This window comes from Nonomuraea sp. CA-141351 (assembly GCF_050944675.1).
Classification (GTDB): domain Bacteria; phylum Actinomycetota; class Actinomycetes; order Streptosporangiales; family Streptosporangiaceae; genus Nonomuraea.
In genome coordinates this window covers 2,576,473-3,029,662 of record NZ_CP191982.1, presented here as the reverse complement: position 1 = coordinate 3,029,662, position 453,190 = coordinate 2,576,473, and the positions used below count along the sequence as shown (strand labels likewise).

General features: G+C 69.7%; 412 protein-coding genes, 1 tRNA gene and 3 pseudogenes (2 of these 416 running past the window's edge). 214 read left to right on the top strand and 202 right to left on the bottom strand.

What is annotated here, in order from left to right; genetic code table 11:
- Positions 1–4,345: the 5' portion of a tetratricopeptide repeat protein gene (locus ACQPWU_RS14730; RefSeq protein ID WP_433440201.1), read on the bottom strand. The gene continues 608 nt to the left of window position 1, outside the view; only the first 4,345 of its 4,953 coding nucleotides appear in the window; it begins with the start codon at positions 4,343–4,345; its stop codon lies off the left edge, out of view.
- A gap of 129 nt (positions 4,346–4,474) precedes the next feature.
- Between ACQPWU_RS14730 and ACQPWU_RS14725 the strand changes: the two genes are divergently transcribed.
- The 3 genes from ACQPWU_RS14725 to ACQPWU_RS14715 all read left to right on the top strand — a co-directional run bounded on the left by ACQPWU_RS14725 (position 4,475) and on the right by ACQPWU_RS14715 (position 6,191).
- The gene (locus tag ACQPWU_RS14725; protein ID WP_433440199.1) at positions 4,475–5,023 is read left to right on the top strand and encodes a hypothetical protein; all 549 of its coding nucleotides are present in this window, start codon (positions 4,475–4,477) and stop codon (positions 5,021–5,023) included.
- 33 nt (positions 5,024–5,056) lie between these two features.
- Positions 5,057–5,440 (top strand): hypothetical protein, encoded by a 384-nt coding sequence (locus tag ACQPWU_RS14720; RefSeq protein ID WP_433440197.1) that lies wholly within the window; start codon positions 5,057–5,059, stop codon positions 5,438–5,440.
- A 79-nt stretch (positions 5,441–5,519) separates the two neighbouring features.
- Entirely contained in the window at positions 5,520–6,191 is a 672-nt protein-coding gene (locus tag ACQPWU_RS14715) for a DUF6766 family protein (protein ID WP_433440195.1), read from the top strand.
- On the opposite strand, the gene ACQPWU_RS14710 is transcribed toward ACQPWU_RS14715, so the two are convergent.
- Complete coding sequence (locus ACQPWU_RS14710) at positions 6,164–6,964, bottom strand: 1-aminocyclopropane-1-carboxylate deaminase/D-cysteine desulfhydrase (protein ID WP_433440193.1); 801 nt, start codon at positions 6,962–6,964, stop codon at positions 6,164–6,166. The genes ACQPWU_RS14715 and ACQPWU_RS14710 overlap by 28 nt on opposite strands.
- A gap of 43 nt (positions 6,965–7,007) precedes the next feature.
- Here ACQPWU_RS14710 and galK point away from each other — a divergent pair, with 43 nt between their 5' ends.
- The 3 genes from galK to ACQPWU_RS14695 all read left to right on the top strand — a co-directional run bounded on the left by galK (position 7,008) and on the right by ACQPWU_RS14695 (position 10,940).
- Positions 7,008–8,120 (top strand): galactokinase, encoded by a 1,113-nt coding sequence (gene galK / locus ACQPWU_RS14705; RefSeq protein ID WP_433440191.1) that lies wholly within the window; start codon positions 7,008–7,010, stop codon positions 8,118–8,120.
- Between the two features lie 923 nt (positions 8,121–9,043).
- Positions 9,044–10,123, top strand: coding sequence for a nitric oxide synthase oxygenase (locus ACQPWU_RS14700; RefSeq protein WP_433440189.1), 1,080 nt, complete (start codon positions 9,044–9,046; stop codon positions 10,121–10,123).
- Positions 10,124–10,166: 43 nt separating this feature from the next.
- Positions 10,167–10,940, top strand: a complete 774-nt coding sequence (locus ACQPWU_RS14695; RefSeq protein ID WP_433440187.1) for an enoyl-CoA hydratase-related protein — start codon at positions 10,167–10,169, stop codon at positions 10,938–10,940.
- Between the two features lie 43 nt (positions 10,941–10,983).
- Here ACQPWU_RS14695 and ACQPWU_RS14690 read toward each other — a convergent pair whose 3' ends face one another.
- From ACQPWU_RS14690 to ACQPWU_RS14680, 3 genes are all read right to left on the bottom strand, one after another.
- Positions 10,984–11,418 carry a hypothetical protein gene (locus ACQPWU_RS14690; RefSeq protein ID WP_433440185.1) on the bottom strand — a complete coding sequence of 145 codons (435 nt, stop codon included), beginning with the start codon at positions 11,416–11,418 and terminating at the stop codon, positions 10,984–10,986.
- Between the two features lie 166 nt (positions 11,419–11,584).
- Complete coding sequence (locus ACQPWU_RS14685; RefSeq protein ID WP_433440183.1) at positions 11,585–12,196, bottom strand: response regulator transcription factor; 612 nt, start codon at positions 12,194–12,196, stop codon at positions 11,585–11,587.
- The gene (locus ACQPWU_RS14680) at positions 12,184–13,326 is read right to left on the bottom strand and encodes a sensor histidine kinase (protein WP_433440181.1); all 1,143 of its coding nucleotides are present in this window, start codon (positions 13,324–13,326) and stop codon (positions 12,184–12,186) included. The genes ACQPWU_RS14685 and ACQPWU_RS14680 overlap by 13 nt, the downstream gene beginning before the upstream one ends.
- Before the next feature lie 76 nt (positions 13,327–13,402).
- Here ACQPWU_RS14680 and ACQPWU_RS14675 point away from each other — a divergent pair, with 76 nt between their 5' ends.
- A complete protein-coding gene (locus tag ACQPWU_RS14675; protein WP_433440179.1) occupies positions 13,403–13,585 on the top strand; it encodes a hypothetical protein in 183 nt (60 codons plus the stop codon).
- Positions 13,586–13,751: 166 nt separating this feature from the next.
- Here the strand turns inward: ACQPWU_RS14675 and ACQPWU_RS14670 are convergent, their stop codons facing one another.
- Positions 13,752–14,135, bottom strand: a complete 384-nt coding sequence (locus ACQPWU_RS14670; protein WP_433440177.1) for a hypothetical protein — start codon at positions 14,133–14,135, stop codon at positions 13,752–13,754.
- Between the two features lie 346 nt (positions 14,136–14,481).
- On the opposite strand from ACQPWU_RS14670, the gene ACQPWU_RS14665 reads away from it, so the two are divergent.
- Positions 14,482–15,054, top strand: coding sequence for a GNAT family N-acetyltransferase (locus ACQPWU_RS14665; protein WP_433440175.1), 573 nt, complete (start codon positions 14,482–14,484; stop codon positions 15,052–15,054).
- A 758-nt stretch (positions 15,055–15,812) separates the two neighbouring features.
- Here the strand turns inward: ACQPWU_RS14665 and ACQPWU_RS14660 are convergent.
- A tRNA-Asn gene (locus ACQPWU_RS14660) sits at positions 15,813–15,884 on the bottom strand.
- Positions 15,885–16,008: 124 nt separating this feature from the next.
- Between ACQPWU_RS14660 and ACQPWU_RS14655 the strand changes: the two genes are divergently transcribed.
- The gene (locus ACQPWU_RS14655; RefSeq protein WP_360687796.1) at positions 16,009–16,326 is read left to right on the top strand and encodes a YtxH domain-containing protein; all 318 of its coding nucleotides are present in this window, start codon (positions 16,009–16,011) and stop codon (positions 16,324–16,326) included.
- Between the two features lie 69 nt (positions 16,327–16,395).
- Here the strand turns inward: ACQPWU_RS14655 and ACQPWU_RS14650 are convergent, their stop codons facing one another.
- The 3 genes from ACQPWU_RS14650 to ACQPWU_RS14640 all read right to left on the bottom strand — a co-directional run bounded on the left by ACQPWU_RS14650 (position 16,396) and on the right by ACQPWU_RS14640 (position 18,364).
- Positions 16,396–16,872, bottom strand: a complete 477-nt coding sequence (locus tag ACQPWU_RS14650; protein ID WP_433440173.1) for a hypothetical protein — start codon at positions 16,870–16,872, stop codon at positions 16,396–16,398.
- Positions 16,869–18,143, bottom strand: a complete 1,275-nt coding sequence (locus ACQPWU_RS14645) for an amylo-alpha-1,6-glucosidase (RefSeq protein ID WP_433440171.1) — start codon at positions 18,141–18,143, stop codon at positions 16,869–16,871. Before ACQPWU_RS14645 ends, ACQPWU_RS14650 begins: the two co-directional genes overlap by 4 nt.
- A gap of 62 nt (positions 18,144–18,205) precedes the next feature.
- Positions 18,206–18,364 carry a hypothetical protein gene (locus ACQPWU_RS14640; protein WP_433440169.1) on the bottom strand — a complete coding sequence of 53 codons (159 nt, stop codon included), beginning with the start codon at positions 18,362–18,364 and terminating at the stop codon, positions 18,206–18,208.
- A 179-nt stretch (positions 18,365–18,543) separates the two neighbouring features.
- Between ACQPWU_RS14640 and ACQPWU_RS14635 the strand changes: the two genes are divergently transcribed.
- From ACQPWU_RS14635 to ACQPWU_RS14605, 7 genes are read left to right on the top strand one after another with little or no spacing between them, the layout of a single operon-like run.
- Positions 18,544–19,710: a hypothetical protein gene (locus ACQPWU_RS14635; RefSeq protein ID WP_433440167.1), complete on the top strand. Its 1,167-nt coding sequence runs from the start codon at positions 18,544–18,546 to the stop codon at positions 19,708–19,710.
- Positions 19,707–21,824, top strand: a complete 2,118-nt coding sequence (locus ACQPWU_RS14630; protein ID WP_433440165.1) for a tetratricopeptide repeat protein — start codon at positions 19,707–19,709, stop codon at positions 21,822–21,824. Before ACQPWU_RS14635 ends, ACQPWU_RS14630 begins: the two co-directional genes overlap by 4 nt.
- Positions 21,824–22,699, top strand: coding sequence for a PP2C family serine/threonine-protein phosphatase (locus tag ACQPWU_RS14625; protein WP_433445214.1), 876 nt, complete (start codon positions 21,824–21,826; stop codon positions 22,697–22,699). Before ACQPWU_RS14630 ends, ACQPWU_RS14625 begins: the two co-directional genes overlap by 1 nt.
- On the top strand, positions 22,692–23,981 hold the full coding sequence (locus tag ACQPWU_RS14620; protein ID WP_433440163.1) for a vWA domain-containing protein: 1,290 nt from the start codon (positions 22,692–22,694) through the stop codon (positions 23,979–23,981). The genes ACQPWU_RS14625 and ACQPWU_RS14620 overlap by 8 nt, the downstream gene beginning before the upstream one ends.
- Positions 23,981–24,613, top strand: a complete 633-nt coding sequence (locus ACQPWU_RS14615; RefSeq protein WP_433440161.1) for an FHA domain-containing protein — start codon at positions 23,981–23,983, stop codon at positions 24,611–24,613. The genes ACQPWU_RS14620 and ACQPWU_RS14615 overlap by 1 nt, the downstream gene beginning before the upstream one ends.
- Positions 24,610–25,992 (top strand): hypothetical protein, encoded by a 1,383-nt coding sequence (locus ACQPWU_RS14610; RefSeq protein WP_433440159.1) that lies wholly within the window; start codon positions 24,610–24,612, stop codon positions 25,990–25,992. Before ACQPWU_RS14615 ends, ACQPWU_RS14610 begins: the two co-directional genes overlap by 4 nt.
- Complete coding sequence (locus ACQPWU_RS14605) at positions 25,989–26,795, top strand: transporter substrate-binding domain-containing protein (RefSeq protein WP_433440157.1); 807 nt, start codon at positions 25,989–25,991, stop codon at positions 26,793–26,795. The genes ACQPWU_RS14610 and ACQPWU_RS14605 overlap by 4 nt, the downstream gene beginning before the upstream one ends.
- Before the next feature lie 47 nt (positions 26,796–26,842).
- Here ACQPWU_RS14605 and rpoD read toward each other — a convergent pair whose 3' ends face one another.
- Together rpoD and dnaG are read right to left on the bottom strand one after the other, a co-directional pair.
- Positions 26,843–27,946, bottom strand: coding sequence for an RNA polymerase sigma factor RpoD (gene rpoD, locus ACQPWU_RS14600; RefSeq protein ID WP_241563834.1), 1,104 nt, complete (start codon positions 27,944–27,946; stop codon positions 26,843–26,845).
- Between the two features lie 447 nt (positions 27,947–28,393).
- A complete protein-coding gene (gene dnaG, locus ACQPWU_RS14595; protein WP_433440155.1) occupies positions 28,394–30,235 on the bottom strand; it encodes a DNA primase in 1,842 nt (613 codons plus the stop codon).
- Positions 30,236–30,377: 142 nt separating this feature from the next.
- Between dnaG and ACQPWU_RS14590 the strand changes: the two genes are divergently transcribed.
- The gene (locus ACQPWU_RS14590) at positions 30,378–31,289 is read left to right on the top strand and encodes a M23 family metallopeptidase (RefSeq protein ID WP_433440153.1); all 912 of its coding nucleotides are present in this window, start codon (positions 30,378–30,380) and stop codon (positions 31,287–31,289) included.
- Here the strand turns inward: ACQPWU_RS14590 and ACQPWU_RS14585 are convergent.
- Complete coding sequence (locus ACQPWU_RS14585; RefSeq protein WP_433440151.1) at positions 31,252–32,415, bottom strand: NAD(P)/FAD-dependent oxidoreductase; 1,164 nt, start codon at positions 32,413–32,415, stop codon at positions 31,252–31,254. The genes ACQPWU_RS14590 and ACQPWU_RS14585 overlap by 38 nt on opposite strands.
- A gap of 67 nt (positions 32,416–32,482) precedes the next feature.
- On the bottom strand, positions 32,483–33,703 hold the full coding sequence (locus ACQPWU_RS14580) for a deoxyguanosinetriphosphate triphosphohydrolase (protein WP_433440149.1): 1,221 nt from the start codon (positions 33,701–33,703) through the stop codon (positions 32,483–32,485).
- 80 nt (positions 33,704–33,783) lie between these two features.
- Between ACQPWU_RS14580 and ACQPWU_RS14575 the strand changes: the two genes are divergently transcribed.
- A complete protein-coding gene (locus tag ACQPWU_RS14575) occupies positions 33,784–35,292 on the top strand; it encodes a M48 family metallopeptidase (protein WP_433440147.1) in 1,509 nt (502 codons plus the stop codon).
- On the opposite strand, the gene ACQPWU_RS14570 is transcribed toward ACQPWU_RS14575, so the two are convergent.
- Positions 35,289–36,020 carry a phosphotransferase gene (locus ACQPWU_RS14570; protein ID WP_433440145.1) on the bottom strand — a complete coding sequence of 244 codons (732 nt, stop codon included), beginning with the start codon at positions 36,018–36,020 and terminating at the stop codon, positions 35,289–35,291. The genes ACQPWU_RS14575 and ACQPWU_RS14570 overlap by 4 nt on opposite strands.
- A 106-nt stretch (positions 36,021–36,126) precedes the next feature.
- On the opposite strand from ACQPWU_RS14570, the gene ACQPWU_RS14565 reads away from it, so the two are divergent.
- Entirely contained in the window at positions 36,127–36,594 is a 468-nt protein-coding gene (locus ACQPWU_RS14565; RefSeq protein WP_433440143.1) for a DUF6194 family protein, read from the top strand.
- 22 nt (positions 36,595–36,616) lie between these two features.
- On the opposite strand, the gene ACQPWU_RS14560 is transcribed toward ACQPWU_RS14565, so the two are convergent.
- Both ACQPWU_RS14560 and ACQPWU_RS14555 read right to left on the bottom strand, forming a co-directional pair.
- Entirely contained in the window at positions 36,617–37,147 is a 531-nt protein-coding gene (locus ACQPWU_RS14560) for a GNAT family N-acetyltransferase (protein WP_433440141.1), read from the bottom strand.
- A gap of 55 nt (positions 37,148–37,202) precedes the next feature.
- On the bottom strand, positions 37,203–38,057 hold the full coding sequence (locus ACQPWU_RS14555; RefSeq protein ID WP_433440139.1) for a methyltransferase domain-containing protein: 855 nt from the start codon (positions 38,055–38,057) through the stop codon (positions 37,203–37,205).
- A gap of 409 nt (positions 38,058–38,466) precedes the next feature.
- Here ACQPWU_RS14555 and ACQPWU_RS14550 point away from each other — a divergent pair, with 409 nt between their 5' ends.
- Positions 38,467–39,267 carry an FHA domain-containing protein gene (locus ACQPWU_RS14550; protein WP_433440137.1) on the top strand — a complete coding sequence of 267 codons (801 nt, stop codon included), beginning with the start codon at positions 38,467–38,469 and terminating at the stop codon, positions 39,265–39,267.
- Here the strand turns inward: ACQPWU_RS14550 and ACQPWU_RS14545 are convergent.
- The gene (locus tag ACQPWU_RS14545; protein ID WP_433440135.1) at positions 39,248–39,682 is read right to left on the bottom strand and encodes a nuclear transport factor 2 family protein; all 435 of its coding nucleotides are present in this window, start codon (positions 39,680–39,682) and stop codon (positions 39,248–39,250) included. The two genes, ACQPWU_RS14550 and ACQPWU_RS14545, sit on opposite strands and share 20 nt — an antisense overlap.
- A gap of 99 nt (positions 39,683–39,781) precedes the next feature.
- On the opposite strand from ACQPWU_RS14545, the gene ACQPWU_RS14540 reads away from it, so the two are divergent.
- Both ACQPWU_RS14540 and ACQPWU_RS14535 read left to right on the top strand, forming a co-directional pair.
- On the top strand, positions 39,782–40,348 hold the full coding sequence (locus ACQPWU_RS14540) for a TetR family transcriptional regulator (protein ID WP_433440133.1): 567 nt from the start codon (positions 39,782–39,784) through the stop codon (positions 40,346–40,348).
- Positions 40,349–40,587: 239 nt separating this feature from the next.
- The gene (locus ACQPWU_RS14535) at positions 40,588–40,773 is read left to right on the top strand and encodes a transposase (RefSeq protein ID WP_433440131.1); all 186 of its coding nucleotides are present in this window, start codon (positions 40,588–40,590) and stop codon (positions 40,771–40,773) included.
- 258 nt (positions 40,774–41,031) lie between these two features.
- Here the strand turns inward: ACQPWU_RS14535 and ACQPWU_RS14530 are convergent, their stop codons facing one another.
- Positions 41,032–41,589, bottom strand: a complete 558-nt coding sequence (locus ACQPWU_RS14530) for a GNAT family N-acetyltransferase (protein ID WP_433440129.1) — start codon at positions 41,587–41,589, stop codon at positions 41,032–41,034.
- A gap of 394 nt (positions 41,590–41,983) precedes the next feature.
- Positions 41,984–44,617 (bottom strand): pyruvate, phosphate dikinase, encoded by a 2,634-nt coding sequence (ppdK, locus tag ACQPWU_RS14525; RefSeq protein WP_433440127.1) that lies wholly within the window; start codon positions 44,615–44,617, stop codon positions 41,984–41,986.
- 230 nt (positions 44,618–44,847) lie between these two features.
- Here ppdK and ACQPWU_RS14520 point away from each other — a divergent pair, with 230 nt between their 5' ends.
- Positions 44,848–46,200 (top strand): cytochrome b, encoded by a 1,353-nt coding sequence (locus ACQPWU_RS14520; protein WP_433440125.1) that lies wholly within the window; start codon positions 44,848–44,850, stop codon positions 46,198–46,200.
- An 87-nt stretch (positions 46,201–46,287) separates the two neighbouring features.
- On the opposite strand, the gene ACQPWU_RS14515 is transcribed toward ACQPWU_RS14520, so the two are convergent.
- Both ACQPWU_RS14515 and ACQPWU_RS14510 read right to left on the bottom strand, forming a co-directional pair.
- Entirely contained in the window at positions 46,288–47,673 is a 1,386-nt protein-coding gene (locus ACQPWU_RS14515; RefSeq protein ID WP_433440123.1) for a glycine--tRNA ligase, read from the bottom strand.
- A 95-nt stretch (positions 47,674–47,768) separates the two neighbouring features.
- Entirely contained in the window at positions 47,769–48,056 is a 288-nt protein-coding gene (locus ACQPWU_RS14510) for an antibiotic biosynthesis monooxygenase family protein (RefSeq protein WP_433440122.1), read from the bottom strand.
- A gap of 58 nt (positions 48,057–48,114) precedes the next feature.
- Between ACQPWU_RS14510 and ACQPWU_RS14505 the strand changes: the two genes are divergently transcribed.
- Complete coding sequence (locus ACQPWU_RS14505; RefSeq protein ID WP_433440120.1) at positions 48,115–48,459, top strand: DUF6703 family protein; 345 nt, start codon at positions 48,115–48,117, stop codon at positions 48,457–48,459.
- Here ACQPWU_RS14505 and ACQPWU_RS14500 read toward each other — a convergent pair.
- The 6 genes from ACQPWU_RS14500 to sucC are packed head-to-tail and all read right to left on the bottom strand — an operon-like array spanning position 48,456 to position 55,367.
- Positions 48,456–49,985: an aldehyde dehydrogenase family protein gene (locus ACQPWU_RS14500; RefSeq protein ID WP_433440118.1), complete on the bottom strand. Its 1,530-nt coding sequence runs from the start codon at positions 49,983–49,985 to the stop codon at positions 48,456–48,458. The two genes, ACQPWU_RS14505 and ACQPWU_RS14500, sit on opposite strands and share 4 nt — an antisense overlap.
- A 10-nt stretch (positions 49,986–49,995) precedes the next feature.
- Entirely contained in the window at positions 49,996–51,699 is a 1,704-nt protein-coding gene (gene gcl, locus ACQPWU_RS14495) for a glyoxylate carboligase (protein ID WP_433440116.1), read from the bottom strand.
- A 44-nt stretch (positions 51,700–51,743) separates the two neighbouring features.
- Complete coding sequence (locus ACQPWU_RS14490; RefSeq protein ID WP_433440114.1) at positions 51,744–52,604, bottom strand: 2-hydroxy-3-oxopropionate reductase; 861 nt, start codon at positions 52,602–52,604, stop codon at positions 51,744–51,746.
- Complete coding sequence (locus ACQPWU_RS14485) at positions 52,601–53,365, bottom strand: hydroxypyruvate isomerase family protein (RefSeq protein ID WP_433440112.1); 765 nt, start codon at positions 53,363–53,365, stop codon at positions 52,601–52,603. Before ACQPWU_RS14485 ends, ACQPWU_RS14490 begins: the two co-directional genes overlap by 4 nt.
- A complete protein-coding gene (gene sucD, locus ACQPWU_RS14480; protein WP_433440110.1) occupies positions 53,362–54,237 on the bottom strand; it encodes a succinate--CoA ligase subunit alpha in 876 nt (291 codons plus the stop codon). The genes ACQPWU_RS14485 and sucD overlap by 4 nt, the downstream gene beginning before the upstream one ends.
- Positions 54,237–55,367, bottom strand: a complete 1,131-nt coding sequence (gene sucC / locus ACQPWU_RS14475; RefSeq protein ID WP_433440108.1) for an ADP-forming succinate--CoA ligase subunit beta — start codon at positions 55,365–55,367, stop codon at positions 54,237–54,239. Before sucC ends, sucD begins: the two co-directional genes overlap by 1 nt.
- An 89-nt stretch (positions 55,368–55,456) precedes the next feature.
- Here sucC and ACQPWU_RS14470 point away from each other — a divergent pair, with 89 nt between their 5' ends.
- The 3 genes from ACQPWU_RS14470 to ACQPWU_RS14460 all read left to right on the top strand — a co-directional run bounded on the left by ACQPWU_RS14470 (position 55,457) and on the right by ACQPWU_RS14460 (position 57,822).
- The gene (locus tag ACQPWU_RS14470; RefSeq protein WP_433440106.1) at positions 55,457–56,737 is read left to right on the top strand and encodes an MFS transporter; all 1,281 of its coding nucleotides are present in this window, start codon (positions 55,457–55,459) and stop codon (positions 56,735–56,737) included.
- Between the two features lie 88 nt (positions 56,738–56,825).
- Positions 56,826–57,563: a GntR family transcriptional regulator gene (locus ACQPWU_RS14465; protein ID WP_360701774.1), complete on the top strand. Its 738-nt coding sequence runs from the start codon at positions 56,826–56,828 to the stop codon at positions 57,561–57,563.
- A gap of 79 nt (positions 57,564–57,642) precedes the next feature.
- Positions 57,643–57,822, top strand: a complete 180-nt coding sequence (locus tag ACQPWU_RS14460; protein ID WP_360701777.1) for a hypothetical protein — start codon at positions 57,643–57,645, stop codon at positions 57,820–57,822.
- A 37-nt stretch (positions 57,823–57,859) separates the two neighbouring features.
- On the opposite strand, the gene ACQPWU_RS14455 is transcribed toward ACQPWU_RS14460, so the two are convergent.
- From ACQPWU_RS14455 to ACQPWU_RS14425, 7 genes are all read right to left on the bottom strand, one after another.
- Positions 57,860–58,843, bottom strand: coding sequence for a TerC family protein (locus ACQPWU_RS14455; protein WP_433440104.1), 984 nt, complete (start codon positions 58,841–58,843; stop codon positions 57,860–57,862).
- Entirely contained in the window at positions 58,840–59,328 is a 489-nt protein-coding gene (locus ACQPWU_RS14450; RefSeq protein WP_433440102.1) for a hypothetical protein, read from the bottom strand. Before ACQPWU_RS14450 ends, ACQPWU_RS14455 begins: the two co-directional genes overlap by 4 nt.
- The gene (locus ACQPWU_RS14445; RefSeq protein WP_433440100.1) at positions 59,328–60,818 is read right to left on the bottom strand and encodes an Nramp family divalent metal transporter; all 1,491 of its coding nucleotides are present in this window, start codon (positions 60,816–60,818) and stop codon (positions 59,328–59,330) included. The genes ACQPWU_RS14450 and ACQPWU_RS14445 overlap by 1 nt, the downstream gene beginning before the upstream one ends.
- A gap of 78 nt (positions 60,819–60,896) precedes the next feature.
- Complete coding sequence (locus tag ACQPWU_RS14440) at positions 60,897–63,008, bottom strand: acetate--CoA ligase family protein (protein WP_433440098.1); 2,112 nt, start codon at positions 63,006–63,008, stop codon at positions 60,897–60,899.
- Positions 63,008–64,234, bottom strand: a complete 1,227-nt coding sequence (frc, locus tag ACQPWU_RS14435; protein ID WP_433440096.1) for a formyl-CoA transferase — start codon at positions 64,232–64,234, stop codon at positions 63,008–63,010. Before frc ends, ACQPWU_RS14440 begins: the two co-directional genes overlap by 1 nt.
- Positions 64,235–64,502: 268 nt before the next feature.
- Positions 64,503–66,176 (bottom strand): thiamine pyrophosphate-binding protein, encoded by a 1,674-nt coding sequence (locus ACQPWU_RS14430; protein WP_433440094.1) that lies wholly within the window; start codon positions 66,174–66,176, stop codon positions 64,503–64,505.
- A gap of 77 nt (positions 66,177–66,253) precedes the next feature.
- The gene (locus ACQPWU_RS14425; RefSeq protein ID WP_433445212.1) at positions 66,254–67,612 is read right to left on the bottom strand and encodes a molybdopterin molybdotransferase MoeA; all 1,359 of its coding nucleotides are present in this window, start codon (positions 67,610–67,612) and stop codon (positions 66,254–66,256) included.
- A gap of 148 nt (positions 67,613–67,760) precedes the next feature.
- On the opposite strand from ACQPWU_RS14425, the gene ACQPWU_RS14420 reads away from it, so the two are divergent.
- The 9 genes from ACQPWU_RS14420 to ACQPWU_RS14380 all read left to right on the top strand — a co-directional run bounded on the left by ACQPWU_RS14420 (position 67,761) and on the right by ACQPWU_RS14380 (position 77,241).
- Positions 67,761–68,738, top strand: coding sequence for a 2-dehydropantoate 2-reductase (locus ACQPWU_RS14420; RefSeq protein ID WP_433440092.1), 978 nt, complete (start codon positions 67,761–67,763; stop codon positions 68,736–68,738).
- 38 nt (positions 68,739–68,776) lie between these two features.
- Positions 68,777–70,678 (top strand): molybdopterin oxidoreductase family protein, encoded by a 1,902-nt coding sequence (locus tag ACQPWU_RS14415; protein WP_433440090.1) that lies wholly within the window; start codon positions 68,777–68,779, stop codon positions 70,676–70,678.
- A 4-nt stretch (positions 70,679–70,682) separates the two neighbouring features.
- Entirely contained in the window at positions 70,683–72,476 is a 1,794-nt protein-coding gene (locus tag ACQPWU_RS14410; RefSeq protein ID WP_433440088.1) for an NAD(P)H-dependent oxidoreductase subunit E, read from the top strand.
- Entirely contained in the window at positions 72,473–73,315 is an 843-nt protein-coding gene (locus ACQPWU_RS14405) for a 2Fe-2S iron-sulfur cluster-binding protein (RefSeq protein WP_433440087.1), read from the top strand. Before ACQPWU_RS14410 ends, ACQPWU_RS14405 begins: the two co-directional genes overlap by 4 nt.
- The gene (gene fdhD / locus ACQPWU_RS14400) at positions 73,308–74,168 is read left to right on the top strand and encodes a formate dehydrogenase accessory sulfurtransferase FdhD (RefSeq protein WP_433440085.1); all 861 of its coding nucleotides are present in this window, start codon (positions 73,308–73,310) and stop codon (positions 74,166–74,168) included. Before ACQPWU_RS14405 ends, fdhD begins: the two co-directional genes overlap by 8 nt.
- Before the next feature lie 118 nt (positions 74,169–74,286).
- Positions 74,287–75,186 (top strand): metal ABC transporter substrate-binding protein, encoded by a 900-nt coding sequence (locus ACQPWU_RS14395; RefSeq protein ID WP_433440083.1) that lies wholly within the window; start codon positions 74,287–74,289, stop codon positions 75,184–75,186.
- On the top strand, positions 75,183–75,977 hold the full coding sequence (locus ACQPWU_RS14390; RefSeq protein ID WP_433440081.1) for a metal ABC transporter ATP-binding protein: 795 nt from the start codon (positions 75,183–75,185) through the stop codon (positions 75,975–75,977). The genes ACQPWU_RS14395 and ACQPWU_RS14390 overlap by 4 nt, the downstream gene beginning before the upstream one ends.
- Entirely contained in the window at positions 75,977–76,852 is an 876-nt protein-coding gene (locus ACQPWU_RS14385; RefSeq protein ID WP_433445210.1) for a metal ABC transporter permease, read from the top strand. The genes ACQPWU_RS14390 and ACQPWU_RS14385 overlap by 1 nt, the downstream gene beginning before the upstream one ends.
- Positions 76,849–77,241, top strand: coding sequence for a Fur family transcriptional regulator (locus ACQPWU_RS14380; protein ID WP_433440079.1), 393 nt, complete (start codon positions 76,849–76,851; stop codon positions 77,239–77,241). The genes ACQPWU_RS14385 and ACQPWU_RS14380 overlap by 4 nt, the downstream gene beginning before the upstream one ends.
- Positions 77,242–77,248: 7 nt before the next feature.
- On the opposite strand, the gene ACQPWU_RS14375 is transcribed toward ACQPWU_RS14380, so the two are convergent.
- Positions 77,249–78,154 carry a DMT family transporter gene (locus ACQPWU_RS14375; protein WP_433440077.1) on the bottom strand — a complete coding sequence of 302 codons (906 nt, stop codon included), beginning with the start codon at positions 78,152–78,154 and terminating at the stop codon, positions 77,249–77,251.
- 92 nt (positions 78,155–78,246) lie between these two features.
- On the opposite strand from ACQPWU_RS14375, the gene ACQPWU_RS14370 reads away from it, so the two are divergent.
- The gene (locus ACQPWU_RS14370) at positions 78,247–78,774 is read left to right on the top strand and encodes a CGNR zinc finger domain-containing protein (RefSeq protein ID WP_433445209.1); all 528 of its coding nucleotides are present in this window, start codon (positions 78,247–78,249) and stop codon (positions 78,772–78,774) included.
- 19 nt (positions 78,775–78,793) lie between these two features.
- Here the strand turns inward: ACQPWU_RS14370 and ACQPWU_RS14365 are convergent, their stop codons facing one another.
- Both ACQPWU_RS14365 and ACQPWU_RS14360 read right to left on the bottom strand, forming a co-directional pair.
- Positions 78,794–79,132, bottom strand: a complete 339-nt coding sequence (locus ACQPWU_RS14365; protein WP_433440075.1) for a hydroxyisourate hydrolase — start codon at positions 79,130–79,132, stop codon at positions 78,794–78,796.
- Positions 79,133–79,991: 859 nt separating this feature from the next.
- The gene (locus tag ACQPWU_RS14360) at positions 79,992–80,390 is read right to left on the bottom strand and encodes a hypothetical protein (protein WP_433440073.1); all 399 of its coding nucleotides are present in this window, start codon (positions 80,388–80,390) and stop codon (positions 79,992–79,994) included.
- Between the two features lie 852 nt (positions 80,391–81,242).
- Here ACQPWU_RS14360 and ACQPWU_RS14355 point away from each other — a divergent pair.
- Positions 81,243–84,260 carry a BTAD domain-containing putative transcriptional regulator gene (locus ACQPWU_RS14355; RefSeq protein ID WP_433440071.1) on the top strand — a complete coding sequence of 1,006 codons (3,018 nt, stop codon included), beginning with the start codon at positions 81,243–81,245 and terminating at the stop codon, positions 84,258–84,260.
- 9 nt (positions 84,261–84,269) lie between these two features.
- Here ACQPWU_RS14355 and ACQPWU_RS14350 read toward each other — a convergent pair whose 3' ends face one another.
- On the bottom strand, positions 84,270–84,479 hold the full coding sequence (locus ACQPWU_RS14350; RefSeq protein ID WP_360696440.1) for a DUF6059 family protein: 210 nt from the start codon (positions 84,477–84,479) through the stop codon (positions 84,270–84,272).
- 145 nt (positions 84,480–84,624) lie between these two features.
- Here ACQPWU_RS14350 and ACQPWU_RS14345 point away from each other — a divergent pair, with 145 nt between their 5' ends.
- The gene (locus tag ACQPWU_RS14345; RefSeq protein WP_433440069.1) at positions 84,625–84,978 is read left to right on the top strand and encodes a WhiB family transcriptional regulator; all 354 of its coding nucleotides are present in this window, start codon (positions 84,625–84,627) and stop codon (positions 84,976–84,978) included.
- Positions 84,979–85,073: 95 nt separating this feature from the next.
- Here ACQPWU_RS14345 and ACQPWU_RS14340 read toward each other — a convergent pair whose 3' ends face one another.
- From ACQPWU_RS14340 to ACQPWU_RS14325, 4 genes are read right to left on the bottom strand one after another with little or no spacing between them, the layout of a single operon-like run.
- A complete protein-coding gene (locus ACQPWU_RS14340; RefSeq protein ID WP_433440067.1) occupies positions 85,074–85,856 on the bottom strand; it encodes an SDR family NAD(P)-dependent oxidoreductase in 783 nt (260 codons plus the stop codon).
- 9 nt (positions 85,857–85,865) lie between these two features.
- A complete protein-coding gene (locus ACQPWU_RS14335) occupies positions 85,866–86,543 on the bottom strand; it encodes an SDR family NAD(P)-dependent oxidoreductase (protein WP_433440065.1) in 678 nt (225 codons plus the stop codon).
- Positions 86,537–87,736 (bottom strand): cytochrome P450, encoded by a 1,200-nt coding sequence (locus ACQPWU_RS14330; RefSeq protein ID WP_433440063.1) that lies wholly within the window; start codon positions 87,734–87,736, stop codon positions 86,537–86,539. The genes ACQPWU_RS14335 and ACQPWU_RS14330 overlap by 7 nt, the downstream gene beginning before the upstream one ends.
- 16 nt (positions 87,737–87,752) lie before the next feature.
- The gene (locus ACQPWU_RS14325) at positions 87,753–88,421 is read right to left on the bottom strand and encodes a TenA family protein (RefSeq protein ID WP_433440061.1); all 669 of its coding nucleotides are present in this window, start codon (positions 88,419–88,421) and stop codon (positions 87,753–87,755) included.
- 150 nt (positions 88,422–88,571) lie between these two features.
- Between ACQPWU_RS14325 and ACQPWU_RS14320 the strand changes: the two genes are divergently transcribed.
- Together ACQPWU_RS14320 and ACQPWU_RS14315 are read left to right on the top strand one after the other, a co-directional pair.
- A complete protein-coding gene (locus tag ACQPWU_RS14320) occupies positions 88,572–89,324 on the top strand; it encodes an SDR family NAD(P)-dependent oxidoreductase (RefSeq protein WP_433440059.1) in 753 nt (250 codons plus the stop codon).
- A gap of 16 nt (positions 89,325–89,340) precedes the next feature.
- On the top strand, positions 89,341–90,642 hold the full coding sequence (locus tag ACQPWU_RS14315; protein WP_433440057.1) for a cation:proton antiporter: 1,302 nt from the start codon (positions 89,341–89,343) through the stop codon (positions 90,640–90,642).
- Positions 90,643–90,718: 76 nt separating this feature from the next.
- On the opposite strand, the gene ACQPWU_RS14310 is transcribed toward ACQPWU_RS14315, so the two are convergent.
- From ACQPWU_RS14310 to ACQPWU_RS14285, 6 genes are all read right to left on the bottom strand, one after another.
- Complete coding sequence (locus ACQPWU_RS14310; RefSeq protein ID WP_433440055.1) at positions 90,719–91,807, bottom strand: beta-ketoacyl synthase N-terminal-like domain-containing protein; 1,089 nt, start codon at positions 91,805–91,807, stop codon at positions 90,719–90,721.
- Positions 91,804–93,027, bottom strand: a complete 1,224-nt coding sequence (locus tag ACQPWU_RS14305; RefSeq protein WP_433440053.1) for a beta-ketoacyl-[acyl-carrier-protein] synthase family protein — start codon at positions 93,025–93,027, stop codon at positions 91,804–91,806. Before ACQPWU_RS14305 ends, ACQPWU_RS14310 begins: the two co-directional genes overlap by 4 nt.
- A complete protein-coding gene (locus ACQPWU_RS14300) occupies positions 93,020–93,289 on the bottom strand; it encodes an acyl carrier protein (RefSeq protein WP_360694971.1) in 270 nt (89 codons plus the stop codon). Before ACQPWU_RS14300 ends, ACQPWU_RS14305 begins: the two co-directional genes overlap by 8 nt.
- A gap of 15 nt (positions 93,290–93,304) precedes the next feature.
- The gene (locus tag ACQPWU_RS14295) at positions 93,305–94,171 is read right to left on the bottom strand and encodes a hypothetical protein (protein ID WP_433440051.1); all 867 of its coding nucleotides are present in this window, start codon (positions 94,169–94,171) and stop codon (positions 93,305–93,307) included.
- A 134-nt stretch (positions 94,172–94,305) separates the two neighbouring features.
- Positions 94,306–95,490: a nucleotide disphospho-sugar-binding domain-containing protein gene (locus tag ACQPWU_RS14290; RefSeq protein WP_433440049.1), complete on the bottom strand. Its 1,185-nt coding sequence runs from the start codon at positions 95,488–95,490 to the stop codon at positions 94,306–94,308.
- 61 nt (positions 95,491–95,551) lie between these two features.
- Complete coding sequence (locus ACQPWU_RS14285) at positions 95,552–95,917, bottom strand: SchA/CurD-like domain-containing protein (protein ID WP_433440047.1); 366 nt, start codon at positions 95,915–95,917, stop codon at positions 95,552–95,554.
- Between the two features lie 156 nt (positions 95,918–96,073).
- On the opposite strand from ACQPWU_RS14285, the gene ACQPWU_RS14280 reads away from it, so the two are divergent.
- From ACQPWU_RS14280 to ACQPWU_RS14260, 5 genes are all read left to right on the top strand, one after another.
- Entirely contained in the window at positions 96,074–97,630 is a 1,557-nt protein-coding gene (locus ACQPWU_RS14280) for an FAD-dependent monooxygenase (protein WP_433440045.1), read from the top strand.
- 5 nt (positions 97,631–97,635) lie between these two features.
- Positions 97,636–99,399 carry an acetyl/propionyl/methylcrotonyl-CoA carboxylase subunit alpha gene (locus ACQPWU_RS14275; RefSeq protein WP_433445208.1) on the top strand — a complete coding sequence of 588 codons (1,764 nt, stop codon included), beginning with the start codon at positions 97,636–97,638 and terminating at the stop codon, positions 99,397–99,399.
- A 139-nt stretch (positions 99,400–99,538) separates the two neighbouring features.
- Positions 99,539–101,371, top strand: coding sequence for a BTAD domain-containing putative transcriptional regulator (locus ACQPWU_RS14270; RefSeq protein WP_433440043.1), 1,833 nt, complete (start codon positions 99,539–99,541; stop codon positions 101,369–101,371).
- 9 nt (positions 101,372–101,380) lie between these two features.
- Entirely contained in the window at positions 101,381–101,701 is a 321-nt protein-coding gene (locus tag ACQPWU_RS14265) for an antibiotic biosynthesis monooxygenase family protein (protein ID WP_360694945.1), read from the top strand.
- Positions 101,701–102,018 carry an antibiotic biosynthesis monooxygenase family protein gene (locus tag ACQPWU_RS14260; protein WP_360694942.1) on the top strand — a complete coding sequence of 106 codons (318 nt, stop codon included), beginning with the start codon at positions 101,701–101,703 and terminating at the stop codon, positions 102,016–102,018. The genes ACQPWU_RS14265 and ACQPWU_RS14260 overlap by 1 nt, the downstream gene beginning before the upstream one ends.
- 71 nt (positions 102,019–102,089) lie before the next feature.
- Here the strand turns inward: ACQPWU_RS14260 and ACQPWU_RS14255 are convergent, their stop codons facing one another.
- From ACQPWU_RS14255 to ACQPWU_RS14240, 4 genes are all read right to left on the bottom strand, one after another.
- A complete protein-coding gene (locus tag ACQPWU_RS14255; RefSeq protein WP_433440040.1) occupies positions 102,090–103,562 on the bottom strand; it encodes an FAD-dependent oxidoreductase in 1,473 nt (490 codons plus the stop codon).
- A gap of 3 nt (positions 103,563–103,565) precedes the next feature.
- A complete protein-coding gene (locus ACQPWU_RS14250; protein WP_360694936.1) occupies positions 103,566–104,165 on the bottom strand; it encodes a nitroreductase family protein in 600 nt (199 codons plus the stop codon).
- A 2-nt stretch (positions 104,166–104,167) separates the two neighbouring features.
- Positions 104,168–106,027, bottom strand: a complete 1,860-nt coding sequence (gene asnB / locus ACQPWU_RS14245; RefSeq protein WP_433440038.1) for an asparagine synthase (glutamine-hydrolyzing) — start codon at positions 106,025–106,027, stop codon at positions 104,168–104,170.
- An 85-nt stretch (positions 106,028–106,112) separates the two neighbouring features.
- Complete coding sequence (locus ACQPWU_RS14240; RefSeq protein ID WP_360694929.1) at positions 106,113–106,313, bottom strand: ferredoxin; 201 nt, start codon at positions 106,311–106,313, stop codon at positions 106,113–106,115.
- Positions 106,314–106,461: 148 nt separating this feature from the next.
- Between ACQPWU_RS14240 and ACQPWU_RS14235 the strand changes: the two genes are divergently transcribed.
- Positions 106,462–107,487 carry a methyltransferase gene (locus ACQPWU_RS14235; protein ID WP_433440035.1) on the top strand — a complete coding sequence of 342 codons (1,026 nt, stop codon included), beginning with the start codon at positions 106,462–106,464 and terminating at the stop codon, positions 107,485–107,487.
- A 28-nt stretch (positions 107,488–107,515) separates the two neighbouring features.
- Positions 107,516–108,979, top strand: coding sequence for a peptide MFS transporter (locus ACQPWU_RS14230; protein ID WP_433440033.1), 1,464 nt, complete (start codon positions 107,516–107,518; stop codon positions 108,977–108,979).
- A gap of 64 nt (positions 108,980–109,043) precedes the next feature.
- Here the strand turns inward: ACQPWU_RS14230 and ACQPWU_RS14225 are convergent, their stop codons facing one another.
- From ACQPWU_RS14225 to ACQPWU_RS14215, 3 genes are read right to left on the bottom strand one after another with little or no spacing between them, the layout of a single operon-like run.
- Positions 109,044–110,057 (bottom strand): methyltransferase, encoded by a 1,014-nt coding sequence (locus ACQPWU_RS14225; RefSeq protein WP_433440031.1) that lies wholly within the window; start codon positions 110,055–110,057, stop codon positions 109,044–109,046.
- Between the two features lie 12 nt (positions 110,058–110,069).
- On the bottom strand, positions 110,070–111,281 hold the full coding sequence (locus ACQPWU_RS14220) for an FAD-dependent oxidoreductase (RefSeq protein WP_433440029.1): 1,212 nt from the start codon (positions 111,279–111,281) through the stop codon (positions 110,070–110,072).
- A complete protein-coding gene (locus ACQPWU_RS14215; protein WP_433440027.1) occupies positions 111,281–112,135 on the bottom strand; it encodes an LLM class flavin-dependent oxidoreductase in 855 nt (284 codons plus the stop codon). The genes ACQPWU_RS14220 and ACQPWU_RS14215 overlap by 1 nt, the downstream gene beginning before the upstream one ends.
- A gap of 164 nt (positions 112,136–112,299) precedes the next feature.
- Here ACQPWU_RS14215 and ACQPWU_RS14210 point away from each other — a divergent pair, with 164 nt between their 5' ends.
- Complete coding sequence (locus tag ACQPWU_RS14210) at positions 112,300–113,301, top strand: LLM class flavin-dependent oxidoreductase (protein WP_433440025.1); 1,002 nt, start codon at positions 112,300–112,302, stop codon at positions 113,299–113,301.
- Positions 113,302–113,360: 59 nt separating this feature from the next.
- Here ACQPWU_RS14210 and ACQPWU_RS14205 read toward each other — a convergent pair whose 3' ends face one another.
- The 3 genes from ACQPWU_RS14205 to ACQPWU_RS14195 are packed head-to-tail and all read right to left on the bottom strand — an operon-like array spanning position 113,361 to position 116,656.
- Positions 113,361–114,779: an NAD(P)/FAD-dependent oxidoreductase gene (locus ACQPWU_RS14205; protein ID WP_433440023.1), complete on the bottom strand. Its 1,419-nt coding sequence runs from the start codon at positions 114,777–114,779 to the stop codon at positions 113,361–113,363.
- A gap of 45 nt (positions 114,780–114,824) precedes the next feature.
- Positions 114,825–115,421, bottom strand: coding sequence for a class I SAM-dependent methyltransferase (locus ACQPWU_RS14200; RefSeq protein WP_360694906.1), 597 nt, complete (start codon positions 115,419–115,421; stop codon positions 114,825–114,827).
- A gap of 8 nt (positions 115,422–115,429) precedes the next feature.
- The gene (locus ACQPWU_RS14195; RefSeq protein ID WP_433440020.1) at positions 115,430–116,656 is read right to left on the bottom strand and encodes an FAD-dependent oxidoreductase; all 1,227 of its coding nucleotides are present in this window, start codon (positions 116,654–116,656) and stop codon (positions 115,430–115,432) included.
- 225 nt (positions 116,657–116,881) lie between these two features.
- On the opposite strand from ACQPWU_RS14195, the gene ACQPWU_RS14190 reads away from it, so the two are divergent.
- Positions 116,882–117,475, top strand: coding sequence for a PadR family transcriptional regulator (locus tag ACQPWU_RS14190; RefSeq protein WP_433440018.1), 594 nt, complete (start codon positions 116,882–116,884; stop codon positions 117,473–117,475).
- Positions 117,472–118,683 (top strand): FAD-dependent monooxygenase, encoded by a 1,212-nt coding sequence (locus ACQPWU_RS14185; RefSeq protein WP_433440016.1) that lies wholly within the window; start codon positions 117,472–117,474, stop codon positions 118,681–118,683. Before ACQPWU_RS14190 ends, ACQPWU_RS14185 begins: the two co-directional genes overlap by 4 nt.
- 62 nt (positions 118,684–118,745) lie before the next feature.
- Here ACQPWU_RS14185 and ACQPWU_RS14180 read toward each other — a convergent pair whose 3' ends face one another.
- Together ACQPWU_RS14180 and ACQPWU_RS14175 are read right to left on the bottom strand one after the other, a co-directional pair.
- Positions 118,746–119,444, bottom strand: a complete 699-nt coding sequence (locus ACQPWU_RS14180; RefSeq protein WP_433440014.1) for a 4'-phosphopantetheinyl transferase family protein — start codon at positions 119,442–119,444, stop codon at positions 118,746–118,748.
- On the bottom strand, positions 119,441–120,295 hold the full coding sequence (locus ACQPWU_RS14175; RefSeq protein ID WP_433440012.1) for a metallophosphoesterase family protein: 855 nt from the start codon (positions 120,293–120,295) through the stop codon (positions 119,441–119,443). Before ACQPWU_RS14175 ends, ACQPWU_RS14180 begins: the two co-directional genes overlap by 4 nt.
- A gap of 222 nt (positions 120,296–120,517) precedes the next feature.
- Here ACQPWU_RS14175 and ACQPWU_RS14170 point away from each other — a divergent pair.
- From ACQPWU_RS14170 to ACQPWU_RS14155, 4 genes and pseudogenes are all read left to right on the top strand, one after another.
- Positions 120,518–121,846 (top strand): annotated as a pseudogene (locus ACQPWU_RS14170) (2-isopropylmalate synthase); the annotation flags it as partial.
- 26 nt (positions 121,847–121,872) lie between these two features.
- Positions 121,873–124,593, top strand: coding sequence for an AAA family ATPase (locus ACQPWU_RS14165; protein WP_433440011.1), 2,721 nt, complete (start codon positions 121,873–121,875; stop codon positions 124,591–124,593).
- A gap of 81 nt (positions 124,594–124,674) precedes the next feature.
- Entirely contained in the window at positions 124,675–126,282 is a 1,608-nt protein-coding gene (locus ACQPWU_RS14160) for an acyl-CoA carboxylase subunit beta (protein WP_433440009.1), read from the top strand.
- Complete coding sequence (locus tag ACQPWU_RS14155; RefSeq protein WP_433440007.1) at positions 126,282–126,455, top strand: acyl-CoA carboxylase subunit epsilon; 174 nt, start codon at positions 126,282–126,284, stop codon at positions 126,453–126,455. Before ACQPWU_RS14160 ends, ACQPWU_RS14155 begins: the two co-directional genes overlap by 1 nt.
- Positions 126,456–126,504: 49 nt before the next feature.
- On the opposite strand, the gene ACQPWU_RS14150 is transcribed toward ACQPWU_RS14155, so the two are convergent.
- The 4 genes from ACQPWU_RS14150 to ACQPWU_RS14135 are packed head-to-tail and all read right to left on the bottom strand — an operon-like array spanning position 126,505 to position 128,937.
- Complete coding sequence (locus ACQPWU_RS14150; RefSeq protein WP_433440005.1) at positions 126,505–126,957, bottom strand: DUF1772 domain-containing protein; 453 nt, start codon at positions 126,955–126,957, stop codon at positions 126,505–126,507.
- A 5-nt stretch (positions 126,958–126,962) separates the two neighbouring features.
- Positions 126,963–127,823 carry an LLM class flavin-dependent oxidoreductase gene (locus ACQPWU_RS14145; RefSeq protein ID WP_433440003.1) on the bottom strand — a complete coding sequence of 287 codons (861 nt, stop codon included), beginning with the start codon at positions 127,821–127,823 and terminating at the stop codon, positions 126,963–126,965.
- Entirely contained in the window at positions 127,820–128,200 is a 381-nt protein-coding gene (locus ACQPWU_RS14140; protein WP_433440001.1) for a SchA/CurD-like domain-containing protein, read from the bottom strand. Before ACQPWU_RS14140 ends, ACQPWU_RS14145 begins: the two co-directional genes overlap by 4 nt.
- On the bottom strand, positions 128,200–128,937 hold the full coding sequence (locus ACQPWU_RS14135) for an SDR family NAD(P)-dependent oxidoreductase (protein ID WP_433439999.1): 738 nt from the start codon (positions 128,935–128,937) through the stop codon (positions 128,200–128,202). Before ACQPWU_RS14135 ends, ACQPWU_RS14140 begins: the two co-directional genes overlap by 1 nt.
- Before the next feature lie 160 nt (positions 128,938–129,097).
- Here ACQPWU_RS14135 and fabG point away from each other — a divergent pair, with 160 nt between their 5' ends.
- The gene (fabG, locus tag ACQPWU_RS14130; protein WP_433439997.1) at positions 129,098–129,844 is read left to right on the top strand and encodes a 3-oxoacyl-ACP reductase FabG; all 747 of its coding nucleotides are present in this window, start codon (positions 129,098–129,100) and stop codon (positions 129,842–129,844) included.
- A gap of 7 nt (positions 129,845–129,851) precedes the next feature.
- On the opposite strand, the gene ACQPWU_RS14125 is transcribed toward fabG, so the two are convergent.
- The gene (locus tag ACQPWU_RS14125; RefSeq protein ID WP_433439995.1) at positions 129,852–130,727 is read right to left on the bottom strand and encodes an NAD(P)-dependent oxidoreductase; all 876 of its coding nucleotides are present in this window, start codon (positions 130,725–130,727) and stop codon (positions 129,852–129,854) included.
- Positions 130,728–130,877: 150 nt separating this feature from the next.
- Here ACQPWU_RS14125 and ACQPWU_RS14120 point away from each other — a divergent pair, with 150 nt between their 5' ends.
- From ACQPWU_RS14120 to ACQPWU_RS14055, 14 genes are all read left to right on the top strand, one after another.
- Positions 130,878–131,204, top strand: coding sequence for a TcmI family type II polyketide cyclase (locus ACQPWU_RS14120; RefSeq protein ID WP_433439993.1), 327 nt, complete (start codon positions 130,878–130,880; stop codon positions 131,202–131,204).
- Entirely contained in the window at positions 131,197–131,649 is a 453-nt protein-coding gene (locus ACQPWU_RS14115; protein WP_433439991.1) for a cupin domain-containing protein, read from the top strand. The genes ACQPWU_RS14120 and ACQPWU_RS14115 overlap by 8 nt, the downstream gene beginning before the upstream one ends.
- Positions 131,649–132,905 (top strand): beta-ketoacyl-[acyl-carrier-protein] synthase family protein, encoded by a 1,257-nt coding sequence (locus ACQPWU_RS14110; RefSeq protein ID WP_360704242.1) that lies wholly within the window; start codon positions 131,649–131,651, stop codon positions 132,903–132,905. Before ACQPWU_RS14115 ends, ACQPWU_RS14110 begins: the two co-directional genes overlap by 1 nt.
- Positions 132,902–134,140 carry a ketosynthase chain-length factor gene (locus ACQPWU_RS14105; protein ID WP_433439989.1) on the top strand — a complete coding sequence of 413 codons (1,239 nt, stop codon included), beginning with the start codon at positions 132,902–132,904 and terminating at the stop codon, positions 134,138–134,140. Before ACQPWU_RS14110 ends, ACQPWU_RS14105 begins: the two co-directional genes overlap by 4 nt.
- A complete protein-coding gene (locus tag ACQPWU_RS14100; protein ID WP_360704248.1) occupies positions 134,137–134,403 on the top strand; it encodes an acyl carrier protein in 267 nt (88 codons plus the stop codon). The genes ACQPWU_RS14105 and ACQPWU_RS14100 overlap by 4 nt, the downstream gene beginning before the upstream one ends.
- Before the next feature lie 16 nt (positions 134,404–134,419).
- A complete protein-coding gene (locus ACQPWU_RS14095) occupies positions 134,420–134,887 on the top strand; it encodes an SRPBCC family protein (protein ID WP_360704251.1) in 468 nt (155 codons plus the stop codon).
- Positions 134,884–135,348, top strand: a complete 465-nt coding sequence (locus ACQPWU_RS14090; RefSeq protein ID WP_433439987.1) for an anthrone oxygenase family protein — start codon at positions 134,884–134,886, stop codon at positions 135,346–135,348. Before ACQPWU_RS14095 ends, ACQPWU_RS14090 begins: the two co-directional genes overlap by 4 nt.
- Before the next feature lie 22 nt (positions 135,349–135,370).
- The gene (locus ACQPWU_RS14085) at positions 135,371–136,102 is read left to right on the top strand and encodes an SDR family NAD(P)-dependent oxidoreductase (protein WP_433439985.1); all 732 of its coding nucleotides are present in this window, start codon (positions 135,371–135,373) and stop codon (positions 136,100–136,102) included.
- A complete protein-coding gene (locus tag ACQPWU_RS14080; protein WP_433439983.1) occupies positions 136,102–137,724 on the top strand; it encodes an FAD-dependent monooxygenase in 1,623 nt (540 codons plus the stop codon). The genes ACQPWU_RS14085 and ACQPWU_RS14080 overlap by 1 nt, the downstream gene beginning before the upstream one ends.
- Positions 137,724–138,392 carry a TenA family protein gene (locus ACQPWU_RS14075; protein ID WP_433439981.1) on the top strand — a complete coding sequence of 223 codons (669 nt, stop codon included), beginning with the start codon at positions 137,724–137,726 and terminating at the stop codon, positions 138,390–138,392. The genes ACQPWU_RS14080 and ACQPWU_RS14075 overlap by 1 nt, the downstream gene beginning before the upstream one ends.
- Positions 138,393–138,559: 167 nt before the next feature.
- Positions 138,560–140,068, top strand: a complete 1,509-nt coding sequence (locus ACQPWU_RS14070; RefSeq protein ID WP_433439979.1) for a hypothetical protein — start codon at positions 138,560–138,562, stop codon at positions 140,066–140,068.
- Positions 140,069–140,168: 100 nt separating this feature from the next.
- Positions 140,169–141,590: a hypothetical protein gene (locus ACQPWU_RS14065; RefSeq protein ID WP_433439977.1), complete on the top strand. Its 1,422-nt coding sequence runs from the start codon at positions 140,169–140,171 to the stop codon at positions 141,588–141,590.
- 161 nt (positions 141,591–141,751) lie between these two features.
- Positions 141,752–142,597, top strand: a complete 846-nt coding sequence (locus ACQPWU_RS14060; protein ID WP_433439976.1) for an LLM class flavin-dependent oxidoreductase — start codon at positions 141,752–141,754, stop codon at positions 142,595–142,597.
- Positions 142,598–142,650: 53 nt separating this feature from the next.
- Complete coding sequence (locus ACQPWU_RS14055; RefSeq protein ID WP_433439974.1) at positions 142,651–143,133, top strand: N-acetyltransferase family protein; 483 nt, start codon at positions 142,651–142,653, stop codon at positions 143,131–143,133.
- A gap of 13 nt (positions 143,134–143,146) precedes the next feature.
- Here the strand turns inward: ACQPWU_RS14055 and ACQPWU_RS14050 are convergent, their stop codons facing one another.
- The 4 genes from ACQPWU_RS14050 to recO form a co-directional block, all read right to left on the bottom strand.
- Entirely contained in the window at positions 143,147–143,908 is a 762-nt protein-coding gene (locus tag ACQPWU_RS14050; RefSeq protein WP_433439973.1) for a phosphotransferase family protein, read from the bottom strand.
- A gap of 42 nt (positions 143,909–143,950) precedes the next feature.
- On the bottom strand, positions 143,951–145,579 hold the full coding sequence (locus ACQPWU_RS14045; RefSeq protein WP_433439971.1) for an ABC transporter permease: 1,629 nt from the start codon (positions 145,577–145,579) through the stop codon (positions 143,951–143,953).
- Positions 145,580–145,839: 260 nt separating this feature from the next.
- Positions 145,840–146,613, bottom strand: a complete 774-nt coding sequence (locus tag ACQPWU_RS14040) for an isoprenyl transferase (protein WP_433439970.1) — start codon at positions 146,611–146,613, stop codon at positions 145,840–145,842.
- Positions 146,610–147,344: a DNA repair protein RecO gene (recO, locus tag ACQPWU_RS14035; protein WP_433439968.1), complete on the bottom strand. Its 735-nt coding sequence runs from the start codon at positions 147,342–147,344 to the stop codon at positions 146,610–146,612. Before recO ends, ACQPWU_RS14040 begins: the two co-directional genes overlap by 4 nt.
- Before the next feature lie 140 nt (positions 147,345–147,484).
- On the opposite strand from recO, the gene ACQPWU_RS14030 reads away from it, so the two are divergent.
- The 3 genes from ACQPWU_RS14030 (at position 147,485) to ACQPWU_RS14020 (ending at position 151,036) form a co-directional block, all read left to right on the top strand.
- On the top strand, positions 147,485–149,011 hold the full coding sequence (locus ACQPWU_RS14030; RefSeq protein WP_433439966.1) for a CDP-alcohol phosphatidyltransferase family protein: 1,527 nt from the start codon (positions 147,485–147,487) through the stop codon (positions 149,009–149,011).
- A complete protein-coding gene (locus ACQPWU_RS14025; protein WP_433439964.1) occupies positions 149,008–149,727 on the top strand; it encodes a DUF5941 domain-containing protein in 720 nt (239 codons plus the stop codon). The genes ACQPWU_RS14030 and ACQPWU_RS14025 overlap by 4 nt, the downstream gene beginning before the upstream one ends.
- A gap of 364 nt (positions 149,728–150,091) precedes the next feature.
- Positions 150,092–151,036 (top strand): isopenicillin N synthase family dioxygenase, encoded by a 945-nt coding sequence (locus tag ACQPWU_RS14020; RefSeq protein WP_433439962.1) that lies wholly within the window; start codon positions 150,092–150,094, stop codon positions 151,034–151,036.
- Between the two features lie 5 nt (positions 151,037–151,041).
- Here the strand turns inward: ACQPWU_RS14020 and ACQPWU_RS14015 are convergent, their stop codons facing one another.
- The 4 genes from ACQPWU_RS14015 to ACQPWU_RS14000 form a co-directional block, all read right to left on the bottom strand.
- On the bottom strand, positions 151,042–152,415 hold the full coding sequence (locus ACQPWU_RS14015; protein ID WP_433439960.1) for a glycoside hydrolase family 16 protein: 1,374 nt from the start codon (positions 152,413–152,415) through the stop codon (positions 151,042–151,044).
- A gap of 254 nt (positions 152,416–152,669) precedes the next feature.
- Positions 152,670–154,457 (bottom strand): alpha/beta hydrolase, encoded by a 1,788-nt coding sequence (locus ACQPWU_RS14010; RefSeq protein WP_433439958.1) that lies wholly within the window; start codon positions 154,455–154,457, stop codon positions 152,670–152,672.
- 113 nt (positions 154,458–154,570) lie between these two features.
- Positions 154,571–155,572 (bottom strand): helix-turn-helix transcriptional regulator, encoded by a 1,002-nt coding sequence (locus ACQPWU_RS14005; protein ID WP_433439956.1) that lies wholly within the window; start codon positions 155,570–155,572, stop codon positions 154,571–154,573.
- A gap of 90 nt (positions 155,573–155,662) precedes the next feature.
- Entirely contained in the window at positions 155,663–158,008 is a 2,346-nt protein-coding gene (locus ACQPWU_RS14000) for a GH1 family beta-glucosidase (protein WP_433439954.1), read from the bottom strand.
- A gap of 92 nt (positions 158,009–158,100) precedes the next feature.
- On the opposite strand from ACQPWU_RS14000, the gene ACQPWU_RS13995 reads away from it, so the two are divergent.
- The 3 genes from ACQPWU_RS13995 (at position 158,101) to rocD (ending at position 160,724) form a co-directional block, all read left to right on the top strand.
- The gene (locus ACQPWU_RS13995) at positions 158,101–158,586 is read left to right on the top strand and encodes an Lrp/AsnC family transcriptional regulator (RefSeq protein WP_433439952.1); all 486 of its coding nucleotides are present in this window, start codon (positions 158,101–158,103) and stop codon (positions 158,584–158,586) included.
- Between the two features lie 123 nt (positions 158,587–158,709).
- Entirely contained in the window at positions 158,710–159,507 is a 798-nt protein-coding gene (ddaH, locus tag ACQPWU_RS13990) for a dimethylargininase (protein WP_433439950.1), read from the top strand.
- A gap of 2 nt (positions 159,508–159,509) precedes the next feature.
- Positions 159,510–160,724 carry an ornithine--oxo-acid transaminase gene (gene rocD / locus ACQPWU_RS13985; protein ID WP_433439948.1) on the top strand — a complete coding sequence of 405 codons (1,215 nt, stop codon included), beginning with the start codon at positions 159,510–159,512 and terminating at the stop codon, positions 160,722–160,724.
- A gap of 150 nt (positions 160,725–160,874) precedes the next feature.
- On the opposite strand, the gene ACQPWU_RS13980 is transcribed toward rocD, so the two are convergent.
- The 4 genes from ACQPWU_RS13980 to ACQPWU_RS13965 form a co-directional block, all read right to left on the bottom strand.
- Positions 160,875–162,146, bottom strand: coding sequence for a CU044_5270 family protein (locus ACQPWU_RS13980; RefSeq protein ID WP_433439946.1), 1,272 nt, complete (start codon positions 162,144–162,146; stop codon positions 160,875–160,877).
- A complete protein-coding gene (locus ACQPWU_RS13975) occupies positions 162,139–162,735 on the bottom strand; it encodes an RNA polymerase sigma factor (RefSeq protein WP_433439944.1) in 597 nt (198 codons plus the stop codon). The genes ACQPWU_RS13980 and ACQPWU_RS13975 overlap by 8 nt, the downstream gene beginning before the upstream one ends.
- A gap of 62 nt (positions 162,736–162,797) precedes the next feature.
- The gene (locus tag ACQPWU_RS13970) at positions 162,798–163,535 is read right to left on the bottom strand and encodes a class I SAM-dependent methyltransferase (protein ID WP_433439942.1); all 738 of its coding nucleotides are present in this window, start codon (positions 163,533–163,535) and stop codon (positions 162,798–162,800) included.
- Positions 163,536–163,540: 5 nt separating this feature from the next.
- Positions 163,541–165,067: an alkaline phosphatase D family protein gene (locus ACQPWU_RS13965; protein WP_433439940.1), complete on the bottom strand. Its 1,527-nt coding sequence runs from the start codon at positions 165,065–165,067 to the stop codon at positions 163,541–163,543.
- Between the two features lie 244 nt (positions 165,068–165,311).
- Here ACQPWU_RS13965 and ACQPWU_RS13960 point away from each other — a divergent pair, with 244 nt between their 5' ends.
- Complete coding sequence (locus tag ACQPWU_RS13960; RefSeq protein WP_433439938.1) at positions 165,312–166,544, top strand: Glu/Leu/Phe/Val family dehydrogenase; 1,233 nt, start codon at positions 165,312–165,314, stop codon at positions 166,542–166,544.
- Here ACQPWU_RS13960 and ACQPWU_RS13955 read toward each other — a convergent pair.
- A complete protein-coding gene (locus ACQPWU_RS13955) occupies positions 166,541–167,536 on the bottom strand; it encodes an MBL fold metallo-hydrolase (RefSeq protein ID WP_433439936.1) in 996 nt (331 codons plus the stop codon). The two genes, ACQPWU_RS13960 and ACQPWU_RS13955, sit on opposite strands and share 4 nt — an antisense overlap.
- A 79-nt stretch (positions 167,537–167,615) precedes the next feature.
- On the opposite strand from ACQPWU_RS13955, the gene ACQPWU_RS13950 reads away from it, so the two are divergent.
- Both ACQPWU_RS13950 and ACQPWU_RS13945 read left to right on the top strand, forming a co-directional pair.
- The gene (locus tag ACQPWU_RS13950) at positions 167,616–168,242 is read left to right on the top strand and encodes a TetR/AcrR family transcriptional regulator (protein ID WP_433439934.1); all 627 of its coding nucleotides are present in this window, start codon (positions 167,616–167,618) and stop codon (positions 168,240–168,242) included.
- A 344-nt stretch (positions 168,243–168,586) separates the two neighbouring features.
- Positions 168,587–169,066, top strand: a complete 480-nt coding sequence (locus tag ACQPWU_RS13945; RefSeq protein WP_433439932.1) for a cupin domain-containing protein — start codon at positions 168,587–168,589, stop codon at positions 169,064–169,066.
- A 230-nt stretch (positions 169,067–169,296) separates the two neighbouring features.
- On the opposite strand, the gene ACQPWU_RS13940 is transcribed toward ACQPWU_RS13945, so the two are convergent.
- Positions 169,297–169,659, bottom strand: coding sequence for a hypothetical protein (locus ACQPWU_RS13940; RefSeq protein ID WP_433439930.1), 363 nt, complete (start codon positions 169,657–169,659; stop codon positions 169,297–169,299).
- Positions 169,660–169,963: 304 nt separating this feature from the next.
- On the opposite strand from ACQPWU_RS13940, the gene ACQPWU_RS13935 reads away from it, so the two are divergent.
- The gene (locus tag ACQPWU_RS13935; RefSeq protein WP_433439928.1) at positions 169,964–170,785 is read left to right on the top strand and encodes a trypsin-like serine peptidase; all 822 of its coding nucleotides are present in this window, start codon (positions 169,964–169,966) and stop codon (positions 170,783–170,785) included.
- On the opposite strand, the gene ACQPWU_RS13930 is transcribed toward ACQPWU_RS13935, so the two are convergent.
- From ACQPWU_RS13930 to ACQPWU_RS13920, 3 genes are read right to left on the bottom strand one after another with little or no spacing between them, the layout of a single operon-like run.
- Positions 170,769–171,656, bottom strand: coding sequence for a Gfo/Idh/MocA family protein (locus ACQPWU_RS13930; protein ID WP_433439926.1), 888 nt, complete (start codon positions 171,654–171,656; stop codon positions 170,769–170,771). The genes ACQPWU_RS13935 and ACQPWU_RS13930 overlap by 17 nt on opposite strands.
- A complete protein-coding gene (locus tag ACQPWU_RS13925) occupies positions 171,653–172,564 on the bottom strand; it encodes an NAD-dependent epimerase/dehydratase family protein (RefSeq protein WP_433439924.1) in 912 nt (303 codons plus the stop codon). The genes ACQPWU_RS13930 and ACQPWU_RS13925 overlap by 4 nt, the downstream gene beginning before the upstream one ends.
- 2 nt (positions 172,565–172,566) lie before the next feature.
- Complete coding sequence (locus ACQPWU_RS13920) at positions 172,567–172,914, bottom strand: YrdB family protein (protein WP_433439922.1); 348 nt, start codon at positions 172,912–172,914, stop codon at positions 172,567–172,569.
- Between the two features lie 130 nt (positions 172,915–173,044).
- Between ACQPWU_RS13920 and ACQPWU_RS13915 the strand changes: the two genes are divergently transcribed.
- From ACQPWU_RS13915 to ACQPWU_RS13895, 5 genes are all read left to right on the top strand, one after another.
- On the top strand, positions 173,045–173,737 hold the full coding sequence (locus tag ACQPWU_RS13915) for a TetR/AcrR family transcriptional regulator (protein WP_433439920.1): 693 nt from the start codon (positions 173,045–173,047) through the stop codon (positions 173,735–173,737).
- Positions 173,738–173,761: 24 nt separating this feature from the next.
- Entirely contained in the window at positions 173,762–174,091 is a 330-nt protein-coding gene (locus ACQPWU_RS13910; RefSeq protein WP_433439918.1) for a PadR family transcriptional regulator, read from the top strand.
- Complete coding sequence (locus tag ACQPWU_RS13905) at positions 174,088–174,969, top strand: hypothetical protein (RefSeq protein ID WP_433439916.1); 882 nt, start codon at positions 174,088–174,090, stop codon at positions 174,967–174,969. Before ACQPWU_RS13910 ends, ACQPWU_RS13905 begins: the two co-directional genes overlap by 4 nt.
- Positions 174,970–175,083: 114 nt before the next feature.
- A complete protein-coding gene (locus tag ACQPWU_RS13900) occupies positions 175,084–175,707 on the top strand; it encodes a Uma2 family endonuclease (RefSeq protein WP_433439914.1) in 624 nt (207 codons plus the stop codon).
- Positions 175,708–175,896: 189 nt separating this feature from the next.
- Positions 175,897–177,903 (top strand): hypothetical protein, encoded by a 2,007-nt coding sequence (locus tag ACQPWU_RS13895; RefSeq protein WP_433439912.1) that lies wholly within the window; start codon positions 175,897–175,899, stop codon positions 177,901–177,903.
- Between the two features lie 315 nt (positions 177,904–178,218).
- On the opposite strand, the gene ACQPWU_RS13890 is transcribed toward ACQPWU_RS13895, so the two are convergent.
- Positions 178,219–178,533 carry an ATP-binding protein gene (locus ACQPWU_RS13890; protein WP_433439910.1) on the bottom strand — a complete coding sequence of 105 codons (315 nt, stop codon included), beginning with the start codon at positions 178,531–178,533 and terminating at the stop codon, positions 178,219–178,221.
- 148 nt (positions 178,534–178,681) lie between these two features.
- On the opposite strand from ACQPWU_RS13890, the gene ACQPWU_RS13885 reads away from it, so the two are divergent.
- Positions 178,682–179,398, top strand: a complete 717-nt coding sequence (locus ACQPWU_RS13885) for a helix-turn-helix domain-containing protein (RefSeq protein WP_433439908.1) — start codon at positions 178,682–178,684, stop codon at positions 179,396–179,398.
- On the opposite strand, the gene ACQPWU_RS13880 is transcribed toward ACQPWU_RS13885, so the two are convergent.
- Positions 179,350–180,114, bottom strand: coding sequence for a transposase family protein (locus tag ACQPWU_RS13880; protein ID WP_433439906.1), 765 nt, complete (start codon positions 180,112–180,114; stop codon positions 179,350–179,352). The two genes, ACQPWU_RS13885 and ACQPWU_RS13880, sit on opposite strands and share 49 nt — an antisense overlap.
- A 286-nt stretch (positions 180,115–180,400) precedes the next feature.
- On the opposite strand from ACQPWU_RS13880, the gene ACQPWU_RS13875 reads away from it, so the two are divergent.
- From ACQPWU_RS13875 to ACQPWU_RS13860, 4 genes are all read left to right on the top strand, one after another.
- The gene (locus ACQPWU_RS13875) at positions 180,401–180,613 is read left to right on the top strand and encodes a DUF397 domain-containing protein (protein ID WP_433439904.1); all 213 of its coding nucleotides are present in this window, start codon (positions 180,401–180,403) and stop codon (positions 180,611–180,613) included.
- A gap of 868 nt (positions 180,614–181,481) precedes the next feature.
- Positions 181,482–181,724, top strand: a complete 243-nt coding sequence (locus tag ACQPWU_RS13870; protein WP_433439902.1) for a hypothetical protein — start codon at positions 181,482–181,484, stop codon at positions 181,722–181,724.
- Positions 181,721–183,925: a hypothetical protein gene (locus tag ACQPWU_RS13865; RefSeq protein ID WP_433439900.1), complete on the top strand. Its 2,205-nt coding sequence runs from the start codon at positions 181,721–181,723 to the stop codon at positions 183,923–183,925. The genes ACQPWU_RS13870 and ACQPWU_RS13865 overlap by 4 nt, the downstream gene beginning before the upstream one ends.
- A gap of 101 nt (positions 183,926–184,026) precedes the next feature.
- On the top strand, positions 184,027–184,512 hold the full coding sequence (locus ACQPWU_RS13860) for a hypothetical protein (RefSeq protein ID WP_433439898.1): 486 nt from the start codon (positions 184,027–184,029) through the stop codon (positions 184,510–184,512).
- A gap of 130 nt (positions 184,513–184,642) precedes the next feature.
- Here ACQPWU_RS13860 and ACQPWU_RS13855 read toward each other — a convergent pair whose 3' ends face one another.
- The 5 genes from ACQPWU_RS13855 to ddaH (ACQPWU_RS13835) all read right to left on the bottom strand — a co-directional run bounded on the left by ACQPWU_RS13855 (position 184,643) and on the right by ddaH (ACQPWU_RS13835) (position 188,995).
- A complete protein-coding gene (locus ACQPWU_RS13855) occupies positions 184,643–184,822 on the bottom strand; it encodes an alpha-isopropylmalate synthase regulatory domain-containing protein (protein WP_433439896.1) in 180 nt (59 codons plus the stop codon).
- Positions 184,823–184,852: 30 nt separating this feature from the next.
- Positions 184,853–185,299, bottom strand: a complete 447-nt coding sequence (locus ACQPWU_RS13850; protein ID WP_433439894.1) for a hypothetical protein — start codon at positions 185,297–185,299, stop codon at positions 184,853–184,855.
- Positions 185,300–185,604: 305 nt separating this feature from the next.
- The gene (locus tag ACQPWU_RS13845) at positions 185,605–186,351 is read right to left on the bottom strand and encodes a helix-turn-helix domain-containing protein (RefSeq protein ID WP_433439892.1); all 747 of its coding nucleotides are present in this window, start codon (positions 186,349–186,351) and stop codon (positions 185,605–185,607) included.
- A 10-nt stretch (positions 186,352–186,361) separates the two neighbouring features.
- Positions 186,362–188,068, bottom strand: coding sequence for a 2-isopropylmalate synthase (gene leuA / locus ACQPWU_RS13840; protein ID WP_433439890.1), 1,707 nt, complete (start codon positions 188,066–188,068; stop codon positions 186,362–186,364).
- Positions 188,069–188,248: 180 nt separating this feature from the next.
- Positions 188,249–188,995, bottom strand: coding sequence for a dimethylargininase (gene ddaH, locus ACQPWU_RS13835; protein ID WP_433439888.1), 747 nt, complete (start codon positions 188,993–188,995; stop codon positions 188,249–188,251).
- Positions 188,996–189,115: 120 nt separating this feature from the next.
- Here ddaH (ACQPWU_RS13835) and ACQPWU_RS13830 point away from each other — a divergent pair, with 120 nt between their 5' ends.
- The 5 genes from ACQPWU_RS13830 (at position 189,116) to ACQPWU_RS13810 (ending at position 193,806) form a co-directional block, all read left to right on the top strand.
- Complete coding sequence (locus ACQPWU_RS13830) at positions 189,116–189,361, top strand: DUF2630 family protein (RefSeq protein WP_433439886.1); 246 nt, start codon at positions 189,116–189,118, stop codon at positions 189,359–189,361.
- A 42-nt stretch (positions 189,362–189,403) separates the two neighbouring features.
- Positions 189,404–190,378 (top strand): GNAT family N-acetyltransferase, encoded by a 975-nt coding sequence (locus ACQPWU_RS13825; RefSeq protein ID WP_433439884.1) that lies wholly within the window; start codon positions 189,404–189,406, stop codon positions 190,376–190,378.
- A gap of 114 nt (positions 190,379–190,492) precedes the next feature.
- A complete protein-coding gene (locus tag ACQPWU_RS13820) occupies positions 190,493–191,794 on the top strand; it encodes an MFS transporter (protein WP_360712699.1) in 1,302 nt (433 codons plus the stop codon).
- A gap of 9 nt (positions 191,795–191,803) precedes the next feature.
- Positions 191,804–192,469, top strand: coding sequence for a response regulator transcription factor (locus tag ACQPWU_RS13815; protein WP_433439881.1), 666 nt, complete (start codon positions 191,804–191,806; stop codon positions 192,467–192,469).
- Complete coding sequence (locus tag ACQPWU_RS13810) at positions 192,466–193,806, top strand: ATP-binding protein (RefSeq protein WP_433439879.1); 1,341 nt, start codon at positions 192,466–192,468, stop codon at positions 193,804–193,806. Before ACQPWU_RS13815 ends, ACQPWU_RS13810 begins: the two co-directional genes overlap by 4 nt.
- Here ACQPWU_RS13810 and ACQPWU_RS13805 read toward each other — a convergent pair.
- Positions 193,785–194,690, bottom strand: a complete 906-nt coding sequence (locus ACQPWU_RS13805) for a TAXI family TRAP transporter solute-binding subunit (RefSeq protein ID WP_433439877.1) — start codon at positions 194,688–194,690, stop codon at positions 193,785–193,787. The two genes, ACQPWU_RS13810 and ACQPWU_RS13805, sit on opposite strands and share 22 nt — an antisense overlap.
- Positions 194,691–194,716: 26 nt before the next feature.
- Here ACQPWU_RS13805 and ACQPWU_RS13800 point away from each other — a divergent pair, with 26 nt between their 5' ends.
- Positions 194,717–195,451: a Mut7-C RNAse domain-containing protein gene (locus tag ACQPWU_RS13800; protein WP_433439875.1), complete on the top strand. Its 735-nt coding sequence runs from the start codon at positions 194,717–194,719 to the stop codon at positions 195,449–195,451.
- 48 nt (positions 195,452–195,499) lie between these two features.
- On the opposite strand, the gene ACQPWU_RS13795 is transcribed toward ACQPWU_RS13800, so the two are convergent.
- The 6 genes from ACQPWU_RS13795 to urtA all read right to left on the bottom strand — a co-directional run bounded on the left by ACQPWU_RS13795 (position 195,500) and on the right by urtA (position 200,977).
- Positions 195,500–196,339: a hypothetical protein gene (locus ACQPWU_RS13795; RefSeq protein WP_433439873.1), complete on the bottom strand. Its 840-nt coding sequence runs from the start codon at positions 196,337–196,339 to the stop codon at positions 195,500–195,502.
- 165 nt (positions 196,340–196,504) lie between these two features.
- Entirely contained in the window at positions 196,505–197,194 is a 690-nt protein-coding gene (gene urtE / locus ACQPWU_RS13790) for an urea ABC transporter ATP-binding subunit UrtE (RefSeq protein ID WP_433439871.1), read from the bottom strand.
- The gene (gene urtD / locus ACQPWU_RS13785) at positions 197,172–197,921 is read right to left on the bottom strand and encodes an urea ABC transporter ATP-binding protein UrtD (RefSeq protein WP_433439869.1); all 750 of its coding nucleotides are present in this window, start codon (positions 197,919–197,921) and stop codon (positions 197,172–197,174) included. Before urtD ends, urtE begins: the two co-directional genes overlap by 23 nt.
- Positions 197,905–198,924, bottom strand: a complete 1,020-nt coding sequence (urtC, locus tag ACQPWU_RS13780) for an urea ABC transporter permease subunit UrtC (RefSeq protein WP_433439867.1) — start codon at positions 198,922–198,924, stop codon at positions 197,905–197,907. The genes urtD and urtC overlap by 17 nt, the downstream gene beginning before the upstream one ends.
- Positions 198,921–199,769, bottom strand: coding sequence for an urea ABC transporter permease subunit UrtB (gene urtB / locus ACQPWU_RS13775; RefSeq protein WP_433439865.1), 849 nt, complete (start codon positions 199,767–199,769; stop codon positions 198,921–198,923). The genes urtC and urtB overlap by 4 nt, the downstream gene beginning before the upstream one ends.
- The gene (gene urtA / locus ACQPWU_RS13770; RefSeq protein ID WP_433439863.1) at positions 199,769–200,977 is read right to left on the bottom strand and encodes an urea ABC transporter substrate-binding protein; all 1,209 of its coding nucleotides are present in this window, start codon (positions 200,975–200,977) and stop codon (positions 199,769–199,771) included. Before urtA ends, urtB begins: the two co-directional genes overlap by 1 nt.
- 199 nt (positions 200,978–201,176) lie before the next feature.
- Here urtA and ACQPWU_RS13765 point away from each other — a divergent pair, with 199 nt between their 5' ends.
- The 8 genes from ACQPWU_RS13765 (at position 201,177) to ACQPWU_RS13730 (ending at position 206,531) form a co-directional block, all read left to right on the top strand.
- Positions 201,177–201,479, top strand: coding sequence for an urease subunit gamma (locus ACQPWU_RS13765; RefSeq protein WP_433439861.1), 303 nt, complete (start codon positions 201,177–201,179; stop codon positions 201,477–201,479).
- Positions 201,476–201,787: an urease subunit beta gene (locus ACQPWU_RS13760; protein WP_433439859.1), complete on the top strand. Its 312-nt coding sequence runs from the start codon at positions 201,476–201,478 to the stop codon at positions 201,785–201,787. The genes ACQPWU_RS13765 and ACQPWU_RS13760 overlap by 4 nt, the downstream gene beginning before the upstream one ends.
- Positions 201,780–203,486, top strand: coding sequence for an urease subunit alpha (locus ACQPWU_RS13755; RefSeq protein WP_433439857.1), 1,707 nt, complete (start codon positions 201,780–201,782; stop codon positions 203,484–203,486). The genes ACQPWU_RS13760 and ACQPWU_RS13755 overlap by 8 nt, the downstream gene beginning before the upstream one ends.
- On the top strand, positions 203,486–204,334 hold the full coding sequence (locus ACQPWU_RS13750) for an urease accessory protein UreF (protein WP_433439855.1): 849 nt from the start codon (positions 203,486–203,488) through the stop codon (positions 204,332–204,334). Before ACQPWU_RS13755 ends, ACQPWU_RS13750 begins: the two co-directional genes overlap by 1 nt.
- Before the next feature lie 17 nt (positions 204,335–204,351).
- Positions 204,352–205,026, top strand: coding sequence for an urease accessory protein UreG (ureG, locus tag ACQPWU_RS13745; protein WP_433439853.1), 675 nt, complete (start codon positions 204,352–204,354; stop codon positions 205,024–205,026).
- Positions 205,026–205,775, top strand: a complete 750-nt coding sequence (locus ACQPWU_RS13740) for an urease accessory protein UreD (RefSeq protein ID WP_433439851.1) — start codon at positions 205,026–205,028, stop codon at positions 205,773–205,775. Before ureG ends, ACQPWU_RS13740 begins: the two co-directional genes overlap by 1 nt.
- A gap of 55 nt (positions 205,776–205,830) precedes the next feature.
- A complete protein-coding gene (locus tag ACQPWU_RS13735) occupies positions 205,831–205,989 on the top strand; it encodes a hypothetical protein (protein WP_433439849.1) in 159 nt (52 codons plus the stop codon).
- 71 nt (positions 205,990–206,060) lie between these two features.
- Positions 206,061–206,531, top strand: a complete 471-nt coding sequence (locus tag ACQPWU_RS13730) for a hypothetical protein (RefSeq protein ID WP_433439847.1) — start codon at positions 206,061–206,063, stop codon at positions 206,529–206,531.
- A 3-nt stretch (positions 206,532–206,534) separates the two neighbouring features.
- Here the strand turns inward: ACQPWU_RS13730 and era are convergent, their stop codons facing one another.
- The 8 genes from era to ACQPWU_RS13690 all read right to left on the bottom strand — a co-directional run bounded on the left by era (position 206,535) and on the right by ACQPWU_RS13690 (position 212,704).
- Positions 206,535–207,452: a GTPase Era gene (gene era / locus ACQPWU_RS13725; RefSeq protein ID WP_433439845.1), complete on the bottom strand. Its 918-nt coding sequence runs from the start codon at positions 207,450–207,452 to the stop codon at positions 206,535–206,537.
- 9 nt (positions 207,453–207,461) lie between these two features.
- Positions 207,462–207,938, bottom strand: a complete 477-nt coding sequence (locus tag ACQPWU_RS13720) for an NUDIX domain-containing protein (protein WP_433439843.1) — start codon at positions 207,936–207,938, stop codon at positions 207,462–207,464.
- 8 nt (positions 207,939–207,946) lie between these two features.
- On the bottom strand, positions 207,947–208,264 hold the full coding sequence (locus tag ACQPWU_RS13715) for a cytidine deaminase (protein WP_433439841.1): 318 nt from the start codon (positions 208,262–208,264) through the stop codon (positions 207,947–207,949).
- Positions 208,265–208,273: 9 nt separating this feature from the next.
- Positions 208,274–208,900, bottom strand: a complete 627-nt coding sequence (locus ACQPWU_RS13710; RefSeq protein ID WP_433439839.1) for a hypothetical protein — start codon at positions 208,898–208,900, stop codon at positions 208,274–208,276.
- A 562-nt stretch (positions 208,901–209,462) separates the two neighbouring features.
- Complete coding sequence (locus tag ACQPWU_RS13705) at positions 209,463–210,758, bottom strand: hemolysin family protein (RefSeq protein WP_433439837.1); 1,296 nt, start codon at positions 210,756–210,758, stop codon at positions 209,463–209,465.
- On the bottom strand, positions 210,755–211,231 hold the full coding sequence (gene ybeY, locus ACQPWU_RS13700; RefSeq protein ID WP_360689802.1) for an rRNA maturation RNase YbeY: 477 nt from the start codon (positions 211,229–211,231) through the stop codon (positions 210,755–210,757). Before ybeY ends, ACQPWU_RS13705 begins: the two co-directional genes overlap by 4 nt.
- On the bottom strand, positions 211,228–212,268 hold the full coding sequence (locus ACQPWU_RS13695) for a PhoH family protein (RefSeq protein WP_360689804.1): 1,041 nt from the start codon (positions 212,266–212,268) through the stop codon (positions 211,228–211,230). The genes ybeY and ACQPWU_RS13695 overlap by 4 nt, the downstream gene beginning before the upstream one ends.
- A 91-nt stretch (positions 212,269–212,359) precedes the next feature.
- Entirely contained in the window at positions 212,360–212,704 is a 345-nt protein-coding gene (locus tag ACQPWU_RS13690) for a histidine triad nucleotide-binding protein (RefSeq protein WP_360689806.1), read from the bottom strand.
- Between the two features lie 279 nt (positions 212,705–212,983).
- Here ACQPWU_RS13690 and ACQPWU_RS13685 point away from each other — a divergent pair, with 279 nt between their 5' ends.
- Both ACQPWU_RS13685 and ACQPWU_RS13680 read left to right on the top strand, forming a co-directional pair.
- Positions 212,984–213,496 (top strand): SigE family RNA polymerase sigma factor, encoded by a 513-nt coding sequence (locus ACQPWU_RS13685; RefSeq protein ID WP_344987656.1) that lies wholly within the window; start codon positions 212,984–212,986, stop codon positions 213,494–213,496.
- Positions 213,493–214,137 carry a hypothetical protein gene (locus ACQPWU_RS13680; protein WP_433439835.1) on the top strand — a complete coding sequence of 215 codons (645 nt, stop codon included), beginning with the start codon at positions 213,493–213,495 and terminating at the stop codon, positions 214,135–214,137. Before ACQPWU_RS13685 ends, ACQPWU_RS13680 begins: the two co-directional genes overlap by 4 nt.
- A 7-nt stretch (positions 214,138–214,144) precedes the next feature.
- Here the strand turns inward: ACQPWU_RS13680 and ACQPWU_RS13675 are convergent, their stop codons facing one another.
- The 3 genes from ACQPWU_RS13675 to hrcA are packed head-to-tail and all read right to left on the bottom strand — an operon-like array spanning position 214,145 to position 217,036.
- On the bottom strand, positions 214,145–214,870 hold the full coding sequence (locus ACQPWU_RS13675) for a 16S rRNA (uracil(1498)-N(3))-methyltransferase (protein WP_433439833.1): 726 nt from the start codon (positions 214,868–214,870) through the stop codon (positions 214,145–214,147).
- 1 nt (position 214,871) lies between these two features.
- Positions 214,872–216,011, bottom strand: coding sequence for a molecular chaperone DnaJ (gene dnaJ / locus ACQPWU_RS13670; RefSeq protein WP_433439831.1), 1,140 nt, complete (start codon positions 216,009–216,011; stop codon positions 214,872–214,874).
- An 11-nt stretch (positions 216,012–216,022) separates the two neighbouring features.
- Positions 216,023–217,036, bottom strand: coding sequence for a heat-inducible transcriptional repressor HrcA (hrcA, locus tag ACQPWU_RS13665; protein ID WP_433439829.1), 1,014 nt, complete (start codon positions 217,034–217,036; stop codon positions 216,023–216,025).
- A 158-nt stretch (positions 217,037–217,194) separates the two neighbouring features.
- Here hrcA and ACQPWU_RS13660 point away from each other — a divergent pair, with 158 nt between their 5' ends.
- The 3 genes from ACQPWU_RS13660 to ACQPWU_RS13650 are packed head-to-tail and all read left to right on the top strand — an operon-like array spanning position 217,195 to position 219,457.
- Positions 217,195–217,965: a hypothetical protein gene (locus tag ACQPWU_RS13660; RefSeq protein ID WP_433439827.1), complete on the top strand. Its 771-nt coding sequence runs from the start codon at positions 217,195–217,197 to the stop codon at positions 217,963–217,965.
- Positions 217,966–217,982: 17 nt separating this feature from the next.
- A complete protein-coding gene (locus ACQPWU_RS13655) occupies positions 217,983–218,789 on the top strand; it encodes a DUF3097 domain-containing protein (RefSeq protein WP_433439825.1) in 807 nt (268 codons plus the stop codon).
- Positions 218,786–219,457, top strand: coding sequence for a DUF4870 domain-containing protein (locus ACQPWU_RS13650; protein WP_433439823.1), 672 nt, complete (start codon positions 218,786–218,788; stop codon positions 219,455–219,457). The genes ACQPWU_RS13655 and ACQPWU_RS13650 overlap by 4 nt, the downstream gene beginning before the upstream one ends.
- On the opposite strand, the gene hemW is transcribed toward ACQPWU_RS13650, so the two are convergent.
- Both hemW and ACQPWU_RS13640 read right to left on the bottom strand, forming a co-directional pair.
- Positions 219,454–220,674, bottom strand: a complete 1,221-nt coding sequence (hemW, locus tag ACQPWU_RS13645; protein ID WP_433439821.1) for a radical SAM family heme chaperone HemW — start codon at positions 220,672–220,674, stop codon at positions 219,454–219,456. The genes ACQPWU_RS13650 and hemW overlap by 4 nt on opposite strands.
- A 122-nt stretch (positions 220,675–220,796) precedes the next feature.
- Positions 220,797–221,432, bottom strand: coding sequence for an MOSC domain-containing protein (locus tag ACQPWU_RS13640; RefSeq protein WP_433439819.1), 636 nt, complete (start codon positions 221,430–221,432; stop codon positions 220,797–220,799).
- Positions 221,433–221,569: 137 nt separating this feature from the next.
- On the opposite strand from ACQPWU_RS13640, the gene ACQPWU_RS13635 reads away from it, so the two are divergent.
- The 3 genes from ACQPWU_RS13635 to ACQPWU_RS13625 all read left to right on the top strand — a co-directional run bounded on the left by ACQPWU_RS13635 (position 221,570) and on the right by ACQPWU_RS13625 (position 224,239).
- A complete protein-coding gene (locus ACQPWU_RS13635) occupies positions 221,570–222,058 on the top strand; it encodes a hypothetical protein (RefSeq protein ID WP_433439817.1) in 489 nt (162 codons plus the stop codon).
- The gene (locus ACQPWU_RS13630) at positions 222,058–223,437 is read left to right on the top strand and encodes a sensor histidine kinase (protein WP_433445206.1); all 1,380 of its coding nucleotides are present in this window, start codon (positions 222,058–222,060) and stop codon (positions 223,435–223,437) included. Before ACQPWU_RS13635 ends, ACQPWU_RS13630 begins: the two co-directional genes overlap by 1 nt.
- A gap of 85 nt (positions 223,438–223,522) precedes the next feature.
- Entirely contained in the window at positions 223,523–224,239 is a 717-nt protein-coding gene (locus ACQPWU_RS13625; protein WP_433439815.1) for a response regulator transcription factor, read from the top strand.
- A gap of 260 nt (positions 224,240–224,499) precedes the next feature.
- Here the strand turns inward: ACQPWU_RS13625 and ACQPWU_RS13620 are convergent, their stop codons facing one another.
- The 3 genes from ACQPWU_RS13620 to lepA all read right to left on the bottom strand — a co-directional run bounded on the left by ACQPWU_RS13620 (position 224,500) and on the right by lepA (position 227,423).
- Positions 224,500–224,757, bottom strand: a complete 258-nt coding sequence (locus tag ACQPWU_RS13620; RefSeq protein ID WP_433439813.1) for a hypothetical protein — start codon at positions 224,755–224,757, stop codon at positions 224,500–224,502.
- 330 nt (positions 224,758–225,087) lie between these two features.
- A complete protein-coding gene (locus ACQPWU_RS13615; RefSeq protein ID WP_433439811.1) occupies positions 225,088–225,579 on the bottom strand; it encodes a GNAT family N-acetyltransferase in 492 nt (163 codons plus the stop codon).
- A 17-nt stretch (positions 225,580–225,596) separates the two neighbouring features.
- On the bottom strand, positions 225,597–227,423 hold the full coding sequence (gene lepA / locus ACQPWU_RS13610; RefSeq protein WP_433439809.1) for a translation elongation factor 4: 1,827 nt from the start codon (positions 227,421–227,423) through the stop codon (positions 225,597–225,599).
- 56 nt (positions 227,424–227,479) lie between these two features.
- Between lepA and ACQPWU_RS13605 the strand changes: the two genes are divergently transcribed.
- From ACQPWU_RS13605 to ACQPWU_RS13580, 6 genes are all read left to right on the top strand, one after another.
- On the top strand, positions 227,480–228,466 hold the full coding sequence (locus ACQPWU_RS13605; protein ID WP_433439807.1) for a hypothetical protein: 987 nt from the start codon (positions 227,480–227,482) through the stop codon (positions 228,464–228,466).
- Between the two features lie 104 nt (positions 228,467–228,570).
- A complete protein-coding gene (gene rpsT, locus ACQPWU_RS13600) occupies positions 228,571–228,840 on the top strand; it encodes a 30S ribosomal protein S20 (RefSeq protein ID WP_358462970.1) in 270 nt (89 codons plus the stop codon).
- Positions 228,841–229,017: 177 nt separating this feature from the next.
- A complete protein-coding gene (locus ACQPWU_RS13595) occupies positions 229,018–232,080 on the top strand; it encodes an FtsX-like permease family protein (protein ID WP_433439805.1) in 3,063 nt (1,020 codons plus the stop codon).
- A complete protein-coding gene (locus ACQPWU_RS13590; protein WP_433439803.1) occupies positions 232,077–234,644 on the top strand; it encodes an FtsX-like permease family protein in 2,568 nt (855 codons plus the stop codon). Before ACQPWU_RS13595 ends, ACQPWU_RS13590 begins: the two co-directional genes overlap by 4 nt.
- Positions 234,641–235,558, top strand: coding sequence for an ABC transporter ATP-binding protein (locus ACQPWU_RS13585; protein WP_433439801.1), 918 nt, complete (start codon positions 234,641–234,643; stop codon positions 235,556–235,558). The genes ACQPWU_RS13590 and ACQPWU_RS13585 overlap by 4 nt, the downstream gene beginning before the upstream one ends.
- Positions 235,551–236,243: an ABC transporter ATP-binding protein gene (locus ACQPWU_RS13580; protein WP_433439799.1), complete on the top strand. Its 693-nt coding sequence runs from the start codon at positions 235,551–235,553 to the stop codon at positions 236,241–236,243. The genes ACQPWU_RS13585 and ACQPWU_RS13580 overlap by 8 nt, the downstream gene beginning before the upstream one ends.
- Here ACQPWU_RS13580 and ACQPWU_RS13575 read toward each other — a convergent pair.
- Positions 236,236–237,444, bottom strand: a complete 1,209-nt coding sequence (locus ACQPWU_RS13575) for an MFS transporter (protein WP_433439797.1) — start codon at positions 237,442–237,444, stop codon at positions 236,236–236,238. The two genes, ACQPWU_RS13580 and ACQPWU_RS13575, sit on opposite strands and share 8 nt — an antisense overlap.
- A gap of 67 nt (positions 237,445–237,511) precedes the next feature.
- Here ACQPWU_RS13575 and ACQPWU_RS13570 point away from each other — a divergent pair, with 67 nt between their 5' ends.
- Both ACQPWU_RS13570 and ACQPWU_RS13565 read left to right on the top strand, forming a co-directional pair.
- Complete coding sequence (locus ACQPWU_RS13570; RefSeq protein WP_433439795.1) at positions 237,512–237,997, top strand: MarR family winged helix-turn-helix transcriptional regulator; 486 nt, start codon at positions 237,512–237,514, stop codon at positions 237,995–237,997.
- 90 nt (positions 237,998–238,087) lie between these two features.
- Positions 238,088–239,218, top strand: coding sequence for an epoxide hydrolase family protein (locus ACQPWU_RS13565; RefSeq protein WP_433439793.1), 1,131 nt, complete (start codon positions 238,088–238,090; stop codon positions 239,216–239,218).
- Between the two features lie 127 nt (positions 239,219–239,345).
- Here the strand turns inward: ACQPWU_RS13565 and holA are convergent, their stop codons facing one another.
- Entirely contained in the window at positions 239,346–240,329 is a 984-nt protein-coding gene (gene holA, locus ACQPWU_RS13560) for a DNA polymerase III subunit delta (RefSeq protein WP_433439791.1), read from the bottom strand.
- A 126-nt stretch (positions 240,330–240,455) separates the two neighbouring features.
- On the opposite strand from holA, the gene ACQPWU_RS13555 reads away from it, so the two are divergent.
- Together ACQPWU_RS13555 and ACQPWU_RS13550 are read left to right on the top strand one after the other, a co-directional pair.
- Positions 240,456–241,277: a helix-turn-helix transcriptional regulator gene (locus ACQPWU_RS13555; RefSeq protein WP_433439789.1), complete on the top strand. Its 822-nt coding sequence runs from the start codon at positions 240,456–240,458 to the stop codon at positions 241,275–241,277.
- A gap of 87 nt (positions 241,278–241,364) precedes the next feature.
- The gene (locus ACQPWU_RS13550) at positions 241,365–242,399 is read left to right on the top strand and encodes an SDR family oxidoreductase (RefSeq protein ID WP_433439787.1); all 1,035 of its coding nucleotides are present in this window, start codon (positions 241,365–241,367) and stop codon (positions 242,397–242,399) included.
- Between the two features lie 186 nt (positions 242,400–242,585).
- Here the strand turns inward: ACQPWU_RS13550 and ACQPWU_RS13545 are convergent, their stop codons facing one another.
- The 4 genes and pseudogenes from ACQPWU_RS13545 to ACQPWU_RS13530 all read right to left on the bottom strand — a co-directional run bounded on the left by ACQPWU_RS13545 (position 242,586) and on the right by ACQPWU_RS13530 (position 246,408).
- Positions 242,586–243,800, bottom strand: coding sequence for a ComEC/Rec2 family competence protein (locus ACQPWU_RS13545; protein ID WP_433445204.1), 1,215 nt, complete (start codon positions 243,798–243,800; stop codon positions 242,586–242,588).
- On the bottom strand, positions 243,755–244,168 hold the full coding sequence (locus ACQPWU_RS13540) for a hypothetical protein (protein WP_433445611.1): 414 nt from the start codon (positions 244,166–244,168) through the stop codon (positions 243,755–243,757). Before ACQPWU_RS13540 ends, ACQPWU_RS13545 begins: the two co-directional genes overlap by 46 nt.
- Positions 244,169–244,220: 52 nt before the next feature.
- Positions 244,221–245,201, bottom strand: a pseudogene (locus ACQPWU_RS13535) (ComEC/Rec2 family competence protein); the annotation flags it as partial.
- 667 nt (positions 245,202–245,868) lie between these two features.
- A complete protein-coding gene (locus ACQPWU_RS13530) occupies positions 245,869–246,408 on the bottom strand; it encodes a helix-hairpin-helix domain-containing protein (protein ID WP_433439785.1) in 540 nt (179 codons plus the stop codon).
- A 671-nt stretch (positions 246,409–247,079) separates the two neighbouring features.
- On the opposite strand from ACQPWU_RS13530, the gene ACQPWU_RS13525 reads away from it, so the two are divergent.
- Positions 247,080–247,577 carry a helix-turn-helix domain-containing protein gene (locus tag ACQPWU_RS13525; RefSeq protein ID WP_433439783.1) on the top strand — a complete coding sequence of 166 codons (498 nt, stop codon included), beginning with the start codon at positions 247,080–247,082 and terminating at the stop codon, positions 247,575–247,577.
- Positions 247,578–247,635: 58 nt separating this feature from the next.
- Here ACQPWU_RS13525 and ACQPWU_RS13520 read toward each other — a convergent pair whose 3' ends face one another.
- From ACQPWU_RS13520 to ACQPWU_RS13505, 4 genes are all read right to left on the bottom strand, one after another.
- Complete coding sequence (locus ACQPWU_RS13520; protein WP_433439781.1) at positions 247,636–248,550, bottom strand: DegV family protein; 915 nt, start codon at positions 248,548–248,550, stop codon at positions 247,636–247,638.
- Between the two features lie 13 nt (positions 248,551–248,563).
- The gene (hutI, locus tag ACQPWU_RS13515) at positions 248,564–249,772 is read right to left on the bottom strand and encodes an imidazolonepropionase (RefSeq protein ID WP_349457070.1); all 1,209 of its coding nucleotides are present in this window, start codon (positions 249,770–249,772) and stop codon (positions 248,564–248,566) included.
- A gap of 535 nt (positions 249,773–250,307) precedes the next feature.
- Positions 250,308–251,726 carry a GTPase HflX gene (gene hflX, locus ACQPWU_RS13510; RefSeq protein ID WP_433439778.1) on the bottom strand — a complete coding sequence of 473 codons (1,419 nt, stop codon included), beginning with the start codon at positions 251,724–251,726 and terminating at the stop codon, positions 250,308–250,310.
- Between the two features lie 84 nt (positions 251,727–251,810).
- A complete protein-coding gene (locus ACQPWU_RS13505) occupies positions 251,811–252,503 on the bottom strand; it encodes a DUF4097 family beta strand repeat-containing protein (RefSeq protein WP_433439776.1) in 693 nt (230 codons plus the stop codon).
- 154 nt (positions 252,504–252,657) lie between these two features.
- Here ACQPWU_RS13505 and aceB point away from each other — a divergent pair, with 154 nt between their 5' ends.
- Genes aceB through ACQPWU_RS13480 form a run of 5 tightly spaced genes read left to right on the top strand, consistent with a single transcriptional unit; the run spans position 252,658 to position 258,822 of the window.
- On the top strand, positions 252,658–254,235 hold the full coding sequence (aceB, locus tag ACQPWU_RS13500; RefSeq protein ID WP_433439774.1) for a malate synthase A: 1,578 nt from the start codon (positions 252,658–252,660) through the stop codon (positions 254,233–254,235).
- 24 nt (positions 254,236–254,259) lie between these two features.
- Positions 254,260–255,696, top strand: a complete 1,437-nt coding sequence (locus ACQPWU_RS13495) for an FAD-linked oxidase C-terminal domain-containing protein (RefSeq protein ID WP_433445203.1) — start codon at positions 254,260–254,262, stop codon at positions 255,694–255,696.
- Positions 255,696–256,871 carry an FAD-binding oxidoreductase gene (locus ACQPWU_RS13490; RefSeq protein WP_433439772.1) on the top strand — a complete coding sequence of 392 codons (1,176 nt, stop codon included), beginning with the start codon at positions 255,696–255,698 and terminating at the stop codon, positions 256,869–256,871. Before ACQPWU_RS13495 ends, ACQPWU_RS13490 begins: the two co-directional genes overlap by 1 nt.
- Positions 256,871–258,073 carry a (Fe-S)-binding protein gene (locus tag ACQPWU_RS13485; RefSeq protein ID WP_433439770.1) on the top strand — a complete coding sequence of 401 codons (1,203 nt, stop codon included), beginning with the start codon at positions 256,871–256,873 and terminating at the stop codon, positions 258,071–258,073. Before ACQPWU_RS13490 ends, ACQPWU_RS13485 begins: the two co-directional genes overlap by 1 nt.
- Entirely contained in the window at positions 258,070–258,822 is a 753-nt protein-coding gene (locus tag ACQPWU_RS13480) for an IclR family transcriptional regulator (RefSeq protein ID WP_433439768.1), read from the top strand. The genes ACQPWU_RS13485 and ACQPWU_RS13480 overlap by 4 nt, the downstream gene beginning before the upstream one ends.
- Here the strand turns inward: ACQPWU_RS13480 and ACQPWU_RS13475 are convergent.
- Positions 258,797–259,534 (bottom strand): VOC family protein, encoded by a 738-nt coding sequence (locus ACQPWU_RS13475; protein ID WP_433439766.1) that lies wholly within the window; start codon positions 259,532–259,534, stop codon positions 258,797–258,799. The two genes, ACQPWU_RS13480 and ACQPWU_RS13475, sit on opposite strands and share 26 nt — an antisense overlap.
- A 46-nt stretch (positions 259,535–259,580) precedes the next feature.
- On the opposite strand from ACQPWU_RS13475, the gene ACQPWU_RS13470 reads away from it, so the two are divergent.
- The 3 genes from ACQPWU_RS13470 to ACQPWU_RS13460 are packed head-to-tail and all read left to right on the top strand — an operon-like array spanning position 259,581 to position 262,508.
- Positions 259,581–260,321 (top strand): IclR family transcriptional regulator, encoded by a 741-nt coding sequence (locus ACQPWU_RS13470; protein WP_433439764.1) that lies wholly within the window; start codon positions 259,581–259,583, stop codon positions 260,319–260,321.
- Between the two features lie 3 nt (positions 260,322–260,324).
- Positions 260,325–260,537 carry a DUF2277 domain-containing protein gene (locus ACQPWU_RS13465; RefSeq protein WP_360696123.1) on the top strand — a complete coding sequence of 71 codons (213 nt, stop codon included), beginning with the start codon at positions 260,325–260,327 and terminating at the stop codon, positions 260,535–260,537.
- Between the two features lie 57 nt (positions 260,538–260,594).
- Positions 260,595–262,508 (top strand): hypothetical protein, encoded by a 1,914-nt coding sequence (locus tag ACQPWU_RS13460; protein WP_433439761.1) that lies wholly within the window; start codon positions 260,595–260,597, stop codon positions 262,506–262,508.
- An 18-nt stretch (positions 262,509–262,526) separates the two neighbouring features.
- Here the strand turns inward: ACQPWU_RS13460 and ACQPWU_RS13455 are convergent, their stop codons facing one another.
- Positions 262,527–263,513: a helix-turn-helix transcriptional regulator gene (locus ACQPWU_RS13455; protein WP_433439759.1), complete on the bottom strand. Its 987-nt coding sequence runs from the start codon at positions 263,511–263,513 to the stop codon at positions 262,527–262,529.
- 127 nt (positions 263,514–263,640) lie between these two features.
- Between ACQPWU_RS13455 and ACQPWU_RS13450 the strand changes: the two genes are divergently transcribed.
- The 5 genes from ACQPWU_RS13450 to ACQPWU_RS13430 all read left to right on the top strand — a co-directional run bounded on the left by ACQPWU_RS13450 (position 263,641) and on the right by ACQPWU_RS13430 (position 271,307).
- Positions 263,641–266,022 carry a GcvT family protein gene (locus tag ACQPWU_RS13450; RefSeq protein WP_433439757.1) on the top strand — a complete coding sequence of 794 codons (2,382 nt, stop codon included), beginning with the start codon at positions 263,641–263,643 and terminating at the stop codon, positions 266,020–266,022.
- Positions 266,019–267,221: a sarcosine oxidase subunit beta family protein gene (locus tag ACQPWU_RS13445; RefSeq protein WP_433439755.1), complete on the top strand. Its 1,203-nt coding sequence runs from the start codon at positions 266,019–266,021 to the stop codon at positions 267,219–267,221. Before ACQPWU_RS13450 ends, ACQPWU_RS13445 begins: the two co-directional genes overlap by 4 nt.
- Positions 267,221–267,457: a sarcosine oxidase subunit delta gene (locus ACQPWU_RS13440; RefSeq protein ID WP_433439753.1), complete on the top strand. Its 237-nt coding sequence runs from the start codon at positions 267,221–267,223 to the stop codon at positions 267,455–267,457. The genes ACQPWU_RS13445 and ACQPWU_RS13440 overlap by 1 nt, the downstream gene beginning before the upstream one ends.
- A gap of 16 nt (positions 267,458–267,473) precedes the next feature.
- Positions 267,474–270,566 carry a 2Fe-2S iron-sulfur cluster-binding protein gene (locus ACQPWU_RS13435; RefSeq protein ID WP_433439751.1) on the top strand — a complete coding sequence of 1,031 codons (3,093 nt, stop codon included), beginning with the start codon at positions 267,474–267,476 and terminating at the stop codon, positions 270,564–270,566.
- Between the two features lie 84 nt (positions 270,567–270,650).
- On the top strand, positions 270,651–271,307 hold the full coding sequence (locus ACQPWU_RS13430; protein ID WP_433439749.1) for an HNH endonuclease family protein: 657 nt from the start codon (positions 270,651–270,653) through the stop codon (positions 271,305–271,307).
- A gap of 18 nt (positions 271,308–271,325) precedes the next feature.
- Here the strand turns inward: ACQPWU_RS13430 and ACQPWU_RS13425 are convergent, their stop codons facing one another.
- Together ACQPWU_RS13425 and ACQPWU_RS13420 are read right to left on the bottom strand one after the other, a co-directional pair.
- Positions 271,326–272,564 carry an ATP-binding protein gene (locus ACQPWU_RS13425; protein ID WP_433439747.1) on the bottom strand — a complete coding sequence of 413 codons (1,239 nt, stop codon included), beginning with the start codon at positions 272,562–272,564 and terminating at the stop codon, positions 271,326–271,328.
- A 49-nt stretch (positions 272,565–272,613) separates the two neighbouring features.
- Positions 272,614–273,291 carry a response regulator transcription factor gene (locus tag ACQPWU_RS13420; RefSeq protein WP_349457082.1) on the bottom strand — a complete coding sequence of 226 codons (678 nt, stop codon included), beginning with the start codon at positions 273,289–273,291 and terminating at the stop codon, positions 272,614–272,616.
- 92 nt (positions 273,292–273,383) lie between these two features.
- Here ACQPWU_RS13420 and ACQPWU_RS13415 point away from each other — a divergent pair, with 92 nt between their 5' ends.
- On the top strand, positions 273,384–273,869 hold the full coding sequence (locus ACQPWU_RS13415; protein WP_433439745.1) for a hypothetical protein: 486 nt from the start codon (positions 273,384–273,386) through the stop codon (positions 273,867–273,869).
- 60 nt (positions 273,870–273,929) lie between these two features.
- On the opposite strand, the gene ACQPWU_RS13410 is transcribed toward ACQPWU_RS13415, so the two are convergent.
- Genes ACQPWU_RS13410 through ACQPWU_RS13385 form a run of 6 tightly spaced genes read right to left on the bottom strand, consistent with a single transcriptional unit; the run spans position 273,930 to position 280,053 of the window.
- Positions 273,930–274,688, bottom strand: a complete 759-nt coding sequence (locus ACQPWU_RS13410) for an SDR family NAD(P)-dependent oxidoreductase (RefSeq protein WP_433439743.1) — start codon at positions 274,686–274,688, stop codon at positions 273,930–273,932.
- Between the two features lie 9 nt (positions 274,689–274,697).
- The gene (locus ACQPWU_RS13405; RefSeq protein ID WP_433439741.1) at positions 274,698–276,974 is read right to left on the bottom strand and encodes a tetratricopeptide repeat protein; all 2,277 of its coding nucleotides are present in this window, start codon (positions 276,972–276,974) and stop codon (positions 274,698–274,700) included.
- Between the two features lie 19 nt (positions 276,975–276,993).
- On the bottom strand, positions 276,994–277,749 hold the full coding sequence (locus tag ACQPWU_RS13400; RefSeq protein WP_433439739.1) for an SCO6745 family protein: 756 nt from the start codon (positions 277,747–277,749) through the stop codon (positions 276,994–276,996).
- 50 nt (positions 277,750–277,799) lie between these two features.
- Complete coding sequence (gene dapF / locus ACQPWU_RS13395) at positions 277,800–278,612, bottom strand: diaminopimelate epimerase (RefSeq protein ID WP_433439738.1); 813 nt, start codon at positions 278,610–278,612, stop codon at positions 277,800–277,802.
- A 9-nt stretch (positions 278,613–278,621) separates the two neighbouring features.
- On the bottom strand, positions 278,622–279,527 hold the full coding sequence (gene miaA, locus ACQPWU_RS13390) for a tRNA (adenosine(37)-N6)-dimethylallyltransferase MiaA (protein ID WP_433439736.1): 906 nt from the start codon (positions 279,525–279,527) through the stop codon (positions 278,622–278,624).
- 13 nt (positions 279,528–279,540) lie between these two features.
- The gene (locus ACQPWU_RS13385; RefSeq protein ID WP_433439734.1) at positions 279,541–280,053 is read right to left on the bottom strand and encodes a methylated-DNA--[protein]-cysteine S-methyltransferase; all 513 of its coding nucleotides are present in this window, start codon (positions 280,051–280,053) and stop codon (positions 279,541–279,543) included.
- Here ACQPWU_RS13385 and ACQPWU_RS13380 point away from each other — a divergent pair.
- Entirely contained in the window at positions 280,052–280,966 is a 915-nt protein-coding gene (locus ACQPWU_RS13380) for a ribonuclease Z (RefSeq protein WP_433439732.1), read from the top strand. The genes ACQPWU_RS13385 and ACQPWU_RS13380 overlap by 2 nt on opposite strands.
- On the opposite strand, the gene ACQPWU_RS13375 is transcribed toward ACQPWU_RS13380, so the two are convergent.
- The 4 genes from ACQPWU_RS13375 to miaB all read right to left on the bottom strand — a co-directional run bounded on the left by ACQPWU_RS13375 (position 280,942) and on the right by miaB (position 285,554).
- Positions 280,942–281,592, bottom strand: coding sequence for a hypothetical protein (locus tag ACQPWU_RS13375; RefSeq protein WP_433439730.1), 651 nt, complete (start codon positions 281,590–281,592; stop codon positions 280,942–280,944). The genes ACQPWU_RS13380 and ACQPWU_RS13375 overlap by 25 nt on opposite strands.
- Positions 281,593–281,618: 26 nt before the next feature.
- Positions 281,619–282,353, bottom strand: coding sequence for an isocitrate lyase/PEP mutase family protein (locus ACQPWU_RS13370; RefSeq protein ID WP_433439728.1), 735 nt, complete (start codon positions 282,351–282,353; stop codon positions 281,619–281,621).
- Between the two features lie 286 nt (positions 282,354–282,639).
- The gene (locus ACQPWU_RS13365; protein ID WP_433439726.1) at positions 282,640–283,194 is read right to left on the bottom strand and encodes a hypothetical protein; all 555 of its coding nucleotides are present in this window, start codon (positions 283,192–283,194) and stop codon (positions 282,640–282,642) included.
- A gap of 863 nt (positions 283,195–284,057) precedes the next feature.
- Positions 284,058–285,554 carry a tRNA (N6-isopentenyl adenosine(37)-C2)-methylthiotransferase MiaB gene (gene miaB, locus ACQPWU_RS13360; RefSeq protein ID WP_433439724.1) on the bottom strand — a complete coding sequence of 499 codons (1,497 nt, stop codon included), beginning with the start codon at positions 285,552–285,554 and terminating at the stop codon, positions 284,058–284,060.
- A gap of 138 nt (positions 285,555–285,692) precedes the next feature.
- On the opposite strand from miaB, the gene ACQPWU_RS13355 reads away from it, so the two are divergent.
- From ACQPWU_RS13355 to ACQPWU_RS13305, 11 genes are all read left to right on the top strand, one after another.
- The gene (locus ACQPWU_RS13355) at positions 285,693–286,448 is read left to right on the top strand and encodes an amino acid ABC transporter ATP-binding protein (protein WP_433439722.1); all 756 of its coding nucleotides are present in this window, start codon (positions 285,693–285,695) and stop codon (positions 286,446–286,448) included.
- Positions 286,449–286,466: 18 nt separating this feature from the next.
- Positions 286,467–287,321, top strand: a complete 855-nt coding sequence (locus tag ACQPWU_RS13350) for a glutamate ABC transporter substrate-binding protein (RefSeq protein WP_360691743.1) — start codon at positions 286,467–286,469, stop codon at positions 287,319–287,321.
- Positions 287,322–287,401: 80 nt separating this feature from the next.
- Entirely contained in the window at positions 287,402–288,091 is a 690-nt protein-coding gene (locus ACQPWU_RS13345) for an amino acid ABC transporter permease (RefSeq protein WP_433439719.1), read from the top strand.
- Entirely contained in the window at positions 288,088–288,993 is a 906-nt protein-coding gene (locus tag ACQPWU_RS13340; RefSeq protein WP_433439717.1) for an amino acid ABC transporter permease, read from the top strand. The genes ACQPWU_RS13345 and ACQPWU_RS13340 overlap by 4 nt, the downstream gene beginning before the upstream one ends.
- Before the next feature lie 185 nt (positions 288,994–289,178).
- Positions 289,179–290,027 (top strand): glutamate ABC transporter substrate-binding protein, encoded by an 849-nt coding sequence (locus ACQPWU_RS13335; RefSeq protein WP_433445202.1) that lies wholly within the window; start codon positions 289,179–289,181, stop codon positions 290,025–290,027.
- A 50-nt stretch (positions 290,028–290,077) separates the two neighbouring features.
- Entirely contained in the window at positions 290,078–291,886 is a 1,809-nt protein-coding gene (locus ACQPWU_RS13330) for a S9 family peptidase (RefSeq protein ID WP_433439715.1), read from the top strand.
- Positions 291,887–292,231: 345 nt separating this feature from the next.
- Positions 292,232–293,908, top strand: coding sequence for an ABC transporter substrate-binding protein (locus ACQPWU_RS13325; protein WP_433439713.1), 1,677 nt, complete (start codon positions 292,232–292,234; stop codon positions 293,906–293,908).
- A complete protein-coding gene (locus ACQPWU_RS13320; protein WP_433439711.1) occupies positions 293,908–294,930 on the top strand; it encodes an ABC transporter ATP-binding protein in 1,023 nt (340 codons plus the stop codon). Before ACQPWU_RS13325 ends, ACQPWU_RS13320 begins: the two co-directional genes overlap by 1 nt.
- Positions 294,930–295,913, top strand: a complete 984-nt coding sequence (locus tag ACQPWU_RS13315) for an ABC transporter ATP-binding protein (protein ID WP_433439709.1) — start codon at positions 294,930–294,932, stop codon at positions 295,911–295,913. Before ACQPWU_RS13320 ends, ACQPWU_RS13315 begins: the two co-directional genes overlap by 1 nt.
- A complete protein-coding gene (locus tag ACQPWU_RS13310) occupies positions 295,910–296,863 on the top strand; it encodes an ABC transporter permease (protein ID WP_360691763.1) in 954 nt (317 codons plus the stop codon). Before ACQPWU_RS13315 ends, ACQPWU_RS13310 begins: the two co-directional genes overlap by 4 nt.
- Positions 296,863–297,825 carry an ABC transporter permease gene (locus ACQPWU_RS13305; RefSeq protein ID WP_433439706.1) on the top strand — a complete coding sequence of 321 codons (963 nt, stop codon included), beginning with the start codon at positions 296,863–296,865 and terminating at the stop codon, positions 297,823–297,825. The genes ACQPWU_RS13310 and ACQPWU_RS13305 overlap by 1 nt, the downstream gene beginning before the upstream one ends.
- 80 nt (positions 297,826–297,905) lie before the next feature.
- Here ACQPWU_RS13305 and rny read toward each other — a convergent pair whose 3' ends face one another.
- From rny to ACQPWU_RS13265, 8 genes are all read right to left on the bottom strand, one after another.
- Positions 297,906–299,522, bottom strand: coding sequence for a ribonuclease Y (rny, locus tag ACQPWU_RS13300; protein WP_433439704.1), 1,617 nt, complete (start codon positions 299,520–299,522; stop codon positions 297,906–297,908).
- A 495-nt stretch (positions 299,523–300,017) separates the two neighbouring features.
- Entirely contained in the window at positions 300,018–300,533 is a 516-nt protein-coding gene (locus tag ACQPWU_RS13295) for a GNAT family N-acetyltransferase (protein WP_433439702.1), read from the bottom strand.
- A 215-nt stretch (positions 300,534–300,748) separates the two neighbouring features.
- A complete protein-coding gene (locus tag ACQPWU_RS13290; protein ID WP_433439700.1) occupies positions 300,749–302,320 on the bottom strand; it encodes an ABC transporter permease in 1,572 nt (523 codons plus the stop codon).
- Complete coding sequence (locus ACQPWU_RS13285) at positions 302,317–303,207, bottom strand: ABC transporter ATP-binding protein (protein ID WP_433439698.1); 891 nt, start codon at positions 303,205–303,207, stop codon at positions 302,317–302,319. Before ACQPWU_RS13285 ends, ACQPWU_RS13290 begins: the two co-directional genes overlap by 4 nt.
- Positions 303,204–303,833, bottom strand: coding sequence for a TetR/AcrR family transcriptional regulator (locus tag ACQPWU_RS13280; RefSeq protein ID WP_433439696.1), 630 nt, complete (start codon positions 303,831–303,833; stop codon positions 303,204–303,206). Before ACQPWU_RS13280 ends, ACQPWU_RS13285 begins: the two co-directional genes overlap by 4 nt.
- A 190-nt stretch (positions 303,834–304,023) precedes the next feature.
- Positions 304,024–305,376 (bottom strand): regulatory protein RecX, encoded by a 1,353-nt coding sequence (locus ACQPWU_RS13275; RefSeq protein WP_433439694.1) that lies wholly within the window; start codon positions 305,374–305,376, stop codon positions 304,024–304,026.
- A 32-nt stretch (positions 305,377–305,408) separates the two neighbouring features.
- Positions 305,409–306,497 carry a recombinase RecA gene (gene recA / locus ACQPWU_RS13270; protein WP_433439692.1) on the bottom strand — a complete coding sequence of 363 codons (1,089 nt, stop codon included), beginning with the start codon at positions 306,495–306,497 and terminating at the stop codon, positions 305,409–305,411.
- A gap of 102 nt (positions 306,498–306,599) precedes the next feature.
- Complete coding sequence (locus tag ACQPWU_RS13265) at positions 306,600–306,986, bottom strand: hypothetical protein (protein WP_433439690.1); 387 nt, start codon at positions 306,984–306,986, stop codon at positions 306,600–306,602.
- A 166-nt stretch (positions 306,987–307,152) separates the two neighbouring features.
- Between ACQPWU_RS13265 and ACQPWU_RS13260 the strand changes: the two genes are divergently transcribed.
- Entirely contained in the window at positions 307,153–307,425 is a 273-nt protein-coding gene (locus tag ACQPWU_RS13260; protein WP_433439688.1) for a hypothetical protein, read from the top strand.
- A gap of 26 nt (positions 307,426–307,451) precedes the next feature.
- Here the strand turns inward: ACQPWU_RS13260 and ACQPWU_RS13255 are convergent, their stop codons facing one another.
- Complete coding sequence (locus ACQPWU_RS13255) at positions 307,452–307,646, bottom strand: DUF3046 domain-containing protein (protein WP_360703296.1); 195 nt, start codon at positions 307,644–307,646, stop codon at positions 307,452–307,454.
- Between the two features lie 288 nt (positions 307,647–307,934).
- Entirely contained in the window at positions 307,935–308,423 is a 489-nt protein-coding gene (locus ACQPWU_RS13250) for a VOC family protein (protein WP_360703290.1), read from the bottom strand.
- Between the two features lie 83 nt (positions 308,424–308,506).
- Between ACQPWU_RS13250 and ACQPWU_RS13245 the strand changes: the two genes are divergently transcribed.
- The 13 genes from ACQPWU_RS13245 (at position 308,507) to ACQPWU_RS13185 (ending at position 325,519) form a co-directional block, all read left to right on the top strand.
- Positions 308,507–313,150, top strand: coding sequence for an ATP-dependent helicase (locus tag ACQPWU_RS13245; protein ID WP_433439685.1), 4,644 nt, complete (start codon positions 308,507–308,509; stop codon positions 313,148–313,150).
- 70 nt (positions 313,151–313,220) lie between these two features.
- Positions 313,221–313,826 carry a TetR/AcrR family transcriptional regulator gene (locus ACQPWU_RS13240; protein ID WP_433439683.1) on the top strand — a complete coding sequence of 202 codons (606 nt, stop codon included), beginning with the start codon at positions 313,221–313,223 and terminating at the stop codon, positions 313,824–313,826.
- Positions 313,823–314,575: an ABC transporter ATP-binding protein gene (locus ACQPWU_RS13235; protein WP_433439681.1), complete on the top strand. Its 753-nt coding sequence runs from the start codon at positions 313,823–313,825 to the stop codon at positions 314,573–314,575. Before ACQPWU_RS13240 ends, ACQPWU_RS13235 begins: the two co-directional genes overlap by 4 nt.
- The gene (locus ACQPWU_RS13230) at positions 314,566–316,329 is read left to right on the top strand and encodes a hypothetical protein (RefSeq protein ID WP_433439679.1); all 1,764 of its coding nucleotides are present in this window, start codon (positions 314,566–314,568) and stop codon (positions 316,327–316,329) included. Before ACQPWU_RS13235 ends, ACQPWU_RS13230 begins: the two co-directional genes overlap by 10 nt.
- Entirely contained in the window at positions 316,301–316,864 is a 564-nt protein-coding gene (locus ACQPWU_RS13225; RefSeq protein WP_433439677.1) for a hypothetical protein, read from the top strand. Before ACQPWU_RS13230 ends, ACQPWU_RS13225 begins: the two co-directional genes overlap by 29 nt.
- A gap of 25 nt (positions 316,865–316,889) precedes the next feature.
- Positions 316,890–317,564 carry a GntR family transcriptional regulator gene (locus ACQPWU_RS13220; protein WP_433439675.1) on the top strand — a complete coding sequence of 225 codons (675 nt, stop codon included), beginning with the start codon at positions 316,890–316,892 and terminating at the stop codon, positions 317,562–317,564.
- A gap of 90 nt (positions 317,565–317,654) precedes the next feature.
- Positions 317,655–319,271, top strand: a complete 1,617-nt coding sequence (locus tag ACQPWU_RS13215; protein WP_433439673.1) for an ABC transporter substrate-binding protein — start codon at positions 317,655–317,657, stop codon at positions 319,269–319,271.
- Entirely contained in the window at positions 319,271–320,230 is a 960-nt protein-coding gene (locus ACQPWU_RS13210; protein WP_433439671.1) for an ABC transporter permease, read from the top strand. Before ACQPWU_RS13215 ends, ACQPWU_RS13210 begins: the two co-directional genes overlap by 1 nt.
- Positions 320,223–321,050, top strand: a complete 828-nt coding sequence (locus tag ACQPWU_RS13205; RefSeq protein WP_360697554.1) for an ABC transporter permease — start codon at positions 320,223–320,225, stop codon at positions 321,048–321,050. The genes ACQPWU_RS13210 and ACQPWU_RS13205 overlap by 8 nt, the downstream gene beginning before the upstream one ends.
- Complete coding sequence (locus ACQPWU_RS13200) at positions 321,047–322,012, top strand: ABC transporter ATP-binding protein (protein WP_433439669.1); 966 nt, start codon at positions 321,047–321,049, stop codon at positions 322,010–322,012. Before ACQPWU_RS13205 ends, ACQPWU_RS13200 begins: the two co-directional genes overlap by 4 nt.
- On the top strand, positions 322,009–322,977 hold the full coding sequence (locus ACQPWU_RS13195; protein ID WP_433439667.1) for an ABC transporter ATP-binding protein: 969 nt from the start codon (positions 322,009–322,011) through the stop codon (positions 322,975–322,977). Before ACQPWU_RS13200 ends, ACQPWU_RS13195 begins: the two co-directional genes overlap by 4 nt.
- A 50-nt stretch (positions 322,978–323,027) precedes the next feature.
- Complete coding sequence (locus ACQPWU_RS13190; RefSeq protein ID WP_433445201.1) at positions 323,028–324,782, top strand: gamma-glutamyltransferase family protein; 1,755 nt, start codon at positions 323,028–323,030, stop codon at positions 324,780–324,782.
- On the top strand, positions 324,779–325,519 hold the full coding sequence (locus tag ACQPWU_RS13185) for a sulfite exporter TauE/SafE family protein (RefSeq protein ID WP_433439665.1): 741 nt from the start codon (positions 324,779–324,781) through the stop codon (positions 325,517–325,519). Before ACQPWU_RS13190 ends, ACQPWU_RS13185 begins: the two co-directional genes overlap by 4 nt.
- 10 nt (positions 325,520–325,529) lie before the next feature.
- Here the strand turns inward: ACQPWU_RS13185 and ACQPWU_RS13180 are convergent, their stop codons facing one another.
- On the bottom strand, positions 325,530–326,180 hold the full coding sequence (locus ACQPWU_RS13180; protein WP_433439663.1) for a M15 family metallopeptidase: 651 nt from the start codon (positions 326,178–326,180) through the stop codon (positions 325,530–325,532).
- Positions 326,181–326,192: 12 nt separating this feature from the next.
- A complete protein-coding gene (locus ACQPWU_RS13175) occupies positions 326,193–327,341 on the bottom strand; it encodes an ROK family protein (RefSeq protein ID WP_433439661.1) in 1,149 nt (382 codons plus the stop codon).
- A gap of 137 nt (positions 327,342–327,478) precedes the next feature.
- On the opposite strand from ACQPWU_RS13175, the gene ACQPWU_RS13170 reads away from it, so the two are divergent.
- From ACQPWU_RS13170 to ACQPWU_RS13155, 4 genes are all read left to right on the top strand, one after another.
- Positions 327,479–328,807: an extracellular solute-binding protein gene (locus ACQPWU_RS13170; protein WP_433439659.1), complete on the top strand. Its 1,329-nt coding sequence runs from the start codon at positions 327,479–327,481 to the stop codon at positions 328,805–328,807.
- A gap of 5 nt (positions 328,808–328,812) precedes the next feature.
- Positions 328,813–329,805, top strand: a complete 993-nt coding sequence (locus ACQPWU_RS13165; RefSeq protein WP_433439657.1) for a carbohydrate ABC transporter permease — start codon at positions 328,813–328,815, stop codon at positions 329,803–329,805.
- A complete protein-coding gene (locus tag ACQPWU_RS13160) occupies positions 329,805–330,656 on the top strand; it encodes a carbohydrate ABC transporter permease (RefSeq protein ID WP_433439655.1) in 852 nt (283 codons plus the stop codon). Before ACQPWU_RS13165 ends, ACQPWU_RS13160 begins: the two co-directional genes overlap by 1 nt.
- Positions 330,657–330,721: 65 nt before the next feature.
- Positions 330,722–332,161: a glycoside hydrolase family 3 protein gene (locus tag ACQPWU_RS13155; protein WP_433439653.1), complete on the top strand. Its 1,440-nt coding sequence runs from the start codon at positions 330,722–330,724 to the stop codon at positions 332,159–332,161.
- 150 nt (positions 332,162–332,311) lie between these two features.
- Here ACQPWU_RS13155 and ACQPWU_RS13150 read toward each other — a convergent pair whose 3' ends face one another.
- Positions 332,312–333,493: an ROK family transcriptional regulator gene (locus ACQPWU_RS13150; RefSeq protein WP_433439651.1), complete on the bottom strand. Its 1,182-nt coding sequence runs from the start codon at positions 333,491–333,493 to the stop codon at positions 332,312–332,314.
- Positions 333,494–333,626: 133 nt separating this feature from the next.
- Between ACQPWU_RS13150 and ACQPWU_RS13145 the strand changes: the two genes are divergently transcribed.
- Both ACQPWU_RS13145 and ACQPWU_RS13140 read left to right on the top strand, forming a co-directional pair.
- A complete protein-coding gene (locus ACQPWU_RS13145) occupies positions 333,627–334,076 on the top strand; it encodes an RrF2 family transcriptional regulator (protein ID WP_127930774.1) in 450 nt (149 codons plus the stop codon).
- A 43-nt stretch (positions 334,077–334,119) separates the two neighbouring features.
- Complete coding sequence (locus ACQPWU_RS13140) at positions 334,120–334,899, top strand: DNA-formamidopyrimidine glycosylase family protein (protein WP_433439648.1); 780 nt, start codon at positions 334,120–334,122, stop codon at positions 334,897–334,899.
- On the opposite strand, the gene ACQPWU_RS13135 is transcribed toward ACQPWU_RS13140, so the two are convergent.
- From ACQPWU_RS13135 to ACQPWU_RS13110, 6 genes are all read right to left on the bottom strand, one after another.
- Complete coding sequence (locus ACQPWU_RS13135) at positions 334,896–335,252, bottom strand: helix-turn-helix domain-containing protein (protein ID WP_360704348.1); 357 nt, start codon at positions 335,250–335,252, stop codon at positions 334,896–334,898. The genes ACQPWU_RS13140 and ACQPWU_RS13135 overlap by 4 nt on opposite strands.
- Positions 335,253–335,523: 271 nt before the next feature.
- Positions 335,524–336,015, bottom strand: a complete 492-nt coding sequence (locus ACQPWU_RS13130; protein WP_433439646.1) for a CinA family protein — start codon at positions 336,013–336,015, stop codon at positions 335,524–335,526.
- A 3-nt stretch (positions 336,016–336,018) separates the two neighbouring features.
- Positions 336,019–336,591: a CDP-diacylglycerol--glycerol-3-phosphate 3-phosphatidyltransferase gene (gene pgsA, locus ACQPWU_RS13125; protein ID WP_360704353.1), complete on the bottom strand. Its 573-nt coding sequence runs from the start codon at positions 336,589–336,591 to the stop codon at positions 336,019–336,021.
- Positions 336,588–337,997 (bottom strand): 30S ribosomal protein S12 methylthiotransferase RimO, encoded by a 1,410-nt coding sequence (gene rimO / locus ACQPWU_RS13120; protein WP_433439643.1) that lies wholly within the window; start codon positions 337,995–337,997, stop codon positions 336,588–336,590. Before rimO ends, pgsA begins: the two co-directional genes overlap by 4 nt.
- A gap of 60 nt (positions 337,998–338,057) precedes the next feature.
- A complete protein-coding gene (locus ACQPWU_RS13115) occupies positions 338,058–338,834 on the bottom strand; it encodes a helix-turn-helix domain-containing protein (protein ID WP_433439641.1) in 777 nt (258 codons plus the stop codon).
- A 66-nt stretch (positions 338,835–338,900) separates the two neighbouring features.
- Complete coding sequence (locus tag ACQPWU_RS13110; protein ID WP_433439639.1) at positions 338,901–341,402, bottom strand: DNA translocase FtsK; 2,502 nt, start codon at positions 341,400–341,402, stop codon at positions 338,901–338,903.
- 135 nt (positions 341,403–341,537) lie between these two features.
- On the opposite strand from ACQPWU_RS13110, the gene ACQPWU_RS13105 reads away from it, so the two are divergent.
- Together ACQPWU_RS13105 and ACQPWU_RS13100 are read left to right on the top strand one after the other, a co-directional pair.
- Positions 341,538–342,206 carry a tyrosine-protein phosphatase gene (locus tag ACQPWU_RS13105; protein ID WP_433439637.1) on the top strand — a complete coding sequence of 223 codons (669 nt, stop codon included), beginning with the start codon at positions 341,538–341,540 and terminating at the stop codon, positions 342,204–342,206.
- Between the two features lie 105 nt (positions 342,207–342,311).
- Positions 342,312–344,747 carry a SpoIIE family protein phosphatase gene (locus ACQPWU_RS13100; RefSeq protein WP_433439634.1) on the top strand — a complete coding sequence of 812 codons (2,436 nt, stop codon included), beginning with the start codon at positions 342,312–342,314 and terminating at the stop codon, positions 344,745–344,747.
- Here ACQPWU_RS13100 and ACQPWU_RS13095 read toward each other — a convergent pair.
- Positions 344,737–345,681 (bottom strand): aldose epimerase family protein, encoded by a 945-nt coding sequence (locus ACQPWU_RS13095; RefSeq protein WP_433439632.1) that lies wholly within the window; start codon positions 345,679–345,681, stop codon positions 344,737–344,739. The two genes, ACQPWU_RS13100 and ACQPWU_RS13095, sit on opposite strands and share 11 nt — an antisense overlap.
- Positions 345,678–346,640: a LacI family DNA-binding transcriptional regulator gene (locus ACQPWU_RS13090; RefSeq protein ID WP_433439630.1), complete on the bottom strand. Its 963-nt coding sequence runs from the start codon at positions 346,638–346,640 to the stop codon at positions 345,678–345,680. The genes ACQPWU_RS13095 and ACQPWU_RS13090 overlap by 4 nt, the downstream gene beginning before the upstream one ends.
- A gap of 257 nt (positions 346,641–346,897) precedes the next feature.
- On the opposite strand from ACQPWU_RS13090, the gene ACQPWU_RS13085 reads away from it, so the two are divergent.
- Complete coding sequence (locus tag ACQPWU_RS13085) at positions 346,898–349,672, top strand: BTAD domain-containing putative transcriptional regulator (RefSeq protein WP_433439628.1); 2,775 nt, start codon at positions 346,898–346,900, stop codon at positions 349,670–349,672.
- Between the two features lie 27 nt (positions 349,673–349,699).
- Here ACQPWU_RS13085 and ACQPWU_RS13080 read toward each other — a convergent pair whose 3' ends face one another.
- From ACQPWU_RS13080 to ACQPWU_RS13070, 3 genes are all read right to left on the bottom strand, one after another.
- Positions 349,700–355,390 (bottom strand): RHS repeat-associated core domain-containing protein, encoded by a 5,691-nt coding sequence (locus tag ACQPWU_RS13080; protein WP_433439626.1) that lies wholly within the window; start codon positions 355,388–355,390, stop codon positions 349,700–349,702.
- A gap of 29 nt (positions 355,391–355,419) precedes the next feature.
- A complete protein-coding gene (locus ACQPWU_RS13075) occupies positions 355,420–362,049 on the bottom strand; it encodes a LamG domain-containing protein (protein ID WP_433439624.1) in 6,630 nt (2,209 codons plus the stop codon).
- A 394-nt stretch (positions 362,050–362,443) separates the two neighbouring features.
- Positions 362,444–363,238 (bottom strand): NAD-dependent epimerase/dehydratase family protein, encoded by a 795-nt coding sequence (locus ACQPWU_RS13070; protein ID WP_433439622.1) that lies wholly within the window; start codon positions 363,236–363,238, stop codon positions 362,444–362,446.
- 136 nt (positions 363,239–363,374) lie between these two features.
- On the opposite strand from ACQPWU_RS13070, the gene ACQPWU_RS13065 reads away from it, so the two are divergent.
- The 5 genes from ACQPWU_RS13065 to ACQPWU_RS13045 all read left to right on the top strand — a co-directional run bounded on the left by ACQPWU_RS13065 (position 363,375) and on the right by ACQPWU_RS13045 (position 368,212).
- Positions 363,375–364,682, top strand: coding sequence for a sugar ABC transporter substrate-binding protein (locus ACQPWU_RS13065; protein WP_433439620.1), 1,308 nt, complete (start codon positions 363,375–363,377; stop codon positions 364,680–364,682).
- Positions 364,679–365,608 carry a carbohydrate ABC transporter permease gene (locus tag ACQPWU_RS13060; protein WP_433439618.1) on the top strand — a complete coding sequence of 310 codons (930 nt, stop codon included), beginning with the start codon at positions 364,679–364,681 and terminating at the stop codon, positions 365,606–365,608. The genes ACQPWU_RS13065 and ACQPWU_RS13060 overlap by 4 nt, the downstream gene beginning before the upstream one ends.
- Entirely contained in the window at positions 365,605–366,465 is an 861-nt protein-coding gene (locus ACQPWU_RS13055) for a carbohydrate ABC transporter permease (protein ID WP_360704926.1), read from the top strand. The genes ACQPWU_RS13060 and ACQPWU_RS13055 overlap by 4 nt, the downstream gene beginning before the upstream one ends.
- 67 nt (positions 366,466–366,532) lie before the next feature.
- Complete coding sequence (locus ACQPWU_RS13050) at positions 366,533–367,294, top strand: IclR family transcriptional regulator (RefSeq protein WP_433439616.1); 762 nt, start codon at positions 366,533–366,535, stop codon at positions 367,292–367,294.
- A gap of 12 nt (positions 367,295–367,306) precedes the next feature.
- Entirely contained in the window at positions 367,307–368,212 is a 906-nt protein-coding gene (locus ACQPWU_RS13045) for a 5-dehydro-4-deoxyglucarate dehydratase (RefSeq protein ID WP_433439614.1), read from the top strand.
- 348 nt (positions 368,213–368,560) lie between these two features.
- Here ACQPWU_RS13045 and ACQPWU_RS13040 read toward each other — a convergent pair whose 3' ends face one another.
- Complete coding sequence (locus ACQPWU_RS13040; protein ID WP_433439612.1) at positions 368,561–370,030, bottom strand: aldehyde dehydrogenase (NADP(+)); 1,470 nt, start codon at positions 370,028–370,030, stop codon at positions 368,561–368,563.
- A gap of 104 nt (positions 370,031–370,134) precedes the next feature.
- On the opposite strand from ACQPWU_RS13040, the gene ACQPWU_RS13035 reads away from it, so the two are divergent.
- Complete coding sequence (locus ACQPWU_RS13035) at positions 370,135–371,391, top strand: glucarate dehydratase family protein (protein ID WP_433439610.1); 1,257 nt, start codon at positions 370,135–370,137, stop codon at positions 371,389–371,391.
- Positions 371,388–372,707, top strand: a complete 1,320-nt coding sequence (locus tag ACQPWU_RS13030; RefSeq protein ID WP_433439608.1) for a hypothetical protein — start codon at positions 371,388–371,390, stop codon at positions 372,705–372,707. The genes ACQPWU_RS13035 and ACQPWU_RS13030 overlap by 4 nt, the downstream gene beginning before the upstream one ends.
- Before the next feature lie 32 nt (positions 372,708–372,739).
- On the opposite strand, the gene ACQPWU_RS13025 is transcribed toward ACQPWU_RS13030, so the two are convergent.
- The 3 genes from ACQPWU_RS13025 to ACQPWU_RS13015 all read right to left on the bottom strand — a co-directional run bounded on the left by ACQPWU_RS13025 (position 372,740) and on the right by ACQPWU_RS13015 (position 374,964).
- Positions 372,740–372,880 carry a hypothetical protein gene (locus ACQPWU_RS13025; RefSeq protein ID WP_433439606.1) on the bottom strand — a complete coding sequence of 47 codons (141 nt, stop codon included), beginning with the start codon at positions 372,878–372,880 and terminating at the stop codon, positions 372,740–372,742.
- A gap of 246 nt (positions 372,881–373,126) precedes the next feature.
- Positions 373,127–373,768, bottom strand: a complete 642-nt coding sequence (locus ACQPWU_RS13020) for a response regulator (protein WP_433439604.1) — start codon at positions 373,766–373,768, stop codon at positions 373,127–373,129.
- Entirely contained in the window at positions 373,765–374,964 is a 1,200-nt protein-coding gene (locus ACQPWU_RS13015; RefSeq protein WP_433439602.1) for a sensor histidine kinase, read from the bottom strand. Before ACQPWU_RS13015 ends, ACQPWU_RS13020 begins: the two co-directional genes overlap by 4 nt.
- 113 nt (positions 374,965–375,077) lie before the next feature.
- On the opposite strand from ACQPWU_RS13015, the pseudogene ACQPWU_RS13010 reads away from it, so the two are divergent.
- From ACQPWU_RS13010 to ACQPWU_RS13000, 3 genes and pseudogenes are all read left to right on the top strand, one after another.
- Positions 375,078–375,731, top strand: a pseudogene (locus ACQPWU_RS13010) (ABC transporter ATP-binding protein); the annotation flags it as partial.
- 62 nt (positions 375,732–375,793) lie between these two features.
- Positions 375,794–376,558 carry an ABC transporter permease subunit gene (locus ACQPWU_RS13005; protein WP_433439600.1) on the top strand — a complete coding sequence of 255 codons (765 nt, stop codon included), beginning with the start codon at positions 375,794–375,796 and terminating at the stop codon, positions 376,556–376,558.
- Between the two features lie 136 nt (positions 376,559–376,694).
- Positions 376,695–377,153 carry an RRXRR domain-containing protein gene (locus ACQPWU_RS13000; RefSeq protein WP_433445200.1) on the top strand — a complete coding sequence of 153 codons (459 nt, stop codon included), beginning with the start codon at positions 376,695–376,697 and terminating at the stop codon, positions 377,151–377,153.
- Here the strand turns inward: ACQPWU_RS13000 and istB are convergent.
- The 8 genes from istB to ACQPWU_RS12960 form a co-directional block, all read right to left on the bottom strand.
- Complete coding sequence (istB, locus tag ACQPWU_RS12995) at positions 377,114–377,893, bottom strand: IS21-like element helper ATPase IstB (protein ID WP_106536463.1); 780 nt, start codon at positions 377,891–377,893, stop codon at positions 377,114–377,116. The genes ACQPWU_RS13000 and istB overlap by 40 nt on opposite strands.
- Positions 377,890–379,566 carry an IS21 family transposase gene (istA, locus tag ACQPWU_RS12990; RefSeq protein ID WP_433439597.1) on the bottom strand — a complete coding sequence of 559 codons (1,677 nt, stop codon included), beginning with the start codon at positions 379,564–379,566 and terminating at the stop codon, positions 377,890–377,892. The genes istB and istA overlap by 4 nt, the downstream gene beginning before the upstream one ends.
- A gap of 422 nt (positions 379,567–379,988) precedes the next feature.
- The gene (locus ACQPWU_RS12985; RefSeq protein ID WP_433439596.1) at positions 379,989–380,822 is read right to left on the bottom strand and encodes an alpha/beta fold hydrolase; all 834 of its coding nucleotides are present in this window, start codon (positions 380,820–380,822) and stop codon (positions 379,989–379,991) included.
- 27 nt (positions 380,823–380,849) lie between these two features.
- Complete coding sequence (locus tag ACQPWU_RS12980) at positions 380,850–381,272, bottom strand: DoxX family protein (RefSeq protein WP_433439594.1); 423 nt, start codon at positions 381,270–381,272, stop codon at positions 380,850–380,852.
- Positions 381,273–381,375: 103 nt separating this feature from the next.
- Entirely contained in the window at positions 381,376–382,218 is an 843-nt protein-coding gene (locus ACQPWU_RS12975) for an ABC transporter permease (RefSeq protein ID WP_433439592.1), read from the bottom strand.
- On the bottom strand, positions 382,215–383,180 hold the full coding sequence (locus ACQPWU_RS12970) for an ATP-binding cassette domain-containing protein (protein ID WP_433439590.1): 966 nt from the start codon (positions 383,178–383,180) through the stop codon (positions 382,215–382,217). The genes ACQPWU_RS12975 and ACQPWU_RS12970 overlap by 4 nt, the downstream gene beginning before the upstream one ends.
- A 104-nt stretch (positions 383,181–383,284) precedes the next feature.
- Entirely contained in the window at positions 383,285–383,926 is a 642-nt protein-coding gene (locus ACQPWU_RS12965; protein ID WP_433439588.1) for a PadR family transcriptional regulator, read from the bottom strand.
- A 105-nt stretch (positions 383,927–384,031) separates the two neighbouring features.
- Positions 384,032–384,277, bottom strand: coding sequence for a hypothetical protein (locus tag ACQPWU_RS12960; protein ID WP_433439586.1), 246 nt, complete (start codon positions 384,275–384,277; stop codon positions 384,032–384,034).
- 91 nt (positions 384,278–384,368) lie between these two features.
- Between ACQPWU_RS12960 and ACQPWU_RS12955 the strand changes: the two genes are divergently transcribed.
- Positions 384,369–385,808 (top strand): RRXRR domain-containing protein, encoded by a 1,440-nt coding sequence (locus ACQPWU_RS12955; RefSeq protein ID WP_433445199.1) that lies wholly within the window; start codon positions 384,369–384,371, stop codon positions 385,806–385,808.
- Positions 385,809–386,302: 494 nt separating this feature from the next.
- Here the strand turns inward: ACQPWU_RS12955 and ACQPWU_RS12950 are convergent, their stop codons facing one another.
- The 4 genes from ACQPWU_RS12950 to ACQPWU_RS12935 form a co-directional block, all read right to left on the bottom strand.
- Positions 386,303–387,052 carry a hypothetical protein gene (locus ACQPWU_RS12950; protein WP_433439585.1) on the bottom strand — a complete coding sequence of 250 codons (750 nt, stop codon included), beginning with the start codon at positions 387,050–387,052 and terminating at the stop codon, positions 386,303–386,305.
- Positions 387,053–387,643: 591 nt separating this feature from the next.
- Entirely contained in the window at positions 387,644–389,329 is a 1,686-nt protein-coding gene (locus tag ACQPWU_RS12945; RefSeq protein WP_433439584.1) for a ribonuclease J, read from the bottom strand.
- Positions 389,330–389,383: 54 nt separating this feature from the next.
- A complete protein-coding gene (gene dapA / locus ACQPWU_RS12940; RefSeq protein ID WP_433439582.1) occupies positions 389,384–390,259 on the bottom strand; it encodes a 4-hydroxy-tetrahydrodipicolinate synthase in 876 nt (291 codons plus the stop codon).
- A gap of 602 nt (positions 390,260–390,861) precedes the next feature.
- Positions 390,862–391,308 carry a GNAT family N-acetyltransferase gene (locus ACQPWU_RS12935; protein ID WP_433439580.1) on the bottom strand — a complete coding sequence of 149 codons (447 nt, stop codon included), beginning with the start codon at positions 391,306–391,308 and terminating at the stop codon, positions 390,862–390,864.
- An 849-nt stretch (positions 391,309–392,157) separates the two neighbouring features.
- On the opposite strand from ACQPWU_RS12935, the gene ACQPWU_RS12930 reads away from it, so the two are divergent.
- On the top strand, positions 392,158–392,874 hold the full coding sequence (locus ACQPWU_RS12930) for a GntR family transcriptional regulator (protein ID WP_433439578.1): 717 nt from the start codon (positions 392,158–392,160) through the stop codon (positions 392,872–392,874).
- A 53-nt stretch (positions 392,875–392,927) separates the two neighbouring features.
- Here ACQPWU_RS12930 and ACQPWU_RS12925 read toward each other — a convergent pair whose 3' ends face one another.
- Complete coding sequence (locus tag ACQPWU_RS12925; RefSeq protein WP_433439576.1) at positions 392,928–393,872, bottom strand: NADP-dependent oxidoreductase; 945 nt, start codon at positions 393,870–393,872, stop codon at positions 392,928–392,930.
- Positions 393,869–394,870, bottom strand: a complete 1,002-nt coding sequence (locus ACQPWU_RS12920; protein ID WP_433439574.1) for an NADP-dependent oxidoreductase — start codon at positions 394,868–394,870, stop codon at positions 393,869–393,871. Before ACQPWU_RS12920 ends, ACQPWU_RS12925 begins: the two co-directional genes overlap by 4 nt.
- Before the next feature lie 131 nt (positions 394,871–395,001).
- Between ACQPWU_RS12920 and ACQPWU_RS12915 the strand changes: the two genes are divergently transcribed.
- The 5 genes from ACQPWU_RS12915 (at position 395,002) to ACQPWU_RS12895 (ending at position 398,626) form a co-directional block, all read left to right on the top strand.
- On the top strand, positions 395,002–395,562 hold the full coding sequence (locus tag ACQPWU_RS12915) for a TetR/AcrR family transcriptional regulator (RefSeq protein WP_433439572.1): 561 nt from the start codon (positions 395,002–395,004) through the stop codon (positions 395,560–395,562).
- A 101-nt stretch (positions 395,563–395,663) separates the two neighbouring features.
- Positions 395,664–396,320: a RadC family protein gene (gene radC, locus ACQPWU_RS12910; protein ID WP_433439570.1), complete on the top strand. Its 657-nt coding sequence runs from the start codon at positions 395,664–395,666 to the stop codon at positions 396,318–396,320.
- 776 nt (positions 396,321–397,096) lie between these two features.
- Complete coding sequence (locus ACQPWU_RS12905) at positions 397,097–397,573, top strand: GntR family transcriptional regulator (protein ID WP_433439567.1); 477 nt, start codon at positions 397,097–397,099, stop codon at positions 397,571–397,573.
- Between the two features lie 41 nt (positions 397,574–397,614).
- Positions 397,615–398,103 carry a GntR family transcriptional regulator gene (locus ACQPWU_RS12900; RefSeq protein WP_433439565.1) on the top strand — a complete coding sequence of 163 codons (489 nt, stop codon included), beginning with the start codon at positions 397,615–397,617 and terminating at the stop codon, positions 398,101–398,103.
- A gap of 40 nt (positions 398,104–398,143) precedes the next feature.
- Complete coding sequence (locus ACQPWU_RS12895; RefSeq protein ID WP_433439563.1) at positions 398,144–398,626, top strand: GntR family transcriptional regulator; 483 nt, start codon at positions 398,144–398,146, stop codon at positions 398,624–398,626.
- A gap of 122 nt (positions 398,627–398,748) precedes the next feature.
- Here ACQPWU_RS12895 and ACQPWU_RS12890 read toward each other — a convergent pair whose 3' ends face one another.
- Genes ACQPWU_RS12890 through ACQPWU_RS12880 form a run of 3 tightly spaced genes read right to left on the bottom strand, consistent with a single transcriptional unit; the run spans position 398,749 to position 401,166 of the window.
- Positions 398,749–399,135 (bottom strand): ASCH domain-containing protein, encoded by a 387-nt coding sequence (locus ACQPWU_RS12890; protein ID WP_433439561.1) that lies wholly within the window; start codon positions 399,133–399,135, stop codon positions 398,749–398,751.
- A 39-nt stretch (positions 399,136–399,174) separates the two neighbouring features.
- Positions 399,175–400,197 (bottom strand): hypothetical protein, encoded by a 1,023-nt coding sequence (locus tag ACQPWU_RS12885; protein WP_360705028.1) that lies wholly within the window; start codon positions 400,195–400,197, stop codon positions 399,175–399,177.
- Positions 400,198–400,242: 45 nt separating this feature from the next.
- Positions 400,243–401,166, bottom strand: a complete 924-nt coding sequence (locus ACQPWU_RS12880; RefSeq protein ID WP_433439559.1) for a DMT family transporter — start codon at positions 401,164–401,166, stop codon at positions 400,243–400,245.
- Between ACQPWU_RS12880 and ACQPWU_RS12875 the strand changes: the two genes are divergently transcribed.
- The 9 genes from ACQPWU_RS12875 (at position 401,165) to ACQPWU_RS12835 (ending at position 412,848) form a co-directional block, all read left to right on the top strand.
- Positions 401,165–402,562 carry a PLP-dependent aminotransferase family protein gene (locus ACQPWU_RS12875; RefSeq protein WP_433439557.1) on the top strand — a complete coding sequence of 466 codons (1,398 nt, stop codon included), beginning with the start codon at positions 401,165–401,167 and terminating at the stop codon, positions 402,560–402,562. The two genes, ACQPWU_RS12880 and ACQPWU_RS12875, sit on opposite strands and share 2 nt — an antisense overlap.
- A gap of 201 nt (positions 402,563–402,763) precedes the next feature.
- Positions 402,764–403,372, top strand: coding sequence for a GNAT family N-acetyltransferase (locus tag ACQPWU_RS12870; protein WP_360698221.1), 609 nt, complete (start codon positions 402,764–402,766; stop codon positions 403,370–403,372).
- 9 nt (positions 403,373–403,381) lie between these two features.
- Positions 403,382–404,257 carry a 1,4-dihydroxy-2-naphthoate polyprenyltransferase gene (locus ACQPWU_RS12865; RefSeq protein WP_433439555.1) on the top strand — a complete coding sequence of 292 codons (876 nt, stop codon included), beginning with the start codon at positions 403,382–403,384 and terminating at the stop codon, positions 404,255–404,257.
- A gap of 10 nt (positions 404,258–404,267) precedes the next feature.
- Positions 404,268–405,275 (top strand): adenosine deaminase, encoded by a 1,008-nt coding sequence (locus ACQPWU_RS12860; RefSeq protein WP_433439553.1) that lies wholly within the window; start codon positions 404,268–404,270, stop codon positions 405,273–405,275.
- A 75-nt stretch (positions 405,276–405,350) separates the two neighbouring features.
- A complete protein-coding gene (locus ACQPWU_RS12855) occupies positions 405,351–406,601 on the top strand; it encodes a KAP family P-loop NTPase fold protein (RefSeq protein WP_433439551.1) in 1,251 nt (416 codons plus the stop codon).
- Position 406,602: 1 nt separating this feature from the next.
- Positions 406,603–407,583: a hypothetical protein gene (locus ACQPWU_RS12850; RefSeq protein WP_433439549.1), complete on the top strand. Its 981-nt coding sequence runs from the start codon at positions 406,603–406,605 to the stop codon at positions 407,581–407,583.
- Positions 407,576–410,254: a hypothetical protein gene (locus ACQPWU_RS12845; protein WP_433439547.1), complete on the top strand. Its 2,679-nt coding sequence runs from the start codon at positions 407,576–407,578 to the stop codon at positions 410,252–410,254. The genes ACQPWU_RS12850 and ACQPWU_RS12845 overlap by 8 nt, the downstream gene beginning before the upstream one ends.
- Positions 410,255–410,353: 99 nt before the next feature.
- Positions 410,354–411,586, top strand: coding sequence for an FxsB family cyclophane-forming radical SAM/SPASM peptide maturase (locus tag ACQPWU_RS12840; RefSeq protein WP_433439545.1), 1,233 nt, complete (start codon positions 410,354–410,356; stop codon positions 411,584–411,586).
- Positions 411,583–412,848 (top strand): HEXXH motif domain-containing protein, encoded by a 1,266-nt coding sequence (locus ACQPWU_RS12835; protein ID WP_433439543.1) that lies wholly within the window; start codon positions 411,583–411,585, stop codon positions 412,846–412,848. The genes ACQPWU_RS12840 and ACQPWU_RS12835 overlap by 4 nt, the downstream gene beginning before the upstream one ends.
- Positions 412,849–412,850: 2 nt before the next feature.
- On the opposite strand, the gene fxsT is transcribed toward ACQPWU_RS12835, so the two are convergent.
- Positions 412,851–415,373 (bottom strand): FxSxx-COOH system tetratricopeptide repeat protein, encoded by a 2,523-nt coding sequence (fxsT, locus tag ACQPWU_RS12830; RefSeq protein ID WP_433439541.1) that lies wholly within the window; start codon positions 415,371–415,373, stop codon positions 412,851–412,853.
- Positions 415,374–415,563: 190 nt separating this feature from the next.
- Here fxsT and ACQPWU_RS12825 point away from each other — a divergent pair, with 190 nt between their 5' ends.
- Both ACQPWU_RS12825 and ACQPWU_RS12820 read left to right on the top strand, forming a co-directional pair.
- The gene (locus tag ACQPWU_RS12825) at positions 415,564–415,722 is read left to right on the top strand and encodes a hypothetical protein (RefSeq protein ID WP_433439539.1); all 159 of its coding nucleotides are present in this window, start codon (positions 415,564–415,566) and stop codon (positions 415,720–415,722) included.
- Between the two features lie 173 nt (positions 415,723–415,895).
- Positions 415,896–417,884: a tetratricopeptide repeat protein gene (locus tag ACQPWU_RS12820; protein WP_433439537.1), complete on the top strand. Its 1,989-nt coding sequence runs from the start codon at positions 415,896–415,898 to the stop codon at positions 417,882–417,884.
- Between the two features lie 4 nt (positions 417,885–417,888).
- Here ACQPWU_RS12820 and ACQPWU_RS12815 read toward each other — a convergent pair whose 3' ends face one another.
- Complete coding sequence (locus ACQPWU_RS12815; RefSeq protein ID WP_433439535.1) at positions 417,889–419,151, bottom strand: MFS transporter; 1,263 nt, start codon at positions 419,149–419,151, stop codon at positions 417,889–417,891.
- Positions 419,152–419,448: 297 nt separating this feature from the next.
- Here ACQPWU_RS12815 and ACQPWU_RS12810 point away from each other — a divergent pair, with 297 nt between their 5' ends.
- Positions 419,449–420,183, top strand: coding sequence for an aminoglycoside N(3)-acetyltransferase (locus ACQPWU_RS12810; RefSeq protein ID WP_433439533.1), 735 nt, complete (start codon positions 419,449–419,451; stop codon positions 420,181–420,183).
- On the opposite strand, the gene ACQPWU_RS12805 is transcribed toward ACQPWU_RS12810, so the two are convergent.
- From ACQPWU_RS12805 to ACQPWU_RS12780, 6 genes are all read right to left on the bottom strand, one after another.
- Complete coding sequence (locus tag ACQPWU_RS12805; protein ID WP_433439531.1) at positions 420,180–420,653, bottom strand: GNAT family N-acetyltransferase; 474 nt, start codon at positions 420,651–420,653, stop codon at positions 420,180–420,182. The two genes, ACQPWU_RS12810 and ACQPWU_RS12805, sit on opposite strands and share 4 nt — an antisense overlap.
- A 146-nt stretch (positions 420,654–420,799) precedes the next feature.
- Entirely contained in the window at positions 420,800–421,537 is a 738-nt protein-coding gene (dapB, locus tag ACQPWU_RS12800) for a 4-hydroxy-tetrahydrodipicolinate reductase (RefSeq protein ID WP_433439529.1), read from the bottom strand.
- Positions 421,538–421,634: 97 nt separating this feature from the next.
- The gene (locus ACQPWU_RS12795; protein ID WP_433439527.1) at positions 421,635–422,990 is read right to left on the bottom strand and encodes a M16 family metallopeptidase; all 1,356 of its coding nucleotides are present in this window, start codon (positions 422,988–422,990) and stop codon (positions 421,635–421,637) included.
- A complete protein-coding gene (locus ACQPWU_RS12790; RefSeq protein ID WP_433439525.1) occupies positions 422,987–425,335 on the bottom strand; it encodes a polyribonucleotide nucleotidyltransferase in 2,349 nt (782 codons plus the stop codon). Before ACQPWU_RS12790 ends, ACQPWU_RS12795 begins: the two co-directional genes overlap by 4 nt.
- A gap of 305 nt (positions 425,336–425,640) precedes the next feature.
- Positions 425,641–425,910 (bottom strand): 30S ribosomal protein S15, encoded by a 270-nt coding sequence (gene rpsO / locus ACQPWU_RS12785; protein WP_132592555.1) that lies wholly within the window; start codon positions 425,908–425,910, stop codon positions 425,641–425,643.
- 291 nt (positions 425,911–426,201) lie between these two features.
- A complete protein-coding gene (locus ACQPWU_RS12780) occupies positions 426,202–427,128 on the bottom strand; it encodes a bifunctional riboflavin kinase/FAD synthetase (RefSeq protein WP_433439522.1) in 927 nt (308 codons plus the stop codon).
- Between the two features lie 82 nt (positions 427,129–427,210).
- Between ACQPWU_RS12780 and ACQPWU_RS12775 the strand changes: the two genes are divergently transcribed.
- Positions 427,211–428,230 (top strand): TRM11 family SAM-dependent methyltransferase, encoded by a 1,020-nt coding sequence (locus ACQPWU_RS12775; protein WP_433439520.1) that lies wholly within the window; start codon positions 427,211–427,213, stop codon positions 428,228–428,230.
- Positions 428,231–428,291: 61 nt separating this feature from the next.
- Here the strand turns inward: ACQPWU_RS12775 and truB are convergent, their stop codons facing one another.
- The 8 genes from truB to rimP form a co-directional block, all read right to left on the bottom strand.
- Positions 428,292–429,164, bottom strand: a complete 873-nt coding sequence (gene truB, locus ACQPWU_RS12770; RefSeq protein ID WP_433439518.1) for a tRNA pseudouridine(55) synthase TruB — start codon at positions 429,162–429,164, stop codon at positions 428,292–428,294.
- Complete coding sequence (locus ACQPWU_RS12765; RefSeq protein WP_433439516.1) at positions 429,164–430,195, bottom strand: DHH family phosphoesterase; 1,032 nt, start codon at positions 430,193–430,195, stop codon at positions 429,164–429,166. Before ACQPWU_RS12765 ends, truB begins: the two co-directional genes overlap by 1 nt.
- A complete protein-coding gene (gene rbfA / locus ACQPWU_RS12760) occupies positions 430,192–430,632 on the bottom strand; it encodes a 30S ribosome-binding factor RbfA (protein ID WP_360702457.1) in 441 nt (146 codons plus the stop codon). Before rbfA ends, ACQPWU_RS12765 begins: the two co-directional genes overlap by 4 nt.
- A gap of 39 nt (positions 430,633–430,671) precedes the next feature.
- Positions 430,672–430,968, bottom strand: a complete 297-nt coding sequence (locus ACQPWU_RS12755; RefSeq protein ID WP_080042097.1) for a DUF503 domain-containing protein — start codon at positions 430,966–430,968, stop codon at positions 430,672–430,674.
- Positions 430,969–431,085: 117 nt separating this feature from the next.
- Entirely contained in the window at positions 431,086–434,193 is a 3,108-nt protein-coding gene (gene infB, locus ACQPWU_RS12750) for a translation initiation factor IF-2 (RefSeq protein ID WP_433439514.1), read from the bottom strand.
- 112 nt (positions 434,194–434,305) lie between these two features.
- Positions 434,306–434,617, bottom strand: a complete 312-nt coding sequence (locus ACQPWU_RS12745; protein ID WP_433439512.1) for a YlxR family protein — start codon at positions 434,615–434,617, stop codon at positions 434,306–434,308.
- The gene (gene nusA, locus ACQPWU_RS12740) at positions 434,601–435,605 is read right to left on the bottom strand and encodes a transcription termination factor NusA (protein ID WP_360713262.1); all 1,005 of its coding nucleotides are present in this window, start codon (positions 435,603–435,605) and stop codon (positions 434,601–434,603) included. The genes ACQPWU_RS12745 and nusA overlap by 17 nt, the downstream gene beginning before the upstream one ends.
- Before the next feature lie 11 nt (positions 435,606–435,616).
- Positions 435,617–436,102: a ribosome maturation factor RimP gene (gene rimP, locus ACQPWU_RS12735; protein WP_433439509.1), complete on the bottom strand. Its 486-nt coding sequence runs from the start codon at positions 436,100–436,102 to the stop codon at positions 435,617–435,619.
- Positions 436,103–436,412: 310 nt separating this feature from the next.
- Here rimP and ACQPWU_RS12730 point away from each other — a divergent pair, with 310 nt between their 5' ends.
- Both ACQPWU_RS12730 and ACQPWU_RS12725 read left to right on the top strand, forming a co-directional pair.
- A complete protein-coding gene (locus ACQPWU_RS12730) occupies positions 436,413–436,895 on the top strand; it encodes a hypothetical protein (RefSeq protein ID WP_433439507.1) in 483 nt (160 codons plus the stop codon).
- The gene (locus tag ACQPWU_RS12725; protein WP_433439505.1) at positions 436,892–437,365 is read left to right on the top strand and encodes a ferritin-like domain-containing protein; all 474 of its coding nucleotides are present in this window, start codon (positions 436,892–436,894) and stop codon (positions 437,363–437,365) included. Before ACQPWU_RS12730 ends, ACQPWU_RS12725 begins: the two co-directional genes overlap by 4 nt.
- Before the next feature lie 85 nt (positions 437,366–437,450).
- Here the strand turns inward: ACQPWU_RS12725 and ACQPWU_RS12720 are convergent, their stop codons facing one another.
- A complete protein-coding gene (locus ACQPWU_RS12720; protein ID WP_433439503.1) occupies positions 437,451–438,518 on the bottom strand; it encodes a DUF5937 family protein in 1,068 nt (355 codons plus the stop codon).
- A gap of 68 nt (positions 438,519–438,586) precedes the next feature.
- On the opposite strand from ACQPWU_RS12720, the gene ACQPWU_RS12715 reads away from it, so the two are divergent.
- Genes ACQPWU_RS12715 through ACQPWU_RS12700 form a run of 4 tightly spaced genes read left to right on the top strand, consistent with a single transcriptional unit; the run spans position 438,587 to position 442,383 of the window.
- Complete coding sequence (locus tag ACQPWU_RS12715) at positions 438,587–439,435, top strand: hypothetical protein (protein WP_433439501.1); 849 nt, start codon at positions 438,587–438,589, stop codon at positions 439,433–439,435.
- Positions 439,432–440,418 carry a Bug family tripartite tricarboxylate transporter substrate binding protein gene (locus ACQPWU_RS12710; RefSeq protein ID WP_433439499.1) on the top strand — a complete coding sequence of 329 codons (987 nt, stop codon included), beginning with the start codon at positions 439,432–439,434 and terminating at the stop codon, positions 440,416–440,418. The genes ACQPWU_RS12715 and ACQPWU_RS12710 overlap by 4 nt, the downstream gene beginning before the upstream one ends.
- Positions 440,415–440,882, top strand: coding sequence for a tripartite tricarboxylate transporter TctB family protein (locus tag ACQPWU_RS12705; protein WP_433439497.1), 468 nt, complete (start codon positions 440,415–440,417; stop codon positions 440,880–440,882). The genes ACQPWU_RS12710 and ACQPWU_RS12705 overlap by 4 nt, the downstream gene beginning before the upstream one ends.
- Position 440,883: 1 nt before the next feature.
- A complete protein-coding gene (locus tag ACQPWU_RS12700; RefSeq protein WP_360692838.1) occupies positions 440,884–442,383 on the top strand; it encodes a tripartite tricarboxylate transporter permease in 1,500 nt (499 codons plus the stop codon).
- Positions 442,384–443,125: 742 nt separating this feature from the next.
- Here the strand turns inward: ACQPWU_RS12700 and ACQPWU_RS12695 are convergent.
- Together ACQPWU_RS12695 and ACQPWU_RS12690 are read right to left on the bottom strand one after the other, a co-directional pair.
- Entirely contained in the window at positions 443,126–444,868 is a 1,743-nt protein-coding gene (locus tag ACQPWU_RS12695) for a proline--tRNA ligase (protein ID WP_433439495.1), read from the bottom strand.
- Between the two features lie 84 nt (positions 444,869–444,952).
- On the bottom strand, positions 444,953–445,624 hold the full coding sequence (locus ACQPWU_RS12690; RefSeq protein WP_433439493.1) for a hypothetical protein: 672 nt from the start codon (positions 445,622–445,624) through the stop codon (positions 444,953–444,955).
- Between the two features lie 133 nt (positions 445,625–445,757).
- Here ACQPWU_RS12690 and ACQPWU_RS12685 point away from each other — a divergent pair, with 133 nt between their 5' ends.
- Positions 445,758–446,693 (top strand): acyl-CoA dehydrogenase family protein, encoded by a 936-nt coding sequence (locus ACQPWU_RS12685; RefSeq protein WP_433439491.1) that lies wholly within the window; start codon positions 445,758–445,760, stop codon positions 446,691–446,693.
- Positions 446,694–447,010: 317 nt separating this feature from the next.
- On the opposite strand, the gene ACQPWU_RS12680 is transcribed toward ACQPWU_RS12685, so the two are convergent.
- Positions 447,011–447,493 (bottom strand): hypothetical protein, encoded by a 483-nt coding sequence (locus ACQPWU_RS12680; RefSeq protein WP_433439489.1) that lies wholly within the window; start codon positions 447,491–447,493, stop codon positions 447,011–447,013.
- A 94-nt stretch (positions 447,494–447,587) separates the two neighbouring features.
- Here ACQPWU_RS12680 and ACQPWU_RS12675 point away from each other — a divergent pair, with 94 nt between their 5' ends.
- The 5 genes from ACQPWU_RS12675 to ACQPWU_RS12655 form a co-directional block, all read left to right on the top strand.
- Entirely contained in the window at positions 447,588–448,655 is a 1,068-nt protein-coding gene (locus ACQPWU_RS12675; protein ID WP_433439488.1) for an LLM class flavin-dependent oxidoreductase, read from the top strand.
- Positions 448,656–448,680: 25 nt separating this feature from the next.
- Positions 448,681–449,721: a hypothetical protein gene (locus ACQPWU_RS12670; protein WP_433439486.1), complete on the top strand. Its 1,041-nt coding sequence runs from the start codon at positions 448,681–448,683 to the stop codon at positions 449,719–449,721.
- 9 nt (positions 449,722–449,730) lie between these two features.
- The gene (locus ACQPWU_RS12665) at positions 449,731–451,269 is read left to right on the top strand and encodes an AMP-binding protein (protein WP_433439484.1); all 1,539 of its coding nucleotides are present in this window, start codon (positions 449,731–449,733) and stop codon (positions 451,267–451,269) included.
- Positions 451,270–451,613: 344 nt separating this feature from the next.
- Positions 451,614–452,915 (top strand): FAD-dependent oxidoreductase, encoded by a 1,302-nt coding sequence (locus ACQPWU_RS12660; protein ID WP_433439482.1) that lies wholly within the window; start codon positions 451,614–451,616, stop codon positions 452,913–452,915.
- Positions 452,899–453,190, top strand: partial view of a DUF6986 family protein gene (locus ACQPWU_RS12655; protein ID WP_433439480.1) — the 5' portion only. It continues 851 nt past the right edge of the window; only the first 292 of its 1,143 coding nucleotides appear in the window; it begins with the start codon at positions 452,899–452,901; its stop codon lies beyond the right edge, outside the window. Before ACQPWU_RS12660 ends, ACQPWU_RS12655 begins: the two co-directional genes overlap by 17 nt.

Here is a 453,190-nt window from a genome sequence, read left to right as displayed (position 1 = left end):
GGGACGCCTCCGTGTCCCCGCGGTTGCTCTGCAGCATGCCGAGCAGGCTCCCGAACACCCCCCGGATGGGGCTGTCGGCGTCGGCCGCCGCCCGCTGCGCCACGTCGAAGAAGGCGTCGGTGTCCCCTTCGTCGTCGAGCAGGTCCAGCAGCCTGCCACCGGCGACGAACCGTACGTCCGGCTCGTCGTGCCCGCTGAGCCGCTCGTAGATCGCCCGCGCCTCGGCCGTCTCGCCCAGCTCGGCCAGCCGGTCGGCGATGTCCAGCTCGGTGAACGGCCCCCGCCCCGTCAGCTCGTGGTACGCCCGCACGGCCGCCGGGTCCTCGCACTGGCCGGCCAGCTCGCTCGCCACACCGCCGGCCTGGTCGCCCATCAGCTGAAGGATCCCCACGGCCAGGGCGTGCTCGCCGCGGTCGGCGGCCTGGTGGGCGAGCACGCGGAGGTTGTCCGTCGCCAGGTCGGATCCGGCCTCCGCGGCGGCGGCGAACGCCTGCGCCGCGCCTAGCTGGTCGCCCTCCTCGTGCCGCCAGAGGCCGAGCTGCACGCCGGCCCTCTCCACCGCGCTCGGCTCGCCGGACTCGATGGCCAGCCGCACCTCGCGCTCGGCTCCGGCCGTGTCGCCCAGCTCCCGCATGGCCTTGGCCAGGTCCACCCGGATGCCCGCCTCGGTGTCGGGGAAGCCGGTGTCCACGCCCCGCTGGAACATGAGGGCCGCGTTCTCCATGTCGCCCCGGGCCTTGTACGCGTCCCCCCACGTCCAGTAGCCCATCGACACGGTCTCGGGGTCGCCGGTCCCGACGGCCTGCTCGGCCTCCCTCGCCACGGCGTCGTAGTCCTGCTCGACGAGCAGGTGGGTGAGCAGGTGGCGCAGGCTCTCGAGGTCGCCGTCCACTGCCCCTGCGGTCAGCGCCGCGCGTACGCCCGCGGTGTCGCCGCCGGTGTTGAGGAGTTCGGCCAGCACGACGGCGGTGGCGGGCATCGCGGCACGCGCGGCCTCGATCGCCCCGTCGAGGTCGCCGCGCCGGTGGCGGACGATGGCGATGTTGCGCCAGGCGTCCGCGGCCGTCTCCTGGTGCTCCGTGGCGGGGAGGGTGGCCAGCTCGGCCTGGCAGTGGTCGCCGCGCTCCGCCTTGATGACGCCGAGATCCAGCGCGGCCTGCGCGGCGAGGGCGGGCTCGCCCAGCTCGATGACCACCCGGCAGAGCGCCGTGGCCGCATGGTGATCGTCCAGCCCGCGAGCCCGCTCGAGGATCTCGGCGAGGGGCTCGTGCCGGGCCTCCGGGTCCGCGGCGGCCAGCAGGCGGCGTACGCCCCGGGCGTCGTCGTCGTTGAGCGCGAGCAGCACCTCGGCCATCAGCTCCGACCCGGCGAACTCGGTCAGCGCCGCGACCGCGCCCTCCCGGTCCCCGTCGTCGGCCAGCACCCATCCGCGTTCCTTGGCCGAGGCCGTGCCGAGCCGGACCCGGGCGACGGCCGTGAACCACTCGTCGTCGTCCTGGGCGACGACCCGCTCATAAGCGGATCGGGCGTACTCGGCGTCGCCCGCCTCCGCCAGCAACCTGCCCGCCGCGACCAGCGTGCCGGACGCGGACTCGGGGTCGGCGGCCACGGCGCGCTCGAACGCCTCCCGCGCCCCCGCCACGTCTCCGGTCCTGGCGAGCAGCTCACCGAGCAACTGCGCCTCCCACGCATCCCGGGATCCGCGGGTCAGGAGGGATAGGGCCGCTGTCAGGTCGCCGTGGTCGCGCAGAACGCAGACGAGCTGGAGCCGTCCCATCGCGCCGAACTCGCCGGCCAGCAGCTCCCGGGCCTCCTCCGTCGCGCCGCGCGCCACGAGCACCTCGGCGAGCCGCATGGTCGCGTCCTTCCTGCGCCTGTCGTCGAGCCCCTCGATCGCCGCCCGGTAGGCCGCGGCCGCCTCGTCCAGCAGCCCGAGCTCCTGCCGCACCCGCCCGATGTCCCACTGCGTCATGGCGGCCAGGCGCTCGTTGCCGCCCTCCGCGACCTGCCCCCACGCCTCCAGCGCGCCGCGCTTGTCGCCCGATTCGTTACGCAGCGCGCCGAGGTAGCACCCCGCCTCCTGCCGGTAATCGGTGTGCCCGGCGACCAGCATCAGGGAGAGCGCCCCGTCGGCGGCGGCGATCTCGCCCCGCCGCTGCCAGGCGTGCGCGCTCTCCATGGCCAGCATGCTCGCCAGGAACGCGCTGCCGTCGTCGCCGATCTCCTCGAACGCCTCAGCCGCGCCCTCGAAGTCCCGGTCGAGCAGGGACCGCGCGTAGCGTCCCATCGCCTCCGGCTCCCCCGTGACCGGCTCGAAGGCCGCCCGCGCGGCGGCGAGGTCGTCGACCCTGACCCGGTTCAGCCCGAGCAGCCAGGCGGTGCGCCCGCGATCGTCCTCGGAGATCTCCTCCTCGAGCCGCCTCTCGTGCATGCGGCAGACGGCCAGCAGGTCGCCCTGCCGCTCGTACACCGTGAGCAGCGCGCCGGCCGCCTCTGCCCGCAGCCCGCGGTTGCCGCTCTCCAAAGCCATCGTGTGCGCGGCCCGCGCCTCGGCCAGGTCGTGCTCCTCCACGAGCCCGCCCAGCGCGTACCCCACCCACGGCGCCAGCACCGGATGGCCTTCGGCCCTGGCCCGGCGCAGCAGCGCGACCGCCTCGTCCTCGTCGGACAGCATCTCCTTGCAGATCACGGCCGCGTACGACAGAGCCAGCGGGTCCCCGGCGTCGGCCGCCGACTGGAACAGCTTGGCCGCCTCCGACAGGTCGTACCCGATCGCGGCGAGCACCTGCGCGAACACGGCTGTGCCGATCGCCGCGACGGCCGGATCCGCGTGCTCCATGGTCGCGTGGTAGCGGACCAGCCCTTCCTCCCTGCCCAGCCGCTGGTGGTCGAGGATCGCCTGCAGCACCGGGTGCGGCTGCTCGCCCGACTCGCGCAGCAGGTGCAGCAGGAAGGCCGCGTTGAAGCCCTGGAGCACGTCGTCGCCCTCGGCCACGTACGCGAGCAGCTCGTCGGCCTGCTCCCGATCGCCCTCACCGATCTCCAGCTGGGCCAGCGTCACCATGGCCCTGAGCGCCTGCGCCGGCGCGCCCGAGTCGGCGGCCTTGCGCATCAGCCGCCTGGCCTCGGCCAGGTCGCCGGCCTGCATGCGGGCCAGCCCCTCGTCGGTGTCCTGGAGCGCCTGCTCCTCGACGGGGTCGGCCAGCGGCTGCTGCCTGGCGGCGTGCTCCAGCAGCAGCCCCGCCTTGAACGCGGTGTCGGGATCCTCATGCCCGGCCGCGAGCCGCACCGCCTCCATGACCTCGTCGTACGCCTCCGGATGCTGGTCGAGCAGCATGCCGAGCAGCGTGACGCAGATCGGGGCCCACTCGTCCTCCCCCACCTCCAGCACGGCACGCAGCGCGGTCAGCGCCAGGGCCGGCTCGCCCGCCTCGGTGTGCATCTGGGCCAGGCACGCCTGGGCCTGCACGACGTACTCGTGATGACCGCTGGCCATCACCCGGCGGAAGATCGCCTTCGTCTCCTCCACGTCGCCGAGCGACGCGGTCACCTTGGCCAGCTCGATCAGCGACGGCAGCCGGATGCCCGGCCTGGGGTCCTCGGCGGCCACGCGGTAGGCGGCCGCGGACTCGGCGTACTCGCCCAGGTCCACCAGCACCGCGCCGAGCAGCTTGTGCGCCATGGCCAGGTGGTCGGGGTGCCCGACGGCGATGGCGTGCTCGCACACCTCCCTGGCCTGCTCGAACTCCTCCTCTTCGGCGTAGATCCGGTACAGCCGGAACGCCGACAGCGACACCACGTCCGGATCGCCGCAGGTCAGCAGCGCCCGGTAGTCGTCCTCGTCCTCCGCCTGCTCATAGAGGTCACGGGCCGAGGCCGGGTCCTGGTGAAACTCGGGCAGCTCCAGCCGGTCGGCCAGCTCGGCCACGGCGGGACTGTCGCACCTGCGCGCCCGCTCCAGCGCCTCCTGCGCGCCCACCACGTCGCCCATCTGCGTGAGCACCAGCACCAGCGCCGTGTCGGCGAGCGCGGCCACCTCGAAGTCGGCCCCATCCGACGCGATCATCAGCACCCGGTGCGCCGCGGGCCACTCCTTGGCGGTGACCAGCATCATCCCCATGGCGATGGCCGAGCGCTGCCCGAACACGGGGTCACCCGACTGGATCACCGATCTGTGCGCCGCCTCGGCACCGTCCAGGTCCCCCTGCTCCTGCAGCAGCCCGGCCAGCAGATGGGACGCTTCCGGATCTCCCGTGGCCGCGATCTGCCTGAACAGCGCGGCGGCCGCATCGAGATCTCCCGTTTTCCAGTAACTCATGGCCGCGTCGAGCTGTTCTGACGCCATTGCTCACTCCAAAGTCATCCAACAATGTGAAAAAGCTACACATCTGCCACCTCCGTCACAGGGCATTCCGAGATCTCGCGCCCATGGCCTCCACCACGCGGAGGCGGGGGAGGCCGTAGCGTAGTCCCCATGGGCAGAGCGTTCTGGATCGATCAAGAGTTCGACAGAGACCGTGACGGGCGCTATGCCGTACACGTCCGCAAGAATCTCGAAGAGTTCGAGTGGGGCGACATCGCGCCCATCAGGTTCGCGTGCGCGGCGTGGCGGCTGGCCACGCCGCCGTCGCTGGCCCCCGGCTACGTGAGGTGGGACCGGCGCGTGCTGGACGCGACCTGCCACCGCAACACCTGGGACGGCTCGCTCTACGCGCGCGTCAGGGTGGTCTCGCCGCTGCCCGAGGAGCTGACCCGGTCGCGGGCCTGGTGGCGCGACCGCGGGTGGCTGGGCTGGCAGGAGACCTTCGGCCAGTACGTCGACCCGACCCAGCAGGACCTGGCCAGGCACCCGTTCCTGCGGGCCACGCTGCTCCTGGAGGTGCCCGTGCCCCTCGACGACCTGCCGCCCGAGCCCGAGGGGCCGCACGACGAGGTCGAGCAGCGCGCGCACCGGGCGGTGGTGGTGCTGACCCGCGAGCTCAACGCGCTGGTGTCACCGGTGCTCGACCAGCTCGGCGGCTAGCATGCGCGGTTGATCCGCGGGTAGCAGGGACGCATGAGGACCCTGCTCATCCTGGTGCCGGCGCTCGCGCTCGCCGCTACCGGTTGCGCCCCTGACATGGCCGCTCCGGCGCAGGCGGCCGAGCGCTTCCACGCGGCTCTCTCCGCACACCGTGAGGATGCCGCGTGCGCGATGCTCACGCGCAAGACCGCCGAGAATCTCCCCAACCCCGGTCAGACCTGCGCCGAAGCGCTGCGCGAGCTGGGTCTCGGTCCGGGCGGCTCCGTCACCGCCGTCAGCGTGTGGGGCGAGGACGCACAGGTACGGCTGGCCGGCGACACGCTCTTCCTGCACCGCTTCACCGACGGCTGGCGGGTCAAGGCCGCCGGGTGCGAGCCGGTGCACGACCTTCCCTACAAATGCGAAGTGGAGGACTGATGCGTGTGATGTTCACGCTGACCATGCTGATCATCGTGGTCGGCCTGGCGTTCTTCTTCGTGGTGGGGTGGTCGCGGCTGTGAGGTGGCTCAAGGAGAACTCTCTGGCCCTGGCCTTCATGATCATGTTCTTCCTGGCGCTCGGCGGGCAGGCGGTGTCCGGGATGCTGGAGTACAACGACCGGCAACTGGTCGAGGGCGCCGAGCCCGTCTCGTTCCTGCAGTACGTGACGTCGTCCTCGTTCGCGGTGGACGTGTCGGAGAACTGGCAGTCGGAGTACCTGCAGTTCTTCCTGTTCATCATGCTGACCGTCTGGCTGGTGCAGAAAGGGTCGCCTGAGTCCAAGGACATGAAGGAGGCGGGGGCGGAGTCCGACGAGAGGCAGCGGGTCGGGGCGTATGCCGGCTCCGGGTCTCCCCGGTGGGCAGGCGCCCGCGGGCTGAGGCTGTGGTTGTTCAGCAACTCGCTGGGACTGGTGATGGGTACCGTCTTCGTGCTGTCGTGGCTGGCGCAGTCGGTGGCGGGGCAGGCGGCGTACAACTCGGAGCGGCTCGGCGACCTGCGCGATCCGGTGTCCTGGTGGTCGTACGTGACCTCGCCCGAGTTCTGGAACCGGACCCTGCAGAACTGGCAGTCCGAACTGCTGGCCGTGCTGTCGATGGTGGTGCTCTCGATCTACCTGCGGCAGCGGGGGTCGCCCGAGTCGAAGCCGGTCGGGGCGCCTCACGCGGCCACGGGCGTGGAGGGCTGACCGGTGATCACGGCGACGACGCGGGCGTCTTGCGGGAAGGCGCCTTGCCGGGCGAGGTCCAGGATCCCGTAGAGCATTTTGGCCACGTAGACGCCTTCGACACGATATTTCGCGATAAAGCGGTCCAAGGCAGGTGTTGACTTGGCGTATCCGCCGAAGTGGTAATCCATGCGGATCTCCCAGTTCGACCACGTGCGCCCGTACGCCTCGCGCTGGAGCCTGGCCACCTCATCGGCGAGGAACCCCGCCCCCTTCAGCACCGCGAACCCGATCGCCCACTTGCCCTCCGGCAGTCCGGCCGAGATCCCGGCCAGCGTCCCGCCGGTCCCGACCGGGCAGCAGATGACGTCGTACTCCTCGGTGATCTCCCCCGGCAGCTCGGCGCACCCGCGCACGGCCGCCGCGTTGCTCCCGCCCTCGGGCAGGATCACCACGTCGTCACCCCACCGCGCCCGCAGCCCGGCCAGCACCGGCTCTGTGTGCTTGAGCCGGTAGGTGGCTCTGTCCATATAGGTGAGGGTCATCCCGCACGCCCTCGCGTAGGCGAGTGACGGATTCAGCGGCAGATGCTCCTCACCTCGTATGACCCCGATGGTCTGGATCCCGTGCCGCCGCCCCGCCTCGGCCACGGCCCTGATGTGGTTGGAGTACGCGCCGCCGAAGGTGAGCAGCCGGGAATGGCCGAGGTTGTACTTGAGTTTGCGTGGCTTGTTGTCGTCATGCATCAGGAACACCCGGACCCGCCCGAGCCCTGGATCCAGGAGTTCCTCCATGGCGCTAGTCTACGGTCGGGCCTTTGTTGAGGAGTGTTCGATTATGCGCGTTGTTGAAGCTTTTCGTGCCGCCTATGGCGCGTCCCCCCAGACCGTCTGGCATGCGCCCGGCCGGGTCAATCTGATCGGCGAGCACACCGACTACAACGACGGCTTCGTACTCCCCTTCGCCGTGCCGCTGGGCGTCACGGCCGCGGTCACCCCGCGCGCGGACCGTACCATCCGGATCCTGTCGCTCCAGTCCTCCGGCGAGCCCGTCACTCTGGCGAGCCACGACGAGTCGAAGGGCTGGACCCGCTACGTCGTCGGCGTCCTGGACATGCTGGGCGACCGGGTCGCGGGCGCGGACATCGCCATCGACGGCGACATCCCGCCGGGCGCGGGCCTCAGCTCCAGCGCCGCCCTCGAGGTGTCCGTCGCCTCGGCGCTCAACGACCTCCACGACCTGGGCATGACGCCCATGGAGATCGCGCTGCTCAGCCAGAAGGCCGAGAACGACTTCGTCGGCATGCCCTGCGGCATCATGGACCAGGCCGCCTCGGCGCTGTGCCAGGAGGGACACGCTCTGTTCCTCGACTGCCGCTCCCTCGGCTCCCGCAACATCCCGCTCGACCTGGCCTCCCACGGGCTGAGCATGCTCATCATCGACACGCAGGCGCACCATGAGCACGCGGGCGGCGAGTACGCCAAGCGCCGCGCGGAGTGCGAGTCGGCGGCCCGCAAGCTCGGCGTCCCGGCCCTGCGCGACGTCACGGACCTGGCAGGGGCCCTCGACCAACTGCAGGGGGACGAGCGCAAGCGCACGATGCACGTGGTCACGGAGAACCACCGCGTCGAGGCTCTCGTCGGCCTCCTGCGCGCCGGCGCCGTCAACGAGATCGGCGCCCTCCTGAACGCCTCACACCTGTCGCTGCGGGACCAGTACGAGGTGTCGTCGCCGGAGCTGGACGTGGCGGTGGAGGCCGCCATCCGTGGCGGCGCCCGCGGCGCCCGAATGACGGGCGGCGGCTTCGGCGGCTCCGCCATCGCCCTGGTGCCGGTGGACCGCCTGCCCGCCGTCGAGGAGTCGGTGTCGAACGCGTTCGCCGAGCACGGCTTCCAGACCCCCCGCTTCCTCCCCGCCACCCCGGCCCCCGGCGCCCACCGCCTGGCATGAGACGCCTCGTGACGCGGGACGTCTCGCGGCGTGGGACGCCTCGTCGCACAAGGGGCCTCGCGACGCGGGACGCCTCGTCGCGCAAGGGGCCTCGTCGCGTGAGGCGTCTCGTCGCGTGAGGCGTCTCGTCGCGTCAGGTCTCGGGGTGTGAGGTCTCGGGGTGTGAGGCACGTCGTGGTGTGAGACGCCCCGCGCCGTGAAACGTCGTGCCGCAAGGCGCCTTGCGGCGTGAGCGACCGTTTGGCACCGGACGGCCACGGACCACGCAACGTAGGACGGCCGTCGCCACGAGCCGCGAGCCGCCATAGGCGCCGCGACCCGAGCGCAGCGGGGGCGGGACGGCGTGCGGCAGAGCCCAGCGCCCCGAACGGCGCCCGCCCCCATGGTGGGGGTGAGCGCGGCGCCAAGGGCCATGACACGGCGGTGGCCCTATCGAGGACGGCCGAGTGTCGCGGCGAGGACCGTAGCGTGGTGGCGTCGGATGTGGCGGACCGCCCGCAGCTTGGCGGCGACCAACGTGGCCGGACGACCGTCGCCCCGGGAGCCGCCACACGCGCCGCGCCTCCGAGCACCGCGCCGGCGGGACGTACCGCGTCGACGCCGCGGTGTGCGGCGGAGCCCGGCGCCCCGAACGGCGCCACGGGTGGGTGGGCCATTGCGTCCGGCTCGAGGAGTCAAGGCGCGCGTGCATTTCGTGGTTTGGCGGGACAAAGCAGCGACCGCGAGTAAAGATGAGGCTACTGGTCCCCAAAGGCCGGTAGCCGCGGACAAGTCGTGACGGTGGCGAGGAGAGGGCGCCGCCATCAGGAACGTGCCGCCGACCCGGAATCGGCGAAGCGATCCGATGACGGAGAAGTGCTGATTGCCGCGTGCGTACCTGGATTACGAACCTGCGTCCATTCGATGCCCTCGCCGTACAGGCGGTGCTCGAGCGAACCACCGACCTCCGCGAGGCAGAGCGTTTCATCAGGCTCTTCCACGCCGAACACCCACAAGCCGGAGGCCTGCACGCCCGGCTGCGCGACGTCGCCAGAGACGTGGCCCGCCGCGGCACCTACACGCACACGTACGAGGAGCTGGAGTTCGGCGCCCGGGTGGCCTGGCGCAACAGCAACCGGTGCATCGGGCGGCTCTACTGGCGCTCGCTGAAGGTACGTGACCGCCGGCAGGTAGCCACGGCCGAGGGGGTGGCCCTCGAGTGCGTCGCCCATCTGCGCGAGGCCACCGGGAACGGAAAGATCAGGCCGACCGTCACGATCCTGCCCCCCGACACGCCGGCCCTCCGAGGGCCACGGGTACTGAACGACCAGCTCATCCGGTACGCGGGCCACCGCAACCGCGACGGGAGCATCGTCGGCGACCCGCGCAACGTGGAACTCACCAAGATGGCGGAGGCGCTGGGCTGGCGCGGCAGGTCGGGGCGGTTCGACGTGCTGCCGGTGATCATCCAGCCGAGCCTGGGCGAGCCGCTCATGTGCAACCTGCCAGGGGACGCCGTGCTGGAGGTGCCGCTGGTTCACCCCGAATACCCGTGGTTCGAGGAGCTCGGACTGCGCTGGCACGCCGTACCGGCTATTTCGGATATGTGCTTGGAGATCGGCGGCATCTGCTACCCCTGCGCGCCCTTCAACGGCTGGTACATGGGCACCGAGATCGGCGCTCGCAACCTCGCCGACCCCGACAGGTACGACCAGCTCAGTGTGGTCGCCGACCGGCTGGGCCTGGACACCTCCACCGAGCGGACACTGTGGCGCGACCACGCGCTGGTCGAGCTGAACGTGGCGGTGCTGCACTCGTTCGAGCAGGCGGGGGTCACGATGACCGACCACCACACCGAGTCGCGCCGCTTCCTCACCCACCTGTCACGCGAGGAGAAGGCCGGGCGCGTCTGCCCTGCCGACTGGTCGTGGATCGTGCCACCGCTCTCGGGCAGCGCCACCCCGGTCTTCCACCGCTACTACGACACCAGCGTCCTCACCCCCGCCTTCGTCCACCACCGGTAACCGATCCTTGCCATCCCCGGCTAGAACATGGTTCGGTTAGTGCATGGCAGAACTCGTGCTCTCATCCCTCGACCAGGGCGTACTCACCCTGACCTTCAACCGTCCCGACACGCTGAACGCGTGGACGAGCGCCCTGGGGCGGCGCTACTTCGACCTGCTGACGGAGGCGGAGAAGGACCCGGAGGTGCGGGCCGTGGTGGTCACGGGCGCGGGCAAGGGGTTCTGCTCGGGGGCGGACTTCAAGGCGCTGGCCGCGATCCAGAGCGGCTCCTACGACGAGGAGCCCGACCCCCGGCCGAACACGTTCCCGGCGACCATCGCCAAGCCGATCATCGCCGCCGTCAACGGCGCCTGCGCGGGGCTGGGCATGGTGCACGCGCTGGTCTGCGACCTCGTCTTCACGGCCGCGGACGCCAAGTGGACCACCGCTTTCCCGCGCCGGGGGTTGGTCGCGGAGTACGGGCTGTCCTGGGTGCTGCCCAGGATCATGGGGCAGCAGCGGGCCATGGACATCCTGCTGTCCGGGCGGGTGTTCACCGGGGCCGAGGCGTACGAGCTCGGGCTGGTGAACCGGGCGGTGACGGGTGAGTCGGTCGTCGCCGAGGCGCAGGCGTACGCGCGGGAGCTCGCGGCGTACAGCTCTCCCGCGTCGATGGCGGTGATCAAGCGGCAGGTGTGGCACGACTGGGACACCACCCTGGAGGCCTCAGCCGCGACGGCCGTCCAGGAGATGGTCGCCTCCTTCGGCCGTCCGGACTTCGCGGAGGGCGTCGCGAGCTTCCTGGAGCGCCGCCCGCCGAACTTCCCGCCCCTGTGACGCCACGCGCCCCTGGGAGAGCCCAGGGGCGCGGCGGTGGGGGCTACCGGCCCACGCGGTCGTCCCACAGGCACGTGAGGTGGATGACGCGGCTGCGGTGCCAGCGCTTGCCGACCGTGACCTTGCGCGGCAACTCCTTGGCCGGCACGCTGATCGACAGCCGGTCCTCGGGTACGGTCGTCACGCCGTCCTCGGTGGCGGCCTCGGCGAGCTGAGGATCGATGAAGTCCTCGTCGATGAGCTCAGTCACCTTCGCCTTGGAGAACTTGACGACCTTGCCGTCGCTCAGCCAGCACTTCAGCCCGCCACCGCGGACGCCCGGCTCGACGTGCACCCTGACCGGCCCGTCGTCCCGCACCTTGACCGGGCCCTCGTCGCGCACGTGGAGCGAGCCGTCGTCGGCCAGCGCGGACCCGGCCATTCCGGCCAGCCCCAGCATGGCGGCGGTGACGACGACGGCGACGCGTCGCTTGAACATGGGATCTCCTTCCCCGATTCGATGAGACAGCCCCGAGACTGGCCCGCGGCACCTGAAGCGAGGCTTAAGAGAGCCGAAGTGATCTTCAGGTACGCCCGATGTGGCAGCCGGTGGTTGAGATCTTCCGGGGAAGGGGGACGCGGTGTGGCGGGCAAGGGGTCACCCGTCAGGGGCGGCGCCGTACCAGGCCCAGGTCCAGCGCGGCCAGCACGGCCGAGGTCCGGTCGGAGACGCCCAGCTTGCCGAAGACCCGCAGCAGGTACGTCTTGACCGTGGCCTCCCCGATGTACAACCGCCTGCCGACCTCCGCGTTCGTGAGCCCCTCGGCCACCAGCTCCAGGACCTCCCGCTCACGAGCCGACAGCACAGGCGCGGCCCGCCGGTCGGCCAGCCGTGCGGCGACCGAGGGTGACAGGACCGTCTCGCCGCGGGCCGCCGCCCGCACGGCCCGCGCGAGGTCGGCCCGTGACACGTCCTTCAGCAGGTATCCGGCCGCCCCCGCCGCCACCGCACGCAGGATCTCCCCGTCATCCTCGTACGTCGTCAGCACGACGACCCGCTGGCCTGGCCCCAGCCGCACGATGGCGCTGATCCCGTCGCCGCCGGGCATGCGCAGATCCATGAGGATCACGTCGGGCCCTAACCGGGGCACGACCGCCACGGCCTCGTCCGCCGACCCGGCCTCGCCGACGACCTCGATGTCCGGCTCTGACTGAAGCATCCCGCGCAGGCCCTCGCGCACGATGGGGTGGTCGTCGACGATCATCACGCTGAGCACGGCAGCTCCACCGCGACCGTGGTGCCCTCGCCGAGGGAGCCGCTGATCCGCACGGTGCCGCCGAGCCGCGTCACCCGGTTGCGCATCGCGCGCAGGCCGTACCCGTCCTGGACGGCCGAGGGGTCGAAGCCGCAGCCGTCGTCGCTGATCGACATGCGCACGGCCGCGCCGGGAACGTGCTCGAGCTCCAGCCGCACGGAGCGGGCGCGGGCGTGCTTGCGCACATTGGCCAGCCCTTCCTGGGCGGCCCGTACCAGCACCTCCTCGACGGGGCGCGGCACGTCGGCGGCCCCTGCGACGGTCATCTCCACGGGCAACTCGAACCCCCTGGCCAGCCGCCCCAGCGCCTCCTCCAGCGAGGCGCCCTCCAGCGCGGGCGGCGCCAGGGCGGCGATGAGGGCCCGGGTCTCGGCGAGGTTGTCCTTGGCGGTCTGCATGGCCCGCGCCACGTGCGGGTCGCGCCCGTCCTCGGCAACCCGCAGCAGCATGAGAATGCTCGCAAATCCCTGCGCCAGCGTGTCGTGGATGTCACCGGCCAGCCGCTCGCGCTCGGCCAGAATCCCCGCCTCCTTGCTCACCTCGGCCAGCTCCTCCCGGGTGCGGTCGAGCTCCTCGATCAGCCGGGCCCGCTCGGTGTTCTGCCGCCCGAGCCGCTCGATGAACACCCCCAGCAGCGAACTGGCCGACACCCCGATGACGATCGCCACGGCGATCAGCAGCGGATGCGACCCGTTCTCCGCCATGAGCTGGATCACAGGACCGGCGAACATGGCCACCATCACGGCCACCGCCCGCGCCGCCCGCAACGCCATGAACGTCATGGGGATCAGCGCCGACAGCGCGACGGCGGACTGCGGCGCGAGCAGATCGGCCGGAGTGAACAGGACGAGCATCGCGGCGACGTGCCACCAGCTCTCCTTGATGGGCGCGACCGGCGCCCGCACCGCCTTGTGGCCCCACGCCACGTACGAGACGGCGATCAGGAGCAGCAGCACGATGGCGACCGGCGCCCCGCCGGTCGCCACGATGGCGACGATGGTCGCCACCAGCACGATCGCGAAGTACGCGTCCCAGAAGGGATAGGAACGGGACCAGGCGTTCTCCGCCCGCGCGTCGACGGGTCCACCCATGATCGGACATCTTACCGGGGACGTGTCCACCGATCAGTGGATACAACCGGGCCTTCAATCGCGTGATCGTGTCGGTATGAACCGGAAGACATATCTCCGCCTGATGCTCGCCCTCACCATGACCTACGGCTTCCTGATCGCCGCGCTCTCGATGCTCGGGATCGGCGACATCGGCCTCGTGGCCATCGTCGGCGGGCTCGTCGTGGGCCTCGGCTGGGCACTCTCCTCCGTCGTCGTCAAGCGCGGCCCCACCCCCTGACCGCACCACTTCACCGAATGGACGAGGGCGCCTTCCCAGGCCCCGGCTTCCCCGACGCCCGTCAGCCACCGGCCCCACACCCGACCCTCGTGGGGCCGGTGGTGCCTGGTGTGAAGGGAACGCGCTCATGAGACCCGGCACCGCGCGGAGGCGCGTGCTCGGCGCGTCAGCAATACTCCGCGGTCACTTGTCTGCGAAATTCATCATCTGAAATCATCTTGCCGTCGAAATCGCGTACCTGGCCACTCCCGGCGAACTGCTCCGGAGTCTCGTTCAGCAGGAATCCACGCCCGACAGAAATGCCATTCGACAGTTCCACGCTAACACTGATATTTGACGGCAGCGGCTCCTGCGGTGGTGTCTCCTGATTCGTGAACCCGCCTGCGTCTCCGAAGACGATCGCTCCGTTCCGCTCTTCCGGCCGGGCCGGCTGCGACGCCTTCCACACAAGACGTCCGGCCTGATGCTCTTGCACCTCGATGGAAGAGACCGTCTCACCGTCACACAGCGGAACCACGAACCTGAATCGCCCGTCGTCCGTGCGACCCATCGCGACAGGCCGGGGATGGGGGTCGCCGAGGACGGGTACCGTGCACCCAGTCAGCGCCGCCAGGCCAATCGAAAGAACGACTCCTCGTACGGCAAGCAACCGAATGTGTCGAGATTCGCTCATCGATCTTCTGTGAGCCAAGTAGGTCTCGCCCTTCTTCTCGGCCTGCTACTCGCAGACATGGTCACACCCTTCAAGCATGTCGATCGAGATGTCAGACGAGGAACGTGGGCCAGAAGTTGGCTCTCTGGCAGTACCACCGGTACTGGTTCAGGTGGGGCTGGGACGTCGGTCGCGGAAAGGGGTAGCCGGCAACGCGAGGTTGATCGCCTAGGATCATGGGCCTATGAGCCAATTGCCCACGCTATCGGCCACGGAAATCTCTTCGGAACGACTCCTGCTGCGCAGAGAGTTGCACGAAGCCGACCGTGAAGAATTCATCGAGCTGCATACCGATCCCGAGGTTCAGGCATACCTTGGTGGTCCCCAGCCCCGGAGTGATGTCGAGCAGCGCTTCGATGCCGTCATAACCGCCAACGCGACCTCCCACACCTCCACGCCCGGCAACTATGTCATCGCGGACAACACGACCAACCGACTCATCGGGCTATTGAAGCTCGTCCGCCGGTCGATCGATGCCCCCGGGCATGTCACCGAGGATGGCGAGGAACTGGAACTGGGCTATGTCCTGCGGCGCAGTGCATGGGGCGCGGGGTTCGCCCTCGAGGCTGCAACGGCCGTGCTGCGCGCTGCGGCTGACGAATTCCCCGACCAGCCTGTCTTGATCCCAACCCAGACCGCAAACAAGCGATCTCTGAAACTCGCCGCCCGCCTTGGCTTCCGCCCCGTCAGCACGTTCGAGCATTACGGCGCTGAGCAGACCCTCTGCACCGCTCCCCTGGCCATGTTCCAAATCTGATCAGACCATCAATACGACCTCATGGCCTGTCTGCCGTCGTCCCACCCGAAGGGGTAGTGGGCCAGCCGCGGGGGCCGGAGCGCCCCGCCGGAGGCAACGCAGTAAGGCCGGCGCCCCCGACCATGTGCACTTGCGCTGATGAGCTCGGCCCCGTGACCCTAGCTGTGCCCTTCCCAGCGTCGCGGCCCTGTCCTCGTCCGCGCCTGCCGACCGGCGTGTTGCGGGACGGGCCGTGGGCGAGCGGCCCCGGCCCGCCGCCATGATGGCGCGCCGAGTCGGCGGCGACACCAAGACCAAGAAGTCGCGTCGGGCGCTCGCCCTACCAGCTCTCGTGGTCGGTGAACTCAGACGGCACCGAGTACGTCAGAACGCCCAGAAGCTGGCCGCCGGCGACGCATGGCAGGAACACGGTCTCGTCTTCACTCGCGACGACGGAACCCTGCTTGATCCCATGCGCGTGCTGCGGGGCCTGCGAGTGATCACGAGGAAGGCGGGCATCGGAAACCGCCGGAAGGTACAGGAGCCTCGGCACTTTTCGTCTCGATCATCGCCGATCTTGTCGGACACTCGACACCCGACACCACGCAAACCGTCTACCGGCACCAGATCAGGCCGGTCATCGTTCATGGAGCTGAGACCATGGACGCCGTCTTCGGCAACGGCGATCACAGTGGGTAGTGGCTCCCGGAACGGCTCAGGCCCCCTATCCTTGATCTAGGAAGGGGGCCTGAACTGTGTGTTCCTCAGTTCTACCGAAGCTCCCGCGATAGGACTCGAACCTATAACCTGCCGGTTAACAGCCGGCTGCTCTGCCGTTGAGCTACGCGGGATCGGGCATCTGCGCACTTCGCCGGGGCTTGGGCCCCTTCGCTGCGCGCAGGAATAGATTAGCGCACTCCTGGAGTGCGTGTCGCATCGTAAGCGGGGTAGGGCCGGAGACAGCGGAGGTGCAAGATGCGTTATCGGATGACATTCGCTGCTGGTCTGGCGATCGGCTACGTGCTGGGCAGCCGGGCTGGACGCGAGCGGTACGAGCAGATCAGGCGGACGGCGCAGCGCGTGGCCGACAACCCGAGGGTCCAGGAGGTCGCCGGGGTGATGGGCGCGCAGGCGTCGAAGCTGGCGGGGATGGCCAGGTCGAGAGTGGGTGACACGCTGCAGCACCGCATCCCCTTCCTCAGTTCCGATCGGCACCAGCCCGACACGGGCACCGGCTGGCCGGATGAGGACATCGTGGACAAGAAGGCCCGCGAGAGCGGCATCCCGTACTGACGTACTGACCGTACTGATCGCACTGACGGGCGCGGAGCATGGGCGTCTGAGGCGCCCGCGCGTGGCGCGTCAGACGCCCATGCTGCGCCGTAGCCCCTCCAGGGCCTGTTCGGCCTGCGCGCGCAGGCCGGGGTCCTCGGGGTCGAGGCCGTCGTCGAAGACGAAGGTCCAGCCGAGCACCTCCCCGCCGGGCCGGCGCCTGGCCACGAGCCGCACCCCGCCCCTTCCCGGCAGCTTGACGTGCTTGTTGACCACGATCGTGGAGTTGACCCGCTCCCGTACGGTCTCGGGCACCAGCCGAGGGTCGGAGACCTCGTCGACGTGCCACGTGCCGTCCATGGTGAGCACCCGCACCCCCTGCTCGTCCCACGACGCCTTGTCGATCTCCTCGTACGGCACCCGCGTCCCGTCCGTCAGGTAGAGGGCGAGGTTCGTGGCCACCACGTAGCCGGAGGTCGCACCGGCGGCGAAGGTCAGCACCCGCTCCCCCGGCTCAGTGTCCATGGACTTGCGCACATCGGCGGGCAGGCGGTGGAAAAAGCTCATTCCACCACGGTATCGGCGAGCAGATCGAGGGTGAGCGCCGCACTCCACGAGAAGTCCCTGCACCCCCGCCCGCTGCCGTCGAAGGGATCGAAGCACTCGCGGAACCCGGCCTGCCGGACCAGGCGCAGCGTGCAGTTGGTGAGCTGCTGGCCGAGCTGGTCGAGTGAGTGCACGGCCGCGGCCCTGCGCAGCAGCCAGTTGGTGTTCACCCAGGAGGGGCCGCGCCAGTAGCGCGTACGGTCGAACTGGGTGGCGCGGATCTCGCAACTCGGCACCGGATAGCCGGTGGCCCCCATGAACCTGGCCGACTCCAGCACCTCCACGGCCGCGTGCAGGTGGTCGCTGGGCAACCAGGGATCCAGCAGCGGCCCGAAGGCGCCCACCGTGGCCACCCGGATCAGCCGGTCGGCCCGCAGGTCGCGGGCGTAGAAGCAGCCGTCCCAGAGGCGGTCGAGCATGGCCTGCCTGATGCGGTCGGCCTGCTCGGCGTGGGGCACGGGGTCGGCGCCCACCAGGGGCGCCAGCTCGGCCAGGGCCTGGCAGGAGGCCAGCCAGATCCCGTTGAACATCGGGTCCTCGATCGCGAACGGGTGCTCGTCCCGCAGGTACTCGGCCCGGTATCCGGCGTCCCGGTAGCGCATGGCCAGCCAGACGTAGCGGTCGTGGTCGCTGTCCGGGTGGCGCTCCTCCAGCTCGACGTTGCGGTAGCCGTACCTGATCACCGGCAGCGCGGCCAGCGCGTCGTCCCAGGACGGGCTGTCGTCCATGCCCGACTCCCAGGGGTGCACGATCGCGGCCAGGCCCGCGCCGCCGAGGTCGCGGGCCGAGGAGAGGTAGGCGTGCTGGGCGACCAGCGCCGGGAACGCCTTCCTGACGAACGCGACGTCGCCGGTGTGCCGGTAGAGCCACCACAGGGCCAGCGCGTGCATCGGCGGCGAGGTGAGCCCCGAGGTGAGGACGTGCGGCGCGGCAGCGTGCTCCTGCGAGCGCCACACGGAGGGACCCGGGAAGTACGCCTCGCGCGTGTGGAAGACGATGTGCGGCACCATGCCGGTGGCCCACTGCCCGCGCAGCAGGCTGAGCAGCTCGTCGCGGGCCCGGTCGGGCCGGTGCCTGGCCAGGCCGATGACGACGAACGCGGAGTCCCAGCTCCATTGGTGCGGGTAGAGACCTGGCGCGGGCACGGTGCCAGTGCCTGTCCAGTTCGCCTCGAGCACGGCCAGCGCCTCACGCCCGAGCGCGGCATCGTCGACCGCCGGCCGCGCCTCCATCACCCAACTATGCCCGCGGATGCCTCAGGAAGCTATGTTCTCTGCGCTCACTTTCTCTGCGCTCACCTTCTCTGGGCCCACTTCGTAAGGAACATGACGCCGAACGCCACGGCGCCGATGATGAGGCCCCACTTGAGCAGCGTGAGGGCGAAGCCCACGAGGGGGCCGAGGAGTACGAGCGCGGCCACGATCGCCGCGGCAATCAGAAGAATTCGTCCCATGTCCGCAACGGTAAGAGATCCTTTAAGCCGATTGCAGGCGAGACAGGGTTGAATCAGGGACAAGTCAGGGGTCACCCCGACTCTTGGAACCAACCGCTCGAATCCCCCGTTAAGTCGATAGGACCAAGGGGGCATCGGGGGCCCGCTTCACGGGGAGCGTGATGAGCCTGGGACCACCTATGAGCAGGGAGGGCGTGGAGCACGCCCTGCGCGCTCGCACCGACGAACGCGACCGTATCTCCGGTGACCTGCTCGATCTCGAATCCCACACCACCTACCAGCTGCTCAAGGGAGCCTCCTTACGCGGGGCGACCCAGCGGAGATGGGCTGCGGCGCAGGAGTCGCTGGCCGCGCTGTGGTCGCTGAACGACGCGTACCGGGCCGTGTTACGCGACGCCGAGCAGATCAGGGCCGCCCGCTCCAAGCTGGGCGCCGAGCAGCTGGAGGAGCTGACCGAGCTGCTCGCGGGCACCTCCGTGGTGCTGCGGACCGTCGCCAAGCCGGTCGAACAGCGCTCGCTGCTCCCCCAGCAGGACGAACGGCTGACCCTCGACCAGACCGTGACACGGATGGACGCCGCCTTCCGCGAGGTCACGTCCGCCCTCAATGACATCGACGCCGTGTGGAACACCGTCCTGCCCCGCCTCGACGGCGCCGACAGCGACCTGCGCCACGTCCGCGACCTCGAACGCGAGCTCGGTGAGGGCGCCGACCTCGCGGCGCAGGAGGCCGAGCTGAAGCGGCTGCGTGCCTCGGTCCTCGAAGACCCGCTCGGCGCGTCCGTCGAGCAGGACCTCGACCGGCTGGCCCGGCTGCTGGCCGGCTCCCGCACGGAGCTGGAGCTGGCTCTCACCGTCAAGGCCGAGTACGGCAGGCGCAGGGAAGATCTCGTGGCCGCGCTCGACCGGGTCCGGGCGGCCGAGAGCGAGGCCAGGCTGGCCCACGGCGCGGTCGTCGTCAAGATCGCCCTGCCGCCGCAGGCCCAGCCGCGGAGCCGGGCCGAATCACTGGCCGCCGAGCTGGACGCGCTCGACGCCTCGGCCGATACCTGGGTGCTGCGGGCCAAGCGGCTGGCGGGGCTGGAGGAGGAGGCCCGCAAGGCAGCCGAGCAGTCGCTGGCCACGGCCAAGGCGCTCTACGGCCTGGTCGGCAGGCGTGACGAGCTGCGCGGGCGGCTCGGCGCCTGCCAGGTGATGGCGGTGCGCAAGGGCCTGGCGGAGGACCCCGCGGCCTCCGAGCTGTTCGAACGGGCGCGCGTGCTGCTGTGGAGCGCGCCCTGCGACCTGACGAAGGCGGCGGCGGCCGTCGAGACGTACCAGCGCGCGATACACGGAGGTAAGGGATGACCCGCTGCGCGCAGCCCGGCTGCACGGGCACGATCGAGGACGGATACTGCGACCTGTGCGGCCACTCGGCCGGCGCGCCCGCGCCTCCCTCCCAGCCCTCCGTCCCGCTCCAGACTCAGCCGGTGAGCAGGTCGGTCACCTCGCCGGTGAGCAGCGGCAGGTCGCGGGCCGGCAGGCTGGCCACCATCGCCGATCTGCCGTCGGTGCCCTACCGCGACCCGACCACGGCCGTCATGGCCGACCCCGTGGTGCCCGAGGAGAAGCGGTTCTGCGCCAACCCGGCGTGCGGGGAGAAGGTCGGCCGGTCCAGAGAGGGGCGGGCCGGGCTGACGGACGGGTTCTGCCCGCACTGCCGCACCCAGTTCTCCTTCACCCCCAAGCTGGGCAAGGACGACCTGGTGGCGGGTCAGTACCGGGTGCTGGGCTGCCTGGCACACGGTGGGCTGGGCTGGATCTACCTGGCCTCCGACGAGAACCTCGACGGCATGTGGGTGGTGCTCAAGGGCCTGCTCAACACCAACGACGCCGAGGCGCTGGCGGCGGCGGAGGCGGAGCGGAAGTTCCTCACCACAGTCGACCACCCCAACATCGTCAAGATTCTCAACTTCCAGCGCTCCGGCGGCTTCGGCTACATCGTCATGGAGTACGTGGGCGGCCAGTCCCTCCACGAGCTGCGCCGCCAGGGCCCGCTGCCGCTGCGCGAGACCCTCATGTACGGCCGGGAGATCCTGCAGGCGTTCGCCTACCTGCACGAGCACGGCATGGTCTACTGCGACCTCAAGCCGGCCAACGTGATCAGGGTCGGCAAGCGGCTCAAGCTCATCGACCTGGGCGCCGTGCTGCCCATCGGCTCGCCGCCGGGCGCCGGGTGGGCCACGCCCGGCTACCACGGCCCCGAGGTGGAGAGCCATGCCGCCGCGGCCACCGCCGACCTCTACACCGTGGCCAGGACGCTGGCGGTGCTGGCCGTCCCGGGCTTCGTCCCGTATGCCAACGGCGTGGCCGCGCCACTGCCCGACGATTGCGGGCACCCGTCGTTCACCCGGCTGCTGCGTAAGGCGACCGCCGTCAATCCGGCCGACAGGTTCCAGAGCGCGGAGGAGATGGAGGAGCAGCTCGTCGGGGTGCTGCGGGAGGTGAGCGCCCTCCAGGACGGCGTGCCGTACCCGGCTCCCTCGCCGATGTTCGGGCCCGAGCGGTCCGCGGTGGGCACGGCGCTGTCGGAGGACGCCGGCGAGGTGTTCGGCCGGCTCGACCCGGCCTCGGTCGCGGGCGCGCTGCCGGTGCCGCTGGTCGATCCGGCCGACCCGGCGGCGGGCGCGCTGGCCGGCCTGCTCGGCCGCGACAGCAAGGAGCTGATCGACCAGCTCGCCGCGATGCCGCAGACGCCCGAGACGAAGCTGATGCGGGCCAGGCTGCTGGCGGAGGAGGGCGCGGCCGAGGCCCCGGTCGTGCTGAGCGAGCTGGAGAAGGAGCTGCCGGGCGACTGGCGCGTGAACTGGTACCGCGGGGTGCTGTCGCTGGCCACGCGGCAGCTCGACCAGGCCGTGTCGATGTTCGACTGGTGCCTGTCGGCGCTGCCCGGCGAGCTGGCGCCGAAGCTGGCGCTGGCGTTCGCGCTGGAGTGCGCGGGCAAGCCGGCGGCCACCTGGTACGAAGGCGTCTGGCGGACCGATCACTCCTACGTGAGCGCGGCTTTCGGGCTGGCCAGGTCGGGCAGGATGAGCGTGCTGGACGAGGTGCCCGCCCATTCGATCTACCGGATGCCGGCGCAGGTGGCGCAGGCGATCTCCGTCGTCCGGCGGCCGGACCTGGGCGTGCTCGTCACGGATGACCTGGTGGGCGCGGCCGATCGGCTGTCCAGGCAGTCCGGCCTCGACCCGCGCCGCCGCGACGTGCTCACCGCCGAGCTGCTCACGTCGGCGCTGGCCTGGCTCAAGACGAACTCACCGCCGAAGGACGCGCAACTGGCCGGCGCGCCGCTGACCGAGGTGGGGCTGCGCAGGCAGCTCGAGTCGATCTACCGCAAGCTGGCGGTCGCGGCCGAGTCGCGTCAGGAGCGCCACGCGCTCATCGACCAGGCGAATGCCGTACGACCGAGGACGTGGCTGTGATGGATCCGGAGGCTCGGCAGAAGGGCGCCATGATCTGCCCTGTGTGCGAGGCGCCCGTGCTGGAGGGCGACACCTACTGCGAGGCGTGCGGGCACGCCCTGGGCGCGCCGGCCTGCGCGTCGTGCGGCGCGCCCGCCGTGGACGCGGAGGGCTACTGCGAGCGCTGCGGCCTGCGCCAGCCCACCGGCAGGGACCACGCGGAGATCGTGCTCGACGGCGGCGCGGCGGCCGTCACGGACAAGGGGCTGCGCCGCAGCCGCAACGAGGACGCGATGGCCCTGCTCGGGTCCGGAGAGGCGATCGTGACCGTGGTCTGCGACGGCGTGGGCAGCTCGCCCAGGGCCGACGAGGCGTCCGCGGTGGCCGTCGAGACCGCCTCCGCCGCGCTGGCCAGGGGGCTGCCGCAGGAGGAGGCGTTCGACCTGGCCGGCCGGGCGGTGGCCAAGCTGGCCACGTCCGTGAACGACGCGCCCGCCAGCACGTACGTCGCCGCCGTCGTCGAGCGGGGCCGGATCACGCTCAGCTGGGCCGGCGACACCCGGGCCTACTGGCTGCCGGCCCCCGGGCAAGGCTCCGCGATCAGGCACAGCGCCCTGCTGACCGTGGACGACGCGGTCGAGACCGGCGAGATCACCGCCTGGCTCGGCGCCGACGCCGTCGACGTCGCGCTCCACGTACGCACCCTCACCCCGGAGGAGCCCGGCCTGCTGCTCGTCTGCAGCGACGGCCTGTGGCGCTACCTGGACGGCTACGCCTTCCCCAGCACCGGGACCCCCATCGAGATGGCCCGCGAGATGCTGCGCCACGCGCTCGACTCCGGCGGCCAGGACAACGTGACCATTGCCTTGATCCCCCTAGGAGTAACGCATGGGTGACCAGCCCACTTTCACCCTGACCATCGACCAGAACAAGTACCTCTCGACCGACGGCCGCGAGGTGCACGCCATCCTCACGGTCGGCTCCACGGGCGGCGTCGTGACCACGCAGTCCGCGGTCGCGGAGGCCGCCGAAGTGATCATCATTGACACGTCCGGCTCGATGAGCGGCAGCAAGATCCGCGAGGCCAGGCAGGCGGCCGCGACCGCCGTGCACACCCTGCGTGACGGGGTCCACTTCGCGGTGATCGCGGGCACGGAGCGGGCCAAGGTGATCTACCCGGGCGGCAACGCCAACCTGGTCAAGGCCGGTCCGGCCACCAGGGCCGAGGCCGAGCGGGCGATCAGCCGGTTGTCCGCGCACGGCGGCACCGCCATGGGCGAGTGGTTGAAACTGGCGGGCCACCTGTTGTCGGCGCACCCGTCGGCGATCAGGCACGCGCTGCTGATGACCGACGGCCAGAACAACGAGCGCCCCGACGTGTTCGCCTCCGTGCTGGCGGGCTGGAGCGGCAAGTTCGTGTGCGACTCCCTGGGGATCGGTGAGGACTGGGTGCCAGCCGAGCTGCGGAAGGTCTCGGAGGCGATGCTCGGCACGTTCGACTTCGTACGGAACCAGGGGGATCTGTCCGAGTTCTTCCGCAGGCTGACGCAGGCGTCGATGAGCAAGACCGTGGCCGAGCTGTCGCTGCGGGTGTGGGTGCCGCAGACCGCCACGCTGAAGTTCGTCAAGCAGGTCTCCCCCACGCTGCTCGACCTGACCGGCAAGCGCAACGACGTGAACCCGCTGACCGGCGACTACCCGACCGGCTCGTGGGGCTCCGAGGAGCGCGAATATCACATCTGCGTGGAGGTGCCGCCGGGGCAGATCGGCCACGAGATCAGGGCCGGCTGGGTCAAGCTCGTACGCCCTGACACCCAGGAGGTCCTGGCCAGCGGGAACGTGCTCGCCCAATGGACCGACGACCTGGCGCAGTCCACCCGGATCAACAACAAGGTCGCCCACTACACCGGCCAGGCCGAGCTGCACGAGCTCATTCAGGACGGGCTCAGCGCCAGGGCGATGGGCGACGTCGACACCGCGACCGCACGTCTGGCCAAGGCCAAGGAGCTGGCCACCCAGTCGGGGCGCGAGGACACCGCCAGGCTGCTGGAGAGGGTGGTCGAGGTCGATCCGGCCACCGGCACGGCCAGGCTGCGCAGGAACGTGGACAAGGCGGACGAGCTCGAGCTCGACACGGGCTCCGTCCGTACCAGCCGGTTGCGCAAGGAAGGAAGCTGATGGCCACTTGCCCGCAGGGCCACGCGTCGGGCGACGACGAATACTGCGACGTCTGCGGCGCCCAGATGACCGGCGCGCCCGCATCCCCATCCCAGGCCCAGGCCGCGGCGCCGGCGGCCGAGTCGTGCCCGGTCTGTCAGACGCCGCGCGCCGGGCAGTTCTGCGAGGTGTGCGGCCACGACTACACCGGCGCCAGCAAGCTCGTCTCCAACTTGCCGCGCCGCGGGGCCCAGTGGGAGGCCGTGACCGCCGCCGACCGTACGTACTACGAAAAGGTCGTCGCCGAAGGTGGTCCAGACGCGGCCGCGATGGCGTTCCCGCCGTACTGCCCCGAGCGCTCGTTCGCGCTCATCGGCGAGCAGGTACGCATCGGGCGGCGCAGCAGGGCCAGGAACGTGGTCCCCGAGATCGACCTGACCGGGCCGCCGGAGGACCCGGGCGTCTCCCACCTGCACGCCGTGCTGCTGGCGCAGCCGGACGGCTCGTGGACGCTGGTCGACCCCGGCTCCGCCAACGGCACCCAGGTGAACGGCAAGCCCGTCAAGGTCAACGTGCCGGTCAGGATCGGCGCCGGCGACAAGATCCACCTGGGCGCGTGGACCGTCATCACCATCAGGGAGGGCACGCCATGACCCTGGTGCAGTCCCAGCCCCAGGCGCCCGTGGCGCAGGCCCAGGGCGCCTCTGCGCCCGTGCGCCGGAGCGTGCCGGGCAGGATCCGGGTCATCACCGGCGTCGCCGTCGCCTCGCTGGCCCTGCTCTTCGCGGCGCTCGCGGTCGGCAGCACGAGCGCCCGCGAGGGCCTGCAGGTCATCGGGCGCGACGCGGGACCGCAGGTGGTCGCCACCGCCGACCTCTACCTGGGCCTGAGCGACATGGACGCGCAGGTGGCCAACGTACTGGTGATGGGCGACCAGTACACACCGCAGCGTCAGCAGGCGCTCGACCGGTACGAGCAGCAGCGGTCCAAGGCCAACGAGGCGCTGATGCAGGCGCTCTCACTGGCCGACACCAGGGCCGAGCGGGAGACCGTGCGGTCGGTGCTCGACAGGCTGGGCCGCTACGAACGGCTGGCCGGCCAGGCGCTGCTGCTCGACGAGCGGTCCAAGCACGCGCCCGGGCCGCCGCCGCAGGAGGTGGTGCTGACCTACCGCGAGGCCACCAAGCTGATGCGGGTCGAGCTGCTGCCCCAGGCGTACAACCTGACCTTGGAGAGCGGCACGATCGTGCGCGCGACCTATGACGAGAAGGCGGTCATGGTGCCGCTCCTGCGGGTCGCGGTGGTGCTGGCCGGGCTGCTGGCGCTGGGCTGCCTGATCTGGCTGCAGGTCTTCCTGGCGCGGCGCTTCCGCCGGGTCTTCGGGCCGGCGCTGCTGGTCGCGACCGTGACGACCGCGGTCGCGCTGATCTCCGGGATGAACGTGCTCGGGACGGACGAGGCCGCGCTGCACGAGGCCAAGTCGTCCGGGTTCGACTCGGTGCTGACGCTGGCCAAGGCGCGTTCGATCAGCAACAGCATGCAGGGCGACGAAAGCCGCTACCTGCTGGACAAGGAGTGGGCCGACACCTACGAGCACACGTTCCTGGACAAGGCGATGTCGGTCGTCTACTTCAAGGCGGGCAACCTGCGTACCTACCACGACCAGGTCGCCCAGGGCTCCAGGGACTTCCTCGGCTTGCTGGGGTCCGAGCTCGTCGGCAGTGAGGGCACCGACGCGCTGGAGGCGTACCGGAGCTTCCAGGCCTCCGACACCAAGTTCCGGGAGCTGGTGGCAAGCGGCAAGACCAGCGAGGCGGTCGCCGAGCGGCTCGGCCCGGTGACCACGGCGTTCGACGCGTACGACCGCGCGCTCCTGGCGCTGTCCGCCAGGCACCAGACCCAGTTCACGCGCGCGATCGACAGCGGAGAGGGCGCGCTGGACAACCTGTGGCGGCTGCTGCCCTTCGCCATCGGCGGGATCGGCCTGCTGGTGATAGCCGGCGTGTGGCCACGACTCAAGGAGTACCGGTGAAGCGGGCGCTGGTGGTGGTACTGGCCCTGGTCGCGACGGCGGTCGCGGGCTGCGGGAGCGACGGGCAGGAGTCGGTCGTGGACAAGGACAAGATCGTCATCGCGGTACGCCCCGACCTGCCGTCGGTCGGCTTCCAGCGGCCCGACGGCAAGTTCGAGGGCTTCGACGTGGACGTGGCCGCCTACATCGCCCGCAAGCTGCACAAGGAGGCCACCTACATCCCCGTGCTGGCCGCCGACCGGCAGAAGGTGATCACCGACGGCAAGGCCGACCTGGTGCTGGCCACCTTCACGATCGACCAGGAGCGCAAGAAGGACGTGCTCTTCGCGGGGCCGTACCACATCTCCTACCAGGACATCCTGCAGCGGCCCGACGAGACGATCAAGAACGTGCGCGATCTCAAGGGCCGCAGGATCTGCAACGTCAAGGGCTCGAACGCGGCCGACCGGGTCGTGAAGGAGCGGGAGGTGGCGGCGCAGCTCGTGCCGTTCGACGACTACAAGGCGTGCCTGTCGGCGCTGAAGAGCAACCAGGTGGACGCGGTGACCACCAACGACGTCATCCTGGCGGGGCTGGCCACCCAGGACGGCACGGGGCTGAAGCTGGCCAACGCGCAGTTCAACGAGCAGCGTACCGGGGTGGGCATGCGCAAGAGCGACGTGCCGGGGTGCGAGGCGGTCAACCGGGCGATCACCGACATGTACCAGGACGGGACGGCCGCCAAGCTGCTGCACCGGTGGTTCGGCAAGGCGGGGCTGGACCTGTCGACCATCGCGGTGCCGCAGTTCGAGGGCTGCTCCTGAACATGGGACAGGCCCGGGCGGCACGCGCCCGGGCCCGTTCGCTCGGATCAGTCCAGGTAGTCCCTGAGCATCTGTGCGCGGGTCGGGTGGCGGAGCTTGGCCAGGGTCTTCGACTCGATCTGCCGGATGCGCTCCCGCGTGACGCCGAACTCCCTGCCCACCTCCTCCAGCGTGCGTGGATGCCCGTCGGCCAGGCCGAAGCGGAGCTGGATGATGCGCTGCTCGCGATCGGACAGCGTCGCCAGGATGTCGTCGAGCTGGTCCTGCAGCATGATGAAGGCCGCGGCCTCCATGGGCACGACAGCGTCGGCGTCCTCGATGAAGTCACCGAGGTCGGAGTCCTCCTCACCGATCGGCGACTGCAGCGACACGGGCTCCTGGGCGATGCGCTGGATCTCCACCACGCGATCGACAGGGAGGTCCATCTCCTTGGCGATCTCCTCGGGGATCGGCTCGCGGCCGAGGTCCTGGTGGAGCTGGCGTTGCACCCGTACGAGCTTGTTGATGGTCTCCACCATGTGCACGGGGATGCGGATCGTACGAGCCTGATCGGCGATGGCCCGAGTGATCGCCTGTCTGATCCACCAGGTCGCGTAGGTGGAGAACTTGTAGCCCTTCGTGTAGTCGAACTTCTCGACCGCACGGATGAGCCCGAGGTTGCCCTCCTGGATCAGATCCAGGAAGAGCATGCCGCGGCCCACGTACCGCTTGGCGATCGACACCACGAGCCTGAGGTTGGCTTCGATGAGCCGCTGTTTGGCTCGAGTGCCCTGCCAGACGAGCTCCCTGAACTCCGGGAAGGCCAGACGCGAGACCCCGTTGGCCAGCTTGTCCTCGGCGAACAGGCCGGCTTCGATCGACTTGGCGAGCTCCACCTCCTCCTCTGCGGTCAGCAAAGGCACGCGGCCGATCTCCCGTAGATATATACGGACCAGATCACTGGTCGGCGCCCGCTTGCCGACGTCTTCCTCATCGGCGCGGGTGGACTCCTCGTCGCCCTGGGGCTCGAGGACCTCCACGCCGTTCTCGGCGAGCATCCGCACGACGCGTTCCAGCGCGTCGGACGGCAACTCGGACCGGTCAAGCGCGGCTGCGACGTCATCGACGGTTACGCTTCCGCGCTCCCTTCCCTTCGCGACGAGGTCCGCCACCTGATCTACCGATGGCGGTCCGCTTGACAGCACCGATGCACCCACGGGAGACAGTCTGCAGTATTGGTTCCATCAAATGGCAGACCCATTTTTGTCACCGAAGGTAAGACGATCGTCCTTACCGAATTGAGATCGCTTTTAGGTTTGGCCGGAGTTTGATCAGGAAAGTAAAGTCAATTACGCGGTCTGGTTTCAGGCGCCCGGCGACACCCCCCGGCCGGACGCAACTCTTTCGCTGCCCTGACGTCGTTGTCCAGCACCTTTGCCACCCGTTGGACCGCGCCAGATTCCCTGGTCAACCACTCTGGTATGCGGCTTGTGATCGCGGCCAAACTGTTACCGACCACCGGCGTGAAACACCCGGCTCTTGGGGGTTCAGTGCGCGTCCGCGACCTCACATCGATACGGACGCGCGGGGCCCACCTGCCGCCGGCCCGCCTCGGGCGGTCAGCTCCCGGCGGCGCGGTCGCGGAGGACGCGGCGCTGCTGCTCCAGCGCCACCAGCTCACCGAACAGCTTGTTGTACTCCTGCTGCTCCTCCACCGGATTGAGCCGCTGGATCCGCGACTTCACCGCCGCGATCGCCCGGTCCACCGCGATGGCCTCGATGGCCGCCAGCATGGCTCCGGCGTACCGCTCCTCGGCATGTGCGTCCGCCTGCATCGGCTCCACCGCGAACCGGGTCACCAGCACCCGGGCCCCTTCCTCGTGCGCGTGCTCCAGCAGCAGGTCCACCCACTCGCGACCGCCGTAGGCGCCCGCCGCCACACCACCGGCGGCCACGATGACCTTGTGCAGCATCACGTGGTCGGGAGCCGTGAAGGCCTGCGGATCGAGCGCGTCGAAGCGGGGCCCCAGCAGCGCAGGACGCTGCACGGCCAGCTTGAGCAGCTCACCCTCCACCCGCACGCTCGGATCGACGGGCGCCGCCTTGGGCGCGCGCCGTGGGCGCCCCTGCTGCGCCCCGCCCACCTCGGCGATGCGCTGCATGACGAAGCGCTCGTCCATGAAGCCCAGCCACCGGTCCAGGTCGATGGCGTACCGCTTACGCAGCCCCACGTCCTTGATCCCGGCCACGATCGGCGCGGCGGCGTCCAGAGCGGCGATCTTGCCTTCGTTGCTGCGCAGGTCGTAACGGGAGATCGTGCTCCTGATCGCGAACTGGAACAGCGGCTCCCTGCTCGCGATCAGATCCCGCACGGCCGCGTCGCCCTGCTTGACGCGCAGGTCGCACGGGTCGAGCCCGTCGCCCTGCACCGCGACGTACGTCTGCGTGACGAACTTCTGCTCGTCGGCGAACGCCCGCAGCGCCGCCTTCTGGCCCGCCGCGTCACCGTCGAAGGTGAAGATCACCTCGCCCCGGAACTCGGCCTGGTCGAGCAGGAACCTGCGCAGGATCTTGATGTGCTCCTCGCCGAACGACGTGCCGCACGTGGCCACCGCCGTCGGCACCCCGGCCAGATGGCAGGCCATCACATCGGTATAGCCCTCGACGATCACCGCCTGAGCCCGCTTGGAGATCTCCCGCTTGGCGAGATCAATCCCATAAAGCACCTGGCTCTTCTTGTAAAGCGGCGAGTCAGGCGTATTGAGATATTTCGGCCCATCATCGGAATCAAGCAACTTCCGTGCGCCAAAACCGATCACATCGCCCGTCGCGTCCCTGATCGGCCAGATCAGCCGCCCCCTGAACCGGTCGATGGGCCCCCGCCGCCCCTCCTTGGCCAGCCCGCCCTTGACCAGCTCCTCGGCCGTGAATCCGCGCCCCAGGAGATGGCGGGTGAGCGCCTCCCACTCGGCGGGCGCGTATCCCACACCGAACGTCTCGGCGTCGGCCCGCTCGAACCCGCGCTCCGACAGGAACCGCCGCCCGGCCGCCGCGTCGGGCTTGAGCAGCTTGTCCGCGTAGAACTCGGCCGCCGCCTTGTGCGCCTCGATCAGCCTGGCCCGCTCGCCGTGGTCGCGCCTGGGAACGTAACCGCCCTGCTCGTACTGCAGCTGGATCCCGGCCCGCTGCGCCAGCCGCTCGACCGCCTCACCGAACGACAGGTGCTCAATCTTCTCGACGAACGTGATCACGTCGCCGCCCTCGGAGCAGCCGAAGCAGAAATACATCCCGCGCTCGGGGGTGACGTTGAAGGACGGGCTCTTCTCGTCGTGGAAGGGGCACAGGCCCTTGAGGTTGCCGCCCCCCGCGTTGCGCAACTGGATGTGCTCGCCGATCACATCGGCGATGGGTGAACGCTCGCGTACGAGCGCGATGTCGACGTCACGGATCCGGCCAGCCACGCCGGTGAGTCTATTCCGCCCCACCGACGCTTCCAGCCGGTACGGGTGCGGTACGGGATAGACGGGCATTACCTGTGGGTTGCGAAAGGGGGAAAGCGGCTCTGCGAGGTGCCTCCGTCGGCTACAAAGGTAAAGGTTGTCGGTGGAAACGGTGACACGGGTGGAGATCATGCGATCGGGGCATCTCGGACGATGGGCGGCCGTCATGGGCGCTGTGCTGCTGACCGCTGCCTGCTCCCAGGCCACCGGGCTGGCCGGGGTCAGCGCCCAGTCGCCCGCCACCGCGCCACCCGCCACTGCCTCGCCCGCGGCGGTCTCGACGAGCCCGGCGACCTCCGCGACGCCCAGCCCGACGGCGGAGCAACAGGCGGCCGAGCAGCCGCCCAAGGGTGACGACCCGGTCAGGGTGCCGCCGCCGAAGCTGTCGAAGTACGAGTACACGTTCCCGGTCAAGGGCTGCAAGACGACCTACCAGCGCAAGCTGCTCGTGCTGCCCAAGACGACGATCTGGGCCGGGCAGGGGTGCGCGTTCGTGGCGCCGGTCGGCGGCGTCGTGGACGAGGTGAACACCCAGAACAAGTGGCGACCGTCCACGGACGTGGGGGCCGACCGCGAGGGGAGGTTCGTCACGATCATCGGTGACGACGGCGTGCGTTACCTCGGCGGCCACCTCGACTCGGTCGCCGACGGCCTCAAACCGGGCCTCCGGGTCAAGGCGGGCCAGTTGCTGGGGCGGGTGGGCAGGTCGGGCAACGCCCGCGACACCGGGCCCAATCTCTACTTCGCGATCTCGTGGAAGACGGGCCCGGCCTTCTGGTGGGTACGCAGGGGCATGGTCAAGCCGTGGGACTACCTCGACGCCTGGCAGTCCGGCAACCGCACGTACTCGCCCAGGGAGGAGACGCTGGCACTGCGCGGCAAGCTGGGCGAGACGCCGAGCTGCACCGTGCAGTGCGCGTCGAAGAAGACCCCGCAGGCCGGGAAGACACAGGGCCCGAAGCGCGACGACGGCACGGTCACCGTGAACCCGTCGATAGCTCCTTTTGGTCGATGATGACGCCTGACCTGATGAGCTCCTGGATCTCGTCCACGACGTCCCAGGTGTTGACGTTCATGCCGGCGATCACCCGGCCGCCGCGCAGCCAGTACGCGATGAACTCCAGGCTCGCGGGCTCGCCGCGGTAGACGATCTCGTCGTAGCCCTCGATGTCGCCGGAGAACTCCATGCCCAGCTCGTACTGGTCGGTGTAGAAGTACGGGATCAGGTCGTAGACCACGTCCTGGCCGAGCATGGACCTGGCGGCGGCCGGGCCACCGTGCAGGGCGTTGTTCCAGTGCTCGACGCGCAGGCGGCGCCCGTACAGGGGGTGGAAGGGTTCGGCCACGTCGCCGGCGGCGAACACGTCGGGATGTGAGGTACGCAGGGCGGCGTCGGTGAGGATGCCCTGGCCGACGTCAAGCCCGGCCTCGCGGGCCAGCCCGACCTCGGGCACGGCTCCGATGCCGACCACCACGAGGTCGGCGGCGAGCCGCTCGCCCGAGCTGAGCCGCACGCCGGTGTCGGTGATCTCGGCGGCGGCGGTGCCGAAGCGCAGGTCCACGCCCTTGCCTGCGTGCAGGCGCGCGAACAGGTCGCCGAGCTCGTGACCGAGCGCCCGGTTGAGCGCGGTGGGCTCGGGCTCGACGACGGTGACCTCGCAGCCCGCCGCACGGGCGGCCGCCGCGGTCTCCAGCCCGATCCAGGACGCGCCGACGATGAGCACGCTGCCGGCGGTGGCGAAGCGTTCCTTGAGTGCCTCGCTGTCCTGGACGGTACGCAGGTAGTGGGCGGGCCCCGGCAGGCGTCTCGGGGTGGCGCCGGTCGTGATGAGCAACTTGTCGTACGGCTGGCGCGACCCGTCGCCGAGCCTGACCAGGTGATGATCGGGCTCAATGCGGGTGACGCGGGTGCCGAGCCGCAGATCCACGCCGTTGTCCGCATACCACTCGGGGGCGTGGACGAAGATCTTGTCTCGTTCGCTCTTGCCCTGGAGGTACTCCTTGGACAGGGGCGGTCGCTCGTAGGGCCGCTCTGGCTCGGCGCCGATCAGGACGATCTCGCCGTCGAAGCCTTCCTCGCGTAGCGTCTGCGCGGCCTTGGCTCCCGCAAGTCCCGCGCCGACGATCACATATGTGGCCATGGGCGCAGTATCCGCCCGCCGGGGTCATGGGAAAAGCCTGGTGGCCAGGCTCATGGAGAAAGCTTGGTCAGCGGGAGAGCCTGCGGTGCCAGGCCACCGCCGAGGTGTCGGTGAGCGAGGCGATCTGGTCGATGACCACGCGGACGCGGGCCGCGTCGTCGGGGGCCTCCAGGTACGCGGGCCTGAAGGCGGGCTCCAGCGTGCCCGGCGCGCCCAGCGTGATCAGGGCGGCCAGCTCGCTGATGAGCTCGCGCTGCCTGGCCTGGTTGGCGTTGTGGTCCCTGGTGGTCATGACGTAGTGGGCGGTCACGCCTTTGAGCAGGGCGCACTCCAGCCGGGTGGCGTGGGGGACGACGAGGTCGGCGCGGTGGCGGGAGCCGTGCACCTCCTTGGTGGCGGCCTGGGCGGAGCGGCAGAAGCGGCCGATGAGCCCGCTCGTGAGGGCCTTGAGGCCGGCCAGGTCGGAGAGCGTGGCCTCGAAGCGGCGCGGCCAGAGCGGGTCGATGATCAGCCTGGCGAAGATCTCTTCCAGCTCGTTGAGGTCGGCGTACGGGGCGTACCAGGTTCGGGTGGTCTCGCACACCAGCGTGCGCTCGATGGGCGACCGGAGCGCTTCGGGCGTGACGTGGCCGGAGTGCAGGGCGTCCTCGAGGTCGTGGACGGAGTAGGCGACGTCGTCGGCCCAGTCCATGATCTGTGCTTCGAAGCTCACCCGCCCTTCCGGCGCGCCGTCCCTGATCCACCGGAACACGGGTAGATCATCGTCATATACGCCGAACTTTGGGGATTTAACGCATGTCCAGGGATATTTGATGGAAGCATCGAGGGCTGCCCGCGTCAGGTTGAGACCGGCGCTGCGGCCGTCCTCGGTGAGGACCTTGGCCTCCAGCCTGGTCAGCAGGCGCAGGCTCTGCGCGTTCCCCTCGAAGCCGCCGCACGAGGCCGCCAGCGCGTTGAGTGCCATCTCCCCGTTGTGCCCGAACGGCGGGTGCCCCAGGTCGTGCGCCAGACAGGCCGTCTCCACCAGGTCGGGATCGACGCCGAGCGTGGCACCCATCTCCCTGCCGACCTGGCCGCATTCGAGGGAGTGCGTGAGCCTGGTGCGCGGGATGTGCTGGCCGCCGCCGAGCGTCTCGCCAGGGCCCACGACCTGCGTTTTCGCGGCCAGCCTGCGGAGTGCGGCGCTGTGCAGCACCCGTGCCCGATCGCGCTCGAACGCGGACCGCTCAGGATTGCCGGGAGGTTCCGGAACCCAACGGTCCTGATCGTGCTGGTCGTAGTACGGCATTGCTTAGGCGATTTTATCCAGTTTCCCGACTCCGCTAGTGTCAAGCCTCGCGAGAACCCATTCCCCGGGAGCCCTCCCCCATGACGACAGCGTTCCGAGCAGTGCTGGCCTTCACCCTGCTCGCCGGCTTCTACGTTCTGGTCGGCCTCATCCTGGCGGCCGCCATCTTCTTCGACGTCCTGCTCTTCGTCGACTTCCACGCCAACGCCCTCAAGATCGCGATCGCCCTCACTCTGGCCGCCGGCGCCCTCGTACGGGCGCTGTTCATGGTGAGCCGCCGCCAGGGCGGTGAGCAGCCCGGGGTGCCGGTCGGGCGCGAGCACGAGCCGGTGTTGTGGCAGACGGTCGAGGACCTCGCGCAGCGCGTGCGCACGGCGCCGCCGGACGAGATCCGGCTGGTGGCGGAGGTGAACGCGGCCGTCTCCGAGGACACGCGCTGGCTGGGCATGAAGGCGACGCGGAGGCGGATGTTCATCGGCCTGCCGCTGCTGCAGACGCTCACGGTGGACGAGATGCGCTCGGTGCTCGGGCACGAGCTCGGCCACTACAGCGGCGCCCACACGCGCCTGGGCGCGCCGGTCTACCGGGGGCGGGTCTCGCTCATCGCCACCGTCCATGGGCTGGGCAACCACCCGTTCATCCAGCGCCTGTTCACCTGGTACGCCAAGCTCTACCTCCGGGTCTCGCAGGCCGTCTCGCGCAAGCAGGAGCTGGAGGCCGACCAGTTCGCGGTCTCGATCAGCGGCCGGCAGGCCATGGCGGGCGCACTGCGCAAGATCCACGCCACCGCGACGGGCTGGGACCTGTACGTCAACGACTACCTGTCGCTGACCGGCAAGGGCGGCACCAGACCGGTCTCGGTGTTCGGGGGCTTCCACGCCCTCATGAGCGACCCCGACCGGCAGTCCGAGATCGCCAAGCTGGGCGAGGAGCCGGAGGAGGTCTCACCGTACGACTCCCATCCCAGCCTGGCCGAGCGCCTGGCCGCCATCGACCGCCTGCCGGAGCCGCCGCACGTGCCGGATCCCCGGTCCGCGCTGACGCTGCTGCGCGACGCGAACGTGGCGGTGCAGGCGGTGGAGCAGTCCATGTGGACGCCGGAGGCGCTGACGGGGCTGCGGCCGGTGTCGTGGGAGGAGCTGGTGGCGCACGGCATGTACACGGGCCGCAACGCCGATGCCCTGCGCGATCTGGCTGTGGCCGGGCAGCGGGTCATGGGGGCCGCGCGGCCGTACCTGGACGCCGCCTTCGAGGCGATCGCGCGGGGCCGGCAGACGGAGCTGGAGGCCGTGCTGCGCGAGCTGGGCTGGAACCCGTCGGACACCCTGCTGGCCGGGGTGCTGGGGCAGGCGCTGGAGGCTGTGCTGATCCAGCTCGGGCAGGCCAAGTGGACCCTGTCGTGGTCGGGGCCGGCGCGGCTGCTGTACGACGACGGGGAGGAGGTGGCGCTGTCGGAGTACGCCGCGCAGGTGGCGGCCAACCCGGCGGCCGTGCCCGGGCTCCGGCAGTGGCTGGGGGACCACGGCATGCGCGCCGACTACATCCCCATCGAGGAGCCCGTCCCCGGGGCTCCGGTTTCCCCGGTCTAGCGCAAGGCCCGCTCGAACGTGGCGCGGTGCTCGGCGACCCAGTCGTGGCAGGCGCGTACCTGCGCGACCACTCCGCCCTCGCGCAACCTGACCGCGTACCGCATCCCGGCCGCCGCGTCGGCCTCGATGCCGCGCCGGCACCTGTCCTGCCACCACAGGATCGCCTCGACCACCTCGCCGCGCTCCCGCAGCCCGTAGGCGTCGCAGATCAGCCGCACCCGCCGGGCCGCGTCGGCCGGGTCCTCGACCGCGGGGCCCAGGCCCGCGTACTGCCAGCAGACGTGCGCCACGTCGTGGACGCGCCGGCCCGGCCCGGCGATGTCCCAGTCGATGAACGCCACCGGCCGCAGTTCCTCGCCCCGGTAGACGGTGTTCTTGGGAGACAGGTCGTTGTGGCAGACGACCTCCTCCTCGCCGGCCAGCGGCGTGCCGGCGGTCAGGTCGTGGAACTCCCGCACCATCTCGGCCACCCGCGCCAGGCTCTCGTCTGAGGTGACGCCGTCCGGCTGGACGTCCTCCCAGGCCACGTGGCCGTCCACGAAGCTCAGGATCTCGCGGCCCCGCTCGTCGAGCCCCAGGAACCGGGGCGCGCCCGCCCACCCGCTCCGCTGGAACAGGCGCAGCAACTCGTGCACGTACGCGGCCCGCTGCCCGGGCGTTCGCCGGACGGTGTCGCCGACGCGGACGACGGCGTTGACGAAACCCCCGGGAAGGTGTGTCTCAGACATGCTAACCAGCCTGTCAGACACTCCTGCGGTTTGAGACTTTCGGCAGATCGACCGCCTAGATGGAGCGTAAAGTCTCACTGGGAGGGTCAATGAAACACTTGAAGGCATGACCGAGAACGAGATCATTGGATTCGTGTCCGGCTTCCCCGGAGCCGTGGCCATGACCATCAGCGCGGACAGCGGAGCACCCGAGATCGCCTGGGGAGACACGTTCTTCTACTACGACCCGGAGGGCACTCTGGAGGCCCGCCCCCGGCAGCCGTTCGCGACCATCGTCACCAAGGACTACGACGGGTACGACACCGCCTCCGACCTGAACAGGCCGGGCGTGTTCCGGCTGAACATCCACGTCGGGAGCGGCGAGTTCCAGCGGCTCGTCGGCTACCCTCCGAAGGCGCACGCCGAGCACCACGCCGGCATCGACTACACGGTCGAGGACCGCCTCATCCCGCACCCGGTGTACGCGCGTCAGGGCTGGATCGCGATCCTGAACCCGGGCGAGCAGGCCCGCCCCCTCCTGGCCGAGGCCCACGCCCGCGCCGTGGCCCACCACCGTCCCCACAGGGCCTCATGACCCATCTGGCCGCCGTGGCGCGTCAGTCGTCGTGCCAGTCCGGGAGTGTGACCGTGCCGGAGAGCCAGTCGCGGCGGATGATCGCGTAGCCGACGGAGTCATGGAGGTTGCCGTCCCTGTCAGGCCACGCCTCCCGGTAGTGCGACTCCTTGGCGTACCCGCTCTTGCGGAAGACCGCTCTCATCACGTGGTTGTCCTGGCGGGTGTTGCCCTCGATCCGGTTGATGTGCGGCATCTCGGTGAACAGGTAGCCGGTCAGCCAGGCGACCGCCTCGGCGCCGAGGCCCCAGCCCCGCCACTCCTGCCCTATCCGCAGATCGAACATGGGCGTCTCGTCGGCGAGATCCAGCAGCTTGATCAGACCGACGCGCTGCCCGTCGGCGAGCACCCAGAACGTCCTCGTCTCCTCGTCGTCGTAGAGGCCGTCGGCGGCGCGGCTCCTCACGGCCTCGGGGTCCTGGGTGCCCGCGTGGAAGGGCCATTCCTGCCGGGTCAGGAAGTCGACGAGAAGGTCGGTGTCGTCGAGGGAGAATCTCGCGAACTCGATGCGCATCCCCGCATCCTGCTCGTCGGCTTCGCCCCCGGGCAAACGAATTAGACCCGCTCCCCTATCCGATCACCCGCTCGGGGCTGTCCAGCCAGACCCGCTGCCCCTCGGGCGTGACCGTCATGCCGAACCGCTCCCGCTCTGGCTCGTCCCACTCCGTCCACGTCCGGTAGGCCTCACGCCGATCTCCGATGAGGTCCACGGCCAGGGCTGCGCCGGACGGGTCGTTCTGCCGGGTGCACATCGTCGTGAGCCGCGAGAACCGGCCGCTCGCCGTGCCGTCCGGCCCGGCCACCAGCCGCAGGGCGTGATTGTCACCGAAGCCGCAGACGATCGCCGCCCCAGGGCGGGCCTGCGCGATCCAGGCGTACGGCACGGTGCGCACGGCGTACGTCACTAGCACCCCGTCATACGGCGCCCGCTCGGCACAGCCCGCCGCGCCGTCCCCCACGACGAGGTGCGGCATGGCGCCGGCGGCCGCCAGGTTCTTTGCGGCCTGCTCGGCCACGGCGGCGTCCGCCTCGACCGAGGTCACGCTTCCCGACTGGCCCACCAGGCGGCCGAGCAGCGCGGCGGTCCATCCCGTGCCCGTCCCCACCTCCAGCACCCGCTGCCCGGACACGGGCCCGAGCAGCTCGAGCAGGTCGGCGACCGCGCTGGGCGCGGGGCACGAGCACTCATTGCCCGTCACGATCGGCCGGCCCGCGTAGACGGCGTCCCACCAGGCCGGCGGGTCGGTGTCCCGGTCGATCGGCACGCGACGCCCGTCGCGCTCGATGGACTCGCCCACGGGTGGCATGAACCAGTGGCGGGGAACCGCCCGCAACGCCTGCTCGATCGGGCGGGTGAGGGGCAGGCGGTGCTCGGTGATGGCCGCGATCATGGCGTCCAGCCGCCATGCGATGTGCGGCAACATCACGTCTCCCCGTTCGCGAAAGGATGCCCACAGTTGTGCCACCCCACAGCTCCACCTCCGCACCGCCGAAAACGCTATCCGTGACGGTACGGCTACGATCCGAATGCGGCAAGGGGTTCCATGGAAGTGACCGGCGACCCGGCACGGCGGCGCCGCCGGGACGGCCCCGGGCGTGCTGACTCCTCAGCCGAGCCGGTGCGGAGGAAGGCGTCCAAAGCGTGATCAAAACTCTGCGTATTTCCGCGCTCACGCAGTAGATTCGGGGGCGCGCGGTGTTCCGCCCTGGTCGCTCCGCCCCCACGCGGCCACCCGGCGCCTGAACCCTCCTCGTGCGGGCCGGGAGGGGTCCCGGAGAGGTTGGGGCACCATGTGGGGGCGCGCGTACGACAAGCACCAAGGAGGCGAGTAGATGAGCGTCGCCAACAGCCTCGCGCATGGCGTGGAAGCGGCCGTTCCCGGCACACTCCACGCCCGCACCATCACCGGTGGCATCAAGGTCCGGCCGCGCCCTGGCCGTCAGGTCCGCTTCGGCCGGGCCAAGCGTCCGGCCGTCGACCTGAGCGTGGGGACGGACGACCAGTCGGTGAGCCGCCTGCACGCCGAGGTGACGTACCAGGACAGCTACTGGTGGCTGCGCAACATGGGCCGGCAGCTCATGCGCCTGCCGCACGGCCAGATGATGCACCAGTCATCCGATCCCATCCCGCTGACGGCGGGCTACACCCCGCTGTTCATCAGGGGCTCCGGCTACCGTCAGCACCTGGTGGAGCTCTACGTCACGGGACGCTACGGCGACACCCAGACGGATCGCCACGAGGCCGAGACCATCCCGCCGAAGATCTGGGAGATAAACGCGGCAGAGCGCCTGCTCCTGGTGGTCCTGGGCGAACGCTACCTGCTGTACGAGGAGGCGCCTCGGCCGCTGACGTACAAGCAGGCCGCGGCCCGGCTGGCCTACCTCCGCCCGGATGACGACTGGCGGGCGAACATCATCGAGGACCGCATCGAGGCCGTCCGCTACCGCCTCCACGCCGGCGGCTTCCCGTACCCGCTGCGCCACGACAAGGCGGAGGGCCGCCCCTACGACAACAACCTCCTGCACAACCTCCTCAGAGGGCTGGTCGAGTCGACGACCCTCGTCCCCCCGGACCTGGACCTCCTGGAGTCCGGGCTCGCCCATCCAGGCACGGCTACCCAGCCAGAGCGGTGAGCAGGTCCCCGACGGCTCCGAAGGCGACGGCCGCGTCGAGGGGGTTGGCGTAGGACCGGTGGGAGACGATGAGCCCGTCGCGTACCCGGGCGACCATGACCAGGTCGGAGGCGAAGCGCCTGCCGGTGGCGGTGACGGTGCCGTGCAGCCGGTATTCGGCGATGACGACCTCCGGGTCGGCCGTCTGGTGGATCCGGGCGTCGGTGACGGCGTCGAAGCGCTGCACCAGCGCCCCCTCGCGCAGGTGGGCGCGGAAGGTCTCGCGGCCCGGCTCCTGAGCCGGCACGCCCGGCGGCAGGTACGGCATCTCGAAGACGGCGTCCTCCGCGAACAGGTCGGCCATCTCCTCACAGGGGCCGTGGGCGACGAGGCTCAGCAACTGCCCGACGATCTGGTGTGCGCCGGCAACGGTCATGGCATACTCCTTGATTAAGCGGGGCGTCTGCACCGCTTAATCATTATGCGGGGCGATCGCCCCGGTTTACAAGGGGGACGATTGGACAGCCAGCGGCCGATGCGTGCCGACGCCCGGCGCAACAGGGAACGCATCCTCGAAACCGCCCGCGAGGCCTTCGCCATCGAGGGCCTGACCGTGTCGCTCGATGAGATAGCCCGCCGCGCAGGGGTCGGCCCAGGCACCGTCCACCGTCACTTCCCGGCCAAGGAGGCGTTGATCGAGGCGGTCCTCACCGAGCACCTCGCCTCGCTCACCGAGCAGGCCCGCCAGGCCGTCCAGAGCGACCGCGACGGGTCGGCGTTCTTCCCGTTCCTGCACAGCCTGATCAGCGACGCCCACGGCAAGCAGGACCTGGCCGACGCGCTCGCCCAGGCCGGCGTCAAGCTGTCCGAGCGCACCCAGGAGACGGCCCTTGACCTCCGCCAGGCCTTCGCCGATCTGCTCGTACGGGCTCAGGAGGCCGGCGCCGTGCGGACGGACGTGGACGCCGAGGACGTGCAGGCGATCGTCCTAGGAGCGCTCACCGCCGAGCGCCACCATCCCGCCCCCGACCGGCCCGGCCGCATGGCCGCCGTCGTGCTGGACTGCCTGCTGCCTACGCCGGAGGAACGGCCGCGCGGCTAGGGCCCCCTCGGCCTAGATGCGTACGCTGTGCGCACGGCGCTGTGCGTGTCACGAAGATCCCGAACGGATCGCCATCCGCGAGGCGCTCGCGTTCGGCAAGGCCCTCTACGACCGGCGCGTTGCCCTCGGGTTGAGCGTGGCTGAAGTCGCCGACCGAGCGGGCATGACCGAGGACGAGATCGAGTGCAAGGCTGCTCCGACTCAACAGGCCCGCCGCCGTTTCCCCGCATCCAGGTCGTGTGTCGGAAGTGGATCTCGGGCATGCGGATGATCACGGGCAACTGATCGACGGCATACGGTGGCGGACCCGGACCGGGACGCCGTGGCGGGATGTCCCGGAACGGTACGGGCCCTGGGGCCGAGGCGGCCTGACCACCAAGCTCCACTTGGCCGTCGAGCAAGGGCGAAGCCCATGTCGATCGTGATCAGAGCCGGGCAGCACGAGGACTCCCCGCAATTCGAACCTGTCCTGGAGAAAGTCCGCGTGCCCCACATCGGTCGGGCCGACCGCGCACCCGGCCGGTTCGCGTGCGCGCCGACAAGTCATACGCCTCCCGGAAGAACCGCGCCTACCTGCGCAGCCGCGGGATCCGCTGCACCATCCCAATCAAAGTCGACCAGGAACGCAACCGCAAAAAACTTGGCTCCCGCGGCGGCCTTCCGCCGAAGATCGACAAGACCGACTACCGCGAGCGCAACGCGGCAGCCTCATCCAGAGCGACCCAGTAGCGGCGCTTGACCCCGATTCCGGTGCTGCGCACATCTTCCAGGACGCCACCGTTGCTCTCGATGGTGCGCGCCGAGCCGACATTGTCATCGTCACAGGTGAGAAGGACCCGGTCCAGACCGAGCCCCGGTGCCTTGAGCAGGACCGCTCCCAGCGCCCACGTGGCGAGTCCGCGTCTCCTGGCAGAAGGCCGAATGCTGTAGCCGATGTTTCCGCCGCTTTCCAGCAGAAAGGCGTTCAGATAGTGCCGAAGGTCGATGGCCCCCAGGTAGGTCCCGCCGTCGACTATCCACCAGTGGGTGGCGTGCACGCGCCCTTCCCCTACAGGCAGCGAGCGGTCCGACTGCCGGCGCAGTCGCTCGACCCATGCTGCGAACCCGTCCGGGCTGTTGAGGTCATCGTCAGCGACCAGACCCAGGCCGGCCCCGTCCTGGTGAGCACCCGGCTCCCATTCGTCGCGCGCCGCGAGCCACGAGGAATGCAGCCGTCCCGTGGGGGCGATCAGTTCAGCCATGCGATCGACGATAACACCCACGCACCCTATGTGATCAGGCATTTTGTACCGGGCCCGGCCCTTTGCTCCTCGGGTGGGACACATCGGAAAGCCGGTTCTCCGCAGACGGGCGCCACCATCCGCCTTGCCTTCCACGGCTGCAGCCGAGACACCTTCCTCTGGAAACGTGGCCCGCGGCCGGTCGGCGGAAGGGGACCGGCAGGCCACCTCGCCCGGGGTCGGGCACCAGCAAGCCCATCCCGGTAACCGCGTAACGGGTGGGACTGGCGAGCGAAGCGAGCGGGGTTTTCGGGGGGTCGAAGGGGGCGTGAGCCCCCTTCGAGGCGTTGCGCGGAACTCCCACCCCCGTCGAGGACCATGCGTTTCCCCTTGGCCCCCCGAATCCCCCTGGGTTCTAGCGCGTGTCGGAGTCCGTTTCGGCCAGGGCGGCGCGGCCGGCCTCCAGGCGGGCTATCGGGATGCGGAAGGGTGAGCAGGAGACGTAGTCCAGGCCGACCTCGTGGCAGAAGTGCACCGAGTCCGGGTCTCCGCCGTGCTCGCCACAGATGCCCAGGTGCAGGTCCGGACGGGCCGACCTGCCCTCCTCCACCGCGATCTCGATCAGGCGGCCCACGCCCTCCCTGTCCAGGGTCTCGAACGGGGAGACGCCGAAGATGCCCAGGTCCAGGTAGCGGGAGAAGAAGGCCGACTCCACGTCGTCCCGGGAGAAGCCCCACGCCATCTGCGTGAGGTCGTTGGTGCCGAACGAGAAGAACTCCGCCGCCTCCGCTATCTGGGCCGCCGTCAGGGCCGCCCTCGGGACCTCGATCATGGTGCCGATGAGTGCGTCCACGCCGGTCTCCGCGAGGATCTTCTCCGCCTCCTCACGTACCGACTCCAGCTCCTGTACGGCCGCCACCAGCGGGATCATGATCTCCGGCCGGGCGCCGGGCACCTCCTTGGCCGCCTGGGCGATCGCCCTCACCTGCATCGTGAACAGGCCCGGGATCACCAGGCCCAGGCGGACGCCCCTGAGGCCCAGCATCGGATTCTGCTCGTGGAGGCGCTTCACCGCGGCGAGGAGCCGGCGGTCCTTCTCGGTGGCCTCGTCCGTGGCGGCCTTGACCGAGAGGTCCACGATGTCGGGGAGGAATTCGTGGAGAGGCGGGTCGATGAGGCGGATCGTGACGGGAGCACCGTCCATCGCCTGAAATATCTGGGTGAAGTCGGCCTTCTGCAGCGGCTCCAGCGCGTCCAGCGCCGCCTGGCGCTCCTCGTCCGTCGACGCGAGGACCAGGTCCTCCACCAGCTGCCTGCGCTCACCCAGGAACATGTGCTCCGTACGGCACAGCCCGATGCCCTCCGCCCCGAAACGGCGGGCCCGCGCCGCGTCCTCCGGGGTGTCGGCGTTCGCCCGGACGCCCAGCCGCCGCATCGAGTCCGCGTGGCGCATGATCCGGTCCACGGCCTTGACCAGCTCGTCCTCCGGCGGGGCGCCCTCGAAGTACTCGACCACCGCCGAGTCCACGACCGGCACCTCCCCGAGGAAGATCTCCCCGGTGGTCCCGTCGATGGAGATGACGTCGCCCTCGGACACCGCCACCCCGCCGGGTGCGGTGAAGCGGCGCTCATGGGGAGAGACCTCCAGCTCCTCCGCCCCGCACACGCACGTCTTGCCCATGCCCCTGGCGACCACGGCCGCGTGGGAGGTCTTGCCGCCGCGGCTGGTCAGGATGCCCTTGGCCGCGATCATGCCGGCCAGGTCGTCGGGGTTGGTCTCACGGCGGACCAGGATGACGTCCTCGCCCTGCTCCGACAGCTCCACCGCCCGCTCGGAGGAGAAGACGGCCTTGCCCACGGCAGCGCCGGGGGAGGCGTTCATGCCCTTGGCGATCTTCTTCTTCTCCGCGCCGCCGTCGAAGCGGGGGAACATGAGCTGCGCCAGCTGATCGCCGGTGACCCGGGTGACGGCCTCGTCGAGCGTGATCAGGCCCTGGTCCACGAGCTGCGTGGCGATGCAGAAGGCGGCCGCCGCGGTGCGCTTGCCGACCCGCGTCTGCAGCATCCACAGCTTGCCGCGCTCGATCGTGAACTCGATGTCGCACAAGTCCTTGTAGTGGTTCTCGAGGGTCTCCATGATCCGGAGCAGCTCGTCGTACGAGGGCTTGTCGATGCGCTCGAGCTCCTCCAGCGGGATCGTGTTGCGGATGCCGGCCACCACGTCCTCGCCCTGGGCGTTCTGCAGGTAGTCGCCGTAGATGCCCTGCCTGCCTGTGCCCGGGTCACGGGTGAAGGCGACGCCGGTGCCGGAGTCGTTGCCGACGTTGCCGAAGACCATGGCCACGATGTTCACGGCGGTGCCGAGGTCGGCGGGGATGCGTTCCTGGCGCCGGTAGAGGATGGCCCGGGGGGCGTTCCAGGAGTCGAAGACCGCCATGACGGCCAGGCGCATCTGCTCGCGCGGGTCGGTGGGGAAGTCCTTGCCGGTCTGGTCGCGGACGATGCCCTTGAACGTCTCCACGAGCCGCTGCAGCTCGCCCGCGTCGAGGTCGGTGTCCTGGCGCCTGCCCTTCAGCTCGTCGAGCGCGTGCTCGAACAGGTCGCCGTCGATCCCGAGCACCGTCTTGCCGAACATCTGGATGAGCCTGCGGTACGAGTCCCACGCGAAGCGGTCGTTGCCGCCCGCCTGCTTGGCCAGGCCGTGCACCGACTCGTCGTTGAGCCCGATGTTGAGGACGGTCTCCATCATGCCCGGCATCGAGAACTTCGCCCCGGACCGCACGCTCACCAGCAGCGGGTCGTCGGCCTGCCCGAGCCGCCGGCCCATCTGCTCCTCGAGCGCGTCGAGGTGCTCGGCGACCTCCTCGTCCAGGCCGTCCGGTACGACGCCCGTCGCCAGATAGTGGCGGCAGGCGTCGGAGGTGATCGTGAATCCGGGGGGAACGGGCAGCCCGAGGTTGGTCATTTCAGCGAGATTCGCACCCTTGCCGCCGAGAAGATCCTTGAGATTCCTGTTGCCCTCGGTGAAGTCGTAAACGTACTTGGCCACCACACGCTCCAATCAACGCCTCTGCCCGGACTCTACCGGCGAAATTGATGATGAAACTGCACCCCTCGGATAAGTTGTCGTTTGCGCAGGTAAACGGCCTGCAACAGGTCTAATCCAATTAAAGTTCTGGAAGATGCAAAATTGGCTTAGACCAATTGGTTTACACCAATTCTTGTGAAAGGCGGGTGGCGGGTGCAGAATCAGATCACACCCCCCATCAGGAGGCGCCCATGGCCACTCCTACCAAGCCCAAGCGGCGCGCCCGCTTAGTCGCGGGTTCCGCAAAGGCGGCCGTCGATTCCGCGATCTACCTCGACGACCGCCTGCCGTTCGCCCGCTGGCTCCGGCCGCAGCTGCGCAAGCTGTTCCCGAGCCACTGGACGTTCCTGCTGGGCGAGCTGGCGCTCTACTCGTTCGCGCTGCTGGTGCTCACGGGCACGTTCCTCACCCTGTTCTACGAACCCCATCCCGGCGTGGCCTTCGCGTCCGCCACGGAGACCAGCCTGGACGTGCGGGGCGGGCTGCTGATGCGGCAGCTCCACCACTGGTCGGCCACGGTGTTCGTGCTGGCGATCGTGGCCCACCTGTGCCGGGTGTTCTTCACCGGCGCGTTCCGGCGGCCGCGCGAGCTGACCTGGATGCTCGGGGTGGTGCTGTTCGGGCTGGTGCTGTTCGAGTCGTTCCTGGGCGTCTCGCTGCCCGGTGACCAGCTCGCGATGACCGGGCTGCGCGAGGCGCACGGGCTGCTGCTGTCGATCCCGCTGGTGGGCACGTACCTGGCGGCGTTCGCCTTCGACGGCGGGTTCCCCGGGCAGGTCATCCCGCGGGTGTTCGTCACCCATGTGTTGCTGGTGCCGGGGATCCTGATGGCGGTGGTGCCGCTGCACGCCCTGGTCCTGACCTGGCGGCAGAAGCACACCGAGCGAAGGGCGACGGCAGCTGACGAGCACCGGGTGACCGGCGGCCCGTTCTTCCCGTACTTCGCGGTCAAGAACGGCGCCACGGCGCTGTTCACGATGGGAGCCATCGCGGCGCTCGCCACGTTCGTGCGGGTCAACCCGGTGTGGGAGCACGGGGCGTACCGGGCGGGCGGATATGTGCCGTCGGCGCAGCCGTTCTGGTACTTCGGGGTGCTGGACGGCGCGCAGCGGCTCGTCCCGCCGTGGGAGATCACCATCGACGGGTACGTGTTGCAGCCCGGGCTCTGGATCCCGCCGCTCATCCTCACGGTCTTCTTCGGCGTCCTGCTCCTCTACCCGTTCATCGAGCGGCGCTTCACCGGCGACGGCGACCATCACCACCTGCTGGACCGGCCGTCGCAGGCGCCGGTGCGCACGGCGCTGGGCGTCGCGGTCATCGCGTTCTTCACGGTGTTGTGGGCGGGGATGTGGGTGTCGGAGGCGTCGCCGCGGATGCACTCCGCGCCGGGCTTCCCGCAGCCGGCGCGCGCCCCCGACGCGCTGCTGACCGTGCCGCACGACACGTACACGATGATCGTGATCGGGCTGCGGGTGGCCGTGTTCGTGCTGCCGGTGCTGGCGTTCCTGGTCGCCCGGGCCGTCTGCCGCAGACGAGCAGGCTAGGCCCGCCGTAAAAGACCATGGTGGTGAACGCGCGACGGGCCGCCCGCCGGGACAACGGCGAGCGGCCCGTCAGACGAGCGCTAAAGATCAGTCATTGAGGTGCTGGCGCAGGTAGGACTCGACGCCGTCGAGCGAGATGCGCTCCTGGGCCATCGAGTCGCGCTCGCGGATGGTCACCGCCTGGTCCTCGAGCGTGTCGAAGTCGACCGTGATGCAGAACGGCGTGCCGATCTCGTCCTGGCGGCGGTAGCGGCGGCCGATGGCGCCCGCGTCGTCGAACTCCACGTTCCACCGGCGGCGCAGCTGCGCGGCCAGGTCGCGGGCCTTCGGCGACAGGTCGGCGTTGCGCGAGAGCGGCAGCACCGCGGCCTTGACCGGCGCGAGCCGGTGGTCGAGCCGCATGACCGTGCGCTTCTCCAGGACGCCCTTGGCGTTGGGCGCCTCGTCCTCGCTGTAGGCGTCGAGCAGGAACGTCAGCGCCGCCCGGTCGACACCGGCCGCCGGCTCGATGACGTAGGGGATGTAGCGCTCCCCCGTGTCCTGCTCGAAGAAGCTGAGGTCTGCGCCGGACGCCTTGGAGTGGGAGCTGAGGTCGAAGTCGGTGCGGTTGGCGACGCCTTCGAGCTCACCCCACTCCGAGCCGGCGAAGTTGAAGCGGTATTCGATGTCCACCGTGCGCTTGGCGTAGTGGGACAGCTTGTCCTTCGGGTGCTCGTAGAGGCGCAGGTTGTCCTTGCTGATGCCCAGGTCGGAGTACCAGCGGAAGCGCTCGTCGATCCAGTATTGGTGCCACTCCTCGTCCGTGCCCGGCTTGACGAAGAACTCCATCTCCATCTGCTCGAACTCGCGGGTGCGGAAGATGAAGTTGCCCGGCGTGATCTCGTTGCGGAACGACTTGCCGACCTGGCCGATGCCGAACGGGATCTTCTTGCGTGCCGACTGCTGCACGTTGAGGTAGTTGATGAAGATGCCCTGCGCGGTCTCGGGCCGCAGGTAGGCCAGGCCCGACTCGTCCTCGACCGGGCCGAGGTAGGTCTTGAGCAGGCCGCTGAACTGCTTGGGCTCGGTGAAGGTGCCCTTGTTGCCGCAGTTGGGGCAGGTGATGTCGGCCAGGCCGCCCTCGGGCGACTTGCCGTTCTTCTCCTCGTACGCCTCGATGAGGTGATCGGCGCGGAAGCGCTTGTGGCAGGAGAGACACTCGGTCAGCGGGTCGGTGAAGGTCTCGACGTGGCCGCTGGCCCGCCACACCTCGGGCGCCAGGATGACGCAGGAGTCGAGGCCCACGACGTCGTCGCGCGACTGGACCATCGACAGCCACCACTGCCGCTTGACGTTGTTCTTGAGCTCGACACCCAGTGGACCGTAGTCCCACGACGCGCGCAGTCCGCCGTAGATCTCGCTCGACGGGTATACGAGCCCGCGGCGTTTGGCGAGGCTGACGATGGTGTCCATGACGTCGGTGCGTCGTGCCATTTTGGTTGATTCTCTTTCCGGCTGGAGGTCGGCGAGTGAAATTGGTGAGATCCCAGCTTAGGGGACGCACGCACCCTCTCGCGCGCCAGTAATCGTTACGCCCCGTCTTGCATGTAGACGTCCTCGTAGGCACTGGGTTCGTTGACCATGAGGATCATCAGCGGGTACATCGCCATCCTCGCAGCCGACAAAGCCCTGCGGTAGAACCCGGCGCCCTCCCATTCCGTGACCAGCGCCCACAGATTGGGCTCATCGACCGAGCGGGCCAGCCGGCCACGCCGGTAGCCCGGCTGCGCGGCGAGCGTGTCGAGAATGGTTTGGCCTTGCTTGACGAAGTCTTGGGACTGGGCCTCTGGAACGGTGTATCGGATCACGGCGAGCACCTGACCAGATTAAAGGCGTTACGACAGGCCGACACGCCAACTGCCGTAGGCTCTGAGGGTGGCCCCTGACAGCAAGCGCCCGCTTCCCAAGGGCGAGCAGTTCTTCACGCCGGGCGCGACCGGCCTGCGCAAGGCCGTCGAGCAGCGCAGCGCCGTGCCGATGACGTACTTGTTCACGCAGGTGCCCCGGTGGGCGGCGCCCGCCGTGCTGGTGATCCTGCTGCTGACCGGGTTCGCCGTGGCCAACCCGCTGGGCGGCGTGGCCGTGCTGCCGGTGATCGCGTTCGTCGGCTGGCTGGCTTACCTGTCGTGGCCATCGCTGGGGATCGGCGGGAAGCTCCTGCGGGTCGCCGCGCTGATCTTCCTCGTGCTGGTGGTCGCGACCCGCTTCGGAGCCTTTTAGGGCAGCAGCGTGTAGTGCGGGAAGTTGCCGGGCAGGCGCTCGCCCTCCGGGCCCGTGGTGGCGGCCCGCACGAGCAGCTCGCCGCCGACGAACGCGCCGCGCCAGGACGCCCCGAGCCCGCCGAACAGCTCCTCCCGGTCGCCCCGCGAGCGGGGCCGGTTGTGGCCGACCTTGAAGGCCCGGACCTCCGGCGCCAGCCGCCGGTACGTCTCCTCCTCGTCACAGGAGAGCGTGGCCACCAGGGCGCCGTTGCTGGCGTTCATCGCGGCCAGCAGCTCCGCCTCCGTGTCCACCAGCACGAACGTGTCCACCGGCCCGAACGGCTCGGCGTGGAAGAGGGGCGAGGAGCGGGGCGGGTTGAGGAGTGCCATCGGCGCAAAATACGCCGAAATATCCTGCCCCGGCAGGAAATGTCCGGTGTCGAGCGGCGCCCTGTGCACCGGCACCCCGCCCCGGGCCACGGCCTCGTCCACCTGGTCGGCCAGCTCCTTGGCCTTCGAGGCGTTGATCAGCGGCCCGAAGTCCAGTTCGGGCAGCGGGTCGTCGGGCGAGTCCACCGCGAGCGGATGCCCGAACCGCAGGGACCCCACCGCCGCCAGGTACGCCCCCAAAAACTCGTGGAACAGCGACCGCTGCACCACGAACCGCGGATAAGCGGTGCACCGCTGCTTGCCGTAGTCGAACGACGCCCGGATCTGCCGCGTGAGCAGGTCCCAGTCGCCGTACTCCCACACGCCCCAGCAGTTGAGCCCCTCCTGCTCCAGCACGTGCCTGCGCCCGACGTCGGCCAGCGAGGTCGCCACCTTCGCCCCCGCGTCCCTGCCGCCCACGAACGACACGCAGCCCAGCGAGCGCCCGCCGGCGAGCACCGGCGACAGCTCCGCCCCTCCCCCGCTGACCAGCGTGAACGGCAGCCCCTCCCGTACGGCCAGCGCGCAGGCGAGCGTGAGGCAGCACAGCCCGCCGTCCGTGGGAGTCTTGGCGATCACCGCGTTGCCGGCCAGCGCCTGCACGAGCATGGCATGCATGAGCACGCTCATCGGGTAGTTCCAGCTCGCGATGTTGCTGACCGGCCCGGGCAGCGGCGCGCGTCCCGCGAGCATGCGGTCGATCTCCTCGACGTACCAGCGCACGCCGTCCAGGCAGCGGTCCACGTCAGCGCGGGCCGTCTTCCACGGCTTGCCGATCTCCCAGACCAGCAGCAGGGCCAGCAGGTCGCGGTGCGCGGCCATGGACTCCACGGCGGCGGACACCATGGCCTTGCGCTCGGCGAGCGGCACGTGCCGCCACCTCTGATGCTCCTCGACCGCGCCCGCCACCGCGCGTCCGGCGCCCGCCCGGTCGAGCCTGGGCAGGCCCGCGATGGCGGTGCCGTCCAGCGGTGAGAAGCCGGGCACGGGGCGCCCGTCGCGGTGCCAGATGCCGCCCCAGTGGTTCAGCACCCGGTCGTCGTGGAAGGCTTCGGGCGCCGCCGAGCAGCATCGGTCGTAGGCGTCCTGCCAGGCCATACCAGGCTTGAGCCGCATATGCTCCTCCTCAGTCGGACCAGTCAGCGGTGATGAGCTCGGGCAGCGGCTCGAACTCCTTGATCGCCTCGAGCGAGGGCCCCATGGCGGCGTTGGCCTCGCGCTCCACCATCACCTCCACCAGCACCGGCAGCCGCTCCCGCGCCGACTCCGCCGTCGCCCAGGCCAGCGCGTCGCGGATGTCCCCCGGCAGCTCCACCCGCCGTGCCGGGCAGCCGAACGCCTCCATGGCCTTGACATGGTCGATGCCGCCTTCCCCGTAGTGCAGGTCCACGGCGTAGTTCATGTCGTACGGGATCTCGGCCTGCCGGATGAGCCCCAGGTACTCGTTGTTGATCATGACGATGACGAACGGGACGCGGTACTGGGCGGCCACCGCGACCTCCTCCATGAGGAACTGGAAGGAGTAGTCGCCCACCACCGCCACGACCTGGCGCTCGGGATGGGCGCACTTGACGCCCATGGCCGCCGGCACCTCCCAGCCCAGCGGCCCGGCCTGGCCGCAGACCAGGTAGCGGCGCGGCAGGTAGGTCGTCTGGAACTGGCCCGACCAGATCTGGTAGAGCCCGATGGCGGTGACGAACGTGGTGTCCCTGCCGAAATACTCGTTGATCTCCTTGAAGACCCGTGGCGGCTTGATCGGCACGTCGTCGAAGTCGTCGCGGCGGGCCATCGTCCGGCGCAGGTCGGCGATCTTCCGTACCCACTTGCCGGGCTCCTTCGGCGCCGTACGGCGGCGCGCCTCGCCCAGCAGCTCCGCCAGGACCGGCCGGGCGTGGCCGACGATCCCCAGGTCGGGCTCGAAGACCCGGCCGATCTGCGTGGGCTCGATGTCCACGTGCACGAACGTGCGCCCTCTGCGGTAGACGTCGAGGTCGCCGGTGTGCCGGTCGCCGAAGCGGGCGCCCACGGCCAGCACCAGGTCGCTGTCCAGGAACGCGGCGTTGCCCCACCGCGTCTGGGTCTGTATGCCCGCCATGCCGGCGAACAGCGGGTGGTCCTCGGGGAAGGCGCCCTTGCCCATGAGCGTCACCTGCACGGGGACCTGGAGGTGCTCGGCCAGCGCGCGCAGCTCGTCGCACGCCTCGGCGATGATCACGCCGCCGCCCGCCAGGATGATCGGCCGCCGGGCCTCGGCCAGCAGGTCCACGGCCTTGCGCACGGCCCTGGGCAGCGGCCCTGGCTCCTCGACGGGCAGTGGGGCGTCCAGCTCCCGGTCGTACAGGCAGGTCCCGCGCTGGACATCGAGCGGCAGGTCGATGAGCACCGGCCCGGGCCGTCCCGAGCGGGCGATCCTGAACGCCTCCCTGAACACCCACGGCGCCTGCGCGGGCTCCTTGAGCTGGACCGCCCACTTGGTCACCGGGCGGGCGATCTCCACGATGTCGACCGCCTGGAACGCCTCCTGGTGCAGCTTGGAGCTCACGGCCTGCCCGGTGACGCAGATCATCGGGATCGAGTCGGCCAGTGCGGTGTAGAGGCCGGTGATCATGTTCGTGCCGGCGGGGCCCGAGGTGCCGATGCAGACGCCGACGTTCCCGGTCACCCTGGACCAGCCGTCGGCGGCGTGGGTGCCGCCCTCCTCGTGGCGTACGGTGATGTGCCTGATCGAGCTGTGCTGGAGCGCGGCGTAGAGTGGCAGGATGGCCGCGCCGGGGATGCCGAAGACGGTGTCCACCCCCTCCGACTCCAGCACCGCGACCACGGCCTCCATGCACGGAATCCTCTCCGTGCTCCTGGTTCTCTCGCTTCGCTCGTTCACGAGTTGAGCCTTTCGACGACCTTGAGCAGGGCGGAGTGGTCGAGCGAGCCGTGGCCCTGCGCCCTGGCCGCGGCCACGAGCTGGGCGACCTGCCCGGTGAGCGGCAGGCTGACGCCGGCCTCGCGGGCGGCGGCGACGGCGATGCCCATGTCCTTGTGGTGCAGGTCGATCCGGAACCCGGGGGCGAACTCCCGCTTGACCATGGTGTGCCGCTTGAGCTCCAGGATCCTGGAGCCCGCCAGGCCGCCCGCGAGCACGTCGAGCCCGGCCACGGGGTCCACGCCCGAGGCTTCGAGCAGCACGATGGCCTCCGACACGAGCCCGTAGATCCCGCCGACGACGAGCTGGTTGGCCGCCTTGACGGTCTGTCCCGCGCCGGCCGGGCCGACGTGCACGACCGTCGTGCCGAGCGACCTCAGCAGCGGCCTGGCCGCCTCCACGTCCTCGGCCTCGCCGCCCACCATGATCGACAGGGTGCCGTCGATCGCGCCGCGCTCGCCGCCGCTGACGGGGGCGTCCAGCGCCCGTATGCCGACGGCCGCGGCCTTCCCCGCGACCCGGCGGGAGGTCTCGGGCTTGATGGTGCTCATGTCGATGTAGAGGAGGTTCGGCCGGGCGTACTCGATGACCAGCGGCGCGACCTCCTCCACCTGCGGCGAGTCGGGCAGCATCGTGATCACCGCCTCCACGCCGCCGACGGCCTCGACGACGCTGGATGCGCCCTTGCCGCCCAGGGCGACGAGCTGTTCGACCCGCTCGGCGCTCACGTCATAACCAGTCACGACATGTCCGGCTTTGAGGAGGTTGGCTGCCATCGGGCTGCCCATGATCCCCAAGCCGATGAACCCGATGTTCATGCCCGCCTCCAGTCGAACGCGCCCGGCCCCTCGTGCCGGTATTCCAGGCCGACGTGGCCGCGATAGCCCGCCGCGGCCAGCCGGGCGAAGATCTCGTCGTACGGCATGCGCCCGCTGCCGGGCCGCCCCCTGCCGGGGTTGTCGGCGATCTGCACGTGGCCGAACCTGGCGCTGTGCCGGTCGATGAGCGACAGCACGTCCTCGCCCATTCGGTGCAGGTGGTAGAGGTCGGCCAGGAAGGCCACGTTCTCCCGGTCCACCTCGTCGATCAGCTCGAACGCCGCCCGAGACGACGTGATGGGATATTTCGGGTTCTCGTGGGAGTTGAGAGCCTCGACGACCACGGTCGCGCCGATGCCGGCCGCCGCGTCGGCCGCCCTGCGCAGGTTGGCCACAGCCAGTGCCCTGTCGGTGCCCGGCTCGTTGCCGTACAGGGCGTTGAGCACCCCGCAGCCCAGCTCGCCCGCCAGCTGGACCGCCACGTCGATGTTGGCCTGGAACCGGGCGGACCCGTCCGGCCTGGCCAGCAGCCCGCGCTCGCCCGCGGCCATGTCGCCCGCGTCGAAGTTCAGCCCCACGAGCCGGACGCCGGCGTCCTCGATCGCCTGCCGCAGCGCCGCCGCCTCCGCGCTTGAAGGCTCCGGGCCGTCGAAAGGCCACCACAGCTCGACGGCGTCGAACCCGGCTTTGCCCGCCGCGGCGGGCCGCTCCAGCAGCGGCAGGTCCGTGAAGAGAATGGAGAGATTGACGTCGAAGTTCACGACGGGACCGCCGAGCGCATGAGGCGGGCCGTCTCCGACGGGGTGCGGCCGACGCGGACCCCGACCGCCTCCAGGGCCTCCTTCTTGGCCTGGGCGGTGCCGGACGAACCGGACACGATCGCGCCCGCGTGCCCCATGGTCTTGCCCTCCGGCGCGGTGAAGCCGGCCACGTAGGCGACCACGGGCTTGGTGACGTTCGCGGCGATGTAGGCGGCGGCCCGCTCCTCGGCGTCGCCGCCGATCTCGCCGATCATGACGATGGCGTCAGTGCCGGGGTCGTCCTGGAACGCCTGGAGGCAGTCGATGTGGGTGGTCCCGACGACGGGGTCGCCCCCGATGCCGACGGCGGTGGAGAAGCCGAGGTCGCGCAGCTCGTACATGAGCTGGTACGTCAGCGTGCCCGACTTCGACACCAGCCCGATGCGCCCGGCCGAGGTGATGTCGGCGGGGATGATCCCGGCCGACGACTGCCCGGGGCTGATCAGGCCGGGACAGTTGGGCCCGATGATCCTGGTCCGGCCGTTCGCCAGGGCGCGGAAGCGTACCGTGTCGTGCACGGGGACGCCCTCGGTGATGACCACGCACAGCGGCACGCCCGCCGCGACGGCCTCCTCCACGGCCGAGCCGGTGAACCGCGGCGGCACGAACACCACGGAGACGTCGGCCCCGGTCTCCTCCATCGCCTCCGAGACCGAGCCGAACACGGGCACCGTGCGCTCGCCGAAGTCCACGGACCGCCCGCCCTTGCCGGGCGTCACCCCGGCCACGACGTCGGTGCCCGCGGCCAGCATGCGGGCGGTGTGCCTGGTGCCCTCCGCGCCGGTCATGCCCTGCACGAGCACCCGGCTGTCCTTGGTCAGAAAGATCGCCATCACGCACCTGCCGCGAGTCTGGCCGCCATCTCGGCGGCGCCGTCCATGGTGGAGACCTGCCGGACCGCCGGGTGCCTGGCGTCGCTGAGTATGCGCCTGCCCACCTCGGCGTTGTTGCCGTCCAGCCGTACGACGATCGGCCTGCCGAGGCCGCGGTCGCCGAGGAGCCCGAGCGCGGTGACGATGCCGTTGGCCACCGCGTCGCAGGTCGTGATGCCGCCGAAGACGTTGACCAGCACCGACCGCACGCCGGGGTCGGCCAGGATGATCTCCAGCCCGTCGGCCATGACCTTGGCGGACGCGCCGCCGCCGATGTCCAGGAAGTTCGCGGGGGCGGCCCCGGCCCCGGCGACCACGTCGAGCGTGCTCATGACCAGCCCGGCGCCGTTGCCGATCACGCCGACTTGGCCGTCCAGTTTGACGTAGTTCAACCCCTTGGCCCTGGCGCGGGCCTCCAAGCCGTCCGACTGCTCGTCGTACTCCCAGGAGTGCCGGAACGCGGAGTTGTCGTCCAGGGTGACCTTGCCGTCGAGCGCCATGATGCGCTGGTCGGTGGTGCAGATCAGCGGGTTCACCTCGACCAGCAGGGCGTCCTCCGCGACCAGGACCCGCCACAGCTTCTCCAGCACCTCGGCCGCCTGGTCGGGCAGGCCCGCCTTGGCCGCCAGCAGCCGGGCGGTGTCCGCGTCCACGCCTGTCACAGGGTCGATCGGCAGCTTCACCAGGGCGTCGGGGTCGGTGGCCGCGAGCTCCTCGATCTCCATGCCGCCCTGGCCGGACACCATCGCCAGGTAACCGCCCTCAGCCCGATCCACGAGGAAAGCCGCGTAATACTCCTCGAACGGCACGGTCGCGGCCTCGACCAGCACGCTGCGCGCGACGTGCCCCTTGATGTCCATCCCGATGACGCGCTCGGCCTCCGCCTCGGCGCTGACCGGGCCCGCCGCGGGCCTGATCCCGCCCGCCTTGCCGCGCCCGCCGGTCTTCACCTGGGCCTTGATGACGACGGGCGCGTTCAGCTCGTCCGCTATCGCGCGGGCCTCGGCTGGGGTGGCCGCGATCCCTCCTGGTGGGACCGGGATCCCGTGGCGCCCGAAGAGCTCCTTCGCCTGGTACTCGTACAGGTCCATTCGAGCCTCCTTTGTAGACGGTATACCGTATGGAATATCCTCCGTCTAGGGTCTCGACAGGTGCTCGTCTACTGGATATTCCATACAGTATGGAGAATGCAGTTAGAGACTGGCGCGGGCGCTCGTACCTCACCGGACCCGTCCCTGCCGACCGCACGCGCATGTTCTGGCTGGCCTGGGGCGCCATGGCGGCGATCAGCCCGCTCCAGTACGGCTACGCCGCCCTCCTCGCCAAGGAGACCACCGGCCTCACCCTGCTGGCCATCTGGATCGCCTGCCAGGCGGCGGGCGCCCTCCCGGCGCTCCACCTGGTACGGCGGGGCCGGCTCGGCGTCCGCATCTGCCTGGCCGCCGGAGCCGCGCTCAGCGCCCTCGGCCTCGCCACGGCGGCGCTCAGCGACCCTGGCCCGGCCACGGCAGGGCCGGCCGGTCCCGGCCTGGTCGCTCTCATCGGCTATGCGCTGCTCGGCGGGCTTGGGGCGGGCCTGGTCTACGGGATCTGCGGCGAGGTGGTCTCCTCCTGGTACCCGGAGCGGCCCGCCGCCCGGGTCGGCCTGATCACCGGCGCCTTCGGGTACGGCGCGGTGCCCGTCCTGGTGTGGGCCGGGATCGCCCCGGCCGCGACGTCCACCGCGTTCCTGGTCGCCGCCGCCGTCGCCGTGGCGGTCATCGGTGCGGCGGCCCGGCACCTGCGGCTGCCACCGGCGCTGTGGTGGCCCGAGGACGTCGACCCGCGCTCGTACGCGCTGGACGCGGCGAGGCTGCGCACGACCCCGGAGGCGGCCAAGCAGTTCAGGTTGACCCAGGCTCTGCGCACGCGGACCCTGCCCGCGCTGGCCCTGATCCTGATATGCGCGGGCGCGGTGTCGGTCTTCGACGTGATCGTCGTCGCGGGCACGGGCTCCTGGGGCGCGCTCGCCGTCCTGGTGGCCCTGAACGGGGCCAGCCGGTCTGTGGCCATGCGCTGCTCGGAGCTGTTCGGGCGCCGGCGGGTACTGGCCGCCGTGCTGACGGCACTCGCCGTCGGCCAGCTCCTCCTCGCCGCCGCCCAGCACCCCGCACCGGCGACCGGCCCGAGTGGGCCGTTGTTGTGGTTGGGGATCGTGGCCGCCGGGCTCGGGGGTGGGGCGTTCTATCCGCTGCTGGCCAGCCTGGTGCGGGAGTTCTTCGGCGTGGAGCGGGCGGGCGAGATCCACGCCGTCGTCTACAGCGCCAAGGCCCTGGCCGGAGTCGCGGCCGTCGCGCTGGCCCTGCTCGCCCTGAGCAGCGCCGTGACGGCGCTGGGCGTCGCCACCGCGCTCGCCGCGCTGCCCGCCCTGGCCACACCCCGTCTTCGCATCCCCGGCCTTCCCGTCACCATCCCCTTGTGACGAGGTTCACCAGCCGCTTTAACTATGCGAACGGTATGCTGTAGGCAGTCGACGAAAAACCTTAAACGCAGCCCCTGGAGTCGTGACCATGTTGCTGTCGGATCAGGCCGGTCAGGCGGCGGCCGCCAAGATTCCCCGCCCTGCCACTCTCAGAGAGAGCGTTATCGAGGCTATCCAAGAGCTCATCGTCTCCGGGCAGCTCAAGCCAGGACAGCACCTCGTCGAGAGCGAGCTGGCCGAGCTGCTGGGAGTCTCCAGGCAGCCGGTCCGCGAGGCGTTGCAGCAGCTCAGTGGCGAGGGCTGGGTGGACCTGTTCCCCGGGCAGGGCGCGTTCGTGCATGTCCCGACGCTGGAGGAGGCCGACCAGCTGCTGGCCGTCCGCACGCTGCTGGAGACCGAGTCCGCCAGGCTGGCCGCCGAGCACGCGGGCGAGGACGGCGTCAAGCGGCTGCGCGCCCTGTGCGCGCGGGGCATCGCGGCGGTGGAGTCCGACGACGTCGAGGCCGCCGTGGCGACCAACTCCGAGCTGCACGCCCTGGTGACCGCCCTGTCGGGCAACAAGGTCCTCTCGGAGCTGGCCAGCCAGGTGGCCAGGCGGGTGCGGTGGTATCACACGCCGGTGGCCCGCCAGCGCGGCATGGCCTCGTGGGAGGAGCACACCTCGCTGATCGACGCCATCGAGGCGGGTGACGAGCGCCGCGCGGCGAAGATCATGCGCGAGCACACCGAGCACACCCGCGCCTCCTACCTGGCGCAGCGCGAGAAGGAGCCGGTCGAGCCCGCGCCCAAGCCGGTACGCCGGCGCCGCCCGCGGCAGCTCGGTTGACCTGACGTTCACAGAAGGCCACATGCTCCGAAACACCTCGGGTAGAGGATGGAGCCAGACAGATGGGAGGTGCATGACCATGAAGGCGTTCATCCGCTTTCTCCTGGGTGATCCCCCTGGTCAGGCAGCGGACGGCCGAGCGATCGGCCTGGGCCTGAGCACGGCGCTCAGGAAGTACAACTCCGCCGACGACGCCGACCGCTACCTGCGTGAGTGGGCCGCCGCGGAGCACGACGTACACAATTGCCCACGGCACTGAGCCGCGGCAGGGGCGACAGGCCCCGACCGCGGCGTGGTCAGCGCTCGACAGGCTCGGGCTCCACCTCCTCCGACTGAGATGCCCTGGCGTCACGAGCCGACTTGATCAGGCTCAGCACCGTGGTGACGGCGAGGGTGCCGACGATGACACCGAGGGACACCAGGATCGGGATCTTCGGTGCCCACGACACGCCGTCGTGGTGCAGGGCCTCGAGGATCAGCTTCACGCCGATGAAGGCCAGCACCACCGACAGCCCCTTGCTCAGGTAGACGAGCCGGTCGAGCAGCCCGCCGATGAGGAAGAAGAGCTGCCGCAGCCCCATGAGGGCGAAGGCGTTGGCGGTGAAGACCAGGTAGGGCTCCTTGGTGAGGCCGAAGATGGCCGGGATGGAGTCGAGCGCGAAGAGCAGGTCTGTGGTCCCGATGGCGACCATGACGATCAGCATCGGGGTGACCATCCTGCGCCCGAGGTGCACGGTGAGGCGGGCGCCGTGGTAGGTGTCCGTCGTCGGGAGCACCCGGCGCACCGCGCGCAGGGCGATGTTCTCGGAGAACTCGGCCTCCTCGTCCTCGTGCCCGACCAGCTTCCACGCGGTGTAGACGAGGAAGGCGCCGAACACGTAGAAGAGCCAGTCGAACCTGGTCACCGCCTCCGCGCCGGCCGCGATGAACGCGCCACGCATCCCCAGCGCCAGGATGATGCCGATGAGCAGCACCTTCTGCCGGTACTGCCGTGGCACCTGGAAGCGGCTCATGATCAGCAGGAAGACGAAGAGGTTGTCCACGCTGAGCGAGTACTCGGTGATCCACCCGGCGAAGAACTCGCCGCCGTGCGCGGGGCCCGACAGCAGCAGCAGGCCGGCGCCGAACACCGCGGCCAGGCCGACGTAGAACGAGACCCAGGCCACGCACTCCTTGAGTGAGGGCTCGTGCGGCTTCCTGGCGACGATCCAGAAGTCCAACGCGACCACGAGCGCGAAGCCGCCGATCGTGGCCAGCCAGATCCAGACGGGCAGGTTCACCGCCGCCGCCCCCTTCGTGCGCGCAGCATCCCCGCGTGCCGGACGTAGACGCCGAGCAAGTCCTTGGCCAGCGGATTGGTGCCGGCGCAGCGCACCAGCCAGTGCGGCATGAGCCGCTCGTGCAGCCAGACGAAGCCGATCGCGAAGCCGAGGCTGACCATCGCCTGGTACGCCAGGAACGGCAGCACGCCGTCGGCCAGGCCGACCCCGATCAGGCTCTCCTGAGCCAGCCGGGACACGGGAAAGGCCGCAACCCAGTACAGGCCGACAGGTCCGAAGGTCCCCGGACGGAACACGCCGTGGCCGAGCAGCACGCCGTACAGGCCGCCGAAAAGGGCGAGCGGTAAGGCGAGCGACAGTGCCGACATCGCGGCCATCCCGATGGGCTGCCCCGCGAACAGGGTCAGCCCACCGGCCATGGCTCCGGCGACGGCTCCGATCGACGCCCCTGGCAGGGCGAGTTCGAGGCTGTGCCGTCCGTCCATCAGCCCACGACCACGCCGAAGGCGAACAGGCTGTAGAACAGCATCCCTAAGTAGAACACCGCCCCACACCCGATGATCACGTTCGTCCACCACTTGGGCCTGATCGGCTTGGGCAGCATGCGGTTGTTGACCAGGAGCAGCGTCACGCAGTACGCCCCCATCGCGAACGTCGACAGGAACGCCAGCGTGTCCAGGATCCCGCTCGGCCCGTCGGCCGGCCCGAACAGCAGGATCAGGATGCCGAAGATGATCACGCCCCAGAGGAAGATCCCGTACAGGCGGGACATGCCCAGCTTCTTCGCTCCGGGGATGAAGTTGTACGTCATGTCCGCCTGACCCCGGGAGAAGGAGTCGAACAGCCCCAGAGTCGCGTTCAGCCCGATCAGCGCGATGAACCCGAGGAACACTCCCCCGAGCACCGAGCTGCCCGCATGCGAGACGGCGTTGGCCATCGCGGTGAGCGCCACCTCGCGGTCGTCGCCCTGGATGGCCGCGCGCACGCCCGGGTTCAGCCGCGCGGCCGACTGCGCGATCACCGTGAACGAGATCGTCACCAGCATGGTGATGCCCCAGAACAGCAGCAGCGCGTCGAACGTGACCCAGCGCCGCCAGCCCTTCCACTTGGCCATCTCGGCCGGGTCCTCGGTGTCGAACATGAACCCGCGCGAGGGCCGCTCCTCTTCCTCAGCCGCGTGCCGCAGCCCGCGGACCTGCGGGATGTGCGCGCCCATGCCGGCCCCGGAGTCACGCAGGTGCAGCGTGTACCACATCTGCTGCATACCGGAGGGTCCGGCGAAGGCGCACGCGCCCACGATGACCGGGAACCAGGCCGCCGACATGGCCTCCGACGGGAAGTAGCCGAAGGAGAACATGCCACTGATCGTGGAGACCACGTCACCCCAGGACCCGACCATGGCCGCGACCACCGCCGTGCCGATCACGAGCGCGCCGATGAGCAGCGACAACACGTTCTCCAGCACGTTGTAGATCACCTTGGCCAGGCTGAACACCACCCCGACCAGCACGAGCCCGACGATGGCGGTCACCACCCACGGGATGCCGGTGATCTCCTCGAACGCCGCCGCTCCCGCCGAGAGGTGTCCCGGCCAGATGTAGACGGCGATGGCCACGATGAAGAAGAACCACATGATCGGCTTGAACACCCTGGCCGCGCCAGAGAAGATGCTCTCCCCCGTGGCCATGGCGTACCGCGCCATCTCCAGCATCACCACGGCCTGCAGCGTGACGCCGATCAGGAACAGCCATCTGATCTCGGGCCCGAACAGCAGCACCAGTCTGGGCCACATGTACGACTCGCCCATGCCCACGCCCAGCGCGACGAGGAAGACCGTCGGCCCGAGAATGTGCACCGACGGAGGCGCGTCGGGCAGCTTCCTGATGGGCATCGGCTCAAGCCGGCCCGCTTTCCATACTCGTTCGTCCTCGACCGGCGGCGTGGCCGTCGCCGGTGGTGTTTTCGATGTGTCCACCTACGGACCTCCTGGGGGGTTGTTGCTTCCTCGTGCGCCCCGATTAGCCCCCTCGCCCGCCGCTGCTGCACTCGGCTCTTAGCGCAGCAGTCCGGCAGCCCTGGCCCAGCGGTACTTCGCACCGAGGACCGCCACGGGCTTCTCCGTCGTGTACGGGTACGCGACCACGCCGTGCTCAAACAGGAACTCGCTGGCCTCCTCTACTTCGGTGTCGCCGGCGAGCGACGCCACGACCGGCTTCACGTTGCCCTTCGCCCGCTCCTCCGCCACCACGCGGGCGATGAGTTCGGCGAAGACCATCGGCGGCGTCACGATCGTGTGCCAGTAGCCCAGGACGAGCGCGTGGATGCGCTCGTCGGCCAGGCCGAGGCGGACCGTGTTCTCGTACGTGGAGGGTGGTTCGCCGCCGGTGATGTCGATGGGGTTGCCCGCCGCGCCGAACGGCGGGATGTAGGCGCGGAACGCCGTGTCCAGGTCGGGCGGGATGTCCATGAGCGTCAGCCCGGCGTCCACGATGGCGTCCGACAGCAGCACGCCGGAGCCGCCCGCCCCGGTGATGATGACGACGTTCTCGCCCTTGGGGGCGGGCAGGATCGGCAGCGCGCGGGCGTACTCGAGCATGTCGTTCAGCCCGGGAGCGCGCACCACCCCGGCCTGCCGCAGGATGTCGTCGTACACCTTGTCGTCGCCCGCCAGCGCGCCCGTGTGCGACCCCGCCGCCCGCGCGCCCATCGCGGTGCGGCCGGCCTTGAGCACGATGACCGGCTTCTGCTTGACGACCCTGCGTGCGGCCTCGACGAAGCCGCGGCCGTCCTTGAGGTCCTCCAGGTGCATGGCCACGGCCTTGGTGTTGTCGTCCTGCTCGAAGAAGGTCAGCAGGTCGTCCTCGTCCACGTCGGCCTTGTTGCCGACGCCGACGATGGCCGAGACGCCCATCTTGGTGGTCCGGCTGAAGCCCAGGATGGCCATGCCGATGCCGCCGCTCTGCGAGGTCAGCGCCACGCTGCCCTTGACGTCGTACGGGGTGCAGAACGTCGCACAGAGGTTCTCCGGCGTGTAGTAGTAGCCGTAGATGTTCGGCCCGAGCATGCGCACGCCGTGCCTGCGCGCGATCTCGACGATCTCCTTCTGGCCCTCGACGTTCCCCGTCTCGGCGAACCCCGACGGGATCATGACGGCGCCCGCCACGCCCTTCTTCCCCACCTCCTCCAGCGCGGGTGCCACGAACTTGGCGGGGATCGCGAACACGGCCACGTCCACGTCGCCCGGGACGTCCGAGATGCTCTTGTACGCGGTCAGCCCCATGATCTCGTCGGCCTTGGGGTTGATCGGGAAGATCTCGCCCTGGTAGCCGCCGTTGATGAGGTTGCGCATGACCGAGTTGCCGATCTTGCCGGTCTCGGCGGAGGCACCGATCACGGCGACCGAGCGCGGCTTGAAGATCCGCGTCATCTGCCGGAGGATCTCCTCGCGCGGCAGCCGGGCGACCTCGGCGGGCTTGTCGCCGATGAGGATGCGCACGTCGGCGGCGACAGCGCCGTTCGCGTCGGCGAAGACGGGGTTGAGGTCCACCTCGACGATCTCGGGGAAGTCGGAGACCAGCCTGCCGACGCGCTCGATCAGCTCCGCGAGTGCCTCCCGGTCGGCGGGCTCCGCGCCACGGGCACCACGGAGCACTTCCGCCGCCCTGATGTCGTCCAGCATCCCAAGGGCATCTTCGCCCGAAACCGGGGCAAGGCGGAAGGTCACGTCCTTGAGCACCTCGACCAGGACGCCGCCCAGCCCGAAGGCGATCACCTTGCCGAAGGTGGGATCGGTGACGGCGCCGATGATGACCTCGTGGCCGCCGCCGACGAGCTGCTGCACCTGGATGCCGTCGATCTTGGCGTCGGGGTTGTAGGCGCGGGCGTTGGCCAAGATCGTGTCGTACCCCTCGCGGACCTCCTCCACGGTCTTGAGTCCGACCAGGACGCCGCCGGCTTCGGTCTTGTGCAGGATGTCCGGCGAGACGATCTTCAGGACGACCGGAAGGCCGATCTTCTCCGCGATCTCCGCGGCCTGGTCGGCCGAGGCGGCCAGCCCCTCCCCCGGCGTGGCGATGCCGTACTCCTCGCACAGCCTGCGCCCTTCGGGAGCCGTCAGGGCCGTGCGGCCCTCGGCGAGCGCCTTCTCTATGACTTCGCGGACCACTAGATGACTCCGTTCGTCTTCAGCTCGACCAGCTCATCGGCGCTCACGCCGAGCTCGCCGTAGATCTCCTGGTTGTGCTCGCCGAGCAGGGGCGGGGTGACGACGTCCACCGGCGAGTCCGACAACTGCAGCGGGCTGCCGACGGTCACGAACTCGCCGCGTTCCGGGTGGTCGACCGTGACGACGATGCCCTCATTACGCAGGCTCTCGTCCTCGACCAGCTCCTTGGTGGACAGGATCGGCCCGCACGGGATGTTCTCGGCGTTGAGCCGGTCGAGGACCGTCCACTTGTCGTGGCGGATCGTCCACTCCTCGATGAGCTGGAACATCTTGTCCAGCTTCGACAGCCGCGCCTCCGGCGTCGCCCACTCGGGGTCGTCGGCCAGTTCGGGGCGGCCGATGATGGTCGAGATCGGCTTCCAGCCGACCGGCTGCACGATGACGTAGATGTAGTCGTTCGGGCCGCCGGGCGCGCAGCGCACCGCCCAGCCGGGCTGGCCGCCGCCGCTGGCGTTGCCCGAGCGGGGCACCTCGTCGCCGAACGTCTTGTTCGGGTACTCGCGCAGCGGGCCGTGCGCCAGGCGCTGCTGGTCGCGGAGCTTGACGCGGCACAGGTTCAGCACGGCGTGCTGCATGGCCACCTGTACGCGCTGCCCGCGACCGGTCTGCTGGCGCTGGTAGAGGGCGGCCAGGATGCCGGCCACCGTGTGGATCCCGGTGCCCGAGTCGCCGATCTGAGCCCCGGTGGCCAGCGGCGGGCCCTCCTCGAAGCCGGTGGTGCTCATCGAGCCGCCCATGGCCTGGGCGATCACCTCGTACGCCTTGAACTTGGCGTACCTGCCGGTGCCGAAGCCCTTGATCGAGGCGTAGATCAGGCGCGGGTTGAGCTCCTGGAGTCGCTCCCAGGTGAAGCCCATGCGGTCTACCGCGCCCGGGCCGAAGTTCTCCACGAGGATGTCGGCGCTCTTCACCAGCTCGGTGAAGATCTCCTTGCCGCGCTCGCTCTTCATGTTGAGGGTGATGCTGCGCTTGTTGCAGTTGAGCATCGTGAAGTAGAGGCTGTCGACGCCCGGCAGGTCGCGGAGCTGCTGCCGGGTGATGTCGCCGGTCGGGGCCTCCAGCTTGACCACGTCCGCGCCCAGCCAGGCGAGCAGCTGGGTGCAGGACGGGCCCGACTGGACGTGGGTCATGTCGAGGACGCGAACACCGTCCAATGCTTTGGACATCTTCAATCTCCCTGACGGAACGCGACTTACCGCATACGGCTTGTGAGCTTCTTCTCGACTGGATATGGTTGTCGCTGGTCGAGCGGGCAGGGCATAACCAAGCCTGTCGGCGAGATCGTTTCCGTATTGTTGGTACAGCTAGGCCGCTGGATCGGCGGTGACAGCGCGTGGAGACCTGGCCGGTGGGCAGTCTGTGAAGCGCGAACCCCCGGATACTGGTCGCTCGGTATGACGGGAAGCATCTTCTGCACTCGTGTGGAGGAGGAGATCATTTGTACATCGTCTGGTTCATGGTTCCGGGGGCATAGACCTCCGGATCCACCCACACGTTGATCAGCGAGGGCTTGCCCGACTCCCTGGCCCGCTCGAGCGCGGGGCGGATCTCGGCCGGGTCGCGCACCTCCTCGCCGTGGCCGCCGAGGAGCTTGGCGAAGTCGCCGTAGCGGATGTCGCCGAGGGTGTTGCCGACGCGAGCGCGGTCCTCGCCGTACTTGGCGGCCTGGCCGTACCTGATCTGGTTCATGGACGAGTTGTTGCCGATGACCCCGATGAACGGCAGGTCGAAGCGGACCATGGTCTCGAAGTCCCACCCGGTCAGGCTGAAGGCGCCGTCACCGAACAGGCAGAGCACCTCCTTGTCGCGCCGCGCCTGCTTGGCGGCCATCGCGAAGGCCATGCCGACGCCGAGCGTGCCGAGCGGTCCCGGGTCCATCCAGTGGCCGGGCGACTTGGGCTGCACGACCTGGCCCGAGAAGGTGACGATGTCGCCGCCGTCGCCGATGTAGATGGTGTCCTCGGTGAGGAACTCGTTGATCTCGTGGACCAGCCGGTAGGGGTCGATGGGCTGGGCGTCGGAGAGCTGGCGGGGCAGGCGCTTCTCGTACGCCTGGGTCTCGACCGCGCGCAGCTCGTCCATCCACTCCTTGCGCTTGGCGCCCGCGTTCTCGATGCGGCCGCTGGCGGCCTGGGCCGCCGCCGCGAGGATGAGGCCCGCGTCGCCCACGATCCCCAGGTCAATGTCCCGATTTTTCCCGACAGTGCGGTAGTCGAGGTCGATCTGGACCACGGTGGCGGTCGGCGAGAGGCGCTTGCCGTAGCCCATCCTGAAGTCGAACGGGGTGCCGACGATGATGATCAGGTCGGCGTTGGTGAAGGCGTACCTGCGGCTGAGCTGGAAGTGGTGCGGGTCGCCCGGCGGGAGCGTGCCGCGGCCCGAGCCGTTCATGTACGCGGGCACGTTCAGGGCCCGTACGAAGTCGATCGCGGCGTCGGTCGCCCGGCACGTCCACACCTGGCTCCCGAGCAGGATGCACGGCTTCTCCGCGTGCGCCAGCAGGTCCGCCAGCCGCTCGATCGCCTCGGGGTCGCCCTGCTGGCGCGTGGATGCCCGGTAGTGCCCCGGCTCGGGGATGCGGGCCTTCTCCAGCGGGACCTTCGCGTCGAGCACGTCGCGCGGGATCTCCAGGAAGGACGGGCCCGGCGCGCCGTGGTAGCACTCCCTGAAGGCCATCGACACGATGTCGGCCACCCGCTCCGTGCTGGGCACCGTGGCGGCGAACTTGGTGATCGGGGTCATCATGTCCACGTGCGGCAGGTCCTGTAGCGAGCCCATCTTGTGCTGGCTCAGCGCTCCCTGGCCGCCGATGAGCAACATCGGGCTCTCCGCGCGGAAGGCGTTGGCCACGCCGGTCACCGCGTCGGTCGTGCCCGGTCCCGCGGTGACCACCGCGCAACCGGGCTTGCCGGTGATGCGCGCATAGCCGTCCGCCGCGTGCGCCGCCACCTGCTCGTGACGTACGTCGATGACCTCGATGCCCTCATCGACGCAGCCGTCGTAGATATCGATGATGTGGCCGCCGCAGAGCGTGTAGATCACTTCCACGCCCTCGGCTTTGAGTGCCTTGGCTACGAGATGACCGCCAGAGATCGTTTCCGACATCATGCCACCTTTCCCGGCGCTGTCTTCCGCATACTGCATACCGTATGACCGCAATGGTTACTCCCTCCCGATCGGCCTGTCTAGCCCCCAGGGGGCAACTCGATCAGCTCGACCTGCTCACCGGACCACGCCGGCGGGACGACGGCCAGCGCGTCGGCCAGCGCCGCTCCCCACAACGAGCCCGGCCGATCGTGCCCCACCGGCACCGCGCCCCGGCTCGATCTCCGCACCGGCACGAGCCGCGTGTCGTGCGGATGCGCCCGCACCGGCCCGGCCAGCGCGGACGTCTCCTTGCGGGCACTCGTCCCGGCCAGTTCGCGCAGAATCGGGGCGAGCAACGTGAGCGCCGCGCCGAGCGCCGCGAACGGGTTGCCCGGCAGCCCCACCACCAGCGGCCCGTCCGGCAGCCTTGCCAGGAGCTGCGGGTGCCCCGGGCGCACGGCGACGCCGTCGACGAGGATTTCCGCGCCCAGGTCGTCGAGCACGGACCTGAGGTGGTCGGCGGGTCCTTTCGACGATGCGCCGCAAACGATGACGACGTCAACGGCCGCCGCCGCTCCGGTCACGCCGACGCCATCCGATGGCACAGCACTCACCGCGCCGCGCCCGCCGATCAACGCCCGCCCTTCGGCAGGAGCAGGCGGCGGGGCGGTGGCGCGCGGCGGCGGCTCCTCAGGCGTGGGTGCGGAGGGCGGCGCGTTCACCAGCGCGGCGAGGGCGGTGCGCAGCGGCTCCCGGCCGTCGGGCAGCCGGGACGTGCCCGTGACGCGGCCTCCCGCCCACTCCACCAGGCCCGGCAGGAACGGGCCGATGGCGTCGCGTACCCGGCCCGGCGCGGGAAGCCCCTCGTGCACGACCTCGTCACCCGTGACCAGCACGGCCACGCGCGGGCGGGGCCGTACCAATAGCTCGTCGTGGCCGAGTGCGGCGGCCAGCCCGAGGGTCACCGGGGTCACCACCGCGCCCGCGCCGAGCACCACCGCGCCCTCGGCGATGTCCTCGCCGCGCCGCCGGATGTGCCGCCCCGCCTCCACGGCGCCGTCCACCCACACCGGTTCCGCCTCCACCCGCGCCCGGGGCACCGCCACCGACCTGGGAGGCGGCACCTCGGCCGCGTGCTCGTAGGGCAGCACCGCCGACGCGCCCGCGGGCGTCGGAGCGCCGGTGGCAATCTCCACCGCCTCCCCCGGCCGGAGCTCATCCCCGTAGCAGGCCCCACCGGCCAGGACACGGCCCATTACCCGCCAGGGTCCGGCACCGGCCACCGCGTAGCCGTCCATCGCCGCGACGTCCACCCCTGGCACCGCCACCAGCGCCGTCAGCGGCGCGGCGAGGCGGCAGCCGAAGGCGTCGGCCAACAGCACCGAGGCGGGCTCGAGCGGGACCGCGGAGGCCGCCGCGAGGGCCCGCACCGAGGCCCAAGACATCGTTTTCACCACTGGATCATCACGCAAAACGGTCATAGGCATGCTCCTTGACCCGCTTTTTTCCATACTGTATACCGAATGCAAGGTGGGCCGCGCCCAGCCGCCCCCCTCATGTAACGGGGTTCCGTACATACGATCCGACGCGAGAACGGAGCGGAGCATGAAGGTCGCTGTTCTTGGCGCCGGCGCCATCGGCGCATACGTGGGGGCCGCCCTCCACCGGGCGGGAGTCGAGGTGCACCTCATCGCGAGAGGCGAGCACCTGCAGGCGATACGCCGCGCCGGTGTGCGGGTGCTCACCCCCAGGGGCGACTTCACCGCCCACCCCCATGCCACCGACGACCCCGCCGAGGTCGGTCCGGTGGACCACGTCTTCCTGGGCCTCAAGGCGAACAGCTACGCCTCCGCCGGCCCCATGATCAAGCCACTCCTCCACGAGACCACGAGCGTCATCGCCGCGCAGAACGGCATCCCGTGGTGGTACTTCCACGGGCTCAAGGGCCCCCACGAGGGCTACCGCATCGAGAGCGTCGACCCGGGCGGCGCGGTCACGACCGCGCTGCCCCTGAACCGTGCCATCGGCTGCGTCGTGTACGCCGCCACCGAGATCGAGCAGCCCGGCGTGATCCGCCACCTCGAAGGCACCCGCTTCTCCATCGGCGAGCCGGACGGCCGGCTGACCGAGCGGTGCGCGGCCTTCAGCGAGGCCGCGATCGCCGGCGGGCTGAAGTGCCCGGTGGAGCGCGACCTGAGGCGCGACGTCTGGATCAAACTCATGGGAAACATCGCCTTCAACCCGATCAGCGCGCTGGCCAGGGCGACGATGGCCGGGATCTGCCGCCACGACGGCGCCAGGGAGCTGGTCGCGGCCATGATGCGGGAGACCGTCGAGGTGGCCAGGCGAGTCGGCTGCGATCCGGGGATCTCGATCGAGCGCCGCATCCGGGGCGCGGAGAAGGCGGGCGAGCACAAGACCTCCACGCTCCAGGACCTGGAGAAGGGCAAGCCGCTGGAGCTCGACGTGCTGCTGGCGGCCGTGGTCGAGCTGGCCGACCTCACCGGCGCCGAGGTGCCGACGCTGCGCGCCATCCACGCGGTGAGCGACCTGCTCAACGCGAACCTTGTCCGCGCGGTGTAATCGGGAATACCGTAGCCTGTATACAGAATGGAGGGATCATGAGCTATGACCGCCTGACCCATCCACTGGTGCGCGAGGACGGCGTGCTTCGCAGAGCGACCTGGGAAGAGGCGCTCGAGCGGGCGGCGGAGGGATTCCGCCGCAATATCGAGAGGCACGGCCCCGACAGCTTCGCCATGCTGTCGTGCGCCCGCTCCACCAATGAGATGAACTACGTCGGGCAGAAGTTCACCCGCGTGGTGATCGGCACCAACAACGTGGACTCCTGCAACCGCACCTGCCACGCGCCGAGCGTGGCAGGCCTGTCGGCGGTGTTCGGCAGCGGTGGCGGCACCTCTTCCTACGCGGAGGTGGAGGACACCGATGTGATCGTGATGTGGGGCTCGGCGGCGCGCAACGCCCACCCCATCTTCTTCCAGCACGTGTTGAAGGGCATTCGCAACGGCGCACGGATGTTCGCGGTGGACCCGCGCCGCACCGGCACCGCCCAGTGGGCCGACCTGTGGCTGGGGCTCAACGTGGGCACCGACATCCCCCTCGCCCACGCGGTCGCCAGGGAGATCATCCACGCCGGGCTGCACAACGAGGCGTTCATCGAGCGGGCCACGGCCGGGTTCGAGGAGTTCAAGGAGTCCGTCGAGCCGTGGACGCTGACCGCCGCCGAGCAGGTGACCGGCGTGCCGGCGGACGCCATCCGCGAGCTGGCCCACGCCTACGCCCGCGCCGACCGCGCCCAGCTGTGCTGGACGCTCGGCATCACCGAGCACCACAACGCGACGGACAACGTACGGGCCCTCATCAACCTGGCCCTGCTCACCGGCCACGTCGGCCGCTACGGCTCCGGCCTGTCGCCGCTGCGCGGCCAGAACAACGTGCAGGGCGGCGGCGACATGGGCGCCATCCCCAACCGCCTGCCGGGCTTCCAGGACATCCTCGACCCGGGCGTCAGGGCCCGCTTCGAAAGCGCGTGGGGCAGGGAGATCCAGCCCCGGTACGGCTTCAACCTCACCGAGATGCTGGAGGCGATGGCCGAGGGCGAGGTGACCACCTGCTACCTGATCGGTGAGAACCCCGTGCAGTCCGAGGCGGACTCGCTGGCCTGCATCAAGCGCCTGTCCATGCTCGATCACCTGGTCGTGCAGGACATCTTCCTCACCAAGACCGCCCAGATGGCCGACGTCGTGCTGCCCGCCAGCGCCGCCTGGTGCGAGGCGGACGGCACGTTCACCAACAGCGAGCGCCGGGTCCAGCGGGTGCGCAAGGCCGTGGAGCCGCCGGGCGAGGCGCGCGACGACATCTGGATCATGTGTGAGATCGCCCGCAGGCTGGGTCACGACTGGCACTACGACGGGGCGGAGGAGGTCTGGAACGAGCTGCGCGCCCTGTCGCCCCAGCACAAGGGCATGACCTACCAGCGGCTGGCCGAGTTGCAGGGCATCCAGTGGCCCTGCCCGTCCGAGGACGCGCTGGAGCCGCCCTACCTGCACGGCAGGTTGTGGGAGAGCGACCCGGTCAAAAGGGGACTGCCGGCGCCGTTCGCGCTGCTGCGCCACTCGCCGCCGGTGGACCTGCTGGACGAGGAATATCCGCTGCGGCTGACGACCGGGAGACGGCTCGACTCGTACAACACGGGCGTGCAGTCGTCCGGGTTCGCCTCTCCCCTGCGCCGCGGCGAGACGGTGGAGCTCTGTCCTGAGGACGCCGAGCGGCTCGGCGTCGTCGCGGGCGAGGAGGTGCGGATCAGCTCTCGGCGCGGGACGGTGGTCGCGCCGGTGTTCATCGACCCCGCCCTGCGGCCGGGGCTGGTGTTCATGACCATGCATTTCCCGGACGAGGTGGACACCAACTCGCTCACCATCGAGGCCACCTGCCCGATCGCGGGCACGGCCGAGTTCAAGGCGGCAGCCGTACGCGTCGAGAAGCTCGTTAAGGCCGGGTGATCAGATGGATCTGAGGTTCCGCGGCGCCGAGCCGTCCGAGGAGGAGCGCGCGGCCGTCGACGCACTGCTCGGACCGCCCGCCACCGCATGGGATGGCGGTTCGAGGACCGAGACCGACCTGCGGGTCGCCGCCCGCGCCGAGTCGCAGCGCGACCTGCTGCTCCCCGCCCTGCACGCGGTCAACGACCGGGTCGGGTGGATCAGCGAGGGCGCGCTCGAGTACATCTGCCGCCGCCTCACCGTGCCGCCCGCCGAGGCGTACGGGGTGGCCACGTTCTACTCGCTGTTCTCCATGGAGCCGCGCCCGAGGCGCGTGCTGCACGTCTGCACCGACCTGGCCTGCCAGGCGAAGGGCGGAGAGGACGTACGCAGGCGGGTCGAGGAGGCGCTCGGGCCGCAGGGCCGGTCGTGGCACGAGAGCCCCTGCCTGGGCCTGTGCGAACGCGCCCCCGCCGCGCTCGCTCTGGAGGCGGGCACTCCCCCCAAGGCCCAGGTGTACGCCCCCGCGCAGGCCGACACGATCGCCGGCACGCCGAGCCCCAACGGCAGCACGCCCAGCCTCGAGGTCGCGGGCGACGCCCCGGTGGCGGCGGCCGTGCCGCAGGCCGGGCAGGACGGGCTGACCCTGCTCAGGCGGGTCGGCACGGCCGATCCCGGGAGCCTGGACGACTACCGGGCGGCCGGCGGCTACACCGCGCTCAGGCGGGCCTTCGAGCTGGGCCCGGCCGGGGTGATCCGGGAGGTGCTGGAGTCGGGGCTGGTCGGCAGGGGTGGCGCGGCGTTCCCGACCGGCCGCAAGTGGGACGCCACCGCGCGGCAGCCCGACCACCCGCACTACCTGGTGTGCAACGCCGACGAGAGCGAGCCGGGCACGTTCAAGGACCGGGTCATCATGGAGGGCGACCCGTACGCGCTGGTGGAGGCGATGACGATCGCCGGGTACGCCACCGGCTGCGCCAAGGGCTACCTCTACATCAGAGGCGAGTATCCCCGTGCGACCGCGCGCCTCCAGCACGCCATCGCGACCGCCCGTGCGCGGGGCCTGCTCGGCGACGACATCCTCGGCAAGGGGTTGTCGTTCGACATCGAGCTGCGGAGGGGCGCGGGCGCGTACATCTGCGGCGAGGAGACCGCGATCTTCAACTCCATCGAGGGCAGGCGCGGCGAGCCGCGCAGCAAGCCGCCGTTCCCCGTGGAGAAAGGGCTGTTCGGCAAGCCGACCGTGGTCAACAACGTCGAGACGCTGGTCAACGTGCTGCCGATCCTGGAGCGCGGCGCCCAGGCGTACGCGGCGGCCGAGCCGAAGCTGTTCTGCGTCTCGGGCGCGGTCGAGCGGCCCGGCGTGTACGAGCTGACGTTCGGCGCCACCTTGCGTGAACTGCTGGAGATGGCCGGGACCACGGGCACGACCAGGGCGGTGCTGCTCGGCGGCGCGGCCGGCGCGTTCGTCACCGACCTGGACATCCCGCTCACCTTCGAGGGCACCAGGAACGCGGGGGCCACGCTCGGCTCCGGCGTGGTGCTCGTCATCGACGACAGCGTGGACATGAAACGGCTGCTGCTGCGCATCGCGGAGTTCTTCCGCGACGAGTCCTGCGGCCAGTGCGTGCCCTGCCGGGTGGGCACCGTACGGCAGGAGGAGGCCCTGCACCGCCTGTCGAGCCGGGTCTCCGAGGACGACCTCGTGCTGCTGCGCGAGGTCGGCCAGACCATGCGCGACGCCTCCATCTGCGGCCTGGGACAGACCGCATGGAACGCCGTCGAATCCGCCATCGACCGCCTGGGGGTGTTCAGATGATCCCGCTTCAGCCGCCCCGGCGGCTCATCGACGTCCAGATCGACGGCGAGGACGTACGCGTGCCGGAGGGCTCGACGATCCTCGACGCCTGTCAGGCGGCCGGGAAGGACATCCCGACCCTCTGCTACGGCGACACGCTGACCCCGAAGAACGCCTGCCGCGTCTGCGTCGTGGAGGTGGAGGGCGCCAGGACGCTGGCGCCCGCCTGCTCCAGGAAGGCCGAGCCGGGCATGAAGGTCGGCACCGACACCGAGCGCGCCAGGCAGAGCCGCAAGGTGGTGCTGGAGCTGCTCGGCTCCTCCGTGGACATGTCGACCACGCCTCGCGCCGCCGAATGGGTGGCCGAGTACGGCGCCGACCCCGCCAGGTTCGGCGACGAGGCGGCCTCGGTGGAGCAGCCCGCCAAGGTGGACAACGACCTCTACGTACGCGACTACAGCAAGTGCATCCTCTGCTACAAGTGCGTGGACGCCTGCGGCGACCAGTGGCAGAACACCTTCGCCATCGGCGTCGCGGGCCGGGGCTTCGACGCGACGATCTCCACCGAGTTCGACGCCCCGCTCACCGACTCGGCCTGCGTCTACTGCGGCAACTGCGTCGAGGTGTGCCCGACGGGCGCGCTGTCGTTCAAGACCGAGTTCGACATGCGGGCCGAGGGCACCTGGGACGAGTCCGAGCAGACGGAGACCACCACGATCTGCAGCTACTGCGGGGTCGGCTGCAACCTGACCCTGCACGTGCAGGATAACAAGATCGTCAAGGTGACCTCGCCGCACGACAACCCGGTGACCAAGGGCAACCTGTGCGTCAAGGGCCGCTTCGGGTACGGCTATGTCTAGGGTCGCCGTCAAGAGACGGATCCTGAGGGTCAAGGACACGGCCCGCACCCGCGGGATCGACTCGCTGGCCGCCGAGGAGCCGCTGGAGATCCGCCTCGACGGGACACCGCTGACGGTCACCATGCGTACGCCCGGGGACGACTTCGACCTGGCCGCCGGATTCCTGGTCAGCGAGGGGGCCGTGGGCTCGGCGGACGACATCGCCACGATCCGCTACTGCGCGGGCGCGACGGTGGACGGCGGGAACACGTACAACGTCCTGGATGTGCGGCTGGCGCCCGGCGTCCAGGCGCCCGCCCCGCGCAACTTCTACACCACGTCCTCCTGCGGCGTCTGCGGCAAGGCGTCGCTGGAGGCGGTGCGCACAGTGGCTCGCTGGAGCGCCGGCGACGACCCGGTCGAGCTGGCGCAGTCCACCGTCGTCACCCTGCCGGACCGGCTGCGTGCGGCCCAGCGGGTGTTCGACAGGACCGGGGGTCTGCACGCGGCCGGCCTGTTCACGGCCGACGGCGAGCCCCTGTGCGTGCGCGAGGACGTGGGCCGGCACAACGCGGTGGACAAGCTGCTCGGCTGGGCGCTGCGCGACGGTCGGCTCCCGCTGCGGGGCACCGTGCTGATGGTGTCGGGCCGGGCCTCGTTCGAGCTGGTGCAGAAAGCGGTCATGGGGGGCATCCCGGCGCTCGCCGCGGTCTCGGCGCCGTCGTCGCTCGCGGTCGAACTGGCCGCCGAGGAGGGGCTGACGCTCATCGGGTTCCTGCGCGGAAACTCGATGAACGTCTACACCGGCGAGCGCCGCCTGGACATCACCTCGGGCGTCGGCTATGGCTCAGCCGACGCGCGTTCACCGGGGTGATGGCGGGATGCCGTACGGTGCCGCCTGGCCCCCAGCCCACCGTCCGGCATCCCCGCTGGAAGCTTCCCCTCGCGGAGCACTTTGACAATCATTTTCATTTTGGCGCATACTGACTTACATGATGTCAGGATTTTCCCGGTCGCACGCTGCCGGTTTGCTGGCCGGGGCCGCCCTCCTCACCGTCACCGCCTGCGGATCCGGCTCCGCCGGGACCGCCGCCGCGGACGGCAAGCCCGAGGTGGTCGCCGCGTTCTACCCGATCCAGTGGCTGACCGAGCAAGTGGGGGGATCCGACGCGCACGTCACGGTCCTGACCGCGCCCGGCGTGGAGCCGCACGACCTGGAGCTGGGCATCCAGCAGGTGAGCGAGCTCCAGAAGGCCGCGCTCACCGTCTACATCAAGGGCGTCCAGCCGGCCGTGGACGACGCGGTGGACGCGGACAAGAGCTTCGACGCCGCCACAGCCGTCAAGACTCTCCCCTCACAGGGGGGCGAGGAGCATGCGGTCTCGTACGACCCGCACCTCTGGCTCGACCCGTCCCGCCTGGCCACCGTCGCCACCAAGCTCGGTGAGCGCCTGGCCGGCGCCGATCCGGCGCACGCGCAGGCGTACAAGGACCGCGCCACCAGGACGGCGAGCACGCTCGGAACGCTCGACCAGGAGTTCGCCAAGGGCCTGAGCGCGTGCAAGACCCAGACGCTGGTCACCTCGCACGAGGCGTTCGGCTACCTGGCGGACCGGTACGGGCTCAAGCAGGTCGGCATCACACTCGACCCGGAGCAGGAGCCGTCGCCCACGCGCATCTCCGAGGTCGCCAAGCTCGCCAAGTCCGAGGGCGTGACCACGATCTTCACCGAGTCCCTGGTCAGCCCCAAGGTGGCCGAGGTGCTCGCGAACGAGGTCGGCGCGAAGACGGCCGTGCTCGACCCGCTGGAGAGCAAGCCCTCCGGCGACTACCTGTCCGCCATGCGCGATAACCTCAAAACCCTACAAACAGCACTGGGGTGTACGGCATGAGTGAAACGGCCTTCGCGATGACCGACGGCCGGGTCTCCTTCGATGGCAAGCCCGTCCTTCGGGGGATCGACCTGACCGTCTGTCCAGGGGAGGTCGTCGCCCTCCTGGGCGCCAACGGCTCGGGCAAGTCGACCCTGGTCCGCACCCTGCTCGGCCTCACGCCACTGACCGGCGGCTCGACGCTGGTGTACGGGTCCCCGCCCGGCAAGTTCCGTGACTGGTGGCGCATCGGCTACGTGCCGCAGCGGCTGCACGTCGGCGGCGGCGTGCCCGCCACCGTGCGGGAGGTCGTGGCCTCTGGCCGCATCGCCAGGCAGAGCCGGCTCCGCAGGACCAGCCCGGCCGACAGGGCCGCCGTGGCCAGGGCGCTGGAGGCCGTCAGGCTGGCCGACCGCGCGAACGACCCCGTCCAGTCGTTGTCCGGGGGGCAGCAGCAGCGGGTACTCATCGCCCGGGCGCTGGCCGGGGAGCCGGACACGTACGTGATGGACGAGCCGACGGCGGGTGTGGACGCCGAGACGCAGCAGTTGCTGGCCGACACGCTGGCCGGGCTGGTGCTCGACGGCAAGACGGTGGTGCTGGTCGCGCACGAGCTGGGGCCGCTGGAGCCGATCATCACGCGCGGCGTGGTGATCCGCGAGGGCCGCGTGGCGCACGACGGGCACCCCCCGCGGCCCGAGGGCGACTGCGCCAGGCCCGGCCACGAACACCAGCACCCGCACGCCGCCGCCCCGGCCGTGGGACCGCTGACGGGCTGGCAGGGCACCGGCCCGCAGGAGGGGTCGCTATGATCATGGATCTTCTTCAGGAGCAGCTCTTCCAGCTCGCTCTGGTCGCCGCGCTGCTGGTGGGCCTGTGCGCCCCCGCTGTGGGGACGTTCATCGTGCAGCGCAGGCTGGCGCTGCTGGGCGACGGCATCGGCCACGTGGCGCTGACCGGCGTGGCCCTGGGCTTCCTGACGGGCACGACGCCCGTGCTCACGGCCGTGATCGTCTCGGTCATCGGGGCGGTGGCCATCGAGCTGGTCAGGGCCCGCGGGCGGACGAGCGGCGACGTGGCGCTCGCGCTGCTGTTCTACGGCGGGATCGCGGGCGGCGTCATGCTCATGGGCATCGCGCCCGGCGGCAGCAACGCCAAGCTGAACTCCTACCTGTTCGGCGCCATCGCCAGCGTGACCCCCCAGGACATCTGGGTCATCGCCGCGCTGGCGGTCGCCGTGATCGCGGTGGTCGTGATCTTCGGCAGAGAGCTGTTCGTGCTCTGCCAGGACGAGGAGATGGCCAGGGCCAGTGGCCTGCCCGTACGCTTCCTCAGCCTGCTGATCGCGGTCACGGCCGCGCTGACCGTGGTGATCGCCATGCGCGTGGTCGGCCTGCTGCTGGTCAGCGCGCTCATGGTGATCCCCGTGGCCACCAGCCAGCAGCTCACGCGGGGGTTCCGCACCACGATGGGGCTGGCCATGCTGTTCGGGGTGCTCGCCTCGGTGGGCGGCCTGCTGGCCTCCACCTACTCGGCCAAGGTGCCTCCAGGGGCGGCGATCGTGCTTCTTGCTCTCGTCGGCTTCGTCCTGGCACTCGGGGTCGGTAGATTTGTACGGCGAGGCCGTACTACCCAGGAGTCGACAGTGAGCGAGCGACCAAAGATGCCCGTGGAGGAGGCCGCATGACGACGAGGCGCGATTCCGTGCACGACACCCTCCGCAAGAGCGAGGGCTTCCGCAGCGCGCAGGACGTCTATGCCGAGATGCGCCTGCACGGCGCCAAGATAGGCCTGACCACCGTCTACCGCGCCCTGCAGGCCCTGGCCGACGGCGGGCAGGTCGACGTGCTGCGCACGGACGAGGGCGAGTCGGTCTATCGCGCGTGTGCCAGTGAGGTCCATCACCACCATCTGGTCTGCCGCCGCTGCGGCCACACGGTGGAGGTGGCCGGTCCCGCGGTCGAGCGGTGGGCGGAGGCCATGGGGAGCGAGCACGGCTTCACCGAGATCACCCATACGGTAGAGGTCTTCGGCACCTGCTCCTCCTGCTCCTCGACGCCGGCCAAGGCGGGCTGAGACCGCTTCACGCGACCTTCGACAGCTCTACGTCGTGAACTTCGCGGGCCCGGGAACGGCTGAGGGAGCCGTACAGAACGCCGAGGATGATCACCAGGCACCCGGCGAGCTGCAGGGCCGAGGGGCGCTCTCCGAGCGCCACGGCCGACAGCGCCACGGTCGTCATGGGCTGGATGAGCAGCAGCAACGCGGTGAGCGCGGCGGGCTGGCGCGGCAGCGAGAACGTGATCAGCGACCAGCCCAGCACCTGCGGCCCCAGCGCGAGCAGCAGCAGCCATCCGTGCGCCGGCCAGCCGGGCACGAGGTCGGCGCCCCCGAAGAGCGGGCTGAGCAGGGCGATCGCCACGGTGGCGACCACGGTCGCGTGCGCCAGCGGCCCGGCTGCCCGCTCGGGCCCGGCCTTCATCAGCAGCAGAAACGCCGCATAAGAGACAGACGTGGCAATCCCGGCCCACACCCCCATGACCGGATCGCTCCCATAGGCGGCGCTGTCGAACATCCCGGATATGAGCACCACCCCGGCGAACACCACCGGCGTGGCGATCATCAACCGCGTGGACGGCCGCTCCCGGAACAACGCCCACGCCGCGAACGCCACGATGAACACCTGCAGGTTCCCCAGCACGGTGGCCAGCCCCGCGCCCACGTAGTCGATCGCGTGGTGCCAGAAGAGCAGGTCGAGCGCGAACACCACCCCTGCGAGCCAGGCGAGCACCCGCCCCTTGACCGGCAGCGGCCCGAGCCTGCGCCGCTCCAGCCAGGCCAGCACGAGCATGGGCGGCACGGCGTACGCACAGCGGAACAACGCTGACGTGGCGGGCGATACACCTGAGAGCCGGACCAAGGGACCGGAGATGGAAATGATGAGGGCACCGACGACCGCGATCAGCACGATACGGCGATGTGCACTCACGGTGACCCCCGAACGTCCACACAGGAGATACAGTGCGACCACGCTAGAACCCGGCACGGACAGGAGTCAACATGCCGTTTGGCCATGACATGGTGCATTCTTTGGCCACCGTTGTCGAGCTGGTCAACACCTCACCGTCCACAGGCGGCGACGAGGGCCTGGCCGGCCTGGCCGAATTGCAGGCGTTCGTGGAGTCCCACCAGATCAGCGGCGTCACCAAGCTGACACCCCGCGACCTGGGACAGGTGCGGATGGTGCGCGAGGCGTTCCACCGCGTCTTCACCGCCCCGGACCAGCCCACGGCGGTCCGCACCCTGAACGCTCTGCTGTCGGATACGCGGATCACGCCCCGCCTGACGGAGCATGACGGCCACCCGCTCCACGTTCACTATTTCGCCGCCGACGCGACACTGGCCGAGCACGTGGCGGCCGACTGCGGGGTGGCCCTGGCACATTTGCTGGTGGAAGGCGAGGCCGAACGGCTGCGCACCTGCTCGGCCCCCGACTGCGACCGCGTCTTCGTCGACGAGTCCCGCAACCGGTCCCGGGTGTACTGCGACAGCCGGACGTGCGGCAACCGCATGCACGTGGCCGCCTACCGCGCCCGGCGCCGCGCCTAGCGCGCCGGGCCCCGGGTGTTCAGCTTCTGGTGCCGAAGTACGTGGAGTACGTGCTCGGAGACAGCATGATCAAAATCTGGCAGACGCCGGACTCCTCGCGGATCCGGAACACGACCACGATCTCCGGATAGATCGCCTCAATGCCGAGCCCGGAGAAGTAGTAGTCGCTGTCGAACACAACCCGGTACAGCCCGCGGGACAGCCTCGACTCGGCCCACTTGCTGACGTTCCCCTCGCCGTCGGTCTCAGCTCTGCCGATGTCATCCCAAAGTCCGTTTACCGACTGCTCCAAACGCACTCGCAGGCCCGACGCCGGCCGGCCATACACTCCGTCGAGCACCTGCGCAGAGATATTCATGTCTTCACCATCCCGACGCCTTCTATCCTTGTGCCTTCCAGCCGCTATTCGCCTGCCCGGTCGTCGCCGCCGCGTGGCCGGGCGGAGACGGCCGGAGCACGGTCTCGCGCCGGGCGTCTCGCGGATCCCATGCACCGGTCCCGCCAGGTCGCCTCGCACGCCAGGGCCCCGACGCCGTTCTTGATCGCGTCCTGAGGTGAGCGGAAGACCGAGGCACACGCGAGATCTCTGCCCGCGAGAGTGGCGCGGATGCACCAGTAATTCGGCGGAACGCCGGATATAGAGGATGTCGGAGGCGCGTTACCAAGGTCAAGTCTGGGCGTCAACATGACCGGCGTAAGAGTGATCTGGCACACGTTGCCGGCCCGTTCAGCGTTGCCGCACACGAGCCCTTCTTACCCGGGCCGGTAGGGACCGCTCCGCCTCCAACGTGCCGGTGCCGCGGTCGTTGTGCGGATGGACCGGTAGACGCCTTCTCGACGGCTTGCGGTTCGTCCATAGATCTGGTCCACGGAGACGCCGGGCATGGCACGCTCGGCGACGGCCGGGAAGCTGAGAATCATTTCCGTCCCGGCTCGCGATCCAACACGGGGCGCGACCGTGCGCAAACCTCATGCGACAAGTCGGGCATCGTGTCGCGGAACAGCTCCGATGAATACCGCAAGCCCAGTTCGCGGCCTCCCGGTTATCGCCTGACCGGCTGATTAGCATGCGGGCTCGAGCTATGAGCGAGCCCTTTGCACCGGCATCGGGCAGTTGCGAGCACTATACGGCTGAACAGCGGAAACGTCGCATTACATCGATGAATAGCGGGGGGTGGCGCACCTGCCGGGCGCCGCGCGTGCGCTCGATCAGCTGTTCACATAGTCCGCACCAGCACGTTGATCGTTACGTGGCCGGAGATGAGGCTCTCTTCGACGAGCTCGCGCACGACACGCACCGTCCCCGACCGGCCTCCGGAAAATCGACCGCGATTTCCCCGAGAACCATCGCCGCCGCCCGGCCGTACATCGTCGGCTTTTGCGCGGGCACCACGAACGAAAACAGCGACCGATTCTCGCCGGAAAATCGGCCCGCAGCCGGCGGGCAAATTCGATGATAACGCTATCTCGCCGGGCGTGACCGGAACACCGAAGTCGACCGTCCATGACAGCCGGCAGTTGTCATCGTAACCGGCATGGTCACGCTTCTCACAACTCGCCCTGACGAGATATGCGGCGATTCCATCCGGAACCCGCGTGGTGATGTTCGCAGTCAAGGCGGCGCGCGGCTCCGGGAATGTAATCGATCAGTTATGGGCCGGTCCAGGCCCGATACTCCTTCTCTTTCTCCTGCTTCGTGACCGTGGAGCCGCCCAAGGGGCGGTCGGGAAGCCCATGCGGAGGTAACACGAGGCCAACTCATGACATCGCCCTATTCGTCCGTCCCCAGTCGGCCTATCCCTCCAATCTCCACCCTGACCTGGGAGGATGCCGCCCGAGAAGGGAACGGATAATGAATGGATGGAGGGCGCTCTTAGCTTCGGATCACAGGCAGCCGGCCGGGCGGCGGCAGGCGCCCCAATTGTTAACGCGAGGTAAAACATGATGTGGCGTCGTCTTTCCAAAAGCATCATCCCGCTCGCTCTGTCCGCGGCCCTCTCGGCAGGAATGCTATGGGCCGGCGCCCTCCCTGCCGGCGGCTCGATAGCACTGCTGGCAAATCACGGCTCGGTGCACGCTGAAGGCACCCCCTGGGACTGACCCGGCGCTCCCCGCACAAGGCTGGCGGCCGCCCCTCGGTCCGACCTTCTCGTCAGGTCGAAGACATAGGGGCGGCCGTTTTCGCATTCACGTGTTCACACTGGTTCAGGACAATGGAGTGCCGCTGCGGCATGAGAGACGACCGCGTCGCGAACAGATCGCGAAGAAATAGGTTTTATCTGGCTTCCAAATGCACCGCGCTGTACACTCCGCGAGTAAGGGGCAATCCATCAGGCCTCTATCGCAGCCGGTCAGGGGGCCTATCCTGCGCGGATGGCGGTGATGGGCGCACCAGTGATGTCGGCTGCTCGCACGCCATCGCCGGGCTGAACGGGAGACACGGGGTGGAGATTCGGATCCTCGGCCCTTTGGAAATCACGATAGAGGGGAAGCGGCTGGACCTCGGCAGCCCTCGGCAGCAGACGGTTCTCGCCGTGCTCCTGCTCGAGGCGGGACGCGTCGTCTCGGTCCGCCGCCTCATGGAGGCGATCTACGGCGACGACCCGCCGGCCACGTCCCGGGCGCAGATCCAGATCTGCATCTCCTCCCTGCGGCGCTTGTTCGCGTCGTACGGGTACCCCCACATCATCACCACCGAATCCCAGGGATACATCTTCCGCTGTGACGACCACCAGATCGACGCGCAGCGATTTCGCCGGCTCGCCGTCGAAGCACGTCGCGCGCGCGACGCCGGGCAGCTCGACGACGCCGTGCGCGGCTACCGCGAGGCGCTCACCCTGTGCACAGGTCCGCTGGAGGGCATCGAGAGCCGGCTGGTCCGGTCGGCGGTGATCAGATTCACCGAGCGGCAGATCACCATCAACGAGGAATGCATCGAGCTCGAACTCGAGCTGGGCAGGCATCGCGAGCTGGTGGCCGAGATCACCGAGCTCGTCGAGAGGCACCCTCTCCGGGAGCGGTTACGCGCCCAGCTCATGACAGCGCTGTATCGCTCCGGGCGGCAGGCGGAGGCGTTACAGGTCTACCAGCACACACGAGAGACCATGATCGAGGAGTTGGGCCTGGAGCCGAACGAGGAGCTCCGCCAGTTACATCAGGCGATCCTCACCTCGCACGAGAGCCTCAACGCCCCCGCACCGCCCCCGCCCCCACGCGAATCCCCGCCCGCCGTGCCCTCCGGGACACCACGATTACTTCCCAGCGACGTCGCCGACTTCACCGGCCGCCGCCAGCAGGTGGAGACGATACGACGGCTGCTGACCTCGGACCACTCCCAGCTCGCCGTACCGGTCGTGGTCGTCTACGGCAAGCCCGGAGTGGGAAAGACCGCCATCGCCGTACACACCTCGCACGCCATCGCCGACAGGTTCCCCGACGGCCAGCTCTTCGCCGACCTGCACGGCGTCGCATCGCCCACGGTCCATCCCAAGCAGGTGCTCGAACGTTTCCTCCGCGCGCTCGGCCTGCCCGGCACGGAGATACCCGACGGGCTGGAGGAACGGGCCGAGGTCTACCGCACCATGCTGTCCGACCGGCGCATGCTGATCGTCCTCGACGACGCCGGCAGCGAGAGCCAGGTCCTCCCGCTGGTGCCGGGCTACCCGGACTGCGCCGTCATGGTCACCAGCCGCAGCCGCCTGGCCGGACTGCCCGGCGCCATGTCCGTCGAGATCGAGACGTTCGAGTCACAACAGTCGATCAACCTGCTCAAGCGCATCGCCGGCAGCGCCCGTATCCAGGACGATCCTGAGCCCGCCGCGGCCCTGGCACAGCTCTGCGGTCACCTGCCGCTGGCCCTGCGCATCGCCGGCGCCCGGCTCGCCGCCCGCCCCAACTGGACCATCGGCCACCTGGTGGAGCGACTCGCCGACGAGGCACGGCGGCTCGACGAGCTCAGGTACGGCGAAATGGGGATCCGGGCCAGCCTTGCCCTGACGTACGAGAGCATGAGCGAACCGGCGCGCCGCCTGCTGCGGCGGCTGGCCATCCTCGACTTCACCCACTACTCCGGCTGGATCGCGGCCGCGCTGCTCAACGCGCCGCTCACCGAGGCCCAGGACCTGCTCGACGACCTGTCCGACGCCCAGTTGATCGAGATGTCCGGCACGGAGGAGGGGCACGCCCACTATCACCTGCACGAGCTGACCCGGGTGTTCGCGCGGGAGCGGGTGGTGGCGGAGGAGTCCGCCACGGAACGCAAGGCCGAGCTGACCCGGGTGCTCAGCGCCCTGCTCGCCCTCGCCCAGCAGGCGCACAGCCTGGAGTACGGCGGCGACTACGTCAAGGTGAGCAGCGCGGCGCCGTCCTGGCCGGCCCCGCCCGAGCAGATGGAAACGATCATCGGGACCCCGATGCAGTGGTTCGAGCGCGAGCGCGTGACGCTGGTGGCCGCCATCCGGCAGGCCGCCAGGGCCGGGCTCGTCGAGCTGTGCTGGGACCTGGCGATCACGTCGGTGACGCTGTTCGAGGCGCGCATCTACTACGACGACTGGCGGCAGACCCACGAGGTCGCCCTGGAGGCCGCCCGCCAGGCCGGGGACGTACGCGGCCAGGCCACGATGCTCTACTCGCTCGGCTCGCTGCACAGCGCCGAGCAGCGCTTCGACGACGCCCGGCGCGACTTCGAGGCGGCAGCCGAGATGTTCAGGGCCGAGGGGAACGAGCAGGGAGAGGCGCTGGCGATCCGCGACCTGGCGTTCCTGGACCGGATGTACGGCCGGCTCACCATCGCCGAGGCCGGTTACCGCCGGGCGCTGAAGATCTTTCAGGCCAACGGGGACCTGGCCGCCGCGGCATTCGTCCTGCACAGCCTGGCCAGGACGCGACTGGAGTTACGCGACCCCGGCGAGGCCAAGCGGCTGCTCGACGAGTCGCTCCGGCTCAGCCGCGCGGCCGGGAGCAAGCGGGTGGAGGCGCAGGTGCTGTGCTGGCTCGGCGACGCGTACGTCCAGGCGGGCGAGCTCCCCTGCGCCGTCGACGCTCTCCAGGTGTCGCTGACGATGGTGCGGGCGATGGACGATCCCATCGGGGAGGCGTACGCGCTGCACCAGCTGGCGCTCGCACAACTGCGCCAAGGCGAGTTCTCCGACGCGGCCACCGCGCTCGACCGGTGCATCGACCTGGCGGGCACCGCCCGCTCGCGGCTGGCCGAGGTCAAGGGGTTCACCGGGCTGGGCGAGCTCGCCTCCGCACGGGGCGAGCCGGACAAGGCCGTCCACTATCTGGACCAGGCGCTGACGCTCTGCCGGAAGATCCACGCGCCGCTGTACGAGGTCCGGGTGCTCACCCAGCTCAGCGGGGCCCACGCCGCCACCGGCGACCAGGTGGCGGCGGAGCAGGCCCTCGCAGAGGCGTTGTCGCTGGCAGCGGAGATGGATCCGGTGGTCGTGGAGCAGGTACGCGCCGACCTGGGCCACGGTCGATGAGCTCCGAGCTCAGGGCTGGTTCAGCTCTTTCCAGAGCCGGGCCTCCTCCGGGGTCGGCGGCACATCGGGGATGAGCTGTTCCGGATGCCCCGCCGGAAGAGACGGAGGCGGGTTGTCCGGGGGGATCACCAGGAACGGGGCCATCCCGGAGATGCGCCCAACACCCACCAGGCCGTCCCAGATGAACTTGATGAGCCCTCTGGCAAGCCGAGCTAACACGGCCACCCTCCTTCGGCGTCCTGCAGGTGATGGATTGTGACTCCCCCCGCTCGACACCGTCTGGACGCCGCTCCACGCAGGTCCAGCAGGCATCGAACAGGCGTCGAGCTGCGGCGTGCACGCTGTGAAAAACGAGGGGGCAGACATGAAGACGTTCACCCTTCCGGCCCACCCCGGCGACGACGCCCTCACCCGGCTGGAGCGCTCACACGTCACCGAGCACTGGACGACCAGGGCCGGGTGCGCGCAGAGCGACCCCGATCTGTTCTTCCAGGACGCCGGCCACAGCGCCGCCCGCCGCGCCAAGGCGATCTGCCGCGACTGCCCGGTGGTCAAGCAGTGCCTGGCCGTCGCCGTACGTCTGGAGGTGAACCACGGCATCTGGGGTGGCCTGCTCCCCGAGGAGCGCCGCCATCTCCACGTGCCGGCCGAGCCCGGGGAGGGCGCCGGACGCCCCAGGAGACGGATCGACACGGGGAGCGGCACGGCCGCCGCCTGAGGCGACGGCCACCGCGCTCCCCCGTGGCTGAGAGCCGCCGCACGATCAAGGCCGGCTTGCCGCTTGGCGGCGAGCCGGCCTCGTGCGCGTGGCCCTCAGGAGGGGCGGTTGTAGTGAGCCGGAGGGGCCATACCGGCGTCGATCATGACCTCCGCGCCCGTGATGCTGCGGACCTTGCCGGAGGCCAGCATGACGACCAGGGTCGCGATCTCGTCAGGCTCGATCATCTGCCCCGTGGAGAGCCCCGTCATCTTGGGAACGGTGGCGACGAACTCCTCCGGGGTCATCCCCGCGCGCCGGGCCATCTCCGGATTCGTCCACAGCCGGGTACGGACCGGCCCGGGCGAGATGGTGTTGACCCGGACGCCGCGTGAGCTGAACTCCGCGGACAGTGCCTTGCCGATGTTGGTGAGCGCGGCCTTGGCGGCCGAGTAGTGCCCGAGCCGCGGGTCCACCATGCTCGAGTTCATCGAACCGATGTTGATGATCGAGCCGTTCCGCTCGATCAGGCTGGGGAGCGCCGCCCGGGTCGCCCGGATCGTGGTGAGAACGTTGAGTTCGAACGTGTGCTGCCAGACGTCGTCGTCGATGTCCAGGAAGCCGGAGGCCAGCTTCACGCCGCCGCCCACGTTGTTGACCAGGATGTCGATGCCGCCGAACTTGGCGAGCGCCGCGTCGATCAGCGACTGCGGGCCCTGCTGGTCGAGAAGGTCGACTTCGAGGGTGTGCGGCGTCGTGGCCAGCAGGTCCGAGGTGACGGTGCGTGCCCCGCCGAAGACGTCAGCGCCCGCCGAGACCAGTTCCTGCGTGACCGCCAGCCCGATGCCGGCTCCGGCGCCGGTGACCACGGCTGTCTTGCCGGACAGGTCGAATTCCATGCTGTCTCCTTAACGTTTCTCGGTGAGGAAGCTGCCGTTCGGCCCGCCGGCCGGCAGGGTCGCCACGTCGGCGATGAACCGGGCGGCCTGTTCTGGCGTGACGTGTCCGCTGGGCATCATGTCGGTACGCACGCGTCCCGGGTTGACCGCGTTCACCAGCACTCCCGTGCCCTCGCACTGGGCGGCCAGCATCGTGGTCAGCCCGTTCAACGCGCTCTTCGAGAGCGAATAGCCGGGTGCGCCGGCGAAGAGGGCTCCGCCGAACTCGGCGGTCGTCCCGCTGGAGATCAACACCACGCGGCCCCATCCACGGCGGATCATGGACGGGACGAAGGCCTGGGCCAGCCGCCACGAGCCGAGCAGGTTCACCCGCATCGTCCGGTCGACGAGGTCGAGCGGTGCGGTGAGGGGGTCGGTGCGCGCGTCGAGCAGGACCCCGGCGTTGCACACCAGCACGTCGACGTGCTCGAGCTCCTTGCGCAACAGCATGACGCCGGTGGGATCGGTGACGTCCAGGACGTGCGGGCAGACGCCGGGACCGATGTCGGCGGCGGTGGCGAGGGCCGTCTCGGGGTCCCGCGCCGTCACCACCACCCGCAGGTTCCTGCGGTGCAGCTCGGCGGCCACCGCGCGGCCGATCCCCCGATTGGCTCCGGTGACGAGCGCGGTGCGGGGGGTGGTCACCATGTGACCGGAATCTCGCTGAAGCCCTCCATGAACCCGCCGAGCCCGCGGGGCAGATCGTCCGAGGGCACCGCGAGGCGCAGATTCGGGAACCGCCTCAGCAGGGTCTCGGTCGCCACCTGGAGTTCCATCCGGGCCAGCGCCGCGCCGACGCAGTAGTGGATCCCCGCGCCGAAGGTCATGTGGTGGTTTTCCTTACGCCGGATGTCCAGCGTGAAGGGGTCGTTGAACACGGTCTCGTCCATGTTGGCCGACTCCTCGGACAGCAGGACGCTGGAGCCTTCCTTGATCACCGTGCCGTCGGACAGCGGGATGTCCGTCAGCGCGTAGCGCAGGGTCCCGATGGACGAACCCATGATCTGCGTACGCAGCAGCTCCTCCACCGCCGACGGCACGAGCGAGTAGTCGGCCTGGATCTCCTTGACCAGGTCCTGCCGGTGGAGCAGCACCGCGGTCCCGGTGCCGATCTGGCTGGCGGTGGTGACGTAGCCGGCGATGAGCAGGCTCTGCGTCCAGAAGTGCAGCTCGTGCTCGGACAGGCGGTTGTCGTCCTCGTCGCGCACCTTGATCAGGGCGCTGATCAGGTCGTCGCCCAGGTCCGCCCGCTTGGCGGCGATCAGCTCGACGAGATAGCCCCACAGGCCCTTCCGGCACTCCTCGACCTCGTCGGCGGGCAGCTTGGTGACCGAGAGGAAGCCGTCCACCAGCCGGCGGAACCTGTTCCTGTCCTCCGGGGGGATGCCGAGCAGCTTGCAGATCACCAGGATCGGGAGCGGAAACGCGACCGCCTCGTTGAGGTCGACCGGCTTGGGCCCGGCCTCCATCTCGTCCAGCAGCTGGTCCACGGTCTCCTGCGCATAGGGCCGCAGCCGCTCGATCCGGCGTGCCGTGAACGCCTTGGTCACCAGGCTGCGCATCCTGGTGTGGTCCGGCGGGTCGGCGTCGATCTCGGGGTCGACGAACAGCTCGTTGTCCGCGGAGATCCGCGCGACACCGGGCCTGGCGATGTTCTTGCTCAGCCGTTCGTCGGCGAAGAGCTTCCTGACATCCTTATAGCGCGTCACCATCACCGCCGTGTCACCGCTGGGCAGCTTGACCTCGACGAGAGCCTTGCTCCGCAGGCCACGCAGCCCCTCGGGAACCTCCATGGGCGGTGTCCACGGGAAGGGGTAGGGAATTGCGGTTTCCGTAGTCATTCGGCGACCTTTCTCCTCAAACCGGCCACGAGGGCTGCCGCAGGCAGCATTCCGCGAAGGCCCATTCGTAACGGATGCTGGTGGAGAACTGCTCGACGATGAGCCGACGCTCCGCGGCCGAGCAGCTCTCGCCCGCCCGGTCGATCATGTCCAGGAACGCCTGCACCGCGTACCGGTAGGACCCCCCCGGGTGGTAGACCTCGATCCACGGCAGATAGCGGGAGCCGAGCGTCGCGTTGAGCTTCAGGTTGTCCGACACCTCGGCGTTGAACCACACCATGGGCAGCAACGCGCCGATCCCGGCGTAGAAGGAGCGCGCGGTGGCGGCCGCGAAGAAGGACGCGTGCGCGTGGGTGGCCGGATCGACGGGAAGCTGCTCGCCGAGCTCCGGGAGGCCGAGCTCTCCGGCCAGCCCGGTGTAGGCCTGGCGCAGCCGGTCCTTGGCCTCGAGCGTGCCCGCCACGGACTGGCCGAGCAGGAACGCGTCGGTGTCCTCCGGAGCGGCCGCGGCGCATCGGGCCAGCGCGCGGGCGTAGGCGGGCAGCAGGAAGCCGGTGTCCTGCTGGACGAAATAGGCGAGGGCTTCGCCGGGAAGCGAGCCGTCGCGAAGGCCGGACCAGAACGGATGGTCCTGCACCTTCCGTAACACCGGGTCTCTGATCTCCATGAGCTCTTCGTGCAGCATCGGCCTTCCCCTGTCGCGTCGTGAACTCCGCTCCGGACGGTAGGGACCCGCCCTAGAAGCCCTCTGGAGTCCGGCACCAGGGGGTGCCAAGCCGTTCTCGAGCCCGCTGCCGCACATTGGTGGCTCCCAATGCCAACGTAAGGACGTCACATGGATCTTGGCTTGGCGGACAAGCGGGTACTGATCAGCGGCGCCACGCGGGGCATCGGCCTCGCCACCGCCCGCGTCTTCGCCGCGGAGCAGGCGCGGGTCGCCATCACCTATCACACCTCCGACGCCGCGGCCAAGCGCGTTGTCGAGGAGCTGGGCGGCGAGGACCGGGCGTGCGCCCTGCCGTACGACCTGGCCGATCCGGACTCCATCAAGCAGGCCGTGTCGGCTGTCGAGGAGCGCTGGGGCGGGGTCGACGTCGTCGTGGCCAACGCGCAGTCGTGGGTGTGGATCAACCCCGAGGACATCCCTCCCTACCAGGACTTCCCCATGGACCACTGGCTCGGGCTGTTCCGCGAGAACGTCGAGGGCCACCTGTGGACCGTCCGCCAGGCACTGGGCGGCATGCGTGAGCGAGGGTGGGGCCGGATCGTGCTGCTGTCCTCCGTCACCGCGACCCACGGAAATCCCGGTTCCGAGCTCTACAGCGCGGCCAAGGCGGCGCTGCACGGGTTCGTCCGCGGGCTGATGTGGACGCGCGACGGAGTCCTCGCGAACGTGGTCGCGCCCGGCGGCACGCTGACGGAGAGCCTGGAGGCAGTGGACCCCGTGCTCCTGGAGCAGGCCGTGCAGGAGACCCCGAGCGGGCGCCTGAGCACGGCGGACGACGTCGCACGCCTCATCGTCTTCCTGTGCTCGGAGGCGAACGGCAACATCAACGGCGAAGTCGTGCACACTGCCGGCGGGCGCTGACTAGGAGCTGCATAAGATGCACGTCACCAATCCGGTGCCGCCCATCGCGGCGGACAGTCTCCTGCTCTTCTTGCTCCAGGTCGCACTGCTCCTGCTGGTCGCACTGGTCCTCGGCAGGATCGCCACCCGGTTCGGCATGCCCGCTCTGGTGGGCGAGCTGGGCACCGGCGTCCTGCTCGGCCCGTCCCTGCTCGGCCACGTCGCGCCGGGGGTGTCGGACTGGCTGCTGCCCAGGGACGCCGCCCAGTTCCACATGCTCGACGCGGTCGGCCAGATCGGTGTCCTGCTGCTGGTCGGCATCACCGGCATGCACCTGGACCTCGACCTGATCAAGCGCAAGGGCACGACGGCCGTCAGGGTCAGCGCCGCGGGACTCGTGGTGCCGCTGCTCTGCGGAGTCGGGGTGGGGTTCCTGCTGCCCGGCTCCCTCATGGCCGCGCAGGGGGACAGGACGATCTTCGTCCTGTTCCTCGGCGTCGCGCTGTGCGTCAGCGCCATCCCGGTGATCGCCAAGACGCTGATGGACATGAACCTGCTGCACCGCGAGGTCGGTCAGCTCACCCTGGCCGCGGGCACGATCGACGACGTTTTCGGCTGGCTGATGCTGTCGGTCGTCTCCGCCATGGCGACCACCGGCCTGCGCGCGGGCAGCATCGTCCAGTCCCTGGTGGCCCTGGCGATCTTCGTCGTTCTGACGGTCACGGTCGGGCGCACGGCCGTCGGGGTCCTCCTGCGGCCGGTCAGCAGGCCGGGTTCGCCGGGACCGGCGGTGGCCGCCGTGGTGGTCCTGCTCCTGGGGGGCGGCGCCGCCACTCACGCCCTCGGGCTGGAGGCGGTGTTCGGCGCCTTCGTCCTCGGCATTCTCATCGGCCAGGCACCCGGCTTCGACCTCAGCCTCCTCGCGCCGCTGCGCACGGTCGTGCTGGCCGTGCTGGCGCCGATCTTCTTCGCCACGGCGGGGCTGCGCATGGATCTGACGGCGCTCGGCGATTCCGCGATCCTGCTGGCCGCCCTCGCGGTGGTGGCGATCGCGATCGCCGGCAAGTTCGTCGGCGCCTTCATCGGCGCGCTGAGCAGCCGCCTCACGCGCTGGGAGGCCCTCGCGCTGGGAGCGGGGATGAACGCCAGGGGCGTGATCGAGGTGATCGTCGCGACGGTGGGCCTGCGGCTCGGCGTGCTGAACACCGCGAGTTACACCATCCTCATCCTGGTCGCCGTCATCACGTCCTTGATGGCACCGCCGCTGCTGCGCCTGGCGATGGCCCGCGTGCCCGACCAGCCCGGGGAGCGCGAGCGCGCACTGCGGGCGGTCTCCTAGAACCGGCTCAGACAGCAGGAAACCGGCCCGGAGAGTGCGAGCAGGCTCTCCGGGCCGGTCTCTTCTCAGTGCCGGCCTAGCCGGCGGGGTGGCGCAGCACCAGGCAGCCGACGTTCCCGTCGTCGCCGGTGACGACGACCAGAGCCACCGCGCCCGCCACGACGGGAGCGGTTCGCCAGGCCGCGAGCACGTCCGCCAGCTGCAGTGCGGCAGTGGCACTGAAGCTCTCGCCCAGCAGGATCGCCGTCCTGAGCTGCGCGGGCAGCGGGACGCCCAGGGCGCTGCGGACGCCGGCCTCCTCGGCCGCTCTCAGCCCGCGCAGGGCCGACGCGCTCAAGGAGACCGCGGTGACCGCCGTACCGGGCACGCCACTGCGTTCCAGTGCGCGGCCGACGCAGGTGGCCAGCCCCTGTCGTACGTCCGACATGCCCAGGGTGCCGACCTCGCAGGCGAGCACCTCGGCCAGCGGCGCGCGGCCCGCCGCGGCGGCGCCTTCGGCGGTCTCCATGACGAAGACCGCCGCCCCCTCCCCCACCGCGGCATCCGGCGCCAGCGCGCCGGACAGATGCCAGGCCCATGCGGATTGGGGGCACAGCTCCTCCACCGCACCGACCAGGGCACGCTCGATGTGGCCTTGGATGATCGCGTTCCTGGCGTAGCTGACCGCGCCCAGGCCCGACACGCGGCCGTCGGCGATCGTGGCGTTCACGCCGCGCAGCGAGTTCCAGATGGCGATCTGGCTCGCGCAGAAGTTCATCACCGAAGGCGGGAAGAGCGTGGCCTGCACCAGGTACGGCTTCTCACGCACCAGCGTCTCGCGGGAGAACTCGGTGGAGCTGCGGATGCTGCCGGTGCTGGTCCCGATCACCACGCCGGTTCGCGCGCGGTCCTCATCGCTCAGAGCGGTGTCCAGCGTCGCCAGGGCGCGATTGCTCGCCACCAGGGCGAGCCGCGTGGTCCGGTCCAGAGTCCTGATTCCCTTTTTGCCCAGATACTCCTCGACCCTGAGATCGGGAATCACCGCCAGCGGGATCGGCGGGTACTCCCCTTCGGGAGCCTCCGCCTGCACGGCCCCGTTCCGTGGAGCGGTGAGCGCCTCCAGGCCGATGCCCGAAGGCGAGACCACGCCGCAACCGGTGATCACGAGTGGCGCCGACGTCGTCACGCGACCCTCCCCAGGATGGTGATCGCATTGTTCCCGCCGAAGGCGAAGCCGTGGTTCTGCACGATCCGCGGCGAGGCAGGCCGGCCCGTCCCCGGGACGCAGTCCACCCCCGGGCCCAGCGCCGGATCGATCTCCGTCACGTTGGCCGTGGGCGGCAGGAACCCGTCATGCAGCGCCATGCAGCAGATCAGCGCGCCGAAGCCGCTGGCGGCGCCCATCGTGTGGCCGATCATGGATTTGATCGAGCTGATCGGCGGCAACGTGTCGCCGAATACCTCGCGCACCGCCTTCACCTCCGTGGCGTCGTTGGTCGGGGTTCCCGTGCCGTGCGCGCAGATGTAGTCGATGTCCTCGGAACGCACCCCGGCGTTGCGGTGCGCGGCCCGGATGCATTCCGCGATGCTCGTGGGGTCGGGTGCCACCGGGTGCTTGGCATCGCAGTTGACGCCGTATCCGAGCACTTCCGCGTAGATGCGGGCGCCTCGGGCGAGGGCCCCCTCCAGCGGCTCGAGGAACAACGCGACCCCGCCTTCCGCGGTCAGGATCCCCGAACGATTCGTGTCGAACGGCCGGCACACCGACTCGGCCAGCGCTCCGAGCCGGTAGAAGCCGGCGTGCTCCCAGCGATTGACCGAATCGGCCCCGCCGCTGATCATGAAGTCGGCCTCGCCGGTACGCACCAGGTCATAGGCATAACCGAGCGTGTAGTTGCTCGCCGAGCAGGCCGTGGCGATGGTGTGCGCCTCCCCGGTGAGGGCGAGCTCGGCGTTGACCGCGGCGGCGATGCGATTGGCCGGCGCCCGGCGGGCCAGAGCCGGGTCGATGTCCTTGAGTCCTTCGTTGACCCACTGGCCCACCAGCTCCTCGATCACCGCCGACTCACCGAGCGTCGTCCCGATCGCCGAACCCGCACGCGCCGCCGAGACCTGAGCGGGATCGATCTCGGCGTCGATCAACGCCAGCCGCGCGGCGGAGGCCGCGAACAGGCTGCTGCGGCCCCACTCCTCGATGCGTAGCCTGCGCAGCACCTGGCTCGGGTCGAAGTCGTGGACCTCTCCTGCGTAGGTGTGCGGGAACCCGCTCGCGTCGAAGCTCCGGATGGGCGACACGCCGTTCCGGCCCGCCCTGATGGCGTCCGCGAAGGCGCGAGCCCCCGTTCCGAGACTGCTCACCGCTCCGAGCCCGGTGACCACGACCCGGCGCGTCGCCGTTTCAGGCATCGGTGTTCTCTGCCTCGTAACGGAGCACCAGCTCGACCACGGCTCCCAGGTTGACCATTTCGGGAAGGGCCTCGCTCGGGATGCGCACGCCCATGGACCGCTCGATGCTGGCGATGATGTCAATGGCCAGCAGCGAGTCGGCGCCGTGCTGGTTGACGAAGTCGCTGGTGTACGTCAGCTCGTCCGGCTCGATCTCCAGAACGTCGACGAGAATTTCACGGATCTGCTGGAGCCGCTCAGCCTGGATCGCCACTTGGGACATCATGCTTCCTTTCGGTTAGGCGGCGCCCTCTAGCGCCCGGTGGATCATTTCCGCGGCTTGCCGGTTGCCGCCGTCGGTGAAGTGCACGGTGTCCGCGAACGCGTCGCCCTCGAACAGGTCGGCGGACAGGTTCAGGAAGGAGATCCCCAGGTCGGCGCAGCCTTTGGCGTACAGGCCGGCGTAGGTGTCCCAGTTCGCCTCGATGGCGCTGTGCAGGACGCCGAAGACGGGTGCGTCGAAGTCGTAGCGTGCCTTCTCCTCGGGGCTGAGCTGTCTCGTGCGCGAGGTCACGAGCGGCTGCAGGCAGAACAGGATCCGGGTACGCTCGCCCGCCGCCCGCGCGAGGAACCCGAGGTGCTCGAGCCGTCTGCGGGCGGCCGCCTCCATCCGGGGCACGGTGTCGGCGAGGTTCCAGGCGGCGGGCTTGCCGCGCTTGCGGCGTCGGGACTCCAGATCGGGGACCGCTTCACCGGCGGCGAGGGTGGCCAGGTCGAACAGCGGGATCTCGGCGAGCTCGGTGAACGTGCGCTCGTACGAGACGGCTCCGAACAGCCCGCTCGGGTCGAGCGAGCCCACCAGATTGACGAAGTCGGGGCCCCCGCCGATGACCACGACGGTGGACGCCGCGTGCAGGAACGGTGTGGCGGCGACCATTTCCTGGAGGGAGACGGCCGCGCACAGGCCCAGGTTGAGCTGCCGGGTCCCGGAGACGAAGGCCAGGTGCGAGGGAGGCGAGTTGCGGTCGGAGGTCGCCGCGAGACCGACGGCCACCGAGTTGCCCAGCACTATCCCGCCGCCGCCCGCGGCGAGCCACGTCGTGGTGTCGACCGTGCCGAACGGTGAGTCCGAGAGGCGGAATCCCTCCTCATCGGTGTTGAGCACGGATGAACGGTGCCCGGGAGGGAGAGTGAAGCCGAGAAAGGGATGCGGATAGAGATCGATGCCATGCCTTTCGAGCAGCATCCCGCCACGGTGTCGCCGAGCGAATGACTCGTGCGCGAATTTCGGGGTGGATCTCATTGTTCGACAGTCACCGCAGACGGTTGAGGGCGGCTCGCGCCCGGCTCGACGAGGAGGCTTTCCAGCGAGTTCACGACCCGGGCCGGGGACGGCTGGCCGGACATCTCTGCCTGCAGCCGCCGCGCCGCGGCCGCGTGATCCGGCTTCGCCAGCAACTCCGCGAGACGGTCCCTGATCGCTCCCGGCTCCGCGTCCGGCGCCGGGAGAACCAGGCCGGCGCCTGCCTCGGCCAGCCGCCCGGCATGGCGCTGGTGATCGGGCAGCCGCGGGAGGTGCAGCTGCGGCAGCCCGTGCGCCAGCCCGGTCAGCAGGGTGCCCGCGCCACCGTGAGCCACGACGAGATCACAGGCCGGCAGCAGCAGATCCAGCGGCGTCCCCTCGGTGACGTACGCGTCGGGCGGCAGTTCGCCGAGCAGCGGCCGCTGCTCCGGCGTGACCGCGACCACCACCTCCACGTCGAGGTCGCCGATCGCCCTGGCTACCTCTCCCGCCAGGAAGAGCTCAGGATCCACCCGGCTCGGCGTGGTGCCCCATGTGACGCACACGCGCGGACGGCCGGACGGCGCGGGCAGCGCGGCCGGCAGACTGCCGGGACCGTTGTGGGGCAGATAGCGCATCGGCAGCCGGCGGGAGCCGACGGGAACCTGCAGCCCGCCGGGGCACGGGTCCACGGTCGCCACGCCGAACGGATCGACGCCGTCCAGCCCGAGCTTCGCGCAGAGCGGGGCGAGCGCGTCCGGGAGGAACCGGCCGACGACGCTCATGAGATCGGTGCCGTACAGGTGCCGCACGGCCGGGATGCCGAGCGCCGCAGCGGCCAGCGGTCCCGCGAAGGCGGTGGGCTCGAACACGATGAGGTTCGCGCGCCACCGCCCGGCCAGCTCGACGAGATCGTCCGCCATCGCCTCCGCCAGCTCGGTCAGCAGGCCGAAGACCCGCGGCCCGCCGCCCGCCGGCCGCTGCGCCGACGGCGGCGGGAACACGATGTCGTGGAAGGTCGCCACCGCGTCCACGTCCCGCCCGACCGGCGCCGCCGGCAGGCCGGTTCGCAGAATCGCGCCGGTGAGCTCCGGCTGGCTCGCCACCAGCACGTCATGGCCGGCGGCCCGGCAGGCCCACGCCAGCGGCACCATCGCGTACAGGTGGGACGGCCACGCCCAGGTCGTGAAGATTATCCGCATGCGCCCAGGGCACCACGAGCTGGTTGTCGATGCCTCGAGTGGTACTGGAGGCACTCTCGACTCACCGCGGCACGGCCAGCTGGGTGATGGAGCGCAGCATGCTGCTCTTGAACGTCTTGACGAACCCCTCGGGGGTGCCGGTGTCGCGAGGGGAGTTGAGGTAGGGCTTGAGCTTGCGCTCGACCTCCTGAACGCCCGGCTGGACGGCCATGTGCTGCGCCACGGCGTCGAGGTCGCCTTCGAACTCGATGAAGCGGACCAGCAGGCCGTCCCTGATGAACACCGCCGTGGCCAGGATCCGCCCGGCCTGCTCGCCGTCGGCCCCCGGCACCACCGCCGACTTCGGCCGCTGGAAGCCGGAGAAGACCTCGGCGACCTGGTCCTCATAGCCGCTCTTGATGTCATAGGTGATCGCCACGAAGGGCATCGTGTCCTCCCAAGGGATGTTCCGGTCTGTACGGCACGCAGCATGCACCGCCGTACTCGGATGAGACTCGAAGCCACCCGCGACCCGAGCGAGGCTTGAGCCCGCCGTGGAACCCTCCGGCAAGCGCACCGCTGCAGCCGGAGAAGGAGAGCATTGATGACGACGCCTGACGAAAACGCCCCGGTCCTCATCGTCGGTGGCGGATACGCGGGCCTGGCCTCGGCACTGTTCCTGTCGGGGCATGGCGTGCGCCCGGTGCTGGTGGACAAGCAATCGGGCGTGTCCATCCAGGGCCGCGCGCGCGGGATCAACCAGCGGACCATGGAGCTCTATCGCCCCCTGGGCCTGGCCTCGCCCATCGCGGCGGCCGGCGCGCCCTTCGACACCGAATCGGGTGTCGTCCGGTGCGAGAGCCTCGCGGGCGAGTGGACCTGGCTGCTGGGGGACGATTCGCCGCGGGCCATTCCCGAGCTGACGGCCGGCGAGTACGTGATGGCCGACCAGCGCAGCGTGGAGCCGATCCTGATCGACGCCGTTCGTGGCCTGGGGGCCGACATCCGGTTCAACACGCAGTGCCTCTCGGTCGACGTGGACGCCGAGGGTGTCACGGCGGTGACCGAGGACCGGGTCAGCGGGGAGCGGCGCACCATACGGTCGGACTACCTGATCGCGGCCGACGGCTTCCGCGGCGCCATCAGGCGCCGGCTGGGCATCGACCACACGGGTCCCGGGGTCACGCAGAACTGGGTCACCTTCATCGTCGAGGCGGACCTGGCGGGCCTCCTGACCCAGCGGGCCATGCTCTGGATCGTGGTCAACGCCGAGATCGGCTTCGGGTCGTTCCTCACCACCGCGGTCCCCGGCCAGTGGGCGATCAGCTTCACCTACGACCCCGCCAAGGAGTCCGCCGCCGACTTCACCCCGGCACGATGCGAGAAGGTGGCCAGAACGGTCATCGGCCGGGACATCCCCGTCACGGTCCTGGACATCGCCTGCTGGGAGGAGGCCGTCGGGGTCGCCGATCGCTACCGCGACGGCCGGGTCTTCCTGGCCGGCGACTCCGCGCACGTCTGGTCGCCGGCCGGTGCGATGGGCGCCAATGCCGCGGTTCAGGATGCGCACAACCTGGCCTGGAAGCTCGCCGGGGTGCTCAACGGGTGGGCGGGAGAGGGCCTGCTCGACACCTACGAAGCCGAGCGCAGGCCGGTGGCGCGGACGCTGGCGGACATCACCGTCCGGCGGCAGCAGGCCAGATTCTCGAACCAGCCGTACGAGGACGATGTGGACGACCTGGTGTGCGCCCTCGGCCAGCGCTACGGGCACGACTCGGTCTACGGCGACCAGGTGGTGGGGCGAGCCGAGCCCGGCGCTCGTGCGCCGCACCTGTGGCTGCTCCACGAGGGGGGCCGGATCACCGTGCACGACCTGTTCCAGGATGCGTTCGTCCTGCTCACGGGGGCTGACGGCGCCGTGTGGACGGAGGCGGCGGACAAGTGCGCCGCCCAGCTGGGCGTCCCGTTGCGGGCCCATCGCGTCGGCCGGGAGCTGGTCGATGTGGACGGCGCCTGGGAGGCCCGCTACGACGTGGGCCGGGACGGCGCGGTGCTCGTGCGGCCCGACGGCTACGTGGCCTGGTGCGCCCCTTCGCCCACCGCGAACCCCGAGGCGGCGCTCCGCGGCGCGCTCGGCCGGACTCTGGCGAGACTGTCATGAGCGGCATCTCCAAGGTCCTGGTCGTCAACCGTGGCGAGATCGCGGTCCGGATCGTCAGGGCCTGCAAGGACCTGGGCCTGACCAGCATCGCCATCTACTCCGAACAGGACCTGAACGCGCTCCACGTCAAGCTCGCCGACCAGGCGTACGCGCTCGGCGGGACCAGCCCGGCCGAGACCTACCTGGCCATCGACAAGGTGCTGGCCGTGGCCGACCGTGCCGGCGCGGACGCTGTCCATCCCGGCTACGGATTCCTGGCGGAGAACGCCGACTTCGCCGAGGCCGTCCTCGATGCGGGGCTCACCTGGATCGGCCCGCCGCCCGGCGCGATCAGGGCGCTGGGTGACAAGGTCGCCGCGCGGCACATCGCGCAGAAGGTGGGCGCGCCGATGGTGGCCGGCACCGGCGAGCCGGTCGCCGGTGTGGAGGAGGTGCTGGCCTTCGCCTCCGAGCACGGGCTCCCGATCGCGATCAAGGCGGCGTACGGCGGAGGCGGCCGGGGCCTGAAGGTCGCCTGCACGATGGCGGAGATCCCGGAGGCGTACGAGTCGGCGGTACGCGAGGCGGTCACCGCCTTCGGCCGCGGTGAATGCTTCGTGGAGCGTTACCTGGAGCGGCCACGCCACGTGGAGACCCAGTGCCTGGCCGACACGTACGGCAAGGTCGTGGTGGTGTCGACCCGGGACTGCTCGCTGCAGCGGCGTCACCAGAAGCTCGTCGAGGAGGCGCCGGCCCCGTTCCTGACCGACGAGCAGCGTGAGCAGCTCTACACCAGCTCCAAGGCGATCCTGCGTGAGGCCGGCTATGTCGGCGCGGGCACCTGCGAGTTCCTCATCGGCCTGGACGGCGTGGTCTCCTTCCTCGAGGTCAACACCCGGCTGCAGGTCGAGCACCCGGTCACCGAGGAGGTGACGGGCATCGACCTGGTGCGGGAGATGTTCCGCATCGCGCAGGGCGAGGCACTCGGCTACGACGACCCGGAGCCGCGCGGCCACTCGATCGAGTTCCGCATCAACGCCGAGGACGCCGGGCGCGGATTCCTGCCCGCCCCGGGCACGATCGCGGCCTTCCAGCCGCCGACCGGACCGGGCGTGCGGCTGGACTCCGGGTACACGTCAGGCCAGTCCGTGCCGAGGGAGTTCGACTCACTGATCGCGAAGCTGATCGTGACAGGGAGTGATCGGGAGCGGGCGCTGCGACGCGCCCGGCGGGCGCTGGCCGAGTTCGGCATCGAGGGCCTGCCCACGCTCCTGCCCTTCCACCGCGCCGCGGTGGAGGAGCCCGCCTTCACGGGCGAGCCGTTCGCCGTGCACACCAGGTGGATCGAGACCGAGTTCGCCACTCCCATCGAGCCGCACCCGCACCCCGATGCCCCGGCCGAGGCCGCTCCCCGCGAGCGCGTCAGCGTCGAGGTGGACGGACGGCGCCTCGAGGTCGTGCTGCCTCCCGCCCTGACGAACGTCGCCCTGATGAACGGCGGTGCTCCCCCGGCGGCGCCCCGCCGCACCGCCACCAAGGCGTCGACGCCGGCAGGCGCCGACAGCGACGCGCTGGTCAGCTCGATGCAGGGGACCGTCGTCAAGGTCTTCGTGGCCGACGGCGACACCGTTGAGGAAGGCGAGACCATCCTGGTCATTGAGGCGATGAAGATGGAGCAGCCCGTCACCGCCCACAAACCAGGCGTGGTCACCGGCCTGTCCGCGACGCCGGGAGAGAGCGTCGCGTCCGGTGCCCTGCTGTGCCGGATCACCCCTAGTACTCGCCAGTAGGCCGCTATACCACAACCCTAGGGGTTGCTAGGAAAGAAGCTCAAAAATAGCCTTCGAGTGGAATTGATGCCGGACGTCCGAATTCCGCCGGAATCAACGTTGATTCCCTCAACATGCCATGCGCAGATTGAAGGGCACAATGAGCTTCCGCATACTCGGCCCGCTCGCGGTCATACACGAGAGCAGGGATATCACTCCCACCGCACCCAAGGTCCGCCAGGTTCTGGCTTTTCTCCTGGTACGCAAGGGCCAGATCGTGCAAATTAGCGAATTCATCGACGAGTTATGGGGAGATCATCCGCCGGAGAGCGCGATGACCACCCTGCAGACCTACATCTACAAACTCAGGAAAGAGGTCCTCGACCCGAGTGGCCTGGCCCGTTTGCACACACAGCAGTGTGGTTATCTGCTGGAAGTCCCGGACGAAAGCGTTGATGTCGGCATCTTTGAGAAGGCGACGCGCGAGGGCCGTTTGACGCTGGAGAGCGGCGACGCGCAGCGCGCCGGCGAGTTGCTGTCCGAGGCGCTGAGTGTGTGGCGTGGCCAGGCACTTCTCGGCGTCACCACGGGGGAGATCCTCTCCGCCCACGTGACGCGCCTGGAGGAGAACCGGTTGCGGGCTCTGGAACTGCACATCGAGGCCGACATGCGCCTCGGGCGCTATCGCGAGCTCATCAGCGAGCTGAAGACGCTCGTGCACAGCTATCCCCTGCACGAACGTTTCTACGGCGACCTCATGACGGCCCTGAACCGGTGCGGGCGCCGGTACGAAGCGCTGGAGGTCTATCGGCAGTTGCGCAAGGTGCTGATCGACGAGCTCGGGCTCGAACCGTCCGCAGCGCTGCAGCGCCTCCACCAGTCGCTGCTGAGTGCCGACGCCCCCAAACCGGCCGGGACCGCCCCGGCCCAGCCGTCGAGCAGCACCTCCCCGCCGCCCGCCGCGCTGACCGTTCCCGCGCAACTGCCGCCTGACATATCCGATTTCACGGGACGCGTGGCGGAGCTCGCCCGGCTCGCCCAGGTCCTCGCCGCGCCTCAGCCCGGCAGCACCGCGGCCCGGACGATCTCGATCACAGGGATGGGCGGCGTGGGGAAGACCACCCTGGCGCTGCACGCCGGGCACCTTCACCGGTCCCAGTTCCCGGACGGCCAGCTCTTCGCCGACCTCCACGGCGCCTCGGCCACCCCGGCGGCACCGGGAGACGTTCTCGCCGGCTTCCTGCGCTCGGTGGGGGTGCCGGACCAGCAGATCCCGCCGACGCTCGAAGAGCGGACCAACCTCTTCCGCACGTGGAGCAACAACCGGCGGATCCTGGTCGTCCTCGACAACGCCAGCGACGCCGCCCAGGTGACCCCCCTGCTGCCCGCGACGCCCCAGTGCGTCGTGATCGTCACCAGCCGCGAGGGACTGCAGAGCATGCCGGGCGTGACCAGCGTCGACCTCGGCGTGATGAGCCTGTCAGAAGGCACGCAGCTGCTCAGCCGCATCATCGGGGCCGAGCGGGTGGCCGCCGAGCCCGAGTACGCCGAGACGATCGTCGAGCTCTGCGGGCGGCTGCCCAGGGCCCTGCGATGCGTCGGCTCCCGCCTCGCCGCCGCCAGGGTCTGGTCGCTGCAGAAGATGGCGGCACTGCTGGAGTCGTCCCCTGCACCCCTCGACCAGCTGCGATTCGCCGAATTCGACGTGCGTGCGGACTATGACCACGCCTACTTCCGGCTTGATCCACACGACCGCAGCACGCTCCGCCTCCTCAGCCTGCTCCCCGCGCAGGACTTCACCGCCGTGACCGCCGCCGGGCTGCTCGGCAACGCCACCGACGCGGTGGAGGCCCGCCTGACCCGCCTCGCCGGCTGCCATCTGCTCGACGTCCGGGCGGACGACGCCGGCAGCATCCGCTACGGGATGCACAGACTCACTCGGCTTTACGCACGTGAACGGTTGAACCGCGAATTTCTCCAACCCGAGGATTGAGGTCACGTCATGTCACAGTCCCAGCCCGTCTTCCGCGTCCTGCTGCGCATGAACATCCACTCCGGCATGGAGGAGGAGTTCGAGCGGACGTGGTACCAGGTCGGCAAGGCCGTCACCGACCACCCCGCCAACCTCGGCCAGTGGCTCTCCAAGAGCGAGGAGGAGGAAGGCGTCTACTACATCATGAGCGACTGGGCCGACGAGCCGCGCTTCCGCGAGTTCGAGCACAGCGACGGGCATCTGGAGCACCGCACCAAGCTCCACCCGTTCCGCTCCGGCGGGTCGATGACGACCATGCAGGTCGTGTACGCGATGGGTGGAAAGCGCTGATGGCCGGTGCGCGGGCCAGGGTGCTGATCTACGCCGCCGCTCCGTCGGAGGAGCCTGACGCCGTCGAGTCGGCCTACCACCAGATCAGCAGCGCCTTGTCTGGCACGCCCGGCCTGCTCGGCAACGAACTGCTGCGCGCCGCCGACGACCCCGCGGCGTTCGTCGTGATGAGCGAGTGGGAGAGCCTGGCCGCGTTCCGCCGCTGGGAGGAGGGCGCGGGGCACCGCGACACGACCGCTCCGCTGCGCCGCCACCAGCGGGCGCCCGGCGGCAGGCCGTTCGGCATCTACGAGGTCACCGCGACCTACACCGCATAACGCCAAAAAGGTGGCCGCACCGCGTACGTACGCGGTGCGGCCACCTTTCCGTGTGCCGAGCCGGGGTGCGATCAAGCGTGCGAGCTCTCGAGGCGCGCGTGCTCGCCCTCGCCGCGGGCTTCGGCCGCCAGGATGATCTCCCGGAGCTCTTCCCTGCCCGGCCCCAGCTCCACGGGGGGCGCGGCCGCCAGCTGCCGCAGGTTGTCCTTGGCCCGCTGGACGATCTCGGGATTGTTGATCACGGTGTCGGCGGGACCCGCCAGGTTGATCCGGCGGCAGAAGGCACGGGAGAGCTCCACGTCGGACAGCACCCCCGCGGCCACGCCCTCGGCGATGAGCCGCTGCCGCTCCATCTCGGCCCGATCCTGCTCGGGCACCTCCTGACCGGTGATGCGGTAGATGCGGGCCCGGTCCATCGCCGCCGACTCCCGGTAGACGGCGTCGGCCTCGGCGGCGGTGGCGGCGTCGTAGGCGAGCGCCATGGCCACCGGATCGCCGTCATGCGCGGCGACCGCCTCCGCGGCGGCGAAGGCATAGGTGAGTGCCATCGACGCCCCCCAGCCGTAGGCCGGGTTGGTGGTGCACAGCGCGTCTCCGACGGCCAGCAGTCCCGTCACGACCGGCCGCCCGTCGGCGACGAACCGCCGGCGTACGTTGTGATGCCCGCCCATGATCTGGACGCCGGCCAGAGGGGTGGCGTTGGCCGGGTCTATCCACGGTGCCAGCGCCGGGATGCTGCGCGCGGCGGCCTCCCAGGTCCACGTGTTGCGCAGCGGCTGCAGGTTCTCACTGGGGTGCACTTCGAGGCAGAGGCCGAACGTGTCGTGGTCTCCAGGGAAGCCGATGTACATGAGGCTTTCGAGCTCGCCCCGGACGAGCATGGCGTTCTTCGGCAGGGCGCAGCCGGGCGTGAAACGGTAATAGCGGCTGAAGTAGACGGTCTGGCAGTCCTGGGTGTCGGCCTGGACGTGAACGCCCGCGGCGGCCAGCCACCGGGAGACCCGTGAACGCCCGCCGCCGCAGTCGAGCACGAGGTCCGCCGCCAGCTCGCGGCCGTCGGCCAGGCTGACCCCGCTCACCCGCGGCGGCCCGGACTCTCCTGGAGCGAACCGCAGCCCGTCCACGAGCTCGGGGCAGAGGAAAGTGATGCCGGGCTCGGCTTCGGCACAGCGCCGCAGCGCGAGCTCGAAGGCGGACCGGCGAGCCCACACGACGGTGAACTCCTCGTCGGAGGGCTCCCAGAGTTCCGGCGGGATGAACGTCTTGAAGACGTTGATCTCCTCGATGCCGTCGGCTCTGAGCTGGTCGAGGACCTCGGGCGCGTGCGCCGCCAGCAGCGTGCGCGCCCGGGCGGAGAAGCCGTGCGGCAGGCGGAACTGCGGGACGCCACGGCGCTTCCACTCCAGGAAGGGATCCAGCTCCGGGTCGGCGGGAGGCGGCGGGTCACGCTCGATCAGCGTGACCGGATAGCCGTGCCGTACCAGGCCGATGGACGCCGCCAGGCCGGCGATGCCGCCCCCGAGGACGACGATGCGCGGTTTCAAAGGTCACACCCGCCATTCGATGAGCTGGTCGTTGGGCAGGCGGGTCGCGGCATTGGGCGGCACGGGCAGCACCCGGTCGTGGTCCGGGTGGCCGATGGTGATCACGCCGGCCAGGGCGAGATCGTCCGGCAGGCCGGCCACTTCCGCCAGGTCGGCCAGCTCGTCGGTGTAGACGGAGCTGAAGAACCCGGTCGCGAGCCCCTCGTTGAGCGCGGCGAGCTGCAGCAGCATGAACAGCGCGCCGCAGTCGAACCACCAGAACGGCACGGGCCAGGGAATCTCGGTGTAGCCGGGCCTGACCTCCTCCGCGCCCCCGTAGCGCTCGTGGTAGGACTGCTCCCGCGTGCACAGGTAGATGTGCACCGGCGCCGACGCGATCCACCGGGGGAAGCCCAGGTCGACGTAGCGTCCCTCGGCGATGTCGGCGGCCTGCTGCCGGAGCTTGGGATCGGTCACGACGACGAGCCGGTGCCCCTGGCTGAACCCCGCGCTCGGCGCCCGCCGCAACGCCTGCAGGACGCGGTGCAGCACCTCGTCGGCCACGGGCTGATCCTTGTAGCTGCGCATCATCTGGCGCTTGCGCAGCACGTCGGCGAAGTCCATCGTCAGATCTCCAGCTCTACGTCGTACTGCCTCATCCAGGTGTTGAACTGCAACGTCATCTCGATGTGCATCCTGCTGATCCACTCGTTGGAGCGATCGGACGGCTCCTCGAGCGTGTGCCGGATCGCGTCGACGTCGAGCAGCGGGAGAGCCGGCGACGAGGGATCGTTGATCAGGGCCGTCAGCTCGCCGTGCAGCATCCGCGTGTAGGCCGGGTCCTGCGTGACCGGCCACGGGCTCTTCTTGCGGTCCAGCACGGTGCCCGGCACGAGATCCCGTACGGCCGCGCGCAGGATGCTCTTCTCCCTGCCGTCGAAGGTCTTGAACATCCACGGCGTGTTGTACATGTACTCGACCAGCCGGTGGTCGGCGTACGGCACGCGAAGCTCGAGACCGTGCGCCATGGAAAGGCGGTCGTCCCGATCGAGCAGCATGGGCAGCCAGCGGGTCAGGGTGACGTAGCTGACCGAGCGCATCTGCCGCTCCTCGGCGTCCTCCCCCTCCTGATGCGGCACTTCCGCCAGAGCCTGGCTGTAGTGGTCGGCGTAGAAGCCCTCCATGTCGAGCTTGCGCATCAGGCCCTGATCGAACAGGCCCCTGCCCTGGCCGCGGGGTGAGCCCGGCTGCCGGAGCTCGTTGGCCGTCCAGGGGAAGGTGCCGGCGTTCAGCAGCTCGGGGACGAACATCCAGTTGTAGCCGCCGAAGATCTCGTCGGCCACCTCGCCCGCCAGCGCCACCGTGGAGTGCGTCTTGATCTCACGGGAGGTGAGGTAGTTCGAGGTGTCCATGTCGCCCAGCGTCGTCGGCATGTCCTGGGCCAGCAGCACCTCCAACCGGGTCCGCGGGTCCATCAGGTCGCTGGTGTTCAGCATGATCCTGATGTGATCGGAGCTGATGTGCCGCGCCATCTCGGCCGCGTAGGGTTCGTCCGGCGAGAACCGGACGTCGTCCGGCTGGAAGTTCTGGGCATATGTGTCGAACGTGGTCACGAACGTGCGCACCCGCTCGCCGTCGAGCTTCCACCGCCATTTGGCGGCGATCGCGGTGACGGCGCTGGAGTCCAGGCCGCCGGACAGCGCCGTGCACAGCGGGACGTCCGCCTCCAGCTCACGCAGGACGATGTCCTCGAGCAGTTCGCGGACGTGGGCGATGGTCCCCTTGATGTCGTCGGTGTGCGGCCGCGCCTCCAGCGCCCAGTACGTCCGCTCCACCACGCCGTCGCGGCCGACGGTCAGCGAGTGACCCGGCAGCACGGCCTGCATGTCGCGGAAGACGGCCCGGCCCGGGGTCTTGGCGGTGGCGAAGAGCTCGCGCAGCCCGTCGAGCGTCACCGCCGGCCGTACCAGCGGGTTGGCCAGCAGCGCCTTGGGCTCGGAACCGAACAGGATCCCGTCCGGCAACTTGGTGTAGAAGAGTGGCTTGACGCCGAGGCGGTCACGGGCCAGGAACAGTTCCTCGCGGCGCACATCCCAGATCGCGAAGGCGAAGATGCCCTCGAGGTGCTTGGCGCAGTCGCTCCCCCACTCGAGGTAGGAGCGCAGGACGACCTCGGTGTCACTGCGCGTGCGGAACTCGTGTCCTCTGGCCCGCAGCTCCGTCCGCAGCTGCTTGAAGTTGTAGACCTCGCCGTTGTAGACGATCACGGCGATGGTGCTGCCGTCCTCCTCGACGGCCAGCGGTTGCGCACCACCGGCCACGTCGATGATCGCCGTACGTGTGTGTCCGAGCCCGATGTGGCCACGCAGCCACAGGCCCTGGTCGTCAACGCCTCGTTTGGCCAGCGCGTCGGTCATCGCCTGCAACGTCGCCCGCTCGGGCGTCAGGTCTCGTCCGAAGTCCGCCCAGCCGGCGATACCGCACATCCACATCTCCTTCGGTTGGTCCGCAAGCTTCGCCCCAGCATGTGACCGACGAGTCCAGCCGACCTCGACGACCACTCGACCGGGCCTAGGCGGACGTCTCCCGGATGTGGATCGACCGGGTGGGGCAGCCGCGGGCCGCGTGCCGTACGGCGTCGTGCAGCTCGGCCGGCGGGTTGGGGTCGAGCACCTCGACCGAGCCGTCCTCGTCCTGGTCGAAGACGTCGGGGACGTCGTAGACGCACAGGCTGGCTACCGCGCAAGTGTCCTTCGTCGCGCTCACATGCATCGCTCTCACCCGTTTCGGTAGGGGGAGCCCTCACTGTGCGAGACGCGGTTCGCGAGCGGCTCGAGGGCCTGTCTTCGAGTGAGGTTCCACGGCGCTGCGGCATGGTCTCGGTGACGTCAGAGCGTTATGGATGGAAGGAGGCCGGCCGATGACGCACAGCGCTCCCGGCTCCGTGCACGACATTCTCCGGCTCGGCAACGCGTTCTGTGAGGCCCAGGCGCTGCTCACCGCGGTGGAGCTCAACCTGTTCACAGTGCTGTGCGACGGCTCGGCCACCGAACCCGACATCGCCCGCCTGCTGGGCCTGCACGGCCGGGGGCTGCGTGACCTCCTCCGGCTGCTCGTCGCGCTCGGCCTGCTGCGGGAGGACGACGGCCGCTACCGCAACGCCGAGGTCGCGGAGCACCACCTCGTGGAGGGCAGGCCCGGCTACGTCGGAGGCGCGCTGCTCGGTGCCAAGGCGAACCTCTATCCGGTCTGGGGAGAGCTGACCGAGACGCTGCGCAGCGGCCGGCCGCGATCGGCCTCCGACGGTTTCGCCGCCATGCTGAACGACCCCGCGGAACTGCGGCGGTACACCCGCATGATGGACGGCGCCCTGCAGCCACTCGTGCCGGGAATCCTCAAGGCCGTCGACTGGGCGGCCCACCGGACCGTCCTGGACGTCGGCGGGTGCCGGGGCGACCTGGTGGGGCAGCTCGTCCAGTCCCACCCGGGCCTGACCGGGCACGTGTTCGACCTGCCGCAGATGGAGCCGCTGTTCGACGAGCACATGGCCGAACTGGGCACGACCGGGAGGGTCCGGTTCCACTCCGGGGACTTCTTCGCCGACCCGCTGCCCCCTGCCGACATCGTGATCCTCGGTCACATCCTGCACAACTGGTCACGTGACCGGCGGGAGCAGTTGATCCGCGCCGCCTTCCAGGCCGTCAGCCCCGGCGGCGTGCTGCTGGTGCACGACCGGATGATCGACGCCGCGCACCCGACCGTCGACAACCTCGTGACGAGCCTGGTCATGGCCCTGGTCACCGAGGAGGGCGAGGAGTACGCCATCGACGAGCTGGTCGGGCTCGCCGTGTCCGCGGGCTTCACCTCCGTGAGCCACCAGCCGCTCGACCACAACGAGACTCTGGTCGTCTGTCGGAGCGCGCACTCTGGTCGTCCTCGATCCTGACTCGATCCCCTCGGCGGACGCTCGGAGCATGACATCCCCATCCTGGTCCAAACGTTCGTTCGTCACGCTCTTCATGAGCGACCTGTGGGAGCGCTTCGGCTTCTACGGCATGCTCGCCATCCTGGTCCTGTACTTCAGCGCTCCCACCGCCGGCGGGGGTCTCGGGCTGGCGCCCACCGACTCCGCGGCGCTGGTCGGGGTCTATCTCGGCCTGACCTTCATGCTGTCCCTGCTCGGCGGTTGGGTGGGCGACCGGATCCTCGGCCCGCACACCGCGACGCTGTACGGCGCCGTCACCGTGTCGGCCGGCTACTTCGTGCTCGCCGCACCCTCGACCGCGGTCACCGGTGTCGGGCTGCTGCTGGTGGCGATGGGCACGGCGATCTACAAGCCGAACCTCACCACCATGCTCAACCTGCACTACCAGCGCGTCCGCAGCGAGCGCGAGGCCGCGATCTCCATGTTCTACGTGGGCATCCAGGTCAGCGCCCTGCTGGCCCCGCTGGTGACCGGCTACCTGGGCGAGCGGGTCGACTGGCACGCCGGTTTCGCCGCGGCCGGGGTGACCTCCGTCGCCTGCGCGCTGACGTACTGGCGCGGCAGCCGCAGCTTCGACACCGCCGGCACCCTCACCGTCAACCGGGCGAGCGGTCCGGAGCTGCGGCGATTCGGCGTGCGCGCGGCGATCCCGGCGGTCTTCCTGCTGGCGGCGGCGGTGGGGCTGATCCCGCTGGGGCTGACCATCGCCATCTGCGGCCTGAGCATCATCGTGGTGCCGTTCGTGGCCTTCTGGCTGCTCCGCCGCCACCCCGACCTCACCGCGGCCGACCGGCGGCGCCTGTCCGTCTTCCTCTGGCCGCTGTGCGGTTCCGCGCTGTTCTGGCTGATCGCCGGGCAGGACGGCTCGATGCTCAACCTCTTCGCCCTGCAGTCCACCGACCGCGAGGTCCTCGGCTTCGTCCTGCCCGCCAGCTGGCTGCAGTCCGCGACGCCGCTGTTCATCCTGCTCGCCGCGCCGCTGCTGGCGTGGTACTTCAAGCGCCACGGACAGTACGTCAACGTGGCGGTGAAGTTCTCGGTCGGGCTCGTCATCGTCGGGTTCAGCTTCATGATCATGGCGGGCGCCGCCTGGCTGGCGGCTTCGGGCGAGAAGACCTCACCCCTGTGGCTGATCTCGGTCTACATCCTGCACGCCCTCGGCGAGCTGATCATCGCGGCGGTCGGCATCAGCGCCGCCTTCGAGGTCGCTCCCCCGGCCTTCCGCGCCCGGATGATCGGTCTGTGGTGGCTGTTCTCCGCGCTCGGCGCCGGCCTGGCCAGCCAGGTGGTGCGGGTGACCGCGGTCATCCCCGACTCCCTCTACTACCTCGTCATCGCCGTGATCGTCACGGGTTTCGGCCTCGCGGTGGCGTACCGGCGTGACCGGATCGCCACGGGCATCGTCAGGCCGGCCGAGGTCGCCGAGCCGTCAGCACCCACAGTCCTCCACTAACCCCCCCGACACGCGAAGGCCGGTGACGGATGATCCGTCACCGGCCTTGGCATGCGGTGGGAGCTCAGCTCGCCTTTCGGGCGATCACGAGCGTGTCGTCGTCGCCGAGCAGGCGCACCTCGACCGAGGCGAACCCGGCCGCCTCCGCGTGGCTCCGCAGCTCGCCCACGGTGTACTCCGACCCTCCATCGGTGACCAGCAGCATGTCCAGGCTGATCACCAGGTTCTCGATCCGGCTGGACGAGCGGTCGAGCATGCGGTCGTAGACCACGAGCACGCCCCCGGGGTTGACGGCGTGGTAGGCCTTCTCCACCAGGAACTTCCGCTGCTCAGCCGACCAGTCGTGCAGAACGTGACCCATGACCACGATGTCGGCGCTGGGCAGCGGGTCGTCGAAGAAGCTGCCCCCGTGGAAGGTCACCTTGCCCGTCAGCCCCTGCTCGGCGGCGAGCTCCTCGGCGAAGGGCGCCATCTGCGGCAGGTCGAACACCGCGCCGGCGAGGTGCGAATGCGCCTTGACGATCTGCGAGGCCAGGGCGCCGCGGCAACCACCGACGTCCAGCACGGAGTCGTACTCGCCCCAGCCGTCGTAGGCCTCGATCAGCTGCGGGCCGAGCGTGCGCGTCAGCGCGTCCATCGAGTTGATGAACTGACCGAGGATCTTCGGGTTCTCGACCACCTCGTCGAAGTGGCTCCCGGTCTGCGACTCCCCGGTGCGCAACGCCTCGGAGAGACGGCCCCAGGCCGGATAGAGGTTGCGGTTCGACCTCTCGATGAACCCGCCGATGTACGGCTCCGAGCCACGCACCAGATACTGGTCGGCGCCCGCGCTGTTGCGGTAACGGCCGTCCTCTCGCTCCAGCAGGTTCAGCTCGACCAGCAGGTCGAGCCAGTCGGACAGGCCGCGGCCGTGCAGGCCGAGGCGCTCACGGATCTCCTCGGCGGAGGCCTCGCCGCCGTTCAACGCGGTGAAAAGGCCGAGTTCCACGGCGGTCAGCAGCGCTTTCGCGTCACAGAAGGAATTGGCCAGCCGGATGATCCCGGAAGGCTTGCTGGTGTCCACGGCTGTAGTCGTCACGTACGCATCTCCCTACGATTCTGGGTCGACATCGATCTTCCGCATGGACCATTTGGCGATCTTCAGCGACATCTCGATCGCTTCGGTCGCGTATCGCACCATCTCGGCCTGATAGCCGGCCACCGCGTCCGCCAGCGACACCTCGCCGCGTGAGACGGCCGCGAGGGCCTGGCTGAGCGCGCCGGCATCGCGCAGCGCGGTGTTCGCCCCGACGCCGCCGGTCGGCGGCATCGTGTGCACGGCGTCTCCGAGGGGGACGACCTTGCCCTCGCCCCAGGGCTCGACGGGCACGGTCGCCTTCAGCGTGAGCGGGTAGGTCTCGGCCGCCTCGGCGTGCGCGAACACGCCGCGGAGGTCGGGATGCCACTCGGCGGTCCGCTCGAGCACCAGCTCGCGCAGCTCCTCGCCGGTCATGGAGAGGAACACGGAGTCGGGTATCCCGAGCACGTCTCGGTGCACGCTGAACACCGACATGTAGTAGTCCTCCGCCTGGTCCATCTCCACGCCAGGCCACAACCGCTCGGCCGCCTCGCGCGGCGTGTCGCGGAAGACCATGGGCATCAGCGCCAGTCGGAGCCCGTTCGCCCCGGTGACGTTGACGAACCGGTCGCGCAGCACCTCGGGCAGGCCGGCCTTGATGGCGGCGGCCCTCGGCGTACGGGAAAGGATCGCGCGAACGCCGAGGTCGAGGTGCTGGTGATCCGGCCGCAGCTGCTTGCGCACCTGCGAATTGGCGCCGTCGGCCGCCACCAGCACGTCGCCGGTGACCGATTGGCCGCCGGAGAAGTGCGCCACGACCTTGTCGCCCACCTGCTCGAAACGGGTGAACCGCCGGCCGAAGTGCACCACCCCGTCGAGACCCGTGAGCAGGACGCGCCGCAGCGTCATGCGGTCGACCGCGTCGATCTTGTCGGGCGCGTCCCCGCGGGCGTCGCCGAACTCGGGGGCCCACTGCGGGTTCAGCTGCTCGTCGTAGGCGGCCAGGCCCTGCTCGTGCCGCAGGTTCGCGGTCGCGGCGAGCAGGTCCTGTGCGCGGCGGGGCAGGCAGTCCCGCAGCGCGCTCTCCCCTTCCGGGCTGATCCGCAACCGGTAGCCCTGCATCCGGCCGCGGGGCGACTCGTCACGCTCGTAGACGTGAACGTCCTCCACCCCCGCCTGTTTCAGCCCCTGGGCGAGGCAGAGCCCGCCGATGCCGCCACCGATGATGATGATCCGTAGCGGCATCACAGCACCACGTCGGCGATCCGGTCGAGGTGGTCCGGATCGGCCGTGCAGGAGAGGATCAGCAGCTCGTCGCAGCCGTTGGCCGCGTAGGCGGCCGCCGCGTCCTTGAGCACGCTCTCGTCGGTGACGGCGCCCTTCGCGAGGTGCTCGGCCATGGTGCCCATGTAGGCGTAGTAGCTGAGCATGTGCTCGGTGGCCCGCTCCTTGCCGCCGGGGCCGAGGGACACGTAGCAGTTGGTGCCCATTCTCGGCGAGCCGGTGCGGCCCTCCTCGTCCCACAGCTCCTTGAACCTGGCCACCAGATCGGGGAACTTGTGCGGCGGGCCGCCGGGCGAGATCCAGCCGATGCCGTACTTCGCCGCCCGGCGCAGGCCCGCGGGCGAGTGCCCGCCGGCCCAGAACGGGATGTCGCCGTTGACGGGACGGGGACCGACGCCCGGGACCGGCCCTTCGCCCTTCCAGACCTCCCTGAGCTCCTCGATCATCGCGTCCAGCCGCCTGCCACGGGTGTGGTAGTCGGTGCCCGTCGCGACGTAGTCGTCCTCGCGCATTCCAGCGGAGACACCGACGATGAGGCGGCCCCCGGACAGGCGATCCAGGCTGGCCAGCTGCTTGGCCAGTTCCACGGCGCTCGGCCGGTAGGCGGCCAGCAGGATCGCCGTCACGAGCTTGATCCGCTCGGTCACGGCCGCCGCGGCGGAAAGCGTGACGATGCCGTCGTAGTTGTCGTAGACCATCCGATCGACCACCGTCAGGCTGCTGAATCCGAGGCGCTCGGCGCGGCGCGCGAACTCGATCAGCTGGCTGCCGTCAGCGCCGGGAATGGTAGTCGGAAGGCATACTCCGATATCCATGAACGCTCCTCTGTGCTTGCCTGGCTACCGGCGTGCACAAGTCTCCGAGCGGTCGCTGGGGGCGCGGTCGAGCCTGGGTCGATACGCCTGGCCGGCGCATTCGACGACGCGTCGAGTCCGCCTGGCTATTTTCGGCTTCCGAGCCGAACGTCGAAAGGTATGCCATGAAGCTGGGCGCGATCATCGAGTGGACGGACGACCTCGCCGTATTTCGCGATGTGGTTCGCCTCACCGACGAGCTCGGATATGACGTCATCGGGGTCGGGGACACTCCGGCCCGCGCCTACGAGTTGTTCGTGTCGCTCGCCGTGGCGGCGCAGGAGAGCAAGAACGCGACGCTGACGACCATGGTCACCACGCCGTTTCTGCGACACCCGGTCGCCACCGCCACCGCGATTTCCACTTTGCACGAGCTGACGGGCGGCCGGGTCCATCTCTCCCTGGGCAACGGCGGCAGCACCAGGCGCGTCGTCGGGCGCTCCCCCGTGGGCTCGCCGCGGCAGCTGTTCGACTACCTGCGGGCCGTACGGGAGATCCTCAACGGCGGGACGGCGGAGGTCGACGGCTTCACCACCGAGGCGCTCACCCGGGTGCATCCCATGCCGATCCACGTGGCCGCTGACTACCCGCAGAGCCTGCGCCTGGCGGGTGAGACGGCCGACGGGGTGATCACCACGGTCGGGATGTCGGCCGAGCACGTGGAGCGGAAGATCGCCCTGATCCGGGAGGGCGCGGAGCAGGCCGGCCGCGATCCTGACGCGATCGAGATCTGGGGCTTCAGCTTCATGGCCGTCCGCGACACCCGGGAGGAGGCGATCTCCGAGATCGCCGCCGCCCTGGCCTCCGACGTCGCCCTGCGCCTGAAGGCGCAGCACATGCGCAAGCTCGTCCCCTCCGATCTGCTGGGCGCGGTGGAGGAGATGGAGCGCCGCTACGACGTCTGGGACTTCGTTCATGGGGGCAAGAACGCGCGTTTGCTGGAGGAGCTCGGACTCACCGACTTCGCCCTCTCGCTCACCGGCGTGGCGGGGACCGTCCCGGAGGTGGCCGAGCAGCTGAAGGTGCTGGAGTCGGTTGGCGTCACGGGGATGCTCGCGGCGCTGCCCGTACTGGCCGACCCGGCGACGACACTGCGCGGGCTCCGCAAGGCGGCCGATTCCCGCTGACGAGCACATTAAACCGGCCCCCACCCGGGAGGTGGGGGCCGGTTCTTTGTGGTGCCTGCTCAGCCGACGGTGTCGAGCTCCTGCGCGGGCTGGCTGGAACGCAACCCGAGCCGGGGCTGGGTGACCAGATACAGCCCGCCGACGGCGTTGGCCGGGTCGAACGGCGACTGCTTGATCTCGTGAACCCGGTTGAGGTTGTTCAGCGGGTTGGGGTCGCCGCTCTCGGCCCCCTGCAGGTGGGCCTGGACCAGCTTGTACGCCTGCTCCGCGTCGTTGAGGTCGGCGATCCCGGTGATGATGCGGTCGAACGCGGCCTGCACTTCCAGGTGATCGCGCTCGCCCGTGGTCAGCCGCTGGGCGTTGTAGAAGTGGTGCTCCTTGCCCCGGTAGCTCTCGTAGAACACCGAGACCAGCACGAGCAGCCGCTGGTAGGCGTGCTGGTAGACGTGGGAGTAGAAACGCCCCGCGTCCTCTTCCTCGACCTCGCCGCGCAGCACGCTGGACAGACTGGCCGCGGCGAGCATCGCGCTGTAGGTGGCCAGGTGCACGCCGGTGGACAGCAGCGGGTCGAGGAAGCAGGCGGCGTCACCGGCCAGCTGGTACCCGGGACCGGCGAAGGTCTCGGTGACGTAGGAGTAGTCCTGCTCGACCTTCATCGCGCCCACCTGCTCGGCGCCTTCCAGCATGGCGAGCACGGACGGGCACTTGGCCAGGGCCTCGTCGTAGACCGCCTGGACGTCGCCGTTCAGCCGGTTGCGGCTGTCCCTGAACAGGTCGCGCCCGGTGACCAGGCCGACGCTCAACGTCCCGTCGTGCAGCGGAATGGCCCAGAACCAGCCGTCCTCGATGGAGCACACCGCGATGGCGCCCTTGGGTCCCTTGCCGAGCGGCTTGGCGTCCTTCCAGTACGTCCACGCCGCGACGTTCTTGAACACCTCGTGCATCCGGCGGCTCTTGAGGTGCCGGGTGGCCAGCACGCCACTGCGGCCCGAGGCGTCGATGACGTGGCCGAACGTGATGCGTCCCGACCGGCCGGAGTCCTTGGTCTCGTACCAGTTGGCCGCGACCGCGCGGTCGCCGTCGAACTCGATGTCCCGCACGCTCACTCCCTCGTGCACCTCGACACCGAGCTCGCGGGCGTGGTCGAGAAGGAGCTGGTCGAATTCGCTGCGGATGACCTGCCACGCGTTGGGCGTCTCGTCGCCCATGTTGCTGAATTTCACCTCCCACTCCTCGGGGCCCCAGGCGAAGAAGGCACCGCCCTTGGGCTGGAAACCGTGGGCCTCCACCTTGTCCCAGACCCCCAGCAGTTCGAAGATCGGGCGGCAGGAGGGCAGGATCGACTCACCGATGTGGTAGCGGGGGAAGCGGTCGCGTTCCAGAAGGGTCACCTGGAAGCCTTCACGGGCCAGTAATCCGGCCGCAGTCGCGCCGGCGGGGCCGCCCCCGATGATCAGAACCTGGGTTGATTCGCGCATGACTGGATCCTTCCGTCCTCGGGTTGAAGGTCGCTCGTACACCGGTCAAGGGCGACGACGCAGCAAGAAGCAGGCTGAGCCGCTGCCGGAGACCGGGGCAGCGAGCCGGCGGATCGTGAAAGTTTCCTCATACAGCTCCCGTTCCTCTCCCGGCCGGAGCCGGCCGGGATATCTCATGCGCTCCCATCGCCACCAGGGGATGTCGTTGTAGAAGCACCACATGAGGACGAGCCCACCCGGGCGCGTCCACTCCGCCACGTGCGCCGCGACCGCCCTCCGCTTCGCGGGGGCCACGTCGTCGAGCGACCCGTAGTCCAGGATCAGGTCGTACGGCCCGGCGACGCCGTCCACCTGTGGCGCGGTGAAGTCGGCCCTGACGAGGTCCACCTCCACGCCCGCGGTTCTGGCCGCGCGGTGTGCCTTGGCCAGCGCCGTGGGAGAGAAGTCCACCCCGGTGGTCTCGAACCCCTGCTGGGCGAGGAAGACCGTCTGCGTGCCGTCGCCGCATCCGAGGTCCAGCGCGCGGCCGGGACCCGCGATCTCGCCGCCGGCCAGCAACTGCGCGAGTTCCGGTCGAGGCTCGCTGGTCTCCCAGGGCGCCCCGACGCGATACATGAAGTCGTAGCTTCTCCGACCGGCCATGCCACACCTCATCTCGTCCTGGCGCCGGACAGTCGAGCGGCGCCCGCGCCGACCGGCTCGTCCCAGTCGATCCGGTGGCGGTGCTGGTAGCCGAACGTCCGCTCCGGTCGCAGCACCGTCCTCATCGCCAGGGGCAGCACCATGCTCATCAGCCCGCCCGCCACCGGTCCGAGCAGCTTGCTGCCGTTGGTTCTCGAGGCCTGTGAGATGACCCGCTCGACCCTTGGGCGGCGCAGGCGCTCGTACGCGGCGAAGGCGCTCGGCGGGTCGGGCAGGTCGCGAAGGCAACGGGCCAGCTGGACCGCGCTCTCGATGGCCAGCGAGGCGCCCTGGCCCGAGCTGGGTGAGGGCGCGTGCACGGCGTCGCCGACGAGGACCATCCGGCCCCGGTGCCAGCGCGGCACGCTCGGCATGATCTCGACCGTGCCCAGGACGATCAGGCTCTCGGGCCTGGTGTGCCGGATCAGGTCCGCGGCGGGCACGTCGTCGACGTAGACCTCACGCAACCGGCGCAGCCACTCGGCCGCCGGCACCTGGCGGGCCTGGGCGGCGGTCATCGGCTCCGCGTGGGGAAGGTTGGCGAACCAGCCGGTCCGGCCGTCGGGCTGCAGCCAGTAGCCGAGGAAGGCCCGCCTGCCGAAGGCGAACCACAGGTCGTCCGGGTCGGCCGGGACCACATAGTCCGCCAGGCCGTCGAAGTTCAGCAGCGGAACGTGCCGCGGCCCTGGGGCGCCGGGGTCGATGAGGGTGCGGACCGTGGAGCGGATCCCGTCGGCGCCGATCAGGATGTCCCCGCTCGCGGTGCTGCCGTCGGCGAACCTGGCCGTGACGCCTCCCGGCGTCTCCTCGGCGCCGATGAGGCGCTTGCCGTACACGATCCTGACGCCGTTCGCCGTGGCATGGTCGTGCAGCGGGCCATAGAGGTCGCTGCGCCACATGGTCTGGCTGGCCTCGAGTCCCGGCAGGCCGGGCAGCTCGCCGAGCCGCCTGCCACGGCCGTTCGCCACGACCATGCGCCTGGTCGGCTGGCCGACCTTGCGCACCGTGGCGTCCGCGCCGGTGATCGCCAGCGCGGCGAAGCCGTTGGGCGCGATCGTCAGCACGCTTCCGACTCCCTCGGCGGGGCCGGCGTACGCCTCGTAGACGGTCGCCTCGATGCCCGCTCTGCGCAGCGCCAGCGCCAGCACCGGTCCGGCGATGCCGCCACCGATGACCAGCGCGCTGCCTATCGCCATCGTCGAGCCTCCCGAACGGTTGGGGTGAGCTGTGGCGAAACGGTAGGCGCGGGGGCTAGACGGCCGCTGGAGCCTGCTTTCGAGGCAGATGCGAGCGCCTCCGGTTAGAACCGGAGAGATCCCGCGGGGAGTCGTAATAGTTGGTGTCGCATAGTTGGTGTTGACTATATAGGGCTGACTAGTGCATCCTGAGTAAGCAACAAGGGGAGTGTGGATGGGACAGTGATGATGCAACGCAAGGTGACCAACCCGCTGGCGTTGGCGGTGCTTGCCGAGCTGATGGTCGAGCCCATGCACCCCTATGAAATCGGACGGCGCCTCAAAGGACACGACACCGACCAATCCATCAAATACAACCAGGGCTCGCTCTACATGGTCGTCAAGCAACTGACGAAGGCAGGCTTCATCGCTTCCCAGGAGACAGTGCGTGACACGTTGCGGCCTGAGCGCACCGTCTACGCCCTCACCGAGAAGGGCAGGCACGAGCTGTTCGACTGGCTGAGCGACCTGGTCGCGCAGCCGGTCAATGACTATCCCCAGTTCGGGGTGGCCTTGTCGCTCATGAGCGTCCTGCCGCCCGCCGAGTCGGTCCGGCTGCTCACCCAGCGGCTGGAACGCCTCAACACTCAAGCCGAACAGATCCGTCAGAGCAGGCAGAGCGCCGGCAACGACGGGGTCCTGTGGGTGTTCTTGATCGACGACGACTTCCGGCTCGCCCTGCTGGAAGCCGAGCGTCAGTTCGTCACTGAGCTCATCGAGTCATTCAAGCAGCCGGCCTACATGCGGGCATGGCAGGAAACCTTAGGGAGCCAAGCATGACTTCAGTTCGGAAAGCGCTGATCGTCGGTGGCGGCGTCGCCGGGCCCGCGGCCGCCATGGCCTTACAGAAGGCCGGCATTGAAGCGGTGGTCTACGAGGCGTACGCCACCCCGGCCGACGACGTCGGCGTGTTCCTCACCGTCGCCACCAACGGCATCGACGCCCTGCGTACGATCGGCTCGGGCAAGGATGTCGTGGCCGCCGGATTCCCCACCCCGAAGATCACCCTGCGCAACAGCGCCGGGAAGAACTTGGGCGGCACCAACACCGGCGCCCGTCTGCCGGACGGCACCACCAGCCACACCATCCGCCGTGCCGACCTCTACCGCATCCTGCAGAGCGAGGCCGTCGGGCGCGGCATCCGCATCGAGGGCGGCAAGCGCCTGGTCGGGGCCGAGCAGACCGCCGACGGCGTGCGGGCGCTCTTCGAGGACGGCACCGAGGCCACCGGCGACATCATCATCGGCGCCGACGGCATCGACTCCACCGTTCGCAAGGTCATCGACCCCAAGGCGCCCGCCCCTCACTACACCGGCCTGATCAACCTCGGCGGCTACGCCGACGGAGTTCCGGTCGACACCGAGTCGTGCAGCTACAGCATGATGTTCGGCAAGCGCGCCTTCTTCGGCTACGCCGTCCTGCCCAGCCGCGAGGTCTGGTGGTACGCGAGCCTCCCGCACCCCAACGAGCCCAAGAAGGGCGAGCTCGACGCCACCGACGGACTGGGCTGGCAGCGCAAGCTGATCAGCTTCTTCGAGCACGACTCCGGCCCCGCGGTCGACCTCATCAAGGCCACCCGCAACCCCGAGAACCTGCGCGCCACGCCCACCCGCTCCGTGCCCAACCTGCCGACCTGGCACAACGACCGCATGGTCATCATCGGGGACGCCGCCCACGCCCCCACCCCCACCTCCGGGCAGGGCGCCTCGCTGTCCATCGAGGACGGCGTGGTCCTGGCCCAGTGCCTGCGCGACCTGCCCACCCCGAAGCAGGCGTTCGCCACCTTCGAGAAGCTCCGCCGGCCGCGCGTCGAGAGCATCATCAAGGTCGCCAACAGCATCAACAACAACAAGGCCCCCGGCCCGCTCGGCGCGGCGATCAGGGACGTGTTCACTCCGATCATCATGAAGATGACGGCCAACAGCAAGTTCATGATGTCGCAGTACGACTACCACATCGAGTGGGACGAGCCCGTCAGGGCCGCTTAGGCCCAGGAGAAATGCCACAACGCCCGGCTGGTCCTCCCAGCCGGGCGTTCGCGTGAGCCTGATCAGCTGACCACGGCCATCAAACCCTTGCGGGCCGGGGTGTAGATGGAGGACGGCATCACGATCGCGGTCAGGATGAGCCCGTCCGCGGCCAGCCAGCGTCCGGAGAAACCGGTCAGCCGGTGCCGGTTCAACAGCGGGCCGGGCACCTGCAGCCGCGCCTCGAACGTGCCGCCGGGACGGATGTCGACCAGCACGTCGTGGAAGCCCAGCCACCGGCGCGCCAAGGGGAACCACGCCTTGTAGACCGACTCCTTGGTGCAGAACAGCAACCGGTCCCAGCAGACTTCGGGACGCTGCTCGCGCAGCACGCGGACCATCCGCTCCTCCTGGGGCAGCGCGATCGCCTCGAGCACGCCCATGGGCAGTTGCTTGTCGGGCTCGGCGTCGATGCCGATGGCGGCCGCCTCGACCTGCGTGGCGACCACCACTCCGCGGTAGCCCTTGCAGTGGGTGACGCTCCCGATGAGCCCCCGAGGCCACAGCGGCTCCCCGCTCTGTCCCGAAAGGATCGGCGTCGGCTGGCGGCCTAACATCCGGATGGCGCGCCTGGCGCAGATCCGGGCGGTGGTGAACTCCTTGCGCCGTTTGCCCACCGCCTTGCTGATCATCGCCTCCTCCTCCGGGAACAGGCTCCCTTCCAGCTCGTCCTCGGTGGTGTCGGAAGACACGACGTACGGGGGCAGGATGGACTCGATCATGCCGGTTCCTCCGCGGGGAGCACCGATCTGAGCACGGTGCCTGTCCTGGTCCACTGGAGCCATTCGCGCGGGTAGCCGAGGGAGACCTCCTCGAAACGCACCCCGTCGCTCCAGCTGGTTCTCGGAATGTGCAAATGACCGTAGACAGCGACGCTTGCGGCGAAGCGGCGATGCCAGTCGTGGGTCCGCTCCGTACCGCACCACATGGCGAACTCCGGATGGCGCAGCAGCAGCGTGGGTTCGCGGATCAGCGGATAGTGGCTGACCAGCACCGTCGGGATGGCGGGGTCACACTCGGCCAGTCTGCGCTCGGTCTGCTCCACCCGGGCACCGCACCACGCGTCCCTGCTCGGATACGGATGGCAGTGGAGATAGAGCTCGTCCGTGCACACGACACCGGCTCTCCTCGCCCAGTCCAGCGCGTCCTGCCGGGAGACCCCGGCCGGCCGGAAGCTGTAGTCGTACAGCAGGAAGAGAGGAGCGATGGTGGCGGGGCCGCCGGGGCCCGTCCAGACGGGGTAGGGATCCTCCGGGGTGATCACGCCGATGCGCCGGCACATCTCGACGAGGTACTGGTAACGCGCCTCGCCGCGGAGCTGGACGGGGTCGCCGCCGAGCGTCCACAACTCGTGGTTGCCCGGTGTCCAGACGACCGTGGCGAACCGTTCCTTGAGGAAGGTCAGCCCCCACTCGATGTCCGGGGTGAGCTCGGCGACATCGCCGGCGACCAGCAGCCAGTCGTCGTCGGACTGAGGCCGGAGAGAATCCATGACTTGGCGATTCCGGGGATGGGACACATGCAGGTCGCTTATCCCCCAAAGCCGTCCGGGGCCCTTCCTGGCCTTGATCATAATTTCACGATAATGTCCGCTATTTCCCGTCAAAAGTCCCACCACCCATGTCTAGGGTCCGCGACCCCTCACCAGGGGGATTAGGGGTTCCGCCCAGAGCGGCGCGTAAGGGAAATAGCCACCCGAAGCCGGGCGAATAGCCGCGTGCCTCACCCTGGGCATTGGTAGGGGGCCACAGATTTTGGTCCCAGCGAACATTCGACACCCGAGGAGGGACTGCCATTGAACGGAACTACAAGGGCGGTCCGGCGCTACAGCGCTCCCGCACCGATGTCGCTTCCTGACCGCCGATGGCCGGACAACACCGTCACGTCGGCGCCCCGCTGGCTGTCGACCGACCTGCGCGACGGCAACCAGTCATTGGCCAGCCCCATGGACCCGGCGCGCAAGCGCAAGATGTTCGACCTCCTCGTGCGGATGGGCTACAAGGAGATCGAAGTCGGCTTCCCGGTGGCCAGCCAGGACGACCACGCGTTCGTCCGTCACCTCATCGAGCACGACCTGATCCCCGACGATGTGCGGATCTCCGTACTCGTCCAGGCCAGGGACGAGCTCATCAGGAGGACGACGGAGAGCCTCGCCGGCGCACGGCGGGCCACCATCCACCTCTACAACGCCACCTCACCGATGTTCCGCCGGCTGGTCTTCGGCATGAGCAGGGATGAGTGCAAGGACCTCGCCGTCCAGGGCACCCGCCTCATGATGAAATATGCGGACAAGGTGCTGAGCGACTGCGACCTCGGCTACGAGTACTCGCCCGAGCTGTTCAACGACACCGAACCGGACTTCGCCCTGGAGGTCTGCGAGGCCGTCATGGACGTCTGGCAGCCGGGCCCCGGCCGGGAGACCATCGTCAACCTGCCCACCACGGTCGAGCGGACGACCCCGAACGTCTTCGCCGACCAGATCGAGTGGTTCAGCCGCAACCTGTCCAGGCGCGAGCACATCTGCCTGTCCATCCACCCGCACAACGACCGTGGCACCGGGGTGGCCTCGGCCGAACTGGCGCTCCTCGCGGGGGCTCAGCGCATCGAGGGCTGCCTGTTCGGCAACGGGGAGCGGGCGGGCAACGTCGACCTGGTCACGCTCGGCATGAACCTGTTCAGCCACGGCATCGACCCGGGCGTGGACTTCTCCGACATCGACGACATCCGCCGCACGGTGGAAGAGTGCAACGGCATGGCCGTGCACCCGCGCCATCCCTACGGCGGGGAACTCGTCTACACCGCCTTCTCCGGCTCCCACCAGGACGCCATCAACAAGGGCTTCGACGCGCTCCAGCGCGAGGCCGAGCGGGCCGGCGCGGCCACCCGCGATCTGCCCTGGGCCGTGCCGTATCTCCCGGTCGACCCGGCGGACGTCGGCCGCTCCTACGAGCCCGTGGTACGGATCAACAGCCAGTCGGGCAAGGGCGGCGTCGCCTACGTCATGAGAGCCCATTACGGCGTGCGCCTGCCCCGCCGGCTGCAGATCGAGTTCGCGCGGATCGTCCAGCAGCAGGCGGACGGGGAAGGCACGGAGATCGCTCCGAACCGGATACGAGAACTGTACGAGTGTCTGCCAGGGGGAGATCGGCAATGGACCTGATCGAGCGCGACGAAGCGCTCATTACCTTGGAGGACCTGCTCGCGAACATACTCTCGGGCCGAGGATGTGTCGCCGTGGTCGGCGGCCCCGTCGCCACGGGCAAGAGCAGGCTCCTCGACACGTTCGCTCAAGGGACCGCCCAACGCGGCGCGCTGTCCATCGCCGCGTCGGGCTCCCCCGTGGAGCAGGACCTGCCGCTGGGCGTACTGGGTCAGCTCATCCACGAGGCGCCGCTGGTGGAGGAGGAACGCGCCAGGGCGATGGCCCTGCTGCGGGAGGGCGCGCAGCGCGACCTCGGCTCCGACCGTCTCGGTCAGCCGCACGCCCAGGTCGTGCACGCGCTCTGCACGGTGCTCATCGAGCTGTCCGAGCGCTACCCCCTCGTGATCGTGGTGGACGACGCCCATTACGCTGACCGGCTGTCCCTGCTCTGCCTGGCGTACCTGTCCCGGCGAGTGCGGCTGGCCCGGATCATGATGGTCCTCAGCTACTCCGACACCGTGTGGGACTCGGGCTCCGGCACCTTCTCGTGCGCGCAGCTGTTCTCCGGGCCCCGCTGCCACACCATCCAGCTGCGCCCGCTCTCTCGCGCGGGCGTTCTGTCCCTGGTCGCCGCACAGGTGGGGGCGGAGGAGGCCGAGCGGTACGCCGAGGACTGGCACACCTACAGCGCCGGCAACCCGCTGCTGCTGAGGGCCCTGCTGGAGGAGCGTTCCGAGGGCAGGCCCGTTCCCGGCTACAGGTACGGCCAGGCCGTGCTGGAGTGCCTGCACCGCGGCGAGGCCGAACTGCTCGGCGTGGCGCGCGGGCTGGCCGTGCTCGGCCAGGCCGACTCCCTCGACCGGCTGCTCGGCGTCGAACGTACGCGGCTCGACAACGCGCTCCGCTCCCTGGCCATGTCCGGCGTGCTCGGCTCGGGCCGCTTCCTGCACGAGGCGGCCCGGCTCGCGGTGCTGGCGGAGCTGGATCCGGCGGACCTGATGGACCTGCACCGCCGGGCCGCCCGGCTCTGCCACGACGACGGCGCCCCCACCGAGGTGATCGCCGAGCACCTCCTCCACGCCGGTCCGCTCGATGCCCCCTGGGTCGTCCCCGTGCTCACCGACGCGGCGGCGAACGCCCTGCGGGAAGGGCGCGTCAAGCCCGCCATCGAATACCTGCGGCTGGCCTGGCACACCGCCTGCGACGAGCGGGAGCGTACGCGGCTCGCCATCCTGCTCATGCGCGCCGAGTGGCGGATCAACCCGGCGGCGCCGGCCAGACGCCTCACCGACCTGTTCGAGACGATGCAGCGAGGCTGGCTCGACGGGAGCGACGCGGTGGTGCTGGCCAAGGCACTGCTCTGGCACGGCAAGATGGACGACGCCAAGGAGGTGTTCGATCACCTGGCCGACTCCGGCGCCGCCCACGGTCCGGAGACGACGATGGAGCTGGCCATCGCCGGCTCGTGGTTGCGCTCCACGTACCCGTCGATGAGTGTCCCGCTGGGCGAGACGCATCCTCGCACCACCCTGGCCCCGCTGGCGGCCATCCACCGGCTGGAGTCCACCGCCGCCCTCACCGAGGTGATCGTCAACGGGCCGCAGCCCGAGGCCATCGCGGCCGCCGAGCGGATCCTGCGCGTGAGCCACCTCGACGAGATGTCGATGGACACGGTGGAGAGCGCGCTGCTCGCCCTCACCTACGGCGGGCGCGCCGAGCAGGCCGCGCCCATGTGCGAGCTCTTCCTCGCGGAGGCCTCGGCCAGGCAGGCACCGAGCAGGCTGGCCAGGCTCGCCGCCATCCGGGCCGAGATCGCGATCCGCCAGGGCGACCTGCGTACGGCCGTGCACCAGGCGAGCACCGGGCTGAAGCTCATCCCGGCCAGCGGCTGGGGCGTCACGGTCGGCGGTCCGCTCGGAAGTCTCGTCATCGCCCACACCGCGATGGGCCGCTATGAGACCGCCCACGACCTGCTCGACCAGCCCATGCTCGACGCCATGTTCGAGACCCGATACGGCCTGCACTACCTGTATGCCAGGGGCCGCTACAGCCTGGCCATCGGCGACGTCGCCTCGGCGCTCGACGATTTCCAGCGCTGCGGCGAGCTGATGGACAAGTGGAACCTGAACGCGCCGGATCTCTTCCCCTGGCGGGCCGACGCCGCCGACGCCCTCCTGCGCCTGGGCAACCCGGAGCAGGCCAGGCTCCTCATCGAGGAGCAGCTGGTCCGCTTCGGCTCTTCGTCGATGCGCATCCAGGGCATCTCGATGCGCCTGTTCGCCGCCACCAGCGAGATGCGTCACCGCCCCAACCTGCTCAGGAGGGCGGTCGACCTGCTGCAGTCCAGCGGCGACGACTACGAGCTGGCCCGGTCGCTGTTCGACCTGGCGGAGGCGTACGGCAAGCTCGGTGAGCGCAGGCGTGCCGGAATGATCCTGGTACGGGCTCGGACGGTGGCGAACGAGTGCGGTGCCGCGCTGTTCGACACCGCACTCCCGGCGGCGGAGGAGGCCGACACCCCGGCGGCGCGGGAGGCCGGGGAGGTGGTGACCGTGCTGAGCGAGGCGGAGCGACGGGTCGCCGCGCTGGCGGCCGCCGGGCACACCAACCGCGAGATCGCGGGCCAGCTGTACCTGACCGTCAGCACGGTAGAGCAGCACCTGACCCGCACCTACCGCAAGCTCAACATCGGCGGCCGGAGCGATCTACCTGCGTCTCTTGCCTTCTAGTGGTCCGGTAGGGGTGCCCCGGCCCGGAATCCGTGTGTTCCTCTGGATTTTGCAGAACCTGACAACAGGTGAGGGGAACGCATGCTGGAGCGGGAAGACACCGGGATCATTGATTCGCCGTTGACCGACTTGCCGCGCGAGACGATGAGCGATCGTGTCACGGAGCTGGCCCTCCTCAAGGAGAACATCAGGAGCGGGCCGGATGCCGAGGCAACGGCGAGACAGCACAGCAAGGGCAAACTGACCGTACGCGAGCGGCTGGAGGTGCTGCTCGACCCCGACTCGTTCGTGGAGGTCGAGGCCTTTCGCCGGCATCGGGCGACCGACTTCGGGATGCAGCACCGGCGCCCGCACACCGATGGTGTGGTGGCGGGCTGGGGACGTGTCCACGGCCGCCGCGTCATGGTTTTCGCCCACGACTTCCGCATGTTCGGCGGGGCACTCGGAGAGGCACACGCAGCCAAGATCCACAAGGTGATGGACCTGGCCGAGGCCGCCGGGGTCCCGCTGATCAGCTTGAATGACGGGGCGGGAGCGCGCATCCAGGAGGGGGTGACGGCGCTCGCCGGCTACGGCGGCATCTTCCAGCGCAATGTGCGCATGTCCGGTGTGATCCCGCAGATCAGCGTGATGCTCGGGCCATGCGCCGGCGGGGCCGCGTACTCCCCCGTGCTCACCGACTTCGTGTTCATGGTCAACGGCATCGCCCAGATGTTCATCACGGGCCCCGATGTCGTGAAGGCGGTGACCGGGGAGGAGATCAGCGCCGACTGCCTCGGCGGCGCGCGCGTGCACGGAACGGTTTCCGGGGTGGCGGGCTTCGTCTATCCCGATGAGGTCTCGTGCCTGGAGGACGTGCGTTTTCTGCTGTCCTTGCTGCCGTCCAACAACCAGGAACTGCCGCCGTCCACCGTCGCCACCGATTCGCCGGACCGGAGCAACGACTGCCTGCTCGATCTCGTCCCCTCCGAGCCGTCGATCCCCTACGACATGTCCGCCGTCATCGAGGAGGTCGTCGACGACGGGGAGTTCTTCGAGTTCCACGCCGGCTGGGCGGGCAACCTGATCTGCGGGCTGGCCAGGTTCGACGGCGAGGTGACCGGTATCGTCGCCAACCAGCCGCGTCACCTGGCCGGTGTCCTGGACATCAAGGCCTCGGAGAAGGGCGCCCGCTTCATCCAGCTCTGCGACGCCTTCAACATCCCGCTCGTCAGCCTGGTCGACGTGCCCGGCTTCCTGCCCGGCACCGACCAGGAGCACGGGGGGATCATCCGCCACGGGGCCAAGCTGCTGTACGCCTACTGTGCCGCCACCGTCCCGCGGATCCAGCTGATCCTGCGCAAGGCGTACGGCGGCGCGTACATCGTGATGGACTCCCGCTCCATCGGAGCGGATCTCTCCTTCGCGTGGCCGACGAACGAGATCGCGGTCATGGGCGCGGAGGGCGCGGCGAACGTCATCTTCCGCAGGGAGATCGCCGCGGCGGACGACCCCGCGGCGCAGCGGGCCAAGCGGGTCGACGAGTACCGCAACGTCCTCATGCACCCGTACTACGCCGCCGAACGCGGTCTCGTGGACGACATCATCGATCCGCGGGAGACCAGGGCGACCCTGATCCGCGCGCTCGCCCTGCTACGGGCCAAGCATTCGGCGGGCCCGCAGCGCAAGCACGGAAACCCGCCGATGTGATGGAACTGCACATCATGTCGGGACAGCCGACGGACGAAGAGATCTGCGCGCTGGTCTGCGCGCTCACCGCCCTGAGCACGGCTCAGGCCGCACGGCCTGAGCCCGCTCCCTCCACCAGGCGCCCGCGCCGGGAATGGCACCGCTACCGCTCGCCCCGTTCCTGGAGCACCTGAAAACGTCAAGGCCCAAGGGGGAATCCCTTGGGCCTTGAGCTTTTGCCTGTCAGAACAACGTGAGCGCGAGGCTGTTGGCGACGAGCGCCACCATGGCGAACGACGTACGCAGCAGGTGCCAGCGCCGCCACACCGGGCGAGGATCCTCCCATCCCGGGGGGACCGCGTCCGGATCGGTCTGGTGGACCCGCTTGTTGATCGGCACGTTGCGCAGGTGAGAGACCCACGAGACACCGAAAAGGCACACCGTCGCGCAGATGACCAGCGCGCGGGCGACGCCTCCCGGCGCCCAGACGGCCAGGACGATGTCCAGCAGCGTCGTGCCCAGCACGATGAGCGGCATCGTGGGATCCCAGTTCCGGCCGAGCAGCGTGTGCGTGTAGACGTAACGGTCCGGCGGCATCGCCGCCAGCGCCGGCACGGTGCTGACGGCCACGGCGAAGAGCACGCCCGCCACCGTGCCGCTGCCGAGGAGCACCAGCACGGTCAGGACGTTCAGCATGATGATCACCTCCAGACCGCGTCGGCGATCAGATCCGCCTGCCCCGGATCCTGGACGCACGGGAACAGCAGCAGCTCGTCGCAGCCGGCGGCCTCGTACCCCGCCACGAAGTCGCGCAGCTGCTGCGCGTCGGTGATCACGCTCCGCACCGCCATCTCGGCCTTCCACCCCATGAAGGAGTAGTAGTCCAGCAGGTGGTGCGCGGCCTGCTCGGGGCCGTCCGGCCCCAGCGACACGTACGCGATCGCCATGAGGCGAGGCCGATCGGCCCGGCCGGCCGCCTCCCAGGCCTCCCGGACCCGGCCGACCAGCTCGCCATAGCCTGATGCCGAGCTGCCCCCGGCGATCCAGCCATCGCCGAAGGCCGCGGCGCGCCGCATCGCCGTGGGCGAGTGGCCGCCCACGAACAGCGGCGGCCCGCCCTTCTCGGCGCGTGGCCCGGGGACCGGCCCGTCGCTCTCCCCGCTCCAGAACCCGCGCAGCTCGGCGAGCAGCTCGTCGAGCCGCCGGCCGCGCTCCGCATAGGAGGTACGGCACGCCTCGTAGTCGTCCTGCCGCCCGCCGGCGGCGACGCCCACCGTGAGCCGTCCTCCGGAGAGCCGGTCCAGGCTGGCCAGCTGCTTGGCGAGCAGCGCCCGATCGCCTCTGTAGGCGGCGATCAGGATGGTCGTGGCCAGCCGGATCCGGCTCGTCGCGCCGGCGGCTCCCGCCAGGGCGATCAGGGGCTCGTAGCCGTCGTACATCAGCCGGTCGAGCGCCCCGAGGGCCGAGAAGCCGAGCTCCTCGGCCCTCCGGGCCCAGGCGAGAAGATCACTGCCGGCGATCCCCGACACCATCGTCGGCAGCCCGATGCCCAGCTCCATCATCGGCCCGCAGGATGGGTATCCACGGAGAGCTGGACGATGCAGCGCATGAGCGCGTTGCGGAAGTACGCCTGGAACCCCTCCGGCGTCGAGGTGTCGCGCTGGTCGACGAGGTAGGGCGCCAGCTTCTCTTCGATCACGTGCACGCCTTTCTGCCCGGCCATGTGAGCGGCGACGGCCCGGAAGTCGCCCTCGTAGTGGATCACTCGGACCAGCACGCCGTCCTTGAGAAATACGGCCGTGCCGAGCAGCCGACCGGCCTCGTCGCCGGTCGCGCCGCGCAGGATGGGGCTGTCCACCCGCTGGAAGTCGGCGAAGATCTCCGCGACCTCGTCGTCGAATCCGGGCCGGACGTTGTAGGTAATGGCGGCATAGGGCATCAGACGCCTCCGTCCACGTTCAGAGTGACCCCGGTGATGTACCGGGACACGTCGCTGGCCAAAAAGAGCACGGCCGCCGCCACCTCTTCGGGTGAGCCGAGACGGCCGAGCGCCGTCACCGCCTTGATGAGGTCGGCGACCGGGGGCGGCGGTCCGTCGCCGGGCCCCTTCACGATCACGCCGGGCGCCACGGTGTTGACCCGCACGCCCCTGCTGCCGAGCTCCCTGGCGAGGGACCGGGTGAGCCCGTTGAGCGCTGTCTTGGATGCGCAGTAGTGGGCGCTCTCCGGCCGCCCGCGCATGCCGGCCGACGCCCCGATGTAGATGACGGAGCCGTGGTCGGCGAGCAGCCCGAGCGTGGCCTGGGTCACCAGGAAACTGCTGGTGAGGTTCGCCGAGATGACGCGGTCCCACTCCTGCTCGGTGAGCTCCGCGAAACGGGCGCGGCCATCGACGCCGACGTTGTTCACGACCACGTCGAGCCCGCCGAGCGCCTCCTGACAGACGGTCGCGAGCGTGGCCGCGCCGTCGGGTTCGGTCACGTCGGCCTGCACCACGCGGTGGCCGTCACCCAGCTCCTTCAGTTCACGGGCCAGACCGTCGGCCGCCTCTCCCGGGCTGCGGTTGCAGGCGACCACACGGGCCCCGGCCCGGGCGAAGGCCAGTACGGCCGCCCGGCCGATCCCCTGCGTACCGCCGGTCACCAGGACCCGCTTGCCGGCCAGTTCAAGATCCACGATCAACCTCCGCTCAGGCACGTCTTGGCCGATGCTGGTCCATCGCGCTCGCGACGGGCTGGAACAGGGCTCGACCGGCCGGGCGAGCGCAGGCCGCAGGGCCTGTGGTTCTCGAGCCGTCTTCGAGCAGTCCCTCCACGGCCGATGCGACTCTGAGGTAATGAGCCACACAGACAGGCAGGTCGCGCTCGTCAGCGGCGGCTCGCGCGGCATCGGCCGGGCGATCGTGCTGCGACTGGCACGGGACGGATTCGATGTCAGCTTCTGCTACCACAGCGCCGAGGAGAGCGCGGCGGCGGTGGCCAAGGAGGCCAGGGAGTTCGGCGGCCAGGTGCTCCCGGTCCGGGCGGATGTCGCCAGCGGCCCGGCGATGCGTGACTGGGTCGACCGCGTGGAAGCCGAGCTCGGCCCGATCGACACGGTCGTGACGTCGGCCGGCATCACCAGGGACGGGCCCCTCATGCTCGTGGAGGAGGCCGACTGGGAGGCGGTGCTGCGGACCAACGTCGGCGGCGTCCACCACCTGTGCCGCGCCGCGGTGTTCGGCATGATGAAGCGCCGGTCGGGCTGCGTGATCACCATGTCCTCCGTGGCCGGTGTGTACGGCAACGCGACGCAGACCACGTACTCGGCGTCGAAGGCGGCCATCATCGGTTTCACCCGGGCGCTGGCCAAGGAGATCGGCGGGCACGGCGTGCGGGCCAACGTGGTCGCGCCGGGCCTCATCACCACGGACATGACCGACCAGCTGAGCGAGCGTGCCGCCAAGAAGCTGCTGGAGAGGATCTCGCTGCGCCGGTTCGGCCACCCCGAAGAGGTGGCCGATCTCGTCTCCTTCCTGGCATCCGACCGGGCCTCGTACATCACCGGCAGCGTCTTCGAGGTCCACGGCGGAATCGCGATCTGAACCCGGCTCAGCGGACGGGGGTGCGCAACTCGGCGATGGAGGCGGCGTCCTTGTCGCCGTCACCGGCGCGGATCGCCGCGCCGAACCGCTCGGCCACCCCCGCCGTGACGGGCAGCTCCAGGTCGTGCGCGGCGGCACCGGCCACCGCCAGACGAAGATCCTTCTCCATCAGCGTGCTGCGGAACGCCGGCGGCTCGTAGCGGCGGGTCCGCATCAGCTCAGCACGGAACGCGAGCGCCGGCGAACTGAACCCGCTCTTGGCGATGGTCGTGAAGAAGAGATCGCGGTCGACGCCGGCGCTGACGGCGAGCTGCGCCGCCTCGGCCAGCGCGGCGATCTGGTTGCCGAGGAGCAGGTTGAAGGAGAGTTTCAGCCCGCAGGCCGAGCCGGCCGGGCCGACGTGCACCATGTCCTGGGCGAGTGCCTCCAGCACCTCGCGGGCGCCGTCCACGTCCTCGGGCCGCCCGGCCGTGAAGATCCGCAGCTGGCCCGCTCTGGCCATCGGCGGGTTCCCGATCACGCACGCCTCGATGCGGCGGGCACCGGTGCCGGCCAGCCGCTCGGACGCATCCGCCGAGTAGGCGGGCGAAACGGTCGAGGTGTCCACCACGAGCGCCCCCGGGCGCAGCCGCCCGGACAGCTCGCCGAAGAGGACCTGCTCGACGGCCGCCTCGTCGCTGAGGCTGAGCAGGACGATCGAGGCGTCGCGGCCAGCGTCGCCGGCCGAGGCGGCGACGCGTGCTCCCGCCTCCGCCAGCGGCACGGTCTTGGCCGCCGTGCGGTTGTGGACCACCAGCGGGAATCCCGCCTCGCGCAGGCACAGCGCCATGCCGGCACCCATGCCGCCCAGACCGATGAAGGCCAGCTCGTTCTCACCGCTCACAGCAGTCACCCTTTCGACGGTTCTGAAATCCCGCCGCCACTGTGCGGTTCCCGGCTCGAAGTGGACTCGCGCCGCCCGCTTCGAGCGGGATTCGACCGAGACCAGAACCATCGGATCAACCATGGGGCATCAAAACGAGAGGAGCTCCGGGTGCATCGGACATTGATCGTCGCCCGCATGGAACCGGCCGAGGCTGACAACGTGGCACAGATCTTCAGGGACTCTGACGCCACCGACCTGCCCCGGATGATCGGAGTGTCGCGACGCACGCTTTTCCGCTTCCACGACCTCTACTTCCACCTGGTGGAGGCGGACGACGACATCACGCCAGATCTCTACAAGGCACGCAGCCACCCGCTCTATGACGACATCAACAAGCGGCTGGCGCAGCACATCCGGCCCTACGACCCGAACTGGCGCGAGCCCAAGGACGCCATGGCGAACCCCTTCTACGTCTGGGAGGCGAACGGTGAGTGACGCAGCGGAGAAGCTCGCCGTGGTGACCAAGGTGCGCGCGGACGACGTGGCCCCCAACCGGCGCCGCGGAGGTGACATCCGGGTGGTCCTCAGCCCGAAGACGGTCGCCTCCACCTCCGGGTTCATGGGCACGCTGACGCTCGCGCCCGGCGAGTTCGTGGCCGAGCACTACCACCCGTACTCCGAGGAGTTCCTCTTCGTGGTGCGCGGCCGGCTCACCGCCAGGATCGACGGCACGCAGCTGGTCGAGGTGGGGGCCGGCGAGGGGCTGATGGTCCCCAAGGGTCTGCCGCACCGGGTCTGGAACGACGGCGAGGAAGAGGTGTACGCGATCTTCCACCTGAGCCCGCTGGCGCCGCGGCCCGAGCTCGGTCACGTCGACACCGAGCCGCTGCCGAGCTCCGGAGCGGCGGAGGCCCTACCTGATGTTGGAGGGCCGAACTGATGCGCACTGACAGGCGCGTCGTCATCACCGGGATCGGCGTGGTGGCCCCGGGCGGCATCGGAACGAAGGCGTTCTGGGATCTGCTGTCCGCGGGCCGCACCGCCACCCGTGCCATCTCGTTGTTCGACCCGTCCGGCTTCCGCTCGCGCGTCGCGGCCGAATGCGACTTCGACCCGGCCGCGGAGGGGCTAAGCCCGGCGGAGATCCGCCGGATGGACCGGGCCGCGCAGTTCGGCGTCGTCTGCGCCAGGGAAGCCCTGGCGGACAGCGGCATCGAGGGGGTGCCGCCGGAGCGCGTCGGGGTCAGCATCGGCAGCGCCGTGGGCTGCACCATGGGCCTCGAAGAGGAATACGTCGTGCTGAGCGACGGCGGCCGGCGCTGGCTGGTCGATCCCTCTTATGTGGTGCGCCACCTGTACGGATACATGGCACCGAGCACCATCGCGTGCGAGGTCGCCTGGGCGGCGGGCGCCGAGGGGCCGGTCTCCTTGATCTCCACGGGCTGTACGGCGGGGCTGGACGCGGTGGGCAACGGCTGCCAGCAGATCTGGTCCGGCCGTGCCGACGTGGTGATCGCCGGCGCGACCGACGCGCCCATCTCGCCCATCACCGCGGCCTGCTTCGACGCGATCAAGGCGACCTCTCCCAACAACGACGATCCGGCTCACGCCTCCCGTCCGTTCGACGCGCATCGGGATGGGTTCGTCCTGGGCGAGGGGGCTGCCGTCTTCGTCCTGGAGGAGCGGGAGGCGGCCCTGGCGCGCGGCGCGCACATCTATGCCGAGATAGCGGGATTCGCCAGCCGCAGCAACGCGTACCACATGACGGGGCTCAAACCGGACGGCCGTGAGATGGCCGAGGCGATCCGCAACGCCCTGGCCATGGGGCGGCTGGACGCCTCGGACATCGACTACATCAACGCGCACGGCTCGGGGACCAAGCAGAACGACAGGCACGAGACCGCGGCCTTCAAGCGCGCGCTCGGCCACCGTGCGTACGAGGTTCCGGTCAGCTCCATCAAGTCCATGGTCGGTCACTCCCTCGGCGCGATCGGATCCATCGAGGTGGCCGCCTGCGCGCTGGCCATCGAGCACCAGGTGGTGCCGCCGACGGCGAACCTGCACACGCGTGACCCCGAGTGCGATCTCGATTACGTGCCGCTCACCGCGCGGGAGCACGCCATAGACGGAGTGCTCAGCGTCGGCAGCGGGTTCGGCGGCTTCCAGACCGCCATGGCCATCGTGAGGGCGGCATGAGCGAGGTAAGCAGCAGGCACGCTGTCGTCACGGGGCTCGGCATCGCGGCGCCGAACGGGATCGGCGTCGAGGAATACTGGGCTGCCACGCTGGCGGGGAAGAGCGGCATCGCGGAGATCAGCCGCTTCGACGCCTCCGGCTACCCGGTCCGGCTGGCCGGGCAGGTGAGCGGCTTCACCGCCGGCGAGCACGTCCCGAGCCGCCTCATCCCGCAGACGGACCACGGCACCCACCTCGGGCTGGCGGCCGCGGCCTGGGCGCTGGAGGACGCGGCCGCCGATCCCGCGGCCATCCCCGAGTACGACATGGCCGTGGTGACCGCCAGCTCCTCCGGCGGGACCGAATTCGGCCAGCGGGAGATCGAGCGGCTGTGGTCCAAGGGCCCCTCCTGGGTCGGCGCCTACCAGTCGATCGCCTGGTTCTACGCGGCCACGACCGGCCAGATCTCCATCCGCCACGGGATGCGCGGCCCCTGCGGGGTCATCTGCGCCGAGCAGGCGGGCGGTCTGGACGCGGCCGGTCAGGCGCGTCAGCTGGTCAGGAGCGGCACCCGGCTGGTGGTCACCGGCGGGACCGACGCCTCTCTGTGTCCCTACGGCCTGGCCGCGCAGTACAGCAACGGACGGCTCAGCGAGTCGAGCGATCCCAGCAGCGCGTACCTGCCCTTCGGCGTGGGCGCGTCCGGCTACGTGCCGGGTGAGGGCGGCGCGATGCTGATCGTCGAGAACGCCGAGGACGCGCGGGCCAGGGGCGCGCGTGTCTACGGGGAGATCGCCGGTTACGCCTCGACCTTCGACCCGCGCCCGGGCTCGGGCCGGAAGCCCGGCCTGCGCCGGGCGATGGAGCTGGCACTCGCCGACGCCGGGCTGACCGCCGGCGACGTCGATGTGGTCTTCGCGGACGCGGCCGGCGTACCGGAGCTCGACCTGCAGGAGGCCGTCGCGATCCGCGCGGTCTTCGGCCCGGGCACCCCGCCGGTCACGGCCCCCAAGACCATGACCGGGCGGCTCTACGCGGGCGGCGCGGCCCTCGACCTCGCCAGCGCCCTGCTGGCCATTCGCGACGGCGTCATCCCGCCCACGACCGGGGTGACCGAGCTGGTCCCCGGCTGCGACATCGACCTGGTCCGCGGCGCGCCGCGGGAGGCGGAGCTCGGCACCGCCATGGTCGTCGCCCGCGGTCACGGCGGATTCAACGCGGCAGTCATTGTCACGAGCGAACGGAGCACCAGATGACCCAGACCGCCCCCACCCCCTTCACCATCGAAGACCTCAAGGCCACGATGATCGAGTGCGCCGGCGCCGCCGAGAACGTGAACCTCGGCGACGACATCTCCGAGGTCCCGTTCGTCGACCTCGGCTACGACTCGCTCGCGGTGCTGGAGGTGACGGCGAAGCTCCAGAACCACCTCGGCGTCGTGATTCCCGACGATGTGGTGGAGCAGCTGCCCACCCCCCGCGCCCTGGCCGACTACGTCAACGTCCGTCTTGCGAGCTGAACGGAGGAAACCTGCCATGGCCGGACACACGGACAACGCCATCGTCATCCAGGCCCCCATGGACCTGGTCTGGGAGATGACCAACGACGTCGCCTCGTGGCCGCAGCTCTTCAGCGAGTACGCCGCCGCGGAGATCCTGGAGCGCGACGGCGACTCGATCACCTTCCGCCTCACCATGCACCCCGACGAGGACGGCACGGTGTGGAGCTGGATCTCGCAGCGCACCCCCGACCCCGTGAAGCGCGAGGTGCGCGCGCACAGGATCGAGACCGGCCCGTTCGAGTACATGAACATCTTCTGGGAGTACCGCGAGGTCCCGGAGGGTGTGCGAATGCGCTGGGTGCAGGACTTCCACATGAAGCCGCAGGCCCCGGCCGACGACGACGGGATGACCGCGTACCTGAATCACAACACCGCGATCCAGATGGACCGGATCAAGGGGTTGGTCGAGAAGGCCGCGGCGGTCCCGCAGGGCGCGGGATGACCGGGGCGCTCCTCGCGTTGGCGCTGTTCGCGAACGGGGTCGCGACCGGCGTCATGCTCGGCAACGCGATAGGGCTGGCGGCCTTCGCCCTCCGCCTGCCGTACGCGGGGTATGTGGACCTGATCAAGTTCATGTGGCCGCGTTATGACCCGTTCCTGCCCATCATGAACGTGCTGGCGTTCGGGCTGGACGTCGCCCTCGCGGTGATCAGCGGCAAGCGCGCGGACGCGGCGGGCATGTTCTGGCTCGCCGCCGCGTCGCTCGCCGTGCTCATGACGATTTCCCTGGTGAAGAACGTCCCGATCAACAAGTACGTGACCGCGCTGGACCCGGCGAGTCAACCGAACGACTGGCCGGAACGCGATCCGCGGGCCCGTTGGAAGACCTGGAACACCGCACGAGTGGTGCTCTCCCTGGCCGCCCTGATCGCCAACCTGGTGGCGGCGGCGATCCTCCTCTAGATGTCACAGGAGCCATGGAACGATGGAGCTCAACCTGACCGCAAAGAAGATCCTCGTGACCGGCGGTTCGCGGGGCATAGGGCGGGGCATCGTGCTCGGCCTCGCCCGCGCGGGTGCCGACGTGGTGACGTGCTACCGCACGGAGGGCGAGGCCGTCACGAGCCTGGCCCGCGAACTCAAGGAGACCGGTGGCGACCACCACCTGGTCAGGGCGGACGTGAGCAACCCGGCTGACGTCGACGACCTCGTCGAGCGTTGCCGTACCTCGTTCGGATCCCTTGACGTGGTCGTGCACAACGCAGGGGTCATCAGCCACGTGCCGTTCGCCGAGCTCCCGCTCGAGGAGTGGCAGCGCGTCGTGACCAACAATCTGGGCGGGCCGTACCTGGTCACGCAGCGGGCTCTGCCGCTGCTCGGCGAGGGTGCTTCCGTCATCTTCGTGGGCTCCAGGGTCGCCACGGTCGGCATCCCGCTGCGCGCCCACTACACGGCCACCAAGGCCGGCCTGGTCGGGCTCACCCGTTCTCTGGCCAAGGAGCTGGGGCCGCGCGGCGTGCGCGTGAACGTGGTGGCACCGGGGCCGATCCAGACCGAGGAGCCGACGCCGCCCGCCGTGCTCGAGCGCTACCAGAAGATGATCCCCCTCGGCAGGCTCGGGGACGTCGCGGATATTGCCGGAGTCGTCGCCTTCCTGTCCAGTGACCTGTCGCGGTTCGTGAACGGCGAGACGATCAATGTCGATGGAGGAATCTGATGTACGACGAGAACGTGCCGGTGCTGATCGTGGGCGCCGGCCCGGTCGGCCTGTCCACGGCGGTCTTCCTGGGCCGTCACGGCATCAGGACGCTGGTCGTCGAGAAGCGCGGCGAGACCTCCATGCTGCCGCGTGCGCCCGGCCTGCAGGCCCGCACCATGGAGATCTTCCGGGCGGCGGGACTGGGCAAGGAGATCCGGGCGCTGGAGATCGGTGATTCGCACCCGTTCTTCGAGGGCGGGATCCTGCGGGTCAACACCTTCTCCGAGATCGACGACGCCGTGGTGCTCGAAGCCCCGTCGCTGGACGGTGAGACCGTCAGCCCTGAGCGGGTCATGGGATGTGGCCAGGACCGCTACGAAGTGGTGCTGGCGGGCAAGGCCCGCGAGTACGGCAGCGAGGTGCGCTTCTCCACCAAGCTGCGCTCGATCGAGCAGGACGACGACGGCGTGACCGCCCAGGTGGAGGACGTGGCGACCGGAGTGGTCACGACGGTCCGGGCGCAGTACCTCGTGGGAGCGGACGGCGCGAGCAGCTCGGTCCGCAACGCTCTCGGCGTCTCCCGGTCCGGCCGCGGCACCGTGTTCAACGCGCTCAGCATCTACTTCCGTGCGCCCGAGCTGGAGGAGATCCTGGCCGACCGGCCGTTCATCCTGTGCTACGCCACCGCCGGCGGGACGATGACCGGGCTGTCCCGGCTGCACGGGCGCGACCCCTGGCTGGCCGCCCCCATCTACCACCCGGACAAGGGCGAGTCCCCGGACGACTTCACCGATGAGCGCTGCGTGGAGATCGTTCGCACCGCGTCGGGCAAATCGGACATGCACGTCGAGATCATGGCGAAGGTGCCATGGGAGGGCGCGCAGCTGGTGGCGGAGCGCTTCCGGGTCGGGCGGGTGTTCCTGGCCGGGGACGCCGCCCACGTGCACCCGCCCGCCGGCGGCTTCGGCGCCAACACGGGCATCCACGACGCGCACAACCTGGCCTGGAAGCTGGCGGCCACGCTGCACGGCTGGGCGGGCCAGGAACTGCTCGACACCTACCACGACGAGCGCCACGCGGTGGGCACCGCCATGGCCGAGCAGGCCCTGGTCAGAAACCGCATCAGGCACGGGTACGCCACGGACGAGGTCCGGGACCAGATGGTCGACGACATCATCATCACGCTCGGCTACCGCTACCGCTCCCAGGCGGTGGTGACCGAGCAGCCGAGGCCCACGCTGACCGCGCCGCTGGAACTGGTCGGCGAGCCGGGCACGCGGGCGCCGCACATCTGGCTGGAGCGCGACGGAGAGCGCCTGTCCACCATCGACCTGTTCTGGGACTCCTACGTGCTCCTCACCAGTGCGGAGGGGGGCACGTGGCAGGAGGCGGCGGCCAAGATCGCCGAGCGCACCGACGTGCCGCTGCGGGTGGTGCGGCTGGGCGCGGGCGGGGACTACGTCCCGCTGGACGACGACTGGGCCGCCACCCTCGGCATCCCCTCTGACGGCGCCATCCTGGTCAGGCCGGACGCGTTCGTGGCCTGGCGGGGCGGCGGCGAGTCCGACGCCGAGCAGGTGCTGGCCGATGTCCTCGGCCGGGTCGCCGGCGGCCTCAGCGTGACGGCGGCGGCGCGCTGATGTCCACGCGGGCGGAACTGTCGGCGATCGCGCGACCGCTGGTGGCCAAGGTCAAGGACCATCCGTTCTGGACGGGCCTGCGAGCGGGGACGCTGCCGCCGTCATCACTGTGGTACTTCGCCGAGCAGGACGCCCGCTACGTCGTTCCCACCTATGCGCGGGCGCTGGCCCAGTGCGCGGCGATCGCCGAGCGGGACGAGCACGGCACTCTGCTCTGCTCCGCGGCGAGTGCCACGTTCGGCTCGCTGCCCAAGCTGGCCGCGGGACTGTCCGAACTGGCCGCCGGGCTTCCCCTGGCCGGTCCGGACAGTACCGCGGCCCGGCCGATGATCCACGCCTACACGTCCTTCATGCTCGCCGCGCCCACGATCTCGTTCGCCGCCGGCATAGCCGGCCTGCTGCCGATGAGCTGGTTTCATCTCTTCGTCTCGAACGATCTGCGGGAGCGCTGCGAACCCGGATCCCGCTACGCCTCCTGGGTCGAGCAGTATCCCCCCGGCGGGGACTACGAGGGCTACGTGAACTCCTACCTCGCCATGATCGACGAGGTGGGCGCTCAGTGCTCGGCCACCGACAGGAAGCGACTGGTCGAGCAGTTCCTCATCGGCGCACGTTTCGAATGGGCCTTCGCGGACGCCGCCTGGCGGCACCAGGAATGGGCCGTTTAGCCCTCGTCGAGCAGCCGTCGAGCCGGTCGGCTCAGACTCGCTTCCCACGTCCCTTCCTGGACCAGAAGCAACACGTTCTTGGAGCAAAGCACATGGATAACACGTCGGAAATCGTGCGGAGGAGCCGTGGCCCCGCTGCCCACATCATTGTCTTACTCATCGCCGTCATGAGCACGTTCGTATTGGCCGGCGCCCCGGCGCAGGCGGCGACGACCACCGGCACCAAGTATTACGTCAACTGCAGTTCCGGGAACGACTCCGCCTCCGGCTTGTCCTCGAGTACGGCGTGGCGGACCCTGGAGAAGGTCAACTCGATCGTCTTCAAGCCGGGCGACTCCATTCTCTTCCGCCGTGGCACCACCTGTCAGGGAGTCCTGAAGCCGCAGGGGTCGGGCACGGCCGACAACCCCATCGTCATCGCCTCCTACGGCACCGGCGCCCGCCCCGCCATCGTCGGCGGCGGGGCACGCGCCGCCGTGTTCCTGCACAACGTGCAGGGCTGGGAGATCCGCGAGCTCGACATCTCCAACGCGGCCACCCGTGACGGCAACGCGCGTGCGGGCATCTACGTCCTGCTCGACGACTTCGGCATCGGCAAGCACTACAAGATCAGCGATGTGAAGATCCACGACGTGCCCGGTTGCGACTGCCTGCAGCCCGAACTCGAGAACAGCGGCGGCATCGTGTTCAAGGCCGCCGGGTCCCAGGTGGCCACCGGGTTCGACGGGGTCGAAGTCACGCGCAACGTCATCTCGGGCGTGGACAACGTCGGGATCGGCATCGTCTCCCAGTGGTCCAAGCGGGACCTGTACCCCGCCGGCACGAACACCTTCGTGCCGAACAAGAACGTGCGCATCTCCCTGAACAAGCTCACCGATCAGGGCGGCGACGGCATCCTGGTGCAGAACGGCGTCGACCCGGTGACGGAATGGAACATCGTCAGCGGATTCGGCCTGCGGGCGAGCGCCTCGCACGCCGCAATCGTCGCGTTCAACTCCGACCGGCCGGTCGTTCAGTACAACGAGATCACCGGCGGTTCCGCCACTCCGCCGTCGTTCTCGCTCAGCGTCGACGCCGGCAACCGCGACCTCGTCTACCAGTACAACTTCAGCCACGACAACGACGGCCCGTTCATGCTGTTCTGCGCGTTCGCCGGCACGTACTCCGACGGTGCGACGATCCGCTACAACATCAGCCAGAACGACAAGGACCTGCTCCTGGGCACCTTCGAGATCCCCGTCGTCGCCAACGGCTGCGACAACGCGATCACGAGGGTGAAGTTCTACAACAACGTGATCTACAGCCCCACCGCCAAGGCCATCGCAGGCAGCCGGGGCGACCACACCCCGATCGAATTCACCAACAACATCTTCTACGGCAGCCCGGAAGGCTCGGCCATCCACGACGCGGTGGGTGTCTACGACCACAACCTCTACTACAACGTCGTCGTGCCCTCGAACCACACCAACGCCGTGATCGCGGACCCGAAGTTCGCCAATCCCGGAAGCGGGACCGGCCTGGACAGCATCCTCGGCTACCGGCTGCGGTGCGGTTCGCCGGCCATCGCCGCCGGGGTCTCCATCGCCGGCAACGGCGGCCACGACATCTTCGGCTCCCAGGTGCCCGCCGGCGGGCAGCCGAACATCGGCGCCTACCAAGGCCCCTGCGTCAGCTGACCGTTCCCACGACAGCCCCCTCCCGCAGGGGGCTGTCCCTTTTTCTGGAGTGAGCTTCATGGTGCAGAGCCCACCTCTTCGAACCGGCGCGCGTTATCACGTGGATTCCGTCTCAGGCGACGATTCCGCCTCCGGCCTTACCTCGCATGCGGCGTGGCGGACCCTGGAGCAGATCAACTCGGTCGTCTTCGAGCCGGGCGACTCCATTCTCTTCCGCCGCGGCACCACTTATGAGGGAGTCCTGAAGCCGCAGGGTTCGGGCACCGCGGACAACCCCATCGTCATCGGCTCCTACGGCACCGGCGCCCGCCCCGCCATCGCCGGCGACGGGGCACGCGCCGCCGTGTTCCTGCACAACGTGGAAGGCTGGGAGATCCGCGAACTCGACATCTCCAATCCCGGCCCCCAGGACGCGACTCCCCGCGCGGGCATCTACGTCCTGCTCGAGGATTACGGCATCGGCAGGCACTACGTGGTCGACGACGTGGTGGTCCACGACGTGGTCGGCTGCGACTCCCTGAAACCGGAGGTGGAGAACAGCGGCGGCATCGTGTTCAAGGCCGCCGGCTCCCAGGTGGCCACCGGATTCGACGGGATCCGGATCTCGCACAACACCGTGTCCGACGTCGACAACATCGGCATCGGCACGCTGTCGCAGTGGAATCGCCACGAGCTTTATTCGGCCGGCACCAACCATTTCGTCCCCATCACCAATGTGCGGATCTTCCGCAATGAACTCAGCGGCCTCGGCGGGGACGGGATCCTCGTGCAGAACGGCGTCGACTCGCTGACGGAACAGAACAAGGTCGACGGGTTCGGCCTGCGCACGGCGGAATCCCGGGCCGCGATTCTCGCGTCCAACTCGATCCGCCCCGTCGTGCAGTGCAACGAGATCACCGGCGGTTCGGCGACGCCGCCGTCGTTCGCGCTCAGCGTGGACGCGGGCAACTCCGACCTCGTCTACCAGTACAACTACAGCCACGACAACGACGGCCCGTTCATGCTGTTCTGCGCGATCGCCGGCTCGCACACCGATGGCGCGACGATCCGCTACAACATCAGCCAGAACGACAAGGACCTGCTCCTGGGCGATTTCGAGATCCCCGTCGTCGCCAACGGCTGCGCGAACGCCATCAAGAACGTGAAGTTCTACAACAACGTGATCTACAGCCCCTCCGCCGGGACGATCGTCGGCAGCCGCGGCGACCACACGCCGATCGCCTTCACCAACAACATTTTCTTCGGCCGCCGGGAAGGCTCGGCCATCAATGACGCGGTGGGCGTCTACGACCACAACCTCTATTACAACGTCACCGTGCCTGCGCACCACGCCAACCCCGTGATCGCGGACCCGAAATTCGTCAACCCCGAAAACCTGCTCGGATTCCGGCTCGACGGCGATTCCCCGGCCCTCGGCGCCGGTCTCGCCATTCACGATGACGGCGATCGCGACATCCACGGCACCCCGATCTCCCGGGACACACAGCCGAACATCGGCGCCCACCAAGGCGACCCCACCTGAGCACCGCGGGTTGCCCGGCGTGGTGGCGTTCCCTTAGAGTGAGGCTCACTTGATCAGGAGCTTCCCAGAAGTGCGCCGCAGAACGGGAGCCCTGCCTCCCCCGTCGTGGAGGTCCTGGAGGGGCGGCATCGATTACGCATGCCCCTTCACGGAGGTACTTCATGAACGTCGGTCTCGGCCTGCCCATCAGCGACCCCGCGGCACTGCTCGACTGGGCCCGCCGCGCTGATGCCGGCCCCTTCACCACTCTCGCTCTCCTCGACCGCCTGGTCTACGACAACCCCGAGCCGCTGGTCGCCCTGGCGGTCATCGCCGGAGCCACCACACGCGTACGCGTACAGACCGAGGTCCTGCTCGCGCCCCTTCGCGAGCCCGCCCTGCTCGCCAAGCAGGCCGCGACCCTGGACCTGATCTCCGGCGGCCGGCTGGTCCTGGGGATCGGCGTCGGCGGCCGCGAGGACGACCACCTGGTCGCGGGCACCGACATCCGCACCCGCGGCCGCCGCCTCGATGAGCAGATGGCCGTCATGCGCCGGTTGTGGTCCGGCGAGCCGTACGGCGACGGGGCCGGCCCGATCGGGCCCCTCCCCGCTCGGTCCGGAGGCCCCGAGGTGCTCTTCGGCGGCTTCCAGCCGGCCGCGCTCGCCCGGGTCGCGCGCTGGGGAGACGGGTTCCTCGCCGCCGCCCCGCCGTCCTGGGCCGGCGGGCTCATCGACACCGTTCAGCGGTTCTGGAAGGAGGCGGGCCGTTCCGGCGCGCCCCGCATCGTCACCCAGGTCAACGTCGCGCTCGGCCCCGAGGACGTCGTCGCGGATGCCCGTACGGCCATGGGCGCCTATTACGAGTTCACCGGCATGGCCGACCGGATGGTCTCCGGCATGCTCACCACGCCGGGCGAGATCCGCCAGGCCGTCGCCCAGTACGCGGACCTCGGCGCGGACGAGGTGATGCTGTACTGCTACGGCCGCGACCCGAACCAGGTCGACCGCCTCGCCGACGCCCTCTGAGCGCGAGCCTGGCCCTTTTTTCCGCGGCATCTCATCTGTAATGCTGCTTGCCCATGAACGTCGACCAAGCGCTCATCCGGATCAGGCCTGCCCGCGACGAGGACCGTGAGGCCGTTCTGACGTTGGCGCCGAGGCTCGCCGAAGGTGTGGCGGCCTGGCGAGATCACCAGGCCGCCATACGGGCGGGACAACGATGGCTCACCGACTCCCTGGCGGGCCGGCACGGCGCGGTATTCGTCGCCGTGGAAGGCGACGACTCCCGGGTCATCGGCGTGGTCTCCGTCAGCCGCCAGCGGCACTTCACCGGCGCGACGGACGCCTACGTGGGCGAACTGGCCGTCGCCGAGCACGCCGTGCGCGGCGGAGTGGGCAGGCGGCTGATGGCCGCGGCCGAGGACTGGGCCCGGCAGCAGGGCCTCAGCCATCTGACCCTGGAAACGGGGGCGGCCAACACGACCGCCCGCCGGTTCTACGCGTCCTTGGGCTATCTCGAAGAAGGAGTACGCCTGACGCGCTCGCTCGCCGAGCCGTCGTAGCGGCGGCGGCGTTCTACAGCAGGGCCAGCATCCGGTCCGCCTGCTCGGATCGGATGTCCTCGCGGACCCGCAGCAGCCAGAACAGCGCGAGGAGCCGGCGGCATTCCGTGAGCCTGGCCGCCTCCTCGGCCGTCAGCTCGAGCCGTTCGAGCACGGCGGTCATCCCGGCCGGGTCGTTCTCCCAGACCGCGATGTGCTCGGTGACCTCGGCCAGCTCGAACGCGCGATCGCTCCGGCCGGAGTACTCGAAGTCGATGACCCGGACCTTCGTGCCGTCCCACAGGTAGTTGGCGATGTTCCCGTCGCCGGTGCCGAACACCGGGGTGCCCGGCCGCGCGAGCAGCTGCTCCAGGGCCGGCCGCTCCACCCAGGCCGTGGCCGCGCGAAGCGCCTCGGCGATCGCGGGATCGGGCTCGGCCGCCGCAGCCCGTTCGCGTACGAGCTGAAGGAGCTCGACCGGGTGCCCGGCACGCGGCGGCACCCGCTCCAGCACCCGCGGCGGGATCGCCTGCTGGACACCGGTGACGGCCTCGGCCAGGGCGTCGACGAGCTTCCCCGTGATCTCCCCGCTCACGGCCGCGCCGTCCAGGCGGGACATCACCACGGTCGGCGGATCGCCCTTCAGCTCGGCGGTCACCGGCGCCGGAGCCAGGCCGGGATCGTGTTCGGCCAGCAGCTTCAGAGCTCGCCACTCGCGTTCGGGCTCGTCGTAGCCCGATGATCGGTATCGCTTGACCACCACGTCGGACCGCACCTCGATGGAATGGCCGCCCATTCGCCCTCCGATCTGGTCGAGTGGCACGACATGCTAGATCATTCAGCCGAAGTCGCGGCGGCGCAGACCCATGAGGGCGCCGCCGAGCAGCAGCGCCGTGAGGGCCACCAGCGTGAGGGTGGGGCGCGCGTCGAAGGGCGTCCCGATCATCGCGTTCGGGATGTAGTGGAACGGCTCCAGCGGGCTCCCGCCCCACAGCCCGTACAGGGGGCCGACGACCTGGCCGAGCGCCGCGGTCAGGAGCCACACGACCCAGGAGATCGCCACGCTGGCCCGCGGCAGCAGCCCGTACGCGAGCATGCAGACCGCCCCCACGCACCACGCTGCGGGCACGGTGCTCAGCGCCCCCGCCAGGAAGCGCGGCAGGTCGGTGGCGAGGTCACCCACGAGCACCGAGTACAGCGTGCCGAACACGAGCCCGGCGACGGCCATCAGCGCCGCCGTGCCGAGCCCCGTCACCACCAGGTGCCCGGCCGCCCAGCGCAGGCGGGTCATCGGAGTGGACTGCACGGTCTCGGCGCGGCCCAAGGTCTCCTCCGAACGCAGCCGCAGCGTCATGAGCACCGGGTAGAGCGCGACGGCGTACGCGAGGATGAGGATCAGGTACCACGAGTAGGCGCCCAGCGTCCTGCCCAGGTCGGACAGGCCGAGGGTGTGCGTGATGTTCTCCACCACGATGCTCGGCCGCGAGAGCAGGTCCCGGGTGAGCGGGCTGAGCGCGGCCCCTGCCGCGGCGAAGCACGCGACGCCGGCCGCCCACTTCGCCAGCAGGCCGCGGTGCAGCCGCCAGGCCAGGCTGATGGGGCCGCGCAGCTCCGGCGCCGACTCCCGGCCCAGGCGCTCGGGCAGCAGGCCCGCGCCGAGGTCGCGGCGGTCGAGCAGCCGGTACGCGACCGCGTACAGGATCGCGGCGACCAGGATCGACACCCCGAGCACCCACCACCGCTCGCCCTGGTATGCCCGCACGAGATGGCTCCAGCCGATCGGGGACAGCGCCTTGAGCCAGTACTGCCCGGTCGCGTCACCGGCATAGCGCATCACGTAGGCGGCGCCGAGCACGGACAGGCTGATCGCGGTGGCCGTGCGGGCGCTCCGCGCGAGCTGGGCGGCCACCGCGGCGACGGCGGCGAACACCCAGCCCGCGACCGTGATCGCGGCGCCGTACGCGACGGACCCCACGGGCGGGAACCCGGCCGCGATCACCACGACCGCGGTCAGGGCGCCGGCCGCCAGGCTGATCCCGCCCGCGACCAGCAGCGCGGCCGTCAGAGGCGCGTGGCGGCTCACCACGCCCGACCGGACCAGCTCGCTCCTGCCCGCGTCCTCCTCCCTGCGGGTGTGCCGGACGATCGACATGAGGGCCGCGAACGCGTTCGCCACGTACAGGAAGCCGCCGCTGCGCCACGTCGCGAGCACCTCCAGCCGCGGCTCGACCAGGCCGCCGCCGAGCGCCCGCAGGAAGGCGTTCCTGGTGACGAGGTCGGTGTAGTTGACCTTCAGCTCGTACGTGCCCATGGCCCTGTTGACGTAGGACACCATCACCAGGGCCATGGTCACGATCAGGAGGATCCACCAGGGCGCGATGCCCCGTTCGCGGCGCAGCGCCAGGCGGATGAGCTGGCCGGTGCCCGCGAGGGTGCTCGCCCGGCCGGCTCCGCGTGCGGAAGCCATCGGCTACCAGCTCCTATTCATGGGTACAGCTCACTATTCCTACGAACAGCAGACTATACCTATGTATAGCTAGCGGCCAAGGGGCCACCAAGCCGTGGGTGGTGAGATGGCCGGCGCGATGCGGGCCGACGTGATCCGGCCGCGACAGGAGCGGGTTCCATGTGATCCTGCGCGGCTCCTGCCGGCTGCTCCGTGGCGGCGAGCCGGTGAAGGCGCTGCGGACCATCCACCGGCATCCGGGCCGCTGCCGCAGCGGCAGGTCAGACCGGGTTGGGGATGGCCCCGCCGTAGCGCCTGTCGCGCTTGGCGAAGATCTCGCACGCCTCCCACAGGTCCCGGCGGTCGAAGTCAGGCCACAACCGGTCGAGGAACACCATCTCGGCGTAGGCCGACTGCCACAGCAGGAAGTTCGAGAACCGCTGCTCCCCCGACGAGCGCACGAACAGATCCACGTCAGGGATCTCGGGCTCGTCCAGGTAACGCGCGAACACCTTCTCGCTGACCTTCGACGGCTTGACCCGCCCGGCCGCGATGTCCTGGGCCAGCTTGACCGCCGCGTCGATGATCTCGGCCTGCCCGCCGTAGTTGACGCAGAACTGCAACGTCAGCTTGCGGTTGGCGACCGTCATCTCCTCGGCGGTCTGCAGCTCCGAGATGACGCTCTTCCACAGCCGCCCGGGCCTGCCCGCCCAGCGCACGCGCACGCCCATGGCGTTGAGCTCGTCGCGCCGTCGCCGGATCACGTCCCGGTTGAACCCCATGAGGAAACGGACCTCGTCGGGCGACCGCTTCCAGTTCTCCGTGGAGAACGCGAACGCGCTCAGATAGGGAACGCCCAGCTCGAGCGCTCCCTCGATGACGTCGAACAGCGAGGACTCACCCGCCTTGTGCCCCTCGATGCGGGGCAGTCCGCGGGCCTTGGCCCAGCGGCCGTTGCCGTCCATGATGATGGCGACGTGCCGGGGCACCAGGTCGCGCGGGATCGGCGGCGGCGTCGCGCCCGACGGATGCGGGGTCGGAGGTCGTACGTTCACACAGGCTCCCTTTCGACGTGTCGGAGAGAGCGTATTCCGTGTTCGAGGTGCCACTGCAGATATGCGGCCACGAGTCCGCTGCACTCGCTGCGATGACGCGACTCCGAAGCGTCGGCGGTGGCCCAGTCGCCGCGCAGCAGCGCCGTCATGAGCCCGATCGTCTCTCCCGCCGGCACGGCCGAGCCGGCCGGCCTGCACGCCCCGCACACCACTCCCCCGGCGACGATGGCGAACGCCCTGATCGCCGGTGCCTGGCACTTGGCGCACGCGTCGAGCGCGGGGGCGTAGCCGGCCACGGCCAGCGAGCGCAGGAAGTACGCGTCCAGCACCAGCCGGGCCTCGTGCTCGCGGTCGGCGAGCGTGCGCAGCCCACCCACCAGCAGCAGGAACTGCCGCAGCGCCGGCTCCTTCTCCCCGTGCGTCAGCCGGTCGGCCGTCTCCAGCATCGCGCTGCCCGCGGTGTAGCGGGGATAGTCGGCGGCCAGCGCCTCGCCGTAAGGCCTGAGGGTCTCCGCCTGCGTGACGACGTCGAGCGTACGGCCGGTGTGCAACTGCAGGTCGACGTGGGTGAACGGCTCCAGCCTGGCCCCGAAACGGGACGTCGTGCGGCGCACGCCCTTCGCCACGGCCCGGATCTTGCCGGTGCGCTTTGCCAGGATGGTGACGATACGGTCGGCCTCACCGAGCTTCTGTGTGCGTAGAACTACGCCTTCGTCACGGTAGAGACTCACTCGAACATCTTACGGCCGGATCGAAGTCATGTTACGGGCATGCTCTGGTGACGCGACTTTACGTCACTCTCATTAGACTTTGACGTCTGTCCCCGCATTACCCGTTGTTCAACCCCCCGCTACCGCCTCGAAAGGGAGTCATGACCCGCGTGGTCCTGCTGGGCGCCTCGCCCGGCCCCGACACCTCTCCGACCGGCCTGAGGCTGGCCGCGCTATCCGGCAACCCCACCGTGGCCGAGCGACTACGCAGCCAGCTCACTTCCCTGGATCCGCGGCTCGCCACGATCGAGTCAGGCGATGTGGCCGCCGCCCTGCGCGCCCTGGCCGACGTCGCCGAGTCCGCAACGGAGAACCTCTTCATCATCCCGGAAAACTCAGTCGTACACGACGAGCTGATCTACCAGATCACCAAGGCCAAGCGCGGCGCGCTGGCGCTCGTCGCCAAGGAGCCGCGTCCGGAGGTGACAGAGGAGGAGGAGCAGGACGACAACGGCCCCGAGGACCACGTCCCGATCGACGAGGCCGAGCCCGAGATCGGCCCCAACCGGCTCGAAGGGCTGCCGGTGCGCTCACGCGTCGGCAAGTCGCGCGTGGTGTCGGTGGGCACCGCGCACCACGCCGTGACCAGGCCGAACGCGATCCTGCTCGGCCCGCTGCACGTGAGCGCGCGCAACGCGCCGATACTGGCGGAGACCTGCCGCGAGCTCGCCGAGATGGCCTCCTCGTTCGGCGAGGACGACGACCTGGTGCAGCTCATCGTGTTCGGCCTGGTGCGCAAGGGCGTGTCGGTCGGCATCAGGGGCCGTCGTGACCTGTTCTACCGCCGGGTCACGACCCAGGAAGAGGTCAACGAGGCCGGCGCCGAGATGGCCGGCATGGACGAGGACCGGGCCAGGCTCAACAACGCGGTCAAGGGCGCCGACGGCTTCTTCACCACGTACTTCGTCTCCACCTACTCCCGCTTCATCGCCCGCTGGGCGGCCAGGCGCGGCCTCACGCCCAACCAGGTGACGCTGATCTCGATCACGCTGGGCGTGGCGGCCGCCGCCTGCTTCGCCACCGGCGACCGGCCGTGGATGGTACTGGGCGGGCTGCTGATCTACTTCGCGTTCGTCTTCGACTGCGTGGACGGGCAGGTCGCCCGCTACGCGCGCAAGTTCGGCGTGCTCGGGGCGTGGCTGGACGCCACGTTCGACCGGTTCAAGGAGTACGTCGTCTTCGCCGGCCTGGCCATCGGCTGGGTGGTCTCGGGCAACGGCGACGACATCTGGATCCTGGCACTGGCCGCGATCGGCCTGCAGTCCGTACGCCACCTGCTCGACTTCTCCTTCGGCGTCGCCAACCGCCGCAAGCCCCCGTCCCCGCTGCCCACGCTGCCGCTCGACGCGCCCGACGACCGCCAGCTGCGCCAGGCGCTCACCCGCCGCAAGGTGGAGCGGAGCCAGGGCCTGCGTGGCCTGCTCAAGATGTGGACCAAGGCCGGCAAGTTCCGCACCATCCACTGGGCGCGCAAGATGATCGTCTTCCCCATCGGCGAGCGGTTCGCGGCCATCGCGATCACCGCCGCCCTCTTCGACGCCCGGATCACCTTCATCACCTTGGTGATCTGGGGCTCCGTCGCCGCCGCCTACACCCTCACCGGACGCCTCATGAGGTCGCTCGTATGATCACTCACCCGCAGGCCATGGCCACCCCCACGCCGGACCCCGACGAGGAGCGCCGCCGCATCCAGACCGCCCGCCTGCTCGCCTACCGTGACGACGGCCCGCTCGCCCACGCGCTCGCCGGCAAGCTCGGCCGGGGCCTGCCGCCCGTGCCCACCACGCTCGCCGCCCTCCTGGTCGTCGCCGCCCTCGTGGTCACCGGCGTGCTCCAGCCGGGCCCTCTGCTGCTGCTCCCCGTCGTGATCACGCTGCTGCTCGTGCTGCCGACCGCGCCGCGTGACCACCTGGGCCGCTTCGACTGGCTCACGCCGCCGCTGCTGCGCGGCGCCGAGTTCCTCACCATGATCGCGGTCGGCCTCGCCGCCGACGCGCCCAAGTGGCTGCTTTTCGTGCTGGTTTATGTCGTGGGTTACCACACGTATGACACCGTTTACCGGACGCGGCAGAGCATCTGGCCGCCCGCCTGGGTGTTCCACGCGGGGCTCGGCTGGGAGCTGCGGCTGCTGATCATCGGTGTGGGAGCGGCACTTGACGTGCTGACGCCGGTGCTGGCGGTGCTGACGGCGTACCTTTTCGTGTTGTTCGCGGTGGAGAGCGTGACGAGCTGGGTGCGCCTCGACAAGGCCTCCGCCCAGGCGGGCGCCGATGCCGAGCAGGACCTTGAGGCCTCCCCCGAAGACCAGCTCGAACAGGCCACCGGCGAGGCCGACAAGGGCTGATCATTGGTCTGTTGTGCTTTCTCGTGCGGCGCCGTGCTTCGTGCGGCGCCGCACGTGTCTCAAAACCCCTGCGCTCCTCTCATGCGCCGCCGTGCTTCGTGCGGCACCGCACGTGCCTCAAAACCCCCCATCTCGTACGGCTGCGCCTACGGACCGCCACCCACCGCAAGGGGCTGATGGCCCTCCAGGAGACGCCGTCTGACCCTTCACCGGCCGGCCGCCGTTACGGCGCAACGTGGGCCGGTTACGCGGTGGGCCGGCTGACGCCCACCCGGGAGCGAGGTGCATTCCGCCCCCGTGAACCGCGGCCGCGTGGCCATGCATGCGACGGTGCCGGCACCGAGGAGAGTGTCAAAATGACGGCGTGAGCGAATTGCCGGTGATCAATGTCGCACCTCTCCTCGCCGACACCGACGGGGCCGCCAAGCATCGAGTCGCCGACGCGATCGGCGCCGCATGCAGGGACAGCGGCTTCTTCTACGTCTCCGGCCACGGCGTGCCCCAGGACCTCCTCACCCGCCTCGACGCGGCGAGCAGGCACTTCTTCGCCCTCCCCGACGAGGTGAAGGCCGAGATCTCCATGGACAAGGGAGGCAAGGCCTGGCGCGGCTTCTTCCCGGTCGGCGGCGAGCTGACCTCGGGGCGGCCCGACCTGAAGGAAGGCATCTACTTCGGGGCCGAGACGCCGCCGGGTCCGCTCCCGCTGCACGGTCCGAACCTGTTCCCCGCCCAGGTCGCCGAGCTACGCAACGCCGTACTCGAGTATCTCGACACGATGACCGCGCTCGCCCAGTCCGTCATGTCGGGGATCGCCCTGAGCCTGGGCCTGGACGAGGACTACTTCCGCGCGGGCTACACCGCCCACCCGACCGTACTTTTCCGGATATTTCATTACCCGCCCGCTCCGCCGGACGACCCCGACACGTGGGGCGTCGGCGAGCACACCGACTACGGCCTGCTCACTCTCCTCCTCCAGGACGCGAACGGCGGCCTCCAGGTACACACCCCGCGTGGCTGGACCGAGGCCCCGCCGCTGGAGAACACGTTCGTCTGCAACATCGGCGACATGCTCGACAAGCTCACCGGCGGCCACTACCGCTCGACCCCGCACCGGGTGCGCAACCGCAGCGGCAACGAGCGGCTCAGCTTCCCGTTCTTCTTCGACCCCGGCTGGGACAGCGAGGTACCGCCGTTGCCGTATGCGCCTGGCCAGAGGTGGGACGGCCAGGTCGACTTCACCGGCACCTACGGCGAGTACCTGCTGTCCAAGGTCTCCAAGGTCTTCCCACGCCTCTTCGAGACCCTCTGAGCCTCTCAGCTGGTCGAGAACGTGAACCAGTTGACGTTGACGAAGTCGGCCGGCTGACCGCTGCTGAAGGTCAGATACACCGTGTGCGTCCCCGTCACGGCCGAGATGTTGGCGGGCACCGTACGCCAGTTCTGCCACCCGCCCGTGCCGCCGACGGCGAAGTCCCCGATGGGAGCGGCGGTGAGGCTGTCCAGCCGGACCTGCACCAGCCCGCTCACCCCGGCCGCGGCCCCGGACGCCACCCTGGCCTTGAACTGGTGGGCGGCCTCCGTCCCGAAGTTCACGCCGTCGAAGCGGAGCCAGTCGCCGTTGGCGACGGCCCCGACGTTCTGCCCGCCGCCCGTGTCCGTGGTCGTCTCGACGATGGTGCCCGACTGCGCCTGGTACCGCTCGGCCTGGATGGTCGAACGCGCGTCAACGCTCCCGGGAGGAGGGGTGGATCCGCTTCCGCTCTGCCACACCGCGACGTAATCCACCAGCATCGGCCGCCCGGGCACGGTCGCCGCCGTGGGTGTCTGGCCGCCGAGCGCGTTGGGGAACGCCCCGCCCATCGCCACGTTGAGCAGCAGGAAGTAGCCCGCGTGCCCTGTCATGTTGTTCCAGGTGCCCGCGTCGAACTGCGACTGGCTCACGCTGTGGAACTGCTGCCCGTCCACGTACCAGCGCAGTTGGTTCGGGCTCACGCTGCGGTCCCACTCGAAGCGGTAGGTATGGAACGCCGCCTGGCACGTCGAGCCGGGGCAGGCGCGGTTGGCGCCGAGGCCGGTGGTCTCGTTGCACGGGCCGCCCGGGTTGACGCCGCAGTGGAGCACGCCCCAGACGGAGTTGATGCCGTTGACGTTCTCCATGATGTCGAACTCGCCGATCCCCGGCCAGTTCCAGTAGTTCCCCCGGTACGGAGCCCCGAGCGCCCAGAACGCCGGCCAGTAGCCCAGCGCGGCGTCCCCCGTCACGTTCGGCATCTGGATGCGGCCCTCGATGCGCAGGACGCGGCCGTCGGCGGGCTTGAAGTCGGCCCGCCTGGTCTCGATGCGGGCCGAGGTCCACTCGCCCGAGCCGCTGCGCTGTGGCGTGATGCGGAGGTTGCCGGCGCCGTCGAGGTTCAGGTTGGAGGTGCTGGAGGTGTAGTTCTGGATCTCGCCGGTGCCCCAGTTGGCGGGGCCGCCGGGGTACGAGTGACCGGTGTCGATGATCCAGTCGGCCGACGAGGGCAGCGTGCCGGCCGCGCCACCGAAGTCGTCCGACCAGACCAGCGACCAGCCCGACGGGGTGGGCGGGACGGTGGCCGAGGCGCTGACGGCCACCTTGACGAGCAGCCCGCTGAGTGCCACGAGCACCACGGCCACCGCCGCCAGACGGTGGCGAACGGCTGTTGTCATTGTTCGCTCCATGGGGGAGGGAGACAGGGGAGAGCGCTCTCTCAGGATGTCAACACGGCGCTTACCCGCTGTCAACATCGCGCGCCGCACGCGGGAAGCATGTACGGACCGGGCACGGGTGCCGTGGCCATGGCCGGGCCGCGCCCGCGCGACGAGGGCGGGCGGAGAGCTCCGCTCCTGACAAGCGGATCCGCCAACGCGGATGGCCGGCCTCGGGTGGGACCGGCCATCCGCGCGGTGTCACCGCGTGATGACTACTCGGGGTACGACGGGCCGGGCTCGGTGCGCAGCATGCGCTTGAGCATCTTGTTGGCCGCCCGCATGTCGTCGCTGACCGGTTGGGTCCGCACGGTGCCCTTCGGCTGGAGGCTGCCGCCCACTTCGTAGACGGCCGTCTCGTCGGGCAGCGGCACTGCCTGGCAGGCGGTGAACTGGTCGTCGGGCAACAACCCGTCCAGCAGATACGCGTAGACCCGGTCGTCGACGCAGCTGGTGTAGTAGGGGAAGACGCCGTGGCTGCCCTCGTTGTCGACGCTGATCATGTGAGCCCCGGGCAGGTGCCGGGCGGCGGACAGGGCGCCCTCGTACGCGGTGGCCACGTCGAGCTCGCTCTGCAGCATCAGCACCTTCGGGAACGTCTTCTGGTTCGGAGCGGGCATGGCGTTGGTCGTCGGCCAGTACGCGCACGCCGGCGGGTCCTGCATGTACGGCGCGATCAAGGGCGCCTCACGGGTGAGCCGGTCGCTGAAGGCGCGCCAGTAGCCGACGCTCTGGTTCCACTGGCCGTCCTGGCAGCGGATCACCTCGAAGACGTAGTCGATGTCGTAGGTGTACTCGGAGGCGGACCCGGCCGGCTTCGCTCGGTCCGCGTCAGCCGTCAGACCGGCCCTGGCCTCGGCGGCTGCCTGCTCCACGTACGCCCGCTGGTCGGCGGTCAGCCCGGGCCGGGCCAGCAGCTTGGCGGTCGCGTCGGCCAGCAGTTGCTCCGGTGTCCAGCCGCTCCACTGCTCGTAGTAGTCGATGACGTAGTCCACGGCGGCCGCGGCGACGCCGTAGTTCTCGGTGTTGTAGAGCGCGCCCAGGATGAACCAGCCGAACATGAACGGCCCCATGCCGACCCGGGTGCCGCCGGCTCGCTCCCACAGCTGCCGGACCGCCATCGGGTCGGTGCCCCGGCCGTACACGTCGTCGTGGCGCGCGATGTACGGCATGAGCTGCTCCTGGAACGCCCGGTCGCGGGTGAACGGCTGCAGGTCCCAGGTCTGTTGCAGGGTGGGCGAGTCGACCGCGGCGACCGAGTCGAGCACCATCCGGTTGACCTTGCCCGGGAAGGTGGACGCGTACCACGTGCCGAGCCAGGTGCCGTACGAGTAGCCGAGGTAGTTCATCCTCGTCTCGCCGAGCAGGCCGCGGATGAAGTCCATGTCGTACACGGTCTGCTCGGTGGTGATGTACTTGGTCAGCTCGGTGCCGCGGCAGCCGGCGACCTCCGCCTGCGTGATCTTGTCGTTGGTGTTGTGGATCTCACTGTCGAAGGTGACCGAGCACAACAGCTGGCTGCTCTGGCCGACGCCGCGCGGGTCGAACCCGATGACGTCGTAGTGCTCGCCGACGGCAGGGCCGGCCAGTGCCACGTACGGCGCGAGAGACAGCCCGCTGCCACCGGGGCCGCCGGGGTTGACCAGCAGGATGCCCTTGCGGTCGGAGCCGGTGGCCACCGTGCGGGAGATGCGGACCTGCAGCGTGTGGCCGTCCCGTGGATCGTGCCAGTCCCGCGGGACGGTCACGGTCGCGCAGGCGAGCCGCAGCGCCGCTTCCTGCTCGGCGGTCACGGTGCCGGGCCCGCACGGCTCCCAGGTGAGCTGCTGCTGCGCGAGGGCGCCGGCGAGCGCGGCGGTGTCCGGTTCGGTGGCGCCGCTGGCGGACGCCGCGGGTGGCGTGCTGAGCACAGCCACGAGGACCGCCGCGATCAGCGACGTCCCGATGGCCGCGAGTCGGCGCCTACGGTTCGCGTGGCGCGGCACGGGCGCTAAGTGAGGCATGGTGTCGTCCTCTCGGTGCAACTGGGTTCGCCACCACCATGACCGGAGGGAGCTGCCCCGCACATCGGTTGGCGGCGGCGAAGACCGGACATGACTGGTTTCAGTCAGCCCGATCACAACCAGCCCCGGCGGCTGGCCTGCACGCCCAGCTGGAACCGGGTCCGGGCGCCCAGCAGCTCCTGCAGCCGGCTGACCCGACGGTGCACCGTACGCTGGCTGACGCCGAGGTCACGGGCGATGGCCTCGTCGGTCAGCCCGGCGGTGAGGAGCACCAGCAGCCGCTGGGCATCCGAGCCGGGATCGACGTCGGGCCGTCCGGCGTCCGCGGACGCCATGGCGCGGCCGCCGGCCGCCTGGATCGGCGCGCCCAACCGCCAGAACACCTCGAACAGCTCGGAGAGCACATCCAGCAGCTTCGACGGGTAGATCAGCAGCGCGTCGGCGTCTCCGCCGCCCGTGCGGGGCAACATGACCAGTCCCCGGTCCGCGTCGGACAGCAGCAACTTCACCGGCACGTCGGCGAAGACGCGCGCCTGCTCGCCGCCGGCCACGGCATCGCGTACGGCGGCGAGCAACGCTTCGTCGTGCAGCACGCTCCCGTCGTAGACGGCACGGTATCGCAGCCCGCGGCGCATGCCGTCGAGCTGCACCTCCTCCGGCGCCGGCGGGGCGTCGGGCAAGTACGGCCCGCGCTCGAGTCCGCGCACCTCGGTCCGGGCGGCGGCCTGCAGCGCCCGGAACAGTTCCCGGGCCGCGAGCTTGCCCTCGACCACCTCGACGAACGTCGCGCCCGTGCCGTGCACGGCGGTGTACAGCTGGGACAGCGCATGCGCGCTCGCCCTGGCCTGTGCGGCTTCCATCTCGCGCTGCGCCGCCCACGCCTCCAGCGCGGTCCGCGGCGGGCAGACCTGCAGCAGTCCGTCCGCGTCCCGGCGGATCAGGCCGGCGGCGAGGAACGCGGCGAGCCAGCGGCCTGCTTCGGCGGGTGCGGCGGCGCCGGCCAGGAAATCGTGCTCCGGCACCGGCGCCGCCTTCAGCAGTTCGCGGTAGACGGCCTCGGCCTCCGGCGATGGTGGGAGCGCTACCATCGCGAGGCTCTGCGCATCAGGCTCCATGGGCACCGACCGTACAGACCTGGCGCTAAGCCGATGTTTCGACCACCGCTACGCCGATGTTTCAGCGATGACGGGCTTGGCCCTCCATGGTCAGGTGGAGTCCCGGACCACCAGCCGGGTCGGCAGCACGACGGACGTGGTGTGGCGGCCCTCCAGCCGGGACAGCAGCAGCCGCGCCAGGGCCAGCGCCTGGTCCGCCAGCGGAACCCGCACGGTGGTGAGTCCCGGCGTGGTGGCCGAGGCGGCGTCGATGTCGTCGAAGCCGACGATCGCCAGGTCCTCGGGCACCCGCCGCCCCGCCTCCCGCGCGGCCTGCAGCGCCCCGATGGCGAGCTGGTCGGTGGCGGCGAAGACGGCGTCCAGCGACGGGTCGTCGCCGAGCAGCTGCCGGGCGGCCGCCGCTCCGGAGGCACGGGTGAGGTCCGCGAGGGCCAGCAGCGGCGGCAGGCCCGCACGGTGCAGCGCCGCACGGTGCCCGGCGAGGCGGTCCTGGACGGCGACCAGGTCCGTGGGGCCGCAGACCATGCCGATGTGGCGGCGCCCGCGCGCGAGCAGGTGCTCGGTGGCGGCCTCCGCGCCTCCGGCGTTGTCCACGTCCACGTACGGCACCAGCGAGGTGACGGCCGGCTTGCCCAGCAGCACGATCGGCACGCCGGTACGCGAGAGCCGCTCGGCGAGCGTGTCGGCCCGGTCGGACGGCAGCAGCACGACCCCGTCCACCAGCCGGGCCTCCGCCTGCTGGACGATGCGCCGGTGGCTCTCGGCCGTGTCCGCGAGCATGAGCGTGATCTGCTTGCCCGCGCCCTCCAGCATGCTGGTGACGTACTGCACCACGGCGGCCGTCAGCGAGTCCCCCTGCCTGGGGACGGACAGGACCAGGGCGATGGCGTTGGTGCGCCGGGTGACCAGGCTGCGGGCGGCGGCGTTGGGCACGTAGCCGAGCTCCTTGACGGCCCGCATCACCGCCGTGCGGACGTCCGCGCTCACCGACGCCTCGCCGTTGACCACGCGCGAGACCGTCGCCCTGGAGACACCGGAGCGGGCGGCGACGGTTTCGAGGGTGGGCCGCTTGGGGCGGGTCTCGGTGAGGCCGTTGCGGCGGATGACGTCGCGGTACCACAGCGCGCTGTCCTTCAACCGTCGCCGCTGGGTGGCGAAATCGACGTGCACGAGGCCGAACTTCCGCTGGTAACCGTCGGCCCATTCGAGGTTGTCGAGCAGGGTCCAGACGAGATATCCGCGAACGCGGGCGCCTTCTTCCACGGCCGACAGCAGGGCGCGCAGATGTTCCTCGATGAAGCTGATGCGGTCCACGTCGTGAATGCCGTCGCCGGTCACCGTGTCGACGAAGTCGGCGCCGTTCTCGGTGATCATCAGATCGAGTTCGGGATATTCGCGGGAAATGCGCCGCAGCAGCAGCGAAAGGCAGTTGGGCACGATCGGCCAGCCCATCGCGGTGACCGCCGTGGGAACCGTGCAGAACAGCACCCCCTCGCTCCCGGGAAAGGCTGGGTCGGCGCTTTCACTGGGCTGTGCCTGCACCACCTGCGGGGTGTAGTAATTGACGCCGAGCAGGTCCACGGGCTGCGCGATGGTGTCGAGGTCGCCGTCGCGGACGTGGTCGAGGCCGCCGTGGCGCTCGATGATGGGCAGCAACTCGGCGGGGTACGACCCGCGCAGCACCGGCTCCAGGAACTGCCGGTTGGCCAGGGCGTCGATCCTGGCCACGGCCTCGGCGTCCTCCTCCGACAGTTCCCTGCCGAAGTCGCTCACCTGGGCGGGTGTCATGACGGGCGAGAGGTTGAGCACGATCCCGACCCTCGTGGCCCCGGCCGAGCGCAGGGCCTGCGTGGCCAGGCCGTGCCCGAGCAGCATGTGGTGGGCGCTCCTGAACGCGTCCGCGGCCGATTTCCTGCCCGGCGCGTGAACGCCGGACCCGTATCCCAGGAAGGCCGCCACCCAGGGCTCGTTCAGCGTGAACCAGGTGTCGACCCGGTCCCCGAGCCGGTCATGAACCACCGAGGCGTAATCGGCGAAATGGCGGGCGGTGTCGCGGGACGGCCAGCCGCCGAGCGTTTCGAGCGCCCGCGGCAGGTCCCAGTGGTAAAGGGTCGCATAAGGCGTGATGCCCGCCCCGAGCAGTTCGTCGAGCAGCCGGTCATAAAAGTCGAGCCCGGCCTCGTTCGGCTTTCCCGTGCCCTCGGGGAACACTCGCGCCCAGCTCACCGAGAACCGGTAGGCGGCCATTCCGAGGTCTTTCATCAACCGCACGTCCTCGGGATGGCGGTGGTAATGATCGCAGGCCTCGGCGCGGTCGGCGGAAAAGCCGTCCCAAATGGACGGCCCGCGGCCGTCGGCGGACGTGGCCCCCTCGATCTGAAAGGCCGAAGTCGACACTCCCCACACGAAACCTTCGGGGAAGCTTGCGGTGCTCATTTTGGCGGATACCTTCCGATGGCTGTCAGCACGCCCAGTTTCCCGCGCGCCGCTCGTCGCGCGCCAGCCTGGCCAGGCTGTATACAAGGCGCGTGGAACTGGATCGGCTTGATCGTGACATCATCGCCGCGCTCGTCGAGGACGCACGCGCGACCTACGCGGACATCGGCCACCACGTGGGGCTGAGCGCGTCGGCGGTGAAGCGGCGGGTCGACCGGTTGCGGGAGACGGGGGCGATCACCGGGTTCAGCGCGAGGGTGGCGCCGCAGGCGCTCGGCTGGACGACCGAGGCGTACGTGGAGCTGTTCTGCCAGGGCAAGACCAAACCTTCGGACATCGCGCTGGCCGTCGCCAAGTTCCCCGAGGTGGTGGCGGCGGCCACGATCACGGGCGAGGCGGACGCGTTGCTGCACATCAGGGCCACGGACGTGCGCCACGTGGAGCGGGTGATCGAGCGCATCGCGGCGGAGACGTTCGTGGTGCGGACCAAGAGCTCCATCGTGCTTTCGCGGCTGGTGGACACCCCTCCGGGTGCCGCCGTGCCGGAGCCGCGCAACGGATCGCATCCGGCGCCCTGATACACGCAACAGACCCGCGCCAACGCGCAATGCCAGACGCTTGGCCTGCGTAAACGTACATTCTTAGGCTGTCTCCGTCCCCCCAATCGGGACATCGATCCATAAACCTCGACGGAGACCTGCATGCCCAAACACTTCCTGATGTGCCGTCCGGACTACTTCACGGTCGAGTACGCGATCAATCCGTGGATGCATCCCGAGGCCGGCGCGGACCGCGACGTGGCGGTCCGGCAGTGGGAGGGCCTGAAGGCGGCGTACGAGGAGCTCGGGCACCGGGTCAGCCTGATCGACCCGATCGAGGGGCTGCCCGACATGGTCTTCGCCGCCAACGGCGCGCTGGTCGTGGACGGCCGCGTCTACGGCGCCAGGTTCGCTTACCCCGAGCGCGGCCCCGAGGGCCCCGCCTACCTGCGGTGGTTCGCCGAGCGCGGCTACCCGACGCGCGAGCCGCTCCACGTCAACGAGGGCGAGGGCGACTTCCTCACGCTCGACGAGGTCATCCTGGCCGGAACCGGCTTCCGCACCGACGTGGTCGCGCACCAGGAGGCGCAGGAGTACCTGGGCCGCCCGGTGATCTCCCTGACGCTGGTGGACCCGCGCTTCTACCACCTGGACACGGCGCTGTTCCCGCTCGACGGCCGCAACGTCGCGTACTACCCGGAGGCCTTCTCCGAGGGCAGCAGGAAGGTGCTGCGCACGATGTTCCCCGACGCGGTGCTCGCGACCGCCGAGGACGCCGAGGTGCTCGGGCTGAACGCGGTCAGCGACGGCAGGAACGTGGTCATCAACGCCGAGGCGTCGAATCTCCAACTGGAGCTCAAGAGGCGCGGCTACGAGGTGCTCCCTGTCGACCTGTCGGAGCTGCGCAAGGCGGGTGGGGGTCCCAAGTGCTGCACACTGGAGATCAGGGGGGAGAACTGACCATGACCACCAGCGCAGAGCTCATCGAAATGAGCGAGCGCCGCAGCGCGCACAACTACCATCCACTGCCCGTCGTGATCCATGAGGCGCACGGCGCCTGGGTCACCGACGTCGAGGGCAAGCGGTATCTGGACTGCCTGTCCGGCTACTCCTCGCTCAACTTCGGCCACGGCCACCCGAAGATCATCGAGGCCGCTCAGGAACAGCTCAAGAACCTGACCCTGACCAGCCGTGCCTTCTACCACGACCAGTTCGCGCAGTTCTGCGCCGGACTCGGCGACCTCACGGGCAAGGACATGATCCTGCCCATGAACACCGGGGCCGAGGCCGTCGAGACCGCCATCAAGGTGGCGCGCAAGTGGGGCTACGAGGTCAAGGGCGTGGAGCCCGACCAGGCGAACATCATCGTAATGGAGGGCAACTTCCACGGCCGCACCACCACGATCGTGAGCTTCTCCACGGACCCGGAGGCACACGACAACTTCGGCCCGTTCACGCCGGGGTTCCGTCTCGTGCCGTACGGCTCCGCCGAGGCGATCAGGCGGGCCGCCGACGCGAACACGGTCGCCGTGCTGGTCGAGCCCATCCAGGGCGAGGCCGGGGTGCTGGTGCCGCCCGACGGGTACCTGGGCGAGATCCGGGAGTTCTGCTCCGCCCAGGGCATCCTGATGATCGCCGACGAGGTGCAGTCGGGGCTGGGGCGGACCGGGCAGACGTTCGCGTGCGACTTCGAGGGCGTCGTGCCCGACATTTACGTCCTGGGCAAGGCGCTCGGCGGCGGCGTCGTACCCGTCTCCGCCATCGCCGCGAACCGTGACGTGCTCGGGGTCATCCACCCCGGCCAGCACGGGTCCACGTTCGGCGGCAACCCGCTGGCGTGCGCGGTCGGCATCGCGGTCATCGAGCTGCTCAACACCGGCGAGTTCCAGGCCAGGGCCGCCAAGCTGGGCGAGGTGCTGCACACCCGGCTGCGCGAGCTGGTCGGCAAGGGGGTGGTCGAGGTGCGCGGACGCGGGCTGTGGGCGGGCGTGGACATCGACCCGGAGCTGGCCACCGGGCGCGAGATGTCCAAGGCGCTCATGGCGAGGAGTGTCCTGGCCAAGGACACCCACGGCTCCACGATCCGCCTCGCCCCACCCATCGTCGTCTCCGAGGACGACCTGGTGTGGGCCATTTCTCAGCTCTCTGACGCCCTTTACGAGTTCAGCCAGGCCTGACCCGCCGTTCGTGGCCGGGCTTTTCAGGGTTTTTACGGCGGAGCACGGGAGGGCCCAGCCACCGTACGTGGCTGGGCCCTGTCCAGGGAGACGCTCCTCCGGTTCACGGGGCCGGGCGCCGTTACGGCGCCCGGTTGACCGGCTGGGTGGTCATTTGCGGGCCGGAGACGCCTTCGCGGTCGGCGGCGCCGGCGACGGCCCGTCCGACGGCTCCGCGCTGATAGTGATAGTCGGCACCGGCTCCGGCGCAGACGGGTCGCTCGTCGCCTCCAGGGAGACCGTCACAGTCGGCTGCGGCTTCGAGACGGCAGCGTCGCTCGGCTTCGGCGACGGCGTGGCCGAGTTCGTCGGGCTCGTGGTGGCGACGGGTGAGGGCGTGGCGCAGGAGGCATCCCCCTGGTTCCGGACCGTCACCTTCGGCAGTTCGTCCACCGCCGAGACCTTGAGCTGGGCCGTCAGCGCCAGCACGCTGCCCTCGGGGGCCTGGGCGAGCTTGCTGTCCACGACCGTGTGCCGCTCCCCCATGAACAGATGCGTGGCCGGGTCGAAGATGGCCTGCCTGAGGATGCCCTGCGGGTCCAGCTGCCCGAGCGCCACCCCCTTGCGGCCCGCCGCGTCCTCCACGCCCTCGGTCACCTGGACGCCGGGGATCGTCTTGGCCGCCTCGAACAGCGCCTCGCGCTGCGCCTTCGGCAGGTACGTCTCCCTGACCAGGTCAGACACGTGGTCGAATGCGGCCCGGTCGTTGTCCACGCCCTTGCCGTCGCTCACGTACGCCGCGCTCGTCTCTTGGAGGCGCGCCCGCATCCCGGCGGCGTCCGTCGGGAGCGTGCTGAGGTATGCGTAGTCGGTGCGGCGGTCTCCCCTCTGGCCGGGGCAGGAGGCCAGTGTGTGCCAGTCGGAGCCCTGCCAGTCCTTCGCCGACTTCGGCAGCGACCTGCCCGGCCACGGCTTGGGCTCGAGGCCCTCGATCTGCAGCAGGCCGTCCGCGCTCCCGTCCACGGACTGCCAGATCTTCCTGTGCGTCCGGTAGAGGTAACGGGACTCCTCACCGTCATTGCCGAACGTGAACGACCCGTACATCGTCTCCGACTCGATCAGGATGAACTGGCCGGGCCGGGGGGACAACTCGTCGGATGACGACACGGAAGCCGACTGGGTCACCGACGCGGCGGGGTTCGCGCTGCCCCCGCCCTGGTTCGACAGGGCCGCTGCCACGCCGCCGACCAGGACGACCGTGGCCCCGAACGCGGCCGCGGCCTGCAAGCCGAGCCTGGGCAGGCGAAAGCGGCCCCCGCCGCGCGCCTCCGCCAGCAGCCGCTCCCGCGCCCTGGCCCTTGCCTCGGACCCGTACGGCGGCACGGTGGGCCTGCCGTCGGCGAACATGCGGATCTCGTCATCGTCCATGCTGCGTTCATCCATGCCGGGGCTCCTCTGCTGCGAAGGGATCGATGCCGCCGAGTGCCCTGCGCACCTTCGCGCGGAGCCTGTGGAGCCTGGATCTGACGGTGCCGACGGGCACGCCGAGCGCGAGCGCGGCGTCCTCGTACGTCAGGTCCGCCCACGCCAGGAGCAGCAGCAGGTCACGCTCGCCCGCGCTGAGCCTCGTCAGCGCCCTGGCCAGCCTGGGCTGGAGCTGCTCGGCGGTCACCCGGTCGGCGCTGCGCTCGTCGAACGTGCCCGGACGCTCCGCGCTCACCTTGGCCATGGCCGCGGTGCGCCTCCGCTCGGCCCTGCGGTGCTGGGAGATGACCTTGGTCGCGATGCCGTACAGCCAGGGCCTGGCATCCGGCCAGGAGCGGTCGTAACGCGCCCGTCCGCGGAACGCGACGAGGAACACCTCCCCCGTCACGTCGTCGGCCAGCTCCACCCCGAGGCGCCGGGCCGCGTACCTGTGGATCTCGTCGGCATGACGGTCGAACAGCGCCGCGAAGCTCTCCGGGTCACCGAGCGAATGCCCGATCAGGGTCGAGTCATCCAGCGTCTCAGGCGCATCCTGAACACCTACCACTCTGCCGGTCCTCTCTCATGCGGTCACCCTGTTGTTGGCCGCTTGCAGGATCCCGGTTCCCACTATTTCGGGCGTACTTCAGCCGCCTGCGGACGGCGCCACACCTCCATGCCCTCCGGCGCCGCGTCCGGGCCGAACCCGGCCGCCTCCAGCTCCGACGCCAGACGTCCCCTGGCGGGCCAGTGGTTCGTGACGACCACCTCGTCCTCGCTGATCGCCACGCCGCGCTGGCGGATCCGGTAGACGAAGCGCGAGGTGACGCTCTCGCCCGCGACCTCCAGCACCTGCCCCGCGATCTCGTACGCGTGCCTGCCGACCTGGTACGAGCTCATGACCTCGAGCTCACCCGGCACGGGCACGGCCCGCTCGCGCCAGTTGAACACCAGCCGGCCGCCCGGCTCCAGCTGCCTGGCCAGCACCCGCCACAGCGAAGCCCGCTCCTCGGCCGCGAAGCTCTGCAGCACCGAGATCATCACGACCGCCTCGACCGGCTCGTCCACCTCCACGTCCAGGGCCCCATACGGGAGGACGGTCACGCGGCCCAGCGCGTCGGGGTCGGATGCCAGCCGGGAGACGAGCACCGAGCGCATGCCCAGCGACGGCTCGACGGCGTAGATCTCGGCCGGCGTCTCCCTGGCGATCAGCTCGGTGATCAGTCCGGTGCCCGCGCCGATCTCGATCACGCTCCGCCGCACCCCCTTCAGCAGCGGGGGAAGCAACTCGCGCACCACGGGAACATGCCCGTCGCCGTGCCACAGGTCGTAGAACGGCACGGCGACGGCGTAATTGTCGTCAAGCATGCGCGTCATCGTAGGCGGGCGGAGTCGATCGGCCTGACGCTGTCGCCGTCGGACTCGTACCAGGTGACCTCGTCCGGGAGGGTCAGCGTGGCCAGCGCGTTCTGGAACCAGGGCCCCTTGGTGACCCGCCACCGGAACGGCGGCCGTGGGATGCCCGCCAGCCGCGACAGCAGGCCGCCCACGAGCGTGGCGATCCGGAACTGGGTGAACACGTTGGCCCAGCGCAGCAGGCGGCTGAGCGGGTTGCGGATAGGCGAGCAGACGATCTGGAAGACCGGCCCTGAGCGGGCCTTGGCCAGGTAGGAGTAGTGGACGTCGCCCGAGAGGATCAGCACCGGCTTGCCGAGTCTCATGAGCAGCCTGGCCAGGTCGTCGAACGAGCGCCGGAAGGCCGCCCAGTGCTCCAGGTCGATGGCCTGCCGGAACTTCTCCGACCACCGCCGCACGCGCCCGCCCCACTTGCCGTCGCACAGGGCCTCGTTCCAGTTCTGTACGCCGTGCACGCCCTCGGGGAGCAGGAACGGGATCGACGAGCCGATGACCAGCCGCTCGGCCGGGGCGGTGAGCTGCTCCTCGAGCCAGGCCCACTCCTCCGCGTCGAGCATGCGGCGGTCGCCGGGCGTGAGTTGCCTGGCGCACCTGGTGTCGACCATGATCAGGCGGGCGCGCCCGAGGTCGCGGGCGTAGCTCCAGCGGTTGCTGCTGGGCTCGGCGTCCGCCTTCTCGGCGAACGCGTCGAGTGCCGCGCCGCCGTCGCCGCCCTCCATCAGCGCGCGCAGCACCGGGTCCTCCGCGCGCTCGGCCGGCGAGAGGTTGCCGAGGTGCTGATAGATCCAGTACGCCCCGAGCCCCGAGACCATCCGGCGGTGCCACCAGTCCGTCGCGGCCATCTGCTCGCGCCAGGGCTGCGAGGTGTTCCAGTCGTCGCGTACGTCGTGATCATCGAAGATCATCGCGGTCGGCACGGTGGACAGCAGCCAGCGGATCTTCGGGTCCGTCCAGGCCAGGCGGTAGAGCTCGGCGTACTCCTCGAAGTCGGCGATCTCCCCCTGCGGCTCCGTGCTCCTGCGGGCCTTGATGTAGTCGCGCATCTCGGGCGAGGGGTTGTCGGCGTAGACCTGGTCGCCGATGAGCAGCAGCAGGTCGGGCCACTCCTCGTCGCCCGCCGCCGCGAGGTGGTCGCCGTACGCGCGCAGCACGTCGGCGCCGTGCGTGAGGACGTGGGCCGCGTCGTGCGGCACGCTGGCGCGGCACGAGCCGAACGTCAGCTTGCGCGCCCCGTCGGCGGGCAGCAGCCGGATCCGGCTCGGCGGGCGACCCGCCAGTGGCCATACCTGCTCCCCATCGAGCCTCACGGAATACGAACCGATATCCTGAGACAGCTCAACGAGATCCACGATCGCGTAGTGGTGACCGTGCACGGTGAAGGTAGGCGACCGGTAAGACCTGCCGTCCGCCTCGATGGTGACCGTGCAGGGCTCGCCGGTCTCCACCCAGATCGAGGCGCTGACGGAGTCTACGTACCGCAGCATCGGCCCCATCACGAGTGCGGGCATCTCACCCCCCGAGATTTTGACGATTCGGCACGTTCTCGGGACGCAAGCCTGCCAGAGTGGCACGGCCCACAGCACCTCGATCCCGCGGCCGGGATTTCACCAACAACTAGGCAAGGTCAAACGCCCCACCCTAGGATGATCGTGACAATAGCGCCCACAAGTGGAAGGCAATGGCGCTTTCCCAGCAAATAGGGCGCAGCTAACAGGAGGACTCGCTTCCATGAGCATCATGGTGCCGTCAAAGACGCCGGCCCTGATCACCCCGGCCCGACAGGCCCTCGACTCCGCTCTCCACCAGCTGGCCCAGGCCGTCGAGCACCTCGGCCTCGACGACGAGACCCACACGATGCTGGCCACGCCCCGCCGCTCCATGGCCGTCGCGGTCCCGGTGCGGCGCGAGGACGGCCGCCTGCAGGTGGTCCAGGGGTTCCGCGTCCAGCACAACGTCTCGCGCGGCCCCGCCAAGGGCGGGCTCCGCTTTCATCCCGGCACCGATCTCCACGAGGTCACCGCACTCGCGATGTGGATGACGTGGAAGTGCGCGCTGGCCGGCATCCCGTACGGCGGCGCCATGGGCGGCGTGGCCGTGGATCCGGCCGGGCTGACCGCCCGCGAGCTGGAGCGGCTGACCCGCCGCTACGCCGCCGAGATCCTGCCGCTGGCAGGCCCGGAGAAGGAGGTCCCCGTCCCCGACGCCGGGACCGACGAGCGGACCATGGCCTGGATCCGCGACACCTACCGCCTCGACTCCGGCTACTGGGCGCCCAGCGCGAGCATCATGACGCTCGAGGACGCGACCGCACGGGGCACGCGGGTCGCCACGCTGTCCGCGCTCGGCGGCTCACCCATGGGGCTGACCGTGGCCGTGCAGGGCTTCGGCAAGGTGGGCGCGCGTGTCGCCCACCACCTCGCCGAGGCGGGCGCCAAGGTGGTCGCCGTCTCCGACGCCTCCGGCGCGGTCTACGCGGGCGGCGGCCTCGACCTCGACGGCCTGCGGGCCTGGAGCACCGAGTCCGGGGGCCTGTCCGGCTACCGCGACGCCGACACGCTGGACCGCGACGACCTCCTGGAACTGGACGTGGACATCCTCGTCCTGGCGGCGCTGGAAGGCGCGATCACCGAGGCCAACGCGCCCAGGGTCCGCGCCCGCCTGATCGTGGAGGCCGCCAACGGCCCCACGACCCCGGAGGCCGACGAGATCCTGGCCGCGAACGGCGCCACGCTCGTGCCCGACATCCTGGCCGGCGCGGGCGGCGTGATCGTGTCACACCTGGAGTGGGTGCGGAACGCCCAGGCCGGCTCGTGGAACCACGCCGAGTTCGACGCCAGGCTCCATGACCGCATGCATGACGCGTTCATCGAGGTGAGATCGCTCGCCACCGCCCGCGGTCTGACCCTCCGGGAGGCCGCGCACGCCGTGGCCGTGAGCCGCGTCCTCTCCGACGGCCACTAGGCCGCCTCGTAGAGGCGGTAGGTGGCCAGGATGTTGAGCCGGTGGAGATCGCGGCAGAGGGTGAGCATGCCCTGCTGTGCGAGCTCCTGAGGCACCCGGTAGCGGGTGAGGGCCGCTGACAGGCCGGGGTCGAGCGCCCCGGCCCACGGGTCGGTGCAGGCCGCGAACGTCTCCTCCAGGGAGCGGCCCGCCTCCACGCTCGCCAGGACCTCGTCGTGCAGGCGCTCCAGGTAGCCGATGAGGGTCTCCACGGCCGCCGGCCCGTCGCCCATCGGGCCGTGGCCGGGGACGATGGTCTCCAGCTCCGGCAGGGCCTCGCGCATCTTGCGCAGGGAGTCCAGGTACGGCTCCGGGCCGCCCTGGAGCAGCATGTGGGCCGTGCCCGCGTGGCAGAGGAAGTTGCCTGTCCAGGCCGTGCGGGTGTCGGGGACGTACACGACCGTGTCGCCCGGGCCGTTGCCCGGGCCGAAGTGGTGCAGCTGGACCGTGCGGCCGCCGAGGTCGATCTCGGCGTACGAGTCGAACACGAGGTCGGGGCGGCGCCACGTGGTGACCGCGTCGAGCAGGGCGGTGTCGCCGTACATGTTGGCGGACCTGGTCTGCTTCTCGTACGCCAGGTCGGACATGTTGTCCTTGTTCGCCCGCGACGAGACCACGACGATCTCATCGGGGAAGGCGGCGTTTCCGAAGCTGTGGTCGCCGTGGTAGGTCGTGTTGACCAGGTAGCGGAGGGGCCGATCGGTGAGGTCGGCGGCGAGCCCCTGGATTTTCGCCGAAATTTCAGGAGTTATCCCGGCGTCGATCACCAGCGCCGCGTCCCGTCCGGCCACCACCCCGTTGTTGTCCTTCGGCGGGATGCTCGCCATCAGCGCGTACACGCCCTCGCTGAACGCGTGCGGCACCAACTCCAGCCCCACCGGCGACAGGTTCGGCCCGCCGTAACCCACCGGACGCTCGGCGATCTCCCGCTCAGGAATCCGTGAAGTGGACATCTTCCGCTCCCCTCTGTCTGCGTTCACCATTAAACTAATCGATCGATCGATTATTTTGCAAGAGTGATTGGATGTCCCCGTGAGCAGCATCACGAGCCGCCGCCGGCCGGGCCGCCCCTCCAAGGCCGAGGCGGGCGACACCAAGGCCGCGCTCCTGGACGCCGCGCTGCGGCTGTTCGCACAGAAGGGGTACGCGGGCACCTCGATCAGGGCGATCGCGAGGGAGGTCGGGCTGAGCGAGAGCGTGCTGTACGCCCACTTCGACAGCAAACAGGCGATCTACCACGCCGCCATGGCCCTGGCCGGTCCCCAGGCGGCCAACCTGGCACTCGACGACGCCCCGGAGGACCCGGCCGCCTTCGTCGAATCGTTCGCCGCCCGGGTGCTGGCCGCCTGGGACACCCCGCAGTCCAGGCAGGTCATGAGCCTGGTCTCACGTGACGGCCTGATCCACGACGACGCGCTGAACGCGGGCATCGAGGACGCGCTGGCCCGCCTGGCGGAGGTGTTCGCGGGGTGGCAGTCGGCGGGGCGGATCCGTACGGACCTGGGCGGTCCGGACGACCTCGCCTACGCCCTCCTGGCCCCGATCGCCCACGCCCGCATGCTCTGGCTGCACGGCGACGCCACGGAGGACCAACGCTCGCAGGCCCGCGCCCGCATCACAGCCCACGCCACCCTGTTCGCGAAGGCCCTCGCCCCCTGAGCCTGCGGGAGGTCGTCGGAGGCGCCCACCACGCGCCTCTCCCCCACCCAAGGGCCTCCAGCCCACGGCGGCGGCACACTCTCCTACCGACCGTAGCCGAGGTCCTTGAGGGAAGGGGAGGCACACCGGAAGTGCCCCAGCCCACGGCGGCGGCGCCACGAATCCGCCGACCATGGCCGAGGTCCCCCGGAGGGGCATTGAGGGCGCCCGTCCGCCAAAGAACCTCACCCGACGCCGGCGCGCGCCCGAGTGCGGCGAGACGATGCCACCGATCGTGCGGTCATGCGCGGGCCCTCGACGGAGCCGGTGGCGGCCATGGCGCGGATCGTTGCCAAGATGACCTCATGACATATCCCGAACCGCGTTACCACGGGGACGCCGGGGAGCTCAGCGCGACCTACCGCCCGTTCGGCCACGAGCCCGAGCTGACCTACCCCACCGGCAACACCGTCCACTACCTGGCCACCGGCGCCACCACGAACGGCCAGTTCGGGCTCTACCGGTGGGTGATGGGGCCGCAGCCGTCCGGGCCGGGCCCTCACTTCCACAAGTCGATCTCGGAGTCGTTCTACATCCTCGAGGGCAGCGTGCGGATCTACGACGGCACGCGCTGGATCGAGACCGAGCCGGGCGACTGGGTACACGTGCCGGAGGGCGGCGTGCACGCGTTCCGCAACGAGTCGGGCGCGCCCGCCACCATGCTGCTCCACTTCGCCCCGGGCGCTCCGCGCGAGGGCTATTTCGAAGGGCTGCTCGACCTGGCCGGCAAGAGCGAGGAGGAGAAGGCGGAGTTCTTCATCCGCCACGACACCTACTGGCTCTAGTCAGCCCGTCGCGCTCGGGTGGCCTGGGCAGGGGGCAGAGCCTTGCGCGGGCATCTGTCTTGGCCGGACTGGCCCGCGTCCCCATCGGGGCGGACGGCCGAGCCAGTCGTCGATCCTGACATGCAGTGCGGCGGGAAGGGTGCTGAGGTCTGTCTTCACTTCACAAACCGGTTGCCAACACCCTTCGTTGTTCCGGACTCCGCACCGCGGTGACTTAGGACCTTACTCGTCTAGTCGGCACAGATGGCGTACACGCTGATGCCGACGTCGTTGTAACCGTCCTGGCGGCCGAGGCCGATCCAGCCGCGCCCGTCATCCGTCGGGAATGATCCGACGAGGATCGCCCGGTTGCCGCGCGCCTCGGCGCCGCCGCCGAGGACATGCTTGCCGCCGGGGCATATCACGGTGCGGCGCTGGAAGTTCGGAACGTTGGCATTCGGGAGAGTGACGATCTGGTACCCCGACGGGATTGCCTTGGCCTGGGCGGACTGGACGGTCTCGGTGTTGGCGGCGGCGACGGCGGTGCCCAGGCCTGCCGTGGCGGCCAGGACGGCGGCGCTGACGGCGAGGACGGTGAGCCTCTTCGACTGCATACTTCTCCTTGCGACGGCCCCCAGGCGGCTTCCTGCGCGAGCGTGCGCGTGGCGCGATGCCGTAGCAGGAAGGGCTGACGAGGGCAAAGGAATCCTCTACGCAGAGCATTCAGTTCTTTACTCTACGTGTCAATACGCGCTGTGTTCATTCAGAAACTCTGAGTAATTACGCGTGAGGCCGACACTGGAGGCCGGAATGTCGGCGCACGATCGCCCGCGCCGGCGCGGTTTCCAGTAGACAAGTTGAGGTAAAGCTTAATCTTGCTGGTCAGAGCACTGATCATCTTCGCTCTAAGGTGGAAGGGTGCTCAGGTTGGTGCTGTCTCTGGTCCTGCTCGATCCAACCGCCGTCACCGAGGTGTCGCAACGTAACGTCCCCGTTCCCCGAATACTGACCCCCGACGGCGATCGCCTGGGCTACGCGCCGGTTCCGCGCCCTTACACGGGGGCCCGCCGGCTCACCGGGATGCTGCTCGGCCACGACCCCGCGACGCGGACGAACGTGGTGTGCGGCGCCGCGGTGATCAACTCGCGCAGCCGCAGCCTGGTGCTGACCGCGGCGCACTGCCTGTACCAGCACGGACGGGCGATCCAGCAGCTGGCCTTCCTGCCGGGCTACGACCGGCGGCCGCGCATGGGGATCTGGCCGGCCGTGCGCACGTGGGTGCCGGACAAGTGGCGCCGCGAGCCGTACTCGCCGGATCTGCTGCCGTACGACATCGGCCTGGTCGGCGTGGCGCGCCGCAAGCGCCCGCTGGAGGACGTGACCGGGCGGGGGCTGCGGCCTCTGACCACCGGCAGGGGCGCGGCGCTGCGCGGGCTCGAGCTGCTCGGCTACCCGGCGGGCAAGGGCTATTCGGGCGAGCAGATGTACCGGTGTGTGGGCGACACGGCCGAGGCACTCTCCGAGGGGCCCGGGCTGATGGTCACGCACAACTGCCACGCCGCCGCCGGGGGCAGCGGCGGTCCCGCGCTGTACGCCGGCGCGGTGGCCGGCGTCGTGTCGTCGTCCAGCCCGCTGAGGGACACGAAGGGGTACACCGTGCTCACCCGGCTGAGCACGTCCGCGTTCGAGCGGATGTTCGCCAAGGCCGACAAGGCGATGCAGCTCACGCCGTCCGGCTGACGATCTCCTCGCAGAGTGCGTGCGTGGCCAGGGCGTCGTCGGCGGCGATCCGGCGACCCTCGCGTACGGCGGCGAGGAACTCCAGGCAGATCTGCTCGATGCCGCGCTGCCTGGCCACCGGGGTCCAGTCAGGGCGGCGGACGAGCGTCTCACCGCCCCGGTAGTCGATGACGTCGCCGAGGTTGACGACGCGACGCTTGGCGCCGTCGCCCATGGCCTCGCAGGACTCCTCACTGGCTCCGCTGACCCGGTTCATGAGGCCGATGGCGGTGAAGCCGGCGCCGGACAGCTCCAGGACGATGTGCTCGATCAGGCCGTCCCGGACGCGGGTCCTGATCGTGGTGCCGGTGACCGGGCCTGGGGCGAGGAATCTGAGGGTGTCCACCACATGGATGAAGTCATCAAATATCACCCGCCGGGGCTCGTCGGGGTTATTGTCGCGGTTCTTCTCCATGAGGAGGAGGTGGCGGGGGTGGGCGGCAAGTCCGACATAGCCGGGGGCGTACCGCCGGTTGAAGCCGACCATCAACGACTTCCCCTCGGTCTCCGCCAGCCGTACGAGCCGCTCCGACTCCTCGAGGCTGTAGGCGATCGGCTTGTCGACGTAGACGTGGATCCCGGCCCGGAGCAGTGGCTCGACGAGCTGCGGGTGGGCGTCGGTGGCCGCGTGCACGAACGCCGCGTCGGCTCCCGCCTTGATCACGTCATCCACGCTCGTGGACCGCCCGGCGACGCGGTAGGTGTCGCCGAGACGGTCCAGCCGAGCCTGGTTGCGCGTGCAGAGGTGCAGGTCGAGGGCGGGCTGGGCGGCCAGCACGGGAAGGTACGCCTTCTCCGCGATGTCACCCAGGCCGATCATGGCTATCTTCACGCGTCGAGCGTAGCCTTGAGCGCCTCGTCGATCGGGGTAGGCGCGATGCCGAACGTGCGCTGGAACGCCGAGGAGTCGAGCACGTACGGCGCCGTGAACTGGTAGCGGACGTGCTTGAGCTCTCCGAGCATGGGCGAGAACAGCCCGGCCGTCCTGACCAGCGCCCACGGGATCTGCGCCAGCTTGGGCGCGGGCAGGCCGAGCAGCGCGGCCATCCGCTCGCCGAGCTGGCGGAAGCTCAGCGGGTCAGCGGTGGGCACGTGCCAGGGCCGGCCCCAGGCCCGCTCGTCGCGGCCGGCCACGATCAGCGCGTCGGCCACGTCGGGCAGGTACGTCCAGCTGTGCGGCATGTCGAGGGGATAGGGCACCTGGATGGCCTTGCCCGCCCTGAGCGGCACGAGGAACCGGTCACCCAGGTAGGACTGGTCGGTGGTGCCCGGACCGAAGTAGTCGGAGCCCCGCACCTCGGTCGTCCTGATGCGGCCCGCCTCGTGCGCGGCCAGCGCGTCCCGCCACATCTTCGCGCGCACCTGCGCCTTGGGGCTGGTGGAGGCGAGCGGCAGGTCCTCGGTCATGGGGCCGTTGACAGGCCCGTACGGGTAGAGGTTGCCGAGCATCACGTACACGGCGCCACTCGCCTCGGCGGCGGCCAGGAACGAATCGGCCATCGGCGGCCAGTCGGTGAGCCAGCGGTGGTATCGCGGGTTGACGCAGTTGTAGAGGACGTCGGCCCCCTTGGTGACCTCGATCAGCCTGGCCTTGTCGGCGACGTCGGCGGCGACCTTGACCGTCCCTTCGGGGCCGCTGCCCGAGCGGGTCACGACGGTGACCTCGTGTCCCTGCGCGACGAGTTTGCTCGCCACATGCGTGCCTACCTGGCCGGAGCCCACGACGACATGCTTACCCATGATCAGACCTGCTTCCAGATGATGCGGAGTACCGCGTTGAGTACGAACAGTGCGAAGAAGACGGCCGCCGGGGTGACCAGTCCAGAAGCGTAGAGCGCGACGGCGCCGCCGCCGAACCAGAGGATCTCCAGAGCGGCGCGGGCCAGGCCGGTGAGGGGGAAGGTGGCGTTCGCGCCGCCGCCCGCGCCGAACAGCGCCCACACGGCGATGAACAGCGCCGGACCGCCGAGCCCGGCCAGCAACTTGATCGCCCAAGAATCGCTCACCGTGAAGCCCCAGTACCCAACAGAGCCCAAGACGCCCAGCTCCAGGAAGAACATCAAAGCGGCGTTGGCGTGCTTGGCGAGCATCTTGGTCCTCCATCGTGTGTCACTCGGCCACTCGGCCACTCGGTTACGAGAGCAATGCTCTCTCAAGAGAGCGGCGTTCGTCAAGAGCGGTGCTCTCGTTTTTTGGCACCGCTCTGATAACCTGCTGTCCATGACAGCCAGCCGTACCGCCAGAGAACGTGTCAGGGCCGAGCTCACCAGGGAAATCACCGATATCGCGCGCCGCCAGCTCGCCACCGAGGGCGCCGGCGGCCTGTCTCTGCGGGCCGTCGCGCGGGAGATGGGCATGGTCTCCTCGGCCATCTACCGCTATTTCCCGAGCCGGGACGACCTGCTGACCGCGCTGATCATCGACGGCTACAACGCGCTGGGCGAGGCCGTGGAGCGGGCCGACGCCGAGTGCCCGCAGGACGACTTCCCGCGCCGCTGGATGACCGTCTGCCACGCGGTGCGCGACTGGGCGGTGGCGCACCCGCACGAGTACGCGCTGCTCTACGGCTCCCCCGTGCCCGGCTACCAGGCACCACAGGACACGATCGCGGCCCGGGTGCGCGACGTCGCCGTGCTGGGCCGGATCGTCTCCGACGCCTGGGGGGCGGGCGCGATCCGTCCGCCCGCGGATTCACTGTCCGAAGAGCTGACGTCGGAGGCGGCCGCACTCAGGGACCTCATGCCCGGGGTGCCCGACAGCGTGCTCTGGCGCGGCGTCTCGGCGTGGACCGCGTTGTACGGGTGGGTCAACTTCGAGGTGTTCGGCCAGTTCAACAACACGATCGAGGACAGGCGAACGGTGTTCGAGCACTCGATGCGGCTTGCGGGTTCGGCGATCGGGCTTGCTCAGTGAGACTTACTAAGTTTTACTGAATACATGGCACGGAAGACACAGGAGCTCGGCCGCTTCACGGACGTGGCGCTGCTGGTGCTCATCAGCCTGGCCGAAGGGCAGAAGCACGGATATCGGATGATCAATGACATCGAGGAGTTCTCGGGGACCGCGCTGGAGCCGGGCACGCTCTACGGGGCGCTGATGCGACTGGAGGAGCGCGGCTGGATCGAGCCGGTCGAGTCGACCGAGCGACGCAAGCCGTACCGGATCACTGACAATGGGAGGGACGCGCTGAGCGAGCAGCTCGCCACACTGCGCCGCATCGAGCAGGCAGGCGCCAGGCGCACGAGGACCGCTTGGGGGCTCGCATGATGCGGGCCGTGGCCGAGGCGATGCTCAGCCTCTACCCGAAGCCGTGGCGGGAACGTTACGGCGAGGAGGTCGCCGATCTGATCGCGTCGCGACCGGCACGCGTACGCACGGTGCTCGACCTGATCAAGGGCGCGGCCGACGCCTGGGTCCACTACCGGCACGTCCCGGGAGCCGGGGGCTTGACAGTTCCTCTCGCGGCGGTCCTGGCCTGTGCGGGGGCGGGTCTGTGGTTCCTGTGGAATCCGGGCGTGCGCGACGTGGCCAGCATGCACGGCGTGTGGGCCGAGGCGGCGAGCCTAGGGCCGATCGCCGGGAAGATGCGGAACATGGCGCAGTCGTGGTTCGTCATAGCGGGCGTCATAGCCGTGCTCTCGGTGGGGCCGCTGCTCCACACCTGTCTGACCGCGATGCGCCGTTCCGTGCACGGGCCGCTCACGCGGATGACCGCGCGACGGGTGATCATGACGGCCGCACTGCTCGTCATCCCCGTCGGGCTGGTCGGCCTGAACTTCGTGAACCTCGCCTTCCTGGACGCGGGCTATCCTGTCGGGCCGCTGGGCGAGGCGATGGTGGGCGGCTTCCACGTGCCGCTCATCATGGCACTGGTGCTGCCGCTGCCCATGACCGCGGCGGGCGCGCCATCGCTCGGCTCCGACGTGCGCGGCACCGGCCAGATCCTCGCATCGGCAGCCATCTGCAACGCGCTCGCCTGGGGGGCCGTCGCGGTCCTGCTGGTGCTGGGCTCGGAGAAGGCGTCCTGGTCGTTCGTGGCGATGGTGGCGCTCAGCGCGCTGGTGAGTGTGTGGATGGCCGCGCTGGTGGCGAGGAGCACGATCAGGCGCGGCAGAACCGTGATGGGCCTGCTCAGTCCCGCGTGAACAAAGGAAACGAAACGTTCACTAACGCTGAGGGTGAGGCTGCTGGGCAACAGCCGTCACATAACCCGCTGACTCCGTAAGCTAGCCCTGCCGCCTGCAATCGAGGAGTTGCCGATGACAGCCTTGCCGGAAGACAGCTGGCTCCACAGCATCCGTCCTCAACCCAGCCGCGTCACCGCCGAGGACTACGAGGGACTCCCGGAGGAGATCGCAAGGGCGATCGAGATCGTGGACGGTTACGTGGTCTACTGCGAGGCCCCCACTCCCGATCATCAGACCGCAGGCAGGCGGCTGGCCAACCTCCTAGAGCGCTACGCCAGGGAGGCGATGAGCCGTGGACACGAGTGCCTCACCGTCAACAACGACGTCGATCTCCGGCTGCGAGACGTACCGCTGCTCAACCGCCGCCCTGATGTCGTGATGTATCGATGCCTGGAACGTGAGCGCGGAGAGAGACTCCGCGCTCACCACGCCCTGCTGGTGGTTGAGATCGTGTCCCCCGGCTCGGAAACCCAGGACACCACCGACAAGCTTGGCGAGTACGCCAAGGCCGGTATTCCGCACTACTGGATTGTCCGCCTCGACCAGCTCGGTGTGTCAGCCATCGAACGCTACCGGCTGGACCTCGCCTCGATGCTTTACAAACACGTGGGAACGCTCATGAAAGAGGCCGATCCCGCTCCTGCGATCACCAACCCGCTGCCGCTCACCATCGACTGGGCTGAGCTGCGGTTCTGAAGCCATACCGAGCACCTCGACGGCAAAGAGGTGGTGCGTGAGGAACGCCGAGTTCGACTACGTCCGCGACTATCAGAACAGATGATCATTCTCCCGGCAGGGCGCGCACAGCGAGTCGATGGTCCACCATGGAGAGTCATCGGCCCGCGGGCTTCGAGCTCCGGGCAGCCGGAACCACTGTAGGGAATCATGCGGACCTTTTTCGCGCCGGAGCAGGAAGACGAGTTCGAGGCGGCCAAGAACCTGCTGATCCGCCGCTGCCTGGATTGGGCCGACGACCGCGGCCTGGCCGCCGACGGCTTGGTGCTGACGGCGGCCTTGGACTCCCGCCATCGCAGCAGAGACGGACGGCTGGCCTTCTGGGATGCCGCGCAGGTGCGGCGGTTCCTGCTGGAGTGGATCCCCCGGTACGTCGCCGCGCCCTGGGAGGACCTCGAGGCCGCCCCGGAAAGCCTGATCACGCTGCTGCGCTACCTCGACGCGACCGGCATTCGGGACCCGCGCGGCGCCACGACGGCCGAGTTGGAGAAAGCCGTGGCCGAGGCCGTGAAGGAATATCCGGCGGCATTGGCCGACCCGTACCGCCAGGGGCTGGCGAGGTTCTGGGCGCAGGTGGCCATCGACAACGGTGTCGACCCGAGCGACCACAGGGCCCTGGCGAAGTTCCAGCGCGATGTCGACGCGGGGCGGGTGGCGTACGACGCGGACGTGCTCGACAAGGTGGCGGAGGCACGTTTCCTCGGATTCGGGCCCGACGAGGAACGGGCGTTTCCTCAGCCGCCCATCGTCCTGCCGCCCGCGCCGGAGATCGCCGCCGCCGCGGCGGGAAGCGAGACCGTACGAAGGCTGGCGACGCTGGCCGACTGGGCCGGAGCGGAGGGCTGGCCGCTGACCAGCGCCGGCAACCTCCGCGTGGCCGACGCCCGGGAGCTGGCCGAGCTCCTCGGCACCGGCGAGCAGGACCTCAAGGTTCGCAGCGCCACGCACATGCCCAAGCTGCACCTCCTCGTCGAATGGGCGAAGGCCGCACGCCTGGTTCGCGTGAACAAAGGCCGCCTCCTGCGGGTGGCCAAGGCCGCACCCCTGCTGCGCGACCCGGAACGGCTGTGGTCGCGGGCCTTCGAGGTCTTCTTCGACCTCGGCCCGATGATCGGCGCCTCCGCCTCGGGTTGGGACGTCCAGTCGCTGCTGGCGGAGGTCTTCGACGAGGTGATGGCGGACGTACTGAACAGCGTGTACGGCCTCTGGGGCCGGGTCCCCGTGGCCCGCCTCCAAGAGACGGTCTGGCTGGCCTGCCGCGAATACCTGATGCTGGGCGATCGGACGCATGACCTGTGGCGGCGGAAGGTCGACGACGACCTGGTCGCGGCGCTGGAGGCCCTGGCCGAGCTCGGCGCCGTGGAGCTGGGCCACGGCATCGCCGATCCCCTCTACCTCAGCGACCTGGGCGATGATGACGACGAACAGCCCTTGCCGCCCGAAGCGCAGACCCGGTTGCGTGCCATCCTCACCGAGCCGGGCATGCTCGTGAGCCTGACACCGCTCGGCATGCGGGCTGTGCGCGAACGGATGCTCGCCGAGGGCCGGGACGCGCCGCTGGTGGGAGAGCTGGCGGAGGCCGCGCCGGGCGAGCTGCTCGGCGTGCTCGCGGAGCACTACCCGCCGGAGGAGGCCGCGACTGAGCTGGAGGGCTGGCTCACGGCACACGGCGGGGACGTCGAGCCGTTGCTGGATGCCCTACGGGCCTGCCCCTTCCGCACCCGCGCGTCCGCCATGCTCACCACCCTGATGGAGGCCCATCCCGACGGCCGGTCGCTCCTCGCGCGCCTGCGCGGGGACCGCGTGCTCGGGCCCATCGCCATCACCCTGCTGCTCGACGCCGAAGCCGTGGGACCCGACGATCTGTCCTCCTCCGAGCAACTCCTGCTCATGACTGAAGGCCTGCTCAACCTGCTGGAGCTGGCCGGTCCGGAGGAGGTCGTGACGCAGCTCGGCCAGATGGCGGGCAGGGAGGCGCCACAGATCATCGAGGCGGTGACGCAATCCGGTCATCCCGCCACGGTCGGCATGGACGAGCTACGCAGGCTGGTGGCCGAGCCGCTGCGTACCCGTTCCCACACGCTCCGCTTCGTGGAGGGACCTCGGCCGGGGGCGCGCGGCCGCCGTTCCGGCCACAGCAAGAAACGCAGGCGCTGACCTGACGATCAAGACGCTGTCAGGACCAGAACAGCCCACGACGACCGCCTCGCTCCTTGGCCCAAGAGGGTTGCATGGGACACTCACCGGGGCCCTGCTACGGGGGCGAACGGGCTGCGGCGGCTTCCTCCAACCGCCTATACGGGGTGGCCACCTGCGCGTTCAGCCAGGACCGCGTTCGCCGGCCGGTCCGAGACCGGTTCAGGAGCGGACGGCCGGGGGAACCCGGGACGGCCCGGATGGCGCACCAGACGGTACGGCCAAGCCCACGGCCGCACTCTCGGACTCCCCAGTGCTGGGAGATCTCACTGATGATCAGCAATCCGCGGCCGTCCTCCGCCTCCGGCTCCTGCCGGAGGCGGAGGACGTGGAACCAGGGTCGCATACCTCCACGTAGACCACTTCCTCAGTCACGGCGACGCTGAGGCCGATGAGGTCGTGCGGCCCGGCGTTGGAGTGCCGGAGCGCGTTCGTCAGGAGCTCGGACGCGGCCAGCACGGCATCGTCGACGGAAGGGTGTTCGTCTCCCAGCCATCTACGCACTTCGAAGCGTGCGTGCCAGACGGACTCGCGTATGCCCGCCAGCCGGATCGAACCAATGGCCCTCGGCTCGGCGCTCGCTGTTTTCATGGCTTCACCCACTCGAAGAAGTCGGCCTCGATCTGCCTTTCCACCATCCCAAGCTTTGGCTACAGTGAGTAGTTGGTTGACTTCGATTCGACATCAACCGTTTCGGTGAAAGCTTCGTTGAAACGGTGGCGATCCCCCAGGAGGTCAGGTGCCGAAGGAAAGCGAGCTATGCCCTGCTGACTCGCCGACCGCACTCTTCGGCTTCGAGCTGCGGCGGCACCGCAAAGCCCGCGGGTGGTCCCAACTCCGCCTATCGAAGGAGGTGTCCTACTCCGTCGGCACGATCAGCATGATCGAGACGGCCAGGCGGTCACCGACGGAGGAGTTCGCCCGCCACTGCGACGAGGCGCTGGAGGCCGAGGGGGCACTGATGCGCCTCTGGCCGATGGTCAGCCACTCATCGGCCCCGCCGTGGTTCCGGCCTTGGCTCGACGTGGAGGCCACGGCGGAGGCGATCCGAACCTGGGAGCCGCTGATCGTGCCCGGCCTGCTCCAGACCGAGGAGTACGCCAGAGCTGTACTGAGCGGCGATGTCGGTGCGACACCTGAACAGGTCGAGGAGCACGTGATCGCTCGGATGGAACGCCAGAGCATCCTCCAGCGCCCCAAACCACCCATGTTGTGGATCGTTATCGACGAGGCGGTCCTGCACCGCCCGATCGGCAGCCCCACCGTGATGTCGGCACAGCTCACCCGCCTTGTGGAAGCGGGTCAAGCTCCCCGGATCACGATCCAAGTTCTTCCACTCAATGCCTACAGCACGATTGGTCTCGCTGGCGGATTCGCCATCGCGCAAGCTCATGGAGTGAATGCTTTTCATCCCGCTTCGCGGAGTTGGAGCGTAAGGATGGCCTTGACGAGCTGACCTGCGAGAAGGGGGCAGCAGCGAAGCTTGCGGAGGATGCGCCAGGTTTTCAGCTGAGCGTTGGCGCGCTCGCCGGGTCCGCGGAGCTTGGCATGGGCGACGTTGGCGGCCTTCTGCGAGGCGGGCTTGTTGTGGCCCTTGTACGGCACACGCACGTGCTCACCGGCGCCAACGTAACCCTTGTCGGCCAGGGTGATCAGGTCCGCGGCCTTCAGACGGCGCAGGATGCCCCAGATGCGGGCGGCCCTGAGGTCGTGCACCGAGCCCGGCAGGGAGCCTGAGGTCCACAACGGGGTGCCGTCGGGCGTGGCCAGCACCTGGATGTTCATGCCGTGCTTCTTGTGCTTGCCCGAGTAGTACGGCCGGTCGGCGGCCACCCGGTCGATCGGGATGAGGGTGCCGTCCAGCACCAGGTAGGGGTATCCGGCGCGCTTGGCGGCGCGTAACACCTGCTCCAGGCGGGGCGAGCGGCGCGCCAGCAGGGTGACGGCCTCACGGATGTAGCGCCAGGCGGTCGCGACGCCGACGCCGAAGCCGGCGGCGACCTCCGCCAGCGTCTCGCCCTTGCGCAGGTGAACGAGGACGAGCAGGGCCTGCTGCCCGGGGGTGAGGCGACGCCACGGCGAGCTGATCGTCTTGCGGTGCCGGCGCAAGAGGCCGGACAGGTAGGACAGCGTCCGAGATGACAACGGCAGCGCGGCGCGGTAGAACAGCAACTCAGAGCCTCTGGTGGCGAAGGTTGATCTTGGTCGACAACCCTTCTACCAGGGGCTCTTCTCGTTGTCGATCAGTCCCACGTGCCCACTGCACTCTCGACCTGCGGCTTCAGGTTGGAAATCCCTCAGTGTTCGATACGGCATATGTCGAATCCGCTGGGGTCATGAACCGAGTAACAGAGCGACCAGAGGATGTAAGGGTTCTAGCATACAGATATGAGGCGATTCGCTCCGATGCACTGCCCCAACGCGAATCCGTAGAACTGATCAAGGAGACGCTGCAGCGATGGACGAGCTGACGAGAGAACTCGGCACAGCCACGTGGCGCAAGTCCACTCGATCGGGACCCGACGGCGGCAACTGCGTTGAGGTCGCCGAACTCTCCAGCGGGCGCCGCGGCGTCCGCGACAGCAAGAACCCCACCGGACCCGCGCTGATCTTCACCTCCGACGAATGGAATGCCTTCATCGGCGGGGTAAAAGCCGGCGAGTTCGACTAACGCCTACAGCCACCCTACGAGTAAGGCGGCACAACTAGCAGTTCTGCCAAACGTCTGTCCAGTCGATGGTTAATACTGCATTCAGCAGTGGTGTCCTCAGAGCAGCTGTGTACTCCTCCGCCATGATCGCCTTATCTAGGCTGCCCATGACCACATCAAGCGCACAAGGTCGGCGGCAAACTGCACGACGAACCTCTCGGCGATGACGAGCCCACAACTCGTTCGGCGACATGTAGGCGTCGATCTCCGTTATGAGACGCGTGCCGGAGTCTCGTGGATCTTGAGCCAGTTCGTCGCGCAGGCGGAGGGCACCTGGAACTTCATGGTGTGTCGCTTGGCTGCTCGACGCGGTCGCCGGCGTTGATAGAGGTCAGCGTGACTTCTACCACCGCAATGTGCAGGCCGGGGCAGTATCAAGCGCGCAGTCGGCGCGCATTTGCGCCCCTGTCTCCTCCTGACTCCAGCGGCAAGGATCTCTCCCTTCGTGACGGCGTACTCGCCGATCATCTGGCCTTGGTCCCGGCCCTCATTGTTTCAGTTGATACTCAACCAGCGTCCGCTGGATTTCATTCTCGTTGAGGGCAAGAGATCCACAGCCACAGCCAATTCAGACCAGACAAGACCAGACAAAGATCTCATCGCTACCAATCGGCAACGGCAACTCCACACAGCTTTCCCTCTCCAGAGGAAGCTAAAGGCCCGCTCCAGTCAGACAAAACACCTCATTTTCGAACAAAACTCGAACGCACTATACCTTTCAACGAGTTTAAGCTTGTTCTGTTGACATGATGTTGATTACCGTGTGAAAGACGTGGAGGATGCCGCCTCCTGATCTGTTCTGTGTAGCGAGCCGTACAAGGGGATCATCTTGGCCGACCTCGATCGCCAGGCGATGCGGGCCGTGGCGGAGCGGATCCAGCGATTGTCCGACGACCACTGGTGGGCGCTCGACCCGTCCTGCCGCCTGATGGAGGCCTCCGCGTGGGTGGGGCCGACGGGTGCCCGGTTTGACACCCAGGTCCACGCTGACCAGCGGGAGCTGCGTGACATGCTCGTACAGGCCGTCGACAGCGCGAACCAGAAACTGGCCTCGCTTCAGGACACACCGTGACGGAGTTCACCGGGGTCAAGCTGCCCGAATTCGACACAATGACGAGCAAGCACACTGAGGCCGCCAGGCGGCTGGAGGAACTGGCACAGGCCCTCCACAGCGAGCTGCAGAGCGCCGGGCTCGACTCTTCTCCGGCGGCGCGGCTCCGGCAGCTGGCTGGACGGGTCACTACGCAGGCCGAGGACCTGCGGCGGCGCCAGAAATTGGTCCACGAGCTGCAGAGGCAGAGGGTCACTTTCGGCAGGAGCACGCCCGCCGGGAGCTTCCTCGATATGCCCGACAGCCTAGAGGCCGCCAACGGGTTGCTGGACGGGACACTGGCAGGTCGCGCCGCGCTGAACGCCGCAGAGGGAGACGCCAGGGCACTGGCCGCACTGGAGAGGTACGCGTCACGGACCGGGGACGCGGAGTTCGTCAAGGCGTTCCTCGGTGCGCTCGGCGCCCACGGCGTGACACGGCTACCCGGCTCGCTCGCCGCGCAGTTGCGCGATGCCAGAGCCCACGGGGACTCCGATCGCATGGCCCAGCTCTCCCGCCAAGGCCAAAAGGCCCTGCGCATGCTGAGCACGGCTCTGGCCAAGGGAACCGATCCCAAGAATCCCGCGTACGTGGGCGCCGACTTCCTCAAGGACCTGGTGAAGGAGGGCCGAGCCGAGCACAAGGCCGGCGACACGAAGTACTCGGGTTACCAGGCACAGGCGCTCATCTGGCGTGTCCACGATGGGCAGCCGCCTTTCTCGAAGAAGTTCATGGAGGTCGTCGGACGCGACGTGATCGCCTACGAGTACGAGCAGCGCAAGGACGAATGGGCGGCGAGGAAGGACCCGCTGGGCCGCATCTTCGCGGATGCCCAGGTCCCCATAGTCGACCTGGCCGGCGCACTCGGCCTCGGCAACCTGTTCAGGCCCGGAACACACGCTGGCAGCCCGGTCACGAAAGGCACGTCGTCGGTGGTGGACGACCTGTTCCACGCGGCGAAGTCCAGCCGCGAGGCGTCACACGCCCTGCTGGACCACACGCCGGCCGGGTGGAAGGAGTCCGTGCTGGACTACTTGCTGACGACCCGCTGGGACGCATCCCGCTATGTGGGCGACTACGCGCCGTTCAACGACATGCTGCTGACCGCGACGACCGGCCAGGACGCGACCTCCCAGAAGCTGGCCGCCGAGATGACCAAGATCCTCGCCGGCGAGGTACGCGGCGCCTTCGGCAAAGCCGACAGCGGCCTGGAGATCAGGGACCGAGAGGTGTTCGATCGATACACGCCTCTGAGCTACCCTCTGGCCCGCGCGATCGGGGCCAACATCGACCAGCTCTCGCGACTCCTCTTGGACCATTCGACCTTCGGTGAGGTCACGGCCGAGGACATGTCCTACGCTCTGGCGCTGGCCACCTCCCACGACGCCGGCTTCGAGGCGCTCGTGGCAGCGCAGACGGAACACATGCGAGCAGCGCTCGACACCGTGCCGCCGGTCGGTCTAGACATCTCCAACGCCGAGAGGCTGGGATTCACAAAAGCCGACGTCAAGGAATTCGACTTCGATGGGGATGGGCGAGTCGACAAGGCCGACATCAAGCAGTTCCTGACAGACCGCACTGTGGCGGAGGCACGTCCTTTCAGCCACATCGTAGAGATCCGCCGCCAGGTGCTGATCGCCCAGGGGCTGGACGACAAGAAGGCGGACGAAGCGCTGAAGACCATGGTGGGCGACGCGATCGGGCTGCTCCCGGTGCCGGGAGCCAAGCAGGTGGGCCAGCTCGCCAAGGGAGTATTTGGCGAGCTGGTCGGCAAGGGGTACGACAAGCTCTCCGGAGCCGCGTATGACGAGATCGCCAATCAGGTCGCCCAGCGGATGTCCGAGCACGGGCGGAGTCTGGACGAGACGCACCGGACGCTTGCGGACAATCGGCTGGCGGTGGAGAGGCTGGCGGAGCAGATGCTCGCCACAGCCATGCTCAACAAGGGCCTGCTTGACGATGTCAATATGAAGGATCAAATATTCACGACGGGGACACCCCCGACGATCAAGCCCTTCACCGTGATGAGCCCTCAGGAATACAGCAAGTTCCTTGAATGGGTCCGGAAGAAGGGCGGAAGCGATGATCTTCTCGATCGTTTCGGCGGCACCATCCGCAGGACCAGCGAGGTAGACGACTACCTCGGCCTCCAGATCCCGGCCGCTTCTGGAGGTCGCAGATGAGGCATTGTCTTCCGACTATCGCTCTGACTGTTCTCGTGTTGGCGGCCACAGCGTGCACTCGGGAGAGCGGCATCGTTTCCACACCAGCTCCAGTTCCCCAGTTGGTCGTGGATTCCGCCCCTTACATCTGCAAACTCGTTCCCGAACAGGCGTTTCGCGTGGTGAGCGGTGCGACGGGGTCGCTCGTCGAGAAAACGAGCGGCAATGACGAGAGCGGTGAATGCTGGGCCCCTGATACGACTCCTCGGCCACTTGAGATCGGCTGGCTACAAGTAGGCGACGGGACAAGCCAGGAGCATCTGGACTTCCTCATGGACGGCAGGCGCGATATTTACAGACGGCACGGCGGAGTCACGCTTCCTGCCGAGCTCGGTGACGGCATGGCCGCCCACGTGACGGACAGCCCATTGGACGACCAACCGTACAGAGTGAGCGCGAAGTTTCGCTGCGGCGGCAAAGAACGGATGATCGACATCTTCCTGGCTCAAGTCGGCAGGGGCCGGGATGCGATGAAGGACCTGATCGCGCTCATGCGCATCGCCCAGGAACGTTATGGCAAGCTGTACGACTGCAGTCCCGGCACATGAATCCTCAACACCCGATCGCGTCTCCACTAATCTCGAGACGCGGTCAAGTGATAGGTTACAGCGCCGACCCTCAAAACACCTGCCCGTTGACCTCGCACTTCAAGGCCGCCCCTAGTGTCGGTGCTCGCGCTCATCGCCTCCTCCACGTAGCCAAAGACCCGCAACCAGATGCCGACTCCGCGATGGCGTCGATGAAGGCTGAGATCGGGCCATTGCCCGTGGCCTCGATCTCGCGGATCTCTCCATTGAACCGTACATCGGCGCTGATGCGATTCTGGTCATCCGCCGTGGACCCGTAGCGGTGAGTCATGAGGCTGATCTCGGATACGCCTGCATCCGCCTACAGCGGCGCAAGCCAAAATTGCAGCTTCAGCAGAGTGAAGCTGATGAGGTCCGGCATGAACTCTTCGTGGCCCAGGCACTTGCGATGGATCCTGACCTGCCAGACGCTGCCTCGCCGACCAAGATCGAACTCTGCACCGAAAGAGGCGCCATCGGGATGGCAATTTATGGCGAACACCCTTCCGGAGGTCAGGCGCACGCTTCCGGACCAGGTCCTGTCCCAGGAGTAGAGAGGAGGAGGCGGTCCATCCCAAAGCTCATATTTTATCAGGCATCTTTCGCTCTGAGTCTCGTTGATTGCTATACCGTTGTCGGCGGTAACGACCCACTCGCCCGCGCCGGCGCGGATTTTATAGAGGTCCCACTCGTTCTCGACGTCCGCAATACCGGTCAGATATTTCGAGATCTCGCGCCCATCAAGGAGTTCGGCGATAATGCTTGCCACGGTTTCCTGACTTTCCTATTCGCCAGCACAAGAAATGAGATCCTGTTCGCGAATCGGTTGTTCCGGTGCCATGCGTTCAGCGGGTGGCACCCTCGATTACGGGTGCAATCAGTCCGCCGAACCGGAAATTTATACGAGCGGACTCCTCGCAGCGAGTTCCCGGCCTGCGGCTTGGGTTAATTCTTGCACACGATGCCCGTGGCCGCGCGATTTTCCTCATTGGCCGACCCGTATCCGTGGCACTCCAGCGGCCTTTGCCAGCTGCCGCCTAGGACCTTTTTCGTTCGATTAAGTCCCGGTAGGACTTAACTTGCCCCAGGAGTGAGCGCACATAAAAGCACCAACAGGATTGTTTTCGGCGCACGTATTGCGAATGCCCCAGAAACGCCCCCGACACCAATGACTCGACCGCGCCTCCCTTGATCGCGAGGCGCGGTCGAGCAATGGGCACTTGCTCTACGAGGAGAAGCGCGATTGACCGCGGAGATGATGGCCTTCAGGGAAGCCATCGTGGGTGTTGGCGTCGATGCCGACCCCCATACGAGGCCGCCTTGGCGTCGGTGCCCGCGCTCATTGCGTGCTCCACGCAGTTGAGCACGCGCACCTGATGCCGGCCCCCGCAAGGGCATCGATGAGGGCCGAGATCGGGCCGTTACCCGTGCAGCCCCCCACCGGTCCATGGTCAGGCGGCTTGGTGAGGCATGAACCCGATGGTCAGATCCGCGTCCAGGGCAGCGGGCCAACCGCCTGAGGGAAGCCACGGTGATGTTGCCACCGCCCGTCTCCAAACGGGAAACCTGCGGTTGGGTCATCCTCGCGCGCTCAGCCAACTCCGCCTGCGACAGACCAAGAGCCACGCGCCGGTCGTAGACAAGCTGGCCAAGCCGCTGTCCAGCCTTAGCCTCTCGGTAAAGCCGTGCGTACTCGGGGTCGTTCACCTCACCAGCGAGCCGACGATGCCGAGTCGTCTTCCACTTGCTGCGCCCGCCCACAACTCCTTGTGCCCTGGAGCGATCTTCCTCAGCAAGCGGACGAACGCGCCAGGGCGTCATGCAAGAAGGGTCAGCGGGAAGCGCGGTTGACCGCCGAGATGATGGCCTTGAGGGAGGCCGTAGTGGTGTTGGCGTCGATGCCGACCCCCCACAGCACCTGCCCGTTGACCTCGCACTCGAGGTAGGAGGCGGCCTTGGCGTCGCTGCCGGCACTCATTGCGTGCTCCACGTAGTCGAGGACGCGCGCCCGGAGGCCGATCCCCGTGATGGCGTCGATGAAGGCCGAGATCGGGCCGTTGCCCGTGCCCTCGATCTCGCGGATCTCCCCGTCGAGCCGTACGTCGGCGCTGATGCGGTCCTTGTCGTCCACCGTGGACTCGTGGCGGTGGGCCATGAGGCTGAGGCGGCCCCAGCGGTTGGCCGGGTTGGGGAGGTATTCGTCGCGGAAGATCTCGTACATCGCGGCCGGGCCGATCTCGCCGCCCTCGCTGTCGGTGCGGGCCTGCACCACCTTGGAGAACTCGATCTGCAGCCGCCGCGGGAGGTCGAGCTGGTGGTCGGCCTTCATGATGTACGCGACGCCGCCCTTGCCGGACTGGCTGTTGACGCGGATGACCGCCTCGTACGTGCGGCCGATGTCCTTGGGGTCGATCGGCAGGTACGGGACCGCCCAGTCGAACTCGTCCACCGGCACGCCCGCCGCGGCCGCGTCGCGCTCGAGGTGCTCGAAGCCCTTCTTGATGGCGTCCTGGTGGGAGCCGGAGAAGGCGGTGTAGACCAGCTCGCCGCCCCACGGGTGGCGCGGGTGCACGGGCAGCTGGTTGCAGTATTCGGTGACGCGACGGATCTCGTCGATGTCACTGAAGTCGATCTCGGGGTCGACGCCCTGGGAGAACAGGTTCATGCCCAGGGTGACGAGGCAGACATTGCCGGTGCGCTCGCCGTTGCCGAACAGGCAGCCCTCGATGCGGTCGGCGCCCGCCATGTAGCCCAGCTCGGCGGCGGCCACGGCGCTGCCGCGGTCGTTGTGCGGGTGGAGGGACAGGACGATCGAGTCGCGGTGCTTGAGGTGGCGGTGCATCCACTCGATCTGGTCGGCGTAGACGTTGGGGGTGGCCATCTCGACGGTGGCGGGCAGGTTGATGATGACCTTGCGGTCGGGGGTGGGCTGCCACACGTCGTTGACCGCGTCGCAGACCTCGACGGCGTATTCGAGCTCGGTGCCGGTGAACGACTCGGGAGAGTACTGGAAGTAGACGTCGACGTCGGTCGCGTCGGCGAGCTTCTTGACCAGCTTGGCACCCTCGACGGCGATGGCGGTGATGCCGTCCTTGTCCAGGCCGAACACGACGCGGCGCTGGAGGGTGGAGGTCGAGTTGTACAGGTGGACGATGGCCTGCTTGGCGCCCTCGATGGACTCGAAGGTCCGCTCGATCAGCTCCGGCCTGGCCTGGGTCAGCACCTGGATGACCACGTCGTCGGGGATGCGGTCCTCTTCGATGATCTGCCGGATGAAGTCGAAGTCGGTCTGCGAGGCCGCCGGGAAGCCGACCTCGATCTCCTTGTAGCCCATGCGTACGAGCAGCTCGAACATCTGGAGCTTGCGATGGGAGTCCATCGGGTCGATCAGGGCCTGGTTACCGTCGCGCAGGTCGACCGCGCACCAGCGGGGCGCCTTGGTGATGACCTTGTCGGGCCACGTGCGGTCCGTCAGGCGTACGGGCTGATAAGGCTGATAGCGATGGATCGGCATGGGGCTGGGCTGCTGAGCGGTCATGTCTGCTGGCTCCTCGTCGGTCGAAAGAAAGCGGCCGACGCGCATGACTGGCTCCGCGGCGAGGGAGCCGGCCTCAGAGGCCCCCGCCGCGGCAGCTAAGAAGCAGCCCACGCAGCATGCCATGAACGCTACCAGACGTCTCGGGATGCGCCGTCCCAGGTCTCAAATCCTGAGAAGCCGTTAATCCGCCACGAGCACGCTAAGACAGGTCACACACCCCTCCACCCGCTCAAACTCCGAAATATCTACCTTCGTCACGATAAATCCGCGCTTCTCGAGCATCGCGGCGGTCTGCGGCGCCGAGGCGGCCATCAGGACATGGTCGCCGCCCAGCAGCACCACGTGCGCCCCGGCCTCCTCCGGCGGCACCAGCAGCCCCGGCAGGTCCACGTGGCGCGGGTCGCCGATGAGCGTCCCGTCGGGCAGGGCGGTCACCGCGGACTTCAGGTGCAGCACGCCGGTCATGTCCACGGGCACGATCCAGCGCTCCGGCAGCAGGCCCGTGAGCTGGGCGATGCCGTCGTCGCTGGTGCGCGCCGACCTCCCGACGTACACGGTGCGCCCGACCTGCAGCACGTCGCCCCCGTCGAGCGTGCCGGGCGCCGCGATCCTGACCGCCTTCAGCCCCAGCTCCCGCACGGCCGCCGCCACGGACTCCACCTCGGGCCGCCGTTCCGGCGCCCCCGGCCTGGTCAGTACGGCCAGCCGCCGCGACACCACCACGGCGTCCTCCACGAACGGCCCGTCGGGCAGCTCGTCGGCCTCCGGTACGTACGTGACCCGCCAACCGGCGGCGGCCAGCGCGGCCACGTAGGCGTCGTGCTGCCGAAGCGCACGTTCGGGATCGACCGGCTCGCGCTCGATGTGGGTCACGATGCCCTCGGCGATCCGGGGGCCGGGCTTCCTTACCAGCGCAATACCAGGCATAGGGCGTGTTTTATCACGCGTCGTCACACGTTCCGCCGGGCGCACCCCCACGTTTCCGCCGAGGTCGCCGAAAGGACCCGGGGCTGGGGGCAGGACGGGACCAGTGACTAGAGTTCAGGCATGCGGGACGACGAGATTCTCACCAAGATCAGTGCTCTGGTCACCGAGGAGCACGAGCTGCGCAACAAGCTGACCCAGGGTGAGGTGACCACGGACGAGGAGCAGGAGCGCATCAAGCAGCTGGAGTTCGCGCTCGACCAGTGCTGGGACCTGCTCAGGCAGCGCCGGGCCAGGCGCAGCGCCGGCGAGGACCCCGACCACGCCGCCGCCCGCCCGGCCAACGAGGTGGAGAACTACCGGCAGTAAATTCGCTCGCCCCGGCCGTTCCCGGTGCGATTTGCTGGACGCATGCGGATCCAGCCCATCGATCTCGACCGGCCGGGAAACCTGATCACGGGCCTGCACGAGGCGTACCTGGCGGGTTACTCCGGCGATCCGGGCCCGACGATCTCGCCGGCCCGCTTCCGCCGCGAGATCGCCACGCATACAGCGGGTGAGCGGGCCGAGCTGTGGGCGGTCGTCGAGGACGGCGAGGTCGTCGGCGGCTACGGGCTGTCGCTCCCCCAGCTCGACAACACCCACATGGGCTGGCTCTTCCCCCTCGTGGTGCGCCCCGAGCGGCGCGGCAGGGGGCTCGGCTCAGCGCTGTTCGAGCACGTGCTGGAACGGTTGCGCGCCCACGAAAGGACCCTGCTCCTCACGGAGACCGCCGCCACCGGGGTGGGCGCCCGCTTCGCGCTCGCCCACGGCATGACGGTCTCCCTCGTGGAGGCCCGGCGCACGCTGGACCTCCGCAAGGCCGACTGGGACGCGCTGGAACGCATGCTCCCCCGCGTCGAGGGTTACCATCTCGAACGCTGGACAGGGCCGGCCGGGCCCGAGCTGATCCCCGACCTCGCGGCCCTGATGAACGGCATGAACGACGCCCCGCGCGACGCGGACATCGAGGACGCGGACTTCAGCCTTGACCGCATCCGCGACCGCGAGGAGAGCATCCCGTACCGCGGCCTGACCGCGTACTCGATGATCGCCCGCCGCGACTCCGACGGGGCTCCCGCCGGATACACGCGCATCTACCTCGAAGCCGACCACTCCACCGGCTGGGGCCACCAGGCGGACACGACGGTGCTGGCCGAGCACCGGGGCCACCGCCTTGGCCTGCTGCTCAAGGTCGCCAACCTGCTCTGGCTGCGCGAGCACGAGCCGCACCTGGAGCGGATCATCACCTGGAACGCCACCTCCAACGCCCACATGCTGGCCATCAACGAGGCCATGGGCTTCGAGCTCTTCGACGAGTGGAACGAGTGGCGGCTGGCGCTATAAGCCGGAGGTTGCCCCCATGTTAAGCGGAGGTTAGATCTCGGCCTCCGGCCCTTGTCCGAACATCCTTCTGTGGGGAGGCTCTGACCTGCACCTACTCCCCCCAGGAGGTTCTCCGTGAGTAAGGCACGCGTGCCATGGAAGGCAGTGATCGGCGGGTCGATCGGGAATCTGGTCGAGTGGTACGACTGGTTCGTCTACTCCAGCTTCGCCGTCTACTTCGCCGCGTCCTTCTTCCCTGAGGGCGACACGACGGCACAGCTGCTCAACACCGCAGGCATCTTCGCCGTCGGCTTCTTCATGCGTCCGGTCGGCGGCTGGCTGCTCGGCCGCTTCGCCGACAGGAAGGGCCGCAAGGCGGCGCTGACGCTGACGGTGACGCTGATGTCGGGGAGTGCGCTGCTCATCGCGATCGCCCCGACGTACGGGATGGCGGGCGCCTTCGGCTCGGTGGTCCTGCTGGTGGCCCGTCTGTTGCAGGGCCTTTCGGTCGGCGGCGAGTACGCTGCCAGCGCCACCTACCTGACCGAGGCCACGCCGCAGGGCAGGCGCGGCTTCGCCTCCAGTTTCCAGTACGTGTCGATGACCGCGGGCCAGCTGGTCGGCCTCGGCCTGCAGATCATCCTGCAGAACACGATGTCGAAGGAGGCGCTCAGCTCCTACGGCTGGCGCATCCCGTTCATCGTGGGCGCGGTGGGCGCGGCGGTCGTGTTCTACCTGCGGCGCAGCCTGCTGGAGACCGAGGCGCACGATGAGGAGACCAAGCACTCCCAGGAGCGCGGCACGATCAAGCAGCTCTGGGCGCACAAGAAGGAGGCCGTGCTGGTCATCGCGCTGACGATGGGCGGCACGGTCGCCTACTACACCTACACCACCTACCTCACCAAATATCTGGTCAACACCGCGGGCATGGCGAAGGAGACCGCTGCTCTCGTCAGCTTCTCCGCGTTGTTCATCTTCATGCTGCTGCAGCCGCTGGCGGGCACGCTGTCGGATCGGATCGGCCGGCGGCCGCTGCTGATCACCTTCGGCATCGGCTCGATGCTCGGCACGGTGCCGCTGATGACCGCGCTGGGCAGCGCCAAGGCGTTCGGCGGCGCGCTGGTGCTCTCCCTGGTCGCGCTGATCATCGTGACCGGCTACACCTCGATCAACGCGGTGGTCAAGGCAGAGCTGTTCCCCACTCACGTGCGGGCCCTCGGTGTGGCGTTGCCGTACGCGATCGCGAACGCGCTGTTCGGCGGCACGGCCGAGTATGTGGCCCTCTGGTTCAAGAGCGCGGGGATCGAGTCCGGCTTCTACTGGTACGTCTCCGCGCTCGCGGCGATCTCGCTGGTGGTCTACCTCACCATGCGCGAGACCCGCGATGCGGCGTTGACCAGGTCCGAGCAGGGGGAATCGGTACCGGTCTCCGCTTAACCTGGCCATATGCGAGTTCTCCTGGTCGAGGACGATGATCGGCTCGCGTCCGCGCTCACCACGGCCCTCGCCCGGCACGGCCACCAGGTCATCCGGGCGGGGCTGGCCGTCGACGCCCTCCGCCTGGCGGGGGGCGTCGACTTCGTCCTGCTCGACCTGGGCCTGCCGGACATGGACGGGCTCGAGGTGCTGCGCCGTCTGCGCCGGGTGTCGGCGGTGCCGCTCATCGTGGTCACGGCCCGTACGGAGGAGCGTGAGGTGCTGCGCGGGCTGCGCTCGGGAGCCGATGACTACCTGGTCAAGCCGTTCCGCACGGTCGAGCTGATGGCCCGCATGGAGGCGGTGGTGCGCCGCGGCACCAGGCCGCGGCCGGCCCGCGACGACGTGGTGAGCGTCGGTGATGTCCGCATCGACCTGGAGTCCAGGCAGGTCTCCGTGGCCGGGGAGCCGGTGACGCTGACCAGGCGGGAGTTCGACGTGCTGGCGATGCTGGCGCGCGAGCCGGGCGTGGTGCGCGGCAGGGAGGAGATCCTCGACGAGGTCTGGGGCGACCCGCTGCTGTCGGCGTCCCGGTCGCTGGACGTGCACGTGGCCAACCTGCGTTCGAAGACCGGCCGCCCCGGCCTGGTGGAGACGTTGCGCGGCACCGGCTACCGGCTGGGCTCGACGGCGTGAACTCCCGCCTGGTGGTCACGTTCACCACGCTGATCGTCTTCCTCATCGCGGCGCTGGCCGTGCCGCTCGGCCTCGCCTACGCCTCCCACCGCACGAACCGGCTGCTCCTCGACCGCCGCGCCGACGCCACCCGCTTCGCCGAGCTGGCCGACCAGGCGGCCAGGGAGGACGACCGCGCGGGGCTGATCGCCGAGATCGACCGCTACGCCGAGCTGTACGGCGCCGCGGTGCGCGTACGCGACCGCGACGGCTCCATCCTCGCCACCGCGGGCCGGTTCGACGCCGACGACCAGGACGCGACCCGCCTCGCGCTGTCCGGCCGCACCACCGAGGACCTGCCCACGATCAGCCCGTTCGGCCCGGCCACGGTGCTGCTGGCCGAGCCCGCCGGCCGGGACGCGCAACTGTCCGGCGTGGTGCTGCTGGAGGCCCCCACCGACCGGGCCAGGCTGGACGTTTCGCTGGTGTGGGGCGCGCTGGCGCTCGGCGCGCTGGTGGCCCTGGCGTACTCGGCGCTGGCGGCCAGGCGGCTGGCCCGCTGGATCCTGCGGCCCGTCACCGAGCTCGACCGCACCACACGGGCCATCGCGCGGGGCCGGCTCGACGCGCGGGCACATCCCGGCGCGGGGCCCTCTGAGCTGCGGCGGCTGGAGGAGCGCTTCAACGCGATGGCCGACGCGGTCTCCAGCGCCATGGAGCGGCAGCGGGCGTTCGTGGCGGACGCCTCGCACGAGCTGCGCACCCCGCTCACCGTGCTCGGGCTGCGGCTGGAGAACCTCGAGCCGCACTTGCGGGGCGAGGGCGCGGCCGAGTTCGAGGAGGCGATGGCGGAGCTGGACCGGCTGGCGCTGCTGGTGGAGGACCTGCTGGCGCTGGCCAAGGTGGAGGCGGGCACAGCGGTCGAGGGCAAGGAGGTCGCGCTCGCGCCGCGGCTCGGGACGTGGCGGGAGGTGTACGCGGCCAAGGGGGTGCGGCTCGTGGCCGACATTTCCGAAAAATCGGTCGTGCCGGAGGCCGCAGCCAGGATCGCGGACATCGCGCTCGACAACGCCCAGAAGTTCGTGCCCGAGGGCGGCACGGTCACGGTCACCCTGGACGACGGCGTGCTGCGGGTGGCCGACGACGGGCCGGGGCTGAGCGAGGAGGAGCGCTCGGAGGCGCCGGCACGGTTCTGGCGGTCCGGGGCCCACGCGAACGTGCCGGGCAGCGGCCTGGGCCTGGCCATCGCCGCCGAGCTGGCCAAGACGTGCGGAGCCACGCTGGCGCTGCTGCCCGCCGTGCCGCGCGGCCTGGTCGTGGAGCTGCGGCTGAAGGCTCAGCCGTATACGGACCGGTAATAGCGGGCGGCGCCCGGGTGGAGCGGGACGACGCCGGTGCCGATGGCGTAGCGCATGTCCAGCCGCCCGCCCGGCGCCGACGGGGCCTGGAGGCGGTCACGGGCGGTGAAGAGCGTCTCGATGATCGTGTACGCGAGATCGTCCGGGAGCGTGGTCCGGCACATCAGGTAACTGGGGGTGCCGATGGTCGGCACCGGCTTCCCGCTGCCGTACACGCCGGCGGGAACCAGCCCGTGCTCGTAGAGCGGGCCGAACCGGCGGCGCAGCACCGGCACCAGCGGCTCGAGCGGCACGAGTTCGATGTCCCCGAGCGAGGCCAGGACAGGCGTGGGCACCCCGCCGGACCAGAAGAACGCCTCGATCTCGCCGTCGCGCAAAGCGTTGACCGACTCGTCCAGGCCCAGCCTGCTGACCTCGGCGGGCTTGGCCAGCTCGGCCACGGCCAGCACGCGGGTGGCGGTCACCGCGGTGCCCGAGCCCTCCAGCCCGATGGAGACCGCCCGCCCCGCCAGATCCTTGACCGCCGCGATGCCGGCGTCCCTGCGCACCACAAGGTGGACGTAGTTCATGTACACCCTGGCCAGCGCGGACACCGGCTGGTGACGCACCCTGACGGCGTCGTCGGCGCTGTCGGCCAGCGCGAACGCCACGTCGGCCCGCCCGTCGGTCATCATCGTCAGGTTCTGCACACTGGCCGCGGTTTTCATCACCCGCACCGTGAGCCCGTTCCGCCGCAGCTCCCCCGCGAGCCCGTCGCCGAGCTGCTCATAGATCCCGCCGGTCACGCCGGTCGCCAGCCGCAGCTCGGGCCGCTTGCCCCCGGAGGCCGAGCATCCGGCCGTCAGCACGGCGAGCCCCAGGAAGGCGCGGCGGGATATCGACATGAATTCACGTTATCCGGTCCACCAGAATGGACTTTGTGAGCGAACGGGACGCACGCCTACGCATCGCCTCAGAGCTGACGATGTTCCTGCCAGTGAGCCGTCGGCAGGAGTGGCAGCAGGTAAAGCTGGACGGCACGTCCACGCTGGGCCACCACGTCGAGTCGCTCGGCATCCCGCTGACCGAGGTGGGGCCGATGCTCGTGGACGGCCGCGGGGTGCCGCCCGCGTACCAGCTCGTGCCCGGCGACGTGGTGGAGGTGCACCCGGTCCCCCGCCCTCAGCCGCTGCCGGGGGAGCCGCGCTTCCTGCTCGACGTGCATCTGGGCACGCTGGCGCGGCGGCTGCGGCTGCTCGGCATCGACGCGGCCTACCACAACGACATGGACGACCCGGCGCTGGTGGTGCAGGCCAATGAGGAGCGCCGGGTGCTGCTCACGCAGGACCGCGGCCTATTGCGCCGCCGCGCACTGTGGCTGGGCGCGTACGTACGCGGCTCCCGCCCCGCCGACCAGCTCCGCGACCTGCTCGAGCGCTTCGCCCCGCCGCTGCGCCCGTGGACGCGGTGCACGGCGTGCAACGGCGAGCTGGAGCCGGTCGCCAAGCAGGAGGTGGCGCCGCTGCTGGAGGCGGGCACGGAACGCAACTACGACGCGTACGGGCGGTGCGGCGAGTGCGGCCAGGTCTACTGGCGCGGCGCGCACAGCGACCACCTGGAGGAGATCGTGGAGTCCGCCCGCGCCTGGGCCGACAACGTCGGCTGATGATCTACGGCCGCGGGTTTCTGGAGGTTCATGTCACGTTTGGAGCGGTTACCAGGCCTGGGCCCAGGTAGGGGACGGCGCCGGGTCGGGGGTCAGGTCGCGGAGGTCGTGGGACCACGTCTGCGCCCACGTACCGGACCGCTGCTCAATGATCTTTACTGCGCCGTCACGGGTGGCCATGAGCAGTCGCCCCTCGTTGTCCCAATCGGCCCAGGCCGCCTCGGGCAGCGGCGTGAGCCTGCCGTCATCCTCCTCGCGCAGATAATTGACCTGTACGCCCTCGATCCCGTGCCGTTGGAAGTCGGTCCCGGTGTGGGCCAGCACCAGCGCGCGGTCGCCGCCTGGCCGGATGCGGCCGACGAGCACGGCTTCGCGTAACTCAGGTGGCACCCGCCCCGCTGCTCCCTCGATGGGACGCCAGCCGCGTTTGTACTCGTTCTGCAGATCACGGTAGGTCCAGTCGAGGCTGAGGGCCTCTACTGTCGCACCGTACGGATAGCTGCCGTGAAATGGCTGCTTGTCCATGGAGGCGGAGATCGTCAGGCTGTTGTCCCCGGCGAACGCGCATCCGCCGGTCCAGGTGCCGCCAGTGTGCCAGGCCGCGAGCGCGGTCAGCCACGGCGCCTTGGACACCGCGAAATAGGTGTCCCACGGGGGCTGCCCATGCCCGAGCGCGAAGTACCCGAGAAGTTTGCCGTCGGGCGAGATGTCGCATCGGCGCGGGTACAGCGTGCCGCGAAGCCATGCGCCGGGTCTCACCTCACGGACCCGCAGGTCCCACTCGAGCAGGTGCCACCAGCCGGCGGGAGCGCGCCGCATGATCAGAGCGACGGGTGCGGCGGTGGCGACGAGTACGTAAAGACGACAGGGTGGAGCAGAAGAGGCCATCAGTCGACTCCCCAAGGATTCCGCATCCCACGATAGGTCCCAGACACGGGTCCCGACGCGGTCGGCCCGGCCTCGTGCGCCACCCCAAGGTCGATCATCCTCGGCCGGTCGGTGCCGAGGATGATGCCGGCGACCGCGGGGGCGGCGCCAACGCCTGGCGCTCTCCTAAACCGCCAGGAGGCGGCGGACGTCCTCGCGCTGCAGTTCCTCGGCCTCCCCGGTGCGTACGACGTGCCCCGCGTCCAGGATGAGGAACCGGTCGGCCAGCCGCAGCGCGATGTCGAGATACTGCTCCACGAGCAGCACGGCCAGACCTGAGGCGTGCAGCCGCTCGATGGCCGCCTCGATCTCCAGGATGATCGACGGCTGGATGCCCTCGGTCGGCTCGTCGAGGATGAGCAGCTTGGGCCTGGTCACCAGGGCGCGGGCCATGGCCAGCTGCTGCTGCTGGCCGCCGGACAGGTGCCCCGCGCTCCGCTTGAGCAGCGGCGTGAGCGCGGGGAAGACGTCCAGGGCCTCGTCGATGGCCTCCCTGGTGACCTTGGCGGCCTCCATGGTGACCAGGAGGTTGCCCAGGACCGAGAGCTGGGGGAAGCACTGGTGGCCCTGGGGGACGTACCCCATGCCGAGCCGTACCCGCTCGTGCGGCTTCAGCCTGGTCACGTCGCGGCCCTCGAACGTGACCGTGCCCGCCGTCGCCGGGAGCACCCCCATGATGGTGTTGAGCAATGTGGTCTTGCCGACGCCGTTGCGCCCCATGACGCACACGAGCTGCCCTGGCCCCACCTCCAGCGAGACCCCGAACAGTACGCGCGCCCTCCCGTACCCCGACTCAAGGCCGGTCACCGACAACATCGCCCGCCCTCCTTCCCAGGTAGACCTCCTGCACGCGGGGGTCGGCGCTGACCTTGTCCACCGACCCCTCCACGAGCACCTTGCCCTCGTGCAGCACGGTCACCGTCGAGGCGTGCCGCCGTAGGAACTCCATGTCGTGCTCCACCACGATCACCGTGTGGTCCTCGGCGATCTGGGTGAGCAGCTCGCCGGTGCGCATACGTTCGTCGCCGGACATGCCCGCCACCGGCTCGTCCAGGAGCAGCAGCCTGGGCCGCTGTGCCAGCAGCATGCCGATCTCCAGCCACTGGCGCTGGCCGTGCGAGAGAACGCCCGCTGAACGCTCGGCGAGCTCTTCGAGCCCGGTTCTGGCCAGGGCCTCTTCCACGGCCTCCGACACGCCCTTGCTGCGCCTGGCCAGCGACCACAGGGGCTCGCGGAAGCCGGCCGCGAGGTCGAGGTTCTCCACCACGGTGAGCTCCTCGAACACGACCGACGTCTGGAACGTGCGGCCGACGCCCAACCGGACGATCTGGTGCTCCTTCTTGCCGACCAGGTCGTGCTCGCCGAACCGCACGCTGCCCGCCGCCGGCTTCGTCAGCCCGGTGATCACGTCGATCAGCGTGGTCTTGCCCGCGCCGTTGGGGCCGATCAGGAAGCGCAGCTCGCCCTCGGGCACGGTCAGGTCCACGCCGTCGAGTGCCTTGAACCCGTCGAACACCACGTGGACGTCATGTAGCTCGAGCACGTCGCAACCTACCCGCTATGCCCGCGATCCCCTTCGGCGCGAGTGTCATGACGAGAATGAACAGCGCGCCCTGCAGGTAGAGCCAGCCGTCGGCGAACTGCTCGCTGAACGCCGTCTTGGCGTAACCCATGACGACCGCGCCGAGCACGGCCCCTGCCAGCGCGTGCCGCCCGCCGACCGCCACCGCGACGACCAGCTCCAGCGAGGGCACGACGCCGAGCAGGGCGGGCGAGATGATGCCGACCACCGGGACGAACAGCGCGCCCGCGAGCCCCGCCATGCCCGCCGAGGCGGCGAAGGTGACGGTCTTGACCAGGGCCGGATCGTAGCCGAGGAAGCGCACCCGGTCCTCGCCGTCCCTGACCGCGACGAGCAGCCGGCCGTAGCGGCTGTTCGCGAGCTGCCGGGTGGCGAGGTACAGGATGCCGAGGACGGAGGCCACCACCAGGTAGAGCATCCGCTGTGTGGAGTCCTCGGCCAGGTCCTGGCCGAACAGCTCGAAGAAGTTGGTCATGCCGTTGGTGCCGCCGGTCAGGCCCTGCTGACCGACGAGCAGGATGACCATGGCCGCGGCCAGCGCCTGGGTGAGGATGGCGAAGTACGCGCCACGTACGCGCTGCCTGAACACCAGCGTGCCCAGGATCAGCGCGATCACCACGGGACCCAGCACGGCCATGGACAGCGCGAAGACCGGGTTGGCGAACGGCGCCCAGAGCGCCGGCAGCTTCTCCACCCCGCTCCACACCATGAAGTCGGGCAGCCCGCCGCCGGCCTCGGTCAGCTTGAGGTACATCGCCATGGAGTAGCCGCCCAGCCCGAAGAACACGCCCTGGCCGAGCGTGAGCATGCCGCCCTTCCCCCAGGCCAGCCCGATTCCGAGCGCCACGATCGCGTAGCACAGGTACTTCGCCAGCAGCCCCAGCCTGAACGGCTCCAGCAGCAGCGGGGCCGCCACCAGAGCGATCAGGGCCACGGTCGCGAAAGGCAGAGTTCTCTTGATCATGTGAGCACCCTTGACCGCAGCACGAACAGGCCCTGCGGCCGTACCTGCAAAAACGCGATGATCACGGCGAACACGATCACCTTCGCCAGCGAGGCGTCCGACCAGAACTCGGCGTAGGAGTTCAGCAGCCCCAGCCCGATCGCCGCCAGCACGGCCCCGCGCAGCTGCCCGAGCCCGCCCGCCACGACGACGAGGAAGGCGTCCACGATGTAGTACGTCCCGAGCGCGGGCCCGACGGGCCCGATGAGCGTCAGCGCCACCCCGGCCACGCCCGCCAGCCCGGACCCGATGAAGAACGTCAGCATGTCCACCCGGCCGGTGTCGATGCCGCTGGTCGCGGCGAGTTGCCGGTTCTGCACCACGGCCTGCGTCCTGCGCCCCGGCGCGCTCCGTGTGAGGTACAGCCAGACGGCCACCACGCCGGCGACCGCGAGCCCCATGATGAACAGCCGGTTGTACGGCAGGATCCCCACCCCTCCCGACAGCCAGGAAGGGGCGGGCACCTGCACGTTCGGCGCCCCGAACAGGTCGCGGGCGAGCTGCTGCAGCACCAGGCTCACTCCCCAGGTGAGCAGCAGCGTGTCCAGCGGCCGGCCGTAGAAGTGCCTGATGGCGGCCCGCTCGAGGATCAGCCCCATGAGGCCGGTCACCAGGAACGCCGCCGGCAGCGCGAGCACGAGGTCCTGCAGCAGGAACGCGGTGTATGCCCCCGCCATGATGAACTCGCCGTGCGCCATGTTGATCACGCCCATCTGCCCGAACGTGAACGTCAGCCCGAGCGCGATGAGCAGCAGCACCGCCCCGATCGACAGTCCGATGGGGAGCTGGTTGACGAAGGCCGGCATCACTGGCCCGCCGCCAGGCCGGACGCCCAGGCGTAGCCCTTGAGGTACGGGTCCGGCTTGATCGGCTTGCCGGAGTCCCACACCTGCTTGATCAGGCCGTCGGGCTGGATGATGCCGATGCGGGCGGTCTTGTACATGTGCTGGTTCTCACCGTCGATCGTGACCAGACCCTCGGGGCGTTCGAGGGAGATGCCCGGCGCGGCCTTCTTGACCGCCTCGACCTCGGTCGTGCCCGCCTTCTTGACCGCCTCGGCCCACAGGTAGACGGCGTTGTACCCGGCCTCCATGGGGTCGGAGGTGACCTTGTTCTGCCCGTACCTGGCCTTGTACGCCTTGACGAACGCCTCGTTGGCCGGCGTGCCGGTGGTCTGGTAGTAGTTCCAGGCGACCGGCTGGCCCACGATGTTGTCCACGCCGATGCCGGTGACCTCCTCCTCGGCGATGCTCACCGACAGCACCGGCATGCTCTGGGCCGAGGCGCCCGCGCTCTTGAGCTGCTTGAAGAAGGCCACGTTGCTGTCGCCGTTGAGGGTGTTGAAGACCGCGTCGGGTTTGGCCTGCATGACCTTGTTGACGAGGGTGGAGTATTCGGTGTGGCCGAGCGGGGTGTACTCCTCGCCGAGGATCTCCATCCCGTTCGCCGCCGCGTACGCCTTGATGATCTTGTTGGCGGTACGCGGGAAGACGTAGTCGCTGCCCACCAGGAACAACTTCTTCTTGCCCTGCTCCTTCAGATAGTCGAGGCCAGGGATGATCTGCTGGTTGGTGGTGGCGCCCGTGTAGAAGATGTACGGCGAGCTCTCCAGTCCCTCGTACTGCACCGGATACCACAGCAGCGCCTTGTAACGCTCGAAGACCGGCAGCATGGCTTTCCTGCTGGCCGAGGTCCAGCCGCCGAAGACGGTGGCGACCTTGTCCTGCCTGATCAGCTTCGTCGCCTTCTCCGCGAACGTGGGCCAGTCGGAGGCGCCGTCCTCCACCACGGGGACGAGCTTCTTGCCGAGCACTCCGCCGGCCTTGTTGATCTCGTCGATCGCCAGCAGTTCGGCGTCGCGGACGGTGACCTCGCTGATCGCCATCGTGCCGCTGAGCGAGTGGAGGAGTCCTACCTTGATCTCTTTCGACTCGGTGGCGGGTTTCGCGTCGGATCCGCAGGCCGCGAGGGTTAACACCAGGACCGCGGAGACAATCGGACGGGAGATTCGCACAGCCGTTCCTTCCTGCCGACCGATACTGCGAGAAAGGTGACTCCGCGAGATTTCCCGAGTGGATCTCGGTTGTTAAGACGCGTTTGCCGAATGTTCACAAACGCACTTAATCCGAAATATGAGGATTGAGCCGCAGCGCGAAACCAACACGACATCCACCGGCAACAGCCACGAAACCGCCGGTTCCTATGGTCCGGCCATGCGGCTTACCTCACACGAGCAGGAACGGCTGCTCATCCACGTCGCCGCCGGGGTGGCGCGCGAGCGGCAGGCCAGGGGCCTGCGCCTGAACCATCCCGAGGCTACCGCCGTCATCGCGTCGTTCCTCATGGAGGGGGCCAGGGACGGGCGCACCGTGGCCGAGCTCATGGAGGCCGGACGGTCGGTGCTCGGCCGGACCGACGTCATGGAGGGCGTTCCCGAGATGCTGGAGAGCGTGCAGATCGAGGCGACGTTCCCCGACGGCACGAAGCTGGTCACCGTGCACAGGCCGATCCCGTGATCCCGGGCGAGTACGTGCATCCGGAGGGCGCCATCACGCTCAACCCCGGACGCGAACGGGTGACCGTGCGGGTGGTCAACACGGCCGACCGGCCGGTGCAGGTGGGCTCCCACTACCACTTCGCGGCCGCCAACCCGGGGCTGGAGTTCGACAGGCGGGCGGCCTGGGGCATGCGGCTCGACGTGGCGGCCGGGACGGCGATCAGGTTCGAGCCAGGCGTCGAGCGCGACGTGACGCTGGTGCCGCTGGCGGGCGACCGGGTGGTCCCCGGGCTGCGGCCGGAGTGGGCGGGGCCGCTCGATGGCTGAGATCTCGCGCGCCCGCTACGCGGCGCTGTACGGGCCCACGGCCGGAGACCAGATCCGGCTGGCCGACACCGACCTGTTCATCGAGGTGACCGAGGACCTGTCGATCGGCCCTTCCGGCCCCGGCGACGAGGCCGTCTTCGGCGGCGGCAAGGTGATCCGCGAGTCCATGGGACAGGCGCGGACCACCCGGGCGGAGGGCGCGGCCGACCTGGTCATCACCGGCGCGGTGATCCTCGACCACTGGGGTGTGGTCAAGGCCGACGTCGGCATCCGCGACGGCCGCATCCATGCCATCGGCAAGGCCGGCAATCCCGACACGATGGACGGCGTCGACCTGGTCATCGGGCCGTCCACTGAGGTGCTCGCGGGCAACGGCAAGATCCTCACCGCCGGGGGCGTCGACTCGCACGTGCATCTGATCTGCCCGCAACTCCTCGACGAGGCGATCGGCTCCGGCGTCACCACGATCGTCGGGGGCGGCACCGGCCCCGTCGAGGGCACCAAGGCGACGACCGTCACCGGGGCCTGGTACCTGGGCCGGATGCTGGAGTCGCTGGACGCGTACCCGCTGAACTTCGCGCTGCTCGGCAAGGGCAACACCGTCTCGTACGAGGGCCTGCTGGAGCAACTCAAGGCCGGCGCCTCGGGGTTCAAGCTGCACGAGGACTGGGGCTCGACGCCGGCCGCCATCGACGCCTGCCTGAGCGTGGCGGACGCGGCCGGGGTGCAGGTGACGCTCCACACGGACACGCTGAACGAGGCCGGGTTCGTGGAGTCGACGCTGAAGGCCATCGGGGATCGGATGATCCACGCGTACCACACCGAAGGGGCGGGGGGCGGGCACGCGCCGGACATCATCCGCGTCGCGGCCTACCCGAACATCCTGCCCTCCTCCACCAACCCCACCCGGCCGCACACCGTCAACACGCTCGACGAGCACCTCGACATGCTCATGGTGTGCCACCATCTCAATCCGTCGATCCCGGAGGACCTGGCGTTCGCCGAGTCCCGGATCAGGCCCACGACGATGGCCGCCGAGGACGTGCTGCACGACATGGGGGCGATCTCGATGATCGGCTCGGACTCGCAGGCGATGGGGCGGATCGGGGAGACGATCATCCGTACGTGGCAGACTGCGCACGTCATGAAGGCCCGCCGCGGCTCTCTGGGAGGTCCTGCGGATAATCTGCGCGCCCGCCGATACATCGCGAAATATACGATATGTCCGGCTATCGCCCACGGGCTGGACGGCGAGATCGGCTCCGTCGAGCGCGGGAAACTCGCCGACCTCGTCCTCTGGGACCCGGCGTTCTTCGGGGTCAAACCGGACCTGGTGCTCAAGGGCGGCGTGGTGGCCTGGGCGCAGATGGGCGACGCCAACGCCTCCATCCCGACGCCGCAGCCGGTGCTGCCCCGTCCCATGTTCGGCGCCTCGCCGGTGACCGCCGCCGCCACCTCGCTCCACTTCGTCTCGCCTCTCGCCCTGGAGTCCGGCCTGCCTGACCAACTGGCCGTACGGCGCCGCCTGGCGCCGGTGGCGGACGTACGGCGGCGCGGCAAGTCCTCGATGCCGCTCAACGACGCGATGCCCCGGATCGACGTGGCGCCCGACACGTTCGAGGTGCGCATCGACGGCGACCTCATCGAGCCGGCCCCCGCCACCAGCCTCCCGATGGCCCAGCGCTACTTCCTCTTCTGATGGCGACGAACCCTGCCCTGCTCCTCCTCGCAGACTCCCGCCTCCCGGCCGGCGGCCACGCCCACTCGGGCGGGGCCGAACGGGCCGTCACGTCGGGAGCGGTGCACGACGTGCCCTCACTGGCGCGCTTCCTCCGGGGACGGCTCCACACGGCCGGCACGGTCGCCGCCGCCCTGACGGCCGCCGCCTGCACCGAGGCCGCCACCCCGTCGAACATCCCGCCGCCGCCTCCCGCGTCGCCTCCGGGCACGCCGTCGGCCGCCCCGACGCCGCGACCCACCGGCAGGAGCCCGGTCGCCGCCGAGCCGGCGATCGAAACCACGTCCTTGGAAGCGGAGGGCGGCGGCGTCTCGGCGGAGTCGCCGTGGGTGCGGCTCGACGCCGAGGTCGATGCCAGGACCGCCGCACCCGCCCAGCGGGACGCGTCCAGGACCCAGGGCAGGCTCCTGCTGAGGGTCGCCCGCCGGGTGTGGCCGTCGCCGGTCCTCGACGAACTGGCGCGGGACGTACCGAATCCTCATCATCCGATCGCCCTCGGAGTGGCGGCGCACGCGGCGGGCGCCACGCCGGAGGAGGCGGCCATGGCCGCGGCCTACCACGCGATCAGTGGCCCGGCCACGGCGGCCGTGCGGCTCCTCGGGCTGGACCCGGTGGCCGTGCACGGGCTGCTGGCCGACCTCACCCCGGACCTCACCGCCGTGGCCGCCGAGGCGCACGCCGCCGCCTCGAACGCGCACCCCCATCTCGCGGGCTTCCCCTGGGAGTCGCTGCCCGCGTACTCGTCCCCAGCCCTTGACCTCCTGGCCGAGCAGCATGCCCGAGCCGAGGTCAGGTTGTTCGTTTCATAAGGAAGGGATCTCGACATATGGGCGCCAATCATGACGACCACCACCACACCCCCGACGGCCGCGGACGGGCGCTGCGGCTCGGCGTGGGCGGTCCGGTAGGCAGCGGCAAAACGGCTCTGGTGGCCGCGCTGTGCAGGACGCTGGGCCCGTCGCTGTCCCTGGGCGTGGTGACGAACGACATCTACACCACCGAGGACGCGGACTTCCTGCGCCGGGCGGGCGTGCTCGACCAGGAGCGCATCCTCGCCGTCGAGACCGGCTGCTGCCCCCACACCGCCATCCGCGACGACATCGCCGCGAACCTGGACGCCGTGGAGACCCTGGAGTACCGGTTCGGGCCGCTGGACCTGGTGATCGTGGAGAGCGGCGGTGACAACCTGACGGCCACGTTCAGCCGGGGACTGGCCGACAAGCAGATCTTCGTCCTGGACGTGTCGGGCGGCGACAAGGTGCCGCGGAAGGGCGGCCCGGGGGTCACGACGGCGGACCTGCTGGTCATCAACAAGACCGACCTCGCCGCGATGGTGGGCGCCGACCTGGGGGTGATGGACCGCGACGCGGCGGCCGTACGCGGTGACAGGCCGGTGCTGTTCACCTCGATCAGGGAGGACCCCACCGCCACCACGGTCGCCGGCTGGGTCTCCGAGCAGGTGGCGGCCTGGGCCCACACCCACGCGTCCCCTGTCTCCTGATGTCCGGCCGTCGCGCGATGCGGGCCGGTGCCGCCGTGGCCACGGCCCTGTCCCCGGATGGCCGGACACTCATCCGCCGCCTGGCCTCGGCGCCCCCGCTGACGCTGCGCCAGACGGGCCCGTACACCGTGCATCTCGTCTCCACGGCGGCGGGCCCGCTCGGCGGCGACCGCCTCCACCTGGACCTCGACGTCGCCCCGCGCACCACCCTGGAGCTGGGCTCGGTCGCCGCCAGCCTGGTCCTGCCGGGTGACGGTGAGTCCGAGATGCTGGTCACCGCCCGGGTGGGGGCGGGCGGCGCACTCCGCTTCGCCCCGGAGCCCACGGTCCTCGCCGCCGGTTGCCGGCACCGCCTCCTGGTACGTCTCGAACTGGCGGCGGACGCCGAGGTGCTGTGGCGCGAGGAGATCGTCTTCGGCCGACACGGCGAGGCACCGGGACGCTGCCATGCCCGCTTCGACGCGACATGCGACGGCCGCCCGCTGCTCAGGCAGGAGTTCACCGTCGGCGACCCGTCCCTGGACGCCTCCCCGGCCGTCTACGGTGCGGCTCGCTGCGTCGGCACCACGTTCCTCACGACGCCTGCCAAGGAGCCGGCCGTGGCCGAGGGCGTCGCCGTCCTGCCCCTGGCAGGCCCGGGCACGCTGGTGTCCGCCCTGGCCGGCGACGCCGTCCAGCTCCGCTCCCGCCTCGAATGGGGCGAACGCGCGGCCATCACTCCCCAGCCCGCACCGGACAGCCGCGGGTAGTCCCACCGGCATCGAGGACGCGGCCATCCCGGCGATCAAGGCCCGCTATCCCGGGATGACCGTGGGCCTGTTGCTCGGGCGCAACCGCGTGCCCGCGCTGAACGAGCTCTTCCCGATCGCCCGCGCGCGTGCCTGCGGCGCCGGCTGGGTGGCCGTCAGGCACGACATCGCCCGCATGAACGCGCTACGGGCCAGGCGCCGCCACCTGTCCTGATCCCTGCGACGGTGGTGACGACTCCGTTGCGCACGGTGGAGAGAGGCGCTCCCCCGGCTTACAGTGATCGTGTGGCCGATGACCTCCAGCCCAGCACCGCCAGACCGGCGACCCGTCGCGGCTACGCGCTGGCCGTGGTGGTCGCCGGAGCGCTCCTGGTGTTCTGCGCCGTCCTCCCGTGGGCCGGACTCGAGGTGAAGAGCGACCTCATCGGCGGCGGCCTGGCCAACGACGTGCGCGGCATCGACGACCGGTTCGGCGTCTACACGCTGGTGGCCGGGCTGGTCGCGCTGGGATGCGGCATCGCGGGCCTGCTCACCCGCCCGAGGGTCGCCGCCCTGGCCGCCCTCCCCGGAGCCGCGGCGGTGGCGGTGCTGGTGCTCTTCATGACCGACGGGAGCGGCCTGCGCGACCGGATCTCCGTGGATCTGGGCGACGTGCTGTCGATCGGGCCCGTCGTCAAGTTCGGCTGGTTCGCCGCGCTCGGCTGCTCCGTGGCGGTCGTCGTGCTCTCCGTCCTCGCGCTGGTGCGACGCGCCTGACGGTCAGTCGTAGAAGCCCAGCCGCCGCAGCTGCTTCGGGTCGCGCTGCCAGTCCTTGGCCACGCTGATCCGCAGGTCCAGGTAGACGCGCGTGCCCAGCAGGGCCTCGATCTGCTTGCGGGCCGTGGTGCCGACCTCGCGCAGCCGCTCACCCTTGTGCCCGATGACGATCGCCTTCTGCGAGGGCCGCTCCACGAACATGTGCGCGTAGATGTCCAGCAGGTCGTCGCGCCCCTCACGGGGCAGCATCTCGTCCACGACCACGGCGATCGAGTGGGGCAGCTCGTCGCGTACGCCCTCCAGCGCCGCCTCCCTGATCAGCTCGCCCACCAGAACCTGCTCCGGCTCGTCCGTGAGCTGCCCGCCCTCGTAGAGCGGCGGCGACTCGGGCAGGTGCTCGATCAGCACATCGGCCAGCACGTCGAGCTGGTCGCCCGACTGCGCCGACACCGGCACGATCGCCGCGAACTCCGCCACCTGCGACACCGCCAGCAGCTGCTCCGCGATCTGCTCTTTGGTCGCCAGGTCGCACTTGGTGACCACGGCCACGACCGGCGTCTTCTTCACCGCCGAGAGCTTGTCGGCGATGAACCGGTCACCCTTGCCGATCGGCTCGTTGGCGGGCACGCAGAAGCCGATCACGTCCACCTCGGTCAGCGTGGACAGCACCAGGCTGTCCAGCCGCTCCCCCAGCAGCGTGCGCGGCCGGTGCAGGCCCGGCGTGTCGACGATGACCAGCTGGGCGTCGGGCCGATGCACGATGCCCCTGATGGCGCGCCTGGTCGTCTGCGGCTTGGAGGAGGTGATCGCTACTTTGCTGCCGACCAGGGCGTTCATGAGCGTGGACTTGCCGACGTTCGGCCTCCCCACGAAGCAGGCGAATCCGGCGCGATGGCTGTCTGGCGAAGTCACATACTGCATTCTGGTCCATCAACGGGCATGGGCACGCCACCAGGCGAACGCCTCGGGCGCGGCGATCGGTGTCCAAGGGGTTGTGGGCAGCTCGGAAAGCTCCTGCTCGGTCACCCATCGGAAGTCGTTGATCTCCACGCCGTCGGGCTCGGGCTCGGCCGAACCCGGGGCCACCGCACAGCCGTAGGCGGCGATGACGTAGCCGACCTGGTGGCCGTTCGGGTAGAGGGTGCGGAACTCAGGGCCGCCGTAGACGCCGATCAGGCCCCGCACCTCGATGTCGATGCCGAGCTCCTCGTGCAGCTCCCGGACCGCGGCGTGCTCGGGCCGCTCGTCCGGGTCGATGCCGCCGCCGGGCGCCGCCCAGAGCCCCACGTCGCCGTGCCGGGCCACCAGCAGCCTGCCCGCGTCGTCGAACACGAACCCGGCCGCCGACGGCAACATGAGCAGCTCGGAGCCGACCTTCTCCCGCAACTTCGCCAGGAATGGCGACATCGGCATGGTCAGCCTCGCAGCGTGCCGTCGGGACCGGCCACGAGCAGCGACTTGACGCCCAGTTCCGCGGCCACGGCCTGGTCGGCGGCGCTTGGCGCGCCCTCGCTCACCAGCGCGACGGCCTCCAGGGACCGCGCGCCACTGGAGACCGCCATGGCCACCGCCACCTGCACCGCCGAGAGCGTCAGCGCGTCCAGCGCCACGTTCGTCGCCGAGTACGTGCGGCCGGTCTCATCCCGTACGGCGGCACCCTCGGCGGACTCGTTGCGCGCCCTGGCGGCGCGGGCCAAAGTGATGATCTTGTTGTCTTCAGGATCGAGTGTCACGGGACTAGGTTAGGCGCCGGCCATGGAGAGGACCGCGTCGACCACCTCGCGGGTGCGGGCGGGGTCCATGTCGTCCATGCTCGTGTGCACCACCGACACCAATGTGTCGCCTACCCGTGACAGCACGACGTCCAACGCGTACGGGTAGCCGTTCAGCCGCCCGCGCAGCCGGGCGCTCACGGCCTCGTCCGCCGCGACCTCGAGCGGCAGCGTCTGCGACCGCAGGTCGGTGCCGGAGGAGGTGCGCACCTCCCGGCACGACTCCATGGCCCTGGCCAGCTCATCGAGGTGCTCCTCCGCCTCCCCGTCCGCGTACCGCGCCAGCCCCACCCCCGCCTGCTCCCCCAGCCCGTCGCCGCGGTAGCTGACCGCCGCCTGGCCCGTCAGCGCCTGCCCGGGCGCCTGCCCTCCCACGGGTTCCAGCACGGCCAGACAGTTCCTGTCGCCCTGCGTGAACGGCATCTGCCACGCCTGGTCCGGCCTCTCCGCGAACCCGTCGGGCAACTGCGGCCCCTTGCTGAGCACCTCGCGCAACTGCGCCGTGGCCTTCGGGTCGAGGACGTTCTCTGTGCCTCCGGCCCCGCATCCCGCCAGGGCGCAGGCCAGCAGCCCGCAGGCGATGATCTCGCGTTTCATGATCCCCCCCTGGATCGCAGCCTCCCCAGCCGACGAATGCGGCAATCCACCGGAGTTCTCACCAATACGCAAAAAGGGCACCCCCATCCGGTTCTCCGGATGGGGGCACCCTCAGCGCCGACCTGCGTCACAGCCGGCTAGCCGGCCGAGACGCAGTCGTTCCCCCCAGGTGCACCCTCCCGCCGCGAACCCCACCCGGCGTTCGGATGCCTCCCCTTGCGACACCCACCGCACTGGATGTCGTGTTAAGAGAGTGCCCTGGCGGGCTTGCAGAAGACTTGTAGAACACTTGCGGCCTTCGCCCACCTTCGTCACCGCTTTGCCCAGCGCACCCGTCCCGCCCTCGACCCACCAGCGATCCGCCGTGCTCCCCCTCCGGCCTGCCCGCCCTCGTACTGCCGGCGGTCCTCCATCCCGCCGGCCCACGCCTGTCGCCGGCACGCCTCCGCGGCGGCAGCGCCTCCGCGCCATACGCGCGGCGCGCCTTGCCTGGAGGTAGCGGCTCTGTCCTGCGGGCCCCGGGCGCGGGACGGCACACGGCGGGGCGAGGGTGGCGGGTGGGTCAGTCGTGTTCGGGGAGGGCCGGGCCGGACTCGTCCTCCGGAGGCTTGGCATGGCGCACCACGACGGTGCTGATGCGGTTGCGGCGGCCCGCCAGGCTTTCGGCGGTGAGCGTGAGCCCGGCCATCTCGGCGTGCGACCCGGCGATCGGAACCCGCCCGAGCGCGTGGGCGAGCAGCCCGCCCACGGTCTCCACGTCGTCCACCTCGATCTCGGTGTCGAACAGCTCGGCCAGCTCGTCGACGGGCATCCGGGCGGTCACCCGCATCCCGCCGTCGGGCATGGGCTCGACGCGGGGCGCCTCCTGGTCGTACTCGTCGGTTATCTCGCCGACGATCTCCTCCAGCACGTCCTCGATCGTGACGAGCCCGGCGGTGCCGCCGTACTCGTCGATGACGATGGCGATGTGGATCTGCCGCGCCTGCATCTCCCGCATGAGCTGGTCGATGGGCTTGCTCTCCGGCACGTACGCGGCCGGCCGCATGATCGACTCGACCGTCTCCTCGCCCCCGCCTTCACCGGTCTCGTGGATCTTGCGGGCGATGTCCTTGAGGTACGCCATGCCGATGACGTCGTCCTCGTTCTCGCCCACGACGGGAATGCGGGAGAACCCGCTGCGCAGCGCCAGAGACAGGGCCTGACTGATCGACTTGCCGCGTTCGATGTAGACCATGTCGGTGCGCGGCACCATGACCTCGCGCACCAGCGTGTCGCCCAGCTCGAAGACGGAGTGGATCATCTCGCGCTCGTCCGGCTCGATCACCCGGCGCTCCTCGGCCAGATCGACCAGGTCGCGCAGCTCGGCCTCAGAGGTGAACGGCCCCTCGCGGAACCCCTTGCCGGGGGTCAGGGCGTTGCCGAGCAGGATGAGCAGCTTGGGGAGGGGTCCGAAGATGCGGGTCAGGCCGTACACGATGGGGGCGCTGGCCAGCGCTACCGGCTCGGCGTGCTGGCGCCCCAGCGTACGCGGCATCACACCCACCACGACGTAGCTGGTCACGATCATCACGACGGCGGCCCAGAAGTACGCCCAGCCCTGGTCGTGCAGGAGATCGATGAACAGCAGCGTCGCGATGACCGTGGCCACCAGCTCGCAGCTCAGCCTGAGCAGCAGGAGCAGGTTGAGGTAGCGTGGCGGGTCGTCGACGATGGCCTGCAGCCGCACGGAACCCCGCCGGCCCTCGCGCACGTATTCCTCGGCACGCACTCTGGAGATGCGCGTCAGTGCCGTTTCCGCACTGGCGATCAGGCCACCGATGATCACAAGGGCGATGGCCGAAAGCAACCAGGCGTTCACCGCGAGTTGCGCACCTCCTGCCAGGACTCGAGGAGCCGAGCCTGCAGGCCGAACATCTCCTTGTGCTCCTCGGGCTCGGCGTGGTCATAGCCGAGCAGGTGGAGGATGCCGTGGGTGCACAGCAGCTCCAGCTCGTCGGCCGTGCTGTGGCCCGCCTCCTCGGCCTGCCTGGCGGCCACCTGCGGGCAGAGCACGACGTCGCCGAGGAGCGCCGGGTCGGCGGGGCTCTCCGAGTCGCCGCGAGCGCCCCCGCCCGGACGCAGCTCGTCCATCGGGAACGCCAGCACGTCGGTCGGGCCCGGCTCGCCCATCCACTTCTCGTGCAGCTCGGACATGGCGTCCTCGTCGACCACCACGATCGACAGCTCGGCGAGCGGGTTGATGCCCATCTCGCCGAGCACGTGGGCGGCCAGGGCGACGAGACTCTCCTCGTCGACCCCGACACCCGACTCGTTGTTGATCTCGATGCTCATGGTCGCCGCTTCCCCCGATGCTGGATGCTCTTCGGCTCCTGGGCGGCCTGCGAGGCGTCGTAGCGCCCGTACGCGTCCACGATCTCGCTCACCAGCTTGTGGCGGACCACGTCGGCACTGGTCAGGCGCGCGAAGTGGATGTCGGGGATGCCGTCGAGGATCTCCTGGACGACCCGCAGCCCGCTCACCGTGCCGTTGGGCAGGTCTACCTGCGTCACGTCACCGGTCACCACGATCTTGGAGTTGAAGCCGAGCCGGGTGAGGAACATCTTCATCTGCTCGGCCGAGGAGTTCTGTGCCTCGTCGAGGATGATGAAGGCGTCGTTGAGCGTGCGACCGCGCATGTACGCCAGCGGCGCGACCTCGATCGTGCCCGCGGCCATCAGCTTGGGGATGGAGTCGGGGTCGAGCATGTCGTGCAGCGCGTCGTAGAGCGGCCGCAGGTAGGGGTCGATCTTCTCGTACAGCGTGCCGGGCAGGAAGCCCAGCCGCTCGCCGGCCTCGACTGCCGGGCGGGTCAGGATGATCCGGTTGACCCGCTTCTCCTGCAGCGCCCGCACGGCCTTGGCCATCGCGAGGTAGGTCTTGCCGGTGCCCGCGGGGCCGATGCCGAACACGACCGTGTGCTTGTCGATCGCGTCGACGTACCGCTTCTGGTTGACCGTCTTCGGCCTGATCGTGCGCCCGCGCGAGGAGAGGATGTCCAGGGACAGCACCTCGGCGGGACGGTCGGAGGTCATGCGGAGCATGGCGATGCTGCGCTCGACCGCGTCGGGGGTGAGCTCGCCGCCGCTGCGCAGCACCTCGACCAGCTCCTCGAAGAGCCGCACCACGGTGCCGCTCTCGTCGGGGCTGCCGGTGACGGTGATCTCGTTGCCGCGAACGTGGATGTCGGCCCTGAAGGCGCCCTCGATGACGCGTAGCAGCTCGTCGCGGGAGCCCAGGAGGCTGACCATCGAGTATTCGTCCGGAATCAGCACCTTGGCTTGAGTGCGCGAGGGAGGTGCCGTGCGTCGGGATTCATGTAGTTCGGACATGGGCAGGCCAGTGGCCTGATGCCTCCCGGTCTCTTTCGGTGTTCTTCTGTGCCCATCGTATCCGGGACCGGGCCGACAGCTCTCCCCAATATCAGCCGGGCGGCCAGGTCAGGTCGCGCCCGCCCAGGACGTGGGCGTGCACGTGGAAAACGGTCTGCCCGGCGCCGAGCCCGGTGTTGAACACCACGCGGTAGCCGCCGTCGGCCACGTGCTCCTGCACGGCCACCGCGTGGGCGGCCTTGAGCACCTCGTCGGCGAGCCCGTCATCGGCCGCGGCGAGCGCCGCCGCGTCGGCGTGGTGCTGCTTCGGGATGACCAGCACGTGGGTGGGCGCCTGCGGGTTGACGTCACGGAACGCCAACGTCCTGCCGGTTTCATAAACGATCTCGGCGGGAATCTCCTTGGCGACGATTTTGCAGAAGAGGCAATCGCTCACCCGATCACCCTACCGAGAGCCCCGACGTACGAAACCCGTTGCCAATCGGTAATCCTCCGTGTCGTGCGAAGGAAGATCCACGCGGTTAGGGTGAGTGTGCGACACTTCAGCGAAAAAGGACGATTCAGGGTCGGGCAAGCGCCACCTGGCGAGGACACGACTGGGTAAATGCACCCTAAGGAACCGGGGAAACCTCAAGAACCGGAAGAGCGTAAACCCTCTGGGAAGGCTGAGCGTCCCATTGATGTGACCACCGAAACCCTTCTGGCCGACAGGTCGATGGGGGCGGCACCGGTCGGGTGGGATGCCGACATGGCCGTGACCGCGCTCTACAGCGCGCACTTCCGGTCGTTAGTGCGTCTCGCCGTGTTGCTGGTGCGAGATACGGCGACTGCTGAGGAAGTCGTGCAGGATGCGTTCGTCGCCATCCATGGTGCCTGGCGTAGGCTGCGTGACCCCGACAAGGCACTCGCTTACCTCCGTCAATCCGTCGTCAACCGGTCCCGTTCCGTGCTGCGTCACCGCGCGGTCGTCGAGAAGTACGCTCCCAAGGGCCTGCCCGACGCCCCGAGCGCCGAGAACGGCGCGATCGGCGAGCTGGAACGCTCCGCCGTCATCGAGGCGTTACGTGCCCTGCCAACCCGACAGAGAGAAGCACTGGTTCTGCGGTACTACGGTGACCTGTCCGAAGCTGAGATCGCCCACGCGATGGGCATCAGCAAGGGAGCGGTCAAGAGCCACACGGCACGTGGCATGGCCGCACTGCGATCCGTTCTGGAGAAAATGTCATGACCCAGCCCCCCGACGAGCACGGCGATCTCCTGCGCCGTGCGCTCCGCGCGGAGGCGGACGCGGTCGTGCCCTCGCCGGATGGATTGGAGATCATCCGCGCCCGCATCGAGCGGCGCGGCGTCCGTAACCTGTTCTGGTGGCGTGCGGGCGCGGCCGCCGCCAGCGCCGTCCTGGTAGCGGGAACGATCGTGATGGCCGTTCCGCAACTGCGCACGCAGATCATCAACTCGCAACCTGTGGAGAACGAGACCTCCAGGGTCCCGTCCAACTCCTCCACCACGCGCTCCCAGGAACCGCCGCCGCCCTCGAGGCAGCCGACCCACGACCAGCACCCCATCGTGGTCCCCCCGATCTCCAAGAGCCCGACGCCCCGGCCCTCGAAGAGGGCGGAATCGACCAGCAGGCCGTCTCAGACGCCCACCCCGACCCCGACCGTGTGCCCGACGACCCAGGCCGAACAGGCCGACCCGCCATCCGACTGCCCCTCGGCCTCGCCCACTCCGTCGCCATCGCCGTCGGCGGAGGACACGCTGCAGCCCACGGCGTGCCCGGTCGATGAGTGCCCACCCGATGACAACGTCACCGACGCCCCCACCGCCGTGACCAGCCCGTTGGTGGACGCCTCCCACACGACGCCCTGAAAGGGCCCTACCAGCGTCCGGTACGTGTGAGCAGCACGGAGGCCGCCGCCACCCCCGCCGTGGACGTACGCAGCACCGTGGGCCCCAGCAGCACGGACACCGCCTTGGCCGCCCGGAACCCGGCCAGCTCCTCGTCCGAGACGCCGCCCTCGGGCCCCACGACCACCACGATGTCGCCCGACGCGGGCAGCGCCACGCCCGACAGCGGCTCGGCCGCCTCCTCGTGCAGCACCAGGCCCAGCGCCGCGCCCGCCAGCAGCTCCTCGACCTGCGCGGTGGTGGCGGGCTCGGTCACTTCGGGCAGGTGGAACCTGCGGGCCTGCTTGCCCGCCTCGCGAGCGGTGGAGCGCCACCGGTGCAGCCCCTTGGCCACCTTGTCGCCCTTCCACTGGGCGATGCTGCGCGAGGCCGCCCAGGGCACGATGACGTCGACGCCGGCCTCGGTCATCATCTCGACCGCCAGCTCGCCCCTGTCGCCCTTGGGCAGCCCCTGGACGACGACCAGCCTCGGCTCGGGCGGCTGGAGTTCGTAGCGGCGCAGCACGTCGAGCCTGAGTGCGTCCTTCAGCACCTCGCGTACGACGCACTCGGCGACCGTGCCGGCGCCGTCCGTCAGATCGACCCGCTCGCCGGCCCGCAGGCGCCGTACGGAGGCCGCGTGCCGCCCCTCGGGGCCGGCGAGCGTCAGCTCGGGCCCGTCCAGCTCCTGGGACAGGAACACCGGGACGGTCACGTCACCTGCCGTTGAAGGCGTCGCGCAGCCGGGAGAAGAAGCCCTGCTGGCCGGGGGCGAACTTGCCCGGCGGCCGCTCCTCGCCCCGCTGCTTGGCCAGCTCGCGCAGCAGCTCCTCCTGCGCGGGGTCGAGCCGGGTCGGCGTCTCGACGTTGACGTGGATCAGCAGGTCGCCACGGCCCGTCTCGTTGAGCCGCTGCACGCCCCGCCCGTACATGGTGATGACCTGGCCCGCCTGCGTGCCGGGGCGGACATCTACCTCCTCGGAGCCGTCGAGCGTCTCGACCGCCAGGATGGTGCCGAGCGCGGCGGCCGTCATCGGGAGCTGCACGGTGCAGTGGAGGTCGTCACCGCGCCGCTCGAAGATCTCGTGAGGCCGCTCGACGATCTCCAGGAACAGGTCTCCGGGAGGGCCGCCGCCGGGGCCGACCTCGCCCTCGCCGGCGAGCTGGATGTGGGTGCCGTCCTCGACGCCCGCGGGGATGCGGACCTTGATCGTACGGCGGGTGCGCACCCGGCCGTCGCCGGAGCACTCCTGGCAGGGGTGGCGGATGATGGTGCCGAACCCGCCGCACTGCGGGCACGGCCGCGAGGTCATGACCTGACCCAGGAACGAGCGGGTGACCTGGGAGATCTCGCCGCGCCCGTTGCACATGTCGCAGGTGTCGGGATGCGTGCCGGGCGCCGCGCCGGCCCCGTGACAGACCTCGCAGAGCACGGCCGTGTCGACGACCAGCTCGCGGGTGGTCCCGAACGCCGTCTCGCGCAGGTCGAGCTCGACCCGGATGGTGGCGTTGCGCCCCCTGCGGGCCCGCGAGCGCGGCCCTCGCGTGCCGGCCGCGGTGCCGAAGAAGGCGTCCATGATGTCGCTGAAGGGGAAGCCCGCCCCGAAGCCGCCGGCCGCCGCACCTGCTCCCGCGCCGCCGAAGGGGTCGCCACCCAGGTCGTACATCTGGCGCTTGTTCGGGTCGGACAGCACCTCGTAGGCCTGCGTGATCTCCTTGAACCGCTCCTGGGTCTCAGGATCGGGGTTCACGTCCGGATGCAGCTCGCGGGCCAGGCGGCGGTACGCCTTCTTGATCTCGTCCTGACTGGCGTCACGGCGCACCCCGAGGGTGGCGTAGTAGTCGCTGTTTGCCACTTATCGACCTCTTATGATGCAGCCAGGATCTGGCTGACGTAGCGTGCCACCGCGCGCACGGCGCCCATCGTAACGGGGTAATCCATCCTCGTCGGCCCCAGCACGCCGAGCCGGGCCAGTTGGTTGTCGCCAGAACCGTATCCGGTGGCGACGATGGATGTGCCCCGCAGGTAGGGGTTTTCGGAGCCGATGCGCACGGTGAGCGCGGACGGAGTGTCTGCGGTTGTCTCGCCCAGCAGCCGCATGAGCACGACCTGCTCCTCCAGCGCCTCGAGCACGTCGCGCAGACCGGTCGTGAAGTCGGCACCCGCGAGGTTGGCCGCGCCGGCGAACACGATCTTCTCGTCGTGCCGCTCGACCAGCGTCTCGAGCAGCACCGACAGGATCGTGGCCACCACGGGCCGGTCTTCGACGGGCAGCCGCTCGGGCAGGTCGGCGACCAGCTCGGGCACGGAGCTCAGGCCGCAGCCGTCGAGGCAGGCGTTGAGCACCGCACGCAGATGGGCGATGCGGGTGTCCTCCACCACCTCGGGCAGCTCGATCACGCGCTGCTCGACGCGGCCGGTGTTGGTGATCAGCACGAGCATGACCCGCCGGTCGTTCAGCGGCACCAGCTCGACGTGCCTGACCGTCGAACGCGTCAGCGTCGGGTACTGCACGACCGCCACCTGCCTGGTCAGCTGCGCGAGCAGCCGGACCGTGCGGGTGACCACGTCGTCCAGGTCGACCGCGCCCGCGAGGAACGTCTCAATGGCCCTGCGCTCGGCCCCCGACAGGGGCTTGACCTGCGAGAGCCGGTCGACGAACAGGCGGTAGCCCTTGTCCGTCGGCACGCGGCCCGCGCTGGTGTGCGGCTGGGTGATGTAACCCTCCTCCTCCAGCGCGGCCATGTCGTTTCTGACCGTCGCCGGGGAGACCTTCAGATTGTGGCGCTCGGCGAGCGCCTTGGAGCCCACCGGTTCGTTGGTGGACACGTAGTCTTCGACAATGGCGCGGAGCACCGCCAGCTTCCTATCGTCGAGCACGTGCTCACCTCCTGCCTCTGACATCTGAGGAACACAACCATCTAGCACTCTGTGTTCCTGAGTGCCAAGTGTACGGCTCTCGCCCACAAGGTGCGATAACACCAGGTCGCAACCTGGCTCCTAGCTTCTTACAAGGGGCAAGTACCACACTTGCCGACATGAGCGACAATTCCCCGCCTCCGCCGTACGGCCCCCAGCCCGGCTCCCAGCCGGGTTACGGCTCCCAGCCCGGGTCCCAGCCCGGTTACGGGCAGCCTCCGCCGCAGTACGGGCCTCCGCCGCAGTACGGCCCGCCACCGCAGTACGGCCGGCCACCCCAATACGGCCCACCTCCTCAGTACGGACAATACGGCCAACAACCCCAATTTCCCCCTCGAATCGACTCGAAAGCCATCAAACCGCGTCTGTGGTGGATCGGGCTCGTCTGGGGGATCTTCGCCGTGTGCGCGATCGTCGGTGTCGTCGTGTTCTCCACGGGCCTTGTGAGCAGCGTGAGCGACATCGCCCCGTCCAGGACGTTCGCATCCGGCGAAAGCGTGACGCTGCCGATCGACCCGGCGAACAAGCCCGCGATCTACCTTTCCAGCGACACTGCCGTTCACTACGAGTGCCAGATCTCGGGCCAGGCCAGGCTCGCCAAGACCACGGGCTCGCAGACGGTCACGTCCGGAGCCGTCACCTGGGAGCAGATCCTCGTGATCAACGCCCCGTCCAAGGGCGACTACCAGCTGACCTGCACCACCCAGGAGCAGGCCGACGTGCGTTACGGCGTGGGCCGTGAGCTGGCCTCGGCCGCGGGCGGCATCGTCGGCGGGGTGGCCGCGCTCCTCCTGATCCCCGGCGCGGGGCTGCTCGTGGCCATCATCGGCACCGTGGTCGTGCTGGTACGCCGTAGCGGCGCGCGGAAGCGCCTTGCGGTCGGCGGGTGATTTGCTACGGTCCCCGTGTGTACGAGGGCGATGTGCTGGCGGGAAATTGGCGGCGGCCGGGGAAGGGCAAGATCCCGAAGGTGCCCGCCGAGCTGGACCTCGTCGTGGAGGACGCCGACAGCGGCTTCTGCGGCGCGATAGTGGCCTGCGACAAGGAGGCCGTCACGCTCGAAGACCGGTTCGGCAAGCGCCGGCTGTTCCCGCTCGCGCCCGCCGCGTTCCTGCTGGAGGGCAAGCCCGTGACGCTGGTACGCCCGACGGCGGCCCCCACGGGCCCCAGGCGCAGCGCGTCCGGCTCGATCGCCGTGGAGGGGCTGCGGGCGAGGGTGGCCAGGGAGAGCCGGATCTACGTGGAGGGCGTGCACGACGCCGCCCTGGTCGAGAAGATCTGGGGTCATGACCTGCGGGTCGAGGGGGTCGTGGTCGAATATCTGGAGGGTGTGGACGACCTGCCGGCCATCGTGGCGGAGTTCGGCCCTGAGCCGGGGCGCCGGCTGGGGGTGCTGGTGGACCATCTCGTGCCCGGGTCCAAGGAGAGCAGGATCGCGGCCGAGATCACCTCGCCGGACGTGCTCGTCGTGGGGCATCCGTTCATCGACATCTGGCAGGCGGTCAAGCCGTCCGTGCTGCGCATTCCCGCCTGGCCCGCCGTGCCGCGCGGAGTGCCGTGGAAAGAGGGCGTGATCGCCGCCCTGGGCTGGCGCATGGAGCCCGCGGAGGCGTGGCGGCGGATCCTCGGCGCCGTCTCCACGTACACGGACCTGGAGCCGGAACTGCTCGGCCGGGTCGAGGAACTGATCGACTTCGTTACGGAGGCATCATGAGCCAGGACCCCCCGCAGCCGGCGCCGGACGACGACGCCACCCGCTTCCTCCCACCGTCGGACATCCCGCCCAGCCAGGGCTCCGGCCCCCAGCCGTCGAGCTACGGGCAGCAGCCCGGCTCCGAGCCTGGGTACGGACAGCCCGGGTACGGCCAACCGGGCTACGGGCAGCCCGGTTACGGCCAGCCTGGTTACGGGCAGCCTGGTTACGGTCAGCCTGGGTACGGACAGCAACCCCCGAGCTACGGCCCTCCCCCGCCTGGCTACGGCCCCCCGCCGCAGCAGCCCGGCTACGGGTACGCCCCGCATCCGGGAGAGCCGTACGTCCCCGGCAGGTTCGGCCCCCGCCCGGGCACCGACGACACCACGATGGCGATGCTCGCACACGTGCTCGGCTTGGTGGTCTCCTGGGTCGGCCCGCTGATCATCTACCTGATGAAGAAGGACGAGTCCCCCTACGTCAGGGACCAGGCAGCAGAGGCGCTCAACTTCCAGATCACGATGTTCATCGGCTACATCGTGGCGGGCATCCTGGTGGTCGTCTTCATCGGCATGCTCCTGCTGCCGGCCGTCTGGATCCTGTCCCTGATCTTCCACATCCAGGCCGCCATGGCCACCAACCGGGGCGAGAGGTATCGCTACCCGTTCTCCATCCGCATGATCACCTAGACCAGCAAATCCCTGACGAGGGCGTCGGCCAGCAGCCGGCCCTGGAGCGTGAGCACCATCTGGCCAGACCTGAACGGCCCGGGCTCCAGCAGCCCGCGCGCCAGGGCACTCGCCACGGCCGGGCGCGCGGCGGGCGCCACCTCGCTCAGCGGGTAGCCGGACGACAGCCGCAGCTCCAGCATCAGCCGCTCGGCCGCCCGGTCGTCGTCGCCGAGCACCTCGCGCGCGTGGGCGGGCGAGGCGCCGGCGGCCAGGCGCTGGGCGTAGGCGGCCGGGTGCTTGACGTTCCACCAGCGGGTGCCGCCGACGTGGCTGTGGGCGCCGGGGCCGGCGGCCCACCAGTCGCCGCCGGTCCAGTAGAGCAGGTTGTGGCGGCAGCGCGCCTGCTCGGACGTGGCCCAGTTGGACACCTCGTACCAGCTGAACCCGGCCTGCGACAGCAGCTCGTCGGCGATCTGGTAGCGGTCGGCGGCCACGTCGTCGTCGGGCATGGGCAGCTCGCCGCGCCTGATCCTGGCCGCCAGCCTGGTGCCCTCCTCGACGATCAGCGAGTACGCCGACACGTGGTCGGGCCCGGCCTCGATCGCGGCGGCCAGCGAGGCCCGCCAGTCGTCGTCGGACTCGCCCGGCGTGCTGTAGATGAGGTCGAGGTTGACGTGCTCGAACCCGGCCTCCTTCGCTTCCTTGACGGCCGTCGCCGCCCTGCCCGGGGTGTGCCGGCGGTCGAGCACGTGGAGCACGTGCTCGCGTGCGCTCTGCATGCCGAAACTGACCCGGTTGAAGCCGCCCTGGCGGAGCTTGTCGAGGTAGGCGGGGTCGACGGACTCGGGGTTGGCCTCCGTGGTCACCTCGGCCCCCGGCCGCAGCCCGAACTCCGAGTCGATCACGGCCAGGATCCTGGCCAGGTCTTCCGGAGGCAGCAGCGTGGGCGTGCCGCCGCCGAAGAACACCGTCTCCACCGGCAGGCCGGCCGCCCCCAGGACGCGGCGCGCGAGGCGGATCTCCTCGACGACCGTGTCCGCGTAGTCCCGCTGCGAGGCGCCTGGGCCCAGCTCGGCGGCGGTGTAGGTGTTGAAGTCGCAGTAGCCGCAGCGGGTCACGCAGAACGGCACGTGCACGTAGAAGCCGAACGGACGCTCGCCGAGGCCCCTCAGGGCGGTGTCGGGCAGCTCGCCCGAGGTGGGCGCGGGATCGCCGTCAGGCAGGGTGGATGGCACGCTTCCAGTCTGCCGGGTACTCGGGAGTGCTATCGAACCGCAACCCCCGAGGTGTCCACTGATGCCGAACCCGCCGAAAGGGTCCCCACATGGCAGGCATCGGCATCGTGGGGCAAGGAGGCTCAGGACGGCACGTCGCCGAGCACCCGCTCAGCCATGCGATCCCACTCGGGATCATGCCCGGGAACCGCCAGAATGCGATGGAGCGCGTCCGCGTCCCCGTGGCGGGCACGGAACCAGTCGCCCACCGTGATCCCGGCCTCGGGCCGCGAGACGATCTCCACCGAGTCCCCCGTGCCCAGCTCACCGAGCTCGAGCACCCGCAGGTACGCCCCGGGCCGCCCCGCCTCCGTGAACCGCTTGACCCATCCGGGCTCGTCCATCCAGTTGCGGAACACCACGCACGGTATCCGGGGCCCGCTCACCTCCAGCACGGCGCTGCCCACCCGCCACCGCTCGCCGATCAAGGCGCCGGTGACGTCAAGGCCGGACGTGGTGAGGTTCTCCCCGAACCGCCCGTCACGCAGCTCCCGCCCGAGCTCGCGTTCCCACCAGTCGTAGTCCTCCCTGGAGTACGAGTAGACGGCGTGATCGAGCGAGCCGTGGTGCTTCCTGTCGGCCCGCTCGTCGCCGGCGAGCCCGTTGGCCAGCACCCCCACCCGGTGCGTGACCCGCTGCTTGTCGATAGCGGTACGCCCGAGCTTCCCCGCCCATTCAGCCTCGACCGTTTTGCCCACATTTACCGAGAGAACGCGCATATTCGGACGGTAACCCGTACCCCCTCCGCAGAGCGAGCCGATTCCGCCTCACCTCGGCCTCCACCCCAGGGTGGAGATCCTCGCTCTCAACCCACAGGCCGATCCCCTACGCCCTTCTCATCCCTACTGTCAAACCCGTGGAATACATGCCGATCTCCCTTCTCGTCCTCTTCGCCGTGGTCTTCGTCGTCTACCGCCAGATGCAAACCCGCCCCACGGCCAATCGAGGCATCCTCTACACCGCCGGCGTCATGATCGTCGTCGGCGCCGTCACGGGCGGGCTCATCGACAGCCGGTACCTCGTGCTCAGCCTTGGCCTGCTTCTGGTGGAGGCCGTCGTCGCCGTCGCACTCGGCGTGTGGCGCGCGGCGACCGTACGGGTGTGGCTGGACGGATCCGGCGTCGCCTGGTCGAGGGCCACGGGCTGGACCCTGCTGGCGTGGCTGGCGTCGATCGCGACCCGCGTCGGCCTGTACTTCGCCGGCCAGGCCCTCGGCCTCACCTCCTCTCCCAGCGGAATCCTGCTGTTCGTCGGCCTCACCATCGGCGCCCAGGCGTACCTCGTCGCTCGCCGGGGAAGCGCCCTTACCGGCACGGGCAGGCGACCCGATACCGTCGTGAGGTGATGCGTGCGCCCTCCGGAATCGTCCCCACCGCATTGCGGCTGGGGACGATCGTGCTACTGGTCGTGGCCCAGATGAGAGCGACGCCCGCACCTGGCCTGACCGGCACCTCCTTGGCGATCACCCTCGTGACCGTTGCCCTGGCCCTCGCGCTGCTGACCGTCCTGCTCCTGTCGATCCGCCGCCCCGTAAACCGGGAGACGCGGCGGCCGGCCGATCCGCTGACCACTCCTCGGCGACAGCTCTCCCTCCCGCCGCGGATCCAAGCGCGCTTCCGCAGCCTCCCGCTTTGGAAGGCGCCGCAGCCGCATCGCCCCACGAGCCGCCCGGAAGCGGACCTCGCGAGCCAGGCGTCGCCGAAAGCCCCGGAGCCCACCGACCGGCCATCAGCAGAAGCACGGCAGCCCGGCAACCAACCCTCGCGAAAAGCGCAGCACGCCGGAGACCAATCGCCATCAGAGTCACGGCGCCCCCTCCTCGTCTTCGGCGTGCCCGTCACCCTGATCGCCCTCGGCCTGGCCGTGATCCTCTCCATCGTCCTCAGCGCCCTGACCCAAGGCGGCCCGGCGATCGCGGCCCTGCTCATCTGTGTCAGCCTGGCCGTGACCCGTTTCTCCCTGCGCCAGGCGCTGCCCATCGGCGTGCTGGCCATCGGGGGACTGATCGTGGCGGGCGAGATCGCCGGCAGACCTTCCCAGGACCTCCCCCTCATCCTCAGCAACTGCCTGATCTTCCTGATCTCGTATGCGGCCAAACAGCGCAAGGCCACCAGAGCCGCCGAGGCACGAGAAGCCGTACTCGCGGAACGGGCCAGGATCGCCAGGGAGATCCACGACATCCTCGCCCACTCCCTGTCCGCCCAGCTCGTCCACCTCGAAGGCGCCAAACTGCTGCTCCGCGCGGAGCGGACCGCCGAGGCGCTCGAACGGGTCACCCACGCCCGTGACCTGGCCAAGTCCGGGCTCGAGGAGGCCAGGCGAGCGGTGGCGGCACTACGCGAGGATTCCCCCGCACTCCCCGTGGCGCTGCGCATGCTCGCGCAGGAGTTCGAGAGCACCACGCACCAGGCCTGTACGCTGCGCATCTCAGGCCCCGAACATCGCCTCTCGCCGGCGACGGAGCTCGCTCTGGTCCGCACCGCCCAGGAAGCCCTCACGAACGTACGCCGCCACGCCCCCGGCAGCCCGGCCACGGTCGAGCTCGAGCTCGGCCGGCCCTGGTGCGAACTACGCGTGACCAACCCGGCCTCCACCGAGAAAGGCTCCCCTGGGGGCGGCTACGGCCTCGTGGGCATGCGCGAACGCGCCGAACTGCTGGGCGGGACGCTGTCGGCAGGCGAACACGACGGCGGTTTCCTGGTGCATCTGAAGGTGCCCTCATGATTTCGACCGCTCGCCCTGACCCTCTCGGCATGTGCCCCATTCCCGTCGGCGGGCGTGCTGCCCGGAGAGGCTCGGAGGCGTCCCTGTGACCAAGGTGATCGTGGTCGACGACCAGGCCGTGGTGCGGGAGGGCCTGGTGATGCTGCTCGGCCTGCTGCCCGAGATCGAGGTCGTCGGCGCGGCGGGCGACGGCGAGGCGGCGCTCCGGCTGGTAGAGCAGCAGCGGCCCGACGTGGTGCTCATGGACCTGCGCATGCCCCGCATGGACGGCGTGGAGGCGACCGGGCGCATCCGCTCGGCGTACCCGGACACGCAGGTCGTGGTGCTCACCACGTACTCCGATGACGAGTCCGTTTTCGCCGCGCTGAAAGCCGGTGCGCGCGGCTTCCTCACCAAGGACGCGGACTCCGACGACATCGCCAGAGCCGTCGCCACGGTGATGCGCGGCGACGCCCAACTCGACCCCACCGTCCAACGCCGCCTCCTGGACACCATGTCGGCATCCCCACCTCCACCCGCCACGACCCCCGTCCCTCCTGCCGAAACCACCGCCCCGGCCCTCGCCTCGACGGCTCCGGGTGCGCGCCGTGACGAGCTGCCGGACGGGCTGACTCGTCGTGAGGGCGAGGTGCTTGCCCTCATCGCCGACGGCCTTTCGAACGCCGAGATCGCCGCCCGCCTTCACATCACGGAGGCCACGGTCAAGACCCACATCAACAACCTCTTCGCCAAGGCACACCTGCGCGATCGGGCGCAGGCGGTCACTTACGCCTTCCGCCACGGCATGGCGCGCCCACACTGAGCCTCACCACGACCCAGCCCCGGTCGACCCTCGCGACGGTCCAGCCCTCCGCTGACACTGGCCACGGCATTGCGCTCCCGCCGGGCCTTGCCGTGGCACAGTGCGCCCGCCACCAAGTCGCGTATCCGCCGCCCGGACCGCCGAGCCCGTGGAGCATGAGTGGCGGAGCGCGGGACGCGAAGGTCGTGGGGGCGAGCTCCTGCCGGCTCCGAGACAGGGCAGGTAGGCCAGTCAGCGGGTGTCCGGGGCGGAGCCGCGGCTCAGCCCGAGCCGAGCTGGGACTCGCCATCGAACCCGGCCAGCTGTAACAACGTCTCCAACGCCGCCTGCCTGATCTCCTCGACCGAGTCGCCGCGTTCGCCGAAACACTCCGCCGCCACGTCGAGCAGCGCCGTCACCACGGCCGCATCGGGATAGGGCACATCGACGAGCACGGTGCCGTCGCCCTCCTCCTCGCGCGAAGCCAGGTGGAGCCGTAGCAGCCGTCGAGTCTCCTCAGCCACAGCGACCCCCAACACGGCGGCACGCTCGAATCGCTCAGAAGCAATCACGTCACCCTCCAGTCGCACTGGTGTTCGGAACAGAAGGTAGGCGATGGCACCGACAAAAACCTTCATGATCGAGCGCGCGAGATCCCTCGAACGCCGCCGTCGCGCTCGACCCCGGCGCGCTCACCTGGATCGCCGAGGACAACCACTGGCGGGCCAGGACGCTCACCTCGCGGCAGTGGCCGGCGCCGCTCGCGCCGGCCAGGCAGGACTGGCGGCGGCCGGCTCGCAGGCCGGGACATGTGGCGGCCGTGTTCGGGGTGCTGAAGCTAGTGGGGTACGGGTGGCGCAGGTGGGTGGTCAGGCCACGTAGACGTAGCTCGGCACGCCCCCGTACGGAATCGTCCGGTCCTTGCGCATGCCCGCCCGCTCGGCCACCCGGCGGGACGGCTCGTTGATGTCGCGGATCACCGCCACGACCGTCCCGAGGTCCTTCCCGATCCGCAGCGCCGCCTCCACGAGCTCACCCGCGTACCCGCGCCCCCAAGCGGACGGCCGGAACCGGTAGTAGAGGTTCAGCACGTGCTTCCCGTCGACCAGAGCGTGACGTAGCCCCCCGAACCCGAGCACCTCCGACTCCCCGGTCGCCCGCACCGCCCAGTAGCCGAGCCCGCGCTCGGCCCAGTCGGCCAGCCACAGATCCAGCATGGCGCGGCTCGACTCCAGGTCAGGAGTGGGACCGGCGGGGTTGTAGACGTTCGTCAGCGGGTCGGAGTGAATCTCATGGACAGCGGCTAGATCGTCGGGGGTGACCCGAGAAAGCACCAATCGCGCCGTCTGCACCACTTCCATATTTTCAGGGTAGGCGGTTACTTCTTCTTGTCGGTGCTGGAGTCGGTGGCGAGCGCGGCGACGAAGGCCTCCTGGGGCACCTCCACGCGCCCGACCATCTTCATCCGCTTCTTGCCTTCCTTCTGCTTCTCCAGCAGCTTGCGCTTACGGGAGATGTCACCGCCGTAGCACTTGGCCAGGACGTCCTTGCGGATGGCGCGGATGTTCTCGCGGGCGATGACCCGGGCCCCGATGGCGGCCTGGATCGGTACCTCGAACTGCTGCCTGGGAATCAGCTCCCGCAGCTTCTTCGCCATGTCGACGCCGTACGTGTAGGCCTTGTCCTTGTGGACGATGGCGCTGAACGCGTCGACCGCCTCACCCTGCAGCAGGATGTCGACCTTGACCAGCTCGGCCTCCTGCTCGCCCGCCGGCTCGTAGTCGAGCGAGGCGTAGCCACGGGTGCGCGACTTGAGCTGGTCGAAGAAGTCGAAGATGATCTCGCCGAGCGGCAGCGTGTAGCGGATCTCGACCCGGTCCTCCGACAGGTAGTCCATGCCGAGCAGCTGCCCGCGCCGCCCCTGGCAGATCTCCATGATCGCCCCGATGAACTCGGACGGCGCCAGGATCGTCGACTTGGTGACCGGCTCGAAGACCTGCGCGATCTTCCCGCCCGTCGGGAACTCCGACGGGTTGGTGACGGTGAGCTCCTTGCCGTCCTCCATGACCACGCGGTAGACCACGTTGGGCGCGGTGGAGATCAGCGACAGGCCGAACTCGCGCTCCAGCCGCTCCCGCACGATCTCCATGTGCAGCAGCCCGAGGAAACCGACCCGGAACCCGAACCCGAGCGCCGCCGACGTCTCCGGCTCGTAGACCAGCGCCGCGTCGTTGAGCTGCAGCTTGTCGAGCGCCTCGCGCAGCTCGGGGTATTCGTCGCCGTCGATCGGATAGAGCCCGGAGAACACCATCGGCTTCGGGTGCTCGTAACCGGCCAGCATGTCGACGGCGGACTTGGCCGCCGAGGTGACGGTGTCACCCACGCGCGACTGGCGCACGTCCTTCACGCCCGTGATGAGGTAGCCCACCTCGCCGACGCCCAGGCCGAGGTCGGCGGGCTTGGGCTCGGGCGAGATGACGCCGATCTCCAGCGTCTCGTGCGTGGCGTCGGTGGACATCATGAGGATGCGCTCGCGCTTGCCCAGGTGGCCGTCCACGACCCGCACATATGTGACGACGCCGCGGTACGTGTCGTACACCGAGTCGAAGATCAGCGCGCGGGCGGCCGCGTCTGCGTTGCCCACCGGGGCCGGAACCGTCTTGACCACGTGGTCGAGCAGCTCGCGCACGCCCTCGCCGGTCTTGCCCGAAACCTTGAGCACGTCGGACGGGTCGCAGCCGATCAGCCCCGCCAGCTCCTCGGCGAACTTCTCCGGCTGCGCCGCGGGCAGGTCGATCTTGTTGAGGACGGGGATGATGTGCAGGTCGGCGTTCATGGCCAGGTAGAGGTTGGCCAGCGTCTGCGCCTCGATGCCCTGGGCCGCGTCGACCAGCAGGATGGCGCCCTCGCACGCCTGCAGTGACCTGGACACCTCGTACGTGAAGTCGACGTGGCCGGGCGTGTCGATCATGTTGAGCACGTGGCCGTCCCACGGCAGCCGCACGGCCTGCGACTTGATCGTGATGCCCCGCTCGCGCTCGATGTCCATCCTGTCGAGGTACTGGGCACGCATGGAGCGGTCGTCGACCACGCCGGTGATCTGCAGCATCCGGTCGGCAAGGGTCGACTTGCCATGGTCGATATGCGCGATGATGCAGAAGTTGCGGATCAACGCGGGGTCGGTCTGGCCAGGCTGAGTGCGCACCGAAGTCCGTTTCGACAGGGTTGAGGTCAAGCAGTCTTTTATGGTGACATGCCCGGGTGATTGCCCGAACCGTCATCCGCCGCGGCCTACGCCTGCTCGCGCTTGCCTTGGCCATCGTGGTGGCGCTGGTCGGCCTCCTCGCCGCCGCGCTCCGGATTCAGTTTACCGGTGCCCCGGCGGCCTGGGCGAAGAGCACGGGCAACGACGCCCTGTGGCTGGGCCACATGTGGGTGGACGGCCGCCGCACGGAGCGTGACGTCGAGCAGTTGGCGGTACGGCTGCGCGCCACAGGCATCAAGGACGTGTACGTACACTCGGGCCCTTTCGACTGGGACGGCACACTAAATCCCGCCAAATACCCCAACGCCGCAAATTTCGTGAAGTGGATGCACGAGCGCCTCCCCACGGTCCACGTCTCCGCCTGGCTGGGCCAGTCCGTCAAGAACGGCCTCGACCTGGACGACCCCAAGTCCCGCGAGAACGTCCTGGCCGGAGTCGCCGCCATCATGAAGCAGGGTTACGACGGCATCCACTACAACTTCGAGCCGATCGGCGACGGCGACACCGAGTTCCTGGAACTCCTGGACAGAACCCGGCAGCACACCAAGCTGCTGTCCACCTCCACCCCGCAGATCGAGCCGTACCCGGGGATGCGCATGACCGCCAGGGCCATCCTGACCCACGACAAGTACTGGTCCGAGGGCTACTTCAAGCAGGTCGCAGACCGCGTGGACCAGGTCGCCATCATGACCTACGACTCGTTCACGCCCTTGCAGTCCCTCTACGGCGGCTACGTGGTCCGCCAGGCCGAACTTGCCCTGCGTCTGGTCCCCGACGGCAAGTTGCTGCTCATCGGCGCCCCCGCTTACCACGACCACGGCATCGAATGGGCCGACGCCGCCGAGAGCGTCGCCATGGCCGCGGAGGGCGCTAGGCTCGCGTTATCGGCACACGGCCGCCGCGAGCGCTTCGGTCTTGCCCTCTACGTGGACTTCGCAGCCACGGAAGAGGACTGGAAGGAGTACATGACGCGCTGGCGTTGATTTGAGCTGCTGCCGGAGTTTGGTATCCTGTTCAACTGCGTGTGGCGCGCCCTCTCTAGCCCGCGCGCCCATCCATCACTTCAGACTTTCACCGAGGCTTCTTCGTGGCGAACATCAAGTCCCAGATCAAGCGCAACAAGCAGAACGAGAAGGCTCGCCTGCGCAACAAGGCGGTCAAGTCGTCCCTGAAGACGGCCGTCCGCAAGTTCCGCGAGGCCGCCGAGCAGGGCGACGTCGAGCAGGCCGCAGCGCTGCAGCGGGTTGCCGCCCGTCAGCTCGACAAGGCCGTCAGCAAGGGCGTCATCCACAAGAACCAGGCCGCCAACCGCAAGTCCGCGATCGCCAAGCAGGCCGCGACACTGGCTGCCAAGTAACGCGCCTGGCGTAGTAACGCCGCATCCCTCCTGGGGTGCGGCGTTTTCGTTTTCCACCACCTTTTGTCACAGTTTCGATATCACACGCCCGTATCGGGTGCGTCACCGTTGCAAAGATCACCTTGCCCCCGATCTTGCATCTGCTCGAAGGTGCACTAAACGGGCGAAGGGGGATGCATGCGGGGGCCGCTGGTCGTCAAGAGGGCGTTCAGTGAGCCGTTGCTCCTCCTGGCCGCGTTCGGCTCCATCCTGCTGGCCACCACCACGCTGGTCGCGCTGACCATGTACGCCTCCTCCATCGCCGACGCAGGTGTCCGGAGGACGATGGAGACGGCCTCGTACCACCAGGTCGCCGCCACCATCAGCGCCCCCGTGACGGCGGAGACGTTCCCGAAGTTCGACCGGTCCGTACGCGCCGAGCTAGGCAAGGCGTACACCAAGCCGCCCGCCGTCACCACCAGCTTCCGCTCGGACTCCTACGTGATGCCGGGCCAGGACGGCCAGGAGCGGCCCGAGCTGCTCAGGTTCGGCAGCTACGACGGCCTCGACCAGCACGCCAGGCTCGTCTCCGGCGCCTGGCCGCGCGCTGCGGGAGACCGGGTGGAGGCCGCGATCTCGCTCTCGGCGGCCTCGGCGGCCGGGCTCAAGGCAGGTCAGGAGTTCACCACGAAGGGCCGCCTGGACCCGCGCCCGGTCAGGGTGCGCATCGTGGGCGTGTTCCAGCTCAATGACCCGTTCGGCGAGCGGTGGGCGGGCGAGCAACTGCTCAGCCGGGGCGTGGAGCGCGGCGACTTCACCACGTACGGGCCGCTGATGGTGACGCGTGAGACGTTCGTCGCGCGCTTCGCCACGAACGTCAACGCCACCTGGACCGCGGTGCCCGACCTGCGCACGCTGACGCCCGCCCAGCTCCGCCCGCTGGCCGGCGCGATCGACCAGGTGGGCGCGCGGCTGAAGGCGGACGGCTGCGGCAGTTGCGTGGCCGCCAGCCGGTTGCCCGAGATGCTGACCCAGCTCGACACCGCATCCCTGGTGGCACGCTCTACGATGCTGATCCCGGTGCTGCAGCTGCTGCTGCTGGCCGCGTACGCGCTGATGCTCACCGCGCGGCTGCTCGCCGACCACCGGCGCATGGAGGTGGCGCTGCTGCGCTCCCGCGGCGCGGGTACGGTGCGGCTGGCGGCGCTGGCGGGCGGCGAGGCGCTCCTGGTGGCGCTGCCGTGCGCGGTCGCCGCGCCGTTCCTGGGGCCGCCGCTGCTCGCGCTGGTCAACCAGTTGCCGTGGATCAAGGCCTCAGGAGTACGGCTGGCGCCCTCCCCTGACCTGGGCACGTTCCTCGTGTCGTTCGGCGTGGCCCTGGCGGCTGCCGTGCTGCTGGTCCTGCCGGCGCTGGCGGGCACGCGGCGCACGTACGTCGAGGAGCAGTCGGCACGCGGCCGGAGCGGCGGGCGCGGGCTGATCGAGCGGGCGGGCGCGGACCTGGCGCTGCTGGTGGTGGCGGGGCTGGCGATCTGGCAGCTCCAGCACTACGGCGCGCCCGTCACCGCGACGGCCGCCGGAGCGCTCGGCATCGACCCGCTGATCATCTCCGGGCCCGCGCTGGCCCTGCTCGCGGGCGGCATGCTGGGGCTGCGGCTGGTGCCGCGCATCTCGAAGCTGGCCGAGCGGCTGACCTCCAGGCGGCCCACGCTCGCCCCGGCGCTGGGGGCCTGGCAGGTGAGCAGGCGGCCGCTCAAGTACGCGGGCCCCGCCCTGCTGCTGACCATGGCCATCGCGATCGGCATCGTGTCCATGGCCACCGCGGCCACCTGGCGGGCCTCGCAGCTCGACCAGGCCCGCCATCAGGCCGGGGCCGACCTGCGGCTGTCGGGGCCGCCGGACGGGCCGGAGCTGGGTGCGCTCGGGCGCGGGACGGCGTTCACGGCGCTGCCGGGCGTCACGGCGTACTCGCCGGGCTTCCGCGGCCAGACCGAGGTGAGCGGCGAGAGCGCGCTGCTGCTCGGCGTGGACGCGACCAAGCTCGGCACGCTGTTCCACCTGCGTCCTGACCTGTCTTCGCAGCCGGTGGGCGAGATGTCACGCGCGCTGGTGGGAGAACAGGCGGGCAAGCTGGACATTCCAGGTCAGCCGTCCACGATCACCCTCCGGGCCGGGGTGGACGCGGACCTGGCGGTGCGGCTGGTGCTCTCCGACGCGCTGGGCGTGTGGCGTGACCTGTCGCTCGGCGTGCTGCGGAAGGGCGAGAACCGGATCGACCTCGACCTCCGGCCGCTGGCCGGGCACACCGGGAAGATCACGTACCCGCTGTCGCTGCGCGGCCTCGTCGCGACCTCACCGCAGGGCACCGCGAACCTGACCCTGACCGGTCTCAGCGCCGACGGCCGCGCGCTGACGGCCCCTCCGCTGTCCATGAAGGTGACGCGGAGTGCGGTCGCCGCCTTCGCGCCGATGCCTCGGCCGGGGCCGCTGCCCGTGGTGCTCACCGCCGATCTGGCCGCCTCGCTCAAGCTGGCCGCCGGGCAGGCCGGGCCGGCCAGCATCGATCGCAGGGTGCTCCAGATCAAGGTGGTGGCCGTCGTGGACAGCATGCCGACGACCACCGCGGGGCAGAAGGCCGTACTCGCGGACTGGGGGACGCTGCAGGCGTACGAACTGGCCGCAGGGCAGTTGCCGAGGCCCGCCACCGAATGGTGGCTCGCCGCGGACGACACCGCGCCCGCGGTCAAGGCGCTCAAGGCCCGGCCCGAGTGGGACGTGACCGCGCTCGACCAGCGGCAGCTGGCGGCCGAGCTGCAGGACGACCCCCTGGCCAGCGGGCTGCAGGGGGCGCTGATGCTCGGGTTCGTGGCGGCGCTGGTGTTCGCGGCGCTCGGGTTCGTGGTGAACGCGGCCGTCGCGGCGCGGGAGCGCATGGGCGAGTTCGTGATCCTGCGGGCTCTCGGGGTGAGCTCGAGGCAGGTGTTCGGGCTGCTGGCGATCGAGCAGGCGTTCGTCATCGGGCTGTCGCTGGCCGCGGGCACCGGGCTCGCCGTGGTCGTCGGCGTGCTGGTGGTGCCGCACATCGTGCTGACCGGGCAGGCCGCGGCGGTCACGCCGGGCGTGGTGCTCGACATCCCGTGGAGCGCCACCGCGGGGATGCTGGTGCTGGTGGCAGCCGTGCTGTTCGCCATCGTGGCCGGGCTGGCCCGAAACCTGCGCGGGCGACGTGGACAGGGTGGGCAACTCGTGGAGGAACGGTGAGGATCGCCCTGCTCGCCCGCGTGCACCTGGGCACGCTGGCCGTGCTCTTCGTGCTGGCGCTGAGCGCCTGCCTGCTGGTGGCGGGCCTGCCCAGGGCGACGCAGGCGTCGTTCGACGAGGCGCTGCGCCGCTCGCTGGGCGCCGCCCCCGCGTGGCAGGCCGACCTGACGGTGAGTGTGGAGTCGCGCTCGCCGGAGGAGGACCTGCACGAACGCGGCCAGTTCGACCTCCGCGACCGCCGCTGGCGTGAGATCCTGCCGGAGGCGCTGCGGCCGCTGGTGACCGCCGCGGGTCACATGAGCGCCAAGACCACCCTCACGCCCGTCACCGGGACCGGCGGCCAGACGTTCATCAATCTGGGCTGGCTCTCGGACGCGGACCAGCGCGTGGACTGGGTCCAGGGGCGGGCGCCCGGCAGGCCCTCGACCATGCGGTACGAGGGCGCCACGATCCCGGTGTTCGAGGTGGGCGTCGTGGCGGACGCCCTGCGCGAGATGGACCTCCGGGTGGGCCAGACGAAGATGCTCGGCGAGAACGACTACGTCGCCGTGAAGATCGTCGGCGCCTTCAAGGCCAGGAACCCCGGAGATCGTTACTGGAGCCACAACCTCGACATCCTGCAGGTCACCAAGATCCAGCCGCCGGGTGCGCTGGACTTCGAGAAGCACATCACGACCCTCATCTCCGACGAGGGGCTGACCGCGCTCAGCGGCGAGGGGCGCAACCTGTCCTACAACTGGATCCTGCCGGTCGACGCCCGAGGGGCGAGCGCGCTGGCCGCGCCCGACGTCGACGCGGCGGTCACCGAGTTCGCGCGGGTGGTAGCGCTGCAGTCCACGGGCAGCCCGTACCACGTGGACACCGGGCTGCACAAGCTGCTCGGCGACTTCCTCGCCGCGCTGGCCACCGCGCAGACCGTGATGTACCTGGGGCTCGGCGGGCTGCTGGCGGTGGCGCTCGGCGTGATCGCGCTGACCGTGCTGCTGCTGACCGACCGCCTCGATCACACCCTGACCTTGGCCCGGGCGCGCGGCGGGTCGCTGCGGCAGGTGGCCTGTGCCGCGGCTGCGGTGGCCGGGGCCGCGGTGGTGCCCGCCGGTCTGGCCGGATATGGATTGTCCTACCTTGTGCCTGGCCCTGTGCTGCCGATCGTGCACCTGGGGCCGGCCGTCGTGGTCCTGGTGGCCGTCGGGTTCGCCGCCGCCCAGGTGGCCCGCACGCACCGGACCCCGTTGCACGAGCGCCGCGACGACGTGGCCGCCACCCGGGTATCGGCCCGGCGGGTCACGCTCGAGGTGCTGGTCGTGGCGCTCGCGCTGACAGGGGCGTACCTGCTGCGGGCCCGCGGGCTGAGGGGAGGCGATCCGTTCCTGCTCCTGGTGCCGGTCGGCCTGACGCTGGCCGCCGCGTTGATCACCTTGCGCTGCTACCCGTACCCCTTGCGGCTGTTCGTACGGCTGGCCGCGCGCGGGCGGGCGGCCGTGCCGTTCCTGGGCCTGACCAGGGCGGCCCGGGCACGCTCCGCCAGCGTGCTGCCGGTGCTGATCCTGCTGCCCGCGCTGGGCGTGTCGGTGTTCGCGGCGGTGATCTCCGACGGGATCGCGAGCACGCAGCGGCTCGCGTCCTGGCAGCAGGTGGGCGCACCGATCAAGCTGACGTCGGACATCGAGATCCCCGCCGCCACGATCTCGCGGGTGCGCGAGCTGGCCGGGGTGGAGCAGGTGGTGATCGCGCAGAGGGGGCGGGTACAGGTCGGTTACAGCGCGGAGCGGGCGGAGGCCATCGCGGTCGACGTGGCGCAGTGGCGCCGCATCCTGGACGGCTCTCCCGTGAGCCTGCCCGCTCTGTCCGATGGAGCGCTGGTCTCTCCCGAACTGCGGGGGCGGGGAACGTTCGAGATCGGCTGGCAGTCGCGGGTCAAGCTCGCGACCCGGGGCGTGATCGACTCGGTGCCCGGTTTCTACACCAAGGGGAAGTTCATCGTCGTGCCCCTGGGCGTGCTGACCCGGCCTGCCGTGAACACCTTGCTGATCAAGGGGGACGTGTCTCTCGATTCGCTGACGCGGCTGGTCCCGTCGGCGACCGTGGAGTCGCAGGAGCGGGCGTTGAGCGCCATCCGGGACGATCCGCTCACCCGTGCCGTGCGCTGGGCGCTGATCGTGGTGACGGTGGCACTGGGCTCGTACGCGCTGGTCGCGGTCGTGTTGTCCCTGGTCATCGGCGCCGCTGAGCGGGCGCGGGCGGTGTCGTTCCTGCGTACGCTCGGACTGTCGGACCGTCAGGCGCAGCGGCTGACCGTGCTGGAGATCCTGCCCATGATCCTCGTCACCGCCCTGGTGGGGCTCGGCCTGGGCCTCTTCTTGCCGTTCGCGCTCGGGCCCGCCGTGGACCTGTCGTCGTACGCCGGTGACCTGCCCGTCGGCGACTACTCGCTCGATCTGCTCACACCTCTTGCGCTGGCGGCCGGGCTCGCCGCCGTCGCCGTGCTCGGCGCGTACGCGCACACCGCCATCAGCCGCCGTCGCAACCTCGGCGCCGTCCTGCGAGTGGGGGACCTCACATGAACCCGACCCTGTCCGAGCTGGAAGCCAGGGCCACCCGGGAGAAGGCCGCGTTCGGCGGCGACGCGCACATCGTGTGCGACAACCTGGTGCGCATCTACAAGACCGAGGGCGTCGAGGTCGTCGCCCTGCAGGGGCTCGACCTGGTGATCGACAAGGGCGAGCTGGTGGCCATCGTCGGCGCGTCGGGGTCGGGCAAGTCGACGCTGCTCAACGTGCTGTCCGGGCTGGACGTGCCGACGGCCGGGGTGGCGAGGGTGGCGGGGACGGACCTGCTGTCGATGAACGCTCGCGACCGGCTGCGGTACCGGCGGTCCGTGGTGGGCTTCATCTGGCAGCAGACCGCGCGGAACCTGCTGCCGTACCTCTCCGCTCGTGAGAACGTCGAGCTGCCGATGAAGCTGGCCGGGCGGCGCGGGGGGCGGGCTCTCGAGCTGCTGGAGCTGCTCGGGGTCGGCTACTGCGCCAACCGCAAGATTCCCGAAATGTCGGGCGGCGAGCAGCAGCGGGTGGCCATCGCCGTCGCGCTCGCCAACTCCCCGCAGCTCATCCTGGCCGACGAGCCCACCGGCGAGCTGGACAGCGAGACGTCGGAGCAGGTCTTCGACGCGCTCCGGAAGGCCAACAGGGAGCTGGGGGTGACCGTGGTCGTCGTGACGCACGACCCGCTGGTGGCGGAGCAGGTGGACCGTACGGTGGGCATTCGCGACGGGCGTACCAGCAGCGAGACGTTGCGGCGCGAGGGCGCCGAGGGGGAGATCATCGCCGAGGAGTACGCGGTGCTGGACCGGGTGGGGCGGCTGCAGCTGCCGCGCGACTTCATGAGCGCCCTCCAGATGGAGCGGCGAGTCCGCCTCGAGCTCGAATCCGACCACATCGGCGTGTGGCCCGCACGGGAGGAGTCCTCTGATGACTGATTCGCCCCTGGTCGTGGTGGAAGGGCTGCGCAAGGTCTACCGGAGCGGGCCCAAGGAGGTCGTGGCGCTGCGGGACGTGTCCTTCTCGGTGTTTCCCGGGGAGCTCGTCGCCGTGCGCGGGCGGTCCGGGTCCGGGAAGACGACCCTGCTCAACCAGATCGGCGGCCTGGACAGACCGGACGCCGGGCGGGTGGTGGTCGACGGGCACGAGGTCACCGCCATGTCCGAGGACGCCCTGCTGGCCTTGCGGCGGGACGTGGTGGGGTTCGTGTTCCAGTCGTTCGGGCTGATCCCGGTGCTGTCGGCGGCGGAGAACGTGGGGGTGCCGATGCGGCTGCTGCGGATGCCGGTGGAGGAGCGGGAGGCTCGCATCCGTCTGCTGCTGGCTCTGGTGGGGTTGGAGCAGCACGTCAACCAGCGGCCGTACGAACTGTCCGGGGGGCAGCGCCAGCGCGTGGCCATCGCGCGGTCGCTGGCGAACCGGCCCCGGCTTCTCGTCGCCGACGAGCCCACAGGGCAGCTGGACTCGCAGACCGGGCGGCAGATCATGGAGCTGCTGCGGGCGGTCGTACGGAGTGAGGGGGTCACGGCCCTGGTGGCCACCCATGATCCCAGCCTGATGACGCTGGCCGACCGGGTGCTGGAGATCAGCGACGGCGTCGTACGGGAGGCGGCGCTCACCTGACGCCGCCGCTGCGCGATCTCCTGACCTCCCACCGCTCGGTCTCTCGGGAACGTGCCGACGGGAGGATCGCGGCGAGATTCGCGGCGGCGACCAGCACGCCTCCGGTCAGGGCCAGCGCCGTCACCCCGGTGACGCCGGCCAGCGGCGCCGCCACCGCCAGCCCGAACGGCCGCGACGCGAACGAGATGAGCTGGTCGAACGACCGCACCCGCCCCAGCGCGTTCTCCGGGATCTCATTGGCCACCACCGTCTCCCACAGCGGGCTGAGCAGCCCCAGCCCGAACATCGCCACGAAGTACACGCCCGCCGTCACCGCGGCCGGCGCGGTCACGGCCAGGGCCACCATGGGCAGCAGGTAGCACGCGGCGCCGGCCTGCACCACCACCAGCGGCCTGCGTATGGGCAGCCGAGGAGCGGCGAACACGCCCAGGACCAAGCCGACCGTGCCGCTCTGCACGATCAACGTCCAGCTCACCTCGCCCCCGAGCTCCCGCACGGCCGTCACCGGGCCGAGCGTCAGGAACAACCCGGCCATGAAGTGCCACACGCCGTGCCCGAGAGTGCAGACCAGGAACCATCGACGTGCCCTGACCTCCCGCCACCCCTCGGCCACGTCCCTGCGGAAAGAGGAGATCGCTTTGACATGAGGCGCAGAGGGCGTGCGGATCCCACCGAGGGTCAGCGCCGAGCAGGCGAACAGCGCCGCCGTGAGCGCGGCCGCCCAGCCGGGACCGGCGGCCAGCGTGACCGTCCCTGCCAGCGCCGGAGCGACGACCGCGGACAGGCTCGTCGCCACGCCGATACGGGCGTTCATCCGCAACCTGTCCTGGCCCGGCACCACCGCGACCACCAGCCTCGGCACGGCCGGGCTGCCGAACGCGATGGCGATCCCCGCCACGGCTGACAGCAGCGCCAGATCGAGGAGGCGGTTCACACCGAGCAGCAGCTCGGCGGCGATGGCGGCCTGCGACAGGCACCGGGTCAGGTCGGCGAGCAGCGCGACCCGTTCGGGCCGGATCCGGTCGGCCAGCACCCCGCCCACGGGAAGGAACAGCAGGAGCGGAACCATCTCGCTCGCCAGCACGATGCCCAGCGCCCCTCCGTCCCCGGTCGCCCGCAGGACCGCCAGGGTCAAGGTGGTGGGGATGAGCGCGGTGGCGAGCGCGGACAGGCATCGCCCGATCAGGAGTCGTGTGGTCACGAGTGTCCAAGGTATTTCGCTGGCGAATGTTTCGTCAACAAAATACTCGCTGCCGTATGATCCGGGCATGGAGGACTCGGTCGATCGCCACCTGGCCCGCTGGCGCGGCAAGGCCCCGTTCGACGAGCGGGTGGAGGCGGTCGTGACGCGGCTGCAGGTCCTCGTGAAGCACCTGGCCCACACCAAGGAGGCGGCGCTGAGGGAGGTGGGGATGCAGGACTTCGAGTTCGAGACGTTGCACCGGCTGGTGGCGCGCGACGGCTCGGCGACGCCGTCCGAGCTGGCCACCGACCTCCTGCTGTCCCCGGCCGGGATGACGGGCCGGCTGGACACGCTGGAGCGGTCAGGGCTGGTACGGCGAGTGCGCAGCACGGAGGACCGCCGGCGGGTGGACGTCGAGCTCACCCCCAAGGGCCACGACCTCTGGATGGACGCGATGACGATCCGGGCGGAGGTGGAAGCCGAGATGGTGAACGCCCTCCCGCCCGCAGACCAGGCCATCCTGGACGGCCTGCTCAAGCAACTCCTGGTGAAGACGGAAACCAGCCACTGACCCCAGCGGCGCCGCGCCGGTAATCCGATTGCGTGGCCCGGCCCACCGGTGGTAAACCATGGAGGAATTTCCGCTGATCGGAGGCAATACGTGGGCCAATCGCCCTTCCGCATCGAGGTGCCCAGCGACGTGCTGGACGACCTCCGGGCCCGGCTACGTGCCACCAGGTTCACCGATCGCACCGGCACGAAGCCGTGGCAGGCCGGCGCCGACCCCACGTACCTGCGGGAACTCGTGGCGTACTGGGCGGAAGGGTTCGACTACCGCGCCCGGGAGGCCGAGCTCAACGCGCTGCCGCACTACCGGGAGCGGGGCATGCATTTCGTACGCATCCCCGGGGCGGGCCCCGCGCCCATGCCCATCCTCCTCTGCCACGGATGGCCGAGCAGTTTCCTGGAGATGCTCCCCCTGGCGGCACGCCTGGCCGACCCCGCCCGCCACGGCGGCGACCCGGCCGACGCGTTCGACGTGGTGATCCCGTCCATGCCGGGTTTCCTCTACTCCGACCTGCCGGCGGAGCCGCTCACGCGCGCCGCGATGGCACGTACGCTGCACACGCTGATGACCGGCACCCTGGGGTACGAGCGGTACGCCGCCTTCGGAGGCGACATCGGGGGAGCGGCCATCCAGTGGCTCGGCGCGCTCTATCCCGACCAGGTGGCCGGGATCCACCTGATCCATCCGCCGTTCCCCGCCTCGCTGGAGGAGCCGCCGATGTCGGCGGAGGAACGGGCGTTCGTGGCGGCGGAGGAGGCGTACGACGAGCTCGACGGCGGCTACAGCGCAATCATGGGGACGCGGCCCGACACCATCGCCGCCGCCCTGATCGACTCACCCGCCGGACTGGCTGCGTGGATAGTCGACAAATATCGGGACTGGAGCGACTGTCACGGCGACGTGGAGTCGCGCTTCGACCGCGACACTCTGCTCACGATCCTGACGCTGTACTGGGCGACCGGCTCGATCGGCACATCGTTCAGGCAGTACTACGACTGGGAGCACAACACCCCCCGCCCGCCGATCACGGTGCCGACGGCCATCACGCTCAGCCACGAACCGGTCATGTCCGGCATCCCTCGCTCGATCGCCGAACGATCCTGCACCGACCTCCGCCACTGGAACGAACCCGGACGTGGCGGACACTTCCTGGCGCTGGAGGAGCCGGAGCTCATGCATGGGGAGTTGACGGCCTTCTTCCGCCCCCTCCGCCACACGCACTGACCCCGTACCGAACGCCAGAGCCCGTACCCCACGCCAGACCCGGTGCCCGAAGTCTGACCCCGGTGCCCGAAGTCTGACCCTGCAACCAACGCCAGACCCGGCGCCCGCAACACGCGAGGGCCACCCACTACCGCCCTGTACGGCAGGCGACGATGACCTGCACTGCGTGCTCCAACGCGTAGGCCGGATCCGCTCCGCCACCCTTGACCTGCTCATCCGCACTGGCAACGGCCTGGATGGCCTTGGACAGCCCCTCGGGCCCCCACCCGTTCAGCTGCCGCTTGACCCGATCGACCTTCCACGGCGGCATGCCGACATGGCCGGCCAGCTGCCCGCCCCGAAGGTTGCGCGGCGCGCTGCCGACCTTGGCCAGCGACCGCAGCCCACCGGCCAGCGCACTCACCAGCAAGACGGGAGCGACCCCGGTGCCGAGAGCCCACCTCAACTGCTCCAGAGCGTCGGCCAAACGCCCCTCGACGGCGGAGTCCGCCACGTTGAAGCCGGTCACCTCGGCCCGCCCCTTGTGGTAGCGAGCCACGGCGGCCGCGCCGATCGTCTTGTCCTCCGTGTCGAACACCAGCTGATTGCACGCCGCCGCCAGCTCCCGCAGGTCGTTGCCCACGGCGTCGAGCAACGCCTGAGCCGCGTCACCGGAAATGCCCCGCCCGGCCCGCTTGAACTCGCCCTTGATGAAGTCCAGCCGCTCCCCCGCCTTGGTGACCTTGTTGACCGTGATCACCTTGGCCCCGGCCTTCTTCACCCCGTCGACCAGCGCCTTCCCCTTCACCCCGCCCGGGTGCGCCAGAACGAGCACGGTGTCGTCGGAGGGCTGCTTGGCGTAGGTGACGATCTCGGCGATGACGTCCTTCGCCAGATCCTGCGCCGATCGGATCACCACCACGGACCGATCGCCGAAGAGCGACGGCGAGGTCAGCTGCATCAGCTCCCCGACCCCGACCTTCCCGCCCATGAGGTCATGCGTATCGGCCCCCGGATCAACGGACCGGGCCGCCGCGACGACACCACTCACCGCCCGCTCGGCCAGCAGCTCCTCATCGCCGAGGACCAGGGTCACAGGTGCTGGATCGGTTCCCGCCATATCAGGCAGCATGCCATGCGCCACCGACAACCTGGTACTCGAAGATCGACGAGCCGGCTCTTGGGACAGCCTCGTCCGGGACATCCTGGTAGTCCCAGGGACAGGGAGAATGCGCACGTCGCTCCTATGGTGGTTGGCATGGCAACCGGAAGTGAGCTGGGCGAGTACCTGCGTTCCCGGCGTGAGCGCGTTCGTCCGGAGGACGTCGGCCAGCCCGGGGGCGACAGGCGCCGGGTGCCGGGTCTGCGCCGGGAGGAGGTCGCCCTGCTCGCGGGGATCAGCACCGAGTACTACCTCCGACTTGAGCAGGGCCGCGACCGTCACCCTTCAGAGCAGGTCCTTCACAGCATCGCCCGCGCCTTGCTGCTGGATGGCGACGAGGAGACGTACCTGCACGAGCTGGCCCGCCCCCCGCGCCCCAGATCCCGAAAGGCCGCGCGCCCGGAGAAGGTCAGCCCCGGCGTGGTGAGCCTGATCAACAGCTGGACCTCCACCCCGGCCCACGTCCACGGCCCGCACATGGTCACGCTCGCCGCGAACCCGATGGCCGTCGCCTTGTGCCCCCACTTCGCGGCGGGCATCAACTCCCTGCGCGCCGCGTTCCTGGAGCCGGAGATGCGCGAGCTCTACCGCGACTGGGACGGGATGACGGCCAAGGTGGTGGCGTACTTGCGCTCCGTCATCGGGGGCGGCGCGGACGACGACCCGCGGCTGGTGGAGGTGCTCGGCGAGCTGAGCCTGCACAGCGAACGTTTCCGTACGTTGTGGGCTCGCAAGGACGTACGGCGGAAGACGAGCGGCATCACTCGCATGCGCCATCCCCTGGTGGGTGATCTCGACCTGCACTACGAGAAGTTCGCCTTGCCTGAGGCGCCCGGCCAGATGCTCGTCACGTATCACGCCCTGGCGGGGAGCGACACCCGCGAGCGGCTGGACCTGCTGGCCCACCTCATCACCTGACCTGGCCTCACGGCCTATACGCCCGCGCACCGGTGCGGGCGCCTGGTGCGCCATGCCCAAAATCCACGGTTCCACGTAAAGGACAACATGAACCCCGAAACAGTGCTGGTGACGGGCGGCTCCGGCTTCCTCGCCACCCGCTGCATCGCCCAGGCCCTTCAGGCCGGATATCCCGTACGCACCTCGGTCCGTACTCCGGAACGGGAGGGCAGGATCCGCCAGGACATCGAGCGGTTGGGCATCCCGGCCGGAGACGCGCTGAGCTTCGTCACCGCCGATCTGACCTCGGACGACGGCTGGCCGCAGGCCGTCGCCGGCTGCGACTACGTCCTGCACGTCGCCTCGCCCTTCCCTCCGAGCCAGCCGGAGAACGAGGACGACCTGATCGCGCCCGCGCGGGAGGGGACCCTGCGCGTGCTGCGCGCCGCGAGAGAGGCGAAGGTAGGCCGGGTAGTGGTCACCTCCTCCTTCGCCGCCATCGGCTACGGCCATCCCGACACGGACCGCCCGTTCACCGAGGACGACTGGACGAACATCGACGGCGGCGTATCCCCGTACATCAAATCCAAGACCCTGGCGGAACGTGCCGCCTGGGACTTCATGGCCCGCGAGGGCGGACCCATGGAGCTGTCGGTGGTCAATCCCGTAGGCATCTTCGGCCCGGTGCTGGGCCCGGACCACGCCGCGTCCATCAACATGGTCAAAATGCTGATGAACGGCGACATGCCCGGCACCCCACGCCTCTCCTTCGCGGTCGTCGACGTACGCGACGCCGCCGACCTCCACCTGCGCGCGATGACGAGCCCGGACGCGGCCGGGCAGCGCTTCCTGGCGTCCGCCGGGGACGCCCTGTCCCTGCACGACATCGCCCTGATCCTCCGCCGTCGCCTGGGCGAGGCCGCTCGCAGGGTGCCCTCCGAGATCCTCCCGGACGAGACGGTACGCCAGGCCGCCCGCACCAACCCCGCGATGCGCGAGACGGCCGACAACCTCGGCAAGGTCCGCCACCTCAGCAGCGCCAAGGCCCGCCGCCTCCTCGGATGGACCCCACGCTCAAGCGAAGAGACGGTCACGTCCACAGCCCAGAGCCTCCTCCACCTCGGCCTTGTCAGTGCGGTCTGAGGGCACGGGGTTTCTGATTGACCGAGGAGCCACGTGGCCCGAGCACACGAACCTCTGACCGACCGAGGAGCCACGTGGCCCGAGCACACAAGCCCCTGACCGACCGAGAAACCACACAGCCCGAGCACACAAGCCCCTGACCGACCAAGAAACCACGTGGTCGGAGGGCACGAGGCTCTGGTTGGCCTAGGGACCACGCGGCACCATGGCCATCTCTCCTTCCCGCTCCACGACGGCGAGATCGCCGGACTTGTCGGTCCGGTAGACGCTGGCCCCGAGCCGGTGCAGGAGTGCCAGAGTGGACGGCGCCGGATGGCCGTAGTCGTTGTCGGCCCCCACACTGATCAACGCGGCCCGCGCGCCGACAGCCGACAGGAAGGCCGGGGACTGCCGGTTCGATCCGTGGTGCGGGGTCTTGAGGATGTCAGCCCGCACCGCAACCCGCCGCAGCAGCTCCTCCTGCGCCTCCGTCTCCAGGTCGCCGCACAGCAGGATCGAGCCGGCCCGCCAGCGTACGTAAACGACCACGCTGGAGTTGTTGATCGCGCTGCCCTCACCCAGCCCGTTCATCTCGCTCTGAGCGGGGTCGGGGGCGAGCACGGACAGCTCGGACGGGCCGAATCGCCAACGGGTCCCGGGCGAGGCCGTCCATTCCGGTATGTGGTGGTGTGCGAGTGTGGCCGAAATGTGCGCGCCGGCTCGGGCGGCGCTTGTCCGTTGCGGACTGACGACCACGGCTCCGACGCGCCGGTTCCTGAGCACGCCCGGGAGGCCGTCCACGTGGTCGGCATGCGGGTGGGTGAGGATGAGCAGGGGTACGTCGTCAACGCCGAGCCTGCGCAGACAACGGTCCATGACGACCGGATCGGGTCCGGTGTCGACCACGACGCCTCGTCCCGGTCCCGCCGCCACCACAAGACCGTCCCCTTGGCCGACATCGCACATCACCATCAGCCAGCCCTTGGGCGGCCAAGAACCGGCGATGGGCCGGATCACCAGCACGGCCACCAAGGCGGCACCGGCCGCCGTCAGCGCCACCGCCCTCCAGGCCCGCCGCCGCAGGATCGGGATCGCGACCGCCACCGCGACCAGGAGCAGCCCCAATCCGGGAAGCCCACCAGGCCACGGCACAGTGGCGAAAGGCAGGTTGACCGCCCAGCGTGCCACCGTGACAATCCACCCGACCGCGTAACCGGCCGGAATCACCAGAAGCCTGGCACCCTCGGACCATATGGGCGCCACCAGAGCGGCGCCGAACCCGAGCAACGTCGCAGGCGCCACCGCCGGAGCCACGAGCAGGTTGGCGACCACCGCGACGGGGGTCAGTTGTCCCGACATCAGCACGAGAACGGGCGTCACCGCCACCTGAGCGGCCACCGGCACGGCAACAGCCTCGGCCATCCAACGCGGCAGTCGGCACGCCCACTTGGAACCGCCGCCATCCGATGACGAATCACCCTCGCGCCCCAGCCCACCTTCCCCTTCCTGACACTGGCTGTCTTCCGGACACCAACCACCTCCCCGACACTGGCAACCTCCCTGATGCCGGCCACCTCCCTGATGCTTGCCGTCTTCTCGGCAGTGACCGTCTCCCAGGCACCGACCACCTTCCCAGCACCGGCCGCCTTCAGAGCGCTGGCCACCTTCCAGGTACTGGCCGCCTTCTCGGCAGCAACCGTCTCCCAGGCGCCGACCACCTTCAGAGCACTGGCCACGTTCCAGGTGCTGGTGACCTTCTCGGCAGTGACCGTCTTCCGGGCACCGACCACCTTCCGGCCATTGGCCGTCTGCTGGGCACTGGCTGTCGTTTGCCGGGGCTGACAAGCGGTCGCGCCAGCGTGGGGCGAGGATGAGGATGCCTGCGGTGGCCGCGGCCGAGAGGGCGAAGCCGTACGAGCGGGCTAGTTCGGGAGCGAACAGCACCAGGAGGAGGACCGTGGCCGACAGGGCAGCCATACCGTCCTTCGAGCGGCCGGTGCCCAGCGCGATGGCGGCGGCCAGGCCCATGAGGAGAGCGCGTAGGACGCTCGGGGATGGGCGAGCGACCACGGCGAACCCGAGCATCGCGATGGCGGCGAAGACGGCTCTCAGGGGCAGGGAGAGGCCGAGGAAGCGGGAGAGGGCGAGGGCGGCGCCTGCCACGATTGCGAGGTTTGCACCGCTTACGGCATTCAAGTGGCTCAGGCCGGCCTCTTTGAGGTCGGATGCCACCTGAGGATCCATACGTGAGACATCACCGACGACCAAGCCCGGCAGAAGGCCTCGCTGGTCGGTGGGGAGGGCGTCGGCGGCGGCTCGCAGGCCCGACCTGAGGGTGCCCGCCGCTGTCTGGAGACCGGACGGGGGCGTCAGGACTCGGGGTCGACCTTGCACCAGGAGGATGGCTGCAACGAGGTCGCCGGGGTTCGGCTTGGCCAGGCGTCCGGTGACTTCGAGGTGCTGGCTGGGGAGAAAGGTGCTCCAGTCGTGTCCGGCGGCGAAGACGGTGATGGGGACGTTGACGGCCTGCCGGGTGCCGGCCGTTTGGATGAGCTCCAGGGTGGCTGGGGTCACGTAACTCTCTTGGTGGAAATGGCCGCTTCTGCTTGCTCTCCGTTTGGGGTCGTCGGTGAGGGCGATCTGGGCCTTTATGGAGGTGTTCTTCCTGGCCAGGTCGGCTGCTGGTCCGGTGGTCAGAGCGTGGACTCGGAAGGCGACCGACGCCGAGGCCGCGGCGGCACAGATGAGCGTGGCAATGGTGATGTTGCGCCATGGAGCCGGGTGAGGTGGTCGCCTTACCTTCCATGGGGGTGGTGGACTCATGTGCCATTCGGTCCGGTCAAGCTGGTCGAGAGGTGCCGGCCAAGGTCGTCGCCACGTCCGCGGGCTTGGAGAGGGCGAGTCCCATGCGGGCCGGTCGGTGTCAGCGGGCGGCCGCGAGCCCTCACACGCGTGCCATGGGTCCCACGACGCGATCCCTGGGAGCCGCTGCCCGATGTAAGGGAGCCGGTAAGCCAGCCAAGTTGCCCAGTTCCCAAGTCTCGTTCGCCAGGTCACGGACTGGAGGCGCCACCGTACGGACCGGGCGTGCCAGGCTACGGCCGTCGCGGTCAGGACTGCGGAGATGGCGACGATCAGGCCTGTGCGGGCTGAACAGCCGAGCAGGGTCAGGGAACTCGCCCAGGCGGCCAGTGCGGGGACGATGAGGGGCCAGGCGTGCTCCCGCTTACCGCTGTCCTGGTCGGTACGGGTTCCACCGTCCTGGTCGGCGCCGCTCCCGCTACCCCGGTCGGTGCGCCTCCCGCTGCCCCGGGCGATGCGGGTTGCGTCGTCCAGGGGCGTGCGGCGGGTCCCCTCGTCCTGGACGGTGCTGGTTACGCCGGTATTCCTGTCGTTCCCGTCGTCAGCCCAGCCGCCGTCGCATGGGCCGTTGATGCTGTCCAGGCCCGTACGTGCTGGGTGGGCGTCATGGGTGCGCGGGGTCGCCATGTCAGACACGGACCCTCGCCTTGAGCTCGTCGAACTTTCGTGGGCCTATTCCACTCACCTCGCGTAGCTGCTCGACGGTGGTGAAGCCGCCGTGGGAGTCGCGGAACTCGATGATGCGGGCTGCCAGGACCTCGCCCACGCCTGGAAGTTGTTCGAGTTGGGCGGTTGTGGCGGAGTTGAGGTCGAGGACGGCGGTGGCCGGATCCGTGATGGGCGAGCCGGGGATCGCCTGGCCGGCAGCGGCGCCTACGACTATCTGCTCGCCGTCGATGAGGCGTCTGGCGAGGTTGAGTGAGCCAGTGGAGGCTCCGCGTGACACACCTCCGGCTGCTGTCACGGCGTCCGTGACTCGGGAGCCTGAGGGGAGAAGGTAGACGCCGGGTTTGCGGATCTTGCCGGTGACGTGGACGGTCACCTTGGCCAAGGCGGTCGGTGGCGGGGTTGTCTGCGCGGCGATCGGGGTGGGGACTGGCAAGGGCTCTGTTGAGGGCTGGGAGCGCCAGAGGAAGAAGGCGGCGACGGCCGCGGCCAGAGCACCCACGGCCAGAAGAACGCGGAGGCCGGGCTTGCCTGGGTCGAGGGCCGGGGCGTGGGCGGCGAGGGCTGCGCGGAATGCCTGGAAGGACGGTGGTACGGGGGCAGGCCCTCCGCTCTTTCGGTGAGGGTGGGCCGAGGCATTTGGGCGCTGTTCGTAGCCTTCGTAGGGCGTGGGTGCGTCATCCCGCCCGTGTCTTACAGGGGATGTGATCGCGGCGGCGGAGGCCCAACGGCTTGCCTTTTGAGGCTGCCCAGCCTCGCGGCTTCTCTCCTGAGGTGTGCTTGAGAGCCATTCAGCGTGGCGGCCTCTCTGCTCAGGGCCGGATGAGGGCCACCCCGCCTCGTGGCTTCCCTCCTGAGGGGTGGGTGAAGGCCACCCCGCCTCACGACTTCCCTCCCGAGGGGCGGGTGAGGGCCACTCCACCTGGCGGCTTCTGCCCCGGGGCTTGGGTGAAACGTCGTGGCTTTTCGCCCGAGCCTCGGCCGGCTCGCTCGCGCCACCAGCGAGCCGGCCGAGAGGGTGGCGGGAGCGGCGGGAAGGCGCGGTGATCGACCGTAGCCGGGACTCGGCTATGGTCCGCTCTGCCGTGGGGTCGGGGGTTCGCACGGCAGAGAACGTAGGTCCTCAGCGGCGATCGCCGCGGTTCCGAACCGCGTTCTGGGGATGGGCCGGAGATGAGCGAAGAGGCTGTGGACAACGAGACAACTTGGAATCTCACCCGGGCACCCGCAGGGCTTCGAAGGGCTGAAGGCACGCTGAGTGAATTGACAGCGGCACTTGGGTCGACCAAGGGTACGGTCAGCTACCACGTACGCGTCCTGCGCGAAGCCGGGCTTGTCCGTCTGGAAGGAACCCGGCAGGTGCGTGGCGGCACCGAGCAGCGCTTCGAGCTGATCAGCAGGGGATTCAGGCTGGATGAGGACGGCGGCATTGGGGCGGAGTTCCTCCTCGACGCCGCTCTGGCGGAGATGTCGCCCGCCCGCTCCGGTCACCCCGGGCACACCGTGCTGCGTCACCTCTGGCTGACCTCTGATCAGGCTCGCGCGCTGGCCGAGCGGCTCGAGACGTTGGCCGGCGATCGCTATGAGGCCGCGGGCCCCGAGACCGAGGCGTACGGACTGCTCCTCAGCCTCTACCAGGCCGACATCCCTCGCCTGCCTCCCGGCGAGTAAAGAGGCCTCGACGCGATTTTGGTGCAGAAGGCCCGTACGCGAGCCTGAACCTCACGCGCTAAAGGGCACGCGACGTGACCGTGAGGCCGAGCATGCCGGGGCCCACGTGGGCGCCGATCACCGCCCCGACCTCCATCACCCGCAGTTCCACCAGATCGGCCAGTCGCTTCGGCAGGCGCTCTGCCAGTGCCTCGGCCCGCTCCCTCGCCCCCAAGTGCTGTACGGCCACCTCCACGGGCCCCTCACCCGCCGCATGGACGGCCAGGTCCTCCAGGCGGGCGATGGCGCGTGACGACGTGCGGACCTTCTCCAGGAGTGAGATGTGGCCGTCCACGATGTGGAGTAATGGCTTGATCATGAGGGCCGAGCCGAAGAGAGAGGCCGCCGTGCCGATGCGGCCGCTGCGCCGCAGGTATTCGAGGGTGTCGACGTAGAAGAACGTCTGGGTGGTTTCCCTGCAGCGGCGGGCGGCTGACGTCACCGCCTCCAGGGAGGCGCCGCTCGCGGCGGCGCGGGCGGCGGCCAGGACCGGGTAGCCGAGGCCCATGGCGATCGAGCGGCTGTCGATCACTTCCACTGGTACGGGTGCCCGCTCGGCGGCCGCTTGGGCGGACTCGACGGTGCCGGAGAGCTCGCGGGAGAGGTGGATGGAGACGATGCCGGTCGCGCCCGCGGCCGCCAGGGAGGAGTAGCAGGAGGCGAAGCTCTCCGGCGAGGGTCGGGAGGTGCTGGTGGAGGCGAGGTCGCCGACGAAGGGGCTTGAGCCGCGGGAGCCGCCGCCCGAAGACTCGACCCGGCCTGAGGAGTCAGCCCCGCCTGAGGGACGCTCGTGGAATGCAGCGCCGCCCACACGGAAGGAGGGCTCGTCGTACGACACACCCCCAGCGATCACCTGCACCGGCACGACCGTGACCCCCGGCACGGGCGGCAGGTAGGCCGTCGAATCCGTGACGATGGCGACCAAGGGCGGCATAACCCGAGACCAGCTACTGAACGGGCGTCCCACCCCGCCACACCCGCCGCGGCTTCAGGCCGAAGGACCAGGCGAAGGCGCCCTCGTGGTCGGCGTCCCACTGCACGATGTCCGCGAGCCGGCCGGGGGCCAGGACGCCGCGGTCGGGAGCGCCCAGGACGGTGGCGCCGCCGAGGGTGGCCGCGCGCAGGGCGTCGTTGACGCTCATCCCGAACGCCGACACCGCCATGGCGATGACCAGGGACATCGAGGTGATGCCGCAGTAGCCGGGGTTGTGGTCGCTGCCGAGGGCGATCTGGACGCCGTGCTTGATCATCTGGCGAACGGGCGGGAGATGGCCGCGCTGGAGGGCGGTGGCCGGGCAGACGACGGCGGGCACGCCGTAGCGGGACATGATCGCGATGTCCTCGTCGGACATGTGGTGCAGCCCGTCGGCGGAGGCGCAGCCGAGCTCGGCGGCCAGCTGGACGGCGCCGCGGCGGCTGAAGATGCCGGCGTGGATGCGCGGCAGCAGCCCGACGTTGCGACCCGAGGCGAGCACCCAGCGGGACTCCTCGGTGGTGAAGTGGCCCTCGTCGCAGTAGACGTCGACGCTGTCGGCGCCGGCCGCGGCCGCGTCGGCGCACCAGGCGCCCACGGCCTCGACGTATTCGCGCTGCCGACCGAAATACTCGGGCGGCACGACGTGCGCCGCCAGGAACGTGACGTGAACCCGCGGCATCATCGGCTCTTTCTCCAGCTCACGCAGGAGCCGGACGTCGGCCAGTTCGCCGTCGCGGGTGAGGTGGTAGCCGGTCTTGGCCTCGACCGTGGTCGTGCCACTGAGCAGCCAGCCCCGCAGCCGCTCGCGCACGCCGTTGCAGAGGGTCCACGGGTCGGTGCCGCGCGTCACGGTGACGGTCGAGCCCACGCCGCCGCCCGCCGCGGTGATCGAGGCCGAGGTGGAGCCGCCGGTGCGGATGGCCAGCTCGGCGTAGCGGTTGCCGGCGTAGACGGGGTGGGTGTGGGCGTCGATGAGACCGGGCGTGACGAGCGCGCCACCCAGGTTTTCGACGTGGTCGACGTCGACGATGTCGTCGACGACCCCGGGCACGCTCTGCGGGAGGTCGGGCGCCCGCCCGACCCACGCGATGCGGTCGTTGTGAACGAGAATGGCCGCGTTGCTGAGGACCTCGTTGCCGGTCCAGAGGCGGCCGATGTTGGTCAGCAGTCGAACGGTCACCGCATCACCGCCCTGCGCAAGTCCCCACCCGCGCACCGGCACGAGTGCAGCGCACAGCGCACGGCCTGGGCCGCGCCCACTGAGTCCGCTCCGGGTCCGGACGACATGGGGGGTCTCCTGCTCTCATCCGCATCCTGTTGTGCGGTGACCGTATCGCCAGAGTCATGATCCAGCGATTTCAGTTCAGTTACGTTATTTCACAGCTGGGCTCGCTGTACAGGGTTATTCGGAAGAAAGACCACTGATCCCAACCGTCACCCAGCCCTACATCGTCCCCATGGCCCCCGTTGACGACTTCGCTACCAAGAGTCATCATCCGAACCTAGAACCAGAAAACCCAAAACCCAGACCAACGACGGGTCTGGGCAATCGTACCAACCTCAGGGTTCAGGGACCACTGACGCTTTTGGGCAGGCATGCGTACTTTGCGGCGAGGTCACCCCATCGAAAGCGACCTACCGGCGAACCACGCCGGGCGGCCCCACCGTACCGTGCCGTTGGGGCCGCCCGGCCGTGATCTCGGCGAAAGCCCGGGCTAGAAGACGCGCTCCACGGGCTTGCCCACCCGCTCCAGCTCCTGCGACAGACTGGGCAGCACGCGGGCATGCAGGATCGTGCCGTCCTCCACGTGTTCGACGGAGAGCACCTCACCCTCCTGGTGCGCCCGGGAGATCAGATCCCCCCTGTCGTACGGCACCAGCAGGTGAATCTCGTGATCAAGCCGAGGCAGCTCCCGCTCGATGAGCGCCATCAGATCCGGAATGCCCCGGCCGGTCCGCGCGGACACCACGACGCTGTCGCGCTCGCGCCGCATGATCCGATCGATCACTTCCTGGTCGGCCGCGTCGGCCTTGTTGATCACGACGATCTCGCGTACGTCCGAGGCGCCGTCGATATCGGCCAGCACCTCGCGTACGGCGGCCAGCTGCCCCTCGGGATCGGGGTGCGAGCCGTCCACCACGTGCAGGATGAGGTCGGCATCGGCCACCTCCTCCAGCGTCGAGCGGAACGCCTCGACGAGCTGGTGCGGCAGGTGCCGGACGAAGCCCACGGTGTCGGCGATCGTGAAGAGCCGGCCCTCCGGCGTGCGCGCCCGGCGCACGGTCGGGTCGAGGGTGGCGAACAGCGCGTCCTCCACCAGCACGCCTGCACCCGTGATGCGGTTGAGCAGCGAGGACTTGCCGGCGTTGGTGTAGCCGGCGATGGCCACGGCCGGCACCTCGCGCCGCTGGCGCTGGTAGCGCATCGTGTCGCGCGAGGTGGACATGCCGCTGATCTGGCGGCGCAGCTTGGACATGCGCTCGCGGATGCGGCGGCGGTCCAGCTCGATCTTGGTCTCACCGGGGCCGCGGCCGCCGATGCCGACGCCGCCCGCGGCGCGACCGCCGACCTGCCTGGACAGGTTGCCACCCCAGCCGCGCAGGCGCGGCAGCAGGTATTGCAGCTGCGCCAGCTCGACCTGGGCCTTGCCCTCGCGGCTCTTGGCGTGCTGGGCGAAGATGTCGAGGATCAGGGCTGTGCGGTCGATGACCTTGACCTTGACCGTCTCTTCGAGCTGGCGGAGCTGGCCGGGGGTCAGCTCGCCGTCACAGATGACGGTGTCGGCGCCGGTCGACTCGACCACGTCGCGCAGCTCGAGTGCCTTGCCGGAGCCGATGTACGTGGCCGGGTCGGGCTTCTGGCGGCGCTGGATGAGCCCGTCGAGCACCTGGGAGCCGGCCGTCTCGGCCAGCAGCTTGAGCTCGAGCAGGGAGTTTTCCGCGTCCTCCACGGTGCCGGAGGTCCAGACGCCGACGAGGACGACCCGCTCAAGCCGCAGCTGACGGTACTCGACCTCGGAGACATCCTGGAGTTCGGTGGAGAGGCCCGCCACGCGGCGCAGCGCCTGGCGCTCCTCGAGGTCCATGTCACCGGTCTCGAACTCATCGAGGTCGAGCTCGGAGTAATCGTGCATACGTGTCATCTCTATTAGGGAACGTCTGGACACCTCGGTGTCTTCCCACGATGGTGGCACGAGACTCGTGCCGCAATCATCCGGTTATCCGGCCGACACAGTGACGTCGCCCGAGCCCGCGGTCAGCGAGATCTTGTGCGGCGAGGAGTCGTCGTCCTTGACCGAGACCTTCGCGTCACCGGACCCCATCTTGGTGTTCAGGTCGTAGGCCCCGTCGGGCACGTTGAGCACGATGTCGCCGGAGCCGGCCTTCAGCTCGGCGCTGTCAGGCGTGGAGGCGTACTTGAGCTCGATGTTCCCCGACCCCGTCTCGGCGAACACCTGCTTGCCGCCCAGGCCCGTGGCGTCCAGATCGCCGGAGCCGAGCTTCGCGTCGAGCCGCCCGGTCAGGCCTCTGAGGGTGATGTTGCCCGAGCCGCAGTCGAGGTCCACGGCCATTCCCTTGGGGATCTCGACCTTGTAATCGACGCTGCAACTGCCCCAGTCGGACTGGCAGTCGTACGAGAGCAGCAGCGCCTCCCCTTCGACCTTGTGCTCGGCCTTCGGCTCGTCGTCGGCGCGCCAGTTCTTGGTCTCGGTGACGCGGACCGCGGTCCCGTCGGTCTCGGTGACCACGGTATCGCCCGCGCCGCTCTTGAGCTGCAGCTTGGTCACCTTGTCCGTCACCTGGTAGGTCACGGTGTGGTGCCTGTCCGGGCCCGCGATGCTCGCGAGCCCGCATCCGGTCAGCAACAGCGCGGAGGCCAGCAGCCCGCCCGCGATCGCGATGGTCTTCATGCCGTCAATCCTGTCCGGGCACGCCCCGGCCCACATCGGGGATGCCCCCGACGACTCCCCGAGGAGACCCCAGCCTTTGACCGGGGAGCACCAGCGGGGTAGGTTCACTTCCACAATCCAGAATTTGTTTTCCACGAAGCGGAAAGGGATTCTCATGGAGATCACCGGCCCGATGGTCGACCGGTTCGACGAGATCCTCACGCCGGAGGCGCTCGATTTCGTGGCGGCTCTCCAGCGGGAGTTCGGCGCCAGGCGGCTGGAGCTGCTGGAGGCCCGCCAGGCTCGGCAGGCGGAGCTGTCGGCGGGCGGCCTGCTCGACTTCCTGCCGGAGACCAAGGAGATCAGGGAGGCCGACTGGCAGGTCGCGCCCCCGGCGCCCGGTCTGGAGGACCGCCGGGTCGAGATCACCGGCCCGGTCGACCAGAAGATGACCATCAACGCGCTCAACTCCGGCGCCAAGGTCTGGCTGGCCGACTTCGAGGACGCCAACTCGCCGCTCTGGGAAAACTGCGTGGCCGGCCACCTCAACCTGCGCGACGCACTCGACCGCACGATCGACTTCGAGAGCGGCGGCAAGACGTACGCACTCAGGCCCGACGACGAGCTGGCCACGATCGTGGTGCGCCCGCGCGGCTGGCACCTGGACGAGAAACACGCCCAGGTGGACGGGCAGCCGGTCTCGGGATCGCTGTTCGATTTCGGGCTCTACTTCTTCCACTGCGCCAAGCGGCAGATCGACAAGGGCAAGGGCCCGTACTTCTACCTGCCCAAGATGGAATCCCACCTGGAGGCGCGGCTCTGGAACGACGTGTTCACCAGGGCACAGGAGCTCCTCGACATCCCTCAGGGCACGATCAGGGCGACCGTCCTCATCGAGACCTACCCGGCCGCGTTCGAGATGGAGGAGATCCTGTACGAGCTCCGCGACCACTCGGCGGGCCTCAACGCGGGCCGCTGGGACTACCTGTTCAGCGTGATCAAGAAGTTCCGGACCAGGGGCCGCGAGTTCCTGCTGCCCGAGCGGAACGCGGTCACGATGACCGCCCCGTTCATGCGCGCGTACACCGAGCTGCTCGTGCGCACGTGCCACAAGCGTGGCGCGCACGCCATCGGCGGCATGGCGGCCTTCATCCCCTCCCGGCGCGACCCCGAGGTGAACGCGGTGGCGCTGGAGAAGGTGCGGGCGGACAAGACGCGCGAGTCCGGCGACGGGTTCGACGGGTCGTGGGTGGCGCACCCCGACCTGGTGCCGGTGTGCCGGGAGGTGTTCGACGGCGTGCTGGGATCGCGCCCCAACCAGCTCGACAGGCTGCGCGAGGACGTCAACGTGACCGCCGCCGAGCTGCTGGCCGTCTCCGAGACCCCGGGCGAGATCACCGAGGCCGGTCTGCGTAACAACGTGGACGTGGCGCTGCGCTACCTGGCCGCCTGGATGGGCGGGCTGGGCGCGGTGGCGATCCACAACCTCATGGAGGACGCCGCCACCGCCGAGATCTCGCGCTCACAGATCTGGCAGTGGATCCACAACGACATCACGCTCGCCGACACGGGCGCGCAGGTGACGAAGGAGCTGGTCGAGCAGATCATCTCGGAGGAGCTGGCCAAGATCGCCGAGGAGCCCGGCTACGACGAGAAGCTGTACGGTCAGGCGACGGCCCTGTTCAAAGAAGTGGCGCTGGACGACGACTTTGCCGAGTTCCTGACACTTCCGGCCTATGCTCAAATGCCGTAGAACAGAGGTAAGGGGGGATCGGTGCTGGAAACGCTGACGGCCGCCCTGCGCTCGCTGCTGCCCCACGACTCGGTGATCACCGACCCGGTACGCCTGCGCACGTACGAGTGCGACGGCCTCACCTACCACCGGGCGACCCCCGGCGTGGTCGTGCTGCCCGACACGGCCGAACAGGTCGCCCGCGTGGTACGCGTGTGCAACGACTTCGGCGTGCCCTTCGTGGCCAGGGGCTCGGGCACCGGCCTGTCCGGGGGCGCGCTCCCCCGCGAGGACGGCGTGCTCATCGTCACCTCCAAGATGCGCAGGATCCTGGAGATCGACCTGGACAACCGCAGGGCCGTCGTCGAGCCCGGCGTCACGAACCTGGCCATCACCGAGGCCGTGCGCGACAAGGGCTACTACTACGCGCCCGACCCCTCCAGCCAGCAGGTCTGCTCCATAGGCGGCAACGTCGCGGAGAACTCCGGCGGCGCCCACTGCCTCAAGTACGGCTTCACCGTCAACCACGTCGAGGCCTGCGAGATCGTCACGCCCGACGGTGACCTGGTCATGCTCGACCGCATGGACCCCGGCTACGACCTGCTGGGCGCGTTCATCGGCTCGGAGGGCACGCTGGGCATCGCTACCAAGATCACGGTACGCCTCAGCCGTACGCCCCAGGCCGTCACCACGGTGCTGGCCGCGTTCGAGAGCATCGAGCAGGGTGGGCAGGCGGTCTCCGCGATCATCGGGGCGGGCATCGTGCCCGCCGCCATCGAGATGATGGACGCGCTCGCCATCGAGGCGGCCGAGGCGGCGGTGGCCTGCCGCTACCCCGAGGGCGCCGGCGCCGTGCTGATCGTGGAGCTGGACGGCCCGGAAGCAGAGGTGGAGCGGCAGTTCGCGCAGCTCACGGAGATCTGCTCGGGCGCGTTCGAGCTGCGGGTGGCGGCCGATCCGGCCGAGCGGGCGGCGATCTGGAGGGGCCGCAAGTCGGCGTTCGCCGCCGTCGGGCGCATCAGCCCGGCCTACATCGTGCAGGACGGGGTCGTGCCGCGCACGTCCCTGCCCGGCGTGCTGGCCGCCATCGACCGGCTCTCCCAGGAGCACGGCATCAGGGTGGCGAACGTCTTCCACGCCGGAGACGGCAACCTGCACCCGCTCGTGCTGTTCGACGACGCGGAGCCGGGGGCCGGCGAGCGGGCCGAGGTGGTCTCCGGAGCGATCCTCGACCTGTGCATCGAGCACGGCGGCTCGATCACGGGCGAGCACGGGGTCGGGGTGGACAAATCGCGTTACATGCCGAAGATGTTCAGCGCGGACGACCTGGACACCATGCAGCTCGTCCGGTGCGCGTTCGACCCCCGGGGCCTGTCGAACCCGGGCAAGGTGTTCCCCACCCCGCGCCTGTGCGGCGAGGTGCCGGGGGTGCGGAAGGGCGTGCACCCGCTGGTGGAGTCGGGGAAGGCGGAGCAGTTCTGATGCTGGCCGACACCGGGGTGACCGTCAGGCAGGCGGACGCGGACGACGCCGTCAACGGCGTGCGGCCCCGCTGGGTCGCGCTGCCCGAGACCGTCGAGGAGGTCGCGGCCGTGCTGCGGGCCTGCGCCGCACTGGACCTGGCGGTGGTGCCCGCGGGCGGCGGCACGAAGCTGCACTGGGGGCCGCCGCCCGAGCGGTGCGACGTCCTGCTCGACATGTGCTGCATGAACGCCGTCCTCGAGCACGCCGAGGGCGACCTCGTGGTGCGCGCACAGGCCGGGGTGACCATGGACGCCCTGGCCGCCGCGCTCGCCGAGAAGGGCCAGGAACTGGCGCTCGATCCCCCGTTCACGGAGCACACGACGGTCGGCGGCACGCTCGCCACCGCGACGGCGGGCCCGCGCGCCTTCCGCTACGGCACCGCCCGCGACCTGCTCATCGGCATCACGATCGTGCTGCCCGACGGGACGATCGCGAAGTCGGGCGGCAAAGTGGTCAAGAACGTCGCGGGCTACGACCTCGGCAAACTCTTCACGGGCTCGCAGGGCACGCTCGGCGTGATCGCGGAGGCTACGTTCCGGCTGCACCCGCTGTCCGCGGACCGCCGCTGGCTGGTCGCGTACGCCGAGGTGTCCAACGACGTGCTGCTGCGCCTGGCCGCCTCCCAGGCCGAGCCGTCCGCCGTCGAGATCGACTGCCCTGACGGCAAGAACACGACGGTCGCGGTGCTGGTGGAGGGCTCGGCGGCCGAGGCGCGGGCGCTGGCGCTGCGTGAGGTGCTCGGGGACGGCACGGTCACGGCCGAGGCGCCGGAGTGGTGGGGGCTCATACTCAAGGACGACGTGCTGCTGGAGGTGCGTTTCCCGCCCGCGCGCACGGCGGAGGCGCTGGCCGCGGCAGGGGACGCCGGGTTCTCCTTCCGCGGGTCCGCCGCGTCGGGGCGGGCGTACCTGGAGAGCTGGGGCGACGTCCCGGAGGACGAGCTGGCGGCGGCCGTCACCCGGCTGCGCGCGCGGATCGAGGCGCTGGGCGGGCGCGTGAACGTGCTGGCCACGCCGTACGAGGGCGTCGACAGGTGGGGGCAGGTGAGCGCACTGCCGTTGATGCGGCGGGTCAAGGAACGCTTCGATCCCGGGCGGAGGATGTCTCCCGGCCGGTTCGTGGGAGGGATCTGATGGACCCCGAGCTGATCAATGACTGCGTGCACTGCGGGTTCTGCCTGCCGACGTGCCCGACGTACGTGTTGTGGGGCGAGGAGATGGACTCGCCGCGCGGGCGGATCCACCTGATGAAGCAGCACGTCGAAGGCACTCCGATCACGCCGGAGATGGCCGGGCACTTCGACGCCTGTCTCGGGTGCATGGCGTGCGTCACGGCCTGCCCGTCCGGGGTCCAGTACGACCGCCTGATCGAGCAGACCCGCGCCGAGGTGGAGCGGCGGCACGTGCGCGATCCGCAGGAGCGGGCCGTGCGCGGGATGGTGTTCAGCCTGTTCCCCTACCCGCGCAGACTGCGGCTGCTGCGGCCGACGCTGTGGCTGGCCGAGCGGATGGCGCCGTTCCTCGCCAGGGTGAACCCCAGCCTCGGCGCCATGGCCGCGCTCGCGCCGCGCGTGGAGCAGCGCCAGCGGCTGCCGCGCGTGGTCAGGGCCAGGGGCGAGCGCAGGGCCGTGGTGGGCATGCTCACCGGCTGCGTGCAGGGCGAGTTCTTCCCGCAGGTGAACGCGGCCACCGCGCGGGTGCTCTCGCTGGAGGGCTGCGACGTGGTCATCCCCCGCGGCCAGGGCTGCTGCGGGGCGCTCAGCGTGCACTCGGGCCGCGACGACCAGGCCAGACGGCTGGCGCTCAGGACGGTCAGAACGTTCGAGAAGGCCGGGGTGGACACCGTCGTGGTGAACGCGGCCGGCTGCGGCTCGTCGATGAAGGAGTACGCCGAACTGCTCGGCCGCGAGCCCGGATTCCGCGTGGTCGATCTGTCGGAGTACCTCGCCGAGCTGGGGCCCGTGGCCAAGCGGCACCCGCTGCCGCTCACCGTCGCCTACCACGACGCCTGTCACCTGGCCCACGCGCAGGGCGTGCGCTCCCAGCCGCGCGAACTTCTGAGCGGCATCCCGGAGCTGGAGATCCGCGAGATCCCCGAGTCGGCCATCTGCTGCGGCTCCGCGGGCACGTACAACATCTTCCAGCCCGAGGCCGCCCGCGACCTGGGCGACAGGAAGGCCGCGGCGGTGGCCACGACCGGCGCCGAGCTGCTGGTCTCGGCCAACCCCGGCTGCACCATGCAGATCGCGACGGCCATGAGGCGGGCCGGCGCTCAGATCAGGGTGGCCCACACGGCCGAGGTGCTCGACGCATCGCTGCGCGGAGTCGCCCTATGAGCGTCCAGTCGGTGGAGCGGGCGTTGGACGTGCTCGAGGCGCTGGCCGAGCACGGGGGCGAGGCGGGCCTGTCGGAGATCGCCGCGAGGACGGGGCTGCCGTACGGGACCATCCACCGGCTGCTGCAGACCCTGCTCGCCCGCGGCTACGTGCGGCAGGAATCCGACAGGCGGTACGCCCTGGGCGGCGGCCTCGTGCGCCTGGGGGGCATCGCCGAGAGCATGGTCGGCGTGTGGGCGCAGCCGTACCTGACGAAGATGGTCGAGCTGTCGGGCGAGACCGCGAACCTGGCCGTGCTCGAAGGCGACTTCGTCGTCTACGTGGCGCAGGTGCCCTCGCCGCGCAGGCTGCGCATGTTCGCCGAAGTAGGCAGGCGGGTGCTGCCGCACAGCACGGCCGTGGGCAAGGTGCTGCTGGCCGGGCGGCCCGCCGCCGAGGCGGTCGCCGTCTTCGAGCGCACCGGCATGCCCCGCCGCACCCCGAACACGATCACCGACATGACGGCCATGCTGGCCGAGCTCGATCTCGTCAGAGCGCAGGGCCACGCCATGGACCTGGGCGAGGAGGAGCTGGGCGTGCACTGCCTGGCCGTGCCCGTGTGGGACGGCGACCGCGTGGTCGCCGCGATGTCGGTCTCCGGGCCGGCCGGGCGCATCGACGCCCTCGACCGCGACGACCTGGCCGAGGGCATGCGGAAGATCGCCCTCGGCTTCGGCAACGAGCTCAGCCCCGTGGCCGGCGCAGGCTGAAGAACCCGCCGCCTCCCGGGTGGTGGACGACCGCGATGCGGCCGTACGGCGAGTCGAACGGCGCGACCGGCACCTGCGCGCCCAGCTCTGCCGCCTTCGCGACGGAGGCGTCGAGGTCGGCCACGTCGAAGTAGATCATCCAGTGCGGCGGCACACCCTCCCAGTGCTCGTCCATCCGCAGCCGCCCGCAGACCGGCTCGCCCCCCGCGTGGTAGACCGCGTAGTCGATCCCGCCGGTCACCTGCTCCTTGTCGTAGGGGAACAGCGCACAGTAGAACGCGTCGGCCGCCGCGCCGTCGGGCACGTTGACCTCGGCCCAGCTCATCGCCCCCGGCTCGGCCAGGACCCCCGCCCCGGGGAACTCCCCCGGCTGGTAGATCGCGAACTTGGCGCCGAACGGGTCGGTCGCCAGCACGTAGCCCGCGAAGGGGCCCTCGATCAGCTTGCCGCCCGCCGCCTCGAGCCTGGCGACGGACGCCGTCAGGTCGGAGGTCGCGAGGTAGACCGTCCAGGCCGCCGGATCGGCGGCCTGCGGGTCGGGGGTGATAGCGGCGACGGGACGCCCGCCGACGTGGGCCATCGTCCATCCGCCCTGGTCTCGGCACTCCCAGCCGAGCAGCTCGGCATAGAAGCGCTCCGCGGCGACGGCGTCTCTCGTGAGGAGCTGCGCCCAGCAGGGCGCGCCGTCGGGGTAACCGGTCTTCTCCACCATGCTCGCGAGCCTGCCATACGGCTCCGACAAAGTATTCTGTTGCGCTATGAGCAACAGCACGTCGGTTCAGTCGGTCGATCGTGCCATCGCGATCCTGGAGATCCTCGCCCGCGACGGCGCCACCCGGGTCACGGATCTCGCCGCGGAGCTCGACGTGCACAAGTCCACGGCGTTCCGGCTGCTGGCGGCGCTCGAGCACGGCGGACTGGTCGAGCAGAGCGGCGACCGCGGGCGCTACCGGCTGGGGTTCGGCGTCGTACGGCTGGCCGGCGCGGCCACGGCCCAGCTCGACCTGTCGCGTGAGAGCAGGCCGGTGTGCCTGCGCCTGGCGGAGGAGGTCGGCGAGACCGTCAACATCGCGGTTCCGCAGGACGGCGACGCGGTCAACATCAGCCAGGTGCGCGGACCCGCGGCGATCAGCGGCCACAACTGGGTCGGGCAGCGCACCCCCTCCCACGCCACCTCCAGCGGGAAGGTGCTGCTGGCCTTCGGCGCCCTGCGGCTCCCCGCCGAGCTGGCGCGTTACACCCCCCGGACGATCACGTCGTCCGCCGGGCTGGGGCTCGAGGAGATCAGGGAGCGCGGCTGGGCCGCCACCGTGGAGGAGCTGGAGGTCGGCCTGAACGCGGTGGCCGCGCCGATCAGGGGCAGCGACGGCTCGGTGGTGGCCGCGGTCAGCGCCTCGGGGCCGTCCTACCGGCTGACGCCGGACCGGCTGCCGGAGGTGGGCGAGCTGCTGGTCGAGGCCGCACGGGAGATAAGCCAGCGGATCGGCTATTACCGTTAGGGCATGTGTAGAAGCATCAAGACGCTCCGGCCCCCGTACACCGAGAGCGTGACCGAGGAGGACGTGCGGGCGGCGGCGCTGCAGTACGTCAGGAAGATCTCCGGATTCCGCGCGCCCGCCGCGCACAACGCGGAGGCGTTCGACCGGGCCGTGGAGATGATCACGAAGGCGTCGGAGGAGCTGCTCGGGGCGCTCGAAGTTCGCGGATCGCGTTGACAGGCACCCGCTGCGGGAGAAGTGTTCCCTCGTGTAGGCCCAAGCGAGGGAGCTCCCATGATCAGCGGGCTTTACCAGGGACAGGACGGCGACTCGCAGCTGGCGCTCCGCGTCGACGTCGACGGGGCCAGGCCCACCGGGCGGGTGAGCGGCGACCTGTTCACCGTGGCGGGAGCGACGACCTCCTACGTCGGCTCCTTCGTGGTCAACGCCCCCACCGTGCACGCCGCGGGTGACGAGGCTCGGGTCCTGGGCCGCGGGATCTTCACGTTCGAGACTCCCGAGAAGGACGTGAGCGTCACGATCGCCGACGGGGCGGGGACGGCCGCGGTCGCGGGGCGCACGTACCAGGTGGGCCTGGCCTCGCCGTACTTCCGCAGCGTGCTGCTCGAGCAGGACTCGGTGATCGGGACCGTGCCGTTCGCGTCGTACCGCACCGGCACGCTGCCCGGGCCGAGCGGCTCGCCTGCCAGGGAGCTGAGCGTGAGCGCCGCGTACGCGGAGGCGGGCATCCAGCTGACCCTCGCGCAGCCGGGCGTCATCCCCGTGGACGGGTCCGGCGCGGACCTGGCGTGGGACGACGCCGAGCTGCATCACGCGATGACGCAGCAGTTCAGCGCGTTCGGCGACGCGCCTGCCTGGCGGGTGTGGCTGCTGGTGGCGAGCAAGCACGTGGGCGGCTTCCGGGGGATCATGTTCGACTACAACGACGCGCACCAGCGGCAGGGGTCCGCGGTGTTCTACGACGTGATCAAGGGGACGACGCCGCAGGCGCAGCGCGCGCAGTTACGTACGTACGTGCACGAGCTCGGGCACGCCTTCAACCTGCTGCACTCCTGGCAGAAGAACCTCGCCACCCCGCCCCAGCCGCTGGGCCCAGAGGGAGGCTTCGGCGACCTGTCGTGGATGAACTACGTACAGAACTACCTCCCTGGCGGAGAACAGGGCTACTGGGCGGCCTTCCCGTTCCAGTTCACGGACGCGGAGCTGATCCACTTGCGCCATGGCTTCTACCGCGACGTGGCCATGGGCGCGAACGCGTTCGGCACCGGGGCCGCCGAGATCGCGCCGTTCGAGCAGCCGGTCGAGGACCGTTCGGGGCTGCGGCTCGAGCTGCGCGCCAAGGAGTCGTTCGAGCTGGGCGAGCCCGTCGTGGTCGAGCTCAAGCTCTCCTACGACGGCGAGCCCCGCACCACGCACGGCCATCTGCACCCCGACACCGAGTTCACCCAGGTGTCGATCACGCAGCCGGGCGGCAGGACCGTGCTGTACCGGCCGATGATGCGGCACTGCGTGGACACCTCGCCGGAGATCCGGCTGGACGAGGGCAATCCGGCCATGTACCGCAGCGCGTACATCGGCCACGGCCGCGACGGCCACTACTTCCGGCAGCCCGGCGAGTACCACGTCCGGGCCCAGTACATCGCCGCCGACGGCTCGCGCATCGTCTCCCCCGCGCGCCTGGTCAGGGTGCGCTTCCCGGTCAGCCGGGACGACCACCAGGTGGCCGAGCTGATGCTGGGCGAGGAGCAGGGCCAGCTGTTCTCGCTGCTCGGCTCCGACTCCCCCACGTTGCGCTCGGGCAACCTGGCCCTCGACGAGGTCATCGACCGGTACGGCGCCCACCCGCTGGCCGTCTACGCCCGCATGGTCAAGGGGCTGAACGCGGAGCGCGAGTTCAAGGCGCTGACGGCGGGCAAACGGCTGCGCGTCCGGCCACCGGATCCCAAGCAGGGCATCGAGCACCTCACCAGGGTCGCCAGGAACCCGGGCATCGACAACATCACCCTGAACATGGTGATGCGCCGCCTGGCCAGAGCCGAGGCTCGCCAGGGCGATCTGGACCGGGCGAACGCGGTGATGGACCAGATGGTCGCCACGTTCCAGGCCAAGGGGGTGAACCCCATCGTCATGGGGCAAATCCGGCGCCAGGCGGAGCTCACGAAGGCGGCGCTCAGCGCCGAGGCCTGAGCCCGGGACTCCGGCGGCTCACTCCAGCAGGCGATGCTGGGCGGCGAGGAACCCGGCGTGGAAGCGGGTCCTGGCGCCCAGTCGCTCGGACAGCACCTGCACGCGGCGCTGCACCGTGCGCGGCGAAAGCCCCAGCTGCCGGGCGATGGCGTCGTCCTTCATGCCGGCCGCCAGCAGCGCCAGCACCTCCGTGTCCGGGGTCTGCGGCCACATCTCGGACTCCAGCGTGTCACCGGCGGTCAGGCGGAGCGGCACGGCGGCCCGCCACAGCGTCTCGAACAGCCCCACCAGGGCGTCGAGCAGCGCCGATGGATGCACCACCAGTGCGCTCTCCACGGCCCTGTCCTCGTCGGAGACCAGGGGCAGGATGGCGGTGCGGCCGTCGGCGATGGCCAGCTTGACGGGCACCTGACCGAGCCTGGCCTGCTCGCCGTCGGCGATGGCGCGGCGCGTGTGGGCCAGCATGCCGGGGTCCTCGAACGCCTGAGGGCCGTAGATCCCGCGGGTGGGCGCACCCTTGCGGGCCGCCCGCTGCCGGTTCTCCCGGTCGTCGCTGACGTCCACGGCGTACGGCGGATGCACCAGCACGAGCATCTCCCGCATGGCGTTGCGTTCTAGCTGGAGATAGCGGCGGGCCACGGCGTCGCGCCCGCTCACCACCTCGAGCACCTCCTCCGGGTGCGGCCCGCTGCGCTCGGCGACCTCGGTGGCCAGCAGCGCGGCGGCGGCCCGGCTGTGGGTGATCTCCTCCTGGCGGCGGGCGACGAGGATGTCGATGGCGATGTTCGGCGGAGTGGCGATCAGCCGCAGCGGGCGGCCCGCCACCCGGGAGATCAGGCCGAGGTCCTCCAGTCTGGGAAGCATGCGGCGGATGGCGGCGGCCGACGAACCGGTCTCGGCGGCGAGCTCGCTCAGCGTGGCCGGCCCGTGCCGCAGGAGCGCGCGATAGGCGCTCTCCTCCGTGACGGTGACGCCGAGCCCCTCCAGTAAGCGCCGCTGCGCCATATCGCTCTCTTCCTGACATGCCATGATCCGCGTTCAGAGTACTCATGCTTGTTCGAGGATGCGTGGGGCTTTATGGTCGTTGCGTAGTCCGGTGCGTGTTGCGCATTAAGGAACAACCGGAGGCGTCATGAGTCGGCCCCGTCTGGTGATCGTGGGAGCGGGGATCGTGGGCTGCGCCCTCGCCGACGAGCTCACCGAACGGGGGTGGACCGACGTCACCGTGGTCGACCAGGGGCCGCTCTTCGCCGCCGGCGGGTCGAGCTCGCACGCCCCCGGCCTGGTCTTCCAGACGAACCCGTCGAAGACGATGACCGAGTTCGCCGCCTACACCGTGCGGAAGTACAGCGCGCTCGGAGAGTCGTGCTTCCGGCAGGTCGGCGGGCTGGAGGTGGCCACCACCCCGGAGCGCTGGGCCGACCTGCACCGCAAGCTCGGCTGGGCCGAGTCGTGGGGCGTCGAGGGTCGCCTGCTCGACCCCGCCCAGTGCGCCGAGCTCTGGCCGATGCTGGACGAGGACAAGGTGCTCGGCGGCTACCACGTACCCAGCGACGGGCTGGCCGCGGCTGTCGCCTGCGGCGAGTCGCAGGCGGCGCGGGCCATGGAACGCGGGGCCAGGTTCCTGGCGCGGCACACGGTGGTGGGCATCGAGCAGAAGGGCGGACGGGTCACCGGCGTCGCGGTCGTGACCTCAGGTGAGTACCGGACGATCCCCGCCGACGTGGTCGTGTGCGCCGCGGGTTTCTGGGGGCCGTCGATCGGGAAGATGGCCGGTCTGACCGTGCCGCTGCTGCCGCTGGCCCACCAGTACGCCAAGTCAGGCCCCCTGACCCTGGGAGAACCCGGTCCCATCCTCCGCCACCAGGACCGTGACCTCTACTTCCGCCAGTACGACGACCGCATCGGCATCGGGTCGTACGCGCACCGCCCCATGCCGGTGACCCAGGACGAGATCGGCCCCAAGGGCACCACCATGCCGTCGGTGCAGGCGTTCACCGAGGAGGACTTCGACCCCGCCTGGCGGGACGCGGTCGAGCTGCTGCCCGCGCTCGCCGGGTCCAAGTACGAGGACGGCATCAACGGGATCTTCTCCTTCACGCCCGACGGGTTCCCCCTCATCGGCGAGTCACCGCACCTCGACGGGTTCTGGCTGGCCGAGGCCGTCTGGGTGACGCACTCGGCCGGGGTCGCCCGGGCGCTGGCCGAGGTGCTGATGGACGGGCGGTCGGGGTTCGACCTGCATGAGTGCGAGCTCAGCCGGTTCGAGCAGACCCAGCTCTCGCCCGCGTTCGTCGAGGAGCGCGGCAAGCAGAACTTCGTCGAGGTCTACGACGTCATCCACCCGCTCCAGCCGATGGAGTCGCCACGGCCCCTGCGCACCAGCCCCTTCTACCAGAGGCAGCGGGAGCTGGGCGCCTTCTTCCTGGAGGCGGCGGGGTGGGAACGGCCGCACTGGTTCGAGGCGAACGCGCCGCTGCTCGAAGGGCCCGCCGAAGCAGTCCAGCGCGACGAATGGGCCTCCCGCTACTGGTCGCCGGTCGCCGCCGCCGAGTCGTACGCCACCAGGGAGCGGGTGGCGCTCTATGACATGACCCCGCTCAAGCGGATCGAGGTCAGCGGCCCGGGGGCGGCGGCGTTCCTGCAGCGCATGACCACGAACAACGTGGACAAGAAGCCGGGCTCGGTCACGTACACGCTGCTGCTCGACGTCAAGGGCGGCATCCGCTCCGACCTCACGGTGGCGCGGCTGGAGGAGGACGTCTTCCAGGTCGGCGCGAACGGCAACCTCGACCTCGACTGGCTGACCAGGCACGCGCCCGGCGGGGTGCGGGTGCGCGACCTGACGCCGGGCACCTGCTGCATCGGTGTGTGGGGCCCGTGGGCCAGGGGGCTGGTGGAGGATCTCACCGACATGGACATGTCGCACGAGGGCTTCCGCTACTTCAGCTGCAAAACCGGATACATCGGGCATGTGCCCGTGCTGGCGATGCGGGTCTCGTACGTCGGCGAGCTGGGCTGGGAGCTCTACACCAGCGCGGACATGGGGCTCAAGCTGTGGGACACGCTCTGGTCCCCGGGACTGGCAACAGCCGGGGGCCGGGCCGCGTTCAACAGCCTGCGGCTGGAGAAGGGGTACCGGCTCTGGGGCGTGGACATGACGACCGAGCACAACCCGTACGAGGCCGGGCTGGGCTTCGCGGTCAAGGCGGACAAGGACTTCATCGGCCGCGACGCCCTGACGACCGACGTCACACGCAGGCTGGTGCCGCTGCTCAGCGCCGAGGTGGTCATGGGCAAGGAGCCGGTACGGCATGCGGGGCGCACGGTCGGGTACGTCACGAGCGCGGCGTACGGGCACACGATCCAGCGGCCCATCGCGTACGCCTGGCTCCCGATCGAGCTCGCCGAACCGGGAACGCACGTGGAAATTTCCTACTTCGGCCGCCGCGTCCCCGCGGAAGTCGCCGCAGAGCCGCTGTTCGACCCCGGGATGGAGAAGATCAGACGTTGACCCACCCCGACTTCCTCTGGCGCAATCCCGACCCCAAGCCGTCCTACGACGTGGTCATCGTGGGCGGCGGCGGGCACGGGCTGGCCACCGCCTACTACCTGGCCAGGAACCACGGCCTCACGAACGTCGCCGTCCTGGAGCGGGGCTGGCTCGCGGGCGGCAACATGGCCCGCAACACCACGATCATCCGCTCCAACTACCTGTGGGACGAGAGCGCCGCGATCTACGAGCACTCGCTGAAGCTGTGGGAGGGGCTGAGCGCGGAGCTGGACTACGACCTGCAGTTCAGCCAGCGCGGGGTGCTCAACCTGGCGCACAACCTGGGCGACGTGCGTGAGGGCAGGCGCCGGGTCAACGCCAACCGGCTCAACGGCGTGGACGCCGAATGGCTCGACCCGGACGAGGTCAAGAAGTTCTGCCCGGTCATCAACGTCTCCGGCCGGGCCCGCTACCCGGTCATGGGAGCCACCCTGCAGCGGCGCGGCGGCATCGCCAAGCACGATCACGTGGCGTGGGCGCTGGCCCGCAAGGCGGACGCGTACGGGATCGACCTGATCCAGGGGTGCGAGGTCACCGGGTTCGAGATCGCGAACAACCGGGTGACGGCCGTCGAGACCTCGCGCGGGCGCATCGCGGCCGGGAAGGTCGCGCTCGCGGCGGCCGGGCACACCTCGGTGCTCGCCGACAAGGCCGGGATCCGGCTGCCGCTGCAGTCGCATCCGCTCCAGGCGCTGGTGTCGGAGTTGCTTGAGCCGGTGCTCGACTGCGTGGTCATGTCGAACGCCGTCCACGTGTACGTGAGCCAGGCCCACAAGGGTGAGCTGGTCATGGGGGCGGGCATCGACGCGTACAACTCCTACGGGCAGCGCGGCGGCGTGCACGTCATCGAGGCGCAGATGGCGGCGGCGCTGGAGCTGTTCCCGATCTTCAGCCGCGTACGCGTGCTGCGCACCTGGGCCGGGATCGTGGACGTCTCCCCCGACGCCTCGCCCGTCATCGGGCCGACACCCGTCGACGGCCTCTACATCAACGCGGGCTGGGGCACCGGCGGCTTCAAGGCGACCCCGGGCTCGGGCTGGGTGTACGCCCACACGATCGCCGAGGGCCGGCCGCATCCGCTCGCGGAGCCGTTCGGGCTGGACAGGTTCACCACGGGAGCGCTCATCGACGAGCACGGCGCGGCGGCGGTGGCGCACTGATGCTGCTGATCGACTGCCCTCACTGCGGGCCCCGCGATGAGACCGAGTTCCACTACGGCGGCCAGGCCGGGATCGCCTACCCCACCCGGGACGTGTCGGACGAGGAGTGGGCCGAGTACGTGTTCATGCGCGACAACCCCAAGGGCTGGTTCCACGAGCGCTGGTTCCACGTGCACGGGTGCCGGACGTGGTTCGACGTCGAGCGGCACACGGTCACCCACGAGATCAGGCCGTGACATCAGAGAGGGCACGATGAGGTTCACCTTCGACGGCCGCCCGCTGCGGGGCGAGCCGGGTGACACGCTGGCCGCCGCGCTGCTGCGCAACGGGGTGCGGGTGGTCGGCCGCAGCGTGGAGCTGGGACGGCCGCGCGGGATCTTCACCGCCGGCCCGGAGGAGCCGAACGCGCTGGTCCGCGTGGGCGCCGACCCGATGCTCGCGGCCACCACCGTGGAGCTGTACGACGGGCTGGAGGCGTGGAGCCTGCGCGGCAAGGGTCGGGTGGACCTGGACGCGGTGGACGACCGGCGCTGCGACAAGGGATACCTGCACTGCGACGTGCTGGTGGTCGGGGGCGGCCCCGCCGGCCTGGCCGCGGCGGTCGCGGCGGGTCGCGCGGGGGCACGCGTGATCCTCATGGACGACCAGCCCGCGTTGGGCGGCGACCTGCTGAACGGCCGCCTCCTGCTCGACGGCGCTCCCGCGCTTGAGTGGGTGGCCGGGCTCTCGCTGTCCGCCCGGGTGCTCACCAGGACGACCGCCGTCGGCTACTACGACCACAATTACGTGGTGGCGGTGGAGCGGCGGGCGCGCGGCGAGCGGCTGTGGCACATCAGGGCACGCAGGGTCGTGCTCGCCACAGGGGCGCACGAGCGCTCGCTCGCCTTCCCCGGCAACGACCGGCCCGGCGTGATGCTGGCCTCGGCGGCCCGCGCCTACGCCAACCGGTACGGGGTGGCGGCCGGGCGGCGGGCGGTGGTGTTCGCCTGCGCGGACTCCGGCTACGAGGCGGCGCGGGATCTCGCGGCGGCCGGTGTGGAGGTCGTCGCCGTCGTCGATCCCCGCCCCCGGTCCCCTGTGCCTGGGGCACTCGCCGGTCAGGTGGTGACCGGCACGACCGGCGACGCGGACGGCGTGCTCGACGGCGTATGGGTGGGAGATCGGCACGTCGAGGCTGACCTGCTGGCCGTGGCGGGTGGCTGGAACCCGGCCGTGCACCTGTTCAGCCAGTCGCAGGGGCGGGTGCGGTTCGACGAGGGCCTGCAGGCGTTCGTCCCGGGCACGTCCGCGCAGGCGGAGCGCTCGGCCGGGGCGTGCAGGGGCGTCTACGGCACCCGGGAGGCCATCGCCGACGGGTACGCGGCCGGTGCGGAGGCCGCCGGGCACACGGACGCGGGGTTGCGGGTGCCCGAGTGCGACGAGGAGCCCTCGCGGCCCCCCGCGGCCCTCTGGTGGGTCGAGGGGAGCTCGCCGGAGGAGTCCTTCGTCGACCTCCAGCGGGACGTGACCGTGGCCGACCTCGCCAGGGCGACCGGGACGGGGATGCGCTCGGTGGAGCACGTCAAGCGCTACACCACCGCGGGCACCGGCGCCGACCAGGGCAAGACCTCGGGCGCGGTCGTCGTGGGCGTCATGTCCGCCCTCCTCGGCGCCGAGCCGGGCCAGGTGGGCACCACCACGTTCCGCCCTCCGTACACACCGGTGTCCTTCGCCACCCTGGCGGGACGCGACCGCGGCGCGCTGTCCGACCCCGTCAGGACGACCGCCATGCACGACGCGCACGTCGCGCGGGGAGCGGTGTTCGAGGACGTCGGGCAGTGGAAGCGCCCCTGGTACTTCCCCCAGGACGGCGAGTCCATGGAGGCCGCCGTGCTGCGCGAGTGCCGCGCGGCCCGCACCGCCGTGGCCGCCATGGACGCCTCCACCCTCGGCAAGATCGACATCCGGGGCGCGGACGCGGGCGTGTTCCTCGACCGGATCTACACCAACATGTACTCCACGCTCGCCGTCGGCGCCTGCCGTTACGGGCTGATGTGCACGGCGGACGGGATGGTGTTCGACGACGGCACCACGGCCAGGCTGGGCGATGAGCACTTCCTGATGACCACGACCACGGGTAACGCGGCCGCGGTGCTCGACTGGCTGGAGGAGTGGCGGCAGACGGAGTGGCCGGACCTGGACGTGTCGTTCACGTCGGTCACCGACCACTGGGCTACGGTCGCCGTCGTGGGGCCGCGCGCCCGGGAGATCATCGCGGTCGTCGCGCCGGGGGCGCTGGACCTGGAGTTCATGCGGTTCGCGAGCACCCCCGTGCTGGGCGTCGAGGGGCGGGTGTTCAGGATCAGCTTCTCCGGCGAGCTGGCGTACGAGGTCAACGTGCCCTGGAGGTACGGCAGGGCGCTGTGGGAGGCGGTGCTGGAGCTCGGGGCGGTGCCGTACGGGACAGAGACCATGCACGTGCTGCGGGCCGAGAAGGGGTTCGCGATCGTCGGCCAGGAGACCGACGGGACCGTCACCCCTCAGGACCTGGGCATGTCGTGGATCGTCTCCACGCGCAAGCCGGACTTCGTGGGCAAACGCTCCCATGCCCGCCAGGACACCGCCAGGGAGGACCGCAAACGCCTGATCGGCCTCCTGCCCGACGACCCGGCGGCGCTTGTGGAGGAAGGCGCCCAGCTGATCACGGGGGCCGCCGACGGCATGGTCGGCCATGTGACCTCCAGTTACGGGAGCGCCGCGCTGGGCCGCGGGTTCAGCCTCGCCATGGCCAGGAACGTCGAGGTCGGCGACCGGCTCACGGCGGTGTCCGGGGAGGTCTCGCACAGCATGACCGTCGTGGCGCCCGTCTTCTACGACGCCGGGAACGCCCGCCGCGACGGCGATCCCCTGACCGGCCGGCCGGACCCGTACCAGGGCGAGTGCCGCTCGGAGAGCCCCGCCGCCGCCTTCGCCGTCCGCTTCGAGGCGGCGAGCACGCCCTCCGTACGGCTGCGCGAGATCCCGTTCGAACCCATGTGGGAGGTGCGGGGAACCGACCCTGGCACGGGCCTGCGCCTGGGCCCGTCCTGGTGGCTCGTATCCGGAGATGTCACGCCGCAGCCCGGCTGGGTGGACGTGTCGGGCCAGCGCACGATCCTCGAACTGTCGGGGCCGGACGCGACCGCAATCCTGATCACCGGCTGCCCCGTGGACCTCGACGCTCTTCCGGGCCACACCCAGACTCTCCTGGCCAAGACCTCGGTGATCCTCGAGCGGCGGGACGTCGGCACTTACCGCGTCTACGTAAGATCATCTTTCACCAGATACCTGGCGGAGTGGCTGGTAGACGCCCTGGATGCGTTGTAAGACTGTTTATGGGCACTTGACCTAGACTTTACGAAAACTCGGACAGGTCTGGGGGATGGCGTGGGGCGGCGGGTTCGAGCGTTCATGGCCGGTGTGGCCACGGTGGCGGTGCTGGCGGGTTGCGGTGGTTTGGAGGGGCAGTCCACGGCCGGTACCCAGGAGAGCTCCAAATCGGACTCGGCCTCGGTGTCCGATGCCCGCAAGAAGCTGAGCAAGCTGGCGGTCAAAGGGCGGGCGCCGAAGACCGGGTTCGACCGCGACGAGTTCGGTCCCGCCTGGTCGGACGTGGACCACAACGGCTGCGACACCCGTAACGACATACTCAAGCGCGACCTGGTGGACGAGAAGTTCAAGTCCGGGACGCACGACTGCATCGTGCTGAGCGGCACGCTGCACGACCCGTACAGCGGCAAGACGATCGACTTCAAGCGCGGCCAGGACACCAGCACGGACGTCCAGATCGACCACCTCGTGCCGCTGTCGGACGCCTGGCAGAAGGGCGCGCAGCAGTGGTCGGCGGACAAGCGCAAGCAGTTCGCCAACGACCCGCTGAACCTCCTGGCCGTGGACGGCCCGCTGAACGGCCAGAAGAGCGACTCCGACGCGGCCACCTGGCTGCCTCCGCGCAAGGCGTACCGGTGCGCCTACATCGCCCGCCAGATCGACGTGAAGGCGAAGTACGAGGTCTGGGTGACCTCGGCGGAGAAGGACGCCATGAACACCATCCTCGCGGACTGTTGATCGCCGTGACCTTCCGCGCTAAGCGGCGGTCAAGACCACCTCCACACGTGCGCCTCCTCCCGGAGGCGTGGAGACGGTAAGCCCGCCGCCCGAGGACTCGGCGGTACGCCGGGCGATGTCCAGGCCGAGGCCGGTCGAGCCGCCCCCGCTGTTGCCCCGCTCCAGCAGCGCGGGGTCGAAGCCGGGTCCCGAGTCCTCGACCGCCAGCACGGCACCCGACGGATGCGGCGCGAGCCGTACCGACATGGACGCCCCTTCTGGGGTGTGCGCGAAGACGTTGCCGAGCAGGGCGTCCACACACGCCGCGAGCTCCTCCGCGCCCACCGCGACCGGCAGCGGCGCGACCGGCAACGAGACCGACAGCTCGCGGCACTGGTCCTCCGCCAGCACCGACCAGAACCGCACCCGTTCCCGCACGACCGCCGCCGCGTCGCACGAGTCGCGTCCGGCCGAGCGACGCCGCGCGTCCGTGATGACGGCGCTCACCGCGCGCTCCAAGGCGTCCACACGGGCCTGTACGCGCGCCGCCTCCTCAGGGTCCCGCAGCGACTCAGCGTCCAGCCTCAGGCCCGTCAGAGGGGTGCGCAGCCGGTGCGACAGGTCGGCCACCGACTCGCGCTCCGCCGCCAGCAGCTCGTCGATCCGCCCGGCCAGATGGTTGAGCGCCAGCGCCACGGAACGCACCTCGGGCGGCCCGCCCGGCTCCGCCCGGGCCGTCAGATCTCCTCCGGCCAGCCGGTGCGAGACACGCGCGAGCCCGTCCACGGGCCTGGTCACGGCCAGCGCCAGCCGGTCCGCCAGGACGATGCCCAGCACCACCAGGGCGAGCCCGAGCAGGAGCAGCGCGAGCCACGCCTCCCGCACGCCACTCATCAGCTCCGCGTCCGGCACGAACACCCTGATCACAGCCGTGCCACCGGGCGACTGCGTGGATACGAGCACCTCCCTGCCGCCGGAGGTCGCGGCGGTGACGCTGCGGCCGGTGGCGGCCAGGCGGACCGCTTCTGTGCGGGGCGCGGACGCCCCCAGTGTGCGCCCGTCCGGCAGGAACACCGTCACCGGGCGCGACACCTGCTCCACGGCCAGCGCCAGGTCGGGCGTGCCCACCGCGAGCGCCACGGACTCGGCGGCCGCGGTCGCCCTGCTCATGGCACCGTTCTCGGCCACGGCCCGGATGAGCAGCGCCATCGGCACCAGCAACGCGATCAGGACCAGGGACGTGGTCGCCGCCACCAGCAACGCCAGCCACCGTCTCACGCCCGCGCCCCCAGCCCGGACCGGCCTGGTGCCCCCGCATGCGCGTGCCTCATGACGGTTCGACCAGCTTGACGCCGACGCCGCGGACGGTGTGCAGGTAGCGAGGCTCCGCGGCCGTCTCACCGAGCTTCCTGCGCAGCCATGACAGGTGCACGTCCACGGTCTTGTCCGCACCCCCGTACGGCAGCTGCCACACCTCCGTCAGCAGCTCCCGCTTGGTCACCACCTCACCGGGCCGCGCGGCGAGATAGTGCAGCACGTCGAACTCGCGCGGCGTCAGATCCAGCGCGGCCCCGTCGAGCGTCGCCGTACGCGCCCGCGGGTCCACCCGCAGGGCCCCTACGGCCAGCGGCTCGGGGACCGAACCCCCTGCCCGCCGCAACACCGCCCGGACGCGCGCGTCGAGCTGCGCCGCACTGTACGGCTTGACCACATAGTCGTCCGCCCCCGCGTCCAGCACCGGCACCATCTCGGCGTCTCCGTCACGGGCGGTCGCCACGATGACCGGCACCCGGCTCACCGCCCGCAACATCCGCAGCAGCTCCACCCCGTCGAGGTCCGGCAGCCCCAGATCGAGCACGATCAGATCGGGACGATCCTGTACGGCCAGCCGCAGCCCGTCCAGCGCCGTCGGGGACGAGGAGACGGCATGCCCGAGCTCCCTCAGCCCGCGGCTGAGCGCCGTACGGATCGCCACGTCGTCCTCGATGAGCAGGATGTCCGCCATATACAAGAACGTAGACGGTCCATGAGCATGACCTGGCAGCGTTATCGTCGCCTTAACCTGGCCTTAGCCGTACATGGGGGAACGTAAGGGCGATGAAGAAACTCGTGCTGGCCTGGGCCGCCACCGCCGTCGCCGCCACCGCGGCGGCCGTGGGGGTGCTCGCCCTGCTCGGCACCGGCCTCACCGGCGACTCCGGCCGCGTGCTCAGCCAGGCGGAGGTTCACGCCGCCCTGAACACCGCCACCCAGTTCGACACCGACGCCCCTGGTAACGCCGCCGAGCCGACCACGGGCCTTACCCCGAGCACCCCGAGCACCGCCGCGCCGTCGCAGACTCCGCAGTCCTCCCGGGCGTCGCAGGGCAAACTGATCCGCAGTCCAGGCGGCACCGTGATCGCCTCCTGCGCGGGCGACCTGGTCACGCTGCGCTCCTGGAGCCCGGCCCAGAACTATTCGGTGGACAAGGTCGAGCCGGGCCCGGCACGCGAGGCCAGGGTGGAGTTCGAGCAGGACGAGGGCGAGGACGCCGAGCTGAAGATCACCTGCTCGTCCGGCCAACCGGTCACGCAACGGCACTGACCGTAACGGCCCGCCATGTGCGTCACGCCTCAGCGCCGGGCGCCGCCTTCGCCAGCTCGGCTAGGTGATCAGCACTCCGCCGTCCACCGGCAGCGTCACCCCGGTGATGTACGAGGCCGCGTCGCTCGCCAGGAAGATCGCCGCGGCCACCAGCTCGGTGGGGTCGCCGGGCCGCTTCATCACTCCCCTGGACTCCACCACGTGCTCCACGTAGCCGGGTTTGTACTGCTCGGTCATCTCCGAGAGGAAGAACCCCGGCTCCAGGCAGTTGACCCTGATGCCACGCCGCCCGGTCCACTGCTGCGCGAGGTCCCGCGTGAGCCCGATGATCGCCGCCTTGGACGCGCTGTAGGCAGCCTGCGGCAGCCCGAGCGTGGTCTCACCGAGAACGCTGCCGATGTTCACGATCGACGAGCCGGGGCGCATGACCCGCGCGCACGCCTGTGCCATCCAGTACGTGCCGAGCAGGTTGACGTCGATGACCTGCCGGAACTCCTCGGGCGTCTCGCGCAGCGCGGGCACCGCGGTGCCGATGCCGGCGTTGTTGATCAGCACGTCGACCGCGCCCATGGCCTCCACGGCGGCGGCCACCAGCGCGTCGCAGTCTTCGGGCCGCGACACGTCCGTCTGCACGGCCAGGCACCGGCGGCCGGTCTCCTCGACCAGCCGCCGCGTCTCCTCGAGCCGGTCGGCGCGCCTGGCTCCGATCACGACGTCGGCACCCGCCTCGGCCAGGCCGCGGGCGAACGCGACGCCCAGCCCTGAGGAGGCGCCGGTGACGATGGCCACCTTGCCGTCGAGGGCGAACCGCTCCAGCACGCCGGACCCCTACAGCCCGTATTCCTTGACGATCCGCTCGTGCCGCTCCACCTCGACGTCGATCTCGCGGGCCAGGTCGAGCCAGGCCAGCGGATGCACCCACCGCTCGGTGGCGTCGTCGAGGAGCGCGTCGACCTCGGCCGCCGACACGTCCGGCGGCACCGCGACCCAGCCGAAGACGCCGGGCAGCGACTCGCCCGTCGACGGGTGGGTGACGGTGTAGTTTTCGTCGCTGTAGACCCACATCGGCCAGCCACGCTCGGCCATGACCTCGGTGAACTCCGCCCAGTCCTCCTCGCTCGGCGCGGCGCCGTCGAAGAAGTAGCTGGTGTAGCCGCCGGGCCGCAGGATGCGCACCGCGGCGAACGGCGGCACGAAGTTCTGCTGCTCCTGGGGGTCGTCGGGGACCGGCTCCAGCAGCTGCGGGTCGAAGACCACCAGGTCGCCGGCGTTGTAGTCCATGCCGCGCGGCTGCGGCAGGGCCAGCCTGGCGCTGGCGGGGCCGGTGCGGATCGACAGCACCTGGCGCTGGCCGCCGTCCGGCGCCGGGAGGATGAGCCTGATGAGGCCCATCTCCTCCTCGATCGGGCCCTCCTTGGACTTGATCGGCATGCCGATCTTGGCCGCGCCCTTGCGTACGGTCTCCCAGTCCTCCGCCGAGGTGGCCATGACGATCATGCGCCAGACGTCCTCGTCGGCGAGCTCGTCGAGCACCTCCAGCAGCACCTGCGCGGCCCTGGCGTTCTCGTCGAGCTGCTGGGCGGCGCCGGACAGCAGGCGGCGGGCGTCGAGCCCGGCCCCGGCGGCGACGGCGTGCTCGCCCGCGTCGAGCGTCTCCGGCCAGCGCTCGCGCGCGCTGTGCAGCCTGGCCAGCGCGAGGTATTGAGCGGCGTGCGGCAGCAGCGCGGCCATCTGCTCGAGCCGCTCGTCCTGGCGGGCCTCGACGAGCAGCGTGGTGAGGTAGGCCACGTCGTCGGCGTCGGCGGTGGCGATGTCGCCGGTGTCGACCAGCATCTTCCAGTAGATGTCGGCGCCGGTGGACGGGAAGCCGAGGAAGCCGAGGGTGGTCGTGTGGCGGCGGGTGGCCTCCAGGTCCTCGCCGGACAGCGGCGCGAGCCAGCCCACCCACTTCTCCGGGTCGGCGTTGAAGCCGTCGGCGGCGTCGAAGAGGCCGACGCGCTCGTCGAGCGGCCCGGGGGCCTCGGGCTCCGAGGCGGCGTCGGCGGCGGCGCGCAATGCGGCCACGCGTTCGGCGATGCCCTCGCTCTCGCGCAGCTCGGCGGCGCCGGACTCGGCCAGGTCGGCGAGGAGCCTGGCCTGCCACACGCCCTGCCTGGCGACGGCCAGGTCGCCCGCCACCAGCGCGAGCTCGACGCGGGCGCGGTAGCCGCCCATCATGCCGAAGTAGTCCATCCACTGGCGCAGCACGCGGCCGAGCTGCCAGGTGTTGGCGATCTGGGCGGAGCCGGCCAGCTTGGCGACCGCCTGCGACCACTCGACGAACACGCGCGGGTGCTCGCCCACCACGTCGAGGTCGGGCAGCGCGTCCACGGCCTCGGCGGTGCGGCCCAGCGTGGCGAGGATCAGGGCCCGCCGAACGCCGTCGCGGTGCTCCTTGGCAACCGGGTCGTCCGGCGCGAACTCGGCCGCGGCCTGCAGCGCGTTGAGCGCGTCCTCGGCTCGGCCCGCGGCGAGCAGCGCACGCGCGCTCTCGGCGCCGAGCTCCCAGCTCGCCTCGCGGCCCGCGACCCGCAGCCGCTCGACGGCGGACTCGGCGTAGGTCACGGCCTCGTCCGGCTGGCCCGCGTCGATGAGCGCGGCGACGTACTGCGTGACGAGGCCCGTGAAGGCGGGCTTCTCCGGGCTCAGGCCCTCGATGTGCGTCCCCAGCGTCTCCAGGCGCTCGCTCGCGTAGCCGGGACCGTCGGTGTTGGCCCACGTGATGGCCAGCGCCTCGACGGCCGCCGGGAAGGCCGGGCACTCGCGGACGTCTTCGCGCTGGGCGAACGTCAGCAGCTGCTGTGCGTCGTCCACGGCGACCGCGCCCTGCGCCCGGTCGCCGATGCGGCCGACCAGATGCCAGTAGCGGGCGTAGAACTCGAGCCAGGGCAGCTCCAGGGCCTCCGCCTGCTGCGCGATCGCGGGGGCCATGACGTCGAGCTGCGGATATCGGCCCTCATAGGCCTGTGCGGGGAGGTCTCCCAGCGCCATGGCGAGGCCGACGTTGCCCGCCTCAGAAAGCTGCTGCTGGGTTTCGCCGACCCAGGCCCAGATGTCCACGTCCATGGGCAGCCAGTCTGCCAGGTCAACGACCGTGCCCAAAACGCAGAAGCCCGATCAGCTCGTCCGATTCGCTGTCGTCGAGGACCGAAAACACCGGTGCCATCAGCTCGTCGGTCGTCTCCTCCACCGCCGCGCGCCGCGCGACGACGTCCGGGCCGGGCGTGGCGTACGGCTCCGGCCATTGGAAGAACTTTGCGATCATCTCCCCCGCCGCCGGTCCGAACGGGGTCGCGTCGTGGCTGGTCGCGAGCGTGGCCTCCAGCGGGTGCAGGCCTGCCGCGATCACCGCGTTGGCGTGCAGGCCGCCGCGCAGCTCGCGTACGACGTGCATGAGCTGCGCGGCCCGCGCGGGCGGATCGTCGGCCAGCGGCACGGCCCGCCACCCGGCGAACAGCGGCGCGCCTATGGGCGAGGCCTGCTCGACGACCGGCTGGAGCAGCTCGGCGATCCTGGAGCAGCCGTCGTAGCCGCCCAGCTTGCGCCGGCCCCAGGCCCTGCAGACCTCGGCGTACAGCTCGACGGCCTGCTGGGCGGCGAGTTTGCGGCCGCCGTTCCAGCTCTCCTCGACGTGTCGCGGCGGGAAGAAGACGACGACCGAATTGACGACGTCGGCGTCGCATTCGCCGAGCACGCCGCAGCGGCCTCTGAAGTAGAGCTCACGGGGACCGACCCCGTACTCCTCGCAGACGGCCTTGGCCTCCCTGGAGATCATGAAGCCGCCGCCGAACTCGCCGATCGGCCCCTTGACCTGTGCCGCCGTGGTGCGCGGGTCTGCCATGGCCCACCCCCTCAGTTCGTGGAGTGGACTCAGCATTCCTCAGGAGAACATCATTCTGCAAGCATCAACTCACCGCTGGCCACGATGACCGCGGGGCCGGAAAGGTAGCTCGTGTCCTCTTCGAGGATGACGGTCAGCGTGCCGCCCGGCACCTCGACCGTCCAGGTGCCGGTGGTGTCGCCCGACAGGGCCGCGGCGGCGACGGCCGTGGCCACCGCGCCGGTGCCGCATGAGCGGGTCTCGCCGGCGCCGCGCTCGTAGACGCGCATGACGGCGCGGCTGGTGCCGACGGGGTTGAACAGCTCGACGTTGACGCCGGTGGGGAAGACGCCGGTGTCGAAACCCGGCTGGTGGGTGAGGTCGAGCTGGACGACGGGGTCGCCGATGGCGCAGGCGAGGTGGGGGTTGCCCATGCTGACGTGCAGCCCCCTGTATTCCTGCGCGCCGACCGTCACCAGGCTCTCGCCGTACACGACGGGCTTGCCCATGTCGACGGTGATGTCGCCGTTGGGCTCGACGCGGACCTTGCGTACGCCGCCCCTGGTGGCCACCCCGAACTCGCTCGCCTGCTCCAGCCCCGCGTCGATCAGGTAGCGGGCGAACACGCGCACGCCGTTGCCGCACATCTCGGCCACGCCGCCGTCGGCGTTGCGATAGTCCATGAACCACTCGGCCACGGCGGCGTGCTCGATCACCTCATGGCTCTCCTTGGTGCGCGTCACCACCAGCACGCCGTCAGCCCCTATGCCGGCTCTCCTGTCACAGATCTTGGCGACGAGCGAGGCTGTCACGCCCGCCTCTCCGCCAGGGTCAGGAAGGATGATGAAATCGTTCTCGGTGCCGTGCCCCTTGAGAAACCGCATCTTAAAAGTTTATGCGAACGGGTTTGCGGAGATTAGCGCCAGGGACTGCTCAAGCAGGTCAGGGGCATCGTATGGGAGCCAGCGCACCCTGGGGTCGCGCCGGAACCACGACTCCTGGCGGCGGGCGAAGCGCCTGGTCGCCCTGACGGTCTCCTCGATCGCCTGCTCCTCCCTCCACTCCCCCTCCAGGAAGCGGACGACCTGGGCGTATCCAAGGGCGCGGCTCGCCGTGCGGCCCTCGGCCAGGCCGTGCCCGAGCAGGCTCCGCACCTCCTCGACCAGGCCCGCCTGCCACATGCGCTCGACCCTGACCGCGATCCGCTCGTCCAGCTCAGGCCTGGGCACGTCGAGGCCGATCTGCACGCTCGGATAGACGGCGTCGTAGCTGGGCATGGTGGCCGAGAACGGGCGTCCCGTGTGCTCGATCACCTCCAGCGCGCGGACGATGCGGCGGCCGTTGCTCGGCAGGATGGCCGCCGCGGCCGCCGGGTCCTGCTCGCGCAGGCGCTCGTAGAGCGGGGCGGGGCCGCGCTCGGCCAGCTCGCCCTCCAGCCTGGCCCTGATCTCGGGGTCGGTGCCGGGGAACTCCAGCTCGTCGATGGCCGCGCGCACGTACAGGCCGCTGCCGCCGACCAGCACGGGCACCTCGACGGAGTCGATGACCGCCCTGGCCAGCTTCTGGTACTCGGCCACGCTGGCCGTGACCGTGACGTCCCAGACGTCCAGCAGGTGGTGCGGGATCCCGCGCTGCTCGTCCGGGGTGAGCTTGGCCGTGCCGATGTCCATCCCCCGGTAGAGCTGCATGGAGTCGGCGTTGACGCATTCGCCGCCCAACCGCAGCGCGATGTCGACGGCGAGATCGGACTTCCCGGCCGCGGTGGGACCTACGACGGCGATGACTGGCTGCTGGCGCACACCGACAAGTCTGCTAGAGATCCAGCAGTGTCGGTTGCAGGTACCCCTCGTGGGTCAGCAGCCAGCGCTTGGTCTCCACGCCCTCGCCGCCGCTGAACCCGCCGAGCCCGTTGCCCGCGATCACGCGGTGGCAGGGCACGACGATCGGGATCGGGTTGGAGCCCATGATCGAGCCGATGCCGCGGGCGGGCACGCTGGAGCCGCTGCGCGTGGCCAGCTCTCCGTAGGTGACCGCGGTGCCGTACGGGATCTTGTGAAGGGCCTGCAGCACCCGCAGCCGCGAGCCGGACATCAGCCGCCAGTCCACCGGTGTCTCAAAGGTCTTCAGATCGCCGGCGAAATAAGCATTCAGCTCGGCGACCGCGAAGGCCGTACGATCCGAATCATGGACTTCAGCCAGACCGAGGCGGTCGTTCACCTGTGGGCGGGTCCCCCAGCCCGACGCGACGAGACCGACCTCGGTGACGGCCAGCACGAACGGCCCGACCGGCGTCGGCACCTCGGCGAACGCGACTGTGGTCATCATGTCCTCACGTGAGTTGGTGGTGCTGGGCACCTCCAGCGCGGTCCCTACCCGACACCGTAACCACAACGGGTACCTTCTGCGTTGGGACGGACAAGGCTACCTTTTCGACCCCGGCGAGGGCACACAGCGCCAGATGCTGCACGCCGGTGTGAGCGCGCACGACGTGCACTGGATCTGCCTGACGCACTTCCACGGCGACCACTGCCTGGGCGTGCCCGGGGTCGTGCAGCGCATCGCCCGCGACAAGGTCAGGCACCCGGTGCGCGCCGTCTTCCCGGCCTCGGGCCAGACGTACTGGCGCAGGCTCCGCCACGCCGCCGCGTTCGCCGACACCTCGGTGATCTCCGAGCACGCTCTCTCCGGCGGCCTGGCCACCGTCGGCCCGCTGACCGCGCGCCGCCTGTCCCATCCCATCGAGTCGTACGGTTACCGCGTCCAGGAGCCGGACGGCCGCCGCATGCTGCCCGACAAGCTGGCCGCCTACGGCATCCGCGGCCCCGAGATCGGCGAGCTCCAGCGCACCGGCTCCGTGCGCGGGATCACGCTCGACCGGTGCAGCGTGCCGAAACCTGGGCAGAGCGTGGCGTTCGTCATGGACACGCGGCTCTGCGACACCGTGTTCGAGCTGGCCTCGGGGGTGGACCTGCTGGTGATCGAGTCCACGTTCCTGTCGTCGGAGAGCGCGCTGGCCAAGGAGTACGGGCATCTGACGGCGTTCGAGGCGGGGCTGGTGGCGGCCGACGCGGGAGTGCGCAGGCTGGTGCTGACGCACTTCTCCGAGCGGTACGGGTTCGACGCCGAGCCCGCCTTCGTGGCCGAGGTCCGGCGGCACTTCGACGGCGAGGTCGTGCTTGCCCGCGACCTGATGAAGATCCCGGTGCCGCGGCGTCAGGACCACAAGCCGGCGAAGTAGCCCACGCCGTAGGGGGCCGTCTCCATGAGCAGGCGACCCTCGAACCCGCGGCTGCCTGCCGCACCGGCCAGCACCTGGAGGGCGGCCCGCCCGCTCACCCACAGCCTCTCCGCCTGCGCGGGGTCGAGGGTGGCGAGGGCGCCGGGGTCGGCGTGGGCGATGGCGTTCGCGATCAGGTCGTTGTACGGCTCCGCCGCGTCGTCGTACTTGCCCGGGGCGCGTGGGCTGAGGCAGGCGGAGCCGTCGGCCATGACCAGCAGCGCCACCTTTTCCGCGGATTTTCCTAGTTCTTCGCCCAATATCCGGCATTCAGCGCTTGTTGCGTCGAGGGCGACGGACCGGAAACCGTCGGGGGCCCGACCACCCAGGAGCCAGCGGCCGACGGTCAAGGAGAGCGGGAGCACGGGCTCGCCGTGGCCCACCGTGACGTCCATCCCCCACGGGCGCAGGGTGCCCGCCGTCTGGCCGCCGTACGTGCTCGTGCTCTCCGCCCCGCCCACCACGATCAGCACGTCGGGACGGGCGTCACGGAGCGCCGCGATGGCGTCGTGGCAGGCGGCGCGGAGGTCGTCCAGCTGGAGCACGATGAGCGGAGTGGGCGGGCAGACGGCCGCGGCGACAAGCACGGGGGCAAGCGTACGCGGCGCCCAGGTCAGTACGGGCTGCGACCTGCCTTGACCTTCTCGATCAGGCTCTGGGTGTAGACGTGGGTGGCCCGGTGCAGCCCGCCCCCGAAGCTGATCCTGGCCACTCCCAGCTCGCCCAGCCTCTCGAATGCCGGAAGCCCGCTTCTGAAGAATATGTTGACGGGCCCGCCCACCTCGCTCACCAGTGCCTTGATCTCGTCCTCGTCCCCCAGCCCGATCGGGTAGACGCAGTCGGCCCCCGCCTCCAGGTACCGCCGCCCGCGCGCCACCGCCTCCTCGCGGGAGGGCCGGCCGCGGAGGTAGACGTCGACTCTGGCGTTGATCACCAGCCCGTGGCCCGCCGCGGACCGCATCTCCGCCAGGAAGTCCGCCTGCTCGCCGGGGTCGACCAGCGTGCCGGCGGTGGAGTCCTCGATGTTGCAGCCCACGGCTCCGGTGGCGGCCAGGCGTTCGACCAGCTCGGCCGGCTTGAGGCCGTAGCCGCGCTCGATGTCGGCGGTGACCGGTACGTCCACGACCCTGACGATGCGGGCGATCGCCGCCATCATCTCGCCGACCGGCGTTCCCTCGCCGTCCTCGTACCCCAGCACCTGGGACACGGCGGCACTGCCGGTGGCGACGGCCGGGAACCCCGCTTCCCCTACGGCACGGGCGGAGGCGGCGTCCCACACGTTGGGCAGGATCAGGGGGTTTCCCGGCACGTGCAGCGCCCGTAGGACCCCGGCTTTGTCAGTCGTCATACGGAGACCCTACGGAGTGCGGTGGCTCCTGCCGTAGGTCCAATACCACCGATAAACGCCAAGCCACTTCCCCCGGTCACGCCCCGTCGCCTCGTGCGGCCCTCGGCCGGGCGCGAGGACGCCGACGACCGGTCAGGAGCCGCGCTCAGCGCAGCCGGAGCGCAGGAGGTTCACCCGCGCTCAGCGCAGCCGGAGTACCGGAGGCACGCCCGTGCTCAGCACGGCCGGAGGGCCGGGCGGCTCGACGGCGCTCAGCCGCGGCCGGAGGGGCGGCGGTCGCTCGCGTTCAGCAGCCGCTCTTCGCGCACTGGCCGCTCAGCTCGCCTGCCGGGCCGTCCGCGGGGTTGTCGCCCTCGGATGACTGCGGCGCCTTGGTGGGGGACGTCGTCGAGGGTGTCTTGCCGTCGTTGGTCTTGGCCGCGCCGCGGGAGGGGTTCGTGCCCGTGTCGGCGGCCGGGTCGCCGCCCGAGCCCAGGTCTGACGTGGTGTCCCCCGTGGAGCCGTCGTCCGAGGCGTCCGTGGACGGATTGCCGACAGGGGTGTCGGTGGTGGCGTCACCCGTGGTGCTGTCGTCGCCCCCGAGGTCCTCGTTCCCCCCGACACTCTGGGAAGGCGCGGGCCGGCCGGCGCCCGTTTGCGGGGTCTCGCCGGGGCTCCCGGCCAGCTTGTAGCCGATACCGCCTGCTGCGAGCACGGCGACGAGCACTGAAGCGGCTATGACGACGATCTTCTTCGTGTTCTTCGGGGGTTTGCCGGTCGGGGCCGTGGCCCTGGCAGCCAGGCGGGTGTCTCCGGGCCCGGCCAGGATCTCGGGACGATCCGGCTCGATCGGATCTTGCATGGTGGGTGCAGCTCCCTGCGGTCGTATCGGGAAAGCTCGCCGGCTTCCGCGGGTGATGGACCACAATAGCCGCACAGGGTGAATGCTCGCACACCAATCACAAAGGAATCACGACTTGTCCCCCTCTAGATCCATTTACGCAGGTCGTCGCGCCAGCCTCGCACCCGTCGCCGGAGTCGCGGGAGTGCTCGCCATAGCGATCATCGGCATATTCCTGGCATTCACAAACGCTCAGGAGACGACACCGCAAAGCTCATCGGAATTCGATCGGAAAAGCGATCTTTCCCCAAGGCCGGATTTCTCGTACGTCACAGCGGCTCCGGCTCTTTCCGTCTCGCCGTCGGATGGATCGTTCCAAGACGGCGCCTCCGAGCTCCTGCCGCCCTCGTGGGTCCAGGCCGTCCCGCCGCCGGGGCAGGCGATCTCCGTCAGCCCGTCCCTCACCTCGGGGCCGTCTCTGGCGCCTGTCACCGGGCCCTTGGTTCTTACGGATCCCTTGGCGTCCACGACGGGACCTCCCGCATCCGGCACCGTGCCATCGCCGCCCGTGCCGACGCGGCCACGGCCTCAACGATCGGCGGCTCCGCAGCCACCTCCCCGGTCCAGCCCGGCCGCTCCTCAGCCGAAGGTCTCGCCCGCTCCCCCGGTGCCTCCCCAAGCGCGGTCGGCTTCGGAGCCGGACCGGCCCGCTGACCCGCCTCCATCGATTTCGAGCAGGCCTGTCGCGGATCCCTGCGCCACGTTCCACGACTTCCGCCGCAATCCGTGCTACGCCTACCTGGACCGCCTCACCCGCTGACGCCGCAGGAACCGCACGTCACGCGCGGCGTCCGAAGCCCGTTCTCAAGGCCGTGCAGGAGGCGTCAGTGGGCCGAGCAGGCTCCGGAAGAGGCGGCGGGGGTAGGAGCGGGCCGGCCGATGGTCGGCATGCCCAGCAGGACACCCGAGGACGGCGTGGAGCCGGACTGGCGCGACTCCCAGGCGTCGCCGGCCCTCGTGCGCCGGAGACCCTTGACCGGCCCGTCCGCCACCAGGTGGTGCGGGGCCGCGTACGTCACCTCGACCGTCACCATGTCACCCGGCCGGGGCGTCTCGGCGCCCGTGGTGAAGTGCACCAGGCGGTTGTCGGCCGCCCGGCCCGAAAGGCGGTGGGTGGCGTCGTCCTTACGGCCCTCGCCCTCGGCCACCAGGACCTCGAGCGTGCGCCCCACCTGCTTCTTGTTCTCCTCCCAGGAGATCTCCTCCTGCAGCGCCACCAACCGCTCGTAGCGCTCCTGCACGACCTCCTTGGGGATCTGGTCGGGCATGGTGGCCGCCGGGGTGCCGGGGCGGATGGAGTACTGGAAGGTGAAGGCGTTGGCGAAGCGGCTCTCGCGGACCACGTCGAGGGTGGCCTGGAAGTCCTCCTCCGTCTCCCCCGGGAAGCCGACGATGATGTCGGTCGAGATGGCCGCGTCCGGCATGGCGGCGCGCACCCGCTCGATGATGCCGAGGTAGCGCTCCGCACGGTACGAGCGGCGCATCGCGCGCAGCACCCGCGACGAGCCCGACTGCAGCGGCATGTGGAGCTGGTGCATGACGTTGGGGGTCTCGGCCATGGCCGCGATCACGTCGTCCGTGAAGGCGGCGGGGTGGGGCGAGGTGAAGCGGACCCGCTCCAAGCCGTCGATCGAGCCGCACGAGCGCAGCAGCTTGCCGAAGGCCAGGCGGTCGCCGAACTCCACGCCGTACGTGTTGACGTTCTGGCCGAGGAGCGTCACCTCCAGCACACCCTGGTCGACCAGGGTCTGGACCTCGGCGAGGATGTCGCCGGGGCGCCGGTCCTTCTCCTTGCCGCGCAGCGACGGCACGATGCAGAACGTGCACGTGTTGTTGCAGCCGACCGAGATGGACACCCAGGCGGCATAGGCCGACTCGCGCTTGGTGGGCAGCGTCGAGGGGAAGACCTCGAGCGACTCCTTCAGCTCGACCTGCGCCTCGCCCTCGATGCGGGCCCGCTCGAGCAGCACCGGCAGCGAGCCGATGTTGTGGGTGCCGAACACCACGTCGACCCACGGCGCCTTGCGGACGATCTCGCCCTGGTCCTTCTGCGCCAGGCAGCCGCCCACCGCGATCTGCATGTGCGGGTTGCGGGTCTTGGCGGGCCTGAGGTGGCCGAGGTTGCCGTAGAGGCGGTTGTCGGCGTTCTCCCGCACGGCGCACGTGTTGAACACGACCACGTCGGCGGTCTCACCGTCGGGGGCGGGCACGTAGCCGGCGTCCTCCAGCAGTCCGGACAGGCGCTCGGAGTCGTGCACGTTCATCTGGCACCCGTATGTGCGCACTTCGTATGTGCGGGCGCCGTCCTGGGTCACAGTCATCGCACGTTCAAGGGTAGTCGCTGTGAGGCTTGGCAAGGTCCGTACCGATCCAAAAGGCCAGCTTGGTGGCATGATGTGATCGGATCGGTACCGCTTAGTTAGTGACCTGCACTCCGCAGACCGTCTACGGTTTGACGCATGACGGAGAACGGTAACGGCGCTCCACTCGTACGGTTGGAGAACGTCAACAAACACTTTGGGGCGCTGCACGTCCTGAAGGACATAAACCTGACCGTCTCCCGCGGCGAGGTACTGGTCGTTATCGGTCCTTCGGGCGGAGGCAAGTCCACGCTCTGCCGGGCCGTCAACCGGCTGGAGACCATCGACGGCGGGAGCATCGTTTTCGACGGCCAGCCGCTGCCCCAAGAAGGCAAAGGCCTGGCAAAACTTCGTGCCGATGTCGGCATGGTGTTCCAGTCGTTCAATCTCTTCGCTCACAAGACCATTCGGGAAAATGTGACGCTCGGCCCCGTCAAGGTGCGCGGCCAGGCGCGCGACACCGCCGACAAGCGGGCCATGGAATTGCTCGAGCGGGTCGGCATCGCGGCGCAGGCGGACAAATATCCCGCGCAACTGTCGGGCGGTCAGCAGCAGCGGGTCGCGATCGCCAGAGCACTGGCGATGGAACCCAAGATGATCCTCTTCGACGAGCCGACGTCGGCCCTGGACCCCGAGATGGTGCAGGAGGTCCTGGACGTCATGATCGGGCTGGCCCGCGACGGGATGACCATGATGGTCGTCACCCACGAGATGGGCTTCGCCCGGCGGGCCGCCAACAGGGTCGTGTTCATGGCCGACGGCCAGATCGTGGAGGAGAACACCCCGGACGCCTTCTTCGGATCTCCCCAGACCGACAGGGCCAAGGATTTCCTTTCTAAGATTCTGACGCATTGAGAGAGCCGAGGTAGGACGATGCATATCCGTCGCATGGGCGCAGCCCTCGTCGCCGCCGGTGCCATGATCGCCGGCCTCGCCGCCTGCGGCGGCGGCGGAGCGACCACCGTGTTGCAGAAGGTCAAGGACGAGAAGAAGCTCGTCGTCGGCGTGAAGTACGACCAGCCGGGTCTGGGCCTGAAGAAGCCCGACGGCACGGTCGAGGGTTTCGACGTGGACGTCGCGAAATACATCGCCGGCAAGCTGGGCGTGCCCGAGAGCGGGATCGAGTTCAAGGAGGCCCGTTCCGCCAACCGGGAGAGCTTCCTGAAGCAGGGCCAGGTCGACCTGGTGATCGCGACCTACTCGATCACCGACGCGCGTAAGCCGCAGGTGACCTTCGCGGGTCCCTACTACCTGGCGCACCAGGACTCGCTCATCCGGGCCGACGACAGCTCGATCACGAGCCTCGACACCCTCAAGGGCAAGAAGGTCTGCCAGGTCAGCGGCTCCAACTCGTGGAAGAACATCACCGAGGGCACCAACAAGCAGAACCTCAAGGTCGAGGCGACCCTGGTGCCCGCCGGCGGCTACGACGAGTGCATCCAGAAGCTCAAGACCAAGGCGGTCGACGTCGTGACCACCGACGACACGATCCTCGCCGGCTTCGCCAAGCGCGAGGGCACCGGCGTGAAGGTGGCGGGCGCTCCGTTCACGGACGAGAAGTACGGCATCGGCCTGAAGAAGGGCGATGTCGAGACCTGCAACGAGATCAACAAGATCGTGGCCCAGATGTGGTCCGACGGCACCGCGGCCAAGCTGCTGGACAAGCACTTCGCCGGCACTGGCCTGAAGGTCGAGACCTCGGCGCCGCCCGCTGAGGGCTGCTCCTGATCTTTCGTCCGGGCCCGATCGCTCGGTGGCGAGCCTGAGCCGCTCAGGCTCGCCGCTGAGCACTCTCGACGAGGAATGTCATGGACACCTCTTCCCTATTTGACTTCTCCCCGCTGGTACAGGAGTTCGACAAGATCCTCCTGGGCTTCTGGGCGACGATCCGGCTGACGCTCACGAGCGGGTTCTTCGCGCTCATCCTGGGCACCATCCTGGTCTCCATGCGCGTGGCTCCCACCCCGGTGCTGCGCTGGGCCGGCACCGCCTACGTCAACGTCGTCCGCAACACCCCGCTGACCCTGGTGCTGATCCTCTGCGCGCTGGGGCTCAGCGACACGATGCAGCTCACCTTCTCCGACCAGCCCGCCACCAACTACTTCTGGTGGGCGGTGGCCGGTCTGTCGGCGTACACCGCGGCGTTCGTGTGCGAGGCGCTGCGTTCCGGCATCAACACGGTCTCCGTGGGCCAGGCGGAGGCGGCCAGGGCCATCGGGCTGACGTTCGTCCAGTCGCTGCGGCTGATCGTGCTGCCGCAGGCGTTCCGGTCGGTCATCGCCCCGCTGGGCAGCCTCCTGATCGCCCTCACCAAGAACACCACGATCGTCACCGTGGCGAGCTATCTCGACGCGGCGGCCCAGATGAAGCAGATGTTCGACGACTTCGGCGGCACGATCCCCATCTTCCTCGGCTTCGCCTTCGGTTACATGGTGCTGACCCTCCCCACCGGCTTCTTCTTCGGCTGGCTGGCCAAGCGACTGGCGGTGGCCCGATGACCAGCGTTCTGTTCGACGCCCCCGGGCCGCGCGCGCGGCTGCGCAACAACGTCCTGACGCTGCTGTCCGTCGTGGTCCTGCTGCTCATCGCGTACGTGGTGATCTCCACGCTGGGCGAGAAGGGGCAGCTCGACGCGGCCAAGTGGGAGCCGTTCCTGCGCGGCGACACGTGGACGGGGTTCATCATCCCCGGCCTGATCGGCACCCTGCAGGCCGCGGTGGTCGGGGCGGTGCTCGCGCTGCTCTTCGGCGTGGTGTTCGGCCTCGGCAGGCTCTCCGACCACCGGGCGGTCCGCCTGTTCTGCGGCGGCGTCGTGGAGTTCTTCCGCGCCATCCCGCTGCTGATCCTCATCTACTTCGTGCAGGCCGGCCCGGCCACATTGAGCGGCTACACGGTCAGCGTGCCGGCGTTCTGGGCCGTCGTCATCGGCCTGACGCTGTACAACGGGTCGGTGCTCGCCGAGATCTTCCGCGCGGGCGTCCTGGCCGTGCCGAGGGGCCAGTCCGAGGCCGCCTACTCCATCGGGCTGCGCAAGTCCGAGGTGATGCGCCTGGTGCTGGTCCCGCAGGCGACCACGGCGATGATGCCGGCGATCGTCAGCCAGATGGTCGTCCTGCTGAAGGACACCGCGCTCGGCTGGATCATCGCTTACGAGGACCTGCTGAACGCCGGCCTGAAGCAGTTCGCGGTCAACTACGGCAACCTCATCCCGAGCGCCATCGTGCTGGCGCTGTTCTACGTGTTGATCAACCTGGCTCTCAGCTACCTCGCGAACTGGCTCGAGCGCCGCAGCCGCCGCAGCCGCAAGTCGGCAGCGGGACCGATCACGCCGCCCTCGGCGATCGGCACGGGTCCCGCCGGCGGTGGTCCTGGACGGGAGACCGTCGCCACGCTGGAGTGACGGCCCTTCACCCGCGGAACGAACGGCGGCGGCGCGCGGACACGCGTGCCGCCGCCGTTCGTGTTCCACCGATCGCGGCAAGCCCCAAGAAGGTGCCATAACTCGACCAAGAACCGTCCATGGACCGTTCCCGAACAGGTCGCGGGGCGAGCAAACTCGCCTATAGCAAGAGACCGGGGGTGTCCATGCGTCGGGCGTACGTGGCGTTGGCAGGCGCCATCGTCATGGGCCTGGCCGCATGCGGTGGCGGAGGCTCGTATACCACCGTCGTAGGCAAGATCAGGAACACCGGACATGTCGTGGTCGGCACCAAGTGGGACCAGCCGAGCCTGGGGCTGGTGACCGGACCGGGCGCCCCGCACGGGTTCGACGTGGACGTCGCCCGATACATCGTCGGCTATCTCGGGCACGGCCGCCACGTGGACATCACGTGGCGGGAGTCGCCCTCTTCCTCCCGGGAGGCGCTGCTCCAGAACGGCAGCGTGGACCTCATCGTCGCCTCCTACACCATCACCGAGGCGCGCAGGCCCAAGGTGACGTTCGGCGGCCCGTACGTGATCGTCCAGCAGGACACGTTGGTCCGCGCGAACGACACCAGCATCAAGAAGGTGACCGACCTGCGGGGCAAACGGCTCTGCCTGGCGGAGGGCTCGAACTCGTACCGGCGGATCGTCGATCCGCCGCCCGACGGCAAGCTGGACCTGCCCGCGGTGCTGGTGGACGCGGCCAACTACTCCGACTGCGTACGCAAGCTCTCCGAGCACGAGCTCGACGCGGTGAGCACCGAGAACCTGCTCCTGGCCGGGTTCGCCCAGCAGGACCCCGGCCGCTTCAGGCTGCTGAACGACCCCATCACCGAGGAGAAATGGGGCGTCGGGATCAAGAAGGGCGACACCGCCACCTGTGAGGCCGTCAACCAGGCGATCGCCGCCATGTGGCACGACGGCACGGCCACGCGGCTGCTGCACAAGTGGTTCGGCAAGACGGGGCTCAAGCTGCCGTCGTATCTGCCGAAGCCGGAAGGGTGCCCCTGAACTGTGGGGACAGCCGCACGCCGTCGCCAATATTCCGGCAGGATGCGGGTATGCCTTTCTGGCCCTCCCCCATTTCGACCAGAGACGTGGCCGGCTCCAGCGTGCGCCCCGGCTGGCCCACGGCCCAGAACGGCCGGGTCTGGTGGACAGAGGACCGTCCCGACGAGGGCGGGCGCACCACGATCGTGTGCCGCGCGGCCGATGGCACCCGGCACGAGCTGCTCCAGGCCCCCTGGAGCGCGCGCACCAGGGTCCACGAGTACGGCGGCAGGCCGTACGCCGTGACCCCCGAGGGCGAGGTGGTCTTCGCCAACCTCAAGGATCAGCGCCTGTACATTCTTCGCGATAACGGCGAACCGAAACCCCTCACGGAGGAGGGCGGCCGCTACGCGGACCTGTCGGTGCGCGACGGCCAGGTCTGGTGCGTGCGCGAGCGCCACGACGACGACGGCAAGGTCACCAGGTCGATCGTGTCGATCCCGCTGGACGGCGGCGAGATCCTCGAATGGGCCACCGGCTGCGACTTCTACGCCTCCCCCGCCATCTCCCCCGACGGGCGCCATCTGGCCTACGTCTGCTGGAACCACCCGCGCATGCCCTGGAACGGCACCGAGCTACGCGTCACCCGGCTGGCGGGCGGCGGCTCGTGGACGGTGAAGGGCGGCCTCGCGGAGTCCGTGCTGGCCCCCACCTGGAAGGACGACTCCAGCCTCTACCTGGTCTCCGACTGCTCCGGCTGGTGGAATCTCTACGAGGTCGGCCTCCACGGCGACGGCCCGCGGGCGATCCACTCCGCGGAGGAGGAGTTCACGCTGCCGCCGTGGCGGCTGGGCGGGCTGCCCTACACCGTGCTCGGCGACGGGCGGCTCGCGGTCCTGCACGGGCGCGGCGATCTGCGGCTGGGCGTGCTCGACCCGGTCTCCGGCACGCTCACCGACCTCGACGTGCCCTACGACGGGTGGGACGCGGCGCTGGCCGCCGAGGGCACGTCAGTGGTCGGCATCGGGTACGCCCCCACGACCCCCCGGTCGGTCATCAGCGTGGACACCGCGTCCGGCGAGTCCCGCTCGCTGTGGGGCGATCAGTCGCGCCTGCCCGACCCGGCCTACCTGCCCGTGCCGAGAGCAGTCGAGTCGCCCGTCCCGGCCTTCCTCTACCCGCCGTACGGCCCCGCGACCGACGGCGTGCCACCTTTCGTGATCTTCGTGCACGGTGGGCCGACCGCGCACGCCGACACCGCGCTCGACCTGGAGAAGGCTTTCCTGACCTCGCGCGGCATCGGCGTGCTCGACGTCAACTACGGCGGCTCGACCGGCTACGGCAGGGCTTACCGCGACCGGCTGAAGGGCCAGTGGGGGCTGGTCGACGTGGCGGACACGGTCGCCGCCGCCGAGTGGCTGGCCGCGGAGGGGCTGGCCGATCCCCGCAGGATCGCGGTGCGCGGGGGCAGCGCGGGCGGGTGGACCGTGATGGCGGCCTGCTGCCGGTCAGACGTGTTCGCCGGTGGGGTGTCGTACTTCGGCGTCAGCGCGCTCGCGCCGCTCGCCGCGCACACCCACGACTTCGAGTCGCGCTACATGGAGTGGCTGGTGGGGCCGGCGGACCCGCAGGTGTACGCGAGCCGGGAGCCGCTCGCCCTCGTGGACGGCGTGACCTGCCCGATGCTGCTCCTGCAGGGGCTCGACGACCCCGTGGTGCCGGCGGAGCAGTCGGCGGCATTCGCGGAGGCGCTGTCGGAGCGGGGTGTGCCGTGCACATATCTGGCGTTCGAGGGCGAGTCGCACGGCTTTCGCCGCACGGAGACACGGGTGGCCGCACTGGCCGCCGAGCTGGCCTTTTACCAGCAGCTTTTCGCCTAATGTCGCAATTTACGGACGTATTTAATACGAAACCGGCATTACTAGGCGGTCGCTAATCCTCATCGGTTGCGTAACCGTCTTTTCGATCGCCGCCGCGCGCGTGACCATGCAATGTGGGACGTGCTCCGCGGCCACGGCGCACGCCCCACTACGGCCAGCCATGCACGCCCCGCATCTCGGCACGAGGGAGGCCAGATGGCCAGCATGCGCCATTTCAGCATTGCCGTGGTGGTCACCGCAACTTTGTTCGCCACTGCCTGCCAGACCGACACCGGAGCGCGAAATTCGGCGCCGCCGAGTTCCGCCGCCCCGGGCCAACCGGTTTCCGGGGGGACGCTTCGGCTCGTGGGCGGCGGCGACGTCGATCATCTCGATCCCACCAGTTCCTACTACACGGTCACCAACGGGATCCTGCGCACGTACGCGCGCGGGCTCTTCGGGCTGAACGGGGTGGCGAGCGAGGCCGAGACGACCAAGGGCTTCGCGGTCGTCCCGGATGTCGCGGCCGAGCTGCCCACGGCGGACAACGGCGGCCTGAGCGCCGACGGGCTCACGTACACGATCAAGCTCCGTGACGGCGTGCAGTGGGACACCCAGCCGCCGCGCGAGGTGACGGCGGGCGACTTCGTCCGCGGCTTCAAGCGGATCTGCAACCCGGTGGCAGGCTCCGGGGCGCCCGGCTACTACACGAGCACGATCAAGGGCATGAAGGCGTACTGCGACGCGTACGCCAAGGCGTTCACCAAGGCCAAGCCCACGGCCGCGGCGCTGGCCGACTTCCAGAACGGCCACGACATCGCGGGCGTCCAGGCCAAGGACGACAAGACGGTGGTCTTCACGCTGACCCAGCCCGCCAGCGACTTCCTCAACATCCTGTCGCTGAACTTCTCCGTGGCCGCGCCCAAGGAGTACGACCAGTACGTGCCGGACGACGCAACGTTCCGCCAGCACACGATCTCCGACGGCCCCTACAAGATCACCCAGTACGTGGCCACCAAGTCGATCAGGCTGGAGCGGAACCCGGCCTGGAAGCAGGAGTCCGACCCGATCAGGCACCAGTACGTGAACGCCATCGAGGTCAAGATGGGCGTCAACGAGCCGGACGCGGTGCAGCAGCAGATCGAGGCCGGCAGCGCCGACCTGTCGTGGGACCTGCCGGTGCCGACCGCGCAGATCCCGCGGCTCAAGAGCTCGGGCGATCCCGGCTTCAAGATCTTCCCGGGCGCGGTGACCAACCCGTACATCGTCTTCAACCTGCAGAGCAAGAACGCCGGCGGCGCCATGGGCAAGCTCAAGGTGCGCCAGGCCATCGAGTACGCGGTCAGCAAGGTCGCCATCGCCAAGGTCTACGGCGGCGCCGACGTGGCCACGCCGCTGCACACCGCGATCCCGCCGGGCAACATCGGATACCAGGAGTACAACCCGTACCCGAGCCCGGGTGACGCGGGCGACCCGGCCAAGTGCAAGCAACTGCTCGCCGAGGCCGGATACCCGAACGGGCTGACTCTCATCGGCGCCTTCCGCAACGCGGGCAACCACCCGGCCAACTTCCAGTCGTACTCGGCGGACCTGCAGAAGTGCGGGATCACGGTAAAGGGCCTGCCGGTGCGGCAGGGCGACTACTACGGCGCCTTCCTGCAGAACCCGTCGATCGCCAAGGCCAGCAAGTGGGACATCTCGGCTCCTGGCTGGGTCCCCGACTGGTACGGCAACAACGGCCGCGCGGTCATACAGCCGCTGTTCGAGACCAACTGCACGCCCGGCACCAGCAACTACGGCTGCTACAGCAACCCCAAGGTGGACTCGCTGATCAAGCAGGCGCTGGCCCAGCAGGACCAGACCAAGGCAGCCGCCCTCTGGCACCAGGTGGATCAGGCGGTCATGGCCGACGCGGTGCTCGTGCCGCTCAACAACCAGAACACACCGATCTCCAAGAGCAAGCGGGTGCAGAACGCCCTGTACCTGCCGGCGTTCCAGCTCTACGACTTCACCAACCTCTGGCTCAACCCCAGCAACCCGTGATGAGCCTGCTCGAGGTGACGGACCTCCGCGTGGCCTTCCCCACGTCCGACGGCGTGGTGCAGGCCGTGCGGGGGCTGTCGTTCCGCATCGAACGCGGCCGCACGCTGGCGATCGTCGGCGAGTCCGGCAGCGGCAAGACGGTGAGCACCCAGGCCATCCTGGGGCTCACCCCCGAGGCCGACATCTCCGGCACCGCCATGTTCGACGGCGTCAACCTGCTCGAGCTCGACCGCGAGCGGCTGCGCCACCTCCGCGGCGCCGAGATCAGCGTCGTCTTCCAGGACCCGCTGACCAGCCTGCACCCGCTCTACAAGGTGGGCTGGCAGATCGAGGAGCTGATCAGGGTGCACCGGCCGGACACCTCCCGCGCCGAGGCCAGGAGGCGGGCGGTCGAGCTGCTCGGCCTGGTCGGCATCCCCCGGCCGGAGCGCCGCGTGGACGACTACCCGCACCAGTTCTCCGGCGGCATGCGGCAGCGGGCGATGATCGCCATGTCGCTCGCGCTCAACCCGAAGTTGATCGTGGCCGACGAGCCGACCACGGCGCTCGACGCGACCGTGCAGGCGCAGATCCTGGAGCTCATCGCGCGGGTGCAGGCGGAGTTCGGGATCGCGCTCATCCTCATCACGCACGACCTCGGCGTGGTGGCGGGCATGGCCGACGAGGTGCTGGTCATGTACGCCGGGCTCGCGGTCGAGCGGGCCGACCGGCGCACGCTCTACTACCGGCCGCACCACCCGTACACCAAGGGCCTGCTGGAGTCGATCCCGGGCAGCAGCGGGGACCGGGGCGGGCGGCTGCGGCCCATCCCCGGCTCGCCGCCCAGCCTGATCGCGATCCCGTCGGGGTGCGCGTTCCACCCGCGCTGCCCGTACGCGATGCCGGTCTGCCCGGCCGAACAGCCGCCGCTCGCCACGGTGACCGGGGACGGCGCCCACGCCTCGGCCTGCTGGCTGCCGCACGAGGCGGTCGGGCTGGGCACGGCGGCCGAGGCGCTGCGGCTCAAGGCGAAGGAGTCGTGATGCTGCTCGAGGTCTCGAACCTGGTCAAGCACTACCCCATCACCACGGGTGCGCTGGTCAAGCACGTGATCGGGCAGGTGAGGGCGGTGGACGGGGTCAGCTTCACGCTCTCCGCGGGCGAGACGCTGGGCCTGGTGGGCGAGACGGGCTGCGGCAAGTCCACGCTCGCGCGGTGCATCGCCGGGCTGCATCCGGTCACGTCGGGCAGGGTGCGGTTCGACGGCGCGGACATCACGAACCTGCCCCGCAAACGCATGCGGCCCTACCGGCGCGACATCCAGGTCATCTTCCAGGACCCGTACGGCTCGCTGAACCCGCGCAGGCGCGTCGGGTCGATCATCGCCGATCCGCTCGTGATCCACCGGGTGATGAGCGGCGACGCGCTCCGCCGGGCCGTGCAGGAGCTGATGGAACGGGTCGGGCTCAACCCGGAGCACTACAACCGGTTCCCCGCGGAGTTCTCCGGCGGGCAGCGGCAGCGGATCGGAGTGGCCAGAGCGCTCGCGCTGCGGCCCCGGCTGATCATCTGCGACGAGCCGGTGTCGGCGCTCGACGTGTCCATCCAGGCACAGATCCTGAACCTGCTGAAGGATCTCCAGGCCGAGTTCGGGCTGACGTACCTGTTCATCGCCCACGACCTGTCGGTGGTGCGGCACATCAGCGACCGGATCGCGGTCATGTACCTGGGCAAGGTGGTCGAACTCGGCGACGCGGAGTCGGTGTACGACCGGCCGCGGCACCCGTACACGAACGCGCTGCTGTCGGCGACCGCGGTGGCCGACCCGGACGAGGCGCAGCGGCGGCGGCGCATCGTGCTGACCGGGGACGTGCCCTCACCGATCGACCCGCCGTCCGGCTGCCGCTTCCATCCCCGGTGCCCGCGGGCGCAGGAGGTCTGCTCCTCCGTGGAGCCCTTGCTTGAGGGCCCGGCGGCGCCTGAGGGAGCGGCGGCGTGCCACTTCCCCATCGAGGTGGTCGTATGACACTGACCGAGATCAGACCCGGCGCCGTCACCGAGTCCGGGATCGCCGGGCGCGGGCCCTGGCAGCTCGCCTGGCGCCGGATCAGGACCGACAAGGTCGCCATGGTGTCCGGCGTGGTCGTCATCCTGCTGTGCGCGCTGGCGCTGGCCGCGCCGCTCATCGCCGCCTGGAACGGCCACGGCCCCGACGACCAGTTCCGCGACACCGGCATCACGGCCCAGGGGCTGCCCGTCCCGCCGAACGGGGAGTTCTGGTTCGGCACCGACCGGCTCGGACGCGACCTGTTCATCAGGGTCCTGTACGGGGCTCGGGTCTCGCTGCTCGTCGGCGTGGTGGCCACCGGGCTGGCGGCGCTGGTGGGGGTGGTGGTCGGGCTGCTGGCCGGGTACTACGGCGGCGTCGTGGACACCGTGCTGTCGCGGCTGATGGACGTCGTGCTGTCGTTCCCGTACCTGATCTTCGCGATCGCGGTGGTGTCCATCGCCGGACCCTCGCTGACGGCCACGATCGGGGTGATCGCGTTCTACTCGTGGGCGGCCATCGCCCGCGTGGTGCGCGGGCAGACGTTGTCGGTGAAGGAACGCGAGTACGTGGAGGCCGCCCGTTCCATAGGTGCGGGCGATTTCCGGATCATGTTCGTGGACATCCTGCCGAACCTGCTGGCTCCCGTCATCGTGCTGACCACGCTGCTGGTCCCCGCGGCCATCGTGTTCGAGTCGACGCTGTCGTACCTGGGGCTGGGGATCGTGCCGCCCACCCCCTCGTGGGGGAACCTGCTGAGCGAGGCGCAGGGGTTCTACCGGGTGGCGTACTGGTATCTGGGGTTCCCGGCCGCCACGCTGCTGATCACCACGCTCGCGTTCAACCTGGTGGGCGACGGGATCAGGGACGCCATCGACCCACGGATGGAGCGCCTGTTCGGCCGCCGCCGTACGCGTAAGGGGGCGTGATGCTGCGCGCATTCCTGCTGCGCCGAGCCCTGCTCGGCCTGCTCGTCCTGTGGCTGGTGACGCTCGGGACGTTCCTGCTGTTCTTCGTCGCGCCCAGCGATCCCGCCAGGACCCTGGCCGGGCGGCAGGCCACGCCCGAGCAGGTGGAGCTGATCCGCCACAACCTCGGCCTCGACCGGCCCACGCTCGTCCAGTATCTGGACTACCTGGGCAGGCTGCTCCACGGCGACCTGGGCCAGTCGTACTTCTCCGGCGAATCGGTCGGCAAACTGCTCGCCTCCGACTTCCCTCCGACGTTCTCGCTGGTGCTGGGGGGCGCCGTGCTGTGGTTCACCATGGGCGTCGGTGCCGGGGTGCTCAGCGCCACCCGGGCGCGGTCCGTGGTGGACCGCGGCCTGACCCTGCTGGCGCTGGCCGGGGTCTCGATGCCGACCTTCGTGGTGGGCCTGCTGCTGCTGTATTTCCTGTTCTTCCAGCTGTCGATGGCGGGCGTGCCCATCCTGCCGCCGGACTCGTACGTGCCGTTCTCGGAGAATCCCGCCGAATGGGCCCGCCACCTGATCCTGCCGTGGGTCACGCTGGCCATGGTCCAGGCGGCGACGTACGCCCGGCTCACGCGCGGCTCCATGCTGGACGTCCTCGGCGAGGACTACATCCGCACGGCCCGGGCCAAGGGGGTACCGGAGCGACGCGTGATCTACCGGCACGGCCTGCGGGCCGCGCTCACGCCGGTGGTGACGCAGCTCGGGGTGGACGTCGGCACGCTGATCGGCGGGGTGGTGGTGACGGAGTCGGTCTTCGGGCTCGGCGGGGTGGGGCAGGCGGTGGTGCAGGCGTTCGTCAGCGGGGACCTGCCCGTGATCATGGGCGTGGTCACGCTGGCGACGACCGCGGTGGTGGTGGCGAACCTGCTGGTGGATGTGGCGTACGGGCTGCTCGACCCACGCATCCGCCTGGCCTGACCCGGTGACGCCTCGGCGGGCGCGGCCCTGATGCCCCAGTCTCTCTCAGGCACCGCCACGCTCCGGCGGCCGGTTCCGGCCTACCGCGCGAACTCGGTGGCCCTGGACTCCCTCACCACGGTGATGCGGATCTGGCCGGGGTAGGTCAGCTCCTCCTCCACCTGCTTGGCCACGTCGCGGGCGATCACCTGCGCCTGGATGTCGTCGATCGCGTCCGGCTTGACCATGACCCGGATCTCCCGCCCGGCCTGCATGGCGAAGACCTTCTCGACGCCCTCGTACGACTGCGCGATCTCCTCCAGCCGCTCCAGGCGCTTGACGTACGCCTCCAGGGACTCGCGGCGGGCGCCGGGACGGCTGCCGCTGATCGCGTCGGCGGCCTGGGTGAGAACCGCCTCGACGGTGCGAACCTCGACCTCGTTGTGGTGCGCCTCGATGGCGTGCACCACGTCCTCCTCCTCGCCGTACCTGCGGGCGATCTCCGCCCCGATCAGCGCGTGGCTGCCCTCGACCTCGTGCGTGAGCGCCTTGCCGATGTCGTGGAGCAGGGCACAGCGCTTCATCAACGTCTGGTTCATCTTCAGCTCGGCGGCCATGATCCCGGCGATGTGCGCGGACTCGATCAGGTGTTTCAGAACGTTCTGCCCGTACGACGTCCTGTACCGGAGTTGGCCGAGAAGCAGCGTCAGCTCGGGGTGCATGTCGGTGATCCCCAGCTCGACCAGGGCGTCCTCGCCGGCCCGCGCGCACAGATCCTGCACCTCCTGACGGCTGCGGTCGTGCGCCTCCTCGATGCGCTGGGGATGGATGCGCCCGTCCAGCACGAGCTTCTCCAGCGTCAGCCGGGCCGTTTCTCTCCGCACCGGATCGAAACACGACAGCAGCACGGCCTCAGGCGTGTCATCGATGATCAGATTTACGCCGGTCGTGGACTCGAAGGCCCGGATGTTCCGCCCTTCACGGCCGATGATCCTGCCCTTCATCTCGTCCCCGGGCAGATGGAGCACGCTGACGACCGACTCCGCCGTCTGCTCCGCCGCCACCCGCTGCACCGCCAGCGTCACGATCTTGGTGGCCCGCTTCTCGCCCTCCTTGCGGGCATCGCTCTCGATCTCCCTGACGATCAGCGCGGCCTCGCGCTTGGCCTGGTTCTCGATCTCCTTGACCAGCTCGGTCTTGGCCTGCGCAACGGTCAATCCGGCGACCCGTTCCAGGACGACCCGCCGCTCCTCCTCGACCTGCAGCAGCTCCTCGCGCCTGTCGGCCAGCTCGATCTCGGTCTCGGCCAGTTTCCTGTCGCGCTCGGACTGCCGCCTGGCCTCCTCGTCCAGCCGCTGCTCCCGCTCGGCCAGCCTGGCCTCCCGCCGCTCGAGGTCGGCACGTAGCTCCTTGAGCTCGGACTTGAGTATCCGGCTCTCCTCTTCGACCTCCCGCCGCATCTGCGCGGCACTCTCGGCGGCGGCCTCCGACCTGCGCAGGATCTCCTCGGCGTCGGTCTCCGCCTTGTGGCGGATCTCCCGCGCCTCTTCACGCGCCTGCTCGAGCTCTTCGTGTACGGCCTGCACCTCCTCAGGGCCGGCCTTGGCCGCGCGTGGCAGCTCGCCCGAGGTGCGCCGTATGACGACGAGGAGCGCGACGATCATCCCGAACGCGAGCACGAGCACCGCCACCATCAGCACCACGACAAGCGGCCCCATGTGCGCCCCGCCCTCCTCGCGTCGTCAACACCTCATAACGCGGCCACAAAACGGGAGGGGTCACAAGCGCGGCACGAATAGCCCGGTGGGCGTCATGATCGATATCCAGCCAAGACTGACCGGGCGTCGACTCGCAAAGCCGACACCTCGTCCGCCTCGATCAATCAACCTCGTACGTCCGTCGTTCACCGGTATGGCAATCCGCGCTGCGCGGAGTAACTCCTCACTGTCGTCGAGGTTATGCGTCGAACAGGTCACGAGCAAGCAAACGCGTCATCAAGCGTGTCTTACGGGCTTGCATCTCCACACTCTGCCCCATATCCCCCATTACTGCCCGAATTGCCCCACTTGGGCCTGCGGGCTTGTAGCGAGTGGGGCTTCACCGTTCCAGGTGCTCGCTGGAGCTCTCCCAGGCGTCCGAACTCCAGAGCGGGATGGGCCTGGATGGCGTTGGGGATCGGCGAGGGTGTACCGCCGCCGACCCGCTGTGGGTGGTTACCGCTGGACCGCCGGTGTGGCGTCGTACCGGGCCGTGTTCTGCTCAGTGTCGGTGTGGGATCGCTGGAAGCCGGCCTTTTCCAGCACCCGGATCGAAGCAGGGTTCGACAGCTCCACGTTGGCATGGACCGTGTGGACTCCCGGTGCGGTGAGGGCGAACTCGGTCAAGGCACGCGTTGCCTCGGGGGCGTAGCCACGCCCCCGGCGAGAGGCCACGATGCCGTACCCGATTTCCAGGGTGCCGTCGCTCGGGGGCCAGAACAGCCCGATCGAGCCGACCACCAGACCGCTGTCGCGTTCGATGATCTGACGGTGGCCGTACTCGCCCAGCCACGTGGGGTGCTCGGAGAACAGACCGGCGATGACCTGATCCCCCTCGGCGGGGAAGTCCTCAGCCCAGTGCGCCAGCCGGGCACCGTCAAGGACGACGCTGACTTCGCCCGGGACCCACGACCGCAGGATGAGGCGGTCGGTGGTCACGTCGGTGTCGGTCACCGGAAAGAAAGAAGACACGTGAGACTCCTGGTCGATGGAACGACCCGGACCGCGCTAGTCTCGCGCGGGCCGGACAAGGGCATGCTGACTACGGCTGCTGGCAGCCATATTCATCAACCTCCCTCGTAGCGATCAGGCGTCCCTTACGCCGCCGCGATGTTAGCAGTCTCTGCCAGTCCAGGCCGACCGCTTTGATGCCTCCTGTCACCCTTTCGCGAAGTGCCCATGTGGGTTCAGGCAGAGGGCACCAGGTCGCGGCGGCGCAGGAACGCCAGCCCCGCCGTGGCCAGAGTGACGGCCACCGCGGTCAGTCCCAGCAGCGGCGCCACCGGTGACGAGGCGCCGCCCAGCAACATCGCCGGCACATGCACGTACGGCGAAAGGTTCAGGACGACCCCGGTGGCCAGCTTGAACTCCGCGAGCAGATCCACGACCAGGAAGAGGCCGAGCACGGTCCAGCTCACGGCCGCCGCCAGCCGGGGCAGCATGCCGAACAGCAGCGTCGCGATCCCGACCACGGTCCAGACCGCGGGCAGGTAGGCCAGCGTGGCCCCGGTGACGCGGGCCACGTCGCCGTCGTAGGTGAGGCCCGCCGCCGCGCCCAGCACGGCCAGCAGCAGTGCCGGGCTCACGATGGCGACCACCAGATGGCTCAGCGCCCAGCGCAGCCGGCCGACAGGGGTGGACAGCAGCAGCTCGGCCCGGCCCGCCGCCTCCTCTCCACGGGCACGCAGCGCCGACACCAGCGCGGCTCCTGTGACGAGCTGGCTGAGCACGTACATCACGAACGTGAAGAACACATCCGAGATGCGGGCGCCGGCGCCGCCGACGGTCGCGGCCAGCTCCTGGAACTGTGGCGTGTTCAGCTGAGTGTCCAGCCCGCGCGCTGACACGCCGAGCAGGGCACCCAGCAGACCGAAACCGATGGCGAAGCCCGCGAGCGTGCCCCGGTGCAGCCGCCCGGCCAGGCCGAACGGGCCCGGCAGCCCTCCTGTGGCGGGCCCCGGCCGGGTGGGCACCAGGCCGCCGGCCACGTCACGCCGTGTGGACAGTGCGAAGGCGGCCGCCGCCAGGGCGGTGACGAACACCGCCAGCAGCCCCAGCACCCACCACTGGTCGCCGGCGTAGGGCTTGGTCAGCCGGACCCAGCCGAACGGCGACAGCCACGCGAGCCAGCCGATGCCGGCGGTGTCGGCCAGCGAGCGCAGCGCGAACAGCAGGCCGCCGATGGCGATCGCCATGCCGCGCGCCGTACCGGATGACGCGGCGAGCTGCGCGGTGACCGCGGCCACGGCCGCGAACGCCCAGCCGCCCGCAGCGGTGGACAACCCGAACAGCAGCGAGGAACCCGCGGGCAGGCCATTGCCGACCAGGGCGGGCACCGACAGCAGGCCCAGCAGCAGGTTGGCGGCCAGCACGACCGCGAGCGCGGCGGCCAGCGGGGCGTGGCGGCCGACGACCCCCGACGACAGCAGCTCGCGCCGGCCGGTCTCTTCCTCGACCCGGGTGTGCCTGATCATCAGCAGGATGCTGATCAGTCCGCCGATCAGCGTCGCGGACGAACCGAGTGTCCAGGCGGTCAGGCCGCCGACGCTCGCGTCGTAGATGGGGCCGCGGGTGGCCAGCTGCGCGGGGTTGCTCATCGAGGCCGCCGCGAAGGCGTCGCGGGCGGCCTGGTCGGCATACAGGGCCGTGGTGGAGGAGGCGATGCTCGCCGGCAGCAGCGCGCTGATCGCGATCCACACCGGCAGCAGCACACGGTCCCTGCGCAGAATGAGCCGGATCAGTGCCCGGGTGCCGGTCATCTGGCTGCTCCCTCGTAGTGGCGCAGGAACAGCTCTTCCAGAGTCGGTGGCCGCGTGGTCAATGTGCGTACGCCCGCGCCGGCCAGCTCGGCGAGCACCGCGGTGAGCGCGTCACCGTCCACCTGGCACCGCAGCCGGGCGCCGTCCACGGTCAAATCGTGTACGCCGGGCAAGGTGGCCAGGCCGGGCGCGGGCCCGATCAGCTCGGCCGTCACCGAGGTGCGGGTGAGGTGGCGCAGGTCGGCAAGGCTGCCGGACTCGACGGTACGGCCGGCGCGGATGATGCTGACGCGGTCGCACAGCGTCTCGACCTCCGAGAGGATGTGGCTGGACAGCAGCACGGTGCGGCCGTTGCGCTTCTCCTGCAGGATGCAGTCGTTGAAGACCGCCTCCATCAGCGGGTCCAGGCCCGAGGTCGGCTCGTCCAGCACCAGCAGTTCCACATCGGAGGCGAAGGCGGCCACCAGCGCCACCTTCTGCCGGTTGCCCTTGGAGTAGGTGCGGCACTTCTTGCGCGGGTCGAGCTCGAAGCGCTCGAGCAACTCGGCGCGCCGCCCGGGGTCGAGGCCGCCGCGTACCCTGCCCAGCAGGTCGACGACCTCGCCGCCGGTCAGCGAGGGCCACAGGGTGACGTCGCCGGGCACGTAGGCGAGCCTTCGGTGCAGTTCGGTGGCGTCGTGCCAGGGGTCGCCGCCGAGTAACTCGGCCCGGCCGCCGTCGGCGCGCATCTGGCCCAGCAGGATACGGATGGTGGTGGTCTTGCCCGCCCCGTTGGGGCCGAGGAAGCCGTGCACCTCGCCTGTCTCGACGGTGAGGTCGAGCCCGTCCAGGGCCCTGGCCCGGCCGAAGGTCTTGACCAGGCTGTCGACGCGCACTGCGGCGTTCACTGTTGTCCCTCGAACTTCTCCAGGCCCGTCCGCGCCTGTTCGAACAGCTCGCGGCCGAGGAATTCCGGTCTGATCAGCTCGAGCTGGGCCTTGCCGACGCGCAGCGCACCCTGCGGGGCGTAAAGGTCCGTGCCGAGCGCGCGGGAGACATGCTCGTGCAGCACTGTGATGCCCAGCTTCATCGCCGTCAGCACGGTCGCGCGGGCGCGGTGGTCGGCATCGGAGTGCTGATCTTCGTTGGCGAGATGCTCCTCCGTCACGCTCACGAGCTCGTCGAACATGGCGGCGGCCGCGGGAGAGCCCTCCACGAGCGCGCGGCCGAGGTATTTCATCAGGGGCGGCGCGGTGCGGTGGACGTTCTCGATGAATTCGGGCTTTTCCAGGTTGCGGTCGGTGATGCCCGCGGTGACCTGCTCACGCACGTAGCTGAGGACGTACTCGTCACACGTCTGCCGCAGCGCTTCCTTGGTGCCGAAGTGGTGCTGCACCAGACCGGGCGAGACTCTGGCCGCCTCGGCGATCCCGCGGATCGTGGTGGCCTTGACCCCCTGCTCGGCGAACAGCGCCATCGCGGCGTCGCGGATGCGGGCGCGGGTCGTCAGATCCTCTTCAGATATTGGTCGCACGTCCAGGATTCTATACAAATGTATTGGTCACCATGCAAGCGTTCAGCACAGCCCGCTCGAACGTAGACGGACGCGCAGGAACCCGTACGAACGCAAAAGCCGCGCTATCACGGCCCGTGTGTCAACGCAGGCAACAGGTGAGAGCGCGGCAAAACAGAAGCTGAACGGGGACCCGGGAGCCGGGGGGAGGTTACGGGAGGTCTTCCTCCATGTCGATGCCCTCCGCTTCGAAGGCCTCACGGATGACGCGGAAGGCCAGGCCCGCGGAGTAGCCCTTGCGTGCCAACATGCCCGCCAGCCGCCGCGTACGGGTCTGCGGGTCGAGCGATCGGGTGGAGGCGAGCTTGCGCTCCACCAGCCGCCGCGCCGTCTCCTCCTCCTGGTCGGGATCCAGCCGCTCCACTGCTTCCTTGACCGTGTCGGTGTCCACACCCCGATGGCGCAGTTCAGCGGCGAGGGCACGCTTGGCCAGGCCGCGGCCGTGGTGCCGCGAGTCGACCCAGGCCGCGGCGAACGCCTCGTCGTTGATCAGGCCGAGCTCGGAGAAGCGGCTCAGGACCGCTTCGGCGGCCTCGTCCGGCACGTTACGCTTGCGCAGAGCTTCGGCGAGTTGGGCGCGCGTCTTGGGCGCCATGGTGAGAAGGCGGAGGCAGATGGCCCGAGCCACCGACTCCGGATCCGCGTCGCGCCCACCTCCGGAACCGCTCTCACTACCCCGCCCAGACCGAGCGGCGCTCTCGCTCTCCCACCCGGATCCGGCAAAGCTCTCACCATCCGGCGCGAACCCGACAGCGCCCTCGGCATGCGGCCCGGCCCCGGTGCCCAGCCCTTCGTATGGCCGGCCCTGCTCTCGTGCCACCTTCCCAGACCGCCGACTGGATCGGCCCGATCGCCGCCCTCGGCCTGTCCGCTTCTGACCGGCCTTTCCGCCGCCCGGCTGCTCCTCCGCAAACCAGCTGCTCCCCGCCAGCACTTCGGAATGCCACCCAGCACCCTCCTCGCCAGAGAGGACAGCGTCATCACCAGCACGCCCGGACGCCGCCGCCTGACCGCCGGACGTCGCCGTCTGGCCGCTGGACGCCGCCGCCTGGCCGCCGGACGCCGCCGCCTGGCCGCCGGACGCCGCCGCCTGGCCGCTGGACGCCGCCGTCTGGTGGTCGCTTGTGACCCGGCTCGTCCGAGGCTCGCCGGCCGTGGCCTCGCCGTTGTCGCTGAACCGGCCGCGCGCCAACGCCGGAGAGTCGACCGCATCCGCTTGGGAACCATCCGCCCCAGGCTGGAGATCGGCCCCACCGGGCTGAGGATCGGCTGTGCCGGTCAGGGACTCGTCCACCCTGGGCTGAGAGCCGGCCGTGCTGGCCTGGGGGTCGGGGGGTGGGGTGGAGGTGCGTTGGCGGGCGCGGTGGTCGCGCCACTCGTCGACCGACGGCCAGCCGTCCGTGGACGAGCGGGCCAGGTCGCGGCCCCGGGATGGGGACGGCGAGGGGAGGCTGGGCCGGGCGCCCCGGGGCTGGGGCGCCTGAGGCCGGTCTGGGTCACTCATGGGACGGGCGCGGTCGCTCATGGGGTGGGCGATCAGACGTCACCCGGCTTCGGGGTGGACTTCGAACCGCGGCCGGAAGGAGCGGCGGCCGGGGCCGGGGCTGCGGCTTCGGCCGGGGCATCGAGGCGGGGGCCCACGCCCAGCTTGTCCTTGATCTTCTTCTCGATCTCGTTGGCCATGTCGGGGTGGCTCTTCAGGAAGTTGCGGGCGTTTTCCTTACCCTGGCCGAGCTGGTCGCCCTCGTACGTGTACCAGGCGCCGGACTTGCGGACGAAGCCGTGCTCCACGCCCATGTCGATGAGGCCGCCCTCGCGGGAGATGCCCACGCCGTAGAGGATGTCGAAGTCGGCGACGCGGAAGGGCGGGGCCATCTTGTTCTTCACGACCTTGATCCTGGTGCGGTTGCCGACCGCCTCCGTGCCGTCCTTGAGGGTCTCGATTCGGCGGATGTCCATCCGGACCGAGGCGTAGAACTTGAGCGCCTTACCGCCGGTCGTCGTCTCGGGGCTGCCGAACATGACGCCGATCTTCTCGCGGAGCTGGTTGATGAAGATGGCGGTGGTGCCCGTGCTGTTGAGCGCGCCGGCGATCTTGCGCAGGGCCTGGGACATGAGGCGGGCCTGGAGACCGACGTGGCTGTCGCCCATCTCGCCCTCGATCTCGGCCTTGGGAACCAGCGCGGCCACCGAGTCGATGACGATGATGTCGACGGCACCGGACCTGATCAGCATGTCGGCGATCTCCAGCGCCTGCTCGCCGGTGTCGGGCTGGGAGACCAGCAGGGCGTCGGTGTCGACCCCCAGCTTCTTGGCGTATTCGGGGTCGAGGGCGTGCTCGGCGTCGATGAACGCCGCGATGCCGCCGGCCCGCTGGGCATTGGCCACCGCGTGCAGGGCGATCGTGGTCTTACCGGAGGACTCGGGGCCGTAGATCTCCACGATGCGGCCGCGCGGCAGGCCGCCGATGCCGAGGGCCACGTCAAGGGCGATCGATCCTGTGGCGATCACCTCGATGGGAGCTCGGGCGTCGTCGCCCAGGCGCATCACTGAGCCCTTGCCGAACTGTCGCTCGATCTGAGCGAGGGCGGTCTCGAGGGCCTTCTCGCGGTCGTTGATAGCCATGGGAACTCCCCCTGGAGGGTCGTGGTCCGATCAGTCGAGTGAAAGCTACGGCCTGCCACCGACATTTTCTGCGACTGCCGGGGAAGACGTGGCCCGGCGGAGTCAATCGTAGCCGAACGGCTGTTCGATCACAGCAGGAACACGCAGGTCGCCGTCAATAGCCCGCGTTCGGGGAGGTGAGCCGTCATTCTCCTTCGTGCCGGCGCAGTGCGCCATCCCGACTCCTCCGTCCCGGCTCCCTCGTTCCGGGCAGTGGGCCATGCCGGTCATGTCGGTCGCGCGGCAGCGGAGACCCGCGCCCGCGCCTCCCGCCTCGAGGTGGTGCCGCATGAACGCCACCGGCAGGTCCTCATTCCCGCCGAAGCCGGCCTCCTCCTCGTCCCCCGGCGAGGCCGACAAGCCCTCATCCCTCAGTGAAGTCGGCACATCCTCATCCACAGCGAAATCGGGGTAGACGGCACCCTCGGTGAGGCCGGCCGACAGGGACATCGTCGAGCTCGGCGGAGACCTCGTCGAGGGAAGCGCCCGGGGCGCCGTGCTCCCCGAAGCATCCATGCGCGTCCTCATGGAGACACCCGGCCGATGTTGGTCCCAACGTGTTGCACGCGGGATGAGCTGGGGAGACTCACTGCAGGGCGAGGGGTGGAGGTGGCGAGTGGCGAGCGGCTACACCAGGGAACGACGCACCCGTCTTGAGGCGCTCGCCGAGTTGCTCCCCCAACATGGCCTGGTCAGCCGCATGGTAGGCACCGACGATCCGGTGTTGTGGGTCTGGCACCCGCGCACCGGCCGCCAGACGATCATCTTCGCCACCCCGTCGAACCGCGGATGGCTGTTCCTGTGGTCGCCCAGCGGGCAGGGTAGCGCGGACGAGCTGGAGCACACGGCCGCCGCGCTGCGGCAGACCCTCGACATGGCGCAGACCTAGAGCGCAGCTCTCGATACGACGCAGACCTAGCGCAGCTTGGGCGAGACGTTCTCCACCTGGCAGACCGCGCGCCAGACGGTCTTGGCGCTCTCACCGTCGGCCAGTGCCTGCGTGACGGTCCGTCCTCCGAGCGGCGCGAGCACGTAGTCACGCGCCCACGACTCGGCGTACGTCTCGCCGAAATGAGCGTTCATCCGTCTCCAGAACTCCGTCAGGCGCATGAACCAAGTATGGAATTGCCCGGGGCGTGGGTAAGACATCCCCATGCCAAAGACCCCCAAGTCTTCACCCCCGAAGACAGCCAAGACGAAGGCCAACAGGGCCAGGCGCCGCCGGTTACTGCTCGCGCTGCGCCTCGCCGTACAGAAGGACAAGGCGGAGCGATCGGAAAGGCACGCCGGCACCAGGCAGGCGCCCCGTGCGGGACAGCCCCGCACGCGCCGGCCGTCACGACGCTAGAGCGTCAAACCAGCGCCGAAGCAGCGTCGAACCATCGTTGAACCGCGCGGTCACAGCACGCGTGAGCCGTACATCTCACCGAGATGGTCGGCGAGCAGCTCCAGCCGGGCGCCGTCGGGGTCCTTGAAGTAAATGGAGGCGCCGCTCTCTATCTGGTGCGGCACGCCGGCCATCTCCAGCTTGCCGCGCAGGCGTTCCCAGGTGGCGGGGTCGACGGAGATCGCGACGTGGTGGAGGCCGCCCAGCACCTCCTGGTACGGCCCCAGGTCGAGCCCCGGGAAGTCGAAGAACGCGAGCAGGTTGCCGTTGCCGATGTCGAAGAAGAAGTGGTTCGAGCCCTTGTAGTCGCGGTTCTCGATGATCTCGGTGAGCGGAAACTCCAGGAGCTCCTGGTAGAACTTGATGGTCCGTTCCACGTCCGACGAGAGCAGCGCCATGTGGTGCAGGCCCCGCGCGCTGCTCGATGGCCGGTGCGGTAAGACGTAACGCTGCCTGATCTCCGCACGGCGGGCTTCGATGGCCGCATAGTCAATGGTCACGGTCGCTCTATGTCCGCCAAGGCCCCTGCTCAATCGCCCGTCAAGGTGCCAATGCGTATTCTGTCGGTGGCGCGAGGCAGTATGTGCTGGTGAGCTCCCTTGACCAGTTCAGCCAGGTGACCAGGCAATGGTTCGCCGGAGCCTTCCAGGCGCCCACGTCCGCCCAGGAGGGGGCGTGGGAGTCGATCTCGCGCGGCGACAACACCCTGGTCGTCGCGCCCACCGGATCGGGCAAGACGCTGGCGGCGTTCCTGTGGTCCCTCGACAGGCTGGCGTCGGACCATGCCGAGGCCACTCCCAAGCCGGACCGCGCCGAGGCCACCCCCAAGCGCAAGCGCAGCAAGCCCGAGCCCGCCGAGCCCGTCCGCAAGGGGACTCGAGTGCTCTACGTGTCGCCGCTCAAGGCGCTGGCCGTCGACGTCGAGCGCAACCTGCGTGCCCCGCTGGCCGGGCTCAAGCAGACGGCGCGCCGGTTCGGGCTGCCGGTGCCGGAGATCTCGGTGGCGATCCGCTCGGGCGACACCCCCTCGGAGGACCGCAGACGATACGCGGCCAAGCCGTCCGACATCCTCATCACGACGCCGGAGTCGCTGTTCCTGCTGCTCACCAGCCAGGCGCGAGAGGCGTTGCGCGGCGTGGAGACGGTGATCGTGGACGAGGTCCACGCGGTCGCGGCCACCAAGCGCGGCGCTCACCTGGCGCTCAGCCTGGAGCGGCTCGACGCGCTGCTCGACAGGCCCGCGCAGCGGATCGGGCTGTCGGCGACCGTGCGTCCGGTGAGCGAGGTGGCGGCGTTCCTCGGGGGCACGCGACCGGCCACCGTCGTACAGCCGCCGTCGGAGAAGCGGATCGAGGTCGAGGTCGTCGTCCCCGTCGAGGACATGACCGAGATGGAGGGCCGCCCGCAGCCCCAGGGCGAGGAAGATTTCGCCCCGGAGCCGGGCAACAGGTCGATCTGGCCCCATGTGGAGGACCGGCTGTTCGATCTGATCGGGGCGCACAGCTCGACGATCGTCTTCGCCAACTCGCGGCGGCTGGCCGAACGGCTGTGCACCCGGCTCAACGAGCTGGCTTACGAGCGGGAGCGCGGCGACGGCGAGGCCGTCGACCTCTCCATCTGGGAGACGGGACCGTCCGCCGGCCCGGTCTGGGAGACGCCCAGGCGGATGCCCGCCGACATGATGGCGCAGGCCGGGGCGAGCAAGGGCGTCGTGACGGAGATCGTCCGCGCTCACCACGGCTCGGTCTCCAAGGAGGAGCGGGCGCAGATCGAAGAGGCGCTCAAGTCCGGCCGGCTGCCTGCCGTGGTCGCCACCTCCAGCCTGGAGCTGGGCATCGACATGGGCGCGGTCGACCTGGTCGCGTGCGTGGAGGCGCCGCCGAGCGTGGCCAGCGGGCTCCAGCGCATCGGCCGGGCCGGTCACCAGGTCGGCGCGGTGTCCAAAGGAGTCATCTTCCCGAAATACCGGGGCGACCTGGTGCAGACGACCGTGGTGGCCGAGCGCATGAAGAGCGGCCAGATCGAGGAGCTGCGCTATCCGCGCAATCCGCTCGACGTGCTGGCGCAGCAGATCGTGGCCATGACCGCGATGGACGAGTGGACGGTCGACGAGCTCGAGTCGGTGGTCAAGCGGGCCGCCCCCTACGCCACCCTGCCCAGGAGCGCGCTGGAGGCCACGCTCGACATGCTGGCCGGGCGCTACCCGAGCGAGGAGTTCGCCGAGCTGCGCCCGCGCATCGTGTGGGACCGCGTCACCGGCACCCTTCAGGGTCGCCCGGGCGCGCAGCGGCTGGCGGTCACCAACGGCGGCACGATCCCCGACCGCGGCCTGTTCGGCGTGTTCCTGGTGGGCGAGAAGGCCTCCAGGGTGGGCGAGCTGGACGAGGAGATGGTCTACGAGTCGCGCGTGGGCGACGTGTTCGTGCTGGGCGCGACCTCCTGGCGGATCGAGGACATCACGACCGACCGGGTGCTCGTCTCGCCCGCGCCCGGCCAGCCGGGCAAGCTGCCGTTCTGGCACGGCGACGCGCCGGGGCGCCCGGCCGAGCTGGGCAGGGCGATCGGGCAGTTCCTGCGCGAGCAGGCCAAGCTCGGCTCGACCGAGCGCATGCGGGCGGCCGGGCTCGACGAGTTCGCCGCGGGAAACCTGCTGGCCTACCTCCACGAGCAGCGCGAGGCCACCGGCTACGTCCCCGACGACCGCACCCTGCTGGTCGAGCGCTTCCACGACGAGCTCGGCGACTGGCGCGTGGTCATCCACTCCCCCTACGGCGCGCGGGTGCACGCCCCGTGGGCGCTGGCGATCAGCCGGCGGCTGCGCGAGCGCTACGGCATCGACGTGCAGGCCGTCCACTCCGACGACGGCATCGTGCTGCGCATCCCCGACACGCTCTCCGAGCCGCCCACCGACGTGGCCGCGTTCGACGCCGAGGAGATCGAGCAGATCGTCACCGAGGAGCTGGGCGGCTCCGCCATGTTCGCCTCCCGGTTCAGGGAGTGCGCGGGGCGGGCGCTGCTGCTGCCGCGCCGCACGCCGGGCAGGCGCAGCCCTCTGTGGCAGCAGCGCCAGCGCGCGGCCCACCTGCTGGGCGTGGCCTCGCAGTACGCCTCGTTCCCGATCGTGCTGGAGACGATGCGCGAGTGCCTGCAGGACGTCTTCGACGTGCCGGGGCTCGTGCAGCTCATGCGCGACATCGCCGCGCGCCGCGTGCGGCTGGTCGAGGTCGAGACGTCGCAGGCCTCGCCGTTCGCCACCTCGCTGCTGTTCCACTACGTGGGCGCGTTCATGTACGAAGGCGACGCGCCCCTGGCCGAGCGGCGGGCCCAGGCGCTGGCGCTGGACACCACGCTGCTGGCCGAGCTGCTGGGCCAGGCCGATCTGCGCGAGCTGCTCGATCCCGACGTGATCTCCGACACCGAGCGCGAGCTGGCCAGGCTCGACCGCCCGCTGCGCGACCTGGAGGACCTCGCCGACCTCCTGCGCTCGCACGGGCCGCTGCTCGCGCCCGACGTGAGCGTGCGCGGCGGCGATCCGTCCTGGCTGGAGGAGCTCGAACGGTCGCGGCGCGCGATCAGGGTGCGCATCGCGGGCGAGGAGCAGTGGGCGGCGATCGAGGACGCGGCCCGCATGCGTGACGCGCTGGGCGCGCCGCTGCCCGTCGGGGTGCCCCACGCGTTCCTGGAGCCCGTGGCCGATCCGCTGGCCGACCTGCTGGCGCGGCACGCCCGCACGCGCGGGCCGTTCCACGCGGGCACGGCCGCCGCCCGGTTCGGGCTGGGCGTGGCCGTGGTGACGGACGCGTTGCGGCGGCTCGCCGCGTCCGGGAGGGTCGTGAACGGCGAGTTCCGGCCCGGCGGGCGGGGCGAGGAGTGGTGCGACGCCGGCGTCCTGCGGATGTTGCGCCGCAGATCGCTGGCGAGGCTGCGCAAGGAGGTCGAACCGGTCGCGCCGGAGACCCTCGCCCGGTTCCTGCCCGCCTGGCACGGCATCACCGGCTCGAGCGGCGCGGCGGCCGGTGGCCGGGGGGCGAGCGAGGCGGCCCGGGCCATGGACGCGCTGGTCCGCTCGATCGAGCAGCTCCAGGGGGCCGCGGTGCCCGCGTCCGCGCTGGAGACGCTGGTGCTGCCCTCGCGAGTGCCCGGCTACCACCCGGCGCTGCTCGACGAGCTGACCTCGTCGGGCGAGGTGATGTGGGCGGGTCAGGGGTCGCTGCCCGGTGGCGATGGATGGGTGTCGCTCTACTACGCCGACACCGCGCCGCTGCTGCTCCCCGAGCCCGCCGAGATCACGATGACGCCCCTGCACGAGCGGGTGCTCGAGCTGCTGGGCGGGGGCGGCGCGCTGTTCTTCCGGGGCATCTCCGACCAGCTCGGCTCGCTGGACGACGCGACGCTGGCCGCGGCGCTGTGGGACCTGGTGTGGGCGGGGCGGGTCTCCGGTGACACACTGGCCCCGTTGCGGGCCACGCTCGGCACCGGCCGTCCCGCGCACCGGCCCGCCACCACGCGCAGGCGCCGGGCCGTGCTGCCGAGCAGGAGCGGCCCTCCCACCGTGGGCGGCCGATGGTGGCTGCTGCCCGCGCCCGCCGCCGACGCGACCCAGCGGGCCCACGCGCAGGCCGAGGTGCTGCTGGAGCGGCACGGCGTGGTGACCAGGGGCGCGGTGACGTCCGAACGGCTGCCCGGCGGGTTCACCCCCGTCTACCAGGTCTTGCGCGCGTACGAGGAGAGCGGGCGATGCCGCCGGGGCTACTTCGTCGAGGGGCTGGGAGGCGCGCAGTTCGCGCTGCCGGGAGCGGTCGACCGGATGCGCGCCATGGCGCCTGGCATCGCCCCGGCCGCACACCAGGAGAACGCACGGTCCCGGGCCGTGGTGCTGGCCGCCGCCGATCCCGCCAGCCCGTACGGCGCCGCGCTCCCCTGGCCGCAGCACCCGGGCGACCTCGGGCACAAGCCGGGCAGGAAGGCCGGGTCGCTGGTCGTGCTCGTGGACGGCCACCTGGTGCTCTACGTCGAGCGAGGCGGCAAGACGCTGCTGTCGTTCGCCGACGACGAGCGGCTGCAGCCCGCCGTCGACGCGCTCGCGCTGGCCGTGCGGGACGGCGCACTCGGGAAGTTGACCGTGGAGCGGGCCGACGGCGCCTCCATCATCGACTCACCGCTGGCGGCTGCCCTGGAGGCGGCCGGGTTCCATCCCACGCCCCGCGGGCTGCGCCTACGCTCCTGACACGCGCCCTACGGCCGGACGCCGTTGAAAGGCCTTCCAAAAATTTGAATGGCCGTTTAAAGTTCTGAACGTGACGTCAGAAAGTCGCACGTTCATCGAAGAGGCCCGCAGGGCCCAGATCATCGCGTGCGCCATCGAGGTGCTCGCCGAGCAGGGGTACGCGCACACCACCCTGGCCCGGATCGCCAAGCAGGCGAAGATCAGCACCGGCGTGATCTCGTACCACTTCGGCGGCAAGAAACAGCTCATCGAAGCGGTCGTCGCCGAGGTCGCCAGGCTGGCCACGGACATGATGCTCCCCCGGATCCTCGCGCAGCCCACCGCGACCGAGGCCCTGCGCGCCTACCTCGAGAGCAACCTCGACTTCATGCGCGAGCACCGCACACCGCTCCTGGCCCTGATGGAGATCATCACGCACATGCCGGGCGAGGAGGGCGGCCCTGGGCCGTACGCGGAGCAGGCCGAGGTCGCCATCACGGACCTGGAGAAGGTCCTCGACTGGGGCCGGCAGAGCGGCGAGTTCCGCGACTTCGACAAGCGCAGCATGGCCATCACCATCCGGGGTGCCGTCGACGCCGTGCCGTCGCGCATCGTCCATGAGCCCGACCTCGACCTCGACCTGCTCGCCCGCGAGCTCGTCACCACCTTCACGCTCGCCACCAGGAGAGAGCCTTGACAGCAGCAGCCTTAGAGATCAGCGGCCTGGCCAAGACGTTCGGCGAGAAGATCGCCGTCGACCACGTGGACCTCACCGTCCCCCAGGGCTCCTTCTACGGCCTGGTCGGACAGAACGGCGCGGGCAAGACGACCACGCTGTCCATGGCGGTCGGCCTGCTCAGACCCGACGGCGGCACGTCGCGGATCTTCGGCGCCGACGTGTGGTCGGACCCGGCGCGGGCCAAGCAGCTGGTGGGTGTGCTGCCCGACGGGCTGGCCATGCCAGAGCGGCTCACCGGGCGTGAGGTGCTCACGTACCTCGGCCTGCTCAGGGGCCTGAGCAAGGAGGTGGTGGCCGAGCGGGCTGAAGAGCTGCTGTCGGTGCTGGAGCTGGACGAGGCCGAGAAGACGCTCGTGATCGAGTACTCGACCGGCATGCGCAAGAAGATCGGCCTGGCCACGGCGCTGCTGCACGCGCCCAGGCTGCTGGTCCTGGACGAGCCGTTCGAGGCGGTGGACCCGGTGTCGGCGGCGACGATCAAGATGATCCTGCGCGGCTTCGTGGCGGGTGGCGGCTCGATCGTGCTGTCCAGCCACGTGATGGCGCTGGTCGAGCAGCTCTGCGACCACGTGGGTGTGGTCGACAAGGGCCGGGTGGCGGCGGCGGGCCCGCTCGACGAGGTACGCGGGGCGGCCACGCTCGAGGACAGGTTCGTGGAACTGGTCGGCGCGGACTCCACCGGTACCAAGGGGCTGTCATGGCTATAGCGCTGACCCTGGTCAGGATGAAGATCGCCATTCTGCGCCACTCCACCAAGGGCCGGCGCGGCGGCATGATGGCCTCGGGCGGCGTTCTCGGGCTCCTGCTCGCGGCCGGCACGATCTACCTCGCCTTCCAGGGCGGCGACTGGCCGGCCGCCGCCTACGCCGTGTGGATGCTCGGCTGGATCATCGGCCCGGTCTTCTCCGGCGGCGGCGACGAGACGCTGCGGCCGGAGTTCTTCGCACCGCTGGGGCTGCCCGCGCGGCGGATGGCTGCAGGGCTGCTGGTGTCGGCGTTCGTGGGCGTGGCGCCGGTGATCAGCCTGGTCGCCCTGGTGGGGCTCGTCTTCGCGGCCTCGCCGGGGAACGTGGTGGTGGCGGTGCCCGCGATGGTGCTGCAGCTGGCCATCTTCGTGCTGCTGTCGAAGGTGGCCGTGGGGCTGCTGGGCATCGCGCTGCGGTCCAGGGTCGGGGCGATCGGCGCGGGGCTGATCAACGGGGCGGTGCTGGCGTTCCTGGGCCAGGCGTGGGTCTTCGCGGTGGCCTTCGGCCAGGGCGCCCGGATCCCGGCGTTCGTGCGTTACCTGCCGTCGGGGTGGGGACTGCTCGCCGTACAGGGTGAGTACCTGGCACTGCCGGCGATGGCGGTGCTGATCGTGCTGCTGCTCGCGGCGTGGGCGGCGCTGCTGTCCGGGCGGACGGGCGCGGAGCGGCCCTCGACGCGGGGCCGCCGTCCGATGCGGGCCGCCACCGCGCAGGAGGCGGTGGTGGCCAAGGAGCTGCGTACGTGGTCGCGCGACCTGGTACGCAACCACCAGCTCACGTTCGCGCTGGCCTACGGGGTGTTCTTCGCGGGCGCGCCGCTCGCGCTCGGCTGGACGGGCATGCTGCCGTGGGCGGCGCCGATCTTCATCGTGATGGCCGCGGCCATGACCGCCAACCTCTACGGCACCGACGGCACCGCGCTCTGGCTCACGCTCATGACGCCCGGCACGTCCGACGTGCGCGGCAGGCAGCGGGCCTGGCTGGTGACCGTGGGCCCGGTCGCGATGCTGCTGGCGGTGGCGCTGACGCTGGTCACGGGCGGTCCGTGGCCGCTGATCCTGGCGAGCGTGGCGGCGCTGCTGGGCGGCGCGGCGGGGCTGGTGCCGCTCATCTCGGTGTACGCGCTGGTGCCCGGCACCGATCCGCAACGGCGCGGCGGCAACCCGCTGCGCACGAGCGAGGACGACGGAGCCCTGACGGGCTTGGCCTATCTGACGATGCTGCTCGTGGCCCTGTCGGGCGCGCCTGCCGTCGTGGCGGCCCTGCTGTACGGCTGGTGGGGCGTCGCGGCCGGGCCGGCGACGGGCGCGCTGTGCTACTGGGGCCTGGGCCTGCTGGCGGAGCGGCGGCTGGCGGCGCGGGGGCCCGAGCTGCTGCACATGATGCGCACGGGGCGGCGGGAGAGCGGCGGCGGCACGTCGTTCAAGCTGCCCGATCTGCCGAAACCTCAGCGGACGATCGTGACGACATGCCTGTCGCTCGGCGCGATCCCGCTGTTCCCCCAGGGCATCGTGGCCGCCGCCTTCCTGGCGAACGACCGGCTGAGGATGTCGTGGTTCCTGGCCACGTACATGCCGCCCGGGCTGCGCTGGCCGACGGCCGTCCTCATGATCCTCATCGGTCTGGCCATGTACGGAGTGGGCCTGTGGATCCCCTACCGGGCCAAGCAGCGGGTGAAACCGGTAGATGGCTCCACTGAAGCGCTTACGCGCTGACCTCGGCACCGGCAAGAACCTCGAGATCTACCTGACGGCAATCATCGCGCTGGTGGTCGGCGTGCTCGGCGTCTTCGACATCGTGGAACCAAGGTCGTGGGGCGCCGCGACGCAGGCCACGCTCGCCCTGGTCGCCGTCAACGCCCTCGGCCCGCGGCACCAGGTCACCGACCTCGATTCACAGGTCGCCAGGGCGAGTGAGGTCCGCCTCGCGGGAGTGACGCTGAGTCGCACCGTGCGCGCCCACGTCGAGGACCTGCGCAAGGCCCTGGCGCGCGGGGCATCGGTCAATGTACTGCTGATCGATCCGGAGGGCTCGGCTCCGGAGGAGGCGGAGAGGAGAAGCACGATCCCCGGCGAGGACGACGGCGTCATCCACGTCGAGCTCGGCACGGCCGGCCGTGATCCGGTCTTCACGCTCACCCCCGGCCGCGACCATTTCTGGTACGAGCACTTCAAGGAGGAGTTCGGCCGCCTGTGGGAGGTAGGCAGGCCGGCGACCGAGGCCGACTGGCACCCGGGCCCCGAGAGCTGATCCCGCTGTATACGATTGTCGCCTCATGACTGATTTGACACTGGGCGCGGCTCACCGGACCTTGCGCGACGAGGTGACCAACGAGCTGCGGCGCCGCATACTCTCCGGCGAGCTGGCCCAGGGCGAGCGGCTGGTCGAGGACCGGCTGGCCGCCTCGCTAGGCGTGTCGCGCAACCCCGTGCGCGAGTCCATCCGGGTGCTGGCCACCGAGGGGTTCGTCGAGGTCGTGCCCAGGCTGGGCGCCACCGTCGCGCGCCTGTCCGCTGCGGAGGGCGAGGAGCTCTTCGACGTGCGCATGGCGGTCGAAGGGCTGGCGGCGCGGCTGGCCGCGCGCAAGCGGACGCCCGGGTCGGTCGAGCGGCTGCGGCGGGTGCTCGATCAGGCCAAGGAGGCGGTGGACAGCGGGCGGCTGGAGGAGGTGGCCGACCTCAACACCGCCTTCCACCTGGCCGTGGGCGAGGCGGCGGGCAACTCGTACCTCAGCCTGATGATGAAGCCCATGCTCCTGCGTGCGCAGTGGGTCTTCAGCCAGACCGCCGCCGTACGCGGGCCGCACTCCTGGTCGGAGCACCTGAGCCTGTGCGAGGCCATCGCGGCGGGCGACGAGGACGAGGCGCAGGCCAGGGCCGTCGCGCACGTGGCCGCGGCCAGACGGTCGTTCCTCACGGCCGCGCGCAGGACAAAACACCCGAACGATTAGAAAACGGTCAGATAACAACCAGGGGCCACGAAACACTGGTGAAATGTCAGGTCTTGTATACAGTCTCCTAAACGTTTCAACGGAGGCCCCATGAGACCGTCCCCCAGGCTGGCCGCGGCGCTCGCCGTTCTCCCCCTCGCCCTGGCGGCTTGCGGCGGAGGCGGGTCCAGCAGCACGCCCGCGGCCCCGCCTTCCATAGCCGACGCCTCTGCCGACAACCGGCCCGTCAAGGCCGGCGGCACGCTCAACGTGGCGCTCAACGCCGACCCCGACGCACTGGACCCGAGCATCTCGACCACGCTGGTGGGCCGCGAGGTGTTCGCGAACATGTGCGAGAAGCTCTACGACATCGATGCCCAGGCGGCCCTGGTCCCGCAGCTGGCCAGCGCCTTGCCCGAGGTCTCCGGCGACGGCAAGGAGGTGACGATCAAGCTCCGGGAGGGCGTGAAGTTCAATGACGGCACGGCGTTCGACGCCGAGGCGGTCAAGAAGTCGCTGGACCGGCACCGCACCTGGGAGAAGTCCGCGCGCCAGGCCGACCTGGCCGCGGTGTCCAAGGTCACGGTGGTCGATCCCACGACGGTCAAGCTCACGCTGACGCAGGCGTTCACGCCGCTGACCGCCCAGCTCGCCGACCGCGCCGGCATGATCATGTCACCCAAGGCGCTGGACGCGGGGAACGACAACTTCGGCGCCAACCCGGTCTGCGTCGGGCCGTTCAAGTTCGCCGGCCGCACCTCCGGCAGCCAGATCGTGCTGGAGAAGGCACCCGACTACTACGACGCCGCCAAGGTCAAGCTAGACAAGCTCGTATACAAAATCATCGTGGATCCGAACGTGCGGGCCGCGAACCTGAAGTCCGGCGACGTGCAGGTGGGCGACCAGCTCGCCACCACCACGGTCAAGGGCGTCCAGAGCGACCCGAACCTCAAGGTCGTGTCCGGCGGCGGCCTCGGCTACTACGGCATCACGATCAACACCGGCAACGCCAACGGCTCCACCGAGAAGCCCGGCACGGTCAACACGGCGCTGGCCAAGAGCCCGCAGCTGCGTGAGGCGTTCGAGCTGGCGCTCGACCGCGACGTGATCAACAAGACCGTCTACAACGGACTGTACGAGCCGGACTGCTTCCCGGTGCCGATGAAGAGCCAGTTCCGGGCCGCGGACCTGCAGTGCCCCAAGCGTGACCTGGCCAAGGCCAAGCAACTCGTGCAGGCCTCCGGCGTGCCGACCCCGATCCCGGTCACGCTCACCAGCCCCAACGACGCGGTCAACGTCCGCCTGGCGCAGGTCATCCAGCAGATGACCAAGGAGGCGGGCTTCAACGTGAGCGTGCAGAGCGCCGAGTTCGTCAGCGCCCTCGAGCAGGGCAAGTCCGGCAAGTTCGACGTCCTGCTGAACGGCTGGTCGGGCCGCGTGGACCTCGACGGCAACCTCACGAACCTCATCACGAGCCGCGGCAGCAACAACTACAGCGGCATGTCCGACCCCGGCATCGACGACCCGATCAAGCAGGCCGCCGCCGAGACGGATCCGGCCAAGCGGGCCGAGCTCTACGCCTCCGCCATGAAGAAGGCCGCTGAGGTGCGCGGAGTCCTGTACCTCTACCACAACAAGTACTACCTGGGCATGAACAAGAACGTGGCGGGAGTCCAGTACTTCGAGGACGGCCTGCCGCGCTTCGTCACCGCAGGATTCACCGGCTGATGCTCTGGTTCATCCTCCGACGCTGCGGGTCCGCGGTGATCGTGCTGTTCCTGGCCAGCGTCCTGATCTTCCTCGGGATCAGGGCGCTGCCCGGCGACCCGGCCGCGGTCATGGCGGGCCAGGAGGCCTCGCCCGCCGTGGTCGAGGCCATCAGGCACGAGTTCGGCCTGGACAAGCCGCTGCCCGCCCAGTACCTCGACTACGTCGGCCAGACCCTGACCGGCAACTTCGGCCGCTCGACGCAGGACCAGCTCCCGGTGATCGACATCCTCGCCGAGCGGCTGCCGGTGACGCTTGAGTTGTCGGCGCTGGCCATGCTGGTCGCCATCGTCGTCGGTGTCGGGACCGGCATCGCGGCGGCCGTCCGGCGCGGCCGGCTCGCCGACTACGTGGCCACCGGGTTCGGCCTGGCCGGGCTGTCGGTGCCGCACTTCTGGCTGGGCATGCTCGGCATCCTGCTCTTCGCGGTCACCTGGCGGATCCTGCCCGCCTCCGGGTACGTCCCCTTCACCCAGGACCCTGGGCAGAACCTCCAGCGCATGATCCTGCCCGCCCTCGTGCTCGGCACCGGCTTCGCCGCCATCCTCATGCGGCAGACCCGCTCGGCCATGCTGGGCGCGCTGTCCGCCGACTACGTCAGGACCGCCAGGTCGAAGGGCCTGTCCGAGGCGAAGGTCGTGGGTGCGCACGCGTTGCGCAACAGCCTGACGACCGTCGTCACCGTGCTGGGCCTCCAGCTCGGCGCGCTGATCAGCGGCGCCGTGGTGACCGAGCAGATCTTCGTGATCCCCGGGTTCGGCAAGCTGACCGTGGACGCGGTGCTGACCAGGAACTACCCGGTCATCCAGGCCGTCGTGCTGATCACGGTCATCGGGTACGTGCTGGTCAACCTGCTGGTCGACGTCGCCTACGCCTTCCTCAACCCCCGGATCAGGCTGTCAGGGGGTGCCCGTGACTAAGTTGTGGCGCCGCTTCAGAAGGCGGCCGATGCCGATGGCCGGGCTGGTGCTGGTGGTCGCGTTCGTGCTGCTGGCCCTGATCGGGCCGCTGGTGACCGGCGACCCGGCCGCGCAGGACTACCTGGCCACGCTCGCGCCCCCGTCGGGCGCGCACCCGATGGGCACCGACGACCTGGGCCGCGACGCGTTCGCCAGGATCGCCCACGGCGCGCAGGTGTCCCTGCAGGCCGGGGTGCTCTCCACGCTGCTGGCGATGGTCGTGGGCATCCCGATCGGCCTGGTGGCCGGGTTCTACCGGCGCTGGCTCGACCCCGTGGTGATGCGGCTGGTGGACGTGACGCTGGCGTTCCCGTTCCTGGTCTTCGCGGTGGGACTGGCGGCGATCATCGGGCCCTCGCTGAAGGGCGTGGTGTTCGCGCTGGGCTTCTCGCAGCTCCCCGCCATCATCAGGATCACCCGCGGCGAGGTGCTGGCGGTCAGGGAGATGGACTACGTGGCCGCGGCCATCGCCGACGGCGCGGGCGACGGGCACCTCATCTTCCGTTACGTGCTCCCGAACTGCCTCAACCCGCTCATCGTGCAGGCCACCGTGGCGATCCCGGGAGCGATCATCGGCGAGGCCACGCTGTCGTTCCTGGGGCTCGGCGTGCAGCCGCCCACACCCTCGTGGGGCGTGATGCTGACGACCGCGCAGCAGTACCTGAGCGACGCGCCCTGGCTGGCCATCTGGCCCGGGGTCATGATCGCGCTGGCCACGCTCGGCTTCAACCTGCTCGGCGACGGGCTGCGTGACGTTCTGGACCCGAGGAGCGCCCGATGAGCCTGCTGGAGATCACGAACCTCACCGTCGACTTCGACACCGAGGACGGCCTGGTGCAGGCGGTCAGGGACATCTCGCTCACACTGGACGAGGGCGAGATCCTGGCGTTGTGCGGCGAGTCGGGCTGCGGCAAGTCGGTCACCGCGATGTCGGTGCCCAGGCTGCTGCCGCCCGACACGACCAGGCTGTCCGGCTCGGTCAAGCTGGACGGGCGCGAGCTCACCACGCTCCCCGAGCGGGACATGCGGCAGGTACGCGGCAAGGACGTCTCGGTCGTCTTCCAGGAGCCGATGACCTCGCTGAACCCGTCGTTCACCGTCGGATACCAGATCACCGAGGTGCTGCGCAGGCACGAGCGACTCTCGCGCCAGGCGGCCGCCGGCCGGGCCGTCGAACTGCTGGAGCTGGTCGGCATCCCGGCGCCCCTGCGCCGCATGAAGGAGTACCCGCATCAGCTCTCCGGCGGCATGCGCCAGCGCGTGATGATCGCGATCGCGGTGGCCTGCTCGCCGCGGGTGCTGATCGCCGACGAGCCCACCACGGCGCTCGACGTGACGATCCAGGCGGGCGTGCTGGACGTCTTCCGCGACCTGCGCGACCGGCTCGGCACTGCGATCATCCTCATCACGCACGACCTGGGGGTCGTGGCCGACATCGCCGACCGGGCCGTGGTCATGTACGCGGGCCGCGCCGTCGAGCAGGCCTCGGTGACCGAGCTGTTCGCGAACCCGCGCCACCCGTACACGCTGGGCCTGATGAACGCGCTCCCGTCCGCGGCCGTCAACGGCAGGCTGGCCGAGATCCCCGGCATGGTGCCCTCGCCGCTGACGGACCCCGACGAGTGCGCGTTCCAGGCCCGCTGCCCGCGCGCCCAGGACGACTGCCGCGCGGCCAGACCCCCGCTCGAACGGCACGCGGACGGCCATCTGGCGGCCTGTTTCCACCCGGGAGGCAAGCGATGATCCTGCGCATCGACAACCTGGTCAAGCACTACGGTCAGGTACGCGCCGTGGACGGCCTGTCGCTGGAGATCGGCCAGGGCGAGGTGCTCGGCCTGGTCGGCGAGTCCGGCAGCGGCAAGTCCACGGTCGGCAAGTGCGTGCTGCGCCTCACCGAGCCCACCTCGGGCACGGTCGAGCTGGACGGCCGCGACATCACCCACCTGTCGCGACGGGCCATGCGCCCGCTGCGCAGGGACGTGCACATGGTCTTCCAGGACCCCTTCTCCTCGCTCAACCCGCGTTTCACGATCGGCCAGATCGTCGGCGAGCCGCTGCTCAGGCACAAGGTGGCCGGTCGGCGCGAGGTGTCCGAACGCGTGTCGGCCATGCTGGAGAAGGTGGGGCTGCGGCAGGAGATGCGTTCCCGGTATCCGCACGAGCTGTCCGGCGGGCAGCGGCAGCGGGTCGGGCTGGCCAGGGCGCTGATCCTGGAGCCCAAGCTGGTCGTGGCCGACGAGCCGGTGTCCGCGCTGGACGTGTCGGTGCAGGCGTCGGTGCTCAATCTGATGACCGATCTGCAGCGGGACATGGGGTTCTCGTGCCTGTTCATCACGCATGACCTGTCGGTGGTGGAGTTCCTGGCCGACCGGGTCGCCGTCATGTACCTGGGCAAGATCGTGGAGTCGGGTCCGACGGCCGAGATCTTCGCCGCGCCGCGGCACCCGTACACGCAGGCACTGCTGTCGGCGGCCCCGGTGGCCGACCCGGTCAGGCAACGGGAGCGGCGCAGGGTCGTGCTCGGCGGCGACGTGCCCAGCCCGGTCGATCCGCCTGCCGGGTGCCGGTTCCACACGCGGTGCCCGCTGGCGTACGACGCCTGCCGTACCGACGAGCCGCTCTTGACCGACCCACGTGGGAGCGGCCACCCGGCCGCGTGCCACCTTGTAACGGCGGACCGCCTCCCCGACGCGGCCGCGAATCTTTAGAAGGAGAGATCTTGTTCACCACCAGGCCCGAACTGTCAGGTGACTTCGGCATGGTCGCCAGCACGCACTGGCTGGCCTCGGCCACCGGCATGGGCGTGCTGGAACGCGGCGGGAACGCCTTCGACGCGGCGGTGGCCGCCGGGTTCGTGCTCCAGGTCGCCGAGCCGCACCTGAACGGCCCCGGCGGCGAGGTGCCGATCCTGCTGTGGAGCGAGGCCGAGCAGAAGGTGTCCGCGGTCTGCGGGCAGGGTGTGGCGCCCGCCGCGGCCACCATCGAGCGCTTCACCGAGCTGGGCCTGGACATCGTGCCCGGCACGGGGCTGCTGGCGGCCACCGTGCCGGGGGCTTTCGGCGGCTGGATGCTCATGCTGGAGCGCTGGGGCACCTGGTCGCTGGCCGACGTGCTGGCGCCGGCGATCCACTACGCCGAGCACGGCGTGCCGGTGCTGGAGCGGATCGCGGCCACGATCGAGTCGGTCCAAGGATTGTTCAACGATCACTGGCCGACCTCGGCGGCGACCTGGCTGCCCGGCGGGAACGTTCCCGCGGCCGGTTCCAAGCTGGCCAACCCGGTGCTGGCCGCCACCTACCGGCGGCTGGTCGCCGAGGCCGAGTCTGCCTCGAGCACCCGTGAGGGCCAGCTCGCCGCCGCCAGGAGGGCCTGGTACGAGGGGTTCGTCGCCGAGGCGATCGCCGAGTTCAGCGCCAAGACGGCCTGGCTGGACAGCTCCGGCGAGGCGCACGGCGGGCTGCTCACCGGCGACGACCTGGCCCGCTGGTCCGCGACCGTCGAGCAGCCTCTTGCGTTCGAGTACCACGGGCACACCGTCTACAAGACGGGGCCGTGGGGGCAGGGGCCGGTGTTCCTGCAGCAGCTCGCCCTGCTGCGGGGCTTCGACCTGGACGCGATGGGCCATCTCAGCGCCGACTACGTCCACACGGTGACGGAGGCCGCCAAGCTCGCCTTCGCCGACCGCGAGGCCTGGTACGGCGACACCGACGTACCGGTGTCCGACCTGCTCAGCGAGGCGTACAACACCGAACGGCGCAAGCTCGTCGGCGCCGAGGCCAGCCTCGAGCTGCGGCCCGGCGCGCCCGGCGGTCGCGCGCCCAGGCTGCCCGACTTCCCCGCGCCCGGCACGGCGAGCACCGCGCCCGGCATCTCGGGCGCCCGTTCCCCGCAGGGCGTCGGCGAGCCGACCGTGGCCCGCGACGGCACGGTGAAGGGCGACACCTGCCACCTCGACGTCGTGGACCGGCACGGCAACATGGTCTCCGCCACCCCCAGCGGCGGCTGGCTGCAGAGCTCCCCCACGATCCCCGAGCTGGGCTTCTGCCTCGGCACCAGGTCGCAGATGTTCTGGCTGCAGGATGGGCTTCCGGCCTCGCTGCGTCCGGGCACGCGCCCGCGCACCACGCTGTCGCCGTCGTTCGCGCTCAAGGACGGCAAGCCGTGGCTGGCGTTCGGCACACCCGGCGGCGACCAGCAGGACCAGTGGAGCCTGAACTTCTTCCTCACCGTCGTCCACGGCCGCCTGAACCTGCAGGAGGCCATCGACGCGCCCATGTTCCACTCCGAGCACTTCCCCAGCTCGTTCTTCCCGCGCGGCTCCCGCCCCGGCGTGCTGCACGTCGAGGACCGCCTGGACGCCGGCGTGATAGCGGAGCTGCGGCGGCGCGGGCACGAGGTCGAGGCGCAGGGTCCGTGGACGCTGGGCAGGCTCAGCGCGGTCGCCCGTGACGGGGCGTTCCTCAAGGCCGCCGCGAACCCGCGCGGCGCCCAGGGCTACGCAGTCGGCCGATGACCGATCTGCTCTTCCTGTTGGGCGCCGGTCTGCTGGCCGGAGCGGTGAACGCGCTGGCGGGCGGCGGAACGCTCATCTCGTTCCCCGCGCTGGTGGCGCTCGGATACCCGAGCCTGACCGCGTCCGTGACCAACGCGGTGGCGCTGTGGCCCGGCTACCTGGGCGGCGTGCTCGGCTACCGGGCCGAGCTGCGCGGCCAGCGGCGCAGGGCGACGGCGCTGTCGATCACGACCGTGCTGGGCGCGGTCGTGGGCAGCGCGCTGCTCCTGCTCACGCCGGGCAAGCTGTTCGAGTCGCTGGTGCCATGGCTGGTGGCCTTCGCCAGCCTGGCGCTGCTGGCCCAGCCGTGGCTGCGCAAGCTCTTCGGTGGCGAGGCCGGCGGGCCGCCCAGCAAGATGGTGTACGCGGGAGTCTTCCTCGGCGGCTGCTACGGCGCCTACTTCAACGGCGGCATGGGCGTGCTGCTGCTGACCGTGCTCGGCATGTTCCTGCACGACAACCTGCATCGCGTCAACGCCGTGCGGGCCACGCTCTCGCTGGTGATCAGCACGGTGTCGGTGGTGGCGTTCTCCCTGTTCGGGCCCGTCCAGTGGCAGGCCGTGGCGGTGGTGGCGCCGGCCAGCCTGGCCGGCGGGTTCCTCGGCACGCGGCTGGCCAAGCTCATGTCCGCCAAGGTCCTGCGCGGCGTCGTCGTCGCCTTCGGCCTGGGCGTGGCCGTGGCACTGGCCCTGCACTAGGAAGGCGGCGTCAGACCGGGCCGTACAGGGCGTGGGAGGCGCCTGTGGTCATGGCCCAGTAGCGGTCGCCGTACGACCAGTGCCACCACTCCGTGGGGTAGTTGACCAGGCCGGTCGGCTCCAGGGCGGCGGCGAGGATCTTGCGGTGGTTGCGGGCCTCGGCGGAGATGTTGGGGGCGTCGGTGTAGCAGGCGCCGTCGCTCTGCTCGGGGTTGTCGTTGACCTGGGTGCCCATGTCGTACTCGACGCCGTCGGGGTCGCACAACGTCAGGTCCACGGCGGCGCCGGCGGTGTGGGGGGCGACCTCGACCGGGGACACATACCGGCTTGCCGCGATATATGCCTCTTCGGGAGAAATTTCGGGGAATGTGCGTTGGAGCTCCGCCCGGTACCCGTCGAAGATCCGGCGCTGCGTCGCGATGGGACGGTAGCCCTCGACGACCAGCAACTGGAAGCCGTCGGGCAGCACGCGCTGGGCCTGCTCCAAGCGGTCGAGCAGGCCCGAGCGCAGATGCGCGTACGCGCCTTCGTCGTCCGCCAGGCGCCCGTCCACGCGCAGCCGCCCGCGCACGTCGGCCAGCGGTTCACCGCATTCCCGCACGGGAATCCCGGTCACCCGGGGGTCGGAGATGAGCACGACATCGTTGGGGGACTGCCACATGGGCAGAAATTCTCACACAGTGTCGGAGAAGACCTGCTCCCGGGCCTGCTCCAGGGCCGCCACCAGCGCACCGCGCAGCACCGGGTTGCCCGCGACCTCGGTCGCGACCACAGTGGGCCGGCTCGGGCACACGCGGGCCACCGCCTCCTGCACCTTGGCGGCCAGCCGCGCGCCGCCCGCCCTGCCGATGTCGCCGCTGAGCACGATCAGGCCCGGATCGAGCACGACGGTCACCGCCGCCGCGCCCACGGCCAGTCGTCCCGCCACCTCGTCCAGGTAGCCCTCGTCGCCGCCGCGCACCAGGTCGGGCACCGTGTTGCCGCTCACGCCGTGCCGCTCGGCCAGGCCGCGCAGCGCGTCGTGGCCCACGAGGCGCTGGAACGAGCCGGACTGGGGCTCCGAGACGTCGGACGGCAGCGGCTCGCCCGGGACCGGCAGCCAGCCGATCTCGCCCGCTCCCCCGCTGATGCCCCGGTGCAGCCTGCCGCCCAGCATGACGCCGAGGCCCTGGCCGACGCCGGCCCAGATCACCACGAAGTCGTCGTAGCCGACGGCCGCGCCGTACTTGTGCTCGGCGAGCGCGACCAGGTTGACGTCGTTCTCGATCGTGACCGAGTTGCCGAGCGTCTGGCGCAGGCTGGCCAGCACGCCGACGTGCCAGTCCGGCAGGTCGTACGACCAGCGCACGTCGCCGGTGGCAGGATCGACCACGCCCCGCGTGCCGATGACGAACGCGCGCAGCCGTGCCAGGCTGACGTTCGCCGTGTCGCAGGCCCGCTGCACTGCCTCGTGGACCGCCTTGACCGGATCCCGGCTGTCGGAGGGGTTGACCGTGATCTCGACGACCACCTTGCCTGTGATGTCCGCCACAGCGACCTGGAGGCTGTCGGGCAGGACCTCGAGCCCGGCGACGTACGCGCTGGAGGGGACGACGGCGTACACGGCGGCGTGCGGTCCCCTGCCGCCCGCGCGCTCGCCCGCGAGCTCCACCAGCCCCCGCTCCTCCAGGCGTGCAAGCAGCTGACCTGCGGTTACCTTGGAGAGCCCGGTTCGTTCCCCCAGTTCGGCCCGGGTGAGCGGGCCGTCCATGAGGAGCAGTTCGAGTGCCGCGCGATCGTTCAGCCTGCGCAGCAGCCGGGGGACCCCCGGGCTTCGACTCATTACCGCACCCCTCTCGTCACGAATGGCTAACGAGCGTTTCTTTTAAGAAAGTTTCTTGTTAGTTTAGCAGCCGTCGCTCGACATTGACGATCAGCCTGGTGCGGACTGTAGGCCGGCACCCGGGAAGGGAGAACCCTGTGAGGATCGCGAAGATCACAGCCGCTACGGTCAGCACGGCCGCGCTGGCCCTGGGCCTGGCCGCTTGTGGCTCCAGCGAGGCGCCCTCGTCCTCACCCAGCGCCGCCGCCGCGCCTGCCAGCAGCGGCCCCAAGTACGCGGGCAAGACGCTGACGTTCTGGCGCCTGGGCGACAGCAACCCGGACGCCAAGAAGTACACCGACGAACTGATCGCCGAGTTCGAGAAGGAGACCGGCGCCAAGGTCAACGTCGAGTGGATCCCGTGGCCGCAGGTCAACGACAAGTTCACGGCCGCGGCGGCGGGCGGCGCCGGCCCTGACGTCACCGAGATCGGCAACGACCAGGTCCCGCTGTGGCAGAGCCAGGAGGCCCTGGAGCCGATCAGCGACATCGTCTCGGCCGGCGACCAGGCCCAGATCCCCAAGAACCTGATGGGTCTCGAGACCATCGACGGCGAGACGTACGCCGTGCCGTGGGGCGGCGGCAGCCGGGCCGTGCTCTACCGCGCCGACTGGTTCAAGGAGCTCAAGATCGACGTTCCCAAGACCTGGGACGAGCTCGTGGCCGCCGCCAAGAAGATCCAGAAGGCCAAGGGCTCGGACGTCGACGGCTTCGCCTTCAACGGCGGCTCTGACGCCAATCACCTGCTGGGCGCCCTCGCCTGGACCGCCGGCGGCGACTACGCCGTCAAGGAGGGCGACAAGTGGGTCGGCAAGCTCACCGAGCCGGGCTTCAAGGAGGGCTTCGCCCAGTACACCAGCCTGGTGACCGACGGTCTGTCCAGCAAGTCGCGCCTCAACCAGAACAGCGTGGAGATCCGCACCCGCTTCTCCAACAACAAGGTCGGCATGTACCTCACCGCGTCGTGGGACCTTGCCACCATCGCGGAGGAGAGCAAGGGCAAGATCAAGGGTGACAAGCTGGCCTTCTTCCCGCTCCCGTCCAAGGCGGGCGGCGACGCGCAGTCCTTCCTCGGCGGCAACGACATCGCCGTGTGGGGCACCGCGAAGGAGAAGGAGGCGGCCAAGGAGTTCGTGAAGCTGGCCTCCAACAAGCAGTGGGGCGTGAAGTACGCCACCGACGGCGGCCTGCTCCCCGTCTACCCCGAGGCCCTGGCCGCCCTGTCCAGCGACCCGGCGCAGGCGCCGTTCGCCGCCGCCTTCGCCAAGGCCAAGGCCTTCCCCGCCGACCCGCAGTGGACGGAGGCCAACGAGACCAAGGCGGTACTGCAGAACGCGGCCCGCAAGGTCATCGAGGGCAAGGCGAGCGCGGATGACGCGCTGGCCGCGGCGAACAAGGAACTCGAAGACATCCTCAACGCGTCCTGAGACCTATGACGAACTTGTCAACGCTCTCCCGGGGCGGAGGCCATGCCTCCACCCCGGGACGGCGCCGCTCACACCGCCCGCCGCGAAGCAGCGGGCTTCCTGCCTGGTCGATTCCTTACGTCCTGCTGATTCCGGGACTGCTGGTCATCGGGGCGCTGCTGCTCTACCCGCTGGTGCAGATGGTGATCATCTCGTTCCAGAAGGTGGGGCTCGTCCAGATCTCCGGCAAGAAGCCGGCCACCTGGGTCGGACTCGACAACTTCACCAACATCCTCAAGAACGACATCTTCTGGTCCTCGCTGCGCAACACGGTGGTGTTCGCCGCCATCGCGGTGCCGCTCACGCTGATCCTGGGCACCGCCGTCGGCGTCCTGCTGCACCGGCTCGGCAAGAAGATGTCGCTGTTCGTCATCATCGGCATCATGTTCGCCTGGGCAGTCCCGCCGGTGGCGCAGGGCGTCATCTGGCGCTGGCTGTTCGACTCCGAGGCGGGCATCATCAACTGGGCGCTCAACCTGCTGCCCGAGTGGTTGACCGGCCGGGACGACTGGTCTGGTCAGCCGTGGCTCAACGATGCCTGGTCCGTCTACATGGTGCTGATCATCTGCGTGGTCTGGGCGGGCTTCCCGTTCATCGCCGTCTCGGTGCTCGCCGGGCTCAAGGGCATCCCCGCCGAGCTCTACGAAGCCGCCAAGGTGGACGGATCGGGAGCGTGGCGCACGTTCAGGAAGATCACCTTCCCGCTGCTGAAGCCGGTGTTCGCGGTGCTGACCGTGCTCTCGATCATCTGGGACTTCAAGGTCTTCGCCCAGCTGTACGTGCTGACCGGCACCTCCAATCGCGAGGCGTACAACCTGTCGATGTACGCGGTGACCGAGGCGTTCAAGGCCCCGCCGAAGATGGGGTCTGGCGCGGCCATCGCGGTGGTGCTGACCGTGATCCTGCTCATCGTCACCGCGGCCTACATCCGGCAGATGTTCAAGCAGGAGGAGCTGTGATGAGCCCGCTGGCCCGCAAGCGCCTGGGCAAGGTCGCGCTCAACGCGGCAGGCGTGCTGGTGTTCCTGGTCGCCATCTTCCCCGTCTACTGGATGGCCTCCACCGCCTTCAAGGCGAACGACCAGATCTTCACCACCGAATTCATCCCTTTCCCCACGCACTTCACTCTCGAGCACATCACGCGGGTGCTCACCGACGGCGTGGCCGGGCACTCCATCTGGCTCTACATGCGCAACAGTGCCATCGTGGCGCTCGGAACGGTCCTGATCGGGGCGATCTTCTCGCTCCTCTCGGCGACCGCCGTGGCTCGGTTCCGGTTCAAGGGACGCACGGCGTTCCTGGCACTGCTGCTGGTCGCGCAGATGATCCCGGCCGAGGCGCTGGTCATCCCGCTGTTCCTGGGCATCAAGCGTCTGGGCCTGTACGACCAGTTGCTCGGCCTGATCGTCACGCAGGTGGCGCTGACGCTGCCGTTCGGGATCTGGATGTTGCGCACGTTCGTCGCCGCCGTGCCCAAGTCACTGGAGGAGGCGGCCTGGATCGACGGCGCCAGCCGGTTCACCACCTTCTGGAAGGTGCTCTTCCCGCTGGTGGCCCCGGGCCTGGTCGCGACCAGCATCTTCTCGTTCATCACCGCGTGGAACGAGCTGATCATGGCGCTGTACCTGATCAGCGACCCGACGAAATACACCATGCCCGTCGCCCTGCAGTACTTCTTCGGGCAGAAGGGCACGGACTGGGGCGCCATCATGGCCAGCTCCACGATGATGACGATCCCGGTCGTCATCTTCTTCCTTCTCGTACAACGCCGCATGGTCTCCGGCCTGGTCGCCGGCGCCGTGAAGGGCTGACATCCGCGGGGCGAATGCCTGATTCGACCCTGCCCATCTTTGGGCCTGAAATCCGATGAGGAGCCATGAGTCAGAGTGATCGGGGGCTGCGCCGTCTCGCGGCCGGCACACTGCTCGTCGCCTTCCAGGGCACGACCGCACCCGAATGGGTGCTGCGCGAGCTGGAGCACGGCCTGGGCGGCGTCACGCTCTTCGGCTTCAACGTGGCCGATCCCGGCCAGGTACGCGAGCTGACCACCGCGCTGCGGGGAGCCGGTGACCCCGTCATCTCGCTGGACGAGGAGGGCGGCGACGTGACGCGGCTGGCGTACCACGTCGGCAGCCCGTACCCGGGGAACGCGGCGCTCGGCGCGGTGGACGACGTCGAGCTGACCCGCCGCGTCTACCGCGCGATCGGCGCCGAGGTGGCCGCCTGCGGCATCAACCTCGACATGGCACCCAGCGCCGACGTCAACACCGAGGCGGACAACCCGGTGATCGGCACCCGCTCGTTCGGCGCCGACCCGGAGCTGGTCGCCAGGCACACGGTGGCGGCCGTTCAGGGCCTGCAGTCGGTGAACGTGGCCGCCTGCGTCAAGCACTTCCCCGGCCACGGCGCGACCCGGGTGGACTCGCATCTGGCGATCCCGGTCGTGGACGTGAGCATCGACGTGCTGCGGGAGCGGGAGCTGGCCCCGTTCCGCGCGGCGGTCGGCGCGGGGGCCAGGTCGGTGATGACCGCGCACGTCGCGGTGCCCGCGGTGACGGGCGAGACGCCCGCCACGCTGTCCAGCGCCGCGCTGACCGGGCTCCTCAGGGGCGAGCTCGGCTACGACGGCGTGGTCGTCACCGACGCGCTTGACATGCACGCCATCACCAGGAGCGTGGGGCTGGCCGGCGGCGCCGTGCTGACGCTCGCGGCCGGGGCCGACCTGCTGTGCCTGGGGCCGGTGCCCACGTACGACGACGTCCAGGCCATCATCGCGGAGATCGTCGCATCGGTCCGCGAGGGCCGCCTGTCGCCGGACCGGCTGGAGGAGGCGGCGGCGCGGGTGGCGGCGCTGCGGGCCTGGTTCGGGACGCCCGCGCCCGCCACCGCCGAGCTGAACGGGGTCGGCCTGCACGCCGCGCGCCGCGCCGTACGGCTGACCGGAGAGACGGAGCCCCTGGTCGAGCCCCTGGTGATCGAGGTGGACACCCCGCCGACGATCGCCGTGGGCGACGTGCCGTGGGGCGTGGGCCCGTGGCTGCCGGACGCCGAGATCGTCCGGGTCAAGCCCGCGGCCGCCGACGTCCCTGCCCTGCTGGCCAAGGCCGCGAACCGGTCGCTGGTCGTCGTGGTCAAGGACGCGCACCGCCACCAGGCGAGCCAGGAACTGGTCTCCGCGCTGGTGGCGGCCCGCCCCGACGCTACGGTGATCGAGATGGGGCTGCCGGTGTGGCGGCCCGGCAGCGCCGCCTACATCGCGACGTACGGGGCGGCAAGGGCCAACGCCCAGGCCGCCGTCGAGCTCCTCACGGCTTAGGGCACCCTTCCCATACCGGGACTACTCGCGCTCCGGACGCCGCCGCCTTGCGCCTGAGGATCGCAGCTCCGTCACTCGGGGCGCCACGTCAGCGAGGTGGTGGGCCGGAGGAGCCCATGGGCCCGCCGTGGTGACGTGCCGGGAGCGAGCCTAGGAGACGAGCAGTTCCTCGCGGGCCTCGTCGAGTGCGGCCAGTACGGCGCCGCGCAGCACCGGATTCCTCTCGGTCACCTTCGTGGTGACGACCTGGGGACGCACCGGGCAGATCCGGGCCACGGCCTCCTCCACCCGGGACGTGAGCGCGGGGCCGCCCGCGTGGCCCACCTCACCGGCCAGCACCACCAGCCCGGGGTCGAGGACCACGCACACCGCGGCCACGCCCAGGGCGAGCCGGTTGGCGATCTCGTCGAGCAGCGGCTCGCCCTCGGCGCCCGCGGCCATCGCGACCTTGACGCACTCACCCGCGCTGCCGGCCGCGAAGCCGTACGTCTGGGCCAGCTCGGCCACCGCCTCGGCGCTGACCAGCGACTGCAGGCCGCCCGCCAGCGACGGCAGCCGTCCGGGCGACGTGCGGATGTCCTCGGGCAGCGGCACGCCGGGCACCGGCAGGTAGCCGATCTCCCCCGCGCTGCCGGACCGCCCCCGGTGCAGCTTGCCGCCGAGCATGATCGCCAGGCCCAGACCGCGGCTCGACCACAACAGCACGAAGTCGTCGAGCCCCTTGGCCGCCCCATCGGCGCGCTCGGCGATGGCGGCGAGGTTGACGTCGTTCTCGATGGTCACCTCGCGCCGCAGGTCGCCCGCCAGGGCCTCGTGGATGCCCTCGTGCCAGCCGGGCAGGTCGAACGAGAAGCGCACGTCGCCGCTGCGCGGATCGACCACGCCCGGCGTGCCGATCACGACGCCGCGCAGCTTGGACAGGCTGACCTTGGCGCTGCGGCAGGCCTTGACGATCGCGCCGTGGACCACGGAGACCGGGTCGTCGTGGCCGCCGGGGTCGACCGTGACCTCGGCGATCGTGTGGCCGTGGATGTCGGCGACCGCGGTGGAGATCAGCTCGGGCCCGACCTCCAGGCCGGCCACGTACGCGCTGGAGGGGATCACCGAATAGAGGGCCGCGTTGGGCCCGCGGCCGCCCGCCTGGGCGCCGACCACCTCGACCAGGCCGCGCTCCTCCAGCCTGGCCAGCGTCTGCGAGGCCGTGACCTTGGACAGGCCGGTCAGATCGCCGATCTGACCGCGCGTCATGGGGCCGGTGGCCAGCAGCAGCTCCAGCGCGGCCCGGTCATTGATCTCCCTGAGCAATCTGGGCACACCAGGGCGTCGCTCCACGCTGAATCCCACCGTCTAATCAGAAAAGGTTGTTGGAAGTTTAGCGCTCCCACCATCGGGTGGATTCGGATCCCGTGCCCGTTCTGACGAACTTGCGCCTAACCAGTGTTGACCAGGGGGGATAATCGAGAACATGCGCCTCTCCGCTCGTGTCGACTACGCCCTCCGTGCCGCCGCCGAACTCGCCGCAGCCGGTGCAGGCCCGACTACCGTGGGCGAGCTCGCCAAAGAACAGGACATGCCGCCCAAATATCTGGAAAACATTCTGCTGCAGATGCGCCGGGCCGGGCTCGTGCGCGGACAGCGGGGGCCAGAGGGCGGTTACGTGCTGGCCAGGCCCGCTGCCGACATCTCGCTGGCCGATGTGATCAGGGCCGTGGACGGCCCGCTGGCCAACGTGCGCGGCGAGCGCCCCGAGCACGTCGGCTACCGGGGGCCCGCCGAGTCGTTGCAGCAGGTGTGGATCGCGCTGCGCGCCACCGAGCGCTCCATCCTGGAGGAGGTCACGCTCGAGCAGGTCGCCTCGGGGGCGCTGCCTGAGCGCGTCCGCCAGCTCGCCGCCGACCCCGCCGCCTGGGACTGAGAGCCGCCGGACGGCTCCTGGACGGCGTTCCTAAACTGGAGAGGTGCCCGAAGGAGACGCCGTCTACCGCACGGCCACCCGCCTGCGAGGCGCGCTGGACGGGCGCGTGCTCACCAGATCGGACTTCCGCGTGCCCAGGCACGCCACCGCCGACCTCGCGGGCCGTACGGTCATCACCACGGTATCCAGGGGCAAGCACCTGCTCACCCGCGTCGAAGGCGACCTGACCGTCCACACCCACCTGCGCATGGACGGGAGCTGGCAGATCATGCCGGTGGGACGCCGGACCGCACCGGGCGACCAGGTCAGGCTGGTCCTGGCCAACCAGCAGTGGCAGGCGGTGGGGGGCAGGCTGGGAATGGTGGATCTCGTCAGGACAGGCGACGAGGGGCGTCTGGTCGGCCATCTGGGGCCGGATCTGCTCGGCCCGGACTGGGACCCGGATGAGGCCGTGCGAAGGCTGCGAGGGGCGCCCGACAGGACCGTCGGGGAGGCGCTGCTCGATCAGCGCAACCTGGCGGGGATCGGCACGATTTATCGCGCCGAGACCCTGTTCCTGCGCGGGATCTGGCCGTGGAAGAAGGTCGGGGAGATCGAGGATCTCAACGGGCTCGTGTCACTGGCCCAGCGACTGCTGGACGCGAACAAGGGTCATGCGGGCACGGTGACCACAGGTGATCGCCGCCCGGCGAACCAGACGTGGGTCTACGGCAGGGCGGGGAAGCCCTGTCGCCGATGCGGCACCCGCATCAGCCGCGGGGAGATGGGAGCGCAGCCACAGGAGCGGCTGATCCTGTGGTGTGCCGGCTGCCAGCCGAGCTAGGCAGCCACCATGTCCTTGACTTCGGGGAACACAGAGTCGGAAATCGACCCGGAAACCGTCTCCGTAAGAGGCAGCCGCTCGTGGTCGGGCACGTCGGCCAGCACAGGGGCAGCCTGGAGCTCCGCCAGCGCGAACTGATCGGAAACCTCACGCAACACCTGCGAAAGGGGCACTTCGAGTGCGCCGCAAATCGACGCCAGCAACTCGGACGAGGCCTCCTTCTGGCCGCGCTCGACCTCGGACAAGTAGCCGAGCGAGACACGCGCCTGCGTGGACACCTCGCGTAGCGTGCGTCCCTGCCGCACCCTCAACCGCCTCAGCACGTCGCCGAGCAGCTGACGCAGCAGAATCATCTGTCGCTCCCTCCCCGGCGCGGACTTCACCACGCCCCGCGCGATCGGTTCGTGCCGCACATTGGTCTTCTTAGGTTCGTACATACTCCTCGCCGTCATCATCGGGCGTCGCCGGCCCTGGACCGCCAGTCGCGACTCATCAGGCCCGCCTGCCGGGCGCTCGGTGCTTGCAGTTGGCTCACGGACCTCACTCACAGCTCCACCGTACCCGTATCCACCGACACCGCGTCAGACCGCGCATCGCATGTTCGCTCGGGACGTAACACGGTAATCACCCGGAATGTTCCCCTATGTTCGCCTTAAGCACACCTGACAGTAGATCTACTGCCTCGTCCACCGTCCTTACCCTGATACGTTCACGCGATCCCGTCAGTCTCAATTCGCGGCCCCACATTGTCTCGCCAGGCCCGCAGACGGCCGCGTACACGGTGCCGACCGGCTTGCCGTCCTGCGACTCCGGCCCGGCCACGCCCGTCACGGCCAGCCCGTACGTGGCCCCGCACAGCCGCGCCACCCCGGCCGCCATGGCCGCGGCCACGTCGGGGTGTACGGCCCCCTCACGCCGCAGCAGCTCGCCCGGCACCCCCAGCAGCTCGTGCTTGAGATCGGTGGCGTACGAGATCACTCCGCCCCTGAATGCCTTGGACGACCCCGAGACCGACGTGATCGCGGCCCCGATGAGCCCTCCGGTCAGCGACTCGGCCACGGCCACCGTGGCGGACCGGCTCACCAGCATGCTCAGTACCTCGGCCACATCCGCCATCGATCACTCCCCGCGCGCCTGCTTTGCGACCTTGCGTAGCCTGAAGGCCCTGACGAAGTAGTCGACGCCCGTGGCCACGGTGACGACCAGCGCCGCCCCCATCACCACCCAGCGGACCGGCCCCGGCACCCACGGCAGGAGGTAGAGCACGATCGCGGCGATCAGCAGCACGGTCTTGATCTTGCCGCCGTAGCTGGCCGGGATGACCGCGTGCCGAAGCAGCACGAGCCTGAGGACGGTGATGGCGATCTCCCTGCCGAGTATCGAGATCGTGACCCACCAGGGCAGCTCGTTGAGTATCGACAGGCAGACCAGGGCCGCACCGGTGAGCGCCTTGTCGGCGATCGGGTCGGCGATCTTGCCGAAGTCGGTGATGAGGCCGTAACGCCTGGCCAGCTCTCCGTCGAGGTGGTCGGTGATCGAGGCCACCGCGAAGACCCCGAGCGCGGTCACCCGCCAGCCCGTGCCCGGCAGGAACAGACAGACAACGAAGAAGGGGACGAGCGCCAACCGGAGGACCGTGAGGACGTTGGCGATGTTCCACGGGCTCACCACCCGGCGCTCGTCCCTCTTCATGGACTGGCCTTGATGCGCGCGATCAGATCGACGCCCTCGGCGTCGACCACGACCGCACGCACGATCTGCCCCTTGACCAGGCCGATGCCCTGCACCGTGACAGAGCCGTCGACCTCGGGGCCCTGGTGCGCGGCCCTGCCTTCGTAGCCGCCGTCGCCCAGGTCGTCGTCGATCAGCACGTCGACCTCGGTGCCTATGCGCTCCTCCGCGCGCTGGGCGGTCAGCTCCTCGGCCAGCTCGGTGAGCACGCGCACGCGCTCGTCGACGGCCTCCTGCTCGAGCTTGCCCGGCAGCCCGGCAGCCTCCGTGCCGTCCTCGTCGGAATAGCCGAACACGCCGATCACATCGAGCCTGGCCGCCTCCAGGAAGCCGACCAGCTCGCCGAACTCCTCCTCGGTCTCTCCGGGGAAGCCCACGATGAAGTTGGAGCGCACGCCGGCCTCTGGAGCGCGCTCACGGATGGTCTCGAGCAGCCCCAGGAAGCGCTCCGGGTCGCCGAAGCGGCGCATCCTGCGCAGGACGCTGCCGCTGGCGTGCTGGAAGGACAGGTCGAAGTAAGGAGCGACGCCGTCGGTGCCGGTGAGCACGTCGATCAGCCCGGGGCGCAGCTCGGCGGGCTGCAGATAGCTGACCCGCACCCTGTCGATGCCCTCGATGGCGGCGAGCTCGGGCAGCAGCTTCTCCAGCGCCCGCAGGTCGCCCAGGTCCTTGCCGTAGGAGGTGGAGTTCTCGCTGACCAGGACGAGCTCGCGCACGCCCCTGTGGGCCAGCCAGTCGGCCTCCGCCAGCAGCTCGTCGGGCTTGCGCGAGACGTATGAGCCGCGGAAGGCCGGGATGGCGCAGAACGTGCAGCGCCTGTCGCAGCCGGAGGCCAGCTTGAGGGAGGCCACGGGGCTCTCGTCGAGCCGCTTGCGCAGCACGCGCGGGCCGCTCGCGGGCGCCAGGCCCTCGGGCAGGTCGCCGTGGCCCGGGATGTTGGTCTTGGGCGCGCTGGCACGGTCCACCGGCGAGATGGGCAGCAAGGTGCGGCGGTCGCGTGGCGTGTGGGGCTTCAGCGGCCGCCCGGCGAGCACGTCGTCGAGGCGGTCGCCGATCTCGGTGTAGTCGTCGAACGAGATGACCGCGCTGGCCTCCGGCAGCGCGTCGGCCAGCTCGTTGCCGTAGCGCTCGGCCATGCAGCCCGCGGCCACGACCTTCACACCGGAGTCGGCGGCTGCCAGCAGCGTGTCGATGGAATCTTTCTTGGCTGAGTCGATGAAGCCACACGTGTTGACGACGACGACATCGGGGTCGTCGTCGCCCAGCTGCCAGCCGGCAGCCTCGAGTCGCGCGGCCAGCTCCTCGGAGTCGACCTCGTTACGCGCGCAGCCTAGGGTGATCAGCGATGCGGTTCGGCGGGATGACATGGTGAACACTACGGTATCGGGAGTTGGCCACCACCTGATGCATGGGCTCCCGCCAGGTGCCTACCGCGCTGGTGGCTTGGCGGGCCCGAACGACCGCCGCACGATCTCTCCCTTGCCGCCGAGTCGTCCCACCTTCTTGCCGTTGACCTGCAGGGAGACGGCTGAGGCGTCGGCCAGGAGCAGGTTCACCCTGTCTTCTGCCTGCCACGTGGAGGTGTCTCCCGCCTTCATCGTCCCCGCGAACAGCTTGCGTCCCTTGGCGTCATGAGCCTGGACGTACGACGTCCGCTTCGCCTTGATCGTGATCGTCACTATGCCCTTACCCGCCTTGCCCGCCGCGGGCTTGGGCCTCTCGACGACCGGCATGTTCGGCGGGACGCTGGGCCGGGCCGAGGCCGCCTGCACGTCGGCCGTCCGCACCTGGTCGCTCGCGCCGCCCAGCACCCGCATCAAACCGAATACCACCACGATCGCCAGCGCCACCCCGAGGGCCATCGACCAGTTGGGCCCCCGCCGCTCCTTCAGGTTGATCCTGCGGTCGGCCTGGAACACGGCCGAGGCCGCCACCGGTGCGGGCGCCCCGCCGTGCTGCTGGTCGTAAAGATGGACGGTGGCCTCAGGATCGAGCCCCACGGCCTTGGCCACGGCCTTGACGTGCCCCCTGGTATAGAAGTCGCCGCCGCACTGGCTGTCGTCATCCTGTTCCAGGCCATGGATGATCGCCTCACGAATCTTGGTGGCCGCGCTGACCTGTTCTACCGTCAGCCCCACCGACCTCCTGGCCGCCGCCAGTATGGCCCCGATGCTCTGCTCCTGCACAGCGAACGCCTCCCCCACGGCACCCACCACATTTCGTAGTGGTTTACATTCAACCAGTTACTACCCCGCAGGGATGCATTGGGGTCATTCGCCACGCAGATCGGCCAGCAAACCAGGCAGATCGTCCGGTTTGACCATCACCTCTCGCGCCTTCGAACCCTCGCTCGGGCCGACCACGTTCCGGCTCTCCAGCAGGTCCATCAGCCGCCCCGCCTTGGCGAACCCGACCCGCAGCTTGCGCTGCAGCATCGAGGTGGAGCCGAACTGGGTGGTCACGATCAGCTCGGCGGCCTGGATCAGCAGGTCGAGGTCGTCGCCGATGTCCTCGTCGATCTCCCGCTTGACCGGCGCGGCGGCGACGTCATCGCGGTATTCGACCTGCATCTGCGCCTTGCAGTGCCCGACGATCTCGGCGATCTCCTTCTCGGAGACGAACGCGTTCTGGATGCGGATGGGTTTGCTCGCGCCCATCGGCAGGAACAGCGCGTCGCCCTGGCCGACCAGCTTGTCGGCGCCCGGCTGGTCGAGGATGACCCGCGAGTCGGTGAGGCTCGACACGGCGAACGCGAGCCTGGACGGCACGTTCGCCTTGATCAGGCCGGTGACCACGTCGACCGACGGCCGCTGGGTGGCGATCACGAGGTGGATGCCCGCGGCGCGGGCGAGCTGCGTGATGCGCACGATCGAGTCCTCGACGTCGCGCGGGGCCACCATCATCAGGTCGGCCAGCTCGTCCACGATCACCAGCAGGTACGGGTACGGCTGGTAGACCCGCTCGCTGCCGGGCGGCGGCTGCAGCTTGCCCGCCCGCACGGCCTTGTTGAACTCGTCGACGTGCCTGAACCCCGACGCGGCCAGGTCGTCGTAGCGCCGGTCCATCTCGCCCACGACCCATTCGAGGGCCTCGGCGGCCTTCTTCGGGTTGGTGATGATGGGCGTGATCAGGTGGGGAATGCCCTCGTACACGCTGAGCTCGACCCGCTTGGGGTCCACCAGCACCATCCGGACCTCGTCGGGCGTGGCCCGCATCAGGATGCTGGTGATCAGCCCGTTCACGCAGACCGACTTACCGGCGCCGGTGGCGCCCGCGATGAGCAGGTGGGGCATCTTGGCGAGGTTCGCGACGATGGTGCGGCCCTCGACGTCTTTGCCCAGGCCGACGATCATGGGGTGGTGGTCGGCCTGCGCCACCTGGGCACGCAGCACGTCACCCAGGGCCACCAGGTCCTTGTCGGCGTTCGGGATCTCGACCCCGATCGCCGACTTGCCGGGGATGGGCGACAAAATCCGGACATCGGCGGACTTGACGGCGTACGCGATGTTCTTGGTGAGCGCCGTGACCTTCTCCACCTTGACCGCGGGCCCCAGCTCGATCTCGTACCGGGTCACGGTCGGCCCCCGGGTGAACCCGATCACCTGCGCGTCGATGGTGAACTGCTCCAGCACGCTGGTCAGCGCGTTGACCACGGTCGTGTTGGCCTTGGTCTGCGGCTTGGGCAGCGTGCCCGGCTTGAGGAACTGCAGGTCGGGCAGGCTGTACGGCCCCGCCTGCGGCGACAGCACGAGCTGCTCCACCTTGCGCGGCGCGGGGGTCGGCTGCGGCGGCTCCGGCCTCCTGTCGGCCTCGGGGGCGGGTGTCTCCTCCTCGTCCGTCAGCCCCGGCACGATCTCCGGCGAGTGGTCGTTCCTCTTGTCGGTCTTGTCCGACAGAACCGGCGTGTCGTACGGCTTGACCGTGTCGCCTCCCCCCTCGGGAGGCTTCTTGGCGGTCCTGACCCGCTTCTTGCCCGGCTCCCGCGGCCCGGACTCGGCCTGCCGCTCGAACAGCATGTGCCTGAGCTCGGCGAGCCGCTCCGGGATCCGGTGCACGGGGGTGGCGGTGATCACCAGCACGCCGAACCCGGACAGGAGCAGCAGCAGCGGGATCGTGATCCACGGCGGCAGGATGCTCATCGGCGGCGCCGACACGATGAACCCGATCATGCCTCCGGCCGCCGACACCTTGTCCATGCCCTGGCCCTCGCCGGCCGGATAGGGGGTGCCGTTGGCCACGTGGATGACGCCCAGCACGCCGACCAGCAGCGCGGCCCACCCGATCACCATGCGCCCGGTGTCGGCGTTCTGGTCGGGGTGGCGCAGGTAGCGCCAGGCAAGCAGGCCGAGCAGCAGCGGCAGCGCCCACGCCAGCGAGCCGAACACGCCGTGCACGGTCGCGTTCACCACGCTGGAGACCGCCCCGTCTGCGTTGCGCCACGTCATGGCCGCCAGCACGATCGCGCCCGCGAGCACCGTCAGGCCCACCCCGTCGCGCCGGTGCACGGGATCCAGCTCGCGGGCGTTCTTGCCCAGCGCGCGAGCCGTGCTGCCGATGCCGTTGGCGAGCAGCATCCACAGTCCGACGATCAGCTTGCCGATCATCGTGAAGACCCAGCTGATCGGGTCCTGGTGGGTCATCGAAGGCTTGCGGCCGGAGGCCGCCCTGGGACGCCCCGCCGACGAGGCCCCGCGCTTGGCGGGGGTCGAGCGAGACGAGGTCGACCGCTTCGCCGGCCCCTTCGATGCGCTTTTCGGCGTACGGGTGGCCATGATGCCAAAGGTACGTCGGAGACACCGCGGAACGCGCGTAGGCTCGCCGATGATCCCGCCAGGCAAGGCCGAAGATGTCACAAGATTCACCTGACGTCCACATGCAAGCCGCGAAGCCGGAGGCATCTTTCTTCTATGCCTCTGCTGAACCTCCGGGACGTCGCGGCGGAGACCGCTCTGCGCCCCGGCGTGCTCTACCGCTCCGCGCAGCCGCACACGCTCACCTTTGAGGACGCGAAGCTGGTGGCGGGGCTGCGGCTGATCGCCGACCTGCGCGGCGACGACGAGCGCACCACCGCCGACTGGGCGCCCGTCCTGGGCGGCGCCGTCAGGCACGCGCCACTCGGCGCCGGCTACTCCGGCGGCTCCCCCGCCTTGCTCGCGGCGCTGCCGCCCGACCTGGACCTGGGCGACCTGTACGTGGGACTGCTCCAGCACAGGACCGCCTGGTTCGCCGGGGTCATCGCGGAAATCGCCGACGGCCTGCCGGCACTCGTGCACTGCGCCGCCGGGAAGGACCGCACCGGCATCGTCGTGGCGCTGATCCTCGACCTGCTCGGCGTGGACCACGAGGCCATCGTCCGCGACTACGCGCTCACCGCCAAGGCGCTGCCCGACGTCATGCTCATGCTCGGCACGACGCTGCCGCCCGGCGTGCCCTCCGCGCTGCTGGAGGCGCCGGAGAGCGCGATGCGGACGTTCCTGGCCGCGCTGGGCGAGCGCGGCGGCGCGGAGCGACTCCTACTGGCCAACGGCCTCACCAAGGCCCACACCGGCCTTCTCAGGGCCGCGCTCCTGCCTTGACCTGCCCGAGCACGGGCTTCTTCACAACCGGGGGTATGGACGGCACCGGTCTGCCACTCTGAGAGTGACCGAACAGCCACTTCGAGTGATGTTCTAGGACGCAGAGTGGACACGACCAGGGTGTCGAGCACCGCCTTCGACGGGACCCCCCATGCCCCGGCACACGCGCGCAGGTTCGTCCGTCAAGTGCTCGGCGAATGGCGCCTGAGCCATCTGGCTGAGGACGCCGTGCTGCTGACCAGCGAGCTCGTCACCAACGCCGTCGTACACGCGGGCACCGGCATCGAGCTGACCTGCCGCCTGGACGCGGACGCCGATCCCGCGAAACTGGAGATCGAGGTCGACGACCACCACCCGGCGCGGACGATCCTGGCGGCCGAGCCCGCTCCCGAGTCGACGCGCACCTCGGGGCGCGGCCTCGCGCTCGCCGGCATGCTGGCCGACGCCTGGGGCGTCACCTACACCAGGACCGCCAAGCGCGTCTGGGTGCGCATGGAGCTCGCCGACGGCTACGACGCGCAGGAGGCCGCGCCGGCGCCGCCCTCCCCCGCTCCCGTCGAGACGCTGCACGTCGGCGTCATCGTCGCCGACCGCGACGGGCTGGTGCAGTCGTGGAACCCGGAGGCGGAGCAGCTGCTCGGCTGGCGGGCCGACCAGGCGATCGGCCGCCCGCTGGAGAAGCTGGTGGCCTGGCAGGGCCACGGGCCGTACACGCTGTCGCTGGCCGACACGCTCAATCTGGGCCGCTGGCGGGGCGAGGCCCGCATGCGGCACAGGGACGGCGGCCTGGTCCCCGTCTACGTCTCCCACCTGCGCACCAGGGGGCAGCGATGCCTGATCTGGATGGTGGTGGGGCGCGACCACGGTTACGTGCTGACGCCGCCGCCCGCTCCGCCGCTGCGCAGGGAGGCCGGCCGGCGCATCCTGGACCTGCTCGACCAGGACATGCCGTTCGCGGAGCTGCTCGACACGATCGCCCAGATCGTGCAGATGTCCAGCGGCGGCGACGCCGCCTACGTGCTGCTGTCCGCGGACGGCGGCAACAGGTTCGGCGTGGCGGCGGGCGCCGGCGCGACGGCGGGCCTCGTGGGGGTGCTGGCCCCCGGCGTCTTCGGCGCGGAGCGCAGAACGCCCACCTTGATCGAGGACCTGCTCGCCGTGGACGTCGAGCTGGCCCAGCGGCTGCGCGCAAGGTCGCTGGCGTGCGCGCCGCTGCTCGTGAACGGCGAACTGGGGGGCTACCTCGTGGTGACGGCCGCGCAGCCGGACCGCTTCGACGGGGAGCTCACGGTCAGCCTCCAGCACATCGCCGGCCAGGTGGCCGTCCCGGTGCAGCGCGAGCGGCTGGCCGAGCAGGACCGCGCGCACCGGGGACGGCTGTCGTTCCTGGCCGAGGCGGGCGAGCTGCTGGCGGGCGTGCACGACGAGGAGCTGATCGCGGCGCTGACCGCGCAGCTCGTCGTGCCCAAGGTCGCCACCTGGGCGGCCGTCTACCTGACCGACCTGGCGGGCATGACCCGGCTCGCGCACGTCTGGCACAGCGAGGAGCGCCACAATTCCGACCTGCGCAAGTCGCTGCCCGCCATCCCGCGCACCGCGCTCGACGAGGTGACCTGGCCGGTGGGGCCGGAGACCGTGCTGTCGTTCCCGCTGCTCACCCAGGGCAGGTCGTACGGCGCGCTGGTGATCGGCCGCGCCGAGCCGACGTTGCCGCTGGAGGTGGCGGACCTGCTGGCGGATCTGTGCCGCCTGGTCGCCCTCAACCTGCACACCGCCATGCTGTACGCCAGGCAGGCCACCACCTCGCGCGTGCTGCAGCGCAGCCTGCTGCCCATGCGCGTGGCGCCCATGCCGGGCCTGGAGTCGGCGGTCGTCTACGAGCCCGCCGGAGAGGGCACGGACGTCGGGGGCGACTTCTACGACCTGTTCACGGTGGCCGACCACTGGTGCTTCGCGCTGGGCGACGTGTGCGGCTGCGGCCCGGAGGCGGCCGCCGTCACCGGGCTGGCCCGCCACGCCGTACGCCTGCTGGCCAAGGAGCACTACACGGTGGCCGACATCTTCGACCGGCTCAACCACGCGCTGCTGGAGGAGGGCGAGGAGGGCAGGTTCCTCAGCCTGCTGTGCGGCGAGCTGACCCCGCTCCCGCAGGGCGGCGCGCTGTGCACGATCGCCTCGGCCGGCCATCCCCCTCCACTCCTGCTGCGGACGGACGGGAGGGTCGAGGCGATGGCGGCCCCACAGCTGCTGCTGGGCATCGAGGCCGGCGCCAGGTTCTACGTAGAGACGTTCGAGCTGGCGCCGGAGGAGTTACTGCTGTGCGTCACCGACGGGGTGACCGAGCGGCGCGACGGCGACCGGCTGCTCGACGACGGCGACGGGCTGGCCGCGCTGCTGTCCGGCTGCACGGGGCTGAGCGCCCACGCGGTGGCCGAACGCGTGCGGAACGCGGTCGAGACGTTCGCCGAGCAGCCGTCGCAGGACGACGTCGCCCTGCTGGTGATCAAGGCCTCCGCCGCCCTGCGCCCGATCAGGACGTGAAGCGGTAGGTCGTCGTCGAGGTGCGGCGCTCGCCCGGCCTCAGCACGGTGGAGGGGAACTGCGGCTGGTTGGGCGAGTCGGGGAAGTGCTGCGTCTCCAGGCACAGCCCGGCGAAGGGCCCGTACGGCGTCGCCGCCCCGTCCAGCATGTGCCCCGTGTAGAACTGCACGCCCGGCTCGGTCGTCGTGACCTCCATGGTCAGCCCGCCGCCCGTCACCTTGCCGCCTCCGCCGTTCAGCACGAAGCAGTGGTCGTATTCGCCGTCGTTCCGCTCTGCCACGGCGTGCGGCTCGGTGAAGTCGAACGGCGTGCCCTTGACCGGCGCGAGCTCCCCCGTGGGGATCTTGTGCTCGTCCACCGGCAGGTAGTGCTCGGCGTCCAGCCGCACGACGTGGTCCCGTACGTCGCCCTCGCTCTCGCCCTTGAGGTTGAAGTAGGAGTGGTTGGTCAGGTTGACCACGGTCGGCGCGTCGGTCTCCATCGCGTAGTCGATGCGGAGCGCGTCGTCCTCGAGCGTGTACGTCACCCAGGCCGTCAGAGTGCCCGGGTAGCCCTGGTCGCCGTCGGGGCTGACCAGCTTCAGCGTCACCGACCCGTCGGTGCGTTCCTCGATGGTCCACACCTCCTTGTCGAAGCCCTCGATGCCGCCGTGCAGGCTGGCGGCGCCGTTGTTGAGGGGAAGCCGGTACTCGACGCCGTCCAGGGTGAAGCGGCCGTTCGCGATGCGGTTGCCGTACCGGCCGACGACCGCGCCGAAGTAGCGGCTGCGGGTCTGGTAGTCCTCCAGCGTGTCCAGCCCGAGCACGACGTTGCGGCCCGACACCTCCAGTGCGCGCACGATGGCGCCGTACGTGAGCACCTCGGCGCGCAGCCGTCCCGACGACAGCTCCACCTGCTCGACGCTCTCACCCGACGGCAGCGTTCCGAAGATCATTTTTGGGCCCTTCCCGTGGACTCGCGGACTATGAGGGCGGTGTCGAGGGTCACTGTCGCGCCCTCACCCCCCGACTGGAGCAGCAGGTCGACGGCCATCCTCCCGGCGGCCACGGCCGGCATGGCCACAGTGGTCAGCTTGGGCCGGTTGAGCCGTCCCGGAAGAATGTCGTCGAACCCGACGACACTTATCTTGTCTGGTACCCCGATCTCCATCGCCGCCAGCCCCTCGATGAGGCCGAGGGCCACGAGGTCGTTGTACGCGAGCACCGCGGTCGCCCCGCAGGCCGCCACGTCCGCGGCCACCGCCAGGCCGCCCGGCTCCGTGGGCTGGTTGGGTCCGAAGAAGACGAGGTCGAGCCCGGCGGTCTCGGCGGCGGCGCCCTGCATCTCGTTGCTGGTCCACGAGCCGAGGGGGCCCGACACGAGCGCGATCCTGCGGTGGCCGAGCCCGGCCAGGTGCTCCAGCGCGAGCTTGGCGCCCTGGGCGACGTTCATCAGCACGGCGGGCATGCCCTTGATCCGCCGGTTGATCACCACGAAGGGCACGTCCTCCGCCAGGCGCTCGATCATCTTGTTCGACAGGCGGGGGCTGCACAGCAGGACGCCGTCCACCTGCTTGGTGAACGTCCTGATCAGCTCCTCCTCGACCCGCGGGTCCTCGTCGGTGTCGGCCACGAAGACGTGGTAGTCGCGGCCTCTGGCCTGCGCCTGGGCCGCCTTGATGAGCGGTGGGAAGAACGGGTTGGAGATGTCCGCCACGATCAGGCCCATGTTGAACGTGCGCCCGGTGGTGAGAGCCCTGGCCGCGCGGTTGGGGCGGTAACCGAGGTCGTCGGCGGCGGCCAGCACGCGGCTCCTGGTGGCAGGATTGACCAGGTGCGGCGCGGAGAAGGTACGGGACACGGTGGACACGTGCACGCCGCAGGCGCGCGCCACGTCCTTGATCGTCGCCGCCATCGCCGTCCTCCCTTGCAAACGGTTGCCAGAACAAGCCTTGACCTTTACCCCTGACGCCGTCAAGGTTCTTGCAACCGGTTGCCAGGGCTCCCCGTAGTCCACGCCGGCTTCCGGCAGGCTTCTGCCACCCTTCGAAAATCCCCGAAATGCGCGCTGTGACCCCGGGAGCATGGAAGCGTTGCCGTGCCGGCAAGGCGGCGACTTCTCCTGAAACACGGCGCGGCCCCGGAGCCGTCCTGGACAGGTAGGTGGGCAGCGTGGTCAGGGTGGAGTTCGGGGTGCTGGGCGAGGTCTGCGCCTGGGCCGACGGTCAGGCGATCGAGCTGGGCCCGGCGCGGCAGCGGCACGTTCTCGCGGCCCTGCTGGTGAAGGTCAACCAGCCCATATCCCTGGACCAGCTCGCCGACTGCGTGTGGGGTGAAGCTCCCCCGCAACGAGCCTCGGGCACCCTGCACAGCTACCTGTCCAGGCTGCGTACGTCCCTGCCCGCCGCCTGGGACGGCGGGATCCGGCGCGGCGCCCGCGGCTACGTCCTACGGGCCGAGGACAGCGCGGTGGACCTGCACCGCTTCCGCGCCCTGCTGGCCCAGGCGCGCGCGAGCGACGACACCGAAGCCGCACACCTCTACGAGCGGGCGCTGGGCCTGTGGCGGGGCGAGCCCCTCGACGGGCTGCACACCCCATGGGCGGTCGCCCTGCGGCACACGCTCCAGGCGGAGCAGTTCGCCGCGCGGCTGGACCACCACGACGTCCGGCTGCGCCGGGGCGAGCACGCCGCGCTCCTCGGCACCCTGGACGCGCTGGCGACCGAACACCCGCTGGACGAACGGCTGACCGCCCAGCTGATCCTCGCCCTGTACCGCAGCGGCCGCCAGACAGACGCCTTCGACCGGTACGAGTGGATGCGCAGGCGCCTGGCCGAGGAGCTGGGCGTCGACCCCGGCCCCGAGCTCCAGCTCCTGCACCGGCAGATCCTCACCGCCAGCCCCGCCCTCGCACCCGCCCCGCCCGTGGCGGTGCCGCGCCAGCTTCCCTCTCCGCCACCGGTGTTCATCGGGCGCCAGAAGGACCTGGCCTTGCTCGACGGGGCGCTGACCGGTGACGGCCCCCGGCGGCCGGTGATGATCTCCGCGGTCGGCGGCGCCGGCGGCATAGGCAAGACCTGGCTGGTCCTCCACTGGGCATACCGCGACCTGGGCCGCTTCCCGGACGGGCAGATCTACCTGGACCTGCGTGGATTCGACGCGACGAACGCCCCCATGCCTGTGGAGACGGCCCTGCGCATCCTGCTGGGAGCGCTCGCCGTGGACCCGTCCGCCATCCCCCAGGAACCGCAGGAGCAAGCGGCGCTGTATCGCGGCCTGACGGCCGGCAAGCGGATGCTGATCGTGCTGGACAATGTCCGCGACAGCGCCCAGGTCGTTCCCCTGTTGCCGGGCGGGTCCTCCTGCACCGTGCTGGTCACCAGCCGGCACCAGCTCGCCGGACTGCTCAGCGGCCACGGCGCCCGTCACGTCCCGCTGGACGTCCTCGACGCGGCGGAATCCCGCCTCCTGCTGCGTCGCCTCCTGGGGTCCGCTCGGGTCGACCGCGAGCCGGAGGCGGTGGCCGCCCTGGTCGAACGCTGCGCCGGGCTGCCCCTGGCGCTGAGCATCATCGCGGCCCGCGCCATGACGAGCGCCGGGCTTCCGCTCACGGAGCTGGCTGCGGAGCTGCTCGCGGACGCGACCCGGCTCGACGCTCTGGACGCCGGGGAGCTGCCCGCCGACCTCAGGGCCGTGTTCGCCGCCTCGTACCGGGCTCTGAGCCCGGCGGCGGCCCTGATGTTCCGGCTGATGGGCCTGCACGCGGGACCGGACATCTCGCTGCCCGCGGTGGCCAGCCTCACCGGCACGCACCTCGCCGCGGCCCGGCGGACCCTGGCCGAGCTGGCCCGCGCCCACGTGGTCACCGAGCACACCCCGGGCCGTTTCGCCCTGCACGACCTGCTGCGCGTGTACGCCGCCGAGCAGGCACACGCGGAGGACGGCGAGGCGGAGCGCCGTGCGGCGTTACGCCGGCTGCTCGACCACTACCTGCACACCGCGTACAACGCGGCCCTGCTGTTCTACCCGAACCGTCGCGCGATCACGCTCGCCGTTCCGCTGTCCCCGGGGGCGGCCCCCGCCGAGCTGAGCGACGCCCGGCAGGCGGCCGGCTGGCTCGCCGCCGAGCACCGGGGGCTGCTGCCCGTGATCGAACAGGCCGTCGGCGCCGGGTTCACCACGCACGCCTGGCAACTCGCCTGGTCGCTGGCCGACTTCCTCGACCGCCAGGCTCACTGGCACGACCTGCTCGCCATGCAGCGTGTGGCGCTGAACGCGGCCGTCGCCGAGGCGGACCTCCTGGGTCAGCACCACGCCCATCAGGCGATCGGCCGTGCCAGCATGCGCCTGGACCTCTACGACGACGCCCGCACTCACCTCGACCTCGCGCTCGGCCTGTCGGTCCGCCTGGGCGACCAGGTGGCCCAGGCGGAGGCGAACCATGGGCTGAGCGTGATGTACGGCCACCGCGGGCGCCACGAGGAGGCGTTGTACCACGCCGAGCAAGCCCTGGAACTGCACCAGGCCATGGGCAACCGAATCGGCGTCGCGCTCGCGCTCAACGGCGTCGGCTGGCACCAGGCCAACCTCGGCCGCCACCGCGAGGCCATCGGCACCTGTGACCAGGCCCTCTCCCTGTTCCAGGAGCTCGACGACCGCTACGGGCAGGCGGCCACCCTGGACAGCCTCGGCTACGCCCACCACCACCTCGGCGACCACGACCTGGCCGTCGAGCGCTACCGGCAGGCGCTCGAGCTGTTCCGCGAGGTGGGCGACCGCGTGGAGGAGGGTCAGTGCCTCGAGCGCATCGGGGACGCCCACCAGGACGCGGGCGACGGCCCGCAAGCCCGCCAGGCGTGGCAGGCCGCCCTGAACGTCATCGACGAGCTCGGCCGGCCCGGCGACGACCCGCTCCGGACCAAACTCCAGGCCAAGCTCCAGACCTAGCCCCCCGGCCGGGGGGCTAGGTCTGCCTCAGACGCATCTGGGCACGGTGCGGGTGCAGTCACGCATCGGCTGCTGCGGCGCGGGAGCGGGCGCCGGCGCCGGGCCGGGGTTCCCTCCCGCCATCTGGTATCCGGTGTTTCCTTCCACGTAGCCGTAGGGGGTGTTGTAGTACTTCTTCCCGTTGCTGGGAAGGATGTAGGGACGTGGCCCGATGACCGGGCCGACCATCGGTTTGAGGTTGACCACGTCCTGCTGCGGCAGCGCTTCGAAGCTCGGCGCCGCCGGTCCGTTGAGTCCGGGGCAGGGGCCGGCGATGTCGCAGTTGACGTAGTACATGTCGCCCGCCGTCGCCAGCCCGGCCTCGGTGACGTTGGCCACCTTGCCCATCTCGGTGTTGATCAGCGGCCAGGGGTTGCCGTTGCCGCCCGCCGCCTTCATGTCGTTCAGCGCCGCGAAAGCGCCCCCGTACCTGCCCTGTTGGGCGAGCGCCGTGGCCTCCACGCCGTACCGAAATCCCCTGGCCACGCCGACGGCGACCTTGCCGGCCACCGGGATCATGCCGACCAGGTCCATCGCGCAGTCCATCTTCTTGCCCTGACCGCAGTTGTTGTAGGCGTTGATGGCACCGAGCCCGATGGCGACGGCACCGAGCACGAGACCCACCGGGCTCGCCGCGCCGAGTATCAGCGCCGCCGTCCCGAGTATGGGCGCACCGTGCCTGGCGACCCACGACAGCGCCTCGCCCGGATGCTGGACTCCGTAGACGATCCCGTGCCCTATGGTGGCGGCCGCGTGGCCTACGGCCGTCGCGGCCTGGCTGGCTCGTGACGTGACGTAGTTGCTCACCTTGTTCCAGGCGTCCCCGAGCTTCTCCAGCCCCAGGAACTCTCCCGTCGGGTCGGCGTAGGTGACCGGGTTGTTGTTGCTGTAGCCGTAGGCGTTCATCTGCTGCGGATCGGTCAGGTCCATGACCGGGTCGGCCGAGACGAACCGGCCCGTCGACGGGTCATACTCGCGCGCCCCCAGATGGGTGAGGCCGGTGGAGGCGTCGACGGTGCCGCCGACGAAGCCCTTCTCGCCGGGAAAGGCCACCGCGGCGCCACGCGATCCGCCGAACGGAGTCTGACGACGCTGGGTCACCTTCTGGCTGACGTTGTCGATGGCGAACTGGGACGTGCCCTGGTGGTCACCCGCGAGCCAGGTCACCCCGGCCGTGGTGCGCATGGCCACCGTCCGGGCACCGAGCTGGTAGTAGCGGGTGGGGACGAGCTTGTTCGTGGCCTTGTCCAGCCGCAGCTCCTGATCGTCCAGATACAGGGTGGTGCCGGTGGAGTCGCGGCGGATCAGCCGCTCGCCGTCGGCGTCGTAGACGAACGTGCTCTCCTTGCCGCCCTCGGTGACCTTGGCAAGGTGTCCCTCGACGTCCCAGTCCAGTCGCTGGCCGGGCTTGGTGACCATGTCGCCGGCGGTGTTGTACTGGTAGACGGCGGTGGTGGCGCCGGTGGTGATCGAGTCCAGGCGGTGGGCGGTGGAGGTGTAGTCGCGCACGGTGTTCCCGGTCGCGGTGTGCTGGGTCTCGGTGTCGCGGTTGCCGGCCTTGTCGTAGGTGAACGACTGCCAGTACGGTGCCGGCCCGGCCAAGGCGCTCACCGCCGGGGCCGTGGAGCAGCCGGTGCCCGGCGTCCACGCCTCGGCCAGCCTTTGCAGGTAGTCGTAGCGGAAGCACTGCGTGTCGGCGGGCAGATCCCGCGGGGTGTCGGCGATGGAGGTGATGTTGCCGGCGTCGTCGTAGGTGTAGTTGACATCCGCCTGCATCGGCCGGGCCACCTCGGCGTCCACGATCGTGCGGTTCAGCCGGCGGGTGCCGTCCTCGTAGTAGTACGACTGCCACACCCGCTTGCCGGTCACGCCGAGCTCCAGCCGCTCCAGCTCGCCGTACTTGCTGTACTGCGAGGTGGCGGCGTAGACGACCGTGCTGTTGTCCAGCGAGCCCTTCAGCTCCAGCGGGTGCGCCAGGTCGTCGTACGTCCAGGTGACGTCCTCCCGGTTCAGGCCGCCGACGGGAGGCAGCGAGACGCTCTGGGGAGTGCCGTCCCAGTTGTACTTGTACTCGGTGATGTACGTCCCGGCCAGCGTCTGCTCGGCCTCCGGGATCACGAGCGTGCTGCGCAGCTCGTCGTAGAGCGCCGAATAGCCCCTTACGGTCCGCTTGTAGGCGGCGCCGCCGACGTACCGGGTGGACGAGGCGATCTTGCCCTTGCCCGCGTCGGCCGTGTCGTAGGTCCAGGACGCCAGCACGGTGGCGCCCTGCTTCTCCTCGGTCTTGCGGCCCAGGTCGTCGTAGGCGTAGGTCAGCGTGCCACGTCCGGTGGTGGTCGTGGTCAGCTGCCCGGCGTCGTCGTAGCCCATCGTGGTGGTGCCGGTGTCGGGGTCCTCCACCTTGGTCTGCCGGCCGCGCAGGTCGTACGTGTAACGCCAGACGTTGCCCGCCGGGTCGGTGACCGAGGCCAGCCGGCCGGCGTCGGTGTGGGTGTAGACGGTCCGGTCGTAGTCGCCGTCCGGCGTGCCGCCGTGGTATTGCCGCAGCTCGGTGGTCCGGCCGCGGGCGTCGTTGACGACGGTGGTGGCGGTGCCCCCGGAGGGCGGCGTCACGCTGATCCGGTCACCGCCGTACGCGGTGGTCGTCTTCCAGGTCCTGTTGCCGGCGTGGACGGTTTCCACGCTCTTGCGGCCCGCGCCGTCGTAGGTGGTGACGGTGTAGCCGGGGATGGCGGTCCGGCTGGCCACCCACAGGTTGTCGTCCACGTCCGCGTCCTGGAAGTACGGCTGCGTGGTCAGGTAGGCGCGGCCCTGGGAGTCGTAGCGGGTGTCGGTCAGCAGCCGCCCCCCGCCGGTCGCGGGCACCTGCTTCTGCCGCGGCCGCAGCAGCCCGTCGTAGATCTCCTTGCTGGTGGTGTAGTTGCCCTTCGGACCGACCGAGGTGGTGGTGACGACGTTGATGCCACTCTTGTCGATCTTGTACGCGAACTTGTTGCTGGGATCGTTCGGATAGTCGCTCCTGGGCCGGTTGGCCAGCCAGACCGCCACGGTACGGCCGAGCGCGTCGTACTTGGTCTCCGTCTTGCGGTCGTTGGCGTCCTTGACGAGCGTCTCCTGGCCCCAGGCCGGGTCCAGGGTCGTGGTGATCATGTGACCCAGCGGATTGGTGACGGCCGTCTGCGTGACCGGCCCGCCGGTTCCCGGGGTGTAGGTGGTCGTGGTGGTACGCCCCAGTGTGTCTGCCGACTTCGTGACCCGGCCGTGGACGTCGTACTCCCTGGTGGAGGTGGTGACGTAGACGGGGTCGCCGTCGGCCGGATGGTCCTTGGCCTCCTGCGCCTTGGTGGCGTTACCCGTGGTCGGCGGCGTGTCGAAGCCCTGGCCGTCGTAGGCGGTGCGCACGTCGCTGATCACGTCCTGGGGGTATGCGGGCGTGGCAGCGCAGGCCACGCCGACCGTCTCCACCCGGGCGGGGAAGCTCAGCAGCCAGGCCCCGGTGTTGCGGTGGTAGGTCGTGCGGGTGCACCGGTCGTCCTCGGCGGTCGTGGTGTCCCCTTGGTCGTCGACCTCTATGGGCTGGCCGCGGTCGTCGTACTTGTACGCGACCCGGGTGGTGCGCCAGGCGCCCCCGGACAGTGCCGTCATGGACCGCGTGGCCCCTTGGCTCACGATGTAGGCCTTGTACGCCCCGCGGGTCGCGGTCGGCCCCTGCCAGATCGGGTCGGTGATGGTCTTGCCCAGGACCGTATCGGTGTCGCCGTCGTAGACGATGCTCTCCAGCGGCTGGCCCCGCAGCCAGTCCTCATCGGCTCGCGGATCTCCCACGGTGGCCTGCACGGTGACCGGAGCGCGGTCCTTGTCGCCGTTCATGCCCCGGTAGAAGCGCAGCTCCTTCTTGGTGATCGGGCCACTCTCGCTGGGCAGCTGCCCGGAGCGGACGACCACGCGCCGGAAGCCGCGGAAGTCGTTCCAGGTCTTCTTGCTGTCCTTGACGAACTCCGAGGTGTCGTAGTGCCAGCCCGCGCCGTCCAAGTACTCGTAGCTGGTGACCTGCTCGCCGAAGGTCCCCATCCGGTCGGACTGGGTGACCTGCTTGACCACGTACTTCTGGAAGTAGTCGAGGCGTTCGACGTAGTCCTTCTTGTTCCACCAGGCGGGGAAGCAGCGCATGGTGTTGGTTTTCGCCTCCGCCGGCACCGACGTGCCGCCGACGCAGTCCGGCTGCTCGTAGACCACCGACAGCACGCCGCCGCTCTCGGAGACCACCCCCGTGACGCGGTAGCGGTTCAGCGGCGCGTAGCCGTCGCCGGCCGTGTACACCCGGTTGGGCATCTTCGTGCCCTCGAACGTGACCTCCGGCAGGTCGAGCGAGCCGCCGGCCAGGCCGGTGTGCTTGATGCCCTTCAGCCAGAGCGTGGCCTTCTCCCCGTCGCCCGGGTTCGGGAACTCCTGGTTCAGCTCCCAGGAGTCCACGTCGGCGAAGCCGCCGTCCCGCCGGACCCGGGTGGTGATCTTCGCCAGCCGCTTGGTCGACCAGAAGGTGGGTGCGTAGTACTCGTGGCACGTCGCCGCGGCGCAGTTCTGCTCCCACGGCACGTCCGGCCAGTTCTCCTTGCGGTCGGGGGTGCAGGTGCTGCCGGGCACGCACCGGTCGGCGGTGTCGAACCACACCTCGCCGCTCGGCTGCTGGCCGTCGCGGAAGCCGTACTGGATGTTCTGCAGGGTGCCGCCGCGGATGTAGGAGACGGCGGTGTCCTTCTTGTTCATCCCGTACGAGTTGGTCTCGGGGACGTAGTTGTAGACGATCTGGTTGCCGTTGCGGTCCACGACCTTGTCCAGGTTCCACCGCCATCCCTGCACGCAGTGGGACGCCGCGAAGGTGTCCTGGTGGCACGGCTCCTTGTCGTCGTCGCCGAACACCGGCACCGTCCAGGTGGACTTGCCCTCGGGGCGGGAGCCGAAGAAGTACTGGGTGCCGTCGACCGTGGTGATCTTCCAGTACTCGCCGTTGTCGTCGCCGTTGCCCGCACCGAACAGGTGCTCGACACGCGAGCCGTCGTCGTCCTTGACCCGCCAGTTGGCGTCGTCGCCGTCGTCGCGGATCAGCATGCCCCCGGAGCCGTTGTAGACCGCGGTGGCGTTCTCGCTGCGCCAGCACAGGTCGCCGGTATCGGGCTTGGCGTCGCCCATGTCGTCCTCGACGCAGGGCAGGTAGACGCGCTCGACGAAGCCGGGCGACATGTCCCAGCCGTCACCGACCCAGGACGCCTGGTTGTTGGTGGCGCTGGTACGACCGTCCACCGCCGACGACAGGTACGACAGCGACAGCTCCGGCTCCAGCCCGCCCGGCGCGGGCGGCACCCGCAACGGATAGGACCAGGAGAAGTCCCCGGTCTGCTCCGAGACCTTCCACGTGGCCGACGGCGACAGCGGGGTCGCCCGCGTGTTCCCTCCGCCGTCATCCGTCCTCCCGCCTGCCGGCTGGTCGCCGTGCAGGGCGTTCCTGGTGGCGTCGTCCTCCTTCCTGGCGTCTGTGGTCTGCTTCTCCACCGGGGTCGTCTTGGCGTCTGGCAGCGGCACCGACGGCCCGATCTCGGCCGTCGCCGGCTGCGGCCAGAGCAGTGTGGCGGCCAGCACGGCCGGCAACGCCATCGCCACGCCGCGGCGTAATAGTCGCACGATCTTTCTCCCTACAGGTCGCGATGGCGTCACGGGAACACGGGCTCGATGTCGGGGGCGGCGACGAGCGCGTAGCCGAGGGCACCCTCGACCGTCTGGCCCTCGCACGTCTCCAGCGGCGAGACGAAGTGGTCGCCGCCGGCCCGGCACCGGTAGAGCAGGTGGCTCTGCCTGCCCTCCGGCGCGGCGGTCCAGATGTGGCCGAGCACGCCGGTCACCGTCTGTCCCTCACAGGCCGGATCGAGTGACACGAACTGTTCGACGCCCGCCTGGCAGCCCGTGAGCGGCCGGGTGCCCGCCTCGGGGGTGAGCGCCAGCAGGCCGAGCGTCCCTTCCGCCTCGTAGCCGGGCGGCGGGCCGTCCACCACCGCCGAGTGGTCCGGCAGCACGGTGTGGTAGTTGTACCTGGCCAGCGGGGCGTAGGCCAAGGTGTGGCCGAGCAGCGTGCCGGTGGCCGCGCCGCCGCACCTGGCGTCGCGCGAGTCGAAGCTGTCCTTGGCCGTGTCACACCGGTAGATCGGGATCGTGGCCTCGTTCGACGGCGGCGTGGTGTAGACCGCGCCGATCTCGCCGAGCGCCGTCTTGCCCTCGCAGGCCGCGTCGGTCGAGGTGAACGCGTCACCGCCGGCGTCACAGGCGTACAGGGTCCTGGTGTTCGTCCGCTGGGAGGGGACGAGCGTGCCGAGGGTGGACGCGAAGTGGTAACCCTTGCGGGCCGCCACTGTCGTGTCACCGCTGTAGTGGTCGCCGGCCGTGTTGACGAAGCCGCCCAACTGCGTTTCTGGCGCCTTCGGCCAGGCGGCGCGGCGGGCGATCTCCTTCTCCGGCACCGCGCCCTGGTTGGTCACCACCTCGTCGATCGCTCCCGGGAAGAACAGGTCGTTGCCGCCGTTGACCTTGCCGCGCCCGATGGCGAACTTGACGCTCGCCGGCCACAGAGCGACGTTGTTCTTGTATCCGGCCAGCTCGCCGTCGACGTACAGGCGCAGTTGCCGGGCGGCGTAGTCGTACACGCCGGTCAGGTGCGTCCACTCGCCCGCCTTGGGCTCCTTCTGCGAAGGCACGTAGACCATCTCGGCGCCGTCGGAGTCGGCCACCGGCGCGCCGAACACCCATCGCTTCAGCGGGTACCGGTACTGCAGGGCGAAACCGCTCATCCGGGCGCCGTCCTGCCCGGCCACCGTGCCGGTCTGGTCCAGGCGCGACAGCCGGGCCCACGCCGAGACGGTGAAACTGTCGCGCGTGTCCACCGCGGGACGCGCCGCGATCGCCTTGCCGGTCATGCCGTCGACCTCGATCGCCTTGCCGCTCACGCCCGGGACGAAGCTGATCGCGCCCTCGGGGACCGCGTCGTCGCCGCGCGCGGTGGCGTCCTTGCCGGTGCCGTCGTCGAACCGCCACGCGCTCATCACCGGCGCGCCGCCGTCATCGTGGATCCGCCGGACTTCGCCGTCCGACAGCGCCCGGCCGTACGCTCGCACGTCGTCCACGCCGCCCGGGAAGTACCCGATGGGCTGCTTGTTCCACAGGCTGCGCCCGACGGTGAACGGCCCGGGCGCATCCTTGATGGTCACGCCGACCCTGACCGACGACAGGATGCCGTTGACGTACAGGCGCAGTTGCCGCAGGGAAGCGTTGTAGACCACACCGAGGTGCGTCCAACTGCCCACGGCGGGCGCCTCGGTCGAGTTCAGCAGGGTTATGGCGGCGTTGTCCTTGTCCTCCTTGGCCCAGGACGCCGACCAACGATTGTCGCTGGGGTTGTAGGCCAGTCCGAACGGGCTGACGCTGTTGCCGTCCTGTGCGAGGACCGTGCGGGCGGTTCCGGTCTTGGACAGGTACGCCCACGCGGTGACCGAGAAGCTCCCGGTGGTGGTGAGCACCGGTCCGGCGGTCTGCGCGTAGCCGGACGTACCGTCCAGCCAGGCGGCGTAGCCGGTCCGGCCGCCGACCCAGCCCGTGGCGCCCTTCAGCGTCAGGTTGCGGGCGTTGATCGTGGTATCGGCCGCCGTCGTGCCGGATGCCTCGTCGAAGCGCCACTCCCCGGCGTCCGCCTGCGGCAGCGTGTCCGGTCCCAGTTCGGCCGGGTAGGAGTGGTAGAGCGAGGAGACGCGCTCGCGGTCCAGCACGCCCGTGTAGAGGCGGACGTCGTCCACCTTGCCCGACCAGTACTCGGCGTACTTGCCCGCCACCTTGCCGCGGCCGATCTGCACGCCGCCGCTCGCGTCCCAGGAGCCGTTCATGGTGCCGTCGCCGGAGTAGCCGCCGTTCACGTAGAGCCAGGTCGTCCTCGTAGGGGCGTCGTACACGCCGACCAGATGCACCCAACCCTCATCGAACTCAGACGAATGAGCAGACACCGCAGCCTTGGTGACGAGCGGGTTGTCACTGTCTGTCTCGGCCATCTCGAACGTCCACGCGCCGTACCGGTTCTGGTCGTTGTCGACCACGTGGCCCAGCCGGAACTTACTGGTGGCGGAGCCGTCGAGGGAGACCGCGTCCATCCGGCACTCTGTGTACCTGTTCAGATCGCACGACTTCTTCTCCTCCGGCAGGTACATCCAGGCCGAGACGGTGAAACTGGTGCCGGTGTTCAGGTTGACGTCGCCGGTGGAGACCGCGTCGCCGTCGCCGTCCAGTTCGATCGCGTTGCCCGCCCGACCGGCCGTCCAGGCGGCGTTCCCGGCCAGGGTGCCGCGCTGGGTGCCGATCGAGTCGGCGGCCGTCGTGCCGCTCGGCTCGTCCAGCGCCCAGTCGTGCACCAGCGTCAGGTCACGCCCGGCCATCTGGCGGACCTCGTCGGCGAACAGCGCCCGGCCGTAGACCGACACATCGTCGATCGCGCCGGGGAAGTAGTCGATCCCTTGGCGCTGCCACATGTTCCGGCCGACCATCAGCTTGCCTGTCGCGTTGTTCCAGGCGTTCGTGTGCGCGGTGCCGGCGGCCAGTTCTCCGTTGACGTACAGGAGGAGCTTGCCGTTGCCGGAATCGTAAACGCCGGCCACGTGTGTCCACACGCCGACCTGGGCCTTGCCGCCGATGGCCCGGTGGTCCTCGCCGCCGCCGTCGACGTCCTTCGTGAACATGGTGAACGACCAGCCGCCTCCGGGATCGGCCTCTATCTTGAACGCGCTGGTCGTGGCGCCGTCCTGGGACACCACGCCGTAGTGGCCGCCGACCTTCTCCAGCCGCACCCACGCCGCCGCAGAGAAGCTCTTGCTGGTGTCCACGGCGTGCGGCGCGCTCACGTAGGCGTCCTGGCCGTTCAGATGCACCGCCATGTCGCTCGGGTCCGGGTTGGTCGTCTGGCCGCCGACCCAGTCGAGCGACCAGTCCGTCGCCCCGGACAGGGTGCCGTGCGCGCCGTTGCCGGAGGAGTCGGCGGCGTCACCGTCGAACCTGTACCTGGCGGCGGATACGCCGGCCTGTGAGACGATGCCGCGGATCTCCTCATCCGACAGGACCCGGCTGTAGGCGCGCACCTCGTCGATGCCGCCCTTCCAGTGGTCGGCGTCCGGGTTGCCGTTCCACAGCGTCCGCCCGATCTGCAGCGGGCCGGTGGCGTTCCACGGCGTCGCCGTCTGCCGGACGACGCCTCTCTGCCGCCCGTCCACGTACACCTTCAGTGTCTTGGCCTGCGCGTCGTAGACCCCGGCCACGTGGGTCCACCCCTTGGAGTCCCCCGGTGACTCGGACGACACGGCCATGTCGGCGCCCTGTGCGTTCTCGGCGGCCGTGGCCATGCCGAACACCCACGTGCCCTTGTCCGCCCGGTACCACAGGGCGAACCCGGGGAACTTCGTGCCGTCCTGACTCACCACCGCCTGGGTGACGGACTTGTCCGACAACTTCACCAAAGCCGTCACGGAGAAGCTCTGGTCGGTCCTGAACGCCGGCTTGCCGGTGGTGGCGTACCCCTTGGAGCCGTCGAGCGACAGGTAGCCGTTCCCGTCCGCCTCCTCAGCGAGCGCGGCGCCGTCGGACAGGATGGCCATCTCGCCGCCGGCCACCGCGTTGGCCGCGGTCTTGCTGGTCACGTCGTCCTCGAACGTCCAGTGACCGACCTGGATGTTGTCCCTGCTCACCGCGGCCTTGATCTCGCTCGCTGTCAGCACCCGGTCGTGCACCTGAACCTCGTCGATCAAGCCGGTCCAGTTGTCGACGATCTTCCCGTTCCACTGTGTCTGCCCGATGCGCACCGGGCCGGTCGACTGCCAGGGAGCGGCGGTACGGGTGACCGTGCTGTTCAGGTCCCCGTTGACGTACAGCTTGAGCGTCTTGGCCTGCGCGTCGTACACGCCGGCCAGGTGCGTCCACACGCCGTCCTGCGCGACCTTGCTGGACCAGGCCAGCTCGGGGCCTTCGGCGTTCGTGCCCGCGGTCGTCATGCCGAACGCCCACTTGCCGCCGTCCTCCGGCCGATACCACAGGTCGAACCCGGGGAAGCTGGGCCCGTCCTGGCTCACGACCGCACGCGCGATGGACCTGTCCTCCAGCTTGACCCACGCCGAGACGGAGAAGCTCGCGTCAGTGCGCACGCTGTTCGGCGCGGTCACGCTGCCGTTCCCGGCCAGCTTCAGCCCCGTGCCGACCGCGCCGGGCGCGTACGAGGCGTCGCCGTTCAGCGTGCCGTCCCGCTCACCCAGGAACGCGGTGTCAGAGGCGTTGCCCTCGAACGCCCACTGCGTGAACGGCCCGTTCCCCGCCCGGACGTAGAAGTGGTACACGCGGGTCGGGCTGCGGTGGTCGGCCCGGTCTGCGCTCTGCACGAACAGGTCGCGCGGGCCGTCGCCGGGCGGCGCCAGCTTCACCGTCGCCGGGCCGCCCAGCGAGCCGGCGTCCACCTTCGTGGACGGCGAGCTCGACCAGCCGTAGTAGTAGTGGTCGACGTCGCCGATCCCGGCCGCGTCGAACGTGAACTCGTCCGGCACCCCGACTCCGCCGTGCCAGAAGTTGTCCTCCTTGTACAGCTTGGCGCTGACGTTCGGCTTCGTGCCCACGCCCACCTGGTCCACGACGAACGACGTCCCGTCCCGCCACGGCCCGGCCAGCCAGCCGTCATGGGCCTGTGCCTTCCACGACACCGTCTGCTTGTCCCGCCCGCGCAGGTCCACATTGGTGCTGAAGGACCCGCCGGAGACCTGCGTGGGGCCGTTGTCACGGTGCTCTCCCGCGATCTCCCAGATCGGGTGTACCTGGTCCTGGTCGGGGTCGGACAGGTTGGTCTGCAGCCTGATCCACTCGTCTCCGACGTACGACTTGCCCCCGCACCACTTGCACGGCGGCTGCAGCGGCGGGTCGGTGCCCATGTTGTACGGCGCGTCCGGCGCGGTGTTGAACTTGACGGTCAGGTTGGTCGCGTTGGCGTCGAACCTGCGCCAGCCGAGATCGTTGCCCTCGTCCACCGCGGCGATGAAGTACGTCGAGACGCCACCGGGCCGCAAGGCGTTCACCACGTTGAACCCGAGCCCCTTGAAGCCGGGGCAGCCGGAGTGCACGGTGGGCGCGCCCTTCGGAAGTTCCACTTCGCGACCCCACGGGGCATTGCTCCAGTTCGTACCCGGGCCGATGGGCCCGTCGGCGAGCATCAGCCGGTGCTTGTCGGCCTCGGTCGAGCAGCTCGGGCTGTGCACCACCGGCGTGTTGACCATCGCCTCGAGGATCTGCTTGCCGCCCAGGAAGCCGGTGTCCCACTGGTAGTACGTGCGCGCCACGCCTATGCCGTTGCACTCCCCCGACGCCACGTAGCACTTGCCCGACTTGCCCTCGGGGCCGTCCTGGCCGCCGAACCACGCCGTCGTGGTGGGCTTGCCGGAGAACACCTTCGCCCAGCCGGTCTTGCCGGGAGTGTTCCAGTTCGGGTCCACCGTGACGGGGAATTTCGTGTCCGCGCCGGTCAGCAGGTCCTGGTCGGGGATGAGCGTGAGCGTGCCGCCTTTGATGTGGACGCCGACTTGCGCGCTCTTCGTGCCCGCGTCCCACATCCGCGACGGCGGCGCCTGGAACCACACGGTGCCCGCAGCGTCGCGGGCCTCCAGCACGCCGCCGTCCTTGAGGTGCACCGTGACGCCCTTGGCGGACAGGCCCAGCTCGACCTTCTTCAGATGCTTCGCGGCGTCGTCGTTCTTGACCACGAGGTGCTGGGTGTAGCCGTCCGCCTCGGCCCGCAGCACAAGGTCGACGCCTGGCAGCACCTCGGCGTACGTGGCGGCGGGGCCCTCCAGTACGGGCACCGGGAGCGTGCCCTGCCAGGTCAGCTCGATCAGCTTGCCGTCCTTGCCGTAGCTGACCAGCGGCGTCTTGTCGCCACCGCCTGAGAAGGCGAGATCCACGCCGGCGGCTCGAGGGCCGATGGAGCCGTCGGCGCGCCGCTCCAGCGTGGCGTCGGCGCCGACCCACCGGTCGCCCCGCCGCACGCGGGCGGGCCGCGAGTTCAGCACCGCCCGCAGCGTCCCGTCGGGCTGCGCGCTGACGGTCCTGGTCTCCGTGGTGAGCGACCCGACGGTGACCGGTGACTTCTGCCTGACGGCGGCGCTGACCGCGCTCGCCTCGTCCGGCGCCTCGGCGACCCGCGCGGACGGCTCGCCTGCCCCGGGATCCACTGTGGCGGAAACCGCCACGGGTGACCACGCCATCAGGACCACGCCCGCGGTCGCCACACACCGCGTCCACCTCGCGCCCAGGCACGTACGCCATCGCCGCACGGGGCCACTCCCCTCATGAACAACGGCGTCCCCGATGGACGCCGTCAGCAGCCGAGTACGGCAGCGCCCCGACGACCGGCCCCGCCACCGGGGCCTTCGCTTTCCGCTGCCAGCCGGTACGGAGGCACCGTCCAGCCGATCGGAGTGTGCGGCATCGATCTTGCGGCTTTCGTGTGCGATTCATGAATCGCCTGGTCAAGAGGGGTATGACCAGCCGCCGCCGTCACAGCACCGCGCCTGATGCGGCCGCATCACAACGTCGCGCCCGGCACGGGAGGCGGGCGCGCACGACTTCCCACGCCGCAAGGCGCGCCTCCGCGCCGGCGCCCACCACGCGGGGTCCGGGGCGTTACCAGCGGCCGCCCAGTTCCTTGAGGGTGAACACGCCTCCGGCGCGGTTGTGGAGCGGCTCGGAAAGGTCCGGCTCCCCCTGCTCGGCGATGAGCGCCGCGGCCTGGGGGTCGGAGGAGTCGCGGGAGACGTACCCGATGGACTCGGCCTCCTCCAGCGACCACCATCGCCGCGCGTTGTCCGAGACGCCCCAGACCACGTGGTACCCGGGCGCGGTCAGCGCAGCCTCGATCAGGCGGGTCAGGTCGTCAGGCGAGATCCAGGTGGCCAGCCCCCGCGTGTCACCGGAGGCCTCGTTGCAGGTGCCGAGCCGGACGACGGTCACGTTCAGGCCGAACCGGTCGTGATAGAGGCTCCCGAGCGCCTCCATGACGACCTTGCTCACTCCGTAAAAGGTGTCGGGCCGGGGAAAGGCGTAGTCGGGCAAGTCGGAGCCGTCGGCCGGCCGGGTGTGGAAGCCGGCCGCGTGGTGGCTGCCCATGAGCACCAACTGCTGGACGCCCTCCTGGCGAGCCGCCTCCAGAAGCACTTGCGTTCCATTGATGTTGGCCTGCACTATGTCGGCCCAGGGATGCTCCCGGCTCTGGCCGCCGAGATGGATCACCGCGTCCACGCCCTTCATCGCCTCGGCCATCGCGGCCGGGTCGGCGAGGTCCGCCGTCACCCACTCCTCACCGGGGCCCGGCTCGACCGGGTGGATGTCGGAAAGCCGCAGCGTGCGGCCTTCGCGGGCGAGCCGTGGGCGGAGCAGCGCGCCGACTTTTCCAGCGGCTCCGGTCATGAGAATGCGCATGCATCCATGATGTACACGATTCTGACCGAAATTCACATCCTTGAATATTGACCGTGAACCATGTCACTAGTTACGTTCACAGGCACGAGTTCAAGTCCACGACTCATGTCCACGTATGTGAACGGGAGGCGGTCTGATGTCACGTCGTCTGCTCGGGGTCGCGGTCACAGCGACCCTGGCCGTAACGCTGACAGGCTGCGGTTCCGGGGGATCAGGTTCAGACAATGCGCTGGAGATCTGGATCAGGCAGGCGCCCGATTCCGACTCGGCCAAGACAGCGGTGAAACTCGCCGACGCATTCACCAAGGCCAGCGGGGTGAAGACGAAAGTCGTCGCGCTATTCGACGACTTCGAGACCAAGCTGAACCAGCAGGCCGCCCAGAAGAAGCTTCCCGACATCGTCATCAACGACACCGCCCAGCTCGGCAACATGCACTCGCAGGGCTGGCTGCGCGAAGTCGACAAGGCCTCGCTCGCCGGCGGCGACAAGCTGTCCGACCGCGCGTGGGTGGCCGCCGCGGGCAGCGACGGCAAGTATTACGGCGCTCCGTTCTCCGCCCAGTCGTTCGCGCTGATCGTACGGAAGGACTGGCGCGAGAAGGTCGGCATGGAGCCGCCCCAGAGCTGGGAGGACCTGGCCAAGTTAGCGCAGGCGTTCACGGAGAAGGACCCCGACGGCAACGGCAAGGCCGACACGGCGGGCTTCGTCATCCCCGCGGGCACCAAGCGCGGCTACGCCTCCTGGTACGCCTCCTCCCTCATCTACGCCAACGGCGGCGACTTCATCAAGAGCACAGGCAGCGGCCACTTCCAGTCCACGGTCAACGACCCGAAGACCGTTGAGGCCGTCCAGTACCTCCAGGACCAGTTCTGCAAGACCAAGACCGTCAACCCGGGCGCGGTCAGCAACGACACGACCGTCACGCACGAGGTCTTCGAGAAGGGTCAGGGCGGCATCTACCTGGTCGGCCCGTACGTGCTCGCCCGGTTCGTCAAGAGCATCGGCACCGACAAGCTCGAGGTCCTGCCCCTGCCCAAGGGTCCGTCCGGCGGCCCCGGAACGCTCGGCGAGGGCGAGAACGTCTACATGATGGCCGGCTCCGACCAGCAGGACGCGCAGAAGAAGTTCGCCGAGTTCGCGATCTCCCCTGAGGGCCAGAAGATCGGCATGAACAAGGACGCCAACGGCGCCATCGTCCGCCTGCCCGTCAACACCCAGGTCGACATGGCCGGCGAGCGGCAGGACCCGCGCTGGAAGGTGTTCCAGGACGCCTACGCCAACGCCGTCTACGCACCGCCGGTCCCGAACTGGGCACCGATCCGCCAGGACTCCGCCGACTCCATCAACGCGGTCTGGGCCGACTGTTCCGCGAACGTCAAGACGTCGATGGACCAGTTGAACACCAAGCTCACACAGGAACTCCAGAGCCAGAAAGCGTCATGACCTCCACACTCACCCAGGCGCCTGGCCGCACGGCGAGCCCCCATCGCCGCACCAAACGGGTGCGGTGGCGGGGGCAGCTGATCGCCTGGCTGTTCCTGGCGCCCGCGCTGCTGCTGTTCCTGTACTTCAAGTTCATCCCGATGTTCGTGGGCCTGTGGAAGAGCTTCTTCAAGGTCCAGACGTTCCTCGGTGACGAATGGCTCGGCCTGGAGAACTACAAGACGATCATCAGCGACGCCGACTTCGCCGCGGCCATCTGGCACAGCATCCTGCTGGCGCTGGGCACCACGGTCGGCTCGCTCATGCTGGGCCTGGGATTCGCGCTGCTCATCGAGGGGCCCGCCCGGTATCTGTGGTTCATCCGCACCGCGGCCTTCCTGCCGGTCGTCACCACGATGGCGGCCGTGGCCGAGGTATGGCGGATCATGTTCCACCCCGCCGACAGCGGGATGCTCAACACGATCATCGGCTGGGTCGGCATCGATCCCCAGCCGTGGCTGGCCAGCGAGCACTCCTCGCTCTGGTCGATCATGCTGATGAGCATCTGGCGCGGCACCCCGTACGACATGATGATCTTCCTGGCGGGGCTGGTCGGCGTCGACCGCACGCTCTACGAGGCGGCGGCCGTGGACGGCGCCTCCACCTGGCATCGGCTGCGGCACATCACGCTGCCCGCCCTGCGGCCGGTGTTCTGGATCCTGTTCACGCTGGCCGCCATTCGCGGGCTGCGGGTCTTCGTCGAGGTGTACGTCCTGACGAACGGTGGTCCGAACGGGTCGTCAGAGGTGCTGATGACCCTGATCTACAAGCTCGGATTCCAGAAGAACGATCTGGGTGTGGCCTCGGCGGGCGGCATCGTGCTGTTCCTGGCCACGCTGGCGCTCACCTTGATCGCGCAGATGCTGCGCAGGAGGCAGGCGACATGAGGTTCGACAGCGCTCTGGGGCTGGAGTCGCGCAAGGGCCCCGTGGCCGTCACCGGAAAAGTCCTGATTTATGGCTTTATGGTGGTGGTTTTCACCGGGCCGCTGGTCGGGCTGCTGGTGAGTGCGTTCAGCAAGACTCTGGACCCCACCTCCTTCTCCCTGTGGCCGGACGAATTCACCCTGGAGAACTTCATCCAGGCCAAAGAGAAGAACGTCTACCTCTACCTGCTGAACTCCTTCATCGTCGTGGGCTTCGGCCTGCTGCTGCAGATGCTCGTGAGCGTCTTCGCCGCGTACTCGCTGGCACGCAAGAAGTTCCGCGGGATGACGATCGTGCTGCTGCTCATGCTCACCACGATGATGCTGCCGGAGGAGATCATCGCGATCCCCCTCTCGCTCGTCCTGTCCGACATGCCGCTGCTGCACGTCAATCTCATCGGCACGTACGCGGGCATGATCCTGCCGGTCGGCGCCTGGGGCTTCTCCATCCTGGTCATGACCGAGTTCATGAAGGAAGTGCCGGTCGAGCTGGAGGAGGCCGCGCGCATCGACGGCGCGGGCGAGCTGCGGATCTTCGCCACCATCATCGTGCCGCTCTGCCGTCCCGCACTCGGCGTGATCGGGGTCTTCGGCTTCACCATGATCTGGGACCAGTACCTGCTGCCCCTGATCGTCGCGCCGGAGTCGAGCATGTGGACACTGCCCATCGCGCTGCGCTCGCTCCGCTCCGACGAGGAGGTGGGAATCGGTGTCCTGCTGGCGGCCTCGCTGCTGGCGCTGCTGCCGTCGATCATCGCGTTCCTCGCCTTCCAGCGGCAGTTCATGCGAGGTCTGACAAGCGGCGCCATCAAGGGTTAAGCGTCCATGTATCTGGACGCTATCCCATATTCTGGATGTCCGAAGCCGCAGTCGAGATGGGATGAGTATGGAGCCTCAGCTGGTCAAGTCCGCGGAGCGGACGGTACGCATCCTCGAGGCCCTGGCCGAGTCGCACAACAACCTGACGCTGTCGGAGCTTCAGCAGCGCACCGGCTTCCCGCGGAGCAGTCTGCACGCCCTCATGCGGACGCTGGTCGAGCTCAACTGGGTCGAGACCGACTCGAGCAGGTCGGCGTTCGGCATCGGGCCGCACGCGCTGCTGACCGGCACCGCGTACCTCGACAAGGATCCCGCGCTGCCGTTCGCGCAGGAGACCCTGGAGGACCTGCGGGCGGAGATCGGGCAGACCGCCCATTTCGCCCGCCGGGACGGCGCGCACGTGCTCTACCTGGCCACCCGCGAGTCGCGTGAGGCCGACCACGTGATCCCTCGGGTGGGCCGGCGACTGCCCGCCCACGTCACGGCGCTCGGGCAGGTGCTGCTGGCCCAGCTCACGGACGACGAGGTAGTGGCGCTGCTGCCCGACCCGCTGCCGGGGATGACCGACCACACGATCACAGATCTGAACAAGCTGACGGGCGAGCTCGACCAGGTCCGTACCCGGGGCTGGGCGTACGAACGCGAGCAGGGCACGCCCGGCCTCGCCTGCGTGGCCGTGGCGGTCGACTACCGCATCCCGGCCACGGACGCGATCAGCTGCGCGATGCCCGCGCGCCTCGGACCCGCTGAGATCGAGCAGATCACCGAGGCAGTGATCAAACACACCCGCAAGCTGGCTGCCACTCTTCGCAGGGAGGGCATCCGCTAGAAAGGACTGTCGATGCGGCTAGATGGTGTTCTCTTCTTTCCGGTCACTCCCTTCGACGCCGATGGCGACCTCGCCGAACCTACTCTGGCCCGGCACGTCGCCGACGGGGTCGCGGCGGGGGCGGGAGGAGTGTTCACCGCGTGCGGCACCGGTGAGTTCAGCGCCCTCGACCTCGACGAATACACCCGCGTGGTGTCCACCTCGGTCGCGGCCACCGCGGGTCGCGCCCCCGTCTTCGCCGGCGCCGGCGGCCCGCTGCCCACCGCCAAGGCCATCGCGCGCGCCGCCGCCGCGCAGGGCGCCGACGGGCTGTTGCTGATGCCTCCGTACCTGGTCAGCGGCCCTCCCACCGGCTTGGTGCGGTACGTGCGCGAGGTGGCCGCGACCGTCGACCTGCCGGTCGTCATCTACCAACGGGGCACCGCCCGCTTCTCCCCCTCTGCCGTCGCGGAGCTGGCCGAAATGCCCAACATCGTCGGCTTCAAGGACGGGCTGGGGGACTTCGACCTGCTCCAGCGGATCATCCTGACCGTGCGGCGCTCGACCGGCAAGGAGTTCACGTTCTTCAACGGCCTGCCCACCGCCGAGCTGACCGTGCCCGCCTACCGGGGGCTCGGGGTGAGCCTGTACTCGAGCGCCGTGTTCGCGTTCGCGCCCGAGATCGCGCTGGCCTTCTACAAGGCGGTCACAGGCGGGGACGAGGTGCTGACACAACGGCTGCTGACCGGGTTCTACCTTCCGCTGGTGGAGCTGCGGGACCTTGTGCCCGGGTACGCGGTCTCGCTGGTCAAGGCGGGGGTGCGGTTTCGGGGGCTGGATGTGGGGGGTGTACGGGCGCCGCTGGTGGACCCGGCGCCCGAGCACCTGGAGTCCCTGGAGCGGATCATCGCTAAGGGCCTGGAAATCGCCGGCGCCTAACGCTTAGGCCCCGCAAGACACGCTGGCCATCAGACCCCACGAGCAGCCCGCCACCACCGTGACGCCCGCCCGAACTACGACCGATCGCCAACCCCGCACCCAGCTCCAACGCGACCACCCGGCCGCTGGGCAACCGCCATCAGCCCACGACCGGCCAGCCAACCCCCCCATCCAGCCCCACTACGACACCCGACCACGGGCAACCGCCATCAGCACATGGCCGACCAGCCAGCCGGTCAGCCACTACCGCCCCTGCACACAGCCGCAGGATCGCGATGGGCAGCAGCACCGCCCAGCGTCAACCCACGACCATCACTCTTTCCGACCCCAGGAGCCCAGCGGCCCCTTTCACGCCTCCATGCGGCCGTCGACCCTCCGCGGAATGGAAAGCGGGTTGCTGTCCTTCAGCTCGTCGGGCAGCAGCGCCTCCGGCCAGTCCTGGTATGCCGTAGGCGCCAGCCACCGTTCGATCGCCGTAGCCCCGACAGACGTGGAGGTCGTGGTCGCGGCAGGCCAAGGACCACCGTGTTGCATCGCCCAGCACACAGCCACCCCAGTCGGCCAGCCGTTCCAGATGAGCCGACCGGCCTTCCTGCGCAGCACCTCGACGACGTCTCCGGCCTCGTCGGGCTCAGCGCTGTGAACGGTCGCGGTCAGCGACCCTTCCAGCTGCTCAAGCACAGGCCGCAGGTCGGAAATTTCCCGATACGTCACCACGATCGACGCCGGCCCGAAGCACTCCTCGGCGATACGGGGAAGCTTCTCCTCGAACGTGTCGAGATCAGCGATGAACACCTTGGGCGTGACCGCCCAGTTTCCCTCGCCCGGCTTGCCCTCGGCCAGCAACCGCAGCTCGCCCAGCCGATCGACACCCCCGACGTAACCGTCCCTGATCCGCTCGGCCAGCATGGGGCCGCCGCTGGTCCCCTCGACCGCCTCGACGAGGGCATCCCGGAGCTCGTCGCCCTCGGGCACGAACATGAGCCCAGGATTCGTGCAGAACTGCCCGACGCCCAGCGTCACCGACCCGGCGAACCCCGCGGCGACCTCCTTGGCCGGCGCGGACGGCAGCACGACGACGGGGTTGACGCTGCCCAGTTCACCGTAGAACGGGATCGGCACCTCGCGCTCGTCGATCAGCCGCTGGATCGCCTTGCCCCCGGCCACGGACCCGGTGAACCCTGCCGCGACCACCCCGGGATGCTGCACCAGGTCGATACCGGCCTGCATGCCCTGCACGAGACCCAGCAGGTCGGCGTTCGGCAGCGCCTCGCGGACGATCTTCGCCACCTGCTCGGAGGTGTTCGGATGCCCGGGGTGCGCCTTGACCACGACCGGACACCCCGCGGCCAGCGCGGACGCGGTGTCGCCCCCGGCCACCGAGAACGCGAACGGGAAGTTGCTGGCCGCGAAGACGGCGACCACACCCGGCAGCGGGTGCTTCATGCGGCGCACGTCGGGGCGGGGCGGCGCGAGCGAGGCATCGGCGTGATCGATGATGGCCTCGGTATATCCGCCGTCCCTGAGGACCTGGGCGAAGAGCCGGAACTGCCCCGCCGTACGCGCGACCTCGCCGCGCAGCCGTACCTCACCGAGCGCGGTCTCCTGGTCGGCGAGTTGCCACAGCTCGTCCACGTTCGCGGCGAGTGCGTCGGCGACGGCCTCGAGCGCGAGCGCCCGCTCAGCCGCCGGGGTCGCCCGCCAGGCCGCGCCGGCGGCGGCCGCGGCGGAAACGATCGTGTCGACCCCGGCACTGTCGGTTTCGGGCAGCGCGGCGCCAACGGCCTCGCCTGTCCTGGGGTCGTGTCCGTAGATCATCGAAAGGCCCTTCCGAGCTTGACACTTCTTCATCTTGATTCTTACAGTTGCGGCAACTTGTCCACAAATCTGGCCATTGTTCACATATCTGGACGGCGGGCTAAATGATCATCAGGCAGATCCACATCACTCCTGTTGCCTTCCGGGACCCGCCGCTCCTGAACGCCGCCGGAGTCCACGAGCCGTGGGCCCTCCGTACCATTGTCGAGGTCGTCACAGACGAAGGTCTGACCGGGTTGGGAGAGACCTACGGGGACCTCACACATCTGGGCAAGGTACGCGAGTGCGCGGAAGCCCTGATCGGCCTCGATGTGCACGCCACGAACACGATGTACGCCCGGATCAGCGCGATCGTCGGCGAAACGGTGACCGACCTGCACGGATTGACCGGCGTCGCCACCAAGGAGAAGAGCGTCGACCGGATCTTCTCCCCTTTTGAGGTGGCTTGCCTCGACATTCGCGGCAAGGCGGCCGGAGTGCCGGTGGTGGACCTCTTGGGCGGTCGCGTCAGGGACGCGGTGCCGTACAGCGCGTACCTCTTCTACAAGTGGGCCGGCCACCCCGGCGACGAGCCCGACCGGTTCGGCGCGGCCCTGGACGAAGCAGGCGTCGTCGAGCAAGCAGCCCTCCTCATCAAGGAATACGGCTTCCAGTCCATCAAGCTCAAAGGCGGCGTCTTCCCTCCGGACCAGGAGATAGCCGCGATACGCGCCCTCCACGAGGCGTTCCCCGGGGTCCCCCTCCGCCTGGACCCGAACGCCGCCTGGACAGTCGAGACCTCGATCCGGGTCGGCCAGGAGCTCGAAGGCACCCTCCAATACCTTGAGGACCCGACCCCCAGCATTCCCGGCATGGCGGAGGTGGCCGCCGCCGTCCCCATGCCCCTCGCCACGAACATGTGCGTGGTCACCCATGAACACCTCCCTCCCGCCATCGCATCCCGCGCGATCGGTGTACTCCTCCTGGACCACCACTACTGGGGTGGACTCGAACGTTCCGCCCACGTCGCCACCCTGTGCGACACGTTCGGCCTGGCGCTGTCCATGCACTCCAACTCCCACCTCGGGATCAGCCTGGCCGCCATGACCCATCTGGCCGCCGCCACCCCCAACCTCACGTTCGCCTGCGACACTCACACGCCCTGGCAGGACGGCCAGGACGTCGTCGCACCCGGCGCGCTGAGCTTCGTGAACGGCGCCGTCCCGGTGCCCGCCGGTCCCGGCCTCGGCGTCGAACTCGACCGCGACGCACTGGCCGTCATGAACGAGCAGTACGAGAAGTGCGGGATCTCCGCCCGCGACGACACGAGTTACATGCAACGCTTCGAGCCCACCTTTTCCGCAAGGAGACCACGCTGGTGAAGCAGCCCACGCCGGTGAACGTGGCCTACGTCTACCCCTGGGACATCGTCGGCGACCCTTCGGCCCCTGACCGCCTGGCCGGCCTGGGCGTGCAGGCGGTAGCGCTGGCCGCGAGCTACCACTCCACGAGAGCCGCCACGCCCTACCACCCGTCCCACCGCGTACTGGACGTGCCATATCCGGCCTTCTACCTCCCGATCCGCCCGTCATCCTGGTCCCGGCTGATCCCCGCGGCCCCCACCTGGACCCCGGAGGACGCGTACCTCCAGGCCAGAGACGCGCTGAAGGCGGTAGGCCTCCAGGTGCACGCCTGGACCGTCCTCACTCACAACTCCCACCTGGGCACCGCAAATCCCGGCCTGGTCGTACGCAACGCCTTCGGCGACCCGTACCCGTACGCGCTCTGCCCGGCTCACGAGGACGTCGTCGAGTACTGCGAGCGCCTGGTCCAGGAGATCCTCACCGTAGGCGAGCCGGACGGCCTCATCCTGGAAGCCTGCGGCCCCATGGGCTTCGGCCACCAGAGCGTCCACGAGAAGACGTCCGGCGCGGACTGGACGCCTGCCGACGCCGACCTGCTGTCACTGTGCTTCTGCTCGTCCTGCGCCGACCGCTACCCGCCAGGCACCAGAGACAGAGTCCGCGCTGTCATAGACCGCGCCCCGCTCGGGCAAACCCCAACAGCGGCCACAACGACTCACAGCACCATCACAACGTCCATTTCACAGACCAGCGCGTCTTCACAGACCGGCACGTCTTCACAGACCGGCACGTCGCACGCCCACAACACCACCACGCCCAGCGCAACGGTCACCACGCCCGGCACCACGGTCACCACGCCCGGCGCCCACCCCCTCACCATCGCCCAGGCCCTCGGCGAGCTGACCGACGAAGTACGCGCCACCCGCGTAGAACTGTCCGCCTCCCTACGCCAACGCCTGATCGCCGTAGCCAGAAGGACTGCCCCAAACGTCCCCATCACCCTGCACGCCAACCCGGACCCCTGGGCGGCAAGCGCCTTCGCCGCGCTCCCTGCAGGCGAACCGGAAGCGGACGTCCTGGTGGCAAACTGCTGGGGCGACCCGGCCACGGACGCCACCCGCCTCGCCCACCTCAAGGACCTGTCCACCCCAGGCCAGCGAATAGGCGCCTATGTCCTGGCCCTGCCCCCTCGCCCTGCCGACGCCACCGCGCTGGTAGACCAGCTCAGAACGTATGCGAAGGCAGGAGCATCCGAATTCCACCTGTACCACGCCGGCCTGGCCTCCCCCCAACGCCTGGCAGCCATCTCCGAGGCCATCCGCCAGCACATCTGACGCTACATACGCACTCATCGACGAAGATCGCGTCATCGGCCCTCCCCGAGCCGCGCGATCCGCCCGGTATGCTCGCCGCCGACCGATCGAGTCGTGGAGATCGTCTCGTCCAGGTCGTGGAGTAGCTGCCCGGTACGGTCGAGCAGGACCTCTCCGGCGATGGTGGGTACCACCCGGTGCGGGCCCGGTGTGCGGCTTTCCGCATGGGTTCCTCCGACCAAAGGATGACGGCGCTGGGATGCGGGTGAAGGCGGCAGACGAGTGCGGCCCCTAAAGGGAGGCAAGGACGGTCGCCAAGGGGCGCGGGAGAGGGCGGCCCCCAAAGGGCGCGAGCAACGGCGACCCCCCCAAAGGGCATGAGCAACGGCGACCGCCAGAGGGGACCGTCAGGGCAGGCGGATAAGGGGGCCCAGACGAATTCACCCCGCAGCAGAAACCAGTCCGCTCTCATACGCCGCGATGACGAGCTGCGCCCGATCCCGAGCCTCCAGCTTGGCCAGCAACCGAGTGATATGCGTCTTCACCGTAGCCAGGCTCACCTGCAGATATTCCGCAATCTCCGCATTGGACAATCCCCGCGCGATCAGCATCAACACCTCTCGTTCCCGCTCCGTAACACCGTCCAACCCCTTCACTCGAGGCAGGACAGGTGTACGCGTGAACTCCTCAATCAACCTGCGCGTAACCGTAGGAGCCAACAAGGCCTCCCCACCCGCCACCACCCGAATAGCGGCTAGCAAATCCGCCGGCGGCGTGTCCTTCAGCAAGAATCCACTAGCCCCAGCCCGAAGCGCGTCATAAACATAAGCATCAAGATCAAACATCGTCACAACAAGGACCCGCGAAACATCCTTAATCCTCCGAGTAGCCTCAATCCCATCCATTTCCGGCATCCTTACGTCCATGAGCACCACATCCGCCCGCTCCTCCAGAGCCACCGAAACGGCCTCCACCCCAGTGGCCGCCTCCCCCACCACAGTCAGATCGGGCTCCGAGTCGACCAGCACTCTGAAACTCCCCCTGAGCAACGCCTGATCGTCGGCAATAACCACGCGGATCACGAGACCTCCTCATAAGGGAGCCGGGCGAAAACCCGAAACCCTCGCCCAGGAAGCCTCCCGGCTTCGAACACCCCGCCGTACATCGCAGCCCGCTCGCGCATCCCGATCAGGCCATTCCCGGTGCCCACGGACGGCAACGCACGTCTTCCAGGCCCGTCGTCCACTACCTCGATCCGTACATTCTTGCCATCAGCGACCACCGACACCCGGCAACGGGCAGGCGCGGCGTGCTTGGCGACGTTGGTGAGCGCTTCCTGCACGATGCGATAAACCGACAACTCCACACCTTCAGGCAGCCGCCTTCGCTCCCTGACATCCCTCTCACGACTGTCATCATCGCTACCCGGGATTCGCACTTCGAGCTCGACCTCAACCCCCGCCAGCCGAGCCTGCTCCACCAACCCCTCGATCCCCGCCAGACCGGGTACGGGTACAAGGTCGGGCTCGGACGTGGATCTGAGCACGCCAAGCAGATGGCGCATTTCGACCAGCGCGCTCCTGCTCGCAGTCTCGATCACACGCAGCGCGTCATGCGCCTCGTCCGGCCTGGTCGCCAGCACGTGATTGGCCACCCCGGCTTTGACCGCGATCAAGCCGACGCTGTGCGTCACCACGTCGTGCAGTTCGCGAGCGATCCGTAACCGCTCCTCCGCGACCGCCTGCGCCGCCAGCCGCTCAGCGTCACGGGCCGCGTAGAGCCTCCGTTCTTGCACCGCCCGGCCCACCGTCCACGCGCCGCCCAGCGCCGCGATGCCCAGCAGGGGCTTGTCGAGATGCAACAACCATCCCGGCGCGCTGTCGCGCGGCACTCCTGCTACAGCGAGGCCGAAGACCGTGACCAGGCTCAACGCTCCGATTCCCGACGTCGGAACCGCGACGCCGACCCTGTCGGAGAAGGCCACGATGTAAAGCGCGTACGCGGGCGCGAGGTAGGCGAACGCCACGGCGTCGACCAGCACGGCGAAGATGGCCAGCACCAGAGTGAAGCAGAAGACGGGCAGTGGCCACAGTCTTCGTAGGGCCAGCGGCAGCCCCAACGCGAAGGGGATGGCGATCCTCACCCACGGCGGCAGGGCGGTGGCATTGACCGCCGTCGTGAAACTCGCGAACGCGAAGCACATCCCCGCCACCAGATCGAGCATGACGAGCTGGCGGCGGCTCAGTCGCCTGGCGAAGAAGGGATGGGTGTCGTCCACGCGTGGAACCGTAGCGGCTTCGGCGGCCTCCGCACGTCAACCCAGGGTCTGACCTTGAGATTCGAACCGTGGTCCGACGCGCCGGCGGCCCGCCGTCCCGCATCCTTTACGCCGTGATCGAACTCCAACACCTCACGAAACGCTACGGAGACACCCTCGCCGTGGACGACCTGTCGTTCAAGGTCGAGCCGGGCCACGTGACCGGCTTCCTCGGCCCCAACGGCGCCGGCAAGTCCACCACCATGCGCCTGATCCTCGGCCTCGACGCCCCGACCACTGGCCAGGCGCTGGTCAACGGCCGCCGCTACACCTCGCTCACCAAGCCGATGCACGAGGTGGGCGCCCTCCTCGACGCAAGCGCCGTCCACGGCGGCCGCAGCGCCTACAACCACCTGCTCTCCCTGGCCCGCACCAACGACATCGGCCCCACGCGCGTGGCGGAGGTGCTCCAGCAGGTCGGGCTGGCAGGTGTGGCGCGCAAGCGGGTGGGCGGGTTCTCACTCGGCATGAAGCAGCGGCTGGGCATCGCGTCGGCGCTGCTCGGCGATCCGGGCGTGTTGATGTTCGACGAGCCGGTGAACGGCCTGGATCCCGACGGCGTGCGCTGGATCCGCGACCTCATGCGCTCGCTGGCCGCGGAAGGCCGGACGATCCTGCTCTCCAGCCACCTGATGAGCGAGATGGCCCTCACCGCCGAACGCATCGTCATCCTCGGCCGCGGCAAGCTGATCGCCGAGGCCACCGTCACGGAGCTGACCGCGCGCTACCCGTCCCTCGAGGACGCCTACCTGGCCCTGACCGCCGACAGCGTGCAGTACGGAGCGGCTCGATGAAGGCCGTCATCTCCTCCGAATGGCTGAAGCTACGCTCGGTGACCTCCACCTATCACACGCTGGGGACGGCGGCGCTGACAGTGCTACTCGGCGTGGCGTGGACCCTCTATGTGAGCGGCATGGCCGACGAGCGGGGATCACTGCGCGCCGCGGCCCCTGAGCAGGGGTTCCTCCCACTCGTTCAGATCAGCCTGACCGTGCTCGGTGTGCTGACGATCACTTCCGAGTACGCCACGGGCACGATCCGCACCAGCCTGACCGCCGTCCCGAAACGCGGCACATTACTCCTGGCCAAGGCCGGAGTCGTCGGCCTGGCCACATTCATAGCCGCCTCCACGATCCTTCTGGTCACCTATTCGACGAGCCGCCTGTTAGCAGATGGTCACGAGCTGGGCTTCAACGACATCTCGTTGGCCCACGACCTGACGATGCTGCTCGCCTCCGGCCTATCGGTGACCGCTCTGGCGCTCGTCGGCCTCGGCCTCGGCACCGCCCTCCGCTCAACGGCAGGAGCGATCGTCTCGGTCGTGGCGCTGCTGTTCGTGCTCCCGGGTGTCGTCAACTACTTGCCCCCTCCCTGGAACACCCGCGTGGCGGCACTGCTTCTGCCGAACCTCGTCCCCCAAATAGCAGATCAGCGCCTCTCTTCACGCCTGGGCGACGGGCTCCTACCTCCCTGGGCGGCACTCGCCGTACTCCTCGCGTACCCGCTCGTCGCCCTGGCCATCGGCTACTACCAGCTCAACCGGAGAGACACGTAACCGGATCCACTGCATAAACGCAGGGGCCTTTCAGCAGAGATGGCTGTGGCCGTGTGTTACCAGCACTGGCCAACACCGAGTAGGAGGTGACCGAAGTTTGGCTACGTTCCGCGCAGGACAGACGACCCACCAAGCTGTGCCTCCTCAGCAGCTTGCTCTGGAACTCGGCCCAGCAGACAACCCCGGGATCAGGGACGAAACGGGGGCCGAGGGCCGCCGCCAGGCGGTACCCGGCGCGGGACATGTGCGAGAGGAGACTCCCAGCGGTTCAGCTGTGGCTGGGGGCGTCACCCCGGATCACCCAGTTCGGGAGAAGGGGCGTGAGTCCCACCCCTACGTGTTCGTACTCGACAAGCACGGGCGCCCGCTCCAGCCCTGCACCCCAGCCAGGGCACGCAAGCTGCTGAATAAGGGACGTGCAGTTGTTCACCGGCGCACTCCTGGCTGCGGAGGTTTCGTCCGACACCGCTTGTTGGCGAGTTCTGAGACCGCCGGGCACGTGTCGGTGTCGCGGATGTTGGTTTGCGTCGACACCGCTTCCGCGCCCGACGGGTGTCAGGTTGTCCGCTGCTTTGTGGCTTGGGCCAGACGGTAGGAGTCAGTGCCGGTCTCGAGGATGGTGCCGCCGAAGGTGAGTCGGTCGACGATGGCTGCGCATAGCCGGGGGTCGGTGAAGGTCTTGGTCCAGCCGCCGAAGGACTCATTGGACGCGATCGCGACCGAGGCCTTCTCCTCACGCTCGGTGAGGACCTGGAAGAGGAGTTCCGCGCCGCGGCGGTCGAGTTGCATGTAGCCGAGTTCGTCGATGCACAGCAGGTCGACGCGGCCGTAGCGGGCGATGGTCTTCGCCAGCGTCATCTCGTCGGCGGCCTCGACGAGCTCGTTGGCAAGCTGGGTCGCCAGGGTGTACTTGACCCGGTAGCCGGCCATGGCGGCCTCGGTGCCGAGTGCGATCAGCAGATGGGACTTGCCGGTGCCGGAGTCCCCGATCAGACATAGCGGCTGTCCCTTCTGGACCCATTCGCACTTGGCGAGGGTGTGGATCACGGCGGGATCGATGTTGGGGTTGGCGTCGAAGTCGAAGGCCCGCAGGGACTTCTCGCGGGGGAACTTGGCGGCCTTGATCCGGCGTTCGGACCGGCGTCGGGCGCGATCGTCGCACTCGGCAAGCAATAGTTCGGCGAGGAACCCGCGGTAAGACATCTGCTCACGCCCTGCCCGGTCGGCGTAGTCGGTGAAGGAGTTGCGGATGGTGGGCATTCGCAGCATCCGGCAGGCCTGGTCGATCGCGGCGTCGGCTGCTTCTTCGGTCATCCCTCGGCGCTTGGTGGTCACGGTGCGGCTCCTTCGTTCGGGGTGTCACGTCGGCTGGCCAACAGCTGGTCGTACTTCTCCACGCTCGGCGGCGGCCGAGTGTCGGCCGGGATGTGGGCGCGGAGCCGGCGCTCGGTCAGCGATCGCACGGCAGGGATCTCGCCTTCTCCGCGTGCCCTGTCGCCGTTCATCAGGGACTGGTGGTCCGCTGTCGTGTCGTCGGCTCCGCCATCTGCTGTGTCGTTGTACTTGCGCGCTTCCAACGCGACAGCGTCCGCGGTGAGCGCGCCTGCACGCAGCGCCGTCGCGAGTCCGGCGACGACGTGGTCGTGTGGAAGGTGCCGGTGCAGCATCAGGACCTCAATGAGGGCACGGGTGCCGTCGGCGTCACCGTGGGCCTTGCAGGCCGCGGCCCACCAGGCGTCGTGAACGGGCGTGAACCGCCCGGATGCCCTGGCCTGCTCCAGCGCTTTCGCACCGGGTAGCGCGCCCGGTTTGCGGAGGAGGACCTCGAGATAGTGGTCCAGGTCGACCCGGGTCGAGCCCTTGGTCATGAGCCGTTCGTGGCGGGCGATCTCGGTCCTGCCGTCGAACACGACCAGGTCGCTGGCGTTCAGGAGCACCCGGGCTTGACGGCCGACCATGCGCGCGGGCACGGAGTACTTGTTCATCCGGACCGTGACCTGGGCGTACCGGTCCACGCGCGGGGTGAACCAGCGGCCGGTCTCGAACGGCTCGGTCGGAAGGGGCGCGAGGAGTGGCTGCTCGGTGGCGAATCGTTCACCGACCGTGCGGGCGCGGGACCCGATCCGCCGGGCGTCGTCGGCTTCGTCCCAGGCGTCGACCATCGCGTTGAGCTCGGCGAGGGAGTCGACTTCTGGGATGGGGACGAGGTGGTTGCGTCGGAACCAGCCGATCTGCCCCTCGACGCCGCCCTTCTCGTGCGCACCTTGGATTCCGGGCTGGCAATAGAAGGCTTCGATGCCGTAGTGGGAACGGACGGCGGTCCACCTGTCGGCCTCGACCCGCTGGCGGGAGAACCCGATCACGCTCGCGACGGCGGCCTTGAGGTTGTCGTAGCGGATCTTCCCGGTCGGCACCCCGCCGAGCACGTTGAAGGCGTGGACGTGACCCTCGAAGAAGGCTTCCTGCCCAGCCGAGGCACTGACCCTGTGCACGGCCTTGCCCGAGTAGGAGAGCCGAAGGCTGAACAGCGCGCAGGTTACGAGCTCGCCGCGCAGGCGGATGGCGACGTCGCCGAAGTCAACCTCGGCCTCGCGGCCCGGGCGGTGCTCTTGCGGGATGAACGCGTTGGCAGGTTCCCGTCCGACCTCGACGCGAATCTCACGGCGTCGGGTGGCGACGTACTCGCGGACCATCCAGTACGACACCACCCCGGCCCCGTCATGTTCGTCAAGCAGTCGATCGAAGATCCGCTTCGCCGTGTGTCGCTGCTTCCGCGGCGCGTCGAGGTCCGAGCGCAGCCAGTCGTCGATCACCACTCGGTACGCGTCAAGCCGTGAGCCGCGTTTGGGCGGTTGCTTTCTCTCCTTCGGCCATGCAGATTCCAGCGCCGCTGTCACGGTTCGGAAGCCGACGCCGTGCTTGCGCTGCAGCGCGCGGTTGGACATCCCAGATCGGGCATCCCGTCGGATCGCCGCGTACAGGTCGACCCGGGAACGCGGCTGCGTCATCGGTGGCACTCCTGACGTGAGCACGCCGTGGGCACGACTTTCGGCACCGGGCCACCGCCCCGGGAACGGTGACCGCATGCGACCACAGCCCGGAATGACTGGCCCTACCGAGGTGCCTGGTCATGTGCTGCGCAGGGCTTCGGTGGGCGGTACTGAGTCGGCCCGGAGTGCGGGGTACGACCGACGACGGAGCCGATGAGCAGCGAGCAGGCCAGGTCGAGTCCCACTGAGGCCCAGGTCAGTACGACAGCCCGGCCTTGCGTGGTGACGAAGACGTTGGTGACGAGCACGCCCAGGATCAGGCCTGTGATGCCGCCGACGACATCAACCTCGACACTACCTGTCCGCCCCGTGTCCCTGGCGCGACGAAGATCTGCTTGCGCGGTGCCTAATCGGTCTTCCCGCAACACCTCGCGGGCCCCTCAGTGTTCGCTGCTGAAGAACCGTAGCAACAGCGGGCCGACGGTCTGTGGGTCGACGACGTGATCCGGCCCCTCGAGGGTCTCCCGTTGAGCGTGGGGTAGTAGGTCTGCAAGCTCGTCGGCTGCGCGGTCGAAGAAGTCCGAGGGCAGGCCTGCCATATAAGGGACCGTGATCGGCCCTCCGGTGGTGACCAGGACCGGTTGGGTGACCGTTGCCAGTCGATCGGCCGGCAATTGGTAGCGATTGAGGAAGACGCTGTCGTGGACCAGCGTGGGCGCGAGGGCGACCGAATGCGCCCAATGCGCCGTCTGCTTGCCTGCCGCTTTCCTGGCCGCGATGTTGTCGTCGGAGGCGCCGGTCATGCGCATGAACAGTTCGAGAACCTCCTCGTCTCGCCCGGCGTCGAAGGCGCGTCGGGTGTCTGCAATGTACTCCTCGAATCGCGGGCGTATGTCGTCCCCGACCGCGTAGGGCACCTCCCACACGGCGATCGTGTCGATGGCTGACCCGGCCGCGGCGGCTTCCAGCGCCAGCGCGCCGCCTGAGGACGCCCCGAACAGGTGTGCCGAGCCGCCCGCCTCCGCGATCAACGCATCCAGGTCCTCGATCTCCCTTTCCACGGCGTACGGCTCGGTGAAGCCGCTCGCGCCGCGTCCCCGACGGGCATAGTTGTAGACCGTGAAGTGCTCGGCGAGAGCTGGCGCCAAGGGAGCGTTCTCCACCCCCTCGTCGAGTGCTCCGCCCACCAGAATGACGGCCGGACCGCTTCCTTCCCTGTCGTAGGCGATGGTGGTGCCATCGTTTGATGTCACGCGAAAGGCCATCTCGTTCATCTCACATCTCCGTTCGAGAGGTTTGTCTCAGCGCCTGAGCAGCGTGCCGACGACGGCCTCGGTGCGCGACCACCGCGTCCTTGCGATCACGCCCGCCACGACGAGTAAGGCGAGCGGCAGCCAAGGGCTCTGCTCGAGCACGAACTGATCGGTGATGACAGCACCGGTCAGCAATGCCGCCAACCCAAGACTGGCCAGGCCCGCCAGAGCCGGGATCAGAAGTCCAACCCCTCCCGCGACCTCCAGCGCTCCGACCAGGTACCGGAGCCACTGGCCAGCCCCGATGTCGGCGAACATGTCCACCATGACCGGGTCGCCGGCGAGCTTCGAGATTCCGCCGCCGGCGATTATCGCCGCCAGCACGACTTGCAGAATCCAGACCCCGATGCTGCTCGCCCGCCCGGGCGTGTGCGCAACGGTTTCCGAGTTGTTCTTGGGGATGGTGCTCATTCGGCTCTCCTTGTCGTGTCCGGGCCTGGTACCGGTGATGGCGTTGGCCGAGTGGGCCGGGTTGTCGGAGTTGATTTCGACCAAGTGCTCGCGGGAGCGGCATCTACTTCTTGTTGCGGTAGAGGACCATGGTGATGGGACCGAAGACCGCGACGAGCAGCGCTGACGAGACGAGCACCCAGCCGATTTCCCCGGCGGGCACCGAGCCGTGCATCAGGCCGCGTACCACGGTCGCCAGGTGGGTGATCGGGTTGACCTCGACGACCGCCTGCAACCACCCGGGCATCGTCTTCGGGTCCACGAAGATGTTGCTCACGAACGTCAGCGGGAACATCACCATCATGCTGACCCCCGCCACCGAGTTCGGCGTGCGCAGGATCAGGCTGAGCATCGTCCACAGCCACGACAGGCAGAACGAGAACACCAGCAGCAGCACCACCGAGAGCACCACCCCGACGGCGCCACCCTCCGGCCGGAACCCTAGGACCAGGCCGAGCGTGATCACGATCGCCGACCCGATCGAGTAGCGCATCACATCGCCGAGCAGGGCGCCGACCAGCGGCGACGGTCGCCACACCGGGAGCGCCCTGAACCTGTCGAACACCCCCTTCTGGATGTCGGTGTTCAGCGTAATGCCGGTGTTCATGGTGATCATGACGTTCGCCTGCACCAGGATGCCCGGCAGCAGGAACTGCAGGTACTCCTGAGTCGACCCGGCGAGCGCGCCACCGAACAGGTAGGTGAACATCAGCGTGAACATGATCGGGAACATGGTCACGTCGACGAGCTGCTCCGGGACGTGTTTGATCTTCAGCAAAGCGCGCCAGCCGAATGTCAACGAGGTGAGCACCGGACCGGGGCTAGACGGCCGCTCGCCGGCCAGCACACTGCGCAGCGCGTCCTCGGTGACCGGCGCCGACGCCTGTTCCGCGGTCGTGGCATTCATGCGGCATCCTCCTCGGGTGTCTCCTCGGCGGCGTGTCCGGTCAGGGTGAGAAACACCTCGTCCAGGCTCGGCTGACCGAGCGCGAACTCGGTGACGTCGATGCCGCAGCGGGACAGCGCGGCCAGGGAACGGGCGACCCGCTCGGGGTCGGAGATCCGCGCGGACAGCGCGGCCGGGTCAGCGGACGGCTCGACCTGCACCTCGAGGACGCCGGCGAGGACCCGCTCTGCCTCGGCCCGCTGCTCGGGCGCACGTAGCCGTACGTGCAGCGAGCCGGCGCCGACCGACGCCTTGAGCTCGCCGCTCGAGCCCTCGGCGATCACCTTCCCGTGGTCGATCACCGCTATCCGGTCGGCCAACTGGTCGGCCTCGTCGAGGTACTGCGTGGTCAGCAACACGGTGGCGCCCTCGGCGACCATGCCCCTGACGATCTCCCAGACCTGGTTCCTGCTGCGCGGGTCGAGCCCGGTCGTGGGCTCGTCGAGGAAGATCAGTTCGGGGGTGACGACCAGGCTCGCCGCGATGTCGATGCGCCTGCGCATCCCGCCGGAGTACTTCTTCACCTGCCGGTCGGCCGCCTCGGCAAGACCGAACGCGTCGAGCAGGTCGGTCGCCCGCTCCCTGCCTCGGCGGCGTGAGTAGCCGAGCAGTCTCGCGAGCAGCAACAGGTTCTCCACCCCGGTGAGGTCCTCGTCGACCGACGCGAACTGCCCGGTGAGGCCCACCCTGCTCCGCACCGCCTGGGCGTCACGCACGACGTCGTAGCCGAGCACTTGCGCCTCCCCGGCGTCGGGGCGCAGGAGCGTGGCCAGCATGCGGATCGTGGTGGTCTTGCCCGCCCCGTTCGGACCGAGCACGCCGTACACGCCCCCGGCGCTCACGGCCAGGTCCACACCGGCGACCGCGTGGGTCTTGCCGAAGCTCTTCTTCAACCCTCTCGTCTCGATCGCGAGCTTTCCCATGGGTTCGATTCCTTCTCTCGGTGTTGCGAACGGATTGGTTGAGGCTAGTCAAGTTTGACTACTTGGCCAGAGTGCACGAGGAGGAAACATCTAGTCAAGGTTGATTAGAAGTGCATCTTGAGGTGATCGTGGACCGTTCGCCACGAACCCGGATCATCGGCCATGGTGTAGGCGCCCTCAGACAGTCGTTTGCTCAGGCTCTTCGCCCACTCCAGTTCGGTGCGTGCCTGTCCCGCCCACAGTTCGGCCTGATCGCGGACGTGCTCGGGGGTGTCCCGATTGGGGTGCTCCCGCCACTTGGCCTGCTCTACGAGCTCCGCTTCCAGGCGCGCGACCCGCTCGTTAATGTGCGCGATGGCATCTGTCCTGGTCAGCATGGGCAACATGGCGATGGAGGCGTTGAGCATGTCCGGGTCGTGGGTGCGCCGCAGACCGTCGCGGACCAGTTCGACCATCTCGTTACGTCCCCGAGTTGTCGCGCGGTACAGAACGCGCTCCGGCCCGGAGTTGCCCGGCTCGGCGTGTTCGGTGAGGAGGCCATCAGCCGCCGCCTTCTTCAGCGCGTGATAAATCGAGCCGGGCTTGATCTTGGCCCAACTCTCCGCACCCCAGCTCTGCAGTTCGGACCGCACCTGGTAGCCATGCGCGCCGCCGGAGAGGTGCACGATACCGAGCACCAGGAGCTTCGTCGCCGACGTGCGCCCACCTCCGCTCAACCCTCTCGTCTCGATCGCGAGCTTTCCCATGGGTTCGATTCCTTCTCTCGGTGTTGCGAACGGATTGGTTGAGCGCTAGTCAAGTTTGAGTACTGGGCCAGAGTACACGCGGAGGAAACATCTAGTCAAACTTGATTAGAAGCGCATCTTGAGGGGATCGGGGACCGTTCGCCACGAACCCGGATCATCGGCCATGGTGTAGGCGCCCTCAGACAGTCGTTTACTCAGGCTCTTCGCCCACTCCAGTTCGGTGCGTGCGTGTCCCGCCCACAGTTCGGCCTGATCGCGGACGTGCTCGGGGGCGTCCCGATTGGGGTGCTCCCGCCACTTGGCCTGCACTACGAGCTCCGCTTGCGCCCGCCAGGTGGTGTCAACTCCCACCAACACTAGGCTGCCCTCCTGGTCCGGGTGGTGTCAGCACTGACCTACAAACGGTGCTGGTGGAGACCTCCAAAATCACACTCCGTTCGTCATCCGTCTCAAAGACCGCACCATTGACTCCTCGGAGGTCGACGGGGTGGAGTTGGGCGTTGACCCCGGCTCCAAGCACACCGGCATCGCGGTGTTCACTACGCAGGCCGCCGAGCGCCGAGCAAGGTTCGCGATCCAGCTCAACCACCGTGGCGCCACGATCCAGAAAAGGCTGGAGCAGCGGGCCGCCCGCCGACGCGCGAAGTGGAACCGCACCCGCAACCACCTGCCGAAGACCCACACGCTCGACGCCCTCGCCGTCGGCAAGCTCAATTCGATCAGCGAGACCGTGTCCACGGTGCTCATCGCCGCATGCGCCGGCCGCGGAACCCACGCCCGCACCCGACCCGACCCGACCCGACCCGACAAGCATGGCTTCCCCCGGCTCCGCATGGCCCGACAAAAACAGCACTTCGGCTACCAGAGCGGAGACCTCGCCCGAGCCGTCGTACCCACCGGCAAGAAGCAAGGACCTATACCGGCCGCGTCGCCGTCCGCGCCACCGGCAGCTTCAACATCACCACCGCCCACGGGACCGTCCAAGGCATCCACCATCGACACTTTCGTCTCCTCCAGCGAGCAGACGGATACGCCTACACGACGCAGAGGGAGGCGAGGGCTCTCTCCCCGGGCTGAAGCTCGGGGTTTCAGCCCCAGATATCTGATGAGCGTTCTCACTTCGGAATGGCTGAAGATCCGCTCCGTCCGCTCGACGTACCTGATCCTCGGCCTCAGCCTTGGCGCGGCCCTCTTGGGGCTCGCACTCGCCGTGATGGCCGCTCACATGTACGACAGCGCTCCTGCCATCAAACGACCGAGCGCCCGGATCGCCGACCTGGAGGAAGTGGTCGTGATCGTGCCCCAGCTGTGCATGGGCGTTCTGGGCACGCTCGCCATCACCTCTGAATACGTGACCGGCCTGATCAGGACGAGCTTGACCATCGTCCCCCGCCGCCGGCCAATACTGGCCGCCAAGTCCACAATCGTGGGCACGCTGGGCCTGCTCGTCGGCTCGATGACGGTTTTCGGCACCTACTTCGTCACCCGATGGGTGCTCGGAGATCGCTTCTCCGGCGCGTACACCAGTGCCTTCCTGGACAGGCTGCCGCTCCTGCTCACCCTCGCCCTCACCGTGCCCACGTTCGCGCTACTCGGCCTGGGCTTGGGCGCACTCTTGCGCTCCACCGCCGCGTCGATCGTCATCCTCGTCGGACTCGTGTACGTCATCCCCATGATCATCGGCAACATCCCGGAGCCATGGAGCGAACGTCTCGGCTCGCTGATGATCGGCGCACTCCCCCGCGAGATCACCGGCTACATCATCACCACGTCGGTATATGGCTATCTCTTGCCGCCCGCAGCAGCCGTCGCGGTGCTCGTCGCCTACGCAGCACTTCCCCTGGTGGCCGCTGGCTGGCTGCTACGCCGGAGGGACGCCTGAGATAACCATTTCACCTGAACCATTGACGCCCGCCCAACCGGGTCGGCGACACCGGCTACGTTCGCGAGAACAGGAGCGAGATGCTCGTCACTTTCGGAGTCACTTTGTCAGCGCCCTCCACGCGGATGTACGTCGGAACCGGAGCCACTTTGTCGGCGCCCTCCACGCGGATGTACGTCGAAACCGGAGCCACTTTGTCAGCGCCCTCCGCCCGAATGTTCGTCGGAACCGACGCCACACGTGGCGCACGACCCGATCCGGCGCCAACGTCAGCCCAGGTTGCCGAGCCACTCTCGGTAGGCGTTACTCACCGTCACGTCGCCGGAGGCGCTGTAGTTGCCACAGGCGCTGTAGTTGCATGGGGCGATGTAGTTGCCCGGGGCCGCACGCTCCTGCTGATGTGCGGGCGTGAAGCGCGCCGACGAACATTGATACCCGTACACCGTAGATTGCAGGTGGCGCATGAACCACGCCATCGCTGGGGTAGCGCGAAGTCATCGAAGGCAGTGCCGATGAAGGCGCTGTCCTCTCGCTCGGGCGCTGTACTTCAGGTCTCCCAGTGCGAGAACCTTCGTCGGGCTCATCCAGCCCTGCGAGGGCTTGTGAAGCGCCCAGCCGTCGCCGAGGGTGACTGCGGCGTGCTGCACGGCTCCATCGGCACTCCGCCAAACCAGGACGGTCCCCGGCTCGTCGTCGTGTCCTCCCTTCGCGGTGTGCCGTGCGAGCCAGTCTTCGAACGGCTCGCGAAGCATCCACATGTCCTCCGCGCCCTCGACACCGCACGCCGCCATCACCGTGCCAAAGCAGTTCGGGCCGCTCCGCCTGGGGAAGGTCCCGGCAAGGCGCTGCGCCCCCGGAAGCGTGGAGGCGATGGCACCCCACGTAGCAGGGGCAACGTCGCCATGTTGGCTGGGGCGGCGTCCGTTCTCGACGTACTTGACGACGGTTTCGACCTCACGCCCGGCGATCGAGGTGGGCCAACGGTGCGGCGCGGGTTGGCTTCGCCTGACCGAGGCCGGTAGTCGACGCGCTTCAGCTTCCGAAAGCCACACGAGCGCTGACGAACCCAAGTCGTAGAGGTAGAAGGTGTCCTTGACTTCGGGCGTGAGCCGGTTCCGATCATCATCGAGATTGAGCGAGTCTGCGAGATCCAGCGGTATCACGAAGGGCTGCACCTGCGGCGCGAACCACTCGAGCCACCGATCCAGTAAGTCGCCGGACACCTCGATACCCAACACCAACATGCGGTCACCTTAAACTCCGGCCCGGACTCGAGCGGCCACGAAACGACCGGCCGCCGGGACGCGAGTGTCCGGCATGTCGCCGAAATCGTCCGTCCAGTCCACGTGCTGGATGTGTGTCCACCCGCTCACGCCGCGGACAACGCTCGGTCCGGCGGCACGACCCATCACCGTAAATGAGCAGGTGGGCAGGCTCGGCGACCAGAGTGGAAGCGGCCCTCAGGTGGCGCCGAAACTCGCGAACATCGAAACCTGCCAGATCCCGGTGGCGCTCGAACTCAGCAACATCTGGCGTGTAGGTCGCTAACAAAACCAGCGACACCGGTTCCTACCCACAGGGGCAGGAACAGCGAGTCACCACGACCCACCAGCACTCACCCAACGGGCCGACAACACCAAGTGCCCCATACCAGCCCCCACCCACAGGGCCAAGGACAACAGATGACCCACTGCGCCAACACCCACGCACAGGTCGAAGAGACCAGCTCGCTCACCCCCCGGCACCCGCTCGGAAGAGCAGGTGGGATGGGCGACGCACGTCTGCGCGTCCCAGAGGTACGGCAGGCTAGAAGTCCTGCCGTACCTTCCGGAGACTCAGACCTCGAGCACCACAGGGATGATCATGGGTCGGCGGCGGTAAGTGTCGCTGACCCAGCGCCCCACGGTGCGGCGGACCACCCGGCGGATCTCCTGCATGTCGACCACCCCGTCCGCGGCCTTCTCCTCGAGGGCACGCTGGATCTGCGGGATGAACTCCTCGAACTGGAGGGGATCGATGCCGGAACCACGCGCATGGATCTCGGGGCCCGCGGTGAGCTTGCCCGTGTTGGAGTCGACCACGACGACCACGGAGATGAACCCCTCGTCGCCGAGGATCCTACGGTCCTTCAACGAGGTGTCGGTGATCTCGCCGACGGACGAGCCGTCGACGTAGACATAGCCGGCGTGAACCGCACCGACGATCTTCGCCCGGCCGTCGACCAGGTCCACCACGACCCCGTCCTCGGCGATCACGATGTGGTCCTCGGGCACACCGGTGAGAGCGGCTAGCTTGGCGTGTGCGCGCAGGTGGCGCCATTCGCCGTGTACGGGCATGAAGTTCGACGGGCGTGTCAGGTTCAGCACGTACAGGAGCTCGCCGGCGGCCGCGTGGCCGGAGACGTGCACCTTGGCGTTGCCCTTGTGCACGACGCGGGCGCCCCATCTGGTCAGCCCGTTGATCACCTTGTTGACCGCGGTCTCGTTCCCTGGCACCAGCGACGATGCCAGGAGGACGGTGTCGCCTTCGGCGATGCGGATCGGGTGATCACGGTTGGCCATCCTGGAGAGCGCCGCCATGGGCTCGCCCTGGGAGCCGGTGCAGACCAGCACCACGTCCTCCGGAGGCCACTGCTCGATGTCGCGCGAGTCGACGATCAACTCCGGCGGCACCTTGAGATACCCGAGGTCGCGGGCCACGCCCATGTTGCGCACCATCGAACGGCCGACCAGGGCGACCTTGCGACTGTGCTTGGCGGCGGCGTCCATCACCTGCTGGATGCGGTGCACGTGCGAGGCGAAGCTCGCCACGATGACCCGCTGCTCGGAAGTGCGGATCACCTCATCGATGACCGGCCCGATCTCGCGCTCGCTGGTGACGAACCCCGGCACCTCGGCGTTGGTCGAGTCGGACATCAGCAGGTCGACGCCCTCGGTGCCGAGCCTGGCGAAGCCGCCGAGGTCGGTGAGACGGCCGTCGCTCGGCAGCTGGTCCATACGGAAGTCGCCGGTGTGCAGAACTATGCCCGCAGGCGTCCTGATGGCGACGGCCAGCGCGTCGGGGATCGAGTGATTGACCGCGAGGAACTCGCAGTCGAACGGCCCGAAGGTGTGCCGTTCGCCCTCGATGACCTCGAGCTTGGTCGGCTGGATCCTGTGCTCGGTGAGCTTGGCCTCGATCAGCGCAAGCGTGAGCCTGGATCCGATGAGCGGAATATCGCGCCGCTCGCGCAGCAGGTACGGCACCGCCCCGATGTGGTCTTCGTGGGCGTGCGTGAGCACCACGGCTTCGACGTCGTCGAGCCGGTCTCTGATGTATTCGAAGTCGGGCAGGATGAGGTCGACACCCGGCTGATCGGGCTCGGGGAAGAGTACCCCGCAGTCGACGATCAGCAGGCGGCCGTCGTATTCGAAGACGGCCATGTTCCTGCCGATCTCCCCCAACCCGCCGAGCGCGACGATGCGCAGCCCGCCCTCGGGCAGTGTCGGCGGGGGGCCAAGCTCAGGATGCGGATGGCTCATGCCTGGCCCCCATGGTCAGATCGTGTTCTCAAAACTCCCGGTTCCTCCCCGTTCCTATGCGTCTGTCAACTTCACCCCGCCGGCTACCAGGCAAGCACGCAGCTCGGCGATTTGCTTCTCTGTCGCGTCCACGAGCGGGAGTCGTACCGACCCCACTGGGACGCCCACCATGCTCAGTGCCGCCTTCGCCATGATCGCGCCTCCTGCGCGCAGCATGATCCCGTCCACCACGGGGGCCACCTGGCTGTGGATGGCCAGGGCCTCGGCGACGTCGCCGTTCTTGTGCAGGTGGATCATGCGCGCCAGCTCGGCGCCCACCACATGTCCGACGACGCTGACGAACCCGGCCGCACCGAGGGAGAGCCAGGCCAGGTTGAGCAGGTCGTCGCCGGAGTAGAAGACGAGATCGGTCGCGATCATCACCTGGCTGGCGGCGAACAAGTCGCCCTTCGCGTCCTTTACAGCCACGATGCGTTCGTGCTGCGCCAGCCGGATCAGCGTCTCAGTCTTAATCGGCACGCCACTGCGCCCTGGAATGTCATACAGCATCACCGGAAGGCCGGTGGCGTCGGCGACGGCAGTGAAGTGCTGATACAGCCCCTCTTGCGGAGGCTTGTTGTAATAAGGCGTCACCACCAACAGGCCGTGCGCGCCGGCACCTGCCGCCTGCTTCGCGAGCTCGACACTGTGGCGGGTGTCGTTGGTGCCCGCCCCTGCCACCACGGTCGCGCGGTCGCCGACCGCATCGAGGACGGTGCTGACGATGCGCTGCTTTTCCTCATCCGTGGTGGTAGGCGACTCACCGGTCGTCCCGTTGACGATCAAGCCGTCGTTGTGCTGTTCGTCCACCAGATACGTGGCAAGACGTCGCACAGCCACATAATCAACCTCGCCGTCGGGGGTGAACGGCGTGACCATCGCGGTCAGCATGCGACCGAAGGGTGCGTCTGTGGTTCCAGTTGGCGATGCCATAGTGCGAACGCTACCTGGATTCAGAAATTCCTTGGACGCCGCCACCCCGCTTCGCCTGCCTGGAGGCGCCCTTTGCCCCACTTCGCGGGCATCTCGGAGGCTTCCCTCAAGACGACATCCCCCTCACCTAGGCCCTCCGGCTGCCGCGAGGCATTTCGTACGGATCAAGCCTATGCCCGGCGGAGTTCCACCCAAAAGAGCCGCTCGTACCACAGTGCCCGACAAACCACAGCGCACGCAACGTCTGGCCACTACCGTCAGAACCCCAGCGGACATCGGAAGCGCCCCACCCGCAATCACGGCACCGGGCAGGCCGACGTGGGCGCTGTCCTCAGATCATCGCCGCTGCGTGCCGTCGCGAGCACCAGACGAAAGCGTCGCAAGCGGTGCACCGCCGCCCCCGCGCCATGGACACCGGATGCAGGCATCGCGGCTGCTGGGCCGGCCACGTCTTGCTCCACGGGTGGGCGCCACAGCCACTACGCCCGGCAGGCTTCGACGGGCGCGCCCGCTACGCACACAAGATCCCGCCCTGTCTTGCGGACGTTTCCGGGAAGTCCCTACAACGGCAGTTCGATCTGGTATCGGATGAAGCCTCGATTTTCGGCCACTTTGTTGTACAGGCTGCGTGCCGTGGTGTTGGACTCGTGCGTGTTCCAGTACACGCGCGAGCAGCCGCATTCACGGGCCCAATCGGTCACGGCCTCGATCAATGCGCCGGCCACGCCTCTGCCTCGAGCCTCTGGAGCGGTGAACAGGTCCTGGAGGTAGCACACGTCGGTGTCGGGGGCGGAGGTGTTCGCGTGAGTGAAGAAGTGGGTGATGCCGACGAGTTTGCCGTCCAGCCTCGCGCCGAGGGCGTGCACGCGGGTGTCCGCCTCGAACTCGTGCCATGCGCGGTCGTACATCTCGTCGGGCTCGACTCGCTGATAGAAGTCGATGTACGCGCGGAACAAGCCCTCCCAAGTGTCCCGGTCGGACGGAAGGAGCCTGCCGATGTCGATCATGAAATTTCCTCTTGCTCGTGCAATCCGAAAGTGTGCAGGTCGGGTGTGGTGCGGCTCGGAGGTTCAGGGAGGTTAGAGGCCACAACTTAGGAGAAAGTGGCTCTCCGAGGTACGGCCACTCCGCGGCCATATCAGGGGACCACTGGTGCGGCCTCTGTTGCCGGGCTCCTGGTCGTCTTGCGAGACTTCCGCACTGCCGGGCTCCAATGGGCACGCACGACGTCCGTCGCCAAGCTCAGCTCAGCAACGCAACCTCAGCCGGGCCAGCGGCACCCCCCGCCAGGCATCGACACCACGACCCGGCAGCGGGCCCGAGCGGACATCGGGCCCGAGCCGACAGCGAGCCCGAGCAGACAGCGGACCCGAGCGCACAGCGGACCCACACGCAAAGGCAGCTGAGCAGGCAGCGGGCGCGACCCACCAGCGAAGGTGAGCGGAGAGCGAGCGCGATCCGGCAGCGAAGGCGGGTGAAGAGCGGGCGCGATCCGGCGGCAGGCCCGCGTGGGCGGCGGAGCATCGGCAGGTCAGCGATCTCAAGGGCGGGTGGCTGCTTGGAAGTACTCGCCGTCCCCGATCAAGAATCCCGTCCGATCAGGCCGCACAGCGCCCGCGTGCCATCGCAGCCCAGGCCCCGGACATTGGAAGAGGTCGCCGATATGTGCTCGGGGGTACACACATCGACGACCTCTACCGGAGAATCGCCCTCCCTTACACCGGTGTTACAGGGTTTCTCCGATAATTTTCTGCTACCGCAAAGTTGGGGCTCCAACCGGCATCGATGACGGTCGGTTACCTGCCGAATACGGCAACATGGGGCAACGCCTCACACGAACCCCCAGGGATGGACTAGTGGCCACCTCAGATCCGGTCTACCTGCGTGTCGTCGAAGACATTCGACGGCAGATCACCGACGGCACCCTTCCCCCAGGCGCGCCGATCCCATCGCGGGCGCAGCTGACCCGTAAGTATCAGGTCGGCGAGACCGCAGCCCGGCACGCGCTACGCGTGCTCGCGGGCGAAGGCCTCATCATCGGCCGCGTGGGCTCGGGTCATTATGTAAGGGAACGCCCTGACCTGACATCGCTCTACCGATGGCGCTTTCTTGATCACCCCGCCCCGTTCGCGGCCGACCTGCAGTCTCAGGGCAGGCGCGTGACGTGGGATTGGCATAGCGAGCCGACCGAAGCAGGACCCGACATCGCCCGGCGTCTGCGCCTCAGCGAGTCGACCACGCTGACCAAGACCCACTACATCTTTCGTGGAGAGGGCAGACCGCTGCAGCTGGCCACCTCGTACGAGCCACTGGAGTTCGCCCCCCATTCGGAGGAGGAGCGGCGGAGCCTGGTCGCGAGGATGTTCGCGCATGGTGTGAAGGTCACCGAGGTCGTCGAGAGCGTGCACACCCGCGTTCCCCGCCCGGCGGAGAGCGACGCGCTCGATCTGGCGGCCGGCATCCACGTGCTGCACATCGAACGCACCCACTGGGCAGGCGACCGGCCCGTGGAGACGAGCGACATCGTCATCCCGGGCGACCGTTTCAGAGTCACCTACAGCATGCCCGTCTAGCTCCGCACCCCCACGACTCCGGGCGGATCCCTGTCGCCCGGAGCCGGAAACCCCTAATCGGAGACGACTGCGATGAGCTTCTTGCCGCGAGCGTGACCGGTTTCGACGGCGTGATGGGCCTCGCCGAGGCTCTCCAGCGGATAGATCCGCTCCACGACCGGGCGTATCTTGCCCTGGTCGACGGACTCGGCCAGCGCGGCCAGGTCCGCCCGGCGCGAGCGGGCCATCATCTGGCGTACGCGCGGCCCGGGGCTCAGGGCTGACAGCAGCGCGAACGTCATCCCGTCGATGGACGTGGTCATCATCCTCCCTCGGCGGCGGAGCAGCCGGCGGTACGCGCCGAGCGAACCCCCATAGGTGTCGAGGATCACGTCGAACTCACCGCTCGGCCCGCCGCGAGCGGCGTAGTCGATCACGCGGGTTGCGCCGAGTTCGCGGCAGAATGCGGCGTTCGCGGCGCTGGCGACGGCGGTGACCTTGGCACCCATGACCTGGCCGAGTTGGATCGCGATGCTGCCCACACCGCCGCTGCCCCCGACGACGAGCAGGTCTTCGCCCGGCTGCAGACGTACGACATCCCGCAGCGCCCGTAGGGCGGTGACGCCGACGCTCGGCAGGGCGCCGGCCGTGACGAGGTCTAGCGTGGTGGGAGCTTCGCTCAGAGCGGAGGTTCTGACGGTGATGTAGTCGGCCGCGGCCCCCGTACGGCCGGAGACATCGCTCAGGAAGCCCCAGACGCGCTGTCCGAGCGCCACATCGGCCACTCCGGGACCGACCGCCTCCACCTCCCCGGCGAAGTCCATCCCTGTACGTTTCGGGAACTTCCGCCCCGACATCATGCGTATGCCGCCCGAGCGGATCTTCGCGTCGACCGGGTTCACGCTGGAGCCGTGGACGCGGACGAGCACCTCTCCCCGCTTCGGTTGCGGCTTGGGAACAGTGCGTACGCTCAGCTGACCGGCATCGCCGTAGCGGTCGTATTCGACGGCGCGCATCATCGGGCCGTCCCCTCAGCCATCGAGACGACGAACTTCCCATGGTGCCGCATACCCGCGAAATCCTGAAAAGCCCGGGCAGCGTCGTCGAATCCGTACCGGCGGCTGATCGGATCGGGCAGCGTGCCGTCGAGCAGGCGGGCGGCGATCGTCGGAAGAGTGTCGTTCCGGATCTTGAGTGTGCCCATCACGACGGTCACGGTGAGATCGTCCCGGCCGAACGCGGTCGGTTTCGGCGTGCCGGGCGTCGTGCTGAGCAGGCGTCCTCCCGGCCGGAGCGCCTTGGCCGCCTCGATCAGCGGCTCGCCCTTGAGCGCCAGGTTGATGATCGCGTCGACGCCTCCGGGATGGCGGCGCAGCGTCTCATCGGTGACGTCGTTCTCGAGGTAGTCGATCAGGCTGTCTGCCCCGAGCTTGCGGACATAACTCTCATCCTCCCCGGCGGTCGTGGCGATGATCTCCACACGTCCGGCCAGCAGCGGCACCACAACGCTGCCGATGCCCCCGGCGGCGCCGATCACCAGGACCTTCTCGCCCGGCTCGAACCCGCCTGCCTCGACCACCGCGAGCCCGGTCATACCCGTGCTGGGCAGCGCCGCCGCCACCTCCGGGCTCACGTCGTCCGGCCGGCGAGCCAGGTACGGGCCCGCCTGGAAGACCGCGTACTCGGCCATCGCCCCAGACGTGACGGCGGAGATCCCTACCCCGTTCGCGAACGACGGCGGCGCACCGAACCCGAAGACCTCCTCGCCTACCGCGAATCCGTCCACGCCGGGGCCGAGCTTCGTCACCGTTCCGGCGAAGTCGGTGCCCGGTATGTACGGGAAGTCCAGCGGCACCATCTCGCGGATGGTGCCGTCGGTCATCAGCAGATCGGCGGGGTTCAGCGAGGCGGCGCGCACCCGTACCTGGAGCCGGCCTGGGCCGGGCTCGGGGATGGGGCGGTCTTCGATGGCGAAGAGGTCCGGCGGGCCGTACTGCCTGGCCACGAGTGCTTTCATGGGTATCCTCCATGCGCGACAATGTGTCTCAAACAAGGCATGTCGTCCGGACGTCCATGCTGCCGGTGTCGCGGATGGGGTAGCCAGTCGCAATTCCGGGGAGATGTACCGGCCTGGACAAGGAGCGGAATTTGTCTCAGCGAACCGACAACGTCCGGGTACGCCGTACGCGGAAACTGCTGCGAGACGCGCTGATCGAGCTCATCGAGGAACGCGGGTTCGAACGCCTCACCGTAGGCGAGGTCACCGAACGGGCCATGGTGAGCCGGGCCGCCTTCTATCGCAATTACCGCGACAAGTACCACCTCGTGGAGCAGATCTTCGACGAGGCGATGGAGGCCCTGCTGTGCACCATGGCCGACGAGGACGAACAACCTCCCATCAAACGTTGGGTCGCATTCTTTGAGCATGTCGCCGAATATCGCCGTTTGTACGGCGCCTTGCTCGGCAAGAAGGGCAGCTCGTGGTTCGCGGCGAAGATGCAGTCCTCGCTCTCGAACAATATCGCCCACCATCTCGACTCGATCACGACGTCGGGCAGCCTGGTGGCGACACTGCTGGGCGGCATGTTCGTGCAGGCGATCGCGTGGTGGCTGGAGAACGAGCGGCCGCTTTCACCGTACGAGATCGCCACTGAGACGGCACGACTCGCCTCCGCCGTGATCACCGAGGCGAACCGCCCATCAAGTTGACACTCGCGACATTCCACACGCACGACAACGAACCGAAGACCTCAAACGCCCAGGTCAGAGATTGTCGGTGCGTGTTGATACAACGGGTGCGGAGGTTGCCGATGCGAGTCAAAGACCTGCCCAAGAGCGACCGGCCGCGCGAACGGCTCATGTCCAGCGGCGCCGCCGCGCTGGCAGACCGTGAGCTGCTGGCCGTGCTGCTGGGCTCGGGGTTCCGCGGGTCGAGTGCCCTGGATCTGGCCAGCCAGGTGATCAAGCATTGCGGGGATCTCGATGGCCTCCGCCGTTCGGACCCCCATCGGTTACTTGCCGTGCCCGGAGTGGGGCCCGCCAAGGCCGCCAGGGTGGCCGCGGCCTTTCATCTCGTACGCCGTGCGGACGCATGGCCGGAGCGCGAACGGATCACCAGCACGTCCGACCTCGCCAACCACTGTGCGCCGCTGCTCCGCGGCCGCAGGCAGGAACGGCTCGTCATGGTGGTGTGCGACACCCGCGGCAGGGTGCTGAAGCATTCGATCCTGACCGAAGGCGCGTCCGACCACACGCCCGTGCCGATCCGAGAGGTGATCGCGGAAGTGCTCACCTCGGGCGGCGCGCTGTTCGGCCTGGCCCACAACCATCCGGGCGGCTCCCTCGAACCGAGCGCGGCCGACCTGGAGGCCACGGCCCAGCTCGTCCGGGCCGCCGAGACAGTCGGCCTGCGCCTGCTCGACCACCTGATCATCACGGACGCTGCTTGGCGGCGAATCCCTACATAAATCGATTCCACTAGGGAGCATGAGCCCACCGCATACCAAAGGGAATCATCCCGCGTATAGCGCCGAACAGCAGTTTTCCAAGTGACGCCCATGAGAATCTAATAACCGCGGGTAGGCCGTTACGGACGTCAGCCGGCCATAACTCGCTGTGGCATGGTCCCACGCCTCCGGAGGGCGCGAGACCATGCCCGTCGTACGCACCGATCCCAGGCGAAGCCCATCGCCCCTTGCCGGGCCATGGGCAGGCGCGTCGCCCGAGGTCACACAGGTGCGCCCCCGATGGCACGTTTATGTGCCATCACCTGGGGTGTCCGGTTCGCGATTCGGCGGCCAAAGCGCGAACCGGGCACCCGTCCACTCTCATTCTCCGCAGGCTGCCCCGTTCAGCAATCTGGCCCAGATAACCAGCGCTCTGGCGTAAACGGTCCGGAGACTTTCCTCGATCACCACTTCTTCGCCAATGCGGCGGGTCCTGCGAATGAAGTATTCACCGCCGCCCTCGCACAGCTCATAGAAAGTCGGCGAACAAGCGCACGTGTAATCCTTGACCCTCACGCGTTCGGTCCGCGGCAGCGCGGGATCCCACCTCATGGCCAGATGACCCGGGAGTGGGTCCGGCACATGGGGTGCGAGGTGGCAGCAGGGCAGCTCAAGAGGTTTGGCCATGGCCTGACGATACGTCTAGTCGTCTCCTTCTGTCTAGCTGTAAAGAGCGCTCTGCCTGAGCAGACAGAACGATATGGGAGGTCTTGCACCTGTTGGTCTAAGTTGCAGGCGTGCTCGACTACGACGGAGACACCCACATCTACCTCCAGATCGCGGAGATCCTTCGGCAGCGGGTCTCCGGGCTGGCGTCCGGACACCCTGTGCCGAGTGAGGCGGACATCCAGCAGGAGTTCGGAGTCGCCAGGACGACCGCCAGGCGGGCGGTTCACGTGCTTCGCGAGGAAGGGCTCATCTACACCGTTCAGGGCGAAGGGACCTTTGTCGGCGGACCTGACGAAGCCCCTCGCAAGCAGCGGAAAATCCCTCTGTACCAGCAGATCGCGACGGACATCGCCGAGCAGATCAAGACGGGGCAGCTCTCCCCGCGACGGCCTATACCGGGCGAGTCGGCACTGGTGGAGCAGTACGGCGTGGCCCGGGAGACGGTACGCCGGGCCATGGCGCTCCTACGGGAGCAAGGATGGATCTATACGGTCGCGCAGCGGGGCAGTTACGTGTCGCCGAAGGAGTCGTGGCCCCAGGTCTGACTCTGCTCGACTGCTTGTATCCAGACGTCTACGCTATGAGCATGCTCGACCGTGACGGGCCCGTCCCGATCTATGTGCAGATCGCCGACGCGATCCAGGAACAGATCATCAGTGGGCGGCTGCGCGCCGGCGAGGCCGTGCCGAGCGAGGCGGCGCTGGAAGCGGCGTTCGGCATCGCGAGATCGACCGCACGCAATGTGGTTCGAGAGCTGCGCGAGCGCCGGCTGGTCCACACCGTTCAGAGCGAAGGCACATACGTCGGGCCTGCGGGTGTCCCGAGGATAAGGCAGACGAAGGCCCTTTACCTGGAAATCGCCGGTGATATCGCCGCGAGAATCAGGCGCGGCCAGTTCCAGCCGAACCGCTCGATATCGAGTGAGAAGGCTTTGATGCTGCGGCACGGGGTCGCAAAGGTCACGGTCCGAAAGGCCGTTGCGCATCTCCGGGAGCAGGGCTGGGTGTTCACGGTCCCCTATAGGGGAACATATGTGAATGAGCCCGAAAAGTGGCCCACGAATAGGGGTGCTTAGCGGCTCTCCATTTGGCCGTTGGCTTGTATATCCTTGAAGAGTGCTGGATCGCTCGAGTGGCACCTACCTCTACGTTCAGATCAGCGAAGTCCTCAAGACGCGCATAATCGAGGGGCTCTGCCCAGGAGATGTCCTGATCAGCGAGGCAGGGATCCAGCGGGAGTTCCACGTCGCGCGCACGACCGCGCGCCGGGCGATTCGCGTGCTGCGGGATCAGGGGCTGGTCCATACGCGCCAAGGCGGGGGCACGTTCGTGAGCGCTCCCGGCGAGGCGGAGGCTCAGCAGGTTCCGCTGTACCGGCAGATCGCCGAGCGGATCCGGAAACACATCGAGGCGGGTGAGCTGGCCGCGCACCGCCCCCTTCCAAGTGAGGTCACGCTGGTGCGCCAGTACGGCGCCGCACGTGAGACCGTACGGAGGGCCATAGCGCTGCTCCGTGAGCAGGGATGGGTCTTCACCGTTCCACATCGCGGCAGCTACGTCTCACCTGAGGAGCGGCGCCCCTCTTCGCCCTCTCCCTGACCGGCGACCCGGCCTTCCCGACCGACCACCCGAGCTCCCTGAACCCGCCACCCGGACTTCCGACCGACCACCCGGACTTCCTAACCGGCCACCCGGCCTTCCCGACCGACCACCCGGACTTCCTAACCGGCCACCCGAGCTCCCCGACCGACCACGCGAAACCACAGGCAGACCACCGTCGTCGAGTCGTCCACTTCGGAGCCCTGGCCTGCCCAGTAGCGGCGGTGGGTTTCGCGCCAGTGCTCCGTCGAGCGGAAACCCTCGCCTTCCGCCTGAGCGAATTCCCAGGTGACTTCCGCGAACGGCGTCAGCTCCACCTTTGTTATTTCTATTTCCGCCGCCTTGGCGCCCGCATTGTCCACGACGGCCAAGACCTCGCCGACGCATTCCACCTCTTCATCCTCAGCGTGGTAGTCGAGCGGCAGAAGGCCGGCCGTGGCCGTTTTCGAGCCCGACAGGACCAGCCCGGTCAGCCAGGTGCGGAGTTCCCCGGGCGTGCCGAACTCCATGACTCTCATTCCGCCCATACGAGGCCACATGGTCACAGGTTAGAAGACCGGGATGATGTCCTCCGGGTCGATGAAGTCCACCTGCACGCCTTCCAGGTCCAGCTCCGGAATGGCGGGGAAGGCGATGCCCCAGCGCTCCACGATCGCGCGGATCCGGGCCATGGCCACGCGCCAGTTTTCCGCCTGTTCCTCGTAGGACAGGACGCCGAGACCCGCCTGCCTGGCGTGGTCCATGAGGACACGGTGGTTGGGCAGGAAGTACGGCGGGAGCTCCCAGAAGCCCTCCGGCGGCTCCCAGAGGATCATGCTGAGGAACACGAAACCGGCTCTGAGCTGGCGGGTGATGAGGACACGGGTCTCGTCGGTGAGCCCCGGCCATTCGTTCTCCAGGATCGTCATGCAGATCTGGAGATGGCGGGACTCGTCGCGCCCTATTCGCTGGAACATCTCGCCGAAGACGGGATGCCGGGTGCCGGAGGCCATGCCCCTGAAGAGCGTCGAGGCGGCCATCTCCCCCATCATGAAGCTGGTGAAGAGGACCGGCAGCGAATACTTGCCGACGGCCGAGGTGTAGCCGTTCCAGTAGCGGCCGCCGTTGTGATAGAGCCAGCCGATGTTGTTGTGGGCGGCCGATTCCAGGTCGTCGGACGGGGTCCAGTTGAGCGGGCCGCCGGGCCAGAGTTTGGCGATGGTGCGCTGGCAGCACTCCTCGTGGTTCATCTCGTCACGGGTGATCGAGAAGAAGCACTTCCTGACCGGGTCCTCTTCGTGCTTTTCGAAGGCCTGGATGGTGGCGCGGGCGAACACGGCCGGCCCTGACGCGTCGAAGTTCGCCAGGACCGCGAACCAGTACATGATGCCCAGACGCTGCTCCCGCGTGAAGTCGTCCGGATCCAGGCCGTCCCAGGGCAGGTCGGCCGGGTTCCAGACCACGCGCTTGGACTTTTCGTAGATGGCGGCGAGTTTCTCGGTCTCGACCCGCCATTCCATGGGATAGATGTTGGGCTGCGGGATCTCCGGCGCAGGCCAGAAGCCGCCCTCTGGGATCGTGAGGTCCGCCATGTTGTGACACCTCCTCCCCCATCCTGCTGGGCGGCGTCACGGCTTTCAAGTACGGGCGCGCTGAGTGATGGCCACGCAAACGAGCACGGCCAGGGCCGCGACCACCGTGGCCGACCCGAATCGCTCGCCCATCAGGGCCCAGGCCCAGACGAGGGTGAGCAGGGGCTGGGCGAGCTGGGTCTGGCCCGCTCTGGCGATGCCGCCCTTGGCCAGGCCCGCGTACCAGGGGAAGAAGCCGAGGAACATCGAGATCAGCGACACGTACGCGAAACCCCCCACCGCCTGCGGGGTGGGGTTGATGGGGGTGGCGAGGGCTATCACCGTGGCTATCGGGGCGGTCAGAGGGAGAGAGAGGACGAGTACGCGGGAGATCACCTGCCAGCCCGGTGTCTCCCGGGACAGGCGGCCGCCTTCCGTGTAGCCGATCGCCCCCGAGATCAGGCCACCGACCAGAAGGAGATCGGGCCAGGTGGTCTTCACCTGGTGCTGGGTGAGCGTGAAGGCCGTGATGACGACCGCGCCTGCCGCGCAGGCCACCCAGAAGAGGAGACGGGGGCGTTCTCCCGCCCTCAGGACGGCGCAGGCGGCGGTGGCGGCCGGCAGGAGGGCTATCACCACCGCGGCGTGTGACGCGCTGGCGCCCAGGGCGAGGGCCAGGCCGCTGAAGACAGGGAAGCCGAAGACCACCCCCAGGGAGATCAGGGCGTACGACGGCCACTCCCGCTTCTCGGGGATCAGCGGCTTCCTGGTGGCTTTCAGGCAGACCAGGGCCACCGCTCCGGCCACGGTCGCGCGGCCTATCGCGACCAGCCATGGGTTGACGCCCTGTATGGCGTAGACGGTGGCGGGAAACGAGCCGGAGAACCCCAGGACGCCCAGGAAGGCCAGGGCCGTGCCTTGACGTGCGTGCCCTCCCGCATGAGGGAGCGCTACTCCCTCGGCGAGAGTAGCGCTATTCTCACTATTCATGAACAACGATAGCAGTATCGCCCATATCGCCGCGATGCTGCGCGAAGAGGCCACGCGGCTCGGTCCCGGGGCACGGCTGCCGTCCAGCCGGGAGATCATGCGGCAGCACAACGTCAGCCCCGTCACCGTGTCCCGGGCCATCGGGCAGCTGGCCGCCGAGGGCCGGGTGGTCGCGAAGCCCGGCAGCGGGGTGTTCGTGACGCCGCAGGTCACCGGGGGACGCGACGCCGCCGACCTCTCCTGGCAGACCGTGGCGCTCGGCGACAGGGTCGTGGACGGAGACATCGTGGCGACTTTGCTGGCGGGTGCGGCCGAAGGGGTGGTGCCCTTGACCGGCGGATACCTGCGGGCGGGGCTGCGGCCAGACAAGCAGCTGGCGGCCGCGGCGGCGCGCGCCGTGCGGAGGCCGGACGCCTGGGCCATGCCGCCCATGGCGGGCCTGCTCGAGCTGCGGAGGTGGTTCGCGAAGCAGGCGGGAGGCGACGTGACCGCGGCCGACGCGTTGATCGTGAGCGGCGCCCAGGCGGCGCTCACGCATGCCTTCAGGGCGCTGGCTGCCCCGGGCACGCCGGTGCTGGTCGAGACGCCCACCTATCCGGGGGCGCTGGCGGCGGCCAGGGCGGCCGGGCTGCGGGCCACGGCCGTGCCCATGGACCGGGACGGCGTACGTCCTGAGCTGCTGGCCGAGGCGTTCGCCGTCACCGGGGCGCGGGTCTTCTTCTGCCAGCCCACCCTGCACAACCCGACGGGAGCCACCCTGACGGTGGAGCGCAGGGAGCAGGTGCTGCAGGTCGCCAGAGCGGCAGGGGCGTTCGTGATCGAGGATGACTACGCCCACTATCTGACCGAGCAGGCGCCCCCTTCCTTGGCATCCATGGATCAGCACGGGATCGTCGTCCACGTGAAGTCGCTGACGAAGATCCTTTCGCCGAGCATGCGGGTGGGGGCCGTCATCGCCAGAGGGCCCGCCGCCCACCGGCTGCGGGCGAGCCAGCTCGTGGAGTCGTTCTTCGTGGCGCGGCCGCTGCAGGAGACGGCGCTGGAGTTCGTGGGGTCGCCGGCCTGGCAGCGGCATCTGACGGCCGTGCACAGCGAGATCAGGACCAGGCGCGACGCGCTCGCGACCGCTCTCGCCGCCCGCATGCCGGAGGCGGAGGTGCATCTGCTGCCCATCGGCGGGATGCACCTGTGGGTACGGCTGCCCGCAGAGATCGACGAGAACGCGCTGGTCGAGGCTGCCAGGCGGAACGGGGTGCTGGTGAGCCCCGGCAGGATGTACTACCCGTCCGAGCCGCCGGGCCCCCGGATCCGGGTGACGCACATGGCCGCCGCCCATCTGGCGGAACTGCACGAAGGGGTGCGGCGGCTCGCCCAGACGTTGGCTGAGGTCTCATAGCCGGGCGGCTCGCCCAGACGTTGGCTGAGGTCTCATAGCCCGGCGGCTCGCCGGACGTCGGCTGAGGTCTCATGTACGACACGCCGCGTCTTGCGTGGGATCGCCGATGAAGAGGGGTTCGCGTCGTCTCCAAGGGCCAAACACCGATACGGTGTAACTCGTGCCTTGTGGCATGGACGGCAGGCGAAGGAGCGGGCCGAGATGGCAGACGTAGGCGTCCGGGCGGCCCGGCGCGAGGATGTGCTCCAGGTTGCGAACACTCAGATCCGCGCCTGGCGCTATGGCTATCGGGATTTCCTCCCCGAAGGCCCACTCGAGCAGATGACAGGCCCGGCAGCCGAGAAGATGTGGCTCCGCCAGTGGGACGAGGCGATCGTCGCCCCGCCCACCCCCAGGCACAGGGTCCTGGTGGCGGTGGAGACCATCCTCGACACTGAGGGCTTCCCCGCCCTCGGCGCGGGCGGCAGCGCCGCCCTGACCACCCCGCGGGGTGGCGAGCGCGTGGTGGGGCTGGCCTCACACGCTCCCGCCGAGGATCCCGACCTGGACCCCACCGTGGCGGCCGAGATGCTGACGCTGCTGGTCGACCCCGATTTCGTACGAAGGGGCCACGGCAGCAGGCTGCTCAACGCCACCGTCGACTACCTGCGCGAGGACGGCTTCCGGCAGATCGTCACCTGGGTGTTCGCCGACAACTACGCGGTGCTCGGCTTCCTGGAGTCGGCGGGCTGGGGCGAGGACATGGCCGAGCGCGTATTGGACATGGGCCGCCCGATCAGGATGGTCAGGCTCACCACGGACATCAGCTAGAGGACGAATATGGCAACCCCCGGCCAGTGGATCGCCGGCGCTCGCCCGCGTACCCTCCCGAACGCCGTCGTACCCGTCATGGTGGGCACCGGCGTGGCGATCGGCGAGGGCGGATTCGTGTGGTGGCGGGCGATCCTGGCACTGCTCGTGGCACTTTCGCTACAGATCGGCGTCAACTACGCCAACGACTACAGCGACGGCATCCGCGGCACCGACGACCAGCGGGTCGGCCCGATGCGGCTGGTGGGCTCGCGGGTGGCCGCGCCCCGCCAGGTGCTGGTCGCCGCGCTGACCTGTTTCGCGGTCGCGGCGGTGCTGGGGCTCGTCCTGGTCGTCGTCACGCGGGCGTGGTGGATCCTGCTGGTGGGCGCCGCGTGCATCGCCGCCGGCTGGTTCTACACGGGCGGCAAGCGTCCGTACGGCTACCGCGGGCTGGGCGAGCTGGCCGTGTTCGTGTTCTTCGGCGTCGTTCCCGTGGTGGGCACCGCGTACGTGCAGACGGAGTCGCTGAGCTGGCCCGCGTTCTTCGCGTCGATCCCGGTGGGGCTGCTCTCGTGCTCGATGCTCGTGGTCAACAACCTGCGGGACGTCGGGACGGACGGCCAGGCGGGCAAGCGCACGCTGGCCGTGGTGCTGGGGGCGGAGCGCACCCGTACGCTCTATGTGGCCTGCCAGGTGGTGCCGTTCGTGGTGGCGCTGGCGATGGTCGTGGTCACGCCGTGGGCCGCGCTCGCGCTGCTCGCCGCCCCGCTGGCGATCGCCCCGATCAGGACCGTGCTGGCCAAGGCCGTGGGCCCGGCGCTGATCGCGGTGCTGCAGCAGACGGGCAAGCTGCAGATGGCCTACGGGCTCCTGTTCGCGGTAGGACTCGCGATCATCTTCTAGGCTTGGGCGGGTGAAGGACTTCATCGCGGGGCTTCCCAAGTGCGAGCTGCATCTGCACATCGAGGGCACGCTGGAGCCCGAGCTCAAGCTCGAGCTGGCCGAGCGCAACGGGCTGGAGCTGCCGTACGCCTCCGTCGAGGAGATGCGGGCCGCCTACGACTTCGACGACCTGCCGTCCTTCCTCAAGATCTACTACGAGGGCATGCAGGTGCTGCGCACCGAGCCCGACTTCTACGACCTGGCCATGGCCTATCTGCGCAAGGCGGCCGAGCAGAACGTCCGCTACGCCGAGATCTTCTTCGACCCGCAGGCCCACACCTCGCGAGGTGTGCCGTTCGACGTGGTGATCAGGGGCCTGCGGCGGGCGCTGATGGACGCCGAGGCGCGGCTCGGGGTGCGGGCGCAGCTCATCATGTGCTTCCTGCGCGACTTCCAGGCCGAGTACGCGATGGCGACGCTGCTGGAGTCGCTGCCGTACAAGGAGTGGATCGTGGGCGTGGGGCTCGACTCCGACGAGAAGGGCAACCCTCCGGCCAAGTTCGCGGCGGTCTACGAGCGCGCCAGGCAGGAGGGCTACCTCCTGACCATGCACTGCGACGTCGACCAGGACGACTCGATCGAGCACATCCGCCAGGCCGTCGAGGACATCGGCGTCAACCGCATCGACCACGGGGTCAACATCCTGGAGGACCAGCGGCTGGTCGGGGTGGTCCTGGAGCGCGGCATGGGGCTGACCTGCTGCCCGATCTCCAACGGCTACGTCACCGACTCGATGAAGGCCGAGGGCATCCGCAAGCTGATGGACCTGGGCGTGCGGGTGACGATCAACTCCGACGACCCCGCCTATTTCGCCGGCTACGTCGGGGAGAATCTCGAAGCGCTCCAGGAGGCGCTCCAGCTCAGCCGGGAGGAGCTGGCCCAGCTCGAGCGCAACGCCTTCGAGATCACCTGGCTGCCCAGGCATCTCAAGGACGCCTACCTGGCCGAGGTGGACAGCTATCTCGCCTCCAGAGGCTAGCGAAGGCGATATCACAGTTCGATAACCCGTGATATTCGGCGATGCGGACGATGCATCCTCTTACTAGGGGGGATCATGCCCGATATCGCAATGCTCTCGGACGCGCCGGTGGATTGGCGTGGGGACCTTCTCCAGTTCCGGCGGTACGTCGACCCGCTCGTTTCGGTCATTACCAATCCACGTACCCAGACGCCGTTCACCATCGGCGTTTTCGGCGCGTGGGGAAGCGGGAAATCGACCCTGCTGCAAATGGTGGACCAGCGGCTGCTCGACCGGCACGGCGCGGAGTTCGTACGCGTCCATTTCAACCCCTGGGTGCACCGCCGCGAGCCCGAGATGCTCCTCCCCCTCCTGAACGCCCTGCACACGGCGCTGGACCAGGACCCCGCGCACCGCTTCGCCGACAGCGTCAAGCGGCTCGGCGTCATCATGCTGAACCTCGCCGCCGACGAGCTGCTGAAGCGGATCAACGTGGGCTCCGCGAGCGTGGAGAAGATCGGCAAGCTCGCCCAGCAGTACGCCGAGATGCGCGGCCAGGTCGACAGCCAGACCGGCCGCCTGCGCGGGCTCCTGCAAGAAGAGGCCAACCGCCTGGCCGAAAAGGGCCGAAAAATCATCTTCTTCGTTGACGATCTCGACAGGTGCGAGCCCGACCAGATCATCGACGTGCTCGAGTCGATCAAACTCTTCCTCGACCTCAAGAACGTCTTCGTGATGATCGCGCTGTCCAAGGACGTGGTCGACCGCGGGGTGTCGGTGAAGTACAAGCCGTTCGACTTCCCCGACCACGCCGTCATCGCCGACGACTACCTCGACAAGATGATCCAGCTCCCGCTGCACCTCTACCCGATCGGATCGGCGGAGGTGGGCGACTTCATCCGCGGCTCGCTCCTGGGCGATCTGGCGGCCAAGCACGTCGCGACGCTGGAGCGGATCATCGCGCCGAACCCGCGGAAGATCAAACGCGTGCTCAACCTGCTGCGGGTGACGGAGGCCATCATCGCGGGCACGCCGAGCCTCGCCGGGTTACAGCCCGACCTCGTCGTACGCCTGGTGGTGCTGCGCGTGCAGAGCCCCGAGCTGTTCATGGACGTCGTGCGGCGGCCGGCGCTGCTGGTGGCGCTGGAGCTGGTCCACCAGGACAAGCTGGCGACCGACACGCTCAAGGGCTTCCAGCTGCGCTTCGGCGCGCGGGCCGAGGAGATCCAGGGCTTGACGAAGGCGTACCAGGGCAAGCACGACTTCCTCGCGCCGCTGTTCGCGGGCTCGGCGTTCGAGGCGGCCGCCGCCGAGCTGCCCGACTACCTGACCATGATCGGCGGGTGATATGCACCCCGCCGACGCCCGCTACGAGCTCTACGGCCTGCGAGACAATCCCTACGCCGTCAAGCCCCTGGACGCCGTCGCCTGCGACTCCGATCGCGAGATGCTGCTCGAGCTGGCCGGCATCCGCCTGCGGGCGATCGAAGAGGCCGTCGAGCGGGCGGTCGCCAGGAAACGGCCCGCCTTCTTCCTGATCACCGGGGTGGGCAAGAGCGGCCGGACCTCGCTGGCCAACCACGTGATGCGCCTCTACAGGGACGCCTGCGAGAAGCCCGGCTACACGTTCGTGACCCACTACGCCGAGCCCGAGGACATGACGCACGACGCGTACGCGCAGATGTGCTCGACGCTCCTCGACCTGCGCAACAAGATGAACGAGTGCGCGATCAAGATCCCTGACGAGCTCCGCGCCGGCTTCACCGAGCTCAGCCGGCGCAGCAGCACGGACCCCATGAACGAGTACGACCTGCAGGAGATCGCCGGGTTCGCCGGCGCCACCTTCGCCGCCGCGAACACCGGCTTCGGCGTCCGGTACGAGGGCGTGCCGACCAAGAAGCTGATCTGGCTGGCCACCAAGGTGTTCGAGAGCACGAGCACAGTCGTCGTCTTCGTCGTGGACGCCTACGACCACGCGAACACCGCCCAGCTGACCATGGCCGACCGGGAGCGGTTCGCCACGCGGGGGCACATCGTGGACCTGGGCGCCCTGACGCCGGAGCAGATCTCCGAGCTGGCCAGCCGCCGGTGGAACGGCCGGCCGCCCCCTCCCTTTCACGAGGAGGGGCTCAGGGACGCCCTGAGCGGCCGCACGTACACCGTGGGCCAGGCCATGCGGCGCCTGGAGCTGCTGCTCGAGTTCCGACTCAGAGAGTACGAGAAGGACGACCCGTGGCCGACGGCCGACCTGCACATGCACGAGAGCTGGCTGCGGCTCAGGATCTGGCAGGGCGAGAGATGGAACGGGCTTGGAGGCATCCATGGCTGACTACCCCCGGCGCAACCCCTTCCCGGCCCGAGGCACCTCCAGCGCGGAGGAGACCTCCCTCCCCGGCTTCCTGAGCGAGTGGTCGCGCCACACCCCCACCGCGATCCTCCCGGGCGTGCGCGGAGCACTGCGGGGGGCCAGGGCGTACCTCGAGGGCTTCCCCCGCGACGGCGGGCTCAGCTGCCTGTACGGCGCCCACGGCATCGGCAAGACACATGCCGCCCGCCACATGATGGCCTTCGTCCACGGCGAGAACCCCGAGGCGGTCCAGGTCTACCTGCGCTTCCACGAGGACGACTTCGTCGCCGCCTACCGCCGCCTGGTCTCCCAGCTGCCGCAGACACTGCTCGCCGACCTGAGCCTGAGCTACCTGGACACGATCGAGGGCGACCTGACCGCCAGAGCGGTCGGCGACAGGGTCCCCGCCGAGGGCGACCCGGTGGAGCTGCTCGGCGCCGACCAGGTCGAGTCCGGGGAGGTGCTGGAGGAGCAGGCCAAGGAGATCGCCGCCGTGGCGGGCGACGCGCCGCGGTTCCAGCGAGCGCTGTCGTATCTGATCAGGCCCGGCTACTCCGAGGCCGCATACGACTGGCTGTGCGGCCGGCCGATCAGCCCCGACGCCGCGGCCGCGATCGGGGTCGGCGGCCAGATCGACGATCCCCTGACCTGCCGCTACGGCCTGCAGCTGGTGACCACGCTGGTGACCAGGGGCGGGCGGCCGTTCGTGGTGGTGCTCGACCAGTGCGAGAAGTTCCTGCTGGAGGACGGCGAGCCGGTGCCCGCGAACATCGGCCTCTTGCAGGGCCTGGTCGAGACGATCCCGGGGGCCTCCGGACTGCTCCTGCTGGTGACCAGCGAGAGCGGATGGGACAGCATGCCGCAGGACCTGCGCCAGCGGCTCGACGCCGGTGCCTGCCACATGCTGCCGCTCACGCCGGACGAGGCGCGGCAGGTGCTGGCGGCGTACGTCGGGGCCGCTCTCAAGGCCCACTCCGACGGTATCTGGCCGTTCACCGAGAAGGGCCTGCTGGAGCTGCTGCGTCACAGCGGCGGCAACATCCGCCTGCTGCTGCAGCTCGCCTGGTCGAGCTTCGAGGCCGCGGTGCCGCGCTCGTCGCCGATCGACGCGGCGGTGGTCTCAGGCGCCTCGTCGCGCCACAGCCGCTCTCCCAGCCTCGCCCGCCTGGCGATGCTCGTCGAGAGCGAGCTACGCGCGAGCGGGCTCGCCGCCGAGCGGGTCGAGGAGAACGGCCGGATCATGTCGTTCCAGGTGCCCGACCGGCACGAACCGCGAGTGGTGATCAAGCTGTCCGAGGCGGTGTTCTTCGACGACGAAGCGCTCAACGCGACCGAGCTCGTCGGCTCCGCCGCCCGCTCGGCCTACACGGCGCTGCTGGTCACGGGATACGTCAGCCCGCCGGTGCTGGACGCGCTGCGTGGCGCGCTGCCCACGGTGCTGGTGGCCGACGGCTCCGCCGGCTTCACCCGGGAGCTGCACGGGCTCGTCGAGCGGATCGCCACCATGCCCGTACGAGCCGGCCAGCCGGACGAACTCGACCAGACGCGGGCACGCCTGGAGGAACTCACCGTCGAGCGGATCGGTGAGGCGGCGGCGCTGCGCCGCGAGCTGGCCAACCTGGCCGAGCGGCTCGAACACGACCAGCGCAAACCACGTCCCGGCTGGCCCGCCCGGCGCGCGGACCTGGTGGAACGCATCTCCCAGGTCAGGACCGAGCGTGCCGCGGCGGACTGGGCGGAGTTCCGCAGGAGCCGCACCGACGTCGTCAACCAGCGGGGGACGCTGCTCGGCTGGCTGGCCGTGTCCGTCGGCGCGGCGGTGGTGCTGATCGCCATCGCCCTGGCGACCGCCTCACTCAACTCGATCCCGTTGAGCTTGGCGCTGGTGGCCGGGGCACTCGGCGGGGCGGGCGGCGCGGTGCTCGCCGAGAAGAGGCTGGCCGCGGCCAGGGTGAGCCACCCGAAGGCGATCCTGCAGTCCGAGCGCGACCTCGACCGGCTCGCCCGCGAGACGAGACCGGACGCGCGCTCCGTCGACCCGCTCAGGCGCTACGCCTACGCGCTCAAGACAGACCCGGACGAGGCGTATCCCCAGCTGGCGGAGGCCCTGCTGCGGGAGTCGCTGCCCCTGGTCAGGCAGGCCATGGGGCGCCGCCTGGCCACCTCCGCCCGCCCTCCCGCGGACTGCGTGCCCGAGGTGCTGCGCGGGCGGCGCGAGGGCGCTCCCGAGGCCCTGCTGCTGCTGGCGCGCAGGCAGCGGCGCGCCGAGCCGGACCGGCCACCGCGCGTGCTCCGCGACCTACCGCCCGAGCTGCGCGTGCTCGTCGCGCTCGCCAACCCGGACGCGCTCGACCTGGCCGACGGCGCGGTCACGCAGCAACCCGCCGACCTCGCGCTGGAGGCGCTCGGCGTGCGCGGGCCGCAGCACCCGCTCGCGCGGGCCTTCCGCGGCAGCGTGGCCCAGACCGCGCCGATCGAGATCCCGCCGAACGCGCTCAGGGCCACCGCGCATCTGCTGTCCCCGCTGGAACGCGATGGGCTGGGCACATACGACTGGCTCCCACTGATCACGAAAATAGATGATCTATACCTATTTTTCGAGGAATTGCTGTATTACCAAGAGGAAATTCGCTCCAACAGCCATAAATCTTGACTAGCCCTCGAAGTCGTGAGACATAGAGACCGGGGGCCAGCGCCGTTTCCCGCTCGATCGAGCCCAGGTTGGGGCGCAAGACGCATAAAGGGGTAGCCCTTGTCAGGAAGCCCTGATTCGCAGCCGCTGCTCACCGGGGGATTCCCCGAATTACTCGACGTCGAGGCGCTGCTGGCCGGCGGCTGGAAACCGCTGGCGTTCCAGCAGTACATACTGAAGATTCACAGCCGCTGCGACCTCGCCTGCCGCCACTGCTACGTGTACGAGATGGCGGACCAGAGCTGGCGCGACCAGCCCCGCAGGATGTCCGACGCCATCGCCGAGCGAGCGATCGAGCGGATCGCGGAGCACGCCACCCGGCACGACCTGCCGGAGATCGACGTCGTCCTGCACGGCGGTGAGCCGCTGCTCGCGGGGCCCGAGCTGATCTCCCGGCTGGTACGCGGCATCAGGGGCGCGGTCACCACCGGCACCCGGGTCAACGTCAACATCCAGACCAACGCGGTCCGGCTCGACGAGGAGTATTTGCGGCTGTTCGAGTCGCTGGAGATCCGCGTCGGGGTGAGCATGGACGGCTACGCGGAGGGCCACGACCGGCACCGCCGCTTCGCCAACGGACGCGGCAGCCATGCCCTGGTCAGCGAGTCGCTGCGGCGGCTGACCGCGGGGCCGTACCACCACCTGTTCAGCGGGATCCTGTGCACGGTGGACGTGCGCAACGATCCGCTGCGGACGTATGAGGCGCTGCTGGAGTACGACCCGCCCGCAATCGATTTCCTCCTCCCGCACGGCAACTGGGCGACGCCGCCTCCGTTCCGCGTGCCGGACTCCCCCGAGACGCCGTACGCCGACTGGCTGATCACGATCTTCGATCGCTGGTACGACAGCCCGGTCCTGCAGACCGAGATCCGGATGTTCCGGGAGATCATGCGTCTGCTCATGGGCAGCCCGTCGCGGGCCGAGACCATCGGATTGTCCCCGGTGCGCATGGTCGTGATCGAGACGAACGGCAGCATCGAGCAGTCGGACATCCTGAAGAGCGCCTACCACGGCGCCCCCGAGACCCGCCTGCACGTGCTCCGCGACTCCCTGGACGAGGCGTTGCAGCATCCGTCGATCGCCCTGAGGCAGCTCGGCGAGCTGGCGCTCTCCCCCACCTGCCGCCGCTGCGATCTCGTGTCCACCTGCGGGGGCGGCCTCTACGCCCATCGTTACAGTCCGGCCACCGGCTTCGCGGAGCCGTCCGTGTACTGCCCCGACCTGTACCGGCTCATCTCGTACATCGGCGAGCGATGCGAGCGGGACGTGGCGCGGCTGCGAGGACTGAGGTGATCCCGTCTCCGCACCGGATCTCCGGCACGGCGTTCTCCGGGCTGGCCACTGGCGGGGGCGGCGCGCAGGCCGTGGCCGAGCTGTGCGCCGCACAGGAGAGCAAGCACCGCCTGCTGGTACGGCTGCTCGTGGCCGAGGCCCGGCGGCATCCGCACGCCGATCTCGTGGCGCGGGCTTACGAGGCGTTGTCGGCGTTGGAGTCCGTCTCACCCGAGGAGGTCGCCCGCATCTTGCGGTATTCGGCGGTGGGGGCGTGGGCGTTGCGGACGTGCCGGGGCGAGGCGGATCCCGGCCGGCTGGCGGCAGTCGCGCTGGCCGCCGCGGTGCGCGCGCGCCGGGCCTGCCGCTTGGAGGCACCAGTCGCAGGCTCGCTCATGCTGCCCTCGGTGGGGCTGCTGACCCTTCCCGCCGGCCTGCCCGAAGTGGCCCAGGTATCCGTCGATCCCGTGCCGTGCGGGGCTGAGCTGCGGGTCGGCGGCCGTACGTACCTGGTGGACCTGTCGGAGGACCGGCCGGGCTGGCAGGTCCTGCACCGCGCGACCGTCGCGCGGGACGCCTTCTTGACCATCGACGATCTCGATCCCTACCGGTGGCCGGGAGAGGACGCGGACGGGCGGCTGACGGACGAGCGGCGCCGCAGGTGGACCTCGTGCCTGCGTGAGGCGTGGAAGGTGCTGCTGGACCGCCACAGGACCGTAAAGGGTGAGCTGATGGCGGCGGTCTCGGTGCTCACGCCCGTGGTCACCCGGTCGATCGAGCAGCGCAGCGCCTCGGCGCGGGAGACGTTCGGGGCGATCGCGCTCTCTGATCCGCTCGACGGCATGGGCATGGCGCTCACGCTGACGCACGAGCTCCAGCACGCCAAGCTGAACGCGCTGAGCCAGGTGGTGGAGCTGGTCCGGCCCGACGACGGGCGCCGTTACTACGCTCCGTGGCGGCCCGACGCCCGCCCGCTCTTCGGCCTGCTGCACGGCGCGTACGCGCACGCGGGGGTGGCCGGGTTCTGGCGGCGACACGTTGATGAACCCGAGTACGGGCCACAGGCTCAGGTGGAGTTCGCCCGCTGGCGCGAGGCCGCGTACCAGGCGACCGGGACGATCCTGGACAGCGGCGGGCTGACTGAGGGGGGCACGTATTTCGTCGGCACGCTGCGTGACACGCTGGACCGCTGGCGGGCCGAGCCGGTGACGCCGACCGCCGCCGCCCAGGCCCGCCTGCGGTCCGAACACCACAGGCAGTCCTGGATCAGGGCCAACACCTGAGATCAGATGGGCGGTGGGTCGAAGTCGCAGTGGAGCCGCTCACCCGCGAGCACCGAGAGCGACTCGGGGTGATCGCGCCCCATGACCGCGTCGAACCGCCGCGTCGTGTCGGCCAGCAGCTGCTTGGCCTCCTCCTCCGCCCCCGACGCCCGCAGATCGAGGCAGAGGTTGGCGGCGCAGACGAGGCTGAGATAGTGGTCGGGGGTGAAGTACTTCTGGATTCGCTGGTAGGTCTCCTCGCCGAGCCTGCGGGCCTCGTCGTGCAGTCCGAGCGCGGCCAGGTCACCGGCCAGGTTGATGGCGCAGGTCACGCTGTAGTCGTGGTCGCGGCTGACCCGCTCGGCGAGGCCGGCCAGTGACCTCTCGTTCAGCTCCCGCGCCGCGGCCGGGTCTCCGGTCAGGCGCAGGAGCAGCGCCAAGTTGGTCTGGCCCGCGAAGGTGAATGGGTGGTCGTTGCCGAACACGTCCGGATAGAACGTCAGCGCCTGCTTCACCAGCGCCAGCGCCTCTTCGTACTCCCCGCTGGCCCGCAACGCGTTGGACAGGCCGAACGCGGCGGCCATCGTGTCGGCGTGGCTGTCGCCGTACAGGCGGTGCAGGCGGGCGTGGGTGTCACGCATGAGCTCCAGCGCCTCGGCCACCCTGCCGCTCCTTCGCAGCGAGATCGCGAGGTCCTTGGCGGCGAGCAGGGTCACCGGATGGTCCTCGCCGATCTGCGTCACACCGTAGGTGTAGGCCTCTGCGGCCATCTCAACGGCCACCTGGAACTGGCCGCTCAGCCGCACGGCCCGGCCCAGGTTGCTCCAGGTCGACAGCAGGGCGCGCCGCCCGATGCCCTCCCGGCTGCTCATGTAGCGGTAGACCTCTTGGAGCATCTCCCGCGCCTTGTCGTATTCGCTGGTCAAACCGTAGTTGACGCCCATGTTGTTGACCACGCGCTGGACTGTGATGTCCTTCCTGCCGACCAGCCGGTCATAGATCGCGAGAGTTTCCTCGTCGACCTCCCGGGCCCGCAAGAACTCGCCGCGGCCCCTGAGGGTGGCGGCGTAGCTGCTTCTCGCCCAGAGCGTCTCCGGCTGCTCGGGGCCGATATGCTCGCGCATCATCGCCAGGGTGGCCGAGTCGATCTCGTACGCCTTGGTGTAGAACGTCAGCTCCCGGTACACGTTGCCCAGGTGGATGCGGGCGACCAGCACGTCCTTGTGACGATCATTGCTCGCCTCCGTCCACGTCGCGATGTACTTGTCGAGCAGCGCCTCGGCCTGCTTCAGACTGCCTCGCACGTAGAGGTAGCGCACCACCTTGAGCGCGAACTCCCTGACGTGGGGATCGCCGCACTCGATCAGCCCGGACGGCTCCAGGTGCGCGGCGAGCTCCTCGAACTGGGCGAACTTCTGTGTGTCGTCGGGGTCGGCCGGCGCGCTGCGGGACAGCAGCCGGTGAACTTCGTGTCGCAGCTCGTCACGCTCGTCTTCGGGGGTCTCATCGCGGAGCAGCGCCTGGTTGAGCCGGTGCACCTGGAGGGTGCGAGTGGACGGCTCGACCTTGACCAGCGCCAGGCGCTCCAACTGGCTCAGCGCGTTGGCGAGCTCGATCGGATCGGACAGGACCTGCGCCAGCTTCTTACGGCCCACCGCCGGGCTGCCTCGGCGGAAGACGTCACGCGGAATCGACTCGGGCCCGAAGAACGCGCAGCAGCGCAGCACCTCGACGGCTCCGGGGAAACGATCCTCGAGCTGCGAAACCGACACCTGCCAGGCAGCCGTCATGGACTGCGGGTAGGTCGGCGGCTTCCCCAGCCTGAGCACCTCGCCCGTCCGCTTCTTCACCAACCCGACGTACTCGTCCACCGGCATCAGCGTGCGTGACAGCAGGGCGGCGGCCTGCTCCAGCGCCAGCGGGAGGTCTCCGAGAACCTCCGCGACCAGGTTCGCCTCAGCGTCGGTCACTCCGTCGGCCAGGCGCCTGCGAAGGAACGCCATGCTCTCCTCACGCGTGAACACGTCCACTCGAATGGTGGCCTCGTGGTCGCTCCAGCGCGAGTTGCGGGACGTGATGATGACGTGGCCGGGCCCCCTGGGGATGTAGTCCTGGATGAATTCGGGGTCCTCCGCGTTGTCGAAGATCACCAGCCAGCTTCGGTAGGGGTCCCCGCTCTGGAGCGCGCGCAGCACAGACTGCGCAGCCTGCTCGACTCCGGTGCTGGTGGCGGGGGGCAGGCCGAGCGCGGTGGCCATCGCGGCGAGCGACGACGGCACGAGCATGGTCTGGTCGGCCGAGATCCACCAGACCAGGTCGTAGTGGGCGCGGAACTGCCACGCGTACTCGACGGCCAGTTGCGTCTTGCCCACGCCACCAAGCCCTTGCAACGCCCACGGCTGCGCCACCACCGCGTTCACCGGGTTGACGCTCTTCCTGAGCGCGGTCAGCAGGTCGGCGCGGCCCGTGAAGTTGGGATTGCGCCTCGGCACCTTTTCCCAGACCTTCGGCCGCTGCGCCGAAAAGGAGTGTGAATTCTCCGCCACGTTCGCTCCTCCGCTGCACACCCGAAGACGTCCGTCAGTAGTAAGCCCATAGTAGAGGTTGATTAGTGGGGACGCTTATCACAGAATCATAATAAGAACCTCGCGCGATCTTGGTCGGGCACGACGATGCGCACGCCCATAAGCGCCTGTACGTCATGTGGATATTCGGCTGGCCCGAAAAGGAGTGCACATGCAGGATGGGCTGTACGGATCCAGCGCGCTGATCGATGTCACCCACGTTTCTCTGCGCGGGTTGCAGGAGATCGAGAGCGCCGCCCTGCGGGCGGCGGTGGAGTCCTGTCTGGCCGATGACAAGGAGCAGATGGCGGCGTTCCAGAATTCCATTTAAGACACCGCATCCCAATCGTCGCCGGTGGGCGAAAATCGGGCGTGCCGCAGTGCGCCCGATGCACAACCTTATCCCCATGGAGGATGTGCGGGCCACGCCTCGCGTGCGAAGATATCAGCCTCATTGACCGGCGGAATGTGCGGTGAATTGCGGCTCCGGATGGGATCGACAACATGGCCACTTCCGGCACGAACGGGCAGCAGGCGATGCCGGGACCGTACCCGGGCTCACGCGTCTTTCGCGCTGAGGACCGCCACAGATTCTTCGGACGTGCCGAGGAATCCCACGAGGTGCGCAGGTTGTGGCAGACGCAGCGGGTGACAGTCCTGTACAGCGCCTCGGGAGCCGGGAAGACCTCGCTGATCCAGGCCGGCGTCATGCCTCTTCTCAGCCCCGGCGGGATCGACGTCCTCCCCCTCGGCCGGGTCTCATACGCCTCCACCTTTCCGCGGGCCGCGCTGCCTTCCCACAATCCCTACGTTCTGGCCCTGCTCATGTCGTGGTCCCCGCAGGCGCTGCCCACCCGGCTCGTGAGCCTGACGATCCCGGCGTTCCTGCGTTCGCGGCCGGTCAAGCGCGACGCCTACGGCGATCCCACGCCCACGCTGATGGCGGTGGATCAGGTGGAGGAGCTCTTCAGCGTCGGGCGGCCGCACAGGCTGTACCGAGACTGGTTCTTCGGGCAACTCGCCGAGGCCCTGCGCGCGAATCCCGGTCTGCGGCTGCTCCTGTCGATCCGGGCCGACCGGCTGACCGACCTGCTGCCGTACGAGCGAGAGCTCGCTGACACGGCCGGACAGGAGCGCTTCCCGTTGGAGGCGCTGACCTTCGACGGCGCCCTAGAGGCGGTTACGGGGCCGCTGGAGGGCACGGGGCGCTCATTCGCGCCAGGCGCGGCCGAGCAGTTGGTACGGGACCTCGTCAGGGTCAGGTCGCGCACGTTGGAGGGGCCGGGCGTGGAGCCGGTCCAGCTCCAGGTGGTCTGCGAGGCGCTGTGGGGCTCCCTGGCGCACGAGAGCAAAGAGATCGCGAAGAGCGATGTGCTCCAATGCGTAGACAGGACGCTGGCGGAGCACTACGAGAGGGAGATCAGGCAGATCGCCTCGGAGCGCTTCGACGGCGACGACCGCAGCCTGCGGACGTGGCTCCGGCTGACATTCCCGAGCCCGGCGGGTGGCAGGCAGGCTGTCCGGCAGAGCGCGATCAGGATGGCGGGGGTCGGCAGAAACGTGGTCTCCCTGCTGGTGAAGCGGCACCTTCTCCGGGCCGACCAGCGCATGGGCGAGAGCTCGTACGAGCTGGCGTACGACCGGATGCTGCAGCCCGTCAAGTGGGACGACCAGCAGACTCCGCGGCAACCGCTGGAGTCCCAAGACTATCTGCGCGAGGCGGAGGCGGCCCTGCGCGAGGGCGACCTCCCGCTGGCCACCAGGCTAGGCGAGGAAGCGCTGGCCCGCTCGGAGGAGAACGACCTCCGCCTGCGCGCGCGGATCGAGTCACTTCTGGGCAACATCGCCAACGAACAGGGAGACCTGCAGGGCGCCATCTCCCGCTACAGCGCCGCCGCTAGGAGCTTCGAGACCGCGGGGATGGTGACCGCCGTCGGGCCACTGCTCACGGCCATCGGACGGCTGCAATTGGCCCGGGGGTTCCCCGCCAAGGCCGTACGTGAGCTACAGGCCGCGATGGCGCGCGTGCCCGCGGATCTGACGATCCAGACGGAGCTGGCCTGGGCGCTGTGGCACGGCGGGCACACAGACGCGGCACTGGGCGTGCTCAACGGCGTGCTCGACAGGGAGGGCAACAACACCGAGGCCCTGCTCACTCGCGGCCAGATCCTGGCCGGCATGGGCAAGGCCGACGCCGCACTGCGCGACCTCGGGCGGGCCGGCCCGCTGCGGTGGCCGTTCGCAAAAGTGGCGCACGCGCTCGCGCTCGCGCAGACCAACAGCATCAAGGAGGCCCAGCAGGAGATGGTCGAGGCGCTGGCGGAGTCGGCGGACGACGGCCCGCTGCTGCTCTATGCGGCCAGGGTGGAGCAGCTCGCGGGCAAGACCACCTCGGCGGCGGACCTGGCCACGAAAGCCATCTCCGCCAAGGCGCCCGCCCTGCCGGAGCACATGGCGGAGGACGCCATACGGCTGGTCGTCAGCGCTTGGTGACAGCTCAGGACTTGGACAGGGCCACCAGCCCCGGCAGATCGGGAGGCAGAGGCGGGGTCAGGGTCTCACGCAGTTTCGGCGCGCTCGAGACCACCAGCGCCGCGAGCAGCATGAAGACGCACAGGGCCAGCGAGCCGCCCGCCACGCCGAACCACGTGACGAGGAGGCCGCCCAGAGGCGCGGCCAGGCAGAGCGCGCCATGCGACAGGAGTCGTGACACGCCCACCACACGAGCCAGTGTTTGCGAATCGACCTTGTGGACCTCCACGGACCGGATCGCCACGTTGGTCAGCGCGCCACCGATACCGGTGATGAAGAGCGCCACCCCGAAGACCCACACTCCCAATCCCCACGCCGCGCCCAACGCCGCCACCGCCAGCCCGGCCGCCCAGAACCACATATGGGTCAGCAGCACAGAACGCGGCTGCCAGTGAAAGGCGAAGGCTGCGCCGACCGCCCCGCCCAGCCCTCCTACGGCGAGAACGATCCCGAGGTAAAGCGAGGACATGCCGCTCGACCCGGCAACGATGATCATGATGAGGGCATTGACCATCAGATTGGTGAAGGCCGTCACCTTGATCGAGCCGCCGAGAAAGGGTTGCTCTCTCAGTGCGAGGAATCCCCCGGACAGATCACGCCACAGCCATCGACCGGCGGAACGCCCCTGGGAATCCCGGGGCCAGCCGAAGGCCAGAGCCCCAGAAATGGCGAATAGCACAGTATTAACCACAAAAGGGATATAGTGCCCGAGCCCGAAAAGGTATCCGCCGAGTGGCCTGCCGGCGATCGAGGCCAGATGGCTCGCGGCCTCGCTCTTGGCCAGCGCTCGGCGCATCATGACCGGTTGCGCCAGAGAAGGTAGCAGCGCGGCCTCTGCCAAGGTGAAAAGCACCCAAAAGGCGCCTTCCGCCACAGCGGCCCCGATGATAAATATGAACGACAGACCCCCGAAGGGCAGCGCGGCGAGCACCGACGCCACGCACAGCGTGCGGCCGAACTCCGCGAAAAGCATGACCTTGCGGGGAGGTATCCGGTCGACCACGAGCCCGCCGGGAATGTAAAGCACAAGAATGGGAAGCGTCAATGCGAACCCGGCCCAGCCTGCGGCGGTCGGCGAACCGGTCTGGTGGAGGGCCAGAAGTGGATAAGCGACCGCAAGCGTGCGCGTGCCGACCGTGGAAATGGCCGAACCAGCCCAGACGAAGGCCAGCCTAGGCCTCCTTGGAAGGACTGGGTCAGCCTGCAACGGACCACGTGAATTATCCATGCTCCCCGCCCCGCCCGGTGCGTCGGGGAAGATCTTATGCTCCCGGGTGGGGGTGGGCATGACAGCAACCCGCCTCTGGAAAGGGACTGCTTACCGAGAAATTACGGCTTGGGACCCGTGAAGTATATGGGCTGAGTCTGGGCTACGCATCATGATCCACCAATCGACCGAGCACATGATCAGGAGAATTAGCCCTGGTAGATCGCCTGTGCGACATGGTGTGATCGTAAAGTGACATCAGGCATCTATGTTGGATTTGATGACGTATGGCGCCATTTTGCCTCTCTTGGTCTCGGCGTGGGACAGATCGTCCTGCTCCATTCGTCCCTCCGCAGCCTCGGCCAGGTCGATGGCGCGGCGGGCACTGTGGTCGCGGCGCTCCGTGATCTGCTCGGCGCGGACGGCACGCTCGTGGTCCCCACCGGCACGTCGGCCAACTCCGACACCTCCCCGCTCTACCGGGCCGCAGTGGCTGGCATGGACGCCGACGAGGTCGCCCGCTACCGCTCCCGCATGCCCGCCTACGCCTCGGCCTCGACGCCCTCCAACCTGATGGGCGTGATCGCCGAACACGTACGAACTCTGCCCGGAGCCCGTCGCAGCGCGCATCCGCAGACGTCCTTCGCCGCCATAGGCCCGCACGCGGCGAAGATCACCGACGGTCATGCCCGTGACTGCCTCCTGGGCGAACGATCTCCCCTGGCCCGGCTCTACGACGCCGGAGCCCTCGTCCTGCTGCTCGGCGTCGGCTACGACAAGTGCACCGCGTTCCACCTGGCCGAGTACCGCTACCGCGACGACCCGCACCGCCGGAGCTACCGAGCGGTGGTGGACGACGGAGAGGGGCGGACGTGGTGCGAGTTCGTGGACGTGGACGTGGACGCGAGCGACTTCGAGGCGCTGGGCGCGGACTTCGAGCGGACCGGCGCGGTGCGGCGCGGACTCGTCGGCGCCGCCGAGGCCCGCCTGTTCCCGCTGATCGCCGCCGTGGACTACGCCGCCGACTGGTTCGCCGCCCACCGCCGGAGCTAGCGGCGCATCACCACGCGGGGCGCGACCTCGATCCCCAGCTCGCGCTCGTGCTCCACCACCGCACGCAGCTCCGGCCCCCACTCCTCCTCGGGCATCACCGAGAAGCCGCGCCGCGCGTACCACGGCGCGTTCCAGGACACGTCACGGTACGTCGTCAGCGTCACGGCAGGTGCCCCGGCGGCCCGCGCGTGGTCGACGACCGCCGTCACCAGCCGCCCGCCGATGCCCTGGCGCATGCTCCGCGGATGCACGGCCAGCTGTTCCAGGTGCAGGTTGCCGTCCACCCACCCGACCAGCGCGAACCCCGCCGGAGGCGTCCCCTCCACCAGGACGGCCCCGGGATCGTCCACCTCTTCGATCATGGTCGTGCCGGACGGGAACACGATGCCCACCTGCTCGAAAAGCCGGTCCGCCGCCAGCTCCACAGCCACCAGCCCGGCCAGCTCCCCCGCCTCGGCCCATCGCACCATGCCGACACGATCTCATGTTTCAAGCGGATCTCACCGCTCGTATTAGTGTTTGTGCTCATAGGCTCGGCTGTGCGGAGCTGAGACCCCCTCCTCATGGCGTGCCCACGACCATCCGGTGGTGGGCACGTCGTGTGCGGCCAGCCGCCTCAGAGGTCGAGGAGCGGCTCCAGGCCCACGGTGAGGCCGGGCAGCTCGCGCACGCGGCGCACCCCGAGCAGCACGCCCGGCGTGAACGCCGACCTGCTCATCGTGTCGTGCCGGATCGTGAGGATCTCGCCGTCGCCGCCCAGCAGCACCTCCTGGTGCGCGATCAGCCCGGACAGCCGCACCGCGTGCACGTGCACGCCCCCGACGTCCGCCCCGCGGGCGCCGTCGAGCGCGGTGCTCGTGGCATCGGGCATCTGCCCGAGCCCCGCCTTGCCGCGCGCCTCCGCCACCAGCTCCGCCGTGCGCCGGGCCGTGCCGGACGGCGCGTCGGCCTTGTTGGGATGGTGCAGCTCGACGATCTCAACGGACTCGAAGTAGCGGGACGCCTGCTGGGCGAAGTGCATCATGAGCACGGCGGCGATGCCGAAGTTGGGCGCGATCAGGCAGTGGGTGCCCGGAGACTCGGCCAGCCATCCGCGCACGGTCGCCAGCCGTCCCTCGTCGAACCCGGTCGTGCCCACCACCGGGTGGATGCCGTGGCGGATCGCCCACTCGAGGTTGCCCATGACCACGTCGGGATGGGTGAAGTCGACCACCACCTCGGCGCCCTCGAGCCCCTCGATGGGGTCGTCCTTGTCGAGCGCGGCCACCAGCTCCATGTCGGTGGCCGCCTCGACCGCCTTGCACACCTCGACGCCCACCCGACCGCGAGCGCCCAGCACACCTACCCTGATCACACGGCAACCCTATACCAGCAGGAAACCTGCCCATCGGACTGCCGTCCCGCCGTCGTGGCCGGTCAAGACCGCGACGGCAGCCGACTTGGCAGGTTTCTCACTGGCTGACGACGTCGGAGAAGTCCTTGTCGCCGTACGGGCCGATCACGGCGAGCGTGAGCGGCCGTTCGAGCACGTCCCTGGCCACCGCGTCGATCTCGTCGGGGGTGACCGCCTCGATGCGCGACAGCACCTCGTCCACCGACATCAGCTCGTCGTAGACCAGCTCGTTCTTGCCGATGCGCGACATGCGCGAGCCGGTGTCCTCCAGTCCGAGCACGAGCCCGCCGCGCATCTGCCCCTTGCCGCGCATGATCTCGTCGGCGCTCAGGCCATCGGACACCACCCTGGACACCTCGTCCCGGCAGATCTTGAGCACGTCGTCGATCTTCGACGGCAGACAGCCCACATAGATACCGAACTGGCCGGTGTCGGCGTAGGCCGAGGTGTAGCTGTAGGCGGAGTAGGCCAGGCCGCGCTTCTCCCTGATCTCCTGGAAGAGCCTGGACGACATGCCGCCGCCCAGCGCCGCGTTGAGCACGCCGAGCGCGAACCTGCGGTCGTCCGTACGGGACAGGCCGGTCGTGCCGAGCACCAGATTGGCCTGCTCGGTCGGCCGGTCGAGCACCCGTACGCCGGAGCGCGTCTCCGCCCCCGGGCCGCTGGTGCGCGGCAGAGCGAACTCGGCCGGTCCGCTGAGCGCGCCCGCCCGCTCATACGCCCGGGTGACCAGTTCGACGACCTCTTCGTGCCGTACGTTGCCCGCCACGGACACGACGGTGCGGCGGGGCCGGTAGTAGCGGTGGTAGTACTCGGCGATCCGGTCGCGCGCGAGCGTGTTGATCGAGTCGACCGTGCCGAGGATGGGCCGGCCGATGGGCGAGTCGCCGTAGAGCGCGGCGGCGAACTGCTCATGCACCACGTCGGAGGGGTCGTCGTCGTGCATGGCGATCTCCTCGAGGATCACGCCGCGCTCGGACTCGACGTCCTCCTCCGTGATGAGCGAGCTGGTCACCACGTCGGCGAGCACGTCGACCGCGATCGGCAGGTCCTCGTCGAGCACGCGCGCGTAGTAGCACGTGTACTCCTTGGCGGTGAAGGCGTTGATCTCACCGCCGATGCCCTCGATGGAGGCGGAGATCTCCATCGCGTCGCGCGTGGGGGTGCCCTTGAACAGCAGATGCTCGAGGAAGTGGGTGGCCCCCATGTGCTCGGGGGCCTCGTCGCGCGAGCCGATGCCGACCCACATGCCGACCGCGACACTGCGCACGGTCGGCATGGTCTCGGTCACCACGCGCAGCCCGCCGGGGAGGACGGTACGCCTCACCACCCCGGCTCCATCCCTGCCGGGGTGCAGCGTGGTCGTGAGCCCCTCAGGGAGGGACTCAGGACCGCTGTTGGTCAACTCGCTCACGAGTTTCGGTCGTCCCCGTCGTTGCTGCTGCCACGGGTGCGAACGCGGGTCCGGGTGCGACGGGGCCGATCCTGCTTGTCCTCGGCGGCCTCTCTCTCGGAAGCCTCCTCGGCAGGCGGAGCCTCCCCTTCCTCGTCGGCCCCGGCGGCGCCCTTCGCCTCCTTCTCGGCGGCCTCCTTCTCGATGACCTCGACGGGCACCAGCGAGAGCTTGCCCCGGGCGTCGATCTCGGCGATCTCGACCTGGATCTTCTCGCCGACGCTCATCACGTCTTCGACGTTCTCGATGCGCTTGCCGCCGTGCAGCTTGCGGATCTGCGAGACGTGCAGCAGACCGTCCTTGCCGGGCAGGAGCGAGATGAACGCGCCGAAGGCCGCGATCTTGACGACCGTGCCGATGTAGCGCTCACCGACCTCCGGCATGTGCGGGTTGGCGATGGCGTTGATCGCCGAACGGGCCGCCTCGGCGGAGGGGCCGTCGGTGGCGCCGATGTAGATCGTGCCGTCGTCCTCGATGGTGATCTCGGCGCCGGTGTCGTCCTGGATCTGGTTGATCATCTTGCCCTTCGGGCCGATGACCTCGCCGATCTTGTCGACCGGGACCTTGATGGTGATGATGCGCGGCGCGGTCGGGTTCATCTCCGCCGGAGAGGCGATCGCCTCCTGCATCACGTCGAGGATCGCCAGGCGGGCGCCCTTGGCCTGCTTCAGCGCGCCCGCGAGCACGCTCGCGGGAATGCCGTCGAGCTTGGTGTCGAGCTGCAGCGCGGTGATGACGTCCTTGGTGCCGGCGACCTTGAAGTCCATGTCGCCCATGGCGTCCTCGGCGCCGAGGATGTCGGTCAGCGTGACGTAGGTGTCACCCTCGCCGATCAGGCCCATCGCGATGCCCGCGACCATCTCCTTGAGCGGCACACCGGCGTCGAGCAGCGCCATCGTGGACGCGCAGACCGAGCCCATCGAGGTGGAGCCGTTGGAGCCGAGCGCCTCGGAGACCTGGCGGATGGCGTACGGGAACTCCTCGCGGGTCGGGAGCACCGGGATCAGCGCCCGCTCGGCCAGCGCGCCGTGACCGATCTCGCGGCGCTTGGGCGAGCCCACCCGGCCGGTCTCGCCGGTGGAGTAGGGCGGGAAGTTGTAGTTGTGCATGTAGCGCTTGGTCCGCTCAGGGTTGAGCGTGTCGATGACCTGCTCCATGCGGAGCATGTTGAGCGTGGTGATGCCCATGATCTGGGTCTCGCCGCGCTCGAACAGGGCCGAGCCGTGCACCCGGGGCACCACGTGGACCTCGGCCGACAGGGCGCGGATGTCCTTGGTGCCGCGGCCGTCGATACGGATGCCCTCGTTGATGACCCGCTCGCGCATGAGCTTCTTCATCACCGAGCGGAACGCGGCCGAAATCTCCTTCTCGCGCCCCTCGAACTCGGGCAGGAGCTTCTCGGCGGCCAGCGCCTTGACCTTCTCCAGCTCGTTCTCGCGCTCCTGCTTGCCGGCGATGGCCAGGGCGGCGGACAGCTCGGTCTTCACCGCGGCCTCGACCGCGTTGTAGACGTCCTCCTGGTAGTCCAGGAAGACCGGGTATTCGGCCGTCTCCTTGGCCGCGACCTGCGCGATGCGCGCCTGGGCCTCGCACAGCACCTTGATGAACGGCTTCGCCGCCTCCAGGCCCTGCGCGACGGTCTCCTCGGTCGGCGCGACGGCGCCCTCGGCGACCAGCTTGAGCGTGTCCTTGGTGGACTCGGCCTCGACCATCATGATCGCGACGTCGCCGTCGTCGAGCACGCGGCCCGCCACGACCATGTCGAACGTGGCCCGCTCCAGCTCGTGGTGCGTCGGGAAGGCCACCCACTGGCCGTCGATCAGCGCGACGCGCACGCCGCCGATCGGGCCGGAGAACGGCAGCCCGGCAAGCTGGGTGGACAGCGACGCGGCGTTGATCGCGACGACGTCGTAGAGGTGGTCGGGGTTGAGCGCCATCACGGTGGCGACGACCTGGATCTCGTTACGCAGGCCCTTCACGAACGACGGGCGCAGCGGCCGGTCGATCAGCCGGCAGGTGAGGATCGCGTCCTCAGAGGGACGGCCCTCACGGCGGAAGAACGAGCCGGGGATGCGACCCGCGGCGTACATGCGCTCTTCGACGTCGACCGTGAGCGGGAAGAAGTCGAAGTTCTCCTTGGGCGCTTTCGACGCGGTGGTGGCTGAGAGCACCATCGTGTCGCTGTCGAGGTAGGCGACGGCGGAGCCCGCCGCCTGGCGCGCGAGACGACCGGTCTCGAACCGGATCGTGCGTGTGCCGAATGCGCCGTTGTCTATGACGGCTTCAGCAGTGTGGACACCCTCCACGGGGGACCTCCTTGTAGTCGGTCTCCCGCGCCCTTTTCTCACCGGCACCCTCGTTAGGTGCAGCGCCGGTCTTCGATCGAAGCGCCCGGTCACATTTCACTGTCAAATTCCTACCGGAAGCCACTACCGAGGACCGGCCCGCAGGCGTCGCGGGTCGCATGGTGCTGAGCGGACGCGGGGGCTGTGTGTCTCGGATCTTCAGTTGTACGTCAGGCGCGACGGCGTTTCCACGCCGCCACGCGCCCGACCATATGGCTCTACCCATATGAGAAAGGGAGCGGCGCGTGCGCCGCTCCCTTTCCATGTTATCGGCGCAGGCCGAGCCGCTCGATAAGCGAGCGGTAGCGCTGGATGTCGACCTTCTGCAGGTACTTCAGCAGGCGACGCCGGCGACCGACGAGCAGAAGCAGGCCACGACGGCTGTGGTGGTCGTGCTTGTGCGTCTTCAGGTGCTCGGTGAGCTCGCTGATGCGCTTGCTCAGCAGTGCGATCTGCACCTCGGGCGACCCGGTGTCGCCTTCGGCCGTCGCGTATTCGCTGATGATGGACTTCTTGGCAGCGGTGTCGAGGGACACGGCTCTCCTTTGAGCTACAGGCACGCGCGAATGAAATTGAGAGTGCGAACGACCGTGCGTGCCTACAGTCGCCGCGGTGAAGGCCGTCGTGGGCAGCGCGCAGCGCCGCCGCTACAGAGCCGACATGCAAGGCTACCACCTCACACGGAGTACTCGGGCGCTACCCAGCCGGTCAAGCATGCGCTCCGTAACGGCGCTCAGCCGGTGAAGGGTCAGAGGGCGTTTCCTGGAGGGCCCTCAGCCCGGTGCGGCGGGTGGCCTGCCCGTGCGGAGCCGTAAAACATGGTGAATTCAGCGTGTGAGACGGCGGGCGGCCTCCACGTCAGCGTGAATTTGAGCGATAAGCGCGTCAACGGACTCGAAGCGCGTGTTGCCGCGCAGCCGCGCGGCGAACTCGACTGCCACGTGCACCCCGTACAGCTCCAGATCATCCCGATCCAGCGCATAGGCCTCGACTGTCCGCGGCACCCCCTCGAACGTCGGGTTGGTGCCGACCGAAATCGCCGCCGGCCACCGCTCGCCCGCGTAGAGCGCGGGCAGGTTGGCCACCGGCACGCACTCCAGCCACCCCGCGTAGACCCCGTCGGCCGGGATGGCCGTGTGCTGCGGCGTCTCGACGTTCGCGGTCGGGAAGCCCAGCTGGCGGCCCCGCTGGTAGCCGCGCACGACCACGCCCTCCACCCGGTGCGGCCGCCCGAGCTGCTCACGGGCGCCCTCGACATCGCCCTCGACGAGCCGCTCGCGGATCGAGGCCGAGGAGACGGCGTCGAGCATGGGCACGACCTCCACCTCGAAATCGTATTTATCGCCCAGCGTCCGCAATGTCTCCACATCGCCGCTCGCCTGGTGCCCGAACACGAAGTCCTCCCCCACCGCCACGACGGCCGCCCGCAGCCGTTCGGCCAGCACGTTCTGGGCGAAGTCGTCCGGGCTCGTCCGCGACAGGTCGAGCGTGAACGGCACCACGTCGATCTCGTCCACACCCAGCCCGGCCAGCAGCTCGGCCCTGCGCCGCACGCTGGTGAGCCGCTGCGGGTGCGACCCGGGCCGCACCACCTCGTCAGGATGCGGCTCGAACGTGACGGCCACGCTACGCAGCCCCCGCTCGCGAGCGATGGCGACAGCCCGCTCGACCACCCGCCGGTGCCCGCGGTGGACCCCGTCGTACACGCCTATGGTGACGACAGACCTTCCCGAACCCTGCACGCTAGGCCCCATTCGCTCGTGGCGGATCAATCCGACACAAGCCTGCCACGCGCGTCTCTATTCCCTCTAACCGAGGGCGATAGGATCGGACATCATGCCTCGTTACGCGCTTCTGATCCTGCCTGCCTTCAACCGGGTCTACGGGGAGAGCTCCATCCGGCTGACCCGTGGCGAGCTGGCCGTGTTCGACGCGCGCGGGCTGGGCGGGAAGGTGGTGGACACACAGGAGACCACCATCGGGGGTGTGCCGTATGTGACGTTTGAGACGTCATCGGACTTGAGCGAGTCGGATATCTCGCTTTTGTCCAACCTTTCCTCTGTTTATGCGATTTTTGGGATAGAAGGGGAGCTACTCCGGCCGCTCGCCATGAAGCCGCTCGACCGGCTGAGCAGCGACCTGATCACCATCCAGAAGTACGCGGGAAAGACCAACGAGCACTTCACCAAGCTGCTGCTCAACGTCACCGTGCTGGCCGGGGACAAGGGCCTCGGCGAGCGGCTGGCGGTGTTCGACCCGATGTGCGGACGCGGCACGACGCTCAACCAGGCTCTCATGTACGGCTACGACGCCTACGGGCTCGACGTCGACGGCAAGGACTTCGAGGCCTACTCCGGGTTCATCAAGACCTGGCTGCGTAACAAGCGGCTCAAGCACACCGCCGAGACCGTTCCGGTGCGGCGCGAGCGGGCCCTGGTGGGGCGGCGGCTGAATGTGACGTTCGGGCTGTCGAAGGAGGCGCTCAAGGCCGGCGACGTGCAGCACCTGGCCATGGTGAACGCCGACACGCTCAAGAGCCGGGAGTTCTTCAAGCCGCGCTCGTTCGACGTCTTGGTGGCGGACGCGCCCTACGGCGTCCAGCACGGCAGCAAGGGCGGCAGCGGGCTGTCACGGAGCCCGCTGGAGCTCCTCAGGCAGGCCGTCCCGGTCTGGACCGAGTTGCTTCGCCCCGGCGGCGCGATGGGCATCTCCTGGAACACCTACGGGGGCAAGAGCTCCGAGCTGGCCAAGATCCTCGCCGGGGCCGGTCTGGACGTGATGGACTACCCCGACTTCGAGCACTGGGTGGACCAGGCGATCGTCCGCGACATCATCGTCGCCCGCAAACCCGCCTGAGCCACCGCGGCGCGCGCCGGGGCGGCATCCTCAGATGGCCTTCCAGGCCCCGGAGACAGCTCTAGGGGACGAAGACGGCGAGGGGCTTGGCCACGCGGCCGTGCTCCTCAACCAGCGCCAGCAGCTCACCCTCAGGCCCGAACACGCCGATCGGCCCCTTCCCGAGCCCGACGGCGCCCAGGCGCCCCCCATGCCCGATGACGCGCGCCTCCTCGGCCGTCACGTCCCGGCGCGGGAACGCCGCCGCCACCGCCTCGCCGATGGGCAGGATCACGCACTCCTCGGCGAGTTGCTCGACGGTCCTGGCCAGCGAGAGGTCGTAAGGCCCCACGCGGGTGCGCCGCAGCCGGGTCAGATGCCCCCCGACCCCGAGCGCCGCCCCCAGGTCGCGGGCCAGCGCGCGGATGTAGGTGCCGCTGGAGCAGGTCACGACCGCGTCCACGTCCACGACGTCGTCGTGGGCCCGGATGTCGAGCACCTCGAACGACCGCACGGTGACAGGCCGGGCCTGCAGCTCGACCTCCTCGCCCGCGCGTGCCTTCTTGTAGGCGCGCTGCCCGTTCACTTTGATCGCGCTCACCTGCGGCGGGACCTGCATGATCTCACCGGTCAGCGCCGCGACGCCCTTGTGGATCTCGGCCGCCGTCACCTCTGACGCCGGTGTCGTGGCGGTGATCTCGCCCTCGGCGTCGTCGGTGTTCGTGCTCACGCCGAGCCGGATCGTGCCCTCGTACACCTTCTCGGTCAGCGTCAGGTGTCCGAGCAGCCTGGTGGCCTTCTCCACACCGACCACGAGCACGCCTGTCGCCATCGGGTCGAGCGTGCCCGCGTGCCCCACGCGGCGGGTGCCGGCGATGCGCCGCATCTTGGCCACCACGTCATGGGACGTCCAGTCGCCGGGCTTGTCGACGATGATCAGACCGCTCTCGGCCATCAAACCTTCCCCAGCTCGCGCCGGAAGGCGGCCATGGTCGCCTCCACGCTGTCGTGCGAGGTGTATCCGGCCGCGTTGTGGTGCCCGCCGCCGCCCAGAGCCGCGCACACGGCTCCCACGTCGACCGTGCCCTTGGACCGGGTCGAAACCTGCCAGTGGCCGTGGTCGTCCTCCTTGAGCACGACCGCGACCTCGGCCTCGTCGGTGCGCCGCACGATGTCGATGATGCCTTCCAGCTCCGCGTACGGCAGCCCTTGCGCGGCCCGATCGACCCGCGTCACGTACGTCCAGACCAGCCCGTCCTCCAGCACCGCCCGGTCGAGCGCGGCGGCCAGCACCTTGAGGTAGCCGAACGGTGAACGGTCCCACAGCTCGCGGGCGATCTCGTCGGTATGGAGCCCGGTCGCGACCAGCCTGGCGGCCATCTGGTGCACGGCAGGCGTGGTCAAGGAGTGCCGGAACGACCCCGTGTCGGTCACCAGCCCCGTGTACAGGCAGGTGGCGATGTCACGGTCGAGCCGGCCGCCGAGCCGGTAGAGGAGCTGCTCGGCCGGCATGGCCGTGGCGGCCGCCGTGGAGTCGATGAGGCTGAGCGTGCCGAACCCCTCGTTCGAAGGATGGTGGTCCACCACGATCACCTCGTGCGCCCTGGCAGTGTTGTCACGCAGCAGCCCCAGCCGCTCGAACGTCGAGACGTCGAAGGTGATCATCAGCTTGGGCGCGGCGGGATAATCCGCCGGCGGCACCAGCATCTCCTGCCCCGGCAGGAACCGCAGCAGTCGCGGCACCACGAAGTGATGGTCGCCGAACGACGCCACGACCCGCTTGCCCATCGACCGCAGCGCGAACCCCACGGCCAGCATCGAGCCGAGCGCGTCGCCGTCCGGTGTCACATGGCAGGCGAGCGCGATCTCCTCCGCCTGGCGGATCAGCCGCACCGCCCGGTCCCACGCGGCCTCAGGGATCGCGGTGGCCGTGCGGGGACCCAGACGGGCCGGGCGGCCCGCCCTGTCGCGTACGTCGGGCGTCACTCCTGGTCGTCCTCACCCTCGTCCGGCTTCTTGTAGGGGTCGGCCTCCCCTGCGTAGGAGGCGGTCTCGGCCTGGCGCGCGACCTCGGCGTCCCGCGCCCTGGCGGCGAGGATCAGGTCGTCGAGGTGGCGCGCGCTGTCGGGCAGCGGGTCGTGCTTGAACGTCAGCGTCGGAGCGAAACGTACGCCGGTCTGGCGGCCCACCTCGGAGCGGATGATCCCCTTGGCGCTCTCGAGGGCGGCCGCGCTGTCGCTCCGCTCGGCGTCGGAGCCGAACACCGTGTAGAACACCGTCGCCTCGCGCAGGTCAGCCGTGACGCGCGCGTCGGTCACGGTGACGAAGCCCAGGCGCGGGTCCTTGATCCGGCGTTCCAGCATCTCGGCGACGATCTGCTGGATGCGGTCGGCGAGTTTGCTCGCTCGTGCGGCATCCACCATGTTCGCTCCCCCTCACGCACGACCTGGCCGTGCTGTCGTTCAATCTTCGTCGTTGTAGAGCCGGTGCCTGGCGGACAGCAGCTCGATCTCAGGGCGGAAGGCCACCATCCGCTCGCAGGCGTCCAGCACCTCTTTGCAGTTTCCCGCGGAGGCGGAGACCACGGCGACGCCGACCTCGGCCCTGCGATGCAGGTCGAGATGGCCGGTCTCAGCCACCGCGATGCTGGGGTAACGGCGCTGCAGCTCGGCGATCAGCGGCCGCACGACAGAGCGCTTCTGCTTCAGCGACCTGACGTCGCCGAGCAGGATGTCCAGGGTCAGAGCACCCACATACATCGTTCGCAACCGCCGCTTGACCTGGTGTGAACGCACGACCGGCCTGGTGCGGCGGAGACCAGGCCAGAGCGTGCGAGAAGCGCCCGGCGGATGTCCCGCCGGGCGCCCGGCCGCGCGTCACACGCGCGGCTTCTCCCGCATCTCGAATGTCTCGATCACGTCGTCGATCCGGATGTCGTTGTAACCGACACCGATGCCGCACTCGAAGCCCTCGCGGACCTCGGTGGCGTCATCCTTGAAGCGACGCAGGGACGAGACGGTCAGGTTGTCGGCGATGACGACGCCATCGCGGATGATCCTGGCCTTGCTGTTGCGGACGATCGTGCCGGAGCGGACCAGCGAACCGGCGACGTTGCCGATCTTCGGCACCTTGAAGACCTCGCGGACTTCGGCGGTGCCCATCTGGACCTCTTCGAACTCGGGCTTGAGCATGCCCTTGAGCGCCGCTTCGATCTCCTCGATCGCCTGGTAGATGACCGAGTAGTAGCGGATGTCGACGCCCTCGCGCTCGGCCAGGTCGCGCGCCCGCGGCTCGGGACGCACGTTGAAGCCGATGATGACCGCGTTGTCGTCGGCGACGGCCAGGTTGACGTCGTACTCGGTGATGGCGCCGACCGCGCGGTGCAGGACACGGAGCCTGACCTCGTCGCCGACGTCGATCTTGAGCAGGGCGTCTTCCAGGGCCTCCACCGAACCGGACACGTCACCCTTGATGATGAGCTTGAGCTCGTCGACGCGACCCTTCTCAAGGTCGCTGAACAGCTCTTCGAGGGTGCGGCGACGGCTCGACTTCGCCATGTCGGCGCTGCGCTTGCGCGCCGCGCGCTGCTGGGCGATCTGCCGGGCCATCCGGTCGTCGGTGACCACGATGAAGTTGTCACCGGCGCTCGGCACGGCCGTCAGACCCATCACCAGGACCGGACGGGACGGCGTGGCCTCCTCGACCGCGTCGCCGTTGTCGTCGAGCATCGCGCGGACGCGGCCGAAGGCCTCGCCACACACGATCGAGTCGCCGACGCGCAGCGTGCCGCGCTGGACCAGGACGGTCGCGACAGGGCCGCGGCCCTTGTCGAGGTGCGCCTCGATCGCGATGCCCTGGGCGTCCATCGTCGGGTTGGCCCGCAGGTCGAGCTCGGCGTCCGCGGTCAGCAGGATGGCCTCGAGGAGCTCGTCGATGCCCGTGCCGTTCTTCGCCGAGATGTCGACGAACAGCGTCGAGCCGCCGTACTCCTCCGCCACCAGGCCGTACTCGGTGAGCTGGGCCCGGACCTTGTTGGGGTCGGCGCCCTCCTTGTCGACCTTGTTGACCGCGACCACGATCGGCACCTCGGCCGCCTGGGCGTGGTTGAGGGCCTCGATCGTCTGCGGCTTCACGCCGTCGTCGGCCGCGACCACCAGCACCGCGATGTCGGTGGACTTGGCGCCTCGGGCACGCATGGCGGTGAACGCCTCGTGACCCGGGGTGTCGATGAAGGTGATCTTCCGGTCTTCGCCCTCGTGCTCGGTGGCGACCTGGTAAGCACCGATGTGCTGGGTGATGCCACCCGCCTCGCGCGCCACCACGTTGGTCTTGCGGATGGCGTCGAGCAGCTTGGTCTTACCGTGGTCGACGTGACCCATGACGGTCACGACCGGCGGGCGCGCGGCCAGGTCGGCCTCGTCGCCCTCGTCCTCGCCGAACTCGATGTCGAAGGCCTCGAGAAGCTCGCGGTCCTCCTCCTCCGGGCTGACGACCTGGATGTTGTAGTCCAGCTCCTGACCGAGCAGCTGCAGCGTCTCCTCGTTGACCGACTGCGTCGCGGTCACCATCTCGCCGAGGTGCAGCATGATCTGCACGAGCGAGGCGGGGTTCGCGCCGATGCGGTCGGCGAAGTCGGACAGCGACGCACCGCGCGGAAGGCGGATCGTCGCGCCGTTGCCACGAGCGACCTGCACGCCGCCGATCGCCGGCGCCGACATGTTGTCGAACTCCTGGCGCCTCTGCCGCTTCGACTTGCGCCCGCGGGCCGGACGACCGCCGGGACGCCCGAAGGCACCCGCGGTGCCGCCACCACGGCCACGGCCGCCGGGACCGGGACGACCGCCGAAGCCACCGCCACCGCCACCGGGACCACCGGTGCCGGTGCGCTGGCCGGTGCCGCCGCCACCACCGGGACGGCCCGCGAAGCCGCCGCCGCCACCACCGGGACGGCCACCGCCGCCACCACCGGGACGGCCACCGCCGCCACCGCCGGGACGGCCGCCACCGCCGCCACCACCGGGACGGCCACCGCCGCCACCGCCGGGACCGGCAGGACGACCCTGCGGCATCATCATCGGATTGGGACGCGGACCACCGGGACGGGGACCGCCCGCACCGGGACCAGGACGCGGACCACCGGCACCGGGCGGGCCGGGACGCGGCCCGGGCCTGGGACCGGCGTCGCCGGTGCCGCCACGGCCCTGCGGCGGACGCGGCATCGCGCCGTCACGCGGCGGGCCGTCGCGACGCTCGCGCTGGCCGGGGCCGCCTCCGTCGCGCTGGCCACCGCCCTGGCGCGGCGGGCGCGACTGGCCCATGCCGCTGGCGGTCGAGGAGAACGGGTTGTTACCGGGACGCGGGCCACGCGGGCCGGGCTTGGGACCCTGACCGGGACGCGGGCCGCCACCGGTGGGCGCGCCGGGACGCGGCGCCTGCTGGGCACCGCCACCACCCGAGGGCCCGGGCCGGGGCGCGGGGCCGGGCTTGGGACCCGGACGGGCACCCGAGGGACCGGGACGCGGACCCGGAGTCGGACGCGCGGGCGCGCCGCTCTCGAATCGTGCTTGCGGGGCCCCAGAAGTCTCGCCGCGAGCGGCCTCCGGCTGCTGCTGCGGCTGGTGGGGCATGGGCACCGGCGGGCGCGGCTGAGCGCCGCCCGCGGGGCCGGGCCGCGGACCGGGCTTGGGACCCGGACGCGGGACTGATGAGGGGACCGGCGCCTGCGCGACGCCGTTACCGGCCTGGCCTTCCGCCGGCCGGGGAGCAGCCTTCGGCGGCTGCGGCTTGTTGGACGGCTGTCCGCCGCCCCTGGAGGGCCCACCCTTCGATGCGCCCAGAGCTTCGGTGAGCCTGCGGACCACCGGCGCCTCGATGGTCGAGGACGCCGAGCGGACGAACTCTCCCATCTCCTGGAGCTTGGCCATGACGACCTTGCTCTCTACGCCGAACTCCTTAGCGAGCTCGTATACCCGGACCTTCGCCACTGCACTCCCTTACTCGGCCCGGGAGGCTGGCTATGCCGTCCGGACCGTCGCTACCTTGACGTCTTCATCGCCGCGTGCTCATCAGGCGCTCATAGCAATCTGACTCCGCCCATCAACTCGGCGTCCTACATGACATTTCGGTGTCTCCTTCCAGGTGCGCTCGCACACGCGATACGTCAAGCGGCCCCGGCACGCGAAAAGCGCGCGAGAACGCTCGGCGCCGCTCGGCAAGCTCCAGACAACTCAAGGACGGATGCAGCGATGCACCGCGGCCAGGAAGCCGTCCTCGCAGGTCAGGGACCAGGTGATCCTCGACCCGAACCAGGCGGAGCAGCTCGGACTTAGCCGTGCGAACCCTGCAGCCCACACAGGTGCGCTGTGGAACCGCTTGGCCACCATATTCCAGCTTACCGTGTTGACGCATCTACGGAACCGGCGGCATCTTCGGCCTGTGTGTCGGGCCGGATGTCGATCCGCCACCCTGTGAGTCTCGCGGCGAGCCGGGCGTTCTGGCCCTCTTTCCCGATGGCCAGCGAGAGCTGGTAGTCGGGCACGGTCACCCGCGCGACGCGCCCCTCGAGATCGAGCACCTCGACATGGGAAACACGGGCCGGCGACAGGGCATTCCCCACGAACTCGCCCGGGTCCTCCGACCAGTCGATGATGTCGATCTTCTCTCCGTGTAGCTCGGTCATCACGTTGCGTACGCGTGAACCCATCGGCCCGATGCAGGCGCCCTTGGCGTTGACGCCCGGCTTGCGCGACCTCACCGCGATCTTCGTACGGTGGCCCGCCTCACGCGCCACCGCCGCGATCTCCACGGTGCCGTCGGCGATCTCGGGCACCTCCAGCGCGAAAAGCTTCTTCACCAGCCCGGGATGCGTGCGCGACAAGGTGACGGAGGGGCCCTTGTGACCCTTCTTCACCTGCACTACGTAAGCGCGGATGCGCTCTCCGTGTACGTAGTCCTCGCCGGGGACCTGCTCGGCGTGCGGCAGCACCGCCTCGATCTTGCCGAGGTCGACCAGCACCACGCGCGGATCCTTGCCCTGCTGGATGACGCCGGAGACCAGCTCGCCCTCGCGGCTGGCGAACTCGCCGAAGTTGATCTCGTCTTCGGCGTCGCGCAGCTGCTGCAGGATGACCTGCTTGGCGGTGGTGGCGGCGATCCTGCTGAAGTTGCTGGGCGTATCGTCGAACTCCCTGACGACCTCGCTGTCCTCGTCGAGCTCGGCCGCCCAGATCGTGACGTGACCGCTGCTCCTGTCGAGCTCGGCGCGCGCCTTGGACGCGGCGCCCTCGGTGCGGAAGTAGGCGATCAGCAGCGCGTCCTCGATCGCCTTGACGACCAGGTCGAAGGAGATGTCCTTTTCCCGCTCCAGGCTGCGCAGGACGCTCATGTCGATGTCCACGACGGCCCCCCTTAGCCTTCGTCGCCGTCGACGTCGTCGATCCGGCGGAACTCCACCTGTACCCGTCCCCGGGTCAGGTCCTCGTAATCAAGTCTGCGTGCGGTGCCTTCGACATCCATGTCGACACCGGTCTCATCAGCGGCCAGGATGCGGCCCTCCACCACGGTGCCGTCTCTCATCTCTGCCTTCACCAGCCGTTTCGCCGCTCGGCGCCAGTGGCGCGGCTCGGTCAGCGGGCGGTCGACGCCCGGCGAGGAGACTTCCAGCGTGTAAGCCGACTGGCCCATCGAGTCGTCGGCGTCCAGGGCCGTGGAGACGGCCTGGCTCACCTCGGCCACGTCGTCGAGGCTCACGCCGCCGTCGCGATCGACGATCACGCGCAGCAAGCGTCTCTTGCCTGCCTGGGTGACCGTGACGTCCTCCAGATCGAGGCCCTCCGCGCCGACCACGGGCTCAAGGAGCTTCATCAGGTGGTCGCGGGGTGATGCGCTGCCCATATCGACCTCCCCTATTGTCATGTCTCAGCCGGGCGGACCTCGCCTCTGGCTCCCCGCCGTCTGGCCGCTCAGCCAGCGACGACAGTTGACACCCTATCTGTATGAGGGCACGGAAAGAGCGCCACTCGTCGTGGTCGAATGGCGGAGCGTCGCCTGACAGCGATCCCGGGCACTAGCCCGTACGATGCTACCGATGAGAAAGCCGCCGAATGGACGGCCGCCACGGCATTCATGAGGCGCGGCAGTAGGGCGGCAGTCCATGAGCGGCTTTCTTGTCGGTCTGCTCCACCGTCACTGGAGGTCCTAGCCCGTGCGCCCGCGTCACCTCTCCCGGCGAGTCTTGCTGGCGGGCGGAGCGGCCGCTCTCACCGCCTGCAGCGCGTCCGGCCCGCCGCAGCCCTCCGTCAAGGCCTCCGACTCCCCCGAGACCACCCTGCTGAAAGGCCTGATCACGGAGAAGGAGCGGACGATCGAGCTCTACTCGTCGCTGATCTCGGGCGGGGCGCAGAAGCTGGTCCCGTTCCGGGACCGCCACCAGGCCCATCTGAACGAGCTGCGCAAATATGTCACCGTGGCCTCGTCGGCGCCCGTCACCGCCTCGTCGCCGCCCGTCACCGCCTCGACCGCCGCCACTCCCAAGCCGTCGCTGTCGCGGCTGCGGGATCTGGAGCGCAAGGCCGCCGCCCTGCGGGTCCGGCAGCTCGCCGGCGTCTCGCCCGGGGTGGCGCAGCTGATCGCCAGCATCGGAGCCTGCGAGGCCGCCCACGCCGTCGCCCTGCCGAGGTCGCTGTGAGCCCCGACGACATCGAGAAACTACGCAAGGCGCTGGCGGCCGAGCACGCGGTGCTGTTCGCCTACGGGCTGCTGGGCGCGCGTACGTCGGGGTCGCTGCGGGCCAGGATCAGCGCGGCCTTCGACGCCCACCGGGCGCGCCGCGACCAGTTGCGCACGTTCATCACGGCGCGGGGCGGCCGGCCGGCCGAGCCCGACGCCTCCTACGCGCTCCCGTTCTTCCCCGCCGACCAGGCGCTGGCCGTCAAGCTGGCGGTGCACCTGGAGAACGGCGTCACGGCCGCCTATCTCGAGCTGGCCGCCGCGCAGGACATCACGCTGCGCCGCTATGCCGCGCTGGCCATGCAGGAGGCCGTGACCCGCTCGTACGCCTTCCGCCCCGCCCAGCCCCCGGCCTTCCCCGGCATGCCGGTGGCGGCGGCCGCCCCGCCTCCTTCGCCCTCTCCCTCGGCGACCTCGAGCGGCGGATAGGTCCCTGCCTTCGGGGGCGCGGCACCGCTGGGAAGGCACGGTCCGGGAGGGCGCCGTTCAGGCACAGGACCGGGAGCAGGCCTCCTCACCGGTACAGGACGGAGAGCAGGTCGGGCCCGAGACGTTCGACGGCGTCGGCGTCGAGCTGGTAGTAGACGACCGAGCCGCGCCTGTGGGTGTGGACGAGCTGCGCCTCCCTGAGCCTGCGCAGGTGCCGGGAGACCTGGGGCGCGCTCATGCCGAGCTGGGTGGCCAGCTCGGAGGTGGCGACCGGGTTGCGCAGGATCGCGTACGCGAGCCGCAGCCTGGTCGGGTCCTGGAGCGCGGCGAGCCGGCGCCTGGCCGTCTCGAGCGTCGGCGTGGCGGCCCCGTCGGCGCTGTACTGGATGACGACCGGGTAGCCGGGATAGTGCTTGATCACGAAGTGCGGCCTGCCGTGGACGGTCGGCACGAGCAGGCAGGGCCGCGCCTCGTCCACGCGGGCGGTGGCGTTGTAGAGCTTGTCGAACACGACCCGCAGCGGCTTCCGCGTGGTCGACGTGATGGACGTGGTCGGAAGGTCGGCCAGCACCAGTGCGCCGCGCCTGTGCAGGTCGCGCACCCGTTCGGCGCGGTCACGGTCGAGGGCCGGGCGCAGCGCGGGCCATTCGGCGTCGAAGGACGCGGCGGCGAACCCGGTGAGGAAGTCGAGCAGCTCGCCACGGAACGCCTCGGGATCGGCACGCAGCCGGGCGCCGATCTCCATGCGGCTGGAGGAGATCAGCCGCAGCCGCTGCAGCACTTCCTCGCTGAGCCTGGGCGCCAGCTCGGTGTCGTTCTTGCCGATCAGCGCCTGCACGGTCATGGCCACGAAGTCGCCGATGGGCAGCTCGGCCACCTCCCGCAGCTCGCCCGCCAGCGTACGCCCTGGTCCAGCCGACAGCGGAAGGAGGTAGCGGGCGCGGAAGGCGCCCCAGAGCGGCGCCCAGGCGGCGGCCGTGACCAGCAGCCCGCCGTCCAGCTCAGCGTGCGCCCTGGCCACCCAGCCGGCACTGCCGGGGTGGTGGCCGGGCTCATCGAGGGCGTGCAGGCAGGCGCAGAGCTCGGCCAGCGGAGACTGCTGAACGCTGACGGATCCTGTGCCGGGGGAGTCGAGGAGGAGCGTGACGGCCACCCTGCACATTACCGCGTTCGCGTCAATCTTCTTGAGAGTCCCTTGGTGTTTGCCCAGGCTGTCGGCTCATGGCTGAGGCACTGCACGTGGTCAAGCATCCGACCGAGTTCTATTCGGCGGGCGCGACGACCGTCTTCGCGTCGAGATACGACCAGCGATTCTCCTACTGCTTGTACGTGCCGTCCGCGCACGACCGGCACGGCGCTCCCGTGCCCCTGGTCGTCCTGCAGCACGGCACGGGACGGCGCGGACCGCAGTACCGGGACAACTTCGCCGAGTGGGCCGAGGAGCACGGCTGCCTCGTGCTGGCCCCGCTCTTCCCCGCCGGCATCGGCGCCGACCCGCACGACCTGCACAACTTCAAGTTCCTCAAGTACGGCGACATCCGCTTCGACCACGCGCTGCTGGCCATGGTCGAGGAGGTGGGCGAGCGCTTCAACGTACGGACCGAGCGGTTCCTGCTGCACGGGTTCTCCGGCGGCGGCCAGTTCGTGCACCGGTTCGCCTACCTGCACGCCGACCGGCTCACCGGATTGTCAATCGGTGCACCAGGGCGGATAACGTACATCGACCAGAGCAGCCCGTGGTGGATCGGGCTGAAGGGGTTCGAGGAGGAGTTCGGCAGCGCTCCCAGGGTGGAGGAGCTGCGCGACGTACCGGTGCAGATGGTGGTGGGCAGCGCGGACGTGGAGACCTGGGAGATCAACAACCAGGGCGGCTCCAACTGGATGGACGGCGCCGACGCCCACGGGACCACCCGCATCGAGCGGCTCCGAGCGCTGCGCGACAACTTCGAGGCACACGGGATCGCCGTGCGGTTCGACGTGGTGCCCGGCGTGGGCCACGACCCGATGCTCGTGCTCGAGCCGGTCAAGGACTTCTTCGCATCGATCCTCACCCCCCGGGAGTCATCATGAAGACCAAGCTGTTGGCCGCCGTCACGGCGGCCCTGACCCTCACCGGCTGCGCCGTGGGCGAGGCCACCGATTCGGGCGGCGGCTATCCCAGCAAGCCCCTGTCGATCATGGCGCCGGGCAGCCCGGGCGGCGGCTGGGACACGCGGGCGCGCGGCATCGCCAGCTCGCTGAGCGAGTGCAAGGTGACCGGCGTGAACGCCACGGTCACGAACGTGCCGGGCGCGGGCGGCACGATCGGGCTTGCCCAGTTCGCCAAGAAGAAGGGCGACCCGTACGAGCTCATGGTCATGGACAGCGTGACCATGCTGGGCGGCATCGTGAACAACAAGTCGCCGGTCGACCTGTCCACGCTCACCCCCGTGGCCGGGCTGAGCCGGGGGCCGAGCGCGATCGTGGTGGCGAAGAAGTCGCCGTACAAGGATCTGAAGTCACTGCTGGACGCGATGGAGGCCAAGCCCCACAGCGTCAAGTGGACGGGCGGCTCGCTCGGCGGGCCGGGGCAGATGACGGTGGCCGGGCTGGCCAAGGGCAGGAACATCGCCGCCAAGGAGGTCAACTTCGTGCCCACGGCGGGCGGCGGCGAGTCCATGAACCTGCTGCTCAGCGGCGCCGCCACGGCCGGCATCGACACCGTCGCCGAGCTGCGCGCGCAGATCGAGGCGGGCGAGCTGCGGGTGCTGGCGGTCGACTCGGAGCAGCGGGTGACGGGCGTCGACGCGCCGACGATGAAGGAGCTCGGCCTGGGCGACGAGGCGATCTCCACGCTGGCCGGCGTGCTCGCCCCCGCGGGCCTGACCAAGGAGCAGCAGCAGGAAGTCATCGGCCTGCTGGACAAGGTGCGCCAGACCTCCTGCTGGAAGAAGGTGCTCGAGCGCAACAACTGGACCGAGGACTGGCGTCCCGGCGACCAGTTCGGCCAGGTGCTGGCCGAACAGCGGACACAGGTCACCACCATCCTGGGCGAGCTGGGGCTCGGCAAGTGACGCAGCGTCTCGTTTCGCTCGGTTTCCTCGGTGTCGCCGTGGTGGTGCTGGCCCAGGCGTTCGCGATCCCGCAGGGCGAGGGGTACCAGGCGGTGGGGCCGCGCGCGTTCCCGCTGCTGGTCGGGGCCGGCCTCGCGGTCGTGTCCGTCATGGGGGTCGTCCAGGCGTTCAGACCGGGTACGTCGAGCGCCGGCACGGCCACCTCCGATGAGCCGGAGCAGACGCACTGGCCCTCCGTTCTTCTCCTGATCGGCAGCCTGGTCGCCTACGCGCTGGTCCTGGTCCCCGCCGGGTACTGGCAGGCGACCACTGCCTTCTTCGTGGCCGTCGCCCGGGTGCTGGGCAGCCGGAGGCTGCTGCGCGACGTGCTCGTGGGGCTGGTGCTGGCGCTGGCCACGTATTTCCTGTTCGACCGGCTCCTCGGCATCTCGCTGCCGCCCGGCCTGGTGAGATTGGCGATCTGAGATGGACGTCCTCGGCAACCTGCTGGACGGGTTCGGCCATGCGCTGAGCCTGCAGAACCTGCTGCTCGCCCTGCTCGGCGTCACCGTCGGCACGCTGGTGGGCGTGCTGCCCGGGCTCGGTCCCGCTACGACGATCGCGTTGCTGCTGCCGCTGACGTTCGTGTTCGACTCGGTGGGGGCGTTCGTGATGTTCGCCGGGATCTACTACGGCGGCATGTACGGCGGCTCGACGACCGCGATCCTGCTCAACATCCCGGGCGAGACGGCTTCGATCCCCACCACGCTCGAGGGCTATCCGATGGCCAGGCGGGGGCGGGCCGGGGCGGCGCTGGCGACGGCGGCCATCGGATCGTTCGTGGCGGGCACCATCTCCACGGTCGTCATCACGTTCCTGGCTCCCGGCATGTCGAACATCGCCAAGCTGATCCAGCCGGCCGAATACTTCTCGATCATGGTACTGGCGTTCGTGACGGTCACCTCGCTGATGGGGGACTCGATCGTACGGGGGCTGTCGAGCCTGTTCCTCGGCCTGACCATCGGGATGGTCGGGATCGATCAGATGACCGGCCAGCCGCGGTTCGCGTTCGGCGTGCCCGAGCTGTACGAGGGGCTGTCGGTGGTGGCGGTCGCGGTAGGGCTGTTCGCGGTGGCGGAGGCGGTCTCCACCGCAGCCTCGCGGCACCGTCCCGCCCAGCCGCCCGTCACCGTGACCGGGAGAGTCGGGATGACCCGCGACGACTGGCGCAGGTCATGGAAGCCCTGGCTGCGGGGCACCCTGTTCGGCCTCCCGATCGGATCACTCCCCGCCGGCGGCGCCGAGCTGCCGACCTTCCTCAGCTACAACGTCGAGAAGCGGCTGTCCAAGCACAAGGAGGAGTTCGGACAAGGCGCCATCGAGGGCGTGGCGGGACCCGAAGCGGCCAACAACGCGGCCTTCTCGGGCGTGCTGGTGCCCCTGCTGACACTGGGCATCCCGACGTCGGCCACGGCTAGCATGCTGCTGATCGCGTTCCAGATCTACAACGTGCAGCCGGGGCCGCAGCTCTTCGACCAGCAGCCGGTGCTGGTCTGGACGCTGATCGCCAGCCTGTACATCGGGAACGTGATGCTGCTGGTGCTCAACCTGCCGCTGATCCGGGTCTGGGTGAAGCTCCTCGCCGTCCCCGCCGCCCTCCTCACGGCCGCCATCCTGACCTTCGCCACGCTGGGGGTCTACTCGATCTCGCAGAGCGTCTTCGAGGTGCTGGTGGCGTACGGGTTCGGCCTGCTGGGCTGGGTGCTGCACCGGGCCCGGTACCCGGTGGCGCCGCTGATCCTAGGGGCGGTGCTGGGGCCGCTGATGGAGGTCCAGTTCCGCCGGGCCCTGGCCTTCAGCGAGGGCGACCCCTCGGTCTTCGTCACCCGGCCGGTTTCGCTGGCGATCCTCCTCATCGCAGCCGCCAGCCTGATCGGCCCCGCGGTGCTCCGCCGCCGCACCAAGGTCCCGCTCCCACCGGCCTGACCGCCCGCGGCGGGCGCGTCCGGGACTTCCCGCTCCTGTCGGGTGCGCGCCCCACGCGGATCCCGTGGCGACGGCACCACGGGGAACGGCCCGGGCACGACGTGGCGCGGCGACGCACCACGTGGGGCCGCCCGCGACACAGCACGGCGGCGTCACGGCACGGGCGTCACAGCGCGAGGCGTCACAGCGCGAGGCGTCACAGCGCGAGGCGTCACAGCGCGAGGCGTCACAGCGCGAGGCGTCACAGCGCGGGGCGTCACAGCGCGAGGGGCGCCGCGGGGGGCGCGGCATCCCGCCAGACTCCCCCTCTTCAAATGCGCCGCGTCGGCGAGACGTGGTACGGCGGAGCCCGGCGCCATCGCACGGCGGCCCGCCGTCAACGGCGCACGGCAGCCCACCGCGGCGCGCCGGCAGCTCTCATCAGCGCAGGGCGGGCGCGTTGGCACATGGGCGCGCGCCATTCAGGGCCCGGGGGGCGACTCGCCGGGTGGGGGCGTTCGTATGGTGAGCCCCGCGGGACCCGCGGAAGCCACCAAGCTCGTGGAAAGCCCCCACCACCGTCGGGCGCCCCGAGAGCGCCCACCACCGTCGACCGCGCCGAGAGGGCCCGCCGGCATCGAGCGCGCGAGCACGCCCCGTAGCGTCAGGCATGGGGAGGCTCGGTCACGTTGAGCACCGCGAAGGGCCCGCCGGCATCGAGCGCGCCGGCAAGGCCCTGCGGCGTCAATCGAGGGAAGGCCCGTCAGCCGATGGCGGCCAGGATGCGGTCGGCGGCCTCGGACAGCGGAATCTCCGACTTCTCCCCGGAAACCCGGTCCCGAAGCTCCACAACCCCCTGCGACAGCCCGCGGCCGACCACCACGATCGTGGGTATGCCCAGCAGCTCGGCGTCCTTGAACTTCACCCCGGGCGAGACCGACGGCCGGTCGTCCACCAGGACCCGCAGCCCGCGCGACTCCAGTGAGGCGCTCAGTTCCAGTGCCGCCTCCACCTGGTTCTCCTTGCCGGTCCCGACGATGTGCACGTCGGCGGGCGCGACCTCGCGCGGCCACACCAGCCCGAGCGGGTCGTGGGCCTGCTCGGCGATGACCGCCACGGCGCGGGAGACGCCGATGCCGTAGGAGCCCATCGTGATGCGGATCGGCTTGCCGTCGGGGCCCAGGGCGTCGAGGCCGGCGGCGTCGGCGTACTTGCGGCCGAGCTGGAAGATGTGGCCGATCTCGATGCCGCGGTCGATGGAGAGGTCAGAGCCGCAGCGGGGGCAGGGGTCGCCGGCGCGCACCTCGGCGGCCTCGATCGTGCCGTCGGGGGTGAAGTCGCGCCCCGCCACCACGTTGGCGGCGTGCTTGCCAGGCTCGTTGGCCCCGGTCACCCAGGACGTGCCGGTCACCACCCGGGGGTCGACGAGGTAGCGGATGCCGAGCGAGCGCAGGACCTGCGGGCCGATGTAGCCGCGTACGAGACCGGGATGCTTGGCGAAGTCGGCGGCCTCGAAGATGGCGGGCTCGCCGGGCGCCAGCGCGGCCTCCAGACGCTTGAAGTCGACCTCGCGGTCCCCCGGCACGCCGATGATCAGGGTCTCGACCTTGTCGGAGCCCGGCGTGGAGACCTTGACGACGACGTTCTTGAGCGTGTCGGCGGCGGTGACGGACAGGCCGTGGTGCTCGTTGACGTACGACACCAGCGTCTCGATGGTCGGAGTGTCGGGCGTGTCCATGACCTGCAGCGGCGCCGCGTCGTCGAGCGAGCGGGCGGCGGGCGCGGGCGTGACGACGGCTTCGGCGTTGGCCGCGTAGCCGCACGAGTGGCAGGCCACGAACGTGTCCTCGCCCGTGGGCGTGGGCGCCAGGAACTCCTCCGACGCGGACCCGCCCATCGCCCCCGACTGGGCGAACACGATCTTGTAGTTGATGCCGAGCCGGTCGAAAGTGCGGATGTAGGTCTCGCGGTGCTGCTCGTAGGAGTGCTTGAGCCCGTCGTCGTCGAGGTCGAACGAGTACGAGTCCTTCATGAGGAACTCGCGCCCGCGCAGGATCCCCGCCCGAGGCCTGGCCTCGTCGCGGTACTTCGTCTGGATCTGGTAGAGGGTGACCGGATAGTCCTTGTACGAGGAGTATTCGCCCTTGACCATGTCGGTGAAGAGCTCCTCGTGCGTGGGACCGAGAAGGTAGTCGGCGCCCTTGCGGTCCTGGAGCCGGAAGAGCGTGTCACCGTATTCGGTCCAGCGACCGGTGGCCTCGTAGTATTCGCGGGGCAGCAGGGCGGGGAAGAGCACTTCCTGGCCGCCCATCCGGTTCATCTCCTCGCGGACGATCCTGGTGACGTTTTCCAGCACCATCTTGCCGAGGGGGAGCCAGGAGTAGATGCCAGGCGCCACCCGGCGGACGTAGCCGGCGCGGACCAGGAGCTTGTGGCTCGGCACTTCCGCGTCTGCCGGGTCGTCCCGCAGGGTGCGAAGAAACAACGACGACATGCGCAGCAACACGGCTACTCCTTGCTCGAACCTGGATGTGAAGAACTACAGGCTATCGAGTCGGAGCAGCACAGCGCTCGGGCTTATCGACAGGGCTCAGACCGTCAGGGGAATCCAGCCGGACACGAAGGCGGCAAGGCAGACCGTGAACAGCCCGGCGAACATCGCCGAAAGCGCCAGCGCGCGTATCCGGCCCCGCGCCTTCCTGCGCAGCAGGAACACCAGTGCGACCGACAGCAGCCCGACCACCAGCGCGGGACCGGGCCAGAACGACCGCTCGCTGTCGATGAACCCCGGAGTCGCCCGGTCCACCACGTCCGCGATCAGCGCCACGCCGACCGCGCCCGCCGCGAGGTCGCCCCAGACATCGTCCCTGCGGGTGGCGTACGCCAGCAGGCCCAGGACGACGAGCAGGGCGATCGTCCAGTTGAGCCCGGCGGCGCTACCGCCGATGACGTCGAAGGCCAGGTCGCCGCTGAGCGCGCTCGCGCCCATGGCCGCCACCAGCGTGGACGCGGCCGCCAGGAACGTCGTCAGCAGCGCCCAGCCGAACCCGGACGCCGTCGCCCCCACAGACAGTGACAGGGCGAGATAGACGTACGGGTCGTAGATCTGGCCGAGCCACCCGGGCCCCTTGCCGGCGAGGAACATGCCGGCCAGACCCACGGCGAATCCTCCGAGGAAGGCCGCCACAAGGTGGCGCTCGATGCAGCGCTGCCGCCGGTCGTACTCGGCGAGGTCGGCATAGTCGATGCTGGTGTTGTTCATCTCCATTTCCCTGGTCAACGATCCACCGGTTACTCCTCGGGTTGACCACTGTCAGATTATGTGTCCGTACAAAAAAGGCAAATTTCGGTCATCCTCATACCAAAACAAGCAATCGCTTGGTTAAGATGTCTTCGTGGCACTCCCCGATGAGCTGGGCGCCGTCGTCCGCGACTACCTCGCCGACCGGCCGGGCGCGCCGTGGCAGATGTTCGCGCGTGACGTGGGGATCGCGGGGCTCCTCGTGCCGGAGGAGCACGGCGGGGCTGGATGCGGTCCTGCCGAAATGGCCGCGGTGGCCGAGGAGCTGGGCCGGGCCCTTTCGCCCCATCCGTTCCTGCAGACAGCGGTGATGGCGGTCGAGGCGCTCAAGGCGAGCGCGGCCTTCCACCTGCTCCCGGACCTGGCCGACGGCGCGACGACGGCGACCGTGGTCCTGCCCGGCGACGGGGCTCTCCGGCTGGAGTCCGGCCTGCTCACGGGCGTCGTCCCGTACGCGCCGGCGGGCGAGCTGGTGCTGCTCTACGTGGACGGGCTGCTGGTGGAGGCCGTGCCGGCGCGGCGCAGGACGTACCGGACCATGGACGAGAGCCGGCCGCTGCAGGAGCTCTCCTTCCAGAGCACCCCGGTACGGCGGCTCGGCGACGGCACGTCGTGGGCCCGCGTGCGCGACCTCGGGATCGCGGCGCTGGCCGCCGAGCAGGTGGGCGGGGCGCAGCGGTGCCTGGAGATGGCGGTCGAGCACGCCAAGGGGCGTCGGCAGTTCGGGCGGCCGATCGGGTCGTTTCAGGCGATCAAGCACAAGCTGGCCGATCTGCTCCTGCTGGTGGAGTCGGCCAGGTCAGCGGCCTGGGCGGCGGCCCGCGACGAGGTGTTCGCGGCGATCGCCGGCTCGTACTGCACGGAGGCCTATCTGGCCGCGGCGGGCGAAAACATCCAGGTTCACGGCGGGATCGGGATCACCTGGGAGCATCCCGCGCACCGCTACCTCAAACGGGCCACCTCGGATGCGCAGCTGTTCTGCCCGCCGGAGGCACATCGCGCTCGTATCGCGGCCCACGTCCTCGGCTAGCGCTGTCTTCCGCTCGTCGCCACGACCGTCCGCCTCTCCTCCACCCGCCGTACTTCGACTGAGGTCCCTTAGGGAGCACCGCAAGAGGCCGCCCGACCGCACTTCGGCGGAGGTCTCTCGGGGAGGAGGGTGGAACGGCACCGGAAAACGGCCCACCCGGCCATACTTCGGCGCAGGCCTCTCAGGGAGAAGGGTGAAACAGCACCGCAAGAGGCCGCCCGACCGTACTTCGGCGAAGGCCCCTTGGGGAGAAGGGTGAAACAGCATCGGAAGTGGCCGTCTGGGGAGAAACAGACGGAGGGGAAGTGGAGAATGGGCTAGCCGCCGAGGAGTTCCTCCCACGGGTGGCGGGCGTTGGTGCGGCGCGTGGTGTCGAGCGCCTCGGCCAGGCGCCAGAACCCGGGACGCTCCCGTACGGTGGCCCGCCCCATCGGGTCGATCGCGCGCAGTTCGAACCGCACGCCCATCACGTCGAGCACGGCCGAGCCGCCGTTCGCCGGCCCGGCCTCGGTGACGAGCGGGCCGTCGTAGTCGGGGTCGCGCACCTGCTCGGCCAGCAGGGCGGCCACCTCGGACGCGTACGGGCCGTCGCGCCACTCGATGTGCCAGCTGTGGTCGGACCCGCGCCACCAGGTCAGATCGCGGCACGACTCGATGAAGTCGGCCTCGGTGGCGAGCGCTGCCATCACCCGGCCGAACGCCTCATATCTGCGGGCACTGGTGAGCGAGAAGTCGGCGTCGACGTCGAAGTGCGCTTCGTCCTTCGGCCGCCGCAGCGCGTGCTTTCGCTTCACAGGCATCCACTCTGATCGGGTCCGCGCCCTTCCCGCAAGTGTTCGCTGCTGATACGCTCTACCAAGCGAGCGCTTGGTTCACTACTTCGCCGGAGGCGCGATGACGTCCCTACGGATCAGCCTGGGATATGAGCTGGAGGTCCGCGGTCGCACCCGCGAAGTGGAGCAGCAGGCGTTCAGGAACGTGGTCGAGCAGGTCGTGCTGGGCGACCGGCTGGGCTTCGACACGGCCTGGTTCGTGGAGCACCACTTCACCAGGGGCTTCTCCCACTCCTCCGCGCCCGACCTGGTCCTGGCCGCCATCTCGCAGCGCACCGAGCGCATCCATCTGGGCCTCGGCGTGGTGCTGCTGCCGTTCCAGTCGCCCATCCGCACCGCCGAGCGCGTCGCCACGCTGGACGTGCTGAGCGGCGGGCGGGTGGAGTTCGGCACGGGGCGGGGGGCGTCCCCTCTGGAGTACCAGGCGTTCCAGCGGCCGTTCGAGAAGTCGCGGCAGATCTGGGAGGACTCGCTGGAGGCGACGCTGGCCATCTGGCAGGCCGACGGCGAGCCGATCAGCCGGTCGAACGAGTTCTTCGAGATCCCCGACGTGGCCGTCTACCCGCGCCCGGTCCAGCAGCCGCATCCTCCGGTCTGGGTGGCGTCGACCTCTTTGGAGGGGTATCTGGCGGCGGCCAGGCACGGGTACAACCTGCTCGGCATGACGATGCTCAAGGGCATCGACGACGTGGCCGCCGACATCACGAAATATCGGGAATGCCTGGCGGAGCACGGCTTCGACCCGGCGAGCCGGCGCGTCGCGCTGATGATCCCCTGGTACGTCGCCCCCACCCGCGACGAGGCGAACTCCGCGGCCGCCGACGCCGTCCTGTGGTACATCCGCCGCCAGGTCAACCTGGTCACCCCGCCCGACTACTACGACGCCCGCCACGCCACCCACCGGGTGCTGGGGCAGCTCGCGGCCGGGCTGCCGCCCGATGAGTCCATGGCCACGCTGCGCGAGAACCTGATGGTGGTGGTGGACGACGTGGAGGGCTCGCGCAAGGCCCTGGCCAGGATCGCCGAGGCGGGGGCGACGGACCTCATCATCCAGGCACAGGTCGGCGGGCTGGCCCACGACCGGGTGTGCGACTCGATGACGCTGTTCATGACCGAGGTGGCGCGCTGATGGCCCGTACGGAGGTGGTGGTCTGATGACCCTCTGGCTCACCCGTGACGATCTCGGGGCCGCCGCGCACGCCGCCACCGGGCTCCTGCTCGTCTCCCCCGACGTGTCGAGCGCCGTCCCGCTGGACCCTCGGGACCACGCCCTGACCGCGCAGTCGATGCGCGAGGCGGGCGTCGGCGAGCGCGACCGCGTCGTGGTGGCCCTCGCCCAGCCCGCCGGAGCGCTCTGGACGGCCGCCGCCGCAGATGTGGCCGGCGCCGCCGCCGACGTGGGCCCGCGCGGCCGGATGCGCCTGCACCATGCCCTGACCGCGCTGAGGGCGACCACCCTGGTCATCACCCCCACGGGCGCGATGGACTTCCTGGCCCGGCTGCACCTGGAGTTCCTTCTGGACCCGCTGGACCTCGGGCTCAGGAACATCGTCCTGACCGGGGAGATCGCCTCCAAGCGGACGATGAGCCATCTGGCGGGCGAGTTCGAGTCCAGGGTGACGGAGGTGTTCGCCGGCCCGTTCACCGGCGGCGCCCTGGCGTGGCGGGCCTCGGAGGCGGATCCGCTCACGCCGCTCGCGGACGGCGTGCTGGGCCTGGCGTCGCTGACCAAGGACGACGCCCCTGACCCCGCCGCCGGCCTCGCCGAGCTGATCGTCACCCCGCCACCCGGTGACGCCGTACTCAGGACCGGCCTGGTCGCCAGGCTCGGCGGCCCCCTCGGCATACCCGCGCCCGCCCACACGGTGGGCGACCACGTGCTGGTCAGAGGCGTGTGGCTGGCGCTGCCGCGCATCGAGAAGGCGCTGTCGAAGATCGACGGGGTGGCGGGCTGGGATCTCGCGATCAGCCGGCAGGGGACGCTGGACGCGGCGGTGCTCACGGTCACGTTCAGCCGGGCGAGCCTGGTCGCGAACCCCATGTGGAAGTCGAGGATCCGGCAGGCCGTCCAGGCGCTGACGCCCATATCGATCGACGTGGAGATCGCCCAGGACGTCTCCGAGACCTGCGCGCCGGGCACGGTGAACGACCTGCGCGGCCACCACCTCGGAAGGGACCGCGCTCTCATCACCTAGGGGCAACCGATGGCACCGATGCCGGACTGGGGAACGCTCCCCCGCATGCTGCGCGACCAGGCAGAACACCACCCAGACGCCACCGTGGTCGCCGACGGCGCCACGCGGGTGACATTGTCCGAGCTGAGGGCCGCGGCCGCCGAGATCGCCCGCGGCCTCATCGCCCTCGGCGTCGCTCCCGGGGACCGGGTGGCGTTATGGGGGCTGAACTCGGCGTACTGGGTGCGGCACGCGTTCGGGATCTGGGACGCGGGCGCGGTCATCGTGCCGCTCTCGTCCCGGTACAAGGGCATCGAGGCCGCCCAGATGATCGAGAAGACCGGCGCGAAGGTGCTGGTCACCGGCGCGGGACCGTCGGCGGCCCCGCTGGCCGGCCTCCTGCCACCTCTCCCGGACCTACACCACCCGTCCGACTTACCCGCCCTGGGCACGCGGGTCTCCGCCCGGGAGGCCGAGGAACGGGCGCTCGCCATCCGCCCGGACGACCTGTGCGAGATCATGTCCACGTCGGGCACGACCGGCGTGCCCAAAGGCGTCATGCTCGACCACTCCCAGATCCTGCGCGGCTACTGGGACTGGTCCGAGATCGTCACCCTGGACGACCACGACCGCTACCCGATCATCGCCCCGTTCAGCCACGGCTTCGGGCTGAACGCCGGGCTCATCGCCTCCGTCCTGCGCCGGGCGACCATGCTGCCGATCCCCGTCTTCACGCCTGACGCGCTGATGTCACTGATCTCGTCCGAGCAGATCACCGTCCTGGCCGGGCCGCCGACCCTCTTCCACCGGCTGCTGGACGAGCTGGACCGCGGCTCCTGGGACGTGTCGTCGCTGCGCGTGGCCATCTGCGGCGCCGCCGCCGTGCCGTCCAGCCTCATCACGCGGCTGGTGGAGCGGGTGGGGCTGGAGCGGATGATCAACGCGTACGGGCTGATGGAGGGCACGGTCGTCTCCATGACCAGGGCCGGAGACCCGATCGACGTGATCGCCGGCACCACGGGGCGGCCCGTGCCGGGGATCGAGGTCCTGATCGTGGACGACGACGGGAAGGAGGTCGCCGCCGGGGAACGCGGGGAGATCCTGCAGCGGGGCTACGGGGTGATGCGGGGCTACTGGGGCGAGCCCGCCAGGACGGCCGAGGCCGTCGACCGGGACGGGTGGTTGCACACGGGGGACGTCGGGGTGCTGGACCCGTCCGGGAACCTCGCCATCGTGGACCGCAAGAAGGAGCTCTACATCGTCAACGGGTTCAACGTGTCGCCGGCCGAGGTGGAGTCGCTGCTGCTGCGGGAGGGGTCGCTGGCCCAGGCGGCCGTCGTGGGCGTGCCGGACGCGGCCACCGGAGAGGCCGGCCTGGCGTACGTCGTGCCGCGGCCGGGCGTCTCCGCCGATCCCGAGGCGCTGCTCGCCTGGGCTCGGGAGAACATGTCGAACTACAAGGTGCCCAAGCGGCTCGTCGTGGTGGATTCCCTTCCCACGAACGCGAACGGGAAGATCGACAAGCTGGCGCTCCGCGCTTCGGCCGAGGTCCTGTTGAGGGACGGTTGAGGTTGCCCGGGGCGAGGGAATGCGAGGCGCGGAGGCTCGTTTGAGGGCGCGACGCCGGGCCCGGGGCGGAGTAGTGTCGAATTAGCCCCATATGCCCCAGGAGCTGCCATGTTGCGCCTGTTGGCCGGAGAGGCCGCGCGTAGGTTCGGGGGGCGCGCGCCCATACGACTCGGGCGCCTCGCCGCTCCTCCGCTCCGAAGCGGTGATGAGCGGCTACGTTGGCAGGACCGATCATGCGGTAGTCGCCGGGGACGGGTTCATCCGGACCGGCGACCGGGGATACATCGATCACACCGGCCGGTTACATCTGGTGGGACGCGTGTAACCGAGTCTTAGGAGGCAGCGTGGCGTTGCACGTGGCGGTCATCGGTTCGGGCCCCGCCGGGATCTACACGGCCGAGGCCCTGGTGAAGCAGTCGGCCGAGCCTGTCGAGGTCGACGTCCTCGAACGCCTGCCGACCCCGTACGGGCTGGTCAGGTACGGCGTCGCGCCCGACCACACGTCGATCAAGTCGATCGCGAACTACCTGCGCAGGGTGCTCGAGCTCCCTGAGGTCCGCTTCCTCGGCGGCGTCACGCTGGGCGAGCACGTGTCCGTCGAGGACCTGCTGAGCACGTACGACGCGGTGGTCTACTGCACGGGCGCGATGGTCGACAGGAGGCTCGGCATTCCGGGCGAGGACCTGCCGGGCAGCGTGGCGGCGACCGACTTCGTCAACTGGTACTGCGGGCATCCCGACGTCGATCCCGGACGGTTCACGCTCGACAGCTCCGAGGTGGCGGTGATCGGCGTCGGCAACGTGGCCGTGGACGTCGTACGCGTCCTGGCCAAGACCCACGAGGAGCTGCGATCCACCGACGTGCCGCACGACGTGCTGGAGCGCCTCGAGGAGAGCCAGGTCAAGGCCATCCACATGATCGGCCGCCGCGGCCCCGAGCACGCCAAGTTCACCCTCAAGGAGCTGCGCGAGCTGGGCGAGCTGGCCAACGCCGACGTCTGCGTGCGCCCCGACGAGGCCGTCGTCCTGGGCGTCGACTTCCCGCGCCAGGTCCAGGGCAACATCAAGGTCCTGCAGTCGTGGGCCGCCCGCGAGCCTGTGGGCCGCCCGCGCCGCCTCGACGTGCGCTTCTGGCTGCGGCCCGTGGAGATCCTCGGCACCGAGCGGGTGGAGGGGCTGAAGCTCGAACGCACCCGCCTGTCGGAGGAGGGGCGCGTGGTCGGGACGGGCGAGTTCGAGACGCTGCCGGTCGGCATGGTGCTGCGCTCGGTGGGCTACCAGAGCGTGCCGCTGCCCGGGGTGCCGTTCTCCGACAAGACCATGACCGTGCCGAACGAGGCCGGCCGGGTGCGCGACCGCGAATACGTGGCCGGCTGGCTCAAACGCGGTCCCACCGGAGTGATCGGCACCAACAAGTCCGACGCGGCCGAAACGGTCCGCACGCTCCTGGCCGACCTCGCGGGCCGCGTGCCGGCGAGCCGGGGGTCCATCGACGAGCTGCTGGCCGCTCGCGGGGTGCGTCCTGTGACGTACGAGGAGTGGCGGGCGATCGAGGAGGCCGAGGCCGAGCTGGCCAGGTCGCTGGGCCGGGGCGAACGCGTCAAGCTCGTCGGCCTGGAGGCAATGCTCCGTGCGTGCCGTTCCTGAGGGGTTCGAGGAGGCCTACAGGGTCCAGCAGGCCCGCTATCCGTCCGCCGGCGTGGGCTGGCAGCCGATCCACACCGTCTACGTCCCGGCCGACCGGTTCTCGGCCCGTACGGTCTCCGAGTGGGGCGATCAGGCGTTGTCCCTGGTCAAGGCACATTTGGCAGATCCCGGCTCGCTGGCGGAGGTCTTCGGCGTGCCCGGCGGGCTGGGCGCCGCCGTGCACGCCAAGGTGGTCGAGAAGCTCTCCGCCGAGCCCGTCGAGGACCTGCGGATCG

Coding starts and splice junctions, on each gene's coding strand:
- ACQPWU_RS12885 (WP_360705028.1), bottom strand. CDS start 400,197: ATGGCGGACCTCACGATCCCAGAGGGCGGCTTCTGGCCTGCGCCGGAG.
- ACQPWU_RS13045 (WP_433439614.1), top strand. CDS start 367,307: ATGCGGCTAGATGGTGTTCTCTTCTTTCCGGTCACTCCCTTCGACGCC.
- ACQPWU_RS13070 (WP_433439622.1), bottom strand. CDS start 363,238: ATGCGCATTCTCATGACCGGAGCCGCTGGAAAAGTCGGCGCGCTGCTC.
- ACQPWU_RS14335 (WP_433440065.1), bottom strand. CDS start 86,543: ATGGTGACCACCCCCCGCACCGCGCTCGTCACCGGAGCCAATCGGGGG.
- ACQPWU_RS13475 (WP_433439766.1), bottom strand. CDS start 259,534: ATGGTGGAGAAGACCGGTTACCCCGACGGCGCGCCCTGCTGGGCGCAG.
- ACQPWU_RS14320 (WP_433440059.1), top strand. CDS start 88,572: ATGGATCTTGGCTTGGCGGACAAGCGGGTACTGATCAGCGGCGCCACG.
- recA (WP_433439692.1), bottom strand. CDS start 306,497: ATGGCTATCAACGACCGCGAGAAGGCCCTCGAGACCGCCCTCGCTCAG.
- ACQPWU_RS13795 (WP_433439873.1), bottom strand. CDS start 196,339: ATGGCCTCTTCTGCTCCACCCTGTCGTCTTTACGTACTCGTCGCCACC.
- ACQPWU_RS13480 (WP_433439768.1), top strand. CDS start 258,070: ATGAGCGTCCAGTCGGTGGAGCGGGCGTTGGACGTGCTCGAGGCGCTG.
- ACQPWU_RS13095 (WP_433439632.1), bottom strand. CDS start 345,681: ATGATCTTCGGAACGCTGCCGTCGGGTGAGAGCGTCGAGCAGGTGGAG.
- ACQPWU_RS13055 (WP_360704926.1), top strand. CDS start 365,605: ATGAGGTTCGACAGCGCTCTGGGGCTGGAGTCGCGCAAGGGCCCCGTG.
- ACQPWU_RS13550 (WP_433439787.1), top strand. CDS start 241,365: ATGAACCCCGAAACAGTGCTGGTGACGGGCGGCTCCGGCTTCCTCGCC.
- ACQPWU_RS13980 (WP_433439946.1), bottom strand. CDS start 162,146: ATGGATGAACGCAGCATGGACGATGACGAGATCCGCATGTTCGCCGAC.
- ACQPWU_RS13680 (WP_433439835.1), top strand. CDS start 213,493: ATGACCCAGCCCCCCGACGAGCACGGCGATCTCCTGCGCCGTGCGCTC.
- truB (WP_433439518.1), bottom strand. CDS start 429,164: ATGGCCGAGAGCGGTCTGATCATCGTCGACAAGCCCGGCGACTGGACG.
- ACQPWU_RS14410 (WP_433440088.1), top strand. CDS start 70,683: ATGGATCTGAGGTTCCGCGGCGCCGAGCCGTCCGAGGAGGAGCGCGCG.
- fdhD (WP_433440085.1), top strand. CDS start 73,308: ATGTCTAGGGTCGCCGTCAAGAGACGGATCCTGAGGGTCAAGGACACG.
- ACQPWU_RS14690 (WP_433440185.1), bottom strand. CDS start 11,418: ATGTTCAAGCGACGCGTCGCCGTCGTCGTCACCGCCGCCATGCTGGGG.
- ACQPWU_RS14465 (WP_360701774.1), top strand. CDS start 56,826: ATGTTGCTGTCGGATCAGGCCGGTCAGGCGGCGGCCGCCAAGATTCCC.
- ACQPWU_RS13405 (WP_433439741.1), bottom strand. CDS start 276,974: ATGGACGTGGACATCTGGGCCTGGGTCGGCGAAACCCAGCAGCAGCTT.
- ACQPWU_RS14085 (WP_433439985.1), top strand. CDS start 135,371: ATGGAGCTCAACCTGACCGCAAAGAAGATCCTCGTGACCGGCGGTTCG.
- urtC (WP_433439867.1), bottom strand. CDS start 198,924: ATGATCAAGAGAACTCTGCCTTTCGCGACCGTGGCCCTGATCGCTCTG.
- ACQPWU_RS13400 (WP_433439739.1), bottom strand. CDS start 277,749: ATGGCAGACCCGCGCACCACGGCGGCACAGGTCAAGGGGCCGATCGGC.
- ACQPWU_RS13490 (WP_433439772.1), top strand. CDS start 255,696: ATGCTGGCCGACACCGGGGTGACCGTCAGGCAGGCGGACGCGGACGAC.
- ACQPWU_RS14075 (WP_433439981.1), top strand. CDS start 137,724: ATGTCCACGCGGGCGGAACTGTCGGCGATCGCGCGACCGCTGGTGGCC.
- ACQPWU_RS13450 (WP_433439757.1), top strand. CDS start 263,641: ATGAGTCGGCCCCGTCTGGTGATCGTGGGAGCGGGGATCGTGGGCTGC.
- ACQPWU_RS12675 (WP_433439488.1), top strand. CDS start 447,588: ATGACGTCCCTACGGATCAGCCTGGGATATGAGCTGGAGGTCCGCGGT.
- ACQPWU_RS12985 (WP_433439596.1), bottom strand. CDS start 380,822: ATGAACGAGATGGCCTTTCGCGTGACATCAAACGATGGCACCACCATC.
- ACQPWU_RS13090 (WP_433439630.1), bottom strand. CDS start 346,640: ATGGCGGCGACGATCAAGGACGTGGCGCGCGCCTGCGGCGTGCACGTG.
- ACQPWU_RS14265 (WP_360694945.1), top strand. CDS start 101,381: ATGTCACAGTCCCAGCCCGTCTTCCGCGTCCTGCTGCGCATGAACATC.
- ACQPWU_RS14005 (WP_433439956.1), bottom strand. CDS start 155,572: ATGGAGCCTGATGCGCAGAGCCTCGCGATGGTAGCGCTCCCACCATCG.
- ACQPWU_RS13650 (WP_433439823.1), top strand. CDS start 218,786: ATGAGCCAGGACCCCCCGCAGCCGGCGCCGGACGACGACGCCACCCGC.
- ACQPWU_RS13720 (WP_433439843.1), bottom strand. CDS start 207,938: ATGTCGCCATTCCTGGCGAAGTTGCGGGAGAAGGTCGGCTCCGAGCTG.
- fabG (WP_433439997.1), top strand. CDS start 129,098: ATGAGCCACACAGACAGGCAGGTCGCGCTCGTCAGCGGCGGCTCGCGC.
- ACQPWU_RS14195 (WP_433440020.1), bottom strand. CDS start 116,656: ATGGCGATAGGCAGCGCGCTGGTCATCGGTGGCGGCATCGCCGGACCG.
- ACQPWU_RS14405 (WP_433440087.1), top strand. CDS start 72,473: ATGATCCCGCTTCAGCCGCCCCGGCGGCTCATCGACGTCCAGATCGAC.
- ACQPWU_RS13570 (WP_433439795.1), top strand. CDS start 237,512: ATGGAGGACTCGGTCGATCGCCACCTGGCCCGCTGGCGCGGCAAGGCC.
- miaB (WP_433439724.1), bottom strand. CDS start 285,554: ATGACTGTGACCCAGGACGGCGCCCGCACATACGAAGTGCGCACATAC.
- ACQPWU_RS14205 (WP_433440023.1), bottom strand. CDS start 114,779: ATGCGCGAATCAACCCAGGTTCTGATCATCGGGGGCGGCCCCGCCGGC.
- ACQPWU_RS14365 (WP_433440075.1), bottom strand. CDS start 79,132: ATGAATATCTCTGCGCAGGTGCTCGACGGAGTGTATGGCCGGCCGGCG.
- ACQPWU_RS12875 (WP_433439557.1), top strand. CDS start 401,165: ATGAACAACGATAGCAGTATCGCCCATATCGCCGCGATGCTGCGCGAA.
- ACQPWU_RS13470 (WP_433439764.1), top strand. CDS start 259,581: ATGAGCAACAGCACGTCGGTTCAGTCGGTCGATCGTGCCATCGCGATC.
- ACQPWU_RS13825 (WP_433439884.1), top strand. CDS start 189,404: ATGCGGATCCAGCCCATCGATCTCGACCGGCCGGGAAACCTGATCACG.
- ACQPWU_RS14030 (WP_433439966.1), top strand. CDS start 147,485: ATGACCCGCGTGGTCCTGCTGGGCGCCTCGCCCGGCCCCGACACCTCT.
- ACQPWU_RS12775 (WP_433439520.1), top strand. CDS start 427,211: ATGCCTCGTTACGCGCTTCTGATCCTGCCTGCCTTCAACCGGGTCTAC.
- ACQPWU_RS14380 (WP_433440079.1), top strand. CDS start 76,849: ATGACGACGAGGCGCGATTCCGTGCACGACACCCTCCGCAAGAGCGAG.
- ACQPWU_RS14615 (WP_433440161.1), top strand. CDS start 23,981: ATGGCCACTTGCCCGCAGGGCCACGCGTCGGGCGACGACGAATACTGC.
- ACQPWU_RS14415 (WP_433440090.1), top strand. CDS start 68,777: ATGAGCTATGACCGCCTGACCCATCCACTGGTGCGCGAGGACGGCGTG.
- ACQPWU_RS12925 (WP_433439576.1), bottom strand. CDS start 393,872: ATGATGCGCGCCGTCGAATACGACCGCTACGGCGATGCCGGTCAGCTG.
- ACQPWU_RS13365 (WP_433439726.1), bottom strand. CDS start 283,194: ATGCAAGATCCGATCGAGCCGGATCGTCCCGAGATCCTGGCCGGGCCC.
- ACQPWU_RS14330 (WP_433440063.1), bottom strand. CDS start 87,736: ATGACTACGGAAACCGCAATTCCCTACCCCTTCCCGTGGACACCGCCC.
- ACQPWU_RS14550 (WP_433440137.1), top strand. CDS start 38,467: ATGAGCGTCGCCAACAGCCTCGCGCATGGCGTGGAAGCGGCCGTTCCC.
- ACQPWU_RS14420 (WP_433440092.1), top strand. CDS start 67,761: ATGAAGGTCGCTGTTCTTGGCGCCGGCGCCATCGGCGCATACGTGGGG.
- ACQPWU_RS14470 (WP_433440106.1), top strand. CDS start 55,457: ATGGAGAATGCAGTTAGAGACTGGCGCGGGCGCTCGTACCTCACCGGA.
- ACQPWU_RS12815 (WP_433439535.1), bottom strand. CDS start 419,151: ATGGATAATTCACGTGGTCCGTTGCAGGCTGACCCAGTCCTTCCAAGG.
- ACQPWU_RS14150 (WP_433440005.1), bottom strand. CDS start 126,957: ATGCTGAACGTCCTGACCGTGCTGGTGCTCCTCGGCAGCGGCACGGTG.
- ACQPWU_RS13370 (WP_433439728.1), bottom strand. CDS start 282,353: ATGACGACTGACAAAGCCGGGGTCCTACGGGCGCTGCACGTGCCGGGA.
- ACQPWU_RS13415 (WP_433439745.1), top strand. CDS start 273,384: ATGAAGAAACTCGTGCTGGCCTGGGCCGCCACCGCCGTCGCCGCCACC.
- ACQPWU_RS13915 (WP_433439920.1), top strand. CDS start 173,045: ATGACAGCCAGCCGTACCGCCAGAGAACGTGTCAGGGCCGAGCTCACC.
- pgsA (WP_360704353.1), bottom strand. CDS start 336,591: ATGAAGAGGGACGAGCGCCGGGTGGTGAGCCCGTGGAACATCGCCAAC.
- ACQPWU_RS14625 (WP_433445214.1), top strand. CDS start 21,824: ATGGATCCGGAGGCTCGGCAGAAGGGCGCCATGATCTGCCCTGTGTGC.
- ACQPWU_RS13105 (WP_433439637.1), top strand. CDS start 341,538: ATGCCTCTGCTGAACCTCCGGGACGTCGCGGCGGAGACCGCTCTGCGC.
- rny (WP_433439704.1), bottom strand. CDS start 299,522: ATGGGGCCGCTTGTCGTGGTGCTGATGGTGGCGGTGCTCGTGCTCGCG.
- holA (WP_433439791.1), bottom strand. CDS start 240,329: ATGCTGCCTGATATGGCGGGAACCGATCCAGCACCTGTGACCCTGGTC.
- ACQPWU_RS14220 (WP_433440029.1), bottom strand. CDS start 111,281: ATGCCGCTACGGATCATCATCATCGGTGGCGGCATCGGCGGGCTCTGC.
- ACQPWU_RS13925 (WP_433439924.1), bottom strand. CDS start 172,564: ATGGGTAAGCATGTCGTCGTGGGCTCCGGCCAGGTAGGCACGCATGTG.
- ACQPWU_RS13580 (WP_433439799.1), top strand. CDS start 235,551: ATGACTGATTCGCCCCTGGTCGTGGTGGAAGGGCTGCGCAAGGTCTAC.
- ACQPWU_RS13765 (WP_433439861.1), top strand. CDS start 201,177: ATGCGGCTTACCTCACACGAGCAGGAACGGCTGCTCATCCACGTCGCC.
- ACQPWU_RS14270 (WP_433440043.1), top strand. CDS start 99,539: ATGAGCTTCCGCATACTCGGCCCGCTCGCGGTCATACACGAGAGCAGG.
- ACQPWU_RS13815 (WP_433439881.1), top strand. CDS start 191,804: ATGCGAGTTCTCCTGGTCGAGGACGATGATCGGCTCGCGTCCGCGCTC.
- ACQPWU_RS13910 (WP_433439918.1), top strand. CDS start 173,762: ATGGCACGGAAGACACAGGAGCTCGGCCGCTTCACGGACGTGGCGCTG.
- ACQPWU_RS12965 (WP_433439588.1), bottom strand. CDS start 383,926: ATGGGAAAGCTCGCGATCGAGACGAGAGGGTTGAGCGGAGGTGGGCGC.
- ACQPWU_RS12980 (WP_433439594.1), bottom strand. CDS start 381,272: ATGAGCACCATCCCCAAGAACAACTCGGAAACCGTTGCGCACACGCCC.
- dapA (WP_433439582.1), bottom strand. CDS start 390,259: ATGCTGACCGCGATGGTCACGCCGTTCACCCCCGACGGCGAGGTTGAT.
- ACQPWU_RS13640 (WP_433439819.1), bottom strand. CDS start 221,432: ATGCGCGTTCTCTCGGTAAATGTGGGCAAAACGGTCGAGGCTGAATGG.
- ACQPWU_RS14610 (WP_433440159.1), top strand. CDS start 24,610: ATGACCCTGGTGCAGTCCCAGCCCCAGGCGCCCGTGGCGCAGGCCCAG.
- sucC (WP_433440108.1), bottom strand. CDS start 55,367: ATGGACCTGTACGAGTACCAGGCGAAGGAGCTCTTCGGGCGCCACGGG.
- ACQPWU_RS13290 (WP_433439700.1), bottom strand. CDS start 302,320: ATGACCGGCACCCGGGCACTGATCCGGCTCATTCTGCGCAGGGACCGT.
- urtE (WP_433439871.1), bottom strand. CDS start 197,194: ATGTTGTCGGTGACCGGCCTTGAGTCGGGGTACGGGAGGGCGCGCGTA.
- ACQPWU_RS13195 (WP_433439667.1), top strand. CDS start 322,009: ATGATCCTGCGCATCGACAACCTGGTCAAGCACTACGGTCAGGTACGC.
- ACQPWU_RS14095 (WP_360704251.1), top strand. CDS start 134,420: ATGGCCGGACACACGGACAACGCCATCGTCATCCAGGCCCCCATGGAC.
- ACQPWU_RS14235 (WP_433440035.1), top strand. CDS start 106,462: ATGACGCACAGCGCTCCCGGCTCCGTGCACGACATTCTCCGGCTCGGC.
- ACQPWU_RS13830 (WP_433439886.1), top strand. CDS start 189,116: ATGCGGGACGACGAGATTCTCACCAAGATCAGTGCTCTGGTCACCGAG.
- ACQPWU_RS13155 (WP_433439653.1), top strand. CDS start 330,722: ATGAGTCAGAGTGATCGGGGGCTGCGCCGTCTCGCGGCCGGCACACTG.
- ddaH (WP_433439950.1), top strand. CDS start 158,710: ATGCCCAAACACTTCCTGATGTGCCGTCCGGACTACTTCACGGTCGAG.
- ACQPWU_RS13455 (WP_433439759.1), bottom strand. CDS start 263,513: ATGGCGCAGCGGCGCTTACTGGAGGGGCTCGGCGTCACCGTCACGGAG.
- ACQPWU_RS13345 (WP_433439719.1), top strand. CDS start 287,402: ATGGACACCTCTTCCCTATTTGACTTCTCCCCGCTGGTACAGGAGTTC.
- ACQPWU_RS13710 (WP_433439839.1), bottom strand. CDS start 208,900: ATGAAACGCGAGATCATCGCCTGCGGGCTGCTGGCCTGCGCCCTGGCG.
- ACQPWU_RS13185 (WP_433439665.1), top strand. CDS start 324,779: ATGACCGATCTGCTCTTCCTGTTGGGCGCCGGTCTGCTGGCCGGAGCG.
- ACQPWU_RS13135 (WP_360704348.1), bottom strand. CDS start 335,252: ATGATTCTGCTGCGTCAGCTGCTCGGCGACGTGCTGAGGCGGTTGAGG.
- ACQPWU_RS13320 (WP_433439711.1), top strand. CDS start 293,908: ATGAGCCTGCTCGAGGTGACGGACCTCCGCGTGGCCTTCCCCACGTCC.
- ACQPWU_RS12805 (WP_433439531.1), bottom strand. CDS start 420,653: ATGGTGCGATGGGCCGAGGCGGGGGAGCTGGCCGGGCTGGTGGCTGTG.
- ACQPWU_RS12880 (WP_433439559.1), bottom strand. CDS start 401,166: ATGAATAGTGAGAATAGCGCTACTCTCGCCGAGGGAGTAGCGCTCCCT.
- ACQPWU_RS13920 (WP_433439922.1), bottom strand. CDS start 172,914: ATGCTCGCCAAGCACGCCAACGCCGCTTTGATGTTCTTCCTGGAGCTG.
- ACQPWU_RS13310 (WP_360691763.1), top strand. CDS start 295,910: ATGACACTGACCGAGATCAGACCCGGCGCCGTCACCGAGTCCGGGATC.
- ACQPWU_RS14000 (WP_433439954.1), bottom strand. CDS start 158,008: ATGAGCACCGCAAGCTTCCCCGAAGGTTTCGTGTGGGGAGTGTCGACT.
- ACQPWU_RS14140 (WP_433440001.1), bottom strand. CDS start 128,200: ATGCCCTATGCCGCCATTACCTACAACGTCCGGCCCGGATTCGACGAC.
- ACQPWU_RS14655 (WP_360687796.1), top strand. CDS start 16,009: ATGCGTTATCGGATGACATTCGCTGCTGGTCTGGCGATCGGCTACGTG.
- ACQPWU_RS14645 (WP_433440171.1), bottom strand. CDS start 18,143: ATGGAGGCGCGGCCGGCGGTCGACGATGCCGCGCTCGGGCGTGAGGCG.
- rimO (WP_433439643.1), bottom strand. CDS start 337,997: ATGTCATCCCGCCGAACCGCATCGCTGATCACCCTAGGCTGCGCGCGT.
- ACQPWU_RS14105 (WP_433439989.1), top strand. CDS start 132,902: ATGAGCGAGGTAAGCAGCAGGCACGCTGTCGTCACGGGGCTCGGCATC.
- ACQPWU_RS12755 (WP_080042097.1), bottom strand. CDS start 430,968: ATGTATGTGGGTGCTCTGACCCTGGACATCCTGCTCGGCGACGTCAGG.
- ACQPWU_RS14650 (WP_433440173.1), bottom strand. CDS start 16,872: ATGAGCTTTTTCCACCGCCTGCCCGCCGATGTGCGCAAGTCCATGGAC.
- aceB (WP_433439774.1), top strand. CDS start 252,658: ATGGAGATCACCGGCCCGATGGTCGACCGGTTCGACGAGATCCTCACG.
- ACQPWU_RS13035 (WP_433439610.1), top strand. CDS start 370,135: ATGATCATCAGGCAGATCCACATCACTCCTGTTGCCTTCCGGGACCCG.
- gcl (WP_433440116.1), bottom strand. CDS start 51,699: ATGGAGGCCGTGGTCGCGGTGCTGGAGTCGGAGGGGGTGGACACCGTC.
- ACQPWU_RS12825 (WP_433439539.1), top strand. CDS start 415,564: ATGCAGGATGGGCTGTACGGATCCAGCGCGCTGATCGATGTCACCCAC.
- asnB (WP_433440038.1), bottom strand. CDS start 106,027: ATGTGCGGTATCGCCGGCTGGGCGGACTTCGGACGAGACCTGACGCCC.
- ACQPWU_RS13420 (WP_349457082.1), bottom strand. CDS start 273,291: ATGGCGGACATCCTGCTCATCGAGGACGACGTGGCGATCCGTACGGCG.
- ACQPWU_RS13145 (WP_127930774.1), top strand. CDS start 333,627: ATGCGCCTCTCCGCTCGTGTCGACTACGCCCTCCGTGCCGCCGCCGAA.
- era (WP_433439845.1), bottom strand. CDS start 207,452: ATGCAGTATGTGACTTCGCCAGACAGCCATCGCGCCGGATTCGCCTGC.
- ACQPWU_RS13965 (WP_433439940.1), bottom strand. CDS start 165,067: ATGCTGCGGTACGTAGACTCCGTCAGCGCCTCGATCTGGGTGGAGACC.
- ddaH (WP_433439888.1), bottom strand. CDS start 188,995: ATGCCTGGTATTGCGCTGGTAAGGAAGCCCGGCCCCCGGATCGCCGAG.
- ACQPWU_RS13545 (WP_433445204.1), bottom strand. CDS start 243,800: ATGGCCGAGGCTGTTGCCGTGCCGGTGGCCGCTCAGGTGGCGGTGACG.
- ACQPWU_RS14180 (WP_433440014.1), bottom strand. CDS start 119,444: ATGATCGAGTCCATCCTGCCCCCGTACGTCGTGTCTTCCGACACCACC.
- ACQPWU_RS13970 (WP_433439942.1), bottom strand. CDS start 163,535: ATGCTTGACGACAATTACGCCGTCGCCGTGCCGTTCTACGACCTGTGG.
- ACQPWU_RS14565 (WP_433440143.1), top strand. CDS start 36,127: ATGACCGAGAACGAGATCATTGGATTCGTGTCCGGCTTCCCCGGAGCC.
- ACQPWU_RS13165 (WP_433439657.1), top strand. CDS start 328,813: ATGACGAACTTGTCAACGCTCTCCCGGGGCGGAGGCCATGCCTCCACC.
- ACQPWU_RS13255 (WP_360703296.1), bottom strand. CDS start 307,646: ATGCGCCTGACGGAGTTCTGGAGACGGATGAACGCTCATTTCGGCGAG.
- rbfA (WP_360702457.1), bottom strand. CDS start 430,632: ATGGTGGATGCCGCACGAGCGAGCAAACTCGCCGACCGCATCCAGCAG.
- ACQPWU_RS14665 (WP_433440175.1), top strand. CDS start 14,482: ATGAGCCAATTGCCCACGCTATCGGCCACGGAAATCTCTTCGGAACGA.
- ACQPWU_RS12970 (WP_433439590.1), bottom strand. CDS start 383,180: ATGGGAAAGCTCGCGATCGAGACGAGAGGGTTGAAGAAGAGCTTCGGC.
- ACQPWU_RS12845 (WP_433439547.1), top strand. CDS start 407,576: ATGGCTGACTACCCCCGGCGCAACCCCTTCCCGGCCCGAGGCACCTCC.
- ACQPWU_RS14570 (WP_433440145.1), bottom strand. CDS start 36,020: ATGTCTGAGACACACCTTCCCGGGGGTTTCGTCAACGCCGTCGTCCGC.
- ACQPWU_RS14110 (WP_360704242.1), top strand. CDS start 131,649: ATGCGCACTGACAGGCGCGTCGTCATCACCGGGATCGGCGTGGTGGCC.
- ACQPWU_RS13940 (WP_433439930.1), bottom strand. CDS start 169,659: ATGCAGTCGAAGAGGCTCACCGTCCTCGCCGTCAGCGCCGCCGTCCTG.
- ACQPWU_RS14670 (WP_433440177.1), bottom strand. CDS start 14,135: ATGGGTCGCACGGACGACGGGCGATTCAGGTTCGTGGTTCCGCTGTGT.
- ACQPWU_RS13230 (WP_433439679.1), top strand. CDS start 314,566: ATGGCTATAGCGCTGACCCTGGTCAGGATGAAGATCGCCATTCTGCGC.
- ACQPWU_RS12745 (WP_433439512.1), bottom strand. CDS start 434,617: ATGCGTCAACACGGTAAGCTGGAATATGGTGGCCAAGCGGTTCCACAG.
- ACQPWU_RS12950 (WP_433439585.1), bottom strand. CDS start 387,052: ATGTTGGTGTTGGGTATCGAGGTGTCCGGCGACTTACTGGATCGGTGG.
- ACQPWU_RS13805 (WP_433439877.1), bottom strand. CDS start 194,690: ATGTCGATATCCCGCCGCGCCTTCCTGGGGCTCGCCGTGCTGACGGCC.
- ACQPWU_RS12670 (WP_433439486.1), top strand. CDS start 448,681: ATGACCCTCTGGCTCACCCGTGACGATCTCGGGGCCGCCGCGCACGCC.
- frc (WP_433440096.1), bottom strand. CDS start 64,234: ATGTCCAAAGCATTGGACGGTGTTCGCGTCCTCGACATGACCCACGTC.
- rimP (WP_433439509.1), bottom strand. CDS start 436,102: ATGGGCAGCGCATCACCCCGCGACCACCTGATGAAGCTCCTTGAGCCC.
- ACQPWU_RS14695 (WP_433440187.1), top strand. CDS start 10,167: ATGGCAGAACTCGTGCTCTCATCCCTCGACCAGGGCGTACTCACCCTG.
- ACQPWU_RS14430 (WP_433440094.1), bottom strand. CDS start 66,176: ATGATGTCGGAAACGATCTCTGGCGGTCATCTCGTAGCCAAGGCACTC.
- ACQPWU_RS14725 (WP_433440199.1), top strand. CDS start 4,475: ATGGGCAGAGCGTTCTGGATCGATCAAGAGTTCGACAGAGACCGTGAC.
- ACQPWU_RS13355 (WP_433439722.1), top strand. CDS start 285,693: ATGACGGAGAACGGTAACGGCGCTCCACTCGTACGGTTGGAGAACGTC.
- ACQPWU_RS14100 (WP_360704248.1), top strand. CDS start 134,137: ATGACCCAGACCGCCCCCACCCCCTTCACCATCGAAGACCTCAAGGCC.
- ACQPWU_RS14710 (WP_433440193.1), bottom strand. CDS start 6,964: ATGGAGGAACTCCTGGATCCAGGGCTCGGGCGGGTCCGGGTGTTCCTG.
- ACQPWU_RS14340 (WP_433440067.1), bottom strand. CDS start 85,856: ATGGAATTCGACCTGTCCGGCAAGACAGCCGTGGTCACCGGCGCCGGA.
- ACQPWU_RS13740 (WP_433439851.1), top strand. CDS start 205,026: ATGTCCGGCCGTCGCGCGATGCGGGCCGGTGCCGCCGTGGCCACGGCC.
- ACQPWU_RS13875 (WP_433439904.1), top strand. CDS start 180,401: ATGGACGAGCTGACGAGAGAACTCGGCACAGCCACGTGGCGCAAGTCC.
- ACQPWU_RS14070 (WP_433439979.1), top strand. CDS start 138,560: ATGAGCACGTTCGTATTGGCCGGCGCCCCGGCGCAGGCGGCGACGACC.
- ACQPWU_RS13800 (WP_433439875.1), top strand. CDS start 194,717: ATGGACTTTGTGAGCGAACGGGACGCACGCCTACGCATCGCCTCAGAG.
- ACQPWU_RS14560 (WP_433440141.1), bottom strand. CDS start 37,147: ATGCGCATCGAGTTCGCGAGATTCTCCCTCGACGACACCGACCTTCTC.
- ACQPWU_RS12855 (WP_433439551.1), top strand. CDS start 405,351: ATGCCCGATATCGCAATGCTCTCGGACGCGCCGGTGGATTGGCGTGGG.
- ACQPWU_RS12715 (WP_433439501.1), top strand. CDS start 438,587: ATGGCTGAGGCACTGCACGTGGTCAAGCATCCGACCGAGTTCTATTCG.
- ACQPWU_RS13005 (WP_433439600.1), top strand. CDS start 375,794: ATGAAGGCCGTCATCTCCTCCGAATGGCTGAAGCTACGCTCGGTGACC.
- ACQPWU_RS13305 (WP_433439706.1), top strand. CDS start 296,863: ATGCTGCGCGCATTCCTGCTGCGCCGAGCCCTGCTCGGCCTGCTCGTC.
- ACQPWU_RS13350 (WP_360691743.1), top strand. CDS start 286,467: ATGCATATCCGTCGCATGGGCGCAGCCCTCGTCGCCGCCGGTGCCATG.
- leuA (WP_433439890.1), bottom strand. CDS start 188,068: ATGACCGCTCAGCAGCCCAGCCCCATGCCGATCCATCGCTATCAGCCT.
- ACQPWU_RS12700 (WP_360692838.1), top strand. CDS start 440,884: ATGGACGTCCTCGGCAACCTGCTGGACGGGTTCGGCCATGCGCTGAGC.
- ACQPWU_RS12710 (WP_433439499.1), top strand. CDS start 439,432: ATGAAGACCAAGCTGTTGGCCGCCGTCACGGCGGCCCTGACCCTCACC.
- ACQPWU_RS13215 (WP_433439673.1), top strand. CDS start 317,655: ATGAGACCGTCCCCCAGGCTGGCCGCGGCGCTCGCCGTTCTCCCCCTC.
- ACQPWU_RS12935 (WP_433439580.1), bottom strand. CDS start 391,308: ATGATCGACATCGGCAGGCTCCTTCCGTCCGACCGGGACACTTGGGAG.
- ACQPWU_RS14260 (WP_360694942.1), top strand. CDS start 101,701: ATGGCCGGTGCGCGGGCCAGGGTGCTGATCTACGCCGCCGCTCCGTCG.
- hflX (WP_433439778.1), bottom strand. CDS start 251,726: ATGCACGATTACTCCGAGCTCGACCTCGATGAGTTCGAGACCGGTGAC.
- ACQPWU_RS14280 (WP_433440045.1), top strand. CDS start 96,074: ATGACGACGCCTGACGAAAACGCCCCGGTCCTCATCGTCGGTGGCGGA.
- sucD (WP_433440110.1), bottom strand. CDS start 54,237: ATGGCGATCTTTCTGACCAAGGACAGCCGGGTGCTCGTGCAGGGCATG.
- ACQPWU_RS13180 (WP_433439663.1), bottom strand. CDS start 326,180: ATGTGGCAGTCCCCCAACGATGTCGTGCTCATCTCCGACCCCCGGGTG.
- ACQPWU_RS14555 (WP_433440139.1), bottom strand. CDS start 38,057: ATGTTGCCGCACATCGCATGGCGGCTGGACGCCATGATCGCGGCCATC.
- ACQPWU_RS13845 (WP_433439892.1), bottom strand. CDS start 186,351: ATGACGCCCTGGCGCGTTCGTCCGCTTGCTGAGGAAGATCGCTCCAGG.
- ACQPWU_RS13595 (WP_433439805.1), top strand. CDS start 229,018: ATGCGGGGGCCGCTGGTCGTCAAGAGGGCGTTCAGTGAGCCGTTGCTC.
- ACQPWU_RS14015 (WP_433439960.1), bottom strand. CDS start 152,415: ATGACAACAGCCGTTCGCCACCGTCTGGCGGCGGTGGCCGTGGTGCTC.
- ACQPWU_RS13855 (WP_433439896.1), bottom strand. CDS start 184,822: ATGACTCACCGCTACGGGTCCACGGCGGATGACCAGAATCGCATCAGC.
- ACQPWU_RS13380 (WP_433439732.1), top strand. CDS start 280,052: ATGTCCTCACGTGAGTTGGTGGTGCTGGGCACCTCCAGCGCGGTCCCT.
- ACQPWU_RS13160 (WP_433439655.1), top strand. CDS start 329,805: ATGAGCCCGCTGGCCCGCAAGCGCCTGGGCAAGGTCGCGCTCAACGCG.
- ACQPWU_RS12900 (WP_433439565.1), top strand. CDS start 397,615: ATGCTCGACCGTGACGGGCCCGTCCCGATCTATGTGCAGATCGCCGAC.
- radC (WP_433439570.1), top strand. CDS start 395,664: ATGCGAGTCAAAGACCTGCCCAAGAGCGACCGGCCGCGCGAACGGCTC.
- ACQPWU_RS13630 (WP_433445206.1), top strand. CDS start 222,058: ATGCGTGCGCCCTCCGGAATCGTCCCCACCGCATTGCGGCTGGGGACG.
- ACQPWU_RS13220 (WP_433439675.1), top strand. CDS start 316,890: ATGACTGATTTGACACTGGGCGCGGCTCACCGGACCTTGCGCGACGAG.
- ACQPWU_RS12680 (WP_433439489.1), bottom strand. CDS start 447,493: ATGCCTGTGAAGCGAAAGCACGCGCTGCGGCGGCCGAAGGACGAAGCG.
- ACQPWU_RS14160 (WP_433440009.1), top strand. CDS start 124,675: ATGCTGGAGCGGGAAGACACCGGGATCATTGATTCGCCGTTGACCGAC.
- ACQPWU_RS14500 (WP_433440118.1), bottom strand. CDS start 49,985: ATGCGGCTCAAGCCTGGTATGGCCTGGCAGGACGCCTACGACCGATGC.
- ACQPWU_RS14450 (WP_433440102.1), bottom strand. CDS start 59,328: ATGGACGGACGGCACAGCCTCGAACTCGCCCTGCCAGGGGCGTCGATC.
- ACQPWU_RS14200 (WP_360694906.1), bottom strand. CDS start 115,421: ATGGCCGGTCGGAGAAGCTACGACTTCATGTATCGCGTCGGGGCGCCC.
- ACQPWU_RS13905 (WP_433439916.1), top strand. CDS start 174,088: ATGATGCGGGCCGTGGCCGAGGCGATGCTCAGCCTCTACCCGAAGCCG.
- ACQPWU_RS13660 (WP_433439827.1), top strand. CDS start 217,195: ATGAGCGACAATTCCCCGCCTCCGCCGTACGGCCCCCAGCCCGGCTCC.
- ACQPWU_RS13525 (WP_433439783.1), top strand. CDS start 247,080: ATGAGCGAAGAGGCTGTGGACAACGAGACAACTTGGAATCTCACCCGG.
- ACQPWU_RS13750 (WP_433439855.1), top strand. CDS start 203,486: ATGGCGACGAACCCTGCCCTGCTCCTCCTCGCAGACTCCCGCCTCCCG.
- ACQPWU_RS14575 (WP_433440147.1), top strand. CDS start 33,784: ATGACGACAGCGTTCCGAGCAGTGCTGGCCTTCACCCTGCTCGCCGGC.
- rocD (WP_433439948.1), top strand. CDS start 159,510: ATGACCACCAGCGCAGAGCTCATCGAAATGAGCGAGCGCCGCAGCGCG.
- ACQPWU_RS14055 (WP_433439974.1), top strand. CDS start 142,651: ATGAACGTCGACCAAGCGCTCATCCGGATCAGGCCTGCCCGCGACGAG.
- ACQPWU_RS14675 (WP_433440179.1), top strand. CDS start 13,403: ATGAACCGGAAGACATATCTCCGCCTGATGCTCGCCCTCACCATGACC.
- ACQPWU_RS13315 (WP_433439709.1), top strand. CDS start 294,930: ATGCTGCTCGAGGTCTCGAACCTGGTCAAGCACTACCCCATCACCACG.
- ACQPWU_RS14215 (WP_433440027.1), bottom strand. CDS start 112,135: ATGGATATCGGAGTATGCCTTCCGACTACCATTCCCGGCGCTGACGGC.
- ACQPWU_RS14345 (WP_433440069.1), top strand. CDS start 84,625: ATGAAGACGTTCACCCTTCCGGCCCACCCCGGCGACGACGCCCTCACC.
- ACQPWU_RS14080 (WP_433439983.1), top strand. CDS start 136,102: ATGTACGACGAGAACGTGCCGGTGCTGATCGTGGGCGCCGGCCCGGTC.
- ACQPWU_RS13960 (WP_433439938.1), top strand. CDS start 165,312: ATGAGCATCATGGTGCCGTCAAAGACGCCGGCCCTGATCACCCCGGCC.
- galK (WP_433440191.1), top strand. CDS start 7,008: ATGCGCGTTGTTGAAGCTTTTCGTGCCGCCTATGGCGCGTCCCCCCAG.
- ACQPWU_RS13505 (WP_433439776.1), bottom strand. CDS start 252,503: ATGAAGACCATCGCGATCGCGGGCGGGCTGCTGGCCTCCGCGCTGTTG.
- ACQPWU_RS13440 (WP_433439753.1), top strand. CDS start 267,221: ATGCTGCTGATCGACTGCCCTCACTGCGGGCCCCGCGATGAGACCGAG.
- ACQPWU_RS14175 (WP_433440012.1), bottom strand. CDS start 120,295: ATGATCAAGGCCAGGAAGGGCCCCGGACGGCTTTGGGGGATAAGCGAC.
- ACQPWU_RS14680 (WP_433440181.1), bottom strand. CDS start 13,326: ATGGGTGGACCCGTCGACGCGCGGGCGGAGAACGCCTGGTCCCGTTCC.
- ACQPWU_RS14090 (WP_433439987.1), top strand. CDS start 134,884: ATGACCGGGGCGCTCCTCGCGTTGGCGCTGTTCGCGAACGGGGTCGCG.
- ACQPWU_RS14045 (WP_433439971.1), bottom strand. CDS start 145,579: ATGGCTTCCGCACGCGGAGCCGGCCGGGCGAGCACCCTCGCGGGCACC.
- dapF (WP_433439738.1), bottom strand. CDS start 278,612: ATGCGGTTTCTCAAGGGGCACGGCACCGAGAACGATTTCATCATCCTT.
- ACQPWU_RS14520 (WP_433440125.1), top strand. CDS start 44,848: ATGGCCACTCCTACCAAGCCCAAGCGGCGCGCCCGCTTAGTCGCGGGT.
- ACQPWU_RS14010 (WP_433439958.1), bottom strand. CDS start 154,457: ATGCCTCACTTAGCGCCCGTGCCGCGCCACGCGAACCGTAGGCGCCGA.
- ACQPWU_RS14060 (WP_433439976.1), top strand. CDS start 141,752: ATGAACGTCGGTCTCGGCCTGCCCATCAGCGACCCCGCGGCACTGCTC.
- ACQPWU_RS13485 (WP_433439770.1), top strand. CDS start 256,871: ATGGACCCCGAGCTGATCAATGACTGCGTGCACTGCGGGTTCTGCCTG.
- ACQPWU_RS14230 (WP_433440033.1), top strand. CDS start 107,516: ATGACATCCCCATCCTGGTCCAAACGTTCGTTCGTCACGCTCTTCATG.
- ACQPWU_RS13060 (WP_433439618.1), top strand. CDS start 364,679: ATGACCTCCACACTCACCCAGGCGCCTGGCCGCACGGCGAGCCCCCAT.
- ACQPWU_RS14185 (WP_433440016.1), top strand. CDS start 117,472: ATGACTTCAGTTCGGAAAGCGCTGATCGTCGGTGGCGGCGTCGCCGGG.
- ureG (WP_433439853.1), top strand. CDS start 204,352: ATGGGCGCCAATCATGACGACCACCACCACACCCCCGACGGCCGCGGA.
- ACQPWU_RS13190 (WP_433445201.1), top strand. CDS start 323,028: ATGGTCGCCAGCACGCACTGGCTGGCCTCGGCCACCGGCATGGGCGTG.
- ACQPWU_RS14240 (WP_360694929.1), bottom strand. CDS start 106,313: ATGCATGTGAGCGCGACGAAGGACACTTGCGCGGTAGCCAGCCTGTGC.
- ACQPWU_RS13040 (WP_433439612.1), bottom strand. CDS start 370,030: ATGATCTACGGACACGACCCCAGGACAGGCGAGGCCGTTGGCGCCGCG.
- ACQPWU_RS12870 (WP_360698221.1), top strand. CDS start 402,764: ATGGCAGACGTAGGCGTCCGGGCGGCCCGGCGCGAGGATGTGCTCCAG.
- ACQPWU_RS14720 (WP_433440197.1), top strand. CDS start 5,057: ATGAGGACCCTGCTCATCCTGGTGCCGGCGCTCGCGCTCGCCGCTACC.
- ACQPWU_RS12780 (WP_433439522.1), bottom strand. CDS start 427,128: ATGGGGCCTAGCGTGCAGGGTTCGGGAAGGTCTGTCGTCACCATAGGC.
- ACQPWU_RS14145 (WP_433440003.1), bottom strand. CDS start 127,823: ATGATGGAGCTGGGCATCGGGCTGCCGACGATGGTGTCGGGGATCGCC.
- ACQPWU_RS13615 (WP_433439811.1), bottom strand. CDS start 225,579: ATGGAAGTGGTGCAGACGGCGCGATTGGTGCTTTCTCGGGTCACCCCC.
- ACQPWU_RS13335 (WP_433445202.1), top strand. CDS start 289,179: ATGCGTCGGGCGTACGTGGCGTTGGCAGGCGCCATCGTCATGGGCCTG.
- ACQPWU_RS13435 (WP_433439751.1), top strand. CDS start 267,474: ATGAGGTTCACCTTCGACGGCCGCCCGCTGCGGGGCGAGCCGGGTGAC.
- ACQPWU_RS13945 (WP_433439932.1), top strand. CDS start 168,587: ATGACATATCCCGAACCGCGTTACCACGGGGACGCCGGGGAGCTCAGC.
- ACQPWU_RS14025 (WP_433439964.1), top strand. CDS start 149,008: ATGATCACTCACCCGCAGGCCATGGCCACCCCCACGCCGGACCCCGAC.
- ACQPWU_RS14155 (WP_433440007.1), top strand. CDS start 126,282: ATGGAACTGCACATCATGTCGGGACAGCCGACGGACGAAGAGATCTGC.
- ACQPWU_RS13735 (WP_433439849.1), top strand. CDS start 205,831: ATGACCGTGGGCCTGTTGCTCGGGCGCAACCGCGTGCCCGCGCTGAAC.
- ACQPWU_RS14630 (WP_433440165.1), top strand. CDS start 19,707: ATGACCCGCTGCGCGCAGCCCGGCTGCACGGGCACGATCGAGGACGGA.
- ACQPWU_RS12975 (WP_433439592.1), bottom strand. CDS start 382,218: ATGAATGCCACGACCGCGGAACAGGCGTCGGCGCCGGTCACCGAGGAC.
- ACQPWU_RS12945 (WP_433439584.1), bottom strand. CDS start 389,329: ATGAGCCATCCGCATCCTGAGCTTGGCCCCCCGCCGACACTGCCCGAG.
- ACQPWU_RS13755 (WP_433439857.1), top strand. CDS start 201,780: ATGGCTGAGATCTCGCGCGCCCGCTACGCGGCGCTGTACGGGCCCACG.
- ACQPWU_RS14050 (WP_433439973.1), bottom strand. CDS start 143,908: ATGGGCGGCCATTCCATCGAGGTGCGGTCCGACGTGGTGGTCAAGCGA.
- ACQPWU_RS14305 (WP_433440053.1), bottom strand. CDS start 93,027: ATGCCTGAAACGGCGACGCGCCGGGTCGTGGTCACCGGGCTCGGAGCG.
- ACQPWU_RS14515 (WP_433440123.1), bottom strand. CDS start 47,673: ATGGCACGACGCACCGACGTCATGGACACCATCGTCAGCCTCGCCAAA.
- ACQPWU_RS13175 (WP_433439661.1), bottom strand. CDS start 327,341: ATGAGTCGAAGCCCGGGGGTCCCCCGGCTGCTGCGCAGGCTGAACGAT.
- ACQPWU_RS13065 (WP_433439620.1), top strand. CDS start 363,375: ATGTCACGTCGTCTGCTCGGGGTCGCGGTCACAGCGACCCTGGCCGTA.
- ACQPWU_RS14585 (WP_433440151.1), bottom strand. CDS start 32,415: ATGGCCACATATGTGATCGTCGGCGCGGGACTTGCGGGAGCCAAGGCC.
- ACQPWU_RS13890 (WP_433439910.1), bottom strand. CDS start 178,533: ATGAAAACAGCGAGCGCCGAGCCGAGGGCCATTGGTTCGATCCGGCTG.
- ACQPWU_RS13330 (WP_433439715.1), top strand. CDS start 290,078: ATGCCTTTCTGGCCCTCCCCCATTTCGACCAGAGACGTGGCCGGCTCC.
- ACQPWU_RS12920 (WP_433439574.1), bottom strand. CDS start 394,870: ATGAAAGCACTCGTGGCCAGGCAGTACGGCCCGCCGGACCTCTTCGCC.
- ACQPWU_RS14285 (WP_433440047.1), bottom strand. CDS start 95,917: ATGCCCTTCGTGGCGATCACCTATGACATCAAGAGCGGCTATGAGGAC.
- ACQPWU_RS14530 (WP_433440129.1), bottom strand. CDS start 41,589: ATGGCTGAACTGATCGCCCCCACGGGACGGCTGCATTCCTCGTGGCTC.
- ACQPWU_RS14545 (WP_433440135.1), bottom strand. CDS start 39,682: ATGACCGTTGCCGGCGCACACCAGATCGTCGGGCAGTTGCTGAGCCTC.
- ybeY (WP_360689802.1), bottom strand. CDS start 211,231: ATGAGCATCGAGATCAACAACGAGTCGGGTGTCGGGGTCGACGAGGAG.
- ACQPWU_RS13955 (WP_433439936.1), bottom strand. CDS start 167,536: ATGTCCACTTCACGGATTCCTGAGCGGGAGATCGCCGAGCGTCCGGTG.
- ACQPWU_RS13430 (WP_433439749.1), top strand. CDS start 270,651: ATGGCCGGTGTGGCCACGGTGGCGGTGCTGGCGGGTTGCGGTGGTTTG.
- ACQPWU_RS14460 (WP_360701777.1), top strand. CDS start 57,643: ATGAAGGCGTTCATCCGCTTTCTCCTGGGTGATCCCCCTGGTCAGGCA.
- ACQPWU_RS14580 (WP_433440149.1), bottom strand. CDS start 33,703: ATGCCGTACTACGACCAGCACGATCAGGACCGTTGGGTTCCGGAACCT.
- ACQPWU_RS13900 (WP_433439914.1), top strand. CDS start 175,084: ATGACAGCCTTGCCGGAAGACAGCTGGCTCCACAGCATCCGTCCTCAA.
- ACQPWU_RS13695 (WP_360689804.1), bottom strand. CDS start 212,268: ATGTCCGAACTACATGAATCCCGACGCACGGCACCTCCCTCGCGCACT.
- urtB (WP_433439865.1), bottom strand. CDS start 199,769: ATGCCGGCCTTCGTCAACCAGCTCCCCATCGGACTGTCGATCGGGGCG.
- ACQPWU_RS14390 (WP_433440081.1), top strand. CDS start 75,183: ATGAGTGAAACGGCCTTCGCGATGACCGACGGCCGGGTCTCCTTCGAT.
- ACQPWU_RS13685 (WP_344987656.1), top strand. CDS start 212,984: ATGGGGGCGGCACCGGTCGGGTGGGATGCCGACATGGCCGTGACCGCG.
- ACQPWU_RS12820 (WP_433439537.1), top strand. CDS start 415,896: ATGGCCACTTCCGGCACGAACGGGCAGCAGGCGATGCCGGGACCGTAC.
- ACQPWU_RS14315 (WP_433440057.1), top strand. CDS start 89,341: ATGCACGTCACCAATCCGGTGCCGCCCATCGCGGCGGACAGTCTCCTG.
- ACQPWU_RS13210 (WP_433439671.1), top strand. CDS start 319,271: ATGCTCTGGTTCATCCTCCGACGCTGCGGGTCCGCGGTGATCGTGCTG.
- ACQPWU_RS14325 (WP_433440061.1), bottom strand. CDS start 88,421: ATGCTGCACGAAGAGCTCATGGAGATCAGAGACCCGGTGTTACGGAAG.
- ACQPWU_RS14635 (WP_433440167.1), top strand. CDS start 18,544: ATGAGCAGGGAGGGCGTGGAGCACGCCCTGCGCGCTCGCACCGACGAA.
- ACQPWU_RS14210 (WP_433440025.1), top strand. CDS start 112,300: ATGAAGCTGGGCGCGATCATCGAGTGGACGGACGACCTCGCCGTATTT.
- ACQPWU_RS13110 (WP_433439639.1), bottom strand. CDS start 341,402: ATGGCCACCCGTACGCCGAAAAGCGCATCGAAGGGGCCGGCGAAGCGG.
- ACQPWU_RS14490 (WP_433440114.1), bottom strand. CDS start 52,604: ATGAACATCGGGTTCATCGGCTTGGGGATCATGGGCAGCCCGATGGCA.
- ACQPWU_RS14620 (WP_433440163.1), top strand. CDS start 22,692: ATGGGTGACCAGCCCACTTTCACCCTGACCATCGACCAGAACAAGTAC.
- ACQPWU_RS14165 (WP_433440011.1), top strand. CDS start 121,873: ATGGACCTGATCGAGCGCGACGAAGCGCTCATTACCTTGGAGGACCTG.
- ACQPWU_RS13130 (WP_433439646.1), bottom strand. CDS start 336,015: ATGGCGGATGTGGCCGAGGTACTGAGCATGCTGGTGAGCCGGTCCGCC.
- ACQPWU_RS14640 (WP_433440169.1), bottom strand. CDS start 18,364: ATGGGACGAATTCTTCTGATTGCCGCGGCGATCGTGGCCGCGCTCGTA.
- ACQPWU_RS13585 (WP_433439801.1), top strand. CDS start 234,641: ATGAACCCGACCCTGTCCGAGCTGGAAGCCAGGGCCACCCGGGAGAAG.
- ACQPWU_RS14540 (WP_433440133.1), top strand. CDS start 39,782: ATGCGTGCCGACGCCCGGCGCAACAGGGAACGCATCCTCGAAACCGCC.
- ACQPWU_RS13385 (WP_433439734.1), bottom strand. CDS start 280,053: ATGATGACCACAGTCGCGTTCGCCGAGGTGCCGACGCCGGTCGGGCCG.
- ACQPWU_RS12890 (WP_433439561.1), bottom strand. CDS start 399,135: ATGGAGTTCGGCACGCCCGGGGAACTCCGCACCTGGCTGACCGGGCTG.
- ACQPWU_RS14250 (WP_360694936.1), bottom strand. CDS start 104,165: ATGGACTTCGCCGACGTGCTGCGCAAGCGCCAGATGATGCGCAGCTAC.
- ACQPWU_RS13555 (WP_433439789.1), top strand. CDS start 240,456: ATGGCAACCGGAAGTGAGCTGGGCGAGTACCTGCGTTCCCGGCGTGAG.
- ACQPWU_RS14290 (WP_433440049.1), bottom strand. CDS start 95,490: ATGCGGATAATCTTCACGACCTGGGCGTGGCCGTCCCACCTGTACGCG.
- ACQPWU_RS13520 (WP_433439781.1), bottom strand. CDS start 248,550: ATGCCGCCCTTGGTCGCCATCGTCACGGATTCGACGGCCTACCTGCCG.
- ACQPWU_RS12690 (WP_433439493.1), bottom strand. CDS start 445,624: ATGAACAACACCAGCATCGACTATGCCGACCTCGCCGAGTACGACCGG.
- ACQPWU_RS13200 (WP_433439669.1), top strand. CDS start 321,047: ATGAGCCTGCTGGAGATCACGAACCTCACCGTCGACTTCGACACCGAG.
- istA (WP_433439597.1), bottom strand. CDS start 379,566: ATGACGCAGCCGCGTTCCCGGGTCGACCTGTACGCGGCGATCCGACGG.
- ACQPWU_RS12665 (WP_433439484.1), top strand. CDS start 449,731: ATGGCACCGATGCCGGACTGGGGAACGCTCCCCCGCATGCTGCGCGAC.
- ACQPWU_RS12850 (WP_433439549.1), top strand. CDS start 406,603: ATGCACCCCGCCGACGCCCGCTACGAGCTCTACGGCCTGCGAGACAAT.
- ACQPWU_RS13050 (WP_433439616.1), top strand. CDS start 366,533: ATGGAGCCTCAGCTGGTCAAGTCCGCGGAGCGGACGGTACGCATCCTC.
- ACQPWU_RS13460 (WP_433439761.1), top strand. CDS start 260,595: ATGATCAGCGGGCTTTACCAGGGACAGGACGGCGACTCGCAGCTGGCG.
- ACQPWU_RS13265 (WP_433439690.1), bottom strand. CDS start 306,986: ATGTCCCTGTCGGCCGGCCTCACCGAGGGTGCCGTCTACCCCGATTTC.
- ACQPWU_RS13340 (WP_433439717.1), top strand. CDS start 288,088: ATGACCAGCGTTCTGTTCGACGCCCCCGGGCCGCGCGCGCGGCTGCGC.
- ACQPWU_RS13275 (WP_433439694.1), bottom strand. CDS start 305,376: ATGAGTGACCCAGACCGGCCTCAGGCGCCCCAGCCCCGGGGCGCCCGG.
- ACQPWU_RS13465 (WP_360696123.1), top strand. CDS start 260,325: ATGTGTAGAAGCATCAAGACGCTCCGGCCCCCGTACACCGAGAGCGTG.
- ACQPWU_RS14300 (WP_360694971.1), bottom strand. CDS start 93,289: ATGTCCCAAGTGGCGATCCAGGCTGAGCGGCTCCAGCAGATCCGTGAA.
- ACQPWU_RS14395 (WP_433440083.1), top strand. CDS start 74,287: ATGATGTCAGGATTTTCCCGGTCGCACGCTGCCGGTTTGCTGGCCGGG.
- ACQPWU_RS13225 (WP_433439677.1), top strand. CDS start 316,301: ATGGCTCCACTGAAGCGCTTACGCGCTGACCTCGGCACCGGCAAGAAC.
- ACQPWU_RS12865 (WP_433439555.1), top strand. CDS start 403,382: ATGGCAACCCCCGGCCAGTGGATCGCCGGCGCTCGCCCGCGTACCCTC.
- ACQPWU_RS13895 (WP_433439912.1), top strand. CDS start 175,897: ATGCGGACCTTTTTCGCGCCGGAGCAGGAAGACGAGTTCGAGGCGGCC.
- ACQPWU_RS14190 (WP_433440018.1), top strand. CDS start 116,882: ATGATGCAACGCAAGGTGACCAACCCGCTGGCGTTGGCGGTGCTTGCC.